The 455,270-nt window shown below is 66.2% G+C and carries 408 protein-coding genes, 2 tRNA genes and 5 pseudogenes (2 of these 415 running past the window's edge); 215 read left to right on the top strand and 200 right to left on the bottom strand.

Annotated elements, in window-relative coordinates:
• Window positions 1-1,053, bottom strand: partial view of a bifunctional 2-C-methyl-D-erythritol 4-phosphate cytidylyltransferase/2-C-methyl-D-erythritol 2,4-cyclodiphosphate synthase gene (locus tag BLM15_RS06535; protein ID WP_126116086.1) — the 5' portion only. Its footprint begins 138 nt before the window's first position; only the first 1,053 of its 1,191 coding nucleotides appear in the window; the start codon lies at window positions 1,051-1,053; its stop codon lies beyond the left edge, outside the window.
• 185 nt (window positions 1,054-1,238) lie between these two features.
• Here BLM15_RS06535 and dusB point away from each other — a divergent pair, with 185 nt between their 5' ends.
• From dusB to hflX, 7 genes are all read left to right on the top strand, one after another.
• The gene (dusB, locus tag BLM15_RS06530; RefSeq protein WP_126111478.1) at window positions 1,239-2,261 is read left to right on the top strand and encodes a tRNA dihydrouridine synthase DusB; all 1,023 of its coding nucleotides are present in this window, start codon (window positions 1,239-1,241) and stop codon (window positions 2,259-2,261) included.
• A gap of 108 nt (window positions 2,262-2,369) precedes the next feature.
• Window positions 2,370-3,422, top strand: coding sequence for a two-component system sensor histidine kinase NtrB (locus BLM15_RS06525; RefSeq protein WP_236846700.1), 1,053 nt, complete (start codon window positions 2,370-2,372; stop codon window positions 3,420-3,422).
• A 24-nt stretch (window positions 3,423-3,446) separates the two neighbouring features.
• A complete protein-coding gene (ntrC, locus tag BLM15_RS06520) occupies window positions 3,447-4,898 on the top strand; it encodes a nitrogen regulation protein NR(I) (RefSeq protein WP_126111476.1) in 1,452 nt (483 codons plus the stop codon).
• Between the two features lie 151 nt (window positions 4,899-5,049).
• Window positions 5,050-7,299: a sensor histidine kinase NtrY-like gene (locus BLM15_RS06515; RefSeq protein ID WP_236846588.1), complete on the top strand. Its 2,250-nt coding sequence runs from the start codon at window positions 5,050-5,052 to the stop codon at window positions 7,297-7,299.
• Complete coding sequence (ntrX, locus tag BLM15_RS06510) at window positions 7,296-8,663, top strand: nitrogen assimilation response regulator NtrX (RefSeq protein ID WP_126111474.1); 1,368 nt, start codon at window positions 7,296-7,298, stop codon at window positions 8,661-8,663. The genes BLM15_RS06515 and ntrX overlap by 4 nt, the downstream gene beginning before the upstream one ends.
• Window positions 8,664-8,859: 196 nt before the next feature.
• Window positions 8,860-9,108 (top strand): RNA chaperone Hfq, encoded by a 249-nt coding sequence (gene hfq, locus BLM15_RS06505; RefSeq protein ID WP_069880868.1) that lies wholly within the window; start codon window positions 8,860-8,862, stop codon window positions 9,106-9,108.
• Window positions 9,109-9,129: 21 nt separating this feature from the next.
• A complete protein-coding gene (gene hflX / locus BLM15_RS06500) occupies window positions 9,130-10,509 on the top strand; it encodes a GTPase HflX (RefSeq protein ID WP_126111472.1) in 1,380 nt (459 codons plus the stop codon).
• Window positions 10,510-10,560: 51 nt separating this feature from the next.
• Here the strand turns inward: hflX and BLM15_RS06495 are convergent, their stop codons facing one another.
• The 10 genes from BLM15_RS06495 to BLM15_RS06450 all read right to left on the bottom strand — a co-directional run bounded on the left by BLM15_RS06495 (window position 10,561) and on the right by BLM15_RS06450 (window position 22,922).
• Window positions 10,561-12,183 carry a phytoene desaturase family protein gene (locus BLM15_RS06495; protein ID WP_206438653.1) on the bottom strand — a complete coding sequence of 541 codons (1,623 nt, stop codon included), beginning with the start codon at window positions 12,181-12,183 and terminating at the stop codon, window positions 10,561-10,563.
• Between the two features lie 55 nt (window positions 12,184-12,238).
• Window positions 12,239-12,568: a heat shock protein HspQ gene (gene hspQ, locus BLM15_RS06490; protein WP_126111468.1), complete on the bottom strand. Its 330-nt coding sequence runs from the start codon at window positions 12,566-12,568 to the stop codon at window positions 12,239-12,241.
• A 116-nt stretch (window positions 12,569-12,684) separates the two neighbouring features.
• Complete coding sequence (locus BLM15_RS06485; protein WP_126111466.1) at window positions 12,685-13,734, bottom strand: HpcH/HpaI aldolase/citrate lyase family protein; 1,050 nt, start codon at window positions 13,732-13,734, stop codon at window positions 12,685-12,687.
• Between the two features lie 125 nt (window positions 13,735-13,859).
• Window positions 13,860-14,975 (bottom strand): DUF2865 domain-containing protein, encoded by a 1,116-nt coding sequence (locus BLM15_RS06480; protein ID WP_126111464.1) that lies wholly within the window; start codon window positions 14,973-14,975, stop codon window positions 13,860-13,862.
• Window positions 14,976-15,154: 179 nt separating this feature from the next.
• Entirely contained in the window at window positions 15,155-18,301 is a 3,147-nt protein-coding gene (locus tag BLM15_RS06475) for an efflux RND transporter permease subunit (protein WP_126111462.1), read from the bottom strand.
• Complete coding sequence (locus BLM15_RS06470; protein WP_164547415.1) at window positions 18,301-19,476, bottom strand: efflux RND transporter periplasmic adaptor subunit; 1,176 nt, start codon at window positions 19,474-19,476, stop codon at window positions 18,301-18,303. The genes BLM15_RS06475 and BLM15_RS06470 overlap by 1 nt, the downstream gene beginning before the upstream one ends.
• A gap of 305 nt (window positions 19,477-19,781) precedes the next feature.
• Complete coding sequence (locus BLM15_RS06465; RefSeq protein ID WP_164547414.1) at window positions 19,782-20,192, bottom strand: MAPEG family protein; 411 nt, start codon at window positions 20,190-20,192, stop codon at window positions 19,782-19,784.
• A gap of 99 nt (window positions 20,193-20,291) precedes the next feature.
• On the bottom strand, window positions 20,292-21,785 hold the full coding sequence (guaB, locus tag BLM15_RS06460; protein WP_126111456.1) for an IMP dehydrogenase: 1,494 nt from the start codon (window positions 21,783-21,785) through the stop codon (window positions 20,292-20,294).
• Between the two features lie 178 nt (window positions 21,786-21,963).
• The gene (locus BLM15_RS06455; protein WP_126111454.1) at window positions 21,964-22,302 is read right to left on the bottom strand and encodes a hypothetical protein; all 339 of its coding nucleotides are present in this window, start codon (window positions 22,300-22,302) and stop codon (window positions 21,964-21,966) included.
• Window positions 22,303-22,580: 278 nt separating this feature from the next.
• The gene (locus tag BLM15_RS06450; RefSeq protein ID WP_126111452.1) at window positions 22,581-22,922 is read right to left on the bottom strand and encodes a hypothetical protein; all 342 of its coding nucleotides are present in this window, start codon (window positions 22,920-22,922) and stop codon (window positions 22,581-22,583) included.
• 293 nt (window positions 22,923-23,215) lie between these two features.
• On the opposite strand from BLM15_RS06450, the gene BLM15_RS06445 reads away from it, so the two are divergent.
• From BLM15_RS06445 to BLM15_RS06435, 3 genes are all read left to right on the top strand, one after another.
• Window positions 23,216-24,655: an MFS transporter gene (locus BLM15_RS06445; protein ID WP_126111450.1), complete on the top strand. Its 1,440-nt coding sequence runs from the start codon at window positions 23,216-23,218 to the stop codon at window positions 24,653-24,655.
• Window positions 24,656-24,701: 46 nt separating this feature from the next.
• Window positions 24,702-26,504, top strand: coding sequence for a single-stranded-DNA-specific exonuclease RecJ (recJ, locus tag BLM15_RS06440; RefSeq protein WP_126111448.1), 1,803 nt, complete (start codon window positions 24,702-24,704; stop codon window positions 26,502-26,504).
• 94 nt (window positions 26,505-26,598) lie between these two features.
• A tRNA-Glu gene (locus tag BLM15_RS06435) sits at window positions 26,599-26,673 on the top strand.
• A gap of 90 nt (window positions 26,674-26,763) precedes the next feature.
• On the opposite strand, the gene BLM15_RS06430 is transcribed toward BLM15_RS06435, so the two are convergent.
• On the bottom strand, window positions 26,764-28,353 hold the full coding sequence (locus tag BLM15_RS06430) for a hypothetical protein (protein ID WP_126111446.1): 1,590 nt from the start codon (window positions 28,351-28,353) through the stop codon (window positions 26,764-26,766).
• A gap of 329 nt (window positions 28,354-28,682) precedes the next feature.
• Between BLM15_RS06430 and BLM15_RS06425 the strand changes: the two genes are divergently transcribed.
• Both BLM15_RS06425 and BLM15_RS06420 read left to right on the top strand, forming a co-directional pair.
• The gene (locus BLM15_RS06425; protein WP_126111444.1) at window positions 28,683-29,654 is read left to right on the top strand and encodes an AEC family transporter; all 972 of its coding nucleotides are present in this window, start codon (window positions 28,683-28,685) and stop codon (window positions 29,652-29,654) included.
• A gap of 35 nt (window positions 29,655-29,689) precedes the next feature.
• Complete coding sequence (locus tag BLM15_RS06420; RefSeq protein ID WP_206438612.1) at window positions 29,690-30,793, top strand: CaiB/BaiF CoA transferase family protein; 1,104 nt, start codon at window positions 29,690-29,692, stop codon at window positions 30,791-30,793.
• Window positions 30,794-30,795: 2 nt separating this feature from the next.
• On the opposite strand, the gene BLM15_RS06415 is transcribed toward BLM15_RS06420, so the two are convergent.
• Window positions 30,796-31,968 (bottom strand): UbiH/UbiF family hydroxylase, encoded by a 1,173-nt coding sequence (locus tag BLM15_RS06415; protein WP_126111442.1) that lies wholly within the window; start codon window positions 31,966-31,968, stop codon window positions 30,796-30,798.
• Between the two features lie 180 nt (window positions 31,969-32,148).
• Between BLM15_RS06415 and BLM15_RS06410 the strand changes: the two genes are divergently transcribed.
• From BLM15_RS06410 to BLM15_RS06400, 3 genes are all read left to right on the top strand, one after another.
• A complete protein-coding gene (locus BLM15_RS06410) occupies window positions 32,149-33,120 on the top strand; it encodes a quinone oxidoreductase family protein (protein WP_126111440.1) in 972 nt (323 codons plus the stop codon).
• Window positions 33,121-33,207: 87 nt separating this feature from the next.
• Entirely contained in the window at window positions 33,208-34,272 is a 1,065-nt protein-coding gene (locus tag BLM15_RS06405; protein WP_126111438.1) for a hypothetical protein, read from the top strand.
• 104 nt (window positions 34,273-34,376) lie between these two features.
• Complete coding sequence (locus tag BLM15_RS06400; protein WP_126111436.1) at window positions 34,377-34,619, top strand: hypothetical protein; 243 nt, start codon at window positions 34,377-34,379, stop codon at window positions 34,617-34,619.
• A gap of 12 nt (window positions 34,620-34,631) precedes the next feature.
• Here BLM15_RS06400 and rimO read toward each other — a convergent pair whose 3' ends face one another.
• On the bottom strand, window positions 34,632-35,951 hold the full coding sequence (gene rimO, locus BLM15_RS06395; RefSeq protein ID WP_126111434.1) for a 30S ribosomal protein S12 methylthiotransferase RimO: 1,320 nt from the start codon (window positions 35,949-35,951) through the stop codon (window positions 34,632-34,634).
• A 270-nt stretch (window positions 35,952-36,221) separates the two neighbouring features.
• On the opposite strand from rimO, the gene BLM15_RS06390 reads away from it, so the two are divergent.
• A complete protein-coding gene (locus BLM15_RS06390; RefSeq protein ID WP_126111432.1) occupies window positions 36,222-36,752 on the top strand; it encodes a hypothetical protein in 531 nt (176 codons plus the stop codon).
• Between the two features lie 34 nt (window positions 36,753-36,786).
• Here the strand turns inward: BLM15_RS06390 and BLM15_RS06385 are convergent, their stop codons facing one another.
• From BLM15_RS06385 to BLM15_RS31270, 19 genes are all read right to left on the bottom strand, one after another.
• Window positions 36,787-37,650 (bottom strand): sulfurtransferase, encoded by an 864-nt coding sequence (locus BLM15_RS06385; protein ID WP_126111430.1) that lies wholly within the window; start codon window positions 37,648-37,650, stop codon window positions 36,787-36,789.
• Window positions 37,647-38,084 carry an OsmC family protein gene (locus tag BLM15_RS06380; protein ID WP_126111428.1) on the bottom strand — a complete coding sequence of 146 codons (438 nt, stop codon included), beginning with the start codon at window positions 38,082-38,084 and terminating at the stop codon, window positions 37,647-37,649. The genes BLM15_RS06385 and BLM15_RS06380 overlap by 4 nt, the downstream gene beginning before the upstream one ends.
• Before the next feature lie 73 nt (window positions 38,085-38,157).
• Window positions 38,158-39,204, bottom strand: coding sequence for a sulfate/molybdate ABC transporter ATP-binding protein (locus BLM15_RS06375; protein WP_126111426.1), 1,047 nt, complete (start codon window positions 39,202-39,204; stop codon window positions 38,158-38,160).
• Between the two features lie 12 nt (window positions 39,205-39,216).
• Complete coding sequence (gene cysW / locus BLM15_RS06370) at window positions 39,217-40,110, bottom strand: sulfate ABC transporter permease subunit CysW (RefSeq protein WP_126111424.1); 894 nt, start codon at window positions 40,108-40,110, stop codon at window positions 39,217-39,219.
• The gene (gene cysT, locus BLM15_RS06365) at window positions 40,103-40,948 is read right to left on the bottom strand and encodes a sulfate ABC transporter permease subunit CysT (protein ID WP_126111423.1); all 846 of its coding nucleotides are present in this window, start codon (window positions 40,946-40,948) and stop codon (window positions 40,103-40,105) included. Before cysT ends, cysW begins: the two co-directional genes overlap by 8 nt.
• A 3-nt stretch (window positions 40,949-40,951) precedes the next feature.
• The gene (locus BLM15_RS06360) at window positions 40,952-41,989 is read right to left on the bottom strand and encodes a sulfate ABC transporter substrate-binding protein (protein ID WP_126111421.1); all 1,038 of its coding nucleotides are present in this window, start codon (window positions 41,987-41,989) and stop codon (window positions 40,952-40,954) included.
• A 173-nt stretch (window positions 41,990-42,162) separates the two neighbouring features.
• On the bottom strand, window positions 42,163-43,620 hold the full coding sequence (gene cysG / locus BLM15_RS06355; protein ID WP_126111419.1) for a siroheme synthase CysG: 1,458 nt from the start codon (window positions 43,618-43,620) through the stop codon (window positions 42,163-42,165).
• The gene (locus BLM15_RS31275) at window positions 43,617-43,784 is read right to left on the bottom strand and encodes a hypothetical protein (protein WP_164547413.1); all 168 of its coding nucleotides are present in this window, start codon (window positions 43,782-43,784) and stop codon (window positions 43,617-43,619) included. Before BLM15_RS31275 ends, cysG begins: the two co-directional genes overlap by 4 nt.
• Before the next feature lie 76 nt (window positions 43,785-43,860).
• Complete coding sequence (locus BLM15_RS06350) at window positions 43,861-44,379, bottom strand: DUF934 domain-containing protein (RefSeq protein ID WP_126111417.1); 519 nt, start codon at window positions 44,377-44,379, stop codon at window positions 43,861-43,863.
• The gene (locus BLM15_RS06345; protein WP_126111415.1) at window positions 44,366-46,036 is read right to left on the bottom strand and encodes a nitrite/sulfite reductase; all 1,671 of its coding nucleotides are present in this window, start codon (window positions 46,034-46,036) and stop codon (window positions 44,366-44,368) included. The genes BLM15_RS06350 and BLM15_RS06345 overlap by 14 nt, the downstream gene beginning before the upstream one ends.
• A gap of 3 nt (window positions 46,037-46,039) precedes the next feature.
• The gene (locus BLM15_RS06340; protein ID WP_126111413.1) at window positions 46,040-46,393 is read right to left on the bottom strand and encodes a DUF2849 domain-containing protein; all 354 of its coding nucleotides are present in this window, start codon (window positions 46,391-46,393) and stop codon (window positions 46,040-46,042) included.
• A 173-nt stretch (window positions 46,394-46,566) separates the two neighbouring features.
• Window positions 46,567-47,022 (bottom strand): hypothetical protein, encoded by a 456-nt coding sequence (locus tag BLM15_RS06335; RefSeq protein WP_126111411.1) that lies wholly within the window; start codon window positions 47,020-47,022, stop codon window positions 46,567-46,569.
• An 8-nt stretch (window positions 47,023-47,030) separates the two neighbouring features.
• Window positions 47,031-47,726 carry a response regulator gene (locus BLM15_RS06330; RefSeq protein ID WP_126111409.1) on the bottom strand — a complete coding sequence of 232 codons (696 nt, stop codon included), beginning with the start codon at window positions 47,724-47,726 and terminating at the stop codon, window positions 47,031-47,033.
• Window positions 47,723-50,443, bottom strand: a complete 2,721-nt coding sequence (locus BLM15_RS06325; protein ID WP_126111407.1) for a sensor histidine kinase — start codon at window positions 50,441-50,443, stop codon at window positions 47,723-47,725. The genes BLM15_RS06330 and BLM15_RS06325 overlap by 4 nt, the downstream gene beginning before the upstream one ends.
• 5 nt (window positions 50,444-50,448) lie before the next feature.
• Window positions 50,449-51,030, bottom strand: coding sequence for a potassium-transporting ATPase subunit KdpC (gene kdpC, locus BLM15_RS06320; protein WP_126111405.1), 582 nt, complete (start codon window positions 51,028-51,030; stop codon window positions 50,449-50,451).
• 22 nt (window positions 51,031-51,052) lie between these two features.
• Window positions 51,053-53,089, bottom strand: a complete 2,037-nt coding sequence (kdpB, locus tag BLM15_RS06315; protein WP_126111403.1) for a potassium-transporting ATPase subunit KdpB — start codon at window positions 53,087-53,089, stop codon at window positions 51,053-51,055.
• 21 nt (window positions 53,090-53,110) lie between these two features.
• Entirely contained in the window at window positions 53,111-54,820 is a 1,710-nt protein-coding gene (gene kdpA / locus BLM15_RS06310; RefSeq protein ID WP_126111401.1) for a potassium-transporting ATPase subunit KdpA, read from the bottom strand.
• A gap of 298 nt (window positions 54,821-55,118) precedes the next feature.
• A complete protein-coding gene (locus BLM15_RS06300) occupies window positions 55,119-56,837 on the bottom strand; it encodes a hypothetical protein (protein ID WP_126111399.1) in 1,719 nt (572 codons plus the stop codon).
• A 135-nt stretch (window positions 56,838-56,972) separates the two neighbouring features.
• A complete protein-coding gene (locus tag BLM15_RS31270) occupies window positions 56,973-57,134 on the bottom strand; it encodes a hypothetical protein (protein WP_164547412.1) in 162 nt (53 codons plus the stop codon).
• A 144-nt stretch (window positions 57,135-57,278) separates the two neighbouring features.
• On the opposite strand from BLM15_RS31270, the gene BLM15_RS06295 reads away from it, so the two are divergent.
• Window positions 57,279-57,722 (top strand): GFA family protein, encoded by a 444-nt coding sequence (locus tag BLM15_RS06295; protein ID WP_126111397.1) that lies wholly within the window; start codon window positions 57,279-57,281, stop codon window positions 57,720-57,722.
• Between the two features lies 1 nt (window position 57,723).
• On the opposite strand, the gene BLM15_RS06290 is transcribed toward BLM15_RS06295, so the two are convergent.
• The 6 genes from BLM15_RS06290 to BLM15_RS06265 all read right to left on the bottom strand — a co-directional run bounded on the left by BLM15_RS06290 (window position 57,724) and on the right by BLM15_RS06265 (window position 62,917).
• On the bottom strand, window positions 57,724-58,797 hold the full coding sequence (locus BLM15_RS06290; protein ID WP_126111395.1) for a M48 family metallopeptidase: 1,074 nt from the start codon (window positions 58,795-58,797) through the stop codon (window positions 57,724-57,726).
• 22 nt (window positions 58,798-58,819) lie between these two features.
• Entirely contained in the window at window positions 58,820-60,055 is a 1,236-nt protein-coding gene (locus BLM15_RS06285) for a DUF898 family protein (protein WP_126111393.1), read from the bottom strand.
• Window positions 60,056-60,200: 145 nt separating this feature from the next.
• Complete coding sequence (locus tag BLM15_RS06280) at window positions 60,201-60,632, bottom strand: acyl-CoA thioesterase (RefSeq protein WP_126111391.1); 432 nt, start codon at window positions 60,630-60,632, stop codon at window positions 60,201-60,203.
• 89 nt (window positions 60,633-60,721) lie between these two features.
• Window positions 60,722-61,018: a GNAT family N-acetyltransferase gene (locus tag BLM15_RS06275; protein ID WP_126111389.1), complete on the bottom strand. Its 297-nt coding sequence runs from the start codon at window positions 61,016-61,018 to the stop codon at window positions 60,722-60,724.
• A gap of 144 nt (window positions 61,019-61,162) precedes the next feature.
• Window positions 61,163-61,381, bottom strand: coding sequence for a DUF2934 domain-containing protein (locus BLM15_RS06270; RefSeq protein WP_126111387.1), 219 nt, complete (start codon window positions 61,379-61,381; stop codon window positions 61,163-61,165).
• A 168-nt stretch (window positions 61,382-61,549) separates the two neighbouring features.
• On the bottom strand, window positions 61,550-62,917 hold the full coding sequence (locus BLM15_RS06265) for an aminotransferase-like domain-containing protein (protein ID WP_126111385.1): 1,368 nt from the start codon (window positions 62,915-62,917) through the stop codon (window positions 61,550-61,552).
• Between the two features lie 95 nt (window positions 62,918-63,012).
• Here BLM15_RS06265 and BLM15_RS06260 point away from each other — a divergent pair, with 95 nt between their 5' ends.
• The gene (locus BLM15_RS06260; protein ID WP_126111383.1) at window positions 63,013-63,618 is read left to right on the top strand and encodes a LysE family translocator; all 606 of its coding nucleotides are present in this window, start codon (window positions 63,013-63,015) and stop codon (window positions 63,616-63,618) included.
• A 50-nt stretch (window positions 63,619-63,668) separates the two neighbouring features.
• Here BLM15_RS06260 and BLM15_RS06255 read toward each other — a convergent pair whose 3' ends face one another.
• The 8 genes from BLM15_RS06255 to BLM15_RS06215 form a co-directional block, all read right to left on the bottom strand.
• Window positions 63,669-64,328, bottom strand: a complete 660-nt coding sequence (locus BLM15_RS06255; RefSeq protein WP_126111381.1) for a 3-oxoacid CoA-transferase subunit B — start codon at window positions 64,326-64,328, stop codon at window positions 63,669-63,671.
• Window positions 64,328-65,038: a CoA transferase subunit A gene (locus tag BLM15_RS06250; protein WP_126111379.1), complete on the bottom strand. Its 711-nt coding sequence runs from the start codon at window positions 65,036-65,038 to the stop codon at window positions 64,328-64,330. Before BLM15_RS06250 ends, BLM15_RS06255 begins: the two co-directional genes overlap by 1 nt.
• 172 nt (window positions 65,039-65,210) lie before the next feature.
• The gene (locus BLM15_RS06245; RefSeq protein WP_206438652.1) at window positions 65,211-66,092 is read right to left on the bottom strand and encodes a hydroxymethylglutaryl-CoA lyase; all 882 of its coding nucleotides are present in this window, start codon (window positions 66,090-66,092) and stop codon (window positions 65,211-65,213) included.
• A complete protein-coding gene (locus tag BLM15_RS06240; protein ID WP_126116081.1) occupies window positions 66,089-66,793 on the bottom strand; it encodes an ABC transporter ATP-binding protein in 705 nt (234 codons plus the stop codon). The genes BLM15_RS06245 and BLM15_RS06240 overlap by 4 nt, the downstream gene beginning before the upstream one ends.
• Before the next feature lie 2 nt (window positions 66,794-66,795).
• Window positions 66,796-68,589, bottom strand: coding sequence for a branched-chain amino acid ABC transporter ATP-binding protein/permease (locus BLM15_RS06235; protein WP_126111375.1), 1,794 nt, complete (start codon window positions 68,587-68,589; stop codon window positions 66,796-66,798).
• The gene (locus BLM15_RS06230) at window positions 68,589-69,506 is read right to left on the bottom strand and encodes a branched-chain amino acid ABC transporter permease (protein WP_126111373.1); all 918 of its coding nucleotides are present in this window, start codon (window positions 69,504-69,506) and stop codon (window positions 68,589-68,591) included. Before BLM15_RS06230 ends, BLM15_RS06235 begins: the two co-directional genes overlap by 1 nt.
• Window positions 69,507-69,718: 212 nt before the next feature.
• Complete coding sequence (locus BLM15_RS06220; protein WP_126111371.1) at window positions 69,719-70,921, bottom strand: ABC transporter substrate-binding protein; 1,203 nt, start codon at window positions 70,919-70,921, stop codon at window positions 69,719-69,721.
• 59 nt (window positions 70,922-70,980) lie between these two features.
• A complete protein-coding gene (locus BLM15_RS06215) occupies window positions 70,981-72,300 on the bottom strand; it encodes a hydroxymethylglutaryl-CoA reductase, degradative (RefSeq protein WP_126111369.1) in 1,320 nt (439 codons plus the stop codon).
• Window positions 72,301-72,460: 160 nt separating this feature from the next.
• On the opposite strand from BLM15_RS06215, the gene BLM15_RS06210 reads away from it, so the two are divergent.
• The 8 genes from BLM15_RS06210 to BLM15_RS06175 all read left to right on the top strand — a co-directional run bounded on the left by BLM15_RS06210 (window position 72,461) and on the right by BLM15_RS06175 (window position 83,663).
• Window positions 72,461-73,873: an aminotransferase-like domain-containing protein gene (locus BLM15_RS06210; protein WP_126111367.1), complete on the top strand. Its 1,413-nt coding sequence runs from the start codon at window positions 72,461-72,463 to the stop codon at window positions 73,871-73,873.
• A 127-nt stretch (window positions 73,874-74,000) separates the two neighbouring features.
• Window positions 74,001-74,813 carry a CoA transferase subunit A gene (locus tag BLM15_RS06205; protein WP_236846587.1) on the top strand — a complete coding sequence of 271 codons (813 nt, stop codon included), beginning with the start codon at window positions 74,001-74,003 and terminating at the stop codon, window positions 74,811-74,813.
• The gene (locus tag BLM15_RS06200) at window positions 74,813-75,562 is read left to right on the top strand and encodes a CoA transferase (RefSeq protein ID WP_126111363.1); all 750 of its coding nucleotides are present in this window, start codon (window positions 74,813-74,815) and stop codon (window positions 75,560-75,562) included. The genes BLM15_RS06205 and BLM15_RS06200 overlap by 1 nt, the downstream gene beginning before the upstream one ends.
• Before the next feature lie 37 nt (window positions 75,563-75,599).
• Entirely contained in the window at window positions 75,600-76,817 is a 1,218-nt protein-coding gene (locus BLM15_RS06195; protein WP_126111361.1) for a CaiB/BaiF CoA transferase family protein, read from the top strand.
• Entirely contained in the window at window positions 76,814-79,126 is a 2,313-nt protein-coding gene (locus tag BLM15_RS06190; protein WP_126111359.1) for a molybdopterin-dependent oxidoreductase, read from the top strand. Before BLM15_RS06195 ends, BLM15_RS06190 begins: the two co-directional genes overlap by 4 nt.
• A 74-nt stretch (window positions 79,127-79,200) precedes the next feature.
• Window positions 79,201-79,770, top strand: coding sequence for a peroxidase-related enzyme (locus BLM15_RS06185; RefSeq protein ID WP_164547411.1), 570 nt, complete (start codon window positions 79,201-79,203; stop codon window positions 79,768-79,770).
• A 313-nt stretch (window positions 79,771-80,083) separates the two neighbouring features.
• Complete coding sequence (locus tag BLM15_RS06180; protein WP_126111355.1) at window positions 80,084-81,793, top strand: calcium-binding protein; 1,710 nt, start codon at window positions 80,084-80,086, stop codon at window positions 81,791-81,793.
• A 397-nt stretch (window positions 81,794-82,190) separates the two neighbouring features.
• Window positions 82,191-83,663, top strand: coding sequence for a tyrosine-type recombinase/integrase (locus tag BLM15_RS06175; RefSeq protein ID WP_126111353.1), 1,473 nt, complete (start codon window positions 82,191-82,193; stop codon window positions 83,661-83,663).
• On the opposite strand, the gene BLM15_RS06170 is transcribed toward BLM15_RS06175, so the two are convergent.
• Window positions 83,641-84,249, bottom strand: a complete 609-nt coding sequence (locus BLM15_RS06170) for a Cap15 family cyclic dinucleotide receptor domain-containing protein (protein WP_126111352.1) — start codon at window positions 84,247-84,249, stop codon at window positions 83,641-83,643. The two genes, BLM15_RS06175 and BLM15_RS06170, sit on opposite strands and share 23 nt — an antisense overlap.
• Entirely contained in the window at window positions 84,249-85,214 is a 966-nt protein-coding gene (locus BLM15_RS06165) for a nucleotidyltransferase-like protein (RefSeq protein ID WP_126111350.1), read from the bottom strand. Before BLM15_RS06165 ends, BLM15_RS06170 begins: the two co-directional genes overlap by 1 nt.
• Before the next feature lie 476 nt (window positions 85,215-85,690).
• Here BLM15_RS06165 and BLM15_RS06160 point away from each other — a divergent pair, with 476 nt between their 5' ends.
• From BLM15_RS06160 to BLM15_RS06150, 3 genes are all read left to right on the top strand, one after another.
• Window positions 85,691-85,966, top strand: a complete 276-nt coding sequence (locus tag BLM15_RS06160; RefSeq protein WP_126111348.1) for a hypothetical protein — start codon at window positions 85,691-85,693, stop codon at window positions 85,964-85,966.
• A gap of 173 nt (window positions 85,967-86,139) precedes the next feature.
• Window positions 86,140-86,685, top strand: a complete 546-nt coding sequence (locus tag BLM15_RS06155; protein WP_126111346.1) for a GIY-YIG nuclease family protein — start codon at window positions 86,140-86,142, stop codon at window positions 86,683-86,685.
• A gap of 259 nt (window positions 86,686-86,944) precedes the next feature.
• On the top strand, window positions 86,945-87,742 hold the full coding sequence (locus BLM15_RS06150) for an AbiJ-NTD4 domain-containing protein (protein ID WP_126111344.1): 798 nt from the start codon (window positions 86,945-86,947) through the stop codon (window positions 87,740-87,742).
• 8 nt (window positions 87,743-87,750) lie between these two features.
• Here BLM15_RS06150 and BLM15_RS06145 read toward each other — a convergent pair whose 3' ends face one another.
• The 3 genes from BLM15_RS06145 to BLM15_RS06135 are packed head-to-tail and all read right to left on the bottom strand — an operon-like array spanning window position 87,751 to window position 91,932.
• Entirely contained in the window at window positions 87,751-88,845 is a 1,095-nt protein-coding gene (locus BLM15_RS06145; protein ID WP_126111342.1) for a DNA methyltransferase, read from the bottom strand.
• Window positions 88,846-88,903: 58 nt separating this feature from the next.
• Window positions 88,904-90,220 (bottom strand): hypothetical protein, encoded by a 1,317-nt coding sequence (locus tag BLM15_RS06140; RefSeq protein WP_126111340.1) that lies wholly within the window; start codon window positions 90,218-90,220, stop codon window positions 88,904-88,906.
• The gene (locus BLM15_RS06135) at window positions 90,217-91,932 is read right to left on the bottom strand and encodes an AAA family ATPase (RefSeq protein ID WP_126111338.1); all 1,716 of its coding nucleotides are present in this window, start codon (window positions 91,930-91,932) and stop codon (window positions 90,217-90,219) included. Before BLM15_RS06135 ends, BLM15_RS06140 begins: the two co-directional genes overlap by 4 nt.
• 507 nt (window positions 91,933-92,439) lie before the next feature.
• Between BLM15_RS06135 and BLM15_RS06130 the strand changes: the two genes are divergently transcribed.
• Window positions 92,440-93,012, top strand: a complete 573-nt coding sequence (locus BLM15_RS06130) for a recombinase family protein (protein WP_126111336.1) — start codon at window positions 92,440-92,442, stop codon at window positions 93,010-93,012.
• A 17-nt stretch (window positions 93,013-93,029) separates the two neighbouring features.
• Here the strand turns inward: BLM15_RS06130 and BLM15_RS06125 are convergent, their stop codons facing one another.
• Window positions 93,030-93,560: a hypothetical protein gene (locus BLM15_RS06125; RefSeq protein ID WP_126111334.1), complete on the bottom strand. Its 531-nt coding sequence runs from the start codon at window positions 93,558-93,560 to the stop codon at window positions 93,030-93,032.
• A 152-nt stretch (window positions 93,561-93,712) separates the two neighbouring features.
• On the opposite strand from BLM15_RS06125, the gene BLM15_RS06120 reads away from it, so the two are divergent.
• The 7 genes from BLM15_RS06120 (at window position 93,713) to BLM15_RS06095 (ending at window position 101,251) form a co-directional block, all read left to right on the top strand.
• Window positions 93,713-94,024 (top strand): MarR family winged helix-turn-helix transcriptional regulator, encoded by a 312-nt coding sequence (locus BLM15_RS06120; protein WP_126111332.1) that lies wholly within the window; start codon window positions 93,713-93,715, stop codon window positions 94,022-94,024.
• Window positions 94,025-94,405: 381 nt separating this feature from the next.
• Window positions 94,406-94,726: a hypothetical protein gene (locus tag BLM15_RS06115; RefSeq protein WP_126111330.1), complete on the top strand. Its 321-nt coding sequence runs from the start codon at window positions 94,406-94,408 to the stop codon at window positions 94,724-94,726.
• A 105-nt stretch (window positions 94,727-94,831) separates the two neighbouring features.
• Window positions 94,832-95,635, top strand: coding sequence for a hypothetical protein (locus tag BLM15_RS06110; protein WP_126111328.1), 804 nt, complete (start codon window positions 94,832-94,834; stop codon window positions 95,633-95,635).
• 27 nt (window positions 95,636-95,662) lie between these two features.
• Window positions 95,663-96,154, top strand: coding sequence for a hypothetical protein (locus BLM15_RS06105; protein WP_126111326.1), 492 nt, complete (start codon window positions 95,663-95,665; stop codon window positions 96,152-96,154).
• A 206-nt stretch (window positions 96,155-96,360) separates the two neighbouring features.
• Complete coding sequence (locus BLM15_RS31265) at window positions 96,361-96,519, top strand: hypothetical protein (protein ID WP_164547410.1); 159 nt, start codon at window positions 96,361-96,363, stop codon at window positions 96,517-96,519.
• 126 nt (window positions 96,520-96,645) lie between these two features.
• Window positions 96,646-96,951 (top strand): hypothetical protein, encoded by a 306-nt coding sequence (locus tag BLM15_RS06100; RefSeq protein ID WP_126111324.1) that lies wholly within the window; start codon window positions 96,646-96,648, stop codon window positions 96,949-96,951.
• Between the two features lie 115 nt (window positions 96,952-97,066).
• Window positions 97,067-101,251 (top strand): phage tail tip lysozyme, encoded by a 4,185-nt coding sequence (locus BLM15_RS06095; RefSeq protein WP_164547409.1) that lies wholly within the window; start codon window positions 97,067-97,069, stop codon window positions 101,249-101,251.
• A gap of 75 nt (window positions 101,252-101,326) precedes the next feature.
• Here BLM15_RS06095 and BLM15_RS06090 read toward each other — a convergent pair whose 3' ends face one another.
• Together BLM15_RS06090 and BLM15_RS06085 are read right to left on the bottom strand one after the other, a co-directional pair.
• Window positions 101,327-101,527, bottom strand: coding sequence for a hypothetical protein (locus tag BLM15_RS06090; protein WP_126111321.1), 201 nt, complete (start codon window positions 101,525-101,527; stop codon window positions 101,327-101,329).
• Between the two features lie 129 nt (window positions 101,528-101,656).
• A tRNA-Ser gene (locus tag BLM15_RS06085) sits at window positions 101,657-101,746 on the bottom strand.
• Window positions 101,747-102,143: 397 nt separating this feature from the next.
• On the opposite strand from BLM15_RS06085, the gene BLM15_RS32210 reads away from it, so the two are divergent.
• From BLM15_RS32210 to BLM15_RS06045, 8 genes are all read left to right on the top strand, one after another.
• Window positions 102,144-103,262, top strand: coding sequence for a septal ring lytic transglycosylase RlpA family protein (locus tag BLM15_RS32210; RefSeq protein WP_269467525.1), 1,119 nt, complete (start codon window positions 102,144-102,146; stop codon window positions 103,260-103,262).
• A 70-nt stretch (window positions 103,263-103,332) separates the two neighbouring features.
• The gene (locus BLM15_RS06075) at window positions 103,333-104,526 is read left to right on the top strand and encodes a D-alanyl-D-alanine carboxypeptidase family protein (protein WP_126111319.1); all 1,194 of its coding nucleotides are present in this window, start codon (window positions 103,333-103,335) and stop codon (window positions 104,524-104,526) included.
• A 2-nt stretch (window positions 104,527-104,528) separates the two neighbouring features.
• On the top strand, window positions 104,529-105,215 hold the full coding sequence (gene tmk, locus BLM15_RS06070; RefSeq protein ID WP_126111317.1) for a dTMP kinase: 687 nt from the start codon (window positions 104,529-104,531) through the stop codon (window positions 105,213-105,215).
• Window positions 105,212-106,282 carry a DNA polymerase III subunit delta' gene (locus BLM15_RS06065; RefSeq protein ID WP_126111315.1) on the top strand — a complete coding sequence of 357 codons (1,071 nt, stop codon included), beginning with the start codon at window positions 105,212-105,214 and terminating at the stop codon, window positions 106,280-106,282. The genes tmk and BLM15_RS06065 overlap by 4 nt, the downstream gene beginning before the upstream one ends.
• A gap of 26 nt (window positions 106,283-106,308) precedes the next feature.
• Window positions 106,309-107,868: a methionine--tRNA ligase gene (gene metG / locus BLM15_RS06060; RefSeq protein WP_126111313.1), complete on the top strand. Its 1,560-nt coding sequence runs from the start codon at window positions 106,309-106,311 to the stop codon at window positions 107,866-107,868.
• Window positions 107,868-108,668 carry a TatD family hydrolase gene (locus tag BLM15_RS06055; RefSeq protein WP_126111311.1) on the top strand — a complete coding sequence of 267 codons (801 nt, stop codon included), beginning with the start codon at window positions 107,868-107,870 and terminating at the stop codon, window positions 108,666-108,668. Before metG ends, BLM15_RS06055 begins: the two co-directional genes overlap by 1 nt.
• Window positions 108,669-108,683: 15 nt before the next feature.
• Complete coding sequence (locus BLM15_RS06050; protein WP_126111309.1) at window positions 108,684-109,481, top strand: MBL fold metallo-hydrolase; 798 nt, start codon at window positions 108,684-108,686, stop codon at window positions 109,479-109,481.
• A gap of 328 nt (window positions 109,482-109,809) precedes the next feature.
• Window positions 109,810-110,790, top strand: a complete 981-nt coding sequence (locus BLM15_RS06045) for a Bug family tripartite tricarboxylate transporter substrate binding protein (protein WP_126111307.1) — start codon at window positions 109,810-109,812, stop codon at window positions 110,788-110,790.
• A gap of 12 nt (window positions 110,791-110,802) precedes the next feature.
• Here the strand turns inward: BLM15_RS06045 and BLM15_RS06040 are convergent, their stop codons facing one another.
• Together BLM15_RS06040 and arfB are read right to left on the bottom strand one after the other, a co-directional pair.
• Complete coding sequence (locus tag BLM15_RS06040; protein ID WP_236846586.1) at window positions 110,803-111,354, bottom strand: regulatory protein RecX; 552 nt, start codon at window positions 111,352-111,354, stop codon at window positions 110,803-110,805.
• A 1-nt stretch (window position 111,355) separates the two neighbouring features.
• Complete coding sequence (gene arfB, locus BLM15_RS06035; RefSeq protein WP_126111305.1) at window positions 111,356-111,775, bottom strand: alternative ribosome rescue aminoacyl-tRNA hydrolase ArfB; 420 nt, start codon at window positions 111,773-111,775, stop codon at window positions 111,356-111,358.
• Window positions 111,776-111,812: 37 nt separating this feature from the next.
• On the opposite strand from arfB, the gene mazG reads away from it, so the two are divergent.
• The gene (mazG, locus tag BLM15_RS06030) at window positions 111,813-112,649 is read left to right on the top strand and encodes a nucleoside triphosphate pyrophosphohydrolase (RefSeq protein WP_126111303.1); all 837 of its coding nucleotides are present in this window, start codon (window positions 111,813-111,815) and stop codon (window positions 112,647-112,649) included.
• A 60-nt stretch (window positions 112,650-112,709) separates the two neighbouring features.
• Here mazG and BLM15_RS06025 read toward each other — a convergent pair whose 3' ends face one another.
• The gene (locus tag BLM15_RS06025) at window positions 112,710-113,552 is read right to left on the bottom strand and encodes an invasion associated locus B family protein (protein WP_126111301.1); all 843 of its coding nucleotides are present in this window, start codon (window positions 113,550-113,552) and stop codon (window positions 112,710-112,712) included.
• 241 nt (window positions 113,553-113,793) lie between these two features.
• Here BLM15_RS06025 and BLM15_RS06020 point away from each other — a divergent pair, with 241 nt between their 5' ends.
• Together BLM15_RS06020 and BLM15_RS06015 are read left to right on the top strand one after the other, a co-directional pair.
• Window positions 113,794-115,644: an extracellular solute-binding protein gene (locus BLM15_RS06020; RefSeq protein ID WP_126111299.1), complete on the top strand. Its 1,851-nt coding sequence runs from the start codon at window positions 113,794-113,796 to the stop codon at window positions 115,642-115,644.
• 14 nt (window positions 115,645-115,658) lie between these two features.
• A complete protein-coding gene (locus BLM15_RS06015) occupies window positions 115,659-116,687 on the top strand; it encodes an AMP-binding protein (RefSeq protein ID WP_164547408.1) in 1,029 nt (342 codons plus the stop codon).
• 108 nt (window positions 116,688-116,795) lie between these two features.
• On the opposite strand, the gene mfd is transcribed toward BLM15_RS06015, so the two are convergent.
• Together mfd and BLM15_RS06005 are read right to left on the bottom strand one after the other, a co-directional pair.
• The gene (gene mfd / locus BLM15_RS06010) at window positions 116,796-120,344 is read right to left on the bottom strand and encodes a transcription-repair coupling factor (protein ID WP_126111294.1); all 3,549 of its coding nucleotides are present in this window, start codon (window positions 120,342-120,344) and stop codon (window positions 116,796-116,798) included.
• Between the two features lie 180 nt (window positions 120,345-120,524).
• On the bottom strand, window positions 120,525-120,821 hold the full coding sequence (locus tag BLM15_RS06005; RefSeq protein WP_126111292.1) for an FAD assembly factor SdhE: 297 nt from the start codon (window positions 120,819-120,821) through the stop codon (window positions 120,525-120,527).
• A gap of 125 nt (window positions 120,822-120,946) precedes the next feature.
• On the opposite strand from BLM15_RS06005, the gene recG reads away from it, so the two are divergent.
• Entirely contained in the window at window positions 120,947-123,058 is a 2,112-nt protein-coding gene (recG, locus tag BLM15_RS06000) for an ATP-dependent DNA helicase RecG (RefSeq protein WP_236846585.1), read from the top strand.
• An 8-nt stretch (window positions 123,059-123,066) separates the two neighbouring features.
• Here the strand turns inward: recG and BLM15_RS05995 are convergent, their stop codons facing one another.
• Complete coding sequence (locus BLM15_RS05995) at window positions 123,067-123,489, bottom strand: RidA family protein (protein WP_126111288.1); 423 nt, start codon at window positions 123,487-123,489, stop codon at window positions 123,067-123,069.
• A 133-nt stretch (window positions 123,490-123,622) separates the two neighbouring features.
• Here BLM15_RS05995 and BLM15_RS05990 point away from each other — a divergent pair, with 133 nt between their 5' ends.
• Window positions 123,623-124,516, top strand: a complete 894-nt coding sequence (locus tag BLM15_RS05990) for a LysR family transcriptional regulator (RefSeq protein ID WP_126111286.1) — start codon at window positions 123,623-123,625, stop codon at window positions 124,514-124,516.
• Between the two features lie 69 nt (window positions 124,517-124,585).
• Entirely contained in the window at window positions 124,586-125,419 is an 834-nt protein-coding gene (locus BLM15_RS05985; protein ID WP_126111284.1) for an AraC family transcriptional regulator, read from the top strand.
• Window position 125,420: 1 nt separating this feature from the next.
• On the opposite strand, the gene BLM15_RS05980 is transcribed toward BLM15_RS05985, so the two are convergent.
• Window positions 125,421-126,113: a DUF502 domain-containing protein gene (locus BLM15_RS05980; RefSeq protein WP_126111282.1), complete on the bottom strand. Its 693-nt coding sequence runs from the start codon at window positions 126,111-126,113 to the stop codon at window positions 125,421-125,423.
• A gap of 110 nt (window positions 126,114-126,223) precedes the next feature.
• Between BLM15_RS05980 and BLM15_RS05975 the strand changes: the two genes are divergently transcribed.
• A complete protein-coding gene (locus tag BLM15_RS05975) occupies window positions 126,224-126,613 on the top strand; it encodes a YbaN family protein (protein WP_236846584.1) in 390 nt (129 codons plus the stop codon).
• Window positions 126,614-126,674: 61 nt separating this feature from the next.
• Here BLM15_RS05975 and glmS read toward each other — a convergent pair whose 3' ends face one another.
• Both glmS and glmU read right to left on the bottom strand, forming a co-directional pair.
• Window positions 126,675-128,501, bottom strand: coding sequence for a glutamine--fructose-6-phosphate transaminase (isomerizing) (gene glmS / locus BLM15_RS05970; protein ID WP_126111278.1), 1,827 nt, complete (start codon window positions 128,499-128,501; stop codon window positions 126,675-126,677).
• Between the two features lie 108 nt (window positions 128,502-128,609).
• The gene (glmU, locus tag BLM15_RS05965; protein ID WP_126116078.1) at window positions 128,610-129,965 is read right to left on the bottom strand and encodes a bifunctional UDP-N-acetylglucosamine diphosphorylase/glucosamine-1-phosphate N-acetyltransferase GlmU; all 1,356 of its coding nucleotides are present in this window, start codon (window positions 129,963-129,965) and stop codon (window positions 128,610-128,612) included.
• A gap of 342 nt (window positions 129,966-130,307) precedes the next feature.
• Between glmU and BLM15_RS05960 the strand changes: the two genes are divergently transcribed.
• The gene (locus BLM15_RS05960; protein WP_236846583.1) at window positions 130,308-131,840 is read left to right on the top strand and encodes an OpgD/OpgG family glucan biosynthesis protein; all 1,533 of its coding nucleotides are present in this window, start codon (window positions 130,308-130,310) and stop codon (window positions 131,838-131,840) included.
• Window positions 131,841-131,878: 38 nt separating this feature from the next.
• A complete protein-coding gene (mdoH, locus tag BLM15_RS05955; protein WP_126111276.1) occupies window positions 131,879-134,035 on the top strand; it encodes a glucans biosynthesis glucosyltransferase MdoH in 2,157 nt (718 codons plus the stop codon).
• A 17-nt stretch (window positions 134,036-134,052) separates the two neighbouring features.
• Here the strand turns inward: mdoH and BLM15_RS05950 are convergent, their stop codons facing one another.
• The 4 genes from BLM15_RS05950 to BLM15_RS05935 are packed head-to-tail and all read right to left on the bottom strand — an operon-like array spanning window position 134,053 to window position 137,165.
• A complete protein-coding gene (locus BLM15_RS05950; protein ID WP_126111274.1) occupies window positions 134,053-134,928 on the bottom strand; it encodes a VOC family protein in 876 nt (291 codons plus the stop codon).
• 23 nt (window positions 134,929-134,951) lie between these two features.
• Complete coding sequence (locus BLM15_RS05945) at window positions 134,952-136,118, bottom strand: glutathionylspermidine synthase family protein (protein ID WP_126111272.1); 1,167 nt, start codon at window positions 136,116-136,118, stop codon at window positions 134,952-134,954.
• Window positions 136,119-136,120: 2 nt separating this feature from the next.
• Window positions 136,121-136,753: a DUF1190 domain-containing protein gene (locus BLM15_RS05940; RefSeq protein WP_126111270.1), complete on the bottom strand. Its 633-nt coding sequence runs from the start codon at window positions 136,751-136,753 to the stop codon at window positions 136,121-136,123.
• A 10-nt stretch (window positions 136,754-136,763) separates the two neighbouring features.
• Window positions 136,764-137,165: a DUF350 domain-containing protein gene (locus BLM15_RS05935; RefSeq protein ID WP_126111268.1), complete on the bottom strand. Its 402-nt coding sequence runs from the start codon at window positions 137,163-137,165 to the stop codon at window positions 136,764-136,766.
• Window positions 137,166-137,286: 121 nt separating this feature from the next.
• Here BLM15_RS05935 and BLM15_RS05930 point away from each other — a divergent pair, with 121 nt between their 5' ends.
• Window positions 137,287-137,667: a GFA family protein gene (locus BLM15_RS05930; RefSeq protein WP_126111266.1), complete on the top strand. Its 381-nt coding sequence runs from the start codon at window positions 137,287-137,289 to the stop codon at window positions 137,665-137,667.
• Between the two features lie 10 nt (window positions 137,668-137,677).
• Here the strand turns inward: BLM15_RS05930 and BLM15_RS05925 are convergent, their stop codons facing one another.
• From BLM15_RS05925 to tpiA, 3 genes are all read right to left on the bottom strand, one after another.
• Complete coding sequence (locus BLM15_RS05925; protein ID WP_126111264.1) at window positions 137,678-139,306, bottom strand: CTP synthase; 1,629 nt, start codon at window positions 139,304-139,306, stop codon at window positions 137,678-137,680.
• Between the two features lie 127 nt (window positions 139,307-139,433).
• Window positions 139,434-139,838, bottom strand: a complete 405-nt coding sequence (secG, locus tag BLM15_RS05920) for a preprotein translocase subunit SecG (RefSeq protein WP_126116076.1) — start codon at window positions 139,836-139,838, stop codon at window positions 139,434-139,436.
• A 118-nt stretch (window positions 139,839-139,956) separates the two neighbouring features.
• On the bottom strand, window positions 139,957-140,676 hold the full coding sequence (tpiA, locus tag BLM15_RS05915) for a triose-phosphate isomerase (RefSeq protein ID WP_442859452.1): 720 nt from the start codon (window positions 140,674-140,676) through the stop codon (window positions 139,957-139,959).
• Between the two features lie 191 nt (window positions 140,677-140,867).
• Here tpiA and BLM15_RS05910 point away from each other — a divergent pair, with 191 nt between their 5' ends.
• The 5 genes from BLM15_RS05910 to BLM15_RS05890 all read left to right on the top strand — a co-directional run bounded on the left by BLM15_RS05910 (window position 140,868) and on the right by BLM15_RS05890 (window position 147,281).
• Entirely contained in the window at window positions 140,868-142,775 is a 1,908-nt protein-coding gene (locus BLM15_RS05910; protein ID WP_236846582.1) for a SurA N-terminal domain-containing protein, read from the top strand.
• Between the two features lie 10 nt (window positions 142,776-142,785).
• Window positions 142,786-144,300 (top strand): anthranilate synthase component I, encoded by a 1,515-nt coding sequence (trpE, locus tag BLM15_RS05905; RefSeq protein WP_126111260.1) that lies wholly within the window; start codon window positions 142,786-142,788, stop codon window positions 144,298-144,300.
• A 213-nt stretch (window positions 144,301-144,513) separates the two neighbouring features.
• Window positions 144,514-145,488, top strand: a complete 975-nt coding sequence (locus BLM15_RS05900; RefSeq protein WP_164547406.1) for an ABC transporter substrate-binding protein — start codon at window positions 144,514-144,516, stop codon at window positions 145,486-145,488.
• A gap of 78 nt (window positions 145,489-145,566) precedes the next feature.
• Window positions 145,567-146,490, top strand: a complete 924-nt coding sequence (locus tag BLM15_RS05895; protein ID WP_126111258.1) for an ABC transporter permease — start codon at window positions 145,567-145,569, stop codon at window positions 146,488-146,490.
• Window positions 146,487-147,281 carry an ABC transporter ATP-binding protein gene (locus BLM15_RS05890; protein ID WP_126111256.1) on the top strand — a complete coding sequence of 265 codons (795 nt, stop codon included), beginning with the start codon at window positions 146,487-146,489 and terminating at the stop codon, window positions 147,279-147,281. The genes BLM15_RS05895 and BLM15_RS05890 overlap by 4 nt, the downstream gene beginning before the upstream one ends.
• A gap of 236 nt (window positions 147,282-147,517) precedes the next feature.
• Here the strand turns inward: BLM15_RS05890 and BLM15_RS05885 are convergent, their stop codons facing one another.
• Window positions 147,518-148,432 carry a LysR family transcriptional regulator gene (locus BLM15_RS05885; RefSeq protein ID WP_126111254.1) on the bottom strand — a complete coding sequence of 305 codons (915 nt, stop codon included), beginning with the start codon at window positions 148,430-148,432 and terminating at the stop codon, window positions 147,518-147,520.
• A gap of 107 nt (window positions 148,433-148,539) precedes the next feature.
• Between BLM15_RS05885 and BLM15_RS05880 the strand changes: the two genes are divergently transcribed.
• The 5 genes and pseudogenes from BLM15_RS05880 (at window position 148,540) to BLM15_RS05860 (ending at window position 153,637) form a co-directional block, all read left to right on the top strand.
• Window positions 148,540-149,730, top strand: a complete 1,191-nt coding sequence (locus tag BLM15_RS05880) for an MFS transporter (protein WP_126111252.1) — start codon at window positions 148,540-148,542, stop codon at window positions 149,728-149,730.
• Window positions 149,731-149,764: 34 nt separating this feature from the next.
• Window positions 149,765-150,798, top strand: a pseudogene (locus BLM15_RS05875) (aldo/keto reductase).
• A 222-nt stretch (window positions 150,799-151,020) separates the two neighbouring features.
• Window positions 151,021-151,386: a YciI family protein gene (locus BLM15_RS05870; RefSeq protein WP_126111250.1), complete on the top strand. Its 366-nt coding sequence runs from the start codon at window positions 151,021-151,023 to the stop codon at window positions 151,384-151,386.
• A gap of 2 nt (window positions 151,387-151,388) precedes the next feature.
• On the top strand, window positions 151,389-152,651 hold the full coding sequence (locus BLM15_RS05865; protein WP_126111248.1) for an RNA polymerase sigma factor: 1,263 nt from the start codon (window positions 151,389-151,391) through the stop codon (window positions 152,649-152,651).
• A 203-nt stretch (window positions 152,652-152,854) separates the two neighbouring features.
• Window positions 152,855-153,637 carry a DUF899 domain-containing protein gene (locus BLM15_RS05860; protein ID WP_126111246.1) on the top strand — a complete coding sequence of 261 codons (783 nt, stop codon included), beginning with the start codon at window positions 152,855-152,857 and terminating at the stop codon, window positions 153,635-153,637.
• On the opposite strand, the gene BLM15_RS05855 is transcribed toward BLM15_RS05860, so the two are convergent.
• A complete protein-coding gene (locus BLM15_RS05855; RefSeq protein WP_126111244.1) occupies window positions 153,634-154,161 on the bottom strand; it encodes a MarR family winged helix-turn-helix transcriptional regulator in 528 nt (175 codons plus the stop codon). The genes BLM15_RS05860 and BLM15_RS05855 overlap by 4 nt on opposite strands.
• Window positions 154,162-154,385: 224 nt before the next feature.
• Here BLM15_RS05855 and BLM15_RS05850 point away from each other — a divergent pair, with 224 nt between their 5' ends.
• The 10 genes from BLM15_RS05850 to lexA all read left to right on the top strand — a co-directional run bounded on the left by BLM15_RS05850 (window position 154,386) and on the right by lexA (window position 161,631).
• Window positions 154,386-154,811: a VOC family protein gene (locus tag BLM15_RS05850; RefSeq protein WP_126111242.1), complete on the top strand. Its 426-nt coding sequence runs from the start codon at window positions 154,386-154,388 to the stop codon at window positions 154,809-154,811.
• Window positions 154,812-154,913: 102 nt separating this feature from the next.
• The gene (locus BLM15_RS05845; protein ID WP_126111240.1) at window positions 154,914-155,333 is read left to right on the top strand and encodes a DoxX family protein; all 420 of its coding nucleotides are present in this window, start codon (window positions 154,914-154,916) and stop codon (window positions 155,331-155,333) included.
• A gap of 33 nt (window positions 155,334-155,366) precedes the next feature.
• On the top strand, window positions 155,367-155,918 hold the full coding sequence (locus tag BLM15_RS05840; protein ID WP_126111238.1) for an SRPBCC family protein: 552 nt from the start codon (window positions 155,367-155,369) through the stop codon (window positions 155,916-155,918).
• A gap of 53 nt (window positions 155,919-155,971) precedes the next feature.
• Entirely contained in the window at window positions 155,972-156,505 is a 534-nt protein-coding gene (locus tag BLM15_RS05835; RefSeq protein WP_236846581.1) for a DUF1579 domain-containing protein, read from the top strand.
• A 134-nt stretch (window positions 156,506-156,639) separates the two neighbouring features.
• Entirely contained in the window at window positions 156,640-157,257 is a 618-nt protein-coding gene (locus BLM15_RS05830; protein ID WP_126111236.1) for an anthranilate synthase component II, read from the top strand.
• Between the two features lie 14 nt (window positions 157,258-157,271).
• Complete coding sequence (gene trpD / locus BLM15_RS05825) at window positions 157,272-158,285, top strand: anthranilate phosphoribosyltransferase (RefSeq protein ID WP_126111234.1); 1,014 nt, start codon at window positions 157,272-157,274, stop codon at window positions 158,283-158,285.
• A 9-nt stretch (window positions 158,286-158,294) separates the two neighbouring features.
• Window positions 158,295-159,107, top strand: coding sequence for an indole-3-glycerol phosphate synthase TrpC (gene trpC / locus BLM15_RS05820; protein WP_126111232.1), 813 nt, complete (start codon window positions 158,295-158,297; stop codon window positions 159,105-159,107).
• Window positions 159,108-159,145: 38 nt separating this feature from the next.
• A complete protein-coding gene (moaC, locus tag BLM15_RS05815) occupies window positions 159,146-159,592 on the top strand; it encodes a cyclic pyranopterin monophosphate synthase MoaC (RefSeq protein ID WP_236846696.1) in 447 nt (148 codons plus the stop codon).
• Window positions 159,589-160,800 (top strand): molybdopterin molybdotransferase MoeA, encoded by a 1,212-nt coding sequence (locus BLM15_RS05810; protein ID WP_126111228.1) that lies wholly within the window; start codon window positions 159,589-159,591, stop codon window positions 160,798-160,800. Before moaC ends, BLM15_RS05810 begins: the two co-directional genes overlap by 4 nt.
• Before the next feature lie 99 nt (window positions 160,801-160,899).
• Window positions 160,900-161,631 carry a transcriptional repressor LexA gene (lexA, locus tag BLM15_RS05805; protein WP_126111226.1) on the top strand — a complete coding sequence of 244 codons (732 nt, stop codon included), beginning with the start codon at window positions 160,900-160,902 and terminating at the stop codon, window positions 161,629-161,631.
• Here lexA and BLM15_RS05800 read toward each other — a convergent pair.
• On the bottom strand, window positions 161,625-163,892 hold the full coding sequence (locus BLM15_RS05800) for a ComEC/Rec2 family competence protein (protein ID WP_164547404.1): 2,268 nt from the start codon (window positions 163,890-163,892) through the stop codon (window positions 161,625-161,627). The genes lexA and BLM15_RS05800 overlap by 7 nt on opposite strands.
• A 171-nt stretch (window positions 163,893-164,063) precedes the next feature.
• Between BLM15_RS05800 and gltX the strand changes: the two genes are divergently transcribed.
• The 3 genes from gltX to BLM15_RS05785 all read left to right on the top strand — a co-directional run bounded on the left by gltX (window position 164,064) and on the right by BLM15_RS05785 (window position 168,179).
• Window positions 164,064-165,482 carry a glutamate--tRNA ligase gene (gene gltX, locus BLM15_RS05795; RefSeq protein ID WP_126111222.1) on the top strand — a complete coding sequence of 473 codons (1,419 nt, stop codon included), beginning with the start codon at window positions 164,064-164,066 and terminating at the stop codon, window positions 165,480-165,482.
• A 269-nt stretch (window positions 165,483-165,751) separates the two neighbouring features.
• Window positions 165,752-167,041 carry a citrate synthase gene (gene gltA, locus BLM15_RS05790; protein ID WP_126111220.1) on the top strand — a complete coding sequence of 430 codons (1,290 nt, stop codon included), beginning with the start codon at window positions 165,752-165,754 and terminating at the stop codon, window positions 167,039-167,041.
• Window positions 167,042-167,183: 142 nt separating this feature from the next.
• A complete protein-coding gene (locus tag BLM15_RS05785; protein ID WP_126111218.1) occupies window positions 167,184-168,179 on the top strand; it encodes a Bug family tripartite tricarboxylate transporter substrate binding protein in 996 nt (331 codons plus the stop codon).
• 7 nt (window positions 168,180-168,186) lie between these two features.
• Here BLM15_RS05785 and lpxB read toward each other — a convergent pair whose 3' ends face one another.
• The 11 genes from lpxB to frr all read right to left on the bottom strand — a co-directional run bounded on the left by lpxB (window position 168,187) and on the right by frr (window position 180,146).
• On the bottom strand, window positions 168,187-169,362 hold the full coding sequence (gene lpxB, locus BLM15_RS05780; RefSeq protein ID WP_126111216.1) for a lipid-A-disaccharide synthase: 1,176 nt from the start codon (window positions 169,360-169,362) through the stop codon (window positions 168,187-168,189).
• The gene (locus BLM15_RS05775) at window positions 169,359-170,228 is read right to left on the bottom strand and encodes an LpxI family protein (protein ID WP_126111214.1); all 870 of its coding nucleotides are present in this window, start codon (window positions 170,226-170,228) and stop codon (window positions 169,359-169,361) included. The genes lpxB and BLM15_RS05775 overlap by 4 nt, the downstream gene beginning before the upstream one ends.
• Window positions 170,225-171,034, bottom strand: coding sequence for an acyl-ACP--UDP-N-acetylglucosamine O-acyltransferase (lpxA, locus tag BLM15_RS05770; RefSeq protein WP_126111212.1), 810 nt, complete (start codon window positions 171,032-171,034; stop codon window positions 170,225-170,227). The genes BLM15_RS05775 and lpxA overlap by 4 nt, the downstream gene beginning before the upstream one ends.
• A gap of 52 nt (window positions 171,035-171,086) precedes the next feature.
• Window positions 171,087-171,545: a 3-hydroxyacyl-ACP dehydratase FabZ gene (gene fabZ, locus BLM15_RS05765; protein WP_126111210.1), complete on the bottom strand. Its 459-nt coding sequence runs from the start codon at window positions 171,543-171,545 to the stop codon at window positions 171,087-171,089.
• A 91-nt stretch (window positions 171,546-171,636) separates the two neighbouring features.
• Window positions 171,637-172,701 (bottom strand): UDP-3-O-(3-hydroxymyristoyl)glucosamine N-acyltransferase, encoded by a 1,065-nt coding sequence (lpxD, locus tag BLM15_RS05760; RefSeq protein WP_126111208.1) that lies wholly within the window; start codon window positions 172,699-172,701, stop codon window positions 171,637-171,639.
• A gap of 36 nt (window positions 172,702-172,737) precedes the next feature.
• Window positions 172,738-175,275, bottom strand: a complete 2,538-nt coding sequence (gene bamA / locus BLM15_RS05755) for an outer membrane protein assembly factor BamA (RefSeq protein ID WP_442859428.1) — start codon at window positions 175,273-175,275, stop codon at window positions 172,738-172,740.
• A 308-nt stretch (window positions 175,276-175,583) separates the two neighbouring features.
• Window positions 175,584-176,732, bottom strand: coding sequence for an RIP metalloprotease RseP (gene rseP, locus BLM15_RS05750; protein WP_126111206.1), 1,149 nt, complete (start codon window positions 176,730-176,732; stop codon window positions 175,584-175,586).
• Between the two features lie 22 nt (window positions 176,733-176,754).
• Window positions 176,755-177,933, bottom strand: coding sequence for a 1-deoxy-D-xylulose-5-phosphate reductoisomerase (gene dxr, locus BLM15_RS05745; protein ID WP_126111204.1), 1,179 nt, complete (start codon window positions 177,931-177,933; stop codon window positions 176,755-176,757).
• Between the two features lie 7 nt (window positions 177,934-177,940).
• Window positions 177,941-178,759 (bottom strand): phosphatidate cytidylyltransferase, encoded by an 819-nt coding sequence (locus BLM15_RS05740; protein WP_126111202.1) that lies wholly within the window; start codon window positions 178,757-178,759, stop codon window positions 177,941-177,943.
• On the bottom strand, window positions 178,756-179,517 hold the full coding sequence (locus BLM15_RS05735; protein ID WP_126111200.1) for an isoprenyl transferase: 762 nt from the start codon (window positions 179,515-179,517) through the stop codon (window positions 178,756-178,758). Before BLM15_RS05735 ends, BLM15_RS05740 begins: the two co-directional genes overlap by 4 nt.
• Window positions 179,518-179,582: 65 nt before the next feature.
• Window positions 179,583-180,146: a ribosome recycling factor gene (frr, locus tag BLM15_RS05730; protein ID WP_126111198.1), complete on the bottom strand. Its 564-nt coding sequence runs from the start codon at window positions 180,144-180,146 to the stop codon at window positions 179,583-179,585.
• 246 nt (window positions 180,147-180,392) lie between these two features.
• Here frr and BLM15_RS05725 point away from each other — a divergent pair, with 246 nt between their 5' ends.
• On the top strand, window positions 180,393-180,806 hold the full coding sequence (locus BLM15_RS05725; protein ID WP_126111196.1) for a VOC family protein: 414 nt from the start codon (window positions 180,393-180,395) through the stop codon (window positions 180,804-180,806).
• A 3-nt stretch (window positions 180,807-180,809) separates the two neighbouring features.
• Here the strand turns inward: BLM15_RS05725 and pyrH are convergent, their stop codons facing one another.
• The 5 genes from pyrH to BLM15_RS05700 form a co-directional block, all read right to left on the bottom strand.
• Window positions 180,810-181,517: a UMP kinase gene (pyrH, locus tag BLM15_RS05720; RefSeq protein WP_126111194.1), complete on the bottom strand. Its 708-nt coding sequence runs from the start codon at window positions 181,515-181,517 to the stop codon at window positions 180,810-180,812.
• A gap of 119 nt (window positions 181,518-181,636) precedes the next feature.
• On the bottom strand, window positions 181,637-182,560 hold the full coding sequence (tsf, locus tag BLM15_RS05715) for a translation elongation factor Ts (RefSeq protein WP_126111192.1): 924 nt from the start codon (window positions 182,558-182,560) through the stop codon (window positions 181,637-181,639).
• Between the two features lie 170 nt (window positions 182,561-182,730).
• Window positions 182,731-183,741: a 30S ribosomal protein S2 gene (locus BLM15_RS05710; RefSeq protein ID WP_126111190.1), complete on the bottom strand. Its 1,011-nt coding sequence runs from the start codon at window positions 183,739-183,741 to the stop codon at window positions 182,731-182,733.
• A 160-nt stretch (window positions 183,742-183,901) separates the two neighbouring features.
• Complete coding sequence (locus BLM15_RS05705) at window positions 183,902-184,213, bottom strand: putative quinol monooxygenase (protein WP_126111188.1); 312 nt, start codon at window positions 184,211-184,213, stop codon at window positions 183,902-183,904.
• 108 nt (window positions 184,214-184,321) lie between these two features.
• Entirely contained in the window at window positions 184,322-184,714 is a 393-nt protein-coding gene (locus BLM15_RS05700; RefSeq protein ID WP_206438610.1) for a pore-forming ESAT-6 family protein, read from the bottom strand.
• 309 nt (window positions 184,715-185,023) lie between these two features.
• Here BLM15_RS05700 and BLM15_RS05695 point away from each other — a divergent pair, with 309 nt between their 5' ends.
• Window positions 185,024-185,410 (top strand): RidA family protein, encoded by a 387-nt coding sequence (locus BLM15_RS05695; RefSeq protein WP_126111186.1) that lies wholly within the window; start codon window positions 185,024-185,026, stop codon window positions 185,408-185,410.
• A 108-nt stretch (window positions 185,411-185,518) separates the two neighbouring features.
• Complete coding sequence (locus BLM15_RS05690) at window positions 185,519-186,688, top strand: GGDEF domain-containing protein (RefSeq protein WP_126111184.1); 1,170 nt, start codon at window positions 185,519-185,521, stop codon at window positions 186,686-186,688.
• Between the two features lie 7 nt (window positions 186,689-186,695).
• Here BLM15_RS05690 and pncA read toward each other — a convergent pair whose 3' ends face one another.
• The 3 genes from pncA to dnaE form a co-directional block, all read right to left on the bottom strand.
• Window positions 186,696-187,322 carry a bifunctional nicotinamidase/pyrazinamidase gene (pncA, locus tag BLM15_RS05685; protein ID WP_126111182.1) on the bottom strand — a complete coding sequence of 209 codons (627 nt, stop codon included), beginning with the start codon at window positions 187,320-187,322 and terminating at the stop codon, window positions 186,696-186,698.
• A 10-nt stretch (window positions 187,323-187,332) separates the two neighbouring features.
• Window positions 187,333-188,055 (bottom strand): FkbM family methyltransferase, encoded by a 723-nt coding sequence (locus BLM15_RS05680; protein ID WP_126111180.1) that lies wholly within the window; start codon window positions 188,053-188,055, stop codon window positions 187,333-187,335.
• 87 nt (window positions 188,056-188,142) lie between these two features.
• On the bottom strand, window positions 188,143-191,607 hold the full coding sequence (gene dnaE, locus BLM15_RS05675; protein ID WP_126111178.1) for a DNA polymerase III subunit alpha: 3,465 nt from the start codon (window positions 191,605-191,607) through the stop codon (window positions 188,143-188,145).
• Between the two features lie 470 nt (window positions 191,608-192,077).
• On the opposite strand from dnaE, the gene BLM15_RS05670 reads away from it, so the two are divergent.
• Window positions 192,078-192,983 carry a DMT family transporter gene (locus BLM15_RS05670; protein ID WP_164547403.1) on the top strand — a complete coding sequence of 302 codons (906 nt, stop codon included), beginning with the start codon at window positions 192,078-192,080 and terminating at the stop codon, window positions 192,981-192,983.
• Window positions 192,984-192,994: 11 nt separating this feature from the next.
• Here BLM15_RS05670 and BLM15_RS05665 read toward each other — a convergent pair whose 3' ends face one another.
• The 4 genes from BLM15_RS05665 to BLM15_RS05650 form a co-directional block, all read right to left on the bottom strand.
• A complete protein-coding gene (locus BLM15_RS05665; RefSeq protein ID WP_126111174.1) occupies window positions 192,995-194,626 on the bottom strand; it encodes a PAS-domain containing protein in 1,632 nt (543 codons plus the stop codon).
• Between the two features lie 93 nt (window positions 194,627-194,719).
• Complete coding sequence (locus BLM15_RS05660; protein WP_126111172.1) at window positions 194,720-195,505, bottom strand: hypothetical protein; 786 nt, start codon at window positions 195,503-195,505, stop codon at window positions 194,720-194,722.
• Window position 195,506: 1 nt separating this feature from the next.
• Window positions 195,507-196,664 (bottom strand): PAAR domain-containing protein, encoded by a 1,158-nt coding sequence (locus tag BLM15_RS31800; protein WP_236846579.1) that lies wholly within the window; start codon window positions 196,662-196,664, stop codon window positions 195,507-195,509.
• A 1-nt stretch (window position 196,665) separates the two neighbouring features.
• On the bottom strand, window positions 196,666-197,052 hold the full coding sequence (locus BLM15_RS05650; RefSeq protein ID WP_126111170.1) for a hypothetical protein: 387 nt from the start codon (window positions 197,050-197,052) through the stop codon (window positions 196,666-196,668).
• Between the two features lie 203 nt (window positions 197,053-197,255).
• Here BLM15_RS05650 and tssK point away from each other — a divergent pair, with 203 nt between their 5' ends.
• The 6 genes from tssK to BLM15_RS32180 are packed head-to-tail and all read left to right on the top strand — an operon-like array spanning window position 197,256 to window position 207,235.
• The gene (tssK, locus tag BLM15_RS05645; RefSeq protein ID WP_126111168.1) at window positions 197,256-198,593 is read left to right on the top strand and encodes a type VI secretion system baseplate subunit TssK; all 1,338 of its coding nucleotides are present in this window, start codon (window positions 197,256-197,258) and stop codon (window positions 198,591-198,593) included.
• Window positions 198,590-200,110 (top strand): type IVB secretion system protein IcmH/DotU, encoded by a 1,521-nt coding sequence (icmH, locus tag BLM15_RS05640; protein WP_126111166.1) that lies wholly within the window; start codon window positions 198,590-198,592, stop codon window positions 200,108-200,110. Before tssK ends, icmH begins: the two co-directional genes overlap by 4 nt.
• Before the next feature lie 31 nt (window positions 200,111-200,141).
• The gene (tssM, locus tag BLM15_RS05635) at window positions 200,142-203,804 is read left to right on the top strand and encodes a type VI secretion system membrane subunit TssM (RefSeq protein WP_126111164.1); all 3,663 of its coding nucleotides are present in this window, start codon (window positions 200,142-200,144) and stop codon (window positions 203,802-203,804) included.
• Between the two features lie 13 nt (window positions 203,805-203,817).
• Window positions 203,818-204,510 carry a type VI secretion system-associated protein TagF gene (gene tagF / locus BLM15_RS05630; protein ID WP_236846578.1) on the top strand — a complete coding sequence of 231 codons (693 nt, stop codon included), beginning with the start codon at window positions 203,818-203,820 and terminating at the stop codon, window positions 204,508-204,510.
• Window positions 204,507-205,304: a PP2C family protein-serine/threonine phosphatase gene (locus BLM15_RS05625; protein ID WP_126111160.1), complete on the top strand. Its 798-nt coding sequence runs from the start codon at window positions 204,507-204,509 to the stop codon at window positions 205,302-205,304. The genes tagF and BLM15_RS05625 overlap by 4 nt, the downstream gene beginning before the upstream one ends.
• Window positions 205,301-207,235: a serine/threonine-protein kinase gene (locus BLM15_RS32180; RefSeq protein WP_126111158.1), complete on the top strand. Its 1,935-nt coding sequence runs from the start codon at window positions 205,301-205,303 to the stop codon at window positions 207,233-207,235. The genes BLM15_RS05625 and BLM15_RS32180 overlap by 4 nt, the downstream gene beginning before the upstream one ends.
• 130 nt (window positions 207,236-207,365) lie before the next feature.
• Here the strand turns inward: BLM15_RS32180 and BLM15_RS05615 are convergent, their stop codons facing one another.
• The 4 genes from BLM15_RS05615 to BLM15_RS05600 all read right to left on the bottom strand — a co-directional run bounded on the left by BLM15_RS05615 (window position 207,366) and on the right by BLM15_RS05600 (window position 212,606).
• Window positions 207,366-207,644 (bottom strand): hypothetical protein, encoded by a 279-nt coding sequence (locus tag BLM15_RS05615; protein WP_126111156.1) that lies wholly within the window; start codon window positions 207,642-207,644, stop codon window positions 207,366-207,368.
• Window positions 207,645-207,758: 114 nt separating this feature from the next.
• Complete coding sequence (locus tag BLM15_RS32300; RefSeq protein WP_442859427.1) at window positions 207,759-209,351, bottom strand: transglycosylase SLT domain-containing protein; 1,593 nt, start codon at window positions 209,349-209,351, stop codon at window positions 207,759-207,761.
• Window positions 209,352-209,409: 58 nt separating this feature from the next.
• Window positions 209,410-210,960 (bottom strand): methyltransferase domain-containing protein, encoded by a 1,551-nt coding sequence (locus BLM15_RS05605; protein ID WP_126111154.1) that lies wholly within the window; start codon window positions 210,958-210,960, stop codon window positions 209,410-209,412.
• A 137-nt stretch (window positions 210,961-211,097) separates the two neighbouring features.
• On the bottom strand, window positions 211,098-212,606 hold the full coding sequence (locus tag BLM15_RS05600; protein WP_126111152.1) for a caspase family protein: 1,509 nt from the start codon (window positions 212,604-212,606) through the stop codon (window positions 211,098-211,100).
• 399 nt (window positions 212,607-213,005) lie between these two features.
• On the opposite strand from BLM15_RS05600, the gene BLM15_RS05595 reads away from it, so the two are divergent.
• Window positions 213,006-215,240, top strand: a complete 2,235-nt coding sequence (locus BLM15_RS05595; RefSeq protein WP_164547402.1) for a caspase family protein — start codon at window positions 213,006-213,008, stop codon at window positions 215,238-215,240.
• A gap of 74 nt (window positions 215,241-215,314) precedes the next feature.
• Here BLM15_RS05595 and BLM15_RS05590 read toward each other — a convergent pair whose 3' ends face one another.
• From BLM15_RS05590 to BLM15_RS05560, 7 genes are all read right to left on the bottom strand, one after another.
• Entirely contained in the window at window positions 215,315-215,653 is a 339-nt protein-coding gene (locus BLM15_RS05590; RefSeq protein WP_236846693.1) for an SUF system Fe-S cluster assembly protein, read from the bottom strand.
• Window positions 215,654-215,730: 77 nt separating this feature from the next.
• Entirely contained in the window at window positions 215,731-216,969 is a 1,239-nt protein-coding gene (locus BLM15_RS05585; protein ID WP_126111146.1) for a cysteine desulfurase, read from the bottom strand.
• A gap of 1 nt (window position 216,970) precedes the next feature.
• Window positions 216,971-217,180 (bottom strand): tautomerase family protein, encoded by a 210-nt coding sequence (locus BLM15_RS05580; RefSeq protein ID WP_126111144.1) that lies wholly within the window; start codon window positions 217,178-217,180, stop codon window positions 216,971-216,973.
• Window positions 217,180-218,529 carry a SufB/SufD family protein gene (locus tag BLM15_RS05575; RefSeq protein WP_126111142.1) on the bottom strand — a complete coding sequence of 450 codons (1,350 nt, stop codon included), beginning with the start codon at window positions 218,527-218,529 and terminating at the stop codon, window positions 217,180-217,182. Before BLM15_RS05575 ends, BLM15_RS05580 begins: the two co-directional genes overlap by 1 nt.
• Window positions 218,529-219,281, bottom strand: coding sequence for a Fe-S cluster assembly ATPase SufC (gene sufC / locus BLM15_RS05570; RefSeq protein ID WP_126111140.1), 753 nt, complete (start codon window positions 219,279-219,281; stop codon window positions 218,529-218,531). Before sufC ends, BLM15_RS05575 begins: the two co-directional genes overlap by 1 nt.
• Before the next feature lie 110 nt (window positions 219,282-219,391).
• Window positions 219,392-220,864: a Fe-S cluster assembly protein SufB gene (sufB, locus tag BLM15_RS05565; RefSeq protein ID WP_126111138.1), complete on the bottom strand. Its 1,473-nt coding sequence runs from the start codon at window positions 220,862-220,864 to the stop codon at window positions 219,392-219,394.
• Between the two features lie 62 nt (window positions 220,865-220,926).
• Complete coding sequence (locus tag BLM15_RS05560) at window positions 220,927-222,132, bottom strand: cysteine desulfurase family protein (protein WP_126111136.1); 1,206 nt, start codon at window positions 222,130-222,132, stop codon at window positions 220,927-220,929.
• Between the two features lie 290 nt (window positions 222,133-222,422).
• On the opposite strand from BLM15_RS05560, the gene BLM15_RS05555 reads away from it, so the two are divergent.
• Entirely contained in the window at window positions 222,423-223,094 is a 672-nt protein-coding gene (locus BLM15_RS05555) for an alpha/beta hydrolase (RefSeq protein ID WP_126111134.1), read from the top strand.
• A 10-nt stretch (window positions 223,095-223,104) separates the two neighbouring features.
• Here the strand turns inward: BLM15_RS05555 and gcvA are convergent, their stop codons facing one another.
• Entirely contained in the window at window positions 223,105-224,055 is a 951-nt protein-coding gene (gene gcvA / locus BLM15_RS05550; RefSeq protein ID WP_126111132.1) for a transcriptional regulator GcvA, read from the bottom strand.
• A gap of 21 nt (window positions 224,056-224,076) precedes the next feature.
• Between gcvA and BLM15_RS32295 the strand changes: the two genes are divergently transcribed.
• Together BLM15_RS32295 and tyrS are read left to right on the top strand one after the other, a co-directional pair.
• Window positions 224,077-224,400 (top strand): DUF1127 domain-containing protein, encoded by a 324-nt coding sequence (locus BLM15_RS32295; protein WP_442859426.1) that lies wholly within the window; start codon window positions 224,077-224,079, stop codon window positions 224,398-224,400.
• A gap of 94 nt (window positions 224,401-224,494) precedes the next feature.
• A complete protein-coding gene (gene tyrS, locus BLM15_RS05540; RefSeq protein ID WP_126111128.1) occupies window positions 224,495-225,745 on the top strand; it encodes a tyrosine--tRNA ligase in 1,251 nt (416 codons plus the stop codon).
• Window positions 225,746-225,816: 71 nt separating this feature from the next.
• Here tyrS and BLM15_RS05535 read toward each other — a convergent pair whose 3' ends face one another.
• Window positions 225,817-229,215, bottom strand: coding sequence for a hypothetical protein (locus BLM15_RS05535; RefSeq protein ID WP_126111126.1), 3,399 nt, complete (start codon window positions 229,213-229,215; stop codon window positions 225,817-225,819).
• 302 nt (window positions 229,216-229,517) lie between these two features.
• On the opposite strand from BLM15_RS05535, the gene BLM15_RS05530 reads away from it, so the two are divergent.
• Together BLM15_RS05530 and BLM15_RS05525 are read left to right on the top strand one after the other, a co-directional pair.
• A complete protein-coding gene (locus BLM15_RS05530) occupies window positions 229,518-229,982 on the top strand; it encodes a peroxiredoxin (protein WP_126111124.1) in 465 nt (154 codons plus the stop codon).
• Between the two features lie 149 nt (window positions 229,983-230,131).
• Complete coding sequence (locus BLM15_RS05525) at window positions 230,132-231,409, top strand: M23 family metallopeptidase (RefSeq protein WP_236846577.1); 1,278 nt, start codon at window positions 230,132-230,134, stop codon at window positions 231,407-231,409.
• Window positions 231,410-231,507: 98 nt separating this feature from the next.
• Here BLM15_RS05525 and BLM15_RS05520 read toward each other — a convergent pair whose 3' ends face one another.
• From BLM15_RS05520 to BLM15_RS05500, 5 genes are all read right to left on the bottom strand, one after another.
• On the bottom strand, window positions 231,508-232,617 hold the full coding sequence (locus BLM15_RS05520) for an SGNH/GDSL hydrolase family protein (RefSeq protein ID WP_126111120.1): 1,110 nt from the start codon (window positions 232,615-232,617) through the stop codon (window positions 231,508-231,510).
• Window positions 232,614-233,742 (bottom strand): peptide chain release factor 2 gene (gene prfB, locus BLM15_RS05515; protein WP_126111118.1). Its coding sequence is split into 2 segments (ribosomal slippage): window positions 232,614-233,672 and window positions 233,674-233,742, totalling 1,128 coding nucleotides; the frame shifts between segments, so codons are not numbered across the junction. The genes BLM15_RS05520 and prfB overlap by 4 nt, the downstream gene beginning before the upstream one ends.
• A gap of 95 nt (window positions 233,743-233,837) precedes the next feature.
• On the bottom strand, window positions 233,838-233,975 hold the full coding sequence (locus BLM15_RS31590; RefSeq protein WP_206438609.1) for a hypothetical protein: 138 nt from the start codon (window positions 233,973-233,975) through the stop codon (window positions 233,838-233,840).
• Window positions 233,976-234,100: 125 nt separating this feature from the next.
• A complete protein-coding gene (locus tag BLM15_RS05505; protein ID WP_126111114.1) occupies window positions 234,101-236,548 on the bottom strand; it encodes a penicillin-binding protein 1A in 2,448 nt (815 codons plus the stop codon).
• Window positions 236,549-236,703: 155 nt separating this feature from the next.
• Window positions 236,704-237,921, bottom strand: a complete 1,218-nt coding sequence (locus BLM15_RS05500; RefSeq protein WP_164547401.1) for an N-acetylmuramoyl-L-alanine amidase — start codon at window positions 237,919-237,921, stop codon at window positions 236,704-236,706.
• 690 nt (window positions 237,922-238,611) lie between these two features.
• Here BLM15_RS05500 and BLM15_RS05495 point away from each other — a divergent pair.
• Both BLM15_RS05495 and BLM15_RS05490 read left to right on the top strand, forming a co-directional pair.
• Complete coding sequence (locus BLM15_RS05495) at window positions 238,612-241,389, top strand: Rne/Rng family ribonuclease (protein ID WP_126111110.1); 2,778 nt, start codon at window positions 238,612-238,614, stop codon at window positions 241,387-241,389.
• Between the two features lie 55 nt (window positions 241,390-241,444).
• Window positions 241,445-241,819, top strand: coding sequence for a hypothetical protein (locus tag BLM15_RS05490; protein WP_126111108.1), 375 nt, complete (start codon window positions 241,445-241,447; stop codon window positions 241,817-241,819).
• Window positions 241,820-241,841: 22 nt separating this feature from the next.
• On the opposite strand, the gene BLM15_RS05485 is transcribed toward BLM15_RS05490, so the two are convergent.
• The 5 genes from BLM15_RS05485 to BLM15_RS05465 all read right to left on the bottom strand — a co-directional run bounded on the left by BLM15_RS05485 (window position 241,842) and on the right by BLM15_RS05465 (window position 248,367).
• A complete protein-coding gene (locus BLM15_RS05485) occupies window positions 241,842-244,088 on the bottom strand; it encodes a mechanosensitive ion channel family protein (protein ID WP_126111106.1) in 2,247 nt (748 codons plus the stop codon).
• 59 nt (window positions 244,089-244,147) lie between these two features.
• Window positions 244,148-245,338 carry a pyridoxal phosphate-dependent aminotransferase gene (locus BLM15_RS05480; protein WP_126111104.1) on the bottom strand — a complete coding sequence of 397 codons (1,191 nt, stop codon included), beginning with the start codon at window positions 245,336-245,338 and terminating at the stop codon, window positions 244,148-244,150.
• 63 nt (window positions 245,339-245,401) lie between these two features.
• A complete protein-coding gene (locus BLM15_RS05475; RefSeq protein ID WP_126111102.1) occupies window positions 245,402-245,968 on the bottom strand; it encodes an ImmA/IrrE family metallo-endopeptidase in 567 nt (188 codons plus the stop codon).
• A 100-nt stretch (window positions 245,969-246,068) separates the two neighbouring features.
• Window positions 246,069-247,061, bottom strand: coding sequence for a Gfo/Idh/MocA family protein (locus tag BLM15_RS05470; protein ID WP_236846576.1), 993 nt, complete (start codon window positions 247,059-247,061; stop codon window positions 246,069-246,071).
• Window positions 247,062-247,119: 58 nt separating this feature from the next.
• Window positions 247,120-248,367 carry a GGDEF domain-containing protein gene (locus BLM15_RS05465; RefSeq protein ID WP_126111100.1) on the bottom strand — a complete coding sequence of 416 codons (1,248 nt, stop codon included), beginning with the start codon at window positions 248,365-248,367 and terminating at the stop codon, window positions 247,120-247,122.
• Window positions 248,368-248,517: 150 nt separating this feature from the next.
• On the opposite strand from BLM15_RS05465, the gene BLM15_RS05460 reads away from it, so the two are divergent.
• A complete protein-coding gene (locus BLM15_RS05460; RefSeq protein WP_126111098.1) occupies window positions 248,518-249,438 on the top strand; it encodes a MerR family transcriptional regulator in 921 nt (306 codons plus the stop codon).
• A gap of 7 nt (window positions 249,439-249,445) precedes the next feature.
• Here the strand turns inward: BLM15_RS05460 and BLM15_RS05455 are convergent, their stop codons facing one another.
• Window positions 249,446-249,913, bottom strand: coding sequence for a DUF6644 family protein (locus BLM15_RS05455; protein ID WP_126111096.1), 468 nt, complete (start codon window positions 249,911-249,913; stop codon window positions 249,446-249,448).
• A 6-nt stretch (window positions 249,914-249,919) separates the two neighbouring features.
• The gene (locus BLM15_RS05450) at window positions 249,920-250,309 is read right to left on the bottom strand and encodes a DUF6152 family protein (RefSeq protein WP_126111094.1); all 390 of its coding nucleotides are present in this window, start codon (window positions 250,307-250,309) and stop codon (window positions 249,920-249,922) included.
• 160 nt (window positions 250,310-250,469) lie between these two features.
• Between BLM15_RS05450 and BLM15_RS05445 the strand changes: the two genes are divergently transcribed.
• From BLM15_RS05445 to BLM15_RS05345, 21 genes are all read left to right on the top strand, one after another.
• The gene (locus BLM15_RS05445) at window positions 250,470-251,165 is read left to right on the top strand and encodes a TenA family protein (protein WP_126111092.1); all 696 of its coding nucleotides are present in this window, start codon (window positions 250,470-250,472) and stop codon (window positions 251,163-251,165) included.
• A 256-nt stretch (window positions 251,166-251,421) separates the two neighbouring features.
• Window positions 251,422-252,585 carry an MFS transporter gene (locus BLM15_RS05440; protein WP_164547400.1) on the top strand — a complete coding sequence of 388 codons (1,164 nt, stop codon included), beginning with the start codon at window positions 251,422-251,424 and terminating at the stop codon, window positions 252,583-252,585.
• A gap of 233 nt (window positions 252,586-252,818) precedes the next feature.
• Window positions 252,819-254,069 carry an ABC transporter substrate-binding protein gene (locus BLM15_RS05435; protein ID WP_126111088.1) on the top strand — a complete coding sequence of 417 codons (1,251 nt, stop codon included), beginning with the start codon at window positions 252,819-252,821 and terminating at the stop codon, window positions 254,067-254,069.
• Window positions 254,070-254,235: 166 nt separating this feature from the next.
• Window positions 254,236-255,090, top strand: a complete 855-nt coding sequence (locus tag BLM15_RS05430) for a helix-turn-helix transcriptional regulator (RefSeq protein ID WP_126111086.1) — start codon at window positions 254,236-254,238, stop codon at window positions 255,088-255,090.
• Entirely contained in the window at window positions 255,083-256,096 is a 1,014-nt protein-coding gene (locus BLM15_RS05425; protein ID WP_126111084.1) for a branched-chain amino acid ABC transporter permease, read from the top strand. The genes BLM15_RS05430 and BLM15_RS05425 overlap by 8 nt, the downstream gene beginning before the upstream one ends.
• A gap of 2 nt (window positions 256,097-256,098) precedes the next feature.
• Entirely contained in the window at window positions 256,099-257,187 is a 1,089-nt protein-coding gene (locus BLM15_RS05420) for a branched-chain amino acid ABC transporter permease (RefSeq protein ID WP_126111082.1), read from the top strand.
• Window positions 257,184-257,972: an ABC transporter ATP-binding protein gene (locus tag BLM15_RS05415; protein WP_126111080.1), complete on the top strand. Its 789-nt coding sequence runs from the start codon at window positions 257,184-257,186 to the stop codon at window positions 257,970-257,972. The genes BLM15_RS05420 and BLM15_RS05415 overlap by 4 nt, the downstream gene beginning before the upstream one ends.
• Window positions 257,965-260,199, top strand: a complete 2,235-nt coding sequence (locus BLM15_RS05410; protein WP_126111078.1) for an ABC transporter permease — start codon at window positions 257,965-257,967, stop codon at window positions 260,197-260,199. Before BLM15_RS05415 ends, BLM15_RS05410 begins: the two co-directional genes overlap by 8 nt.
• Window positions 260,196-261,071, top strand: coding sequence for a phosphoenolpyruvate hydrolase family protein (locus tag BLM15_RS05405; protein ID WP_126111076.1), 876 nt, complete (start codon window positions 260,196-260,198; stop codon window positions 261,069-261,071). Before BLM15_RS05410 ends, BLM15_RS05405 begins: the two co-directional genes overlap by 4 nt.
• A gap of 27 nt (window positions 261,072-261,098) precedes the next feature.
• Window positions 261,099-263,855, top strand: a complete 2,757-nt coding sequence (locus BLM15_RS05400) for a flotillin family protein (RefSeq protein ID WP_126111074.1) — start codon at window positions 261,099-261,101, stop codon at window positions 263,853-263,855.
• A gap of 11 nt (window positions 263,856-263,866) precedes the next feature.
• Window positions 263,867-264,304 carry an SRPBCC family protein gene (locus tag BLM15_RS05395; RefSeq protein ID WP_126111072.1) on the top strand — a complete coding sequence of 146 codons (438 nt, stop codon included), beginning with the start codon at window positions 263,867-263,869 and terminating at the stop codon, window positions 264,302-264,304.
• A gap of 2 nt (window positions 264,305-264,306) precedes the next feature.
• Complete coding sequence (locus BLM15_RS05390) at window positions 264,307-264,759, top strand: SRPBCC family protein (RefSeq protein ID WP_126111070.1); 453 nt, start codon at window positions 264,307-264,309, stop codon at window positions 264,757-264,759.
• A gap of 1 nt (window position 264,760) precedes the next feature.
• Window positions 264,761-265,582: an FAD binding domain-containing protein gene (locus BLM15_RS05385; RefSeq protein ID WP_126111068.1), complete on the top strand. Its 822-nt coding sequence runs from the start codon at window positions 264,761-264,763 to the stop codon at window positions 265,580-265,582.
• A gap of 11 nt (window positions 265,583-265,593) precedes the next feature.
• On the top strand, window positions 265,594-266,076 hold the full coding sequence (locus tag BLM15_RS05380) for a (2Fe-2S)-binding protein (protein WP_126111066.1): 483 nt from the start codon (window positions 265,594-265,596) through the stop codon (window positions 266,074-266,076).
• A 14-nt stretch (window positions 266,077-266,090) separates the two neighbouring features.
• Window positions 266,091-267,854, top strand: coding sequence for a xanthine dehydrogenase family protein molybdopterin-binding subunit (locus tag BLM15_RS05375; RefSeq protein ID WP_126111064.1), 1,764 nt, complete (start codon window positions 266,091-266,093; stop codon window positions 267,852-267,854).
• Between the two features lies 1 nt (window position 267,855).
• Window positions 267,856-268,899, top strand: coding sequence for a xanthine dehydrogenase family protein molybdopterin-binding subunit (locus BLM15_RS05370; protein WP_057191444.1), 1,044 nt, complete (start codon window positions 267,856-267,858; stop codon window positions 268,897-268,899).
• Window positions 268,900-268,903: 4 nt separating this feature from the next.
• A complete protein-coding gene (locus BLM15_RS05365; RefSeq protein ID WP_126111062.1) occupies window positions 268,904-269,788 on the top strand; it encodes an AAA family ATPase in 885 nt (294 codons plus the stop codon).
• Entirely contained in the window at window positions 269,785-270,900 is a 1,116-nt protein-coding gene (locus tag BLM15_RS05360; protein ID WP_126111060.1) for a vWA domain-containing protein, read from the top strand. The genes BLM15_RS05365 and BLM15_RS05360 overlap by 4 nt, the downstream gene beginning before the upstream one ends.
• On the top strand, window positions 270,897-271,778 hold the full coding sequence (locus tag BLM15_RS05355; protein ID WP_126111058.1) for an amidohydrolase family protein: 882 nt from the start codon (window positions 270,897-270,899) through the stop codon (window positions 271,776-271,778). The genes BLM15_RS05360 and BLM15_RS05355 overlap by 4 nt, the downstream gene beginning before the upstream one ends.
• Window positions 271,779-271,795: 17 nt before the next feature.
• Window positions 271,796-272,644: an N-acyl homoserine lactonase family protein gene (locus BLM15_RS05350; RefSeq protein ID WP_126111056.1), complete on the top strand. Its 849-nt coding sequence runs from the start codon at window positions 271,796-271,798 to the stop codon at window positions 272,642-272,644.
• Between the two features lie 202 nt (window positions 272,645-272,846).
• Window positions 272,847-274,472 (top strand): isochorismatase family protein, encoded by a 1,626-nt coding sequence (locus BLM15_RS05345; RefSeq protein WP_126111054.1) that lies wholly within the window; start codon window positions 272,847-272,849, stop codon window positions 274,470-274,472.
• Window positions 274,473-274,568: 96 nt separating this feature from the next.
• Here BLM15_RS05345 and BLM15_RS05340 read toward each other — a convergent pair whose 3' ends face one another.
• The 3 genes from BLM15_RS05340 to BLM15_RS05330 are packed head-to-tail and all read right to left on the bottom strand — an operon-like array spanning window position 274,569 to window position 277,505.
• Window positions 274,569-276,071, bottom strand: a complete 1,503-nt coding sequence (locus BLM15_RS05340; RefSeq protein WP_126111052.1) for a tripartite tricarboxylate transporter permease — start codon at window positions 276,069-276,071, stop codon at window positions 274,569-274,571.
• Entirely contained in the window at window positions 276,072-276,497 is a 426-nt protein-coding gene (locus tag BLM15_RS05335) for a tripartite tricarboxylate transporter TctB family protein (RefSeq protein WP_126111050.1), read from the bottom strand. It lies immediately after the preceding gene.
• A 36-nt stretch (window positions 276,498-276,533) separates the two neighbouring features.
• Window positions 276,534-277,505 (bottom strand): tripartite tricarboxylate transporter substrate binding protein, encoded by a 972-nt coding sequence (locus BLM15_RS05330; protein ID WP_126111048.1) that lies wholly within the window; start codon window positions 277,503-277,505, stop codon window positions 276,534-276,536.
• Window positions 277,506-277,717: 212 nt separating this feature from the next.
• Between BLM15_RS05330 and BLM15_RS05325 the strand changes: the two genes are divergently transcribed.
• The 5 genes from BLM15_RS05325 to BLM15_RS05305 all read left to right on the top strand — a co-directional run bounded on the left by BLM15_RS05325 (window position 277,718) and on the right by BLM15_RS05305 (window position 283,252).
• A complete protein-coding gene (locus tag BLM15_RS05325) occupies window positions 277,718-279,169 on the top strand; it encodes a bifunctional 2-methylcitrate dehydratase/aconitate hydratase (protein WP_126111046.1) in 1,452 nt (483 codons plus the stop codon).
• Window positions 279,170-279,175: 6 nt separating this feature from the next.
• The gene (gene prpB, locus BLM15_RS05320; protein WP_126111044.1) at window positions 279,176-280,108 is read left to right on the top strand and encodes a methylisocitrate lyase; all 933 of its coding nucleotides are present in this window, start codon (window positions 279,176-279,178) and stop codon (window positions 280,106-280,108) included.
• A gap of 108 nt (window positions 280,109-280,216) precedes the next feature.
• Window positions 280,217-281,167 carry a Bug family tripartite tricarboxylate transporter substrate binding protein gene (locus BLM15_RS05315; RefSeq protein ID WP_126111042.1) on the top strand — a complete coding sequence of 317 codons (951 nt, stop codon included), beginning with the start codon at window positions 280,217-280,219 and terminating at the stop codon, window positions 281,165-281,167.
• Between the two features lie 68 nt (window positions 281,168-281,235).
• Window positions 281,236-281,727, top strand: a complete 492-nt coding sequence (locus BLM15_RS05310; protein ID WP_126111040.1) for a tripartite tricarboxylate transporter TctB family protein — start codon at window positions 281,236-281,238, stop codon at window positions 281,725-281,727.
• Between the two features lie 4 nt (window positions 281,728-281,731).
• A complete protein-coding gene (locus BLM15_RS05305) occupies window positions 281,732-283,252 on the top strand; it encodes a tripartite tricarboxylate transporter permease (protein WP_126111039.1) in 1,521 nt (506 codons plus the stop codon).
• A gap of 28 nt (window positions 283,253-283,280) precedes the next feature.
• Here BLM15_RS05305 and BLM15_RS05300 read toward each other — a convergent pair whose 3' ends face one another.
• Together BLM15_RS05300 and BLM15_RS05295 are read right to left on the bottom strand one after the other, a co-directional pair.
• Entirely contained in the window at window positions 283,281-284,021 is a 741-nt protein-coding gene (locus BLM15_RS05300; RefSeq protein WP_126111038.1) for a GntR family transcriptional regulator, read from the bottom strand.
• An 83-nt stretch (window positions 284,022-284,104) separates the two neighbouring features.
• On the bottom strand, window positions 284,105-284,566 hold the full coding sequence (locus BLM15_RS05295) for an Lrp/AsnC family transcriptional regulator (protein WP_126111037.1): 462 nt from the start codon (window positions 284,564-284,566) through the stop codon (window positions 284,105-284,107).
• A gap of 60 nt (window positions 284,567-284,626) precedes the next feature.
• On the opposite strand from BLM15_RS05295, the gene ehuR reads away from it, so the two are divergent.
• The 11 genes from ehuR to BLM15_RS05240 all read left to right on the top strand — a co-directional run bounded on the left by ehuR (window position 284,627) and on the right by BLM15_RS05240 (window position 296,690).
• On the top strand, window positions 284,627-286,081 hold the full coding sequence (gene ehuR / locus BLM15_RS05290; protein ID WP_126111036.1) for a MocR-like ectoine utilization transcription factor EhuR: 1,455 nt from the start codon (window positions 284,627-284,629) through the stop codon (window positions 286,079-286,081).
• A 126-nt stretch (window positions 286,082-286,207) separates the two neighbouring features.
• Complete coding sequence (gene eutB / locus BLM15_RS05285; protein WP_126111035.1) at window positions 286,208-287,236, top strand: hydroxyectoine utilization dehydratase EutB; 1,029 nt, start codon at window positions 286,208-286,210, stop codon at window positions 287,234-287,236.
• Window positions 287,233-288,246 carry an ectoine utilization protein EutC gene (gene eutC / locus BLM15_RS05280; protein WP_126111034.1) on the top strand — a complete coding sequence of 338 codons (1,014 nt, stop codon included), beginning with the start codon at window positions 287,233-287,235 and terminating at the stop codon, window positions 288,244-288,246. Before eutB ends, eutC begins: the two co-directional genes overlap by 4 nt.
• Entirely contained in the window at window positions 288,243-289,421 is a 1,179-nt protein-coding gene (gene doeA, locus BLM15_RS05275) for an ectoine hydrolase DoeA (protein WP_126111033.1), read from the top strand. Before eutC ends, doeA begins: the two co-directional genes overlap by 4 nt.
• A gap of 4 nt (window positions 289,422-289,425) precedes the next feature.
• On the top strand, window positions 289,426-290,439 hold the full coding sequence (gene doeB / locus BLM15_RS05270) for a N(2)-acetyl-L-2,4-diaminobutanoate deacetylase DoeB (protein WP_126111032.1): 1,014 nt from the start codon (window positions 289,426-289,428) through the stop codon (window positions 290,437-290,439).
• A gap of 105 nt (window positions 290,440-290,544) precedes the next feature.
• Window positions 290,545-291,396, top strand: a complete 852-nt coding sequence (ehuB, locus tag BLM15_RS05265; protein ID WP_126111030.1) for an ectoine/hydroxyectoine ABC transporter substrate-binding protein EhuB — start codon at window positions 290,545-290,547, stop codon at window positions 291,394-291,396.
• A 78-nt stretch (window positions 291,397-291,474) separates the two neighbouring features.
• Window positions 291,475-292,140 carry an ectoine/hydroxyectoine ABC transporter permease subunit EhuC gene (gene ehuC, locus BLM15_RS05260; RefSeq protein WP_126111028.1) on the top strand — a complete coding sequence of 222 codons (666 nt, stop codon included), beginning with the start codon at window positions 291,475-291,477 and terminating at the stop codon, window positions 292,138-292,140.
• Between the two features lie 10 nt (window positions 292,141-292,150).
• The gene (gene ehuD, locus BLM15_RS05255) at window positions 292,151-292,843 is read left to right on the top strand and encodes an ectoine/hydroxyectoine ABC transporter permease subunit EhuD (RefSeq protein ID WP_126111026.1); all 693 of its coding nucleotides are present in this window, start codon (window positions 292,151-292,153) and stop codon (window positions 292,841-292,843) included.
• The gene (gene ehuA / locus BLM15_RS05250) at window positions 292,840-293,619 is read left to right on the top strand and encodes an ectoine/hydroxyectoine ABC transporter ATP-binding protein EhuA (RefSeq protein WP_126111024.1); all 780 of its coding nucleotides are present in this window, start codon (window positions 292,840-292,842) and stop codon (window positions 293,617-293,619) included. The genes ehuD and ehuA overlap by 4 nt, the downstream gene beginning before the upstream one ends.
• Before the next feature lie 126 nt (window positions 293,620-293,745).
• Entirely contained in the window at window positions 293,746-295,263 is a 1,518-nt protein-coding gene (locus BLM15_RS05245) for an NAD-dependent succinate-semialdehyde dehydrogenase (RefSeq protein ID WP_126111022.1), read from the top strand.
• A gap of 35 nt (window positions 295,264-295,298) precedes the next feature.
• Complete coding sequence (locus BLM15_RS05240) at window positions 295,299-296,690, top strand: aspartate aminotransferase family protein (RefSeq protein WP_126111020.1); 1,392 nt, start codon at window positions 295,299-295,301, stop codon at window positions 296,688-296,690.
• A 142-nt stretch (window positions 296,691-296,832) separates the two neighbouring features.
• Here the strand turns inward: BLM15_RS05240 and BLM15_RS05235 are convergent, their stop codons facing one another.
• Complete coding sequence (locus BLM15_RS05235) at window positions 296,833-297,345, bottom strand: GntR family transcriptional regulator (protein ID WP_236846689.1); 513 nt, start codon at window positions 297,343-297,345, stop codon at window positions 296,833-296,835.
• Window positions 297,346-297,423, bottom strand: a pseudogene (locus BLM15_RS31790) (GntR family transcriptional regulator); the annotation flags it as partial.
• Window positions 297,424-297,609: 186 nt separating this feature from the next.
• Here BLM15_RS31790 and BLM15_RS05230 point away from each other — a divergent pair.
• Together BLM15_RS05230 and BLM15_RS05225 are read left to right on the top strand one after the other, a co-directional pair.
• On the top strand, window positions 297,610-301,023 hold the full coding sequence (locus tag BLM15_RS05230; protein WP_126111018.1) for a molybdopterin-dependent oxidoreductase: 3,414 nt from the start codon (window positions 297,610-297,612) through the stop codon (window positions 301,021-301,023).
• A gap of 39 nt (window positions 301,024-301,062) precedes the next feature.
• A complete protein-coding gene (locus BLM15_RS05225) occupies window positions 301,063-302,505 on the top strand; it encodes a short-chain fatty acid transporter (RefSeq protein ID WP_126111016.1) in 1,443 nt (480 codons plus the stop codon).
• Window positions 302,506-302,612: 107 nt separating this feature from the next.
• Here the strand turns inward: BLM15_RS05225 and BLM15_RS05220 are convergent, their stop codons facing one another.
• Window positions 302,613-303,506, bottom strand: coding sequence for a LysR substrate-binding domain-containing protein (locus BLM15_RS05220; RefSeq protein WP_126111014.1), 894 nt, complete (start codon window positions 303,504-303,506; stop codon window positions 302,613-302,615).
• 109 nt (window positions 303,507-303,615) lie between these two features.
• On the opposite strand from BLM15_RS05220, the gene psrA reads away from it, so the two are divergent.
• The 11 genes from psrA to arsB all read left to right on the top strand — a co-directional run bounded on the left by psrA (window position 303,616) and on the right by arsB (window position 313,339).
• Window positions 303,616-304,704 carry an iron-containing alcohol dehydrogenase PsrA gene (gene psrA, locus BLM15_RS05215; protein WP_126111012.1) on the top strand — a complete coding sequence of 363 codons (1,089 nt, stop codon included), beginning with the start codon at window positions 303,616-303,618 and terminating at the stop codon, window positions 304,702-304,704.
• Between the two features lie 78 nt (window positions 304,705-304,782).
• Window positions 304,783-305,658, top strand: coding sequence for a phosphonate ABC transporter substrate-binding protein (gene phnD / locus BLM15_RS05210; RefSeq protein ID WP_126111010.1), 876 nt, complete (start codon window positions 304,783-304,785; stop codon window positions 305,656-305,658).
• A gap of 30 nt (window positions 305,659-305,688) precedes the next feature.
• On the top strand, window positions 305,689-306,498 hold the full coding sequence (gene phnC / locus BLM15_RS05205; protein ID WP_126111008.1) for a phosphonate ABC transporter ATP-binding protein: 810 nt from the start codon (window positions 305,689-305,691) through the stop codon (window positions 306,496-306,498).
• Between the two features lie 14 nt (window positions 306,499-306,512).
• Entirely contained in the window at window positions 306,513-307,316 is an 804-nt protein-coding gene (gene phnE / locus BLM15_RS05200) for a phosphonate ABC transporter, permease protein PhnE (RefSeq protein WP_126111006.1), read from the top strand.
• Between the two features lie 25 nt (window positions 307,317-307,341).
• The gene (phnA, locus tag BLM15_RS05195; protein WP_126111004.1) at window positions 307,342-308,595 is read left to right on the top strand and encodes a phosphonoacetate hydrolase; all 1,254 of its coding nucleotides are present in this window, start codon (window positions 307,342-307,344) and stop codon (window positions 308,593-308,595) included.
• A 2-nt stretch (window positions 308,596-308,597) separates the two neighbouring features.
• Entirely contained in the window at window positions 308,598-310,049 is a 1,452-nt protein-coding gene (phnY, locus tag BLM15_RS05190) for a phosphonoacetaldehyde dehydrogenase (RefSeq protein WP_126111002.1), read from the top strand.
• Window positions 310,050-310,173: 124 nt separating this feature from the next.
• Entirely contained in the window at window positions 310,174-310,914 is a 741-nt protein-coding gene (locus BLM15_RS05185; protein WP_126111000.1) for a metallophosphoesterase family protein, read from the top strand.
• A 42-nt stretch (window positions 310,915-310,956) separates the two neighbouring features.
• A complete protein-coding gene (locus tag BLM15_RS05180) occupies window positions 310,957-311,313 on the top strand; it encodes an ArsR/SmtB family transcription factor (protein WP_126110998.1) in 357 nt (118 codons plus the stop codon).
• Window positions 311,306-311,833 carry an arsenate reductase ArsC gene (locus BLM15_RS05175; RefSeq protein ID WP_126110996.1) on the top strand — a complete coding sequence of 176 codons (528 nt, stop codon included), beginning with the start codon at window positions 311,306-311,308 and terminating at the stop codon, window positions 311,831-311,833. Before BLM15_RS05180 ends, BLM15_RS05175 begins: the two co-directional genes overlap by 8 nt.
• Window positions 311,833-312,258, top strand: coding sequence for an arsenate reductase (glutaredoxin) (arsC, locus tag BLM15_RS05170; RefSeq protein WP_126110994.1), 426 nt, complete (start codon window positions 311,833-311,835; stop codon window positions 312,256-312,258). The genes BLM15_RS05175 and arsC overlap by 1 nt, the downstream gene beginning before the upstream one ends.
• A 7-nt stretch (window positions 312,259-312,265) precedes the next feature.
• Window positions 312,266-313,339: an ACR3 family arsenite efflux transporter gene (gene arsB / locus BLM15_RS05165; protein WP_126110992.1), complete on the top strand. Its 1,074-nt coding sequence runs from the start codon at window positions 312,266-312,268 to the stop codon at window positions 313,337-313,339.
• Window positions 313,340-313,344: 5 nt separating this feature from the next.
• On the opposite strand, the gene BLM15_RS31785 is transcribed toward arsB, so the two are convergent.
• Window positions 313,345-313,575 carry a GDCCVxC domain-containing (seleno)protein gene (locus BLM15_RS31785; protein WP_126110990.1) on the bottom strand — a complete coding sequence of 77 codons (231 nt, stop codon included), beginning with the start codon at window positions 313,573-313,575 and terminating at the stop codon, window positions 313,345-313,347.
• A gap of 115 nt (window positions 313,576-313,690) precedes the next feature.
• On the opposite strand from BLM15_RS31785, the gene BLM15_RS05155 reads away from it, so the two are divergent.
• Genes BLM15_RS05155 through BLM15_RS05145 form a run of 3 tightly spaced genes read left to right on the top strand, consistent with a single transcriptional unit; the run spans window position 313,691 to window position 316,691 of the window.
• On the top strand, window positions 313,691-314,008 hold the full coding sequence (locus BLM15_RS05155; protein WP_126110988.1) for an ArsR/SmtB family transcription factor: 318 nt from the start codon (window positions 313,691-313,693) through the stop codon (window positions 314,006-314,008).
• A gap of 56 nt (window positions 314,009-314,064) precedes the next feature.
• Complete coding sequence (locus tag BLM15_RS05150; protein WP_126110985.1) at window positions 314,065-315,462, top strand: FAD-dependent oxidoreductase; 1,398 nt, start codon at window positions 314,065-314,067, stop codon at window positions 315,460-315,462.
• The gene (locus BLM15_RS05145; RefSeq protein WP_126110983.1) at window positions 315,411-316,691 is read left to right on the top strand and encodes an MFS transporter; all 1,281 of its coding nucleotides are present in this window, start codon (window positions 315,411-315,413) and stop codon (window positions 316,689-316,691) included. The genes BLM15_RS05150 and BLM15_RS05145 overlap by 52 nt, the downstream gene beginning before the upstream one ends.
• A gap of 68 nt (window positions 316,692-316,759) precedes the next feature.
• Here the strand turns inward: BLM15_RS05145 and BLM15_RS05140 are convergent, their stop codons facing one another.
• On the bottom strand, window positions 316,760-316,996 hold the full coding sequence (locus tag BLM15_RS05140) for a DUF1127 domain-containing protein (protein ID WP_126110981.1): 237 nt from the start codon (window positions 316,994-316,996) through the stop codon (window positions 316,760-316,762).
• A gap of 175 nt (window positions 316,997-317,171) precedes the next feature.
• Here BLM15_RS05140 and BLM15_RS05135 point away from each other — a divergent pair, with 175 nt between their 5' ends.
• Together BLM15_RS05135 and BLM15_RS05130 are read left to right on the top strand one after the other, a co-directional pair.
• On the top strand, window positions 317,172-318,515 hold the full coding sequence (locus BLM15_RS05135; RefSeq protein ID WP_126110979.1) for an aminotransferase-like domain-containing protein: 1,344 nt from the start codon (window positions 317,172-317,174) through the stop codon (window positions 318,513-318,515).
• A gap of 200 nt (window positions 318,516-318,715) precedes the next feature.
• Window positions 318,716-318,943, top strand: coding sequence for a hypothetical protein (locus BLM15_RS05130; protein WP_126110977.1), 228 nt, complete (start codon window positions 318,716-318,718; stop codon window positions 318,941-318,943).
• 54 nt (window positions 318,944-318,997) lie between these two features.
• Here the strand turns inward: BLM15_RS05130 and BLM15_RS05125 are convergent, their stop codons facing one another.
• Complete coding sequence (locus BLM15_RS05125) at window positions 318,998-320,254, bottom strand: NAD(P)/FAD-dependent oxidoreductase (protein ID WP_126116066.1); 1,257 nt, start codon at window positions 320,252-320,254, stop codon at window positions 318,998-319,000.
• Between the two features lie 140 nt (window positions 320,255-320,394).
• Here BLM15_RS05125 and BLM15_RS05120 point away from each other — a divergent pair, with 140 nt between their 5' ends.
• From BLM15_RS05120 to BLM15_RS05100, 5 genes are read left to right on the top strand one after another with little or no spacing between them, the layout of a single operon-like run.
• Window positions 320,395-321,273 (top strand): MurR/RpiR family transcriptional regulator, encoded by an 879-nt coding sequence (locus tag BLM15_RS05120; protein WP_126110975.1) that lies wholly within the window; start codon window positions 320,395-320,397, stop codon window positions 321,271-321,273.
• 47 nt (window positions 321,274-321,320) lie between these two features.
• Complete coding sequence (locus BLM15_RS05115; RefSeq protein ID WP_126110973.1) at window positions 321,321-322,892, top strand: ABC transporter substrate-binding protein; 1,572 nt, start codon at window positions 321,321-321,323, stop codon at window positions 322,890-322,892.
• Window positions 322,893-322,922: 30 nt separating this feature from the next.
• Window positions 322,923-323,855, top strand: a complete 933-nt coding sequence (locus BLM15_RS05110) for an ABC transporter permease (RefSeq protein WP_126110971.1) — start codon at window positions 322,923-322,925, stop codon at window positions 323,853-323,855.
• On the top strand, window positions 323,852-324,697 hold the full coding sequence (locus BLM15_RS05105; protein ID WP_126110969.1) for an ABC transporter permease: 846 nt from the start codon (window positions 323,852-323,854) through the stop codon (window positions 324,695-324,697). The genes BLM15_RS05110 and BLM15_RS05105 overlap by 4 nt, the downstream gene beginning before the upstream one ends.
• A 34-nt stretch (window positions 324,698-324,731) precedes the next feature.
• Window positions 324,732-326,213 (top strand): M81 family metallopeptidase, encoded by a 1,482-nt coding sequence (locus BLM15_RS05100; protein ID WP_126110967.1) that lies wholly within the window; start codon window positions 324,732-324,734, stop codon window positions 326,211-326,213.
• A gap of 184 nt (window positions 326,214-326,397) precedes the next feature.
• Here BLM15_RS05100 and BLM15_RS05095 read toward each other — a convergent pair whose 3' ends face one another.
• Window positions 326,398-326,577, bottom strand: a complete 180-nt coding sequence (locus tag BLM15_RS05095; protein ID WP_206438608.1) for a hypothetical protein — start codon at window positions 326,575-326,577, stop codon at window positions 326,398-326,400.
• Window positions 326,578-326,768: 191 nt separating this feature from the next.
• On the bottom strand, window positions 326,769-327,788 hold the full coding sequence (locus tag BLM15_RS05090; protein ID WP_126110965.1) for a GlxA family transcriptional regulator: 1,020 nt from the start codon (window positions 327,786-327,788) through the stop codon (window positions 326,769-326,771).
• Between the two features lie 106 nt (window positions 327,789-327,894).
• Here BLM15_RS05090 and BLM15_RS05085 point away from each other — a divergent pair, with 106 nt between their 5' ends.
• From BLM15_RS05085 to BLM15_RS05065, 5 genes are read left to right on the top strand one after another with little or no spacing between them, the layout of a single operon-like run.
• Entirely contained in the window at window positions 327,895-328,938 is a 1,044-nt protein-coding gene (locus tag BLM15_RS05085; RefSeq protein ID WP_126110963.1) for an ABC transporter substrate-binding protein, read from the top strand.
• A 31-nt stretch (window positions 328,939-328,969) separates the two neighbouring features.
• Window positions 328,970-330,031, top strand: a complete 1,062-nt coding sequence (locus BLM15_RS05080) for an ABC transporter ATP-binding protein (RefSeq protein ID WP_126110961.1) — start codon at window positions 328,970-328,972, stop codon at window positions 330,029-330,031.
• On the top strand, window positions 330,028-330,861 hold the full coding sequence (locus BLM15_RS05075; protein WP_236846575.1) for an ABC transporter permease: 834 nt from the start codon (window positions 330,028-330,030) through the stop codon (window positions 330,859-330,861). Before BLM15_RS05080 ends, BLM15_RS05075 begins: the two co-directional genes overlap by 4 nt.
• 1 nt (window position 330,862) lies before the next feature.
• Complete coding sequence (locus BLM15_RS05070) at window positions 330,863-331,654, top strand: ABC transporter permease (RefSeq protein ID WP_126110959.1); 792 nt, start codon at window positions 330,863-330,865, stop codon at window positions 331,652-331,654.
• Window positions 331,655-331,690: 36 nt separating this feature from the next.
• A complete protein-coding gene (locus BLM15_RS05065) occupies window positions 331,691-332,704 on the top strand; it encodes a proline racemase family protein (protein ID WP_126110957.1) in 1,014 nt (337 codons plus the stop codon).
• Between the two features lie 399 nt (window positions 332,705-333,103).
• On the opposite strand, the gene proX is transcribed toward BLM15_RS05065, so the two are convergent.
• The 9 genes from proX to BLM15_RS05020 form a co-directional block, all read right to left on the bottom strand.
• Window positions 333,104-334,141 (bottom strand): glycine betaine/L-proline ABC transporter substrate-binding protein ProX, encoded by a 1,038-nt coding sequence (gene proX, locus BLM15_RS05060; RefSeq protein ID WP_164547399.1) that lies wholly within the window; start codon window positions 334,139-334,141, stop codon window positions 333,104-333,106.
• Between the two features lie 141 nt (window positions 334,142-334,282).
• Window positions 334,283-335,236 carry an ABC transporter permease gene (locus BLM15_RS05055; RefSeq protein ID WP_126110955.1) on the bottom strand — a complete coding sequence of 318 codons (954 nt, stop codon included), beginning with the start codon at window positions 335,234-335,236 and terminating at the stop codon, window positions 334,283-334,285.
• The gene (locus BLM15_RS05050) at window positions 335,223-336,416 is read right to left on the bottom strand and encodes a quaternary amine ABC transporter ATP-binding protein (RefSeq protein ID WP_126110953.1); all 1,194 of its coding nucleotides are present in this window, start codon (window positions 336,414-336,416) and stop codon (window positions 335,223-335,225) included. The genes BLM15_RS05055 and BLM15_RS05050 overlap by 14 nt, the downstream gene beginning before the upstream one ends.
• 159 nt (window positions 336,417-336,575) lie before the next feature.
• Window positions 336,576-336,890 (bottom strand): NIPSNAP family protein, encoded by a 315-nt coding sequence (locus tag BLM15_RS05045; protein ID WP_126110951.1) that lies wholly within the window; start codon window positions 336,888-336,890, stop codon window positions 336,576-336,578.
• Window positions 336,887-337,738: an alpha/beta fold hydrolase gene (locus tag BLM15_RS05040; protein WP_126110949.1), complete on the bottom strand. Its 852-nt coding sequence runs from the start codon at window positions 337,736-337,738 to the stop codon at window positions 336,887-336,889. The genes BLM15_RS05045 and BLM15_RS05040 overlap by 4 nt, the downstream gene beginning before the upstream one ends.
• Window positions 337,739-337,741: 3 nt before the next feature.
• Complete coding sequence (locus BLM15_RS05035) at window positions 337,742-338,842, bottom strand: LLM class flavin-dependent oxidoreductase (protein ID WP_126110947.1); 1,101 nt, start codon at window positions 338,840-338,842, stop codon at window positions 337,742-337,744.
• A 35-nt stretch (window positions 338,843-338,877) separates the two neighbouring features.
• Complete coding sequence (locus BLM15_RS05030) at window positions 338,878-340,389, bottom strand: aldehyde dehydrogenase (protein ID WP_126110945.1); 1,512 nt, start codon at window positions 340,387-340,389, stop codon at window positions 338,878-338,880.
• A 15-nt stretch (window positions 340,390-340,404) separates the two neighbouring features.
• Window positions 340,405-341,385: a flavin reductase gene (locus BLM15_RS05025; protein WP_126110943.1), complete on the bottom strand. Its 981-nt coding sequence runs from the start codon at window positions 341,383-341,385 to the stop codon at window positions 340,405-340,407.
• A 124-nt stretch (window positions 341,386-341,509) separates the two neighbouring features.
• The gene (locus BLM15_RS05020) at window positions 341,510-343,321 is read right to left on the bottom strand and encodes a helix-turn-helix domain-containing protein (RefSeq protein ID WP_126110941.1); all 1,812 of its coding nucleotides are present in this window, start codon (window positions 343,319-343,321) and stop codon (window positions 341,510-341,512) included.
• Between the two features lie 145 nt (window positions 343,322-343,466).
• On the opposite strand from BLM15_RS05020, the gene BLM15_RS05015 reads away from it, so the two are divergent.
• Entirely contained in the window at window positions 343,467-344,057 is a 591-nt protein-coding gene (locus tag BLM15_RS05015; protein ID WP_126110939.1) for an amino acid synthesis family protein, read from the top strand.
• 94 nt (window positions 344,058-344,151) lie between these two features.
• Here BLM15_RS05015 and BLM15_RS05010 read toward each other — a convergent pair.
• Together BLM15_RS05010 and BLM15_RS05005 are read right to left on the bottom strand one after the other, a co-directional pair.
• Window positions 344,152-344,421, bottom strand: a pseudogene (locus BLM15_RS05010) (aspartate aminotransferase family protein); the annotation flags it as partial.
• Window positions 344,422-344,666: 245 nt separating this feature from the next.
• Entirely contained in the window at window positions 344,667-345,683 is a 1,017-nt protein-coding gene (locus tag BLM15_RS05005; RefSeq protein ID WP_126110935.1) for an amino acid ABC transporter substrate-binding protein, read from the bottom strand.
• A gap of 351 nt (window positions 345,684-346,034) precedes the next feature.
• Between BLM15_RS05005 and BLM15_RS05000 the strand changes: the two genes are divergently transcribed.
• The 11 genes from BLM15_RS05000 (at window position 346,035) to hydA (ending at window position 358,422) form a co-directional block, all read left to right on the top strand.
• Entirely contained in the window at window positions 346,035-346,904 is an 870-nt protein-coding gene (locus tag BLM15_RS05000; RefSeq protein ID WP_126110933.1) for an ABC transporter substrate-binding protein, read from the top strand.
• A 136-nt stretch (window positions 346,905-347,040) separates the two neighbouring features.
• Window positions 347,041-347,874 carry an amino acid ABC transporter permease gene (locus tag BLM15_RS04995; protein ID WP_126110931.1) on the top strand — a complete coding sequence of 278 codons (834 nt, stop codon included), beginning with the start codon at window positions 347,041-347,043 and terminating at the stop codon, window positions 347,872-347,874.
• Between the two features lie 11 nt (window positions 347,875-347,885).
• The gene (locus tag BLM15_RS04990; RefSeq protein ID WP_126110929.1) at window positions 347,886-348,704 is read left to right on the top strand and encodes an amino acid ABC transporter ATP-binding protein; all 819 of its coding nucleotides are present in this window, start codon (window positions 347,886-347,888) and stop codon (window positions 348,702-348,704) included.
• A 17-nt stretch (window positions 348,705-348,721) separates the two neighbouring features.
• A complete protein-coding gene (locus BLM15_RS04985) occupies window positions 348,722-349,564 on the top strand; it encodes an ABC transporter substrate-binding protein (RefSeq protein WP_126110927.1) in 843 nt (280 codons plus the stop codon).
• Window positions 349,565-349,634: 70 nt separating this feature from the next.
• A complete protein-coding gene (locus BLM15_RS04980) occupies window positions 349,635-350,510 on the top strand; it encodes a polysaccharide deacetylase family protein (RefSeq protein ID WP_126110925.1) in 876 nt (291 codons plus the stop codon).
• 154 nt (window positions 350,511-350,664) lie between these two features.
• Window positions 350,665-352,095 carry an amidohydrolase family protein gene (locus BLM15_RS04975; protein ID WP_206438607.1) on the top strand — a complete coding sequence of 477 codons (1,431 nt, stop codon included), beginning with the start codon at window positions 350,665-350,667 and terminating at the stop codon, window positions 352,093-352,095.
• Between the two features lie 75 nt (window positions 352,096-352,170).
• A complete protein-coding gene (locus BLM15_RS04970) occupies window positions 352,171-353,076 on the top strand; it encodes a LysR family transcriptional regulator (RefSeq protein ID WP_126110923.1) in 906 nt (301 codons plus the stop codon).
• A gap of 143 nt (window positions 353,077-353,219) precedes the next feature.
• Window positions 353,220-354,797: an ABC transporter substrate-binding protein gene (locus tag BLM15_RS04965; RefSeq protein WP_126110921.1), complete on the top strand. Its 1,578-nt coding sequence runs from the start codon at window positions 353,220-353,222 to the stop codon at window positions 354,795-354,797.
• Window positions 354,798-354,915: 118 nt separating this feature from the next.
• The gene (locus BLM15_RS04960; RefSeq protein ID WP_126110919.1) at window positions 354,916-356,217 is read left to right on the top strand and encodes a Zn-dependent hydrolase; all 1,302 of its coding nucleotides are present in this window, start codon (window positions 354,916-354,918) and stop codon (window positions 356,215-356,217) included.
• 54 nt (window positions 356,218-356,271) lie between these two features.
• Window positions 356,272-356,931 (top strand): aspartate/glutamate racemase family protein, encoded by a 660-nt coding sequence (locus BLM15_RS04955; RefSeq protein WP_126110917.1) that lies wholly within the window; start codon window positions 356,272-356,274, stop codon window positions 356,929-356,931.
• A gap of 12 nt (window positions 356,932-356,943) precedes the next feature.
• Complete coding sequence (gene hydA, locus BLM15_RS04950; RefSeq protein WP_126110915.1) at window positions 356,944-358,422, top strand: dihydropyrimidinase; 1,479 nt, start codon at window positions 356,944-356,946, stop codon at window positions 358,420-358,422.
• A 119-nt stretch (window positions 358,423-358,541) separates the two neighbouring features.
• Here hydA and BLM15_RS04945 read toward each other — a convergent pair whose 3' ends face one another.
• The 8 genes from BLM15_RS04945 to BLM15_RS04910 all read right to left on the bottom strand — a co-directional run bounded on the left by BLM15_RS04945 (window position 358,542) and on the right by BLM15_RS04910 (window position 366,819).
• A complete protein-coding gene (locus BLM15_RS04945; protein ID WP_126110913.1) occupies window positions 358,542-359,102 on the bottom strand; it encodes a PRC-barrel domain-containing protein in 561 nt (186 codons plus the stop codon).
• 41 nt (window positions 359,103-359,143) lie between these two features.
• A complete protein-coding gene (locus BLM15_RS04940) occupies window positions 359,144-359,479 on the bottom strand; it encodes a cytochrome C oxidase subunit IV family protein (protein ID WP_126110911.1) in 336 nt (111 codons plus the stop codon).
• A gap of 7 nt (window positions 359,480-359,486) precedes the next feature.
• Window positions 359,487-360,209 carry a heme-copper oxidase subunit III family protein gene (locus tag BLM15_RS04935; RefSeq protein WP_126110909.1) on the bottom strand — a complete coding sequence of 241 codons (723 nt, stop codon included), beginning with the start codon at window positions 360,207-360,209 and terminating at the stop codon, window positions 359,487-359,489.
• 23 nt (window positions 360,210-360,232) lie between these two features.
• Window positions 360,233-360,955: a cytochrome c oxidase subunit 3 gene (locus BLM15_RS04930; protein WP_126110907.1), complete on the bottom strand. Its 723-nt coding sequence runs from the start codon at window positions 360,953-360,955 to the stop codon at window positions 360,233-360,235.
• A 12-nt stretch (window positions 360,956-360,967) separates the two neighbouring features.
• Window positions 360,968-362,728, bottom strand: a complete 1,761-nt coding sequence (locus tag BLM15_RS04925; RefSeq protein ID WP_126110905.1) for a cytochrome c oxidase subunit I — start codon at window positions 362,726-362,728, stop codon at window positions 360,968-360,970.
• Window positions 362,729-362,791: 63 nt separating this feature from the next.
• Entirely contained in the window at window positions 362,792-363,607 is an 816-nt protein-coding gene (locus tag BLM15_RS04920; RefSeq protein ID WP_126110903.1) for a cytochrome c oxidase subunit II, read from the bottom strand.
• A gap of 435 nt (window positions 363,608-364,042) precedes the next feature.
• A complete protein-coding gene (locus BLM15_RS04915; RefSeq protein WP_126110901.1) occupies window positions 364,043-364,432 on the bottom strand; it encodes a c-type cytochrome in 390 nt (129 codons plus the stop codon).
• Window positions 364,433-365,115: 683 nt separating this feature from the next.
• Window positions 365,116-366,819 carry a phospholipase D-like domain-containing protein gene (locus BLM15_RS04910; RefSeq protein WP_126110899.1) on the bottom strand — a complete coding sequence of 568 codons (1,704 nt, stop codon included), beginning with the start codon at window positions 366,817-366,819 and terminating at the stop codon, window positions 365,116-365,118.
• A 733-nt stretch (window positions 366,820-367,552) separates the two neighbouring features.
• Here BLM15_RS04910 and BLM15_RS31585 point away from each other — a divergent pair.
• From BLM15_RS31585 to BLM15_RS04840, 13 genes and pseudogenes are all read left to right on the top strand, one after another.
• Window positions 367,553-367,855, top strand: a pseudogene (locus tag BLM15_RS31585) (integrase core domain-containing protein); the annotation flags it as partial.
• 541 nt (window positions 367,856-368,396) lie between these two features.
• Window positions 368,397-369,473, top strand: coding sequence for a transporter substrate-binding domain-containing protein (locus BLM15_RS04895; RefSeq protein ID WP_335904818.1), 1,077 nt, complete (start codon window positions 368,397-368,399; stop codon window positions 369,471-369,473).
• Window positions 369,474-369,522: 49 nt separating this feature from the next.
• A complete protein-coding gene (locus BLM15_RS04890; RefSeq protein WP_126110895.1) occupies window positions 369,523-370,179 on the top strand; it encodes an ANTAR domain-containing response regulator in 657 nt (218 codons plus the stop codon).
• 236 nt (window positions 370,180-370,415) lie between these two features.
• A complete protein-coding gene (locus BLM15_RS04885) occupies window positions 370,416-371,663 on the top strand; it encodes a transporter substrate-binding domain-containing protein (RefSeq protein ID WP_126110893.1) in 1,248 nt (415 codons plus the stop codon).
• A 63-nt stretch (window positions 371,664-371,726) separates the two neighbouring features.
• Window positions 371,727-372,596: an urea ABC transporter permease subunit UrtB gene (gene urtB / locus BLM15_RS04880; RefSeq protein WP_126110891.1), complete on the top strand. Its 870-nt coding sequence runs from the start codon at window positions 371,727-371,729 to the stop codon at window positions 372,594-372,596.
• A 25-nt stretch (window positions 372,597-372,621) separates the two neighbouring features.
• Window positions 372,622-373,740, top strand: a complete 1,119-nt coding sequence (gene urtC / locus BLM15_RS04875; RefSeq protein WP_126110889.1) for an urea ABC transporter permease subunit UrtC — start codon at window positions 372,622-372,624, stop codon at window positions 373,738-373,740.
• The gene (urtD, locus tag BLM15_RS04870; protein WP_126110887.1) at window positions 373,737-374,501 is read left to right on the top strand and encodes an urea ABC transporter ATP-binding protein UrtD; all 765 of its coding nucleotides are present in this window, start codon (window positions 373,737-373,739) and stop codon (window positions 374,499-374,501) included. The genes urtC and urtD overlap by 4 nt, the downstream gene beginning before the upstream one ends.
• Complete coding sequence (gene urtE / locus BLM15_RS04865) at window positions 374,494-375,189, top strand: urea ABC transporter ATP-binding subunit UrtE (RefSeq protein WP_126110885.1); 696 nt, start codon at window positions 374,494-374,496, stop codon at window positions 375,187-375,189. The genes urtD and urtE overlap by 8 nt, the downstream gene beginning before the upstream one ends.
• Window positions 375,190-375,215: 26 nt before the next feature.
• Entirely contained in the window at window positions 375,216-376,250 is a 1,035-nt protein-coding gene (locus BLM15_RS04860; protein ID WP_126110882.1) for an aliphatic amidase, read from the top strand.
• Between the two features lie 77 nt (window positions 376,251-376,327).
• Window positions 376,328-377,659: a purine-cytosine permease family protein gene (locus BLM15_RS04855; RefSeq protein WP_236846574.1), complete on the top strand. Its 1,332-nt coding sequence runs from the start codon at window positions 376,328-376,330 to the stop codon at window positions 377,657-377,659.
• Window positions 377,660-377,702: 43 nt separating this feature from the next.
• The gene (locus tag BLM15_RS04850; RefSeq protein WP_126110878.1) at window positions 377,703-378,722 is read left to right on the top strand and encodes an alpha/beta fold hydrolase; all 1,020 of its coding nucleotides are present in this window, start codon (window positions 377,703-377,705) and stop codon (window positions 378,720-378,722) included.
• A gap of 57 nt (window positions 378,723-378,779) precedes the next feature.
• The gene (locus BLM15_RS04845; RefSeq protein ID WP_126110877.1) at window positions 378,780-379,580 is read left to right on the top strand and encodes a CbbQ/NirQ/NorQ/GpvN family protein; all 801 of its coding nucleotides are present in this window, start codon (window positions 378,780-378,782) and stop codon (window positions 379,578-379,580) included.
• A 4-nt stretch (window positions 379,581-379,584) separates the two neighbouring features.
• Window positions 379,585-381,795 carry a nitric oxide reductase activation protein NorD gene (locus tag BLM15_RS04840; RefSeq protein WP_126110875.1) on the top strand — a complete coding sequence of 737 codons (2,211 nt, stop codon included), beginning with the start codon at window positions 379,585-379,587 and terminating at the stop codon, window positions 381,793-381,795.
• A gap of 370 nt (window positions 381,796-382,165) precedes the next feature.
• On the opposite strand, the gene BLM15_RS04835 is transcribed toward BLM15_RS04840, so the two are convergent.
• Window positions 382,166-385,891: a vitamin B12-dependent ribonucleotide reductase gene (locus tag BLM15_RS04835; protein WP_126110873.1), complete on the bottom strand. Its 3,726-nt coding sequence runs from the start codon at window positions 385,889-385,891 to the stop codon at window positions 382,166-382,168.
• Between the two features lie 704 nt (window positions 385,892-386,595).
• Here BLM15_RS04835 and BLM15_RS04830 point away from each other — a divergent pair.
• The 5 genes and pseudogenes from BLM15_RS04830 (at window position 386,596) to BLM15_RS04815 (ending at window position 389,218) form a co-directional block, all read left to right on the top strand.
• Window positions 386,596-387,291 carry an NIPSNAP family protein gene (locus BLM15_RS04830; RefSeq protein WP_126110870.1) on the top strand — a complete coding sequence of 232 codons (696 nt, stop codon included), beginning with the start codon at window positions 386,596-386,598 and terminating at the stop codon, window positions 387,289-387,291.
• A 73-nt stretch (window positions 387,292-387,364) separates the two neighbouring features.
• Window positions 387,365-387,775, top strand: coding sequence for an NADH:ubiquinone oxidoreductase subunit NDUFA12 (locus tag BLM15_RS04825; protein ID WP_126110868.1), 411 nt, complete (start codon window positions 387,365-387,367; stop codon window positions 387,773-387,775).
• Window positions 387,776-387,854: 79 nt separating this feature from the next.
• Window positions 387,855-387,983, top strand: a pseudogene (locus BLM15_RS32290) (LysR family transcriptional regulator); the annotation flags it as partial.
• 183 nt (window positions 387,984-388,166) lie between these two features.
• Window positions 388,167-388,751 (top strand): substrate-binding domain-containing protein, encoded by a 585-nt coding sequence (locus tag BLM15_RS04820; RefSeq protein ID WP_236846572.1) that lies wholly within the window; start codon window positions 388,167-388,169, stop codon window positions 388,749-388,751.
• A gap of 125 nt (window positions 388,752-388,876) precedes the next feature.
• Window positions 388,877-389,218, top strand: a complete 342-nt coding sequence (locus BLM15_RS04815) for an antibiotic biosynthesis monooxygenase family protein (protein WP_126110864.1) — start codon at window positions 388,877-388,879, stop codon at window positions 389,216-389,218.
• A gap of 192 nt (window positions 389,219-389,410) precedes the next feature.
• Here BLM15_RS04815 and BLM15_RS04810 read toward each other — a convergent pair whose 3' ends face one another.
• Window positions 389,411-390,757 carry an Nramp family divalent metal transporter gene (locus BLM15_RS04810; RefSeq protein ID WP_126110862.1) on the bottom strand — a complete coding sequence of 449 codons (1,347 nt, stop codon included), beginning with the start codon at window positions 390,755-390,757 and terminating at the stop codon, window positions 389,411-389,413.
• Window positions 390,758-390,996: 239 nt separating this feature from the next.
• Between BLM15_RS04810 and BLM15_RS04805 the strand changes: the two genes are divergently transcribed.
• Both BLM15_RS04805 and BLM15_RS04800 read left to right on the top strand, forming a co-directional pair.
• The gene (locus tag BLM15_RS04805) at window positions 390,997-391,602 is read left to right on the top strand and encodes a DUF2155 domain-containing protein (RefSeq protein ID WP_126110861.1); all 606 of its coding nucleotides are present in this window, start codon (window positions 390,997-390,999) and stop codon (window positions 391,600-391,602) included.
• A 3-nt stretch (window positions 391,603-391,605) separates the two neighbouring features.
• Window positions 391,606-391,986 carry a VOC family protein gene (locus tag BLM15_RS04800; RefSeq protein WP_126110859.1) on the top strand — a complete coding sequence of 127 codons (381 nt, stop codon included), beginning with the start codon at window positions 391,606-391,608 and terminating at the stop codon, window positions 391,984-391,986.
• A 7-nt stretch (window positions 391,987-391,993) separates the two neighbouring features.
• Here BLM15_RS04800 and aat read toward each other — a convergent pair whose 3' ends face one another.
• The 4 genes from aat to BLM15_RS04780 all read right to left on the bottom strand — a co-directional run bounded on the left by aat (window position 391,994) and on the right by BLM15_RS04780 (window position 395,724).
• Window positions 391,994-392,671 (bottom strand): leucyl/phenylalanyl-tRNA--protein transferase, encoded by a 678-nt coding sequence (gene aat / locus BLM15_RS04795; RefSeq protein WP_126110857.1) that lies wholly within the window; start codon window positions 392,669-392,671, stop codon window positions 391,994-391,996.
• A gap of 131 nt (window positions 392,672-392,802) precedes the next feature.
• The gene (gene accC, locus BLM15_RS04790; RefSeq protein WP_126110855.1) at window positions 392,803-394,167 is read right to left on the bottom strand and encodes an acetyl-CoA carboxylase biotin carboxylase subunit; all 1,365 of its coding nucleotides are present in this window, start codon (window positions 394,165-394,167) and stop codon (window positions 392,803-392,805) included.
• A 29-nt stretch (window positions 394,168-394,196) separates the two neighbouring features.
• On the bottom strand, window positions 394,197-394,661 hold the full coding sequence (accB, locus tag BLM15_RS04785) for an acetyl-CoA carboxylase biotin carboxyl carrier protein (protein WP_126110853.1): 465 nt from the start codon (window positions 394,659-394,661) through the stop codon (window positions 394,197-394,199).
• Window positions 394,662-394,941: 280 nt separating this feature from the next.
• A complete protein-coding gene (locus tag BLM15_RS04780; RefSeq protein ID WP_126110851.1) occupies window positions 394,942-395,724 on the bottom strand; it encodes a DsbA family protein in 783 nt (260 codons plus the stop codon).
• A gap of 366 nt (window positions 395,725-396,090) precedes the next feature.
• Here BLM15_RS04780 and BLM15_RS04775 point away from each other — a divergent pair, with 366 nt between their 5' ends.
• Window positions 396,091-396,372 (top strand): YARHG domain-containing protein, encoded by a 282-nt coding sequence (locus BLM15_RS04775; RefSeq protein ID WP_126110849.1) that lies wholly within the window; start codon window positions 396,091-396,093, stop codon window positions 396,370-396,372.
• A gap of 78 nt (window positions 396,373-396,450) precedes the next feature.
• Here the strand turns inward: BLM15_RS04775 and BLM15_RS04770 are convergent, their stop codons facing one another.
• On the bottom strand, window positions 396,451-397,164 hold the full coding sequence (locus BLM15_RS04770) for a DNA helicase (protein ID WP_126110847.1): 714 nt from the start codon (window positions 397,162-397,164) through the stop codon (window positions 396,451-396,453).
• Between the two features lie 136 nt (window positions 397,165-397,300).
• Complete coding sequence (locus BLM15_RS04765) at window positions 397,301-398,236, bottom strand: LysR family transcriptional regulator (RefSeq protein WP_126110845.1); 936 nt, start codon at window positions 398,234-398,236, stop codon at window positions 397,301-397,303.
• Between the two features lie 120 nt (window positions 398,237-398,356).
• Between BLM15_RS04765 and BLM15_RS04760 the strand changes: the two genes are divergently transcribed.
• The 4 genes from BLM15_RS04760 (at window position 398,357) to BLM15_RS04745 (ending at window position 401,583) form a co-directional block, all read left to right on the top strand.
• Window positions 398,357-399,082: an SDR family oxidoreductase gene (locus BLM15_RS04760; RefSeq protein WP_126110843.1), complete on the top strand. Its 726-nt coding sequence runs from the start codon at window positions 398,357-398,359 to the stop codon at window positions 399,080-399,082.
• A 13-nt stretch (window positions 399,083-399,095) separates the two neighbouring features.
• Entirely contained in the window at window positions 399,096-399,557 is a 462-nt protein-coding gene (locus BLM15_RS04755) for a carboxymuconolactone decarboxylase family protein (RefSeq protein ID WP_126110840.1), read from the top strand.
• An 11-nt stretch (window positions 399,558-399,568) separates the two neighbouring features.
• Entirely contained in the window at window positions 399,569-399,931 is a 363-nt protein-coding gene (locus BLM15_RS04750; RefSeq protein ID WP_206438606.1) for an Atu4866 domain-containing protein, read from the top strand.
• Between the two features lie 146 nt (window positions 399,932-400,077).
• Entirely contained in the window at window positions 400,078-401,583 is a 1,506-nt protein-coding gene (locus tag BLM15_RS04745) for a helicase HerA domain-containing protein (RefSeq protein WP_126110836.1), read from the top strand.
• Window positions 401,584-401,738: 155 nt separating this feature from the next.
• Here the strand turns inward: BLM15_RS04745 and BLM15_RS04740 are convergent, their stop codons facing one another.
• The gene (locus BLM15_RS04740) at window positions 401,739-402,308 is read right to left on the bottom strand and encodes a TIGR00645 family protein (protein ID WP_126110834.1); all 570 of its coding nucleotides are present in this window, start codon (window positions 402,306-402,308) and stop codon (window positions 401,739-401,741) included.
• 213 nt (window positions 402,309-402,521) lie between these two features.
• Between BLM15_RS04740 and BLM15_RS04735 the strand changes: the two genes are divergently transcribed.
• From BLM15_RS04735 to BLM15_RS04725, 3 genes are all read left to right on the top strand, one after another.
• Window positions 402,522-402,971: a BA14K family protein gene (locus tag BLM15_RS04735; protein ID WP_126110832.1), complete on the top strand. Its 450-nt coding sequence runs from the start codon at window positions 402,522-402,524 to the stop codon at window positions 402,969-402,971.
• A gap of 135 nt (window positions 402,972-403,106) precedes the next feature.
• Window positions 403,107-403,886 (top strand): exodeoxyribonuclease III, encoded by a 780-nt coding sequence (gene xth / locus BLM15_RS04730; RefSeq protein WP_126110830.1) that lies wholly within the window; start codon window positions 403,107-403,109, stop codon window positions 403,884-403,886.
• A 2-nt stretch (window positions 403,887-403,888) separates the two neighbouring features.
• A complete protein-coding gene (locus tag BLM15_RS04725) occupies window positions 403,889-404,179 on the top strand; it encodes a putative quinol monooxygenase (RefSeq protein WP_126110828.1) in 291 nt (96 codons plus the stop codon).
• A 25-nt stretch (window positions 404,180-404,204) separates the two neighbouring features.
• Here the strand turns inward: BLM15_RS04725 and BLM15_RS04720 are convergent, their stop codons facing one another.
• The 3 genes from BLM15_RS04720 to ilvD all read right to left on the bottom strand — a co-directional run bounded on the left by BLM15_RS04720 (window position 404,205) and on the right by ilvD (window position 407,408).
• Window positions 404,205-404,573, bottom strand: a complete 369-nt coding sequence (locus tag BLM15_RS04720; protein ID WP_126110826.1) for a hypothetical protein — start codon at window positions 404,571-404,573, stop codon at window positions 404,205-404,207.
• A gap of 164 nt (window positions 404,574-404,737) precedes the next feature.
• Window positions 404,738-405,601 (bottom strand): tetratricopeptide repeat protein, encoded by an 864-nt coding sequence (locus tag BLM15_RS04715; protein WP_126110824.1) that lies wholly within the window; start codon window positions 405,599-405,601, stop codon window positions 404,738-404,740.
• A 76-nt stretch (window positions 405,602-405,677) separates the two neighbouring features.
• Window positions 405,678-407,408 (bottom strand): dihydroxy-acid dehydratase, encoded by a 1,731-nt coding sequence (ilvD, locus tag BLM15_RS04710; protein ID WP_126110822.1) that lies wholly within the window; start codon window positions 407,406-407,408, stop codon window positions 405,678-405,680.
• Between the two features lie 658 nt (window positions 407,409-408,066).
• Between ilvD and BLM15_RS04705 the strand changes: the two genes are divergently transcribed.
• From BLM15_RS04705 to BLM15_RS04695, 3 genes are all read left to right on the top strand, one after another.
• Window positions 408,067-409,080, top strand: a complete 1,014-nt coding sequence (locus tag BLM15_RS04705; RefSeq protein ID WP_126110820.1) for an extracellular solute-binding protein — start codon at window positions 408,067-408,069, stop codon at window positions 409,078-409,080.
• A 95-nt stretch (window positions 409,081-409,175) separates the two neighbouring features.
• A complete protein-coding gene (locus tag BLM15_RS04700; RefSeq protein ID WP_236846569.1) occupies window positions 409,176-410,774 on the top strand; it encodes an ABC transporter permease in 1,599 nt (532 codons plus the stop codon).
• A 126-nt stretch (window positions 410,775-410,900) separates the two neighbouring features.
• Complete coding sequence (locus BLM15_RS04695; RefSeq protein WP_126110818.1) at window positions 410,901-412,703, top strand: AsmA family protein; 1,803 nt, start codon at window positions 410,901-410,903, stop codon at window positions 412,701-412,703.
• Window positions 412,704-412,858: 155 nt separating this feature from the next.
• On the opposite strand, the gene gyrA is transcribed toward BLM15_RS04695, so the two are convergent.
• From gyrA to BLM15_RS04680, 3 genes are all read right to left on the bottom strand, one after another.
• Window positions 412,859-415,651 (bottom strand): DNA gyrase subunit A, encoded by a 2,793-nt coding sequence (gene gyrA / locus BLM15_RS04690; RefSeq protein WP_282567852.1) that lies wholly within the window; start codon window positions 415,649-415,651, stop codon window positions 412,859-412,861.
• 225 nt (window positions 415,652-415,876) lie between these two features.
• Window positions 415,877-416,389 (bottom strand): hypothetical protein, encoded by a 513-nt coding sequence (locus tag BLM15_RS04685; protein WP_126110816.1) that lies wholly within the window; start codon window positions 416,387-416,389, stop codon window positions 415,877-415,879.
• Between the two features lie 75 nt (window positions 416,390-416,464).
• Window positions 416,465-417,448, bottom strand: a complete 984-nt coding sequence (locus BLM15_RS04680) for a Bug family tripartite tricarboxylate transporter substrate binding protein (RefSeq protein ID WP_126110814.1) — start codon at window positions 417,446-417,448, stop codon at window positions 416,465-416,467.
• 259 nt (window positions 417,449-417,707) lie between these two features.
• On the opposite strand from BLM15_RS04680, the gene BLM15_RS04675 reads away from it, so the two are divergent.
• Window positions 417,708-418,340: a MarC family protein gene (locus tag BLM15_RS04675; RefSeq protein ID WP_126110812.1), complete on the top strand. Its 633-nt coding sequence runs from the start codon at window positions 417,708-417,710 to the stop codon at window positions 418,338-418,340.
• Between the two features lie 22 nt (window positions 418,341-418,362).
• Here the strand turns inward: BLM15_RS04675 and BLM15_RS04670 are convergent, their stop codons facing one another.
• From BLM15_RS04670 to BLM15_RS04655, 4 genes are all read right to left on the bottom strand, one after another.
• Window positions 418,363-419,748 (bottom strand): PepSY-associated TM helix domain-containing protein, encoded by a 1,386-nt coding sequence (locus BLM15_RS04670; RefSeq protein WP_126110810.1) that lies wholly within the window; start codon window positions 419,746-419,748, stop codon window positions 418,363-418,365.
• A 101-nt stretch (window positions 419,749-419,849) separates the two neighbouring features.
• A complete protein-coding gene (locus BLM15_RS04665) occupies window positions 419,850-420,239 on the bottom strand; it encodes a hypothetical protein (RefSeq protein ID WP_126110808.1) in 390 nt (129 codons plus the stop codon).
• Window positions 420,240-420,410: 171 nt separating this feature from the next.
• A complete protein-coding gene (locus tag BLM15_RS04660; protein ID WP_126110806.1) occupies window positions 420,411-420,758 on the bottom strand; it encodes a gamma-glutamylcyclotransferase family protein in 348 nt (115 codons plus the stop codon).
• 24 nt (window positions 420,759-420,782) lie between these two features.
• A complete protein-coding gene (locus BLM15_RS04655) occupies window positions 420,783-421,448 on the bottom strand; it encodes a DJ-1/PfpI family protein (protein WP_126110804.1) in 666 nt (221 codons plus the stop codon).
• Window positions 421,449-421,531: 83 nt separating this feature from the next.
• On the opposite strand from BLM15_RS04655, the gene BLM15_RS04650 reads away from it, so the two are divergent.
• Together BLM15_RS04650 and BLM15_RS04645 are read left to right on the top strand one after the other, a co-directional pair.
• Complete coding sequence (locus tag BLM15_RS04650) at window positions 421,532-422,485, top strand: GlxA family transcriptional regulator (RefSeq protein ID WP_126116058.1); 954 nt, start codon at window positions 421,532-421,534, stop codon at window positions 422,483-422,485.
• Window positions 422,486-422,541: 56 nt separating this feature from the next.
• Complete coding sequence (locus BLM15_RS04645) at window positions 422,542-423,075, top strand: HD domain-containing protein (protein ID WP_126110802.1); 534 nt, start codon at window positions 422,542-422,544, stop codon at window positions 423,073-423,075.
• Between the two features lie 4 nt (window positions 423,076-423,079).
• Here the strand turns inward: BLM15_RS04645 and BLM15_RS04640 are convergent, their stop codons facing one another.
• The 3 genes from BLM15_RS04640 to BLM15_RS04630 form a co-directional block, all read right to left on the bottom strand.
• Window positions 423,080-423,526 carry a GNAT family N-acetyltransferase gene (locus BLM15_RS04640; protein ID WP_126110800.1) on the bottom strand — a complete coding sequence of 149 codons (447 nt, stop codon included), beginning with the start codon at window positions 423,524-423,526 and terminating at the stop codon, window positions 423,080-423,082.
• Between the two features lie 10 nt (window positions 423,527-423,536).
• Entirely contained in the window at window positions 423,537-424,715 is a 1,179-nt protein-coding gene (locus BLM15_RS04635; protein ID WP_126110798.1) for an E22 family MetX-like putative esterase, read from the bottom strand.
• A gap of 82 nt (window positions 424,716-424,797) precedes the next feature.
• Window positions 424,798-425,913: a M20 family metallopeptidase gene (locus tag BLM15_RS04630; RefSeq protein ID WP_126110796.1), complete on the bottom strand. Its 1,116-nt coding sequence runs from the start codon at window positions 425,911-425,913 to the stop codon at window positions 424,798-424,800.
• 182 nt (window positions 425,914-426,095) lie between these two features.
• Between BLM15_RS04630 and BLM15_RS04625 the strand changes: the two genes are divergently transcribed.
• A complete protein-coding gene (locus tag BLM15_RS04625) occupies window positions 426,096-426,359 on the top strand; it encodes a hypothetical protein (protein ID WP_126110794.1) in 264 nt (87 codons plus the stop codon).
• Here BLM15_RS04625 and BLM15_RS04620 read toward each other — a convergent pair.
• The 3 genes from BLM15_RS04620 to BLM15_RS04610 all read right to left on the bottom strand — a co-directional run bounded on the left by BLM15_RS04620 (window position 426,346) and on the right by BLM15_RS04610 (window position 430,511).
• The gene (locus BLM15_RS04620; protein WP_126110792.1) at window positions 426,346-427,932 is read right to left on the bottom strand and encodes an ABC transporter substrate-binding protein; all 1,587 of its coding nucleotides are present in this window, start codon (window positions 427,930-427,932) and stop codon (window positions 426,346-426,348) included. The genes BLM15_RS04625 and BLM15_RS04620 overlap by 14 nt on opposite strands.
• 234 nt (window positions 427,933-428,166) lie before the next feature.
• The gene (locus BLM15_RS04615) at window positions 428,167-429,378 is read right to left on the bottom strand and encodes a DUF2336 domain-containing protein (RefSeq protein ID WP_126110790.1); all 1,212 of its coding nucleotides are present in this window, start codon (window positions 429,376-429,378) and stop codon (window positions 428,167-428,169) included.
• Complete coding sequence (locus tag BLM15_RS04610) at window positions 429,375-430,511, bottom strand: transglycosylase SLT domain-containing protein (protein WP_126110788.1); 1,137 nt, start codon at window positions 430,509-430,511, stop codon at window positions 429,375-429,377. Before BLM15_RS04610 ends, BLM15_RS04615 begins: the two co-directional genes overlap by 4 nt.
• Window positions 430,512-430,648: 137 nt before the next feature.
• On the opposite strand from BLM15_RS04610, the gene BLM15_RS04605 reads away from it, so the two are divergent.
• Together BLM15_RS04605 and BLM15_RS04600 are read left to right on the top strand one after the other, a co-directional pair.
• Complete coding sequence (locus tag BLM15_RS04605) at window positions 430,649-431,140, top strand: MaoC family dehydratase (RefSeq protein WP_126110786.1); 492 nt, start codon at window positions 430,649-430,651, stop codon at window positions 431,138-431,140.
• Window positions 431,140-432,018, top strand: a complete 879-nt coding sequence (locus BLM15_RS04600; protein WP_126110784.1) for an HpcH/HpaI aldolase/citrate lyase family protein — start codon at window positions 431,140-431,142, stop codon at window positions 432,016-432,018. Before BLM15_RS04605 ends, BLM15_RS04600 begins: the two co-directional genes overlap by 1 nt.
• A gap of 145 nt (window positions 432,019-432,163) precedes the next feature.
• On the opposite strand, the gene BLM15_RS04595 is transcribed toward BLM15_RS04600, so the two are convergent.
• Genes BLM15_RS04595 through BLM15_RS04585 form a run of 3 tightly spaced genes read right to left on the bottom strand, consistent with a single transcriptional unit; the run spans window position 432,164 to window position 433,545 of the window.
• On the bottom strand, window positions 432,164-432,355 hold the full coding sequence (locus BLM15_RS04595) for a hypothetical protein (protein WP_126110782.1): 192 nt from the start codon (window positions 432,353-432,355) through the stop codon (window positions 432,164-432,166).
• A gap of 6 nt (window positions 432,356-432,361) precedes the next feature.
• The gene (locus BLM15_RS04590) at window positions 432,362-432,970 is read right to left on the bottom strand and encodes a flavin reductase family protein (RefSeq protein WP_126110780.1); all 609 of its coding nucleotides are present in this window, start codon (window positions 432,968-432,970) and stop codon (window positions 432,362-432,364) included.
• A 5-nt stretch (window positions 432,971-432,975) separates the two neighbouring features.
• A complete protein-coding gene (locus BLM15_RS04585) occupies window positions 432,976-433,545 on the bottom strand; it encodes a nitroreductase family protein (RefSeq protein WP_126110778.1) in 570 nt (189 codons plus the stop codon).
• Between the two features lie 116 nt (window positions 433,546-433,661).
• On the opposite strand from BLM15_RS04585, the gene BLM15_RS04580 reads away from it, so the two are divergent.
• The gene (locus BLM15_RS04580; RefSeq protein WP_236846567.1) at window positions 433,662-434,585 is read left to right on the top strand and encodes a hypothetical protein; all 924 of its coding nucleotides are present in this window, start codon (window positions 433,662-433,664) and stop codon (window positions 434,583-434,585) included.
• Between the two features lie 103 nt (window positions 434,586-434,688).
• Here BLM15_RS04580 and BLM15_RS04575 read toward each other — a convergent pair whose 3' ends face one another.
• The 14 genes from BLM15_RS04575 to BLM15_RS04510 form a co-directional block, all read right to left on the bottom strand.
• Window positions 434,689-435,315, bottom strand: a complete 627-nt coding sequence (locus BLM15_RS04575; protein WP_164547398.1) for an SGNH/GDSL hydrolase family protein — start codon at window positions 435,313-435,315, stop codon at window positions 434,689-434,691.
• Between the two features lie 140 nt (window positions 435,316-435,455).
• On the bottom strand, window positions 435,456-436,640 hold the full coding sequence (locus tag BLM15_RS04570; protein WP_126110774.1) for an OpgC family protein: 1,185 nt from the start codon (window positions 436,638-436,640) through the stop codon (window positions 435,456-435,458).
• Between the two features lie 260 nt (window positions 436,641-436,900).
• The gene (tatC, locus tag BLM15_RS04565; protein WP_126110772.1) at window positions 436,901-437,728 is read right to left on the bottom strand and encodes a twin-arginine translocase subunit TatC; all 828 of its coding nucleotides are present in this window, start codon (window positions 437,726-437,728) and stop codon (window positions 436,901-436,903) included.
• Window positions 437,725-438,270 (bottom strand): Sec-independent protein translocase protein TatB, encoded by a 546-nt coding sequence (gene tatB, locus BLM15_RS04560; RefSeq protein WP_126110770.1) that lies wholly within the window; start codon window positions 438,268-438,270, stop codon window positions 437,725-437,727. Before tatB ends, tatC begins: the two co-directional genes overlap by 4 nt.
• Before the next feature lie 50 nt (window positions 438,271-438,320).
• Window positions 438,321-438,563 carry a twin-arginine translocase TatA/TatE family subunit gene (locus tag BLM15_RS04555; RefSeq protein WP_057193021.1) on the bottom strand — a complete coding sequence of 81 codons (243 nt, stop codon included), beginning with the start codon at window positions 438,561-438,563 and terminating at the stop codon, window positions 438,321-438,323.
• 69 nt (window positions 438,564-438,632) lie between these two features.
• Entirely contained in the window at window positions 438,633-439,673 is a 1,041-nt protein-coding gene (locus tag BLM15_RS04550; protein WP_126116056.1) for an ABC transporter ATP-binding protein, read from the bottom strand.
• A gap of 116 nt (window positions 439,674-439,789) precedes the next feature.
• Complete coding sequence (scpB, locus tag BLM15_RS04545; protein ID WP_126110768.1) at window positions 439,790-440,476, bottom strand: SMC-Scp complex subunit ScpB; 687 nt, start codon at window positions 440,474-440,476, stop codon at window positions 439,790-439,792.
• 7 nt (window positions 440,477-440,483) lie between these two features.
• Window positions 440,484-441,302 (bottom strand): segregation and condensation protein A, encoded by an 819-nt coding sequence (locus tag BLM15_RS04540; RefSeq protein WP_126110766.1) that lies wholly within the window; start codon window positions 441,300-441,302, stop codon window positions 440,484-440,486.
• A 68-nt stretch (window positions 441,303-441,370) separates the two neighbouring features.
• Complete coding sequence (nagZ, locus tag BLM15_RS04535; protein WP_126110764.1) at window positions 441,371-442,384, bottom strand: beta-N-acetylhexosaminidase; 1,014 nt, start codon at window positions 442,382-442,384, stop codon at window positions 441,371-441,373.
• A gap of 201 nt (window positions 442,385-442,585) precedes the next feature.
• On the bottom strand, window positions 442,586-443,677 hold the full coding sequence (locus BLM15_RS04530) for a TRAP transporter substrate-binding protein (RefSeq protein ID WP_126110762.1): 1,092 nt from the start codon (window positions 443,675-443,677) through the stop codon (window positions 442,586-442,588).
• 165 nt (window positions 443,678-443,842) lie between these two features.
• Window positions 443,843-444,775, bottom strand: a complete 933-nt coding sequence (locus tag BLM15_RS04525; protein ID WP_126110760.1) for an arginase family protein — start codon at window positions 444,773-444,775, stop codon at window positions 443,843-443,845.
• Between the two features lie 167 nt (window positions 444,776-444,942).
• Window positions 444,943-446,526, bottom strand: coding sequence for an SPOR domain-containing protein (locus BLM15_RS04520; protein ID WP_126110758.1), 1,584 nt, complete (start codon window positions 446,524-446,526; stop codon window positions 444,943-444,945).
• A 187-nt stretch (window positions 446,527-446,713) separates the two neighbouring features.
• A complete protein-coding gene (gene argS / locus BLM15_RS04515; protein ID WP_126110756.1) occupies window positions 446,714-448,480 on the bottom strand; it encodes an arginine--tRNA ligase in 1,767 nt (588 codons plus the stop codon).
• Window positions 448,481-448,709: 229 nt separating this feature from the next.
• On the bottom strand, window positions 448,710-449,951 hold the full coding sequence (locus tag BLM15_RS04510; protein ID WP_126110754.1) for a deoxyguanosinetriphosphate triphosphohydrolase: 1,242 nt from the start codon (window positions 449,949-449,951) through the stop codon (window positions 448,710-448,712).
• Between the two features lie 86 nt (window positions 449,952-450,037).
• Here BLM15_RS04510 and BLM15_RS04505 point away from each other — a divergent pair, with 86 nt between their 5' ends.
• Window positions 450,038-450,388, top strand: coding sequence for a HesB/IscA family protein (locus BLM15_RS04505; protein ID WP_126110752.1), 351 nt, complete (start codon window positions 450,038-450,040; stop codon window positions 450,386-450,388).
• 7 nt (window positions 450,389-450,395) lie between these two features.
• Here the strand turns inward: BLM15_RS04505 and BLM15_RS04500 are convergent, their stop codons facing one another.
• The 3 genes from BLM15_RS04500 to BLM15_RS04490 form a co-directional block, all read right to left on the bottom strand.
• Window positions 450,396-451,442 (bottom strand): HD-GYP domain-containing protein, encoded by a 1,047-nt coding sequence (locus BLM15_RS04500; protein ID WP_126110750.1) that lies wholly within the window; start codon window positions 451,440-451,442, stop codon window positions 450,396-450,398.
• A gap of 107 nt (window positions 451,443-451,549) precedes the next feature.
• On the bottom strand, window positions 451,550-452,227 hold the full coding sequence (locus tag BLM15_RS04495) for an HPP family protein (protein WP_236846565.1): 678 nt from the start codon (window positions 452,225-452,227) through the stop codon (window positions 451,550-451,552).
• 218 nt (window positions 452,228-452,445) lie between these two features.
• Window positions 452,446-453,057 carry a cold-shock protein gene (locus BLM15_RS04490; RefSeq protein WP_126110746.1) on the bottom strand — a complete coding sequence of 204 codons (612 nt, stop codon included), beginning with the start codon at window positions 453,055-453,057 and terminating at the stop codon, window positions 452,446-452,448.
• A gap of 193 nt (window positions 453,058-453,250) precedes the next feature.
• On the opposite strand from BLM15_RS04490, the gene BLM15_RS04485 reads away from it, so the two are divergent.
• Together BLM15_RS04485 and BLM15_RS04480 are read left to right on the top strand one after the other, a co-directional pair.
• The gene (locus tag BLM15_RS04485) at window positions 453,251-454,369 is read left to right on the top strand and encodes a mandelate racemase/muconate lactonizing enzyme family protein (protein ID WP_126110744.1); all 1,119 of its coding nucleotides are present in this window, start codon (window positions 453,251-453,253) and stop codon (window positions 454,367-454,369) included.
• 15 nt (window positions 454,370-454,384) lie between these two features.
• Window positions 454,385-455,017 carry a LysE family translocator gene (locus BLM15_RS04480; RefSeq protein ID WP_126110742.1) on the top strand — a complete coding sequence of 211 codons (633 nt, stop codon included), beginning with the start codon at window positions 454,385-454,387 and terminating at the stop codon, window positions 455,015-455,017.
• A gap of 131 nt (window positions 455,018-455,148) precedes the next feature.
• Here BLM15_RS04480 and BLM15_RS04475 read toward each other — a convergent pair whose 3' ends face one another.
• On the bottom strand, window positions 455,149-455,270 hold the final stretch of the coding sequence (locus BLM15_RS04475) for an SIR2 family NAD-dependent protein deacylase (protein ID WP_236846560.1). It continues 634 nt past the right edge of the window; 122 of the gene's 756 nt are visible here — the last part of the coding sequence; its start codon lies beyond the right edge, outside the window — the gene reads right to left on this strand; its stop codon occupies window positions 455,149-455,151.

The following is a 455,270-nucleotide window of genomic DNA, read 5'->3' as shown; positions in this document are numbered from 1 at the left end:
CCGAGCCCGGATCGCGTCGCGGTGCGGACCGACCTTCGGCCCCTCGCAGACGATCGTCAGATCGAGATGGTCGATGCGCCCGCCGCGCTGCCGGACGCGTTCCACCGCGAAGGCGAGGAAACGCTCCGACGAGGCCGCGCGCCATTGCGGATCGCTCGGCGGGAAATGGCTGCCGATATCGCCATCGGCCAAAGCCCCCAATACTGCATCGGTGAGCGCATGCAGGGCGACGTCGCCATCGGAATGAGCCGTGACGCCGCGGCTGTGCGGAATCCGTATGCCGCCGAGCCAGACATGATCGCCGTCGGCGAAAGCATGGACATCATAGCCTGTCCCCGCGCGCGTCACGAGCGGCCGGGCGAAACGCTGCTCGGCCTGCGCGAAGTCGCCTGGATAGGTCAGCTTCTGGTTCATCGGATCTCCCGCGAATGTCGCGACCCGGTGGCCGGCCCATTCCATGATGGCGGAATCGTCGGTGAAGCCGCTGGATCCGGCTGCGTGGGCAGCCCGGTGTGCAGCAAGCAGAGGCTGGAAGGCGAAGGCCTGCGGCGTCTGCACCGAGACGAGTTGCTCACGCGGCAGCGTCTCCTCGATCAACCCGACGGCATCGATACGCTTGACGGTGTCGGTGACAGCGAGCGCCGGGATCGCGGCGACATGTTGGGCACTAGCCGCCAGCGCTCGCTCGATCAGCGCGGCTGAAACGAAGGGACGAGCCGCGTCGTGCACGAGCACGCGGCCCGCGAAGCCGCCGGCGGCGAGCGCCTCCAACCCCGCGCGGACCGAATCCTGGCGAGTCTCACCGCCATCGACCGGTGCGGAGAGGCGAGAGCGTGCGCTCCCCGGAAGGTGTCCAATCGCCTCGTCATACCGTGGCCGATCGCCAGCGCCGATCACCACGAGCACGGTCTCGATCCGGCTCTCGGTCAGGAAGGGGGCGAGCGTGCGGCACAGAACCGGTATGCCGCCAAGCTGCCGATATTGCTTCGGAGCGTCCTCACCAGCGCGCAGGCCGCGTCCGGCGGCAACGATCAGGGCTGCGACGGCGGGCATCATCGATCCTATGGCTCCATCGATTTGGGTCTCGCTGATAGGACGGTGCAGCTCTGTCGCCAAGCCGCTAACGACGCCGCAAAGGCGCTGCCCGAGTCGTCGCACCCGCATCATGACGCTATTGCGATGCAACATGCTGCGAAATTCTCTTGCGCGACGCAGCATTTGTCCAATAAATCGGCAAAATGAAAGTTGCCTCAAATTCGGGCGAGCATGAGGTGCCGATCGGCGGATTGTTTCCGGCCTCGCGTGCCTTCCTGGCGCCAATGTCAGGCGTGACCGATCTGGCCATGCGCCGGATCGCCGCGCGCTTCGGCGCCGGCCTCGTCGTTTCTGAAATGGTTGCCTCCGACGAACTCGTCCGGGGCAACGAGGAAGCGCGGCTCCGGGCCGAGGGCGCGGGCGTGACGCCACATGTCGTCCAGCTCGCCGGCTGCGAGGCACGCTGGCTGGCGGAAGCTGCACAGATCGCCGAAGCGTCGGGCGCCGACATTGTCGACATCAACATGGGCTGCCCGGCGAAGAAGGTGGTCGGCGGCTGGGCAGGCTCGGCGCTGATGCGTGATCTCGATCACGCAATCGGGCTGGTCGAAGCGGTCGTAGCGGCGGTGAAGGTGCCGGTCACGGTCAAGATGCGGCTCGGCTGGGACGATGTCAGCCGCAACGCGCCTGAACTGGCGCGCCGTGCTACGACGGCGGGAGCCGCCGCGATCACGGTCCATGGCCGTACACGCCAGCAATTCTACAAGGGCCAGGCCAATTGGGCCGCGATCCGTCCGGTAAGGGCGGAGGGTAGATTCCCGCTGATCGCCAATGGCGATATCGCGACGTCCGCGCAGGCACAGCTCTGCCTGAAGGAATCGGGGGCCGATTACGTCATGATCGGGCGCGCCGCGCTCGGCCGACCCTGGCTGCCTGGCGCGATCGGCGCCGCGCTCGCCGGCCGCGAGCCGGCGAACATCCCGCTCACCGTCAAGCAAGATGTCGCACGCGAACATTACGAGAGCCTGCTCTCGCTGATGGGGCGCGAAAGCGGCGTCCGCCATGCCCGTAAGCACCTGGCCGCCTATGCCGACGAGGCACTCGCCTGCGGGCTGGAACCCGACGAAACCGCGCGCCGCGACTTGCTGACGACGAACGAGCCTGCGCGCGCCATCGCCGCTTTGGGGCGACTGTTCTCCACGGCCCCTCTCGGCGCTGCCGCCTGACCCCGGAAAGTCATGCCTATGACGATGGCGATGTTCAACGACGGCGCGGAGGGGCAGCACGATCCCTTGTACGACCTTCTCGAAGTCCAGGCGCTCAACGTCCTACCCATGCCAGTCCTGGTGATCGGGGAAGGGCACGGAATTCTTTATGCCAACACCGCCGCCGAAGACTTCTTCCAGGCCAGCACCCTCGTGCTGAAGCGCCAGCGCCTGGACGATCTCGTCGCCTTCGGCTCGCCGGTGCTGGGGCTGGTTGAGGAGGTTCAACGGCGCGGTGCCAGCGTCAGCGAGTACCGGGTCGAGCTGGCCTCGCCGCGGCTCGGCATCGACCGGGTGGTCGACGTTTTTGCCTCATTGCTGCCCAGCCAGCCAGATGCGGTGGTCCTTTTGCTGCAAGAACGGACAATTGCTGAAAAAATGGACAGGCAATTGACGCATCGGGGAGCAGCCCGCTCGATCACGGCGCTCGGTGCGATGCTGGCGCATGAAATCAAGAATCCGCTCTCCGGCATCCGCGGCGCGGCGCAATTGCTCGAATCCTCCGTCCAGGACGAGGATCGGCTGCTGACGCAATTGATCTGCGACGAGGCCGACCGGATCGTGAAGCTTGTCGAGCGGGTAGAGCTGTTCGGCGACGAACGCCCGAGCGAACGCGGACCGGTCAACGTCCATGACGTGCTCGACCATGTGAAGCGGCTGGCTCAGTCCGGCTTCGCGCGGCACATCCGCTTCAGCGAGATCTACGACCCGTCGCTGCCGCCGGTCGCAGGCAACCGCGACCAGCTGGTCCAGGTCCTGCTCAATCTGGTTAAGAACGCAGCCGAGGCGATCGGCAACGACGCGATCGACGGCGAGATCACGCTCACCACCGCCTATCGTCCCGGCATCCGCATGCAGGCGCCCGGTTCCAGCGCCCGGCTTGCCCTGCCGCTGGAAATCGGCATTCGCGACAACGGCCCCGGCGTGCCGCCCGACCTGCATCAGTACCTGTTCGATCCCTTCGTCACCACCAAGGCGCAGGGAAGTGGCCTTGGACTTGCACTCGTCGCCAAGGTGATCGGCGATCACGGCGGAATCGTCGAATGCGAGTCCGCGCCGCGACGCACGACATTCCGAATTCGATTGCCCCTGCACGAGGCCAAGCCGGCCCAGGCAGGGTGAGAGCGAGCAGGACATAGGAACCGCATGCCGACGGGTAACATTCTCATCGCCGACGACGACGCCGCGATCCGCACCGTCCTCAACCAGGCGCTCGCCCGCGCCGGCTACGAGGTGCGCACCACGGGTCAGGCGGCGACCCTCTGGACCTGGGCCGCGCAAGGCCTGGGTGATCTCATCATCACCGATGTCGTGATGCCGGACGGCAACGCCTTCGACCTCCTGCCGCGCATCAAGCGGGTCCGGCCCGAGCTGCCGATCATCGTGATGAGCGCGCAGAACACCTTCATGACCGCGATCAAAGCCTCGGAACGCGGTGCTTACGAATACCTGCCGAAGCCTTTCGACCTGAAGGAGCTCGTCGCGATCGTCGGCCGTGCGCTGTCGCGTCCGCGCGGTGACGCGCCGCGCAGCCAGGCCGCCGAGCCCGACGACATCCCGCTGGTCGGCCGCTCGCCGGCGATGCAGGACGTCTATCGTGCCCTGGCGCGGCTGATGCCGATCGACCTGACGGTGATGATCAATGGCGAGTCAGGCACCGGCAAGGAACTCGTCGCCCGCGCCCTGCACGACTACGGCAAGCGCCGCAACGGACCGTTCGTCGCCATCAACATGGCAGCTATCCCGAAGGACCTGATCGAATCGGAACTGTTCGGTCATGAGAAGGGCGCCTTCACCGGCGCGCTGACGCGCTCGTCCGGCCGCTTCGAGCAGGCCGAGGGCGGCACGCTCTTCCTCGACGAGATCGGCGACATGCCGATGGAGGCGCAGACAAGGCTGCTGCGCGTACTCCAGCAGGGCGAGTACACCACGGTCGGCGGGCGCACCCCGATCAAGACCAATGTCCGCATTGTCGCCGCGACCAACAAGGATTTGCGCATCTCGATCGCGCATGGCCTGTTCCGCGAGGACCTGTTCTTCCGCCTCAATGTCGTGCCGATCCGACTGCCGCCGCTGCGCGAGCGTGTCGAGGACCTGCCCGATCTCGTTCGCCATTTCTTCGCGCTGGTCGAGAAGGAGGGGCTGACGCGCAAGCAGATCGATTCGGAAGCGATGGATGTGCTGCGGCGTTACCGCTGGCCGGGCAATGTCCGCGAACTCGAGAATCTGGTGCGGCGTCTGGCCGCGCTCTATCCGCAGGACACGATCACAGGCCCCATTATCGAGGCTGAGCTGCAGCCGGCAACCGGGGGCCCGATGCAGATCGGGAGCAGCAGCGCGCCGGAGCGGGCCGAGACATTGTCCGGCTCGGTCGAGCGCCATCTCACTCAGTATTTCGGCGGTTTCGGCGACCAGATCCCTCCACCGGGGCTCTATCATCGCATCCTGCGGGAGGTCGAGCCGCCGCTGATCGCGGCCGCGCTGGCGGCGACGCGCGGCAACCAAATTCGCGCGGCTGAGTTGCTGGGACTTAATCGCAACACCTTGCGCAAGAAGATCCGCGAACTCGACATGCAGGTGGTGCGCTCGCCACGCTGACAACAAGGCACTGTGGCTGCCTTGCATCTGTCATATTTTGACAACACCGTTGCGGCGGCGCATCAGTGCGCCCTGCGACGGCTTCCATGACGGGAGCTGTCGGCAACGGAGCTTCGACATCGTCTTGACAGCCTCGACCGGCGACATGCGCATGACGCCCCGATCCGAAGACCCGCCCAGGCGGGTTTCGGGCTGGCTCGGCGCGCTCGTCGTCGGCTTCGCCCTGATCTCGGCGCTCACGACCTTCCTCGTGCTTTCTGGCGCAACACCCGTCGCGCCAGTCCATGAGGTCGTGGTCGGCGTCTTCGTCATCAACGGGCTGCTGATCCTGCTGTTGCTGATCATCGTCGCCTTCGAGGCGGCGGTGCTGATCCGCGCGAGGCGCAAGGGCGTGGCTGCAGCCGGTCTGCACGTGCGGATCGTCAGTCTGTTCAGCATCGTCGCGGCGCTGCCGGCTGTGCTCGTCGCCGTAATCGCGACCGCGACGCTGGAGCGCGGCCTCGAGCCCTGGTTCTCGGATCGCATGCGCGACGTGATCTTCAAATCCGTCGAAGTCGCCGACGCCTATACCACCGGGCAATGCCGCTCGCTCGGCCGAGAGATCCGGCTGCTCTCGGACGATCTGGGGCGAGCGAAAACGGCTTACGACGCCGATCGGCGCTGGTTCGAGAGCTTCCTGACTGCGCGTGCCACGGCACTCGGCCTGCCGGTCGTCTGGATCATGAAGCCGCCGGATACCATCGTTGTCCGTGCCAATATCGACGTGCTGCGGGACGCCAGCAAGCCGAATGCCGACGCTTTCGAAGATGCCCAGAGCTCACCGGAACCGATCTGCGTGCTCCCGTCGGCGGGGCGGGTCTTCGGCGCTCTTATGAAGCTGCCGAGCTATGACGGCGCCTTCCTCTATGTCGCCCGCGAGGTCGATCCGCTCGCGGTCGAGTTCCCGGCGGTCGCCCGCGGCGCAGCAGTCGAGTACCTCGGCATCGACGCCCGGCGTAAAGGCGTGCAGATCGCCTTCGCCTCGATGTACGCGCTGATCTCCGTAATCCTGCTGCTCTCGGCGATCTGGCTCGGTCTCAACTTCGCCAACGGCCTCGTCGCGCCGATCCGGCGGATGATCCATGCCACCGATCAGGTTTCCAGCGGCAATTTCTATGTCCAGGTGCCGATAAGACGCGCGGAAGGCGATCTCGCCCATCTTGGCGAGACCTTCAACAAGATGACGGCCGAGCTGCGCCGTCAGCGCGACGGCCTCGTTACTGCAAGCGAAGTGATCGACCGGCGGCGCCGGTTCACCGAGACGGTCCTCTCCGGCGTCTCCTCCGGTGTCCTCGGCATAGACGAAGACGGACACGTCACCATCAGCAACCGCTCATCCGAAACCTTGCTCGGAGCCGGCGGCCGCCTGCTCGGTGAGCCGGTGGCGCGGGTCGTTCCGGAGATCGCCGCGTTCGTGTCCGAAGCGCTGACCGGCCGGCAGCGCCTGAGCTCTACCCAGGTCGCGATCACCCGCAGTGGTCGCGAGCGCTTGGTCAACATCCGGGCCACACGTGAAGGCGAGGGGGCCGGTGCCGGCCTCGTGGTAACGCTCGACGACATTACTGACCTCGTCTCGGCGCAGCGCACTGCCGCCTGGGCCGACGTGGCGCGCCGCATTGCCCATGAGATCAAGAACCCACTGACGCCAATCCAGCTCTCGGCCGAGCGTATCCGCCGCAAGTTCGGCCGCGTCATCGTCGACGACAAGGACATCTTCGACCAGTGCACCGCCACCATCGTGCGGCAGGTCGAGGATATTCGCCGCATGGTCGACGAGTTCTCCTCCTTTGCACGGATGCCCAAGCCTTCGCCGGCCCGGGACGACATCGTCGAGACGGCCCGACAGGTCATCTTCCTGATGCGGGTCGGCAATCCCGAGATCGACATGTCCGACAACCTGCCCGATGCTCCGGTCCTGGCGCATTTCGATCGGCGCCTGATCTCGCAGGCTCTCACCAACGTCATCAAGAATGCGACCGAGGCGGTCGAGGCCGTGCCGGCCGATGAGCGCGGCAAGGGCCGGATCGAGATCGGCTTCGAACGGACGCAGGACGGCCGGATCGTCATCGACATCCTCGACAACGGCAAGGGCCTGCCGGCCGACCAGCGCCAGAAGCTGCTCGAGCCCTATATGACCACGCGCGACGGCGGCACCGGGCTCGGCCTCGCCATCGTCGGCAAGATTCTCGAAGACCATGGCGGCGGTATCGAGCTGCTCGACCGCCCGGATGGCGCCCGCGGCGCCAGGATCCGGCTCTGGTTTGTCGAGACCGGACCGCCACCGGCCGGCGAAGACAGACCAGAGACGGGCAATAGGACGGCGGATAACGCCACACGACAAGTGAACGGGACGAAAGCATGAGTGCTGACATTCTCGTCGTCGACGACGAGGTCGATATTCGCGAGCTGGTTGCCGGCCTCCTGGAGGACGAGGGCTATCGTACGCGCAAAGCCGGCTCCGCCGACGAGGCGCTGGCTGCGATCGCGGCGCGGCGGCCCAACCTCGTCTTCCTGGATATCTGGCTGCAGGGCAGCCGGCTCGATGGGTTGCAGGTGCTCCAGCTGATCAAGGAAAGCCACCCCGATCTGGCGGTGGTGATGATCTCCGGGCACGGCAACATCGAGACGGCCGTCTCGGCGATCAAGAGCGGCGCCTATGACTTCATCGAGAAGCCGTTCAAGGCTGACCGGCTGGTGCTGGTCGCCGAGCGCGCGCTCGAGGCTTCGCGGCTGCGACGCGAGGTACGCGAGCTGAAGACCCGTTCAGTCCAGGCGAGCCGGATCGTCGGTCGCTCGACCGCGGTCAACCAGCTGCGCCAGACGCTTGAGCGCGTCGCGCCGACCAATGCGCGCGTGCTGATCACCGGCGAGCCGGGCTGCGGCAAGGAATTGACCGCGCGCACGCTGCACGAGGCCTCGACCCGCTCGTCCGGGCCGTTCGTCGTGATCAACGCGGCGACGATCACGCCCGAGACGATGGAGGAGGAGCTCTTCGGCGTCGAGGGTGGCGATGGGCGCTCGCGCCGGGTCGGCGCGCTCGAGGAGGCCCATGGCGGCACGCTCTACATCGACGAGATCGGCGATATGCCGCGCGAAACGCAGAACCGCATCCTGCGCGTTCTGGTCGACCAGAATTTCCAGCGCGTCGGCGGCGCGACCCGGGTCCATGTCGACGTCCGGATCATCTCGTCGAGCAGCCGAGACCTCCTCAAGCTGATCGCCGACGGCCAGCTGCGCGAGGATCTATATCATCGGCTCGGCGTGGTGCCGATCCGCGTGCCCGCTTTGTCGGAGCGGCGCGAGGACGTGCCCGAGCTGATCGAGTTCTTCATGGACCAGATCTCGGTCGGGGCCGGTCTGCCCAAGCGCCGGATCGGCGGCGACGCGATGGCGATCCTGCAATCGCACGAATGGCCGGGCAATATTCGCGAGCTGCGCAATAACGTCGAACGGTTGATGATTCTGACCAAGGGCGATCCCACGGCGGAGATCACGATTGACATGCTGCCGGCCGAGGTCGGGGCCATGGTGCCGACGACGCCGTCCGGCTCCGGCGGCGAGAAGCTGATGAGCCTGCCACTGCGCGACGCTCGCGAGATCTTCGAGCGCGAATATCTGATGGCGCAGATCGCCCGCTTCTCCGGCAACATCTCGCGTACGGCGGAGTTCATCGGCATGGAGCGTTCAGCCCTTCACCGTAAGCTCAAATCGCTGGGGGTGGGCTGACCCTCGACCGTTGTGTTGCACTGCACGCAGGGCGGCAGGTTGAATTTCGCGCCTCGCAACCCTTGCGCGTTCTCGCCGGGTGACGATCTAATGGAGCGTCGGTGTCCCGAACGCCCGGCGATTGGCGCCGAAGCCTAACGGGACGATCTGGATCGCATGCGCAAGCCGATTGCGATCCCAACAACAGGGGCTACCCATGGCCGCAGAGCGGGCCCAAAACCTTCAGGACACGTTTCTCAATCATGTCCGCAAGCAGAAGATCCCTCTCACCATCTTTCTCGTGAACGGCGTCAAATTGCAGGGCGTCGTCACCTGGTTCGATAATTTCTGCGTGCTGCTGCGCCGGGACGGGCATTCTCAGCTCGTCTACAAGCACGCGATCTCGACCATCATGCCGGGTCACCCGGTTCAGTTGTTCGAGCCCGAGGAAACGGACAAGGCCTGAGCCGTGGGCGGCAAGGCCGGGGTGGGCGACGGAAGCTCGATCGGACTCTCGATCGACGCGGCCGAGCACGCCCTTGCGGCCGATACCCGCGCCTTCGTGGTCGGCCCCTACCTGGCGCGTCATGCCGCCGGTCGGGGTTCAGCGGCTGACGAGAACCAGCGCAGCCACGCAGCGCGGCTGGACGAGGCGTTTGGACTAGCCAGCGCCATCGATCTCCAGATCGTCGAGGCGATCCCGGTTGTGCTGGGCGCGCTGCGGCCTGCGACCTATCTCGGCAAGGGCAAGGTCGAGGAACTGGCGGAACGCGTCAAGATCGAGGAGATCGGTCTTGTCGTGATGGACTGCGCCTTGTCGCCGGTCCAGCAGCGCAATCTCGAAAAAACCTTTGGCTGCAAAGTCATCGACCGCACCGGCCTGATCCTCGAGATTTTTGGCCGGCGCGCCCGCACACGCGAGGGCGCACTGCAGGTTGAGCTCGCCCACCTCAATTACCAGAAGAGTCGCCTGGTCAGGTCCTGGACCCACCTGGAGCGCCAGCGCGGCGGCTTCGGCTTCCTTGGCGGCCCGGGTGAGACCCAGATCGAGGCCGACCGGCGCATCATCCAGGAGCGGATGAGCAAGATCGAGCGCGAGCTCGAGAGCGTGAAACGCACGCGCTCGCTGCATCGCGCCAGCCGCAAACGCGTGCCTTATCCGGTGGTTGCGCTGGTCGGCTACACCAATGCCGGCAAGTCGACCCTGTTCAACCGGCTGACCTCGGCCGAGGTCCTGGCGCAGGACATGCTCTTCGCCACGCTCGACCCGACGGCGCGGGCACTGAAATTGCCGCATGGCGCCAGGATCATGCTGTCGGATACGGTCGGCTTCATCTCCGACCTGCCGACGCAACTCGTCGCTGCCTTCCGCGCCACGCTCGAGGATGCGATCGAGGCCGATGTCTTGCTGCATGTCCGAGATGTCTCGCATGAGGATACGCAGGCTCAGGCCGCCGACGTCCAGGGCATCCTGCGCGATCTCGGTATCGATCCCGAGGATGGCAACCGCGTCATCGAGATCTGGAACAAGGCCGACCTGCTTTCGAGCGACGAGCGTGAGCGCCAGGGAGCACTCGCCACGCTCAAGCCGGGCGCCTCACGTCCAGTGCTGGTTTCGGCCCTGACAGGTGAGGGGATGGGCCCGCTGACCGATGCGATCGAGCAGCGCATCGCGCGAACCCGGCCGGTCTATCGGCTCACCCTGCCGCCGGGCGATGGCAAGTCGCTGGCCTGGCTGCACGCCAATGGCGAAATCCTCGAGCGCGAGGATGCGGAGGACGGTGCGCTGGCGCTGCTGGTCAGGCTGCCGCCCGAGCGGGAAGGGGCCTTTACCGCACGTTTCCCGCAGGCTGAGCGCAGCCCGTAGCACCGGTCTTGGACGGATAGGATTGCGCTGGTCCCTGATCGATTGCTTCGGTTACGCTCGCCGTGACCGCAGCCCGAAGCGCCGAGGCTGCAGATCAGTGAGCACGGAGCGGGCTGCATTATGGCCCGGCGCGCCGGTGACGCCCCCGCCCGGATGGGCACCGGAGCCGCAGAGATAAAGGCCCGGCACCGGCATGCGATAATCGGCGTGGCCGAGCACCGGGCGGGCACTGAAGAGCTGGTCGAGCGTCAGGCGCCCGTGGAAGATGTCGCCGCCGACCAGCCCGAAACGCTCCTCCAGATCGCTCGGCGCCAGCGCCAGCCTGCCGATGACCGAGGCGCGGAAGCCCGGAGCGTAGCGGTCCACGGTCTCGATCATTAGATCGGCCACCGTGTCGCGATGCTCGCCCCAGCTCTCGCCGTCCGGCAGACTTGGTGCGACATGCTGGCAGAACAGGCTGGCGACATGCCGGCCGGGCGGAGCGAGGCTGTCGTCGAGCGTCGACGGGATCAGCATCTCGACGATCGGCTCGCTCGACCAGCCCGACAGCCGCGCCTGCGCATGGGCGCGGTCCATATAGGCGAGCGACGGCGCGATGATGATGCCGGCGGTGAGATGGTCGCCCGGTTCCGGTAGGCACGCGAAGCGCGGCAGTTCCGACAGCGCCAGATTCATCCGGAAGGTGCCGGAGCCCGAGGCATAGCGGCGGATACGCTCGCCGAAATCGGTCGCGACGATCGCCGGGTCGACGAAACGTTCGAACAGCAGGCGCGGATGCAGGTTCGACACCACGGCGCGCGCCCGCACCACATCGCCCCGTTCCGTCACGGCGCCGACGGCACGACCCTTCTCGGTCAATACCTGCGCGACGGGCGCCTCCAGCCGGGTCTCGACGCCCTGTTCTGCGCAGGCCCGCGCCATCGCCTGCGTGATCGCTCCCATGCCACCCAGAGCATGGCCCCAGGCGCCGCGCTTGCCGTTGACCTCGCCGAAAACGTGATGCAGCAGCACATAGGCAGAGCCCGGCGTATAGGGGCTGGCATAGTTGCCCACGACGCTGTCGAAGCCGAACAGGGCCTTGACGGGATCGCTCTCGAACCAGCCGTCGAGCCAGTCGCCAGCCGATTTGGTGAAGAGGTCGAGCAGGTCGCGCCGGCCGGCCTGGTCGAGCCCGGCGACGCGCCGGCCGAGCGCAGCCGCTTCCAGCATCTGCGGCAAGGCGGCCAGCCAGCCGCCGTCACCGAGATTGGGCGGCGCCTGCAGCACGAGGTCGCGCAACATGGCGGCGATCCGTTCGAGCCGCTCGCCATAGGCCGACAGCCGCTCGGCGTCGCGAGCTGAGAACTTCGCGACCTCGGCTTCAGTCCGGCCATCTCCGGCGGCGAGATAGCGCCCGTCCGGCAAGGGCAGGAAGTTGGCCATGCGCCGCTCGACGATGCGCAGCCCGTGCCGCGCCAGCTCCATCTGCGCGATGATGCGCGGATTGAGCAGGCTGACCGTGTAGCTCGCGGTGGAATTGCGGAAGCCGGGATGGAATTCCTCGGTGACGGCCGCGCCGCCGACCACGGCACGCCGCTCCAGCACGGTGACCTTCAGCCCCGCCTTGGCGAGATAGAAGGCGCAGACGAGCCCGTTATGGCCGCCGCCGAGAATGACGATGTCGGCATGGCTGATGCTCACGAATCCGCCCCTTCGTCAGCACAAAGCCCAGTCACCAGAAGGTTGAAGCTCAGTTCAGCTCCGACTTATCGATCCGGTACTTGCCTTTGCGGTCGCGCCGAAAATACTCGCGCGCCTGCGGATGTCGGACCGGCTGGCCGGACTCGTCGATCACGAGATTTTGTTCTGAGACATAGGCGACGTACTCGGTCTCCTCGTTCTCGGCGAAGAGATGGTAGAACGGCTGGTCCTTGGAGGGTCGCAGATGCTCCGGGATCGCCAGCCACCACTCTTCCGAATTCGAGAACACCGGATCGACGTCGAAGATCACGCCCCGGAACGGGTAGACGCGATGGCGCACCACGTCGCCGATCCGAAATTTCGCCGTGCGTGATTCCATGATCCTCGTTCAGCCCAAACCCGGCCCGTCACAGCCGATGTCGCCGCACCCTGCGCTTGACCTAGGATTACGTCGCAAATGCGTCAACATCCGTGGATGTCGCGGGCACTAACTCTTCAAAGCCCATAGCGAGCCGCAAGTGCCGGATCGCGCGTCGCTACCTGCCGTGCCAGGTCGACGATGACCTTGGCCTGTTTCCAGGTCGCGTCGTCCTGCATCTTGCCGTCGATCATCACCGCGCCCGAGCCGTCAGGCATGGCCTCCAGGATGCGTTTGGCGAAGGCGACCTCGTCGGGGTCAGGGCTGAAGACGCGCTTGGCGATCTCGATCTGCGAGGGATGCAGCGTCCAGGCGCCGGCGCAGCCGAGCAGGAAGGCATTGCGGAACTGCGTCTCGCAGGCGGCGCCATCCGAGAAATCGCCGAACGGACCGTAGAAGGGCTTCAGGCCGGCCGAAGCGCAGGCATCGACCATCTTCGCCAGCGTATAATGCCAGAGATCCTGCTGGGCGATGGCGCGCGGGCCGCCATCCGGCGAGGGGTCGGCGATGACCTTGTATTCGGGATGGCCGCCGCCGACGCGGGTGGTCTTCATCGCGCGCGAGGCGGCAAGATCGGCCGGGCCCAAGCTCATGCCGTGCATGCGCGGGGAGGCGGTTGCGATCGCGTCGACATTCTTCACGCCTTCGGCCGTCTCCAAGATGGCGTGGATCAGCACCGGCTTGGGCAGGGCATGGCGCGCCTCGTATTGCGCCAGCAGCTGGTCGACATAGTGGATGTCCCAGGGGCCCTCGACCTTGGGCACCATGACGACGTCGAGCTTGCCGCCGATCTCGCCCATGATCGCGGCGATGTCGTCGAGGAACCAGGGCGAGTTCAGCGCATTGACCCGCGTCCACAGGCCGGTGGCGCCGAAATCGGTCGCCTTGGCCAGTTCGATGAAACCGTCGCGCGCCGCCTGCTTGGCCTCGACCGGGATCGCATCCTCGAGATTGCCGAGCACGATGTCGACCTGGCCTACGAGCTCTGGAACCTTGGCGCGCACCTTCTCCAGATGCGGCGGCACGAAATGGATCATCCGCTCCAGCCGCAGCGGCAGCTCGCGATAGGGCTCGGGCGCGCCGATCGCCAGAGGGCGGTAGAACTGGCGCGGCGTCTTGGTCGTCATGCTCGGCTCCATGCTGCAACGCAGCGAATGTGCCGGAAGGCCACCCGGTCGTCCATCGATCTTTCGGTGATCTTGGGTGAATTGTCCTAGGATGAAAGACCTAGGACAAAAGGCCTAGCCTTGTCTCAATTCCGCGAGAACGGCGTTTGCAGCACCACGCGTGCAGGCTGAGCCGGTGCGCCTGGATCAAATCCACCGCGCAGGCCGAGTGCGTCGCTGGCAAAGTTGTCGTCGTGCAAGCTAGCCTCGCGCACCCGCATCTGCCGGCGCAAGGTGCGAACCTGCGCCTCAGCGTGCGAGATACCGACCTTCTCGTCGATCTTGCGGCGGTCGCTGGCGGTCAGCTCGGGCGAGCCGCGAAAATCACGAAAGTCAGCGGTTGTGTAAGGCCATTTGCCGCCATTGAAGGTGCGCACCCGCCCGTCGAGCACGATGCTGTCGCCCGGTCGCAAGGTGAAATCGCGCAGTAGCGAAACACGGCGATCATTCGCAGTCGCGATCGCCGGCCGGCAAGCCGCATCGGCGCCACGCTCATAGGCATAGGCCATCGGCAGCGCGCGATAGGTTTTGCCATCGCTCGCCACGGCATCGTCGATGGTCGCAGCACCGGCCGCGACCTTGAAGACCTTGACCGGCACGCCGGGATTGGCGGCCTGGCAGAGCGCCTCATGTGCCCTGAGGTCGGACTGGCTGCGCAGATGGCCGATCGGCGCATGGAAGCCGTCGCAGAGGCGCACGCAGAGCGTTCGTGTCACATCGGCAGCGCCGGACACCGTGTCGTAACGGATCGCCGGCAGCTTCTGCTTCTGCTGTGCCTGTTTCGGTGCGGCCTGGGTCGGTGCAGCCTGGATGGGTTTGAACGGATTGAGCGCGACGGGCGGAGGGCTTAGGCGCCCTTCCGGACGCGCCTGGAAGAATGGCGCCGCCCATGTCTGCCGGGCCGGTGCATAGGCCGACACGGGAACGGAGGCGTAGGTCGCGCGTTGCGGTGCACGCTCCGTCCGGCGGGCGGCTTCCTCGCGATGGAAGGCGCGGATGCCGGCATCATCCTCGGCCTGGACCAGGGAGACGGTCAGGATCGTGCCGCCGGCGCCGAGTGCCAGCCCGAAGCCGGCCATGGCTGCGAGGCGCAGACCGCTGCTGCGGCCACGCGAAACGGAATTCACTTCTGTCGAGGAGCTGGAACCGGTCGGCGGGACAGGATCGGAACGCAGGCAATCGACATTACGGACACGAAGCACCGCGATCTCTCCATCGCTCGCTAGTTCATTGTCCGCCGCTTTATGGGCTTAGTTTACTTTTCGTTAAGACTCAACGGCCGACCGCTGACCGCCCCCGGAAAGCGAGCTTCATCGTTAATACGCGGATCGCCATGAGATGGGTTGCCGGTCCTGAGGAAGCGGCAGCCGAACGTGCAGGGTCAATCCTGCTGGCGGTGCACGGCCTGCGGGATCGCGACCGGCACTGCGCCTGGAATCGCCACTGCCTCTTCCCGCTCGCCGCGACCACGGCCGGAAAGCCAGCTGTCGACCTTGTCGAGATAGAAGTAGACGACGGGAGTGATGTAGAGCGTCAGCAATTGCGAGACGATCAGGCCGCCGACCACGGCGATGCCGAGCGGCTGGCGCAGCTCGGCGCCGGCGCCCGCGCCGAGCGCGATCGGCAGCACGCCGAAGATCGCGGCGAAGCTTGTCATCATGATCGGCCGGAAGCGCACCAGCGCCGCGTCGCGGATCGCCGTCAGCGCGTCGTCGCCCATCTTGCGGCGCTCGATCGCGAAGTCGACCATCATGATCGCGTTCTTCTTGACGATGCCGACCAGCATCAGGATGCCGATGATCGCGATCACCGACAGGTCCATGTGGAAGTACTGCAAGGCGAGCAGGGCACCGAGACCGGCCGAGGGCAGGCCGGACAGGATCGTGATCGGGTGGATGAAGCTCTCGTAGAGAATCCCGAGGATGATGTAGATCACCAGGATCGCGGCGAAGATCAGCAGGCCCTGGCCCTTCAACGCATCCTGGAAGAGCTGGGCCGAGCCGGCGAAGCTGGTGACGATCGAAGCCGGAAGGTTGATCTCGCGCTCGGCCGCGCGGATCGCGTTGACGGCGTCGCCGAGTGAGACGCCCGGCGCGGTGTTGAACGAGATCGTCACCGCCGGCTGCTGCGAGATCCGGTTGACGGCGAGCGGCCCGACGCTCGGCTTGATCGTGGCGACCGTTTCCAGCGGCACGTTCTGGCCGTTGGCGGCTTTGAGCAGCAGGCGCGACAGCACTGCCGGATCCTGCTGGTAGGCGCGCTCGGCCTCCATGATGACCTGGTAGTCGGTCGCCGGCGTGAAGATCGTCGCAATCTGGCGCGAGCCGAAGGCGTTGCCCAGCGCCTGGCGGATCTGGTCGCTGGAGATGCCGAGGCTGGCGGCACGCTCGCGGTCGATCTCGATCGAGAGCTGGGGATTGCGCAGCTGCAGGTCGATATTGGCGTCACGCAGTTGCGGCAATTGCGCCAACCGCTGCTGCATCAGCGGCGCGTAATTGAAGAGGGCGCCAAGATCCGGCCCCTGCAACGAATAGAGATACTGCGCCCGCGAGGAACGGCCGGCGTTCAGGTTGATGTTCTGGACCTGCTGGAAGACCGCGGTGATGCCGGGCACTTCGGAGACGGCGCGGCGCAGGCGGGCGATCACTACATCGGCCTTGTCGCGCTGGTCCTTCGGCTTCAGGGCGATGAACATGAAGCCGTTATTGGTGGCGTTGAAACCGCCGATGTTCGAGGTCAGGTAGTCGATCGCCGGATCGGCCTTGACGATCTCGGCGACGCGCATCTGGCGCGCCGCCATGGCCTCGAAGGACGTGTCCGGCGGACCTTCGGTCGCGCCGCGCAAGAGGCCGGTGTCCTCCGTCGGGAAGAAGCCCTTGGGCACGTCGATATAGAGCTGGACCGAGACGTAGACCGTGCCGAGCGTCAGCAGCAGCATCAGGAAGCGCGCCTTCAGCACCGCGTCGAGCGTCCAGCGATAGGCGCTCAGCATGCCCTGGAAGCCGGCTTCGAACACGCGTTCGACGATGTTCGGCTTCTTGTGATGGTCATGCGCCTTGAGGAAGCGGGCGCACAGCATCGGTGTCAGCGTCAGCGAGACGAAGCCGGAGACGATGATCGCCGCCGCGATCGTGCCGGCGAATTCGGCGAAGACCTTGCCGACCACGCCGCCCATGAAAAAGACAGGGATGAAGACGGCGACCAGCGAGATGGTGATCGACAGGATAGTGAAGCCGATCTCGCGCGAGCCGTCGAGCGCCGCCTGGAACGGCTTCTTGCCCATCTCGATGTGCCGGATGATGTTCTCCAGCATGACGATCGCATCGTCGACGACGAAGCCGACCGCGAGCGTCAGCGCCAGCAGCGAGATGGTGTCGAGCGAATAGCCCAGCGCGTGCATGATCGCGAAGGTGCCGACCAGCGAAATCGGCAGCGCCAGCGTCGGGATCACCGTCGCGGCGAAACTCTTCAGGAACAGGAAGATCACCATGACGACGAGGGCGATCGCGATCATCAGCGAGACCTCGACGTCCTCGACCGCCTCGCGGATCGGGATTGAACGGTCGTTGAGCACGACGAGATCGATCGCCGCCGGCAATTGCGCGCGATAGGCGTCGAGCCGGCTCTTGATGCTGTCGACGACCTGGACGGTGTTGGCGTCCGACTGGCGATAGACCGCCAGCATGATCGAGCGCTGGCCGTTGTACCAGCTGCCGGTCTGGTCGTTCTCGACTGAGTCGAAAATCTGCGCCACGTCGCTGAGGCGGATCGGCACGCCGTTCTTCTGCGAGATGATCAGGTTGCCGTATTCGTTGGCACGTTCCATCTGGCCGGTGGCGCCCAGCACCATGCGCTGGTTGGTGCCGTTCAGCGTTCCGACCGGGGAATTCGAGTTCGCCGCGGCAATGGCGCTGCGGACATCACTGAGGGCAAGGCCGCGAGCGGAGACTGCGTCGGGGTTGACCCGCACCCTGACCGCATATTTCTGCGCGCCGAAGATGTTGACCTGGGCGACACCGGGCAACTGCGAGATCTGCTGCTGCAGGATGTTCTCGCCGAACTCATGGACCTCGTAGAGCGGCTTGGTCGCCGAGGTCAGCACCATGAACAGCACCGGCTGGTCGGCCGGATTGACCTTTCTGAAGCTGGGTGGGGCCGGGAGCTCAGGCGGCAGACGCCGGGTCGTAGCGCTGAGCGCGGCCTGCACGTCGAGTGCCGCGCCGTCGATATTGCGGTTGAGGTCGAATTGCAGCGTGATCGAGGTCGAGCCCTGCTGCGAGACAGACGACATCGAGGTGATGCCGGAGATCGAGGCGAATTCGCGCTCGAGCGGCGCGGCGATCGAGGAGGCCATCGTCTCCGGGCTGGCGCCGGGCAGGCGGGCGCTGACGTTGATGGTCGGGAAATCGACCCGGGGCAGGGCCGCGACCGGCAACTGCTTGAAGGCGAACAACCCGAAGATCAGGAACGTCGCCATCAGGAGGGTCGTCATGACCGGGCGACGGATGCAGGCCTCGGGCAGGTTCATCAGCCGGCGCTCCCTCGCTGGGAGGTCAGGTTGGGCGCCGGCGGGCTCTGGCCGCCACGGCCGCGCTCGATCGTGCGCGCGCCATCGGTCAGAAGCAGTTGCCCGTCGATCACTACGGTCTCGTCGCCGTTGAGGCCCGACGCGATGACGACGCGCTCCTCGATGTTGCGGGAGACCACGATCGGCCGAGCCCGGGCGGCGCCATTCTCGATCACGAAGACATAGGAGCCGTTCTGCCCAGTCTGGACCGCCTCGCGCGGAACCGTGACGGCATCTGGCTCGGTCCGCAGCGTCAGCCGGACCTGGCAGAGCGCACCAGGCCAGAGCGTCTCCTCGGGATTGTCGAAGCTGGCCCGAAGCTGGATCGTGCCTGTCGTTGCGTCGACGGCATTGTCCACCACCGCGATCGTGCCTTCGACGCCCTTGCCGGCACCTTGCTGGGTCGCCAGGACGGCGGCCGTCTTCGCCTGCATCGCCTCGCGGATTTCCGGCAGATAGCGCTGCGCCACGGCGAAGCTGACATAGATCGGATCGATCTGGTTGATCGTCGCCAGCATAGCCGAGCTGTCACCGCTTTTGGCGATGTTGCCTTCCTTCAGCGCGGCGACCCCGACCCGTCCCGAGACCGGAGCGCTGATCGTGTAATAGCTGAGCTGGACGCGCAGGCTATCAACAGCAGCTTCGCCGCCCCGGATCGCGGCGCGCAGCGTGCTTACTGCAGTGCGGGCGGTGTCGAGGCGCTGGTCCGTCGCGATCTCACGCCGCGAAAGCTCCTCGGCCCGCCGCAGGTCGGACTCGGCCGCGATGAGAGAGGCCTTGTCGCGTGCGACATTGGCCTCGGCCTGGCGCAGCTGCGCCTCGAGCTGGCGCGAGTCCAGCCGGAATAGCACATCGCCTTTGTTCACCATGGCGCCGTCGCGGAACTCGACCGCCATGATCTGGCTGTCGACGCGCGAGCGGATATTGACAGTGGAGATCGCCTGCACCGTGCCGATCGCATCGATCCGGACCGGCATCGGGCGGCGCTCGACCTTGGCGGTGACGATGGTCACCGGCGGCCGGTTGGCCTGGCCGGAGCGACTACCGCCGGCTGCGGGGGCGGTTGCAGTTGCTGCCGGCTGCGCCGGCGCCGAGATCACCTTACCGTAAGGAATCTGGTCGAGAGGCCATGGCACAGGGCGCCCGGTCACATGAAGAAACGCGCCCGCGGCGAGAACGCCCGCGGCCGAGAACAGAGCCACACGCCCGAAAGTCAGCACTGCCATAGAAAGCCTTGCGCCACGGGGAGCACCACGCCGACCCTGTCGGACGGCCGCTCCCCAAACCATCCTCACCGCAAGTATTTAGCATGAAGAGGGCGCAGTTGGGACGCAAGTGTCGATTACGGTTTATCGGTCGCTGTAGCGAGGATGTGACAGAGCAGACGAATCGGCAGTGAGAACTCGCCGGTGCACGTCTTGCGTGCGCAAAGAAAAGGCGCTCAGACGACGGCAATCACGATGCCGAGCCACATGAAAAACAAGCATGCGACGCCAATTGCGAAGACGATCGCGCGTCGTTGCAGCCTGTTCGAGCCAGTGTGGATCAGTGTATGCACAATCCGGGTCGCGACATAAGCCCAGGCTAGCGCCGCCATAACATAGCCAGTCGCGCAGACATGCATCGCGATCAGGATCAGCGCGAAGAACAGGAGCGGAGTTTCGAACTGATTACTGAAATTGGCCGCTGCGAGCCGCGCCGGCTCCGGATAGCGTTCGGTCGAGACCGCAATGTCCGCCAGCCGAACCTCGCGATTGGCGAAGGCCTTCTGGCGGCGCAGGAACATGATGACGAGGACAACAAAGCTCCAGAGGATCTGGGCCAGCGCCGGATAGACCAGCTTGAGCGTCATGTCGGCCTCGTCCTGATGCATCGGACCGAAAAGTGGTCCTGGTTTTCGGGCTGATCCGATGCGCGATGAAAAGATGGATCGCCTTATGGCGATCCAGCGTTAGGAGCGCGTCGGGTAGTTCGGGCTCTCGCGCACGATGGTCACGTCGTGGACGTGGCTCTCGCGCAGGCCGGCGCTGGTGATACGGATGAATCGCGCCTTGCTGCGGTAGTCCTCGAGATTGCGGCCGCCGACATAACCCATCGCGGCGCGCAGGCCGCCGGCGAGCTGGTGCAGAACGCTGGAGACTGGCCCCTTATAGGCGACCTGGCCCTCGATGCCCTCTGGCACCAGCTTCAGCGCATCCTTGATGTCCTGCTGGAAGTAGCGGTCCGCCGAGCCGCGCGCCATCGCGCCGACCGAGCCCATGCCGCGATAGGCCTTGTAGGAGCGGCCCTGATAGAGGAAGGCCTCACCAGGCGTCTCGTCAGTGCCCGCAAGCAGTGAGCCGACCATGGCGCAGGAGGCGCCGGCGGCGAGTGCCTTGGCGAGATCGCCCGAATACTTGATGCCGCCATCGGCGATCACCGGGATACCCGCCTTCTGTGCGGCAGAGGCTGCATCCATGATCGCGGTTAGCTGAGGTACGCCGACGCCGGCGACGATCCGTGTCGTGCAGATCGAGCCCGGGCCGATACCAACCTTGACCGCGTCGGCGCCGGCATCGATCAGGGCCTGCGCACCGCCGGCAGTCGCGACATTGCCGGCGATGATCTGGACGGTATTGGAAAGCTTCTTCACCCGCGTCACCGCCTCCAGCACCTTGGCGGAGTGGCCGTGGGCGGTATCGACGACGATGATGTCGACACCAGCATCGATCAGAAGCTCCGAACGCTCGAAGCCCTGATCGCCGGTCGTGGTGGCGGCCGCGACCAGCAGTCTTCCCTGCGAGTCCTTGGCGGCGTGCGGGTGGGTGACCTGCTTTTCCATGTCCTTGACGGTGATCAGGCCGATGCAGCGATAATGGTCGTCGACCACCAGAAGCTTCTCGATCCGGAACTGGTGCAGCAGGCGCCGCGCCTCGTCCTGGCCGACGCCCTCGCGCACCGTGATCAGCCGGTCCTTGGTCATCAGCTCCGAGACGGGCTGCTCGGGATTGGCGGCGAAACGCACGTCGCGATTGGTCAGGATGCCGACGAGCTTGCCGTTGTGCCCCTGCGGACCGCGCTCGACCACCGGAATGCCGGAAATCCCATTGTTCTTCATCAGGGCCAGCGCATCGGCCAGCGTCTCGTCCGGGTGGATGATGATCGGGTTAGCGATCATCCCCGACTCGAACTTCTTGACGAGGCGGACCTGCGCCGCCTGCTGGTCGGGGTCGAGGTTGCGATGCACGACGCCGAGGCCGCCGGCCTGCGCCATGGCGATCGCCATCTTGGCTTCGGTGACCGTGTCCATTGCCGAGGCAATGATCGGCAGGTTCAGCGAGATGGTCTTGGTCAGCTTGGTCGAGATGTCGACATCGCTCGGCATCACCTCGGACGGGCCGGGCTCGAGCAGCACATCGTCGAAGGTCAAACCGTCGCGAATGAGACCGTCAGTGATCGTCGCCATCGTCAACTCCGGGGCCGGTGCGGCCGGCACTGAAAAGGGGCAGGGCGGATATGCCCTAAGCCGAGTTGACGAGGCCCGATATCACGCGTGAGACGCGCCCGCTAGGGGCAGCGCAACAAAAACTGCCTTGGCGGTCGCGGCGCGGAGCCGCGGCCGCCAAGGCTGCGATGAGAGTGCCTTACTGCTGCCGCGCCGGCCGGGTCTTGCCGGCCTGCTGCGCGACCGGAGCCGGGCCCTGCGGCTCGACGCCGAAGCAGCCCATACCCATCATCATGCTGCCCCGGGCGTTTGCCATCTGCTGGCATTCCTTCTGGCGAGCGCAGTTCATCGTCCGCAGAATATCACCCGAACCTGGCGTGACGACGCGCATCGCGCAGCCTTCCTCCCAGTTCGTCGACTGGGCTGCTGCAGGGCCGTTACCGAGACCGAGCGTGACGAAGCCAGTGGCGATTGCGAAGGCTGCCGCGGCAAGCGGTGCTCGCAAGGCGTGCCGGGCTATTCTGGTTTCATTGATCATGGAAGACCTCTGGCGGCGGCAGCCGCGGCTAATTGAAGGACATCGCCCCTTCAACCGCGCAGATAGTCACCAGCTCCAGAAATTGACATGCTTGCAGCGCATGAGTGATCGAAGTTCACTTCTTCGTGTCGACTTGGGCGCATAAATGTTTGCCGACTTGAAATCGCGGCCGGTCTTCGATCCGGCGACTTGCCAACGTGGCCGGGCCGTCGCATCGGGGCGATCCAGGCAGAGCGATTGAAGTATTCGCAAGCTCTGCCTGGATTCGCGTGCCGCGGCTAGCGCCTGGTGTAAGCCGAACGCCCCTGGGGCCGCTGCTCCGCGGAGAATGACGGCGCGACCATGATGCAGCCATTGCCTGTATAGGCACTGCCCTGTGCATTGGCCATCTGCTGACAATAGTTCTGATCGAGGCAGACGCGCTCACGCATCATCTCGTTATACGCCTGCGGCGCCATCGGAAACGTGCAGACCCCTTTCCAGTTCGTATCGAGCGCAGCGGCCGGCGTCGACATCAAGCCCGCCACCGCCCAGCCGGCTCCGAGAGCAAGCATCAATCCAGCCAGCCGTGCTCTTTGAACACGGCGCGATTTCTGGAAAACATCCACCATACTGATCATGGGACACCTCCTGCCTGCGGACTAACCGCGTCGGCATGTACGGAATCACCGCCCCTGCAACTTATAGATGGGGATCGTTTGGCCAGAATGATCTGCCAGCGACGCATGACAGGGGCGCCACACCTGCTTGTGATGTCCCTACGGCAAGAGAGCGTCGCTGCATCGCCTGGCCGGATCAGGTCTCTCGCCATGCGCCGGGCGCAACCCATATCACCATGCTCGGATCCGCTCTCGCCAGCTGGGTACACGCGCAGTAAAGGGCAACAGGCGGCCAAATCCGAAAGTCCGAATCCTTGCAGCGCGCCAAGCTTCTGCCTCTGATCGTCGCTTGCGCGCTGTTCATGGAGAACACCGATTCGACGGTGATCGCGACCTCGCTGCCGGTGATTGCCCAGTCGCTCGGCGAGGATCCGATCGCGCTGAAGCTGGCGCTGACCTCCTATCTCGTCAGCCTCGCCGTCTTCATCCCGATTTCCGGCTGGATGGCCGACAAGTTCGGCGCCCGCACCATCTTCCGTACCGCGCTCTGCATCTTCATGCTCGGCTCGGTGCTCTGCGCCTTCTCGAACTCGCTCGGGGCCTTCGTCGGGGCGCGCTTCATTCAGGGCATGGGCGGAGCGATGATGGTGCCGGTCGGGCGGCTCGTCATCCTGCGCAGTGTCGAGAAGTCGCAGATCGTCAGCGCGCTGGCCTATCTGACGGTACCGGCGCTGGTCGGGCCGGTGGTCGGGCCGGTGGTCGGCGGCTTCATCACCACCTATTTCGACTGGCGCTGGATTTTCTTCATCAACCTGCCGATCGGCCTGCTCGGCATCGCGCTGGCGACGATGTTCTTCGAAGACATCCGGGAAGAAGACGTCGCACCGCTCGACATCACCGGCTTCCTGCTCTCATCGACCGGCTTCGCCGCCTTGATGCTCGGCCTCGCCACCGGTGGTCGCCATCTCGTGCCGGCCGTGATTTCCTATGGTTGCGTCGCCTTCGGCATCGCGGCGCTCATCCTTTACTGGTTTCACGCGCGCCGGCTGGCCTATCCGGTGCTCAACCTCGCGCTGCTGCGCATTCCCACCTACCGGATCGGCGTCATCGGCGGCTCGGTCTTCCGCGTCGGCATCGGCGCCATCCCCTTCCTCCTGCCGCTGATGCTGCAGCTCGGCTTCGGGCTCGATGCGCTCCAATCCGGCCTGATCACCTTCGCGTCGGCCGCCGGCGCGCTGATCATGAAGACGCTGGCCAAGACCATCCTCGCCCGGTTCGGTTTCCGAGGCGTGCTGACCTTCAATGCGCTGATCGGCTCGGCTTTCCTGGCGGCATCCGGGCTGTTCACACCGACGACGCCGCACTGGCTGATGCTCGGCGTCCTGCTCATCGGCGGCTGCTTTCGCTCCCTGCAGTTCACTGGCATCAACGCGCTGAGCTATGCCGATGTCTCGAACCGCGACATGTCGAGCGCGACCAGCCTCTCGAGCGTCTCCCAGCAATTGTCGCTCAGTCTCGGCGTCACCATCGGAGCCTTCGCGCTCGAAGCCGCGAACCTCTTCAATGGCGGCAAGACGCTCGGCGCCGGTGATTTCTGGCCAGCCTTCGTCCTCGTCGGTCTGATTTCGGCCTCGTCGGTATTCTGGATGATGCAGCTGAAGCCCGATGCTGGCGCCGAGGTCTCTGGCCACGCGCCGGTGAGTGCCCGCAAGGTCACCGCGCAGGCGATCGAGGACCAGAAGCCGCTCGAGTGATGTGTCGCCGATTGACGAAGCCGCGCGACTGCGCCAGCGGTGGCACATGATCTCCGGCCAGAATCGCCTGTTCCTCGGCGTCGGGCATTCGGCGCTCGGACGCCCCTGGCGCGACCGGCTCGATACCGCTGGCCTCGCGCAGGCCGAAGCGCTGGCGCAGGTCGAGGGCATACCCGACACGCTGGCGCGCATCATGGCCGGTCGCGGCGTCGCCGCCAATGAGGCGCAGCTTTATCTCGAGCCAAAGCTGCGCGACCTCCTACCGGACCCTTCCGTATTACGTGACATGGACCGCGCCGCTGCGCGGTTGGCACAAGCGGCGATATCAGGCGAGAAGGTCGCGATCTTCGGCGATTACGATGTCGACGGCGCCTGCTCGGCGGCGCTGCTCGCCGGCTTCCTCGCCGAGGCGGGCGCGAAGCCGCGCATCCATATCCCCGACCGCCTGATCGAGGGCTATGGCCCCAATGCCGAGGCGATCGCCATGCTCGCCGGCGAGGGGGCGACCCTGCTCGTCACCGTCGACTGCGGCACGACCAGCCATGAGCCGCTGCAGCAGGCGGTGCGGCTGGGGCTCGACATCGTGGTGCTCGACCATCACCAGGCGCCGGAATTGCTCCCGAGCGTCGAGGCACTGGTCAATCCGAACCGGCAGGACGATCTTGCCGGCCTCGGCCATCTCTGTGCCGCCGGCGTCGTCTTCCTCACGTTGGTGGCGACGAATCGCGAATTGCGCCGCCGCGGTGCCTGGCGGGCAAAGGGAAACGAGCCTGACCTGCTCGCGGCGCTCGACCTCGTCGCACTCGCAACCGTCGCCGATGTCGTGCCGCTCATCGGCCTCAACCGCGCCTTCGTACGTCAGGGCATCGCCATGATGCGAACGCGCCAGCGGCTCGGTTTAGCGGCGCTGCTCGATATCGCCGGGCTCGACGGCCCCGTACAGCCTTGGCATCTCGGCTTCCTGCTCGGACCACGAATCAATGCCGGCGGGCGCATCGGCGATGCGGCTCTCGGGGCCCGGCTGCTCCTGACCCGCGACGAGGTCGAGGCGCGCACCATCGCCGCCGAGCTCAACCGACTCAACCAGGAACGCCAGGAGATCGAGCGGGCTGCGGTCGAGGAGGCAGTCGCCGAAGTCGAGCATCGCTTCGAGGATGCCGCCTCGCACCCCGTGCTGCTCGTTAGTTCGGCCGATTGGCATCCGGGCATCGTCGGATTGATCGCCGGGCGCTTGAAGGAGCGCTTCCGCCGCCCGGCCTTTGCGTTGGCGCGCAATGGCGATGGCGGCGCGACCGGCTCGGGCCGCTCGATCGCCGGCGTCGATCTCGGCTCGGCGGTGCGGCAGGCGGTCGAGGCGGGCCTTGCGGTCAAGGGCGGCGGCCATGCCATGGCGGCCGGTGTGACATTGGCGCCGGGGCAGGAGGGCGCCTTTGCGAATTTCGTCAGCGAGCGGCTGGCCAGCGGCGTCGCCAGCTCGCGCGAGGCCGAGGCGCTGCTGATCGACGCGGCGATCAGCGCCGGCGGGGCCAATCCCCGCCTCCTCGCCGAGATCGATCAGGCCGGGCCGTTCGGCGCCGGCTGCCCCGAACCGGTCTTCGTGCTGCCGGCGCATCGCCTGACCGAAGTCATCGAAGTCGGCGCGGGCGGGCATCTGCGCATCAAGCTGCGCTCGGGCGACGGCGCCACCATCGGCGGCATCGCTTTCCGCGCGGCGCGAGAGCCCCTCGGCCAGGCGTTGCTGGCGGCCCGTGGCGAAAGCGTGCATCTCGCCGGCACATTGACGCTGAATCGCTGGGGCGGCAGCGAGCGGGCGGAGCTGCGCGTGGTCGATCTCGCCCGGCCTGCCTGAGCAGTTGCGAAAAACCCTGACAGCGGGCTTGCCCAAGCTTCGCCGGGACACTATAGCTCGCCCCGCCTTGCAAGAGCGCTTCGCGCTCCGGCCTGCGGTCTTCGTCTATCGGTTAGGACACCAGCCTTTCACGCTGGGGAGACGGGTTCGACTCCCGTAGACCGCGCCATCCTCATTCGGCACTGCAGACATCAGGACTGAGAACGTTAGCGTTCGTGAACGCGCGGCCGCTGTCGATTCGCGCTTCTGCCAGTCGGTCCTACTTGCGCAGATACATGTCCCAGCAGGGCGAGAGAGCCACGAGCTGGCGGCCTTCGAGAGCTTGCGCGTATTGCTTCCAGATCGCAGCCCGCTTCACCTCGACCGGGCATTTCGGCCGCATGATCGCGTCGATGTCGCGCAGGGCTTCCAGCATTTCGGCCGTGACCCGGGGATTGGTACGTTCGGTGTCGATGCCGAGCGCGACGTGAAGCGGCGCGGCTCGGCCGAGCAGGTGGTTGAAGGGGCTGACGAAGTCGAGCGCGAAGAAGCCGTTCAGCTGGCGACCATTGGCCGCCTCCCAGCGCCTGATCGCATCGATCCCCTGCTGCACTTCGAGCAGCCAGGTCGCTTGATGGTCGATTTCCGAGAACAGCGTAGCGGATGGAAGCAGGCCGCGACGGACAAGGTCTTCATAGGCATCATTGTATTTCGGGTAGTGGTCGACCTGCGCGATTGCGCGTTCGGCCAGCTCTGGCTTGAGGCTGACCCGGCCGAGCGGCCCCACATCCGGCACATCCAGCGCCTGATAGCGCGGCGCAGCAATCACCGCCCGCGCGCCTCTCTCGAGAAAGTTCACGGCACTCGGCAGCGACACGGCCATGACGAGCACCAGAACATAAGGACGCAGCCCATCGCCTGACCGGGGGTAATATTCCCTGAGGATCAGGATCAGCACCGGCCAGAGTCCGATGAATTCGAGCGATCCGCTGTTCTGAGTCTCGCCGAGGATCAGGGCAAAGAGGCTCGCAGTCAGCCAGCCGAGCGGCGAGGCCAGCAAGCTTGCGAGCGAAGGCTTGTCGCGCCATGCGGCAAACGCGAGCGCGCCGACCAGAATCAGGCAGGGCGCGATCACGTTGAACTTGATCGAGGCCAGGGTCAGGAAGCGTCTCAGGAGTGAGGCGGAGTTGAGCATCGCCAAGATCAGGACGTCTTCGACATAGGCGTAGATGACGCCCGTCGAGAGTTCGAGCGCGACCAGGCAGGCTATGACCGCGCCGGCGGCGATCGCGGCATCACGGAAGCGCAGACGACCGGCCAGAACCGCATAACCGACGAGAACGGCACCCGAAACGGGGCCCGTGACCTTGACGAGAAACAGCGCCGTCATGAGCACCGCAACGAGTGAGGTCAGCAGAATCCGATTCTCGACGAAGAGAAGCGCTGCCAGCAGAAGATAGAGCAGCAAGGCGACGTGGCGGTTATAGTAGCCAAAGCCATCGAAGCCTGGCGATGGGTAGAGGCTGTGAAGGTTGATCGGTAGCGAGGTCAGGAACAGCAGCGGGATCAGGATCGCCAGGGCCAGGCGACGCGACCGCGGGACGATATCTCGAACAATCAACGCAGCAATCGGCAGCAAGACAGGCACGATCGCCCAGTTGGCGAGCAAGGCCGGCTGGGCCTGCGGGAAAAGCGCCTTGATGCCGGCGGTGAGATAGAAGCCGAGCGGACCGATCGAAGTGAAGAAATCGATGTTGGGAATCTGCCCCTGCCAGATGCGCTGGGCGGCATCGAGGTAGATGTCGGTATCCCAGTAGTTCGGCCCGAGCGGCAGCCTTATCGGCAGCGCAAGCCCCAGGACCACTGCCATCAGGAACGATACGATCCAGAACGTCGGGGACACGATAAAGAATCGCCAGAGCGCCCCGGATGCCGGATTGCCTGCCGTCGCCTGAGTGCTGGTCATCTTCGCCTGTTCCATCGGCCGTTGGCGGAACATGGCAGAAATATGTTACCTGATTGCTTCCACGTTTCGATATCTTGCAATTTCAAGTTGCATCGCGAGCCGCTCGGCCAATCCACCGCTCGGGACAGTGTCCGGCAGACTGAGCAGGTGGTGCACCTGACTGGGTTCTCAGGCGCCGGCACCCATCCTATAAGGCGGCGCCGCCGTCATCGTCGGCCGCTCGAGAACGCCGCATGGCCGACATCGCCAGCCTGTTCAACCTGGTCGCGCCCTTCTTCGGGCTGATCCTGCTCGGCTTCCTCGTCGGCCGCTACAAGCGCCTGCCGGGGGAAGGGCTGGCCTGGATGCAGTTCTTCCTGATCTATGTCGCGCTGCCTTGCCTGTTCTATCGATTGATCGCCGACAAGCCGTTGAGTGAATTGACGAATTGGGGGTTCGTCGCGGTGACGACGCTTGCGACCTTCTGCGCCTTCGTGCTCTCCTTCGCGCTCGGCTGGCGCCATAACCATGGCGCCATGCCGCAGGCGGTGATGCAGGGCGTCGCCGGCTCCTATTCGAACATCGGCTACATGGGCCCGCCCTTGATCTTGGCGGCGCTCGGTCCGGCCGCCAGCGCGCCGGTGGTGTTGATCTTCGTCTTCGACAATCTCCTGCTGTTCTCGCTGATTCCGTTCCTGATGGCGCTGGCCGGCGTGGAGAAGCGCAGCTTCGCCGCAACGGCCCGCGAAGTGGCCTGGCGGGTCGTCAGCCATCCCTTCAACATCGCGACCATCGTCGGCGTGCTTGCGGCCTTCCTGAAGCTCGAATTGCCGACCGCGCTCGACAAGATGACGCTCTGGCTCTCGCAGGCTGCTGCGCCCTGCGCGCTCTTCCTGCTCGGGGTCACGGTGGCTTTGCAGCCGATGCGGCGGATGCCAGGCGAATTGCCGGCGCTCGTCGCGATCAAGCTCCTGCTGCATCCATTGCTGGTCTGGCTGCTGCTATCGGCGCTCGGCAACTTCTCGGCGCCCTGGATCTATGCCGCGGTGATCATGGCGGCGCTGCCGCCGGCGCTGAACATCTTCGTGATCTCGACGCAGTATCGCGTCGGCATCGAGCGCGCCTCGGCCTGCATCCTCGTCGGCACCATCGTCTCGACGGTGACGCTGACGGGCTTCCTGTGGCTGGTGAAGACGGGCAGGATGCCGGCCGACCTCTTTCCCTGACGGCCCGCCAGGGCCTGCCTTTCCCGGGCCCATTGATGCAGCCGCTCTCCGATCTCCTCGTCCTCGACTTCTCGACCCTGCTGCCCGGCCCGATGGCGAGCCTCTTCCTCGCCGAGGCCGGCGCGCGCGTGATCCGGATCGAGCGGCCGGATGGCGAGGACATGCGCCGCTTCCCGCCGCGCTTCGGCGAGACCTCCGCCCCCTTCGCCGCCCTCAACCGCGGCAAAAAGAGCCTCGCGATCGATCTCAAGGCACCGGATGCACTGGAACGCCTGACCCCGTTGATCGAGCAGGCCGACATCGTCATCGAGCAGTTCCGGCCCGGCGTGATGGCCCGGCTCGGTTTCGGCTACGAGGCGCTGAAGGCGCTCAACCCGCAGCTGGTCTACTGCTCGATCAGCGGCTACGGCCAGGACGGCCCGCGTGCCTTCGAGGCCGGTCATGACATCAACTACCAGGCGATTGGGGGGCTGCTCGGCCAGTCGCTCGCGCGCGGCAGGCAAGCACCTTTGCCGCCGACTTTGGTCGCCGACATCGCCGGCGGCGCCATGCCGGCGGTGATCAACATCCTGCTCGCCTTGCGCGAGCGCGACCGATCCGGCCAGGGCTGCCATCTCGACATCGCCATGACCGACGCGATGCTCGCTTTCGCCTGGTATGCGCTGGCGCAGGGCCAGGCGTCGGGCCGCTATCCGGCGGGCGGGGAGGGGCTGCTGACCGGTGCCAGCCCGCGCTACGGCCTCTATGCGACGGCGGATGGCTGGTTCCTCGCCGTCGGCGCGCTCGAGGAGAAGTTCTGGGCGGGCTTCTGCGAGGGTATCGGCCTTGGCGTAGAGCTCCGCGATGACCAGCGCGATCCGGCAGCGACGATGGCCGCCGTCGCCGCAATCATCGCATCCCGGCCGGCAGAACATTGGCGGGTAACAATCGAGCCGCTCGACTGCTGCTGCACTGTAGTCCGGACACTCGACGAAGCACTGGCCGATCCGCAGCTGACGGCGCGCGGTCTGCTCGATCGGCAGGTCGAGGAACCGGGCGGGCGACGCATGGTCTCGACGCCGCTACCGCTCGCGCCTGTCTTCCGTGACGCTGCGCCGGCGCTGCGGGCGAGCCCGCCAATCGGCGACTACGAGATTTGAGCTCAGCCTGCGGCGGTGCCGCCAGCAAGCCCATGCCGCATGACGAGGCGACGCAGCGTCGCGATTCGCGATAGCGCGAGCAAGCCGGCGCCGCGCATCAGATCGGCCGGCAGCAGATCGGTCAGCAGGGTCCGGTTGAGCGCATCGACGGCGCCCGTGCGCAAACGGACATCGGCCTGGCGCGAGCGGTCATAAGCTAAGAGCGCCGCCTCTTCGCCGGAATCCTCAGCCCCCGCAACCGCGTCGCGCAGCGCCGCGACGTCGCGCAGGCCGAGATTGAGCCCCTGCGCCCCGATCGGCGGGAAGACATGCGCGGCTTCGCCGATCAGCGCCATGCGTGCATCGGCAAAGCGATCGACCGACAGACCGCTCATCGGCACACGTCCGCGGGGGCCTGCGACCGTCATCGCGCCGAGGATCGAATGAGTCTGGCGTTCGACCGCGCGGGCGAATGCGACATCATCGAGCCCGGCGATGCGCTCTGCCTCGCCGGGCTCGAGCAGCCAGACCAGCGAGGAGCGCCGGCCCGGCATCGGCACCAGCGTGCAGGGGCCGGAACGGGTGTGGAACTCGGTCGAGGCGTCGCGATGCTCACGTCGGTGGCTCAGGATCGCAGTCAACGCTACCTGCGGATAGCTCCAGTCGCGTGCGGTGATGCCGGCCGCTTCCCGAACCCGCGACTTTCGGCCATCGGCACCGACGACAAGGCGCGCTTCGATCGGCGCAAAGCCGTCACCCGAGAGCCCGACAGTGTCGGCGCCTGCCGCGATCGCCGTGACGGCATGCGGCATCATGCGGATGCGCGCCTCCGCAGCCGCCTTCGCCGTCATCGCTTCGACCAGCGCTGCATTCTCGACATTCCAGCCGAACGCCGGCAGGCCGAGCTCGGCCGCCTTGAATTCAACCGGCGGCTGCCGGAACAAGCTGCCGGTGTCGTCGACCAGCCGCATCACCGCGAGCGGAGCAGCAACCGCGTCGAGCGCCTCCGTCAGCCCGAGCGCTTCGAGCAGGCGCCAAGAGCCGTCGAGCAAGGCGACGGTGCGGCCATCGCGCAGCGCACCTGTCGGTCCGAGCAGCACGACCTCGCGCCCGGCAGCAGCAAGCGCGAGCGCTGCCGCGAGCCCGACCGCTCCAGCTCCGACGATGGCGATGTCGCAATCCTGCTGGTCCGTCATGGCCTTTCGGTAGCCGATGCCGGCGCCGCTGGCGAGCGCCCGCTTGCCGCAGCTCCCGGCCGATCATGCAAATTCGCCGATACCCTTCGGCGTCGGACACCTGCCTTGCAAGCACTGCCGCGGTTGCGCCGAACGAATGCAAGTCCCTATCGTCAGCGTCATCGACATCAGGAGATCGCCATGGCGAAAGCTATCCGCGTACACAAGACCGGTGGGCCCGAGGTTCTGCAGCTGGAGGAGGTCAGCCTGCCGGCGCCAGGGCCGGGCGAGATCCTGATCCGCAACCGCGCCATCGGGCTGAACTTCATCGACACCTATTTCCGCACCGGCCTCTATCCGGCGCCGCTGCCGTTCACGCTCGGCAATGAATCGGCCGGCGACGTGCTCGCGGTCGGGCCTGATGTCACGAAGTTCAAGCCCGGCGACCGCATAGCCGTCGTCGCGGCGCATGGTGCCTATGCCGAAGAGCGCATCGTTCCGGCATCGGCTGTGGTCGCCTTGCCCGACAACGTCTCTTACGAAGCTGCCGCCAGCATGCTGCTGAAGGGGTTGACGGCCGAATACCTGCTTCATCGCACCTATCAGGTGAAGCCGGGTGACACGATCCTGGTCCACGCCGCAGCGGGCGGCACCGGCTCGATCCTCTGCCAATGGGGCAAGGCGCTGGGCGCGACGGTGATCGGCACCGTCGGTAGCAAGGAGAAGGCCGAGCTCGCCAAGGCGAACGGAGCCGACCACGTCATCCTCTATCGCGACGAGGATGTTCCGGCGCGCGTCAAGGAGATCACCGGCGGCAAGCTTTGCGACGTTGTCTATGACGGTGTCGGCAAGGACACCTTCATGGCCTCGCTCGATTCGCTAAAGCCCTTCGGCCTGCTGGCGAGCTTCGGCAATGCCTCGGGCGCGGTCGAAGCCTTCAACCTCGGCATCCTCTCGGCGAAGGGCTCGCTTTACGTCACTCGCCCGACGATGAACACGCACACGGCCAAGCGCGAGACCTTGGTGGCGATGGCGAAGAACCTGTTCGAGGCTGTCGGCTCCGGCAAGGTCAGCGTCGCGATCAACGCCCGGTTCGCGCTGAAGGACGCCGCCGAGGCGCACCGGGCTCTGGAAGGGCGCGGCACCACCGGCTCGACCGTACTCGTGCCGTAACCGGCGGCGCAATTTCCGCCTGAATCGAAAGCCATGCTTCTGCGGTCCGGTCAGACGACCGGACCGTTTCGGTTTCAGGTATCCCGCTTGCACATCGCTAGGCTCGCCGTCACGTCGATCACCGTCATCGGCCTCGCAACGGGCGGGGCAATGATCGCTCCGCCGGGACTACAGAGCTGGCAACTTCATCAGGCGAGAGATGATCCGGCCGAGCTGTCGCGGCTGCGCCTCGATGGCGTCGCCACGGCGGATCGCCTTACCGACGAGATCGATCGAGCGGTTGCGGCCGGCGATCCCGATCTCGCCGACAGCTTCGTCGCGCTCGCAGCCGAGCGCGAGATCGCCATCGCACCCGAGCAACGCGCGCGGATCGAAGTCTTGCGCGAGACTGCGCTGACGCGGGCCGTCTCCGATTTCGGGCAAGGCTTCGTCGCAGGTGATCGCGAGAGCGATGCCGCCTTCGCCGGCGCACTGGTCGGCGACATCAGCGGCTTCGGTGATCTGCGCGACCTTGCCCACGAGGGGCGCAAGCTTGCTGGTGGCGAACAGGTGGATGAGATGGTGATGGCGCTCGCCGCGGTCGGTCTTGCGATCAGCGCCGCAACCTGGATCAGCCTCGGTGGTGGCCTTCCTGCCCGCGGCGGCCTCAGCGCCGTCAAGGCGGCGAGCAAGGCGAAGCTGCTCTCGCCCGTGCTCTCAGCAAATCTCAGCCGCATGGCGGCGGGCGCGCTCGATCGTCCGGCCCTGGCGGCGAGCGTTGGTGCGGCCGTCCGCCTCGATCTTGCGGCGGCGAGGGTAGCCGCAGGCGGCATCGTCCGGCCGGCTGCGCTGGCCCGCTTCACCGCGCTCGGCCAGGATGCCGGCGCACTCTATGCCCGTACCGGTCAGCGCGGCCTGCGCCAGGTGCTCGCCGTCGCGGAAGATGCCGGGGACGTCCGCCGGGCGGCGAAGCTCGCGGCGGCCAAGCCATCGACGGCGCGCGCAGTCCTTAAGCTGCTCGGGCGCTCGGCGCTGGTGCTCGGCGCTCTCAGCCTGCAGGCGGCCGGCTGGATGCTAGCTCTGCTCGGCTACGCATTGGCCATCGCCATGGCGGCACAACGCTTCGGCTGGTGGCTTGGACGACTGGGCCGCGCCCGCCACGCCGCCGCCTGACGGGCTGCGCTTTCGGCAGAAAAGCGAAAATTCCGAAATCGCAACGCGAAATCCGCCCTGGAGCGATCAAGCAGGAGGCAACACCCCGTTCCGGATCCCGCGTCATGAAACGTTATCTGCGCCGCGCCGGTCTTAGCCTTTCCTGCCTGACCGTCCTCAGTGTCGGCGCTGCGCAATACGCTGCAAAGGCGGAATGGGAGATGTCGCAGTCAGGATCGGCGATCGCCGCTCCCATCGTCCGGCTGGAACGTCCCCGCCTGACACGCCCGGTCGAGCCCAAGCGCAATGCCTGCCCGCGCTCGACCCGGCTCGTCGAAGCTGATCCGTCGCATTCTGGCCGCGCCTGAGCCGAAGCTGGCTCAGACCGCCATGCCATGCAGATCATAGGCGTCGGCGCGCTCGACCTTCACCGTGACGATATCGCCGGGCCGCAGCGGCCGGCGGCTCGACACATAGACATTGCCGTCGATCTCCGGCGCATCCCATTTCGAGCGGCCCTTGGCGACGGTCGGTCCGGCCTCGTCGATGATCACCGGAATGCGCTTGCCGACACGCGCCTTGACGATGCGGGCCGAAACCTCGGCCTGCGTCTTCATGAAGCGGTGCCAGCGCGCCTCCTTCTCGTCTTCCGCGACCAGCGGCAAGCCGAGATCATTCGCCGTCGCGCCCTTGACCGGCTCGTATTTGAAGCAGCCGACGCGCTCCAGCTTAGCTTCCTTCAGCCAGTCGAGCAGGAAGTCGACATCGTCCTCGGTCTCGCCGGGGAAGCCGACGATGAAGGTCGAGCGGATGGCGAGGTCTGGGCAGATCTCGCGCCACTTCCTGATCCGCTCCAGCGTCTTCTCGTGATGGGCCGGGCGGCGCATCGCCTTCAGCACGGAGGGCGAGGCATGCTGGAACGGGATGTCGAGATAGGGCAGCACATTGCCCTCCGCCATCAGCGGGATGACCTCGTCGACATGCGGATAAGGATAGACGTAGTGCATCCGGACCCAGACGCCCATCTGGCCGAGTTCGCGCGCCAGCTCGAAGAAACGGGTGCGGACCTCGCGATCCTTCCACATCGACGGCGCATATTTGATGTCGAGCCCGTAGGCGCTGGTGTCCTGCGAGATCACCAGCAATTCCTTGACGCCGGCTTTGACCAGCTTCTCGGCCTCGCGCAGCACATCGCCGATCGGCCGCGAGGCCAGGTCGCCGCGCAATTTCGGGATGATGCAGAAGCTGCAGCGATTATTGCACCCCTCTGAAATCTTTAGATAAGCGTAGTGTCGCGGCGTCAGCTTGATGCCCTGATCCGGGACGAGGTCCAGGAAGGGATCGTGCTTGGGCGGCACCGCCTGGTGCACGGCCGAGACGACGCTCTCATAGGCCTGTGGTCCGGTGATCGCCAGCAGGTTCGGGAAGGCGTCGCGGATCTGCTCGGGCTCGGCGCCCATGCAGCCGGTGACGATGACCTTGCCGTTCTCGGCCATGGCCGAGCCGATCGCCTCGAGCGATTCCTGCTTGGCACTGTCGAGGAAGCCGCAGGTGTTGACGATGACGACGTCGGCGCCCGCATGGCTCTTGCTGAGCTCATAGCCCTCCGAGCGCAGCGAGGTGATGATGCGTTCGGAATCGACGAGCGCCTTGGGGCAGCCAAGCGAGACAAACGAGATTTTCGGCGCGACGGCATTCATCGGCAGCGGAACTCAAAACGGAGAGAGGAATAGCGCGGCAAGGCCGGCGCGTTGGCGCTTCCTTTGATCCTTTTTAGTCGATTTTGCAAATGCGCGCTTCTTGCGCTGGCGGCACCACACACTGGCAAGGGCATGCGAAAAGCTCCGAAACCGCGACAAGCATGGGATATCCCACCGGCGATGGGGCCAAGCAGGCCGTGCCGCTGGAAGCCTAATGCCTAAGCGCTACCGGCAGGAGCCGCCGCGCAACACCTTTTCAGGGGGCTGGTTATGGCTACGCATTCTCTTCGCATCCCAGGTACGCTGTTGATCGCATTCTGCCTGTCCGCACCACTGGCGCCGGCATTTGCCAGCGAGGGCGGCGGGGGTGGTGGCGGAGGCGGTGGCGGCGATGACCGCTGGGCTGTGTTCCACAACAAGCCGCAGCTCGGACAGCCCGCGAGCAGCTATGGCCACGCCGGCCGGGCCGACCGCGCCGCCGGGCCACGCGCTGGTGGTGGCGCCATGCAGCATCAGGTCGGCGTAGCCTCGGCCGAAACTGTCCTGCCAGACGGCACCCGTGTCCGCTCCGTCGGGCTCGCCAGCGGCGACCGCTTCGTCACCACGGTGACGCCGGATGGTGTCGTCCGCACCGGCTTCCGACCGGCCGGGCAGCGGGCCGATCAGGCGGGAGCCCGCAGCCGAACGACGTATAATTCGCAGACCGGGATCACCTCGACCTGGACCACCCAGGCCGACGGTACTCGCGTCGGCGTCCATGTCGACCGCCAGGGCAACCGCTCGGTCTCGACCAGTCGGTAAGCGCAGTGATCCGCCAGCGAACTGGAGCTGCCGCTCAGGCGGCTCCAGCGGCAACCGGCCGCTCCGGATCCTGCGTCCAGTCCGTCATCGAACCGTCATAGAGCGAGACCTCGTCGCGGCCGAGCAGCTCCGACATGACGAACCAGTTCAGCGAGGCGGTGTGGCCGGTGTTGCAATAAGACACGGCAGGCCCCGTCGGCACTGAGCCGAACAAAGCGGAAAGATCGCCGGCCGGCTTGAAGCGCCCGGTCGCGGGGTCGAAGGCTGCGGCGTAGTCGCGCGAGACGGCGCCGGGGATGTGCCCAGCGCGTGCCGCCTCGGCCGCTTTTTCCTTGCCTTCATAATAGCTGGCGGAGCGGGCATCGACGAGCGTCGCCAGCTTGCTACGCGACGCCACCAGGGTCGCATCGGCGGTGCTGCGCAGCTCCTGCTGAACCACGACAGGATAGGGCGATGCTTGCGTGGGCTTGGCCGGCCCGGTCTCGATCGGTAGCCCCGGCTGCGTCTGCCAGCCCTTGAAGCCACCGTCGAGGATGGCCTGCTGGCCATGGCCGATCAGCTTCAACGTCCAGTAGACACGGGTAGCGGCGGCGAGGTCGCTGGCAGTGAGCCCTGCCGGCACGATCACGACCTTGCTCGGCGGGGTGATGCCGAGCCGTCCTGTAAGCTCGGCGAGATGATCGAGCGGCGGCAGCATGCCGGGCGCATTGCCGACCTTGGCGCGCCAGCCATCGGCTGCGTAGTCGCTGTGTACCGCGCCGGGGATGTGGCCGGCCTCGAAGGCCTGACGCCCGCCCTCGGCGGCGGCGCGAATGTCGATGATGACGAGACCGGGCGAGCCCAGCGCATCGGCCAGGGCTTTGGGAGATACCAGTCCCGAGGTCGGGATATCCGTCATTCCGCGGCCTCCTGTTGCAGTTCGTCGATGACCACGAGCGAAGTGGTCATTTCGGCGGTCGCCCCCAGCATGATCGAAGCGGAACAGTATTTTTCCTTCGACAATGTGACGGCGCGCTCGGCCTTGGCCTGCGACAGGCCACGACCGCTGACGCGATAGGCGATGTGGATCTTGGTGAAGACCTTGGGATCCTCGGTCGCGCGCTCGGCCTCGACCTCGACCTCGCAGCCCGTGACGGATTCGCGGCCCTTCTTCAGGATCTGCACCACATCGAAACCGGTGCAGCCGGCGAGCCCGATCAGCAGCATCTCCATTGGTCGGGTGCCGATGTTGCGGCCGCCATATTCAGGCGCGCCGTCCATCATCACGGCATGGCCGCTGCCGGCCTCACCCATGAAGGCCATGCCCTCGACCCATTTCGCCCGCGCCTTCATGGCCGTCTCCTGTCGTCAGAACGTGTCGGGCGACAGGCATAACCCGCGCGATACACGAAAGGCGAGGGTGACCTCAGGCCGCAGCAAACAGGTTGCCATGCGTGATGCGCAGCCGGATGCGTTCGCCGATCGCCGGCGCGACCTGGCTGGCGAGGTCGACGTCGAGCCGCTTGGGCAGCCCTTCGACTGCAACCTCGGCGCGGCGCAAGGGGCCGTTGCGGCGCAGGTGCTCGACCACGCCCGGCAAGGCGAGCGGCGCATCGTCGACGATGCGCAGATGCTGCGGCCGGACATAGAGCGAGGCCGGCCCGCCAAGATTCTGGCGCAGGCCGCCGAGCACAGGCCGGTCCTGGAAGAAGGCCTGGCTGCCGACGACCTTGACCGGCAGATGATTGGCGTCGCCGAGGAACTGGCAGATGAAGGGCGTCGCCGGATGGTCGTAGACGTCGTCGGGCGAGCCGACTTGCTCGAGCCGGCCATCATGGAGGATCGCCACCCGGTCGGCGAGTTCCAGCGCTTCCTCCTGATCGTGGGTGACGAAGACGGTGGTGTGGCCGGTGCGCTGATGCAGTTGGCGCAGCCAGGCGCGCAGATCCTTGCGGACCTTGGCGTCGAGCGCGCCGAAGGGCTCGTCGAGCAGCAGCACGCGCGGCTCGATCGCCAGCGCCCGGGCGAGCGCGATGCGCTGGCGCTGACCGCCGGAGAGCTGGCTCGGGTAGCGCTTCTCCAGCCCCGGCAACTGGATGAGCTCCAGGAGATCGGAGACGCGCTTCTTGATTTCGGTGGGGCTCGGCCGTTCGCCGCGTGGCCGCGATTTCAGGCCGAAGGCAATGTTCTCGGCAACGCTCATCGTCTTGAACAGCGCATAATGCTGGAAGACGAAGCCGATCCGGCGCTCGCGCAGCGAGAGCGCGCGCGTATCGGTCTCGCCGAAGAGGACGCGGCCGCGCTCGGCCTGCTCCAGCCCGGCGATGACGCGCAGCAGCGTCGTCTTGCCTGAACCGGACGGGCCGAGCAGGGCGACGAGCTCACCCGGCTGAATGTCGAGCGAGACGCCGCGCAAGGCGGGGAAGTTCTGGAAGCGCTTCTCGACGCTTTCGATGGTGACGGCGACCGACATGGGCTCTTCCACTCAGTGACGACGGCTGGCGGCGATCGCATCCGCGAAGCGCCATTCCAGGACGGTTTTCAGGACGAGCGTGACGAGGGCGAGGCCCGCCAGCAGCGAGGCGACCGCGAAGGCAGCCGCCCCCATGTACTCGTTATAGAGAATCTCGACATGCAGCGGCATGGTCGTGGTCACCCCACGGATCTTGCCGGAGACGACGGCGACGGCGCCGAACTCGCCCATGGCGCGGGCATTGCAGAGCAGCACGCCGTAGAACAGGCTCCATTTCACGTTCGGCAGCGTCACCGTGAAGAAGGTGCGCCAGCCCGAGGCACCCAGCGTCAGTGCCGTCTCCTCATCGGCCGAGCCGAGCGACTGCATGTGCGGGATGAGTTCGCGGGCGACAAAGGGGAACGTGACGAAGATCGTCGCCAGCAGGATGCCCGGCACGGCAAAGATGATCTTGAGATCGTTGGCCGCGAGCCAGGGACCAAAATAGCCCTGCGCGCCGAAGAGCAGCACAAAGACCAGGCCCGAGATTACCGGCGAGACCGAGAAGGGCAGGTCGATGAAGCTGATCAGCAGACTTTTGCCGCGGAACTCGAACTTGGCGATCGCCCAGGCGGCCGCCAGTCCGAAGATGACGTTGAATGGAACCGCGATTGCCGCGATGAGCAGCGTCAACCGGATCGCGGCCAGCGCGTCGGGCTCGAGGATCGCTTCGCGATAGGCCTGCCAGCCGCGTGCGCCGGCTTCGACGAAAACCGAGATCAGTGGCAGGAACAGGAACAGGCAGAGGAAGGCGAGCGAAACGACGACCAGCACGAACTGGACGATGCGGGACTCGCCTTTTATGCGCCGCGCTGCGCGGGCGGGGGCGAGATCCTCAATCTGATAGGGCAGGCTGGCATCAGACATCGCCAAATCTCCGGCGGGCGCTCGCCTGGATCAGGTTGACCAGCAGGATCAGGGAGAAGGAAAGCAGGAGCATGATGGTCGCGACCACGGCCGCCCCGGCATAGTCGAACTGCTCGAGCCGGATGACGATCAGCAAGGGGGCAATCTCGGACACCATCGGCACATTGCCGGCAATGAAGATCACCGAGCCGTATTCCCCGACGGCGCGTGCGAAGGCGAGGACGAAGCCGGTCAGCAGCGCCGGCAGCACCGGCGGCAGCAGTACGGTGAAGACGGTGCGCCAGCGGCTGGCTCCGAGCAGCGCCGCGGCCTCCTCGATATCCGCAGGCAGCTCTTCCAACACCGGCTGGATGGTGCGCACGACGAAGGGCAGGCCGATGAAGATCAGCGCCACCATCACGCCGAGCGGCGTATAGGCGACTTTGATGTCATAGGGGGCGAGCAGGCCACCGACCCAGCCATTGGGCGCATAGATCGCCGCCAGCGAGATGCCGGCGACCGCAGTGGGCAAAGCGAAGGGCAGGTCGACTGCCGCATCGATCAGGCGCTTGCCGGGGAAATCGTACCGCACGAGAACCCAGGCCAGGATCAGCCCGAAGATCGCGTTGACCGCCGCCGCGAAGAACGCGCCTCCGAAGGAGAGCTTCAACGCCGCCAGCGTGCGCGGCGAGGTCGCCACCGCCCAGATGTCGGCCGGACCGGCACTCGCCGCCTTGAGGAACAAGGCGGCGAGGGGAATGAGCACGATCAGCGACAACGCCGTCACGGTGATGCCCAGCGCCAGGCCGAAGCCGGGCAGGATGCTGGGCTCGCGCCAGCGGAAGACCGTCGCCGTCATCGCTTAGCGGGCCGGCTTGTAGAGCTGGTCGAAGGTGCCGCCGTCACCGAAATGGGCAGGCTGCGCCTTGGCCCAGCCACCGAAACTCTCATCGATGGTGACGAGTTCGACCTTCGGGAAGCGGGCGATATCCTTCGGATCGGCGGCTTCGGGATTGCGCGGCCGGTAATAGTGCTTGGCGATGATCGCCTGGCCCTTCGGCGTGTAGAGGAATTCGAGATAGGCCTGCGCCTCGGCGCGGGTACCCTTGGCGTCGACATTGCCGTCGACGACCGCGACCGGCGGTTCGGCCAGGATCGAGAGCGAGGGCACGACGATGTCGAACTTGTCCTCGCCGAATTCCTTCAGCGCGAGGAAGGCCTCGTTCTCCCAGGACAGGAAGACGTCGCCGATGCCGCGCTGGGTGAAGGTCGTGGTGGCGCCGCGCGCGCCAGTGTCGAGCACCGGAACATTGGAAAGCAGCTTGCCGATATAGTCGCGGACCTTCGCCTCGTCCTTGTTGAAGGCCTTCTCGGCATAGGCCCAGGCGGCGAGATAGTTCCAGCGCGCGCCGCCCGAGGTCTTCGGATTCGGCGTGATGATCTGGACGCCGGGTTTCACCAGGTCGCCCCAGTCCTTGATCGCCTTCGGATTGCCCTTGCGGACCAGGAAGACGATGGTCGAGGTGTAGGGCGAGGAGTTCTGCGGCAGGCGCTTCTGCCAGTCGAGCGGCAGCTTTTTCGAGCGCTCGGCGACCGCGTCGATGTCACCAGCGAGCGCCAGCGTCAGCACATCTGCGTTGAGGCCGTCGATGACGGTGCGAGCCTGCGCGCCCGAGCCGCCATGCGACTGGCGGATGGTGCTGATCTTCTTGGCGTTCTTGCCGTTCCAATCGGCGATGAAGGCCGTATTGATCTCGCGATAGAGTTCGCGGGTCGGGTCATAGGAGACGTTGAGCAGTTCGGTCTGGGCGCGGGCGCCTGTGATCACGCCGAAGCACAGGGCGAAGGCTCCGAGCGCCAGGCCGGCCTGCAGCAGGCGGTGAAGTCTCTGTCGCGTCATCTCAGTGCTCCGTGCTGAACAGGTCTGGAAGCCGTCGAAACGGTTCAAAACTGTTCTGAAAAACAAACAGAACGTACTGAATTGGCGGTCATCGCTCAACTGGTCGAGGCAGTAGAGCCCTTCCAAACTTTTCGCGCCAGAGAGAAAACGCATCTCCGGCGTTTTGGTTCAGCTCAGCCTTGCGCCAATTTTCCGCTGGCAGCAGCCGGCAGGGCGGCCCCCATCGCGTGGCCGATCAGGACCAGAACCGGACCCTTGCTCGGAAGCTCGCCAAGCCGTTCCGGCAGTTCCGCGATCGAGGTGGCGATCCGCATCTCGGCCGGGGTGGTCGCGCCGAGCATCGCGATCGCCGGCGTGGCAGGATCGAGCCCGGCAGCGAGCGCCTTCTCGCGGAACAGCGGCAGGGTAGCGCGCGCCATGTAGAGCGCCGTGGTCGCGGCCGGATCGGCGAGTGCGTTCCAGTCGAGATCCTGCGGCAGCTTGCCGTCGCGGGCATGGCCGGTGACGAATTGCAGCCGGCGGGCATGGTCGCGATGGGTCAGCGAGAGGCCGAGCGAGGCCGCCGCGCCCTGCGCTGCCGAAATGCCGGGCACGATCGCGACCGGGATGCCGGCGCGGCGGCAAGCTTCAATCTCTTCGCCGGCGCGGCCGAAAATGCCGGGATCGCCGCCCTTCAGCCTGACCACATGCTTGCCCTGACCGGCGAGCGAAACGAGCATCGCATTGATGTCGTCCTGCTTGACCGCCGGGCCATAGCCCTGCTTGCCGACCAGCATGCGCTTGGCCTCGCGCCGGGCAAGCTCGAGCACGCCGGCCGAGACGAGGTCGTCATAGAGGATGATATCGGCGCTCTGAAGCGCCCGGATCGCCTTCAGCGTCAGCAACTCCGGGTCACCCGGCCCGGCGCCGACCAAGGTGACGCGGCCATGTGGTGTGCCGCCACGCTCGATCTCGTCGAGCACGGCAGAGAGATCATTCCGATCGCTCTCGTCGGGCCGGCGCTGGGGGTCGGCCAGGGCGCGGCTGGTGAAGCGCACCCAGAAATCGCGCCGGAGCGGGAAGGAGAGTTCGCGCGCCTTGACCAGCGGGCGCCAGTCATGCGCCGCCTGGGCCCAGGCCTTGAGACCGGAAGGCAGCAACGCCTCGATCTTGGCGCGGATCGCCTGGCCGAAGACGGGGGCGGCGCCATCGGTCGAGATCGCCACGACAAGCGGCGAGCGATTGACGAGAGAGCCGAAGGCGAAATCGCAGAATTCGGGCTTGTCGACGACATTGACCGGCACGCCGGCCTGCCGGGCAGCGGCTGCGAAAGCCCTGGCCTCGTCGAGCGTTTCGATATCGGCGATGGCGAGCGCCGCGCCGTCGAGATCATCGGCCTGCCAGGCGCGCGGCAGCACCGTCACCGAGCCGGCCGGCGGATCAGCGGCGAGGCCGGCGAACACCTCAGGCTGGTCGCCGGCAAGAATCAGCAGGTCGGAGCCGGCGGCAGAGAGCAATTCGGCCTTCCAGAGCGCCCCATCGCTTGCACCCGCGAGCACGACCTTGCGCCCCTCCAGCTTGTGGAAGAGCGGCAGGGTCGCGAGCCGTTCGATCCGGCGCGGGGCGATTGTCTCCGGGCGTCTTGCGCTCATCTTTGCGTCGCTACGGCCTTCACATCGGGTTGCGTCCGGGTGTCGCCCGCAGGTGGCATGAACAACCACAGACCGGCAAGCACCAGGATGATAAGCCGGAAGCAAAGATCGAACCAGCGCTCGCGCGGACCGGGAGCGGAGTGGCTCAGGGCGTCGTTCAGCATGGCCTCCTCCCATTCATCGTCGCTATGGCGGTCGGCCGGCCGCCGCAGGCTGGGTTGGGCCGAACCGTGCATCGTCTCAGCTCGCCGCAGCATGTTTCAGGCGGGCCGAGCGGCGCCGGTCGAGGATGTTGCCGCTGTCGCCATAGCCGCGCTGGTAGCCATGGCTGATCTGGCCGAGCGCTTTGGTCCATTGCTCGACCGGCTGGCGCGCAGCGCTGGCTTCCGGCAGCTCGACCTCGTCGAAGCCGCAGGCCAGCGCATACGCGAACTGGTCGACGATCAGCGGCCCGCTGGCACGCAGCGTGCCGGTGAAACCGTGATTGCGGATCAGGCGCGCCAGGCTGAAGCCGCGCCCGTCGCCGAAAGACGGGAAGCTGATCGCGATCAGCGAGAGCTGCCGCATCAGCAGCTTGAGCTCGGGAATGCGGACGGTGTTGGGGATGACGACGCCGATGCGCTGGTCGCGCGTCTTCTGCGCCAGCGCCTCCGGCAACGCCGCCCAGTCGACGAGCGCATGCGAGAGATTGTCGATCGCGGCGCCCTCGTTGCGGGTCCAGGTCTCGGCCTTGGCGCCGTGACGGTCAAGCAACGGCATGGCTTGCCTCCTGGAAAGCCGCCTTGAAGGGCGCAAGCCCGATGCGGCGGACATTGTCGATGAAGCTCTCGCCCTGCTGGCGCTGGGCCAGGTAGACCGAGACGATGCGCTCGATCGCGTCCGGCACGTCCTCGGCCGCGAGGCCGGGACCGAGGATTTCGCCGATCGCGGCGTTTTCGGTCGCGTCACCGCCGAGCGTGATCTGGTAGGATTCGATGCCGCGCTTCTCGAGGCCAAGAATGCCGATATGGCCGACATGGTGGTGGCCGCAGGCATTGATGCAGCCGGAGATCTTGATGTTGAGCACACCGATCTCTTTCTGCCGCCCGGCATCGGCGAAACGCTGGGCCAGTGCCTGCGCGATCGGGATCGAGCGGGCCGTCGCCAGCGCGCAGTAGTCGAGGCCGGGGCAGGCGATGATGTCGGTGATCAGCCCGACATTGGCCGTGGCCAGGTCGGCTTCGCCAAGCCGCCGCCAGACCGCGAACAGATCGGCCTGCTTCACCTGCGGCAGGACAAGGTTCTGGGCATGGGTGACGCGGATCTCGGATAAGGAGAACTCGTCCGCTAGGTCCGCGACGAGACGCATCTGGTCGCTGGTGGCGTCCCCCGGAGGAGCGCCGATCGGCTTCAGCGAGATCGTCAGCGCGGCATAGCCCGGCTGGCGGTGATCAGTGACATTGGTTTCGACCCAGCGGGCAAAATCAGGATTGCCAGCTTTCGCCGCCTCGAACGCGCCGCTCGTCGCCGGCAGCGTCTCATAGGCCGGTGGCGCGAAATAGGCTGCGATGCGCGCGACCTCGGCCGGGTCGGCATTGACGGAAGGGCCGTCGAGCCGAGCAAATTCCTCCTCGACGCGGCGGGAGAACTCTTCCGTGCCGATCTCGTGGACGAGGATCTTGACCCTGGCCTTGTACTTGTTGTCGCGCCGGCCTTCGAGATTATAGACCCGCATGACCGCCTCGAGATAGGCGAGCAGGTCGGCCTTGGGCAGGAATTCGCGGACGACCTTGCCGATCATCGGGGTACGGCCGAGGCCGCCGCCGACGATGACCTCGTAGCCGATCTCGTGCGTATCCGGATGGCGCAGGATGCGCAGGCCGATATCGTGCGCCTTGATCACGGCGCGGTCGTGCTCGGCGCCGGTCACCGCGATCTTGAACTTGCGCGGCAGGTAGTCGAACTCGGGATGCAGGCTCGACCATTGCCGGATCAGCTCGGCAGTCGGGCGCGGGTCCTCGATCTCGTCCTGGGCGACGCCGGCGAAATGATCGGCGGTGACGTTGCGGATGCAATTGCCCGAGGTCTGGATCGCGTGCATCTCGACATCGGCGAGTAGGTCGAGAATGTCCGGGATGTCGCGCAGCTTCGGCCAGTTGAACTGGAGATTGGTGCGCGTGGTGAAATGGCCGTAGCCGCGGTCATAGCGCTCGCCGATCAAAGCGAGCTGGCGCATCTGCTTCGACGAGAGGGTGCCGTAGGGAACTGCGATCCGCAGCATATAGGCGTGGAGCTGCAGATAGACGCCGTTCTTCAGGCGCAGCGGCTTGAACTCGTCCTCGGTCAGCGAACCGTTCAACCGGCGGCCGACCTGGTCGCGGAACTGCGCGACCCGCTCTCGGACGAAACGCTCGTCGAATTCATCGTAACGATACATGCGTCAGGCTCTCAGGAATGCTTGGGCAAGCGGCAGCTCGGCCTGCTTGCCGAGGTCACGCCGGATGCTGGGCCCGGTCGTCTTCATGCGCTCGCGGTAATGGCGCGGCACTGGAACGCCGTCCTCGATCGCGACATCGACCAGATAGGCGTCGACGACCTGCTGGTTGCCGAGCTCGGCGGCGGCGAAGGCGTCGAGCTGGTCGGCCGTCGCATCGTCATGGCCAATCAGTGCGGCGCCGGGATCGCGCGACCAATTCAGGCCATTGGCATCGCCCGCCGCGAAGACGACGTCGCCGTCGAGCAGGTCGTTGGCCAGCAGGATCACCGGCAGGGCAGGGCGCTTGGCGGCAGCCATGTATGATGCTCGCTACGTTCGCTATTCCGAACGTTTTACATAAGGCAGCGGCCTCTAAGCATCAATTCACGTCAGGTAGTGTGATTTTTCTTATTCCCGCTCCAAAAGAGGAAATCTCTCTTCATGGCGGTTCGGCCGCGGATATCCGAGGAAGCATTTTCTCCTGCGGAGCCTCAGCGCGGCTTGCAGGACTGGCTCAGCCGCCGCAGCGCCGGACCGAGGCCGGCGAGCGGGATCACGTCATACCCCTTCTTGATGCCCTCCTGGCGGATACGCAGCACACGACCCGTAGGAAAGGCAGCGAACATCTCGGCATCGGCGCCGAAAACGCGATAGGCGCCGCCGAACGGACCCGAGGTGTCCTGAAGCCGAAGTGCAAAGTCGCGCCCATCGACGGCAAGGGTGATCGGCCCTTCCGAAAGAATGCCGGGAACATCGAGATAAAGGCCGAGCTGCTTGTCAGGCTCGCAGCGGATGAAGGCGCAGGACCATGAATCATCGGTAGATTTCGCCGCGCAGCCTTGGATCGCCCGCTTGCTCTCGCCGTCGAAGATGCTTGGCTTCCATTCGGCGGCAGCCTGGCTGACCGCGCCGAGGAAAACCACCAATCCAACCGCCAGGTGCCGCATCACCATCTTCAGACCAACCCGCCCAGCCGATAGCCCACACCCGGCTCAGTCTCGATCAGTTTAGGCTCGGCCGGATCGTCCTCGAGCTTCTGCCTGAGCTGGCCGACGAAGACGCGCAAATACTGCACGTCGTGCTCATGCGCTGGTCCCCACACGGCCGTGAGGATCTGCTTATGGGTCAGCACCCGACCATTCCCACCGGCCAGGCTGGCGAGCAGGTCGTATTCCTTGGGCGAGAGCTTCACCGGAACGCCCGCCTTGCTGATCCGGCGGTTGACCAGGTCGATCTCGACATCGCCGACCTGCAGTGCCGGTTCGGAGCCCTGGCGTTCGAGACGGTGGCGCAGCGCGACACGCAGGCGCGCCAGCAATTCGCCGACGCCGAAAGGCTTTTCGACATAGTCGTCGGCGCCGGCGTCGAGCGCGTCGATCTTCTCGGTCTCGCGGTCGCGGGCCGAGAGGATGATCACCGGCCCGTCATAGAAGGCCCGCGCCTTGGCGAGCGCCTCCTTGCCGTCCATGTCGGGCAGGCCGAGGTCGAGCACGACGGCGTCGGGCGGCTTGCGGGCGATCTCGCGCAGGCCGGTGGTGGCGTCGTCGGCCCGGATCGGCTCATAGCCGGCCGCGTCGAGCGCCGGGCCGAGGAAACGGTGGATCTGCGGCTCGTCGTCGATGACGAGGATGCGGGGGCGAAAGGCGGTCATGACTTGGGTTCTCCGCCCGCGACGTCCTTGCGCAGGCTGATCAGGATACGGGTGCCGCCCTTGCTGCCGTCCGGGCGGTCATGGATCGGGCTGGCGGCGGCGATGCGCCCGCCCATGGCCTCGACGAAACCCTTGGCGATGGCGAGGCCCAGGCCCGCGCCTTTGCCGCGCTCGCCACCGCGATCGATCGATTCCTCCAGCCGGCGGAACTTCTCGAAGACGCGCTCCAGCTCGGCGGTCGGGATGCCGCGGCCCTCGTCCTCGATCGAGATCACGACATTGCCGCGATCCTCATAGGCCGCCGCCTCGATCAGCGCACCGTCCTCGCTATAGGCGATGGCGTTCTCGAGGATATTGACCAGCACCTGCTCAAGCAGCCCCGGATCGGCTCGGACCAGGGACAGTTCGGCCGGAAAGTCTCGATGGACCCGCCGCTGGCCGAGCCGACGCGAGACACGCGAAAGCGCCGCTGCGATCACGTCGCGCACATCGATCCAGTCGTGCCGCGCCACCAGCGCCCCGCCTTCGAGCCTGGTCATGTCGAGCAGGTCGCCGACATAGCGGTTCAGGCGTTCCGCCTCCTCGCGGATCGAGAGCAGCAGGTCGTCGCGCACGGCCGGCCGCATGCCCTCGCCATAGTCGATCAGCGTCGTCGCCGAGCCGAGCACGGTGGCGAGCGGTGTGCGCAGATCGTGGCTGACCGAATTGAGCAGCGCCGAGCGCAGGCGGTCGCTACGGCGCAGTGCCTCGGCGTCGACCGCGGCCGCAGCAAGCTCGGCCCGCTCGACCGCGATCGCACCCTGGTCGAGCAGCGCCAATGCGAAGCGGGCATTCTCGGCCGTTGCCAGAGCCTTTGGCTCGAATCCGACCACACCGGAGCGTGCCCGCACGCCCTGCAGCGGCCGGAAGGTCCAGGCCACGTTCGGCAAGGTTCCAGTGCCGGCCCCGGCCGGCTCGCCGCGGTTCCAGGTCCAGCGCGCCGCCGTCATGTCAGCTGTCGAGAGCGCTTCGAGCTCGGGCGCGCCGGCGACCGGCATGATCTCGCCATCGACCGGCAGCAGCACGACGATCTTGCCGGAGGTCGCGGCCGAGACCTGTTCGGCGAGGATCGAGGCGACACCCTCGCGCCGCGCCGCCGCCGAGAGCCGGCGGCTGGCGGCGAGCAAGGCGGTGATCGCCGATGCACGCCGCGCCGTCGCCCTGGCCTGGTCGCGAATCCGCCCGGTCAGGCCACCAGTCGTCAGCGCGACGGCGAAGAAGACGAGGAAGGTCAGCACGTCTCCGGGATGGCCGATCCAGAAGGAGAGGCGCGGCTCGAGGAAGAAGAAGTTATAGGCGAAGGCAGCGAGCGCCGCCGCCGTCACTGCCGGCCACAAGCCGAAAGCGAGGCCGGCGCCAAGCACGCTGACCAGAAACAGCATGGCGAGATTGACGTTCTCGACCCGCTTGTCGATCAGCTCCGCCAGGCCGATCACGACCCCGACCATCGCGATCGCGCCGAGATGGGCGAGCCAGTTGAACCGGGCGCGCGGCGCACTCACGATCTGCTGCACCGGCCCGCTAGTGACCTCGGTGATGATGTGCAGTGCCGCGCCGTTCTGCGCCTTCAGTAGCTCGGGGGCAAGAGAGGGGCGGAACCAGGCGCGCCAGCCCTTGCGGTGCGACTTGCCGACGACGATCTGGGTGACGTTGTTCCGGCGAGCATAGTCGAGCACGGCGCCAACGAGATCGTCGCCGTTCAGCACGACGCTGGCGCCGCCCAGTTGCTCGGCCAGCCTCAGCGCCTCGGCTAGGTGCGCACCGCGGCCGGAATCCGCTTCCGCCCGGTTTGGGCGTTCGACATGGGCGACCGTCCACGGCGCGTCCATCATCATGTCGGAGAGCCGCCGCCCGGCCCGGACCAGCGAGCCGGCCATGGCATCGGGACCGATCAGCACGAGGATGCGCTCGCCCGCCGCCCAGGGCCCCTCGACGCCGGCGCGCTTCATCGCCTGGCTGAGCTGGTCGTCGACCGTCTGGGCCGCGCGCCGCAGCGCCAGTTCACGCAACGCCGTCAGGTTCTCCGGCTTGAAGAAATTGCCGGCGGCAAGCCGCGCCGTCTCGGGAACGTAGACCTTGCCTTCCTCCATGCGCTGGCGGAGTTCGGTCGGCGTGATGTCGATCAGCTCGATCTCGTCGGCGCGGCTCAGCGCACTGTCCGGCACAGTCTCGCGCTGGCGCACTCCGGTAATCTTCCAGACCACGTCGACCAGGCTTTCGAGGTGCTGGACGTTCAGCGTGGTCCAGACGTCGATGCCGGAATCAAGCAGTTCCGCGACATCCTGCCAGCGCTTGGGATGGCGGCTGCCCGGCGCGTTGGAGTGGGCATACTCGTCGACCAGCAGCAGCTTCGGCTTCAGCGCGAGCGCGGCATCGAGGTCGAACTCCATCATCAGCCGGCCACGATGCTCGAGCGGCCGGCGCGCCATCACCTCGAGCCCATCGAGCAGGGCTTCCGTCTCCTGGCGTCCATGTGTCTCGACCACGCCGACGAGCACCTCGCCATGCTCGTCCTGGGCGCGCCGCGCCTGGGTCAGCATCTCGTAGGTCTTGCCGACGCCTGGCGCCATGCCGAGAAATATCTTCAGCCGGCCGCGCTTGCCGCGGCCGGCTGAAGCAAGCAGGGCGTCGGGGTCGGGCCGCCCTGCCTCGCGGAACTGGGATTCGTCGTTCGCCATCGATCCTAACGTTGCGGCCGCGGCCAGCGCACGTCGAGTGCCAAATTGACGGCGAGCACATTGACGCGCGGCTCACCGAGCAGGCCGAAGGTCGAGCCTTCGGTGTTGGCGGCGATCACAGCCAGAACCTCGTTCGGCTGAGCCTTGCGGGCAGCGGCGATGCGCGCCACCTGCCGCGCCGCATTGGCCGGCGAGACATGCGGGTCGAGCCCCGAGCCGGAGGTGGTGACGGCGTCGACCGGAATCGGCGCCGGGCTCTCGGCGCGCAGCGCCTCGGCGTCGGTCTTGATGCGGGCGGCGAGATCCTCGTTCAGCGGCCCGAGATTGGAGCCGGAGGAACCGGCGGCATCGTAGCCGTCCTTGCCGGCAGCCGAGGGGCGGGGACGCAGATAGGCCTCGTCCTTGAAGTTCTGCCCGATCCAGCGCGAGCCGACGATGTCGCCGGAGGCATTGCGGATCAGCGAGCCGCCAGCCTGGGCAGGGAACAAGGCCTGCGCCAGCCCGGTGACGCCAAGCGGATAGGCGAGGCCGAGCAGGAGGCTGAAGAGGGCCATCGAGACGATGGCGGGGCGAAGATTGGCGATCATGACATGTGTCCTGTTCAAGCCTTCAGGCGAGCCCGAGGGCCGAGACGATGAGATCGATCAGCTTGATGCCGACGAAGGGCGCGATCAGCCCCCCGATGCCGTAGAGGGTCAGGTTGCGCGAGAGCAGCTTGGCCGCGCCGATCGCCCGGTAGCGCACGCCGCGCAGTGCCAGCGGGATCAGCGCGACGATCACTAGCGCATTGAAGATCACTGCCGAGAGGATCGCGCTCTGCGGGCTCGACAGACCCATGATGTTGAGCGCACCGAGAGCCGGCAGCGAGACGACGAAGAGCGCCGGGATGATGGCAAAGTACTTCGCGACATCGTTGGCGATCGAGAAGGTGGTGAGCGCGCCGCGGGTGATCAGCAATTGCTTGCCGACCTCGACGATCTCCAGAACCTTGGTCGGGTCGCTGTCGAGATCGACCATGTTGCCGGCCTCGCGCGCCGCCTGCGCGCCGGTCTGCATGGCGACGCCGACATCGGCCTGGGCGAGAGCGGGGGCGTCGTTGGCGCCGTCGCCGCACATGGCGACGAGGCGGCCCTTGGCCTGCTCGGTGCGGATGATGCGCAGCTTGTCCTCCGGTGTCGCCTCGGCGAGGAAGTCGTCGACGCCGGCCTCAGAGGCGATCGCCGCCGCGGTGACCGGGTTGTCGCCGGTGATCATCACCGTGCGCACGCCCATGCGGCGCAGGTCGGCGAAGCGCTCCTTGACGCCCGGCTTGACCACATCCTTGAGGTGGATGACGCCGACCAGGGAGCCGTTCTCGCTGACGGCGAGCGGCGTGCCGCCCGAACGGGCAATGCCGTCGACCGCCTGGCGCAACTCTGCCGGCACCTGGCTGTCGGCAAGATCGAGCGTCTTGATCACGGCGTCGACCGCGCCCTTGCGCCAGGATTTGCCGTCGAGGTCGAGGCCCGATTGGCGGGTGGTGGCGCTGAACGGGATCGTGGTCGCTCCCGCCGGAACCTCGGCGGTGACGCCCTGATTGCGGGCAAGCTCGACGATCGAGCGGCCTTCCGGCGTCTCGTCGGCGAGCGAGGCCATCAGCGCCGCGCGCAGCGCCGCATCCGGGCGCACGCCGGGAACCGGGATCACCTCGACCGCCATGCGGTTGCCGAAGGTGATCGTGCCGGTCTTGTCGAGCAGCAACGTATCGACGTCGCCGGCGGCCTCGACGGCCCTGCCTGAGGTCGCGAGGACGTTGACCTTGAGCAACCGGTCCATGCCGGCGATGCCGACGGCGCTGAGCAGGCCGCCGATCGTGGTCGGGATCAGCGTGATGAAGAGCGCACCCAGCACCATCGGATCGAGCGAGACGCCCGAGAAGGCGCCAAGCCCGGTCAGGGTGACGACCGCGATCAGGAAGACCAGTGTCAGCCCGGCGAGCAGCACGGCGAGCGCCAGCTCGTTCGGCGTCTTGCGCCGGTCGGCGCCCTCGACCATCGCGATCATGCGATCGAGGAAGGACGAGCCCGGCCGCGAGGTCACGCGGACCTTGATCCAGTCGGAGACGACCGTGGTGCCGCCGGTGACAGCGGAACGGTCACCGCCGCTCTCGCGGATCACCGGGGCGGATTCGCCGGTGATCGCGGCCTCGTTGACCGAGGCGACGCCTTCGATGATCTCGCCATCGGCGGGGATGACGTCACCGGCCTCGACCAGGACGATGTCGTCCGGCGCGAGCTCATGAGCCGGCGTCGGGATCATCGCATTGCGCTCGGCATCGATGATCAGCTTGGCCTTGGTGGTGACGCGGGTGGCGCGCAGCGAATCCGCCGCCGCCTTGCCACGCCCTTCGGCGATCGCCTCGGCGAAGTTGGCGAAGACCACGGTGAGCCAGAGCCAGATCGCGATCTGGATCGGGAAGGCCGCAGGCTGGCCATTGGCGATGGCGACGACGGCCGAGACGGTGGCGAGCGCAGCCACCACCTCGGTCGCAAGGATAACCGGGTTACCGGTGAGCTTGCGCGGGTCGAGCTTGCTGACAGCGCTCTTCAACGCCGTCAGGACGATGGCCTGGTTGAAGGCGCTGGATTTGGCGAGTGAGACACTCATCGAACGAGTTCCTTTGTCGGCTCAGCGAGAGGCCGCAAGCACTTGGAAGTGCTCGACGATCGGCCCGAGCGCGAGCGCGGGGAAGAATTGCAGGCCACCCAGGATCAGGATGATGCCGATGAGCAGGCCGACGAAGAGCGGTGAGTCGCTCGGCAGCGTGCCGGCGGTCGGCTTCAGCTTCGGCTTGGCGGCGATGGCTCCCGCCAAGGCGATCACCGGGATCATGTAGGCGAAGCGGCCGAGCAGCATGGCGATGCCGAGCGTCGTGTTCCACCAGGGCGCATTGGCGGTGAGGCCGGCATAGGCCGAACCGTTGTTCCCCGCCGCTGAGGAGTAGGCGTAGAGGATCTCGGTGAGCCCGCGCGGACCCTTGTTCAGCAAGCCCTCAAGCGCGACCGGCAGCACGGCGGCGATCGCCGAGAAACCGAGAATGGCGAGCGGCAGGATCAGCACCGCCAGCATGGCGAACTTGATCTCGCGGCTTTCGACCTTCTTGCCGAGATATTCCGGCGTGCGCCCGACCATCAGCCCGGCGACGAAGACGGCGAGCAGCGCCATCACAACCATGCCGTAGAGGCCGGAGCCGACACCGCCCGGCAGGATCTCGCCGAGCTGCATCAGGAACATCGCGACGCCGCCGCCGAGCGGCATGAACGAGCCGTGCATCGCATTGACCGAGCCGTTCGAGGCACCGGTGGTCTGCGCCGCCCAGATCGACGAGGCGGCGGCGCCAAAGCGCACCTCCTTGCCTTCCATATTGGCGGGCGCGTCGGTGATGCCGGCCGCGATCATCGCGGGCTGCGGTGTCAGAGTCTCGGAGGAATAGATCGCGGCAGCGCCGAGGCCGACCAGGATGACCATGGCGGCGAGCAGGGCGCGCGCTTCCTTGCGGGCGCCGGCGACACGCCCGAAGGCAATGACGGTGCCGAAGGCGAGCGCGTTCAGCGAGACGACTTCGATCAAATTGGTCAGCGGCGTCGGGTTCTCGAGCGGATGCGCCGAGTTGACGTTGAACAGGCCACCGCCATTGGTGCCCCACTGCTTGATCGCCTCCTGGCTGGCGACCGGGAAGAGCGCGATGATCTGGTCGGCGCCCTCCAGCGTCTTGGCGGTGACGTTGGCGATGAGGCTCTGCGGCACGCCAGCGGCGACGAGCGCGAGCGCGGTGACGATCGACACCGGCAGCAGCACGTAAAGGGTGCTGCGAGTCAGATCGACCCAGAAATTGCCGAGCGTTTCGCCGCGATCGGCGGCGAAGGCACGCGCCACGGCGGCAGCCACGGCAAGGCCGGCGCCGGCCGAGACGAAGTTCTGGACGGTCAGGCCCAGCATCTGGCTGAGGCTGCTCATCGTCGTCTCGCCGCCATAGGACTGCCAGTTCGTGTTGGTGACGAAGCTGACCGCCGTGTTGAAGGCGAGATGCGGCGACAGGCCGTCGAAGCCCTGCGGGTTCAGCGGCAACTGCCCTTGCAGTCGCAGGAGGGCATAGAGCAGCACGAAACCGGCCGCGCTGAAGGCGAGCACCGCCACGGCATAGCCGAGCCAGTTCTGCCCCTTGTTCCGGTCGACGCCGAGCGCGGCGTAGAAGCCGGTCTCGACCGGCTTCAGCACGAGGTCGAGCGGCGTGCGCTCACCCGCCCAGACACGTGCCATGTAGATGCCGAGTGGCCAGCCTACGGCCACCGTCACTGCGATCGTGAAAACGATCTCTGCCCAGCCCCGCCAGTCCATGCGAGGTCTCCTTTTTCTTGTTGTTCAGAAGCGGTCGGGGCGCAGCAGCGCGGCGACCATGTAAATTGCGAGCCCGAGGGCTGCGGCGGCATAGAGCAAGGTCAGGCCCATGGCGTTTAGACCTTGCGCAGCAGCGCTGCGTACCAGCCGAAGAGCGCGAAGGCCCCGGCTCCGAGCGCGAGAAAGACGATGTCGGCCATGACAAATCTCCAGCCTGGTTCAGACGGGTGATGTGGTGCCGCACCTGCTAAGCGGTCGAGCGGGAAGGGCAGGCGGAGGCATAAGGGCCGCATAAAGATCAGGATCTTTCGAATGGCAGATCGAGATCGAGTTCGCCGTAGCCCATGCCGTCGATGAGCTGTCGCGTGCGGTGCAGGACATCGTCCGGCGCGCCTGGCACGGGATGGTCGAGCACGAGTGCCGCACAGAGCTCCGGCGAAAGCTCGGACGTGCCCCCGCGTCTCGCTACGCTGCGATAGTCGAACACTGTCCCAGAGGCCTGCTCATATTCGAAGTTGCAGTGCCAGATGCTGTGACGGCGGTCCTTCGTCCGGATTTCGATCGAATGGATTGAAAGTGGCTCCACAGACAATGATCGACGGCTGAGCCAGATTTCAGCGAGGCGCTCGCTGCCATAGAGAAGTAGGCGCGTATCAACCCAGAAAGGATCCAACTGGGGCGATGCCTGGTCGATCCAGCTCTGATGCGCGCGCTGAGGACGCATAATGCTGAGCAGAAGCTTCCCGTCAGGCAGACGTTGCGCCGCAATCAACCGTTCATTGGCCTGGTAAGCCCGCCGTCCAGCCTCGATCGTGATGGGTTCCAGCAAGAGGGGAAGGGCACGGCGAAAGATATAGTCCTTGCTGAACCTGAGCTCGCCGCGCTGTTCGGGCAGCCGCGCCAACAGGCCATCCGGCGTCGCGGGCCATCGACCCGCATGGAATTGCGGTTCAGTTGCGGCCTCACGCTCGTGTTCAGGCAACTCGGCTGGGAAGGGCGATGGCTCCCATATCGCACCAATCTTCAGCGCCTGGACGGTTCGCTCCTCCCGCTCGTGGAATTCGGCACAGATGGCCTTGATATCGCGATCGAGGAATTGTCGATCCTTGACCAGCCAAGGATCCCAAGTCGGGTCGCGCACCGCGATACTATCCAAAAATGTGCTGGCCGTTTCGTGCCGCCCCGACAGCACCAGAGCGATCACGCAGGCGCTGATCTTTTGCCGATCGGCCTTCAACCGGCTGGCTAGCTTTGGTAGCGTGGTGACCGCTCCCACATCGGCGAACACGTCGTGAAGCAGCGCATCGTGCAGCACCGGCATGAAATGCACTGCCGTGACGTCCCAGAGCGACTCATGAATCGGTTCCAGGCAACCGGTGGAATCAGGATGTCCATAGAGTGGGTTGAGGTAGGGCCAGATCCGGAAGCGCGTCCGTTCCCCTGTGCGATCAAACAATACGCCCCGCAGAATGTGATGGACGGGCCGGATCAACAGGTGACGGCCCACGAGGACGAGATCGTCCCGTTCAGCGAGAAGGGTCTTTAGATAACGCTTGATGTCCGCCGGGCGTGTTCCCGGTTTAGCTGGACCGTCCCTTACGCCCGCCGCTTTGAGGTGCAGCCTGGCGTAGTCGACGGCCTTGGCAGCGTTCTGCCATTTACCCGATCCTTCTTCGAGCACGATACCTTTCGTGAGCTTGGCCAGGGCCGCCGCAATGCATAGGCCAACAATGGCCTCATCCTCATTGCTCGCCCAACGCAGGCTGACGCAGCACGAGAACGGCTTGGCAGCCCCCGGCGGTTCTAGATCGCCGGCGGCATCGGAGCCGCTGCGAACGTCGAATTCGCAGCCGGATTGCTGGCGCCGCAGAGTCGCAGGCAGGAAGCCGCCATGGTCGGCGAGAGGGCCGTGTCCATATTGTAGCCTGACGGGAAAGCCGAGCAATCTCAGTTCGGCATTGATGTCTTTGATGCTCGGCAAGCTCGCATCAAAAAGCACATGCGCTTCGATTGCCATGGCGGCGGCCCCATGAATCGCCGCAACCATAGCGAGAACGGCGCATCATGCACGCCTTCGCCGAAACTCGGAATCGTCCAGACCAAAGTATCGGGCGCGCCTGCAGCTCGGCAAGCTTGCCTCGGCGGCCGGCAATCAGCTCGACGCTTCGAGCCCGGCCGTCGTGATGAAGGCAGCGAGGGCGAGGCCAGCCCAGAAGAAATCGTTGAGAACACCCTGCAGGGGTACGGCCCCCATGGTCACGGTTGAAAGGCCGCCGGCAAGGAACAGCGCCGAGGCTGCAACAAGGGTGTTCATGATGTCCTCCCGCATTTTGGGCTCGAACGCGGCAGGGGTGATTCCGTTCCCCTGATTCGATGCGGCATCAAATGACTTGTGTTGATAGGATCATCGCATCGTCACAATGTCTGTGATGTGACAGCGTTCGAATGGGAGACCGGCATGGTGCATCGATTGAACGGCGGCTGTCATTGCGGTGCGATCGGGCTCGAATTGTCGCTGCCGCGCCCGCCGGAAGAAGAGATCGTCGGCGCCTGCCAGTGCTCGTTCTGCCGCAAGCACAATGCCCGGACAGTTTCGGATCCGAAGGCTACGGTCCGCCTCGTCGTATACGAGCCGGCGCAACTCCAGCGTTACCGTTTCGGCCTCGCTGCCTCCGAGGTGGTGCTCTGCCGCCGCTGCGGTGTCTATATCGCCATGTTGATGGTCGAGGACGGCAAGGCTTGGACCACGATCAGCATCGACATGCTCGACGAGCGCGCCCGCTTCATCAAACCGGCCGAGCCACGGGATTTCAGCGGCGAAGCATTGGAGGGACGGCGCGAACGCCGAAAAGCGCGCTGGACACCGACCGAGCTGGTCGGCTGGTCGGAGGAGGGCGGCTAGGTCACTGGGGCGCGCAAACGCGCCGGAGCGCCTGCCATTCCGCATCGGTCAGGATCGGCGGTCCCGCTGTTGCCGGCACCGCCTGCTTCATCCGCTCCAGCCTTTCGCTGCTGACGGGGTGGCTGTCGATGATCGTCGTCTTGCCACCATTACCGGTGATGCGGACGAGGAACTCGCCGAGCGGCGCCGGCGAGCGGCCGAGCCGCGTCATCGCCCTGATCGCGAAGTCGTCGGCGGCTGTCTCGGCCTCGCGTGAATACGAAGCGTCGAGCAGGGTGCGCGATGCGAAGATCACGGCGCCACTGCCGGTGATGTCACCGAAGAGCAGGCCGAACAGGAAGGAGGTGCCGCCTGTGCGGATGACGCCGCGCAGCCCGTCGCGATGCTCGGCATGGCCGATCTCATGCGCGATCACCCCGGCGACCTCATCCGGATCGCGGGCCCTGTTGAGCAAGCCCTCGAACAGATAGATCCGCCCGCCCGGCAAGGCGACGGCATTCGGGATGGGCGAGGACAGCACCTGCGCTTCGAGCGGGATGCTGCTGCCGCCGGCCGTCTTCAGGGCTTCGACCATCTTGGTGAAGGCGCGCTGACCCTCGGCTCCCGTGCAGCTTTTGCCGCCCATCAACGCCCGCACCTGCTTGTCGACCGCGTCCCCGAGGCGCTGCTCGACCGAAACCGGAACGACCGTCGCGAGCCGATCGGCGACCAGCGGGATGCCGTAGAGCGTCATCAGCACGATGGACGCAGCGGCGGCGAGCGACCAGGCGATGATCCGCCAGGCCTGGCCGCCATCACGATCCTGATCGAGCGCAGTACAGCGTGCCGTCAGCAGGCGCTGCACCGCTTCGTCCTCTATCTCCAACCGGGCTTGCGTCGCTGCCGCGACCGATGTCAGCCGCAGGCCACGGGCGCCGTCGACACGACGAATGTCGGCGTAGCGCCACGTCGCCAGCACGATACCGTGCTCGGTGATGTCGAGTTGGGCGCCTAGGTGCAGCTCGACCTGCCGCCTGCGGCTGGAAACCCCGTCATAGTAGACCGCCGGCTGGGCGCCGTCGCCGATCGAACTCATCGCAGGGGCAAGCACTCCGCGCTCAGAAGCCGGCGACATCCAGGCCGTCGGCAAGGCCTTCGCCGACAGCGCCGACAGGCTCGCCCTGGCCAGCGACGTCGGCGGCGGTTGCGAGGTTATGGACCACGGTGCTTTGCGCGACGAGGGCCCAGACATCGCGATTGAGATAAATTCGGACGACCGCGCCGAACGCGAGGGCCATCAGCAGATAGCCAACGACGCTGCCAACCAGGAAAGCCGGATGATGCGTTACGAAGAGCATGCGCTGCTGTGTGGTGCCCCCGATCGAGAAGGCCGTGCCGACGAACTCGAACATTCCAGCCATCCAGACGGAGAACAGGAGAGCAAGCAGGATCGACCAGCCGATGACCGCCCAGTAGCGTCCGAACAAAGCCTCGGTTTCGAGTTCCGCCTCGAAGCGAACCTCACCGAAGCGCAAACCCGCAACCCACCAGCGCCATTCGATCGCTTTGAAGGCTGCATAGACAAAGGGTGCGGCGATGATGAGGATGATCGCAGAAAGGGCCAAGAACCAAAGGGGAATGAAGCCGAATACAGCCGTCGAATTGGTCAGCGACAAGAGAATAGGCGAGGCCATACCGGTTACCAACACGAATGCCGTCAGCAGTGCGACCAACCAAAGCTGCCAGGCCTGCTTGAACAAGTCGCCGCCGGTGCCCTCGAAACGGCCTTGCAGGCTGCCATAGGCGGTGTGGCGCATCTTGAAGCGCTCGAGCGCGGCCTGCCGCCAGGGCAAAGCGAGCCCAAGCGAGACGACGACCAGCAGCCCCCACAGTCCCGAACGCCAGCTATAGCTCCAGCCGGAGCCGCCCATGGAGAAGCGCAGGCCGCGCCAGAGCGTGCGGGTCAGGCGGTACCGGCGCGCCCGGTAGCGCGCGAACTCGGTGAACAGATAGAAGAACGCGACGAGAGGGATGCTGGCGAAGGCCTGCATCATCTCGGCTTCGAGGCCGATCAGGAAGTAGACCAGATAGACTGGCACCAGGATCGCCATGGCGATCAGGAAGCCGATCAGCAGCTCCTTTGCCCGTCCGGTATACTCGGCCGGATCGCCGCCGACCGAGGTGTGCGACCAGAGATGACGGCGGATATCGGTCGCCAGCCAGAAGCGATAGAAGCCGAAAGTGACGAGTTCCAGCAGGGCGCCGCGCGTCACCAGTTTGCGGAAAACCGGGCGGTCGCCCGAAAACGAGACCTGGTCAGCCGGCGGCACCGGGTTGGCGACAGCTTGATGCATGGCCCGCGACGGCTCCGGCGACAGAATCGGGCCGCTTGGCGAGCCCCCCGCTGGTCACTTTCACCGACGACGTTGGGGCATGCAACCATAAGTTAGGTCAGGCAGCGGCCTGAACGCCATGGGTCCCTGCGCTGGGCCGCAGTCTCTATTCAGCGCTCGGGGGCATCAATGCGAGCAGCCGCTCGCGCACCGCATCGGAGAACGGCCGCGACTTGCGCGTCGCCTCGTCCACTTGAACTATGACCGTGATCGCACTCGCAGCACAGCGCCCGGCCTGAAAGATCGCCTGCTCGAGCCGAACCGAGCTGCGACCGACCGAAGCGACGCGCATCCCGCTCTCGACCTCGCCGGGCCAGAGTAGTTCTGCCCGGAAATCCACCTCCAGCCGGGCGATGACGAAGGCCGTTCCGGACTCCGCCAGAGGATGGTCTGGATCGTAGATCAGTTCGACCCTGCCGGTTTCCAGCAAGGTCGAGAACACGGAGTTGTTGATATGTCCCTGCCGGTCGGTGTCGCCATAGCGGAGCTTGTCCTGTGCCCGCAGCGGGAAGTCGGTGATGACGAGATCGTCCGGCATGAAAGCCCCGTTCAGTGACGAGGCCTTTCAAACGCGATCATGGGCCGAGAGGCAAGCTCGTCTCGCGGTAGGGACAGGGCGAGTGGTCTTCAGGCCAGCACGTCGCCATAATCGGGATGGTGCCGCGCCCAGTCCGCGACGAAGGAGCAGCGTGGCACGACACGCCGCCCGCTCTGACGCGCGATCCGGAAGATGCCCTCCGCCAATTGCGAGCCGAGGCCGCGCCCATTGAAGGCCGGCGGCACTTCAGTATGGGTCACGACGATCCTGTCGCCGTCGCTGCGATAGACGGCGAAGGCCTGCCCGCCGGGAAAGTCGAGCTCGAACCTCCCGGTCTCCGGCCGTTCAACGACCTCGATCCGGCTGGCTTCCACATGCTGTGTCATGGCTGCTCCCCACCGGCACCGCTTGCGGGAAAATGCGCCGCTTCAGCCACAATGTGGGAGCCCCGCGGCAGCTTGTCTTCGGCTGCGATCGCGCTGATGGGGAATGGCAGGGCTGCGTAGAGCCACAGCCCTGCAAGACGTGGGTCAGGACAGCCATTCCTGCTCGCGCCGGCGCGAGCGCTCGACCTTGAACTCGTCTTCTGCGCCCGTATCCACGACGTCCGTGGTGCGGTTGCGGAAGTTCCAGATCTCCTTCGCGGCTTCCCAGTGCTCGTGGTCGCGGCCTTCTGGCTGCCCTTGCTCCATCCAGAGCGCGTAGGCGATCTTGCGGATCTCGCGCTCCTCCTTGCCAAGATAGCTCATCTCGTCCTCCTGGTTCCGTTGCAGTCGACGAGGAAACGACGGAACGCCAGGCAGCGTTCCGCGCCTCTGAACCAATCTGTCACGGCAATGTGGCTGTTGCGTGAGCCCGTCGGCGGCAGCGCCCGGCTCCTTGGGAGAACCGATGACCTCTGCGCGCATCGACCGAAATCAAAGAGGAGCGAGCCGATCCTCCGCGCCTCCATCCAGCAAGAGCCGGATGATCCGCAGTGCCCGCTTGAGGTCCTCCCGCGAGGGAGCACCGATGCACAGCCGCACTCCAGCCGCGCGATCATTCTCGTCGACCATGACGGCTGCCGGCGGCGTCACCATCACGCCTCGCGCCGCAGCGCCCTGGGCGAGGCTCGCCGCATCGGCGAGCGACATCGGCAGCCAGAGATGGAACCCGGCGCCGGACGCGGACATGATTCTGCTCTCCAGAACCGCACGCGCCATGGCCGCACGCTCCGCCGCCTCGCGACGGATTGCTTCGCCGACAGCCCTAGCAGTGCCGTCCCTGATCCAGCGCTCCATGATGGCGCACATCAGCGGCGAGGCCATCGACGACGTCGCCTGCAGATAGTCCTGTGCCGCCTGCATTGCAGCGGGCGGTACGGCGAGGGCACCGATCCGCAAGCCCGGGCTCAGGATCTTGGAGAAACCGGCGATGTAGAAGGTTCGCTCCGGCGCCAACTCGGCAAGGGCGGGCAGCCCGGCGGGCGTGAACAGCGAATAGACGTCGTCCTCGATGATGACGGCGTCGTGGGCGCGGCAGACGGCGACGATCTCCTGTCGTCGCGCCAGGCCCATGGTCGCACCGGTCGGGTTTTGCAGGGTCGGGGTGAGATAAACCACGCGGCGTTCGTCCGAATGCACCGAGAAGGCCGCGGCGAGAGCGTCCGGCCGCAGCCCTTCGTCGTTGAGAGCGATGGCCTTGAGTGCTTGCAGGTTCTGGCGTGCAGCGAGGATGGCGCCCGGATAGGTCAGTGCCTCGGTAAACACCGTGCCGCCGATTCCGGCGGCAGCGGCCAGGGCGACAGCGAGGGCATGCTGGGCGCCATTGGTCAGAAGCAGGCGATCGGCCGCGATCTTCAGGCGGTGCTCGGCAAGCCAGTGTGCCATCGCCTCGCGGTGCTCGATGCTTCCCGCCGGTGGCCGGTATCGTCCGAAGCTGTCGGCGTCCATCTGCCTGGCGAGTGCGGCGAGCGTCGCCGAGAGAACGCCGTCGCCGAGCATCTGCGGCGGCGTATTGACCGAGAGATCGATGATCTCGCCTGGGTTCGGCTCCTTGCCGGCGACGAACATCCCGCGCCCGCGTACGCTGCGCACAAGGCCGCGCTTTTCGAGCAGCGAATAGGCTTTGGTGACCGTGCCGAGCCCGATGCCCAGCCGATAGGCGAGATCGCGATGGGCCGGCATCCGCGCGCCGACCGGAACGCGACCATCGGCGAGATCCTGCTCCAGAGCGGCGACGAGGCGCTCGTGCGGGAGACCAGGCTCGTCGGAGAGGCGCGGAAACCAGGGGGAGGCGAGGCGCATTGAACAACCCAATAAGTGTCACATGACACTATTATCATTTCCTACAAAGTGTCACATCGATAGGGTCGCGGCAATCGCAATCACCCCGTGCTGCCATGACCCTCGATTTGATGCTGGCCTTCCTGACTTACGCCTTCGTGACCTCGATCACGCCAGGCCCGAACAACACGATGGTGCTGGCCTCGGGGGTCAATCACGGCTTCAGCCGGACCATCCCTCATGTCCTGGGAATCAGCTCCGGCTTTGCGGTGATGGTGCTCGCCGTCGGCTTCGGCATCGGCCGTCTGTTCATCGCTGCACCATGGCTTTACGAGACGCTGCGCTGGATCGGCGCGGCCTATCTGTTGTGGCTCGCCTGGAAGATCGCGACGGCCAGCGCCATGGACGAGAAGACCACTGCCAGCAGGCCGATGAGCTTCTGGCAGGCGGCTGCCTTCCAATGGGTCAATCCGAAAGCCTGGGTCATGGCGATCGGCGCCATTGCAACCTATACGCCGGCGAATGGCGGGTTGGGCATGATCCTGCTCGTTGCAGTGCTCTTTGCCGCCATCAACGCGCCGACTGTGGCGGTCTGGGCCGCCTTCGGGACGACGCTGCGCCGCTGGCTGACCGATGCGCGCTATGTCCGCATCTTCAACATCGCCATGGCGGTGCTGCTGGTGTTGTCTCTGCAGCCGCTGCTCTGGGGCGGCATGCACTGAGAAGCGCGGGCGAGGGCAGGGCCGTGCAATCGGCGCTGCCCTCGCTGTTCTCAAGCGGCCTTGGCGAGCGCCGGAGCGATCGCGAAGGACGCGGCGGTCTTCGCCTTGACCTCGTCGAGCGTAACGCCGGGGGCGAGCTCGAGCAGGGTCAGGCCGCCCTTCACCTTGTCGCAGGCCAGCACACAGAGATCGGTGATGATCAGGTCGACCACGCCCGCCCCGGTCAGTGGCAGAGTGCAGCGCTCCAGCACCTTGGATTCGCCCGCCTTGTTGGCGTGATCCATCACCACGATGATCTTCTTGACGCCAGCGACGAGGTCCATCGCGCCGCCCATGCCCTTCACCATCTTGCCGGGAATGGTCCAGTTGGCGATGTCGCCATTCTCAGCCACTTCCATGGCGCCGAGGATGGTCAGGTCGATATGGCCGCCGCGGATCATCGCGAAGCTGTCGGCCGAGGAGAAGTAGCTGGAACTCGGCAGCGAGGTGATCGTCTGCTTGCCGGCATTGATCAGGTCGGGATCGGCCTCGCCCTCATAGGGGAAGGGACCGATGCCGAGCAGGCCGTTCTCGGACTGCAGGGTGACGTCGACACCTTCGGGAATATAGTTCGCCACCAGCGTCGGGATGCCGATGCCGAGATTGACGTAGTAGCCGTCCTTCAGCTCCTTGGCGGCGCGGGCGGCCACCTCTTCGCGGGTCCAGGCCATCAGGCGGTCTCCCTCTTGCGCTCGGTGAGCTTCTCGATCTTCTTCTCGTTGATCGTGCTCTTGATGATGCGGTCGACATAAATGCCGGGGGTATGGATCGCCTCAGGATCGAGCGAGCCGACCGGCACGATCTCCTCGACCTCGGCGACCGTCACCTTGCCGGCGGTCGCCATGTTCGGGTTGAAATTGCGCGCGGTGCGCCGGTAAACGAGGTTGCCGGCCGTGTCGGCCTTCCAGGCCTTGACGATGGCGACATCGGCCCTGAGCCAAGTCTCGCGGACATAGAGCTGTCCCTCGAATTCCTCGACCGGCTTGCCCTCGGCGACGACGGTGCCGACGCCGGTCTTGGTGTAGAAGGCCGCAATGCCGGCGCCGCCAGCACGGATTCGCTCGGCCAGCGTGCCCTGCGGGTTGAGCTCAAGCTCAAGTTCGCCGGAGAGGTATTGCTGCTCGAACAGCTTGTTCTCGCCGACATAGGACGCGATCATCTTCTTGATCTGCCGCGTCTCCAGCAGCATCCACAGGCCAAAGCCATCGGCGCCGGCATTGTTGGAGATTACCGTCAGGTTCTTCACGCCCGAAGCGCGGACCTGCGGGATCAGGCTCTCGGGATTACCGGAGAGGCCGAAACCGCCCGACATGATCGTCATCCCGTCGAACAGCAACCCATCCAGGGCCGCCGCCGGGCTGTCATAAACCTTCTGCGTCATCCGTCCCTCGTCGCTCGAGCCAGCTTGGGCGGGCTCATCCGTCAATCGTTCTGCCCGAACGGAGACGATCGGTCGACTCCGCTCAACGGCGCTGTGGTGGAGCATCAATACCGGGCGTCTCGCGCTGCGTCGATGCCGTCGCTGAGGCATCTGCCATGCCGGGCAGCACCGGTTATCTCGGTGCCGCTCCGGCTGGCCGAAAGCGCTGGGCGACCCGTTCGGCGACCATGCTCAGGCGTGCAAGATCGACCCCGGTCTCGATCCCCTTGGCTGCGAAATGCGCGACGAGCCGCTCGGTGGCGAGATTGCCGGCTGCGCCGGGCGCGTAGGGGCAGCCGCCGAGACCACCGACCGAGCCGTCGAAGACGCGCAGGCCCAGCAGCCACGCCGCCTCGACATTGGCGATGGCCTGCCCGGAGGTGTCGTGGAAATGCCCGGCCAGCATCGCGGCCGGCGCCCGCCGCAGCGCCGCCTCGACCATGGCGGCAGTCCGCTCCGGCGTGCCACGGCCGAGCGTATCGGAGAGCGCGATCTCGTCGCAGCCGAGTTCGAGCAACTCGGCCGAAACTGCGGCCACCGCCTCGGGAGCGATCTTGCCCTCATAGGGACAGTCGAGCGCGCAGGAGACATAGCCCCGCACCGGCACGCCGGCACGCCCCGCCAGCGCCATCACCGGCCGGAAGCGCGCGAGGCTCTCGGCGATCGAGCAATTGGTGTTCTTCTGGCAGAAACTCTCGGATGCCGCAGTGAACACCGCCAGGGCCTGCGCGCCGGCGGCCAGCGCGGCCTCGGCGCCTTTCTCATTCGGAACGAGGGCCGAGAAGACGATGCCCGGCCGGCGGCCGACGCCGCGCATCACGGCGTCATGATCCGCCATCTGCGGCACCCAGCGCGGCGCGACGAAGGCGGTCGCCTCGATTCGTGCCAGGCCGGCATCAGCGAGCTCGGCGATCAAAGCAAGCTTGTCCTGCGTCGCGACCTCACCCTTCTCGTTCTGCAACCCATCGCGCGGGCCTACCTCGACGATGACGACGCGGTCTGCGGACATGGTCAGGCGCCGAGATAGGCCGAGCGGACGCGCTCATCGCGCAGCAGCTCGGCGCCGGTGCCTTCGAGCGTGATCGTGCCAGTCTCGATCACATAGGCGCGGTCGGCGATGGCGAGCGCCTGATTGGCCATCTGCTCGACCAGCAGGATCGTCATCCCTTCCTCGCGCAGTCGGCGGATCACGGCAAAGACCTCGCGCACGATCAGCGGCGCCAGGCCGAGCGAGGGCTCGTCGAGCAGGAGGAGCTTGGGCCGCGCCATCAGGGCGCGGGCAATCGCCAGCATCTGCTGCTCGCCGCCCGATAGCGTGCCGGCGAGCTGGTCCTGCCGCTCGGCGAGGCGCGGGAAGACGGCGAAATAGCGCTCGATATCGCTGGCGATGCCATCCTCGTCGCGGCGCGCATAGGCACCGAGCACGAGATTATCGCGCACTCTCTGGTCGCCGAAGACCATGCGTCCCTCCGGCGAGTGGCCGATGCCGAGGCGCACGCAATCATGCCCCTTGATGCCGGTGATATCGCTTCCCTCGAAACGGATCGTGCCGCCGGCCACTTTCGCCAGCCCGCCGATCGCCCGCATCAGCGTCGACTTGCCGGCGCCATTGCCGCCGATCAGCGTGACGACCTCGCCTTGGCCGACCTGCAGCGAGATGCCCTTCAGCGCTTCGACCGCGCCATAGCGGACCTTGAGCCCTTCGATCGCGAGCATGGTCATGCAGCGTCTCCGGTCGCGATGGCATCCTCATCGGCGCCGAGATAGGCGACGATGACTTTTGGATTCTGCCGGATCGCCTCCGGCCGCCCCTCGGCGATCAGCGCTCCATAGTCGAGCACCAGCACATACTGGGAGATGTCCATGACGAGGTCCATGTGGTGCTCGATCAGCAGCACGGTAACGCCGGCCTCACGGATGCGGCGGATGACCTCGCCGAGCTCATGCGTCTCCTGTGGGTTCAAGCCCGCCGCCGGCTCGTCGAGCAGCAGTAGCTTAGGCCTTGAAGCAAGTGCCCGGGCGATCTCCAGCCGCCGCTGCAGGCCATAGGGCAAGCTATTTGCCGGCTCATTTGCGCGCTCGCCGAGGCCGAGATCGGTGAGCAGCGCCAGCGCATCAGCGCGAGCGGTAGTCTCCGCCTGGCGGCTCGACGGTAGGCCGAGCAGCGAGGCGGCAAAACCGGTGTCGATGTGGCGGTGAGCGCCCAGCAGGACGTTGTCGAGCGCCGAGAGATCGCCGAACAGCTTGAGGTTCTGGAAGGTGCGGGCGATGCCGAGCCCGGCGACGCGATGGGCTGGAAAGCCGACCGTCTCGCGCCCCTCGAAGCGGATCGAGCCGCCATCGGGCGCGACATGGCCGGAGAGCAGGTTGAGCAGCGTCGTCTTGCCGGCGCCGTTCGGGCCGATCAGCGCATGCACCTTGCCGGCAGTGATCGCGAAAGAGACGTTGCGGACCGGCACGATGCCGCCATAGGCCTTGTAGAGGTCCTTGACGATCAGGATTTCGCCACCTGCCGCCGCTGCGGACGTTGCCGCCAGAGCGCTGTGGCCGGGGACATCGGGCGCCACCGCCTTGCGTTGCCGCCAGCGCGCGGCGAGACCGGAGACCGCTCCCGCAATGCCGTTCGGCATCAGATAGAGCGAGAACAGCAGGAGCGCGCCATAGCTGAAGTGCTGCAGCGCCGGCCAGCGCGCCAGCCAGGCGTCGAGCAGGGTCAGGATCACCGCGCCGAAGAGAGGCCCGTAGAGCGAGCCCGAGCCGCCGAAAATCACCACCACCAGCAGGAAGATCGACAGGTTGAAGGTGATGAAATCGGAATTGAAATACTGGTTCTGCTGCGCGACCACGGCGCCGGCGAGCGCGCAGGTCACCGCCGAGATGACGAAGGCCAGCGTCTTGGCCCGCACCACGGAGATGCCGACCGACTGCGCCGCCGGCTCGGCCATCTGCACCGCCAGGAAAGCGCGGCCATAGCGGCCGGCAAGCAGCGAGCGCAGCATCAGATGGGTCGCGATGCAGAGCGCCGCCACGAACCAGACCCAGTGCAGGTTGGTGAAACTCGTGCCGGCGAGCGAGGGCGCACTGATGCCGTAGAAGCCGGCCTGGCCCTTGAAGATGTCGGTCCATTCCGTGACGATCTTCTCGACGACGATGCCGAAGCCGATCGTCACCATGGCAAGGCTTGGGCCCGAGACGCGCACCGAGGGCATGGCGATGACGAGGCCGAAGACCGCGCCGAAGCCACAGGCCAGCAGCAGCGACAGCCAGGGGGAGAGGCCCCATTCGATATTGGCGATCGCCGCCGTATAGGCCCCGACCGCGAAGAGACCGGCATGCCCCAGCGATTTCTGGCCGGCATAGCCGACGAGCACGTTCAAGCCCGCTGCGGCGAGATAGTTCACCCCGATCGTGAACAGGATCTGCAGGTAGAAATCGTTGAAGCCGAGATAGGGCACGAGCGCGAGGCCTGCGACCAGCAACGCCACCCCGATGGCATGGGCGAGCGCCGGCATCAGATTTTCTCCACGCTGCGCGCGCCCATCAGCCCGCCGGGGCGGACGACGAGGACGATGATGATCAGCAGGAAGATGGTGATCTCGCGCATTTCGGCGCGCCACAGCCCGACCAGCGCCTCGACAACGCCGAGCAGGAAGCCGCCGAGCATGCAGCCGCGCGGGCTGGTCAAACCGCCGACGATCGCGGCCGAGAACGCCTTCAGCGCGACGCCGAGCCCGATGAAGACGGAAGCCGTAGTGATCGGCGCGATCAGGATGCCGGCGAGGCCCGCCAGCGCAGATGAGATCACGAAGGCGGCGATCACGATCATCTCGACATTGATGCCGACGATCGCCGCGGCCTGCGGATTGAAGGCGACGGCCCGCAGCGCCTTGCCGAAGCGCGTCTTGCGCAGGACGATGTCGAGCCCGACCATGACGGCGACCGCGACGACCGCGATCAGGACTTCCTGCGGCCGGATGCCGGCGCCGGCGATGCGCCAGACCTCGCTGCCGAGCGGCGAGGGCACCGCGATCGAGGCCGGGCCCCAGATCGCCAGCGCGCTGTTCTGCATGATGATGCCGAAGCCGATCGTGCTCAGCACCCAGTTGAGGCCGCCGGCGCCGACGAACGGCTTGATCGCGCAATAGTACAGCGCGATGCCGATGGCGCCGACCACGACGACGCTGGCAACCGTCGCCAGCACATAGGCCGTCATCGTCATCTCGGCTTGGGTGAGATTGCCGAAATGCGGCTTGCCCGCCGCCAGCAGCAGCAAGGAGACGCCGACCAGGCTGCCTGGGACGAGGAAGGCGCCCTGGCCGAAATTGAAGGTCTTGGTTGTGGCGTAGGTGATGTTGAAGCCGAGCGCGATCAGCCCGTAGATCGCGCCCAGCGCCAGACCGCTGGCCAGAGCCTGAAGGAATGCCGTCATCGTCTCTCCGCCACGACTCAGGTCGTTTGCGCCATTATTCTGAACGGCCAGCCTCTAGAGCCGCCATTCCCTCCAAGCCATCCCACGACACGCCGTCATGCTCGCCCTTGTGGCGAGCATCCACGTCTTGACCACCGCATGCGATGAGCGACGCGAAGACGTGGATGGTCGGGACAAGCCCGACCATGACGCAGGAGCGCGGTTTAAGATGTTCAGCGCTTCAGGTCCGCTGCCGTCAGGCCCTTGACCACCGGATCATCGAGCTTGACCACCCGGCCATCCTTCCACTGCGCGAGGTGGAAGTCGGCGACGCCGAGCGCCTCGTGCTGCTCCTTGCTGAAGGGCTTGTCATAAGCCTTGATGATGCCCTGGACCTTACCGAGGTTCTCGAGCGCAGCCTGCAGTTTCGGGCCGTCCGTGCCGTCGGCCTGCTTGATCGCGGCGGCGATCAGCATCACCGCGTCATAGCCCTGCGCGGCCGAGACGAAGGCCGGCATGTTCGGGTGCTTGGCGACGAGGCGCTTGTGCAGCGCCGCCGCCCGGTCGCTGGCGTCCTCGGTGGTCGAGGCCGCGAAGACGGTCTTCTCGGCGAGCTTGGGGCCGGCGATGTTGACCAGCGGCGTGTTGATCGAGCCCCAGGTCGAGAGCAGGCCGGGGTAATAGTCCATCTTCTCCATGCTCTTCAGCACCTGCGCGGTGGCATCTGCCAGCGAGCCGGTGATGATCATGTCGGCGCCGGCCGCCTTCAGCTTGGCGAGCTGCGAGGTCATGTCGGTGTCCTTCGGCCCGAACTTCTCGATGCCGACCGGCTTGATGCCGTGCAGGGTGAGGATCTCCTGCAGGTCCTTGGTCGCCGCCTGGCCGTAGCCGGTGGTGTCGGCGATGATCGCGACATTCTTGCTCTTCGAGGCCTTGACCGCATAGGCGGCGAGCAGAGCGAGCTGCTCGCGATCGACCATCGAGACGCGGAAGATGTAGTTCTGCGGCTCCTTGGCATAGCGGGCGGTGATGTCGGTCGCGGTCGCGACATGCGAGATCACCGGCACCTTCTTCTGCTGCGGGATGTGCAGCCAGGCGAGCGCATTGCCGGAATTGGTCGGGCCGACCACGGCCGCGACCTTCTCGTTGTCGATCAGCTCGTTCATGTTCTGGATCGACTTCGGCGGTGCGCCGGCATCGTCGCGGACGACGCCGACAAGCTTGCGGCCGAGGACGCCGCCCTGTGCGTTCAAATCCTCGATTGCGGCCTGGAAGCCGTAGAGACCCGATAGGCCGAGCTCCGCTGCGCCGGAGGCCGACTGGTCGGCATTGTAGCCGATCTTGATCTCGTTCTGTGCGTAAGCCGGCAGCGACAGCGCCATGCCGGCCGAGACCAGCAGGGCACTGAGCGTGCGGCGAGTGATGCGATTGTCCATGAACGTTCCTCCGGTTGTCGTCCGCTTGCTGCGGTTCTGTGGTGAGTCCTGAAAAAAGGTCAGCCCTTGCGCCGCGCGGCCAGCAGCTCGCGTGCCCGGTCGACGCGGACATCGTGCGTGCGGGCAAGCTCTGCGGCGATCGCCTCGACCTCGGCGCCCTCTGCCCCGGCGACGATGGCGATGTTGCGGGCGTGCAGGGCCATATGGCCGCGCTGGATGCCCTCGGTCGCCAGCGCCCTGAGCGCCGCCATGTTCTGGGCAAGCCCGACGGCGACGGTGACCTCGGCCAGCTCCTGCGCGCTGGTCACGCCGAGCAGACGCAGCGACCATTGCGCCAGCGGATGGGTCTTGGTGGCGCCGCCGACGAGGCCGAGCGCCATCGGCAACTCGATCGAGCCGACGAGATTGCCGTCGCGATCCTCCTCCCAGGTCGTCAGCGAGGTGTAGCGGCCGCTGCGGGCGGCATAGGCATGAGCGCCGGCCTCGATGGCGCGCCAGTCATTGCCGGTCGCGACCACCACGGGATCGATGCCGTTCATGATGCCCTTGTTGTGGGTGGTGGCGCGGTACGGGTCGATCGCGGCAAAGGTGTAGGCATCGAGCATGCCGTCGATCATGCGCCGCCCGGAGAACTCCTTGGTCGCCAGCGCTGCCTCGGGGATGGTGACGCTGGCGCGCGCCAGCCGGAGATCGGCGAGATTGGAGAGGATGCGCAGGCGCACTGTGCCGCCGGTGATGCGCTCGACGATCGGCGCCACCGTCTCGGCCATGGTGTTGACGGTGTTGGCGCCCATCGCGTCGCGGACGTCGACGAGCAGGTGCATCACCACGATCGGCCCGCGCGGTGTCTGCGGGAAGACATGGACCTCGATGCCCTGGCAGCCGCCACCGAGCGAGACCAGCACCTTGTCCTTGGCGTTGGCGGCGGCGACGATCTCGCCCTGCGCCGCCAGCAATTTGTGGCGCGCCCCTTCGGGATCGCCGACACCCAGAAGCTGGACCTGCGCCCGCATGATCGGCCGGTCGCTCGATGTCCGGAAGCCGCCGGAGCCGCGGGCGATCCGCGCCATATAGGAGGCGGCCGCGACGACAGAGGGCTCCTCCACCGCCATCGGGATCAGGTAATCCCTATCGTTGACGATGAAGTTGGTGGCGATGCCAAGTGGAAGCTCGAAGGTGCCGACGACATTCTCGATCATGCCGTTGGCGAGAGTGAGCGGCAGCGCACCCGGCTGTGCCAACAAGGCGCGATCGGCATCGGCGAGCCCGGCCGCCGCGACAGCCTGCTCCAGCCGCTCGGCACAGCTCAGATTGCGGTAGTTCTCGATGCGCGAGTTTACCTCACGCCCGGCGGCGCTCTGCGCCTCGGCCGTCACCATGTCGTTTCCTCCCCAGCCGGGGTTTTTGATGCGCTACGCAATGGGCATCGGCGCTTCTTCGGTTGACAAGCTCGGACAATCGCTGGAGAGCGGCAAGGCACAATTTCTGCAATGTCCCATTCTCTGTACCAGCTCCATGACTGGTACAATGCGAGGCCCGATGGACGAGCAGGCCGACAGCAACCGCACCGGTGCGATCGTCGCCCGGATCAGCCGGATGATCGACGAGGGGCTGCTCCAGCCAGGTCGGCGCATGGCCTCGCTGCGGCTGGCAGCCGGCGAATACGGCGTCTCCAAGAACACCATGGTCGAGGTCTATGACCGACTCGTCGCCAGCGGCCGGCTCGAGGCCCGCCGCGGCGCCGGCTTCTATGTCCGCGCGCCTGGGCAGCGGCCGAGCGAGGCGCCGCCGCCGCATATGAGCGAGGCGATCGACATCGTCTCGCTGCTGCGCGAGCAGCTCTGTCAGGTCCATCCCGTCCGCGTCGGCGACGGCCGCCCGCCGCGCTCCTGGATGGAGGATTCCGAGCTCGGGCGGCATCTGCGTGTGCGCAGCGGCAAGGGCGACCTGCCGATCGAGCACGGCTATGGCGATCCGGTCGGCTATGCGCCCTTGCGCGCGCAGATCGGGCTGATGCTGGCTGAGCGCTCGATCCAGGTCTCGCCGGCGCAACTCCTCATGACCTTCGGCGCCAACCACGCGCTCGACCTGATCATCCGCCAGCTGCTGCAGCCCGGCGACACGGTCCTGGTCGACAGCCCCGGCTATTACCCGCTCTTCGGCAAGCTGAAGCTGGCCCGCATCGAGATTGCCGGCGTCCGGCGGCTGCCAGACGGGCCTGACCTCGACGATCTCGCCACCCAGATCGCACGCCACCGGCCCAAGGTCTTCTTCACCCAGTCGCTGGCGCACAATCCGACGGGCGGCTCGATCGCGCTGCCGATCGCCCATCGCCTGCTGCAGCTCGCCGCCCAGCACGATCTCACCATCGTCGAAGACGACCCCTTCGCCGACGTGATGCCGGCGAGCGCGCCGCGGCTCGCGGCGCTCGACCAGCTGGAGCGGGTGATCTATCTCGGCACCTTCTCAAAGACGCTCTCGGCGAGCCTCCGCATCGGCTATGTCGCCGCGAGCCCGGCGCTCGCCCGCTCGCTCGGCGACATGAAGATGCTGACCGTGGTCAACTCCTCCGGCTATCTGGAGCGGCTGGTCAGCGACCTGATCGCCAGCGGCCAGTACCGCCATCACCTCAAGCGCCTGAAGGAACGGATCGGCAAGGCGACCCGCACCGCCTTCGGCGGGCTGGAGCGCCTCGGTCTACCGGTATTTTCGCGGCAAGGCGGCGGCTACTATCTCTGGGTGGGCTTGCCGCCAGGCCTCGACGACCTCGCGCTGGCGCGCCGCGCCTCGGAGCAGGGCATCTTCATCGCGCCCGGCACGGTCTTCATGCCCGAGCGACCCCAGCCCGAAGGCGATGAAAGAGCGGCCGGCATGCGGGTCAACGTCGCCTATGCTGACGACCCCGCCTTCCTGGCCTTCCTCCAGGCCGAGCTGGCGAACGCGGCGAGCTAGCGCGTCGACCGCATGAAAGCGAATGGCCGCCATCACCACGATGGGGATCCAACGAGGATCGGTTCCTCTAAGAATGAACGCGAGTTTCACAACGGCGATGCCGTAGAGGCCGATGGGAGGGAGCGCAATGGACCTGCGGGGCATGGCGAGCCGTGTCGAGGCGGGGATGCAGCTCGCGCTGCCGGTCGATTATGCGGGGGTCTCGATGGCGATGACCCGGGCGCTGATCGACCATGGCGCCGGCGACCTCGATCTTTTCTGCGTTCCGACGGGAGGGCTGCAGGTCGACCAGCTCGTCGGCGCCGGGCTCGTCCGCTCGGTCGAGACCAGCGCGGTCTCTCTCGGTGAGGCTGGCGGCGCGCCGCGCTTCAACCAGGCGGTCGGGGAGGGGCGGATCGCGCTCAAGGACGCGACCTGCCCGGCGATCCATGCCGCGCTGATGGCGGCCCAAAAGGGCAACCCTTTCCAGCCGCTGCGCGGCATCGTCGGCAGCGACATCCTGCGCTTCCGGCCGGATTGGCGAGTGATCGACAATCCCTTCGCCGGGGGCGAGGATCCGATCGTCCTGATCCCGGCAGTGCGGCCCGACATCGCGCTCTTCCATGCGCCGATGGCGGATCGTCATGGCAATGTCTGGATCGGGCGGCGCCGCGAGCTCGCGGCGATGGCTTATGCCGCGGAACAGACCCTGGTCACGGTCGAGCGCATCGTCGACGAGAACCTGCTCGGCAGCGAAATGAGCGCCGCCGGAACCTTGCCGGCGCTCTATGTGACCGAGATCGCAGTCGCGCCCCGCGGCGCCTGGCCCTATGGCCTCTGGGGCGAGTATGCGACCGATACGGCCGAGATCCTGCGCTACGCGAAGGCTGCCCGGACGCCGGAAGGCTTCGCTGAGTACATGGCAGGACCAGCGGATCGCAAGCACCGGGAACTCGCCTGATGACGGATGTGCATCCCCGCGAGATCCTGATCGCGACCATCGCCCGCCTGCTCGACGGCGTCCGGCATGTCGCCGTGGGCGCGTCTTCGCCGATTCCCGCCGCCGGCGCGATGCTGCTGCGGGCCCTGAAGAAGCGCGCCGGTGCGCCCCAGGTCAGGATTTCGATCCTCGGCTCGGTCGAGCACAACTTCTTCACCAACGGCTCGGCCGAGCTGTTCGACTGCGCGGGGCAGGGGCGGGTCGATGCCTTCTTTCTCGGCGGCGGCCAGATCGACGGGCAGGCCAACATCAATCTGGTGGGCATCGGTGACTATCCGGCCTCGGCGCCGCGGTGGCCGGGCTCGTTCGGGTCGGCTTATCTCTATTTCGTCGTTCCCCGCGTCATCCTGTTCCGCGAGGAGCACAGCCCGCGCGTCTTCGTCGAGAAGGTCGACTTCATCAGCGCGCCCGGAACGAGCCCGGCCGGCGTCCACCGGACCGGCGGGCCGGTGGCGCTGCTGACGGGCAAGGCCCTGTTCAGCTTCGACAAGACCCGTCCCGGCTTCACCCTGGAGAGCCTCCATCCCGGCCACGACCTCAACGAGGTGAGGGAGGCGACGGGTTTCGCATTCAGGCACGCGGAACAGCCCGGCCAGACCGAGACCCCCGACCCAACGACGCTCGCTCTCCTGCGCGGGCAGGTCATGGACGAGCTCGCGGAAACCTATCCGGAATTCGCCAGCCAGATGCGGCGCGGGGTCTGCGCATGACACGATATCTCAGCCAAGACAGCCAGCAGGACAGGACATGAACTCTCGCACCGGCTCCCTGGCCGAGATCAAGGTCATCGACGCCAGCCGCGTTCTCGGCGGCCCCTATGCCGGCCAGATTCTCGGCGACCATGGCGCCGACGTGATCAAGATCGAACCTCCGGCGGGTGACGAGACGCGCGGCTGGGGGCCGCCCTTCCTCGATGACGCCGCCAGCTATTTCCTCGGCGTGAACCGCAACAAACGCGGCATGGCACTCGACCTGACGCAGGAGGCCGGCCGCGAGCTGCTCCTGCGCCTGCTGGAAACGGCGGATGTCTTCATCGAGAACTTCAAGACCGGCACGCTCGATCGCTGGGGCCTCGGCCGGGAAGAGCTGCAGCAGCGCTTCCCCCGCCTAGTCCATTGCCGCATCTCGGGCTTCGGCGCCGACGGGCCGCTCGGCGGCCTGCCAGGCTACGATGCGGCGATCCAAGCTTCCGCCGGCATCATGAGCGTCAATGGCGAGCTCGGCGGAGAACCGCTACGGGTCGGGCTCCCGGTCGTCGACATGGTGACGGGCCTCAATGCCGTGATCGGCATTCTCATGGCACTGCAGGAGCGAGCATCGAGCGGGAAAGGTCAGTTCGTCGAGGCGACGCTCTATGATTGCGGGATTTCGCTGCTGCATCCCCATCTGCCGAACTTCTACCTTTCGGGGAAGGTCGCGGGACGTTCCGGCAACGCCCATCCCAACATCACCCCCTACGATGTTTTCGCCACACGCGACGCGCCGCTCTTCCTCGCCGTCGGCAACAACCGGCAGTTCGCCACGCTGTGCGAGGTCATCGACCGGCCTGAGCTGGCGGACGATCCGCGCTACGCGAGCAACAAGGACCGCAACCTCAACCGCGATGCACTCAAGGCCGACCTGGAAGAGGCGATGACGGGCTTCGACTGCAGCCCGCTCGCCGAGCGCCTGATCAAGTCCGGCGTGCCCTGCGGCGCCGTCCGCACGATCGATCAGGTGATGGCCGATCCGCATACCCATCACCGCGAGATGGTGATCGACATCGGGGCCTATCGCGGCACCGGCAGCCCGATCAAGCTGTCGCGCACCCCGGCCTCCTACCGTCTGGCGCCACCGCGCTTCGGCGAGCACACCGCGGCGATTCTCGACGAGGTCGGCGTGCAGGGCGATCTCTTCGCCGACGTGTTGCCGGGCTTCGATGCGGGGGCGGACCCGGCCGCTGGAAAGCGGAAGGTGCGCGGATGAGCACGGTTCAGCGCTATCCGCATTGCAGCCATTGGGGCGCCTATACGATCCTGGTCGAGGATGGCCGGATCATCGGCATTGAGCCCTTCGAGCACGATCCCTCGCCATCGCCGATCAACCAGTCGGTCCGGGACTGGGCGAGCACGGAGCGCCGCGTTCTGACGCCGCTGGTACGCTCGGGCTGGCTCGAAGGCCGCGAGCACAGCGACCGCCGGGGCAGGGGCCGCGACAGGTTCGTGCCGGTGAGCTGGGAGGAGGCGACCTCTCTCGTCGCCGGCGAGATCCGGCGCGTCTCGGAAACCTTCGGCAATGCCTCGATCTTCGCCGGCTCCTATGGCTGGACGAGTTGCGGGCGCTTCCATCATGCGCCCTCGCTGCTGAAGCGCATGCTCAACCTCGTCGGCGGCTATACCGGCCATGTCGATACCTATTCGATCGCCGCCGGCCCGGTGATCCTGCGCCATACACTGGGCGATGCCGGCGCCTGCGGCGGCCAGGCCAACACGCTCGACACCATCGCGGAGCACACCGAAACGCTGCTCGTCTTCGGCGCGCTCTCGCCGCGGACGGCGCAGAACGAGGCGGGCGGCATCGCGAGCCACGCGCTGGAGACCCATCTGCGCAAGATCGCCGAGAGGGGCGTGAAGGTCATCCTCATCTCGCCGCTGCGCGATGATGTTCCCGATTGGCTGAATGCCGAATGGTGGCCGATCCGGCCGAACACCGACGCGGCGCTGATGCTCGGGCTCGCCGGCGAGATTCTGAGACAGGGGCGGCATGACCGCTCCTTCCTCAATCGTTCCACGAGTGGCTCCGAGCGGCTGATCTCCTATCTCGACGGCAGCCATGACGGGGTGGTCAAGGACGCGTCCTGGGCGGCCGGGATCACCGGGCTGGAAGCGGGCCAAATCGCGGAGCTGGCGCAGCGGCTCGTCGAAACCCGCTCGATGCAAACCGTGAGCTGGAGCCTGCAGCGGGCTCATCACGGCGAACAGCCGTTCTGGGCAGCGCTGGCACTGGCGGCGATGACCGGCCAGATCGGCCTGCCGGGTGGCGGCGTCGGCTATGGCTATGCCTCGCTCGGGGGCGTCGGAGCGCCGATCAACCTCGGCAAGTCGCCAGCGATGTCGCAATTGCGCAAGCCGCTGGAGAGCTTCATTCCGGTCGCCCGGATCAGTGACATGCTGCTTCAACCAGGCGGGACCTACACCTATCAGGGCGAGACCCGGACCTACCCCGACGCGCGGCTGGTCTATTGGGCGGGCGGCAACCCCTATCATCACCATCAGGACCTGAACCGCCTCGCCGAGGCCTGGACGCGGCCGGAGACAATCATTGTCCAGGACCCGATGTTCACGGCGACCGCGCAGCGGGCCGATATCGTGCTGCCGGCCAACACCTCGATCGAGCGCAACGACATGGCGGGCAACAAGCGCTCCGATTGCATCATCGCCATGCACAAGGCGATCGGGCCCGTAGGAGACCCTCGCTCCGATTTCGCGATCTTCCGGGCGATCGCAGAACAGCTCGGTGTCGGGCCGGCTTTCGACGAAGGGCGCGACGAGATGGGCTGGCTGCGCCATCTCTACGACCTCACTCGCACAGACGCTGCCACGCGCCTCGGCTTCGAGATGCCGGATTTCGATACGTTCTGGACGCAAGGATACGCCCATTGCCCGACGCAGGCGAAGGTTACTTATTTGTCCGAATTCCGCGAGCGGCCCGACGATAACGCCCTCGATACCGAAAGCGGACGCATCGTCCTCGGCAGCAAGACCCTGGACTCGCTCGGCTATGACGACTGCCTCGCGCACCCGGCCTGGATCGAGCCGGTGGAATGGCTCGGCGCGGCAGATGCAGGCGACCAGTTCCACCTGATCTCGCACCAGCCGGAAGGGCGGCTGCACAGCCAGCTCGAGACGAGTCCGGCCAGCATGGTCACGAAGCGCGGCGGCCGCGAGCAGGCGCGCCTCCATCCGGAGGACGCTGCCGCCCTCGGCATCGCCGACGGCCAGACGGTCCGGCTCTGGAACGAGCGCGGGGCCTGCCTCGCGACTGCCTGGCTCAGCGAGGGGGTTCGGCGCCGGGTCGTCGTCCTGCCGACGGGCGCCTGGTTCACGCCGACCGGCAATAGCGGGCTCGACATCGCCGGCAATCCGAACGTCCTGACGGTCGATATCGGAACCTCCGCCTTCGGCCAGGGCTGCTCGGCCCATACCTGCCTTGTCAGGGTCGAGCGCTATGAGGGCGCGGCCGGCGATGCCGTGGAACAGTATCGCGAGCAGATCGAACGGCTGGTCGCCGTCTAGCCCAGCGCTTTCATAGAGTTACGCGTGCCGCCTCGTGCGGCGGCTGAGATTCGTACAAGAGAGGAATCACCGACATGACACAGGCCGCCATCAGCCGTTTTCCGGTTCCCGAGATCGGCACGCTGCCGGACGACATCCGTGAGCGGATCCTCGCCGTGCAGGAGAAGTCCGGCTTCGTGCCGAACGTCTTCCTGACCCTGGCCCATCGCCCAGACGAGTTCCGGGCCTTCTTCGCCTATCACGATGCCCTGATGAACAAGGCGGAAGGGCTGACCAAGGCCGAGCGCGAAATGATCGTGGTTGCGACCAGCAACGCCAATCAATGCCAGTACTGCGTCGTCGCCCATGGCGCGATCCTGCGCGTGCGGGCGAAGAATCCGCTGATCGCCGATCAGGTCGCCGTCAATTATCGCAAGGCGGACATCACGCCGCGGCAGCGGGCGATGCTGGACTTCGCCATGAAGGTGTCCGCCCGGGCCTACGAGGTCGGCGACGATGATATCGCCACGCTGCAGGCGCACGGCTTCAGCGAGGACGATGTCTGGGACATCGCCGCCATCTCCGCCTTCTTCGGGATGTCGAACCGCCTCGCCAATGTGACCAGCATGCGCCCGAACGACGAGTTCTACGCGATGGGGCGGTAGAATAGGGCGGTGATCAAGCCGAGCTGTCGCAGCTAGCATCGAGCATCCCCGGATTATGGCACTGGCTACCCAGGTCGCGAGCAACACCGTGATTTCCTTCGGGGAGAACGCGTCTCTCACGTTGCACGGTTTCGCCAAGGCCAACCTCGCCGCAGACGCTTCCTGATCTTGCGGAAACTCTCGCCGAAGGTAGCGCTTTACGCGGACGCAATTCGCCTCAGACGGTACGTGCGAACTTGGTCGGTCAGCGCCTTTCGCGTCGCGCGCCGGCCGTCTACGGTGAACCTTGTTCCAGCGAAAGCAGGCACTGGCGATGGTTCAAATCAGTGGACAGCCCGATAGGCCCCTGTCGCTTGATCAGGCATGGCTGAACGATGTGATTTCACGCGCCGCCAGCGCGATTTCATCCGGGTCGACTGCCTCGTTCTTCGATCGTTTCGCGCAAATTACCTATAACCGCAGCACTCTCCTCGCGCCTGACGGAGTCTTTACCGAGGTAGGTTGGACTAGAGTGCCCAATCCGCGCGGCGGAGCCCCATTCGAGACCATTTATTCGATAGGCGCGTCCTTCGGCACGACGACCTTGTATTCATTCAGCATTGCCATCTCGATTAATGTGCTGCCCTTTCCCTCCCTTTATCCTGCCATCTCCCAGCTCATGCTTGCGGATGATACGGCGATCGGCACCGATTTCGACGATTACACTCCCGGCTATGGGGGCAATGACCTGATTGCGCCGGGCCTGGGCTCGGACTTGGTCCATGGTGGCCCGGGCCTTGACCGGATCTCCTATGCGGACGCGGCTACGGGCGTCAGCGTGTCACTGGCACAGGGATACGCTTTCGACGGAGGCGGCATGATCGACCGCTTTATTGAGATGGAGGGCGCGGTTGGCTCGGCGTTCGCCGATCTGATTGGCGGCGATGACGGGGCCAATATCCTCGAGGGTGGCGCCGGAGACGATCAGATTTTTGGTTGGCAAGGCGACGACACTCTGATCGGGGGGGCGGGGGTCGATCTTTTGGACGGTGGCGACGGTGTCGATACCGTTAGTTACGAGACGGCGTCGGTGGGCGCTGTGGTGCGCTTCGATCTCGGTATCGATGCGGACGGGGATACGCTTGTATCGATCGAACGTGTCCACGGCTCAAATTTCGCCGACGTATTGATCGGCGGTGCGGGCGGCGATTTTTTTTCGGGCCTGGACGGCGACGACATCCTTATCGGCGCCGATGGCAATGATCACCTCACTGGCGGGGATGGCTCCGACACGCTCTATGGCGGCGTCGGCGACGATATTCTGGACGAAGCTGACGGTAACGGAATTGGCCTCGATAGGTTGTTTGGAGGAGCCGGCAACGACCACATCGTGGCCCATCCCTATGCCTTCAACACATTCATCGCTGGCGGCGCAGGCAACGACGTGATCGTGGGCGGTATTGGCCCTGACACGATCTATGGCGACGATGTACTTCCGGACGGCCGTTCAAGCGGCGCCGGCAACGATCTCATTGATACCGGCCAGGGGAACAACACGGTTTACGCAGGAGGCGGCAACGATCAGATCACGTGCGGTCAGGGGAATGATATCGTCTATGGCGGCGATGGCGACGACTTCATTATCGAAGACCAATTCGGTGGCGGTTCTGGAATCTTCGCCAACGTACTGATGGGTGACGCCGGCAACGATCGGATCGGGGGCGGGGTCAATGCGGACTATATCGACGGCGGCACGGGCGATGATATCCTCGCCGCCGGGACAGAGTATTCCCTTGCCAGCGATTGTTTCGTGTTCCGCTCCGGCAGTGGGCGCGACACTATCCTCGACTTCAAGCCGGGCAGCGATCATGTGGCAATTCCCGTCAACGTGAATGGCACCGGCTGGATGACGGAGGCTGACATTCTAGCCGCATTCCACGATGTTAACGGTGTTGCGACACTCGACCTCACAGGTGGTAACAGCATCACCTTCGTCGGGCTGCATAGCGCCGACTTCACAATCGCAGATATTATCATTCTATAACTGCTAGAAAACGCGGCGAACCTTAGACAGCTAATGCATGCGAGTTTCGATCAACCGCCGAATGTGTAGCGCCTCACATCGCGGCGAGCCTTAACAGCCGGCGCAAGGCAGCCTGCTCAGATGTTGCCTGATCTGCCAATTTGAAAAATAAACCAACAATATCAATAGTATAGAACGAAGTATGGCTCCGAGTTCGGAGGGCAGTTCGAGCTCAGAGCCCGCGCGATGGCTTGGCGGGCGGCGTCGCGCAATGAAAACAATGGCGGAAGGGGTGGGAGGTTACGCTACCCGGCCCGTATCCCCTTGAAATCATGTAACCCGTTGAGTTTTCAGGGCTTGCGTTGGGGGCAATTTTGACTCATTTGTGGGTCCACATTGCTCCGGGAAACGCCAACCCATGGCCCGTAAACCACGCTTGAAGAAGCTCGGCAAGAACCTTGAATGGCACGGCAGTAGCATCCGCGTATCTGTCACCGTCCCGCCCAGCCAGAGGGGTGCGGTAGGTGCCGCCAAGCTCCGCGAGGTGCTGACCACTACTGACCCTCTTGAGGCTGAGCGGGAGAAAGTGGACGTCATCAAGCGCCTCCGGGCCCGCATCAAAAATCCCAAGGGCAAGCCGCCTGTCATCGTGCAGGACTTCACGCACGAGGCCATGAGTTGGCGCGAGGCCGTGGCGAACGACGACAATGGGGACGCGCTCTATGCCCTGGACGCCCGCGTGGACGTCATCACGCGGGCAGCAGGGGCCAGCGCCGCAGCCTCATTCACCGCAGTAGCGGCGGGACAGCAGACGCCATTGAAGCTCATGCTGACGCCTTTCTTCCGAGAGAGGCGCTTCGCCAAAGGCTACGCTGACGACATCACCCGGTCAGTCACGCGGCTGGAGAGTTGGCTGGAGACGAAGGGCCGTAGCATTACGGTTGAGGCCGTCGCGCGGAGGGAGGCGGGCGAGTTCATTCATGAGACGATGGTCGAGCCCGGCACGCACCACCGCAGCGCCAACCGGGCAATCTCCTGCCTCGCCTCCTACTGGGAATATATGGTCAAGCGTTGGGGGCAGGGCGACAATCCCTGGACGGATCAGCGTGTCGCCAAGCGGAAGGTCCGGTCAGAAGCCGATCTGCTGGAGGGCACACACAGCGCCGATAAACGCCCCTTCACGGACGCCGAGGTGAAGACGCTATTGGCGGGCGTCGGGCGGGGTCCTGTGGTCCTGAAGGGCTCTGTGGCGACTGTGCTGCCGGACTTCTGCAAGGTGGCCGCGCTGACCGGTATGCGGGTTGATGAGATAGCCAGCTTGAGGGTTTCGGATGTTGGGGAGCACGCCTTCACCGTTCCCCGTTCAAAAACAGTGGCCGGCTTCCGCCGCATCGTGCCCATTCACCCCGACCTCGCCGACATCGTTACGACCCGCGCCAAGGATAAAAAGCCGGGCGACTATCTGTTCCATGAACTGCCAGAGCAGAAGGCTGACTCCAAGCGGGGCAGGGGGGCTCCCGTCTCCCAAGTCTTCACCCGCGAACGCCGCCGCTTGAAGGTGGACGAGAGGCCGTTACCGGGCCAGAGGCAGAGCAACACCGACTTCCATTCTTTCCGGCGCTGGTTCGTGCGAAAAGCCGTTGAGGCGCTGGAAAAGGGCACCAAGGGTTTCACGCCTTGGACCATCGCCGAGGTCATCGGGCATGACGTGGAGAACGCGAGCTTGGAGGGACAGAAGCTGCCGCTGGGGCTCACCATGAGCACATACGCGGGCAGTGCGTCGGGGGACGCTAAGCGGGCCTGTGTTGAGGCAGTAGCACTCCCCACCAAGCGAGAGGACAACGGGCCTACGGAACGCGGCGACCACGCTAAAGCGCTTGCGTCCGCCTGATCTCGATGTCGCCCGTGGATTTCCTGTCGGTGAAATACCCACCCACAAGCCTTTCGCGATCCTTGTCGACTGCCATCTCCAGCCACGCGACACCCGTGTGTGGTGGATTGCCATCAGCATGGGTCAGCCTGGCCTTCGTCTCGTAGGAATACCAGAGCCTAGCCCTGCCACCCTTCGTCCTCTCGACGATACACCGCGTCGACTCCGACTCCGCGCGCAGCGTCTCGGCCGACACGTGCGTTTCGAACAGGCCTTGGGTGATGATTATGGTGACGTGGATCGGGTCCGGGCGCGGTGTTGCGGTATCCGGCGACCAGGTGCTCTCAACGGTGCCGGACCATTCGCCGTTCAGGTCCGGGAAGACGACCCGCTCCAGCACGGGGCAGTGCTCCCAAAGCCAGCGCCAACTGAGGCTGGCGAGAACGGCACCGACAGAAACGAGCACGGTCACGGATAGGCCGGCCACGTCGAGTGGCCCAAGCTCCGACCTAAACAGACCGTCAAGCGCATGAATTGCCCACGACAATAACGCACTGGCGAAGACGAGGAATGATGCCTGCGCCCGCCACCCCAGAAGCCCCCACATCAGTTGTTCGTCCTCTCGTAAGCAGCGCGCAGGAAGTCACGCGCGTCCTCGATTGTCCAAGGTTGGTGCGGACCAAAGAGTTGCTTGAGGTCGTTAATCTCGCACAGCGTGCCTGACGCACGGTCCCGAAGAATCTCCCATTGACGCGAGAGGATACGCCGAAAGCGGTCATAGTGATCTTCGTCCACGCGGAAGTGCTCGTCCTCGACCAAGTAGACCAGGCACTCAATCAAGAACGAAGGCACCTGCCTTGGCTTGAGCTTACCAGCGTCCACAAGATCGTCGCGCATGCTCTTCATCTGTCGCACGATTTTCTTGAAGCGGTGCGCGGTCCGCTCCCGCTTAGCCTTTCCATTAGCGTGGTGGATGGCAGGATAGTTGTAAATCTCAACGCCGCCGGGGGCGAGGATCATGATGCCCTCGGTGACCCTGTAGGGAACCAAGATCGTGTTCCCTCGCACGATGATTTGCGCACGAACCGCCGGCACGACGTCGATGTCCGAGCGCGACCCCTGAACCGCCGAGATCGTGAATGCTTTCGATCCGGGGCTGATGTTGTTCTGGCCGAATTTTGCCCGAAGGATCGATGAGAGTTCTGTCTTCATGCGGGCGATGACGTCGGGGATGGCCGGCCCGTGGGCATAGTTCAGGTCGCGCAGAATATCCGCCTGAGTTACGCCGACGCCGTAGATCGGCTTCACGATAGGATGCCTGACGCAGAGATCCATGTCCGCGCGAGTGCGGACGTTGGTGTTGTTCCGGTAGCTCCCTTGCGGGATGACCTCGACACCTTGCTCAGCTAGCCAGTCACTACCAGCGATGGCAGCACGGACCATCCGCGCAGCTCGCTCGATTTGTTCGCCCTCAGTTTCGCTCGCTGGCTTCGACCATTGCGCCAAGCGGGTGTTCCAATCGGACCGGCGCAGTGCTTGCCCGAGGATGGTTGCAAGGTCTGGTTGCTGCATGGAGCCCCCTTTACGTTGGACGAGTATACAAGAGCAGCACCTTTCCCCTCATTCCGCAGTCGCAGTAGTGCACAGGTATCGTGCCACCACCCACGATCAGGTGAAGCGGTCCAGCGTCTGATTACCGACTTCCAGTGGGGCGGCTGCACCTGAACGTTAGTGCCGGTAGGAACGGGCGTAGCCTGGGGCATCCTCACGAGCGCTAGGCTCAACCTGGGTAGGCCTCTGTCCGCACTGCTCGCACTTCAGACGCCCCTGCAGGCGCTCAATAGGGTCACCTAAGCGCAGCCCAGGCAGCAGCCTCCACGGCACCTCTCGGATCCCGACAGGTGGAGCAGCGCACCAACAGGCACTCCTTCCCGGCAACTATCGCGTCCAGCACCCTCTTCATGAAGGAGAACGTAATGGGAACAAAGGGGCCGCTCAAGGGCTGACAGGACTTCGTCCATCGGGTATTATTTCAGGTGGGGGATAAGATGCCGTTCAGCTTCGCGTCGCCGGAAGATCTGGTGCTGCTCAAGGCGTCGTTGGAGCGCGCCTGGGCCACCGTTGTCGAACGACACGGCTATGATCCGCTGAAGGCCCCTGGTGAACGCGAACGGCTCGCTTACATCGTCGCTGCCCTCTGGCAGCAAGGTCAGAGCGGCTGCGTCGCCGAAAGGGCCGTCGAGCAGTTCGAGGTCACGGCACCCACGTTGCCTCCAACGCCGACCGTTAAGCGCGCGTCCTATACCCGTCCGTCCAGGCGCTGAAGGGACCCGCTTGATTTTGCCGGAAAAATCTGAGTGACCTCGATCAAACAGCCGGCGCGACCTTCCCCCCGTGCCGCCTCTTCCATCGCGTTCGGCCGGCCCGATGCCGCCCCGCCTGGGCCTCTCGGGAGGCTGTCCCGCAGGACACCCGTGGGGTCGTTCGTGCGCTCAGCATGACCTTGATCGGCTATGAGGCGAAGATCGCGAAGCGATATGCTCGCGGACGTTACCCTGGAGGCGGAGGGCTGATGCATTACTTGTTCGCGAAAATGGTGGAAAGCCTACATCCGAGCTTCGAACGGCTCGTCGCCGGTCCGGCCTTTACGGGCGGGGCGCTGCCGCTGGCCATGCCAAAAAGCGGCGTCTACCTGTTCACCGAGGATGGTGCTCACCTATACGTTGGCCGCTCTAACAACCTGGAAGGTCGATACGGTAGGCATTGCCGACCCGGCGCGACGCACAAGCAGGCGGCCTTCGCATTCCAGCTGGCCCGTCGTGCCACCGGGAAGCTGAAAGCCAGCTACAGGGCGGGCGAGGACAGCCGGGACGGGCTGATCCTGAACCCCGACTTCCTTGCCGCCTTCACCAACGCCAAGGCCCGTATCCGCCACATGGACTATCGGTTCGTGGAAGAGGTCGATCAGACCCGGCAGGCGCTGCTGGAGATCTATTGCTGCGTCGCACTGGGGACGCCGTACAACGACTTCAACACGCACTGAGGATCGCGATGGGAAGCGTGACCTATGGGGCGTTCGCGACTGACGACGAGGGAAGCCTCTGCATCGATGAGGTCGTCGAGTGCCCGTGGCCGGCGGCTGCGGCCGCTCTAGCCCGCGCTCGCGGCCGGAAGAGCCGTCGCCGTCGCCTTCTCGCGACCCGGCGGTCCAGAGGCAGGTCGAATGGTTCGACGCCGTGATCGTATGTAAGGTGAGCGAGGTGCCGGCAGACCTGGAGATGGTGTCCGGACCTTGAGGAGACATGGACCCACGTAGCTCTTTTTCGGCCCGGCACGGCTACGCGTCGCAGGAAGCGGACATTACGGTCCGGGAGGACGCCCCCGAAGTCGTAAGGGCCGCGGTGCTCGCGCTCGGTAACGCCAGCGGCATGTCGGTCGACGCCTTGCGCGCGACGGTTTGCGAGGTACTGCTCAAGGTGCCGGACCGCAACAATTGGAGCCCCTCGAACGTCTCCGAGGAAACGCAGTACCTCGTGTTCGATGCCCCGTGGTTCCGCGTCTACGATATCGCCGAGCGCATCCACGACAAGCTCTACAACCAAGGACGTCGTGCCGAGGTCGAGTTTGCGCAGCGGCTCAACGAGGTCTTTCGAGAGCACGGCATCGGCTACGAGATGAAGGATGGCCGCGTGATCGGCCGAGGCTCGCTCGTCTTCCGAGAGGCGACCGAAGAAGCCATCAATCTGATGACCGCGGCCGTCAAGCCGACTGCAGCCTTCGAGATGCGCCAGGCGCTTTTCGACATTACCCGGCGCCCGCCAGACATCACGGGCGCCGTACAGCACGGGATGGCGGCTCTCGAATGCACTGCGCGCGACGTCATGGGGCAGCCGAGCGCGTCGCTCGGCCAACTCCTGCCCGGACTAGGCCTGACGAAGCCCCTGGACGAAGCCCTCGTCAAGCTTTGGGGCTACGCGAGCCAATACGGTCGTCATGTCGCGGAAGGGATGGACCCGCGGTTCGAGGAAGCCGAGATGGTCGTGACGGTCTCGTCCGCCGTAAGCGTCTTCCTGCTGCGGCGAAGCAATCCAGGGATTTGAAGCGTGGCTCAGGCCTTCGTCACCCACTGGAGAGCGTGCCGGCAGTAGTCGGCATGCCGGTCGATGCCCACCGCGGGGCGGCCGCTCTTGAGCGCCGCCACCAAGGTCGTGCCGGACCCTACGAACGGGTCTAGAACCGTCCCTCCCGGAGGACATCCGACCGCGAGGCAGCGGTTGACGAGCTCCAGCGGATATGGCGCCGCGTGCGTCATCGGATTGTCCGGCCGCGCCGGGAACGACCAGATGTCCTCGTTCCCGTCGAGGCCCGTGCGGTCGAAGAAGTAGCGCGGCGCACGCGAGAACATGAAGATGTGCTCGAAATCGCGCCAGGGCCGATCCTTCGCAGTCGGCTCCCCGAGTGAGCCGGGCCGGTTCCAAATGATGTCGCTCCGGAGCGTCCAGCCATCCTTCTGCATCGCGAGCGCCACGCGCCACGGTATCCCGATCAGGGATTTTCGTGGCAAGCCGAGGCCGGGCCCGTCGACCGCGCGCAGCGTGGTCCGTGCCATCTGGCGCCCGGTGGCCTTCGCGTCGCGGCCGTGAGGCTTGCCCTTGGCCGAATAATAGGTGTCGCCGATGTTGAGGAAGAGCGTCCCGGTCGGCTTGAGCACGCGGCGAGCCTCCGTGAATACGTCCCGGAGGGCCTCGACGAAGCCATCGATTGTGGCCTCGTGGCCGATCTGCCCGGCGTACCCGTAATCGCGCTGCCAATAGTACGGCGGGGACGTCACGATGCAGTCGACGCTCTCGCTCTCCAGCGACTTGAGGCCCTGCAAGGCATCGGCCTGGAGAACCTTCCACGGCAGGCCCTTGCCGACCGTTCCCTCGAAGATCTGGACTGGCGCGGCCTTGGTCTTCTTCACAGTCACGGGCGCACTTTCGAGGCGCTCAGGCTGACGGGTCTGACCGGCCAAGTAGGCCTTGAGCGCTGACGGCGCGATGCGGATGTGACGCTCGCCGACGCGCACGGTCTCAATCTCGTTCTTGGCGATGATCCTGCGCACCGTAACCTGCGCCACTCTAAGGGCATTGGCCACTTCCTCGACCGTGAGGAGACCCTCGAACACATCGATCTTGGCAGGCCTGAAGTTCGCGTCGTTCATGGACTTAGATGCTCAGGAGTGATCACTTTAGCCGTCAGACGATTTTCGGAGTCCGGTGTCAACTTGAAATGCTGGGGGCGCCGGCTGTCGTCCCCAGATCAAGGCCTTCCCGGAGCACAGCGGAAAGACGAGCGCGGTCGCCTTCCGTGACTATTACAAGGCCCGACGCGGTCTCTTCGACTCCGGAGAAGGTCATCATTCCTTCGGGCACGTAAATGGCTGCTCGGCGTCCCGCCTGGCCTTCGAAGATCGCTTCGTAATCCCACATGTAGCCGAAGACCTTGTAGACGCTCTCGCGCATGTACGCGGCCGTCCCGGCGTTCTTGACCTCGACGATGAAGGTCCGCGCTCCCTTGGTGGCGTGCTCGATGCGGAGCAGGATGTCGGGCCGGCGGTCGTATCCGCCGATCCCGGCGTAGGTGTCGATCACGCCGAGGTAGCGGCTGAGCCCAGTACCGAGCAGCCGTTGCGGCGTCCGGTTGAAGTAAACCTTCACGACTGCGTCCGGTATCGCGAACGTCGCGGCCGGCTCCAGGGCCGATCCGAGCAGGCCGTAATGTATCGGCTCGCCCAAGCCGACGTCCTCCGCGAGGACGGACAGCGTCGTCGATAGGCCGAAGAGCTCGAAGAGGTCGTCGTCGTCGACCGGCTCCAGCCAATTTGTACGCAGGAGCTCCAGGGCCAAGGTCCACTGCGAGACCTTCCCCTTCTCGTGCATGCGCTGACGCCGTCGCACCAGGTCCGCCGCGGCACGATAGCCGGCGTGCCGGCTATGGCGCGCCGCGTGGATCATGTGAGGCGACACTTCTCGGATCGCCTCGACACTCGACAGAGCGTCGTTCCGGAGCGCGCCTTGGCAGGCCTCCCGGATAGCCCCAAGTTTCGGATGCAACCGCTGGGTACCGAGGCGCCTGCCGATTTGGACCACCGCTCGCTCGATGTCCCGGAGGAGCCAGCACAACGCTTGGTTCTCTGGCGTGGCATAAGAACGCTGCTGAATATTCGAGATGTACTTCGCGGATGGGAGCGTGCGATTAGCGCGCCCCACTTTCGTGAGGTCCCATCGCACGACCCCCCGGAGCGCGGGGCCTACTACCTCCTGGAGGTGCTCAGTGCGGCTGGCGAGCACGGACAGGAGCTTGGGGAGCGTCCTTTCCGCGAAGACGTCGTAGCCCTGCGTGAGGAGCTCAAGGACCTCCAGCAGTATCCGAGCGTCGTCCGGCCCGCCCTTGAGGCTCGCGAGATATTCCCGAAGCTCGTTCTCCGGAATGGCGGGCGCGACACGAGGGGCGGACGAAGCTCCAATCCGTGCTAGGAACCGGTGGACATGGCGCGACGATGTGAGCTCGTTCACCCACCTGTCGCGCTTCGTCATTCTTGATCCCTCTCCGGCGCCGGGATGAAGCCGGTCCAGACGCCGAGACGGCGCATGAAGACTGGCATCTCCTCGACGAGCAGCGTCGTGAGAAGGCCCTCGACGCCCTGATGCAGGTCGGCCCGGCCCTGAAGCTGGGGCACGACGTAGGCCTCCAAGGTCTCGCGCAGCAGCGCGCGATCCGAGATGGCCTCGCCGATGGCGACGCGTTGCGCGGCGTGCTTGATCATTGTCAGAGGAATGGCCGGGCCGAATGGCAACCCGACTTGGCCGAAGGCCGTCGCCTCGTCTGAGAAGAGAGAGACGAGCGTCTCGACGAAGCTCTCCGGAGCGTTGCCGCGCTGCGCCTTCCGCAGGAGCTCCGCGTAGATCGCAGGCGGCGGCAGCGGGATCGAGATGAAGGCGAACCGGCGCATGAACGCGTAGGAGAGCTGCTTGAGGCTATGCTTGTCCGCGTCGTTCATGGCGCCAAGAATGCGCCACCAGGTCGGCACCTCGATGGCGTCGAAATCGTCGTCCGGCAGCGTCGGGCCCTGGGTGAGCCGGATGCGACGGAAATTGTTCTCGCTGTCGCGCCGTCGAAACGGCAGCGTGACGCTCTGCCCCGACAGAAGCGTGAAGAGCTCGCCGAACGCCTTGTCGATGTCCGCCCGGTTGATCTCGTCGATGATCAGGCAGCGGCGGCGCTCGATGGTCTCGACAACGTGGCCGGATAGGAAGTCCAGGCGCTCCCCAGGATGGTCCTTATGGACCGAGGGGAAGTACCCCCCGATGGTGTCGAAGGTCGTCCATTGGTCGGTCGCGGATGCCGTCCAGGACGGGAAGCCGGCCTGATGGCAAAGGTGCACAGCGAGGCTTGTCTTGCCCGTGCCCGGGGGGCCGGTGAAGATCACGTGCATTCCGGCACGAAGGGCCGCCAGGGCCTGGAGCGCTGCCGCCTCCAGACCTACCAAGCCGCCGAGATCGCCGAGGTCCGTAATCGTCAGGTCCCACCTGCCGGGCGCCTCGTCTGGCAGCGGGTCGGTGACGTCGGTCGGAGGTTCCTCTTCGACCGCCACCTCCGCCGAGACCGGCGGGGTGAGGCACGCTTGGACCTCGGTCGGGTCCATTTGCTGCGTCTGCATCGGCAGGGCCGAAAGCTCGGGCGAGACGCCAGGCGAGAAAACGCTACCGACGACACCGTAGGCCGCGAGGTTGAACTCCTCAATCAACAGCGCGACCGAGGCCGCCACGCTGGCGACCTCGCGCGTCCTGTAGATCCAGACTGCGAGCGGTGCCAAGCTCAACGGCATGGTTCCGACCGTCTTGTTGCCCTGTTCCGCAAGGTCCGTTAGCAGCGTCGACCTCAGGGACCAGAGCTTGTTGTCGGCGGAGCTCTGCCGGAAGACGACGCGCGCGTTCGTGCGGTCCTTGCGCATCCGCTGGAGGCTCTTGCTCGGATACAGGAAGTTCCGCCAAGGCGAGTTGGACGTGCCGAGTTCGTAGGCAAACGGCACGTAGAATGGTCTGTCCTCCGGGCCGCCGACCGGCGTGAAATAGTCGGAGAGCAGGAGGTTCTCTTCGCGAGCCCCGAACGGGCGCGCGTCCGCGTCCTCGTCGCCGATGGGAAGCTTAGCCCGGAATGCTGCCAGCAACGTGATGAGCTGCGGGTGTCCGTTCGCCGCCAGGTATTCCAGCGACAGCTTGAGATGAGCGACAGTGAAGTATGGCATCCTGGCTTTTCATTCTTGATGCCGCGACAGGCGGCCAGGAGATCATGACAACCGGTCGTTAAGATCAGCCGCAAGGATCCGCGAGTCGTAGCCGCGGGGTCAAGCCATTTTGTTTTGGAAGCTTCCCTTGGAACGGTCACGCCGGCCGGCCGCCTGCGGCGGAGATTGCCGAGGGTCGCAAGCAGTCGCTTGGTTTTGCCGGAAAAATCTGAGTGACCTCGATCGAAGGGCAGCGCGCGACTTCCCCCCGTGCCGTCCTTCCGAAGGGATCTAGGCGGGGCGTCGATCCGCTCTATGCAAGCGACGAGCGTGGCCCTGCCGACCAACAGCCTCGCAAGCTGACGCTCGTGCCAGGCCATGTCGCCGGACATGGCAGGGTACTGTTCCACAGGGCAAGCCCATGCTGAACGTTCCATTCGGCACCCAATTCGTACCACAGGAGTAGGGTGTTGATTTTTGGAACGAGCGGACTCATTCCTCTGAGACCTTTTGGAACGGAGACCCGCTATGTTGATCGGCTACGCGCGCACCTCGACCCTTGAACAGGAGGCCGGCTTGGCGGCTCAGGTTCGCGACCTTGAGGCACTGGGCTGTGAGAAGGTCGTGGCCGAGCAGACCAGCGCCGTGGGGATGCGCCCGAAGCTGGACGACCTCATTGCCTACGCCCGCGAGGGCGACACGCTGGTGGTCACGAAGCTCGACCGCTTGGCCCGCTCGGTCTCGCACCTCTGGGAGATCGTCGGGCGATTGCAGGCGAAGAGTGTTGCGCTGCGCATCGTCGCCATGGGCATTGATACGACGACTCCGACCGGCAAGCTGATGCTGAACGTATTGGGCAGCGTCGCAGAATTCGAGCGCGACATGATGCTGGAGCGGCAGCGCGAGGGCATCGCGAAGGCGAGGGCGGAGGGGCGATACAAGGGCAGGGCACCGACCGCCAGGGCGAGAGCTGACGAGGTCCGCGAACTGGCCGCGAAGGGCGCCAGCATGGGCGACATTGCCAAGCGGTTGGGCATCGGCAAGGGCAGCGTTCACCGCATCCTGAAAGCCGGCGGAGGGGCCTCCGAAGCGTCGCCGTAAGCGGGGCGGTCTTGTCGTCAGGCGGCGGCCCGCTTCAACTCGCGCTTGAATGTGCAGAGCAGATTTTCGAGGTGGTAAGCTCCGAGACGTCTGAGAGCTGCAGGAAAGCGGTCAAGTGGCACCGGCCTTCCTCCGGCGGTGCGGATACCGAGAGCCTTAGCTCCCTCGGCCGCGCCTGCATGCAAATACACCGCGTCGGGCGCTAGCTTGAGAAAGGCCCCGATGCGGGTGGCGACATCATAGATCGTAAGATCTCCTATCCCATTAATCGGGCGAAGCGCAGCTGCCACGAGCGCGTGCAACGCCTCGAACGTAGGAGCATCTGCCAGCGGATGCTCTGCGGCCAGCAGCCTGCGCTTACCCTCGGCCAATACGGCGGCCCTAAGGCGCCGCTGATGCGGATGCCGCTTGCCGCGACCGTCCACGCAGAGCGCGGCCTCGCCAATTGCAGTCGGCAGACTCGGTAAGGTGGCGAACCGGGTTGTTTCGTCTTCGCAGGAACAACGGGGATCTTCCTCGTAGCGTGCAACGATTTCGTCCAACGTCACGACCGCACCTCAGCGCCATTGCAGCTATCGGGTAGCGATACATCAACGCCGTGACTCGGTCGCGCCTGATCGAGTCATTTTTGTCATTGGACGGCGGAGTAGGGTTTTTCCCACAACTGGGTTCACCCATCCCGCCGACAGGACATTCCGCCTTGCCCACGCCCGCGCTGTATCGAGCAATCCAGTTCCTCGAAACCCTGACTGAGATAGAGGAGGGGATGCAGATCAACGTCGCGCTGGTCCTCCTGCGGGTTGCCAGCAAGCCTAGCATCTACCAGCGGGAGCTGCCGCAGTACGTGCCGCTGACGCAGTCTACAGCGGGTCGCATCGTGGACCGGCTGTCCGACCGTGGTGGGCTGGGACTGATCAACTCGCGCGAGGATTTCGAGGACCGGCGCACCAATATCCTGACGCTGACGGCGCGAGGACAGGCGACCGTGAGGGGCCTGATTTCGGTCCTGTGAGGCGGTCGCGGGATTACCCCCCACTCTAGGAAAAAGAAGGCTCTCCGATGTGGCCGGGTCACATCCATCGTCCCCACAGCTTGTAGTCGCGGCGCCTGATGACGGGTCGCCGAAGCCGGAGCGGCAGTGAGGTGATTGCCCCTCACACTAGGAAACCTGCGTGCTCGACCATGAGCAGGTAGGAACAGCTGGGCATGGCTCGCGGCCGTCAACGCCGATTATCACCCACCTATGGGCTGTCGATTACCCCCCACCTCAGGATACATGAACGCTCCTCAGCGAGCTGGTGTATCCATCGTCTGGCGCATGTGGAGTTGCGCCTTCTTGCACCCCACCCGGCGCCGCTCTCCACATCGCTGCTGGCCCGCGACTTCGAACCTCATGAACCCCATTGAACTCGCAGAGGACAACTGCGGCCGCCCCATCGTGCGCGTTAAGCTCGCCAAGGCGTCCGCCGAAGCTGCCCTCTATCTCACCGACTACGAGCACGTCATCGCCATCATTGGCAGGGCCTCGTGGTTTCTCGACACGAACGGCAAAGGCAACAGGTACGTACGCGCTCTCCACCCGGCATCCGCCTGTAACGTGATGATAGCGCGGCTCATTCTCGGCGTTGACCGAGGTGCAGTCCGGTACCGCGATGGTGACAGCCTGAACCTGCGTTCCACCAACCTAATCCGCCCGTTGCGGCATCGCCCATAGAACGCATTCCGAGTCGCCCAGAGCCGCACCGTGGGCGGGGCGCATGCACCCGCCTGCCGTGCCTTCGTCGGCCTCCTGCCCACGTCCAGACTCCGGGAAACAACCATGGAGGGTGCGACCGCATCAACCACACATCGCCCCGCCATCGTGCGGGCGTTCTCGTCTCTGAGGACCAGCATGGAATATCATCGAGAGGTGCTGGACCGGGATACCGGCCAGCTTGAGACCCAGAGCATTGGAGATTGGATTACCGTCACCGAGCTGGGCCACCACTATTGCGTCGGCAAGCGCGAGGTCAGGGCCATCCTGAACCATATTGGCGTGCTGGCGCTGGAGGGCCAGCGCTACCGCCTTCCCCGCCATATGGTCGATCAAGGCATCGGCCGGCGCCACGACTTCCCCAAGTCAGGACACGCCTTCGACGTCCTTAGCCCACTCGGCCAACAACTCGTAGCCACCGTCTGGGATGATACCCTGTCCGACTACCGAGCCGAACGCGACAAGGAGGGACTCGTCGCATGCATCAGGGAAGCGCTGATGACCTTTAAGGCCCGCAGGAATGACGACCTCGGGACTGCCGGTGAGGTCCGCTTCGTGCTCGACCACTTCAGGGACGTTCAGCTCAACACCGTCGCCGCTGCGCTGGACGTCTCTCCGCAATTGGTCTCTCGCCATGCGGCGCGCCGTGGCGCTCAGATGGCATTCGCCAAGAGGTGGCGGGCGCGCGAGCTTCCTGCCGATAAGCAGGCCGTGTCTTCGATTACCGCTGAAAGCGCCGATTTTCCCGATTGGTCGTCTCAATCCGCCGAGGCGATGGGTGATCCCAGTATATTACCCAACAGATCAACACCCCCGAAAATGATCGTAGCCGGGGCCGTTGCGCCGGAAACGGTGTTCCACGCGGCCTGACTGCCGACCCAACCCAAGGACATCGACATGATCCCCATAACAGCCGCTCCGGCTGCCCATCCGCTCGCCTTCAGCGAGTCCACCGTCCAAGACCTCAACCTCGCGAAGGCGCTTGGCTACGAACGCGCCACCAACATTCGCGTACTCATCAAGCGGAACCTCCCGATGCTGGAGGCCATGGGACCATTGCATCAGGCTGAAGCGATGGTCGTCATCGGCAGTGGTGCCCAGCGCGCCATTACCGAGTACCGCCTGACGAGAGCGCAGGCCGCGTTCATCATAGCGAAGGCCGGCACGAAACGAGCCGACAGCCTCGCAGTGTCCATAGCCGAGATCTTCGCCATGGCGGCTGACGCGCGACTGGTTCCGGTAGACGCCGCAGCAGCGGCAGAGCTGGAAACAGTGGACCAGCGACAGAAGACCCGCCTAGCGGCCATCGTCGCCGAGGAGCAGGAAGCACGCTCCGGCGCGTTCGCCTCGCTCGGTCGGGGGCGCAGCCGGAGACGGCGCAAGCGCTGAGCGTCCGGCACAGGGCGGCTGACGCGGACTTTCCCAGCAGTGTGATCGACCCACTATAGGGTAGCTATTTCAACATGTTACGGAGATTTCTGTGTCGAGGAAAGGAGTCGTTTGGCCGCATTGGCACCGTATTCGGCCGCAGCTACTCCAAGCTCCGCAGACGGCATCCGCCGCCCGCTTGAGCCCCGCCTAGGACCACCATCGCCATGGACTTCACCCTCAAAATCGGCCGCCTCTTCATCGCTTACGACGCTGGCGGCCTCATCGCCGGCTTCAAGGGGCTCGCTCAAGTCGTCTGGACGCCCATGTTCGGGTGGCAGACTGACGGCCCCGTGGGGCTCGCCGTGGAGCGCACCCAAGCCTAGTCCCGCCGCATCAGCTCTCTCCGGCTGGGATCAACCCCAACGCATTCCCATCACGGCCCCGTTCGGTTTCCGCCGGGCGGGGCTTTTCGTGCTTTCAACCATGCGCTTAGCGCCGAAAGGTAACAGATGATCACGACCCTTGAATTCAATGAGCTGGACCTTTGCGAAGACGTCTCCTTGGCAAAGTGGCTGGGCTTGTCGTGCCCGACGAACATTCGGAAAACCATCGTCAAGCATCGCGAGGAGCTGGAGAGCTATGGCGAGCTTCTCGAAATGCCTACGCAGATCGACTGCTCCGGCGATGCCGTGGGCTTCTGGCTCAACCCTGACCATGCGCTCGCTCTAACGGCGATTTCTCAAGCACCTCGGGCGCGATTGGTTCGTGCCGAGATGATCAGACGCTCTGCGGTTGATCGTAGCTGGACTGCGTAAGCCGCAGCAGTCCCAGCGGACACCTCGCCTGTAGCGGGTGTCTTCGCCCTTAGACCCATCACGGCCCCGTTCGGATCACCTCCGGGCGGGGCTTTCGCTTTTCAAGGACATCCCCATGAGCGACGCCTCATTCAACGCCTACGGCTACCTCAAAGGCCTCGGCTACTCCGACGCTGCCGTCTCCGGCATCCTGGGCAACCTCCAGAACGAGAGCGGCGACAACCTCAACACCCGCGCCATCCACGACAGCGGCACTGGCCTCGGCATCGCCGGCTGGCGTGACCCGACGCCGGGTAAGGGCCGCAAGACCAACCTGATGAACTTCGCCCGCGAGCGCGGCGAGGACGTCCACAGCCTCAAGACGCAGCTCGACTTCCTGCACCACGAGCTGCAGACGGTCGAGCGCCCGGTCTACAACCGCCTGATGAAGTCGCAGTCGCCCGACGAGGCGGCCCTGGCCTTCATCTCCTTCGAGCGCCCCCGAGGCTGGTCCGCAGCGAACCCCGCTGGCGGCCACAACTGGGAAGGCCGGAGGAAGACAGCGGTCGAGGTCTTCAACAAATTCTCCGGCTCCAAGGCCGCCGACCTCCCCAGCGTCCGCTCCACTGTCGAGCCGGGCCGGGTGACGGATGAGGCCATCAGGCCGCAGAGCCCGGTCACCGACATCGAGCGCCGTGACGCCGCTAACAAGACCGAGGGTCTCGGCTTCTGGGGCTCGGCGTATGAGAGCGCCAAGGACGCCAGCCCCATCACCTGGGCGCTGCGCGGCATGGAGGATCACCAGCCCGACCCCGACTTCAAGTGGTCGAAGAGGCAAGACCTCCTCGGCGAGGTCACCAAGGGTGTGCCCCAGCAGTATTGGGACGCCTTCGAGGATGCCACCTCAGAGGCCCATGCGCGCACCATCAGGGGCCGCATCGACAGCCAGCTCGCCATGCAGGAGCGCATCGCCGCGTCCGGCTGGAAGGGCACCGCAGGCGCTCTCCTGGGCGAGATGCTGGAGCCTGTCGGGCTCGGCGCGTCCATCCTCATCCCGGAGGCTGCCGGCGTGGCCAAGCTCGGGCGCATGGCCCGCATCGCTGCCAGTGGCGCAACCGCAGCGGCCGGCAACGTTGCCCTCGAAATCCCCCGGTTCGTGTCCAAGGAGACGGCCGAGACCAGCGACCTCCTGTGGGCAGCCGGTTCCGGCATGGTCCTCGGTGGCGCATTCGGTGCCCTCCGCAGGAACCCCCACACGCAGGCCGAGGCTGACGCCTTGCGGCGCGTCGGGCGCAGCCTGCAGGAGGAAGGCGAGCTGCTGAACGCCGGCACCGCACTGGGCTCCGGCTCGGTCGGCGCGGCGCGCTTCTCCCGCCCTGACGTCCTGCATCAGGAGGTCGAGGCGTGGATGAAGGCGGACGCTCCCGAGACCGCTTTGGGCTCCATGCGATTCGACAGCGTCGGCCAGCTCAAGTCCTCCGAGAGCCCCGTTGCGCGGGCCGTAGGTGGCAAGCTCGGGCTCGACGCGGTGGGCAACAAGGACAAGTCGATCAAGAACGACTTCGCCGCCACCGAATATCAGCAGCGGGTCCACGACAGCGCAATGAGCGAGCTGGCTCGCGACTGGCAGCCGGCGTTCAAGTCCTACCTCAAGGAGCGGGACATCGGCTGGGCTGACAAGGCGGAGGCCGAGCGCACCCTCCGCGAGGAGATTGCCGCCGTCATCCGCAACACGGACCCGACGCGCGAGGCCGAGTTCTCGCCGCAGGCCAAGCAGATGGCCGCCACGATCCGCAAGCTGCACCAGCAGTACGCCGATCTGGCGCAGAACCCCGGCAAGCTCTCAGGCTCGCAGCTCGAACCGCTGCCCGGCTTCGAGGGCACGATGGACAGCACCAACTACCTCATGCGCCAGCGCTCCAACCAGCGCATCGCCGAGAAGACCAAGCTGTTCGGCGATGCCGCGATCAAGGCCGCCTACGCCAAGGGCTTCAAGGCCATGCACCCCGGCGTGGACGATGCGGTCGCCCGCAAGTGGGCCGATGGCTACGTGAAGCGCCTGCGCGAGCTGGCCGCTGACGTGGACATGAAGGGGGACCGTGCGGTCTCCGGCCAGGATCAGGACGCCCTCCGCGAGATGATGGAGGAGTTCGGGACCATGAAGCCGGAGGAGATCGAGAACGTCCTCGGCCTCCTGAAGGGCAAGCAAGACCCGAAGGCCGGCGCGTCCCCCCGAGGCAAATCTCGAGCCTTGTATGACGAGACGTTCAAGGACGATCTCGTGGTCACCGACAAGTCGGACCCGAGGTACGGCCAGACGTTGGAGTTCCGGCTGATGGACCTCTTCGAGAACGACGCCCTGTCGGTCTTCGAGGGGTACTCACGTCAGATGTCCGGCCTGCTCGGCCTGCATCAGGTCAGGGTCAAGAACCCGCTCTTCACCGACATGCACGTCCGTCCGATCAAGCGGGCCGACGTCGAGATCAGGGAGAGCGTCTCCCAGCCCGACATCCTCACGGCTGCCGGCGAGGTGAACCTGAAGCTCGACATGGGCAACCTGCGGATCGACGGCCTGGCTCTCAAGACCCAGGACCCCGAAGCCATCCGCAACCTGCTGGAGGTCGCAGCCGACTATGCCGCCGAGCGCGGCGTGAAGCTGGTCTCCGGCCCGAAGGTCGATGACGCCCTGGCGGCTGCCCTGAAGTCCCTGAAGGGGGACTGGAAGGTCCACTCACCGGACGGCCGGAAGCGCACCGTGAAGGGCGTGAAGGTCAACGAGACGAAGAACGGCGAGCCCGTCTTCGAGATCAGCGGCGAGTGGAAGCCGCCCAGCAACGAGCCCGAGATGCTGATCACCGGTCTGTCCAAGGACGCCGACTGGGAGAAGATGATGCAGCGCCTCGCGCAGACCTGGGACGAGCAGTTCCAGGCCGGCAAGGTGGACAACAACGCCCGCGAGAAGGGCCTCGAACTCGACCGGCAGAACCTCGACTATCTGCGCAAGCAGGTGCTCGGGCTCAGCTCGGAAGCCGACCAGACGAAGTGGGGCCAGACCCTGCGCCGGCTGCGCGACTACAACTTCATCCGCGTGATGGGGAACGTCGGCTTCGCCCAGGTCAACGAGTTCTTCCACGCCGCCTCCTCGGTCGGCCTGAAGGCGACCCTCTCGGCCGTCCCGGCGTTCCGCCACATCCTCCGAGACGCCCGCACCGGGCAGCTCGATGACGAGATTGCGCGGGACATCGAGTACCTCACCAACTTCGGCACTGACTGGGTGCGGGGCAGCCTGCACTCGAAGATCGAGGCCGGTGGGGGGCACATCGACGGCAGGTTCGGGGATACCCTCGGGGACCGCTACGACGCCACCATGGCGAAGCTGAAGCGGGCCACCACGGCCATGTCGCTGATGGCCCCGATCAACACCGGGCTCCAGCGCTTCGCGGCGCGCGGCGTCTACGCCAAGTTCGCCCACATGGCGGACGGTGACGCGGTGAACTGGGACCGCCTGACGGCCATGGGCATCGACAAGGAGATGGGCAATCGGATCTTCAAGTCGATCCGCGAGAACCGGACCTTCATCGACGGCGACGTCGCGGGCCGGAAGTTGCCCCGGATGAACATCGAGAAGTGGCCCGATCAAGAGGCCGCTGCGGCGTTCCAGATGGGGGCGACCCGCTGGGCCAAGTACGCCATCCTGCAGAACGACCCCGGCGCTATGCATCGAATGGTCGGGGATGCGTTGGGCAAGACCATCCTTCAGTTCCGGTCCTTCGTGATGGGGGCGTGGTCTCGGCACCTGATCCACAACATCCACATGAGGGACTGGGAGACCGCGACCACGTTCCTCCTGACCGGCGTCGGTGGCGTCCTGACGCACATCGCCTACAGCCACTATCGCTTCGCCACGGACCCACGCCGGGAGGAGAGGCTGGACAAGGCGCTGTCGTGGGAGGGGCTGCTTGCGGGCGGCTTTCAGCGCGCGAGCTGGTCATCGTTCATGCCGTCCTTGGCAGACACGGCGCTCAGTGCTGCCGGCGTCGACCCTGTCTTCGGCTATCGGATGACCTCGCAGCCGTCCCATCTCATCACCGGCAATCCCACCTTCGGGCTCGTCGATGACCTCCAGAAGGGCGTCGGGGGCATGGTCGGGAACGTCCTATCCGGCGACAACCAGCTCTCGCAGCAGGACGTCAGAAACGTCGCCAAGGCCTTCCCTTGGGGCAACTGGGTCCCGTTCGTCCACCTGATGAACACCTTCGTGCGGGACTTGCCCGAGTTCGACAGGCGACCACGTCGCGAGGCGCCTGAGAGGGCGTTCTAATTACCCGCAGGGGGAGACTTCAGGAAACTGGAGCCTCCCCCTGTTTTTTTGGGGCTGAGCGGTAGTCGGTAAACGCTACAGGCTTCGTCCGGTCTCGTTGACGCGTTTCTTCAGCTCAAGCGTCCTCTTGAGGGTATCCATAGCGGCCTCGATTTCAGCAATCTGGGCGTCCGAAATGTGCCTATCCGCTTTGCCAACGTGACGAGCACTTTCCTTCAAAGCCGCGACCGACTCGCGAACCACCTCGGCCATATCTGCGTCGTCGTGAATAACCATGTCGTCTCCTCCGCCCCCTAAACATGGGTCCAATTCCTGGGACTACCTTTGGGGGCTTTCTGGGTCCATCTTGCATTCGTATTAATGCAAGCGATTGATAATATTGTTGAAATTAAGCGATAGAATTTCTGGCGGAAGGGGTGGGATTCGAACCCACGGTGGGCTTGCACCCACGGCGGTTTTCAAGACCGCTGCCTTAAACCACTCGGCCACCCTTCCGATGGCCTGTCATTGCCGCTCCCGATGGATTTTTGCAAGCCGCAGCTGGTTTGAATACGGCGATCTGCGCTGAAATTTACAAAAAGGTACATATTTTCAATAACTTGTTCCACCTCGATTTCTTTAGCTTCAGGCCGTGCTGACAAGCGAGCTCGGGCGTTGCGCGCTTGTCACGCTCCCCTGAAAAATGGCGCCGGGAAGGTGGCGGATTGACAGTTGCCGCATTTCCGACACCTTTATGCCCGCCCAAAGGCCGGGCTGGGCTTCCGTTGACGGTGGCGCGTACGCGCTTCCGCCGCTTAACGATCCCTTAATAGAACTGGTCGAAAACTGCGACCTTGCCACGGTGGTGGCTTGGGCGGCGCAGCATTTTCGGCGCGACGAACGGGAATGCGGCATGATGCGAGGCGCGAGCACTTCGGCACCGGCGGTGATCACCCCTGCAGCCAATTGCGACGACGCCCCGCGCGATTCTTCTTCCTTCTCCACGGCGACTCGTCTCGGCTGCGTCGTGCTGGCCGGTCTCTTCTTGGCGAACTGCGCCAATGACCAGGTCGCCCGCCGCGGCAAGTCGAAAGAGATCGGCGCCTTCCCGTCCTCGAAATATGGCCCCGCCAGCGCACGCGTGGTGGAGGAGGGGCAGCCGGTGCCGAAGGGTGGCGGCCGCGAGCTGATCGGCCGCAGCTATACCGTCGCCGGCAAGCGCTATACGCCCTATGAGAAGCCGGTCGGCTTCACCGCAGTCGGCACCGCCTCCTGGTATGGCGAGGCTTTCCATGGCCGTCGCACCGCCAATGGCGAAGTCTATGATCGAATGAGCATCAGCGCCGCGCATCCGACCATGCCGCTGCCGGCCTATGCCCGCGTCACCAACGTCACCAACAGCCGCTCGATCATCGTGCGCGTCAACGATCGCGGCCCGTTCCATGGCGGCCGCGTCATGGACGTCTCGCAGAAGACCGCCGATGCGCTCGCCTTCCGTCATCTTGGTACAGCGCGCGTCAAGATCGAATATCTCGGCCAGGCCTCGCTCGCCGGCTCTGACGACCAGATGCTGCTCGCCTCGCTGCGCACCGATGGCTCGCCGGCCTCGATCCCGGGCCAGAGCAGCCGCACGATGATCGCGAGCGCCGCGCAGCGGGTCGATCTCGGCCGCTCGGCCGGTCCCGACCTCGATGATGAGGCCGCAAGGCCGGCACCTGCGCCCGCCCGGGTGGAGCCGGCTCCGGCCCAGGCTCAGCCAGTCGTGCAAGCCTACGCCCCAGAGCAGCCGCGCACGATCGCGCTGCAGAGCCCGATCGCCGCCAGCGTCGCGACGACATCATCTACGGAGGGCGTGCCGGTCCGCGGAGTTCGCCTGCCGCCGTCCAGGCCCTTCGATCTCGACACCATCGCCAATGCCGGCAAGCCGGTCCCAGTGCTGCGTCCAGCGACCGTGACTGCGCCGATGCCGGTGCCACGCGCCAGCTTCACCAGCATGAAGGCGCAGACGCTGCAGCCGCTGGCGCGGAATTGAGTCAGCCCCGGGCTTGACCGCCCGGACCGGCGCATCATCTGATCTCGATATGACGCGAGGTCGATCAGCGATGGTGCATGGCTCTTTTCCGCAGGTGCTGCGCGGAACTCTCGCTCTGCTCGCCATGTTACTCGTGCTCGCGCCGGGCCTCGCCCGCGCACAGGCGTTCCAGTCGGCTTCGCCCTACGCGCTCCTGCTCGATTCCGGCAGCGGCGCCGTCCTCTACGAGAAGGCTGCCGACGAGCTGATGGTGCCGGCGAGCATGGCTAAGCTCGCCACCGTACTGGTTGCCTTCCAGGAAATCGCCGCCGGCAAGATGACGCTGGAGACCGAGATCACCATCTCGGAAAATGCCTGGCGCAAGGGCGGCGGCGTTTCCGGCGGCTCGACCATGTTCGCCATCGTCCACAGCCGCGTGAAGCTCGGCGACCTCCTGCAGGGACTTATTGTTCAATCCGGCAATGACGCTGCGATAGCGCTGGCCGAGGCCGTGGCCGGCGACGAGGCCAGCTTCGCCAGGGTGATGACCGAGCGCGTCCATGCCCTCGGCCTGACGAAGTCGCAATTCCGTAACGCAACCGGTATGGCCGATCCGCAGCAGAAGGTGACGGCGCGCGAGCTGGCCATCCTGTCCGACCACATCATCAAGACCTATCCGGAGCTCTACAGGATCTTCGGCCAGCGCGACTTCACCTGGAACAAGATCAAGCAGAGCAATCGCAACCCGCTGCTCGCCATGGATATCGGCGCCGACGGCCTCAAGACCGGCAATATCGACGAGACCGGCTATGGCCTCGTCGGTTCAGCCGTGCAGAAGGGCCAGCGGCTGATCGTCGTCGTCAATGGGCTTAAGAATGCACGCGACCGCGCCAGCGAGGCCCGCAAGCTGCTCGAATGGGGCTTCCGTTCCTTCGAGCAGAAGCAGGTCTTCGCCGAGGGCGAGACAGTCGGCGAGGCCAGCGTCTTCGGTGGCGAGAAGGGCCGCGTCGCTCTCAGGGCCAAGGGGCCGGTCAATTTGCTGGTGCCGCGCGGCAGCAGCGAGCGCCTCGCAGCCCGCATCATCTATCGCGGTCCGCTGCAGGCACCAGTGGCAGAAGGCGCGGAGGTCGCACGCCTGCTGGTCACGCGCGGCGAGATCAAGACGCTCGAGCTCCCGCTCTACGCCTCCGAGACGGTTGCGGTCGGCAGCCTGCAGCGGCGGGCGCTGGATGCGCTGATGGAGGCTGCGACCGGCTGGGTCCGCAAGGCCTTCAAGCGGAGCTGAGCGTGGCCAAGACCAGGACAAGGGCGAAAGCGCGGCCTGCGGGGCATTTCATCACACTCGAAGGCGGGGAGGGGGCCGGCAAGTCGACCCTGGCCAAGGCGCTCGCAGCGCGGCTCGAGGCGCTGGGCCTCACCGTCGAGCTGACGCGCGAGCCCGGCGGCTCGCCCAAGGCCGAGCGCATCCGCGAAGCCTTGCTCGCCGGCAGGATCAAGCCCTACGGCGCCTTCGCCGAGGCGCTGATGTTCCAGGCCGCACGCATCGACCATGTCGACAGCCGCATCAGGCCGGCCTTGGCGCGCGGCGCCTGGGTGATCTGCGACCGCTTCATCGATTCGACCCGTGTCTATCAGGGCACGCTCGGCGAGATCGCCAGGGACAAACTTTCAGCGCTGGAGGCGGCCGCGATCGCCGGGCTGATGCCGGAGCTGACCTTCATCCTCGACCTTGCGCCCGAGACCGGCCTGGCGCGTGCTGCCCGGCGCCGGCAGCCGGGCGAGGCGACTGACCGTTTCGAGAGCGAAACGATCGCGTTCCACCGGCGTCTGCGCCAGGGCTTTCTCGACATCGCCGCGGCGGAACCGCAGCGCTGCGTCGTGCTCGATGCCAGCCTCACGCCGGAAATCCTGGCGGAGAAGGCCTGGGCGGCGCTTTCCAGTCGGTTGCCCTTGCCGCAGATTGCGCCGGCATGATCGAATCGAGCAACGACCCCGACCGCCTGCCGAACGCGCCGCATCCGCGGGAGACGCTGGCACTTATCGGCCGCCATAGCCAGGAAGAGGCCTTCCTGATGGCGCTGCGCTCTGGCCGCATGCACCATGCCTGGCTGCTCGGCGGCCCGGAAGGCATCGGCAAGGCGAGCTTCGCCTATCGCGCCGCCCGCTTCATGCTCGGCGAAGGCGATCCCGTGCGTCGCGCGGATGCTGCCCGTGACCTCGCCATGCCGGAAACGGACAGCGCCACCCGTAAGATCGCAGCGCAGTCGCATCCGGACCTGCACCTCCTGCGCCGCATCGCCAAGCCTGACGGCAAGAGCTTCACCAGCAACATCCCGGTCGACCTGGTGCGCCGGATCATCGATCGCTTCGGCTCCAGCGCGGGCGAGGGCGGCTGGCGCGTCGCCATCGTCGATTCCGCCGAGGACCTCGACCGGCCTGGCGCCAATGCCCTGCTGAAGCTGCTCGAGGAGCCGCCGCCGCGCTGCCTCTTCCTGATTGTCGCGCATGCGCCGGGCCGCGTGCTGCCGACGATTCGCTCGCGCTGCCGGTTGCTTGCCTTCGAGCTGCTCGGCGAGGGCGATATCGCGCAGGCCGGTGCGATCGCGCTGGAGCGCATGCGCCTGCCCTATGACGCTTCGGCCCTTGGCCGCGCTGCCTCTCTGTCCGAGGGCTCGGTCAAGCGGGCGTTGACCTATGTCGATCCCGAGACGCTGGCGCTGGTCGAGGCGGTGAGGGCGCGGCTCGACGCATTGCCGTCGATCGATCTTACGGCGCTGCTGGCGCTTGGCGAGGATGTCGCGGGCAGGGCGGGCGAGGCCGATTTCGCCGTCATGATCGAGACCGTGCAGGGCTGGCTCGGCGCCCATCTTCACGCGCATGCCGCCGCCGGCCCGGCCCGGCTTGCGCCCCTTGCGGAGGTGTGGGAGAGACTTGCACGCGCCGCGAACGAGGTCGAAACCTACAATCTCGATCGCCGCCCCCTCGTCATGTCGCTGTTTCACGATCTGTCGGAGGCGGTTTCCCGTTCGCGCGCGGCCTGAAACCCGTTGAGACGACCGGACAGCCCATGGCCTCGGCCCCGAAGTTCTATCTGACGACCGCGATCCACTACACCAACGGCCCGCCGCATATCGGCCACGCCTACGAGATGGTGGCAGCGGACGCGATCGCCCGATTCAAGCGCCTCGACGGCTACGACGTCTTCGCCATGACCGGGACCGACGAGCACGGCCAGAAGGTGCAGCGCACCGCTGCGCAGAACGGGCTCTCGCCGAAGGACTTCGTCGACGGAATCGCCGTGCGCTTCGAAGAGATGGAGCAGCGGCTTGGTTGTTCCTTCGACCGTTTCATCCGCACCACCGACGCCGACCACCTGCCCTCGACGCAGGAACTCTGGCGCCGGATGGAGGCGAATGGCGACATCTATCTCGCCAAATACTCCGGCTGGTATTCGGTCCGGGACGAGGCTTTCTATGGCGAGGAAGAGACCACCCTCCAGCCCGATGGCACGCGCCTCGGCGGGCAGGGCACGCCGGTCGAATGGGTCGAAGAGGAAAGCTATTTCTTCCGCCTCAAGGCCTATCAGGACAAGCTGCTCGCGCTCTATCGCGACGTGCCGGACTTCGTCTCGCCGGAGACGCGCCGCAACGAGATCGTCTCCTTCGTCCAGGGCGGGCTCGAGGACCTTTCGATCAGCCGCACCACCTTTGACTGGGGGCTGCCGGTCCCGGGCGATCCGAAGCATGTGATGTATGTCTGGGTCGACGCGCTCAACAACTACGTCACCGGCTGCGGCTTCCCAGATGAAAGCAATCCGCGCTGGCACTACTGGCCGGCCGATGTCCACATCATCGGCAAGGACATCGTGCGCTTCCACACGGTCTATTGGCCTGCTTTCCTGATGTCGGCAGGGTTGCCGCTGCCGAAGCGTGTCTTCGGCCACGGCTTCCTGCTGAACAAGGGTGCCAAGATGTCGAAATCGGTCGGCAACGTCGTCGATCCGTTCGCGCTCGCCGACGCCTACGGCGTCGACCAGCTGCGCTATTTTTTCCTGCGCGAGGTCTCGTTCGGCCAGGATGGTAACTACAGCCATGACGCGATCGTCGGGCGCATCAATGCCGACCTCGCCAATGATCTCGGTAATCTGGCGCAACGCTCGCTGTCGATGATCGCCAAGAATTGCGAGGGCAGGGTGCCGCCGGCCGGCGTGCTGACGGAAGGCGATCTTGCCATGCTGGCGCAGGCCGACGGGCTGCTGGCGAAGACGCGCGCAGCGATGCAGGACTTTGCCCTGCACGTCGTGCTCGCCGACATCTGGGCCGTGGTCGCCGAGGCCAACCGCTATTTCGCCAACAACGAGCCGTGGAAGCTCTCCAAGAGCGATCCGGCCCGGCGCGACACGGTGCTCTACGTCACGATCGAGACGATCCGGCAGATCGCGATCCTGGTCCAGCCGGTGATGCCGCAGGCCATGGCGAAGCTGCTCGACCTGCTGACGGTTCCCGCCGAAGCGCGCAATTTCGCGGCGCTCGGCGAGGCTGGACGCCTGACCTCGGGCACGGCCCTGCCGGCGCCGAGCGCGGTCTTCCCGCGCTATGTCGAGCCGGAAGACGGGCAGGCCGCCTGATGCTGATCGACACGCATTGCCATCTCGATTTCCCGGATTTTGCCGAGGATATCGGGGCTTATGTCGGCCGCGCCGAAGCGGCTGGTGTCGGCCGGATGGTGACGATCTCGACCCGCGTCGCACGCTTTGCGACCTATGCGGCGCTGGCCGAGCATTTTCCGTCGGTCTGGTGCACGGTCGGCACGCATCCGCATGGCGCCCATGAGGAACTCGACGTCACCGCCGAGCGACTGGTCGAGCTGTCGCGCCATCCGCGCTGCGTCGCCATCGGCGAAGCCGGGCTCGACTATCACTATGACAAGAGCCCGCGCGCGGCGCAGACCCAAGGCCTGCGCACGCACATCGCCGCGGCGCGTGAGACGCAGCTACCGCTGGTGATCCATTCGCGCGAGGCCGATGAGGACATGGCGTCGATCCTGCGGGAAGAAATGGGGAAGGGCGCCTTCCCTGCCATCCTGCACTGCTTCACCGCCGGCGAAATGCTCGCCTGTACCGGTGTCGAGCTCGGCTGCTACATCTCCTTCTCAGGCATCCTGACCTTCAAGACCTCCGAGGCGCTACGCGCGATCGCCCGCGATATCCCGATGGAGCATCTGCTGGTCGAGACCGACGCGCCCTACCTTGCCCCGACACCGTATCGCGGCAAGCGCAACGAACCGTCCTATGTCGTTGAAACCGCGAAGGTTCTCGCCGAGATCAAGGGCATATCCTTCGACGAGATCGCACGGATCACTACGGAGAACGCCAGGCGCTGTTACTGGAAGATGGACCATGCTGCGCCCGTGGCACAGGTTGCTTGAGGTCGGCCGCACCGCATGAGCCTGACCGTCACCATCCTCGGCTGCGGCTCATCCGGCGGTGTCCCGCGGCCAGGTTCCGGCTGGGGCGCCTGCGACCCGAACAATCCCAAGAACCGCCGGCGGCGCTGTTCGCTGCTGGTTGAGCGCCGCGGGCCAAGCGGCATGACGAGTGTTCTGATCGACACCACGCCGGACCTTCGCGAGCAGCTTCTGTCCGCAAACGTTACGCGACTCGACGCGACACTGTTCAGCCATGACCACGCCGACCACACCCACGGCATCGACGACCTGCGCGCGCTGGTGCTGCATATGCGCAAGCGTATCCCGGTCCATGCCGACGCGGTGACCGGCGCGACGCTGCGGGAGCGCTTCGCCTATCTGTTCGAGACGCCGCCCGGCAGCCTCTATCCGCCGATCCTCGATCTCGCGCCGCTCGCGGCCGGCGAGCTGCTGGCCATCGATGGTCCCGGCGGCGCGATCGAGACGCTGCCGTTCCGGCTCGAGCACGGCCCGAACTATGACGCGCTCGGCTTCCGTTTTGGCGACCTAGGCTATGCGCCGGATGTCAGCGCGATCCCGCCGGAAACGGTGGCGGCGATGAGCGGGCTCGACGTGCTGATCCTCGATGCTTTGCGTGAGGCGCCGCATCCGAGCCACTTCAATCTGGAGCAGTCGCTGGAGGCGATCGCGCAGCTCAAACCGCGCCGCGCGATCCTGACTAACCTCCATGTTGATCTCGATTATGCCAGCCTATCCAAACGCTTGCCGGACAATATTGAACCGGCATTCGATGGCATGACGATCAGCGCCTGAATTCGATTGAGGCTCGAAGCCTGTATCTGGGTATCAATTTAAGTTCCATAATATGTCTTATGCGAATCGCACTTGCCTCTCGACATTGCGAGCATCGCGCCTCTCCTCGGAAGCGGCTGACTGAGCAACCTCTTCAGCTGCAACGAGGCCTCCTCGACATTGTCGTGGCGATCTCGGCACGGCTATATCCCGGCCTCGCTACCCTGCTTTCGTCGGGTTGCCATTTCGGTATGGCGATGCGCTAATCGTTGTAACGCTCGGCAATCGCACGAAGCGCAATCGCAAGGGCCTTGAAGAGCCCGGGAAAATCCCAAGGGAGGTTTGTTCGATGTCGAAGTCCGGCTGGCTCGGCGCGCTTGCGCTCGCCACCTTCGTTCAGCTTGTCCAGGTTGCCCCGGCGACGGCTCAATCCTGGCCGCAAAAGCCCGTCAGCTTCATCGTGCCGTTCCCCGCCGGTGGCGGCACCGACGCCTTCGCCCGCCCCTTGGCCGCCCAGCTCGAACAGCAGCTCGGCCAGCGCATCCTGATCGACAATCGCGGCGGCGCCGGCGGCACGGTCGGCGCTTCGGCCGCCTCGAAGGCGGCGCCCGACGGCTACACCTTCTTCATCGGCGCCGCGCACCACGCCATCGCGCCGGCGCTCTATCCCAAGCTCGACTACAACATCCAGACCGACTTCATCCCGATCGGGGTGATCGCTCAGCCGCCGCAGGTCGTGGTCGTCCACCCCGGCAAGGTCCAGGCCAAGACGCTGGCCGAGCTGATCGACTACGCCAAGAAGAACCCTGACAAGCTGAACTACGGCTCGGCCGGAAATGGCACCACGCACCACCTCGCAGGCGAGCTGTTCAAGCTCACCACCAAAGTGAACCTGACCCATGTGCCCTATCGTGGCGCCGGTCCGCTGATGCAGGACCTCGTCGCCGGCCAGGTCGATCTCGCCTTCGACGGTCTCGGCTCCTCCGCTGCGCAGATATCCAGCGGCACGCTGCGGGCGCTCGCCGTCGCCGCGCCGAAGCGCGCGAGCGCCTTCCCCGATGTGCCGACCACCGCCGAAGCCGGCGTGCCGGGCTACGAGGTCTCGACCTGGTATGCGATGTGGGCGCCGAAGAACACGCCGCCCGAGATCGTCGCCAGGATGACGGCCGAGCTGCAAAAGGCGCTGGCCGTGCCTATGGTGAGCGAGGCTTGGAAAAGGAACGGCTCGGAGATCCCGAACCTCTACGGGCCGGCCTTCGGCGACTTCGTCAAGACCGAGGTGGCGCGCTGGGGCAAGGTCGTGGCCGAGGCCAACGTCAAGCCCGATTGAGCAAACGGCTCATCAAGCCCCCTCGCCCGCGTCATCGATCACGGTGCGGGCGATCGCCAGACTGAAGCCGGCGCGCGCCAGCGTGGCGATGTCTTTCTGGCGTTGCGCAACCCTGTCGCCGCGGCTCCATGGTCCGAGGCGCTTGCGCCGCGCGGCGACCCGCGCTGCCGCCAGCTCGGCGTCCTCGTCCGGGATAACCATCTCGGCGACGAGCTCACGCCCTACGCCTTTGGCAGCAAGCCCTGCCGCAACTGCCCGCGCCGAACGCCCCTTGCGACGCAGGCTCAGCGCCCTCGCCTCGGCGAAGCGGCGATCGTCGACTAAACCGGAAGCAACGCAGGACGCGACGATCTCGTCCACCATCGCCCGGAACGCATGCGGGTCGAGCCCGTGATGCCGGCAGCTGCGCTCGACCTTGCGCAGCAGGACACGCTGCAACTGCACGGCCGGCACCGAATAACGTTCGAGATAGTAGAGCGCCGCGCGGCGCAGATAAGCCGCATCGATCCGCCTCGGCGCCGGCCGCCCTGTCTGTACCGGGCCCTCTTCTTCCTTTGATGGCAAGCTAGTCGAAGCTCGGCTTGCCTCGGCCCGACTTGACCGAGGAGCGCCGCTCCTTCGAGGCGAGGCGCCGCTCCTTCGAGGCCTTGGTCGGCTTGGTCACCCGCCGCACCTTCGGCCGTACCTCGGCCTTCCGGATCATGTCCAGCAGCCGCGCCAGCGCCTCTTCGCGGTTGCGGCTCTGGCTGCGATGCTCCTGCGCCGAGATGACGATGACGCCCTCCTGCGTCAGCCGGCTGCCGGCGAGCTTCATCAGGCGGATCGCGACATCATTAGGGAGCGACGCCGAGCGGCGGACATCGAATCTGAGCTCGACCGCGCTGGAAACCTTGTTGACGTTCTGCCCGCCCGGACCGGAGGCGCGCACGAAGCTCTCCTCGATCTCGCTTTCGTCGATCGCAATGGACGGCGTGACTTGAATCATGGGAGGAGGCTAGCCCAACCCGAAGAGAATTGCAGCGATGAAGCCTTCGCGTGACATTGCCGGCCTGATCGAGATCATGGCAGCCCTGCGGACCCCGGGCACGGGCTGTCCCTGGGATCTCGAGCAGGATTTCACCTCGATCGCGCCCTATACCGTCGAAGAAGCCTATGAAGTTGCCGACGCGATCGCCCGCGGCGACCTCGTCGACCTCAAGGACGAGCTCGGCGACCTCCTGCTGCAGGTCGTGTTCCACGCCCGCATGGCGCAGGAGCAAGGCTCCTTCGCTTTCCCCGATGTGGTCGAGGTGATCACCACCAAGCTGATTCGCCGGCACCCGCACGTCTTCGGCGAGGCCCGCGACCTGTCACCGGCCGAGGTGAAAGCGCTCTGGGGGCAAATCAAGGCACAGGAACAGGCGGACAAGGCCCGCGCGCGCGCTGAGGCCGGGCTTCCTGAGCCCGCTGACGCCAAAGGTGTGCTCGCCGGCGTGCCGACCACCCTGCCCTCGCTCACCCGCGCCTGGAAGCTGCAGGCCAAGGCCTCGACCGTCGGCTTCGACTGGAACGACGCCCGGCTGGTGCTGGACAAGATCCGCGAAGAGACCGCCGAGATCGACGAGGCGCTCGCCGGCGGCGACAAGGCTGCGATCAAGGAGGAAATCGGCGACCTGCTCTTCGTCATCGCCAACCTCGCCCGCCATGTCGACGCCGATCCGGAGGCTTGCCTCACCGCGGCCAACGCCAAGTTCGAGCGGCGCTTCGCCGGCATCGAGGCGGCGCTGGAACGCCAGGGTCGCGAGCCGCAGCAGGCCTCGCTCGAGGAACTGGAGGCGCTCTGGCAGGAGGTCAAGCGCGCCGAGCGCGCAACCTCCTGACCAGACGAAAACGCCGGGCACGAGGCCCGGCGTCGATGGTCGTTTCGATTGATCGGCAGATCAGGGCTTCGGAGCCGGAGCGGGCGTCGCGCCTGGAGCCGGAGCCAAACCGGGAACCGCTGGCGTACCCGGAGCCGGTGCTGCGCCGGGCGTAGCGTCGGCAGCGCCGCCGCCGAGGCGCTTGCGCAACTCCTCCTGGCGCTTGGCGAGCTCGTCCTGCAGAGCCTTCTGCTGCTCTTCCAGCACCTTGGGGTCGATCGGCGCGCCGTCGAAGCCCTTGGCGAAGTCCGAGAGCGGGATCGAGAAGGAAACCTCGCGCGCCGCCTGGTTCTGGACGCTGATATTGAGGTTGGTGCCCTTCTTCATCGCGTTGATGAAGTCGTCCTTGACCTGCGCCTCGGCGAAGCAGCCATTCGGGAAGCAGACCGCATAGCGACCCGGCGTCGGCTGCGCGGTGTCGACGCCAAAGCGGATGCCTGGTTGCAGCAGCAGGCCGAGCGGCATCAGGAAGCGCACGATCTTGTTGGGATCGCCCTTCACGTCGTAGACCGCGACCGCAAGCACCGGCTGGCCCTGATCCGAGACGAAGTCGCGCGTGGTGTAGCAGATTTCCTTGTTGGCGGCCTGATCCTTGCCGCAGACCTTGGTCCAGGTCGTCTGCGAGGGCTCGGGCTTGACCTGAACGACGGTCGGGCCGGTCTGCGCGGCCTGACCCTGGGCCGGCTGCTGCGCGGGAGCGGGCTGCTGCGCCGGACGGCTCGCCGGGCGCTGCGGCTGTGCCTGCTGCGCGAGCGAGGCGAAGGGAGCGAGAGCAACGGCGGCGCCCAGCACGAGCGCGAGGCTGCGGACCGTGCTCTTCGCGGTGGCGCCCTGGCTCTGGGACAGGCGGGTCGAAGCTGACATCTGCGGTTCCTTGACCATGGAAACTTGTTCGGCTGCCGCATCTGGCGGCGTGCATCACCCAAGCGCTCAACCGGCAAGGTGCCGGAGCCGATGGTGGCGTGAGCACATCAAGCGCGATTGAGGCGTTTGAATGACGCCCGGACCTGCGTTTAGCGACTTCTTTCGCCGGTTTCCAGCCCGAAGAGCGCGGCGCGACAAGTTTGATCGCATGTTATCCTGCGTCAGGGAATCAGGTTTGAGCATGTATCGACGCATCAGCGCCTCGGCGCGCCCGGCTTGGGTTTTCGGGCTCGTCCTTGCGAGCCTCGCGGCGTTCGGCCTTGCGGGCGCAGCGCGCGTAGTTGCGGCCGAGAACGACAACGCCATCGCCATGCATGGCGAACCTGCCCTGCCCAAGGGCTTCGAGCACCTCCCCTATGCCGATCCCAAGGCGCCCAAGGGCGGGCGAATCATCTTTGGCCAGCAGGGCACCTTCGACAGCCTCAACCCGTTGGTCGTACTCGGCGTCGCACCGGATGCGGTGCCGCGCTATGTCCAGCAGAGCCTGCTCTTCCGCTCAGCCGATGAACCGTTCACCGCCTATGGCCTGCTCGCGAGCAAGGTCGAGCTCAATCCGGAACGGACCCTGCTCGCCTTCCAGATCGATCCGCGCGCCCGCTTTTCCGACGGCAAGCCGGTCACGGCTGACGATGTGATCTTCACCTTCGCGATGCTGAAGACCAAGGGCAAGCCGTTCCACCGCTCGAGCTTGTCGCGGGTGACCAAGGCCGAAGCGCCCTCGCCCGACCGGGTTGTCTTCGAGCTCGGTGACGGCTCCAATCGTGAATTGCCGCTGGTGATTGGCGCCATGCCGATCTTCGCCAGGCACGCTACCGACGCTGAAAAATTCGGAGACACCAGTTTCAAGCCGGCGCTCGGCTCCGGCCCTTATCTTGTCGAGGAGGTGAAGCCCGGCGAGATGTTGCGCCTGAAGCGCCGCAAGGATTTCTGGGCCGAGGGTCATCCCCTCACCCGCGGCCTCTTCAACGCCGAGGAGATCAGGTACGATTTCTATCGTGACTCCAATGCCTTGTTCGAAGCTTTCAAGGCTGGACTTTATGATGTCCGCCTTGAAAGCGACCCGACGCGCTGGATGACCGGCTACGACGTCCCCGCGGTGCGCGACGGCCGGATCATACGCGATACGCTGCGCTTCCAGACGCCGAAGGGCATGACCGGCCTGGTCTTCAACACACGCCGGGCGCAATTTGCAGATGTCCGCATCCGCGAGGCGCTGGCCATGCTGTTCGATTTCGAATGGGCCAACCGCAACCTGTTTCACGGGGTTTATCGCCGCGCCGGCAGCTTCTTCGCTGATAGCGAGCTCTCGGCGCTAAGCGTTCCAGCGGATGACCGCGAGAAGGCGTTCCTCGCCACTTTCCCGGGCGCCGTACGCGACGACGTCCTTGCTGGAACCTGGGCCCCGGCCGCAACCGACGGCTCCGGCCGCGATCGCGATCAGGCCCGCCGCGCGCTCGATCTGCTGGAGGCCGCCGGCTACCGGTTGAACGAGGGACAACTGCGCAAGGACGGTAAGGGCGAGGTCTTCAGCTTCGAGATCACCGTGACCAACCGGCCGCAGGAACGGCTGGCTCTGAACTATGCCACCTCGCTCGCCCGGCTCGGCATCGCCGTCTCGGTCCGATTGATCGACGACGTCCAGTACTGGCGCCGGCTCTCCACCTTCGATTTCGACATGATCCAGTGGACCTGGCCGGCCTCAGCCTCGCCAGGCAACGAACAGGTCGGCCGCTGGGGTTCGGCCAATGCCGAGCGCAAGGGCGCGCTGAACTATGCCGGCGTGCGCTCGCCGGCGATCGACGCGACACTGCAGGCGCTGCTGGCGGCGCGTTCGCGTGAGGGCTTTGTCGCGGCCGTGCGCACGCTCGACCGGCTGCTGCTCTCCGGCTTCTACGCAGTGCCGCTCTACTACCTGCCCGAGACCTGGCTGGCACGATCTCGCGAGATCGCCCTGCCCCAGCGGCGACCGACCTACTTCTTCTCCACCGAGACGCTGGCGCGGCTGCCTGCCCCGCCGGCGCCCGCCAACTAGGCCGGCCGATGCGGATGAGCTCTGACGAAATCTCCATCGGCGCGCTGGTCGAAGGGCTCGATTTCGACAGCCTGCTCAAGGCGCTCGCCGCCCGCCGCGGCTATGAGCCGGCCTTTCGCGATCCGCCGGGCCGGCGCGACTGGAGCGATTTTACACCGAACGCCTTTGGTTTCGCCGAGCTCGACAGCCGCGTCGACCGGCTCGCCAATCTGCTGCTGCTGGCCAGGCCCCAGCCCGGCGCCTGTGTCGCAATCCTCGCACCGCTCGGTCCAGAGGCCTTGATCTCGATTCTCGCGAGCCTGCGGGCCGGCCTGTCTCCGATGGTCCTTCCGGCTTACGCCAAGGAGGCGGAGCTGCTTCCCATCATCGAGCGCTCCGGCGCCGTGATGGCACTCGGCGTGCCGCGGATCGGCGACCTGCAGCCTCTGCACCTGCTGCGTGATGTCGCCGCGCGCTCCTTCGGCATGCGCTTCATCGGCGGCTTCGGGACTCGTGTGCCGGACGGCGTCGCGGCTCTTGAACCGCTGCTCGGCCATGGCGCCGCGCCGACGACGCTGCCGCCAGCCGCAATCCGGGCGCCGATCCGGGTCGTCGACGGCCACAGCCTCGCCGGCCCCTTCACCGTCAGCGAGAAGGAGGTGCTGGTCAAGGCGCTCGAAATCTCGCGGGTGCTGAAGCCACTCACCTCATCGCGGCTGATCACCACCCTGGTCGGGGGCGACCTCGCCGCGCTCGCGACTGGTCCTGGAATCGCGCTCCTGACCGGCGTCGAGCTTCTGCCACTCGGCCTGTTCGTGCTCGACGACCTGCGCGCTTGTCTGGAAGGCGGACGCCTGGTCCATCTCGTCATTCCCGCGGCGATGGAGCCAGCCTTGGCGCGCTCGAAGCTTGGTGGCCACAAGGCGCTGGCCAGCCTCGTCGTCGCCCGCCGCGCCGGTGAGGACGACGGGCTGCCACGCCTCGACCGGCCCGATCTCGCCATCGTCGACGCCATCACGCACGCGCCGGAACGCGTCGAAGTCAGGCGCAGAAACCCGACCTGATCCTCCGTCATTGCGAGGAGCGGAGCGACGAAGCAACCCAGGGACGGCAGAGCTCCACGTCTCTCTGGATTGCTTCGCTGACACTCGCAATGACGAAGGTATCCGCTCTTACGCAGCCTTCTTCCGCTCGGCGATGCGCGCAAGATCGGTCAGGAGCCGGCGCGTGCCCGTCAGGCGCTGCTCGGCGCTCTCGAGATCGTCGATGAAGACGACGCGCATATCGGGGCGGACCTTTGCCAGGGTGCCGATCTTCGCGACATAGGAGACGAGACCTTCCGGGTTGGCGAATTCGTTGTCGCGGAAGGCGACGATGATACCCTTCGGCCCGGCCTCGACCTTCTCGACATTGGCGCGCTTGCACAGCGCCTTGATCGCGACGATCTCCAGCAGTTGCTTGACCTCCTCCGGCAGCGGGCCGAAGCGGTCGACCAATTCGGCACCGAAGGATTGCAGCTCGCCATCGTCGTCCATGGTCGAGAGGCGCTTGTAGAGCGTCAGCCTGAGCGTCAGATCGCCGATATAGTGCTCGGGGATCATCACCGGCGCGCCGATCTGGATCGTCGGCGACCATTGCGCGTCGCTTTCGATCTCGACGCCGGCCTTGAGCGCCGCCACCGCCTCCTCCAGCATCTGCTGGTAGAGCTCGTAGCCGACCTCCTTGATATGGCCGGACTGCTCGTCGCCGAGGAGGTTGCCGGCGCCTCTGATGTCGAGGTCGTGGCTGGCGAGCTGGAAGCCGGCGCCGAGCGTATCGAGCGATTGCAGCACCTTCAGGCGCTTGTCGGCCTGGTCGGTCAGCTTGCGGTTGGCCGGCACGGTGAAGAGCGCATACGCGCGCACCTTCGAGCGACCGACGCGGCCGCGCAGCTGGTAGAGCTGCGCCAGGCCGAACATGTCGGCGCGATGCACGATCAGCGTGTTGGCGGTCGGAATGTCCAGCCCGGACTCGACGATCGTGGTCGAGAGCAGGATGTCGTACTGGCCCTCGTAGAAGGCGGTCATCACGTCTTCCAGCGTGCCTGCCGCCATCTGGCCATGGGCGATGCCGACCTTGGCCTCCGGCACCTGCTTGTCGAGGAAATCCTTGACCTCGGCGATGTCCTCGATGCGTGGCACGACATAGAACGAGCGCCCTCCCCGATAGCGTTCGCGCAGCAGCGCCTCGCGCACGATCAGTGGATCGAACGGCGTGACGAAGGTGCGGACCGCCAGGCGGTCGACCGGCGGCGTTGCGATGATCGAGAGCTCGCGCACCCCAGTCATGGCGAGCTGGAGCGTGCGCGGGATCGGCGTCGCGGTGAGCGTCAGCATGTGGACCTCGGCGCGCATCTCCTTCAGCCGCTCCTTGTGGGCGACGCCGAAATGCTGCTCCTCGTCGACGATGACGAGGCCGAGATCCTTGAAGTCGATGCCCTTGCCGAGCAGGGCGTGGGTACCGACGGTGATGTCCATGGTGCCGTCGGAAATGCCCTGCTTCACCGCCTTGAGGTCAGGCGCCGAGACGAAGCGCGAAGCCTGGCCGACCTTCACGGGGAGCCCGGCGAAGCGCTCGGCAAAATTGCGGTAGTGCTGGCGCGCCAAGAGCGTCGTCGGCACCACGACCGCGACCTGCTTGCCGGCGAGCGCCGTGGTGAAGGCGGCACGCAGAGCGACTTCCGTCTTGCCGAAGCCGACATCGCCGCAAACCAGCCGGTCCATCGGGCGGCCAGCCGCGAGATCGTCGAGCACGGCGTCGATGGTGTTCTGCTGGTCCTCGGTCTCCTCATAGGGGAAGCGGGCGCAGAACTCGTCGTAGAGCCCGTCCTGCGGCACCAGGCGCGGCGCTTCCTTGAGGGCGCGGGCAGCGGCGATCTGGATCAGCTTGCCCGCCATCTCGCGGATGCGCTGCTTCAGCTTGGCCTTGCGCGCTTGCCAGCCACCGCCGCCGAGCCGATCGAGCACGACCTCGGTGTCCTCCGAGCCATAGCGCGAGAGCAGCTCGATGTTCTCCGCCGGCAGGAACAGCTTGGCGTCTCCGGCATAATGGATTTCGAGACAGTCATGCGGCGCCCCGGCCGCGGTGATCGTCTGCAAGCCGACGAAGCGGCCGATACCGTGGTCGACATGGACGACGATATCGCCCGGCGTCAGCGAGGACAGCTCGTTGATGAAGTCCTGTGGCCGGCGCGTCTTGCGACGCGGTCGCACCAGGCGGTCGCCCAAAATGTCCTGTTCGCCGATGACGGCGAGCTTCCCCGCCTCAAAGCCGGTCTCGAAGCCCCAGACGGCGAGCGCTGTGGTGCCGGGCTTGAGATCGAAGGCGGCCCGCAATGAGCCGGTCATCTGCACGGTCTTGAGGCCGTGATCGGCCAGCACATGGGCGAGGCGCTCGCGCGAGCCTTCCGACCAGGCGGCGAGGATGACGCGGCGTCCGTCCGCCTCCAATGCTTTCACATGGGCGACAGCAGCATCGAAGACGCTACCGGCATTGTCGGCACGCTCGGCCGCGAAACTGCGGCCCTGCTTGCCTGTGAGATCGACGACAAGCTTGCCTTCGCTCTCCGGCAACTGGAACGGCGTCAGCGAAGCGACGCCGGCCTCACCGACGATGCCGCGCCAGTCGGCCGGCGAGAGATAGAGCGCCTCCGGCAGCAGCGGCTTATACGGCATCGAGCCTGGCGAAGGCTGGTCGAGCGCGCTCTTGCGGGCGTCGTAATAGTCCTTGATCAGGCTGATGCGCTCGCCGACCGCATCCTCGGCCTGGTGGTCGAGCACGATCGGGACATCAGGCAGATAGGTGAAGAGCGTGTCGAGCTTTTCCGCCAGCAGCGGCAGCCAGTGCTCCAGCCCCGCCGGGCGCCGACCCTCGCTCACTGCCTCGTAGAGCGTGTCGTCGCGGCCGGGCGTGCCGAAGGTTGCGATATAGGACTGGCGGAAGCGGCGAATGCTGTCGCTCGTCATCTGCGCCTCGGACATCGGCACGAGGTCGAGCCCGCGCAATTGCCCGGTGGTGCGTTGCGTCTCCGGATCGAAGGTGCGGATCGATTCCAGCGTATCGCCGAAGAAGTCGAGCCGGATCGGCGCCGGCATGCCCGGCGGGTAGAGGTCGACGATACCGCCGCGCACGGCGAACTCGCCGGTCTCGCGCACCGTCGAGGTCCTTAGATAGCCGTTGACGTCGAGCCAGCGCGCCAGCTCCTCGGTGTCGACCATGTTGCCCGGTGCGGCCGAGAAGCTCTCGGAGGCAACCTTACCGAAAGCCGGCACGCGCTGCAGCGCGGCATTGACCGTCGTCAGCAGCAGACGCGGCTTGTCGCCCGATTTGGTCCGGGCGAGCCGTGACAGCGTCGTCATGCGATGCGCGACGATCGAGGGCGCCGGCGAGACGCGGTCATAGGGCTGGCAGTCCCAGGCCGGGAAGCTCATCACCTCGAGATCGGGCGCGACGAACTGCAGCGCGTTCTCCAGCACCTGCAGGCGCTGGCCGTCGCGGGCGATGAAGACGATCAGCGCCGGCCCTTCCGACTTCTTGGCGCGAGCGCGCGTCAGATCGGCGAGGATGACGGCATCGAAACCGTCCGGCACGCCGGCGAGCACCGGCTTGTCGCCGCGATTCAGCGCATCGAGGATGCGCTCGAGCTGCGGCTTGGCGATCTGGGTAGGAGGCGGAATGCTCATTGGGACGCTTCAATTCTGACTATGGCTTGTCATTCCGGGGTGCGCCGCAGGCGCGAACCCGGAACCTACGACTGGGTGGAACATCTGGTACGTGGTTCCTGGCCGCTCACCCGGTCTTGGGTTCCGGGTTCTTCGCTGCGCGAAGCCCCGGAATGACAATGAAGGGAGCAGGCCAAGCCCTCAGACATGGATCGGCTTGTCGTGCTGGTGGAACGCCTTCAGTTGCCGGAAGACATCGCTGTCGTAGTTCTCCGGCACGTCAGCCTCGCCCGTCACCCAGCTCAGCAGGTCGCGGTCGAGCACCTCGATCAGCCGCTCGAACTCGTCGAGTTCGGCCTCGCTCAGCGCGCCGATCTGCGCATCGGCGAAGCGGCCCATGATCAGATCGGTCTCGCGCATGCCACGATGCCAGGCGCGGAACAGGATCTTGCGCCGGCGCGGGTCGAGACCTTCGCTGCTACGGGTCGAGCCACTCATCATCGGCCTCGCAAATAGGAATGGGGCCGGCCCCATCGCGGAGCCTGCCGACGCGGGCTATATAGCGATGCCATCTCACGAAGTCAGCGGCACGAATGCCACCGGCCTCGCACTCCTGACATGCCGTGAAGCCATTGCGTCCATCTCTCCTCGATCCGCTCTTCGCCCCGGCCACGGCCCTTTCCGGCGTCGGCCCCAAGCTCGCCAAGGCGCTCGACAAGCTGCTGGGCGACGAGACGCATGCCGCCCGCGTCATCGATCTGCTCTTCCATCTGCCGACCGGCGCGATCGACCGGCGGCCGAGCGAAAGCATCGCCGAGGCGCCGATTGGCGAGATCGCGACCTTCTCGGCGAGGGTGACCGAGCATCGCCCTGCCCCGCCGACCAAGGCCAAGGCGCCCTACCGCATCATCGTCGAGGACGAGACCGGCGACGTAACGCTGGTCTTCTTCCATGCCGATGTCCGCCACCTCCTGCAGACCCTGCCTATCGGCGCCTATCGCATCATCTCCGGAAAGCTCGAGCTCTGGGACGGCATGCGCCAGATGGTGCATCCCGATCGCATGCTCGATCCCAAGCTCGCCGCCACCTTGCCCTCGGTCGAGCCGGTCTACGGGCTGACCGAAGGCATTGGCGGGCGCGTCATGGCGCGGATCGCCGCCGGCGCGGCCGAGCGCTGTCCGGAGCTGCCGGAATGGCAGGACGAGGCTTTCGCTGCCCGCAACGACTTCGTGCCCTTCCGCAACGCGATCGACGCCCTGCACCACCCTGTCGACTTGAAGGCTGCGACCGGCGAAACCGTCGCGCGCCGGCGCATCGCCTATGACGAATTGCTCGCCAGCCAGATCGCGCTTGCCCTGGTGCGCCGCCAGCAAAAGAAGGCGGCCGGCCGCGCCACGGCGGGCGACGGGGCGCTGCGCCACGCTATCGAGACCGCCCTGCCCTTCACGCTGACCGACGGCCAGCGCAAGGCGATCGCCGACATTCATGACGATATGGAAAAGCCCGAGCGGATGCTGCGCCTGCTCCAGGGCGATGTCGGCTCGGGCAAGACCGTGGTCGCGCTGATGGCGATGGCCGCTGCCGCCGAAGCAAGGCGACAATCGGTGCTGATGGCGCCGACCGAGATCCTGGCGCGCCAGCATGCCGAGCGCCTCGCGCCGCTCGCCGACAAGGCCGGCCTCAAGCTTGCCCTGCTCACCGGCCGCGAGAAGGGCGCCGGCCGCCGGCAGGTGCTGGAAGGCTTGGCGAATGGCGAGATCGACATCGTCGTCGGCACCCACGCGCTCTTCCAGGAAGGCGTCGCCTTCCATGATCTGGCGCTCGCCGTCGTCGACGAGCAGCATCGGTTTGGCGTGCACCAGCGCCTGCTGCTCGGCGCCAAGGGCGAGGCGGTCGATATCCTGGTGATGACCGCGACGCCGATCCCCCGCACGCTGGCACTGACCTGGTTCGGCGACATGGACGTCTCGATCCTCTCCGAGAAGCCGGCCGGCCGGAAGCCGATCACGACGCGGGCGATCTCGCTGGAGCGCTACGACGAGGTCGTCGGCGCGGTCGGACGCGCGCTGGATGGCGGCGCGCAGGTCTACTGGGTCTGCCCGCTGGTGCAGGAATCCGACACGCTCGACGTTGCCGCGGCACAGGAGCGCTTCGAGGCGCTGCAAGCCATCTTCGGCGACAAGGTCGGCCTGCTGCACGGCCAGATGCCGGGACGTGGCAAGGACGCGGCGATGGCGGCCTTCTCCGGCGGGCAGACGCGCGTTCTGGTCTCGACCACGGTGATTGAGGTCGGCGTCGACGTGCCCAATGCCTCGGTGATGGTGATCGAGCATGCCGAGCGCTTCGGCCTCGCCCAACTCCATCAATTACGCGGGCGGATCGGGCGCGGCAGCGCAGCCTCGACCTGCCTGCTGCTCTACAAGGGCCCGCTAGGCCAGGTGGCGGAAGCGCGCCTGACTATCATGCGCGAGAGCGAGGACGGCTTCCGCATCGCCGAGGAGGATCTGCGCCTGCGCGGTGAAGGCGAGGTGCTCGGCACGCGCCAGTCCGGTTCACCCGACTGGCGCATCGCCCGCCCGGAGATCGACGGCGACCTGCTGGCGGCGGCGCGCGACGATGCCCGCCTGCTGATCGAGCGCGACCCGCAGCTGGAAACGCCGCGCGGCCAGGCGATCCGGACGCTGCTCTATCTGTTCGAGCGCGACGTCGCGATCCGCCTGCTGCGGGCGGGGTGAGACGGCGCTCAGCCTTGCGAACCTGCGCCGCTACCGGCCGCCACCGGGATGCGGGCGACCACCTTGAGCTCGAAGTCGAACCCGGCGAGCCAGGTCACGCCGACAGCGGTCCAGGTCGAATAGGGCGGCTCGCCGATTTCCTCGGCCCGGATGGCCATCATCTTCTCGAACTGCGTCGCCGGGTCGGTGTGGAAGGAGATGACGTCGATCACGTCGTCGAACGTCGCGCCTGCCGCTGCCAGAACCGCGCGCAGATTGGCAAAGGCGCGCCGGACCTGATCCTCGAACACCGGCTCGGGCGAGCCGTCCTCGCGGCTGCCGACCTGGCCGGAAATGAAGAGCAGATCACCATGCCGGATGGCGGCAGAGTACTGATGGACGTCGTAGAGGGCATGTCGGTTGGCGGGGAAAATGGCGTCGCGCTTGGCCATGTCGATTCCTTTCATGGGCTGCGAACGCAGGCGGCCTCTCCGCGTGGTTCGCTCTTGCCGACTGGAGATAGCGGGCAACCATTGTTTGGATTAGCCGTTGAAATCGACACAGGCTGATGCAGATTGACCAGCAATGGCTCGCCCATCGCTCAACGATCTCACCGCCTTCGTCACTGTCGCGACCCGCCGCAGCTTCCGGCGCGCGGCGGACGAGCTCGGCACCGCGCCTTCCACATTGAGCCATGCGATGCGTGCCCTCGAGGAGCGCATGGGCGTGCGCCTGCTCAACCGCACGACGCGCAGCGTCTCGCCGACCGAAGCGGGCTTCGAACTACTCGGCCGGCTTCAGCCTGCCCTCGCCACATTGGATGAGGCGCTCGACAGCATCGCCATCTTTCGCGGCAGCTTGGCCGGGACGGTCCGGATCAACGCGCCACGACTGGGGGCTTCGCTTCTCGTCCGCGACGTTCTCCCCGCCATGGCGGATCGCTTTCCCGATGTGGTCGTCGACCTCGTCGTCGAGGGAAAGCTGATCGACATCGTGGCCGCCGGGTTCGATGCCGGCGTGCGGCTCGTCGATTCGATTCCGAAGGACATGATCGCCGTGCCCTTCGCCGGCGCGGTCAGCTTCGTCTGCATCGCATCGCCGGCCTATCTTGAACGCTTCGGCGAGCCGCATACGCCTGATGAACTCACGCGCCATCGCTGCATCGGTCACCGTGTACCCAACGGCAAGCTCTATCGCTGGGAGTTCGAACGGGCCGGCCAGATGCTGACGGCCGATACCATTGGGCCTCTCATTCTGGACGATGAGGAGCTGATGGTGGACGCTGCGATCAAGGGCCTCGGCATCGCCTATGTTGCCAGCCCGGCCGCCGAAGCCGCCCTGGCCGAGGGGCGTCTTCGCCGGGTTCTGGCGGCCTGGACGCCCGCTCCCGAACGCGTCGCGATCTACTATCCCGGCCACCGCGCCGTGCCGCCGACGCTGCGGGCCTTCCTCGATGTCGCCAAGACTGCGCAATCGTAGGCGACAGCAATCCCGATCAAGCGCGCCCGTCTTGCCTCCGCCATGGTGCCGGCGTTTCGTGAGTGAGCCATGGACCCGATCAAGAAAGCCCTCTGGTGCATCGAAAGCCGCTTCGCCTCCGAGCTCTCGCTCGACGAGATCGCTGAGGTCAGCGGCGTCTCGCGCTTCCATCTCAGCCGCGCCTTCGGCGTGGCGACCGGCCGCTCGGTGATGCGCTATGTGCGCGAGCGCCGGCTTTCGGAAGCGGCGCGCCAGCTCGCTGATGGTGCGCCCGACATCCTCCAGGTCGCGCTCGACTGGGGCTATGGCTCTCACGAGGCCTTCACCCGCGCCTTCCGCGAGCAGTTCGGCCTCACGCCGGAAGAGCTGCGCGCCAGGCGCGACCTCTCCTCCCTTGCTCTCGTGGAGCCTCTGTCCATGCACGCCGCAACCCGAATTCCCCTCGCCGAGCCGCGCCTCGTCACCAGCAAACCGATCCTGATCGCCGGCTTCAACGGCCATTTCTCGGTCGACAACACGCAAGGCATCCCTTTGCTGTGGCAGAAGATCGTCCCGCATTTCGGCCATATCCCCGGCCAGAAGGGCTATGTCGCTTATGGCGCGAGCTATAATTGCGACGATCTTGGCGCCTTCGACTACATCGCCGGCGCCGAGGTCACGTCCTTCAGTGAGCTGCCCGACGAGTTCGCACGATTGAGCGTGCCGGAGCAGCGCTGCGCCGTCTTCGAGCACAGCGGCCACATCACCGGCATCAAGCAGACTTATGAGGCGATCTGGCGCGACTGGCTGCCGAAATCGGGCCGCGAGCCGGCGATGGGCGTGACGCTCGAGCGCATGGACCAACGCTTCGACGGTGCGACCGGCAACGGCATCGTCGAGATCTGGGTGCCGCTGAAGAGCTGAGCTATTTCGCCCCGTCGGACATGGGCTGGCCGGGCTGGATCAGCCCGGCGGACATGATCAACTTTGCGCCGTCCTCGACCGAAATCGTCAGCTCCACCACCTCCCGCCGCGGCAGGTAGAAGAAGAAACCGGTCGTCGGGTTCGGCGTGCAGGGCAGGAAGACGCCGATCTGCTCCTCACCATCGGGCAGCTTGGAGGCGATATCGGGCGCCGCCTCCTGCGCGATGAAGACGATCGACCACATCCCCGGCTGAGGGAACTGCACCATTCCGACCTTGCGGAACGAGGTGCCCGACTGGGAGAAGATCGTCTCGAAGACCTGTTTCACGCCCTTGTACAGGCCTCGCACCACCGGCATGCGGTCGAGGATCGACTCCCCGGCGCCGATCAGCGTGCGCCCGACGAGGTTTGCGGCGAAGAAGCCGATCACCGTCAGGCCGATCAGCGCGATGATCAAGCCGAAGCCCGGCAGCGGGAATGGCAAATGGTTCTCGGGCCAGAACTGGGCCGGCACCAGCGGCTTCACCATCCCATCGACCAGGTTGATGAACCACCAGGTTACCGAGGCGGTGATGGCGAGCGGCGCCGCCAGCACCAGTCCGGTCAGGAAATAGCGCCTGAGCCTGGTACCGAAGGTCGGCCGCAGCAGATCCGTCTGAACGACGAGGCGCGGATCGGGCATGCGAGCGTTCATCGACGATCCAGGACTCCGGCCGCTCTTGCGGCTTCATTACGTTGCGCCGCACTATCGGACGATAGCCGAGCGGCAGCCGCTGGCTAGCCCCCGATTCGTCGATGAGCCCCGTGCCCGAACCATTCAGACAGCAGCGTCGCTGGCATCGGCCACTTTATCTCGCGGCCGGTTGGCTGTGCACGGTGCTCGGCATCGTCGGGCTGATCCTGCCGATGATGCCGGGCACGGTCTTCCTGATCGCCGCCGCCTGGTGCTTCTCGCGCTCCTCACCGCGCTTCGAGAGCTGGCTGATCAATCATCCCCGGCTCGGCCCGCAGCTGGTTCGCTGGCGGCAGACGGGCGCGATCGCCCGCAGGACGAAATACGTCGCTTGCGGCTCGATGCTGCTGAGCTTCGTCATCGTGGCGCTGATCGACGCGCCGCCGATCGCGCTCTGGCTGAGCGGCGCGGGCCTGATCGCGGCCGGCACCTATGTCGCGAGCCGGCCGGAGCCGGACTAGCATCGGGCCGAAAAGTGGAATCCACTTTTCGGAGCAACCTGATGCGACATTGAAGACGAGATCACTCGACGGTGACCGACTTCGCCAGATTGCGCGGCTGATCGACGTCCTTGCCCATGAAGACGGCCGTCTGGTAGGCGATCATCTGGATCGGCACCGCATAGACGATCGGCGCGAACAGCGGATCCATCTCCGGCATGATGATCGTCGCCTCCGGCACGATCCCGGCTTCGGCAGCGCCCTTGGCGTCGGTGATCAGGATGATCCGGCCGCCACGCGCCGCGACCTCCTGCATGTTCGAGGCGGTCTTCTCGAAGAGCGCATCATGCGGGGCGATGACGATGACTGGCATGTCCTCGTCGATCAGTGCGATCGGACCATGCTTGAGCTCGCCAGCCGGATAACCTTCGGCGTGGATGTAGCTGATTTCCTTGAGCTTCAGCGCGCCTTCCAGCGCTAGCGGGAAAGCGGTGCCGCGGCCAAGATAGAGCACGTCGCGCGCCCTGGAGAGCTTGCGGGCAAGCTTCTCGATCTCGGGTTCGAGCGTCAGCGCCTGGGCCATCAGACCTGGCAGTGCGATCAGCTCCTGGACGTAACGCGCCTCCTGCTCGGCCGAGAGCGTACCGCGGGCACGGGCGGCGGCGATGGCGAGGCCGGCGAGTGCTGTCAGCTGGCAGGTAAAGGCCTTGGTCGAGGCAACGCCGATCTCGGGGCCGGCCAGCGTCGGGGCGACGACATCGCTCTCGCGAGCGATCGTCGAGGTCGGCACGTTGACGACCGACATGACGTGCTGGCCTTCCTGACGGGCATAACGCAGGCAGGCGAGTGTGTCGGCCGTCTCACCCGATTGCGAGACGAAGAGCGCGAGCCCGTTCGCCGGCAGCGGCGCCTCGCGATAGCGGAACTCCGAGGCGACATCGATCTCGACCGGCAGGCGCGCCAGCTTCTCGAACCAGTATTTGGCGGTGAGCCCGGCATAATAGGCGGTGCCACAGGCCGAGACGGAGAGGCGCGACAGGTTCTTCCAGTCGAATGGCGTCTCGAAAGGCAGCCGCGTCACACCATTCGCCATGTCGACATAATGCGTCAGCGTATGGCCGACCACTTCCGGCTGCTCGTAGATCTCCTTGGCCATGAAGTGGTGATGGTTGCCCTTCTCGACCAGAAAGGCGCCGGCCGCGACGCGCTGGGCGCGGCGATCGACTTGGCTCCCTTCGGCGTCGTAAAAGGTCGCACCCTTGCGGTTCAGCACCACCCAGTCGCCCTCGTCGAGATAGGCGATCAGATTGGTGAAGGGCGCCAGCGCCAGCGCGTCCGAGCCGAGATACATCTCGCCGTCGCCGAGGCCGACCGCCAGCGGCGAGCCCTTGCGGGCGCCGATCAGCAGGTCTTCCTGCCCTTCGAACAGGAAAGCGAGCGCAAACGCGCCGCGCAGATGCGGCAGCGAAGCCCCGACTGCTGCGACAGGATCCTTACCGCGGTCGAGCTCGCGGGTGACGAGATGGGCGATGACCTCGGTGTCGGTCTCGCTCGAAAAGATATGGCCGTCCGCCTCGAGCTCGGCCTTGAGCTCGCGGAAGTTCTCGATGATGCCGTTATGGACGACCGCCAGCTTCTCCGTTGCGTGCGGATGGGCGTTGGTCTCGGTCGGCTTGCCATGCGTCGCCCAGCGCGTGTGGCCAATGCCGATCAGGCCCCCGAGCGGCTCGTTGGACAGGCGCACTTCGAGATTCTTGAGCTTGCCCTCGGCGCGGCGGCGGCTGAGCCGGCCGCCTTCGAGCGTCGCGACGCCGGCGGAATCATAGCCGCGATATTCGAGCCGCCGAAGCGCCTCGACGACCTGACCTGCGACGGCCTGTTTGCCGAGAATGCCCACGATCCCGCACATGGATGTGCCTCACCCGTTGATGTCGATGCGCATCTCCATAATCTGCGAGCCGGCGAATGCGAAATCACGTTGAATGTCGAACTATGAACGAAATACCCAGCAAATCGCCTATTGCCTGGCCTTTCGGGCCTGTGCGGCGGCCCGGAACGCCGAAGCCCAGCCTTCGCGCTCCATCTGACGGCCCCGCGCCACGGCGAGCGCATCGGGCTGAACGTCGCGGGTGATCACCGAGCCCGAACCGACATAGGCACCCGCCCCGATCGTCACCGGCGCGACCAGCGCCGAGTTCGAGCCGATGAAGGCGCCTTCCCCGATGATCGTCTTCGACTTGAAGAAGCCGTCGTAATTACAGGTGATCGTGCCGGCGCCGATATTGGCGTTCGCACCGATCTCGGCATCGCCGATATAGGTGAGGTGATTGACCTTGGCGCCCTCGCCGATCACCGCCGCCTTGATCTCGACGAAGTTACCGACCCTGACGCCCCTGGCCAGGTCCGCACCCGGCCGCAAACGGGCGTAGGGGCCGATCGAGGCGCTCGGCCCGACGCTGGCCCCCTCCAGATGCGAGAAGGCGTGGATGACGGCGTTGTCCGCGACCCGTACGCCGGGGCCGAAGACGACGTTGGGTTCGATCACGACATCGCGCCCGATCTGCGTATCATGGCTGAAGAACACCGTCTCGGGCGCGACCAGCGTGGCGCCGGCCAGCATCACCTCCAGACGCTTGTGGTGCTGGAAATCGGCCTCGACCGTTGCCAGTTGGGACCGGTCGTTGACGCCCTGTACCTCGGCCTCCGGCGCGACCTGGGCGACGGCCTTCAGGCCCTGCGCGCGCGCCACCGCGACGGCGTCGGTCAGGTAGTATTCGTTCTGCGCATTGTCGCAGCTGATCGCGTCGAGGATGGCGAGCGCCTTCCTGCCGTCGAGCGCCATCAGCCCGGCATTGCAAAGCGTGATCGCCCGAGTCGCCTTGTCTGCATCCTTGTCCTCTACGATCGCCTGCAGTTCGCCGCCCTGCGTAACGAAGCGGCCATAACCGTTCGGTTTGCGCGCCTCGAAGCCCAGCGCAGCGACGGCAGCGCCGCCATGAAGGGCCTTGCGCAGGTCGACGAAGGTTTCGGGGCGTACCAGCGGTGTGTCGGCGAAGGCGACCAGCACGTCGTCATGCGTGTCGACCAGGCTCCCGCGGGCCGCGAGCACTGCGTGCGCCGTGCCCCTGCGCTCGCTCTGGACGAAGACCGCGGCGTGCGGCGCGTGCTTCTTCACCTCTGCCTCGACATCGGGTCGGTCAGGCCCGATCACCACGGCGAGCGCATCGGCACCGGCGGCCGCGACCGCAGCCAGGGCATGGCCGAGCAGCGAGCGGCCTGCCACCTCGTGCAGCACCTTGGGCCGCGCCGACTTCATCCGGGTCCCCTCGCCTGCCGCCAGCACGATGGCGAGGCAAGTCCGGGCGGGCTGCATTTCCGTCATGATCGTCCTGTCACATGCTCGTCAGAGGAAACGCGGCCATGACCGGCCGTCGTCCCGGGCGCGGCGGATACCGCACCGGCGGTGGATAGCCGATAGCGAGCGGATTTGGCAAAGCCCAACGGACGATGCGCCATCGCGCCGGCTCCAAGCGAGCAATCTGGCGCGGCTTCGTTTTCGGCATGGCATTCCTGCATGCATGGCTTCCCTTTTTTCGCCTTTGGCCTTGCACCACGCTTTTCAGCGCCGCGCGAAATGCTCTAGAAGCGCATGGCGGCAGAGCTTTGCCGGCCCAAGTTGGACCTGATGTCGAAATCCTTGAATCGCCGTCGATTTTTGAGCCTTGCAGCAACCGGCGCCATTGCGCAGCGGTTTGCCGTCGGCCCTGCGGCGGCGCAGGCCCAGACGAGCTGGGCCGGGCTGGTGCAATCGGTGATCGCCGAGGGACAGCGCTTCGATCCCGCGCTCGTGATCGAGGCCGCCCGCGTGCTCTCGCGCCGGCCGATGGTGCCGCTCCTCGCGACCGATTTGCCCGAAGGCTACGCCACCCTGCCCTTCGATCAGTATGTCGGCATCCGGGCGCAGCCCTCCGGCATGATCTGGGCGGGAGAGAATCGCGGCTTCACCGTCGAGCCGCTGCACCGCGGCTACGTTTTTTCTTCGCCGGTCAGCCTGTTCACGGTCGAGGACGATGTCGTCAGACGCGTCGCATTCGATCCCGGCAAGTTCAACTATGGCCGCGTGGCGCCGCCTCCTGCGGGTGCAGACCTGCAGTTCTCTGGCTTCCGCGTCTCCGCCGGGCTGGAACGTCCCTATGAACTCGCGCTCTTCCAGGGCGCGACCTTCTTCCGTTCGCTGGCGCGCGGCCAGAATTTCGGCGCGATGGCCCGCGCCCTGATCCTGCGGCCGGGCGAACAGCGCGGCGAGGAGATCCCGTTCTTCCGTGCCTACTGGATCGAGCGGCCGAGCCCGGCCGCCGGCGTGCTCGTCATCCATGCGCTACTCGACTCCGAGAGCGTCACGGGCGCTGTGCGGATGACGTTGCGGCCTGGCGACATCACCTTGGTCGATGTCGAGATGACGCTGTTCGCCCGTGCCAATCTCGACCATGTCGGCTTCGGCTGCGTGATGGGCACCTACCTCTCCGGCCCGCAAAGCCGGCGCGGCTTCGATGATCTGCGGCCGGCTGTCCATGAGGTTTCAGGCGTCCAGATGTTCACCGGCAACGGCGAATGGATCTACCGCCCCGTCAGCAACCCCGCCAACCTGCAAGTTTCCTCTTTCCAGGACTCCAATCCGCGCGGCTTCGGGCTGATTCAGCGCGAGCGCGACCCGAACGCCTTCGTCGACGATGATCAACGCTTCGAGCTCAGGCCGAGCGTCTGGATGGAGCCGCTCGGCGAGTGGGGACCGGGCTCGGTGCAGCTCATCGAGATACCCAGCGAATCCGAGCTCAACGACAACATCATCAGCTATTGGCGGCCGCGCCAGCCGATCGCCGCCGGCAGCGAGACCACGATCGCCTATCGCCAGGCTTGGTGCTGGCAGCCTCCGGAGCGGCCGCCGCTCGCCATCGCGACCCGTATCAGGCAAGGCCGCGGCTCGCAGGCACGCCGGCGCCGGTTTCTCGTCGATTTCAGCGGCGAAAGGCTCGGCGACCCGGCACTCGTCGCAGCGATCCGCGCCAATGTCACAGCGACTCCAGGCACGATCCAGAACCTGCGTCTCTGGCCCTATCCGGAACGCCGGACGATGCGCGTCGCCTTCGAAGTCGATCCGGGCAGCGAGACGCTCTCGGAGCTGCGACTTGTGCTCGACGCCGGCGGCCAGCCGGCTTCGGAAACCTTGTTGAACCGGTGGACCTGGTGACCGTGGACGCGCTTGCTCGTCGGGGCGATACCGAGCCCATGACCAGTTGCCCGGCGCCGGTCGAGGCGACGCCGCCCGAGAACCGGCTGGAGATGCCGGTGCAGTCTTTCCGCAGTTGGAAGGCCTCCGAAGCCCGCAAGCCGGCAGCGCCGAACGCCTGGCGCACGCCCTGGCTGGCGCGAGCCTTCGTCTTCGGCGGCGCCTGGGTGCTGACTGCCTACGGTGCCTGGGAGATGTACAATGTCGTGTCGGTTAGCCGCACGACCTTCCTGCAGTACGTGCTGCTCGTCCTCTTCACGGTGAACTTCTCCTGGATCGCGCTTGCCTTCACCAGCGCCATCCTCGGCTTCTTCGCCCTGCTCCTGCGCCTTATGAAGAGCCCCCGCGCCGAGGCGCTGACGCAGAAGACCGTCGTGGTCATGCCGATCTACAACGAATCGACGGCACGGACGTTCGCAGCAGTGGCCGCGATCCGCGAATCGATAGAGGCGACAGGGCTCGGCGCCCATTTCGACTATTTCATCGTCTCCGACACCACCAATCCCGACATCTGGGTGGCGGAGGAGCGCGCCTTCCTGGCACTGCGTCAGCGGCTCGGGCCGGATGCCCGCATCTATTACCGGCACCGGCCGAAGAACCATCATCGCAAGGCCGGCAACATCGCCGACTTCGTCACGCGCTGGGGTGGCCACTACCCCCAGATGGTCGTGCTCGACGCCGACAGCCTGATGACCGGTACCTGTATCGTGCGTCTCGCCGCCGCGATGGAGGCCGATCCCGACGCCGGCATCATCCAGTCGCTGCCGCTGATCATCAACCGCAACACCTTCTTCGCGCGCCTCCAGCAGTTCGCGGCGCGGGTCTACGGTCCGGTGATCGCGACCGGGCTTGCGATCTGGTCCGGCCGCGACGGCAACTATTGGGGCCACAACGCGATCATCCGGACGAAGGCCTTCGCCGACCATTGTGGCCTGCCCGACCTCAAGGGCAAGCCGCCCTTCGGCGGCCATGTGCTCAGCCATGACTTCGTCGAAGCGGCTTTGATTCGGCGGGCCGGCTGGTCGGTCTACATGCTGCCCGACCTGACTGGTTCCTACGAGGAGAGCCCGCCCTCGCTGATCGATATCGCCACCCGCGACCGGCGTTGGTGCCAGGGAAATCTGCAGCACTCGCGTGTCATCGGCGCCAAGGGCCTGCTGACAGCAACCCGCCAGCACTTCGCCACCGGCATGATGGCGTATCTCGCCTCGCCCTTCTGGCTGATGCAGCTCGTGGTCGGCATCCTGATCGTGCTGCAGGTCAACTACGCCAGGCCAGAGTATTTCACCGAAGAATTCAGGCTCTTCCCGATCTGGCCGCGCTTCGACCCGGAACGCGCGCTCAACCTGTTCGGGTTGACCATGGCGATCCTGCTCGCGCCGAAACTGTTCGGACTCTTGCTGACGCTGTTCGACGGCAAGCTCCGCCGCGCTTGCGGCGGCGGCATCCGACTCACCCTCTCGGCGCTGCTGGAGATCCTGTTCTCGGCCTTCTTCGCGCCGATCATGATGGTGATCCAGTCCGGCTCGGTCTTCCAGATCCTGGTTGGGCGCGACACCGGCTGGAACCCGCAGCGGCGTGACGACGGCTCAATCCCGTACAAGGACATCGTCCGCCGGCATCGCACTCATACAATGCTCGGCCTGGTCGCCGGCCTCTCGGCCTTCATGATCGCGACCTCGCTATTCGCTTGGATGTCGCCCACCATCGTCGGCTTGCTCCTGGCGATCCCGCTCTCATGGGCGTCCGGGAACCTCGCGCTCGGGCTCTGGCTGAAGCGACGCGGCCTCTTGATCACGCCGGAGGAAGGCGACCCGCCGGCGATCGCGCTGCGCGCCAACGCGCTTCAGGCCGAGTTCGCGCAGGCCGGCCATGACGACGCCGACGGGCTTGCCGCACTCCATGCCGACCCGATGCTGCGCGCGACCCACGAGGCGATGCTGCCGCAGGTCCAGCCGCGCCGTCGCGGCGAGATCGAGCCCGACCGCGCTGTTGCGCAGGCCAAGCTGATCGACGCCGAGACCGTGGCGGACGCAGTGATCTGGCTTAAGCCGAAGGAGCGCATGGTCGTCCTGCATGACCGCGCCCTGCTCGGCCTGCTGGCAAATCTGCCCGAAGGCCCGGCCCATGCCGGCGCCGAGGCTCGCACGGGCTGATCGGCCGGGCCTCGGGGTCAGCCCAGTTCGAAGACGATGGCGCAGCCGAGCGCCGTGCTCGCCGGGACGACGATGCGGGCTCCCTCATGGCGATGCGGAATATTGCGTTCGGCGAGCCTCGACCTGACCGGGTCGAGCTCCGGCACAGTGACTGCAAATCCAGCAAAGTGGGCTTTCTGCTGGCGGCTCTCGCCGTCCAGCAAAGCCCGCGCAGCCTCCGATGTCAGTACCTCCAACCGCCCGCGCGGCAGCGACAGGCGTAGGCCCGCCTCCGCTGTCGCAAAACTCTCCGCTCCCGAAAAGGCGGCAAGGAAAGCGGTCTGCGCAGCCGGTTCCTCGGTCACCATGAACACGGCGGAAAGCCCGCTTGCGCCGTTCTCGTGCTGCTGGAAGGCCGGGTTCCAGAAGTTCTGCGGCTCGTGCTGCTGGCAGAGGAAGAAGCCACATTCTGGCGCCGCTCGATTCTCGGCAAATGCGAGTGAGAACGCGACTCGCACTTCGCTGCCATCCGGCCGGAGCGCCTGCCGCTCGAAGAAGAAGGGCTCAAAATCGCCGATACCCGCGGCGCGGAAGCCATTGGCATTGCCGGCCGCGTCCCGGCTCTCCAGCACCAGCATCGACATGCCCTCGCCACGCGCCAGCGCGTCGCGCACGAAGGCGCCGAAGGAGAAATGCCTGGGCGCATGTGGTGGAATCAGCGTGCCGTCGCCGATGGTAATCAATTCAAGGAAGGCGCCCGGGAACTGGACGACCCGGTTCTCGGTGCCCCAGGGATGGCGGTTGCGCGCGCCGACCCGGAAGCCAAGCTGCTCATAGAAGGAGCCCGCGGCATCGAGATCGGCGACGCCGATGACGAGATGATCGAGGCCGCGGGCATTGGTCGTTTCAGGCATGGGCAATCCGTAGGCCGTACGCGCTACGGCTCGATGAAATGCGGCACGAAGCGCGAGGTGTTCTTGGTGATCGGAGTCGTATCCTCACGGATGCCGAGCCCGCAAGGCTGCGAGGCGACGAGCCAGGAGCCGAGCACCGGATAATTGCCGTCGAGATTTGGTAGCGTCGCGGTCGCCTGCACGATGAAGCCCTCGGCGCCGTACGGACCGTCATCGCTGTCTCGGACCGTCCCACCCTCGACCAGCGTCACATTGGCGCCTTCGCGCGAATAGAGCGGCTTGCGGACGTGATTGGCGCCGAGCTCCGAACAGCGCGGATCGCCCTCGAAATGGGCCGGCAGCAGATTGGGATGGCCGGGCGCCATCTCCCAGAGATAGGGCAAGAGCCCCTTGCTCGAGATGAGCGCCTTCCAGGGCGGCTCGACGAACTGACAGCGCGAACCGGCGAGCGCCGAGGCGTACTGCTCCCGGAACAGCCATTCCCAGGGATAGAGCTTGAACAGCATCTCGATCGGCAAACTGGCGCCGTCGCAGAAGCGCCCGTCGGCGAGCAGGCCCATCTCCTCAATGAAGGTGAAGCGGGCGTCGATGCCGGCCTGGCTGGCGCAGTCGATCAGATAGTCGACCGTGCCCTTGTCCTCGAAGCTGCCTTGCACGCAGGTGAAGTGCATGCGCTCTGGCTTAGGCTTACGGAGCTGGCCGAAGGCGGCGATCAGGCGCTCGTGCAGCGAATTGAACTGGTCGCAACCACGCGAGATCAGGCCCTGCGCCATCGCCTGCTCGAGCCAGTCCCATTGCACCACGGCCGCCTCGAACAGCGAGGTCGGCGTATCGGCATTGTACTCCAGCAGCTTGGCCGGCCCCTTGCCGTCATAGGCGAGGTCGAGCCGGCCATAGAGATTGCGGTCGCCACGCTGCCAGCTGTCGCGGATCAGGCCCCATTGCGCCTCGGGAATCGCGAGCCGGCGCAGGATTTCCTCATCCTTGAGGGCGCGCTCGACGAAGGCGAAGCAGAGGCCCTCGATCTCGCTGGTCGGCGCCTCGATATCCTCCTCGATCTCTTTCAGAGAGAAGGCATAGGCGACGCTCTCGTCCCAATACGTCTCGCCGTCGAGCGTGTGATAGGCAAAGCCGAGGCGCTCGACTTCCGCCTCCCAGTCCTTGCGTGGCGCTACGCGAAGCCGCTGCATGATCAGGACGAGGAGGATGAGGAGAAGGAGCGCGAGGTCGAGCCGAAGCCGCCACGCGAGGCGACGCTCGGCGTGCTCGCCATCCCTGTCGAGGAGATATTGCGGGCGACCATCGCCTGGCCCGATGTCGTCGTATAAGCGCGCGAGCGGCTGCTGCTGCTGCCGTAATAGCCTCCGCTCGACGATGAGGATGACGAGGTTCGGGTCGGCTGCTCGCATTCCGGCCGGCCGGAACCGGGCTGGCGCGTACCAGGCGGGCAGGCCGAGCTGGTCGGTGGCAGCAGCGGCTGGGCCGCGCCGCCGCCAGACATGAACTGCCGCGCCAGCATGATGCCGGCGAGCGCCGGGATGAAGACCTGGGCATTGTTCCAGGTCGCGCTCTGGCAGCCGCTGGCGCCGAATTCCTGCTCGCAGGAGGCGCTGGTGGTGAACTTCTTGGCATCGCGCAGATGGTTGGCGGAGGCCTCGTTGAAGCGCTGCTCGCACTGGCTGGCGCTGAGCTGGTTGGCCGCCCGGCACTCGGCGACGTTGTTGTAGACCAGCGAATCGTCGGTCTCTCCGCCGGAGAGCGACCAGTAGGTCGCGACCAGCACCACGCCCGCGGCGGCAAGCCCGATCTGGGTCGAGCGTTTCATCGACGCCTCCTCACTCGGTCATGCTGGCGGCGGCAAGCGTGCCGCTGAGGACGGCGATCACTGCCAGCATCGCGGCCGAGGGGATCCGATCCTCCTCGATCTTGCGCGACAGGTCGGGAATGACGATGCGGGCGAAGCCATAGGCGCCGAACTGGATGACCATGGCGATCACCGCCCAGATCACCAGGTCGGGAACGCTGGCCGCCTGCTCGATCGCCTTTTCGAGCGGCACCGAGAAACCGATCAGATTGCCGCCGAAGGCGATCGCGGCCGAGAGATTGCCGCCCCGGATCAGCGCGATCTCGTCATGAGCGGTCAGCCGCATATAGACCGCGGCGAAACCGGCGATCAGCGCGAAGCCGACGCAGAAATAGAGGAGGAACGCCGGCAACCCGGCCATCGAGATCGTCATGCTGCCGCCCCTTGCATGCCATGATGGTCAAGGCGCTCACTATACGTCAGCGGCGCCGCTGCGCCAGACTGTCGCAACTTGCGTTGCGGACACGCAAATGAACGAGTCACGGAGAGGCTCCATGAAGGAAAGACATGCCAGCTGCTCTTGCGGGTCTCTGAGCCTGATCTGCCGCGGCGAGCCGGCACTCGTCTCGCTCTGCCATTGCCGCGAATGCCAGCGACGGACCGGCAGCACCTATGGCATCGCCGCCTTCTTTCTGCGCTCGGAGGTCGAAATCAGCGGCGATGCGACGGCTTATCGCCGGGAGGCCGACAGCGGCTTCGACGTCACGCAGCACTTCTGCCCGCGCTGCGGCAGCACGGTCTTTTGGGAGCCATTGCGCAAACCGGAGATGATCGCAGTCGCCGTCGGCGCCTTCGCCGACCCGGATTTTCCGGCGCCGGACAAGCAGGTCTATACCCAGCACCGCCACCCTTGGGTCGCGGTACCGGTCGACTAGACTGGAAAGCTCAGACCAGCCGGCTCTGCACCACCGCCGCTTCGATGAAGCTGGCGAACAGCGGATGCGGCTCGAACGGGCGCGACTTCAGCTCCGGATGGTACTGCACGCCGATGAACCAGGGGTGCTCGGAATACTCGACGGTCTCGGGCAGCAGGCCGTCGGGCGAGACGCCGCTGAAGCGCAGGCCCTTGGCCTCGAGCTGCTCGCGGTAGCCCATATTGACCTCATAGCGGTGGCGATGCCGCTCCGAGATTTCTGTCGAACCATAGATTTCGGCGATCTTGGTGTCGGCCGAGAGCTTCGACTGATAGGCACCGAGCCGCATGGTGCCGCCGAGATCGCCGCCGGAGAAGCGCTGCTCTAGGTCGTTGCCGCGCATCCATTCGGTCATCAGGCCGACGACGGGCTGGTCGGTCGGGCCGAACTCGGTCGAATTGGCGTCCTTGATCCCGGCGAGCGAGCGCGCCGCCTCGATCACCGCCATCTGCATGCCGAAGCAGATGCCGAAATAGGGCACCTTGCGCTGCCTTGCGAAGCTCGCCGCCTTGATCTTGCCCTCGGCGCCACGATGGCCGAAGCCGCCTGGCACCAGGATGCCGTGGACATGCTCGAGGAAAGGCGCCGGGTCTTCCTTCTCGAACACTTCCGATTCGATCCAGTCGAGATTGACCTTGACCCGGTTGGCGATGCCGCCATGGGTCAGCGCTTCGATCAGCGACTTATAGGCATCCTTCATCCCGGTGTACTTGCCGACGATGGCGATGGTGACCTCGCCTTCCGGGTTCTTGATCCGCTCGGAGATGCGGCGCCAGTTGCTGATGTCGGGCGCGGCCTTGTCGTCCATGCCGAACGCCGCCAGCACCTCGGTGTCGAGCCCTTCGGCATGGTAGGACAGCGGCACGTCATAGATCGAGGCGACATCGCGCGCCTCGATCACTGCCGTCTCGCGGACATTGCAGAACAGGGCGAGCTTGCGCCGCTCCTCCACCGGTATCTCGCGATCGGTGCGGCAGAGCAGGATGTCGGGCTGGATGCCGATCGAGCGCAGCTCGGCGACTGAATGCTGGGTCGGCTTGGTCTTCAATTCGCCGGCGGTCGGGATATAGGGCAGCAGCGTCAGGTGCACGAAGATGCACTGGCCGCGCGGCAATTGCTGGCCGGTCTGGCGAATGGCCTCCAGGAAGGGCAGGCTCTCGATGTCGCCAACCGTGCCGCCGATCTCGACCAGCACGAAGTCGTAGCCATCATTACCCGAGAGGACGAATTCCTTGATCGCGTTGGTGACGTGCGGGATCACCTGGATGGTGGCGCCGAGATAGTCGCCCCGGCGCTCGCGCGTCAGGATGTCCATGTAGATGCGACCGGTGGTGATGTTGTCGCCCTTGTTGCAGGGCCGGCCGGTGAAGCGCTCGTAATGGCCAAGGTCGAGGTCCGTCTCGGCGCCGTCATCGGTGACGAAGACCTCGCCATGCTGATACGGGCTCATCGTGCCCGGATCGACATTGAGATAGGGGTCGAGCTTGCGCAGGCGGACCGTATGGCCACGCGCCTGCAGGAGAGCAGCCAGAGCAGCCGCCGCCAAGCCTTTGCCGAGCGAGGACACCACGCCGCCGGTGATGAAAACATACCGCGTCATGGGAGGTCACCTTTAACGCTAAGAATTCGATTCGCTAAGCGGCTCGATGCAGGTCGTTCCTGCGCCACACGCTTGTCCACAAAAGAGAAGGGCCGGTTTCCCGGCCCCTGCCCTAGTTCCATCCCGGTCACCGCGTCGGTGTTCCCGGTTGCGGCGGTTGTGATCCGCCTTGGTTCTGCATCTGCCTGAGCTGGTCGAGCACCCCGCCGGCATTGGGGGCCGAAGGTCCGCTCGGAGCAGCCGGCGCGGTCGTGCCGGCCGGCGCCGGGGCGCCATCGATGATCGAGCGCTGGGTCCGGCCCTGCGTCGCCATCACAGCCAGCACCAGCGAGGTGATGAAGAACAGGCCGGCGAGGATCGCCGTGGCGCGGGTCAACGCATTGGCCTGGCCGCGGCCGGTCATGAAGCCGCCGACACCGCCGCCACCGCCGGAGCCCATGCCGAGGCCGCCGCCTTCGGAACGCTGGAGCAGCACGACGCCGACGAGCGCGATCACGATCAGCAAGTGGATGACGATGAGGACGTTCTGCATGGCACTCGAAATGGGTATGGCGCGGGCGCCTGCCAAGATGGCGGCATCCCGCGGAACGGCGCTGGCCATAGCATGGGCTTCCCGCCCATGCCACCTGCGATTTTAATCTCCCCCGAGATCAGGCGCAGGCGCGCGCGATCGAAAGGAAGTCCTCGGCCTTGAGGCTGGCGCCACCGACGAGCGCACCGTCGACATTGGCGACGTTCATGAGTTCGACTGCATTGCTCGGCTTGACCGAGCCGCCATAGAGCAGTCTGACGCCGGCCGCTGTCGCCTTGCCGAGGATGCGTCCGAGCTCGGAGCGGATCGCTTCGTGCATCTCGGCAACGTCCGCCGCCGTCGGCGTCAAGCCGGTGCCGATCGCCCAGACCGGCTCGTAGGCGACGACGAGCGAGGTCGCGGCCGCCCCCTCGGGCACGGAGCCGCGCAGCTGCTTCTTCACCACGGCGAGCGCCTTACCGGTCTCGCGCTCATCCTTGGTCTCGCCGACGCATACGATCGGTGTCAGCCCCGCGGCCAGCGCCGCCTCGGCCTTGGCCTTCACCTGCGCATTGCTCTCGCCATGCAGGGTACGGCGCTCGGAATGACCGACGATCGCATAGCTCGCGCCGGCATCGACCAGCATCGCTGCCGAAACCTCGCCGGTATAGGCGCCGCTCGCATGGGCGCTGCAATCCTGCCCGCCGGTCGCGATGCGCGCGCCGATCAGTGCAGCGCTCAGTGTGAACAGCAGCGTCGCAGGCGGGCAGATGGCGAGGTCGACGGCGCGCCGCAGCTCGGCGTCATGGCCCTTGGCGACCTCGGCGGCGATGGCGAGATCCGCCTTCACCCCGTTCATCTTCCAGTTGCCCGCCACCAGCGGCTTGATCGTTCGCGTCACGGCTGCTCTCCAATTCTTGTCCAGTTGGCTCTAGCAATGCGGTACGCCGATCGCAATCAAGGCGATCCAGAGCGATTGCGGGGAGGCGTTGCTCTTCCTATAAGCGGCGCGCAGCGGCACGGCCGCGAGAGGATTGGGAAGACAAGACCATGATGATGCAGGGCATCCGCAAGGCGGGGCAGAGCCTGATCGGCAAGCTCATCATCGCCGTGATGTTCGGCTTCCTGATCATCTCCTTCGCGATCTGGGGCATCGGCGACATCTTCCGCGGTTATGGTCGCAACGCCGTCGCCGTCGTCGGCAAAACCGAGATCAGCATCGAGCAGCTGCGCACCGCCTATCAGAACGAGGTCCAGCAGCTGACGCGCCAGCAGCGCCGCCAGATCAGCCCCGAGCTGGCGCGGGCGCTGGGCCTCGACCAGCGCGTGCTCTCGCGCCTCGTCACCGACGCGACGCTGGACCAGACCGCCACCAAGCTCGGCCTCGCCGTCTCCGACGAGACCGTCCGCAATATCCTCTTCAACGATCCGAACCTGAAGAACGCCGCCGGCCAGTTCGACCCCAACCGCTTCAACGAATTGCTGCGCGCGATGGGGTTGAACGAGCAGGGCTTCGTGCGCGAGCAGCGCGCCGCCACAATGCGCCAGGAGCTCGCCGAGATGGTGGTTGGCGCGGTCACGGCCCCGGGCGCGCTGCAGGAGCTCGGCCATCGCCTGCGCCACGAGAAGCGCGAAATCGCCTACGTCACCTTGCCGGACAGTGCGGCCGGCGAGATTCCCGCTCCGACCGAGGACGCGCTGCGCAAGTATTTCGACGAGCGCAAGGCCGCCTTCCGCGCCCCTGAATACCGCACCGCCAATGTGCTCGTCCTGACGGCCGCCAACCTCGCCGACCCCGCCAAGGTCAGCGATGCCGATGCCCGTGCCCGCTACGAGCAGATCAAGGCGCAGCGCTTCGGCTCGGCCGAGCGCCGCATCGTCCAGCAGATCGGCTTCCCGTCCATCGAGGAGGCGAGGGCTGCCAAGGCGAAGATCGATGCCGGCGAGACCTTCGAGGCGGTTGGCGCCAGCCGCAACATCGCCGCGGCCGACCTGACGCTCGGCACCTTCACGCGCGAGGGCCTGTTCGACCCGGCCGTACGCGACGCAGCTTTCGCGCTGGCGCAGGGCGCGGTCAGCGAGCCCGTTCAGGGCGGTTTCGGCATCGTGCTGCTGCGCGTCCCGACGATCGAGCCGGCACGTCTGAAGAGCTTCGAGGAGGTCGCCGACGAGGTCCGCCGCGACGTCGCCACCTCGCGCGCTGCCGAGCAGATGACCGAGCTGCACGACAAGATCGAGGACCAGCGCGCTTCGGCGAAGCCGCTGGCCGAGATCGCCAAGGAATTCGGCCTGGCGCTGCGCTCCTTCGGCCCGGCCAATTCCAGCCTCGGCAAGGCCGACGGCACGCAGGAGACCGCCCTCCCCGGCGGCGACGCGACGCAGCAGGCGATCTTCCGCTCCGATATCGGCGTCGACAACGAGGCGACCCGCTTGCCGAACAATGGCGGCTATGTCTGGTTCGATCTCAGCAAGATCGACCCGCCGCGCGAGCGCAGCTTCGACGAGGTCAAGGCCGAGGTCGAAAAGCAATGGCGCGCCGATGAGGTCGCCACACGGCTCTCGGCCAGGGCGCGCGAGATCGTGCAGAAGCTGGACGCCGGCGAAAAGCTCGATGCGATCGCCTTCGCTCAAGGGTTCGCATTCGAGGAAGCGACGCTCGGCCGCCAGGACCAGAGCGACGCGCTGCCGCGCAACGTCGTCTCGCTGGTCTTCGGCACCCCTGCCGGCAAGGCCAGCTCGGCCGCGGTCGAGAATGCCGGCCGGGTCGTCTTTCAGGTCAAGGCGGCGACGGTCACTCCTTACGTCCGCACCGCCGAGGAAGCCGAGAACTTCGTGCGCCTGCTCTCGTCGAGCATCAGCGAGGACATCCTCGCGCAATATGTCGGCAAGCTGCAGAATGATCTCGGCGTTCAGGTCAACCAGGCGGCGCTACGCAACGCCACCGGCGGCCAGAACTGAAGCCGGTCGCATGGATCCGGCCGCCGATTTCGCCCGCTTCGCCACCGCCTATGCGGCCGGCGAGCCGCAATTGCTGACCCTGTCGCTGGTCGGCGATTGCGAGACGCCGGTCGCCGCCTTCCTCAAGCTGCGCCAGGCCCATCACGGCCCCGCCTTCCTGCTCGAATCGGTCGAGGGCGGCGCCGTGCGCGGCCGCTACTCGATGATCGGGCTCGACCCTGACCTGATCTGGCGCTGCCATCGCGGTGAGGCCTCGCTTTGCCACCCGGCGCAAAGTGCGGATTTCATCCCCGATCCGCGTCCCGCCTTCGATTCCCTGCGCGCCTTGCTCGCCGAGAGCGCGATCCCCGATCGCGACGGCCTGCCACCGATGGCCGCGGGTGTCTTCGGCTATCTCGGCTACGACATGGTGCGCCTAATGGAGCGCTTGCCGCAGCCGAAGGAGACCGGGCCGGACGTGCCCGACGCCATCCTGACGCGGCCGACGCTGATGGTGGTGTTCGATTCGATCCGCGACGAGATCACGGTGGTCACACCAGTCCGGCCCCAGGCCGGCGTGTCGGCTCGCATCGCCCATGAGCGGGCACAGGAGCGGCTCGACGCGGTGGTGCGGGCCCTCGAAGGGCCCCTGCCCGCCGAGGCCGGCATCGATATCGCCGCGATCCCGCATCCTGAATCCGTCTCGAACACCAGCGAGGCCGAATTCCACGCCATGGTCGCGACGGCGCAGGAATATGTCCGCGCCGGTGACATCTTCCAGGTCGTGCTGTCGCAGCGCTTCGAGGCGCCGTTCGAGTTGCCGCCCTTTGCGCTCTACCGGGCGCTGAGGCGGGTCAATCCGGCGCCCTTCCTCTGCTATCTCGATTTTGAGCGCTTCCAGATCGTCTGCTCGAGCCCCGAGATCCTAGTTCGCTTGCGCGACGGCAAGGTCACGATCCGGCCGATCGCCGGTACGCGGCCGCGCGGCGCGACGCCGGCCGCTGACGAAGCCCTCGCCGACGAATTGCTGGCCGATCCAAAGGAGCGGGCCGAGCATCTGATGCTGCTCGATCTTGGCCGCAACGATGTCGGCCGGGTCGCCGAGATCGGCAGCGTCGGCGTCACTGATTCCTTCTTCATCGAGCGCTACAGCCAGGTGATGCACATCGTCTCGAACGTCGAGGGGCGCATCTCCGGCGAGCACGACGCATTGTCGGCGCTTGCTGCCGGCTTCCCGGCCGGCACGGTCTCCGGCGCGCCGAAGGTGCGCGCCATGGAGATCATCGACGAGCTCGAAAAGGACGGGCGCGGCGCCTATGGCGGCTGCATCGGCTATTTCGGCGCCAATGGCGAGATGGATACCTGCATCGTCCTGCGCACCGCGGTCGTCCAGGATGGCCGCATGCAGGTCCAGGCCGGCGCCGGCATCGTCTACGATTCGAACCCGGCCTCCGAACAGCTCGAATGCATCAACAAGGCGAAAGCCCTGTTCAAGGCCGCCGAGGAGGCCGTGCGCTTTGCCGCGCGCAGCCGGCGAGGACAGTGATCCGGCCCCTCTCGTTCGCATGCGCGCTTCCCGCAGACGCATGTCAGCTCACTTGCGTGGCGTGTTTTTGCCCGCGCATATTGCCGGTAATCGAGGGTGCCGCTCCCTAGCCTCAAGGTTGCGAGAACGGCCCGCTCACTAATCTCAAGGGCCCTGCCAACCGCTGCAGATTGCGCGGGGTGGACCGGCCCGACAACAAATGGAGAGGAAACCATGCGTTTGCGCGCAACCATGATCGGCAGCGGTCTCGCTCTGGCGCTTCTGGCCGGAACGGTCGCAGTCGCGCAGCAGGCCCAGAAGGTGACGGTGGCCGTCACCGCCATCGTCGAGCACCCGGCGCTCGATGCCGCCCGCGACGGCGTCAAGAAGGCGCTGGAGGATGCCGGCTACAAGGACGGCGCCAACCTGACCTTCCGCTATGAATCGGCGCAGGGCTCGCCGGCGACGGCGGCGCAGATCGCCCAGAAGTTCGCGGGCGAGAACCCGACCGTGATCGTCGCGATTGCGACCCCATCCGCCCAGGCGATGGTCACGGCGACGCAGACGATTCCGGTGGTGTTCACCGCCGTGACCGACCCGGTCGCAGCCCAGATCGTCAAGGATCGGCAGGCGCCGGGCGGCAACATCACTGGCATTTCCGACTTCTCGCCGCTGGAGGCGCAGTTCGACCTGATCAAGGAGCTGGTCCCGACGGCCAAGCGGATCGGCGTCGTCTACAATCCGGGCGAGGCCAACAGCGTTGCCCTCCTCAACGCGGTCAAGGCGCTGGCGCCCGCCCGCAGCCTGCAGATCGTCGAGGCCTCGGCCGGCCGCACCGCCGATGTCTCGGCCGCCGCGCAGAGCCTGGTCGGCAAGGTCGACGCGATCTACCTGCCGACCGACAACACCATCATCTCGGCGCTCGGCACGGTTCTGAACGTCGGCGCCGACAACAAGCTGCCGGTCTTCACCGGCGACACCGAGTCGGTCCAGAAGGGCTCGGTCGCCTCGATCGGCTTCGACTATTTCCAGGTCGGCGTCGAGACGGGTGCCGTGGTCGTGCGTGTCCTCAAGGGCGAGAAGCCCGGCGCCATCCCGGTCAAGAATGCCAGCGGCAGCAACCTGGTCATCAACACCAAGGCCGCCGCCGCCATGGGCGTGACCATTCCGCCGGCCGTGCAGGCGCGCGCCAAGCAGGTGATCAACTGACGTGAAGCGGCGGCGCAACCCGCCGCCGCTCGCGGCCGCCTCACTCGTCGTTTCAGAATAGAACAAGCAGGGCGACCGATGAGTCTCATCGCCACCCTGGGCGCCATCGAGATCGGACTGGTGTTCGCTCTCGTGGCGCTCGGCGTCTACATCACCTTCCGCGTCCTCGACTTCCCCGACCTGACGGTCGACGGCACCTTGCCGCTCGGCGCCGCCGTCGCGGCGGCGATGATCGCGGGCGGCGTCAATCCCATCTTCGCCACGCTGGCGGCAATCGTCGCCGGCTGCCTTGCCGGCACCGTCACCGCCTGGCTCAACATCCGCTTTGCGATCCTGCACCTGCTCGCCGGCATCCTGACGATGACGGCGCTGTTCTCGATCAATCTGCGGGTGATGGGCGTGCCCAACATTCCGCTGATGAACCGGCCGACGGTGATCGATTTCTTCACCTGGCTGAACCCGCTCATCGCGGCGATGGGGCTGCCCGCCCGCCCGACCCTGCGCGTGCTCGCGCTGCTGATCATCGTCACTGTGATCGCCGCCCTGCTCGCCCGCTTCCTGAAGACCGAGTTCGGGCTCGCCATGCGCGCCACCGGCGCCAATCCGCGCATGGCGCGGGCGCAGGGCATCCGCACCGACATGTACATCTATGTCGGCGTCGCCCTCTCCAACGGCCTCGTCGCCCTGGCCGGCGCGCTGTTTGCGCAGACCGCCGGCTTCGCCGATGTCAGCATCGGCACCGGTACCATCATCGCCGGCCTTGCCGCCGTCATCCTCGGCGAGACGATTTTCCGCACGAAGTCGATCGTCGTCGCGGTCTTCTCCTGCCTGATCGGCGCTATCGCCTACCGGCTCGCCATCGCGCTCGCGCTGAATGCCGGCTGGCTCGGCCTGCGCGCCTCCGACCTCAACCTCGTCACGGCGGTGCTGGTCGGCATCGCCCTGATGCTGCCTGGTGTCGCCAATCCGCTGCGCAGCCTGTTCAAGCGGAGCGCGCCATGATCAGCGTCCGGGACGTCCATGTCACCTTCGGGCGCGGCACACCGCTGGAGAACCGGGCGCTGCGCGGGCTCGATCTGACCGTAGCGGATGGCGAGTTCATCACCGTCATCGGCTCGAACGGCGCCGGCAAGTCGACATTGCTCAACGTCCTCAGCGGCGATGCCCGGGCCGAGCGTGGCACGGTCGAGGTCGACGGCATCGATGTGACGCGCTGGCCGACGCCGAAGCGCGCCAGCCTGATCGCGCGCGTCTTCCAGGACCCGATGGCCGGCACCTGCGAGCGCCTGACCATCGAGGAGAACATGGCGCTGGCCCAGGCGCGCGGCCGCGCCCGCGGCCTCGGCGCAGCGCTCGACCGCTCGCGGCGCGCCTTGTTTCGCGACAAGCTGGCCGTGCTCGGACTCGGCCTGGAGAACCGCCTCGGCGATTCGATGGGGCTGCTGTCGGGCGGGCAACGGCAGGCGGTCAGCCTGCTCATGTCAACATTGGCGGGAACCAAAACCCTGCTGCTCGACGAGCACACCGCCGCGCTCGATCCGCGCACCGCAGCCTTCGTGCTCGACCTGACCCGGCGCATCGTCGAGGAGCAGAAGCTGACCGCCCTGATGGTCACCCATTCGATGCGCGACGCGCTCGACCATGGCAGCCGCACCGTGATGCTGCACGAGGGCAAAGTCGTCTTCGACATCGCCGGCGAGCGCCGCAAAGCGATGGACGTGCCTGACCTCTTACGCCTGTTCAAGCAGGTGCGCGGCGAGGAGCTCTCGGACGACAGCCTGCTGCTGAGCTGAGGGCTCAACCGTCATTCCGGGGCGGCGCGAAGCGGCGAGCCCGGAATGCATGGCCGCGACATCGCTCCACCTCGTCATGCTCGCCCTTGTGGCGAGCATCCACGTCTTGGACACCGCATAAGATCAGTGATGCAAAGACGTGGATGGTCGGGACAAGCCCGACCATGACGGAAGGGCAGTGTTCATGGATTCCGGGCTCAGGCCTTCGGCCTGCCCCAGAATGACGGGAGGTGCTTTCAAGCCCGAATCTTCACATTCCGCGCCAGAAAATCGATAAACGCCCGCATCCGCGCCGGCACGAAGCCGCCCTGCCCGAGATAGACGGCGTGGATGACCTCGATGTCGCCGGCGTTGAAGTCCTCCAGCACCGTGACGAGCCGCCCTGCGGCGACCTCGGCCTGGGTATGAAAGCGCCCCAGCCGCGCAAGGCCAACGCCGGCTACGGCGAGCTGGCGCGCGATCTCGCCATCGCCGACCTGGGTATTGCCGACCGCGGCGACCGAGATCAGCGCACCATCGACCCGAAACGGCCAGCCCTCGACAGAGCGGGCGAAGTTGAAGCCGATCAGGTTGTGCTGCGCCAACTCGGCCGGCGTCTTCGGTTCGCGATGGCGGGCGAGATAGTCGGGCGAGGCGACGACGGCGACGCCGCTCTCGCCGATCTTGCGTGCCATCAGCTGGTTGCCGCGCAGAGGCCCCGGCGCGACCCGGATCGCGATGTCGGCCCGCTCCTCGATCAGATCGACGACCTGGTCGGTGAAGACGAGATCGATCGAGAGCTCGGGATGCTCGGCGAGGAAGGCCGGCAGTAGCGGCAGCAGAATTTGGTTGCCGAAAGCGACATTGGCGTTGACCCGCACCCGTCCCCGCGGCGCCCGGCCCGCAGCCGCTTCGCATTCCGCCTCGGCGATATCCGAGAGGATGGTGACGCAGCGCTGGTGGAAGGCCTGGCCCTCGGCGGTCAGTTGCAGCTTGCGCGTCGAGCGGTTGATCAGCCGCGCGCCCAGCCTGCCTTCCAGCCTTGTGACGAGCTTGCTGACCGCCGACGGCGTCATGCCGAAGAGCTTGGCCGCGGCGGAAAAGCCGCCGCGCTCGACCACAGCCGCGAACACTTCCATCTCGCCGGAGCGGTTGCTGAGCAGGGCTGCCATGGTGAACTCAAGTCACAAGTGATGTTACGGGCGGCATCCTAGTTCAAACCACCGCATTGCACCATCTGGCTGGGACCCGTTTCCTTGCGCAGTGCGCGGAGCCTCCCATGCCCATTGCCGTCTATGCCCTCACCGCCGGTGCCTTCGGCATCGGCACCACCGAGTTCGTCATCATGGGCCTGTTGCTGCAGGTTGCCGCCGATCTGCAGGTCTCGGTCGCGATGACCGGCCTGCTGATCTCCGGCTACGCGCTGGGCGTCTTCGTCGGCGCGCCCATCCTGACCCTCGCTACCCGCACACTGCCGCGAAAGCAGGTGCTGATCCTGCTGATGGCGATCTTCACCCTCGGCAACATCGCCTGTGCGCTCGCTCCAAGTTACGGCCTGCTGATGGCGGCGCGCATCATCACCTCGCTGGCGCACGGCACCTTCTTCGGCGTCGGCTCAGTCGTCGCGACCAGCCTCGTTCCCGAGGACAAGAAGGCTTCGGCCATCGCCGTGATGTTCACCGGCCTCACCATCGCGACCCTGCTCGGCGTGCCTGCCGGCGCCTGGCTCGGCCTAAACTTCGGCTGGCGCGCCACCTTCTGGACCATTGCCGTGATTGGCGTCGCCGCCATGCTGGTGCTCGCTCGTCTCGTCCCGGCCGACAAGGGCAAGGTAGAGGTCGCGCCGCTTCGCCAGGAGCTCGCGACCCTGGCCGACCCGCAGGTCCTGCTCGGCCTCGCCATGACCGTGCTCGGCTTCGGCGGCGTCTTCGCGGTCTTCACCTATATCCAGCCGATCCTGGTCGAGATCACCGGCTTCTCGCAGGAAGCGGTCTCACCGATCCTGCTGCTCTTCGGCCTCGGCCTGATCGTCGGCAACATGCTCGGCGGCAAGTTCGCCGACCGCAACCTGCCGGTCGCCCTGCTCGCGACCACGGCGACGCTCGCCATCGTGCTCTTCGCGATGACGGCGGCGTTGCGCTCGCCCGTCGCCGTGACGATCTTCGTCGGCCTGATCGGTGCCGCCGCCTTCGCCACTGTCGCGCCCTTGCAGATGCGCGTGCTCGACAAGGCCGGGACCGCCGGACGCAACCTTGCCTCCAGCCTCAATATCGCCGCCTTCAACCTCGGCAATGCCTTCGGCGCCTGGCTCGGCGGCGTCACCATCGACCACGGGCCAGGCCTGTCCGCCGTGACCTGGGTCGCCGCCTTGGTGCCGCTGGCGAGCCTGGTTCTGGCAGTGATCAGCCTGCGCCTCGACAAACGCCCGCAGACGGCGCTGCAGACAGCACCTGCGTCCTGCCCGCAGTGAATGACGTCAAAGACTTAGAACAAGGAACTCCACCATGGACTACAGATATCTCGGCCGCTCCGGCCTCAAGGTTCCCGCCCTCAGTTTCGGCGCCGGCACCTTCGGCGGCCAGGGCCCACTCTTCAGCAACTGGGGCACCAGCGACGCCAAGGAAGCGACCCGCCTCATCGACATCTGCCTGGAGGCCGGGCTCAACCTGTTCGACACCGCCGATGTCTACTCGAACGGCGCCTCCGAGGAGATCCTCGGCGCCGCGATCAAGGGCCGGCGCGACAAGGTGCTGATCTCGACCAAGCTGACTCTGCCAATGGGCGACGGCCCGAACGACGCCGGCTCCTCGCGCAGCCGGCTGATCGATGGCACGGAAGCGGCGCTGCGCCGACTCGGCAGCGACCATATCGACCTGCTCCAGCTCCATGCTTTCGACGCCTTCACGCCGATCGAAGAGGTGCTCTCGACGCTCGACGCGCTGGTCCGCGCCGGCAAGATTCGCCAGGTCGGCGTCTCCAATTTCGCCGGCTGGCAATTGATGAAATCGCTGGCGCTGGCCGAGAAGCACGGCTTCCCGCGCTATGTCGCCCATCAGGTCTATTATTCGCTGGTCGGCCGCGACTACGAGTTCGACCTGATGCCGCTCGGCCTCGACCAGGGCGTCGGCGCGCTCGTCTGGAGCCCGCTCGGCTGGGGCCGCCTCACCGGCAAGATCCGCCGTGGCCAGCCGCTGCCCGAAGGCAGCCGCCTGCACCAGACCGCCGATTTCGGCCCGCCGGTCGACGACGAAAAGCTCTATGCCATCGTCGATGTGCTCGACGAACTCGCCAAGGAGACCGGCAGAACCGTGCCGCAGATCGCGATCAACTGGCTGCTGCAGCGCCCGACCGTCGCCTCGGTGATCATCGGCGCCCGCAACGAGCAGCAATTGCGCGACAATCTCGGCGCCATCGGCTGGTCCCTGACATCGGAGCAGATCGCCCGGCTCGACAAGGCGAGCGCCACGGTTCCGCCCTACCCGGCCTTCCCTATCATCGCCAGGAGGGCTTTGCCCGGCTCAATCCGCCGGTCGTTTAGCCCCTTCTTCTCCCACATCGTCATCCCGGACGCAGCGAAGCGGAGATCCGGGGTCCATTCCGGAGCCTTCGCAGGAGAGGCTCAGGCATGGATCCCGGGTCTCCCTTCGGTCGCCCGGGATGACTTGGTTTAGGGAATATCGAGGCAGCTTGATTTTTTTGCTCCGCGATTGTCGGCTGCCGGCCCGGCCGAACGTCCTTGGCCTGAACCGGAGCGCCGCGCATGCACTACGCCATCCTTTGCTATCATTCCGAAGAGGTCGTCATGGCCTGGTCGAAGGAGCAGAACGAGGAGGTGATGGGCCGCCTCGAAAAGATCCGCCAGCGCATCGCCAAGGAAGGCAAGCTCGGCCCGGTCGCACGGCTGCTGCCGACCACGGCGGCGACGACCCTGCGCAAGGATCGCGATCCGCCGCTGATCATCGACGGCCCCTTCGCCGAGACCAAGGAGCAGTTCCTCGGCTTCTACATCGTCGACGTCGCCGATCTCGACGAGGCGCTCGGCATCGCGCGCGAGCTCGGCGAAGCCAACCCTGGCGGCGCCTTCGAGGTCCGTCCGCTCGCCGTCTACTATCCGGCCGGAGTCTGATGATGGCCGAGATCGCCTGGATCCATGCGGCGCTGACCTCGGCGCGCCCTCAGGCGATCAGCGCCCTGCTGCGCTATTTCCGCGATCTCGACATCGCCGAGGAGGCCTATCAGGAGGCCTGCCTCCGGGCGCTTCGGACCTGGCCGCAGAACGGGCCGCCACGCGATCCGGCCGCGTGGCTGATCTTCGTCGGCCGCAATGTCGCGCTCGATCAGGTCAGGCGGCAGAAGAAGCAGGAAGCCCTGCCCGATGAGGACAGGCTCTCCGATCTCGGCGATGCCGAGAGCGAGGTCGCCGAGCGGCTCGACGGCGGCCATTACCGCGACGACATCCTGCGCCTGCTGTTCATCTGCTGCCATCCCGATTTGCCGGCGACGCAGCAGGTCGCGCTCGCCTTGCGCATCGTCTCGGGCCTCACCGTCAAGCAGATCGCCCGCGCCTTCCTCGTCGGCGAGAGCGCAATGGAGCAGCGCATCACCCGCGCCAAGGGCCGGGTCGCCGCTGCCAACGTGCCCTTCGAGACGCCCGGCCCGGTCGAGCGCGCCGAGCGCCTCGCGGCGGTGGCGGCGATGCTCTACCTCGTGTTCAACGAGGGCTATTCGGCCAGCGGCGCGGAGAGCGACCGCCGCCGCCCCTTCAGCGAGGAGGCGATCCGGCTGATGCGGCTGCTGCTGCGGCTGTTCCCGACCGAACCGGAGATCATGGGGCTGCTGGCGCTGATGCTGCTGCAGCACGCCCGCACCGCGGCACGGCTCGACGCGAGTGGTCAGATCATCCTGCTCGAAGAACAGGACCGCTCGCTTTGGGACCGCGAGATGATCGCCGAGGGTCTGGCGTTGGTCGACAAGGCGATGCGCCACCGCCGGCCCGGCCCTTACCAGATCCAGGCGGCGATCGCCGGCGTCCACAGTCGCGCGGCGCAGGCAGACCAGACCGACTGGGCCCAGATCGACATCCTCTACGCCACGCTGGAGCATATCCAGCCCTCGCCGGTGATCACGCTCAACCGCGCCGTCGCGATCGCCAAGCTGCGCGGGGCTGAAGCTGCGCTCGCGATGGTCGAACCATTGGAGCAGGCGCTCTCGGGTTATTTCTACTTCTTCGGCTTCAAGGGCTGGCTGCTGATGCAGCTCGGCCGCGACCGCGAGGCGCGGACGACCTTCGACCGCGCCATCGCGCTGGCGGGCTCGGCCAGCGAAGCGGCCCATATCCGCCAGCATATCGACCGGCTGATGCGCGAGAGAGGACAGGTCGCAACCGGCTGAAGCCGACGACGGATCGCCGCTGAAAACTTTTCTGAGCGCGGTGTCGGCACCGCACCCGCTCGTTCGTCCTTGCTCCAAAGGGGCGACGAGCGGATGGCATCGGCCAGATCTGGCCAGAGCCGAAAGCTCGTCGATGACAACAGCTTGCTTCAGAATCCTGATTCTCAGGATCGAAAGCGGCCATTGCAGCGAGGAGACCGACCATGTCGCAGATCACCGTCAGCAAGGAAGACTGGATCGCCGCCCGCAAGGCCCTGCTCGTCAAGGAGAAGGAGCTGACGCGACGGCGCGATGCGATCGCCGCCGAGCGGCGCGCCTTGCCGCGCATCCGGATCGAGAAGGCTTACGTCTTCGATACGCCGATGGGAAAGCAGACGCTCTCCGAGCTCTTCCGCGGCCGCAGCCAGCTCATCGTCAAGCATTTCATGCTCGCGCCCGGCCAGATCGAGGGCTGCGTCGGCTGCTCCTTCGAGGCCGACCATGTCGACGGCGTGCTGAGGCATCTCGAACGCCACGACGTCGCCTATGTCGCAGTGGCGCGCGCGCCGCTCGCCGAGATCGAGGCCTATAAGAACCGCATGGGCTGGCGCTTCCACTGGGTCTCGTCCCAGGGCAGCGACTTCAACTACGATTTCGACGTCTCCTTCACCCCGGAGCAGCTCGCCAACAACGACGTCTTCTACAATTTCGAGACGATCGCCGCGCCGCTGGAGGACCTTTCCGGCTTCACCGTCCTCGAGAAGGATGGCGACGGAGCAATCTACCAGACCTATTCGACCTTCGGCCGTGGCGCCGAAGAGGTGCTCGGCACCTACATGTTCCTCGATATGACACCGAAGGGCCGCAACGAGACCGGCCCGGCCGGCAATCTGACCGACTGGGTCCGCCCGCACGACCGCTACGACACCCCCGGCAAGACCGACATGACCGGGCGCTGGCGCGAGGAAGCAGCAACGGCCTGCTGCCACGCACCGGCCGCGAGCTAGCTCGCACCGGCGCCTTCGCCCTCCAGGCTGAGCGCGAGCTTGCGTAGCAGCACCGCCAACTCCTCCTGCTCGCGCGCGCTCAAGCCCGCGAGCAGGCGCTTCTCCAACGCCATATCCTCACGAAACGCCGCTTCGGCCTTGGCGCGGCCGGCCTCGGTCAGTTCGACCAGCAGGCTGCGCTTGTCTTCTTCGGCCTCGCGTCGCCGGATCAGCTCAGCCGCCTCCAGTCGGTTGAGGCGGGCCGTCAGCCCGCCCGAGGAGATCATTAGCGTGCGGTAGAGCTCGGTCGGCGTCAGTCGCCACGGGGCGCCGGACCGTCGCAGCGTCGAAATCACGTCGAACTCGCCGGCATCGAGACCATGGCGGGCGAAAACCGCCTCGATCCCCGGCCGCAGCCGCAGCGTGATCCGGCGCGCCCGGCCGATCACCGCCATGGGCGAGGTATCCAGCTCCGGCAACTCGCTCCGCCATTGCCCACGCAACCGGTCGATATGGTCGCCACCCTGCCCTGCATCATCGCTCATCCCGGCCTCCGCTGATCAAGTCGCGGGCATCATGAAGATATCTTGACATCAAGACAATATCGGATTTATCTTGCCATCAAGATAAATACCGGACCGGCGGCGCGAAAATAATTTCACTCGCCTTGTCGGAATGCCCGGACCGCCAACGTCCTCGTCGCAGATCACCGGATACGCCGGCCCGAATCTCAGACGAAACCCTGCCAACCCGACCTCGGAGTTCGACAATGTCCCAGCCTGCAGAAGCCATTCAGACGCGCGCCGAGCCCGAAACCCGCGGCGGCGTCGTCGCCTATCTCAGCGTCGAAGGCGCTGTGAAGGCCTCGGAATTCTACCAGAAGGCGTTCGGCGCGCAGGAAGTGGCGCGCATGCCGGTCGACGAGAAGGGCCGGACCATGCACATCCACCTCTATGTCAATGGCGGCTCGCTGATGCTGAGCGACCCCTATCCCGAGCACGGCTATGGCTGGGAGAAGCCGCAGGGCTTCACCCTGACCCTGCGCGTCGATGACATCGACTTCTGGTGGAAGCGCGGCGTCGAGGCCGGCATGGAGGTCGTCACCCCGGTCGACCTGATGTTCTGGGGCGACCGCTACGGCCAGTACCGCGATCCGTTCGGCATGCTCTGGGCCCTGGTCTCGGCCGCCAAGTAAGCATCGACGCCGGGCAGCCGGCGCCATTCACATCGTCATGCATCCCCATCCGGCTGCCCTCGCAGCCGGACCGGCGGAGCCTTGCACCCAGCGGAGCATTCCATGCTGTCCGACACCCTGAACACCAAAACGCCGGCCGGACAGCTCTGGATCGGGCGCATCATGAGCGGCCTCGTCGTCGCCTTCCTGGTCTTCGATGGCGGCATCAAGCTCGCGCCGCTCGCCATCGTCACCGAGACCATGCAGCAGCTCGGCTATTCCGGCTCGCAGGAGTTGGCGCGTGGGCTCGGTGTGATGACGCTGGGCATCGCCCTGCTCTATGCCCTGCCGCGCACGTCGGTGCTCGGCGCGATCCTGCTGACCGGCCTGCTCGGCGGCGCGATGGCAACGCATCTGCGCGTCGGCAGCCCGCTCTTCAGCCATCTCCTCTTCGGCCTCTATCTCGGCCTTCTGGCCTGGGGCGGTCTTTATCTGCGCGATCCGCGGCTGCGCCGCCTGATCCCCGTCCGTCTAGACGCCTGAGCCTCAAACCCATCCCACACATAGGAGAGTGCCATGCTTACCTATCTCGCCATCGCCATGCTCGCCCTTGTCGCCGGCCTCCTCATTGTCGCCGCACGCAAGCCCGATCTTTTCCAGGTCAGCCGTTCCGCGACGATCCGGGCGACGCCCGAGCGCGTCTTCGCTTTGCTCGCGGACTTCCAGGAATGGGGTGTCTGGTCACCCTATGAGAAGAAGGATCCGGCGATGAAGCGCAGCTTCAAGGGCGCGACCTCCGGCGTCGGCGCCGTCTACGCCTTCGACGGCAACAAGCAGGCCGGCACCGGCGAACTCGCCATCGTCGAGGTCCAGGCGCCGGTGAAGCTCGCTGTCACCCTCGACATGACCAAGCCCATGGCCTGCCACAACCTGATCACCTTCACCCTCGCCCCCGCTGAAGGCGGCACGCTGGTGACCTGGCACATGCAGGGCGCCTGCCCGTTCATGGGTAAGGTCATGGGCACGATCTTCAACATGGACCGCATGGTTGGCGGCGATTTCGAGAAGGGCCTCGCCGCCCTCAAGCAGGCAACGGAACGGCCGCAACTGGTTGCTGCCGCGGCCTGACCACGGCGCATTCGACTGTCCACCCAGAGAAGCAAAGCCAAGGAGGAAGAACCATGAGCAATGCAGCAGAACGCGAGAAGCCCCAAGCCAACGACATGAGCGCCTGCATGACCAAGCCCCAGGCGGAGCATGAATGGCTCCTCCAGCTCGTCGGCGAATGGACCTATGAGGCCGAATGCCTGATGGGCCCTGACCAGCCGCCGATGAAGTCGACCGGCACGCAGTCGTTCTCGTCCTTTGGCGGGCTCTGGCTCGTCGGCGACGGCACCGGCACCCTGCCGGACGGTAGTCCGGCCACGACCCGGATGACGCTCGGCTACGACCCGCAGAAGGAGCGCTATGTCGGCTCCTTCATCGGCTCGATGATGGGCAACCAATGGGTCTACATCGGCACCCGCGACGCTGCTGGCACAGTGCTGACCCTCGACACCGAAGGTCCGGACTTCTCGAAGCCCGGCGCGATCGCGGCCTACCAGGACATCGTCGAGATCAAGAGCGCCGACCATCACGTCCTGTCCTCGCGGACCAAGGATGCCGACGGGGGGTGGCAACAGTTCATGACGGCGCACTACCGGCGCGTGAAGTAACCCCATCCGTCGACACGGACGACCATCTGTCGAGGGCGCGGAGCAACCTGCTCCGCGCCCTCGCGCTTGACCGGCATGCGCGTTCGGGGGCATGTGCAAAACCCAAGAAACTGGGTGGGGACGGCCCCGAAGCGATGCGCATCCTGCTGATCGACAATTACGACAGCTTCACCTGGAACCTGGTCCACCTGATCGGTGGGCTCGGCGCCAAAGTCGACGTGCGCCGTAACGACACGCTGTCAGTCGATCGGGCCCTTACCGGCGATCACGACGCGATCGTGCTCTCGCCCGGCCCCTGCACGCCGAACGAGGCCGGCATCTGCCTCGATCTCGTCCGCGAAGGCGCTGACAGGAAGCCGATCTTCGGCGTCTGCCTCGGCCTGCAGACCATCGGCCAGGTCTTCGGCGGCGAAGTGGTGCGCGCGCCCCTGCCGATGCACGGCAAGGTCTCGACCATCACCCACCGGGCGCGCGGCCTGTTCCACGGCGTCAACGGCCCGCTCGAGGCGACGCGCTATCACTCGCTCGTCATCCGGCGCGAGAGCTGCCCGGCTGAGCTCTCCATCGAGGCCGAATCCGGCGACGGGATGATCATGGCGCTGTCGCATCGCGACCTGCCGGTGCATGGCGTGCAGTTCCATCCCGAGAGCATCGCCTCGGAGCACGGGACAACGATCCTGCGCAATTTCCTCGATCTCGCCCAGCGATGGTCGCGCCAGACCAACAAAGCCGCCCTTTCCGCGACAGCCTGATCGATCGAGTTCCCATGGACGACTTCAAACCCTTCATCGCCAAGGTCGCGACCGGCGCCTCGCTGTCGCGCGAGGAAGCCCGCGACGCCTTCGAGGCCATGCTTTCCGGCGAGGTCACCAATGCGCAGGCCGCCGCCTTCCTGATGGCGCTGCGTGTGCGCGGCGAGACCACCGAGGAGATCGCCGGCGCGGTCACCGCCATGCGCGCCCGCATGCTCACCGTCGAGGCCCCGGCCGACGCGATCGACATCGTCGGCACCGGCGGCGATGCGTCCGGCTCCTACAATGTCTCGACGCTCGCCTCGATCATCGTCGCCGCCTGCGGCGTGCCGGTTGCCAAGCACGGCAACCGCGCCGCCTCCTCGCGCTCCGGCGCCGCCGACGTCCTGACCGCGCTCGGCGTCAAGGTCGGGCTGGAGCCGGCCGGCACCGAGCGCTGCATCGCTGAGGCCGGCGTCGGCTTCATGTTCGCGCCGACCCACCACGCTTCGATGCGCCATGTCGGGCCCGTTCGCACCGAGCTCGGCACCCGCACCATCTTCAACCTGGTCGGACCGCTGTCGAACCCGGCCGGCGTCAAGAAGCAGCTGATCGGCGCCTTCTCCGAGACCTGGCTCGAGCCGATGGTCAAGGTGCTGCAATCGCTCGGCTCCACGACGGTCTGGGCCGTGCACGGCTCCGACGGGCTCGACGAGATCACCACCACCGGCCCGACCCGCGTGATCGCGCTGAAGGACGGCAAGATCGAGAACTTCTCGATCGCACCCGAGGATGTCGGCATCGCCCGCGCTAGGCCTGAGGATCTGCGCGGCGGCGAGCCGGCGCAGAATGCTAGGGCGTTGCAGGACGTGCTCGGCGGCGCCAAGAGCGCGTTCCGCGATATCGCCGCTTTCAATGCCGCAGCCGCGCTCGTCGTCGCCGGCAAGGCCGCCACGCTCGGCGAGGGACTGGCGCAGGCCTACGCAGTGCTGGACAATGGCAAGGCCAAGGCTGCGCTCGCGACCCTCGTCGCCAGCTCCAATGCGTGAGGCTGCCCCATGTCCGACATCCTGAAGCGGATCGAGGCCTATAAGCGCGAGGAGATCGCGGCGGCGCGTGCTGCCGTTCCGCAGGCCGAGATCGAGAAGCGTGCCGCGGCGATGCCGGCGCCACGCAATTTCATCGGCGCGCTCGAAGCCAAGCATCGTGCCGGCGGCCCGACCCTGATCGCCGAGATCAAGAAGGCCTCGCCGTCCAAGGGGCTGATCCGGCCGGACTTCGACCCGCCGGCGCTGGCGAAAGCCTATGCCGAAGGCGGCGCCGCCTGCCTCTCCGTCCTGACCGACACGCCGTCCTTCCAGGGCCGGCCGGAATATCTCGCCGAGGCGCGCGCCGCCTCCGGCCTGCCCGGCCTGCGCAAGGACTTCATGTTCGAGCCCTACCAGGTCTTCGAGGCGCGGAGCTGGGGCGCCGACTGCATCCTGATCATCATGGCCTCGCTCGACGATGCCGCAGCGTGCGAGCTCGTGACAACCGCCAAGGCGCTCGGCATGGCCGCGCTCGCCGAAGTCCATGATGAAGCCGAGCTGGAGCGCGCACTAAAGCTCGACACCAGGCTGGTCGGCATCAACAACCGCGACCTGCGCAGCTTCGAGCTCAACCTCGCCGTCACCGAGCGGCTTGCGCCGCGCGTGCCGAAGGACCGTCTGCTCGTCGGCGAGAGCGGCATCTTCACCCATGCCGATATCGCCCGCCTGCAGGCTTGCGGCGTCGACACGTTCCTGGTCGGCGAGAGCCTGATGCGGCAGGCGGACGTGGCGGCTGCAACGCGCGAGCTTCTGACGGGCAAGACCACCGAGGCGGCGGCGTGAGCCGCCTCACCCATCTCGACCACAAGGGCGAAGCCCATATGGTCGATGTCGGCGACAAGGCCGAGACCGTCCGCATCGCGGTCGCGGAAGGCCATGTCGTGATGCAGCCAGAGACTCTGGCGATCGTCCGCGATGGCGAGTCCAAGAAGGGCGACGTCCTCGGCACCGCCCGCCTCGCCGGCATCATGGCGGCCAAGCGCGCGCATGAGCTGATCCCGCTCTGCCATCCGTTGTTGCTGAGCAAGATCGCAGTGGACCTTTCGATCGACGACGCCCTGCCGGGCGTGCGCGTCCGCGCCGAGGTCAAGCTCACCGGCAAGACCGGCGTCGAGATGGAGGCGCTGACCGCCGTCAGCGTCGCCTGCCTCACCGTCTATGACATGGTGAAGGCGGTCGATCGCGCCATGCATATCGAAGGCATTCAGCTCGTGCATAAATCCGGCGGAAAATCCGGAACCTATGAGCTCGCAGGGCCATCGGCATGAGCCTCACCCCCGTTCCCGTCGCGCTCAAGGCACTGCTCGACAGCGTGCCCGGCCAGGCGCCGGCCGAGACGCTGGCGCTGGCGCAATGCGCCGGCCGCGTGCTGGCCGAGGATGTGGCGGCGCTGCGGACCCAACCGCCCTTCGCCAATTCGGCGATGGACGGCTATGCCGTGCGCGGCAAGGACTTGGCGCGGGGGGCGCAGCTTCGCGTCATCGGCGAATCCGCTGCTGGCCGTGGCTTCTCTGGGAGAATTTCCCTCGGTGAGACGGTGCGGATCTTCACCGGAGCACCGTTGCCCGAGGGCGCGGACACGATCCTCATTCAGGAGCATGCCGAAGGTGTCGGCAGTCCGGTCATTCGGGTCGTCAAGCCTACAGATCCCGGCCAGTTCGTGCGCTTGGCGGGACTCGATTTCAGGACCGGCGAGGTCCTGCTGAAAGCTGGCCGCAGGCTCGACAGCGCTGCGCTCGGCCTGGCCGCAGCCGCGGGTCATCCGACGCTCGCCGTCCGCCGCAAGCCGCTGGTCGCGATCCTCGCCACCGGTGACGAACTCGTCCTGCCAGGCGAGACGGTCGGCCCCGACCAGATCGTCGCCTCCAACAGCTTTGCCCTCGCGGCGCTGGTCGAGCAGGCCGGCGGCACGGCGCTCGACCTCGGCATCGCCCGCGACAACCATCCCGACCTCGCCGGCAAGATCGAGGCGGCGCGCACGGCCGGTGCCGATGTCCTGATCACGCTCGGCGGCGCCTCGGTCGGCGAGCACGATCTCGTCCAGGCCGCGCTGAAGGCGCAGGGCATGGAACTCGGCTTCTGGAAGATCGCGATGCGCCCGGGCAAACCGATGATGATGGGCCGGCTCGGCGCCATGGTCGCGCTCGGCCTGCCGGGCAATCCGGTCTCCTCGATCGTCTGCGGGCACCTCTTCGCCATGCCGCTGGTCGAGGCGCTGCTCGGGGTCGAAGATCCGGCGCGCGACCGCAGCGAGCCCGCCATCCTCGCAATCGATCTGCCGGCCAATGACGAGCGCCAGGACTATCTGCGCGCCACCTTCGAAACCGCCGATGGCGAGCGGCGCGTCAGGCCCTTCGCCAAGCAGGATTCATCGATGCTGGCGAACCTGTCGCGCGCCGAGGCACTGGTGATCCGCCCGGTCTTCGCCAAAGCGGCCAAGGCAGGCGATTCCTGCCGCGTCATCCGGCTGCGCTGACCGCGTCATCGGCAGAACCCGCCTTGCGGAACACAAGGCGAACGAGTATGGTGTTCGTGCTTTGTTTCGATTCTAGCCCGAGAGGCGAGCGGCGCGACCATGCTGACACGCAAACAGTTTGAACTGCTTCGCTTCATCCATGAGCGCCTGCGCGAATCCGGGGTGCCGCCCTCCTTCGACGAGATGAAGGACGCGCTCGACCTGCGCTCCAAATCTGGCATCCACCGGCTGATCATGGCGCTCGAGGAGCGCGGCTTCATTCGCCGGCTTCCCAATCGGGCGCGGGCCCTCGAAGTCATCAAGATGCCGGACGGCATCGGCGGGCAGCAGGCGCAACGCGCCCGCTTCAGCCCCTCCATCGTCCAGGGCGGGCTTGGCCAAACCCCGCCGGCACCGGCAGCCACTCTAGCAAAGCCGCGCCCCACGGGCGCCGAGGAGAGCGGGCGCTCCACCGTCTCCATCCCCGTCATGGGCCGCATCGCCGCCGGCACGCCGATCTCGGCGATCCAGGACCGCAGCCATAGCGTCTCCATGCCGGCCGACATGCTCGGCGGTGGCGAGCATTACGCGCTCGAGGTCCGCGGCGATTCGATGATCGAGGCCGGCATCCTCGACGGCGACACCGTCGTGATCCGCAAGCAGGACACGGCGAACACCGGCGACATCATCGTCGCCCTGATCGACGACGAGGAGGCAACGCTGAAGCGCTTGCGCAAGCGTGGCTCCTCGATCGCGCTCGAAGCCGCCAACCCGGCCTATGAGACACGCGTGCTCGGACCCGACCGGGTCAAGATCCAGGGCCGCCTCGTCAATCTGATGCGGCGCTACTGAAGCGCCTCCAGATCCTGTGCCGGCTCCGCAACTGCTGCTGCAGTTGCCGGCGCAGATGTTGATTCGGGTGCCGGCCTCGGTTCCGGCCGCGCACGGGTCCATGGGCGCAGGCGCGCGGCCTCATCGGCCGTATAGGCGCGCCAACTGCCGCGGGCGGCATGATAGGCGGTCGCGCCATCGCGGATGAGCGCGCTGCGGTCGATCAGCCGGGCGGCGCAGGGCGCGCTCCAATAGAGCGACGTCACCACGAGGTCGGCCCGCTGGCAGTCCTCGACCAAAGCGAAGCGGTCGCGCGTATAAGCGACGCTGCGGCCGTCCGGCAGGCGGATGACGCAGCCGCGGGAATCACAGGCAGCGCCTTCACGCAAGGCCGTATCGTCGGGCGACCGCGAATCGCCGTCAGCATGCAGCCATTGCGTCAGCACGAAGCGGCTCGGCTTGCCGGCGAGCACCATCTTCCCCTCCGGCCCACGTACCAGCACGCCGGAACCGTCGCGCTCGATCAGGATGTCCGGCCGCGACGGTGCCGAGGCCAGCGCCAGTCCGCCGACCAGCGGCAGTGCGGCGAGGAAGCGCAGCGCCGTTGTCCACAAGGTCAGCCATAGCAGCGACAGCGAGAACAGGATCAGGGCGAGCGAGCCGAAGGCCGGCAGCACGACGGTCGAGCGGTCGATGCCGGCGACCCAATGGGCGAGTTGGAGCACGAGGCCCGACGCCCATCCCATCAGCGCCCAGGCCGGCCAGTCGAGCCCGAACGGATAGGCGAGCACGCCAAAGACGGCGGCCGGCATCACGATCAGCGAGACGAAGGGCAGTGCCAGCGCGTTGCCGAGCAGGCCGAACGGGTTGAAGGTCTGGAAGTGGAAGACACCATAGGGCGCCGTTGCCGCGGTCGCGACCATGGTCGTGGTCACGATACCGACGGCCGAGAGCCAGAGCGGGCGCAGCGGCCAGGGCCAGGATGCGGCAGCGGCGTCGGGCGGACGCTCCTGCCACCGTTCAGCGAAGGCGATCAGCGCCGCGACCGCCCCGAATGACATCTGGAAGCTCGGCCCGAGCACGGCTTCCGGCTCGCGCAGCAGCACGATGATCGCAGCGAGCGCGAGATTGCGCATGGAGAGCGCCGGCCGATCGACCAGGATCGCCCCGAGCATCACCAGCGTCATGATCAGCGAGCGCACCGTCGCGACCTCCGCGCCGGAGAAGACGCAATAGCCGGTCGCACCGGCCATGGCGGCGAGCGCCGCGAGCTTCTTCACCGGCCAGTAGAGTGCCGCTGTCTGCGACAGCGCGAGCAGAGCCCGCGCCAGCCAGAAGATCGTGCCGGCGGCTAGCACCATGTGCAGGCCCGAGATCGAAACGATGTGGTAGATGCCGGCGGCGCGCAGATCGTTGTTGGTCGCTTCGCTGATCAGTCCGCGCTTGCCGGTGACCAGCGCCGCCGCCATCGCCCCAGCCTGCCCGCCACCACTGGTCGCGATGCGTTCGGTCAATGCGTTGCGAGCTTGGTCGATCGCGACCGCCAAAGCGAGCCGGCGCGGCATCGGGGTCGGCGCCGGTGTAAGCGTGATTTTGCCGGCGATATTGCCGACGGCGCCGATGCCCTGGAAGAAGGCATCGCGGGCGAAGTCATAGCCGCCAGGACGCGCCGGGCCGGGCGGCGGCAACAGACGCGCCGTCGCGCTGATATGGTCTCCGGGCCTCAGCGTCGTCACCGGCGTGGTGACGCGCACCCGCCGCGGCCTCTGCGCAACCTCGATCCCCGGTAGGTCCGTGACCTGCACGACGATCCGCACGCCCTTCTCGCGCTGCTCCAGCGCCTCGACGAAGCCGGTAAGCTTGCCGACATGGTTCCGCGCCAACGCGGGGGCGGCGATGCCGGCGGTTCGCCAGGCTGCCGCCGCGAAACCGGCAAAGACGGCTGCGGCTGCAATGCAGACCGCCATGACGGCACGGCGGCGGCGCGTCAGCCAACCGGCGAGCGCACACAGGATCAGCCCGACCAGGGGAGCGGCCAGCCCAGGCTCGCGATCGGCCAGGAAATAGAGCAGCACACCGGCGCCCATACAGACCGGCAGCCAGTTGAAAAGACGCCGCCGCTCGACCTCGGTTTCGAGGGACTGGCGAAACCGACTACCCCATTCGTGCAACGGCAGGACTTCGGGCCAGGCGAAGCCACCGACGCGGCGCAGTCGCGCCGGCAGAGCCAGCACGCCGGCACGTCCCCTGCTACGGCGCTCTTCTGGCCCGTAGGAGAGCATCCGTCCCCCCATCGCCACCGCGCGAATGGTGAGCCCGTCCCCACAGGAGGCTCTTAACGGCGGCTGGCAAGCCATGTTACAGCGGCGGCGCCGGATGTCAGCCCCGGCCGAGGCCCGCATTGCAGCCCGCCCTCGCCTTTTTGCCTGCCCGTTCCCCCGGAGCCTGTTTTCATGAGCGATACGGTCGTCACGCGCTTCGCGCCGTCGCCAACCGGATTCCTGCACATTGGCGGTGCCCGCACCGCGCTGTTCAACTGGCTCTATTCCCGCCGCCATGGCGGCAAGATGCTGCTGCGCATCGAGGATACCGACCGCGAACGCTCGACCGAGGGCGCGATCGCCGCAATCCTCGACGGCCTCGCCTGGCTCGGCCTCGATTGGGACGGGCAGACCGTCTACCAGTTCCAGCGCGCCGCGCGCCATCGCGAGGTCGCCGAGCAAATGCTCGCCGCCGGCAAGGCCTATTACTGCTATGCGACGCCGCAGGAGCTCGACGCGGAGCGCGAAGCAGCCCGCGCCGAGGGCAAGCAGTGGCGCTATGACGGGCGCTGGCGCGACCGCGACCCGGCGACCGCGCCCGAAGGCGTCAAGCCGGTGATCCGCCTCAGGGCCGAGCAGACCGGCGAGACCGTGGTCGAGGACGAGGTCCAGGGCCGCGTCACCTGGCAGAACGAGAACCTCGACGATCTCGTGCTGCTGCGCTCGGACGGCAACCCGACCTATATGCTCGCCGTCGTCGTCGACGATCACGACATGGGTATCACCCACATCATCCGCGGCAGCGACCACCTGACCAATGCCGCGCGCCAGACGCAGATCTACCAGGCGCTCGGCTGGACGGTGCCGAGCATGTCGCACATCCCGCTGATCCACGGAGCCGATGGCGCCAAGCTGTCGAAGCGGCACGGCGCGCTCGGCATCGAAGCCTATCGCTCGATGGGCTATCTGCCGGTCGCGCTGCGCAACTATTTGCTGCGGCTCGGCTGGAGCCATGGCGACCAGGAGATCTTCTCCACGCAGGAGATGATCGAGCTGTTCAACCTCTCCTCGATCGGCCGCTCGCCGGCCCGCTTCGACTATGCCAAGCTTGAGAACCTCAACGGTCTCTATATGCGCGAGTCCGCGGATCACGAATTGATGACGGCGCTGAAGGCGATCTGGTCGGAAATCGGCCCGCCCCGCGGCATCGGCATTGAGCCGACCCCGGAACTGGAAGCCAAGCTGATGGCCGCGATGCCCGGCCTGAAGGAGCGCGCCAAGACGCTGATCGAACTGATCGACAGCGCCTCCTATCTCTATGCCCAGCGCCCCCTTGCGCTCGAGCCCAAGGCGGCCGCCTTGCTCGACGAAGCCGCGCGCCAGCGCATGCCGAAGCTGGCGCAGAAGCTGTCGGCCGTCGCCGACTGGGCGCCGCCGCCGCTGGAGAGCGCGATCCGCGATTTCGCCGAGGAGAGCGGCGTCAAGCTCGGTCAGGTGGCACAACCCTTGCGCGCCGCGCTGACCGGCAAAACCACCTCGCCAGGCCTCTTCGACGTGATGGCGGTCCTCGGCCGCGACGAAGTGCTGGCGCGGCTCGCGGATGCAGCCTGAAGGCCCGCAGAAAGGCTAATGGCCGCTCGGTTGAACGCCTCGCGGAATTGGTCTAGCAACGCGCTGCGGACCGGCGGCTCCCGCTGCCGGCCCGGCACAAAAAATGCTTCAAAATCAGTCTGATGTACCCCTTCCCGCCTGCCCGCCCCGACATTCCCGTCATGGAGCCGTCATCGTGGGACGTTCGGATGACGCCGGAACGCAACAAGCAACCGGCGCTTCCGTCCGCCGGGACGTGACTGAAGAACGAGCCTGAAAGGATCGGATCCATGAGCGGAACTACCAGCCAGTTGACTGTCGAAGGCAAGGCCGTCGACATGCCGGTCAAAACGGGTTCGATCGGGCCTTCGGTCATCGACATCGGCAAGCTCTACGGCCAGACCGGGATGTTCACCTACGACCCCGGCTTCACCTCGACCGCAAGCTGCGAGTCGCAGATCACCTATATCGATGGCGACGAGGGCGTCCTCCTCCATCGCGGCTACCCGATCGAGCAGCTCGCCGAGCACGGCGACTTCCTCGAGACCTGCTATCTGCTGCTTTACGGCGAGTTGCCGACCGCTGCGCAGAAGGCGGATTTCGACTATCGCGTCACGCGCCACACCATGGTGCACGAGCAGATGGCCCGCTTCTTCCAGGGCTTCCGCCGCGATGCGCATCCGATGGCTGTGATGGTGGCCTCGGTTGGCGCCATGTCGGCCTTTTATCACGACTCGACCGACATCTCCGACCCGCAGCAGCGCATGATCGCCTCGATGCGGATGATCGCGAAGATGCCGACACTGGCGGCGATGGCCTACAAGTACACGATCGGCCAGCCCTTCGTGTATCCGCTCAACTCGCTCGACTACACCTCGAACTTCCTGCGCATGTGCTTTGCGGTGCCGGCCGAGGAGTACAAGGTCAATCCGGTGCTTTCGCGCGCGATGGACCGCATCTTCACCTTGCACGCCGACCATGAGCAGAACGCCTCGACCTCGACTGTCAGGCTCGCCGGCTCCTCTGGCGCCAACCCCTTTGCCTGCATCGCCGCCGGTGTCGCCTGCCTCTGGGGCCCGGCGCATGGCGGCGCCAACGAAGCGGCGCTGAAGATGCTCGAGGAGATCGGCAGCGTCGACAACATCCCGAAATACGTCGCCAAGGCCAAAGACAAGAACGATCCGTTCCGCCTGATGGGCTTCGGTCACCGGGTCTACAAGAACTACGATCCGCGCGCCAAGATCATGCAGAAGACCACGCATGAGGTCCTCGCCGAACTCGGCGTCAAGGACGATCCGCTGCTCGACGTCGCCATGGAGCTGGAGCGCATCGCGCTGCACGACGAGTACTTCATCGAGAAGAAGCTCTATCCGAACATCGACTTCTATTCGGGCATCACCTTGAAGGCGATGGGCTTCCCGACCTCGATGTTCACGGTGCTGTTCGCGCTCGCACGCACCGTCGGCTGGATCGCGCAGTGGAAGGAGATGATCGAGGATCCGTCTCAGCGCATCGGCCGGCCGCGCCAACTCTACACCGGCGCGCCCAAGCGCGATTACACGCCGATCGGCCGCCGCTGAACGGCTCGACACCGATCAAGACAAGGCCGCGACGGAACACCGTCGCGGCCTTTATTGTTTCAACTTATTGATGCATCTGACGCAGATGACGGTTGCGTCTGGTACGCTACAGTCGCCGACCCACAAAAGAGGTTCACCGCTCATGTCGACAACCGAAGGTCTCAGCCGCCGCGGATTCCTCGCCGGCGCCTCCGCCCTGCCCTTCGCCGGCGCAGCCGGCTCGGCTTTTGCCCAGGCGCAGTTCCCGACGCGGCCGATCTCTCTGATCGTGCCCTTCGCCGCCGGCGGCTCGACCGACATCGTTGCGCGCCTCGTCGGCCAGAAGATGGGCGAATTGCTCGGCCAGTCCATCGTGATCGACAACCGCGCCGGCGCCGGTGGCAATATCGGCTCGACCGCGGTCGCCCGGGCCACCCCCGACGGCTACACGCTGCTGCTCGGCACCATCTCGACCCACGCGCTCAATCCGGCGATCCTGAAGACCGTGACCTTCGACGCGGTCAAGGACTTCACGCCGATCTCGCTGCTCGCTGTCGTGCCCAACGTCATGGTCGTGCATCCGAGCTTCCCGGCCAAGACCGTGCCGGAGGTGATCAAGCTGCTGAAGGACAACCCCGGCAAATACTCCTACGCCTCCTCCGGCGTCGGTACGCCGCTGCATCTCTCCGGCGAGCTGTTCAAGTCGCTCGGCGGCGTCAGCATGAACCATGTGCCCTATCGCGGCGCCGGCCCGGCCCTCAACGACGTCGTCGCCGGCGCGGTGCCGATCATGTTCGACAACCTGCCCTCCTCGGCGCAGTTCATTCGCAGCGGGCAATTGCGCGCCATCGGCGTCACCACCAAGGAGCGCGTCTCCTCCTTCCCGGACCTGCCGACCATCGCTGAGGGCGGGCTTGCCGGCTACGAGACCTATACCTGGAACGCGCTGTTCGGCCCGGCCAACATGCCGCGCCCGGTGATCGACAAGATCAACAGCGCCGCCAATGAATCGCTCAAGGACGCCAATGTGAAGCAGCGTCTGGAGGATGTCAGCGCGGTCATCGTCGGCTCGACGCCGGAAGCGCTGGGCGAGCACGTCAAGGCCGAGCTGGCGAAATGGGGGCCGATCGCCAAGGCCTCCGGCGCGGTCGTCGAATAATAGACCGTTAGCCGCCTGTCGGCTCCCGAACGAGGGCGAGCGCCGCATCGACGGCGTTCGCCGCCGGGCTCTGCCCGGCGCTGCGCATGTTCAGCTCGACCGTCGCGAAGCCGTCGAGCTGGCGCTGGCGCGCGGGCCCTTCGGCCAGCGCCGCGAGCAGCGCCTCGGCGAGGGCCTGAGGCGAAGCTTCGTCCTGGATGAACTCCGGCACCGCACTCTCGCCGATGATCAGGTTTGGCAGGATCACGGTCGGCAGTTTGATCAGGTGCCGCGCCAGCACAGCTTCCCAGCCGGCTCCGCGATAGGCCGCGACCGTCGGCACCTGTGCCAGCGCCAGCTCAAGCGTCACGGTGCCCGAGGCAGCCAGCGCCGCGCGAGCCCGTCGGAATGCCGCCAGCTTCGCGGGCTCACCGGTGACGATTTCCGGCTTGATCCGCCAGCCGGCGCTGAGAGCCGTGATCTCATCGACCAGGCGCGGCACAGCGGGAAGAACGAAGCAGGCCTGCGGCAACCGCTCGGCGACCAGCGCGATCGCCTCGCCGAAAGGCGGCATCAGATGCCGGATCTCAGAGCGTCGGCTACCGGGCAGGACCAGGATCGTCGGCGCAGCCGCATCATCACGCTGCACAGCTTCGTTCGGACCGGGCCGGTAAGCCTCCAGCCGCTCGATCAGCGGATGGCCGACATAGATGGTCTCCGGCCCGCCGAGGCGCGCCAATGCGGCCGGCTCGAAGGGGAGCAATGCAAGAATCCGGTCGATATGCGGGCGCATGCGCTTTGCCCGCCCCTGGCGCCAGGCCCAGACGCTCGGACAGACCCAATGCGCCGTTGGTATCGTGGGGGCGAGCTGCCTAACTTTCTTCGCGACGCGCAGGCTGAAATCAGGTGCGTCGATGGTGAGCATCAGGTCGGGCTTGAAGGCTGCGGCGGCGCGCGCTGCATCCGACATTCGGCGCAACAGCAATGGCAGGCGCGCCACCACCGGGCCAAAGCCCATCACGGCGATGTCCTCCTGCGGGAAGACGCTGTGCAGTCCTTCCGCAATCAGCGCCTCGCCGCCGACGCCCGACAATTCGAGCGGTCGGTCGCCGAGCACTTCACGTAGCCGCGCCACGAAGCGCGCGCCGAGTGCATCGCCCGATGCTTCGCCGGCAATGATGAAGAGCTTGAACGGGCGGGTCACGCCACGCCCTCGATGAACACGCCAGATGTATCCGCCAGTGTCGCCAGCCGGCCCCGGTCACCGATCAGGACACTGCCGGCCTTGACCGCAATGCCGGCAAGACCAGCCGCTGCCACGCGCGCCACCGTGTCCGGGCCGATCGCGGGCATGTCGACCCGCAAATCCTGCCCAAGCTTCGGCGCCTTGATCAGGACGCCGTCGCCCTTGCCCGGCTTGAGGCGCCCGGCCTGGACGAGGCCGGCGACGCGCTCGATCATCGCATCGGTGCCTTCGGCAGCCTCGACAGCGACGACGCGATGGTCGGCGATGATCGCCGCCTGGCCGATGTCGAAGGGCGAGAGCGCAGCGAGTAGGTTGAATCCGGTCGCAATCGCTTCGCGCGCGACGGCTGCGGGCTTATGTCGCCCTAGTGAGCCCAAGGGCGCGACGAGATCCGGGGCCAACTCGGCCGGTCCAAGCACGCGCAGTCCCTGCCCCTCGAAGAAGGCGACGACGCCGCGCAGCAGATGATCATCACCGCCCTGAAAGGCGCGGGCGAAATGCGGCAAGTATTTCAGCGTCGACAGTTCCGGCGCCAGCGCACCAAAGCTTGGTCGCGGCAGCGCGCCGACCATGACGATCTCGTCGATCTCGCGGCGCTTGATCTCGTCGAGGAAGCGCCCGAGCTGACCCAGGCGATACTCCCTGGCGTCGTAGGTAGCGTAGTCGGCTGGATCGCCCGCACCGGTGAGCACGGCGACATAGACGCTCGCCCCCTGCGCTGCAGCCGCACTCGCGACCCGCAACGGATATTCGCCACGGCCGGCCAGGACGGCGATGCGCCGGCCCTGCGGCCGGCCAGTTGCGTCGGCCGGCCCTGTATTCACCGCTCGGGCGCGTTCACGTCACGCGGCACGCAGATGCCCCGGTCGCCGCCGGCACGGATGAAGTCGAGGATTTCGTGGATCAGCGGATGCTCGGCGAACTCGCCGGCAACGTCCTCGACCCGCTCCGAAAGCGTGCCCTCGTCGGCGAACAACAGGCGGTAGGCGCGGCGCAATTCGTGGATCTGCTCGCGCGAGAAGCCGCGCCGCTTGAGACCGACGAGGTTGAGGCCGGCGAGATGGGCCGGGTTGTCGCGCACCATCCCGAACGGGATGACGTCGAGCAGAACGCCCGAGCCGCCACCGATGAAGGCGTGATCGCCGATGCGCACGAACTGCTGCAGGCCGGTCCCGCCGCTGACGATGACGAAATCGCCGACGGTCACATGCCCGGCGCACATCACATTGTTGGAGAAGATGACATTGTTGCCGATGATGCTGTCATGGCCGACATGACAGTTGGCCAGGAACAGCCCACGATCGCCAACGACGGTCTTCATGCCGCCGCCCTCGGTGCCCGGATTCATCGTCACGCCTTCGCGGATCACGCAATCGGCGCCGATCGTCAGCGTCGACGGCTCGCCCTTGTACTTCAGATCCTGCGGCGGATGGCCGATCGAGGCGAAGGGATAGATCTTGGTGCGCGGACCGATCGTCGTAAGGCCCGCGACCACGACATGGCTGATCAGCTCGACACCATCACCAAGGGTGACATCTGGGCCAATAGTACAGAACGGGCCAATCTTGACGCCCGTGCCCAGCTTGGCAGACGGGTCGACGATCGCCATCGGGTGGATCGAGGTGCTCATGGCGGAATCCTGCATCTGGCCGGGAACGGGAGCGTGCATTGCGATCCCCCGGTTACACGACCATCGCCGACAGCTCGGCCTCGGCGACGAGCACACCGTCGACCTTGGCCTCACCACGGTAGAACCAGATATTGCGCTTATGCGCCAGCTTGGTGAGATGGAACCGCAGCGTGTCGCCCGGAACGACAGGCTTGCGGAACTTGGCCTTGTCGATGGTGGTGAACAATACCGTAGTGACCGCGAGATCGTCGCTGCCGCGCGCGCTGACAACGAGCACACCCGCTGTCTGAGCCATGGCCTCGATCATGAGCACGCCCGGAAAGACCGGCCGGCCGGGAAAGTGCCCGGTAAACTGCGGCTCGTTGAAGGTGACGTTCTTGATGCCGACGCCCGACGCATCCCCGTCGATCTCGACGACCTTGTCCACCAGCAGGAACGGATAGCGATGCGGGATGCAGGCCATGATCTTCTGGATATCGGCCACGCCGAGCGCTTTCGTCGCATCCGTCATCGTGTCGTTTCTCCTCGGGCGCCCGCAGCCTGCGCGGGACGTTCGCCACCACCCGTCATGAAAGCTGGTTTTGCCGGAAGCCGGCGTGAGATCAAGCGTTTTCGCCGCCAGCCGGGCCTTTGCCGCGCTTGGCGACCAATTGCTTGAGCAGTGCGGCTTCGCGCGCCCAGCTTAGTGCCGGCTGTGCAGGATAGCCGCCATAGCGCGCGCCACGCGGGACGTCGCCGGCAACACCGCTCTGCGCCGCGATCTGTGCGCCCATCCCGACCGTCAGATGCCCCGCCAGTCCAACCTGACCGCCGAGCACGACGAAATCCTCCAGTGTGGTGGAGCCGGCCATGCCGACCTGGGCGCAGATGACGCAATGCCGTCCGATGACGCAGTTATGGCCGATCTGCACGAAATTATCGATCTTGGTGCCCTCACCAATCACCGTGTCACGGCTGGCGCCGCGATCGATCGTCGTGTTGGCGCCGATCTCGACATCGTCCTGGATGATGACGCGGCCGACCTGCGGCACCTTCATGTGCCCCTTCGGCCCCATGGCGAAACCGAACCCGTCCTGGCCGATGCGTGCGCCGGGATGAATGATGACGCGATTGCCGATCAGCGCCGCCTGCAGCGTCGAGCCGGCTCCAACAGCACATTGCCGTCCGATCCGGACCTGTGGGCCGATCACAGCATGCGGTCCAATCACCGTGCCGGCGCCGATCTCGGCACCGGGGCCGATCACCGCACCGGGATCGACGGTGACATCGGCCTCGAGCTTTGCCGTCGCATGCACGAAGGCGCCTGGTGCAACGCCGGCCGAGCCGAACATCGAGCCTGGCCGCAATGCCTGTGGATGGAAGACCGAGAGCAGCTTGGCGAAAGCATGGTAGGGCGCCGGCGTAATCAGGGCGACCGTCCCGGCCGGCACGCGTGCGGCAAAACGCGGTGAAACGAAGCAGAGTGCGGCCGAGGTCGCGGCCAGCGCCGCGACATATTTCGGATTGTCCATATAGGCGGTGTCGCTGCCGCCGGCCGTCTCGAGTGGCGCCACGCCCTCGATCCGGCGCTCCGGATCGACGCCCTCCGGCAAGGCGGTGCCCGACAAGGAAGCGACCTCGCTGAAGGACAGCGAGGTCGCGATCGGAAAGAAACTGGGATCTGCCATAAGATGATCCGTTGCGGGGCGCGTGCGCCCCGCCGGTCAGAAGCGGGCGCCGCCCGAGAAGCGGAAGGCCTGCGTCCGGTCGCCGCCGAACTTGCCGGTGATGGTCTGGCCGTTGGGAAGGACCGCCGTGCCGAACTGGCCGTCGTCCTTCGACAGGGCGTAGGCATAGTCGAAGCGGATCGGGCCGAGCGGCGACTGCCAGAGCAAGCTCACGCCGACCGACGAACGGATGATGTTCTTGTCGCGCACGCAGGCCACGTTGCTCTGGAAGCCACTTTGGATGCTGACGTTGAACTGGCGCGCTTCCGAACCTGCAGGGCAGGTCCCGAAATTGGGGTTGGTGACCGACTTCGAACCGCCGTCATAGTTGAACAGCGTGCCGGCGTCGGCGAAGACCGCGCCCTTCAGGCCGAGATCACGCGGCAGGCCGAAGATCGGGAACTGCACTTCGAGCGAGCCACCGAAATAGGTCGTGCCGCCGAGTGCGTTGCCGGTCGGATCGTTGAGCACGTCGCGCGGGCCGATGCCGGAGGGCGCGAAACCACGCACCAGTGTCGGGCCGAGGAAGTAATGGTCGATCATGCGCAGATCGTCGCCGGTGGCCTGAACGTGACCGGCCTGGACGCGCGCAATGCCGACGAAGTCCTCGAGGAACTCGCGATAGTAGCGCGCATCGGCACTGACGCGCAGGAACTTCGAGTCGCCACCGACGCCCGCGAATTCCGGCTTGAGCTCGGCGATGAAGCCGTTGCGCGGGCTCTGGTAATTGTCGAGCGAATTGTAGTTGAAATTCAGGCCGACCAGCGAGGTCAGCGTCGTGCCCTGCGCTTCCTTGACCGCGACCGTCGCTTCGCCATTCGTCAGGCAGTTGAGGCCGCCCACCGAAGCCGCCACGGCGCCCGTCGTCCCGGGTGTGATCCCTTCGAGCGGGACGCTACAGTCGTTATACGGCTTCGAGAAGCTATTCGGGATCTTGATTTCGGTCGTGTAGATCGAATAGCGCGGCGTGATCGAGAACTCTTCCGTGATCGGGAAGGAGAAACGGACCTGGCCGCCGGTCACGCGGCTCTCGAAATACCCGACATTGGTGTTGTCGTTGAACTTCGAGAACAGGTCGAAGCCGGCCGCGATGCGGTGGCCGAGGAAGTAGGGCTCGGTGAACGAGAAGTCGATGCCCTGGGTACGCTGACCCATGGTGCCAGCGATGCGGACATACTGACCGCGGCCGAGGAAGTTCGACTCCGACAGCGATACCTCGCCGATGACGCCGTCCGAGGTCGAGTAACCGCCGGCGACCGAGAACGAGCCAGTCGCCTTGTCCTCGACGTCGATGTTGACGACCACGCGATCGGGCGCGCTGCCCGGCTCGTTGGTGATACGAACCTTGTTGAAGAAGCCGAGATTGTTGAGGCGGCGCTCGGCGCGGTCAACGAAGACCTTGTTGTAAGCGTCGCCTTCGCCGAGATCGAGCTCGCGGCGGACGACATAATCGCGGGTGCGGGTGTTGCCGCGCACATTGATGCGCTCGACATAGACCCGCGGCCCTTCCTCGACCACATAGGTGATGCCGATCTGCTGGCCGGCGGCGTCGCGCTCACCGCGTGGGCGGACCTGCGCAAAAGCGTAGCCGCGCTTCGCCACCTCAGTGGTCAGAGTGACCAGCGAGCGCTCGACCGACTCGGCATTGTAGGTGTCGCCGGCAGAGGTGTTGACGAGCGACTGCAGCGCAGCCGGATCGACGTCACGCAGTCGGGAATCGACCGAGACATTGCCGACCTTGTATTGTGGGCCTTCATCGACGGCGACGTCGACGACCCAGCCGCCAGCTGCATCATCGAAGCGGGCATCGTTCGAGACGATGCGGAAGTCGGCGTAGCCGTTCTTCAGATAGTAGCGCCGAATCAGCTCAAGATCGGAGTTGATCCGGTCCGGATCGTAGACGTCGGAGGTCTTGATCCAGCTCAGGAAGTTCGACTCGGTCGAGCTCATCAGGCCGCGCAAGCGCGACGAGGAATAAGCGCCGTTGCCAGTGAAGTTGATCGACTTGATGCCTGTCTTGCCGCTCTCCACGACCGTGAAGACCACGTCCGAGCGGCCGTTCGGCAGCGGCTGGATGCGGCCGCTGATCGTAGCCAGGCCGTAGCCGGCGCGACGGTAGACTTCCTTGAGGCGCTCGACATCGGCATCGATGAGCTGCTGGCTCAGCGGACCGCGGGCCTTGGACTGGACCTGGCCAAGCAGGACGTCGCCCTTCAGACGACGGTTGCCCTCGAAGGCAACGCGATTGATCGTATCGTTCTCCTGGACCGAGACGACGGTCTGCGCGCCGCGGCGGCTGACCTGAACGTTCGAGAACAGGCCGGTCGCCATGAGATTCTGGCGAATCTCCTGCGGGCTTGAGCCCTGCCCCGTCGCATAGGAGCGGATCGTCTCCGCATCGACACGACGGTTGCCCTGGACAAGTACGGACTGCGCGAACACCACGCTACCGCTGACGGCCACCATGATGGCCGCAAGTCCGACTGATCGAGAGAGCCGCATGCGCAAGGACCGGCTCTGAAGCGTCGACGTCATCGGGTCGCCTATTCCATTCTTTGGGTCGCCACCCCGAGTAAGGGGGACCCCGCTACGGGCGAGGCTCGGCGACATTGAAGACCAAACGCTTCTACAAAGTTTCCCGCGGGGTGCAAACCGCCATTGTCGTTAACAAAAGATTTTTGCGGGAGTCGTTGCCGGGAGGTCACGCGCACTGCCCGAAAAACCGAGCCATCCAACGAAAACGGGCCATAAAAAGCCATAATCCACTGGCGCGGGATGGCCTTGGCGGTGATCGTTGTCAGCTCGGTGCAAGCTAGTTTGCAACGGCAACGAAAGTCCCGGCGTCAGAGCAGCGAACGAACATGGACGAGGTCGTTCCAGGTCACGAAAAGCATCAACATCAGGACGAGTCCCAGGCCGAGTCGGAAGCCGATCTCCTGCGCTCGCTCGCTCAGCGGTTTTCCGCGTAGCGCTTCGATCGCATAAAACAGCAGATGGCCGCCATCGAGCATCGGCACCGGGAACAGATTCATCAGCCCGATCGAAACCGACAGCAGTGCCGCCAGATTGATCAGCGCCAATAGGCCGCCGCTGGAGGCGACGATGCCCGAGACCTGGGCGATGCGGATCGGCCCCGACAGCTGGTCGGTCGATTCCTTCCCCTTGATCAACTTAGCTATGTAGTCATAGGTCCGCTCGACTACGAACCAGGTCTCGCTCATGCCGAGCAGCACGGATTCGCCTAGGCTGAAGTGCTGGGTCGACCAATCCTCCGGCTTCGCCGATGCCTGCACGCCAATGATCCCCAGCCTCTGCTTGCCGAGCGGCGATGAGGTTTCGACCAGATCGGGCGTCACCGAAAGGACGATCGCGGCGCCCCCGCGATCAACGGTCACGGGCAGGGTTTCGCCAGGGCGGATCGAGATCGCGCGCTGAAGATCGCTGAAGCTCTTGATCGCACGCCCATCGACCAGGCGGACCAGGTCCCCGGATTGCAAGCCGGCGCGCGCCGCCGCCCCGCCAACAGCAACGCTGTCGACGCGCGGAGCCAGCGTCGGCTTGCCCATGAAATAGGCCGTTGCACCAAAGATCAGGATGGCGAGCAGGAAGTTCGCAATCGGCCCCGCGGCAACGATCGCCGCTCGTTCTCCGATCGACTGGGCCGGGAATGACCGCTCGCGCTCCTCGCGGCTCATGCCGGAGAGGGCACCGGTATCAGTCGAGCTCGCGGCGTCGAGATCTCCAGAAAACTTGACGTAGCCGCCGAGCGGAATCAGCGCGAAGCGCCAGCGCGTGCCGTGCCGGTCGTTGAAGCCGAACAGCTCGCGGCCGAAACCGATCGAGAACGTCTTCACATCGACGCCGCACCAGCGCCCGACCAGGAAATGGCCGAGTTCGTGCACGAATACGACGAGCGTGAGGACAAACAGGAATGGCAACAGATAGCCCAGCAGGAAGCTGCCCGCGTGCCAGACCGATCCGATGATATCCATAAAACTCTCCCGACTTCAGTCACTAGGTGACAGTGAAGCGGCCTCCGGACAAGAGCGCGCGGGTCCGGTTTCTCGCATCTTGGTCAACGGCAAGGGCTTCGGCCACATCGGCGGGGGGCTGCGACGTCGCCTCCCCTTGGGCGCAGACGGCCTCGACCAGCGCCGGAATCGCCGGAAAACTGATCTGCCGGTCGAGGAAGGCCTCGACGGCAATCTCATTGGCAGCATTCAGCACGGCCGGCGCCGCGCCGCCTTCAGCCAGAGCGGCGATGGCGAGACCCAGCGCCGGGAAACGGGCAAAATCGGGCCGTTCGAAGGCGAGCGGCCCGGCTGCGACCAGATCGAGGAAGCGGGTCGGCGGCGCATCGAACCGTCCGTCGATTCCGAGGCAATGGGCTGCCGCCACGCGCATGTCCGGCACCGCCATGCCGGCGCTGACCGAGCCGTCGCGGAAGGTGACGAGGCCGTGCACGATCTGCTGCGGATGGACCAGCACCTCGAGCTGATCGGCGTCGAGCCCAAACAGGAACGAGGCTTCGATCAACTCGAGGCCCTTGTTCATCATGCTGGCCGAGTCGATCGTGATCTTGGCGCCCATCGCATAATTCGGATGAGCCAGTGCCTGCTCGGGCGTTGCACTGGCGATGCGCTCAGCCGACCAGGTTCGGAACGGACCGCCGGAGGCGGTCAACGTCATGGTGCGGACCGCAGAGATCGACTCGGCTCCGAGCACCTGGAACAAGGCGTTGTGCTCGGAATCGAGCGGCAGGATGCGGGCGCCGACCGCCCTCGCCCGCGCCATCACCGCAGCTCCGGCGCAGACCAGGCTCTCCTTGTTGGCAAGCGCAACGACACGGCCCGGTTTCAGTGCGGCGAAGGTCGCCTCCAGCCCGGCTGCTCCGGAGATGGCACTGACGACGATGTCGCTGTCTTGCGCCACTGCTTCGAGCACCGCCTCCCGGCCGGCGCCGCAGCGGATGCCGCTACCGGCTAGCGCCGCGGCGAGCTCCCTTCCCTGCCCTTCATCCGCAACGGCCGCGAAGCTTGCGCCTGTCTCACGAGCAATCCGCGCCAGCCCCGCCGCATCGCGACCAGCGACGAGCGCAGCGACCTGCAGCCGCTCCGGATTCTCGGCAATCACGGCACGCGTCGAGCGGCCGATAGAGCCCGTGGCTCCCAGTATCGTGACGGTGCGGCGCATCGGATGATCAGTGTCCCAAGCGCGCCAGATAAAGCAGCAGGCCAGCGAAGACTAGCACGGCCCAATAGCCGTCGAGCCGATCGAGGAAACCGCCATGGCCGGGAATCAGATGGCTTGAATCCTTGGCGCCGAAACGCCGCTTGATCGACGATTCGAACAGGTCACCCGCCTGACTTGCCGTCGAGGCGGCGAGCGAGACGGCCAGCACCGGCCAGAGACCCGATGGCAGCCCCGGGAAGAAGAACGCCCAAACGGCGGTGCCGCACAGGGTTCCAGCCAAGGCACCGCCGAGCGCGCCCGACCAGGTCTTCTTCGGGCTGACGCGCGGCAGCAGCTTCGGCCCGCCCAGTGCCCGGCCGGTGAAATAGGCGGCGATGTCGGTGAACCAGACCACCGCGAAAGTCCAGATGATCAAAGCGAGCCCGATTTCGGGCGCATCGCGCAGCGTCGGGGTTACCAGCGCAAAGCAGAGCGCGTAGGCGACACCGCAAGCTTCGAGCAGGCGCTGGTTGGCGGCCTGGGTCGTCACGACCGCGCCGATCAGGCCAGCGAACGCCGCGACGCCCGCGAGCGCTGCACCACTCACCGGCAGGAAGCCGAGTGCGAGTCCAGCGAGGCCGACTCCGATCCCACCGGCGACCGCGTTCCCGCGGCTGACCATTGCGAGCCATTCATAGGCAACGACGCCGGCGACGATCGTCCAGATCAGGCGGAAGGGCCAGCCTCCGAGCAAAGTGACGCCGAGGATGACCACGGCAAGCACCAGCGCCGAGATGACCCGCAGGCGAAGCTCGGATGCGCCCGCTCTTGGGCCCGTCTCATTCACGCGACCCCTACCTTGGCTTCGGCCGGCTGGCCGACGCCGCCATAGCGGCGCTCGCGGCGATGGAATTCGGCCAACGCCTCCTCGAGTGCCTTGCGATCGAAATCCGGCCAGAGCACCGGCGTGAACACGAATTCGGCATAGGCCGCCTGCCAGAGCAGGAAGTTCGAGATGCGGGTCTCGCCGGAGGTGCGGATCACCAGATCGGGATCCGGCAGTGAGGCGGTATCGAGACGCGACGCCAGCATCTCCTCATCGACCGCCTCGGGCATGAGCCGACCGGCCGCGACGTCCCGCGCAAGATTGCACGCCATGCGTGTGATCTCGTCGCGCGAGCCGTAGTTGAAGGCGACGACCAGGGTCAATCCGACATTGCCTTGCGTCATGGTCTCGGCGCGCTCGACCAGGGCACGCAGGTCGGGAGCCAGATCCTCGCGACTGCCGATGATGCGCACGCGTACGCCCGCCTCGTTCAATTCGGCGAGATCGTTCTCGACGAACCGGCGCAGTAGCCCCAGCAGGAAGGAGACCTCGGCCATCGGCCGGCGCCAGTTCTCGGTCGAGAACGAATAGAGCGTCAGGACCCGGATGCCGAGATCGGCTGCGTTACGGACCGTGCGCCGCAAGGCTTCGAGGCCGCGCCGGTGTCCCTCCTGGCGCGGCAGGCCACGCATCTGCGCCCAGCGGCCATTCCCATCCATGATGATCGCGACATGAGCGGGGGCCGGATCAGGCGCTGCCGGGCGCGGGCCATCTGACATTTAGAATGCCTCTTCAGGGCGACAGCCCATGCGTCGATGATACAGGACGGCACCGCGCCACGCACTCAGACGTGCAGGATTTCCTTTTCCTTGTTGGCGAGAGCCTGATCGATCTCGCCGATATGCTTGTCCGTCGCCTTCTGGACCAGATCGGTCTGCTTGGTGACGTCGTCCTTGGGCATATGCCCGTCCTTCTCCAGCTTCTTGATCAGGTCCATGCCGTCGCGGCGCACATGCCGGACGGCCACTTTGGCGTCTTCGGCATATTTGTGCGCGACCTTGACCATCTCCTTGCGGCGCTGCTCGTTGAGCTCCGGAATGCGGATGCGCAGCACCTGCCCCTCGGTCTGGGGATTGAGGCCGAGATCGGATTCGCGGATCGCCTTCTCGACCGCCTGGACCATGCTGCGGTCCCAGACCTGGACCGAGAGCAGGCGCGGCTCGGGCACGCTGACGGTGGCGAGCTGGCTCAGCGGCGTGCGCGCGCCATAGGCCTCGACCGTGATCGGATCGAGCACATTGGCCGAGGCGCGGCCGGTGCGAAGCGAAGCCAAGTCGCTCTTGAACTTCTGCACGCCGCCGTCCATGCGGCGGTTGAGGGCGGCGAGATCGAAAGTGATTTGGGCCATCGTCTTCAAAACCTTGTCGAAACCAGCTGGATAGAGCTGGAAATGCGCGCGACCATGGCGAGCACCCGCCCCATGGTCAAGGATTTATGCGTCAACAGCATTTTCCCCGGCAGGTCTGCAAGGGGAATCGGATCTCGACCGCTTGCACACGGTCAATAGACCGGCTGCTGCGCTGGCCAAGACCCGGAGCAATGCCTAGGTCAATCTTGCGGCCATGCGAACGGCCGCCGTCGCCAGGAGATTCGCATGCCCCGGCTGAACCGCATCGTCGAAACCGCGCTCTATGTCGACGATCTCGACCGCGCGGCGGAGTTCTATGAGGGAACGCTCGGCCTCAACTCCATGCTCAGGACCAGAACGCTGTTCGCCTACGACATCGGCGGGCAGAACGTCCTGCTGCTATTCCAGCGCGGCGCGTCGGTGGAACCCCAGACCTCGGAGCGCGGCAGCATCCCGCCGCATGACGGCCACGGTCCGCTTCACATTTGCTTCGCCGTCGATGCCGACGAACTGGCCGCGTGGGAAGCGCAGCTGGAGCAGCAGGGCGTATCGATCGAGGGGCGGATGGCCTGGAATCGCGGCGGCACCAGCATCTATTTCCGCGATCCCGACGGTCACCTGCTGGAGATCATGACGCCCGGCAACTGGCCGAATTACTGACTGTCAGGGCGTGACGTAGGTCGCCCTGCCCTCGCCGCGCAGCACGGCCGCGAGCGCACCCTTTTCCGCGATCGAGAAGACCACGATGGTCAGGCCCGCATCGCGCGCCAGCGCGAAGGCGGCGGTGTCCATCACCTTGAGATCGCGCCTGATCGCGTCCTCATGGGTCAGCGTGTCGTAGCGGGTCGCGTGTGGATCCTTTTTCGGATCGGCCGAGTAGACGCCATCGACCTGCGTTGCCTTGAGCAGATGGCTGCAGTCGAGCTCGGCCGCACGCAGCGCTGCGCCGGTATCGGTAGTGAAATAGGGGTTGCCGGTGCCGCCGCCGAGAATGACGACCTTGCCGTGGCTGAGATGGTCGAGCGCCCGCTTGCGCGCATAGCTCTCGCAGAGCGAGGGCATCGGTACTGCCGACATGGCGCGCGCCGGGGCGCCGGCCGCCTCGATAGAATGCTCTAGTGCGAGCGCGTTCATCACCGTGCCAAGCATGCCGATCGAATCGGCCGTTGTCCGGTCGAGGCCTTTGTTGAGGCCTTGCACACCGCGGAAGAAGTTGCCGCCGCCGACGACGATGCCGATCTCGACGCCCTCGTGCGAGGCATGGGCAATGTCGGCAGCGAGCGCTGTCAGCGTAGCGCCGTCGAGGCCGTTTCCTGCAGTTCCTGCAAGGGCTTCGCCGGAGAGCTTCACGAGAACACGTTTAGGTCTCATCGGGGCTCTCCATTTCCTGCGCCATGCTCCGGCAGCAGCCGAATCGGCAGGCCGGTCTTTCCTACTTACAAAAAAGGCCGCGCCAGGCGCGGCCTTTCTCATCTCTATCAACGAGCTTGTCAGCCCGTCGTGCCGCCAGCGGCCGCGACTTCGGCGGCGAAGTCGGTCTCTTCCTTCTGGATGCCCTCGCCGAGCGCGAAGCGGGCGAAGCCGGTGAGCTTGATCGGACCGCCGACCTTGCCTTCAGCCCCCTTCAGCACCTGGGAGACCGACTTCGAGCCGTCATGGATATAGCCCTGCTCGAGCAGGCAGTACTCCTTGGCGTAGCTCTTCATCCCGCTCTCGACGATCTTGGCGAGGACGTGCTCGGGCTTGCCGGCATTCTTCTCGGCCAGGATCGCCTTCTCGCGCTCCAGCACCGCCGGATCGACCGAAGCCAGGTCGAGCGCCACCGGGTTGGTCGCGGCGATGTGCATGGCGAGCTGACGGCCAAGCGCTGTGAGCTCATCGCCCTTGCCGGCAGTCTCCAGGCCGACGATGACGCCGATCTTGCCGAGCCCGTCGGCGACCGCGCCGTGGACATAGGAACCGATCACGCCGGCCGAGACGGAAACCGAGCCGACGCGGCGCAGCGTCATGTTCTCGCCGATCGTGGCGATGGCGTTGGCGATCGCGTCGGCGACCGTGCCGCCGCCCGGATAGTGATGGGCGGCCAGCGCCTCGACATCGCCGCCGCGCTCGAGCGCGACATCGGCGATGGTGCGGGCCAGAGCCTGGAACTCGAGATTGCGGGCGACGAAGTCGGTCTCGGAGTTGACCTCGACGACGACGCCGCTATGGCCGCGCACGGCAACGGCGACGAGGCCTTCGGCGGCGACGCGGCCGGCCTTCTTGGCGGCCTTGGACAGGCCCTTGGCGCGCAGCCAGTCGATAGCGGCTTCCATGTTGCCGTCGGTGGCCGACAGCGCGGTCTTGCAGTCCATCATGCCCGCGCCGGTCTTGTCGCGGAGTTCTTTCACCATGCCGGCGGTGATCGCAGCCATTTGCGTCGTCCTTGCTGTCTTGCGGCGTTCGCCCGGTGGCGTACCGCACTGTCGAAAAATCGAAGCCTGGATTGGCAAACGCCGACGCTCCGTTTCCGGTCGTCGGCGCTGCTTCGGCTTTAGTCAGGTATCGAAGTGCGATACGCCGATGACGCGTCGCAATCGGGAGATCAGGCGTCGGCGAGATCGCGCGCCTGGGCAACCCAGCCGTCACGCTCGATGCGGCCGGCGAGCTTCAGGTCATGATCGATCTTGGTGACCTCTGCCGGCGTCATGGCAGCGAGCTGCCAGAAGTGGAAGATGCCGCCATCGTTGAGCTTCTGCACGATCTCCGGACCCATGCCCGAGAGCTTCATGAAGTCGTCCGGTGCACCACGCGGTCCGGTCAGCAACTCGAAAGCCTGAGCCTGGCCTTCGGCAGCCGCCGGCTCGGCAATCGCCGTCTCGACGATCGGGGTCTCGGCAGCACCGAGGTCGACGCCATGGTCGCCCGAGGCGCGCGAGATGCCGTCGATGGCCGAACGCGCAACGAGATCGCAATAGAGCTGGATGGCGCGGCCGGCATCGTCATTGGCCGGAACCGGGAAGGTGATGCCATCCGGATCGCTGTTGGAGTCGATGATGGCCGCGACCGGGATGCCGAGGCGCTGGGCCTCCTTGATCGCGAGCGCTTCCTTGTTGGTGTCGATCACGAAGATCATGTCGGGCGTGCCGCCCATGTCCTTGATGCCGCCGAGCGCCTTCTCGAGCTTGTCGCGCTCACGCGCCAGCATCAGGCGCTCCTTCTTGGTCAGGCCGGTGCTGGCGCCGCTCAGCAGCTCGTCAACCTTGCGCAGGCGCTGGATCGAAGCCGAGATGGTCTTCCAGTTGGTCAGCATGCCGCCGAGCCAGCGGGAGTTGACATAGTACTGAGCCGAGCGCTTGGCGGCATCGGCGATGGCGTCCTGCGCCTGGCGCTTGGTGCCGACGAAGAGGACGCGGCCGCCGCGAGCAACGGTGTCGCTGACCGCCTGCAGGGCGCGCGACAGCATCGGCACCGACTGCGACAGGTCGAGGATGTGGATGTTGTTGCGCGTCCCGTAGATGAACGGCGACATCTTCGGGTTCCAGCGATGCGACTGGTGGCCGAAATGGGCGCCGGCCTCGAGCAGCTGACGCATGGAGAAATCTGGCAGAGCCATGGTATTCTTGTCCTTCCGGTTGAGCCTCTGGGGAGCGAATGAGCCGGCCATAAGCTGACCAGTCACCGGAACGCCTCGGTGTCGAGGTGATGCTCCCCATGTGGGATAGGGCGCGCCTTACACGCCGTGGCGCCGGAATGCAAGACTTCAGGTCAGCTCGTCAGAGCGAGCCGACCTCATAAGCCACGTCATAGGCGCCGGGCACGGCGCGTTCCAGCAGCGGGCGCACGCGTGCCAGATGGCTGGTGAAACGCTCGTCGCGGCTGAAGCGCAGGGCCGCGTCCTCGGATTCGAACATCGTCACTAGCACCACGTCGCGATCCTCGCGGGAACGGAACAATCGCCCGCCGACCAACCCATCGACCTTGCCGCGCAAGGCATGGTGCTGGGCGAGCTGCAAGTTCATGAACTCGGCGAAGCATTCAGGCTTCGGCGTGATGACGCTGATGTTGACGATCGGATGGTCGGGCATGCCCGGCTCCTTCAATGCAGATGCGGGAGCCGGGTCGATACGACCTCGATCGTGGTTGAGGTCAAGCCGTGCTCTGCCGAAAGCTGGCAGGAGCGGCCGTTGCTAAGCTCACTTGGGCAGCGACGCGGCAGCCTTCAGCACGACGTCGCCGATCTGCTTGCAATAGGTCGCGACGGTGCCGCCCTGCGCCTTGGCGATCGTCTCGAGATCCTGGGTCACGCCCATCATCGCGATCGTGCCCTTCTTGCCGGCGGCTTCTGCGGTATCGCCGGCGCTCTTGTCGGCCGGCGGCGGAATCAGCGCCAGTACCTTGGCCTGGATCGCGACGACATCGGCGCCGACATGGCCTTTCTCGGCGCAATAGCTCAGGATTCCGAGCTGGTTGCGACCGGCCTGGTAGGCCATCGCGAGCTGATCGGCCTGACTCTGGGCAAAAGCCTGGCCGCTGGACAGGGCCGCAAAAGCGGCGAGCGCGCTGAAACGCTTGAAGGAAAGCAGCATATCAATCTCTTTCAAGTTGAACGCATCCGCAGATGCAAGCCCCGCTTCCCCAGCACCAGAATAGCCTTCCTGCCGGGTGCGACAAGGACGCGACAAGACGATTCGCGCGCGCTGCGAAAGCGGGCCGTCCTTGTGAAGGCCTGATACCGTTTCGCCGAAAACGCCACCTCCCCGCCGCACAGACGGCCGAAGCGGAATGCCATCTGTATTTCGTGCGGCTTTCGCTTTTCCGCTACTGCAGGAACCTCCTCCAGCCATAACACTCCCTCACCAGACAACGTTCAGCCCAACGACGGCGAGGAGGAAACCATGCAGATGATCGCCCACAATCCGAGCCGCGGCATCTACCCGGCAACCTCGGATTACGCTCACGCGATGGAGGTGGTCGCGCCGCAGCGGCTGCTCTTCGTCAGCGGCACGATGGGGCTCGACGAGGCCGGAAAGCCTGGTGCGACCCTCGATGAACAGCTCACGCTGATCTGGAACAACCTGCGCGCGATCCTCGCCTCGGCGAGCATGAGTGTCGACAACATCGTGCGCCTGACCAGCTATCTGCGCGATGCCAGCTTCGTCGAAGCCAATCAGAACGCTCGTCTCGCCGCTCTCGGCGGCCGCGCGATCCCGACCACCGCAATCGTCGTCCAGACCCTGCGCGAAGACTGGCTCGTCGAGATCGAGGTGATCGCCGCCGCCTGAGGCGGAGGCAGCCCGACGCTGCACCGCGGCCGATGCCTGACATCTCGTTGTCAAAGCATTCACGCCGATCTGCTAGCAGGTCGCGCGAGTCGACTTGGATGGCGTGGCGTGTTGCTCGATCTGAGGACAATCTACCTGGCGGGTGCGATCACCGCCTTGATTCTCGGCTTCGTCCAGCTCGCCGCCTACGCGACTGGCCGCTTCGAGCGCTGGCCGCTCTGGTGGGGACTGAGCAATCTGCTGATCGGTATCGGCCTGATTGGCGTTGGGCTGCGGGACATCATCCCGGACATCATTTCGATCCCGCTCGCCAACACTGTCAGCTGGATCGGCTATCTTTTCGTCTTGTTCGGGGTGAGGAGCTTTGCCGGGCGGCCGGCACGCCTGCCGCTCTACGCCTTGGCCGTCGCAGCCGCCGCCATCCCGTTGTTCCTGTGGAGCGAGCCCGAAGGCTTCGTCAGGCGCGTCGTCCTCGTCTCCGTCCTGGTCATGGCCTGCGACGCGCTCCTGGTCCGGGAGGGCCTGCTTCTGTGGCGACGCGAACGGCTGGTTGCCGGCGCGATCCTGGCCGCCCTGTTCGCGCCAACCGCGATCTTGTTTGCGTTCCGCGCCTGGCTCGCCGTGACCGGAGAGCTCGGCGCCGAACTGTTTCCTGCCGATAACGCCAATCCGTGGCTCGCGGCGACCGGCACCGCCTTCGTGCTCCTTAGGAGCGGTGCATTGCTCCTGCTCGCCGCCGAGCGCAGCCGCAACAGGCTGATCACAATCGCCCAGCACGATCCTCTCACCGGCGCGATGAACCGCAGCGGCCTGGAACGTGCCATGGCACGGATCGCGGCGGATGCGGGCAAGCGCCCGGGCCGGCTGACCCTGCTGCTGGTCGACATCGACCACTTCAAGAGCCTGAACGACACGCATGGCCATGCCGCGGGCGATCGTATCCTGCAGCTCTTCGCCGAAGCCGCCCGTACCGAACTGCGCGCCAGCGACATCCTGGCGCGCCATGGCGGCGACGAGTTCGTCGCCCTCCTCCCGCATATGCCGACCAAGGGCGCGGTGCGTATCGCTAACCGAATCCGGACCGCCTTCGCGCGGATGCTTGTCGATTGGGACGGGGCTCCCCTCCTGCTACCGACGCTCAGCATCGGGGTCGCCGAGGGCGATGCTGCCAGCGATGAGCTAGAGACGCTGCTGGAGCAGGCGGACGAGGCTCTCTATCGCTCGAAGCGCCTCGGCCGCGATCGAGTCCAGGTGCAGATGCGCGCTCTGGCGCGGTGAAGGGATTTTACCCGCTCAGATCGGCGAGCCCTGCCCGCCTCACGCCGAGCGCCGCCATCTCCGCCCAGGCGCGATCGAGCGAACCGTCGAGGTCGATGGCGCGGCAGGCTTCCTCGACGACAATGGTCTCGAAACCGTGGCGGGCCGCATCCTGTGCCGTCCAGTTCACGCAGAAATCGGTGGCGAGGCCGACCACCACGACGCGGGCGATCGCGCGCTCCCTAAGATAGCCGCCGAGCCCGGTCGGCGTGGTGCGGTCGGCCTCGACGAAGCCGGAATAGCTGTCGACCTCGCGTCGGCAACCCTTGCGGATCACCGCCTGCGCCATGGCAAGGTCGAGCCCCGGATGAAAGGCCGCGCCCGCGCTGCCCTGCACGCAATGGTCCGGCCAGAGCACCTGCGTCCCGTAGGGCATCGCCACCGTCTCGAAGGGCTTGTGACCGGGATGGCTCGACGCGAACGATGAATGCCCGGCCGGGTGCCAGTCCTGCGTCAGCACGGCCGTGGCGAAGCGTCGTCCGAGCTCGTTGACGAGCGGGACGATCTCGTCGCCGCCAGCAACCGCCAGGCTGCCGCCGGGACAGAAATCGTTCTGGACGTCGACGACGATCAGCGCGGTCTGGGCGTCGATCACAGGTTTTCCCTCACACCGCGGCGGTGCGCGTCATCCGCGTGATGCCCCTGCGCGCGGCGAACATGCGGCCATAGACGTCGCCGGCGAGATCGGGCCGGTAGCAGCGCTGTTCGAGCAGCGGGTCCCAGATGTGCTCGACCGTGTCGATCAGTTCGAAATCAGCTTTAAGGCGTGCCTCCAATTGCTGGCGGTTCTTGCGGTTCTGGTATTCGAGCAGCACCAGCGAGGTCTTCGACAGATCGAGATGATCGAGCACGTCTCCCTCACCGCCCTCGATGTCGATCTTGATGATGTCGGCCGAGGGTAGGCTCGCCGGATCGACAACCGCGACTTCGTAACGCTCGACCATCGCTCCGGCCACGAAGGTGTCGCCGGCATAGGAGGCGAGGCCCGACTCGCCATCGCCGGCAAAGCGGCTGAGGAAGGTCGCCGTTTTCTGACCACCGGGGAACAGGGCGGCGTTCACCGTGACGATGTCGCGACGCAGCCGGGTATTCTGCTGCAGCAGCGCGAAGGTCCCCGGATGCGGCTCATAGGAGGTGACCATGCTGCCGGGCCAGCGCGCGCTCGCCCAGAGCGCGAACGAACCGACATTGGCGCCGATGTCGAGGATGTCGAGACCGATACCGTCGAAGCCGGCTTCGTACTCGCCTTCGAGCACGTCCTTGATCGCCCAATGCATCGCCTCGGGCACGGCAAGGCTCATCGGGATGCGCGCAACATACTGCTTCATTCAAGTCCCCCCGGACGCCACCGTTATCTGCGCGCACTCTGAAGCCTCGATCGCCGGTAGCGCAAGGCTGGGGACTGACGACGCTCGTCAGCGCAGTTCGACATTCACCACACCGGGCGCGGCACGCACCGCATTGGCGACCTGCTGGTTGACCGGATAGCGTCCCGGCAATTCGATCTCGACCTCCTGGGCGCCATCGTCGAGGATCATCACCAGCGAGATCTTGCCTGCGGCGCGGACACCGTCGCGTGGCTTGACCCGCTCGGCGATCGAGGACAGCGCCTTGTCGTCGCGCAGGAAAATGCAGAGATCCTGCTTCTGCCGGTTGGCGAGATCGTCGAGCCGTTCGCAATCCTCGATGCGCGGGCGGACCTCCTCGCCGTCGAGCACGGCCGAGAGCCGCAGCACCAGCGCCGCACCGGGCTCGAGCAGCTCGCGATAGCGCTGCAGGCCTTCCGAGAACAGGATCGCTTCGAACTGGCCGCTGGGATCGGACAGCTGCACGATGCCCATCTTGTTGCCGGACTTGGTCCGGCGTTCCGACCTGTCGATGACGGAGGCGGCGACCTTGGCGATCGAGGTGCCGCTGGCGCGGACATTGCGGGCGAAATCAGCATAGCTCTGCACCCGCAGGCGCTTGAGCACATGCTCGTAATCGTCGAGCGGGTGACCTGACAGGAAGAAGCCGACCGCATCGTGCTCGCGCTGCAGCCGCTCGGCCGGCGCCCAGGGCTCGAAGGGCGGGATGCGGAAGGCCTCCGCCTCCCCACCACCAAGCATGTCGAGCTGTCCGGCGGCCGCTTCGTCGCGGACGCGGTTCGAGAGCGCGAGCATGCCATCGACCGCAACCATCGCCCTGGCGCGCTCCGGCTCGATCTCGTCGAGCGCGCCGGCCGAGATCAGCGCCTCGATCGTGCGCCGGTTGACCAGGCGCGTATCGATCCTGCGGGCGAAATCGGCGAGGTCACGGAACGGGCCTTCCTTGGCGCGCGCCACGACGATCGATTCGACCGCCGCCCGGCCGACGCCCTTGATCGCGCCAAGCGCATATCGGATCGCCCCGTCGGCGACATCGAAATCGACGCCGGAACGGTTGATCGAGGGGCGCTCGACCTTGATGCCGAGCCGTTCCGCATCACGACGGAATTCCGAGAGCTTGTCGGTATTGCCGATGTCGAGCGTCATCGACGCGGCGAGGAATTCTACAGGGTAGTTCGCCTTGAGATAGGCGGTCTGGAACGCGACGACGGCATAGGCCGCCGCATGGCTCTTGTTGAAGCCGTAGTCGGCAAACTTCGCCAGCAGATCGAAGATCTCGGAAGCCAGATCCTTCTTCAGGCCAGCCGCAATCGCTCCCTTCACGAAACGGTCGCGCTGGGCGTCCATCTCGGCCTTGATCTTCTTGCCCATGGCGCGGCGCAGCAGGTCGGCTTCGCCGAGCGAATAGCCCGACAGCGCCTGCGCGACCTGCATCACCTGTTCCTGGTAGACGATGATGCCGTGCGTCTCCGACAGGAACGGCTCCATGCCGGGATGGAGATAGGTCGGCTCCTCCAGCCCGAGCTTGCGGCGGCAATAGGTCGGGATGTTGTCCATCGGGCCGGGGCGATAGAGCGCCACCAGCGCGATCAGGTCCTCGATCCGGTCGGCCTTCATCTCGACCAGCGCCTTACGCATGCCGACCGATTCCACCTGGAACACGCCGACCGTCTCGCCGCGCGACAGCATCTCGTAGGTCTTCGGATCATCGAAGGGCAGCTGGGCGAGATCGACCTCGATGCCGCGCTGGGCGATCAGCTTGACCGCGATGGTCAGCGTGGTCAGCGTCTTCAGGCCGAGGAAGTCGAACTTCACCAGTCCCGCCTGCTCGACCCACTTCATATTGAACTGGGTGACTCGCATGCCGGTGCGCGGGTCGACCGAGAGCGCGACCAGTTCCTCCAGCGGCCTGTCGCCGATGACGACGCCGGCGGCGTGGGTCGAGGCGTGGCGATGCAGCCCTTCCAGCTTCTGGGCGATCTCGAGCAGGCGCGCGACGACCGGCTCCTCCGCCGCCGCCTCCTGCAATTTGGGCTCGCCGGCGATCGCCTCCGGCAGGGTGATCGGCTTGGCCGGGTTCTGCGGCACCAGCTTGGTCAGCTTGTCGACCTGGCCGTAAGGCATCTCCAGCACGCGGCCGACGTCGCGCAGCACGCCGCGCGCCTGCAGGGTGCCGAAGGTGATGATCTGGGCAACCCGCTGCTCGCCATAGCGATGCTTGACGTACTCGATCACCTCTTCACGCCGGTACTGGCAGAAGTCGATGTCGAAGTCCGGCATCGAGACGCGATCCGGGTTGAGGAAGCGCTCGAACAGCAGGCCGAAGCGCAGCGGGTCGACGTCGGTGATGGTCAGGGCATAGGCGACGAGCGAGCCCGCGCCGGAGCCGCGGCCGGGACCGACCGGAATGTCGTGATCCTTGGCCCATTTGATGAAGTCGGCAACAATGAGGAAATAGCCCGGGAATTTCATCCGGGTGATAATTGAGAGCTCGAAGGCGAGCCGCTTTTCGTAGTCCTCGACGGTGAAGCCCGCAGCCGGCCCATGCTTGGCAAGCCGTGCTTCGAGCCCTGCTTTCGCCTGGCTCTCCAGCTCCTCGGCCTCGTCGCGCCCCTCCTCGCCGAAGCGTGGCAGGATCGGCTTGCGCAGGCCGACGCGCCAGGAGCAGCGCCGGGCGATCTCGACGGTCGAGGCCAGAGCTTCCGGCAGGTCGGCGAAGCGGCGCTTCATCTCGGCGCGACTGGCGAAATAATGCTCCGGCGTGACGCGCCGGCGCTCATTGTCCGAGACCAGCCTGCCGGCCGCGACAGCAAGCAGCGCGTCATGCGCCTCGAAATCGGCAGGCTTGCCGAAATAGGGCTCGTTGGTGGCGACGATCGGCAGGTCAGCGTCATAGGCGAGCCGCAGCAGCCCGGCCTCGATCGCCGCTCCGTCCTCGCGATCATGGCGCTGGAGCTCGACATAGAGCCGATCGCCAAAAATCTCCCGCAGGCGCGCGAGCCGTGCCGCCGCCTGGGCCGGCTGTCCGGCACGCAAGGCTGCGTCGAGCGGCCCACCGAAGCCGCCGGTCAGCGCGATCAGATCATGGCCGCATTCGGCGACATGGTCGATCGCCGCGACCGGCTCGCCGGCCCCGGCCACCAGGCAGGCCTGCGTCACCAGCTTCATCAGATTGCTGTAGCCGGCCTCGCTCGTCGCCAGCAGGACGAGATGTGGCGTCACGCTCTGGACCGGCTTGCGTCCGCCCGTGTCCTCATCGGCGAAGTCGACGGAGAGCTGCACGCCGGCGATCGGCTGGATGCCGGAGCTCGCCAGCTTCTCGGAGAATTCGAGCGCGCCAAACAGATTGTTGGTGTCGGTCAGCGCCATGGCCGGCTGACCATCGCCGGCTGCGAGCTTGGCGAGCGTGCCGACCTGGATCGCGCCCTCAAGCAGCGAATAGCTCGAATGGACATGCAGGTGGACGAAGCCGACCTCGTCCTGAACCAGTGCGTCGTCTTTGCGGTCGGTCATCGCGCCCTCCGGCGCGCCTTCCGTTCAGCCAGTGGGCCGAGCGAAAGAACCTGCGCCGATTCTTGATCCTAAGAGCATGCTCCGAACCGGTTATGGCGCGCCACCCCATCCCGGTCGAGCGGGCTGGGATACGGGGCTGTGGACATGCCACCAAAGCCTCCCCCGCCCCTGTCCGTAGGGCTGTCAGACGTGCGGCCCCGAGGCAAGCGCCGCCCAGACCCAGATCATTCCGACGAAGAGCGCGAGCGCCAGGAACTCCACGGCTCCGGCCATCAGCTTGCGGGCAACCAGCATGTCCGATCTCCAATGTTCTCTATATGTTCATATTAGTTTTCTCTTTGTTCACGTCAACGTCACGAGAGCACTGGAGGTCGGCAGCCGCCATAAGCGGTTAACGAGCATTTACCGAAGCTGAAAAGGAGTTAACGGCACACCTGCCCGTCATGCGGAATCATGTAAGGGTCGGCCGCATGACCTCCTCCCCTGATCGGCCGCGCACCCGGCTTCGCAACGAGACGCTCGGCGTCGTGCTGATGGCGGTGTCGATGCTGATCATCCCGACCTCCGACGCCATCGCCAAATATCTCAGCAGCACTCACTCTCCGGTCTTCCTGAGCTGGATACGCTATGTCGCGGCGCTCGGCTTCGTGCTCCCGGTCGCCCTGCTCCAGCGCGGGCGCATGACGGCGATGGCCTCGGCATCCTCAGGCCGGTACTGGCTGTCGCAGATCCTGCGTACCGCCTTCCTCGTCGCGGCGATGACACTCTACTTCGTGGCGATCGTGCGGATTCCACTGGCCGATGCACTCGGCGCCTATTTCATTGCCCCGATCGCAGCGACGCTGCTCGCCTCGATCGCGCTGCGCGAGCGGCTCGACCGTCGAAAGCTCCTCGCCGTCGCCCTCGGCTTCGTCGGCGCCATCCTCGTCGTGCGCCCGGGCACCGAGACCAGCACCGGCACGCTGATCGCGCTCGCTTCTGGCTTCTGCATAGCCTGCTATCTGGTGCTGACCCGCGCCACCGCGCAGGACCGGCCACCGGTGGCGACGCTGACGATCCAGCTCGTGCTCGGCATCGCGATGCTGATGCCCTTCGCCCTGCTGCAATGGACGACGCCGACGCGCGAAGGGCTGCTGCTGATCCTGCTGATGGGCCTCGTCTCGACGCTCAGCAACCTGATGACGATCAGCGCGTTCCGCCTGGCGCAGGTGCAGACGCTCTCGCCCTTCGTCTATCTCGAACTGATCGGCGCGACCGCGCTCGGCTTTATCGTGTTCGGCGACCTGCCCTCGCCGATGACCTGGGCCGGGATCGCCGTGATCGTGGTCGCCGGGCTGATCGTCGCAACCGCTTCGCCCGCACGCCGCGAGAGCTGAGGCAACGCGCCTCAGCCGGCCGACGCCGTCGCCTGCTCGGCCTGCTCCTCGATCAGGCTCAGCAGCATGTGCGACTGACCGTCGTCGCTCGCAACCGGGACGCGCCTGATGCCGATCAGGCGGCGGCCATTTCCGGGGGTCTCGATCGCGCGCACCGTCATTGTGGCACCGGCATCCGCCCGCTGCAGCTGGCGATCCTCGCGCTCGATCCACTCAGCGGTCGCGGCACCGAAGACATCGCGTGCCGTCCGACCGATCATCTCAGCGCGGCTGACGCCGAACAGAACCTCTGCCGCGTGGTTGACGAATATGTAGCGGAGCGTGGCCGCGTCCTTGACGACGATGGCTACGCGACTGGTCTCCATGATCGCGGCGAGCAAGTGCTCGGTGCGCTCAAGCGAGCGCTGCAGATGCCGCTGCTCGGTGAAATCCTCATGCGTCGACACCCAGCCGACGCCGCCGGTCATCGGCCGCTCGACGATACGGATGACCCGTCCGTCCTTGAGGTCGACATGTTTGACGGCGGGCCTGCCCTGCTCGATCCGCGCAAGGATGGCCTCGACATAGCTCTCGACGTCGCCGGCGAAGGTGCCAATCTCGATCCGGCGCCGAAGGATATCGCGGATCGTCAGGCCCGATTGCGGCATGTCCTGCGGAAGCCGATAGATCTTCCGGTAGGACGCGTTCATCAGGATGACCTTGCCCTCCGGGTCCAGCATCATCAGGCCCGGCATCATGCTGTTGATCGCAGCCAGCAGATGGCGCTTGTTCTCCTGGAGCTGAATTTCGAGATTGTCGCGCTGCCGCGAGCTCGTCCGTTCGAGCGTCCGCAATTCCTTGTTGCGGATCAGCGTGTCCTGAAGCTGCTGCACGGCCTGGCCAAGCTTGCCGACTTCGTCGAGACGCTCGCTGTGCGGTACGGTGACGACGACCTTACCGGCCGCGATGTGGTCCGCGGTTTCAGTGATCTCGTGCAACGGGGCGATCAGCGAGCGGCGGATCACCGCGCCAACGTAAGCAGCCAGAGCGAGTGCCGCGAGGCCGAGCAGAACGATGAGCCAGGTGGTGAACCAGGCACGCTGATTCAGGATGACGACCTCGTCGGCTCGCCGCGCATAGATCCGTCCGAGAGCTTCCAGATCGGCATTGAGGGCAGCCCTGGTGGCGCGGTTTGCCTCGTTGTCGCCCCATGCCCGGCCGGCTGCCTGGCCGATCACATTGGCACGGCGCACCAGCTCGGCCCGGAACCGGATGAACTCGGCGATGCGCGTCTTGAACGCCGCAAAGAGCTCGGCATCGTCGCTTCGGACGATCTTCGCCCAGGCCTCGACCACATCGGCGAGGTCGCGATTGCGTTTCAGCAGGTTTTCGCCGTAGCGCGCCACCGTCGCGGAATCGCTCGACATGTAGATGCCGCGCGATTCCATCACCACGGCGTAGATCAAGCCGTTCGCCCGCTCGACATAGGCGGCTGAACGCGACGACAGGCTGAGCTTGTCCTGGTATTCCGCCTGCTGTCGGAAGGATAGCAGCGCCACCGCCACCAGCGCGCAGATCACGACAAAGAAGGCGCAGCTCGCAGCATAGACCTGATGGCGCAGGCTGACGGCCCGCAGACGATCGAGGATACGGCGCTGCACCATGTCAGCGACCTCCAGTTGAAGGAGGCCAGTGCTGCACGCGAATTCCTTAAAGTCGGGTTTCGCAGCCGCGGTGCCGGCAGTTTGCGGGGGAAGCTACCGGACCAGGCTCGAGAGCACTCCAATGATCGCACGCGGCTCAATCTCGGACGGCGTCTCGTCGAAGGCGGCGCGGTAGTAGTCCAGCATGCTGAGCTGCTCGAAATTGTTCCAAATCTCCTCGTCATTCATCGCCTGGCCGCGTTCCTCGAGATTGAGGATCATGCCGTAATCCTCGCCACCGGGCTCGCCGTAGATCAGCGGCGGCGGCAGCGGCGGCTCGGAGCGCAATTCGTGCTCTGCCGCAGCGATAGCCGCCAATGCCCCCGTAACCCAGACGCGATGATAGGCATTCGAGACGTCGCGCTCAGGCTCGCCCGAGCCGGTCAGTACGGCGCGGCAAGCGGCAGCGAAGCTGTCGACCATGCCGTTGCGCTCCGCGAGCCTGTCGGTCGCGTTGTAGTTGGCGTGGATCGGGTCGACATAGGCGAATTCATTCTGCAGGAGGCGCGCCGGCTCGCCTTGCAGGAAGAGCCAGGGGTAGGTGTTGTCGATCAGGATCTGACCCGGCAGCAGATGCGCGGCCTGGTTCTCGCCGGAGGCACTGAAAAACTGCTGCTCGGCGCCCTTGCAGGTCACGCTCGGATTGGGCGTCAGCGGTAGCCCTCCCTGGCCCGGCATCCGGATCGCCGCCATATAGACCAGCACCTTGGCGACGCGCGCATTGCGCGAACGCCCGTGCCAGATCGCCTTTTCGGTATCGGAGGAAAAGCGCTGGACCCGCAGCAGGCGGAAGCGCTCCTGGCCGGAAACGGCGCGATCGGGAGAGCGACGACGTCCCATCTCAGCCGCCGATCAGCACGGTGGGCTCGCCCATGGCGATCTTGTTGGGCGGCCCGACCGCCTCGATGATCGTGTCGCCCATGCGGCAAAGCGGCAAGCCATTGACCAGCACGGTCTGCGAACCGTCGATGACGACGCCTGGCCCATGCGGTGGAATCGGCAGCGGCGTCGCGCAGATATGGATATCGGCGCCGCCGGCGGCACCTGAGATCATCGAGCCCATGCTTGCGGCTGCGGTTGCCTTCGTGGTTTCTTCTGCGACCTTGGCGGCCGGCGCCCCCGGCGTTCCCGCTGCCGCGAGCGTCGCGGCCTCGGCAACCTGGATCGCCGCGTCGGAGACCGCCTTGGCGGATTGGATCGCCGCCGCGGCGCCGGCCGGCACGCCGCGCCAGGCGAACTTGCCCCCGATGATCACGTTGAAGCTCCCCGGCCCCGGCTGCAGCACTCCTGGCAGGGGGTGGATCACCGGGTCGAGAACGCGAGCGGCCGGACGGCCCGCTCCCCCTGGCGGTGTGGAGAACACCTTCGCATTTGCCTGGCCGGATGGCGCGACCTTCGCCATCGCCGCATTCACGCCAGGCGGCAGCGTGTCAACCGGAATCCCGTTCAGCGTCGAGGCCGGCAATTTTCCCGCAGCCGAGGCGGCGAGCAGCGCCGGCAGCTCGACCGCCCAGAACACCTTCTCCGCGACCCGCCCGAGCAGCAAGACCACGTGACCTGAGACTCCCTCGGCGAATTCCTTCGAGGCCTCGCCCCAGAACGAGTTCTGCAATGCGGGCGCGTCACCTTCGACGCCGTACATGGCAGCGTTGGCGGTAATGGCGGCCGCCTTGTCCGGATCGGTATCGGGCAGGCGCCCGCCGGCGTTCAGCTTGTCGATCGCCCGGTCCGGGTTGGGCTCGGCGATGCCGGCGGCCCGCGCCACCGCCAACATGAACGCCTCGCTGGAGAGGAATTCGGCGCGCTCGGTGTCATCGATCAGCGAATAGCCGGTGCTCTGCTGGCAAGCCCGGCGCGCCGCATCCGAAACACCGGTATAGAGAATGACGTCGGCGCTCTCCGGCTGCGCCGATACCTCGCGCGCCAGCGCCTTGAGTTCGTCCATGGTGGCGCCCGGCTTGATCTTCGCCAGGGCTGCGGCGGGGGAGAGACCTGGCATCTCAGAAGATCTCGACCTGGGTGTCCTCGGCGACGAAGTCGACACCGGTGATGCGCTCGCGGAACAGGCTCTCGGCGTTGAGCATGGCGTAAAGGCGCAGATGCTCCTGCACCCGCGCCAGCATGGCCGCGGCGAAGCGCACCGGCGGAAGCTTTGACCTGCCGGGCTGAGCGCCGATATGCGAGATGACGACGCGGTTGTCTGGGCCGCGGCTCGCCTGCGCGAAGCGCCAGCCAGCGTGGAACAGCGGATAGCCCGGCGCGCAGATGCGCAGCCCGTGCGGTCCGCCGGGATAGAGCATCCGGCCGAGGCGCGCGACCTGCCAGCCAGCCTCGTCGATCGGGAACTGGCCGCTGCGATCGTAATCCGGTGCCTGGTCCTGGGTCATTCTGCTGCCCCGCTGGGTGACGGCTGGTCGGCTATGCTTCAGCCTATATCCATCTGCGCCGGCTTGCGACCATTTCGCCAGGGCCGCACCGCGAAATACGCTCAGAAACCAGCAATGGTTTAAGCATCGGCGGCCGTGCCATGGTGACGCTCGGGAACGAGCTGTATATGGTTCTTGGAAGGCCTTGAGATAGCGAGAACCGGATGTCGTGGTATAGTAAGGTCGTCTGGTCCGAAGGCTTGTTCCTGCGGCCGCATCATCTGCAGCAGAACGATCGTTATCTCGAGAATCTGCTGGAGAATCGCGTCCGGCAGGTCACGCCTTATCCGTGGGGGTTCTCGGTGCTCGAGATCGACCGCGACCTGGCGCAGCAGAGCCGCATCGGGCTCAGGCGCGCCGTCGGCGTGATGCCGGACGGCACGCCCTTCGCCATGCCTGACAATTCACCGCTGCCACCCGCCATCGAGGTGCCGGAAAACGCCGCCGGCCAGATCGCCTGGCTCTCGCTGCCGCTCGCCTCCTCCAATACCCGCGAAGTCGAGGACAGTCTGAACGGCTCGGCCAGCCGCTTCTATCCCGCGACCGAGATGCTGATCGATTCAACCGCCTCGCTGCGGGTCGACGAGGAGATCGATATCGCTCATCCGCGCTTTGGCCTCGAGCTGCGCAAGACCGGCAAGCCGGGCTATGTCGGCCTGGCACTCGGGCGCGTGCTGGAGGTGCGCGACCGCGCCATCCTGTTCGACGAGAAGTTCGCCCCGCCGGTGCTGCTCTGCTCGGCCCATCCGGTCGTCGACGGCTGGATGGACCGTGTCATCGGCTGGATCGACAACAAGCTCGAGGAGCTCGCCCGCTACGCCGCCGACCCGACCGCCGGCGGCGGCCTGCAGAGCGCCGATTACTTCATCCTGCAATTGCTCAACCGGCACATCCCGGTGCTGAAGCACATGCGCGGCTCGCGTTTCGTCCACCCGGAGCGCCTGTTCATCACGCTTCTCACTATCGCCGGCGAGCTTGCCACCTTCACCACCGCCGAACGCCGCGCCCGCGACTACCCGGCCTACGACCATGACGACCTGGAAGGCTGCTTCACCCCAGTGGTGCGCGACATCCAGGACTACCTGTCGGCCCAGCTCGGCCGCCGCGCCATCCGGCTCGAGATCGTCGAGCGGGCGCAGAATGCGTTCATGTCGACGATCCGCGACCGCGCGCTGATGCGCAATGCGACGCTGATCCTCGAAGTCGCGGCGCGCAGGCCCCTCACCGAGATCCAGAGCCAGTTCCCGCATCTGTTCAAGATCGGTCCCAACACCAAGATGAACGAGATCGTCCATGCCCACCTGCCGGGCATCAATCTCGTTCATTTGCCGACCCCGCCGCCCCAGATTCGGGCGCTGACCGACCACGTCTATTTCTATCTCGACCGCACCTCGCCGCTCTGGCCCGAGTTCAGCACGGCGAGTTCGATCGGCATGCATTTCTCCGGTGACTGGCCCGATCTCGAAATGGAGCTCTGGGCCGTGCTCGAGGGCAGGCGATGAGCAACGACGGCTCCGACCCGTTTGGCCGATCCGACCGGACCTTCATCCGGCCGAACCCGGCCGGACGGCGCGTGCCGCCGCCCTCTCGTCCGACGCCCGAGCAGCCGGGCTATCCGCCTCAGGGCCAGCCTTATCCGCCGCCGAATGCGCCCTATCCACCTCAGCAGCCCGCTGGCTACCCGCCGCAGGCCTCGCCCTATGGGCCCTCGGGCGGCGCACAATACCCGCAAGGAGCCCCCTCGCCCGGCGTTCCCGGCGGCGAAGAGTGGATGTCGCAGCCGCAACCGCGGCCGAGCGCGCCGCAGCCACCGCAAGGCTACGTGCCGCAGGCTCTGCCCAAGCGCGAGCAGATGCTCACGCCGAACACCAATCCGCTGCTCAAGGCAGCCGGCCCACTGCTACTGCTGCTCGGGCGCCTGCGTGCCAATCTCTCCAGCGCGCCAGCGACGCAGATGATCGGGCAGGTCGGCGAGACGATCGAAGCCTTCGACCACGAGGTCCGCGCCGCCGGCTTCACCGCCGAGCAGACGCGGACGGCGAAATACATCATCTGCGCCTTCGCCGACGACATCGTCCAGAACATCCCCGGCGACGAGCGCCATGTCTGGACGCAGTACAGCATGCTCTCGCGCTTCTTCGGCGAGCGGACCGGCGGCGTGCGCTTCTTTGAGGAGCTCGAGCGCGCCAAGCGGGACCCCAGCGTCAATTACGACCTGCTCGAACTGATGCATGCCTGCCTGGCGCTCGGCTTCGAGGGCGTGCACCGCACCTCGGCTGGCGGCGCCGCCAACCTGCAAATGATCCAGCGCAGCCTGTTCGAGACGCTGCGGCGCGTGAAGCAGCCCGATCCGGAATTGTCACCGCGCTGGCAGGGGCAGGCTCTGGTCGGGCGGCTGGCGCGCTTCAAGATACCGGTCTGGTCGGTCGCGGCCGTGGCGGCGGTCGCCGTGCTTGGCCTCTATTTCATCTTCCGCGCTTTGCTCGGCGGCAATGCCGAAGCGTCGGCCGCCGCCCTGCTCTCAGTCCATCCCAAGGGCGACATCGAGATCATCCGCAAGGTCGCGGCCCGGCCGCCGCCGCCATTGCCGCCTCCAGCGCAGCAGCCCAAGGTCTGCGCCACTGTGCAGCCGCCGATCACCTGCCAGGTCACGCCGAACCTGATCATCGTGCGCCTGATGGACATCACCCTGTTCGATCCCGGCCAGGCGGTTGTCCGCAACGAGTTCCGCCCGCTGATCGAGCGTATCTCCGCCGTACTCAACGAGGAGGGCGGCGCGATCAAGGTCGTCGGCCATAGCGATTCCGATCCCATCCGCACCGCCCGCTTCCCGTCCAATCTCGAACTGTCGAAGGCACGCGCGGTGGCGGTCGGCGATCTCTTGAAAAGCAAGCTGAAGCAGCCAGATCGGATCAGCACCGAAGGCAAGGGCCAGGATGCGCCGATCGACACCAACGCAACCGCAGCCGGCAAGGCTAAGAACCGACGCGTCGAGATCCTGATCCAGCGTAACGGCTAGGACGGGCGACGATGCAGGAGACGGGCAGACGATGAATCTCGCGACGTGGCTCAGGATCGCAGCCATCTTTGTCGGCGCACTCGCGCTGACGCTGCTGATCTGGTTCGGCGGCCCCTTCGTCGCTTTCGGCGAAGTGCGTCCGTTCGAATCGTTCTGGGTCAGGCTGCCGATCGCGCTGATCCTGATGCTCGGCGCGCTCGGCTGGATCGCCTGGATCGTGATCAGCCGGCGCAGGGCTGTCGCCGCGCTCTCCGACGCGATGGCCAAGGAGGAGTCGCAAACCGGCGACGGTGCCGCACTCTCCGCCGGCATGCGCGATGCGCTGGCGACGCTCAGGCGCACCCGCGGCAAGGATGGCGGCGACTATCTCTACGACCTGCCCTGGTACGTGATCATCGGTCCGCCCGGCGCAGGCAAGACCACGGCGCTGGTCAACTCCGGCCTGAAGTTCCCCCTCGCCCGCGGCGGCCAGGCGCCGGCAGCGGTCGCGGGCAATGGCGGCACCCGCTATTGCGACTGGTGGTTCGCCGAGGAAGCGGTGCTGATCGACACCGCCGGCCGCTACACCACCCAGGACACCGACAGCAAGGCCGAGCGGACGAGCTGGCTCTCCTTCCTCGATCTGCTCAAGTCCAATCGCCCGCGCCAGCCGATCAACGGCGTCATGGTCGCGATCAGCGTCGAGGACCTGCTGACCTCCTCGCAGGAGGAGATCACCGCCCATGCCGAGGCGATCCGCGCCCGCCTGCTCGAGCTGAACGAGCGGCTCAAGATCGACTTCCCGGTCTATGCCGTCTTCACCAAGACCGACCTGATCGCCGGCTTCAACGAGTTCTTCGCCGCGCTCTCCGAACCGCAGCGGCGCATGGTCTGGGGCCACACCTTCCAGACCGTCGACAAGACCCGCAACATGATCGGCGACGTGCCGCCCGAATTCGACGCGCTGATCGAGCGCCTGAACGAGCGCCTCTCCGACCGCCTGCAGGACGAGCACAACCCGACCTCGCGTGCCAAGCTCTTCGGCCTGCCGAGCCAGATGGCGGCGTTGAAGCCGATCGTGAACGACTTCCTCGGCCGGGTCTTCGAGCCGACGCGCTACCAGTCGAGCGCGACGCTGCGCGGTTTCTACTTCACCTCAGGCACCCAGGAAGGCACGCCGATCGACCAGCTGATCGGCGCGCTCTCGCGTAATTTCGGCAGCGAACACGCCGATTCCGGCAGCTATTCCGGCCGCGGCAAGAGCTTCTTCCTCACCGACCTGATCCAGAAGGTGATCATCGGCGAATCCGGCTGGGTCTCGACCGACCTGCGCGCCGCGCGCCGCTCGACCCTGATGCGCATCGCCGGCTTCAGCGCGGTCGCGCTGGTCTCGCTGGCGCTCGGCGGCATGTGGTGGACGAGCTATGCCCGCAACAGCGACCTGATCAACCAGAGCAATTACGGCCTCGCCGACTATCGCTCCAGCGCCGCTCCGGTACTGCAGGAGACCACCCTCTCCGAGCGCAATTTCAGCCGGGTCCTGCCGCTGCTGCACAAGCTGCGCCACATGCCCGCTGGCTATGCCGACAAGGACGAGCCGACACCGGTTGCCGCCACCTTCGGCCTGAGCCAGCGCGAGCGCCTGCAATCGGCGGCGCAGGAGAGCTACCATCAGGCGCTGGAACGGCTGCTGCGCTCGCGCATCATCTTCCGGCTCGAGGAGCAGCTCGAAGCCAACGTCAACAACCCCGGCTTCATCTACGAGGCCCTCAAGGTCTATCTGATGGTCGGCGGCCGCGCTCCGCTTGACCGCGACCTCGTGCTCGCCTGGATGCGGCTTGACTGGACCGAGAACCTTTTCCCCGGCGCCGCCAACGCCAAGGGGCGCGAGGCGCTGGAGGAGCATCTGATCGCGCTGCTCGATCTCGACGACGGCAGCGAGCCGGTGGTCAAGCTCAACCAGCCGCTGATCGAAAGCAGCCAGCGCACGTTGCGGCGGCTCAGCATCGCCGAGCGCGCCTACGAACTGCTGCGCACGCAAGGCCGCAACGCCAGCCGCGACTGGGTCGCGGCGATCCGCGGCGGCTCGGATGCGCGGCTGGTCTTCGAGGGCGTCTCCGGCGAGGATCTGGACTCGATCCGGGTGCCGTATTTCTACACCTATGACGGCTTCCAGAGCGCCTTCGTCGACAGGCTCGGCGATATCGGCGAGCGGATCGAGAAGGAGCGCTGGGTCCTCGGTGACAACGCCGACCAGGCGGCGATCACCTCGCAATATGCCAGCCTGTTCCAGGATCTGCTGAAGCTCTATGCGCGCGACTTCACCGCCTCCTGGCAGCGGACGCTGCGCCGGCTGAAGCTGCGGCCTCTCAACGCAGACAAGCCGAAATACATCGCGCTCTCGGCGATTGCGGCACCGACCTCGCCCTTCAAGCAACTGCTCGAATCGATCCGCGACGAGACGCAATTGACCAAGGAGCGCGCGGCGCCGAAACGCCCGGCCGGCGCGCAAGCCGCCGAGAAGATGGCCGGCCAAGTCGCGGACCATGCCGCCAAAACCCTGGAGCAGCGCGCCAACTATTCGCTGAGCCGCCTCGGCACCAGCCTGCCGCTCAGCGCACCTGGCGTCGACCGCGTCCTCGGAAGCGGTGGTGGCGGCGAGGCGCTCGGCGCCAATATCGAATCGCAGTTCAAGGCCTTCCACGTCTTGGTCGAAGGCGATGGCGGCAAGCGGCCGGTCGATCAGGCGTTGCAAATCTTCGCCGAGATCAACCAGAACCTCGCAATGGCTGCGACCACGCCGGCGCAGTCTGCCGCCGCCAATGCGGCGTTGGTGCCGCTGATCGCCTCGCTACGCGGCAATTCCTCGCGCTATCCGGCGCCGTTCGACGCGATGATCGTCGCCGCCGTCAACGATTTCGAAGGCGACGCGACCGGCGCGACCGTCTCGCTGCTGCGCCAGGCGCTCGCCAGCGATGTCGCGCGCCAGTGCGCCGAGATCCTGACCAACCGCTATCCCTTCGTGAAGGGCTCGACGCGCGACGTCCCGCTCACAGCCTTCGCCAGCATGTTCGCTCCCGGCGGCACCATGGACAAGTTCATGAAGGAGCGGCTCGACCCCTATATCGACAAGTCCGGCCAGAACTGGAGCTGGCGTCAGGACAGCCGGGTCGCCCGCGCCCTCTCGCCGACGACTTTGCGCGAATTCCAGCGCGCCAGCGACATCCGCGAGGCCTTCTTCCCGACCGGCGGCAACCTGCCCAACTTCCAGATGGTGGTCGTGCCGACGACCATCTCCTCCGATGCGCAGAGCGCCAAGCTCGAGATCAACGGCTTCACCGTCGCCAGCCAGCAGGGCGTCAACACGCCGACGCCGGTGATGTGGCCGGGCGCGGGGCTGAAGAAGACCTCGATCATCCTGGCGATCGGTGGTGCCGCTGCCAACAACAATGCCGGCGGCATCTTCGGCGGCGGGTTCTTCTCCAACAGCCCGACCCCAGCTGCGCCGAGCGAGGTCAAAATGTTCGAGCGCGACGGCGACTGGTCGTTCTTCCGCCTGCTCGATGCCGGCTCGGTGCTGCGCCAGGGCGACAACGTCGTCTTCACGCTCGCCGCCAGTGGCCGCCAGGTTGGCTACCAGTTCGGCGTCGGCTCGCTGAAGAATCCGCTGGTGCTGCCGGCACTGCGCGAAATCCGTTGTCCGGCGGGGATATAAGATGGCGTGCGGGTTGTTCGGGAAGCTTCCCGGCAAGCGAGACTTCATCGCGCTGGGCGCCCCTACCGCCTTTCTCTCGGCCTATGAGCCCTGGCTCCAGGGCGGGCTCACCGCCAGCAGGGTCGAGCTCGGCACAGGCTGGCAGAATGCCTTCCTGAACGCTCCGATCTGGCGCTTCTGGTTCGGCAGCGCCTTCTGCGGCACCACGGTAGCCGGCGCCTTCATGCCGTCGGTCGACGGCATCGGCCGCTATTTCCCGCTGACGGTCTTCGCTCTCGCCGGCCCTGGCGCTGCGATCCCGCCACCGGAGCTCGACCCGCAGGACGCCTGGTTCGCGCAGGCTGAGGATTTCCTGCTGCACGCGCTCGAACCCGAAGCCAGTTATGAGACGGTTTCACAGGCGCTCGGCGGGCTCGCAATGCCGAGTGACGACCTCATGGCCGCCCCGCCCGCCGACATGGTCAGGCTCTCCGACGGGACGATCGTCAGCGCGCTCGATTCCGCCACCTTCCCGGCCCGGCTCACGGCGTTACGGGTCGAGGACCATACCCGCTCCTTTGCCCATGCCAGCTATCTCTGGACGGTCGGCGGTGACGATTTCGAGCCGCTCGCTCTGGTCGGCCAGGGCTTGCCGAGCCCCTATCTCTTCACCGGCCTTCTGACCGGACGCTTCGACGCCTTCCTCGGTGCAGGATCGACGGCATGAACGAGCACAGCCCCGGCACCGCCTTCGAGACGGGCGCAGTCAGCCATGCCGGGCGCGTGCGCAGCCACAACGAAGACAACCTCGTCGTCCGGCCCGAACACGGCCTGTGGGCCGTCGCGGACGGCATGGGTGGCCATCAGAACGGCGCCATGGCGAGCGCGACTGTGGCCGCGAGCCTGTCCGCCATCGGCCCGGCCGGCTCTGCGGCCGAACTGCTCGACCGGCTCGAGCGTGGCGTGATCGAGGCCAATGCGGAACTGCGTCGCAAGATCCGCGAGCATGACGGCGCCACCATGGGGGCGACGCTTGCCGTGCTGCTCGCCCATGGCCACCATTTCGCCTGCGTCTGGTGCGGCGACAGCCGCATCTATCTCGTCCGTGGCGGGCGCATCACCCAGGTCTCGCGCGATCACACCGAGGCGCAGGACATGATCGAGCGCGGCCTGCTAACCGTCGAAGAGGCGCGGACCTGGCCGCGGCGGCATGTCATCACCCGCGCCATCGGCGTCCACGACCGGCCCGAACTCGAGATCGACCATGGCGAGCTCGAAGGCGGCGACGTCTTCGTGCTCTGCTCGGACGGGCTCACCGACCATGTCCGCGACGAGGAGATTCTGCGAGCGGCTGGCTCGGGCGGCGCGCAAGCCGCCAGCGACGCGCTGCTGGCCCTGACCCTGGAGCGCGGTGCCACCGACAATGTCACCGTGATCGTGGTGCGCTATCATCACGACGGCGGAACCGAGAAGACGCGCTGGGTGCCGAACATGCGCCAGCGCCGGAGCGATGCGCCATGAGCGACCCCGACCGCACCGTCTTCCTGCCGCGTACCGGTCTCGCGCCGGGCGTGCGGCTGAACGGCATCTACGAGATCGAGCGCCTGATCGCGACCGGCGGCATGGGCGAGGTCTACCAGGGCCGCGCCATCCAGACCGGCGACGCCGTCGCGATCAAGATCGTCCGCTCGGACATGGCACAGGACGCCAATGTCATCGCCCTGTTCCGCAACGAGGCGTCGGCGCTGCACAACCTCTACAATGAGGCGATCGTCCGCTATTACGTCTTCACCGTCGACCCGGCGACGCAGGCGACCTATCTCGCCATGGAGTTCGTCGATGGCCAGCCGCTGTCGGACCGCCTGAAACAAGGGCCATTGCCCTTCGAGGAGGTCGACTTGCTGCGCCGGCGCATCGCGTCCGGTCTGCACGCCGCCCATATGCTCGGCATCACCCATCGCGACGTTTCGCCCGACAACATCATCCTGCCTGGCGGCCAGGTCACCCGCGCCAAGATCATCGATTTCGGCATCGCCAAGTCGAAGCTGGCTGAGAAGACGGTGATCGGCTCGGGCTTTGCGGGCAAATACAACTATGTCTCGCCCGAGCAGCTCGGCCTTTACGGCGCCGAGGTCACCGGCAAGTCCGATATCTACAGCCTCGGCCTCGTGCTCGCCGAGGCACTCGGCGGCCGCCCGCTCGACATGGGCGGAACGCAGATGCAGATCCTCGAGAAGCGCCGCCGCGTTCCCGATCTCTCGGCCATCGACAAGCGCATCCGCCCGCTGCTGGCGCGCATGCTCGCGCCCGACCCCAAGGATCGCCAGACCGACATGGCCGAGGTCGCCGCCTGGCAGGCCAAGGGTAGCGCGGGGCCCAGCGGCAAGCGTGCCTTTCCCTGGCCGCTTGTCGCCGGGGTCGCGGCGCTCGCGCTCCTTGCGGGTGGCGGCTTCGTCGCCTGGCAAATGCTGGGCGGCGCCAGCCCGACACAGCAGGTGATGAACACCTCGCCGCCTCCGCTGAGCGACAATCGTCAGCCGCCTGCACTGGGGCCGGCACCGGGCACGCCTGCCCCCGAACTCACCCCCGTGAGCCCGGCTCCGCCGGCACCGTCGCCGCAGCCCGCGAGCCAGAACGAACCACCGACCTTGCAGCCGCCGGCCTCTCCCGGACCGACTGCGCCGCCCCAGCCGCCCGCAGCCGCCCCGCCGGAGTTGAACCCGACGCCGACGTCACCGCCACCGAGCCCGGCATCGACAACCGGCCCGAAGCCGACACCGACTGTCCCACCGCCGACACCATCCGGTCCTGAACCCGAGCCGCGCACGGCCGCCGAGCGGACCGCGCGCTATGTTGCGGATTATGACGGTGGCGCCTGCTTCTTCCTCTGGCCGACGGCGATCGCTGACAAGCGCACCACGATCGAAGGCTTCGGCAGCTCGGCCGAGCCCTTCGTCAGCTTCGACGGAGCTTTCAAGAAGGCGCAGGGCTACGAGGCACAGATCAGCCTGCGTACGATCACCACAGCCCAATGCCCAATGGTCGATTTCCTGCGCCAGCTCGGTCGCGGCATCGATCGCAGCCCGGTGATGCAGATCGGCGCCTTCACCATCAAGAGCGGCGACGCGCTGTCGGGCACGGTCGAGAGCGACCCGAACCGAAATCTCGACATCCTGCTCATCGGCGATGACGGGCTGGTCTACAACCTCGCGAACTACACGCGCCGCGAGGGCGGCAAGGCGAGCTTCAGCCTCAAGCTGGAATCGACCGCGGCATCCGGCGCGCCGGTGCGGCCGCAGACCGTGCTGGCGCTCGTCAGCCAGGCGCCGCTGCCGACGCTATCGGGGCCCAATCCGGCTCCAGCCGGCGACATCTTCCCCGGCCTGCACCAAGATATCGCCCGTACCGGCGGCAAGGTCGGCCTCGGCATCAAGTATTTTAGGATCGAGTGAAAGCCGGATCTCGTCATTCTCGGGCGAAGCGAAGCGCAGACCCGAGAATCTCGTGACGAGAAGGTACCAAGGGGAGCCTCCTCCGGCCTGAGATGCCCGGGTCAAGCCCGAGCATGACGCGATAGCGCCCTCACTCCTCCCGGAACAGCTCGCCCCATTCCGCCTGCCAGAGGCCTGCATTATCCTCGACCACGATCGGCGCCTTGATCTCATTGGCAAGACGCACGGCGGAGCGGAAGCCTTCGATCGGATCGAGCTCGTCACTGACGAAATCATTGGCGAGATGACCAGCGGCCAGCTCCGCCGGGCAGGCAATGCGAATGAAGCTCTTGCCGTCGCGCTGGCCGAGGCTCAGCGTGATGGCATCGGGCTGCGGCTCGTCGACCTGCTCGAACCGGTTCTTCGCCATCGTCGTCTCCTCGCCTCTGCGACTGGTTGATGATGGGCCATCGCCACCTTCGCGGCAAATTCGTTGTGCCCGCAATCGCTTTGGCCTGACCTGGCCGGTATTCGCCTCCGGCCTCTATTTCTGTTGCGGCCGTGCCGGCGCGGGGGCGGGCCCACGCACGACCTTGTAGCGGTCGAGCCTGACCTTGATCATCTCATCGAACTTCTTGTGCACCTCGGACACCGAGAGCGTCTTGGTCTCGCCGCCGGACTGGGCATAGAAGATCGGGCGATTGGCCTCGGCCGGGCGGGGCAGCAGCGCCGCTGCGCTGGCGCCGGGCGTCTCCTCCATCGTTTCGATGAAGGTCTGCGCCGCATCAGGCCCCAGGAAATGGATCAGATAGATTTCGCCGCCTGTGAGATGGCGCCCCATCGCCTTCTCCAGCCTGAGCGTGTCGCGCTTCAGCATTTCGCCCGCCAGCAAGGCCGAGAGATAGGGCTCGCGCCGAAGATCGAGGATGCGTTGCCGCTCGTTCGCATCGGCGATGACGAACTGCCGGCCGTTGCGGGTGACCAGCGCCGCCTCGGCATTGAGACCGTGCTTGCGGCCGAATTCGAAGATCACGCCGAGCCAGGTCTGCTCGATGAACTGGTAGAGCCCGGTCGCCGAGGAGGTCTTCGCCTGTACTGCGGTCGAGAAGGAGGATTCCTTGTCGGCGACAGCCATCAGCAGGGTCGGGTCGGCGCCGACGACGCGCCCTGCCCTGACGATCATCTCGACCAAGTGCCGGCGGATCTTGATCGGCCCGAAGGTGAGGACCTGATTGGGGTCGCCGTTGTAATTGATCGGCGCCTGCGGCAGTTGCGAGCGCGCCGCGGCCGCAGGGGCGCCTGGCTTGCCCGGCAGGCTCGGCGGAACGAGGATGATGTTCGACGGCGGCATGACCGGTATCGGCATTGCCGGCTGATTTGACATGCCCGGCAGCGCAGCCTGTTCGGTGACCGCCGCAAGCGATGGGTCGGCATTCAGGGCGAACTGCGTCGCCTGTCGTGCGGCTTCGAGATCGCCTTCGACCGAGGACAGGATCAGCGAAGGCCGGGTCGGCGCCTTCAGCGATGGGGCCTCGACGCTTTCCATCGGCTCGAACCCGCCACTCAGCTCGGTCGACCCCGGCCTCAGGGTCGCGACCGCGACACCTCCCGCGATGGCCAGAACCAGTGCACCTCCGCCGATATAGGAGGCGAGCCTGAGCCGGGAACTGCCATCCGTTGCAGCGAACGGCACGCCGGCAGCAAGATTCGTGGCGTTGGCGCTGCCGATGACGGTCCTTTGCGCTGCCACAAGCCAGTCCGGCCCCTTGCCGTCCTTGCCGGCCGCCTCCTGCAATTCGGCGATCATCCGGCGCGCCTGCTGGGACGGGATATGTCCCTCGCGTTCCAGCGTCGTGGCAGCGCCGCGCGGGCCCTGCTCGGTCAACGCCTTGAGCGCGAAGAACCAGAGCTGCAGCGAAGCGCGCCGGCTCTCCAACGGTGTCCCCTTGCAGGGCGAGACCAGGAAACCGCAATGCGGGCAGGCATAGGCGCGCAACTTCACCCGCGGCGCGAAGGCCGACGTCTTCCCGCAGGCAGAGCAGGTCAGCGTGATGCCGCCCTGTCGCGCCTGCATGATGGTTTCGAGGCAGGCATCCTCCTGGAATGCGGCCTGAAACTGCTTGAAGCGCTGACTCATCCCTCGCTACCGCTGCTGCCGCGCTCCGCAATAGGCGGACGGCCTCTTCGCGACAAGCTCAGCCTGCCAGCAACGCCAGCCGCGCGACATCCTTCAAATGCAGGTCGACCTCCTCTGCCGTGGCCTTTTTCGGCAACGCCGAGGCATCGCGACCAGAGGCATGCGCTTCCGTCAGGAAGGCATTGATCTCGTCGAGCAGCATCGCCGGCGTCCGCGTTCCGTCCAGCAGGCTGACGAACTTGCGCACCACGATTCCGTCGAGCGCGACCGCGCGATGGCGCAGGTCGGTGACTTCATGGCTGCTCAACGCCTGGCGTCGCGCCAACTGGCTCGCGACCGGCCGCTCGCTGATCAGCGTCGTCAATCGGTGGGGCTCCAGATTTATCTCGAGCAGGCCGGCCCGATAGATCGCGGTCAGCGCCTCATTGAGACGGCCCTTCTCGCGGGCGAGATCGGGGCCCAGGCTATCTTTCGACTCCTCCAAGGCCAGCGCGGCGAGCTCGTCATGGCCAATGCTGCCCGGCCAGGCCTTGCCCAGTGCCCGCAGGGCGGCGATGGCTGCCGGCAGATCCAAAGCGAGGCGCACCCCTTCCGAGAACAGGAAACTCACGGCCTCCGGCCGCTTCTCGTCCTTCTCTTCGACCTCGCTGACGCTCGCCGCCAGATGGTAGGGCTCAAGGCTGAACTGCGAGAAGCCGCGATGGAGCACGACGTCGGCGCGGCAGAGCAAGGTCTGGCGGAAGCAGCGGCCGATCAGCAGGTCGAGCGATTGCTCCTGCCGGAGCGGCTCCGTGATCGGAATCTCGTTCAGCACCTGCTGCGCCGCCCCACGGGCGCCGCCGAAATTGTTCGGGAAAGACGCCTCGGCCAGGAATTGCAGCCCATGAGACTCCGCCGCAGCCAGCACCTCGTGCAGGGCGAAGGCGCGCGCGCCGGGATTGAGATCGTCGTGATAGAGGACGTTGTCCGGAATATCCTCGATCTGCTTCATCCGCTCGCGCAGGGCCGCCCCGTAGAAAGTCTCGGCGTCGGTCGCCTCGGCGAAACGCTTGATCGCGGCGCGCGCCGCGCGGACCTTCTCGATCGGATCGTCGATGTCGCGGGTCTCGAACAGCATGACGTCACGCGCGAGATCGCGCAGGCGGCACCCTGGCAGGGCGTTGTAGCTGACATAGGCGATGCCCTGCGGCGTCAGCAATTCGCCGAAAAGCGCCAGGATCCGCTCGCGCACCGGCTGCGGCACCCAGGAGTAGACCCCATGCACGAGGATATAGTCGAAGCGGCCGAGTGCGGCCGAAGCGGCCATGATGTCGAGATGGTGGAAGCTGACATTGGTGGCGCCGAGCTCGGCGGCATCCGCCCTGGCGTGCGCGATCGCCCGCCCGCTCAGATCGATGCCGACCAGTTCCGCTCCCGGACATTGCAGCGCCATCGGGATCAGGTTGCCGCCGCGGCCGCAGCCGAGCTCGAGCACGCGCATCGCCGTCGTCGGCGCAGGTGTCATGCCGTGCACATGCGCGATCGTCGCCAGATGCGCCGGATGCGTCTGCGCGAAGGCATGCCCTGGATAGGCGACAGCGTCGTAAGGGTTCGTCGCCATGTCGTTCATCGGGAAAATCCGCCTATCGCATGCGTTGGACTGCAACTTCGGTCATTCTTGAGACGGCCTTAGCCAGCACACGATTATCAGCTCGCGCTCGCCAGCCCCTGCCTCGCCGCTGTTGGTGCAAAGCGGCGATATCGCCCTCAGCGGCAGTTGCTTGCGCTGCCGCCGATCTGGGCCCGCAGGGCGTCGGCGCAATCGTCTGCGGCGGCGGGCTTGCCCGGCCGGCGGCCGCGAGCATTGCGCGGCTCAGGCTCCGGCTCGACGCCGCCGGTCAGGATTCCGGTCGACTTGCGATCGACCACCACGCGCTGCTGTGGCTTGAGCTCACGCGGCTCCTGACGTTGCGGGCGCGCGCTGGTGCTGGGCAGCAGCGGCTTCTGCGGCGCCGGCAGCTCGGTCGCGCCGCTGGCATCATTGCGCGTTGCCACTGCCTTCTCGCGGTCCTGGCGCTCCTGCAGCAGCTTCGCTTTCTCGGCCTCGAGCGCCGCCAGTTCCTGCTCGCGCTTGGCGAGTTCCTTGGCGAGGCGCTCGCGCTCAGTTGCGTCGGAAGACTTCGCCGCCGGGGCCTCGCCCGGCTTCGGCACGGAACGCTCGCCATCGCCCTTGCCGGCATCGCGCCCCGCAAGATCGACCGCAGCCTGCTGCCGGTCCTTCTCAGCCTTCTGGACGCGATCGAGCAGCTCCTTCTCGCGCGCCGCGAACTCCTGCTCCCGCTTCTCGCGATCGGGCGAGGCACTGCGCCGCTCGATCAGATCGAGCCGCGTCTTGGCGTCGACCGCGAAGAAGCTCGTCGGGAAGCGCTGGATGAAGGCCTTGATCTCGGCGGCGTTGTCGCTGCTGCGCAGCTGCTTCCAGATGTCGGCGTCGGTCTCTTCGCGATTGAGGTAGAAATCGCCGAGCAGGGAGAGCGAAAGCTCCGGCGTCTGCTTGCCGCCGGTGGAGTCGTAGACCGCCTTCTGGACGCGGCGGAACATGGTCGCGATCTCGAGGCCGGGCTGCTTGATCTCCTGCACCAGCGCCGCGGTGAACGGGCTGTTGCGGCCGGCACCGTCGGCGGCGACATCATTCGCCTGGGTCGCATAAGCGGTCACCATGCCTTGTGCCTTGACGATCGGCGCCAGGCCGGTGCCGACCGAGAAGCTGCGCGTCACCTGCTTCTTCGAGAGCTGGGCAACGAAGGGATTGTTGCGGCAGGCATCGAGCACCATGATCTTGACGCCCTTGGCGAAGCCGAGCGCGGTGGTCACCTCGCTCAGCTTGACCGTCTCGTACTGGACCGAGACCTCGTCATCGATCTTGGCCTCGACCGGCACGAGGAAGTTCTCGCCGTTGAACTGGAAGCCGTGGCCGGCATAGTAGAACATCACCGCGTCGGCATCCTGAGCGAGGCGCGCGAAGCGGGACACGGCGGCATCCATGCCGCGCTTGTCGAGATCGATGCCGTCGACCACCTCGAAACCGACCTTGCGCAGCGCTTCGGCGGTGTCACGCGCATCATTCGGGGTATTAGGGAGGGCGGGCGCGTTCTTGTAGGCGGAGTTGCCGATCACCAGTGCGACGCGGCGCTCCTGGGTCTGGGCAAGCGCCGGCAGCGCGACAAAATGCGCAAGAAGAGCGATCAGTGCGCAAAATCTGACGGCTGCGGTCATGGCACCATTCCCTGCGTCACCCTAAGGAAAGTGACCCCGAAAATCCAGTTTTATCCACCGATAGCGACAGGCGGACAGCTCGCCTCCTTCGGTCCGCCACCAACCTTGCGGTCACGGAGCGCCTCCGGAGGGCGTCGACCGGATCTTGTGACGGTTACAGCCGTTCTCGCCATGATCCCTGGCAACAGCCTCTCGCAATGGCGAATTCGGCGGCTCGCTCCAGAGTGCGTCGATTGGATCGTTCAGTCGACCGTGGCGAACCGCACCCAGTGTTCGCCGCGCGTCAATTTCGCGGCATAATCTTGTTCGCATGGCGGCGCAGCCACCGCTAATCTGATGCTGCTAAGGGTTCGAATCGGCTGCGGCTCCGGTCTCAAGCGGGGTCGCCGAGGAGGCGCCATGCGGACACGCCTGCGGCTACTCATCTGCGTCTTCTTGGCGCTTGCTGCCATCACGAGCGCCCTCGCTCTCGCGATATCGCCCGCGGCGGCGCAACAGCGGCGCTTCGCCTTCGTCATGGGCAACGGCGCCTACCAGAACATCGCCAAGCTGCCCAACGCCCTGAACGACGCCAATGCGACGCGCGCCATGCTCCAAGAGGCCGGCTTCGACGTCACCGCCGCGACCGACCTATCGCTCGCCGGCCTGCGTAGCGCCCTCAACGTCTTCGTCGACAAGGTCAAGCAGGGCGGCGCCGGTTCGACCGCGCTCGTCTACTATGCCGGCCACGCCGTCCAGCTCGATGGCGCCAACTACATCCTGCCGACGGATGTGCGGCCGGAAACCTCGGCGAATATCCCGAACCAGTCGCTCTCGCTGACGGAGATCCTGCGCAAGCTCGATGCAGCCGGCGCCAGGTCGAAGATCGCCATCCTCGACGCCTGCCGCAACAATCCCTTCGCCGTACGCGAGCTCTCCCGCGGCCTGGCGCTGCAGATGGTCGACGGTGCGAATGAAGGTATCAGCAGCGAAGCCGGGCTGGCTCGCATCGACTCCAACAGCGGCACCTTCGTCGCCTTCGCGACCTCGCCTGGCTCGACCGCAGCCGACGGCACCGGCCCCAACAGCCCCTTCACCACCGCTTTCCTGCGCGAGGCCCGCGAGCCCGGCCTGCCGATCGAGCAGGTCTTCCGGCGCATCCGCCTCGCCGTCTACGATACCACCAACGGTATCCAGATTCCCTGGGATACTTCCTCGCTGATCACCGATGTCAGCTTCTTCCCGCGTCCAGCGGGCGCGCCTCAGGCGCAGCCCGCAATCGCCGGTGCTGTCCCGCTCGCAGTTCGCCCGACTCTGGCGGCGCTACGCGCCATGTCGCCGGCCGACGCCTCTCGCACCGCCATCGCCTGGGACCGGCGCGACATCTATCGCACCGCGCTCGACATCAACCCCGATGACCAGAACGTACTGAGACTGCACCGCATCCTGTCGCAGCGGACCGAGGAGACCGCCTGGGCTGAGACCGTGCTCGCCGGCGACGCCGAGTCCCTGAAGCTTTTCGCCCGTCTCTATCCCGGCTCGCAGCATGAGAATGAAGCGCTGCGTCTGGCCGCCACGGCACCCAGTCGCAACCGGGTCCAGGTCGCCCAGACCTGCCCGGTCTGCCCCACCCTGCAGCAGCCGCGAGTCCGCCGCGCCGACTACACGCCACGCTCGCCCGGCCGCCCCGGCGCGCCGCGGCAACCACAGGCCGCGCTGCCTCCCCCGCCCCCGATCTATGCGCCAGCCTTGCCGGTTATCCTACCCGGTCGGCCACGCTGGACCGGCTTCTATGTCGGCGGCTCGCTCGGTAGCGGGCAGCAGAACGGCCGCACGACTGTCGGCGGCCCCTTCGGCAGCCCGACGGTGTCTCCGACGACCACGACGACCAACGCCTCAACCACCACGACGACCAATGTCGCGAACACCACGACCACGTCGACGAGCACTTTCACGACCACAGTCGATTCCGTCCCGGTCACGACGACCGTGACCGGGACGACCAACACGACCACCACGACCACCAGCACGTCGACCAACTCGTCGAGCGTCACCATCCCCGGTACGCCGACGCTCGCCCCCTGGGCGATCAATCCGTCGGCGGTTCCGCGCAGCCTGACGCCGGATGGAGAAGGCGCCGTCGGCGGCGCCCAGTTCGGCTTCAACTACCAGATTGGCGCGGTCGTGATCGGCGCCGAAACCGATCTCTCCGCCGCACGCCTCGGCGGCAGCAAGAGCGTATCCGCCAATCCCGGCACGCAGTTCACCACCCGCTCCAGCAACGAGCTCTCGATGCTGGGCACGGTGCGGGTGAGAGTCGGCGTCGTACTCGGCGATTTCCTGATCTACGGCACGGGCGGCTACGCCTATGGCCTCGTCGAGCAGAAGGGCTCGGTCATGCCCGACAACCTGCAGACCACCTCGGCCGCCAGTGGCTCGCGCTCGGGCATCTTCCACGGCTGGGCGCTGGGTGGCGGCGTCGAATATGCGATCGGGCCCGGAATGTCGGTCCGGCTCGACTACACGCATTACGAGCTCGGCCAGAAACGGATGATGCTGCAGGACTTCACCGGGCTGGCGCCCGGCCAGTACGCAACCATGCGGACCCGCACCGCAGGCGACATCGTCAAGGCCGGCTTCAATTTCGGCTTCTGACGGACGTCATCACGAAAAAGGCCGCTGCATCGCAGCGGCCTTTCCTGTTTGCGAGGATGGTGAAGCTTCCGCGCTCACCACATGTCGAGCGCGACCCTGGCCTCGTCCGACATGCGCGACTGGTCCCAGGGCGGATCGAAGGTCATGTTGACGGTCACGCCCGAGACGCCCGGCACGGCGCCAACCGCGTTCTCGACCCAGCCCGGCATCTCGCCGGCAACCGGGCAGCCCGGCGCGGTCAGCGTCATGTCGATCGCAACCTGCCGGTCGTCGGCAATGTCGACGCGATAGATCAGGCCGAGCTCGTAGATGTCGGACGGAATCTCCGGATCATAGACGGTCTTCAGCGCCGCGACGATGTCGTCGGTCAACCGGTCGATCTCTTCCGGCGGCAGGCCCGAGCTCGCGCCCATGGTCGGCGCGTTCGGCTTGAAGTCTTCAACAACGGTCTCGGTCATCGCTAAACTTCCGGTCGGCACGAGGCGGAGGGTCATGAGAACAGCTCTTCCGCCTTGCGCAGGGCTTCCACCAATATATCGACTTCCTCCAGCGTGTTGTAGAGGCCGAAGGACGCACGGCAGGTCGAGGTCACGCCATAGCGGGCGAGCAGCGGCATGGCGCAATGCGTGCCGGCCCGGACCGCGACACCGGCGCGGTCGATCACGGTCGCGACGTCATGCGCATGGGCGCCGGCAAGCTCGAAGGCGATGATCGCACCCTTCTCCTTGGCCTTGCCGAAGATGCGGATGGAGTTCATCTCGCCGAGGCGCTGCATGGCGTAGGCGTTGAGTCTGGCTTCGTGCGCCGCGATGTTCTCGCGTCCGAGCGCCATCATGTAGTCGAGCGCGGCGCCCAACCCCACAGCCTCGACGATCGCCGGCGTGCCGGCCTCGAAACGATGTGGCGGGTCGTTATAGACGATCGCATCCTCGCTGACGGTCGCAATCATCTCGCCGCCGCCCTCGTAGGGCGGCAGCTTCTCGAGCCATTCGCGCTTGCCCCAGAGGATGCCGGAGCCGGTCGGCCCATAGGTCTTGTGCCCGGTGAACGCGTAGAAATCGCAGCCGAGCGCCTGAACGTCGACCGGCAGGTGCACCGCGCCCTGCGAGCCGTCGACGACCAGCGGGATGCGATAGGCCTGGCAGATCTTCGCGACCTCTGCGATCGGGACGATGGTGCCGATTGCGTTCGACATATGCGTCAGCGCCACCACCTTGGTGCGCGGCGTGATCAGCTTCTCGAATTCCTCGATGAGGAAATTGCCATCCTCGTCGACCGGCGCCCATTTGATCACGGCGCCATGGCGCTCGCGCCAATAGTGCCAGGGCACGATGTTGGAGTGGTGCTCCAGGATCGAGAGGATGATCTCGTCGCCGTCCTGGATCTTGAGATATTGTCCGAGCGAGGACGCGACCGTGTTCAGCGCACCGGTCGAGGAGCGGGTGAACAGCACCTCCTCGATATGGGCGGCGTTGAGGAAGCGCCGTGCGCTCTCGCGGGCCGCCTCGTAAGCCTCGGTCGAGGCGTTGGCGAGGTAGTGCAGGCCGCGATGGACGTTAGCGTAATCCTCGCGCATCAGCCGCGTCATCGCCTCGATCACCGCTTCGGGCTTCTGGGCCGAGGCGGCGTTGTCGAGATAGACCAGCGGTTTGCCGTAGACCTCGCGCGAGAGGATCGCGAAGTCCTTGCGGATCGTCTCGACGTCGTAGGGCTTCGCGATCGCGTTCATCTCAGGCCTTTCCGGAAGGCTGGGCGGGCCGGTCAGCGACGAGCGTGCCGGCATGCCCCCAATCCTCGCGCTCGATCTCCTGGATCACGATATGGGTGCTCTGCGGGTTCTTGCCGAGCACACGGACAAGCGTCTGGGTGAACTCCTTGACGATCTCGGCCTTCTGCTCGCGCGTCGCGCCCTTGGTGATCTGCAGGTTGACGTAAGGCATCAGGCAGCTCCGGGCTTGGGGGCACCATCGCGCTGGCCGAGCCAGCAGTCGATCTCGCGGCCGACGATCTCGCGAACGCCCTCGTCGCCGACCATGTCCGAGACCTCGCCGACGAAAGCGGCGAGCACCAGCGCCTCGGCCTGCGGCCGCGGCAGGCCGCGCGCCATCAGGTAGAAGAGCTGATCGCTGTCCATCTGCGCCACGGTCGCGCCGTGGCCGCAGACCACGTCGTCGGCGAAGATTTCGAGCTCCGGCTTGTTGAACATGGTCGCGCCATCGTTCAACAGCAGCGCATGGCTCTTCATGCTGCCGTCGACCTTCTGCGAATGCTGGCGGACGATGACCTTGCCCTGGAAGACGCCGGTGCCCTCGCCTTCGATGATGGTCTTGAACAGCTCGCGGCTCTCGCCATGAGCCGCCGCGTGGTCCATCACCAACGTGACATCGGAGTGCTCCTGCTTGCGCAAGAGGTTGATGCCGCGCAGTGCCGCGCGGGTGTGCTCGCCGCTATAGCGCAGGAAGCTCTGCTGGCGCAGCACGCCGCAATTCACGGCAACCGCAATCGAGTCGAACGAGACATGCGCGCCGAGCTCGGCAAGCAGCGACTGCACCTGCACGGTCTCGGCGCGCTGGCGGGTGACCATGCGGACATGCTCGACCTCGGCGCCGTCGCCTATGACGAAGGCGGTGGCGTGATTGATCTGCACCGGCGCCGGGCCGACGCTCTCCTGCAATTCGACGATCGTGACCTTGGAGCCGGCGCCGACCTTGATCAGCGAGCGCGAGACGATCGCCGCCTCGCTTTCGCCGGAGCCGAGCGCGAGCAGCACGAGTGGCTGGTCGAGCTCCGTGCCATCAGCGATTTCGATCACCACGCCGTCCTGGGCGAAGGCGGAGTTGAGCATCAGGGCGCTGTCGTCGCGCGCCACCTCCGGCACGGCGAAGGCGGCCCCGATCTCATCCGGCGCCTCGGTCAGCGCCTCGGCGAGACTGCGTGCCGTGATGCCGGCAGGCAGGCCCTGTAGATCGGAATCAGCCGCGCTGAAGATGCCGTCGATGGTGACGAAGCGCCGGCCGGCGATGGTCTGCAGCGCCAGCCGGTCGGTGATCGCCTGCGGGCGTGCCGGACGACGCGCCAGCGGCATCGCCTCGCGCACCAGGTTGCGCAGGTCGGTATAGCGCCAGGATTCGAGCCGACGATGCGGCAGGCCCTTGGTTTCGAAGCCGGCGAAGGCATCCTCGCGCAGCTTGCGCATCGCGCCGGCGCCCGGCAGCTCAGCCTTGACGCTGGCGAACTGCTCGGCGAGCTGCTGCTCGGCCGCGGTCTTGAGCGGGGTGATGAGCGCCATTACGCGGCCTCGCCATAGGAGGCATAGCCGCTCTTCTCGAGCTCGAGCGCCAACTCCTTGCCACCGGTTCGCACGATCCTGCCCTTCGACATCACGTGCACCGTGTCGGGCACGATATGGTCGAGCAGGCGCTGATAATGGGTGATCACCAGGAAGCCGCGGTTCTGGGCCCGCAGCGCGTTCACGCCCTCGGCGACGATGCGCAGTGCGTCGATGTCGAGGCCGGAATCGGTCTCGTCGAGGATGCACATCGACGGCGACAGCAGCGCCATCTGCAGGATTTCCATGCGCTTCTTCTCACCGCCGGAGAAACCGACATTGAGCGGCCGGCGCAGCATCTCGCGGTCGATGCCGAGCTTGTCGGCAGCGCCGTTGACCCGCTTGATGAAGTCTGGCGTGAGCAATTCGGCCTCGCCGCGCGCCTTGCGCTGCGCGTTCATCGCCGCCTTGAGGAAGGTCATGGTGGCGACGCCGGGGATCTCCAACGGATACTGGAAGGCGAGGAAGATGCCGGCGGCGGCGCGGGCATCGGCCTCCATCTCCAGCAGGTTCTCGCCGTTGAGCAGGATCTCGCCGTCGAGGACCTCATAGTCCTCCTTGCCGGCAATGACATACGACAGCGTCGACTTGCCGGAGCCGTTCGGCCCCATGATCGCGGCGACCTCGCCGGCGTTCACGGTGAGGTTGAGGCCGTTGAGGATCTGCTTGTCCTCGTCGGCGATCTTGACGGTCAGGTTGCGAATTTCGAGCATTGGTTAGAGTTCCATTCTGCTGGAGACGGTCGGGTCAGGCCCGACCATGACGCGCTTCATCCTGGCGTCATGCCCGGGCTTGATCCGGGCATCTCGGAAACGATCGGGTGTCAGCCCACGGAGCCTTCAAGGGAAATCGTGATCAGCTTCTGCGCCTCGACGGCGAACTCCATCGGGAGCTGCTGCAGCACCTCCTTGACGAAGCCGTTGACGATCAGCGCCACCGCCTCCTCCTCGGAGAGGCCGCGCTGCTGGCAGTAGAACATCTGGTCCTCGCCGATCTTCGACGTGGTCGCCTCGTGCTCGAACACCGCCGTCGCGGTCTTGGCCTCGATATAGGGGATGGTGTGGGCGCCGCACTGGTCGCCGATCAGCAGCGAGTCGCAATTGGTGAAATTGCGCGCGTTCGTCGCCTTGCGATGGGCCGAGACCATGCCGCGATAGGTCGAGTCGGACTTTCCGGCCGCGATGCCCTTGGCGATGATCTTCGAGGTCGTGTTCTTGCCGAGATGCAGCATCTTGGTGCCGCTATCGACCTGCTGCGCCCCGTTCGAGACCGCAATCGAGTAGAACTCGCCGCGCGAGCCGTCGCCGCGCAGGATGCAGGACGGGTACTTCCAGGTAATCGCCGAGCCGGTCTCGACCTGCGTCCACGAGATCTTCGAGTTCCTGCCGCGGCAATCGCCGCGCTTGGTCACGAAGTTGTAGATGCCGCCCTTGCCCTCGGCATCGCCTGGATACCAGTTCTGCACGGTGGAGTACTTGATCTCGGCATCGTCGAGCGCGATCAGCTCGACCACTGCCGCATGCAGCTGGTTCTCGTCGCGCTTGGGCGCGGTGCAGCCTTCGAGATAGCTGACATAGGAGCCCTCGTCGGCGATGATCAGCGTGCGCTCGAACTGGCCGGTGTTCTGTTCGTTGATACGGAAATAGGTCGACAGCTCCATCGGGCAGCGCACGCCCTTGGGGATGTAGACGAAGGAGCCATCAGTGAAGACGGCGCAATTCAGTGTGGCGAAGTAGTTGTCGGTCACCGGCACGACGGTGGCGAGGTACTTCTTCACCAGCTCGGGGTGCTCCTGGATCGCATCCGAGATCGAGCAGAAGATCACGCCGGCCTGGGCCAGCTCCTTCTTGAAGGTGGTGACGACCGAGACCGAGTCGAACACCGCATCAACCGCGACGCGGTTCTCCGGCGCGACGCCGGCCAGGATCTCCTGCTCGCGCAAGGGGATGCCAAGCTTCTTGTAGGTCTCCAGGATCGCCGGATCGACCTCGTCGAGCGACTTCGGCGAAGCGCCCTTTTTCGGCGCGGCGTAGTAGTAGATGTCCTGGTAGTTGATCGGCGGGTAGTTGACGCGCGACCAGGTCGGCTCGGTCATGGTCTTCCAGCGCCGGAAGGCGTCGAGGCGCCATTCCAGCATCCATTCCGGCTCGTTCTTGCGAGCCGAGATGTAGCGGACCGTGTCCTCGGTCAGGCCCTTGGCCGGCTTGTCGACCTCGAGTTCGGTGACGAAACCGTATTTGTACTCGGTCACGTCAATCGACTTGACCTGATCGATGGTCTCCTGGACCGCTGCCATCTCTACACTCCTGTCGCGGGTTCAAGGCCCGCCGGTTCGATCTTGCTCTTGCGGTGGAACGCTCAGGCCGCCGCCTGCGTCCGCCGGTTGGGGTTCGCGGCCAAGGCCTTCGCATAGGCCGCGATAAACTGGTCAATGTCCGTCTCGCAGGTGGTCCATCCGAGCGAGGCGCGCAAGGCCCCTTCGCTCATGACAGGGTCGACGCCCATGGCCGACAGGACGTGCGAGCGCCTGACCTTGCCGGACGAGCAGGCCGAGCCGGAAGACAGCGCGACGCCGGCGAGATCGAGCATGATCAGCGCCGTCTCGGCCTTGAGGCCCGGCGTCGCGAAAGCGGAGGTATTGGGCAGGCGCGAAGCCTTGCCGCCGAAGATCGCCGTATCCGGGGCCAGGGCCACCAGCCGGGCCTCCAGCTGATCGCGCAGCCCGGCCAGCCGGGTCGCCTCGGTAGCGAGCGCCCTGCCCGCCTCTTCCGCTGCAACGCCGAAGCCGACGATACCAGGCAGGTTCTCGGTGCCGGCACGCCAGCCGCGCTCCTGGCCGCCGCCGCGCAAGGGCTTGTCGGTGAGTTCGAGCGCCCCGGTCCGGAAGACGATCGCACCGACGCCCTTGGGACCACCGATCTTGTGAGCGGACAGCGTCAGAGCATCGACGCCCAAGGCGTTGATATCGATCGCGATCTTGCCCGCTGCCTGGACGGCATCGGAATGCACCAGCGCACCATGGCGCTTGGCGATGGCGACAATCTCGGCGATCGGCTGGAGCACGCCGGTCTCGTTGTTGGCGAGATGAACCGAGACCAGCGCGCGCTCATCGGGCCGCTCTGCGGCAAACCGCGAAAGTCGCTCGCCGAGCCAGCCGAGGTCGACGAGCCCCTCGCCATCGACCGGGATCGCCTCAGCCTTATCCGCGCGGAAGCGATGACCGTCGCGCACACACGGATGCTCGCTGGCGCTGTGCAGCAGCAGCGTTACCGGCGCCCGCACGCAATCGCGCGCGCCACTGCAATCGCTGAGGCCCGGCGACAGGATCGTCGCATTGGCTTCGGTGCCACCGCTCGTGAAGACGACATTGCTCGCCTTGGCGCCGACGAGCGCCGCGACCTGCTCGCGGGCCTGCTCGATCGCGCCACGGGCCGCCCGCCCCTCGCCATGAACGGAAGACGGGTTGCCCGGCATCTGCAAAGCCCGCAGCATCGCCTCCGCCACGGCCGGACGAACCGGCGTCGTGGCGTTGTGGTCGAGATAGCTGCGGGTCGTCGCAAACACCTGCGCTTTTGCTCCGCTCCGGAGGGCTTGCCCGAAGACGCGGTACGAAATGCTTGAAATCGCACCCCTGCACCGTGCTATAGCCGCCCGTCCGAGCCGCGATGGACTGGCGCCGCAAGCGATATTCGCCCGCGCGTTCCAGCTCTGTTCACGGCTGTTAGAACCATTCTAAGCGCTTCATGTAGGGCGCGAGCGGCGGGGTCGTCAAGGGTGAGCAGGCTTTTCAGCGGCAGCAAAGCCGCTTTTCAGCCGGCCGCCCGCGTGCCTCGCCCGACAAAAGGCGAGATGTGATGCCAGAGGTGATTTTCAACGGACCGGCCGGCCGGATCGAGGGCCGGTACCAGCCCGCCAAGAAGCGCGGCGCGCCGCTGGCGATCATCCTGCACCCGCACCCGCAATTCGGCGGGACGATGAACAACCAGATCGTCTACAACCTGTTCTACACCTATGTTAACCGCGGCTTCTCGGCGCTGCGCTTCAATTTCCGCGGTGTCGGCCGCAGCCAGGGCCAGTTCGACCACGGCGCCGGTGAGCTCTCCGATGCCGCCGCCGCGCTCGACTGGATGCAGGCGCTCAACCCCGAGGCCAAGAGCTGCTGGATCTCCGGCGTCTCCTTCGGCGCCTGGATCGGCATGCAGCTCCTGATGCGCCGCCCGGAGATCGAAGGCTTCCTCTCGATCGCAGCGATGGCCAACCGCTACGACTTCTCTTTCCTTGCCCCCTGCCCGTCCTCCGGCCTGTTCGTGCATGGCTCCGAGGACCGTGTCGCGCCGGTCAAGGAGGTGATGGCGGTAATCGAGAAGGTGAAGACCCAGAAGGGCATCCAGATCGAACACGCCGTGGTCGAGGGGGCCAACCACTTCTTCGACGGCCGCGTCGACCAGCTGATGGAGCAGGTCAGCGTCTATCTCGACCGCAAGGTCGGCCCCGAGATCATCAAGAGCGAGCAGGAAAAGGCCTGACCCACTCGGCTCACGCCGATGAGTGGATCAAGCCCAAGCTCGAGGCCATGAAGGGCAGCGTCATCTCCGCTGCCCGCGCCTCCGCCAATATCCAGTCCCGGAACAGCCTGATCTTGCGATCGCGCTGGCGTTCGACCGGATAGACGACCCAGTAGGCCCATTGGTCGCGTACGGCGTGCTCCACTGCGAAGACAAGCCGCCCGGCCGCGATATCGTAGGCGAAGAGTTCGGGCACGGCCATCGCGACGCCATGCCCGCGCATCGCGGCCTGGACATTCATCGCCTGCATTTCCAGCGACATCGCCCGGGCGCCATGCTGGGGCTGGTCGAGGCCGAGATCGGCGAACCAGACCTTCCAGGGCGTCTCGTCGGGACTGAGCAACGGGGCGCGCAACAGATCGGCCGCCTCGCGCAGTTGCAGCCGTTCGCGCAGTTCGGGCGAACAGAGCGGCGCATAATGGCAGGCGAACAGCTTCTCCGCCGCGACGCCTGGCCATGAGCCTGGCCCGTAGCGCACGGCAAGATCGACAGCCTCGGTGGCGAAGTCGACGAGATGCTGCGAAGTCCGGACGCGCACGGCAAATTGCGGGTTCTCGATCTGGAATTGGGCCAGTCGCGGCGAGAGCCAGGTGATCGCCATCGTCTGTAGCGAGGAGATCGTCAGAACCGTCTGGTTTGCCTCGCAGATGTCGCGGAACACCGTCCCGATATCGGTCAGCGCCTTGCCCACAGGCCCGGCGAGCCGTTGGCCGATCGCCGTCAGCACGACCTGGCGCGGTTGGCGCACGAACAGCGCAGCTCCGACACGATCCTCCAGCAGCCGGATCTGATAGCTCACGGCAGCCTGCGTCATGCCGAGTTCCTCGGCAGCGCGGGTGAAATTCTGGTGGCGCGCGGCAGCCTCGAAGACTCGGACCGCGGCGAGAGGCGGAAGCTTCGGAGGCGGCGGAGGCGCGGGCATGCCGAAGCATAAGCTGTCTTTATGGCAGATGACAATCTTCCGCTTTGTCGCCCTGCCCCGTCTGGCCCAGATTCACCTCACATCAGCGGCACTGCCGCCTGCTCCTGTGAGGATCCGATCATGACTTGCCTTTCGCAAACAGCGCCGCTCCCACGCGGTGGCGCTTCCCTCCTGCACGGCCTGCTGGCGCTCTGGCAGCGCCATGCGACCGCCGCTCGCACGCGATACCCTCTCGCGACGCTGGACGATCGAGCGCTCCGTGACCTGGGGCTGACACGGGACATCCTAGAACCGCCGCACCGCAGCGACCCCGCCAGGCTATGGCTCGATCGCATTCCCGGATGAAGCCCGGGGCGCTTTCGCCGCAAAAGCGGTTTCCACTTTGGCGGAACATGCTCTAGACGACGGCGGAACGACAAAGATCAGATCGCAAGCCGCCATGACCGCCTTCAAATCCGACTTCCTGCGTGCGCTCGACGAGCGTGGCCTTATCCATCAGGTCTCGAACCCGGAGGAGCTCGATGCCCTCTGCCGGCAGGGGCCTCAGACCGCTTATGTCGGCTATGACGCGACTGCGACCAGCCTGCATATCGGCAACCTGATCTCGGTCACCATGCTCTACTGGTTCCAGGAGACCGGGCATCGGCCGATCACGCTGATGGGCGGCGGCACCTCGATGGTTGGCGACCCGTCCTTCCGCGACGACCAGCGCAAGCTTCTGTCGATCGAGGAGATCAATACCAATATCGAGAGCATCAAGAAGGTCTACTCGCGCATCCTGCGCTATGGCGACGGCCCGACCGACGCGCTGATGGTGAACAACGCCGACTGGCTGCTCAAGCTCAACTATGTCGAGTTCCTGCGCGAGGTCGGCCGGCATTTCTCGGTCAACCGCATGCTGTCCTTCGACTCGGTGAAACTGCGGCTCGATCGCGAGCAGTCGCTGTCGTTCCTCGAGTTCAACTACATGATCATGCAGGGCTACGACTTCGTCGAGCTCAACCGCCGCTATGGTTGCCGCCTGCAGATGGGCGGCTCCGATCAGTGGGGCAACATCATCAACGGCGTCGACCTCGCGCACCGCATGGACGGCAAGCAGCTCTTCGCGCTGACCACGCCGCTGCTGACGACCTCATCGGGCGCCAAGATGGGCAAGACCGCCAGCGGCGCCGTCTGGCTCAATGGCGATCTCTTCAGCCCCTATGAATTCTGGCAGTATTTCCGCAACACCGAGGATGCCGACGTTGGCCGCTTCCTCAAGGTGTTCACCCGCTTGCCACTCGCCGAGATCGCCAAGCTCGCGGCGCTCGGCGGCTCGGAGGTCAACGAGGCCAAGAAGGTGCTGGCCACCGAGGCGACGGCGCTGCTGCATGGTCGCGAGGCAGCTGAAGCCGCGGCCGAGACCGCCCGCAAGACCTTCGAGGAAGGCGGAGCCGCCCACGACCTGCCGAGCGTCGAGGTATCCGTAGCCGAGCTCAAGGCCGGGGTAGGCGTGCTCAACGCCTTCGTCAGCGCCGGCCTCGTGCCCTCGACCGGCGAGGCCCGCCGCCAGATCAAGGCGGGCGGCCTACGCGTCAACGATGCCCAGGTATCCGACGACCGCGCGACACTCACGCCCGCCGACCTGGTCGACGGTGCGGTCAAGCTCTCCTTCGGCAAGAAGAAGCACGTCCTGCTGCGGCCGGTCTGACGGCCGCCATCGCCAAGCAAGAGATGGTTTGAGCGCTCAGCTTGCACACCGCGAGCTGAGCGCATTTGTATCTAGCGCTCCGCGGCGCCCGGCGCCGGCACTCTGGCGCCGGGGCGCGCCTGCTCCAGCGGGCCACCCCCGAGCGGATCGACGAAGCGGCGCAGGATGCCGGGAGCGATTGCCGAAAGCGGGTTCACCGTCATCGTCGGCTGGCTGGCTGAACCAGAAACGCGGAAATTCACCGCGAACAGCCCGCCGTATTGTCCACCACCGAGGATCATGCCGACCACCGGCACCTGCGCAAAGGCGTTGTTGAAGGCATAGCCTGGCACAAAGGTGCCGCCGATATCGACGCGGTCGCGGCCATAGTCGACGCTGCCCTGGATGGTGAAGCCGACCTGCTGGCCCCACAGCACCGCATCGCTGACGTCGATCCGGCTGGCGCTGCGCACGAACTCGGCCCGTAGCTTGGTGAAGGCGACATCGCTCGCATCGATCCGCTGAACCGGCGCCCCGGTACTGTCGAGCGCGTTCGGCGTCTGGGAGCCCTGCGGACCGACGACGCGGCGCAAGGCCGGCTCGTCCCGCACCGTGAAATTGCGCAGGAGCAGCTCGCCCGGCTGGCGGCCCTCGCCGGCGCCAAGCTGCAGGATCAGGTCGCCGCCATAGGCACGGCGATAGAGATCGAGGAAGCGCAGCGTGGCGCCCCCGTTCTCCGACTGCACGACCAGCTGGCCGGCGCCCTCGCCCTGCCTGGCCTGCTTGATCGAAAGGTCGGCTTTGCCGATGCGGCCCTGATAGGCGACCGAGCGCAGGGCCCCGTTCCGACGCGAGAGCTTGAGCTGTGAATTGCCCAGCGCCTCATTGTTGAAGCCGGTCAGGATCGGCACGTCGAGGTCGAGATCGAAATCCGGGCCCGACGCAGTGCTCTGGTTGCCGCGCGCCCCACGGGTCGGAGCCGCGGGTGCGTCGAACAGGTCGCGGATGAAGGGACGTGCATCGAGCACCGCCCCGCGCACCGAGAGCTTGGTCACATTGCCGTCGCGGCCGATCTCGACCTTGGTGAGATTGTCGCCCGGCGACAGACGCAATTGCGAGAAGCTGGCGCTCTCGAACGCGTTCTGCTTGGTCAGCGAGATGCGGCCTTTGGCCAGCAGCGGCGCGCTCTCGATCGTCAGGTCTTCAAGGTCCGGGCCGTCGTCGTCGACGACATAGGTGAAAGCCGCCTTGCCGGCCCGGCCAGCGGGCTTGCTCACCCCCGGCACGCCTGAATCGATCGCAGCCTTGGTCAGGTCGACCTCGACCCGTGGCGGCGCCTCCGGTGTTTTGCCAAGCGGCTTGACGACCTTGACCTGCATCGGCCCGCTGATGCCGGTCTCCGGGCCAAAGCCACGCCGCTTGAGCGCGGCATTGTCGAGGGCAAGCGAGATGCTCGCCTCGCCCTGCCCCTTGGCGTTCTGTTTGAGCTCGATCGGCGCCTTGTCGCCGCCGACCTTGCCCTCACCCTTGATGGATAGCTGACCGCGATCATAGCTGAGCGCCAGATTGGCGCCCTCCAGCTTCTCGCCGCCGAGCAGATTGTCGGAAGCGACATTCGACAGGGCGCCGCTACTGCGGATCAGGACGTCAACAAACTGCAGGTCGTTGACGAGCGGCAAGGAGAGCTGGCTGGTCAGATCGACCGCGCCCCGCAATGCGCCTGGCTCGATCTTGAGCGGCGAGAATTCACGCAGGGACGGGAAGTTGAGGAGAGCGACCAGGGCATCGGCGGAACCCGTCGACTTGAAGCTCATCCGCGCCTGCGGCCGATCCGCCCAGGTGTCGGACATGGCGAAGGTACCTTCACTCAACGTCAGCTTTCGGCCATCGCCGAGCTCGGCCGTAGCTTGCGGAATAACGAGATCGACAGTGCGGCCAGTCGTCGAGCCCACGACGCGTGCATCGGTCAGCAGCGGCAGGCCGGGATTGGGCAGGAAGCTGACCTGCGAGGCCTTCAGCGCCACGGCCACGGCGTCGTCGTCCATGCCCTTGCCGCTGGACAGCCTCGCATTCGCCTCCGGCGACATCGTCACCTTGACGTCGATCTCCTCGACCCGCCCGCTCTTGACCATCTCCGACAGCGCCCCATGCAGCCCCGGCGACGTCACCGCCGGCCAGACCGCGAGCGCGGCCCGCATGTCGGTGTCGACCGCCCTGATCTGGAACTGATGCGAGTTCTGGTCGTCACGCCGGCGGGCCATGCCGGAGCCTTCGGCGCTGATCAGCGGCCCCTTGAACGAAAGCTGCCCGAGTCGGATCTCGCCCGCCCCGGGATCGACATCGAGCTGTGTTCGCAGCGCTGAGATCACGACCGCGGCGTCCTTGCCGATGCCCGCGACCTGGCCGCCACCATCGAGTACCAGCCGCCAGATGCCGCCCTCGTTCCGCGCCTGCCCGCTCCCGGCGAGCTTGGTCTCGCCGGCCTGGAGCTCGGCGGTCGCGACCCGGATCGTCTTGAGGCCGTCCTCGCTGGTGAAATCGAGCTTCGCCCCTTGCACTTCGATCGGGTCAAGCCCGGCATTGTGGACACGGACGACGCCCGGCGCGACGGTCAGTCCCGCCGCGAACTTGCGCTCGCCATTGCCTGCCTGGGTCAGCGAGATCTTGCCGCTGAGCGCCATGCCATCCAGCGCGACCATGGCGTTGCCGAAGGCGAGTGCCACTGCCTCGGCCGGCTCGAAACGCTGGATATCGATGGTCGCGCTGCGCGTTCCATCAGGAGCGCTGGACAGGTCGATCGCCAATTCCTTCCAGCGCGGGCCGATCCGCCCCTTCATCGACAGGCGGGCCTGCCCGCCGCCGAACCGCTCCAATCTGACATCGACGTCTTCGAGGCCGGATCGTTGCCGTCCGGCCGGATCGATCAATGTGACACGAGCCCCGCCAATGCCGGCAATTTCGAGCGATCCGAGCAGACCCTCGTTCGAGACCAGCGCGCCGATCGCGTTCATAGCGCCGGCGAAAGCGTCCCAATCCACCGGATCACCGGCCACCGGCGTCTTCGATGTCTGCTCCGGCTGGGCGTCCTGCTCAAGCAGCAACGATCCGTCCTGCCTGACGCCAAGTCGGATATTGACGCCGCGTAGGTCGAGCGAGACCAGGCGGATATTGCCGCGCAACAACGACATCGCGTCGTAGCCGAGGACGGCCTCCGGCGCTCGGAACGACGCCCCGCCCGCATGGCGGAACGAGACCTCGCGGACACGCAGGCGCGAACGGCCGTCGACACGGTCGAGCTCGGCCTGCTCGGCCGTGACCTTCCAGTTCGGGCCGAGCCGTTCTTCGATGGCTATGGAGATTCGGCCTTCGAGCCCGGACAGGGGAATGAAGCCGCTGACCAGCAAGGCGGCTCCGACAAAACCAAGAGTCACCACCGCGACGCAAACCGCCACTGCAATGGTGACGATGCCGCGCCAGGCGCGCTTCGCCACGGCGGCGACCTCCTGGCATTCCGCCGCGGAAGTCGCGCCGGGTGCGGGAGCCGCGTTGATTTTGCTGTTCTCGGTCAAACGGAAACGCTTCTTGTGTTGCTACTCGAATCGTGCGGATCGATGTAACAGCTCCGGCAGCCGGGCCGCCTTGCCATCCGCATGATGCGCCTGTTCCCGGGAGCGGTACAGCAACAGCAAGCTAGCTGATTCGTTCCCAGCGGTTCTGGTCTGTGGTCAAAGCCGGCTTGTCGCAGGCGGCTTGCCCGGCCCTTGCACGTGATCGAGACCAAAGGAAGGCGAAGATGGCGTTGAACGAAGGCATCGCGGCCCCGGACTTCACCTTGCCGACGGATGGCAGCGGCTCGCTCACACTGTCCAGCCTGCGCGGCGGCAAGGTCGTGCTCTACGCCTATCCGCAGGACGACACGCAAAGCTGTACCAACGAGGCGCTCTCCTTCGACGCACTGCGCGCGGAATTCGCTGCTGCGGGCGCGACAGTGATCGGCATCTCGCCCGATTCGGTGAAGCGCCACGACAAGTTCAAGCAAAAGTACGGGCTGCACCTCACTCTGGTTTCGGACGAGGAGCGGACGGCTATCGAAGCCTATGGCCTCTGGGTCGAGAAGCAGATGTATGGGCGGCACTATATGGGGGTCGAGCGCAGCACCTTCCTGATCGATGCGACGGGTAAGATCGCTCGCGTCTGGGCCAAGGTCAGGGTCAAGGGCCATGCCGAGGATGTGCTCGCAGCTGCCCGGGAACTCTGACGCTTGCGAGGCGGAAACCCTGTGAAACCGACCATGGTTTGCGATTGATTAACCCTAACGGGGTCTAATCGAACCATCGCAGCGTCAACTCGGTTTTGCGTATGATTCCCTCGGATTCTCTTGCCCAAGCTGCCGGCCCCGCACTCCCCGTGACCGGCATCCTGTCCCGCCGCAGCTTCACGATCAGCCGCTCGACCGCGCTGCTCGGCTTGAGCCTGCTGGCGCTGACCACCGCCTGGAGTGGTGCGACGAGCTGGTACATCCTGCGCAAGGACGATCTCGCCGCGCGGCTGATCAGCCGCGAGACCTCGCGCCAATACGCTTATGAGGATCGGATCGCGGCGCTGCGTGCCGATGTCGACCGGCTCGCCAGCCGTGCCTTGCTCGATCAGGACGGGGTAGAGGCCCGAGTCGGCGAGATCGCCACGCGCCAGGCCGAACTCGAATCGCGACAGTCCCTGGTCAACGCCGTCGCCGAGAGCCTGCAATCGGCCGGCATCGGCGTGTCGCAGGCAGCAAAGAGCCCGCTGCGCCAGCGCATGATCAAGCCCGAGGAGCCGATCCGTGCCTCCGGCGTCACCAGCTTCGCACCGTTCGCCTCAGGCAAGCCGACGCCGGCGCCGGAGACCCTGCCGCTGCGTGGCGCCGACGATCGTCCGGCCCCCTGGCAATCGGGCGAAGCCGAGGAGCCCGTACCTCCAGCCAAACGTGTCGCCGGGGCGCTGATCCAGCTCGATCAGTCGATCGAGCGCAGCTCGGCCGCCCAGCTCGCAGCCCTGCGCGACATCGACCGAACCCTCGGCGAGACACAGAAGACGCTGCGCGGCGCGCTTGCGGAAACCAGGCTCGATACCGACAAGCTCGCGGCCGCGAACTCCGTCGCGAAGGGTGTCGGTGGACCGCTCGTCCCGATCGACATCGATCCCACAGCCGGCCCCTTCGAGGCGACTCTGAGCTCATTGCAGCCGCGCATAGCGACTGTATTCAGCCTGCGCGGCCTCGCCGAGCGGCTGCCGCTGAACAGGCCGCTCGACGGAGAGCTCGAGCTGAGCTCCAATTACGGCTACCGCGCCGATCCCTTTACCCGCGGGGCCGCCTTGCACACCGGCATGGACTTGCGCGCCGAGCACGGAGCGCCTGTGCGCGCCACCGGCCCGGGAAAAGTCGTGACCGCCGAGTATTCGGGTGGCTACGGCAACATGGTCGAGATCGAGCACGCGAACGGTCTCACCACGCGCTACGCTCACATGTCGGCTATCCTGGTCAGCCTAGGCCAGACGGTAAGCAGCGGGACCCTCGTCGGCCGCGTCGGCTCGACCGGCCGCTCGACCGGGCCCCACCTGCACTACGAAACGCGGCTGGACGGCGACCCGATTGATCCAAACCGTTTCCTGCGGGCCGGCAACAAGCTAGCCGGGCGGGTCTGAGGACACACGTCCTCAGGGGCGGTCTTCCAAGCTCAATTAAGCTTCACAGATCGCTGCAGCGTTCACGCACAGCGAGCTGTTTTGATTCGCGAATCAATTCAGCGCAAGGCTTCGATAATAGCGGCGGCCGCCACTTGATGGCCGTACTCGTTCCAGTGCGCATCGGCCTGGAACTCGAAGCGTTTGCCGGCCTTGGCCCATTCGGCGGCGAAAACCGGGTGCAGGTCGAGGAAAGCGATACCGTGCTTGCCAGCCATCTCGGCGGCGATGCGGTTGAGCTTCAGCGCCGGGCTGTCGGGGCGGCCGGCATAGATCGCCGCGCGATCGCCATCTATGACAAGCTGGAGCTTGGCCCCGATCGCGTCAGTGCGCACTTTCAGCCGGCCGAACAGATAGTCCGTGGCGACACGGATATCGGCCTCCTGCGCCAACACGCTCGCCACATCGATATTGGCGGCATAGCCGCCCTCGCCTGCGGCCTTGGCCGGCCCGAGGATCGCATCGACCAATGCCTGCGGCCTGACCTGCCAGCGATAAAGCAGGAAGCGCGCCGTGGCGCTCTGGCGGACAAATTCGAGCCGGCCGGCGCGCCATGGCTCGGGAGCGACCTCGCCGACGACCTTGCCGCCTTCGATCTTCAGCTTGAGGAAACTCGATGTGTAGCGCCCCGGCTTGAAGGCGAAGCTCTCGTCGAAGTCGTTGTGGACCAGGTTGACGACGATCCGGTCGGGCCGCCGCTGGATCACTTCGCGCTCGATCATCTGCAGATACTGGCTGAGCGGAGCGCCGGCGACGCCGAAGCGCTGGACCTCGATCGGCCCCGCGGTAGCCAGCTTGGCGCCAACCGCTTCGGCGAAGCTCTTGTCGAACGGCACCTGCAGCGCCTCGACGAAGCTGTCGCCAACGAAGGCGATGCGGGCGACGCCCGGCTTGCGCTCAACCGAGTAGTTCGGAAGCGGCGAGTTCCAGCCCTGCGCATTGATCTTGAACGGCGCGGCGATCTCGTCACGCACGCGCCAGACGCCGCTCTGCCCCGGCTGGTAGCGCACCACCTCGTTGACGAAGGTGTTGCGCGGCACGTCGCTCGCCGGCAGCACGAAGCGGAACAGCACCAGCTCGCAGAACAACAGGAAGACGACGACGCTGCCGACCGAAACCGCGAGATTGATCAGAATCTCGCGGCCGCGGGAGCGCTTCTTCGGGCTCAATCGATGTCCTCGACTTCGACCTCGGTGCCATAGACGCGCTGCGCCAGCGAAGCCTCCATGAACGGATCGAGATCACCGTCGAGCACATCGGACGGAGCTGTCGAGCTGACGCCCGTGCGCAGATCCTTCACCAGCTGATAGGGCTGCAGCACATAGGAGCGAATCTGGTGGCCCCAGCCGATATCGGTTTTGGAGGCCTGCTCGGCATTCGCCTTGTCTTCGCGCTTCTTGAGCTCGACCTCGTAGAGGCGGGCGCGCAGCATGTCCCAGGCCTTGGCCCGGTTCTTGTGCTGCGAGCGTTCCTGCTGGCAGGTCACGGCGATCCCGGTCGGGATATGGGTGATGCGCACCGCCGAATCGGTGGTGTTGATGTGCTGACCGCCCGCTCCCTGTGCGCGATAGGTGTCGATGCGGCAGTCCGATTCGTTGACCTCGATGACGATCCGGTCGTCGACCACCGGATAGACCCAGACCGATGCAAAGGAGGTCTGCCGCCTTGCATTGGAGTCGAAAGGCGAGATGCGCACCAGCCGGTGCACGCCCGATTCGGTCTTCAGCCAGCCATAGGCGTTGTGGCCCTTGAACTGCAGCGTGGCCGACTTGATGCCGGCCTGATCGCCGTCCTGGTAGTCGAGCACGTCGACCTTGAACTTCCGCCGCTCACCCCAGCGCCGATACATGCGCAGCAGCATCTCGGCCCAGTCCTGGCTCTCTGTGCCGCCGGCGCCGGGATGGATTTCGACATAGGTGTCGAGCATGTCGGCCTCGCCCGAAAGCAAGGTCTCGACCTGGCGGCGCGCCGCCTCGACCTCGACGGCCTTGATCGCCGCCTCGCCCTCGGAGACGGTGGCTTCGTCCTCTTCCATCTCGCCGAGCTCGATCAGCGTCAGCGCGTCGTCGAGCTCGCGCTCCAGCTTGATGATGCCGTTGATCTGGTCTTCGAGCGAGGTCCGCTCGCGCATCAGCTTCTGCGCGGTCTCGGCGTCATTCCAGAAATCCGGGCCTTCGGAAAGCGCGTTCAGCTCCGCCAGGCGTCGTTGTGCGACATCCCAGTCAAAGATGCCTCCTCAGCAGTCCAATCGACTGCTTGGCGTTGTCGAGTTGCGTCTGAATCTCTGGGCGCATGATCCGGGATCGAAGTCCTGTGCAGAGGGCTATTCGGGCGCTGGCATAGAAAGGATGTGCCGCGCTGTAAATGCCTGGCCTCGCCTGGCCGGCGCTCAGAAGCCGCAGGCGAGGCAGTGACGCCCGCCATCATGGCGATACTCGGCCTTCCAGTAATGCGGGTCGTTGATGTCCTGGTAGTCGAGCCCCGCCGTCAGCGTGTAGCGTTTGCGAAAGGGCCGTTGGAGGATCACCAGCAGCTCGCAATGCGGAGGCCAGTCGGCGATCTCCGCGATCCGGTTGCCGCGCGCCAGCTCCGCCCGCAGAATGTCCCGCAGAGGCGCGGCGAGCGCCGCCGCCTTGGCGGGAATGGGAGGGCTCAGTAGAGCCCGCCCGTGCCGGAACCCACCGAGCGCCCGCCCGCCGGGGCAACGCTCATCGCCCCGCCCGTGCCGTCGGACGCACCGATCACCGAATAGCTGTCCGGCGGCGCCGTACCCGGCTTGAACGCTTCGAGGATACCGCCCTCGCCGCCGGCGCGCATGCCGGTGCGTGGGTCGACCCGGATCAGCTTGATGCCGGGCGGTACGCGGAACGGCGTCGCCGGTTTGTCCTTCAGCGCGACCGTCATGAAGTCGCGGAAGATCGGCGCAGCGTACTGGCCGGCAGTCGCAGAGTTGCCGAGCGACTTCGGCTTGTCGAAGCCCATATAGACGCCGACGGCGAGATCCGGCGAGAAGCCAACGAACCAGACGTCCTTGGCGTCGTTGGTGGTGCCGGTCTTGCCGGCGAGCGGCTTGCCGACCGATTTGACCACTGTCGCAGTGCCGGCGTTGACGACGCCTTCCAGCATCGAGACCATCTGATAGGCGGTCAGCGGGTCGAGCACCTGCTCGCGATTATCGACCAGGCGCGGCTCGCGCTGATTGGCCCACTTATCGGCCTCACAGCCTTCGCAGGTGCGCTGGTCGTGCTTATAGATCGTCGCGCCCCAGCGATCCTGGATGCGGTCTATCAGGGTCGGCCGGATACGTTTGCCGCCATTGGCCAGCATCGAATAGGCCGCAGTCATCCGCATGACCGTGGTCTCGCCGGCGCCGAGCGACATCGAGAGAACCGGCAGCATGTCGTCATAAATGCCGAAGCGGCGGGCATATTCCGCGATCAACGGCATGCCGACATCCTTGGCGAGGCGCACCGTCATCAGGTTCTTCGAGAACTGGATGCCGTAACGCAGCGTCCGCGGGCCGGTGAACTTGCCGTCATAGTTGCTTGGCGTCCACATGCCGAGGCCACCACCCTGGTCGACCTCGATCGGCGCGTCGAGCACGATGCTGGACGGGGTGTAGCCGTTGTCGAGCGCGGTCGCATAGACGAAGGGCTTGAACGACGAGCCCGGCTGGCGCAGCGCCTGCGTCGACCGGTTGAATTCCGACTGGTCATGCGAGAAGCCGCCGACCATGGCGAGCACGCGGCCCGAGAACGGGTCCATCACGGTGATGGCGCCATTGACCTCGGGCATCTGGCGCAGGCGGACCTGGCCGGGCTTGCCGTCGAGCGGTTCGACATAGACGACGTCGCCCGCAGCGACGGCCTGCGAGACACGCGTACGCCGCGTCCAGCGGATGCCGTCCGGGCCGAGCGTCACCGTCTCGCGCTCCGGCCGGAGTTGACCCGATGTCTCGCGAATCGGCTGCAAGCCGAGGCGGGCGCTGTCGCCGGCAACATCGAGCACGACGGCGAGGCGCCAGGGCTTGACGTCGCCCAGCACCGGCAATTCGGCGATGGCGAGCCCCCATTCGCGGCTCGACGCGTCGATCTTCTGGATCGCGCCACGCCAGCCGCGAGCCTCGTCGAAGCGCACGAGACCATCGACCAGCGCCTTGCGCGCCATCAGCTGCATCTTGGGATCGACGGTGGCACGGACCGAGAGCCCGCCCTCGAGCAACTTCTTCTCGCCATAGCGATCCTGCAGCTCGCGCCGGATCTCCTCGGCGAAATAGCCGGCAGCGATCTGGTTGGGCGAGACCGTGCGCGGATTGACGCCGAGCGGCTGCTTCTTGGCAGCCTCGGCATCGGGCCGCTTGAGGAAGCCGTTTTCGGACATGCGGTCGAGCACGTAATTGCGCCGCTCGATCGCGCGCTCGCGGTTACGGAAGGGGTGCAGGTCGGTCGGCGCCTTCGGTAGCGCCGCGAGATAGGCCGCTTCCTGCGCGTTCAGCTCATGCACCGACTTGCCGAAATAGTTCAGCGCCGCCGCGGCGACGCCGTAGCTGCCCTGTCCCGGCGCCGGCGCGCCGAGATAGATCTCGTTGAGATAAAGCTCGAGGATCTTGTCCTTGGAATAGGTCGACTCGATGCGCAGCGCGATCAGCGCCTCGCGAATCTTGCGCTCGATGCTCTGCTCGGAGCCGACCAGGAAGTTCTTCGCCACCTGCTGAGTGATGGTCGAAGCGCCTTGCGGCCGGCGGCCAGAAGCACGATTGCGGAAGTTCGAGATCGCGGCGCGGGCGAGACCCTCGGGGTCGACACCGAAATGCTTGTAGAAGTTCTTGTCCTCGGCCGAGAGGAAGGCGTCGATGATCAGCTTCGGCACCGCCTGAATCGGCAGATAAAGCCGGCGTTCACGCGCGAACTCGGCAATGAGGCTGCCGTCGCCGGCATGGACGCGGCTCATCACCGGCGGCTCGTAATTCCGCAGCTGCGCTGAATCGGGCAGATCCTTGGAGTAGTGCCAGATCACGCCGGCAGCGCCTGCAACACCGATGACGAACAGGATCGTACCGGCGGCGAACGCCCATCCGAAAAGGCGCAATATGAACCGCATCGAGAAATTTGACCTCGGCTAGCGGCAGCGGCGTCGCCCTCCCCCGTTGGCGTCGCACCGTGCCCGGCTGATCTTGAACTCGTCTCTATATCATGGCGGAGATGGCGGAACCGTGGCTTTACGACCACAAATCGCCATCTTCGACCACTACGCCGTCAAGGCTTGCTCTGCGCAGCCTTGCCCGGTGTTTGCAGGCGTTCGAAATACTGGTCGATCGCCTGTTGAACGGCCGAGGCCGCTTGGTTGCGCCAGCCCTCGGAATTCAACAGCTCGGCATCCTTGGGGCTCGACATGTAGCCGAGTTCGATCAGAACCGACGGCACATCGGGAGCGGTCAATACGCGAAAACCTGCGGAACGCAACGGAACCTTGTGCATCTTGACCGAGCCGCCGAGCCGCTCGACCAGATTTCGCGCGAAGATCGTCGAGAAGCTGCGGGTCTCGCGCTTGGCGAGATCCATCAGAATGCCGGCGACATCATGCACGTCCTCGCTCGAATCGAGACCGGCGACGGCGTCAGCCTGGTTTTCCTTCGCCGCCAGCCGCGCCGCTTCGGCGTCGCTCGCACGCTCCGAGCCAGTATAGATGGTGGCGCCGCGCACATCCTGCGCCTGCGCCAGCGAATCGGCATGGATCGAGATGAACAGGCTGGCCTCGACGCCGCGCGCGATACGGACACGGTCGCCTAGCGAGATGAACGTGTCGTCCGAGCGGGTCATGATCACCCGGTAACGCCCCTGCGCCTCGAGCTGCTCCTTCAGCTTCAGCCCGAAGGCGAGCACGACCGCCTTCTCGGCGATCGCGGCGACCTGGGTGCCAGGGTCGATACCGCCATGCCCGGGATCGATAACCACGATGCGGCGCGAATCACCCTCGGCCTTGCGCTCGACCGGAATGCTCGGCAGCTGCGCCTTGGCAGCGGCCTCGCGGGCAAGCACGGCGAATTCCTCGCGGCTCGTGCGCTTCAGCTCGACCGTGAGCTCGCCGAAGCCGCCGCGCTGCGGCTTGACCGAGACGCTCGCCACCACGGCCGGCTGCGCCAGATCGAGGATGATGCGGGCACGGTCGGCCATGAACAGGCCGTAACGGAAACCGGAGACGAAACCGGCCGACTTGCGCCCCTGCTTCGGCTCCATCTGGAAATTGACCGACGGCAGCTCGACAATGACGCGATCCGGGCCCGCCATCACGGTCGCGCTCGCGGCAACCGGTCGCGACAATGTCAACGTCAGCCGGACAGTGTCGCCTTGAACTTCGAGCCGCGCATCGGTGGCGACAGGAGAGTCGCCGGCGCCTCGGCCGGTGTTCCCTGCCGCAGCGGTCGCAAGCAGGCAGCCCAGCACTGCGGCCACGACGAAACGCCGCGCCAGCATGGCGATTCGGCCGATGCACGCCACAGAAAGGCGAAGCCCGTGCAGCAGGAGAAAGCTCCTCGATTCGCTCGCTCGACGCTTAACGAAGGTTAACCATAGCGCCGCCATTCGTTGATAACCCGTTACCATGCGGGTGCAGCGCCGGGAACCGCCTGCCAAAACTTGGCCACTGTTAACGCGCTTGCAAAAATGCATCGCCTGTCTGTAATGGAGATGGTTGCAACGTGAAGGCTACCGCAGCGCACAAGCTGGGCCATCCAAGCCCGCCAGCGCCCTGCGAACCAGCCGAACGACCGGATCGGTCAAACCGATCCGCGCCGGCGCGGAGGCAGCCAACAACGGAATCGTCCGCGGACGAGCTTGCGCCAGGCAGCAATCGGCGCCGGTCCTCTTGTCTGCGAGCGTGTCAACGCGGTGTGCCTCGTTCCAGAGACGCACTGTAGGTCAAAGGTCAGATGTCGGGGCAAACGACGCCGCTTTCCCTTTCGGTGTTTCGTCGAGACCTTTCAGGTGGCGACGGGCTTTTCGCCCGCCCTGCCGCTCGCTCCCGTCGTCGTCTCTTGATCGAATTCCTCTCCCTGCAACATGCCGGCCTCAGCCGGCTTACGCGCGGTGCCCCTGCCCGCGGCCGCGGATTCGCATCCGCAGCCCGGCGGATTGCCAAGGCCGCCGCGCCAATGGATTTGTCCCATGGCCAACAAGATGCTTATCGATGCCACCCACCCGGAAGAGACCCGGGTCGTGGTGTCCCGCGGCTCGCGTATCGAAGAGTTTGATTTCGAATCTGCCAGCCGCAAGCCGCTCCGCGGTAATATCTATCTGGCGAAGGTGACGCGGGTGGAGCCATCGCTCCAGGCCGCCTTCGTCGAATATGGCGGCAATCGCCACGGCTTCCTCGCCTTCTCCGAAATCCACCCGGATTACTATCAGATCCCGATCGCCGACCGGCAGGCGCTGCTCGCCGAGGACGCCCGCGCCGAGCGCGAGGAAGAGCGTGACGAGGAAAAGCGTGAGCGCCGCGGCCGCCGTGGCCGCCGCGATCGTGACGGCCGCGACAACCGCGCCAAGCGCACCGCCGAGAGCGGCGAGACCGTCAGCGCCGAGGTCGAGGCCGGCAACGGTCATGTCGAGACCGACGGCAAGGAAGCCGCGATGGTCAACGAGGGCGCGCCGGCTTTCGGCGATTCATTCGCCCCGGCCGTCGCCGAATCCGACAGCGAGAGTGTCGTCGAGAACGCCGCTCCGCTGACCTTCGAGACCGTTGAGGTCGCCGCTTCGGAAGATGCTGGCGAGGAGACGCAGGCGCGCCGGCCGTCTCAGGACGACGAGAACGGCGATGACGAGAACGGCGGCGAAGAGGCGCAGGAAGAGCCGGAGCAGCTCGGTGGCGGCGACGCCCTCGACGATATCGCCGAGCGGCCGCATCGCCATTCGCGCCGCCAGTACAAGATCCAGGAGGTGATCAAGCGCCGCCAGATCATCCTGGTCCAGGTCGTCAAGGAAGAGCGCGGCAACAAGGGCGCGGCCCTCACCACCTATCTCTCGCTCGCCGGCCGCTATTCCGTGCTGATGCCGAACACCGGCAAGGGCGGCGGCATCTCGCGCAAGATCACCAATGCCGAGGACCGCAAGCGCCTGAAGGAGATCGCCCAGGAGCTGGAGGTGCCGGAGGGGATGGGCATCATCCTGCGCACCGCCGGCGCCTCCCGCACCAAGCCGGAGATCAGGCGCGACTACGAATATCTGATGCGGATGTGGGAGAGCGTGCGCGAGCTGACGCTCGGCTCGGTCGCCCCGGCGCTGGTCTATGAGGAGGGCAACCTCGTCAAGCGCTCGATCCGCGACCTCTACAACAAGGACATCGACGAGGTTCACGTCGCCGGCGAGAACGCCTATCGCGAGGCGAAGGACTTCATGCGCATGCTCATGCCGAGCCATGCCAAGAGCGTGAAGCCCTATCGCGAACAGACCCCGCTCTTCGCCGCCTTCGGCGTCGAGAGCCAGCTCGACGCGATGTTCTCGAACACCGTGACGCTGAAGTCGGGCGGCTACATCGTCATCAACCAGACCGAGGCGCTGGTCGCGATCGACATCAACTCCGGGCGTTCGACCCGCGAGCACAACATCGAGGACACCGCCCTCAAGACCAATCTCGAAGCGGCGGAGGAAATCTCCCGCCAGCTGCGCCTGCGCGACCTTGCCGGTCTCATCGTGATCGATTTCATCGACATGGAGGAGAACCGCAACAACCGCGCGGTCGAGAAAAAGCTGAAGGAGTGCCTGAAGAACGACCGCGCCCGCATCCAGGTCGGTCGCATCTCCGCCTTCGGCCTGCTCGAGATGTCGCGCCAGCGCATCCGCACCGGCGTGCTCGAGAGCTCCTCGGTGCCCTGCCCGCACTGCGCCGGCGCCGGCCTCGTCCGCTCGACGCCGTCGATCGCGCTGCAGATCCTGCGCGCGCTCGAGGAGGCACTGATCAAGAGCGCCTCGCATAACCTCGAAGTCCGCACCCGGCCCGAGGTCGCGCTCTATGTGCTCAACCAGAAGCGTGCCCATCTGCGCGACCTGGAAGAACGCTTCAACATTGCCATCATCATCTCGGCCGACGCGGCCCTGCTCGGCACCCGCTATTTCGAGGTCGAGCGCGGCGAGTTCGTCGGCAACGAGAACCGCGTCGTGCCGGTGTCGAGCATGCGCGCCGAGGCGATCATCGACGAGCCGGAGGACGACGATATCGTCGAGGCCGAAGTCGAGGTTGAGGTCGAGATTGAAAGCGGGGCCGAAGGCGAGACCGCGGCTGAGCCGCGCGCCGCTGCCGAGGGCGAAAGCCAGGAGAGCCGCGACGGTCGCCGCCGGCGTCGGCGTCGGCGTCGCCGGCGCGGTGGCGAGCGTGATAGCCAAGGCCAGCTGGTGGAAGGCGCCGCCGACGAGTCCGATGAGCAGGACGACGAAGGCAGCGATGACGACGCCGTCGGCGAATCGGACGATGCCGCCCCAGCTTCCGCTGCGGCTTCGCTTGAAGAGCCGGCCGCCCCGGTGATCGAGACCCCGACGCCCGAGCCGGAAGCTGGTGCCAAGCCGAAGCGCCCCCGCCGTGGCCGCGCCAAGAAAGCAGACGCCGAAGCTGAGACCGTCGAAGCTCCCAAGGAAGCTGCGAAGGAAGCCGCCAAGGCTGCCCCCGCGGAGGAGACGGTCGCCGAACCGGCCGAGAAGCCCAAGCGCAGCCGCTCGCGCAAGAAGGTCGTGCCGATCACCGAGGACGGCATCGCTGCCGCTCCGGTCGAGGTGGCGCCAGCACCTGAACCAGCTGCGCCCGTGATCGCTGTTGCGCCGGAACCGGCGCCCGCCGTCGAGGCGCCGCCCGCGCCGCGCGTGATCGAGGAGCCTGTCGCGGTCGTGCTGACCCCGCCCGATCCGGATCGACCCAAGCGCGGCGGCTGGTGGAACAAGCTGGCCGGACGCAAGTAGAAATCAGGGCCGCCGCGAGCAATCGCGGCGGCCTTTTTCATTGCCGGAGGATGGGATGCGGCCGCCGCGAAGCCGTGAGAGCCTGCTGGTGAGGGCGATCGCCTGCATTGGCCTGCTCGGTCTTGCCTGGCTCGCCCAGCAGACGATCGGCTGGCTCGGCGTTGGCCTGCTTGGCCTGTTCACCCTCTTCGTCGCGGTTCGTTACGAGCTGGAGGGCAACCTGCCGGTCGGCCCACAGATGACGCCGGACCTCTATGCCAGCCAGTTCCACAAGCACGGCCGCGAGCATGAAGCTGAGCGCGCCGGCCAGCGCCATGAATGGGCGGGCCAGCTCTCCGCCGCCCGCCTCGCTGCAGGATTGGGCGCCCTGCTGGCACTTCTCGGCTTCGGCTTCTTCTTCATCCTGGAGTTTGGCCACCAGACCGGATGAAGGTCCCTGGCCGGGTCGAGGTTCACTCCGCGGCCGGCACCAGCGGAGTCGGCGGCGGCACGGCCGCGATCGCGGCAGCGGTGCTCCTGCCGCCCCCCTCCTTTACCGTGACCGCATTCGAGGCGAACGGCACCTCGGCCTCGTTCAGGCCGCGATAGACTCGCTTCAGCGCCTCGCGCTGCAGCATCGAGGCCTGGTTCGGCTTGCCGGTGAACTTCAACCTGATCACGATCGCCGAATCGGTGATGTCGGCGACGCCCTGCATCTTGAGCTGGGCGATGAAATGCGGCCCGTATTCTGGGTCTTCCAGCAAGGCCAGCCCGACCTTCTTGATCGTCTTGCGCGCCTTCTCGATATCGGCCGAGTGGTCGAGGCGTACGTTGAACTTCACCGTCGCCCAGTCGCGGCTGGCATTGGTCAGCGACTGCACCTGGCCGAACGGGACGGTGTGAATCTGTCCGCTCTGATGGCGCAGTTGCATCGAGCGCAGCGAGATTTTCTCGACCGTGCCCTTGAGCCGGCCGGTATCGACATATTCGCCGACGCGGAAGGCATCCTCCAACATGAAGAAGAAGCCGGAGACGATGTCCCGCACCAGCGCCTGCGAGCCGAAGGAGATGGCGAGGCCGAGAATGCCGAACCCGGCGAGCAGCGGCCCGATATCGACGCCGAGCCGCGACAGCAGCACCAATGCGGTCAGCCCGAACACAGCAGCGAGCACGACGCCGCGCAGGACCGGCAGCACCGTCGCCAGCCGCGATGGCACATGGTCGTGCGGTACGGCGTCCTCGTCGCCCGGCAGGCTTGCCACGGGCTTCGGAGTATAGGCGTCGAAGAAGCTGCGCAGGAATACGATCGCCACCCAGCCGCCGAAGGCGAGCACGGCGACGCCGCCGGCCTGGCGCATCAGCATGGTGAACTGGTCGGAACTGACGCCGAAGAGGAAGCCGGCCCAGAGTCGCGCCAGCAGATAGAAGCCGCCGGCCCAGATCGCGCCGCCGGCCGCGGCGCGTAGCGCATGGCCAACCGCAAGCGAGAGCGGCGCGGTCTCGCCCATCGCCGCCGCATGCGCTTGCCGGCAGGCCATCAGGCTGGTGATGCCGACCGCCAGGATCGGCGCCAGCACGATGATGAACTGCGTCAGCGCGGCAGCCTCCGCCCAGCGCGCCCCGCCCTCCATCATCGAGGACGCATTGCCGACCATCCAGATCAGCACCGCGAGTGCGGCATAGACCCAGCCCGTCGTCAGGGCGATCACGCGGCGCGTCGGCCCGGGTTCATGCGCGGAATGGAGAATCAACGCCGCGAGGTCGTGCCGCGCATCGATGAACCACCAGACCTTGAACACGGTCGAGACAATGCCGACCAGGGCGAACAGCCCGACGACGGCTCCGGGGCCGGTGGTATGCTGGATCGACACCGTCGCCGTCAGCAGGACGGGCGTGAGAATGCCGAAGAAGATCAGGAATTTGAAAGCCCGCTCGGCCCGCGGCAGCGGCATGACCCGACGTTCCGGAGCACCGGGAGCGAGCAGGAAGCGTCCGAGGATCAGATATCCGGCGCCGATGGTAAGGCCGTTGGCGATCGTGCGCAGCACCATATGGGCAAGGTCGGGCTCCGGCAGCCAGAATCTGCGCACCGCATGCAGCACTACGAGCCAGAGCGCGAGCGTCGCCAGGTCCTGTAGCAGGCCCCAGGAGGACGCGATCAGGCGCGGCGTGAACTCGGGCCCTTCCGGCCGCAGCCGGCGCGCGAACCAGCCCGCTGTCGCAAGCCGGAACAACCCGGCCACGGCAAACGCGAGTACAAGGCCTACTGCAAGCCACCAGCCGGCCGAACCATTGCGGTTCTGCGCCCAGGCAGTGCGCCAGGCATCCGGTATCTGGGCAAGGCGCGGTATGGCGGCGAGGCCTTGCGATACGCCATCGACGAAATGATCCCAGAAGGCTTCGGCCTGGGTTTCATGCTCTGCCGGAGCGCTGCTCGACGATAGCGGCAGCGCTGCACCAGCTACGGCAGACGCCGCAGGGGCGGCAGCTGCCTCGCCCTTCCCGGCGATCCTGATCTCGACCTTGCGCCCACCGGCCGACAGGGCATCGACCAGCTTGCGCACCGTCTCGGGCGTCTCGTCGCCGCGCAGGGTCAGCACGGTCGGCGCGTCCGTCTTGGCGTGCTGCGCCACGGCCGGCAGCGGGACTGCGACAGCGCCAACCAGCAGCGCCACCCCGCACAACGCCATGGTCTTCAGCCAGTTCCGCATCGCGACCATGTCCTGCCCCCAAGCCGGATCAGATTGAGTCCGCCGCGTCGCCTTGGCAAGCACTCGCTTCAGCGCGTCTTCAGCCAGCGCCCCAGGCGCGCCACCGCCTCCTCGCATTCGGCCAGCGAGCCGGCGAAGGAAAGCCTGACGGTCCGCGCCCCGCGCCCCTCGTCGAAATCGAGCCCGGGCGTGATCGCGACACCGGCATTTTCGAGAGCATCCCGGCAGAAGCTCATGGAATCGTTCGAGTATCGGCCGATGTCGAGATAGATGTAGAAGGCCCCGTCTACGGGGAGGAAGTCGCCGAGCCCGATCTCCGGAAGCGCCTTCAGCAGATAGGCGCGGTTCTCAGCATAGCCGGTCTTGATCGCCTCACATTCCGCGGTCGCGTCGAAAGCGGCCTCGCCGGCGACCTGGCTCAGCATCGGCACCGAAATCGAGAAATTCTGCTGCAGCCGCTCGATCACGCGGACCAGCCGCTCCGGCACCACCAGCCAGCCGACCCGCCAGCCGGTCATGCAATAATACTTGGAGAAGGAATTGACGACGATCGTGTCCGGATCGGCGGCGAGCGCCGTCGTCGCCGGCCGCTCATAGGTCAGGCCGTGATAGATCTCGTCGGAAATATACCAGAGTCCGAGCCGCCGGCATTCGGCCGCCACCGCCGCAATCGCCTCGGGCGCCATCACCACGCCCGTCGGATTGGCCGGGCTCATCGTCAGCACGCCGGCGAGCGGCTTTTCGGCATGGGCCCTGGCGATCAGCTCGGGCGTCAGCGCGTAGCGTGTCTCCGGCCCGACCGGGATCGCGACCGGCTCGAGCCCGAGCGCGATCAGGATGTTGCGATAGGCCGGATAACCCGGAGCGGTGATCGCGATGCGCGCGCCGGGCTCGAAACAGGCGAGGAAGCTCAGGATGAAACCGCCGGAGGAGCCGGTCGTCACGACGACGCGCTCGGCCGGGACCTCGACACCGTAAGTGTCGCGATAGTGCCGCGCGATCCGGGCCCTGAGCGAGCCTATGCCGAGCGCCTGGGTATAGCCGATGCGGCCATCCTCCAGAGCGCGGGCCGCGGCCGCCCGGATGCTGGCCGGCGTCGCCGCCGAAGGCTGCCCGACCTCCATATGCACGACCGAACCGCCACGCCGCTCGATCGCCTCGGCCGCGTTCATCACGTCCATGACGATGAAGGGCGAGACGCCCTGTGCCCGGGCGGCGGGCTTCGGCGCCGGCGGCAGGCCGGTAGCGGCAATGGTCATGGCAGCCTCGATGATCGTCACGTTGCCCGAGCCATGCCCCGCGAGCGCGCCGACCGCAAGCCGCTAGAGATCGAGACTGGCCTGTCGCAATGGCAGGGCCCGCGCGCTCTCGCCGGAACGAAGCTCGCTATGGCGCACGATCGCGGCGCTCATGCTGACCCGATAACGTTCGCTCAGCGCGGTCGCATCGAGCTGGCGCACCGTAGGTGTATCCGGGATCAGGAAGGCGGCCGCATAGCGCCGCGCCTGATATTCCATCGACCGGAGCTTCGCCGAGACCCGCTCGGCCCGCCCGCCGGTCGGCGCGCGATTGAGATTGCCGTCATGGCCGAGCAGTGCGTGGCCGACCTCGTGTGCGACCGTCATCAGCGCTCTGCCCTCGCCTCGATTAGCGGCCTGGAACACGGCCTCAGGGATCAGCAGGCGCTTCCCCAGCGAATCCCACTGCGCCTCGGCCTCGCCGAGCGAACCATCAGGCACCCGCTCGTAGGAAAACTCCGGGTAGCGCGCCTTGAGCCTGGCCAGCAGCGTCATGGCATCGACGGCCTGATCGTCGGCGAAGCCGAGTCCGCGCCGATGCGCCAAGGCGCGGGCGTCGATCTGGGCGTCGGTGAGGAAGGCATGGCGCATCGGCAGGCCTCCTGAGCCCGTCGATTATAGGCCGCCTGCCATGTCGCCTCAATGAAGGCGTCCGTCTCTTTGCCTTGGCGCAATTCCGGACGCAGAACCGCTACGCGCTTCTGCTGGAATTGCTTCCGCTCGCCAGGATCGCCTCGACGATCTCCTGCACGTTGAGCGCCTCCTCCAGAGTAGCGAGCTGGTGAGCCTCTCCACGCGTGAGCTTCGCGACGCCTTCAAGCTGCCGCTTCAGCGCTACCGGCCGTGCCTCGAGCTGCGTCAACGCATCGGGAGCGCGCTGCCAGGACCCATCCGGCTGGCGCTGCTCGGCCAGTGACCAATCGCAGAGCCTTACCGCTCCGCCATCGCCTTCGAGCATCCAGATGTTGTGATCGTCCTTCTGGGTCGTACCGACACTGCCGACGAGCGTCACCGGAATGTCGCCGGCCATCAGCCGCGCCTCGATCCGACGTTCCGACTTGCCCGTTTCCGGGAAGGACGCGCTCGCCTGCAGGCCGTGCAGCGCCCCGCCGAGCCGGCGGCTCAGGAAGAGGAAATGCGAGACGACCTCGCGGGTGAAGCCACCCTGTTCGCGCCGGTCAAGCCAGCCGGCCGCATCGGCCTGCCAGGAGCGCGGCCAGGTCGCGAAGGCGACCTCGATCGAGATCCGACGATTGTTGTCGACAGCCCCGGCCTCGATCCAGTCCTGCAACTGCGCAATCGCAGGCGACGAGGCGAAGGGGAAATTGACTGCGCCGCGCGATCCCGCCTCGGCGACGAAAGCGCGGGAATCGGCGACGTCGATCGCGAGCGGCTTCTCGCAGAATACGGTTCTGCCAGCCGCGAGCGCGGCGCGCGCATGGCCGAGATGCGAGGCGGGCGGCGACGCGATGTAGACGCAGTCGCTCGCCGCGATCACCGCAGCGGCATCGGCCAAGCGTGCGACCTGCGGCAGTTCCTGTGCGATCCGGGCCATGGCCTGCCCCGACGGGTCCCAGATTCCAGTGGCACGCACGAGCTCGGGCGATTGCGCCAGGATCGCGCGCAGCATGCGTTCGCCCATGATGCCGGCGCCGATCAGGCCGATGGAAACGGGTTCGGACATGGGAATTCTCTCATCGCAAGGGGATGAACGCCGCATAGCAGCTCGGCGGCGGACGCGGCTAGCCCGCCAGGCGCTCGCCGCTCTCGCCCAACTCGACCCGGTTCCGGCCCGAGGCCTTGCCGGCATAGAGCGCCGCATCGGCCCGCCGATAGAGATCGACGGCCGTTTCCTGGCCGTCGAAGCCGACGGCCCCCATGCTGACGGTGATGTATTGTGCCGTCGGCGAGGCCGCATGCTCGATCCTGAGCTCGGCGATCGCCTGCGCCGCCTGCTCCAGTCGCTCCTGCGCCTTCTCCGGCGTGGTGTCGTAAAGGAACAGGCCGAATTCCTCGCCGCCCAGCCGCCCGACCATATCCATCGGCCGGCGCAGCGTGCCGTCGACGGCGCGAGCGATCAGCGCCAGGGCGATGTCGCCGGCCTGATGACCGTAACGATCGTTGTAGCGCTTGAAATGGTCGATATCGAGCACCGCGAAGACAACCGGCACGCGATCGCGCCGCGCCTGCAGCAACGCCATGGCGACATGCTCCTCGAAACCACGCCGGTTGGCGATCCCGGTCAGCGCATCCGACATCGCCCGGCTGTGCAGCATGCGCCGCAGCAGGAACTGGTCACGCTCGGCCCGCTCGCGCAGCCAGGCGCCGACGGCGCTGACGAAGACGGCGAAGAACAGCAGGATCGACAGCCGGCCATGTTCGGCCAGCTGCGCCGGCTCGAGCATGACCAAGCCGAGCACGGTGGTGAACATGGCGATCAGCAAGGCGACGCCGAGACTCTGCAGGAAGGTCAGCCCAACCGGCAGGAACACGGCAGCGATGATGACGAGCTGGGCGATGTCCGCCTGCGGCAGGCCGCGCAGCTTGTACATATTGGCGATGAAGGCGCAGGTCACGCCGATCAGCGCCAGCGCCAGCATGGTGAGATGGTGAAAGGAGCGCGCCTGCCGGTTGCGGCGCACGATCCAGACCAGCCGCAGGATCACGGCAAGCGTCCCCAGCCGGAGCGCGATGGCGATCACGACCGAACCGTCGCCGCTTGCGATCATGGCGAGATCGTCGAGCCGCGTCAGGTCGAGCCCGATGAAGGTCAACCAGATGCCGAGTGCCGTGATCAGGCAGACGAGCGTGCTGCTGCGCTGTCCGGTGCGCATGTGCTGCCGATACTCGCGTTCCAGCGTGGGCTCGAAACCGAGGCCATCGAAGCTGCGCGCCGGCGCCGCGCCGCTTGGCGCTTCGCTCGCCGATTCGGCGTGCCTGGAGATCGGATCGTGGCGTGGGGCGTGCACGCGCAGGAAGATGGCTGCCACACACTAATTTCGCTTTGACGCATCGCCGACGGCACACAGCTTTCGCCGCACAGGGTTTCGCGTCTCTCTTCGCGATGCGGCTCATTTGAGCGAATCCGCCGATCGCAAGGCGCTTGACCCTCCACCAGATGGAGACGCTAGGACGGCTCCATGACCACGACCGACCAGCGCTACACCATCGGCGAGCTCGCCCGCCTCTGCGGCGTGCCCGTGCGGCGCATCCGCTTCTATTCCGACAAGGGACTGCTGCCGCCGGCAACCCGCACCATGGCGAACTACCGCGTCTATTCCGACGCCGATGCGGCGCGCCTCGACCTGATCCAGGCGCTGCGCGCCATGGGCACGAGTCTCACTGCGATCCAGGGCATCCTCGCCCGCAAGGGCTCGCTCGCCGAGCTGTTGGCGCTGCGGCTCTCGGCACTCGAGGCCGAGATCGCCGGCAAGCGCCGCATCGCCGCGACCCTGCGCGCCGCCCTGCGCAATCCCGAACCCACCGCCGAAGACATCCGGAGATTATGGACCATGACCAATCTGTCCAACGCTGACATGCGGGCCCTGACCGAACGCTTCTACGACGAGGTCACCGGCGACAGGATGAACCCCGATTGGCGGCAAAAGGCGATCGAAGCCGGAGCGCCCGAACTGCCCGATGATCCGACGCCGGAACAGATCGACGCCTTCGCCGAGCTCAGGGCGATGCTGAGCGACGAGACCGTGATCGCCAGTGCCAAGGCCGACGCCGCGGCGATGTGGACGCCGGAGTTCGACCCCGCCGCCTATCATGCCGCCGCCGAGCGCATCTTCGCCGAGATCCGTAAAGCTATGGCAGCTGGTGAAACTCCAGCTTCGGCCACCGGCCGCGTCATCGCCCAGGATTGGCTGGATGCCTCGGCCAAAGCGATGAAGCGCGAGCCGGACGAGAGTTTCCGCGTCTGGCATCTCGATCAGCACCGTCGGCACCATGACCGCTCGCTGCGCTACCAGCAATTGCTCGCAACCCTGCGCGGCGAGGACGCGCCCGGCCAAGAATGGTGGTGGATCAACGAGGCGATGAAGGCGCTGGTCGTCTGAACCCTCGTCACAGGAAGCCGATCCAGCGTCCGGCGACCAGCACGGACAGCCAGAGCGAGGCCGAGAGGGCAGCGAGCAGGCGCACCTTCAGGCCGATCTCGCCGCCGGCCAGCACCGGCCTCAGCCCACGGTGCTGGAGCGCGATATTGCCCAGCGCCAATGCCAGCAGGCCGAGCTTGGCGAGGAAGGCGGTGTTGCCGAGATATTCGCCCGGCTTCACCGTGAACAGCCAGAAACCTGTCGCGAGTGCGAGCGCAAGGCCGCACGCCGCGGTGCGGATCAGCATCGGGCCGATCAGAGGGAGCGCAGAGGCGCGCAGCACCCCGGCCAGCCTGAGATCGAGCGGCAGAATCGCCCCGAGCAGCAGGCCGATGCCGAGGATATGCGCAGCGTTGACGAGGAGATAGGCGGTGCCGGAGCGCTGCAGCAGCACCGCGCCCGGCCAGCTGCCGAGCCAGTCGACGAGCGTCGCCACGGGCGCTCAGTTCGTTTTGATCCGCTCCGGATACATATCGTAGTTCTTGCCGCCGATGGTGATGCGCACCGCCTTCATCTGCTTCTTGCTCGCATCCTGATGGCGGTTGCCGAGCACGGTGATGGCGTCGCCAGGCTTGGCCGTCTCGGCGGTGAAGTTGGCCCGCGCCGTCTGGTTGGGATTGCCGAGGTCGATCTGCCAAAGCACACCGTCCGCGGCCACGACCTGCAGCGTCGGATGCGGCGGCGCCATCGAGATCGAGCGGATCGTGCCCTTGAGCTCGCTCTGCTCGTCGACCGCCCAGCCCCAGCCATGATGCGCCAAGGCCGGCAAAGCGAGAACGGAAACGGCCGCGCCGCAGAGCAGCGCCCGCCGGCCGATCACGAAACAGATCATCGTCAAACCCTCCTGGTTGCACGAACGAGCGGAGGCTAACCCGGCGCTTGCGCCCTGTCGCCGCCAGGCGGATCAAACCTGCGTCATCCGGAGCGCGCCTCGCGCGGATGGTTTGCGCTATGACTGCCGCGCGAATCTATTCCGGAAGGCAGCTCAGGCCGTGGACATCTTCGACAGATTGAAAGCCGCCGCCGCGGCGGACTGGGCATCCTATGTCGAGCACGCTTTCGTGCGGCAGATGGGCGACGGCTCGCTGCCCGAGGCGTCCTTCCGGACCTATCTCGTCCAGGACTATCTCTTCCTGATCCAGTTCGCCCGCGCCTATGCGCTGGCGACCTATAAGAGCCGCAATCTCGCCGATATGCGCGCCGCCAAGGCCGGGCTCTCCGCGATCCTCGACTTCGAGATGGATCTGCATGTCCGGCTCTGCGAACGCTGGGGCCTGTCGCCCGCGGATCTGGAGGCAGCGCCCGAACATCAGGCGACGGTCGCCTATACCCGCTTCGTGCTTGATTGCGGCCAGGCTGGCGACCTGCTCGATCTTCACGTGGCGCTCGCGCCTTGCGTGGTCGGTTATGCCGAAATCGGCACCCGCCTCGCCGCCGGGCTAGGATCGGCGCTCGCGACTCATCCCTATCGCGACTGGATCGGCGAATATGCCGGCGAGCCTTATCAGCAGGTCGCCCGCGACGCCCGCCGCCATCTCGACGCGCTCGCAGCGAGGGCCATGACAGAAGCACGCTTCAGCGAGCTCGCGGCCCTGTTCGGCCAGGCCTCGAGACTTGAGGCCGATTTCTGGCAGATGGGGCTGGACTGGCAGATGGGGCTGGAGGCGAAGGTGCCGGCTGCAAGCTAGCGGCGAAGGTCCATACGACCACCCCACGTTCCAGTCCGCCCTCGCAGCCGCCCCATGCATCCGATGCAGGCCCGTCAGCCCATCGCCGGCCTCGACGGCTGTCCTGCATTGCCGGAAGACCAGTCCAACGCCGCAATCCCTTGGCTCCGTCTGTTCGGATGCCAAAGGGCATAGACACGTCGACGAGGCTGGGGGACCTGGTTTGAAGCTGCCATTGTGGGGGAGCGCCCTGAGTGCGACTCTCCTTGTGCAAGTCGTGAGTTCGTTGGCCGGTGCCGCGATCCCGCTGCTTGGGCCGATCCTGACGCTGCGTTGGGAGCTGGCGCCTGAAAACATCGGCTATGTCTCGGCCGTCGTTTCGGTCGGGATCTGCTGGTTTCTGGCATGCGGCGGCCCGATGCTCGATCATCACGGCCCCGTTCGCACCTTGCAGCTTGGCCTGATCTGCGTCGCCGCAGGCCTGGCGCTCCTGTCGCAGCCAACCATTTCGCTCGGGCTCGCCGGAGCGCTGCTCGTCGGTCTGGGACTGGCGCCCAACACGCCTGCCGGCAGCCAGGTCCTGATGCGCACCGCGCCGGCCGGGCACCGCACGCTGATCTTCTCGATCAAGCAGGCGGGCGTGCCGCTTGGAGGAGCGATTGCCGGCATCACCGTCGCGCCCTTGGTCCTGGCGTTCGGCTTCATCGGCGCGGTTTCGGCCATCATTGCCACCGTGCTTGCCTGCACCGTGCTGGTCCAGACCTTTCAGCCGCGGCTCGATGCGGAAAGGGGACCGCGGAACCGGGCCTGGCCCCGCCTGTTCCTGTCGCCATCGTCGCTGACGAGAGCAGCGCGCATCATCAACGCCCATTCGGGCCTGCCGATGCTCACAGCGATCGGCGTTTCGTTCTCGATCACGCAGGCCTGTATCACGGCCTTCACCGCGACCTACATGGTCGTCCAGCATGGCGCGAGCCTGGCCCAGGCCGGCCTCTACATGTCGGTGCTGCTTGCAACCAGCACGGTCGCACGCATCGTCTTCGGATGGCTGGCGGACCGGTTGGGATCGGGCCTTCTGCTCCTGTGCGTCCTGGCGCTTGCCGCGGGCAGCGCAATCCTGCTGCTGGTGTGGTCCGCAGCAGCAAGCCCCTGGCTGGTCTATGGCTGCATGGCGCTGGTCGGAGCGACATCAATGGGATGGAACGGCGTCCATATGGCCGAGCTCGCCAGGGTTTCACCGCTCGCGAGCATTGGTGATGTGACGTCGAGCGCCAGCATGTTCGGCTTCATCGGCTCGATCTGCGGACCGTTGGTGTTCGCCATGCTCGCCAGCAAGACCGGAAGCTTCACCTGGCCCTTCGTTCTCGTCGCCGGTCAGTTGATCGCCTTCGGGGCGTTCGCCCTTGCCATCGAACGGTTCGTCTACCAATCGCGTAGGTGAGAGGCGCAGTGCGCCCCAGTAGCCCCAGGGCCGGCCACTCGATACCGATAGCTGACGTTCGATACCTCCCACCCGGGACCTTTCGGCAGCGAAAAGCAGACCCTCGGCAATATCTACGACCTTGGCAGTAGACCGACCTGTGCTAGCCTAGATTTAGAGCGGAACAAAAATCCGCCATCGGCTCCGCCGTTGGAAACCTTCGGCGCGGTCGGCCACGCAGGGAGGTGAATGCAATGCGGAAGGCACTTATGGCCGCCGTTGCGGCGTGCGCTTTGATTGCGGCCGGTGGGACCGGCCAGGCTCAAGAAAAACTCAAGATCGGCATGCTGGCGACGCTTTCGGGCGCGCTGACATCGGGCGGCGAGGACGGTGTCCGCGGTGCTCAGATCGCGCTGAAGCAGCGTGGCGGCAAGATCGCCGGCCGCGAGGTCGAGTTCATCATCGCGGCGACCGACGCCAGCCCGGACTCGGCGCTTCGTGCCGCGCGCAAGCTCGTCGAGCAGGACAAGGTCCAGCTCATCCTCGGCCCGCTCTCGGGCTCCGAGGGCATCGCGATGCGCGATTATTCGAAGACGGTTCCCAACGTTACCGTCGTCGATGCGTCTTCGGGAGCGCTCGAGACCACCTACGTCAATCCATCGCCGAATTACTTCCGTTTCAACAGCAACGGCGCGATGTGGATGGCCGGTCTCGGCGACTACGTCTTCAAGGACAAGGGCTACAAGAAGCTCGCCGTCATCGGCGAGGACTACTCCTTCCCCTATACGCAGGTCTTCGGCTTCGCGCTGGGCTACTGCAAAGCCGGCGGCCAGATCGTGCAGCGTCAGTGGGTGCCGCTCGGCACCAAGGATTTCGGCTCGGTGATCGCCAATATCCCCGATGACGTCGACGCGGTCTTCCTCGCGCTCGGCGGCGGCGACTCCGTTAACTTCCTCAACCAGTACGGTCAGACCGGCGGCAAGGCGAAGTTCGTCGGCGGCTCGATCATGGTCGACCAGACCGTGCTGTCGTCGCGCGGTAACGCCAAGCGCCTGCTCGTCGGCACGCCCTCCTCGGGCGGCGTCGCCGATGCCTGGGACGATCCGAAATGGAAGGCCTGGGTCAAGGCCTATCAGGACGCCTTCCCGGCGGATAAGCGCTTTGCCAGCCCGTCCCTGTTCGCAACAAATTATTACAATGCATTCACTGGGATGGCCACGGGTCTTGAGAAGGTCAACGCCGACCTCTCCGACGGCGGGGCCAAGCTCCGGGCCGAACTCGCCAAGGTCGAGCTCGATGCTCCGAACGGGCCGATCAAGCTCGACGATGACCGCCAGGCGATCGCGACGACCTTCATCACCGAAGTCGTCGAGACGCCGAACGGCGAGCTCACCAATAAATTCGTCCGCACCGTCCCGAATGTCTCGAAGACGATGGGACTGTCTGCCGAAGCCTTCAAGGCGGTTGGACTGCCCTCACGGACCAATCCGGAATGCAAGCCGTAGTCGCCAGCGCCTGACTCCCGGGAAAGGACGCGACAGGAATCGCGCCCTTTCCCGCCTGCCGTCCCGTTCCGGTCGACGATGTCGCGCGCGATCCACGTGCGCCATCGGGTGAAGGCTCACCTGATGAGGCAGCCTTGACCCACCGGGCATTGCTACGCGAGGAGCCATGAGTCGCGCAGTCGCGGTCTGCCACGGTCCGTTCGGACGGGTGTCGATCTACGATCTCGACCGCCCACTGGTGGTGCATGCCCACCGGGAAGCTCACCTGATCTTCTTCCTCGACGGCTCGCGCGGGCTCGTGACCGTCAACGACTGCACGGTTCGGGTCGATCCGTTCATGGGCGTCGCGATCAATCCCTGGGAGCCACATAATTTCCAGCCGGAGCAGCCGGGTGCCTTCGGGCTCTTCCTCGTCGTCTATCTCAAGCCGGAATGGCTGGCGGCGCAGGCGATGCCGTCGGCCGGTTCGCTGGTCTTCCCGTCCTCCGAGCTGGTCATGACCCGCGAGCTCGCTGCTTGGCGCGATCAGGCGGTCGAGATGCTGCTGTCGCAGCATCGCGAGCTCAACCTTGCCCCGGTGCTCATGGCGCTGGCGCAGGCCTCCAGCGAACCGATCGGGCCCGAACTCGCCTCATCGCTGCTGCATCTCTCAGCGGAAGGCGCGGTCGACCGGCGCGTGCTGCGAGCCTGCCGTTTGCTGGAGCAGCGCCCGTCCTGCGAAGGCGCTCTCGCCCGTGTCGCGCGCGAGGCCGGGCTGTCGCGCGCCCATTTCTTCAAGCTCTTCCGCGAACAGGTCGGCGTCACGCCGACCGTCTTCGCCAACACGGTCAGGCTCGACGCAGCGCTCGACCGGATCGTTCTCTCGAGCGATCCGGTGACCAGCATCAGTCACAGCCTCGGCTTCTCCGGCCAGAGCGTGTTCACGCGCTTTTTTACCGCCCATATGGGCATGGCGCCGCGCGACTACCGGCGCGTGCTACGCACCGTCGGCCTGCCGCAATCGCAGGCGAGCCATGTCTGATTTCATCGGCCGCCGCCCGGTCTGGTCTCTGGTCATCCTGATCGCGGTTGCCCTCCTCGCCTTCCTGATCTTCGCGGTCTGGACGCCGTGGATGGAGCTGACTTTCGGCCGGAAACGCGTCTTCCTGAGCGCGCTCTTCAACGGCATCACGCTCGGCGGGCTCTATTTCCTGGTCGCCAGCGGCTTCACGCTGATCTTCGGCCTGATGCGCAACGTCAACCTGGCGCATGGCTCGCTCTATCTGTTCGGCGGCTATGTCGGCTACAGCATCGGCAACCTGACGAATTCCTGGTTCGCCGCGCTGATCGCCGCCTTCGTCATCGTCGCCCTGGCCGGCATGCTGATGCAGGTGCTGCTCTTCCGCTGGATGGAGGGACAGGATCTGCGCCAGACGCTGGTCACCATCGGCCTCTCGATCATCGTCGCCGACCTGCTGCTCTGGAGCTATGGCGGCGACACCTTCCAGGTGACGACGCCGGACTGGCTCTCCGGCCCGATCCAGCTGCCTTTCGTCGTCGCGCTGCGCAGCGATGGCGAAGCGGTGATGATGATGTATCCGCTGGTCCGCATCGCCATCCTGATCGGCGCGATCATCTTGGGCGTCGCGATGTGGCTGGTGCTCAACCGCACCCGCATCGGCATGCTGGTGCGCGCCGGCGTCGACGACCGCGACATGCTCTCTGCGACCGGCGTGCGCGTGCAGCTCGTCTTCATCATGGTCTTTGCCTTCGGGGCCGGGCTCGCCGGCCTCGCCGGTGTCGTTGGCGGCACCTTCCAGTCGCTTCAGCCCGGCGAGGACACCAAGATCCTGTTGTCCTCGCTCGTCGTCGTCATCGTCGGCGGGATGGGCTCGATCCCCGGCGCGGCGATGGGAGCGCTGATCGTCGGCCTCGCCGAGCAGTTCGGCTCGGTCTACATGCCGACCTATGCGGTGATGCTGACCTTCGTCATCATGGTCGTCGTGCTGGCGATCCGGCCGCAGGGCCTGGCGGCGGTGAGGCGCTAAAGATGGCGCTCGCCGAACCCCGCCTCGCAATTGCGACCCCGCGCCCGCGCGAAGGGCTCAGCGAGGCGATCGCCCGGCAGGGCACGGCATTCTGGATCGTCGCCGCGCTGCTTCTGGTGATGCCGCTGATCGCCAATCCGTTCTGGCTCGTCCAGATAATCGCCTACGCGATGATCCTCGGCATGATCGCACTCAGCCTGATGTTCCTTGCCGGCTATGGCGGCATCGTCAGCCTGATCCAGATGACGGTCGCAGCCTTCGCCGCCTATCTCGTCGCCATCTTCGGCGACAGCGCCATCACGCAGATCAGCCTGAAATGGCCGTGGTGGACGGCGGTGCCGGTCGCCATCCTGCTGGCCACCCTGTTCGGCACGCTGGGCGGCATGCTCTCGGTCCGGACCGAGGGCATCTACACGATCATGATCACGCTCGCGATCGGCTCGGCCTTCTATTACCTGACGCTGCAGAACTACACGATCTTCAACGGTTTCAGTGGCTTCAACGGGGTTCTTCCTCCGGTCTTCCTCGGGGTCGACTGGGGCAGCACCGTGCCGTTCTATTACCTGACGCTCGGCTGCGCCGCCCTCGCCTATGCGGTCGTCGTCTATGTTTCGCGCGCGCCCTTCGGTCTTGCCTTGCAGGGCACGCGCGACAATCCGCGCCGCATGGCGGCGCTCGGCTTTGACGTCGTCGCCCATCGCATCGCCGCCTATGCCTTCGCCTCGGTGATCGCCGCTTTCGCCGGCGTGCTGCTGGTCTGGTATCAGCGCCAGGTCTCGCCAGGGACGGGCGGTGTCGGGCCGGTGGTCGACATGCTGATCATCGCAGTGGTCGGTGGATTGAGCCGCCCGATCGGTCCGTTCATCGGCGCGCTCGTCTACGTGCTGCTGCGAACCTTCGCGCTCGATCTGCTCGAAGGGGTCGGGTTCGAGGGCAAGCGCTATCAGCTGCTCATCGGCCTCGGCTTCCTCGTCATCGTGCTCTTCTCGCCTGACGGGCTGATCGGCATCTGGCAGCGCCTGCGCGAGCGCTATCGCAAGGGCCGCGAGGCGCAGGATGCGCAGATGCGAGCCGGTGGAGGCGCGCCATGAGTGCGGTGCCGAGCCTGGAGCGACTGAACAGCACCAGCTCGGGCAATGCGCTCGAACTGCGCGGTGTCTCGCGCCTGTTCGGCGCGCTGGCGGCCCTCTCTGACGTCACGCTGTCGGTCCGTCCCGGTGAGCGGCGGGCGGTGCTCGGCTCGAACGGCGCCGGCAAGACCACGCTGTTCAACTGCGTCACCGGCGATTTTGCGCCGAGCTCCGGCGTCATTCGCTTCTTCGGCGAGGATGTGACGACCTTCCCGCCACATGAGCGTATCCGACGCGGCCTTCGGCGCACCTACCAGATCTCCTCGCTCTTCGCCGGGCTGACGGTGGTCGACAATGTCTATCTCGCCTGCCGCGGGGTCTCGCGGAACCGCTTCTCGCTGCGCCGGCCGCGCCGGGACGACACGCTCCAGCATGCTGCCGAGAACCTGGTCGATGCCGTCCATCTCACGGCCGTCAAGGACAGGCTGGTCGGAGAGCTCGCCTATGGCCAGCAGCGCCAGCTCGAGATCGCGCTCGCCCTCTCGGGCGCGCCGCGCTTTATCCTGTTCGACGAGCCGGCGGCCGGGTTGTCGCCGACCGAGCGGCAGGATCTCGTCCGGATCCTGACCTCGCTCCCGGCCCATATCGGCTACATCATCATCGAGCACGACATGGACGTGGCGCTGCGCGTCGTCGAGAGCGTGACGATGATGCACAACGGCCGCATCTTCAAAGAGGGCCGGCCGGACGAGATCGAATCCGATCCGGAGGTGCAGGAGCTCTATCTCGGGGGCGGTCATGGCTGAGCGCCTGAAAGCCCCGCCCGCGGCCGGCATACCCGTCCTGCAGATCGCCGGCCTCAACGTCTTCTATGGCCGCTCGCACGCCGTGCAGGGCGTCGATCTCACGCTGCAGCACGGCGTCCTCTCCGTCGTCGGTCGCAACGGCATGGGCAAGACGACCATGTGCAAGGCGATCATGGGGCTGGTGCCGATCTCGTCCGGCTCGATCCGCTTCTTCGGCGAGGAGATCGCCGGCCGTTCGCCGGCGGAGGTGGCGCGGCTCGGCATCGGGTATGTGCCGCAGGGCCGACGGCTCTGGCGCTCGCTGACGGTCGACGAACACTTACGGCTGATGCAGCGCGGCAAGCGCGGGACCTGGACGCCGGAGCGCATCTACGAGGTGTTTCCGCGCCTGGCCGAGCGCCGCAACAATGGCGGGGGCCAGCTCTCCGGCGGCGAGCAGCAGATGCTGGCGATCAGCCGGGCGCTGCTACTCAATCCGCGCCTGCTGATCATGGACGAGCCAACCGAGGGGCTGGCACCGGTCATCGTCGCCCATGTCGAGGAGATGCTGGTTCGGCTCGCCGACCAGGGCGATGTCGCCATTCTGGTGATCGAGCAGAACATCGGCGTCGCCACGCAGATGTCCGACCCCGTCGCGATCATGGTCAACGGCCGGATCAACCGCATCATCGCCTCCGCGACGCTGGCCGGCGACCGCGAATTGCAGCAGCGCCTGCTCGGCGTCGGCCGCCATGGCCACGACGAGACTGACGCGGCCTCTGACGCGGCGCGTCCCGGCGCGGCCGCGGAGGCCGCCTCCCCCGCTCTGACCGGGCCGATCCGCGTCTATGTCTCGAACCCGGTCATCCCGAACCGCTGGTCGCAACCGGTCCCAGCGGCACGGATCGAGGCCCAGGCCCGCACCATTTCGCGCCCGACATTGGCGACGCGCGATGGCCAGGCGGTCCGGCCGCTCGCGGCTGCGGCGAGCAGTGAGCCTTATGTCGTCGTCGCCGGGACACTCGACACCAAGGGCGAGGAGCTTCGCTTCATCCGCGACCTGGTCCGGTCCGACGGCCTGCGAACCCGCCTCGTCGACCTCTCGACATCCGGCCGCAGCGCCGGGGGCGACGTCACCCCGCAGGAAGTCGCCCTCGCCCATCCGAAAGGCTCGGCCGGCATCTCCTCGGGCGATCGCGGCACCGCGGTCGCGGCGATGACCGAAGCATTCAAGGCCTGGCTACCGCGCCAGCAGGGCCTGCTCGGTATCATCTCGGCCGGCGGCTCGGGCGCGACCGCGATGGTGACGCCGGCGATGCAGGCGCTGCCGGTCGGCCTGCCCAAGCTGATGATCTCGACCATGGCTTCCGGCGATGTGCGCGCCTACGTCGGCGCCACCGACATCGCGATGCTGCACGCCGTCACCGATGTGCAGGGCATCAACCGGGTCTCGCGCCTCGTGCTCGGCAATGGTGCGCACGCCATCGCCGCCATGGCCAAGGCCCGCCTCGCCGAGCTCAAGCCCGAAGGGCCACGCCGCCGGGATCCCGAAAAGCCTCTGGTCGGGCTCACCATGTTCGGCGTGACCACCCCTTGCGTGCAGCAGGTCGCCAAGCTCCTCGCCGCGGAATGGGAGCCGCTGGTCTTCCACGCCACCGGCACCGGCGGGCGTTCCATGGAGAAGCTGGTCGATTCCGAGCTCGTCGGCGCGGTGATCGACGTTTCAACCACCGAGATCTGCGACATGCTGATGGGCGGCATCCTGCCGGCGACGGAGGATCGTTTCGGCGCAATCATCCGCACCCGCATCCCCTATGTCGGCTCGGTCGGCGCGCTCGACATGGTCAACTTCTTTGCGCCCGAGACGGTACCGGAACGCTATCGCGGCCGGCTGCTCTATCCGCACAACCCGCAGATCACGCTGATGCGGACGACGGCTGAAGAGAATACCCAGATGGGCCGCTGGATCGGCGAGCGGCTGAACCAGATGGAAGGGCCGGTCCGCTTCCTGATCCCCGAGCTCGGCGTCTCCGCCCTGGATGCGCCCGGCCAGGCCTTCCACGACCCGGCCGCCGACGCGGCGCTGTTCCAGGCGCTTGAGCAGACGGTGCGCACCGGCCCCAACCGGCAGCTCATCCGCCTGCCGCTCCACATCAACGATCCCGCCTTCGCCGCCGCTTTGGTGCAGCAGTTCCGCACACTGCATGCCGGCCGGCGCCGCGAGCGGGCCGGCGGAGGCAGGTCATGACGAGCTTCGACAAGAAGGCTCTGCTGAAACGCTTCCGGGCGATGATCGCTAGGGGCGAGCCGATCGTCGGCGGCGGCGCCGGCACGGGCCTTTCCGCCAAATGCGAGGAGCTCGGCGGCATCGACCTGATCGTGATCTACAATTCCGGCCGCTACCGCATGGCCGGCCGCGGCTCGCTCTCCGGGCTTATGCCTTATGGCGACGCCAACGCCATCGTCATGGAGATGGCGGCCGAAGTGCTGCCGGTCGTGAAGACGACGCCGGTGATCGCCGGCGTCTGCGGTACCGATCCGTTCCGGCGCATGGACGTCTTCCTCGACGAGATCCAGCGCATCGGCTTTGCCGGCGTGCAGAACTTCCCGACCGTCGGGCTCATCGACGGCACCTTCCGCGCCAATCTCGAAGAGACCGGCATGGGCTTTGGCCTCGAGGTCGAGATGATCGCCCTCGCCAATGCCAAGGGCCTGCTGACCACGCCTTACGTCTTCTGCGAGGACGACGCCCGGGCGATGGCGAAAGCCGGCGCTGACATCATCGTCTGCCATCTCGGCCTGACCACCGGCGGCTCGATCGGCGCCGAAACGGCGCTGAAGCTGAAGGACTGCCCGGCGCTGGTCGAGCGCTGGGCGAAGGCGGCGCTCGCGGTGAAGAAGGATGCGATCATCCTCGTCCATGGCGGGCCGGTCGCCGAGCCGGCCGATGCCGACTTCATCATGCAGAACACGGTCAACTGTCACGGCTTCTACGGCGCGTCCTCGATGGAGCGCCTGCCGGTCGAGGTCGCGATCCGCGACCAGACCCGCGCCTTCAAGCAGATCGGCCGCGCACCCAAAACCAGCAAGCCGGCACGCAAGCCCGGCAAGACGAAATGACCCGGATTCGGGCGGGAGGATGATGACATGACGGGGCAGCTGATCGGATCGCTGATCCTCTGGCTGATCGTGGCGGTGATCATCATCGCCATCGTCGTCTATCTGGTGAACTGGCTCTACCGCCGGTCATCGAAGGAGGTCTCCTTCGTCCGCACCGGCCTGTTCGGCGAAAAGGTCGTGATCAATGGCGGCGCCTTCGTACTGCCGATCATCCACGACGTCACGCCGGTCAACATGAACGTGCTGCAGCTCGCGGTGACGCGGGCGAGCAACGATGCACTGATCACCCGCGACCGGATGCGCGTCGACATCGACGCCGAGTTCTATGTCCGGGTGAAGCCGGAGCGGGAATCGGTCTCGGTCGCCGCGGCCACGCTCGGCCGGCGCACCCTGCAACCCGACCAGCTCCATGCCCTCCTGTCGGGCAAGTTCATCTCCGCTCTCAGGACCGTCGCTTCCGAGATGACGATGGAGGAGATGCACGAGCAGCGCGGCGCCTACGTCCAGCGCGTCAAGGATGCCGCTGCCGAGGCGCTCGACCAGAACGGCCTCGTGCTGGAATCGGTCGCGCTCACCGACCTCGACCAGACCGACCTGCAATACTTCAACCCGTCCAACCGCTTCGACGCCGCCGGTCTGACGCGGATCATCGAGGAGATCGAGGACAAGCGGAAGCTGCGCAACGACATCGAGCAGGACTCGATGATCCGCATCCGCACCCGCAATCTCGAAGCCGAGCGCCAGGCGCTCGATATCGAGCGCGAGAGCGAGACGGCTCGTCTCGAGCAGCAGCGCGAGATCGAGATCAAGCGCGCCATGCAGCGCACCGAGGTCGCCCGCGAGCGCGCCATCCGGGACACCGAGGCCGAACAGGCCCAGATCACCTCGCGCGAAGAGATCGAGAAATCACGCATCGCCAACGAGCGCGGGATCAGCGAGGCGCGCATCGCTTCGGAGCGGGATATCCGCCAGCAGGAGATCGCCCGGACGCAGGCCGTCGAGGAGGCCGAGATCGCCGCGCGCGAGCATGTCGAGAAGGCGCGCATCGCCAACGAGCAGACGATCAACGCCGCCCGCATCGCCTCCGAACGCGAGATCAGGCAGCAGGAGATCGAGCGCACCAGGGTGCTGGAAGCAGCCGAGATCGAAGCGCGCGAGTCGACCGAGAAGGCGCGCATCCTGCAGGAGACCGCAGTGAGCGCCGAGCGCATCACCCGCGAGCAGGAAATCCGCAACCGCGAGATCGAGCGCACCCGCACGCTCGACCAGGAAGACATCGCGGCGCGCGAGGCGGTCGAAACCTCGCGCATCGGCCAGGAAGAGCGCGTGCGCGCCCTCCAGATCGCCCGCAACAGAGCGCTGGACGAGGCTGAGATCAGCGCGCGCGAAGCGGTCGAGAAGGCAAGGATTGCCCAGGAGGACACGATCACGGCCGACCGGATCGCCCTCGATCAACGCAAGAGCCTGCTTGAGATCGGGCGCACCGAAGCGATCGACACCGCCGAAATCTCTGCCCGCGAAGCGACCGAAGCCGCCCGCATCGGCCAGGAGAAAGCCGTCGCGGCCGGGCGCATCGCCGCCGAACTCGCGACCAAGGGGCTCGAGATCAAGCGCAATGCCGAGCTCGACACCGCCGAGCTGAAGCGCCGCGACGCGGTCGAACGCCAGCGGATCGCAACCGAGCTCGGTCTCGACGAAGAGCGGATCAATTCGAGCAAGACCCGCGAGATGCTGCAGATCGCCCAGAAGAAGGCAGTCGAGGTCGCCGAGGAAGAGCGCGCTATCGTGCTCGCCGCCAAGAAGGTCGAGCGCGCCGACGCCGACAGGACGCTGCGCCAGGCCGAGATCACCGCGCGCCAGCAGGTCGAGACCGTCGACATCGCCCGCGAGCAGGCGCTGGAAGCGGTGCGGATCGAGCGTCGCCGCGCCCTGGAGCAACTGGAAATCGCGCGGAACCAAGCGCTGCAGGAAGCGCAGATCGTCTCGAACGAGGAGGTCGAGCGGGCCCGCATCTCCTCCGATCGCGGACTCGACGAGGCCCGCATCGGCCGCCAGCGCGAGCTGCGCAAGCTCGAGATCGGGCGCGAGCGCGAGGTCGAGGCGGCCGCCATGGACAAGGCGATCGCGCTCTACGCCAAGTCGCTGGAGGAATCGGCAGCGCAGGTCAGTGCCGAGATCGCCCGCGCCAAGGCGGTCGAGGCCGAGGAGAAGGTCAAGACCGTCCGCGAGAGCGAGAGCGCGCAGCGGCGCAAGACCGTCGAGATCCTGCTCGCCGAGAAGGCCGCCGAAGAATCTCGCATCGCATCCGAGGCCGAGAAGGTGCGCCGCGCCGTCGATGCCGAGGCGCAGAAGCTGCTCTACGAGGCCGAGAACGTACTCAGCGACGGCGCCCGCTACGGGCTGTTCCGGCGTCGCCTGCTCGACAAGATCGAGGGCATCGTGCGCGAGAGCGTCAAGCCGATGGAGAAGATCGAAGGCATCCGCATCCTTCATGTCGATGGGCTCGCCGGTGCGGCCAGCGGTGCCGGTGGCGCCGCACGCTCGCCCACGGACGAGGTCATGGAGTCGGCGCTGCGCTACCGGGTCCAGGCGCCGATGATCGACCAGGTTCTGAAGGAGATCGGCATCGAGGGCGGCAATCTCGCCAAGATGGGCGGGCTGATGCGCGAGGCCTCGGACATGCAGCGCGTCGCCAAGGAAGCGCAGCCGGCCAAGCCGAAGGACGGTGGCGGTGACGCTGCCCCCGAAGGCGGCGGCCGCTCTGGCTCCGGCAAGAAATCGTGAGGCGCTGAGCGATGGCCCGCGTCTACGTTTCCAGCGTCATCGCCGCCCCGGCCGCCAAGGTCTGGGCCAGGGTGCGCGACTTCAACGGCCTGCCGAACTGGCATCCCCGCATCGCCGAGAGCCGGATCGAGAATGGCGAGCCGGCCGACAAGGTCGGCTGCATCCGCGCCTTCTCGCTGCGCAGCGGCGATCGTCTCCGCGAGCAGCTGCTCGGCCTCTCCGACTACGACATGTTCTGCACCTATTCGATCCTGGATTCGCCGATGCCGCTGACCAATTACGTCGCGACGCTCAGGCTGACGCCGATCACCGACCAGGAGCGGACCTTCATCGAATGGTCGGCCGATTTCGACTGCGCGCCGGACAAGGAGGCCGAGATCGTCGCCGGCATCGGCACCAACGTCTTCCAGGGCGGCTTCGACGCCCTCAAGCGCGCCTTCGGGGGATAGTCATGCCCCATGTGGTCCGCAGCACGATCATCGATGCGCCGGTGGACCGGCTCTGGTCGGTCCTGCGCGACTTCAACGGGCATGACCGCTGGCACCCGATCGTGGCGCGAAGCGAGATCGAGCGTGCCTATCCGCCCGACCGGGTCGGCTGCATCCGGCGCTTCGTGCTGCGCGACGGCAGCGAATTACGCGAGCAATTGCTGACCCTCTCCGACCTCGAAATGACCTTCAGCTACTGCCTGCTCGATACGCCGATCCCGCTGTTCAACTACGTCGCCCATGTCCGATTGCTGCCGGTGACCGACGGCAATCGCAGCTTCTGGCACTGGGAAAGCCGCTTCACCACGCCGCCCGGGCGGGAAGCCGAACTCGCGAGGCTCGTCGGCGACGAGGTCTACACCAACGGCATCGAGGCGGTGCGCCGCCTGCCCGCGATCGTCGGCGAGGAGGCCTGACATGCTCGACCTGCGAACCTGCGCCAGCCTGTCGGAAGCCGCCGGCATCCTCTCCGGCGATCGCCAGGCGCTGCTGATCGGCGGCGGCACCTTGGTGATGCGCGAGGTCAACGAAGGCCGGCTGACCGAGGGTACGCTCGTGCGCGTCACCGATCCGGCCTTCCGCCAGATCAGCGCCGGCGGCGCTCGCGTCGAGCTCGGCGCCGGCGTGACCATGGCAATGCTGCTGGCCAATCGCGACCTTGCCTATCTCCATGCGCCTGCACGCGGCATCGGCGGGCCGCCGGTCCGGACGATGGCGACGATCGGCGGCAATCTTTTTGCCGGGACGCCCTATGGCGATTTCACCGTGGCGCTGCTCGCCCTCGATGCGCAGGTCGTGCTGCAATCGGGCTATGGCTCGGGCCGGGCGGTATCGCTGGAGGATTTCCTGAGCGCGCGCGAGCGCGGCGGCCAGGGCCTGGTCACCGCGGTTCAGTTCGCCAGACCGCAGAACCCGGCCGAGCTTCATTTCCGCAAGATCAGCCGGGTCAAGCCGAAGGGCATCTCAGTGCTCTCGATCGCAGCCTATCTGCCGCTTTCGGGGGGCCGCGTCACGCAGGCGCGCGTCGCCTATGGCGCGATGGCGCCGACCCCGATCCGCGCCCGCGGCGTCGAGCGGGCGCTCGACGGCAAGCCGCTCGACCAAGCGGCGATCCAGGCGGCGAAGCAGGCGGCGCTGGAAGGCTGCCGCCCGGCGACCGACGCGATCGCCAGCGAGTGGTACCGGCGCGAGATCCTCCCCGTCCATCTCGGCCGGCTGCTCGCCGGCGAGCCGCGCTGAGGAGGCGCGCCATGGCCAAGCTCCCGGTCCAGTTCCGCCTCAACGGCAGCGATCGCGCCACTTTCGTCGATCCTGCGAGCAATCTGCTCGATACGCTTCGGCGCGGGCTCGGCGATTTCGGCCCGAAATATGGCTGCGGCCAAGGCACCTGCGGCGTTTGCACCGTGCTGGTCGACGGCGAGCCGCAGCTCGCCTGCCTGACGCTCGCGGTCGCCTGCGAGGGCCGCCAGATCGAGACCACCTCCGGCATGGCCGATGGCCCGAACCTGCATCCGCTGCAGGACGCGTTCATGGACCACTTCGCCGCTCAATGCGGCTTCTGCACGCCGGGCATGCTGACCGCGGCGCGAGCGCTGCTGGCGAAGAACCCGCAACCGAGCCGCGAGGAGGTCGTCGAGGCCATCAGCGGCAATATCTGCCGCTGTACCGGTTACGAGCCGATCATCGCCGCCATTCTCGCCGCAGCGGACGCGCCCGGCGCGCGCCGGGCCTGAAGAAGGAACCCGCCATGCTCGAGATGCGCAAGGACCTGTTCGCCGACGAGCGCGACGACAATCTCAACGTCGTCGGCAAAGCCTTGCAGCGCCAGGACATGCCCGGCCATGTCACGGCGCGCACCCGCTTCTTCGACGACCACGCCTTCGACGGCATGCTGCATCTCAAGGTCGTGCGCAGCCCGCATCACCATGCCCGCATCCGCGCGATCGATACCTCGGCCGCCGAGCGCGCGCCCGGCGTCAAGCGCGTGCTGCGCGGCGCCGATGTGCCCGTGAACAAGAACACGCTGCTCAGCCTGATCAATTTCGGCAAGGACGACGAGCCGGCGCTGGCGGTCAGCAAGGTCAGCTACAAGGGCGAGCCGATCGTGGCTGTACTCGCCGACAGCGAGGCGCAGGCGCAGGCGGCCTGCAAGCTGGTCCGGATCGACTACGACCCGCTGCCGGCGGTGTTCGACGTCGAGGAGACGCTGAAAGCCGGCGCGCCGGTGGTCAACGAGACCTATCCCGGTAACTACTTCGAATATCACGAGCGCTTCGACCATCAGAAGCTGCGCTTCGGCGATGTCGAGCGCGGCTTTTCCGGCGCCGACATCGTGATGGAGCATCGCTACCAGATGTCGCCGATCGAGCACGCGCCGACCGAGACCAATGGCTCGATCGCCGCGCCCGAGCAGAACGGCCGCTATGTCGTGCATTCCTGCGCACAGGGCCTGTTCTTCGCGCTGGGCACGACGGCCAAGATCGTCAATGTCGAGTCGAACCAGCTGCATTTCATCGGCGGCACGGTGGGAGGCGGCTTCGGCGGCAAGGTCGACTCACTGACCGAGCCGCTCGCCGTGCTCGGCGCCATGCTGACCGGCCGGCCGGTGCGCTTCGTGCTCGATCGCGAGGAAGAGATGCTCTACGGCTCCCCGCGTGGGGCCGAGCGCATCTACATCAAGGACGGGCTGATGCGCGACGGGCGGATCGTCGCCCGCCATATCCGCAGCTATTTCGACGCCGGCGCCTATACCCGCCTGTCGAGCTACGCCGCGATCAAGTGCACGGCGCATGTGCCGGGACCGTACTGGATCCCGAACGTCACCTCCGATATCTACGTCGCCTACACCAATCGCTGCCCGTCCACCGCGATGCGCGGCTTCGGCGTCACGGCGGTCGACTTCGCGCTCGAGGTCCAGATGGACCGCCTCGCCGAGGCCGCGAACATGGACCCGATGGAGTTCCGGATTCTCAACGCCTATCGCGATGGCGACATGAAACCGCATCGGCGCGCCGCCAAGAACACGGCGCTGGTCGAATGCGTGCAGGTCGCGGCCGAGAAGGCGAACTGGCCACTGTCGGCGCAGGCGAAGAATGCCTCCTCGCTGATCGGCGGCGGTGCCGGCGAGCGCGCGCAGATCCCGGCGACCCAGCTCGACGCCCGCGGCCAGATCGGCCGCCCCGATACGCGCAGCGGGCCGGTGACGCAGGTGCTGTCGGCCGGCACGAGCCGGATCGCGCCCAGCAAGCAACCGGTGATGGAAGGCGCGCGCGACGGGCGCGCCGCGCCGACGCAGGTACCGCGCTACGAGCCGCCACGGCCAGCAACCGCGGTGCCGCCTCCGACCTATCAGCCTGCGCCACCCCCATCCTATCAGCCGGCCGGTTCACATCCGGCCCCGCCCGCCTACCAGCCGCCGCCCGCTCCCCCTGCCCCGCCGCCGGCCGTACCGGCGCAGACGCAGCACGGCGCGGTGCGGTTTTCCTCGGTCTTCGGCACGAGGAGGCGCTGAGATGGCTCGTCACGAAGGCCGCGGCATGGCCTCGGTCAACTACCCGATCGGCATGAACTTAGGCGGCGATCCGAGCCAGGCGCTGATCCATTCCAATCCGGACGGCAAGTTCACCGTCGCGCTCTCCGCCATCGATCTCGGCCAGGGCATGAAGCAGGTCTCGCGCCAGATCGCGGCCGAGACGCTCGGCGTTCCCGTCGAGGACGTCTATGTCGACACCGCCGACAGCGACACCGGCCCGCACGACATGGGCTCCTTCGCCTCGCGCGGCACCCATCGCATGGGCAACGCCATCATCGTCGCTGCCCGCGAGGCACGCGGCGTCCTGCTCGAAGCCGCGGCCGAGGAGCTCGAGGTCAACGCCGCCGACCTCGTCACCGACGGGCGCGGCAACATCCATGTCCGCGGCGCGCCCTCGCGCAGCATCACGGTCAAGGCGACGGCGCAGGCGGCGCAGTTCAAGCAGGGCAAGACCATCGCCGGGCGCGGCATCTTCCTGATCCCGCTCTCGGCCGTCGATGCCGAGACCGGCGAGATGAACCCGAACACCGCCTTCGCCCATGCCTGCCTCGTCGCCGATGTCAGCGTCGACGACGAGACCGGCGAGGTCGAGGTGCTCAGGATGACCAGCGCCTATGAGCTCGGCCGCGTCATCAATCCGCGCATGGTCGAGCAGCAGCTCGTCGGCGGCGCCTGGATGGGGATCAGCCACGCATTGTACGAAACGCCGGAACCCTACTACCCGAGCCCCGAACACGGCCCGCGTGACTTCAACGAATATCTGATGCCCGGGCCGGGCGACATCGCGCCCTATCACGTCACCGTCCTGGAACGGCCGGCGCCCGATGGGCCGTTCGGCGGCAAAGGCCCCGGCGAGATGTGCGCGAACCCGGTGCTGCCGGCGGTCGCAAACGCCGTCTACAACGCCATCGGCGTGCGGGTCGACGAATTGCCGATCACGCCGGAGAAAATCCTGCGCGGCATCAAGGCCAATGGCGGCGTCAAACCGGGCCCACGGCGTGGCGGCCCGGTGAACTGGCGGTGACGCGATGGCGCTGAGGACGACCGTCGCCGGCATCTCCAGCCCCGAGGACCTCGCCGAGGCCCTGCAGGCGGCGATGTATCTCGCCGATGACGGCATCGCGACGGCCGGCTATCTCTCGCTCGCGCTCGGCAAGCCGCTGCTGCTCGAAGGCGCGCCCGGCGTCGGCAAGACAGAGGCCGCCAAGGCGCTCGCCGGCATTCTCGGGCGCCGGCTCATCCGCCTGCAATGCTTCGAGGGCATCGACGCGGCCGCCGCGCTCTACGAGTGGAACTATCCGCGCCAGATGCTCGCCATCCGCCAGGCGAAGGACGGCGAGCAGCTCGACATCTATCGCGACGACTTCCTGATCGAACGGCCGATGCTGACGACGCTGCGGCGGCCGGAATCGACCGTGCTGCTGATCGACGAGATCGACCGCTCCGACCATGAATTCGAGGCCTTCCTGCTCGAATTCCTCTCGGATTTCTCGATCTCGATCCCCGAGCGCGGCACGCTGCGCGCAGCCGAGCGGCCGGTCGTGATCCTGACCTCGAACCGCACCCGCGAACTGCACGAGGCGCTCCGCCGCCGCTGCGTCTATCACTACATCGCTTATCCCGAGCCGGAGCGCGAGGCGCAGATCATCATGCTGCGCTCCTCCGCCGTCGCCGAGAGCACGGCCCGCGCGGTCGTTCAGGCAGTCGGATTGCTGCGGCAGGAGCCGCTCGCCAAGCCACCAGGCGTCGCCGAGGCGGTCGACTGGGCCGAAGCCGCAACGGCGCTGGCGCAGACCGGCGCACCCTGGCCGGAGGCTTTCCGCCGTTCGCTCGGCGCCGCGATCAAGGACGAGGAAGACCTCGCGCATTTGCGCCCGCGCCTGCCGCTCTTCATCCCGGGGCTGGCGGCATGATCGCGCCCCTCCCCGCCGCCGCCCGGCTCTTCGTCGCCTTCCCAGCGCTGCTGCGCGAGCATGGCATCGCGGCCGCGCCCGAGCAGACGACCAGCTTCCTGATGGCGGTCGAACTGCTCGGCCCGCGCAGCGTCGCAGATATCCATAGGGCCGCCACTGCGACGCTCGCGCCCCATCCCGAACAGCGCGAGCGCTTCGATGCGCTGTTCGACCTGCATTTCCTCGGCGGGGCGCTCGCCGAGCCGGGCGATGACGATTTCGCACCGGACGAAGACATCTCGATCCAGGAGGATTCCGGCTCGCGCGAGGTGCTGATCGGCGAGGAGGTCAACGAGACTGGCCAGGCCGCGACCGGGGCCGAGGCTCTCTCGATCCGCCAGCTGAAGACGCTCGACGACAGCGAGACCTTGCGCCGCTTCGGCCGGGCATTGCCGGCCGCCCTGCCCCGTCGCCGCGGCTATCGCCATCGGACCGCACGACGCGGGCCGATGGTCGACCTCGCCCGCAGCCTCAAGGATGCGATCCGCCATGACGGCGAGGTGATGAGCCTGAAGCGGCTCCGGCGCGTGACGCGGCCGCGGCCGATCCTGCTGCTGATCGACGTCTCCGGCTCGATGAAGCAGCGCAGCGACGCCAATCTCGCGTTGGCGCACACGATCGTCCACGCGACCCGGCAGGTCGAGGTCTTCACCTTCGGCACGCGGCTGACCCGCGTGACGCGGGCGCTCAGGCGCAAGCGCCGCGAGCAAGCGCTGGCAGAAGCCTCCGGCCTCGTCGCCGATTGGGATGGCGGCACGCGCATCGGCGACGCGCTGCAAGCCTTCCTCGCGGTGCCGCGCTTCGCTGCTTACGCCCGTGGCGCCGTCGTTGTCGTGCTCTCGGACGGTCTCGAACGCGGCGATCCATCGGCGCTGGTCACAGCGGTCGCAAGGCTGGCCCAGCGCGCCCATCGCATCGACTGGCTGACGCCACTGGCGGCCGATCCCGGCTACCGGCCGGAAACAGAGGCGCTCAGGCTGATCGCGCCGCGCCTCGCCAGCCTCTCGGATGGCGCCAGTACGGCGCGGATCTGCCGGCGCATCCTGTCACTCGGAGGCACGCAAGCGGCATGACCGGTCTCGTCGATTCCCATTTCCACATCTGGCGGCAGGCGGATCTGCCCTGGCTGCTCGGCCCGATGCAGCCGCGCATCTTTGGGCCCTATGAGCCGATCCGGCGCGACTATCCGATCGCCGAATATCTGGGCGACTGCCAACCGGCGCGCGTGACCGAAGCCGTCTATGTCCAGGCCAACTGGGCGACCGATCGATATCTCGACGAGGTGACCTACGTCTCGCAGGCGTCGGACGAAAGCGGCTTCCCGATCGCCATCGTCGCCTATGCCGACATGCTGGCCGGCGATGTCCGCCCTCAGCTCGACCAGCTCGCGCGCAACAGCCGGGTGCGCGGCGTGCGCATGCAACTGCATTGGCACGAGAACACGCTCTACCGGTTCGCTAGCGGGCCCGATCTCGCACGCGATCCCAGGCTGATCGCCAATGTCGGGCGGTTGGCCGAGTACGGCTTCAGCTTCGACCTCCAGGTCTTTGCCGGCCAGATGGCGGGCGCGGCCGAGCTCGCCGCCGCCTGTCCGGGCGTGACCTTCGTGCTCCAGCACGCCGGCATGCTGGAGGACCTGTCGCCTGAGGGCATCGCCGCCTGGCGTAAGGGCATGACGCTGTTGGCAGCGCAGCCCAACATCACCAGCAAGCTCTCGGGCCTCGGCACTTTCCTGCGCCGGAACGATCCCGAGCAGATCGTCATCATCATCGGCGATACGCTTGCCCTGTTCGGCGCGGAGCGCTGCCTGTTCGGCTCCAATTTCCCGATCGAGAAGCTCTGGACGACCTACGCCGAGCTGATCGAGGCGCATCGCGCGGCGGTGCCGCAAGCGGCGCAGGCCGCCGTGTTCAACGAGACTGCAAGGCGGGTCTACCGCCTCGGCCAATAATCAAGAGGAGGACGTTCATGGCCCTCGAAATCAAGATCCTCGACTATGGCGATATCGAGCTGGAATCGAGCTTCCTCGTGCTCGGCCGCGATTGCGGCCGCACCCGCCGCGTGCCGACCTACGGCTTCCTGATCCTCGGCGGTCCCTGGCCGGTGGTGGTCGACACCGGCTACCGCCACAACCAGATCATGGAGAGCCTCGGCATGCGCGGCCTCCAGTTCCACGAGAACATGATCGAGAACCAGCTCGCCAAACACGGCGTGCGGATGGGCGATGTGCGATATGTCATGCACACCCACCTCCATATCGATCATGCCGGCAAGGACGAGCTCTTCCCGATGAACACCACGGTGCTCGTCAACCGGCGCGAGCTCGAATACTCGGTCTCCGGGCTGATGCACCCGCAATATCCGGCGCCCGACATCAAACACCTGATCGACCGCCTGCACACGCGCGACGCGCTGCGCTTCGAGGACCTCGAATTGTCGGGGATGATCGAGCTCTTCCCCGGCTGCTATCTCGAAGCGGCCGGCGCCCATACCGAAGGCTCGATGAACGTCCATGTCGATACCAATGAAGGCCGCGCCATCATCTGCGGCGACGTGATCTACGACTTCAACGACCAGATCGTCTCGCCCTTCCACGAGCTGCACGCCAACGAGCCGCGCACCACCGGCAATCACGGCGTCTCCAAGCGCGAGGAGAAGGCGGCGATCAAGAAGCTGCTCGCCAACGGTGCCTTTCTGCTGCCGGTCCACGACAAGCCGGCCAAGATCGCCCATGGCCAGGTCGTCGGCCGCATGGACATGGCGGTGCCCGGGCCGGTGGTGCAGTCGCTGCCGGCCCGCAACTGGTTCGCGGCGTGAGTGCCCTCGCTGTCATTCCGGGGCGCGGCGAAGCCGCGAGCCCGGAACCCATGACCACGACCGGGCAGAACGGCGTGAACGACGGTATCCTCCTCCGGAAAGGGCGTGTTCATGGGTTCCGGGCTCAGGCCTGCGGCCTGCCCCGGAAAAACAGTGGAGAGGTCTGCGCTTCTCTCTTCCGTATTTCGCAATCGGTATCCCGATGACTACTCACACCGCCGTCCAGCCCGGTTTCGCCGACCTGATCGACCTCTGGGCGCCGGTGCGCCAGCTCGGCACCGGCTTCGAGTTCTGCGAGGGCCCGATCTGGCATCCGCAGGGACAGCACCTGCTGTTCTCGGACATGCCGGGCGATGTCCGGCGCCGCTGGGACGGAAACGGCGTGCGGGAGGTCAGGCGGCCGGCGAACAAATGCAACGGCATGACCTATGATGCCGCGCTCGACCTGATCGTCTGCGAGCACGCGACCTCGTCGCTGGTGCGCGAGCGCCCGGACGGGCGTAGCGAGGTCATCGCCTCGCATTTCGAGGGCATGGAGCTCAACAGTCCCAACGACGTCGTCGTGAAGTCTGACGGATCGATCTATTTCTCCGATCCCTGGTATGGCCGCATGCCGGTCTTCGGCGTCGAGCGGCCGCGCCAGCTGGGTTTCCAGGGCGTCTATCGCATTCCCCCTGAAGGCGGCGCGCCGCAGCTCCTGGTCGACCGCTACCTCTTCGACCAGCCGAACGGGCTATGCTTCTGCCCCACGGAAGACCGACTCTTCGTCAACGACACCGTACAGCACAATATCCGGGTCTTCGACATCAAGCCGGATGGCCGGCTCGGCTCCGGCCGCATCTTCGCCTCAGGCATCGTCGGCTCCGAGCCCGGTGTCCCCGACGGGATGAAATGCGATGCGCAGGGCAATATCTGGGTCACCGGCCCCGGCGGTGTCTGGGTCTACTCGATCAAGGGCGAGCTGATCGGCAAGCTGCGCGTGCCCGAGCTCGTCGGCAACCTCACTTGGGGCGGTCCGGACTGGCGCACGCTCTTCCTGACCGCGAGTCATTCGCTCTATGCGGTCGAGACCAAGGTCGGGCCACGCCTTGAGCCCTACATGAAGGCGGGCACTACCGACACCGGGAGTTCGAGCCATGGCCGCGCTGCGGCAGAGCGGCCGGCCGCAGACATCGTCCCCGCAGCTTCTGTCGCGGCAAACGGCACGAAGAAGGTCGCCTCCGGCTACCGGCTCGATCCATCGCGCTGTGCCCTGATCATCCAGGACATGCAGAACGATGTGGTGATGGAGGGCGGCGCCTTCGCCGGCTCGGGCTCGCCGGAGCATTGCCGGCAGCAGAACGCGATCGCCAACGGTTCGCGCCTGGCGCAGGCGGCGCGCTCGCGCGGCATCCCGGTGATCCATGTCTGGTTCATCGTCGAGGCCGGCGCGCCTGGCGTAACCATGAACGCCCCGCTGTTCGAAGGACTTGCCGACGCCAAGGCGCTGGTGCGCGGCACCTGGGGCGCGGCTCCCGTGCCCGGCCTGGAGGCGCAGAGCAGCGACCATGTCGTCGAGAAGCAGCGCATGAGCGCCTGGGAAGGCACAAGGCTGGAGACGGTGCTGAAGGCGCTCGGCCGCGACATCGTCATCGTCACCGGCGCCTGGACCAACATGTCGATCGAGCACACCGCCCGCACCGGCGCCGACAAGGGCTATTTCATGGTGGTGCCGGAGGATGCCTGCTCGACGATGAACGCCGAATGGCACACGGCCTCTGTGAATTACGCGCTGCAGAATGTCTGCGTCGTGACGGATGTCGATGCAGTCATCGCCGCGACCGCCTGAGCGGCTGTCCGGACATGGCGGTGGTGGCGACTCCCGCCTGTCGTTCCAAGCTTGCGTCCTCAGCGACGAGACGCTGAGCGTGAAGGAGGATGGCGTTCAGATTTCGCTCGGAGCCGGAGCGCGGCTTCGCTGCAATTGCCCGACGAGCGGCCAGGCTATGGCGAGGAGCGCCAGAGCCCAGAGGATGATGCTCGTCGGGGTCGAGAACAGGATCTCGTAGCCGCCATCCGAGAGCGACAAGGCGCGGCGGAAATTGTCCTCGAGCAGGCGGGCGAGCACGAAGGCCAGCAGCACCGGGATCAACGGAATGCCGACCTTGCGCAAGGCGTAGGCGAGGATGCCGATGGCGGTGGTGATGATGAGCTCGAAGGCCGAATTGGAGACGGCATAGACGCCGGCATAGGACAGAGCGAGGATGCCTGGGTAAAGGATCCAGGCGGGGATCAGCAGCAGCCGCGCGAAGAGCCCGACCAGCGGCAGGTTGAGCACCAGCAGCATCAGATTGCCGATATACATCGAGGCGATCAGGCCCCAGGCGACCTCCGGGCGCTGCGTAAACAACAGCGGGCCGGGCGTGATCGAGTACATCAGGAAGGCGCCAAGCATCACCGCCGTCGTGCCCGAGCCGGGGATGCCGAGCGCCAGCATCGGCACCATCGAGCCGGTCTGCGCAGCATTGTCGGCGGTCTCCGGCGCTGCAAGGCCGCGCATGTCGCCCTTGCCGAAGGAGCCCTTGTCGGAGACCCGTTTCTCGGCGGTGTAGGCCATGGCGGAGGCGACCGAGGCGCCGGTTCCGGGGAGCACGCCGAGGAAGAAGCCGATGCCGGTCGCCCGCAGCATCGCCGGCACGCAGAACATGACCTCTTTCAGTGTCAGCCGGACCCCGTCGCCAGTACGTGAGATCACGCCGCTGAGCATCCCTTCCGCCAGAACGAGAATCTCGGCGACGGCGAAGAGGCCGATGGTCAGGCTGGTGAAGTCGATGCCGCCAAGCAGCTCGAGCGAACCGAAGGTGAAGCGCTCGACGCCGCTGCCGCCATCGATCCCGACCATGGCAAGCAGCAGGCCGAGAGCAACCGCGATCCAGGTTTTCACGGCCTTGCCTTCGCCCATCGTCCCGAGCAGGGCGAAGGACAGCACCATCAGCGCGACGTAGTCCGCCGGTCCGAAGGACAGCGCCAGCCGGGCCAGCGGCACGGCGAGGAAAGTCATCAGGATGACGGCGCTGGTGCCGCCGACGAAGCTGCCGATTCCGCTGATCGCGAGCGCCGCGGCCCCCCGCCCGGCTTTGGCGAGCGGATAGCCGTCGAGCGTGGTCATCACCAGCCCGGGATCCCCGGGGATATTAAGCAGGATCGAGGAGATGCGTCCGCCATAGCCGCTGCCGTAATAGAGCCCGGCGAGCAGGATCAGCGCCGTCTCGGGCGGCAGTTTCAGCGCGAAGCATAGCGGCAGCAGCAGCGCCACGGCATTGATCGGCCCGATGCCCGGCAATGCGCCGATCGCGGTGCCGAGCGCGACGCCGGCGAAGGCGACCGTCAGGTTGAGCGGGGTGAGCGCGACCTGGAAGCCGGCCAGAAGGGCGGAGAAAGCGTCCATCTAGATCCCCAGCGGCCCGCGCGGCAGCGGCAGGTCGAGCAGCTTGTCGAGCAGCACGAAGAAGACCAGGGCCGTCGCGATCGCGGATACGGCGGCCGGAAGCGGTCTGGCATGGAAGGCGAGCGAAGCTGCAAAACACAGCAGCGCCGTCGCCAGGATGAAGCCGAGCGGCAGGAGCAGGAGCGGATAGATAAGGCTAGACACGAGCACCGCGAGCGCCCGCGGCCAGGCGCCGAACTCCAGCTCCACCCGACCCGGACGGATCGCGAGAATACAGCCGCCGAGCGCCAGCACGGCGCCGATGATCGTGGGAAAGAGCCGCGGGCCGACCGGATCGGCGGCGAACGGCACGTGCAGTGTCTGCGCGTGCCAGATCGCCCCGCCACCGAGCAGGATGCAGATCAATCCGACCAGACGGTCGATCATGGCGTCATTGCCTTGGCTTCGAGGGTGGTTACGGCGCTATTTGGCGAGACCGACCTCGATCGCCAGCGCGCGGAAATCGGCTGTCCGCTTCTTGGCGAAGGCGTCGAAGTCCGGCCCGATCATGTCGAACTCGAACAGCCCCTGCTCAGTGCGTGCCTTCTGCCAGCGCGGGTCGGCGTTGAGCTTGGCGAGGATGCCCGTCCAATAGGCGTAGGACGCTTCCGGTGCCTTCGGCGGCGCGTAGAAGCCGCGCACGATCGGCCACTGCACGTCGTAGCCCTGTTCCTTCGCGGTCGGCACCTCAGCGAAGGCCCCAGGCAGGCGCTTGTCGGAGAAGGTCGCCAGCAGGCGAATCTCGCCGGCCTCGAGTTGGCCGCGGACCTCCGAGGCGTCACCGGGGAAGAGGTCGATATGGCCGCCGATCAGGGCGCCGATCGCCTCGCCGCCGCCTTCATAGGACAGATAGCGCATCTTGCGCGGGTCAACGCCGGCGGATTTCAGCACCAGCGCCGGCTTCATCCAGTCCTGGCTGCCGACCGTGCCGCCAGCCCCAACCTTGACCGAGGCGGGATCCTTCTTCAGCGCCTCGACGACATCGGCAAGCGACTTGAACCGGCTGTCCTTGCGTACGGCGAGCACGCCGTAATCGGCGCCGATCGCGCCGAGCCAGCGCACATCGGATTCATTGAAGCGGCCGAACTTGCCCTGGGCGAGATTGACCCAGGAGCCGGTCGAGACCGCCACGATGACGTTCGGATCGGCGGCGCGCTGCGCCTGGATGTTGTTGTAGGCGACCGCACCGATGCCGCCCGGCATATTGGTGGTGCGGATCGACGGGCCGACCAGCCCGGTCTCGTTCAGCACGCGGCTGGTCAGCCGGCAGGTCAGGTCGAAGCCACCGCCCGGCGCGGCGGGCGCGATGCATTCGGGGTTCTGGGGCTGGAACTGCTGCGCCTGTGCGGCTGCCGACAGCATGACGGCGCAACAGACGGCGATCGATGTCCTCATCAGGTTTCCTCCGGCACTTTGTTCTTGTCGTTGGCGATCGGCTTTATCCGGACACGCGCCGGAACCAAGGATGCGGCCAACCAATTATTGTCGACAATTTTTAGATTAAGGATCCGATCATGCTTGTCAAACGCCATTTGTGATGCAATTTGTGTCGACAATAAATGTCGATCGCGGAAGGCGGTCGGTTCAATGCGAGGAATGGCCGGACGATGGCGAGCTTCAACAACAATGAACGGCCGGCACCGGACGGCGTACTGGTCGACATCGCCGATTATGTCCTGAACTACCGCGTCGACAGCGGCCTCGCCTACGAGACCGCCCGCAACTGCCTGATCGACACGCTCGGCTGTGGGCTCGAGGCGCTGGAATACCCGGCCTGCACCAAGCTGCTCGGCCCGGTCGTCCCGGGCACCATCGTGCCGAACGGCGCCCGCGTCCCCGGCACGCCCTTCCAGCTCGATCCGGTCCAGGCCGCCTTCAACCTCGGCACGATGATCCGCTGGCTCGACTTCAACGATTGCTGGCTGGCGGCGGAATGGGGCCATCCGTCCGACAATCTTGGCGGCATCCTCGCCGTGGCCGACTGGCTGTCGCGGACCGCGGTCGCCGCTGGCCGCGCGCCGCTGAGCATGCGCGACGTGCTGACCGCAATGATCAAGGCCCATGAGATCCAGGGCTGCCTGGCGCTGGAGAACGCCTTCAACAAGGTCGGTATCGACCATGTCATCCTGGTCAAGGTCGCCTCGACGGCGGTGGTTGCCGGCCTGCTCGGGCTGAGCCGCGACGAGATCGTCAATGCGCTGTCGCTGGCCTTCGTCGACGGCCAGGCGCTCCGGACCTATCGCCATGCGCCGAATGCCGGCTCGCGCAAGAGCTGGGCGGCGGGCGATGCCACGAGCCGGGCCGTGAAGCTCGCTTTGATCGCCCAGACCGGCGAGATGGGCTATCCCTCGGTGCTGACGGCGAAGGTCTGGGGCTTCTATGACGCCTCGTTCCGCGGCCAGAGTTTCAAGTTCCAGCGACCCTACGGCTCCTATGTGATGGAGCACGTGCTGTTCAAGATTTCCTACCCGGCCGAGTTCCACTCCCAGACCGCGGTCGAAGCGGCGATGACCGTGCATGAGCAACTGCGTGCAGCGGGACGCAGCAGTGACGACATCGCCTCGATCAGGATCAGGACCCACGAGGCCTGCATTCGCATCATCGACAAGCGCGGCCCGCTGCATAATCCGGCCGATCGCGACCACACCATCCAGTACATGGTCGCCGTGCCGCTGATCTTCGGCCGGCTCACCGCTTCCGACTACGAGGACGACGTCGCCGCCGATCCGCGCATCGATGCGCTGCGCGACAAGATCGAGTGCGTCGAGGACCCCGCTTTCACCCGCGACTACCACGACCCCGACAAGCGCTCGATCGCCAACGGCATGACCGTGACGCTGAAAGACGGCACGGTGCTGCCCGAGCTCGTGGTCGAGTACCCGATTGGTCACAAGCGCCGCCGCACCGACGGTATACCGCTGCTCGAAGCCAAGTTCCGCACCAATCTCGCCCGCCGCTTCGTCGAGAAGCGCCAGCGCCGGATTCTCGACGTCTCGCTCGATCAAGCGAAGCTCGAGGCGATGCCGGTCCACGACTACGTCGATCTCTACTGCAGCTGAGTGGCCATGCCCTATCTCGTCGCCTCCGAACTGCCTTCCGAGCCGGCCGGCCAGCGCTTCCGCTCGCTGGTCGAGCGTGGCGGCATCCTGCGCCTGCCCGGCGCCCATAACGGCATGGCCGCGCTGCAGGCCAAGGCCGCCGGCTTCGAGGGCTTGTATCTCTCGGGCGCAGCGATGACCGCGTCGATGGGCCTGCCCGATCTCGGCATCATCACGGTCGACGAGGTCGCCTTCTTCATCCGCCAGATCGCCCGCGCCAGCGGCCTGCCGCTCTTGGTCGATGGCGACACCGGCTATGGCGAAGCGCTCAACGTCATGCACATGGTGCGCGTCTTCGAGGAGGCCGGCGCCGGCGCCGTCCATATCGAGGACCAGCTGCTGCCGAAAAAGTGCGGCCACCTCAACGACAAGAAACTCGCAGATGCCCATGATATGGCGGCGAAAGTCGCCGCCGCTGCCAAGGCGCGCCGGCATCTTTATGTGATTGCCCGCACCGATGCTGCGGCGAGCGAAGGCATCGACGGCGCGGTCGCTCGCGCCAGGCTCTATCTCGAAGCCGGCGCCGATGCGATCTTCCCGGAAGCGCTGAATACGGCCGAGATGTTCCGCGAGTTCGCCAAGCGCGTGCCCGGCGTGCCGCTGCTCGCCAACATGACCGAGTTCGGCCGCACGCCCTTCTTCACCGCCGACGAGTTCGAGGCGATGGGCTACCGCATGGTGATCTGGCCGGTCTCCTCGCTGCGCGTCGCCAATAAGGCGCAGGAAAAGCTCTACGCCGCGCTCGCCCGCGATGACGGCACGCACGCCATGGTCGAGCAGATGCAGACACGCGCCGAATTGTACGGCGCGATCGGGCTGCACGACTACGAGGCGCTCGACGCCTCGATCATCGAAACGATCATCCCCGAGGGGATGCCGCAGCGCGAGCGCAGCGCATGACGACGACGACGGCAGCCGGAGAGATCCTGCTGCCTGCACCCGCGCCCGACGCGGCAAGAGACGACCGACCGGACAAGGCGGCGTAACCAACAACGGGAGGAGAAAACGATGCTGAAGCGTTTGACGATAGCCGGCGCACTGGTGCTTGGGCTCGGCGCGGTGACGGCCTCGGCCGATCCGGCGAAGGTGATGATCCCCGCCAACCCCGGCGGCGGCTGGGACGGAGCCGGCCGCCACACCATGGCGGCTTTCGCCCAGTCGAAGGTGTTTGCGGATGGCGCATCCTTCACCAACAAGGGCGGCGCGGCCGGCACGATCGGCCTCGCCGAATTCGTCCGCACAGCCAAGGGAGACGATAACGCCCTGCTGGTGACGGGCGTCATCATGGTCGGCGGCGTCATCACCAACAAAACGCCGGTCTCGCTGGCGGATACGACGCCTCTGCTCCGGCTGACCAACGAATACAACGCCATCGCGGTGCCGGCGAACTCGCCGATCAAGACGCCGCAGGATTTCATCGCGGCGCTCAAGGCCGATCCGAGCGCGCTCTCGGTCGGCGGTGGCTCGGCCGGCGGCGCCGACCATGTCATGCTGGCGCTCCTCGCCAAGCAAGCGGGCGCGCCCGTCGCCAAGATCAACTTCGTCTCCTTCTCGGGCGGCGAGATTCTGGCGGCGCTTGGCGGCGGCAAGATCAAGGCGGCGATCTCTGGCGCCTCGGAGTTCAGGCAATTCGCCGAATCCGGGCGCATCCGGATCATCGCGGTCTCCGGCCCAACGCGTGTCGACGGCATCAATGCGCCGACGCTGAAGGAATCGGGCATTCCGGTCGAGATCGGCAACTGGCGCGGCTTCGTCGGCGCGCCGGGCATGAGCGACAGCGCCAAGAAGCTCTGGCTCGAGCGCTTCGCCAAGCTGCATGAGACGCCGGCCTGGAAGGAGACCCTGAAGACCCAGGGCTGGGAGGACGCCTATCTGCCCGGCGACAAGTTCAATGCCTTCCTCAAGGAAGAGGAGGCGAACTGGACGAACGCGCTCAAAGAGGTCGGCATCCTGAAATAGCCCTCCCGCCAGCGGCACGCGTGCCTAATCGCGTGCAGTTCGACATCCAGCTCAAGGGAGCGGACGCCATGCCGATCGCAGAAGAGGCATCGCTGCGGGAGCGCCGATCGAAGCCGTGGTGGCTTGGACTGGCGCTCGCGATCATGGGCGCGCTCTGGCTCAACGGTGCGCGTGGCATCGCCTCGACGACGAATTATATCGGTCTTGGTCCGGCGGCGATCGTGCTTGCTATCGGGCTCGGTCTCGTGGTCCTCGGGATTCTTCTCATCCTACAGGCGCTGCGTGGCGATTTCCGCGCCGTCGATGACGAGGCCGAGGCGCCGCCGTCCCGCGCCGCCTTCATGCTTGCGTTGGCGGGAGTCGCCATTCCGCTGCTGACGATGCGCTGGCTCGGCTTCCCGCTCACGGCGATGCTGGCCTTCGCCCTCGTCACCCATGGCTTCGGCTCGCGCCGAACGGCCCTCGACCTGGCGATCGGCTTTGTGCTGGGCGCTGCCGCCTGGTGCGGCTTCTCCCGTCTTGGGATCAGCCTCGGCGGCTTCCTGCCGTTGCTGGGGTGAACCGATGGAGATCCTGACCCAGCTCATCGGCGGCTTTGCCGTCGCGCTCCAGCCGATCAACCTGTTCTGGGCCTTTATCGGCTGCGCGCTCGGCACCGCGGTCGGCGTCCTGCCCGGGATCGGGCCGGCCTTGACCATCGCGCTGTTGCTGCCGGTGACGGCGCAGGTCAATCCGGCCTCCGCCTTCATCATGTTCGCCGGCATCCTCTACGGCGCGCTCTATGGGGGATCGACGACCTCGATCCTACTCAACACGCCGGGCGAGAGTGGCTCGGTGATGACCGCGATCGAAGGCAATCGCATGGCGCGCAAGGGGCGCGGCGCGGCGGCACTGGCGACGGCGGCGATCGGTTCATTCGTCGCCGGCACGGTCGGCACGCTTGCCCTCACCTTCCTCGCGCCCGCCATCGCCGAGCTCGCCTTCGTCTTCGGGCCGGAGGACTATTTCGCGCTGATGGTCCTCTCCTTCACTTCGGTCGCGGTGGTGATGGGGCGCTCGCTGGTACGCGGCTTCGCTGCGCTGTTCTTCGGCCTCGCGCTCGGGACGATCGGCATCGACACCCAGACCGGCCAGACGCGCATGGTCTTCGGCATGCTCGAACTGCTCGACGGCGTCTCCTTCACAGTCGTGCTGGTCTCGCTCTTCGCCATCGGCGAGACGCTCTATGTCGCCAGCCGCCACGCTTCGGCGCCGGCTGCGATCAACCCGCTCTCCGGCGGCCACTGGATGACGCGGCACGACTGGGCGCGCTCCTGGAAGCCCTGGCTGCGTGGCAGCGTCATCGGCTTCCCAATCGGCGCGCTCCCGGCCGGCGGCACCGAGATCCCGACCTTCCTCTCCTATGCGCTGGAACGCCGCCTGTCGAAGCATCCGGAGGAGTTCGGTCATGGCGCCATCGAAGGCGTCGCCGGGCCGGAAGCCGCCAACAACGCCGCCGCCGCCGGCATCCTCGTGCCGCTGTTGACGCTCGGCCTGCCCTCGACCGCAACGGCCGCGGTCCTGCTCGCCGCCTTCCAGAACTATGGGCTGCAGCCCGGGCCGATGCTGTTTGCGACCAATCCCGATCTGCTCTGGGGTCTGATCGCCTCGCTCTATATCGGCAACCTGATCCTGCTCATTCTCAACCTGCCGCTGGTCGGCATCTGGGTCCGGCTGCTGCTGATCCCGCGCCATTACATCTATGGCGGCATCGTCGTTTTCGCGCTGGTCGGCGTCTGGGGACTATCGACCTCGTGGATGGATCTTGCCCTGATGTGCGGCCTCGGGCTGATCGGCTATGTCGCCCGCGTCTATGATTTCCCGATCGCACCCGTGCTGATCGGCCTGATCCTCGGCCCGCAGGCCGAAATCCAGCTGCGGCGGGCGCTGGCCGTCAGCCAAGACGATTGGAGCGTGCTGGTCGGCACGCCAATCTCGGCCTCGCTGCTCGCCATTGCGGCGCTGGTCCTTGTGGTGCCGCCGCTGCTCGCCTATCGGCGCAGGCAGGCTATACCGGCCAGGGAGCAGCCCGCTTCGGCCAGCTGACCAGTCAGCGGAGCGCCACAAGCTCGGCTCAAGGAGAGGGATTGCGCCGACGCTTGGCCGGCCGAGCCGTTTCCACCGCCGCCAGGGCGGTCTGGAGCGCCATCCTGGCCGCGCGGATATGGCGCCGCATCAGGATCTCGGCGAGCTCGCCGTCACGATGGCCGATCGCTTCGGTGATCCGCAGATGCTCCTGCCAGGCTTCGCGGCCGCGGCCGGGCACCGTCGAGTGCAGCCGCCGGCACAGGCGCAGGCGCGGGTAGAACTGCTCGCAGAGCAATTCGGCGAGGATCGGGTTGCCGCTGCCCTTGGCGATCCGGCGGTGGAAGTCGGCCTCGGGCTCGTCCTGGAGATAGGCGCCCGTCGGATTGCGCTCGATCTCGCCGCGGTGCCCCTGGACCAGTGCTTCCAGCGCCGCGATCTCCTCGTCGTTCATGCTCTCGGCAGCCAGGCGGGCGGCCATGCCCTCGGTCGCCTCGCGCACATCGAGAAGCGCCAGGAATTCGGCGGCACTCGGCTCGGCGACGCGCGCGCCCTGATTGGCGATGTAGGTGACCAGGCCGCGCTCCTGCAGCCGGCGGATAGCCTCACGCACAGGTGCCCGGCTGATACCATGGCGGCGTGCGATCGCCGGTTCACTCAGCTTCTCGCCGGGCGCTATTTCGCCGGTCACGATCGCGCTGGTCAGCGCCTCGTAGAGCTTGTCGCCAATTCCGGATCTGCCGGTCGGCACCAAGTCCAAGAGTTCGGCGATGTCTGGCTTACCGGACATTGATACTGCAACCGTCATTACCCCAGAAGATCACGATTTGCGGGTGACACAAAATGCGCCCGGGTGAGGCCCTGACCGTATCGCTATCCAGGGAGATGCGCATGTGCGGTTGGGATGCTCTTTGTCACGACATAGGAATAGTACCGCTCGATCCCGATCGCCGGTTCCAAAAGCCGGTCGATCAGGCGCTGATAGCTGTCGATATCGGGCGTGACCACCCGCATGATGTAGTCGATGCCGCCGCCGGTGGCATCCAAGGCGACGATGGCCGGCTCCCTCGCCACGGCCTCCTCGAAGCGGCGGAAATCCGCCTGCTGATGGCTCTTCAGGCTGATCTCGACGATCACCGTGGTGCGCGGCGCGTCGGGTTCCAGATCGACGATCGCGGTATAGCCCTTGATCACGCCGGCCTCTTCCATGCGGCGGAGCCGCTCCCAACAGGCTGCCGGTGACAATGCGACCGTTTCAGCGAGCTTGAGCTTGGTCATGCGGCCGTCGCGCTGCAGGGCGGCGACGATCTTGAGGTCGATCGGATCGAGCTTCATCTTCGGTGGCCGTGCGTGCATAATGTCATGAACGATGCTTCCTAAGAACGAGACAATCCCATGCTTCGTCAAGCCGAACCGCCTTCGGGCAACAGGCTTTCCCCGGCCCTGGAGAAGGCCGTCGAATGGCACCCGGTCCTGACGAAGCCGAAGGGCGCGACCAAGCACGCCGCGCTGACCGAGCGCATCATCGCCGATATCGACGCCGGCATCCTGAAGCCGATGGACCGGATGCCGACCCATCGCGACCTTGCCCGCGAGCTCGGCATCTCCGTCCAGACCGTCAGCCTGAGCTACAAGGAGGCCGAGCGCCTCGGCTATCTCAGCGGCGAGGTCGGGCGCGGAACCTTCGTGAAGAGTCGCGTCACCGAGCAGGCAGGGCGGCTGATGCTCGACCGCAGCCCGACAGAGGTCGTGGATCTCTCGATCGTGCGCGGGGTCTATCTCGACGCCCATGAGACGGCCTCGCGCCAGGTTCTTGCGGCATTGGCGGAGGACGACAATGGCGCCTTCATGCGGCCTTGCCGTCCGATCGCCGGCCTCGACCGCCACCGCGAAGCGGCACGCCTCTGGCTTGGCCCGCTCGGCGTCGAAACGGCCGTCGAGCGCATCCTGATCACCAACGGCGCCGCGCATGCGCTGTTCCTGGCGCTGGCTTGCGTGGTCCGGGCTGGCGATCTCGTACTGACCGAGAACCTGACCGACCACGGCGTCATCGGCCTCGCCAACATCTTGGGCTTCAGTCTGAAGGGCCTGCCGACCGACGAGGAGGGCATTCGCCCCGATGCGTTCGAGGCCGCCTGCCGTGCCGGCGGCGTGCGGGCGCTCGTCCTGATCCCGACGCTCAACAATCCAACCAGCCATGTCGCCGGTCCTGAGCGCCGCCGTGCCATTGCCGAGATCGCGCAGCGCCATGGCGTCTTCGTCGTCGAGGACGAGGTCTATAAGCCGCTCATCCCGGAGCCGCTGCCCTCGATCACCGCGATGCTGCCCGATCTCGGCTTCTTCCTCACTAGCTTCACCAAGACGGTGCTGACCGGCCTGCGCGTCGGCTATCTGGTCGTGCCTCCCCAATATTCGATCCGCGCCGCCTCGATCCTGCGTGTGACGAGCTGGAGCGGCACCTATCTGCCGGCCGAGATCGCGACGCGCTGGGTCGAGGACGGAACGGCGCAGCGGCTGCTCGCTGTCCAGCGCGAGGAAGCGAAGGCGCGCCAGCGCATCGTCGCAGAGACGCTCGGGAGCCATGTCGCCTCGAGCCATCCGCTCTCGCTCTGCGCCTGGCTGAAGGTGCCCGCGCATTGGACCGAGGACAGCCTGGTTCGCTCACTTGCCGATCGCCGCGTAGCCGTGACGCCGTCCGATCCCTTCGTCGCCGGCCCCAGTCATGGCGGCGGCATCCGCATCTGCCTGGGCGGGCGGATGAGCCATGAGCTACTGGCCCGGACACTGACGACGACAGGCCAGACTTTCGAGCAGCTTCCGCCGGTTTTCGACATCGGCACGATCGGCTGAAAGCGGCGGGCAGGGGCCTCTGCCATGTCATTGCCGCTTACGGTGCAGGTTTCGTATAATTGGATCATGACAATATAATAATTGACATGAAATTTTCTCCCTCGCAGCATGACAAGCGAGGGAGACATGACGGTGATCAAACCGCATCTTGCCACTGCCGAAGCAGACCGATCGGCCGCGCCGCCGGCCTCCGTCGCCCTGCTCGATATCGAAGCCGCCGCGGCGCGTATCGCCGGCCGGGTGGTGCGTACGCCGCTCGTCGCCTCCCCTTCCCTCAGCCGCCTCTGCGGCCAACCCGTCCACCTCAAGCTGGAGACCCGCCAGCCGATCGGCGCCTTCAAGCTGCGCGGCGCGATGAACGCAGTGCTGGCACTGACCGAGGACCAGCGCCGGCGCGGGCTGGTGACTGCGTCCACCGGCAATCATGGCCGCGCCGTCGCCTATACCGCCCGCGAGCTCGCTCTTCGCGCAACTATCTGCATGTCGGCGCTGGTGCCGGCGAACAAGGTCGAGGCGATCCGCGCGCTGGGCGCCGAGGTCCGTATCATCGGCCGCTCGCAGGATGATGCGCAAATCGAGGTCGAGCGGCTGGTCGCCGAGCGCGGGCTCATTCAGATTCCGCCCTTCGACCACGCTGCCGTTGTCGCCGGCCAAGGCATGATCGGTCTCGAACTTGTCGAGGATCTGCCCGAGCTCGCCTGCGTGCTGATCCCGCTCTCGGGTGGAGGCCTCGCTGCCGGCATCGCCGTTGCGGTCAAGGCGCTGCGGCCTTCCACCAGGATCGTAGGCATCTCAATGGTACGCGGCGCCGCCATGGCCGCGGCGATCGCGGCCGGCCGGCCCGTCGAGGTGGTCGAAGAGGAAACGCTGGCGGACTCGCTCGGCGGCGGCATCGGTCTTTCCAACCGCGTCACCTTCGCGCTGTGCCGCGACCTCATCGACGAGGTCGTGCTCTTGAACGAGGCCGAGATCGCAGCCGGTATCCGCCACGCTGCACTTGTCGAGGATGAAGTCGTCGAGGGCGCCGGCGCAGTCGGCATCGCCGCTCTGCTCGCCGGCAAGGTCAGACCTCAACGCCCGACGGCGCTGATCGTCTCCGGCCGCAATATCGACGAGGCCGTGCACCGGCGCATCGTCTCCGGGGCCGCCGCATGAGCCGAATGCTCGTCCTCACCGAAGCGGAGCTCCGCCGCATCGTCAGGCTCGATCTGAGCGCGATCGCCTGTGTCGAGGAGGCCTTCGCGGCGCTCGCGACCAAGGCCGTCGCCATGCCGCCAATCCTGCGGCTCGACATCCCCGAGCACCGCGGCGAGGTCGATGTGAAGACGGCCTATGTGCCGGGCCTCGACGGCTTCGCCATCAAGGTCAGCCCCGGCTTTTTCGATAATCCCAAGCTCGGCCTGCCCAGTTTGAACGGGCTGATGATCCTGTTCAGCGCCAGGACCGGGCTCGTCGAGGCGCTGCTCCTGGACAATGGCTATCTCACCGATGTCAGGACGGCTGCGGCCGGAGCGGTCGCAGCGCGGCAGCTCTCCCGGCCGGATGCGACCGTCGCCGCCATTTTCGGCGCCGGCATGCAGGCGAGGCTTCAGCTTGAAGCGCTGGCGCTGGTGCGGCCGATCCGCGAGGCGCGGATCTGGGCTCGTGACACGCAAAAGGCTGGCAAAGTCGCAAGCGACCTCTCTCGGAAGCTCGGCTTTCCCGCCACCGCGATCTCTGATCCTCAGGCGGCCGTACGAGGGGCGGATGTCATCGTCACCACCACGCCCGCCGAACAGCCGATCCTGATGGCGGACTGGCTCGAACCCGGCCAGCACATCACCGCGATGGGCTCCGACAGCGAGCACAAGAACGAGATCGACCCGGCCGCCCTCGCCCGGGCCACCTATGTCGCCGACCGCCTCAGCCAAACGCGCCGCCTCGGCGAACTCGCCTCAGCGATCCGTACCGGCCTCGCCACGGTCGACCAGCCGTTCGCCGAATTGGGCGAGGTCATCGCCGGCAAGCGGCCGGGCCGGACGCGTGCCGACGAGATCACCCTGGCGGACCTGACCGGCACCGGTGTGCAGGACACCGCAATCGCCAATCTCGCCGCCTCCCGCGCCCGCAATGCCGGTGCGGGGCAAACCATCGACACCAAAGCCGAAGCGGGAGACGCCGCGTGACCGTGACCCTGAATTTCACGCGCGAGGAATATGCCGAGCGCCTCGCCAAGACCCGCGCCGCCATGGAGCGGGCCGGCGTCGGGCTGATGGTCGTCACCGACCCGTCGAACATGCATTGGCTCACCGGCTATGACGGCTGGTCGTTCTACGTCCATCAATGCGTGCTGGTGCCGCCGACCGGGGAGCCAATCTGGTACGGCCGCAAGCAGGATGCGAACGGCGCCAAGCGCACCGCCTATCTCGGCCACGACAACATCATCGGCTATCCCGACCACTATGTTCAGTCGACCGAGCGCCATCCGATGGACCTGCTGGCGCAGATCATCGCCGAGCGCGGCTGGGGCACGCTCCCGATAGCTGTCGAGATGGACAATTACTACTTCTCGGCGGCGGCCTTCGCCTCGCTGCAGACGCATCTGCCCAATGCCCGCTTCAAGGATGCCGGCGGGCTGGTGAACTGGCAGCGCGCGGTCAAGAGTGGGACCGAGCTCGACTACATGCGCAAGGCCGGCCGCATCGTCGAATTGATGCACCAGCGCATCGTCGAGGTCGCTCGCCCCGGCATGCGCAAATGCGACCTCGTCGCCGAGATCTACGATGCCGGCATCCGCGGCACGCCCGAATTCGGCGGCGACTATCCGGCGATCGTCCCGCTGCTGCCCTCGGGCGCCGATGCCTCCGCCCCGCATTTGACCTGGGACGACAAGCCGATGCGATCAGGCGAAGGCACCTTCTTCGAGATCGCCGGCGCCTATAAGCGCTACCACTGCCCGCTCTCGCGCACCGTCTTCCTGGGCAAGCCGACGCAGGCCTTCCTCGACGCCGAGAAGGCGACGCTCGAAGGCATGGAAGCCGGCCTCGCCGCGGCAAAGCCCGGCAACACCTGCGAGGACATCGCCAATGCCTTCTTTGCGGTGCTGAAGCGCTACGGCATCATCAAGGACAACCGCACCGGCTACCCGATCGGCCTATCCTATCCGCCCGATTGGGGCGAGCGCACCATGAGCCTGCGGCCCGGCGATCGGACCGAGCTCAAGCCCGGCATGACCTTCCATTTCATGACCGGCCTCTGGCTCGAGAATATGGGCCTCGAGATCACCGAAAGCATCGCGATCACTGAGACCGGCGTCGAATGCCTGTCGAACGTGCCGCGCCAGCTCTTCGTCAAGGATTGACGCGATGCTGACCGCCTCGCCCCATCCCTCGCCGGTGACGCCAACGATCGACCTGTCGGCGCAGGGCGTCCAGCATGGCCACTTACGCCTGCCCTATAGCCGCGACGACAGCGCCTGGGGCTCGGTGATGATCCCGATCTGCGTCGTCGCGAACGGGGACGGCCCGACCGCGCTTCTGACCGGCGCCAACCATGGCGACGAATACGAAGGGCCGGCAGCGCTGTTCGAACTGGCGCGCACGCTCGATCCGGCTGAGGTTTCGGGCCGGGTGATCATCGTGCCGGCGCTGAACTATCCCGCCTTCCGGGCCGGGACGCGGACTTCGCCGATAGACAAGGGCAATCTCAACCGCAGCTTTCCCGGCCGGCCGGATGGCAGCGTCACCGAGAAGATCGCCGACTACGTCACGCGCCATCTCGTGCCGCTCGCCGATATCGTGCTCGACTTCCATTCCGGCGGAAAGACGCTCGACTTCCTGCCTTATGCCGCCGCGCACGAGCTGCCGGACAAGGCGCAGGAGGCGCGCTGCTTTGCAGCGGTCGCCGCCTTCTCCGCGCCCTACGCGATGAAGATGCTGGAGATCGACGCCGTCGGCATGCTCGACACCACCGTCGAGGAGATGGGCAAGGTCTTCGTCACGACCGAGCTCGGTGGCGCCGGCACGGCAAGCGCGCGCAGCATCGGCATCGCCAGGCGCGGCGCCGGCAACCTGCTCAGGCATGCCGGCATCCTCGCGGGAACGCCCGAGACGACACCGACCCGCTGGCTCGACATGCCCTCAGGCGACTGCTTCACCTTCGCCCAGGACGACGGGCTGATCGTCTTCGAGCGCGACCTCGGCGAGCCCGTGCGTGCCGGCGAAGTCATCGCCCGGGTCTATCCCGTCGGAAAGACCGGGCTCGCCCCGGCCGAGTACCAGGCCGCCATGGACGGCCTCCTCGCCGCTCGCCACGTCCCCGGGCTGATCAAGGCAGGCGACTGCCTCTCGGTGCTCGCCGTGCTGACGGAGGCACCCTGACCCGTTCGGCCGGGCGACCGGCCCAAGCCAAACCGCCAGCGCGAAGACGCCAGAGAAGCCGAAGCAATCGGCATGCGGAGAAACATCAACCAGAGGAGAATGCAGATGCCGTTTCTAAAGATTTCGGGAATCTCCGCCGTAGCTCTCGCCACCGGCCTTGCCGCCGCCGGCGCGACCACACTCAAGGACGTCAAGGATCAAGGTTATATCCGCGTCGCGACCGCCAATGAGGTGCCCTATTCCTACATGAAGGATGACGGCACCTCGGCCGGCATCGGCCCGGACGTCGCCAATGCCGTGCTGAAGAAGCTCGGCGTCGCCGAGGCCAACTGGTCGGTGACGCCGTTCGGCACGCTGATCCCCGGCCTCAAGGCCAAGCGCTTCGACTTCGTCGCGGCCGAGCAGAACATCTCGCCCGAGCGCTGCAAGCAGGTCTCCTTCAGCGAGCCGAACTCCTCCTATGGCGAGGGCCTTCTGGTGAAGAAGGGCAACCCGAAGAAGCTGACGACCTATGCCGACATCGCCAAGGACCCGTCGCTCAAGGTCGCGGTCGTCTCCGGCGCGAACAATATCGACTTCCTGCGCGCCGTCGGCGTCAAGGACAGCCAGGTGATCTTCATCACCGCCAATGCCGACGCGCTCGCCACCGTCCAGAGCCGCGCTGACGCCTATGCCGCGACCGAGCTCACCGTCGCCTCGCTCGCCAAGGGCCAGGCCAATGTCGAGCAGGTCGCGCCCTTCACCGACCCGGTCGTCAATGGCAAACCGGTCCGCAATTTCGGCGGCTTCGCCTTCCGGCCGGAGGACAAGGAACTGCGCGACGCCTTCAACGCCGCGCTCGTCGAGTTCCGCAAGAGCGACGATTACAAGAAGATCCTCGGCACCTACGGCCTCTCGGACGCCAGCATCAAGGCGGCGGCGGATCGCAAGGTCGAGGATCTCTGCGCCGGCAAATAAGTTCCTGACAGACATCGCTCTGCCCGCCCCAGCGGGCAGAGTTCCACGCCTGTTCAACCTCGTCGCGGAGCCTGCCGGATGGAGTGGCTGTCCTATCTGCCCGCCTTGTCGCGCGGCGCGCTGATCACCGCCGGGATCACTTTGTCGGCGATCGCGATCGGCGCCGTCGCCGCCTTCGCGGCCGGCATTGCCCGCGTCGAGGGCGGGCGCGTGCTCTCGCTGGTCGCGCTCTGTTACACCGAGCTCTTCCGCGGGACGTCGCTGCTCGTCCAGCTGTTCTGGTTCTACTACGCCCTGCCGCTCGTCGGGATCAGCTTCGAGCCGGTCGCCACCGGCATCCTGGTGCTCTCGCTGCATGTCGGCGCCTATGGCTCCGAGATCGTCCGCGGCGCGCTGCAATCGGTCTCCGTCCAGCAGCACGAGGCGGCGCGGGCGCTGAATTTCGGCCGCGCCCAGACGCTTCTCCATATCACCCTGCCGCAGGCCCTGGTCGAGATGATGCCGGCCTTCGGCAATCTCGCCATCGAGACCCTGAAGCTGTCCTCGCTGGTCTCGCTGATCTCGATCGCCGACCTGACCTTCCGGGCGCAGTCGATCCGCAACCTCACCCTCGACAGCGCCGGCGTCTACAGCCTGACGCTGGTCGGCTACTTCGCGATGTCGCTGGTGCTGATGCTGATCATGCGGCTGATCGAGCGCTGGGTCCGGCGCGGCGCCGCCTTCCCGCGCGCAGCGCATTCGTGAGGGGCCGGCCATGATGTACGGCTTCGAATGGGACACGACGACGCCGCTCACCTACGCGTCCTCGATCCTGCCGATCATCCTGATCGGCCTCACCGTGACACTGCAGGCAGCCGCGGCCGGCTTTGCGATCGCGCTGGTGCTCGGCCTCGTCTTCGCGCTACTGCGCCGCAGCCGGTACACGACCGTGTCCTGGACGACGGCGATCGTCGTCGAGTTCCTCCGCGATACCCCGCTGCTGGTGCAGCTCTTCTTCCTCTATTATGTGCTGCCGGAGTACGGCATCACGCTGCCGGCCTTCCTGACCGGGGCGCTCGCGCTCGGGCTGCAATATTCGGCCTACACCTCGGAGGTCTACCGCGGCGGCATCGAGGCCCTGCCGCGCGGGCAATGGGAGGCGGCGACCGCGCTGAATCTCTCCCGGTTGCAGACCTATCGCGACATCGTCGTGCCGCAGATCGTGCCGCGCATCCTGCCGGCGATGGGCAATTATCTCGTAGCCATGATCAAGGAGACGCCGGTGCTCTCCGTCGTCACCGTGCTCGAGATGATGGGGCTCGCCAACATGATTGGCGAGCGCACCTTCGAGTATCTCGTGCCGCTGACCTTGGTCGGCCTGATCTTCCTCCTCCTCACGCTGATCTGCTCGGCCGGCCTGCATCGGCTGCAGAAGGCGCTGCCGAAAGCAGGGATCCCGCTGCGATGACCGAGACCTCCCAGGCCCCCATCATCGAGTTCGCCGGCGTGACCAAGCGCTTCGGCGCACTGACCGTGCTCGACGACTTCAACTTCAGCGTCGCCCGCGGCGAGAAGGTCACGTTGATCGGCCCGTCCGGCTCCGGCAAGTCGACGGTGCTCCGCATCCTGATGACGCTGGAGCCCTTCCAGGAGGGGCGGCTGACGCTCGCCGGCATGCCCTATCACGAGCCGAATGCCGGCGGGCCGTTCAAGGCCTCGGATAGCCACCTGCGCCAGATCCGCAGCCATGTCGGCATGGTCTTCCAGAGCTTCAACCTGTTCCCGCACATGACCGTGCTGCGCAATGTCGTCGAGGCGCCGCTGCGCGTGCTCGGCCTGCCGCGCGGCGAGGCCGAATGCCGGGCGGTCGACCTGCTCGCCATGGTCGGGCTCGCCGACAAGAAGGATCACTATCCGGCCCAGCTCTCTGGTGGCCAGCAGCAGCGCGTCGCGATCGCCCGGGCGCTCGCCATGCGCCCGCGCGTGCTGCTCTTCGACGAGCCGACTTCGGCGCTCGACCCGCAGCTCGTCGGCGAGGTGCTTTCGGTCATCCGCGGCCTCGCCAGCGAGCATGACCTCACCATGCTGCTCGTCACCCACGAGATGCGCTTCGCCCGCGAAGTCTCCGACCGGGTCTGCTTCTTCGACAAGGGCCGCATCTGCGAGCAGGGTGAGCCGGAGCGCATCTTCAGCGCGCCGGAGCAGCCGCGCACCCGCGAATTCCTGGCCTCGGTGCTGGGCTGAAGTCGCGCCGAGATTCTATCGGCGCCGCCCCGAACTTCCGAGATTGTCTCGGTGAGCAGCCGGCACTTCGAAAACTGTCTCGCCAGCCTTCCGCCTAGCCTCATCGTCAACCGAGGGAGGATGGTCATGAGCGCAATGACGAGCACGGCAAGGCGCGAAACCGCGATCGCGAAGCCGGTCGAGCATCCCGGCCTGCCGCGCCTGACTGATCGTCGCCTGCTCCGGCAGCTGTCCTATATCGGTGGGCGCTGGACCGCCGCGTCTGACGGCGAGACTTTCCCGGTGACCGATCCTGCGACCGGCGCGCTCGTCGCGCAGGTCGCAGCGCTCGGCGCCACCGAGGCGACGCAGGCGATCGACGTGGCACATGCCGCCTTCCCGAAATGGAAAGCGTTGCTGCCGCAGGAGCGCGCCGTGCTGCTGCGGCGCTGGCACACCGAAATGCTGGCCGCGGCCGAGGATCTTGCGCTGCTGATGACGCTGGAGCAGGGCAAGCCGCTCGCGGAAGCGCGCGGCGAGATCGCCTATGCCGCCGACTTCATCGCCTATTACGCCGAGGATGCGTTGCGGGTGAACGCCGAGGGCGTGACCAGCCATCTGCCGGGTGCGCAGATGTCGCTGTCGCGCGAGCCTGTCGGCGTCGCCGCCCTGCTGACGCCCTGGAACTTCCCCTCCGCCATGCTGACGCGCAAGGCCGCGGCCGCGCTCGCAGCCGGCTGCACCATCGTCGCTCACCCCTCCTCGCATACCCCGCTTTCGGCGCTGGCGCTGGCCGAGCTCGCCGACCGCGCCGGGCTGCCGGCAGGCGTCTTCAACATCGTCACTGGCGACGCCGCGCCGATCGCCGAGACCTATTGTGCCGATACCCGCGTACGCGCCGTCAGCTTCACCGGCTCGACCGAGATCGGCCGGATCGTCGCCCGCAACGCGGCCGCGACGGTCAAGCGCGTGGTGATGGAGCTCGGCGGCCATGCCCCGCTGATCGTCTTCGACGATGCCGATCTCGACCGCGCCGTCGCGATCGCGATCGACGCCAAGTTCGCGACTTCCGGCCAGGACTGCCTCGCCGCCAACCGCATCTATGTCCAGCGCGGCCTCTACGAGCGCTTCTGCACCGCCTTCACCGAGAAGATTGCGGCGCTGAGGGTCGGCGCCGGGCTGGAGGACGGCGTCGAGATCGGCCCGCTGATGCATGCCGCTGCCAGGCGCAAGGCCGAGGCGCAGATCGTCGATGCGCTGGCGCGCGGCGCGAGGCGGCTGACGCCGGAGCGCGCCATGCCCGGCCCGCTCTTCCTGGCGCCGACCGTGCTCGCCGATGTGCCCGACGAGGCGCTGATCATGCGCGAGGAGACCTTCGCCCCGGTCGCTGCCATCGCGCCCTTCGGCAGCGAAGACGAGGTCATCGCCCGCGCCAACGACACCGAATACGGTCTCGTCGCCTATGTCGTGACCCGCGACGGCGCCCGCGCCGCACGCCTCGCCAAAGCGCTCGACTACGGCATGGTCGCGGTCAACCGCGTCAAGATCACCGGCGCGCCGATCCCGTTCGGCGGCATGAAGCAGTCCGGCCTCGGCCGCGAGGGCTCGCGCCACGGCCTCGAGGCCTTCACCGACCTCAAATATGTCTGCCTCGACCTGAACTGAGGCGCCATCCCCCGCTTTCGCGAAGGATCATCATCATGCTCGACCAACCCGCCCGCACCGACAACGAGCTGGATGCCTGGGACCGCGACCACTTCTTCCATCCTTCGACGCATATGGGCCAGCATGCCCGCGGCGAGACGCCGAACCGCATCATCACCGGCGGCGAGGGCGTCTACATCGTCGACCGCGACGGCAAGCGGAGCCTCGATGCCTTCGCCGGGCTCTATTGCGTCAATGTCGGCTATGGCCGCAAATCGATCACCGACGCGATCGCCGAGCAGGCGGCCAGGCTTCCCTATTACCACGCCTATGTCGGCCATGGCTCGGAGCCCTCGATCAGGCTCGCCAAGATGGTGGTGGAGCGCGCGCCCAAGGGCATGAGCCGGGTCTTCTTCGGGCTCTCCGGCTCGGACGCCAACGAGACCAATCTCAAGCTGGTCTGGTACTACAACAATGTCCTGAAGCGGCCGGAGAAGAAGAAGATCATCTCGCGCTGGCGCGGCTATCACGGCTCGGGTGTGATGACCGGCAGCCTCACCGGCCTTGCCGCCTTCCACAACCTGTTCGACCTGCCGAAGGCGCCGGTCATTCACACCGAGGCGCCCTACTACTATCGTCGCGAGGATCGCACCCAGAGCGAGGAGCAGTTCTCGCAGCATTGCGCCGACAAGCTCGAGGAGCTGATCCAGGCCGAGGGGCCGGAAACGATCGCCGCCTTCATCGGCGAGCCAGTGCTGGGTACGGGCGGCATCGTGCCCCCGCCCGCCGGCTACTGGGCGAAGATCCAGGCGGTGCTCAGGAAGTACGACATCCTGCTGATCGCGGACGAGGTCGTCACCGGTTTCGGTCGTCTCGGCAGCATGTTCGGCTCCGACCATTACGGCATCGAGCCCGACCTCATCACCATCGCCAAGGGCCTGACCTCGGCCTATGCGCCACTCTCAGGTGTCATCGTCGCCGAGAAATTCTGGCGGGTGCTGGAGCAGGGCTCGGACGAATACGGCCCGATCGGCCATGGCTGGACCTATTCCTCGCATCCGCTCTGCGCGGCGGCCGGCGTCGCCAATCTCGAACTCGTCGACGAGCTCGATCTCGTCCGCAATGCCGGCGAGGTCGGCGCCTATTTCAATGCGGCACTCAAGGATGCCGTCGGCAGCCACCGCCATGTCGGCGAGGTCCGCGGCGAGGGCTTGCTGGCGGCGGTCGAATTCGTCCGCGACAGGGACGACCGCGTTTTCTTCGATCCTTCCGAAAAAGTCGGCCCACGCATCGCCGCCGCCCTGCTGGAGCAAGGCGTCATCGCCCGCGCCATGCCGCAGGGCGACATCCTCGGCTTTGCGCCCCCGCTATGCCTGACGAGGGAGGAGGCCGACGAGGTTGTCGGCGCAACGCGACGCGCAATCGAAGCGGTGGCTGCGACGTTCTAGCGCCAATCCGGATGCCGGCGCTCGACGCGTGACGTCCGAGCGCCAGACCTGCAACCTGGCGGTGGTGACGAGCCCGTTTGCCTGCACCCTGCCCGGTTTTCGTCGAAGACGTGGCCTTGAGCGGCCGGGGGATTGGCCTCCGCTAGGCGGGTCGAGCACTTCTCAGAGCAACGGCTTCCGTGAAGATCGGCTCCCAGGCCATGATATGGCCGGTCATCAGCGCTTCAGCCTCGTCTTCCAGGCCCTGTTTGATGACGTCGATGATGCGGTAGTGCTCCGGCACTGACGACTTCTGCCGTGCGAGGCCGTGCGGCGAGCGGATCCCGTAGAGGCGCATCCTGTCGCGCAGGCGCAAGACGATGTCAGTCAACACCTCGTTGCCCGCGAGCGCCAATAATTCTGCGTGAAACGCCCGGTCGGCGGCAAGATAACGCGGCACGTCGCCCGTTTCGACTGATTGAGCGATGGCATCGGCCAGCGCCTGGAGTTCAGAGAGGTTTTCTGCTCCCATTCTGACCAGCTTGCGGAAGGCCGAGGCCTCGAGCTGGGTGCGCACCTCGAAGATACCGCGAAGCTCGTCGAGCGAGGGATCGACGACCCGGAAGCCGCGATTGCGCATCGGCTGGAGCAGCCCGTCCGAGGTGAGCTGCAGCAAAGCCTCGCGAATCGGTGTCGTCGAGATGCCGAGAGTCCGCGCCAGCGATGGAACCGAGCAGACCGTACCCGGTGGCATTTCGCCCGAGACGATCTCGATCCGCAGCTGATGGACGACCTTTTCGCGGAGATTGGCGTCTGCCGAGACCAGCTGCATCCGTTCCCCACCCTGCGTCTGCATATCCCGCCTTCTCCGACATTCCCCCGGATATAGCGACTCGCATCTCAGGCTTGAAGTAGCGCGTCACGCGTTATACGCTACTGCATGTCCAAGACGCATTCAGTCGAGATCAAGGAGGGGTATTGCACCCTGTGCCGCTCCCGCTGCGGCTCGCTGAATCACGTACTGGACGGGCGTCTGGTGGCGGTTTCGCCCAATCCGGCCCATCCGACGGGCGCGGCGCTCTGCGCCAAGGGGCGAGCGGCGCCAGAGCTGGTCGAAAGCCCATTGCGGCTTACCAGGCCGCTGAAGCGCACCACGCCGCGCGGCGCCGATTCGCCTGAATGGATCGAGATCGAATGGCCGGAGGCGCTCGACACGATCGCTGAACGGCTTGGCACGATCCGGCGCGAAACCGGGGCGGAGACGGTCGCCTTCGCTGTAACGACACCAAGCGGCACGCCGATGGTCGACAGCTTCGAATGGGTCGAACGCTTCATCCGCTGCTTCGGCAGCCCGAACCTGATCTACGCGGTCGAAATCTGCGGCTGGCACAAGGACTATGCCCAGGCCCTGACCTATGGCCGCGGCATCGGCGCCGCCGATTACGACAATGCCGACACCATCGTGCTGTGGGGGCATAATCCGACTCGGACCTGGCTGGCGCAGGCGACACGTATCGCCGAAGCCCGTAAGCGTGGCGCGACCGTCGCGGTGGTCGATCCCAAGCGCGGCGGCGCCGGCGAGAGCGCCGATCTCTGGCTCGGCATCCGTCCGGGCGCCGACGGGGCGCTGGCGATGGGCGCCATCCGCCATCTCCTAACGAACCGCAGCTATGACGATGCCTTCGTCCGGCAATGGACCAATGCGCCGATGCTGGTCGATCTAGCGACCGGGCGCCTGTTGCGCGCGCGAGATCTCTGGCCGGACGGCGCAGCTGACGCCTTCCTGCTGCTGCGGCCGGATGGTTCGGCGCAGGCCTATGACACGCGCGAGGCGCTGGAGCGGCCGCAGGATGTCGTCCTCGATGGCGAGGTGGAGCTGAAAGGTGCGGACGGAAGGACGATCGCCTGCGCCACCGTGATGCGGCTGCTGGCGCGCGAGGCAGCCGCTTTCACCCCGGAGCATGTCGCTGGGATCACCGGGCTCGCTCCCGTCGACCTCGCCCACTTCTACGCCCTGTTCGAGGGTTCGCCTCGGCTCGCCTATCATTCCTGGACCGGGGTCGGTCAGCATTCCAATGCCACGATGATCGAGCGCGCCATCGGCACGCTCTATGCGCTGACCGGCGCAAGCGACCGCGTTGGCGGCAATGTCTGGACGAGCGCGCCGCCCTTCCGCGCCGTGAACGATTACTTTGCCCTGCTGCCGGAGGAGCAGCGCCGCAAGGCGCTCGGTCTCACTGAGTTGCCGCTCGGGCCACCCGCCAAGGGCTGGATCACCGCCCGCGACTTCTGCCGCTCCGTACTCGACGGAGAGCCTTACCGGGTCCGGGCACTGATGAGTTTCGGCACCAATTTCGTGGTGTCGCAGGGCGATTCCGGTCGCAACCAGGCGGCGCTGCAGGCGCTCGAATTCCATGTCCATGTCGACATGTTCATGAACCCGACGGCTGAGCAGGCCGACATCGTCCTGCCAGCCAGCATGCCCTGGGAGCGCGAGGCGCTGAGGCTCGGCTTCGAGATCACGCAGGAAGCGGTCGAGCTCGTCCAACTGCGCCAGCGCATGGTGCCGCCGCGTGGCGATGTCCGGGCCGATTACGACATCGCTTTCGAGCTCGCCTGCCGCCTCGGCCATGCCGATGCCTTCTTCGGCGGCTCGATCGAGGCCGGCTGGAACCATCAGCTCGAGCCGCTCGGGCTGACGGTCGCGCAGCTGCGGGCGGAGCCCGGCGGCATCCGCCTGCCACAGCCGAACCCGGAACGGAAATTCGCCCTGCGCCGGGCGGAGGGAGGCGTCGCCGGCTTCCCGACAGCAAGTCGCCGGGTCGAGATCTATTCCGAGCAGTTGCTCGCGCTCGGGCACCCGGCCCTGCCCCGCCATGTCGAGCCGGCGAGCGCGGCCGGCCGGCCGGTGGAACTGCCGCTCCTGCTCTCGACCGCCAAATCCGGCTGGTTCGTCCATAGCTCGCACCGGCACGTCGCCTCGCTGCGGCGCAAGGCACTGGACCCCGGCGTCGAGCTCAGCCTGGGCGACGCGCAGGCGCGCGGCATCGTCGCCGGCGACTGGGTAATCGTGCGCACACGCGATGGCGAGGCGAGGCTGCGGGCGAAGCTGGAGCCGACGCTGCCAGCCGGGACGGTGATCGCCGAGTTCGGCTGGTGGCAGGCCTGCACACCGCTCGGGCGTTCCGGCACGCCGGTGACGGGAGCTGCGACGCGCAACATCAACGCGGTTCTGTCGGATCGTGACCGCGACCCGATCAGTGGCTCGGTGCCGCTGCGGGCGGTCGCTTGCGAGATCGTCCGTGACGAGGCCGCGTCGCGCGGCTGCTGGACCGGAGAGCGCGCCTTTCGTGTGACCTCGAGCCGGCCCGAAGCGAATGATGTCCTCGCCTTCAGCCTGGCTCCGCTGGATGGCGCCCCCCTGCCCGACTTCCTGCCCGGCCAGCACGTCCAGGTGACGGAGCGGGAGGCGCAGCTCTCGCGCAGTTATTCACTGACCGGCGCCAACGACAATCCGACCGAGTTCGAGATCGCCGTGCGCCGCATCGGACCGGGAGGCGAAGGCGCGCCACCCGGCCGGATGTCGACCCGCCTGCATGAGCTCGCGCCAGGAAGTATCGTTACCCTGCAGCCTCCGGCAGGCGTGTTCACGCCGCCGTTGACCGGCAGCCGTCCTGTGATCCTGGTCGCCGCTGGCATCGGCATCACGCCGTTCGTCAGCTATCTCGCAGCACTGGCGCGCACCGCCCCCAAGCAACGGCCGCCTTCGGTCGATCTCGTCTACATCTGCCGCAACGGTGCCGAGCAGCCCTTCGGCGACTGGCTGGGCAGTATCGCCGGCAAGATTCCGGAGCTGAGGGTCATTCGGGCCTTCACCCGATCGCAGGCCGCAGATCGGCCGGGCCGCGACTACGACCATGCCGGCCGGCCCGACATCTCGGCCCTCAGCCTCGCCTCCGGCACCCGCCGGCCCCTCGCCTATCTCTGTGGCCCCGACAGCTTCGTCGCCGAGACCAAGGCTGCCCTGGTCGGCGCCGGCGTGCCCGGCTTCGATGTCTTCAGCGAGGTCTTCGTCTCGCAGCTCGAGATCCCGTCCAATCTGGCACCGCGCCAGATCCGGCTGCAGCGCAGCGGCAAGACTTTCGACTGGTCGGTGCAGGCGGGCAGCCTGCTCGATGCGGCGGAGGCGGCCGGGCTGTCGCTGCCCAGCGGCTGCCGCAGCGGCCAATGCGAGAGCTGCTGCCTGCGCGTCGTCTCGGGCTCGGCCAGCCATCTTTCGCCCTATGACGGCGCACCCGACGACTGCCTGACCTGCTGCGCGGTGCCGCTCAGCGACCTTGTTCTCGATGCCTGATGCAAGCCAACGGCGGAAAACCGCCACTGTGAGGGGATAATGACAGATACGATCTTGAATGGCCGGGCGGCGGAGTCGTCGCGCGAAGGCGTGCTCGTGCGCCTGTCGCAGACCATGGTGGCTTTTTCCGAGCGCTGGTTCCCGGACGCCTATATCTTCGTCCTGCTGGCGACGGTTGCGGTAGCGCTCGCCGCGATCGTGCATGGCGGCTCCCCGGTCGCGGTCAGCGCCGCCTTCGGTGAAGGCTTCTGGAGCATCATCCCCTTCACCATGCAGATGGCGCTGGTCGCCATCGGCGGCTACATCGTCGCGCTGTCGCCGCCGGTCGCGGCGCTGATGCGGCGCGCCGCTGCCGTGCCGACCACCGGGCGCGGTGCCGTCGTCTTCGTCGGCGTGGTCAGCATCCTGCTCTCGCTGGTGAACTGGGGCGTCAGCCTGATCTTCTCGGGCCTGCTCGTGCGCGAGATCGCGCGGCGCAAGGACATCCGCCTCGACTATCGTGCGGCGGGCGCGGCCGGCTATCTCGGGCTCGGCTTCGGCTTCACCCTCGGCATCAGCTCCTCGGCAGCGCAGCTCCAGGCGAACCCGGCGAGCATCCCGCCTTCGCTGATGCCGATCACCGGCGTTATCAGCTTCTACGAGACGATCCTGACCTGGCAGAACCTCTTGGTGATCGTGGTCGGCACGCTGCTTTCGGCCGCGATCTGCTACTACACGACCCCGTCCGATGCTGCGGCCAAGACCGCCGCCGATCTCGGTGTCGATCTCGTCGACGCCAAGGTCGAACAGAAGCCGACCCGGCCGGGCGATTATCTCGAGTTCAGCCCGATCCTGACGATCCTGATCGTCGTCCTGGCGGCGGGCTGGTTCTACGAGACCTTCAAGTCCGGCAACCCGCTCATCACCATGTCGGGCCTCAACACCTACAACTTCGTCTTCCTGCTCGTCGGCGCATTGCTACACTGGCGGCCACGCAGCTTCCTGGTCAGCTTCTCGCAGGCGATGCCGAGCGTCGCCGGCGTGCTGCTGCAGTTCCCGTTCTATGGCGGCATCGCCTACATGCTGACGCGGGTGAAGGCTTCGGGCGTCTCGCTCTCCGACACGATCGCGCACTGGTTCGTCAGCCTCGCCAGCGACACCAGCGTGTTCTCCTTCATTGTCGGAATCTATTCGGCGGTGCTTGGCTTCTTCATTCCCTCAGCCGGCGGCAAATGGATCATCGAGGCGCCCTACATCATGAAGGCCGCCAACGAGATCGGCGCGCATCTCGGCTGGACCGTGATGGTCTACAACATCGCCGAGACCCTCCCGAACTTCATCAACCCGTTCTGGATGCTGCCGCTGCTCGGCGTGCTCAAGCTCAAGTCGAAGGACCTGATCGGCTACACCTCGATGCAGTTCTTCATCCACTTCCCCGTGGTGATGCTGCTGGCGGTCGCGCTGATGCACACCTTCACCTACCGCGCTCCGGTCATCCCCTGAGCAACCAGGAACCCGTCAGTGCCCTGCCGGCGCTCTCACGCGGCGGCAGGGCAACCTCGTTGAGGGCGTTCTTGCCTGAAATGCCTCAATCGCAGAGATCCCCCACATCATGATCTGCGCATGTCGGCATCAAAAGCCTCGCGCGTGCGGTGAACCACATCGAGAAAGGCCTTGATGATCCGGCCGTTCTCGCGCTGTTTCATCACCACGACATGCGCGTAGGTGTAGACCTCGGCGCCGTCGATCGGGATCAGCTTCAGGTTATCGTCCGGAACGAACTCGGCCTCTGAGACATAACTGATCCCGAGCCCGCGGATCACCGCCTCGCGGACGGCCTCGCGGCTGCCTATCTCCATGACCAGCCTGGGCCTGGTGCCCGTCTGGGCCAGCGCTCCCTCCAGGGCGCGCCGCGTCGTCGACCCCTGTTCGCGCACGATCATCGGCTCCCCTTCCAGCTCCGGGAGCCGGATGCTGCGGCGTCCGGCAAAGCGATGGTCGCGTCGCACGAAGATCGCCACAGGATGGCGGCGATAGGGAATGGTCAGGAGCCTGTCGTCTTCATCGATATAGGCGAGGACGGCAACGTCGCATCGGTAGGCGACGAGATCGTCGAGCACCTCGGTGGAGTTGCCGATCTTCACGGCCAATTCGATGCCCGGATAGGCCTGGTTGAAGGCGGCGAGCATCTCCGTGACGTGGAATGGCCCGACGGCGCCGATCGAGAGCCGGCCCGTCCTGAGCTCGCGTGACTCCGTCAGGAAGGCGAGCGCCTCCGCCTCTTCGGCGAACATGCGCGTGGTGATGGCGAGCAGTTCGCGCCCGGTATCACTCAGTTCGCGACGCCGGCCGCGCTTGACGAAGAGCTCGACGCCGAACTCCTCCTCGAGCGCGCCGACCTGCGCCGTCAATGTCGGCTGGCTGATGTTGAACGCCTCGGCCGCAGCGTTGAAGCCACCCGCGTTCGCGACATTGTGGAAGGATCTGAGCTGGGTGTAACGCATAGGTAATTGCTATCCATTCAGATTAAAAAATCAATTTGTTATAAGAACAGAGCTCTGTGAGCATCCTTCGCAACGAGGCCGGCAAGGCGCATTGCGAGGGATGGACGGCATGAACTGGGCGTACTGGAACCCCGTGAAGATCCGCTTTGGCAGCGGCCTGCTCGATGAGGTCGCCGGGCTGATCGGCGGGCGCCGCTGGGCCCTCGTCACCTATGACCAGCCGCTCTTCCGCGAGTTCTCCGCCCGGCTGACGGCGGTGGCCGGCGCGCCGGTCGTGTCGATCACCAATATCGAGACCAATCCGGATTGCGCCGATCTCGCCGAATCCTGCCGCCAGTTCGGCGCGGCCGAGCCGGCCGAGGTCATCGTCGCGCTCGGTGGCGGTTCGATGATCGATGCCGCGAAGGTGCTGGCGGCCAGTGGCGGCGATTTCGAGACCGTGCGCCGGCATCTGGTCGAGAAGACACCGCTCGACGCGGCCGCGATCATCCCGATCATCGCCGTGCCGACCACGGCCGGCACCGGCAGCGAGGTCACCTCCTGGGCGACGGTCTGGGACTCGGCCAATGGCAGCAAGTACTCGCTCGCCCATCCCACGCTCTATCCGGAGACGGCAGTACTCGACCCTGCCTTGACGGTCGGCGCGCCGCGCGGTCTCACCTTGGCGACCGGGCTCGACGCCCTCTCCCATGCGCTCGAAAGCATCTGGAACGTCAACGGCAATCCGGTCTCGGCCAACTATGCGGTCGAGGCTGCCCGCGAGATCATCGAGACGCTGCCGCGTCTGCTGGAGCGGCCGGGCGATGTCGAGCTCCGGGCCCGGCAGATGCGCGCCAGCCTGCTGGCGGGCCTCGCCTTCTCCAACACCAAGACGGCGCTGGCCCACAACATCTCCTACGACATCACCCTGAAGAGCGGCACGATCCACGGCATCGCCTGCTCGTTCTCGCTGCCGATGGTGATGCGCTGGGCGATGGGCGCGCAGCCGCAATGCGACGCGGCGTTGCGCCGGGTCTTCGGTCCCGATCTCGAAGCGGGCGCCGAACGTCTCGGCGCCTTCCTCAGGGATCTCGGCGTCGCGACCGACCCGGGGGCCTATGGCGTCTCGGCCGGCGAATGGAACCGCCTCGTCGGCAAGGCGCTCGAAGGCGAACGCGGCCGCAACTTCATCGGACGGCAAGCGGCCATGGCGGCTTGAGCTCAACACCGGGCTTCGACGCCCGCAACGGTTCACCGGCAGTTCGAAAAGATCGCCGGATCATCTTGGGAGGATGACATGACCATTTCACGCCGGACGATTCTGAAGAGTTCACTCGCCACCGGAGCGATGCTTGCAGCGCCGGCCCTGGTCCGGGCCCAGACCAAGCTGATTCGCGTCGGGTTGATCCCGTCCGAGGATTCGCGGGCGATGCTGGAATCGAGCGCGCAGCTCCTCGCCGCGCTTGAGCGGAACCTCGGCATCAAGGTCCAGGGCTTCGTCGCCTCGGACTACAACGGCGTGATCGAGGCGATGCGCTCGAACCATGTCGACGTCGCCTATCTCGGCCCGTTCTCCTATGTGCTCGGCACCACGGTCGCAGCGATCGAGGCCTTCGCGACCGCCGAGACGGCCAAGTCGAGCCGCAGCTATTATCGCAGCCAGATCATCGCGCGGAAGGATAGCGGCATCGGCGATTGGAAGGACCTGAAGGGTCGCACCTTCGCCTTCGTCGATCCGTCCTCGACCTCAGGCCACCTCTTCCCGAAGGCCGGGTTGATGAAGCTCGGCTTCGATCCCGAGAAGGATTTCGGCCGCGTCCTCTTCACCGGTTCGCACGATGCCAATGCGCTCGCCGTCGCCAATAAGCGCGTCGATGCCGCGACGATCGCCGACCGCATCCTCGATGCCGCCGTGCAGAAGAAGCTGGTCGATCGCGCCGACATCCACGTCGTCTGGGAGTCGGACCCGATCCCGGAATCGCCGACCTGCTGGCGCAAGAACCTGCCCGCGGAGCTGAAGGCGAACATCAAATCGGCCTTCCTCAACATCCGCGACATCACCTGGGCCGACCAGGGCAAGCTCAACCGCTTCGTCGAGACCAATGACCAAGCCTACGACATCATTCGCGAGACCGCGAAGGTGCTGAAGCTCGATCTCACCAAGATGAAGTAGTCGCGGAACGCGACCGGCGGAGGAAGCGACATGATCAAGATCGAAGGGCTGAAGAAGTCCTATGCAGGACGCCCTGTCCTGCAGGGCATCGACCTCAGCGTCAAAGCCGGCGAGTTCCTCGTCGTGCTCGGCCCCAGCGGCGCCGGCAAGTCGACGCTGCTGCGCTGCATCAACGGGCTGGCTGAGCCCGATGCCGGGCGGACCGTCATCGACGGCAAGGTGCTCGATCTGAAGCGCGGGGCGCGCGGCAAGCGGCCGGTGGCGATGATCTTCCAGCACCACAACCTGGTGAAACGCCTGTCGGTGCTGAAGAACGTGCTCGTCGGCCGGATGGCGGGCCTGTCGTCCTTCCTCTCCATGCTGCAGCTCTTCCCCAGAGAGGATGTCGCGATCGCGATGGAGTGCCTGGCCCGGGTCGAGCTCGCCCAGAAGGCGAATTCGCGCGGCGACCAGCTCTCCGGCGGCGAGCAGCAGCGCGTCGGCATCGCCCGGGCACTGGCGCAGCAGCCGGCGGTGATCCTCTGCGACGAGCCGGTGGCGAGCCTCGATCCCAAGACCTCGCGCATCGTGCTCGGCTACCTCAAGGCGATCTGCAAGGAGGAGGGTATCGCGGTGATCTGCAACCTCCACCAGGTCGACTACGCCGTCGAGTTCGGCGAGCGCATCGTCGGCCTGAGCAGCGGCCGCGTCGTCTTCGACGATACGCCGGACCAGCTGACCTCCGAGATCGTCCACCAGATCTATCCCGGGCTGGAGGATCCCGGCATCAGCCGCGTGTTGAAGCCCCGCCCGGCCAGCCAGCCCGCGCTGGCGCCGATGATCGCCACCGCAACCGCCTGACGGGGAAACAAGTCATGTCGTTCGGAACGCTGCAACTCGTCCTCCGCCCCCCGCAGGGCCGCTTCGGCTGGTGGGGCGTCGGCTTCATCGCGCTCGCAACGCTGGTCTTCCTGTGGTGGGCCGCACTTGGCTCCCAGATCAACGCCAGCAATCTCTGGAACGGCATCCCCTACATGGTGGATTTCCTCGTCCGGATGATGCCGCCGAACCCCGAGTTCATCGAGCGGCTGTGGCGGCCGGCACTGGAAAGCCTGCAGGTCGCGGTCTGGGGCACCCTGCTCGGCGTCGTCATCGCCCTGCCGGTCTGCTTCTTCGCGGCGCGAAACTTAAGCCCGAGCCCGATCGTCTTCCATGCGACGCGGCAATTGCTCAACTGCATGCGCGGCATCAACGAGATCATCCTGGCGTTGATCTTTGTCGCCGCCATCGGTCTCGGCCCCTTCGCCGGCGTGCTCGCCCTCGCCATCCATGGCGCCGGCATGCTCGGCAAGTTCTTCGCCGAGGCGATGGAGGATATCGACGAGGGTCCGCTCGAAGCCTTCCGCTCGGCTGGCGTCGGCCCGTTCAAGACCTTCTTCTTCGGCGTGCTGCCGCAGGTGCTGCCGGCCTGGCTCGGGACGATCTTCTATCGGCTCGAGACCAATGTCCGCCAGTCGACCGTGCTCGGCATGGTCGGCGCCGGCGGCATCGGCTTCGAGCTCGTCTCCTCGATGAAGCTCTTCAAATACCAGGACACCGCGACCTGCATCCTCGTGATCCTCGCCATGGTCCTGATCGCCGACCTGGTCTCGTCTCGCGTCCGCGCACTGATCCGCTGATCGGCGCCGACCCAAGGAGTTCGTCATGAACGCATATTCCAAGCTTGGCGCTGACGTCGTCGCCAATGGCCGCCTCTATGCCCGCCCGCAGCGCCCGGTGGTTGTGATCTGCATGGACGGCTCTGAGCCGGCCTATATCGAGGCGGCGAGCGCCAAGGGGCTGACGCCGAACCTCGACCGGATCGTGCGAACCGGCGCTAGCACCCACGCCTATTCGGTGATCCCGAGCTTCACCAACCCGAACAACCTCTCGATCATCACCGGCCGCCCGCCGGCGGTGCATGGCATTGCCGGCAACTTCTTCTACGACCGCGAGGCGAAGGAGGAGGTGATGATGAACGACGCGCGCTTCCTGCGCGCCCCGACCATCCTCGCCGAGTTCCAGAACGCCGGCCTCAAGGTCGCGATGGTCACCGCCAAGGACAAGCTCAGGACCCTGCTCGGCAAGGGCCTCGACTTTAGCACAGGCACCGCGATCGCCTTTTCCTCGGAGAAGGCCGACAAGGCGAACATGGCCGAGAACGGCATTAAAGACGTCCTCGACTTCGTCGGCATGCCGGTGCCTTCAGTCTATTCGGCCGACCTGTCGGAGTTCGTCTTCGCCGCCGGCGTCAAGCTGCTCGAGAGCTTCAAGCCCGACCTGATGTACCTCTCGACCACCGACTATGTGCAGCACAAGGCGGCGCCGGGGTCGCAGATGGCGGACTCGTTCTACGCCATGTTCGACGGGTATGTCGGCCAGCTCGACGCGCTCGGCTGCACCCTGGTGATCACCGCCGATCACGGCATGAACGACAAGCACTTGGCCAATGGCGAGCCCGATGTCGTCTACCTGCAGAGCCTGATGGACGACTGGTACGGCAAGAGCGTGATGCGGGTGATCCTGCCGATCACCGACCCTTATGTCGTCCACCATGGCGCGCTCGGCTCCTTCGCCACGGTCCACCTGCCCGATGGTGCCAGCCAGGAAGAGGTCGCCGCCCGCATCTCCGGCCTCGACGGCATCGCGCTGGCGGTGACGGCGGCCGAGGCCTGCGAGCGCTTTGAGCTGCCGGCTGACCGGATCGGCGACGTCGTCGTGATCTCGACCCGGCAGAAGGTGATCGGCACCTCGCCCGACCGGCACGACCTCTCCGGCCTGACCGAGCCCCTGCGCTCGCATGGCGGCATCACCGAGCAGCGCGTGCCGATGATCGCCAACCGGCCGATATCAGTCCCGGAAGGCCGCACCTTGCGCAATTTCGACGTCTTCGACGTCGCCCTGAACCTGGTGCACTGACGATGAACGCGACCGTGAAGCCGCCAGTGCGGCGCGAGGCGATGCGCATCGCCGGCAAGCTGATCTCGACCGACGACATGGTCGAGGTCAGGAACCCCTATGACGACAGCGTCGTCGGGCTTGTTCCCGCGGCAAGGCCCGAGCATGTCCGCGAGGCCTTCGCCAAGGCGAAGGCGTTCAAGCCAGTACTCTCCCGCTATGAGCGCCAGCGCATCCTGCAGAAGACGGCCGAACTTCTGTTCGCACGCAAAGAAGACTTCGCCCGGCTGATCACCGCGGAAGCGGGCCTGTGCTGGAAGGATTCGCTCTACGAGGCCAGCCGGGCCTATGACGTCTGGTCGTTCGCGGCCCAGCTCACCATCAAGGACGATGGCGAGATGTTCTCCTGCGACATCTCGCCGAACGGCAAGGCCCGCAAGATCTTCACCACCCGCCAGCCGCTGCTCGGGGTGATCTCGGCGATCACGCCGTTCAACCACCCGCTCAACATGGTCAGCCACAAGCTGGCGCCGGCGATCGCGACCAATAACCGCCTGGTGCTCAAGCCGACGGAACTCACGCCGCTGACCGCGCTGGCGCTCGCCGACGTGCTCTACGAGGCCGGTTTGCCGCCGGAGATGCTCTCGGTCGTCACCGGCAACCCGTCGACCATGGGCGATGCGATGATCACCGATCCCGATGCGGATCTCGTCACCTTCACCGGCTCGGTCCGGGTCGGCAAGCACATCGCCGCGACCGCCGGCTACAAGCGCATCGTGCTCGAGCTCGGCGGCAACGACCCGCTGATCGTCATGGAGGACGCCGATCTCGACAAGGCGGCCGAGCTTGCGGTCACCGGCGCGACCAAGAACTCCGGCCAGCGCTGCACGGCGGTGAAGCGCATCCTGGTGGTCGAGAGCGTCGCCGACGCCTTTTCGAAGCTCGTGGTCGAGAAGGCGAAGAAGCTGACCTGCGGCGATCCGATGGACCCGGCGACCGATGTCGGCACGGTCATCAACGCCCGCTCGGCCGCGCTCTTCCAGGCCCGCCTCGACGACGCCGTAGCCAAGGGCGCGCAGGTCCTCCACGGCAGGCGGGCGGAAGGGGCGCTGTTCCATCCGACCGTGGTCGACCACATCCCCTATACCTGCGAGCTCGTGCACGAGGAGACCTTCGGCCCGGTCATCCCGATCATCCGCGTGCCCGACGACATCGCCGAGGTGATCCGCATCTCGAACTCGACCGCCTACGGCCTCTCCTCCGGCATCTGCACCAACCGCTTCGACTACATCCAGCGCTTTGTCGCCGAGCTCGAGGTCGGCACCGTCAACCTCTGGGAGGTCCCGGGATACCGCATCGAGATGTCCCCCTTCGGCGGCATCAAGGACTCCGGCCTCGGCTACAAGGAGGGCGTCGTCGAGGCGATGAAGTCCTTCACCAACGTCAAGACCTGGTCCCTGCCCTGGGCAGCATGACCTCTACGGCCAGCACACTCCCGGATTGCGACACAACGGTATCCCCGGGCTTGGCGCGAGCCCCGGGACGCGCCATCACAAGATCGGCCGGCACTGAGCCGGCTCTGGATTTAAGGTTTGCGACATGCGGCTAGGCGTCATCGCTGACGTGCACGGCAATTTGCCGGCCCTCGAAGCCGTGCTCTCCAAGCTCGCCGGACTATCCGTCGACGCGGTGGTCAATCTCGGCGACTGCGCCTCGGGCCCACTCTGGCCGGCGGAGACGTTACAACTTCTGCGTGCCAGCAAGATGAGCCATGTCCGCGGCAACCATGACAGGGCGCTGGGCGCCGCCTCTCCCGACGGGCTCGGCGCATCCGATGCCTTCGCCTGGCGAGACCTAGACGCAGGGGCGCGCAACTGGCTGGCGGCTCTTCCATTCGAGATCGAGATCGGCAAGGTGCGCTGCTTCCATGCCAGCCCGACCGACGACGAGACCTATCTGCTCGACGCCATCGAAGGCGGGCGCCTGGTCGCCGCCAGCCCCGGGGCGGTCGAGGCGCTGATCGGCACGACCGGTCACGCCGTGGTCCTATGCGGGCACAGCCATCAGCCGCGCCTGCTGCGGCTCGGCAACGGAACCGTTGCCGTCAATCCCGGCAGTGTCGGAAACCCGGCCTATCAAGCCACCCATCCAAGCCTTCATGTCTCGGAAAGCGGCGCCCCGCATGCCCGTTTCGCTGTCGTGACCATGGCGGATGCGATCGAGATCGAGCATCACGCCGTCGTCTATGACTGGAACCATGCAGCACGCCGCGCCGAGGCCAATGGCCGGGCCGACTGGGCTCACGCCTTGCGCAGCGGGTTGGTCCTAACATCAGGATAGCCCCCCTTGCGGTAACGCCAATATGTCGATAAGTCTCGACATATGGAAAACGAGCAAGTCATCCTCTCCCTCGCCGCAATGGCGCAGACCACCCGGCTCGATGTCTTCCGCTTGCTGGTCGCGGCGGAACCCGAGGGCTTGCCGGCCGGAGAGATCGCCCGGCATCTCGAAGTCCCGCACAATACGATGTCGTCGCATCTCGGCATCCTGAGCCGAGCAGGCCTCGTGCGGTCGGAGCGCTTCAGCCGCTCGATCGTCTATCGCGCCGATCTGGAAGCGCTGCGGTCCGTCATCGCTTTCCTGCTCAAGGATTGCTGCGGCGGACGCGCGGAGATCTGCGCGCCGCTGCTGGCCGAACTCAGCCCCTGCTGCCCTCCGAAGGTCACGACCGATGCCTGATCGCATCCACAACGTGCTGTTCCTCTGCACGCATAACTCAGCGCGGTCGATCATGGCCGAGGCACTGCTCAATCATCTCGGCGAGGGCCGCTTTCGTGCCTTCTCTGCGGGCAGTGAAGGCGGTCCCGGTCCAAAGCCCATGGCACTCAAGGTGCTCGAAGCCGAAGGCATCCCAACCGTGGGATTGTCGTCAAAGACCTGGGACGTGTTCGCGGCACCCGGCGCGCCCGTCATGGATATGGTCATCACTGTCTGCGATCAGGCGGCCGGCGAAACCTGCCCATTCTGGCCCGGCCAACCGATCACGGCTCATTGGGGGATCGAAGACCCCTCGCATGTCGAGGGCACCGAGATCGAGCGCGAGCGGGCCTTCGTGACGGCGCTCCGCTATCTCAAGAATCGCATCAACGTCCTGCTTTCGCTCCCTGTCGCCAGCCTGGACGAAATGGCACTGGCGCAGCGCGTCCGGCAGATCGGTGGCCTCGAAGGAACGACCGGTCTTCGTCCGGAGGTGGCGTGATGGACGTCGTCATCTACCACAACCCCGCTTGCGGGACGTCGCGGAACACGCTGGGCCTGATCCGCAATGCCGGTGTCGAACCGCATGTGATCGAGTATCTGAAGACGCCCCCGACCAGAGCGTTGCTGCAGCAGCTCCTAGTCCGCGCGGGGCTGACGGTGCGCGAGATTCTTCGGGAGAAGGATACGCCCTTCGCCGAGCTCGGACTCGGTGACTCGAACCTCTCCGACGATGCCTTGCTCGACGCGATCGAGGCCAATCCGATCCTGATCAACCGGCCGCTCGTCCTGTCGCCGAAGGGTGTGCGGCTCTGTCGCCCGTCCGAGGCGGTCCTGTCCCTGCTGCCGCCACAACGAGGCGAATTCCGCAAGGAAGACGGCGAGCTTGTCATCGACGCCGCCGGCCGCCCCGTCGCTCTCGCCTGAGGTCCCCATGTCCACCTTCGAACGCTACCTTACGGTGTGGGTCGCACTGTGCATTGTCGTCGGCATCGCGCTCGGCCATGTCATGCCCGGCGTGTTCCAAGCCATCGGCGCGGCCGAGATCGCCAGGGTCAACCTGCCGGTGGCGGTGCTGATCTGGCTGATGGTCATTCCGATGCTGCTGAAGATCGACTTTGCCGCGCTCGGCCAGGTCGGCAGGCATTGGCGCGGCATCGGCGTCACGCTGTTCATCAACTGGGCGGTCAAGCCGTTCTCGATGGCGGCGCTGGGCTGGTTCTTCATCGCCTGGCTGTTCCGGCCCTGGCTGCCGGCCGACCAGGTCAACAGTTATATCGCCGGGCTCATCATCCTGGCTGCAGCACCCTGCACCGCCATGGTCTTCGTCTGGTCGAACCTGACCAAGGGCGAGCCGCATTTCACGCTGAGCCAGGTCGCCCTGAACGATGTGATCATGGTCGTCGCCTTCGCGCCGATCGTCGGCCTGCTGCTCGGCCTGTCGGCGATCACGGTGCCGTGGGGGACGCTTGTCCTCTCGGTCGTCCTCTACATCGTCCTCCCGGTGATCGTCGCGCAGCTCATCCGCAATCGTGTTCTCGCGAACGGTGGGCAGGCGGCGCTGGATGGCCTGCTCGGCCGACTTGGCTCGGCCTCACTCGTGGCGTTGCTTGCGACGCTCGTCCTGCTCTTCGGGTTCCAGGGCGAACAGATCCTGGCGCAGCCGATGGTGATCGCGCTCCTGGCGGTGCCGATCCTGATCCAGGTCTACTTCAATGCCGGCCTGGCCTACCTGCTGAACCGGATTGCCGGCGAGCAGCATTGCGTGGCCGGTCCATCGGCCCTGATCGGTGCCTCCAACTTCTTCGAGCTCGCTGTAGCCGCTGCGATCAGCCTGTTCGGCTTCAACTCCGGCGCGGCGCTCGCCACCGTCGTCGGCGTGCTGATCGAAGTTCCCGTCATGCTCACCGTGGTCTGGATCGTGAACGGGTCGAAGGGCTGGTACGAGCGCCCCATGACCACGCGGCAAGCGCGGCCAGCTGACCAGGCACGGGAGGTGTCGCGCTGACGAGATCAGGCCGTCCCACCGCAACAGGACGCCGCATTCCCTTTACTCCGACTCTCTTGGATCGGTGGGCACGGTACCGTCCCATAGGAACAGAACACGCAGCAATCGCCCTCTTTTGGCCTGAGCAGCGTCCCGCAGCCCTTGCACTCATAGAAAAACTGGCAAGCGTCGATCGGCATCGCTTCCGAGGCTTGGTGCCCGCATTGAGGGCAAGTGATGAGTGAGGTGAGTTGCATCAATGAAACTCTAGGCTAGCGGCATTATCGGGCAACGAGCGCCAGCTGCCAATCTTTTTCGATAGTTGTCGAAATACCGCTTGACGGGGCGGAGGGATCGATACAGCATATTTCGATGAAAATCGAAGAAGCAGCAAAGCAGCTTGAGGCGCTTGGCAATCCGACCCGCCTTGAGCTCTACCGGGTCTTGGTCCGCGCCGGCCATGGCGGCCTGCCGGTCAACCAGGTGCAGGAGCGTCTGGGCATTCCGGCGTCGACCCTCTCGCATCATCTTCAGCGCCTCGTGCAGAACGGATTGGTCTCGCAGGAGCGGCAGGCCACAACCCTGATCTGCCGCGCCCAATACCCTGCCATGGCCGCCTTGCTCGGCTTCCTCGCGGATGAATGCTGCGCTGACGAAGCCTGCGCACCGACGTCCGATCAGGCTGCGTGAGCGGTATTTTATTTGCCGACTAATTCGATCATTCTAGCAAAATAGGAGTTCTTGTCATGATGGAACTTCCCGTAGCCGTCATCGGTGCAGGGCCTGTCGGGCTCGCCGCCGCCGCCAACCTCGTTGCGCGCGGCCTTGCCGTGAAGGTCTACGAAGCCGGCATTGCGGCAGGCGCGAACATCAGCGACTGGGGCCATGTTCGGCTGTTCTCGCCATGGGCCTACAATGTCGATCCCACGGCCCGCTCGCTGCTGGAAAAGGCGGGCTGGCGGGCGCCAGACGAGGCGGTCTATCCGACCGGCGCCGACCTCGTCAGCGAGTATCTTGCACCCCTCGCGCAATCCCCTGCCCTGGCGCCGTTCATCGAGTACGGGGTGCGCGTCAGGACAATCGGTCGGCGCGGCATCGACAAGGTCGTCAGCCGCGACCGCGAGCTGCACCCCTTCCAATTGGCCATCGTCGACAGTGACGGGCGCGTCCGCCACGAGCTTGCGCGGGCGGTGATCGATGCCTCTGGAACCTGGGCGTCACCGAACCCGCTCGGAGCGGGCGGCGTGGCAGCTGAAGGCGAGGAAAAGTTCGCCGGTCGGATCGCCTACAGCATTCCGGATGTGCTCGGCGGTGACCGTGCACGCTATGCCGGGCGTACCACGATCGTCGTCGGTGCTGGCCATTCCGCCGCGAACGTACTGCTCGACCTGGCCGAGCTCGCGACCCAGGAACCCGCTACCAAGGCGATCTGGCTGACGCGCGGCAGCAACCTGTCCCGTGTCTATGGCGGCGGCGCCAACGATCAGCTCGCGGCACGCGGCGACTTGGGGCAGAAGCTGCGGCAGCTCGTCGAAACCGGCCGCGTCGAGCTCGTCACCCGTTTCGCAGTCACCACGATGCGCGAGGTGAGCGGCCAACTCGCCCTTGATGGCGAGACGCCTGATGGTCTTCGCACGGTTGGGGCGGTCGACCGGGTCGTGGTCTGCACCGGTCAGCGTCCCGATCTGGCCATGACCCGCGAACTTCGTATCGAGCTCGATCCCTGGCTGGAGAGCGCCAAGGCGCTCGGCCCGATGATCGATCCCAACCTGCACTCCTGCGGTTCGGTGCCTCCGCATGGGCACCGTGAGCTTTCCCATCCGGAACCGGGCTTCTACACCGTGGGGATCAAGAGCTATGGCCGCGCGCCGACATTCCTGATGCTGACCGGCTATGAGCAGGCCCGGTCGGTGGTCGCCGCAATCGCTGGCGATATGGCGGCTGCCGATGATGTTCAGCTTGTCCTGCCTGAAACCGGCGTATGCACGACCGCACCGGAGAGTGCCGGCGGTTGCTGCGGCGGCCCGGCTCCGACCGAACTAGACGCCTGCTGCGTCGACGACTTCTCCGCCAAGGCGCAGGGCAAGGCTGGGTGCGGCTGCAGCAGCTCCGCAAAGGCGAGCGAGGCCGTCCAGGCGCAATGACGACCCTTGCCACCTCCGAAACGAGCCCGGCTCCGGCTGCCGGAATCGGGCTCATCCTCGCTCTGGGCGTCACTCAGGTCGCCGGCTATGGCGCGCTCTACTACGCGTTCGCAGTGCTGGCACCTGGCATCACTATGAGCCTGGGTTGGGCGCCCGAGTGGACCTATGGTGGCTTTGCTCTCGGACTGCTCGCCGGGGGCCTGGCTGCGCCCTTCGCCGGGCGCCTGATCGACAAATACGGCACGCGCCGGATGATGAGCATCGGCAGCGTGCTCGCGAGCCTGTCGCTCTTTGCCCTGTCCAGGGCTGAAGGATTGGTGAGCTATTACGCGGCGATGATCGCCCTTGAGGTCGTATCGACGCTGGTCTTGTACGATGCCGCGTTCACGGCTCTAACCCAGGCGCATGGTGCGGGCGCCAGGCGCGCGATCAGCAAGCTGACGCTGATCGGTGGCTTCGCCTCGACCTTATTCTGGCCGCTCACCACCGGGCTGCTGGCGCAGGCGGATTGGCGCACGATCTACCAGATTTACGCGCTGGGATACCTGGCCCTGGCGCTGCCATTGCATGCGTTCCTCTTGCCCCGAAGCCATGCGGCATCCCTTGCAAAGCCGGCTCGTCCGTCCGAGACGTCAGGCCCTGATGGCTACCTAGCCGGCCCGGCCCGCCGACGCGCCTTTGTCCTGCTGGCGATCGCATTCTCGCTCCAGGGCTTCGTCGTCTCGGCCATGTCGATTCACATGCTGACACTGCTGCAGGGCCTCGGATTCAGCGCAGCGCTGGCGGTCACCTTCGGCGCTATGGTCGGCCCGTCGCAGGTGACCGGGCGGCTCATCGAGATGCTGTTCGGCACCAATGTGCCTCCGGTGACGACTGCGTGGGTCTCGGGCGCACTCATGCCGCTCGGGTTCATTCTGCTTGTCGTCGGCGGCAGCACGGCCGCCCTCGCGGGGCTGTTTGCGATCGCCTATGGCATCAGCATGGGACTGAGCTCGATCGTGCGCGGCACGGTCCCGCTCCAGCTCTTCGGTCCCGCCGGCTACGGTGCGATGCTCGGCAAATTGTCCGCGCCTGGCCTCGCCATCCGCGCCGCAGCACCGCTTGCTTTTGCCGTGATGCTCGAACGAGCCGGGCTCGCGACGAGTACGGTCGCCCTGGTCGCGTTATCGGCTGCAGCGGCGCTGGCATTGCTCATGCTGGCGCGTGACGTGGGCCGGGCAGGAAGCTGAAAGATCGACCTGCGGGCGAGGCCGGGCGAAGATTTGCGCCGCAATCAACGCACGCTCGCGTCCCCTCATCACATCTTCTCACGGCCGCTACGCGGAACGAGTCCGTGGACCGCCGCTTCGATCTGGCTGCGGACGATGCCGATGTCCTGCAACGCGTGCTCGTCGGATTCGCGCAGGTCCGCAATGGCGGCGCGATGATTGATGTAGCGCGTGACCGCCCGGTACAGCGCGCCCGGCAGGCGGAGCAATGCCTCGGAGCGCTTCGCGGTGACAGGGCGAGTGATGGTCAGCAGGAATGCAGACATTTTGGCCTCCGTTAGGTCGCACCGGGTCAGACGTCGGCAATACGCTCTCATCACGTCGGCGAGGTAATCGCCGGCCGTCGTAACCCTCGCGATTTCCGGTGCAGCTGGGTTGATATGAACAAAATGATCCGATACGATTCTCGGAGCAATAAAAACATTGTACTCGGTTCAATAAATGTCGAAATCCGATTATCTGAAGCTGGCCGACGCGATCGCCGCGGATATTGCCGACGGCAGGCTGAAGCCGGGCGAGCGCCTGCCGCCGCAGCGCAACTTCGCCTATGAGCGCAGGATCGCCGTCTCGACGGCGAGCCGGGTCTATGCCGAGCTGCTGCGTCGTGGCCTCGTCGTCGGCGAGGTCGGTCGAGGCACCTTCATCTCAGGCGAGGCCAGGCGCGGCGTTGCGGCGCCCGGCGAGCCGAGTGGCACGCGGATCGATCTCGAGTTCAACTACCCGATCCTGCCCAAGCAGGTCGCGCTGATCGCCAAGAGCCTGGCCGGCCTGGATGAGAGCGCGGCCCTGGATGCCGCCTTGCGGCAGGCGACCAGCGTCGGAACACCGGCGGTTCGCAGCATTGGCGCCGCGTTCCTGTCACAGGGCGGCTGGACTCCCGCGCCTGAGCAACTGGTCTTCACCGGCAATGGCCGCCAGTCGGTCGCTGCGGCGCTCGCCGCCCTCGTGCCGACCGGTGGCCGCTGCGGCGTCGAGGCCCTGACCTACCCTTTCATCAAGGGGATCGCCGCCCGGCTCGGGGTCACGCTGGTGCCGCTGGCGATGGACGAGAACGGCATGCGGCCCGACGCGGTGCAAAAGGCGCATCGCGAGGCCCATCTCTCGGCCCTCTACATCCAGCCGGCGGTCCAGAATCCGCTGGGCATGACGATGCCGCAAGCACGCCGGGCCGATCTGCTCCGAGTTGTCGAGGCGCTCGGCCTTCCGATCATCGAGGACAATGTCTACGGCTTCCTGGAAGATGAGCCGCCGCTCGCCGCGCTCGCGCCGGATTCCTGCCTCGTCATCGACAGCCTGTCCAAGAAGGTCGCGCCAGGCCTGACGCTTGGCTTCATCGTGACGCCGTTGCGCCTGCGGGAAAGCGTCAAGGCCTCAGTCCGCTCCGGAGGCTGGACGGCGTCGGGCTTCGCCTTCGCGGCCGCGCAGCGGATGATGAGCGACGGGACCATCGCCGAACTTGCGAGGCTGAAGCGCCTCGACGCCCGCGCGCGCCAGAAACTCGCAGCCGAGCGCCTCTCCGGCTTCGAGATTCAGGCCAACCAGAATTGCTATCATCTTTGGCTGACCTTGCCGGCGCATTGGCGCTCGCAAAGCTTCGTCGCGGCCGCCGCCCGGCGCGACATCGCTTTGACCCCCTCGAGCACCTTCGCAGTGACGCCCGGCCATGCGCCGAACGCCGTCAGGCTGGCGCTGGCGACACCGAGCATGGAGCAGCTCCATATCGGCCTGCACACGCTGGCGGCACTCCTCAGCACCGGCGAGGACGACTTCGACTCGACGGAGTGAGCGAGCCGCGGCCAGCGCGACCAGGCGTGACAACGTCCCGCCCTGAGCAAAGCGTCGCTGTCATTTGCCCGAGGCGAGCGGACAATCGCTTTCGTTCAAAGGGCGGTACGCGTCCTTGGCGGCGATCTTCTCTACGACCCTGTAGTACGCCAGGGCTTGTCCAGCTCCTTGGGTTCCTTGGCCTGGACGAGGTAGAAGTCGTGGTAGAGCTTGTTGTCGGCTCGCAGCATGGCCCCGCGGGCATAAAAATCATCGACGGTGGTGCAAATCTTTTCAAGAACACGATCGGTATCATCCGACCCTGCGGCGGCAACGGCCTTCAGATGGGCGTGACGGATGTCGTGAACACGCCAACAGCGGACATTGGTATCACGCCCGAAAGCAGACACTCTCGTTCAGACAGGAATGCGCTTTCATCCAACATTTGAGACAGAGCTCGCGCTGACGATTCTGTCCTAACTCAACGTCGTGCCGGGGCTGATCTAGAAGCGATCGGCGGCGAATGGCTTGAGATCACAAAAGGTCGGCGCACCGGTCATCGCATCCGCCAGAAGTCGCCCGGTGACTGGCCCCAAGGTAAAGCCGTGATGGGCGTGGCCGAATGCAAACCACAGGCTGCGATGCCGGGGCGCTTGGCCGATGATCGGCAGCATGTCGGGCAGGCAGGGGCGCGCACCGCGCCAGGGCTCGGCATCGAGACGCGGGCCGAGTGGCATGATTTGCCGCGCGATCTGTTCCGCCTGGTCGAGCTGCCAGGAATCCGACGGTTCATCGCGACCGGCGAGCTCGATGCCGGTGGTCAAGCGAATGCCCCGCTGCATCCGGCTGAGCACGAAACCGGCTTGCACGTCACAGAGCGGGTGCTGCGGGACCGCTCCATCGGCGACCGCATAGTGCATGTGATAGCCGCGCTTGAAACTGAGCGGAAAGCGATAGCCGAACCGCTCGCACAGATCGTTCGACCACGGTCCAAGGGCGACGACGGCCTCTGGCGCGCGCCATTCCCCGGCATCGGTCGGGAGGCGCCACCCCGTGCCGTCCTGCTGCAAGGCGTCCGCATCTGCACGGAGCAGCCGGCTTCCCCGCGCAGTGAAAAGGGCGGCATAGGCTCGCGTCACCGCGCCTGGATCGCTGACAGTGACCGGGTCGCGCCAGTGCACGGCACCGGCGACCGCGCCCGGCAGCAGGCCCGGCTCGCGTTCCCGAAGCGCCGCCTCGTCGAGAAGGTCGTAGGCGAGACCGTGAGCCGCGAGTTCCTTTGCGGCCTCTACAGCTCGCTGAAGACCGCGGCGGCTGCGATAAAGCTCGATCCAGCCCTCGCCGCGCATCAGCGCTTCGGTTCCGGCTGCCTTGCTCCAGTGCCGATGCTCGTCGATGCAGCGCTCGATCAGGGGCAGGATGGCGCGCCCTGATCTGTCGAGCCGACCGGGAGCTGAGTTCCACCAATAGCGCGCCAGCCAGGGCGCCATCCGCAGCAATGCCGCAGGCCGATAGCGTACCGCGATCGAGCGGTTCGAGGCGAAGGCGGCGAGCGTCGGGAGATCGCGAGGGAAAGCATAGGGAACGACCGAGGAACGCTCGATCAGTCCGGCATTGCCATGGCTGGTTTCGGCCCCGGGCTCGCCGCGGTCGACCAAGAGGACGCTGCGACCGCGCTCCTGCAGATGCAGGGCGACGCTGACGCCGACGATGCCGGCCCCGAGCACGATCACATCGGCCTGTCGTCCTGCGCTCGTCATCGCCTGGGCAAGCCCGTCTCCAAAGCTCGAAACGAGCACGTCCGCAGCGAGCCTCATCTGGTGAAGCTTTGCAAGAAAATAAAAATCCTTTGACACTATGAAAGAAAAATTTCTTGATGATGCCGCTGCAGGGAGCCTCCATGTCGCAGACCCTTCGCCAGAGATTGCAGGCCTGCCTCGCTTCCGGCTCCAAGGCCGACAAGACGCTGGCGAGCTACATGCTGGCGCAGCTGCCGAGCCTGCCCTTCGAGACAGCGGCGAGCTTGGCCGAGAAGGTCTCGGTCAGCGAACCGACGGTCGGGCGCTTCTGCCGCACGCTCGGCTACAAGAGCCTGAAGGATCTCAAGGGCAGCCTCGCCGAGGAGATCGGCGACAGGCCCTGGCTGATCAGCGACCGGCTGCGTGATTTCCAGCAACGCAGCCTCGCCGGTGACGACCAGTTGGCGCGCAGCCTCCAGCTGGAGATCGCCGGCCTCGTTCGGCTCTACGAGCTCGCCCAGAGCGAGGAGTGGAGGCGCGTCGCGCGCCGGCTGGCGAGCGCGTCATCGGTCTATGTCACCGGTTTTCAGACCGAGCGCGGCCTTGCGCAATACCTCGCCAACCAGCTCCAGTATCTGCGGGACGGCGTGCATCTGGTCGATCTCGCCGCCGGCAATTTTTCCGAGCTCCTGCTTTCGAATGAAGCGGAGCGCTGCCTCGTGATCTTCGAGGCGCGCCGCTATTCGCGCATGGCCAAGCTCCTGGCCCAACAGGCAAAGGACGCCGGCATTCCCACTACTCTCGTCACCGACGCCTTCTGCGATTGGGGGCGCGGACTGGTCGACGAGGTTCTGGTCGTCTCGACCGAGTTCAACCTGTTCTGGGACTCGACCGCTCAGATGGCGAGCCTCAGCAACCTCCTGATCAATGCTGTCTTCGTCGAGCTCGGCCCGCAGGTCGAAGCGCGCCTGAACCGGATGGCGGAGCTCTACGGCCGCTTCACCGGACATGTCGGAGGCGGTCCTGGGCCACTGGGCTGAGTCAATCCAAGCCTTTCGCAACATCTCAAAACAAAAGGGGAAGCGAGATGAGGACGATATTGAAGGGGAGCATGCTGGCGCTGGGCCTTGCCGCCCTGGCCACGACGACGACGGCGCTTGCGCAGGAGGCGACCTTCGTGATGACCGCGCGCCTCGTCGGCGCGCCGACCTATAATCCGATCAAGGCGACCAAGCTCAACACCGCGACGACGCTGATCTTCGACCGGCTGGTGGTGCAGGATGCCGACCAGAGCTTCCATGGCCAGCTCGCCAGCTCATGGGAGTCGAGCCCCGACGGCATGCAATGGACCTTCAAGCTGAAGCCCGGCGTGAAGTTCCACAATGGCGAGCCGTTCAACGCCAAGACCGTCGCCTGGTGGGTGCCGCAGTTCAAGGGCAGCGAGAACGCCTTCACCGTCGAGGCGATCGAGCGGGTCGAGGCCGTCGACGATTTGACGGTGCGCTTCCACATGAAGCATCCCGACCCGAACCTGCTGTTCAACCTCGCCAGCTCCTTCATGTGCATTCCCGAGCCCAAGTCCTATGAGGCGCTCGGCGACAAGTTCGGCGTGACCGAGGCGATCGGCACCGGCCCCTACAAGATGCAGCAGTTCAGCGTCGGGCAGCAGACCGTGCTGGTGCGCAATGACGACTATGCCTGGGCCGCAGGCCTTTCGACGAACCAGGGCCCGGCCAAGTTCAAAAAACTGACCTTCCGCGAGATCGGCGAGGAATCGACGGCCTATCTCGAACTGAAGACCGGCGGCGCCGACATGCTGGTCAACGTTCCAACCGACTTCCTGCCGCGCATCCAGGCCGACAAGTCGGTGAAACTCGTGACCTTCCCGGGCAACGAGTTGGTCTACATGCCGATCAACACCAGCGTTGAACCCTTCACCGACATCAAGGTCCGCGAGGCCACCGCCTTCGCCGTCAACCAGAAGGAAATCCTCGCCAGCCTCTACGGCGGCAACGGCGCCGCGGCCGACACGTTCCTGATCTCCTCGCTGAAGGAGGCGCAGGTCGAGCAGAAGTTCAGGATCGCCTATGATCCCGAGCGTGCGAAGAAGCTGTTTGAGGGAGGCGGCTGGAAGCCGGGCGCGGACGGCATCCGCGTCAAGGACGGCAAGCGCCTCACGGTCAAGCTCTGGACCCAGAACGGCACCGAGTTCAAGCGCCTCGTCGAGATCGTCCAGGCCCAGCTCAAGGCGGTCGGCATGCAGGCCGAGATCAGCATCATCGATGCCGGCTCGATCAATGCGCAATACCGCAAGAAGACCGACCACCAGCTCGCGATCCGCGCCTATCAGTGGACCAATGCCGACATCGTCGACTGGTTCTTCGCCGCCAAGCGGGCGGGCTATCCGAACGTCTCGATGTTCAACGATCCCGAGGCCGAGCGCCTGAACGACATCGCCATGAACAAGTCGAAGACCTGGGACGAGCGCGTCGCGAACTTCACCAGGTATCATGAGTACGTGCTGTCGCAGTACCCGTTCGCGCCGATCTACCAGCCGGTGCAGAGCCTCGCCTATGGCAAGCGCATCGCGATGCCGGACAAGATCCGCGGCATGGGACTCTACAGCTCGACGATGCTGGACATCGCGCCGGCGAACTGACCGATTCACGCAAGCACCCGGGAGGAGCCCTTGCTGCGCTTCGCGATCCGGCGGCTCGCCATGCTCGTGCCGGTTTTCCTCGCCGTCTCGCTGGTGATCTTCATGATCGTCCACCTCGTGCCGGGCGATCCGCTGGAGCATCTGATCCAGGTCGGATCCTCGCCCGAGCAGCAGGCGCAGATGATCGCCCGCTACGGCCTCGACCAGCCGCTGCTCGTGCAATACGGGCGCTGGCTCGCCAAGGTCGTCGGCGGCGATCTCGGCGACGCCATCGTGATGCGCCAGCCGGTGGCGCGGTTGATCGCTGAGAACCTGCCGCACAGCCTCGCGCTCGGCGGCGCGGCGCTGATCTTCTCCACCACGGTCGGCATCGTCACCGGCGTGCTCGCAGCCTCCTTTCGCGACAGCCTGTTCGACCGGGTGGTGATGGGCTTCATCCTGCTCGGCTCGACGCTGCCGAGCTTCTGGCTGGCACTGCTGATGATTCTCGCCTTTGCCGTCCAGTTCGAATGGTTCCCGGTCTCGGGCGCGCGCAGCTGGGATGCGCTCGTGCTGCCGGCCCTGACCATCGGCATCGGCGGCACGGCGCTAATCGCCCGTGTCACCCGCGCCGCCATGGTCGAGATCGCCGGTCGCGACTTCGTCCGGGTTCTGCAGGCCAAGGGCCTGTCGTTCTGGCGCATCCAGCTCCGCCATGTTCTGCAGCAGGCGATGCTGCCGGTGATGACCATCCTCGGCCTGCGCATCGGCTGGATACTCGGCGGAGCGGTCACGGTCGAATATGTCTTCGCCCGGCCGGGCCTCGGCTCGCTGCTGATCACGGCGCTCGGCCAGCGCGACTACCCGCTCGTGCAGGGCTGCCTGCTCATGCTCGCCATCGCCGTGATGCTCGGCACGCTTCTCGGCGACCTCGCCCAGGCGGCGCTCGACCCGCGCCTGCGCGAAACCATGGGGGCAAGATGAGCCGCTCCTCGCTCGCCGCCCGTCTCGCGCGCTCGCCGCGTGGCGCGCTCTGCGCCCTGTTTCTGGTCGGGCTCGTCTTCTGCGCGCTTTTCGCGCCCTGGATCGCTCCTTATGACTATGCGGCCCAGAAGCTCAGCCTCGCCAACACCCCGCCCTCAGCGGCGCACTGGCTCGGCACCGACGAATTCGGGCGCGACCTGCTCTCGCGCATCATCCAGGGCGCCCGCACCTCGCTGAGCGTCAGCGTGCTCTCGATCGCAATCTCGATGCTCGCGGGGGCGACGCTCGGTGCCGCCGCTGGCTATTTCGGCGGGATCTTCGACCGTATCGTCACCGTCGTCGTCGACCTGACCTGGTCCTTCCCCGAAATCTTGCTGGCGCTGATCCTGATCGCGATCCTCGGGCCTGGTCTGCATTCGACCGCGATCGCCATCGCCATCGCTTATCTCGCCCAGTTCACGCGCTTGACCCGAGCGCAGGTCATGGCGCTCAGGGGCGAGCTCTTCGTCGACGCCGCGGTGACGGCCGGCGCGAGCCCGGCGCGCATCCTTTTCCTGCATCTCCTGCCGAACGCGATGACCCCGGTCATCGTCGCCGGGATGCTGGCGACGGGCGATGCCATCGTGCTCGAGGCGACGCTCGGCTTCTTCGGCCTCGGTGCCCAACCGCCGACCCCGTCCTGGGGCGCGATGATGAGCTCCGGCACAGCCCAGATCTTCATCGCGCCCTGGATCATCATCTTCCCCGGCCTCGTCATCGCGACGACCGTGATCGCCATCAACCTGTTCGGCGATGCGCTGATCGAAGCCCTCGATATCCGCCGGCCGCTGCGCGACGGCTGATCACCCTTGTCCGAGAATTGCTGAGAGGAACGCTATGAGCTTCACTGTGCTGACCGCCGAGTTCGCGCATGAGAGCAACACCTTCAGCCGGTGTCCGGCCGACTATGCCGCCTTCCAGGATCGCGGCTTCGCCCTGGGTGAGGCCGCGATTGCGGCGCGCGGGGAGGCCAACACGTCGATCGCCGGCTTTCTCGATATCGGCCGCCCGGCCGGATGGCAGGTGATCCATGCGATCAGCGCCTCCGCCCAGCCGTCGGGCCCGGTAACGCGCGATGCCTATGACCGCATCGCTGGCGTGATCGTCGAGGCGGCGAAGGCCCATGCCGGATCGATCGACGGCGTCCTGCTCGGCCTGCACGGTGCCATGGTCACCGAGTTCTGCGAGGACGGCGAGGGCGAGCTCCTGGAGCGGCTGCGCGCTGTGCTCGGCAAGGACGTGCCGATCGGGATCACGCTCGATCCGCACGCCAACGTCACCCGCAAGATGACCGATCTCGCCGACATCGTCGTCTCCTACAAGACCTATCCGCATGTCGATGTCCGCGAGACCGGCCGGCTGGCTGCGGACATCATGCAGCGCACGCTCGCCGGCGAGATCAGGCCGGTGACACTGCGCGTCGAGCGGCCGATGCTCGAGGAGGTCAATGGCGGGCGCACGGATATCGGCCCGATGGTCGAGCGCATCGCCAAGGCCAAGGCCTATGAGCAGGAGCCGGACGTCTTCGCCGTCAGCGTCAATGGCGGTTTCGGCAATGCCGACATCACCGAAGTCGGCCCGACCGTGCTCGTCACCTGCCAAGGGGATCTCGAGCGCCATCGCGCCTTCGCCGACGCGCTCGCCGAGGATATGTGGCAGCGCCGCTTCGAGGTGATCACGCCTTTCCTGTCGGTCGAGGACGCGGTCGCGGAGGCGGCGTCCTATGTCCGGAGTTCGGGGCCGCTGATCATCGCCGACTATGCCGACAACCCGGGCGGTGGCGGCTATGGCGACGCGACCGAATTGCTGCGCGGCATGATCGCGGCTGACCTCGAGGACGCCTGCTTCGGCCCGATCGTCGACCCGGAGGCGGCAGCCGAGCTGCGTCGGGGCAAGCCCGGCACGACGGTCTCGGTCAGGCTCGGCGGCAAGGTCGATCCTACGATAGGCGGCGGCCCGCTTTCGCTCACCGGCACGCTCGTCAGCGTCAGCGACGGCGACTATGTCGGCGATGGCCCGATGCTAGGGGGCCTGCATGCCAGCTGGGGGCCGTGCGCGGTGCTGCGCGTCGGCGGAATCGACATCCTCGTCACCACCCTTCGCGCCCAGATGAACGATTTGCAGCAGTTCCGTGCCTTCGGCATCGATCCGGCCGCCAAGCGCGTGGTCGGACTGAAATCGATGCAGCATTTCCGGGCCGCCTTCGAGCCGATCGCCGGCAAGGTGATCGTCTGCGACAGCGGGGCGCTCTGCACGCCGGATCTGAGCAAGCTGCCCTATCAGCGGGCCAGGCGTCCGATCTTCCCGCTCGACAGATGACAACGGGACAGCCGACCACTCCAGCCCTCCAAGGACTGGAGCGGCCTCGGCCTCCAGCCGCAAGCTTTGTCAGCTCAGCATCAGAAACGCTTGTCTTCGTCCCGGGCGAAATGCGCCAAGAACGGACCTTGCATCATCGCTCCGGCGTCGGCTTTGCACCCCAAGGCCGCAGTGTGAACGCGGCCTAACGGAGCTTGGCGATCCCGATGCCATCGAGTTTGGCGCGGTCTTTGATGGATTCCTCGCTGCGCGTCATCGCCTTCGAAATCGCCTTCAGTGCCATGCCCTTCCTGGCGAGCAACTTCAGCTTCTCGAGTTCCTCATGTGTCCAGGGTTGGCGGTGTCGTTCAAATCGCTCGGTCACAATCTGCTCCTGCTCTGCCGGGACGTTTCCGGTATTCACACCGACAATAGCAGTAATGGCGACGAACTCGGCCGCACGTATGGATGCGTGCCGAGCCTACCCTGCCGCTCGGCGCCAACTGCCGACATTGAGTGCGTTCCGCAAACCAGACGTTGATTCAAAAAGCAGCCTGCGTCTGTTGATTTCCAATCCTAGATACTCTGGCGAAGAGACCGCGGCGTTTCTCCGAACGCCGCTTTGAAGTCGCGCGAGAGATGGGCGCTGTCGGCGAAGCCCGCCCCCATGGCGATGTCGGTGAGCGAGCTCTTGCTGTTCAGGATCAGCCAGCGTGCATATTCCAGCCGCAGCTTACGCTGGAACGCCGCCGGGCTTTGGCCCAATGAGGCGCCGAACAGGCGCTCGAGCTGGCGCGGGCTGACGCCGACATAGCGCGCCACGGCGGCAATCGGCGGGGGATTGTCGAGCCGCTGCTCGATGAACTGCGCCGCCTGCTGGACCCTGACGTCGAGATTGGGTGCTAGTTCGGCATAGAAATGCGCTTGCGGCATCTCGGCCGGGCGCATGTCCTGCAGCATCATGTGCCGCATCGCCTGCTGGGCCTTGTCGCGGCCGCAATGGCGCGCGACGAGATAGAGGCCGAGATCGATCGCTGCCGTCGAGCCGGCGCAGGTGATCAGGTCGCCCTCGTCGATGAAGAGGCGCTCCACCCCCGCCGAGACCTTGGGAAACCGCTCCTTGAAGGCGTCCAGCACATTCCAGTGCACACAGACCCGGCGCGGACCGACGAGGCCCGCTTTGGCGATGGCGAAGGTGCCGGTGCAGATGCCGAGCAGGCGCACATTGCAGGCTGCTGCGCGCCGCAGATAGCCGAGCAGGCTCTCAGGCAGGGCATCATTGAGATAGCCGTTACCGCCGCAGACGGCGATATAGTCGAATCCGGCCGGGTCGAGCAGGGCTGCATTCGGCGAGAGCGAGACGCCACAGCTCGAACGCCGCGGCTCGCCATCGAGGCTCATCACGGTCCAGCTCGCATGCAACTGGCGACTGCGTCCGCCATGATCCGCCGCCAACCGCAGCACGTCGATCAGGCCTGAGAAGGCGGCGAGCGTGAACTGGTCGAGCAGGACGAAGGCGATCCGCAGCCGCGAAACGGGGTCGGGCGCGGGATGTGGCCGATCGCTCGCCGAGTGAAGAAACTGCGCGGTGCTCATGTCGTGATTATTCAAATTTTGGGCCGGCGAATTCTAGTGCCTTTCGCTCACTGCGCGTCAACATGTCCTGCAGAAGCGCAAAGACGCTCGGCAGAGGAGAACGACGATGACCCGTACCGTCCGGCTGGCCACGGCCATGCTCGCCACCACCCTGCTCACCGCTCCGGCGCTGGCGCAGCAGCCCTCGTCGATCACGGTCGCCTGGTATGGCGGCAATTGGGGCGATGCCTTCAAGGCCTGCGTCGCCGAGCCCTTCACCAAGGCGACCGGCATCGCCGTGAATGCCGAGATCGGCACCTCGACTGTCACCCTGGCAAAGCTGCAGCAGCAGAAGGCCGCGCCGACCATCGACGTCGCCTGGATGGATGGCGGCATCAGCGAGCTCGCGCTCGCCGCTGAGGTGACCGACAATCTCGACCCGGCGGTGATCCCCAACCTCGCCAACACGCTGCCGGAAGCGATCTACAAGAGCGGTGCGACCACCTACGCCGTCGGCACCGGCTATTATTCGCTCGGGCTCACCTACAACACCCAGAAGGTCAAGGCCGCGCCGACCTCCTGGAACGACCTCTGGAAGCCGGAATTCGAGGACGCGGTCACGATCCCTTCGCCGGCGAACTCCTCGGGCGTGCCTTTCGTGATGTTCCTCTCGAAGATCTGGGGCGGCCCGGCCGGCGACCTCGCCCCAACCTTCAAGAAGATCAAGGAGCTGAAAGCCGCCCTGTTCTTCGATTCCTCGGGCGCCGCGACCAATGCCTATCAGAGCGGCGAGGCGATCATCGGGGCTCATTTCAACGTCGGCGCCTGGGATCTCGCCGACAAGGGCCTGCCGATCGGCTTCGTCGTGCCCAAGGAAGGCGCCTGGGCGACCGATGCCCGTCTGCATCTGGTCAAGGGCACGCCGAAGAAGGAGGCTGCCGCCAAGTTCATCAACCAGGCGCTGACGCCGGAAGCCTCCGGGTGCCTCGCCGAAAAGCTCTATCTCGGCCCGTCCGTGAAGAACGTTACGGTCAAGCCCGAGACGGCGCGCAAGCTGCCCTGGGGCGAGACAGGCTCGGTCAAGAACCTGCAATTGTTCGACTGGGCCGAGATCAACGGGTTGCGCTCGCGGGTCGTCGACGAGTGGAACCGTCAGATCGCCCGCAAGTGAGCGAACAGCCACGAGCACCACGAGCCGCAGCATGAGCACCCCGATCCTTGCCATTGACGGCCTGTCCAAGCATTTCGGCGGACAAGCGGCCCTGACGGCGATCGATCTTGCCGTCGAGCAGGGCGAGTTCATCGCCCTGCTCGGGCCGTCGGGCTGCGGCAAGACCACGCTGCTGCGCTGCATCGCCGGCTTCCTGACGCCGGAGGCCGGCACCGTCAGGCTGGCGGGCGAGGATGTGACGCGGTTGCCGCCCTATCGGCGCCCGCTCAACACGGTGTTCCAGAACTATGCGCTCTTCCCGCATATGAGCGTCGCCGACAACGTCGCCTATGGACCGCGCCGGCAGGGCGTCGCCAAGGACGAGGCGGCAAAGCGCGCCGCCGAGGCGCTGGAACTCGTCGGCCTCGCCGGCTTCGGCGAGCGCCTGCCGGCCCAGCTCTCCGGCGGCCAGCAGCAGCGCGTCGCTCTGGCGCGCGCCATCGTCAACCGGCCGCAATTGCTGCTGCTCGACGAGCCGCTGAGCGCGCTCGACCTCAAGCTGCGCAAGAAGGTCCAGGGCGAGCTCAAGCAGATCCAGCACCGGCTCGGCATCGCCTTCCTGTTCGTGACGCACGACCAGGACGAGGCGATGAGCATGGCCGACCGGATCGTGCTGATGAATCGCGGCCGCATCGAGCAGATCGGCCGTGGCCAGGATATCTATGCCCGCCCGGCGACCCGCTTCGCCGCCGACTTCATCGGCGACGCCAATCTGCTCGAGGTCGAGCGGCGCGGCTATGGCAGCCTGTCCCTGCTGGGCGGCGCGATTACGCTTTCCACCGCTGATGCACCGCAAGGCGAACTCATCGGCGTGCTGCGGCCCGAGGATATCCTCGTCTCGGCCGAGCCCGTTGCCGGGTGCCTCGCCCTGCCGGCCGTCCTCTCCGACATCGTCCATGTCGGCAGCCATGCCTCGGTCGCGCTGACCATCGGCGGAACCGTGCTGACAGCCAGGCTCGCGCCGTCCGCTCTGGCCGGCCTGAGTGCGGGCCAGGCTGTCTTCGCCAATATCCGCCTCCCGGACCTGCGCCTCGTGCCGGGGGATGCGTCGTGAGCCGGACGCTGCGCCCGGTCGTGCTGCTCTGCGCCCTGCCGGCGGCGTTCTTCGTCGCCTTCTTCCTGGCGCCGATGGCGGTCGTCCTGATCGCCAGCCTGACCACGCCCGGCGGCCAGCCGACCTTCGCCCATTACCTGCGCATCCTCGCCGACAGCTATCACTGGGACGTGCTCTGGGTGACGTTCCGCATCGGCGCGCTGACCACGCTCATCTGCGTCCTGATCGGCTACCCGCTCGCCTGGTATCTCGTCCGTACCGTGCGCTTCAGGCCCTGGCGCCGGTTCTGCGTGATCCTTTTGGTCGTGCCGCTGTTCACCAGCAACATCGTCCGCTCCTTCGGCTGGATGGTGCTGCTCGGGCGCAATGGCCTCGTCAATGACGGGCTGATCGGGCTCGGCCTGATCGAACGGCCGATGCGTTTCCTCGGCACCGAGCTCGGCATCCTGATCGGCCTTGTCTACATCCTGCTGCCCTTCATCGTGCTGGCCGTCGGCAATGCGCTCGCCAAGGTCGATCCGGCACTGGAGCACGCCTCCGCCGATCTCGGCGCGACGCCGGCCGGCACCTTCCGCACGATCATCTTCCCGCTCAGCCTGCCGGGGCTAATGGCCGGCGCGGTCATGGTCTTCATGCTGGCGGTCAGCGCCTATGTCACGCCGGCGCTGCTCAGCGGCGGGCGGATCACCGTCTTCTCGATGCTGATCTTCCAGCAATACAGCTCGGTCTTCGACTTCAACTATGGCGGCGCGCTCAGCATCACCATGCTGGTGCTGACGCTGGCGCTCGTCGCCATCGCCGGGCGCCTCAGTGAACCGGGGAGGGCCTGAGATGGTCGCGCTCATCCTCGTCAGGATCGTCTCCTTCGCAGCGCTGGCCTATCTCGCGCTGCCGCTGGTCGTGCTCGTCGGGGCGTCGCTGACCACGACCAGCTTCCTCGCCTTCCCGCCGCAGGGGCTCACCCTCGCCTGGTACGGCAAGATGCTGGGCGATCCGTCCTATGTCTCGGCCTTCACGACCAGCACGCTGCTCGCGGTCGCTGCAACCGTCGTCGCGATGCTGCTGGCGGTGCCGGCGGCGATCGCCATCGCCCGCTATCGCTTCGCCGGCCGCCGCCTGCTCTCCGAGACGCTGATGTCGCCGCTGATCCTGCCGCATGTCGTGCTCGGCGCGGCGCTGCTGCAATATGGCAGCGCGATCGGCCTCGTGCGCAGCTTTCCGGCTCTGCTCGTCGGGCATGTCGTGATCATCATGCCCTTCGTCCTGCGCGCCGTGCTGCCGCAGCTGACCGATGAGCAAAAAAGCCTCGAAGACGCCTCCGCCGATCTTGGCGCGCGGCCTCTGACCACCTTCTTCCTGGTGACGCTGCCGCAGATCCGCAGCGGGCTCGTCAGCGGCGCGATCTTCGCCTTCATCGCCTCCTGGATCAATGTCGAGCTCAGCATCTTCAACACCACGGCCGAGCTGACCACGATCCCGGTCAAGCTGTTCAACTACGTCCAGTACACGATCGACCCGACGATCGCGGCTGTCTCCGGCCTGACGATCATCGTCGCCGCCATCGTGATCGTGCTGCTCGACCTCACCATCGGCCTCGACGTGCTCTCGGAGCGACGCCGCTAACCCCTCACGACCAACTGTCTTTCAAAGGAGCCGCACATGCGCCAGCAGAATGTCTTCGATGTCGTCTACACGCATACCGAGGGTGAACCCCTCTGCATCATCCATAGCGGGATTCCGTATCCGGCCGGGTCGAGCATCCTGGAGAAGCGCCGCTTCCTCGAGGAGAACTATGACTGGCTGCGCTGCGCCCTGATGCGCGAGCCGCGCGGGCACAAGGACATGTTCGGCGTGTTCCTGACGCCGCCGTCGAGCCCGGAGTTCGATGCCGGCCTGATCTATATCGACGGCACCCAGTATTCCCATATGTGCGGCCACGGCACGATCGCGGTCGGCATGGCGATGGTCGCGCTCGGCCTCGTCCGGCGCGGCGCGAATGGCCGCACCGCCATCCGTTTCGAGACCACCGCCGGGCTGGTGACGGCCGAGGTCGCCAATGACGGGCCGGACGTGCTCTGGACCCGCTTCGAGAACGTGCCGGCCTATGTCGCGGCGCAGGACGTGCCGTTCGAGCTGCCGGGCGTCGGCTCGCTCAAGGCCGACATCGTCTGGGGCGGCAACTATTTCGGGATCATCGACCTGCGCGGCACCTCGCTCAAGATCTCGCCAGAGAACGGCTCGGAGCTCTCGCGCCTTGGCATCATCGCCCGCGAGCAGCTGCGCCAGAAGGTCGCGATCCAGCATCCGGCCTCGGCGCATATCAACAACTTCAACTTCGTAACCTTCTGGCACGAGCCGACGATCGAGGGCGCCTTCTACAAGAACGTCCACGTCTTCTCAGCCGGCCAGCTCGACCGCTCGCCGGGCGGCACCGGCACCAGCGCGATGATGGCGATGTACGAGGCGCGCGGCCTGATGAAGCTGCAGCAGCCGATCCGCTCGGAAGGCCTGCTCGGCTCCGGCACCTTCGAAGGCTGCCTGATCGGCGAGACCAGCCTGAACGGCACCCGCGCGGTGCGCCCCACCGTGAAGGGCACTGCCGGCCTGCTCGGCACCGCACGCTGGACGATCAACCGCGACGATCCGGTCGACGCCGGTTTCCTCGTCGCCTGATCGGGATAGGCGCCGGGAGAGCAAACCCCGTTGTCCCGGCGCAGCCATTTGAGTGCATGCGCTTCCTGGTCGCACCATTAGCTGACATTGGCCCATTGCCGACGACGTCTATGCGGTCGACAGCGGTGCCGACACCATCGTCGAAGCGCGAGCGGGGTTTTCGGTGAGTGCAGCTGTGCCGGTCGTGCTGTCCGCCACCATGCCAAGTCGGACAGTTTGGGACCGTCAGACGAGACGTTCGATAGTCCTCGCAGTCAAGGGAAAGGCCCGGCAGCGCGGGCGCGTTAAGCAGGGCTCCCCATTTCGACCCGGCATAGCCGAGCCGAGCCCTTCGCATGCAACAGGCGAGGCCGGAAACGGCCCCGCCTCTGCCCTTGGTAATGGAGACGAGGTCTCGGCTTACTTCGCCGCGCGCCCTGCGGCGACCCAGCTGTCGAACTGCGTCTTGTGGGCGCCGATCCATTCGTCGGCCATCTTGGTGATCAGGGCGTTGCTGCCACCGTTCTTGTTGATGTTGAACTCCCAGCCCGACCAGTCCTCAAGCGGGAACTTCATGTTCTCGATGAGCGCCTTCACTGCCGGATTGGCCGCGACGAACTTCTTGTTCGCCACCGCCCCCCAGTTCCACGAGGCCATCGCCATGCGGCAGGGGTCGGCGCCGCCGGCGCAGCCCTTGACGCCCTTGACCAGAGCCGAGCCCTTGTTCGGGACGGACGCCGGCAGCGCATCCTCCGGCGTCGGCAGCCAGACGACGTCCTTGCCCGGAACCAGTGCGTTGTTCACCCAGGACGGGCTCCAGGCATAGAAGAAGGCCGGTTCGCCGCGCTTCACCCGCGCCACGGCCTCGACCATCAGCGCTTCGTACTTGCCGCGAATGGATTTCACGGTGTCCTTCAGGCCGAATTTGTCGAGCTGGAAGTCGACGACGTCACCGCAGGACCAGCCGGGATCGCAGTTGATCAGGTCGGCCTTGCCGTCCTTGCCGAACAGCGCCGCGATCTTGGAATCCTTCATCTGGATCAGCGAGGTGATGCTGTGGGCATCGGCCGTCTTCTTGTCGATCAGGTAGCCGTTGATGCCGCCGCCGACGATCAGGCCGCCACCGACAATCTCGGCATCCTTCTCGACGGCGCGAAAGCCAGGTTCGCGCTGTGGGAAGTTGACGTCGGTCGCAAGGTCGAGATCGCCCTGTGCCGCCGCCTGGAAGAATAGGGTCGTGTTCACAGTGCTGAGCTTGATGTCGTAGCCGAGCTCCTTCAGCGCCTTCATCACGATCTGGGCGGTGACGTAGTTGGCGCCGAGGCTGTCGCTCTGCGCGTAGCGGATCGTCTTGCCCTTGCCGGGCAATTCCTGCGCTTGCGACGGCGCCGCAGCAAAGGCGAGCACGCTTGCCGCAGTAGCCGCCGTCAGAACTTTCAGCCGATTGATAGTCATCATTTCGTTCTCCTCGTTGCCCGGCAGTTCGTGCCGGCGTCCTTTGCGTTGCTTTTTGTTGTTCCCCTCCCCGCCTCGCGGCGGGTTCTCAAGGCGGTGTGCAACAGCGTTCCAACCCAACTTGCCGGCGCATCTGGCGATGCGTCAGACAGCCTCCTTGGCCGATACGACCACGGCGCCCGCCTCGTCGGGCTGCCCGCCCTTGAACAGGCGCGCCACCGTGCCGAGCAGGGAGGCGCGCGCCGCAGCCCGGCCACCCGTCTTCGGCGCAGCCAGCTTCTGCGTGATCCTGTCGAGAACCATGGCGAGCAACACGATGGCGATGCCGCCGACCGCGGCACGGCCGACATCGAGGCGGCCGAGCCCCTGGAGCACGACGAGGCCGAGGCCTTCGGCGCCGATCATCGCCACGACGACCGACAGCACCATGGCGGTCAGCACCGTTTGGTTGAGGCCGCCGAGGATGGTCGGGATGGCGAGCGGCAGCTGGATCTCGAAGAGGAGCTGCCGCTTGTCAGCGCCGAAGGCGAGGCCGGCCTCGACAATCTCGTGCTCGACCATGCGGATGCCGAGATTGGTGAAGCGGATCAGCGGCGGCACCGCGGCCGTCACGACCGCGACTTCGCCCGGCACGGTGCCGACCCCGAACAGCATCACGACCGGGACGAGGTAAACGAAGCTCGGCGTCGTCTGCATGATGTCGAGGATCGGGCGCACGACGTTCCAGACCCCGTCACTACGGGCACACCAGATGCCCATCGGAATGCCGATCACCGCGCAGAAGACGATGGCGGTGGAGATCAGCGACAGCGTCGTCATCGCCTCGTTCCAGACGCCGAGCATGGCGATCACGATCAGCGAGACGGCGCTGAACAGCGCGATTCCCAGCGTCGACAGCCGCCAGGCGAGCAGGAAGAAGCCGACAACGAAGACCGGGAACGGAATGGCGTGCAGGACCCAGTCGTTCAGGCTCAGCAGGTTCTCGACCGGCCATTTGATGGCGAGGAAGATCGGGCGCAGGTTGAGCGCCACCCAGCTGACCCCGCTCTGGATCCAGGCGTCGACCGGGAAAACGGCAAGATCGTCAGCCTTGAACATGGCACTCTCCAGCGGAAGCGATCTTGGGCGTGGTGGAGGAGATGCGGGCCAGGATGTCGTCGGCGCCAAGCGTGCCGACGAATTTGCCGTCGTCGTCGACGACCGCGATCAGGCAGCCACCGCGATAGCTGCGAGCAACTTCCAACAGCTTCGCCCCCGGCCCCACGCTGACATAGTCGGCGCTCAGTGCGCCGATCTCGCCACTGCTGCGGGCCTTGCCGCAGGCGTCGGCGTCGAGCGTGCCGAGGATCCGGCCGTCGCGGTCCAGCACGAAGCCCGCCCTACCGGTCTCGCCGACCAGGCTGCCGCGCTCCGATTGCAGGATCGGCTCGCCGGCGCGCATCACCGAGCGCGCGTCGAAGAGGCGGGCCCGGTCGATCTCGCGGGTGAAGGCGGCGACGTAGTCGCTGCCCGGCTCCAGCACGATCGATTGCGGCGTGCCTTCGCGGACCAGCTCGCCCTCGGACATGATCGCGATGCGGGTGCCGAGCTTCAGCGCCTCCTGGAAGTCATGGGTGATGAACAGGATCGTCTTGTTCAGCGTGCGCTGCAGGCGTAGCAACTCGTCCTGCATCTCGGTGCGGATCAGCGGATCGAGCGCGCTGAACGCCTCGTCCATGATCAGCACGTCCGCATCGGTCGCGAGCGCGCGGGCGAGGCCGACGCGCTGGCGCATGCCGCCCGAGAGCTCATGCGGAAAGTGATAGCCCCAGCGGCCGAGGCCGACCACGGTCAGCACCTCCTCGGCGCGGCGCCGGCGCTCGGCCGGAGCGATGCCGCGCAGCTTGAGGCCGAACTCGACGTTCTCGATGACGCGCTTGTTGGGCAGGAGCGCGAAGTGCTGGAAGACCATGGAGATGCGGGTGCGGCGCACCTCGCGCAGGTCTTCTTCCCCGAGCGGCACGATATCGCGACCATCGAGCAGGATCTTGCCGGCGCTCGGTTCGTTGAGCCGATTGATGCAGCGCGCCAGCGTGGACTTGCCGGAGCCCGACAGGCCCATGACCATGTACATGGCGCCCTCGGGCACCGTCAGCGAGACGTTGTTGAGGCCGACGACCGCGCCGAGCCTCTCGAAGACTTCGTTCTTGTCGCCGCCCTTGGCCAGGATATCCAGCGCAGGCCCGGGCGTGCTGGAGAATATCTTGTACAGATTCTGGATCTGCAGTCGCTCGGTCATCTCCGAAACCCCTCCTCTCGGCGCCCGATTGCACCGGGCTTGTTCGACCTGCCTGCCGACCTCAGTTAAGAGCCGGCCGGGATGGCGCGTCTTCCGTCGTTCCGAAGGAGGCTGAAGGCCCTCCCTCGTCCCCCCGAAGGAAGGTGCACGCGATCGCCGCTAGCGCAGCGGCGAGAAATCAGTCGGCAGCAGGATCCGGTTCTCGGCCTGCTCGATGGTCTCCGAAAGCTTGGGCAGGAAGGCCTGCCAGCGCGGATCATCCGCGAGCTGCTGGCGCCGGCGCGTCCTGTCCTCGAAATCGGCATAGGCCCAGAGATGGGTCACGTGGCTGAGCGGTCCGATCTCGGTGGTGAAGTAGCCGACCAGATGGCCGAGGATCGGCTGCTGGATCTCCAGCCCCTCCTCCCGCACCAGCTGGAGATAGCGGCCGACGCGGCCGGTGCGGATGCGATAGATCCGTTCCTCGACGATCATGCGCGTTGTCCCTCCCTGCCGTCGCCGAGGAAGCTGCGCATCAGGCCGGCGACCTGCTCGGGCGCCTCGGTCAGGATCGAGTGGCGCAGGCCCGGCAGAATGTGCAGCTGCGAGCCGGAGATGCGCTCGTGCATGTAGAGCGCCATGCGTGGATTGGAGCCGGCATCCTCCTCGCCTGTCGCGATCAGGACCGGGATGCGGATCTGGTCGAGCAGCCCTCCAAAATCGGTCTGCGCCAGCACCCGATAGGCCGCAGCATAGCACTCCGGGTCGTTCTCGGCATTGCGCTGGCGCAGCTTCGCGATCAGCTCGGGATTGCGCTCCTGGAAGCCTTCGGTCAGCCAGCGCGAAAGCGAGGCGTCGTAATGCGAGCCGCGGTCGCCGGCCTGCAGGGCCGCAAGCCGCGTCGCGACGCGCTCGCGTTCCTCCTCGTTGCGTCCGGCCACCGTCGCCAGCAGCACGAGCCGGCGGACGCGCTGCTGATGCGTCAGCGCAAGTCGCTGCGCGATCAGCCCGCCAAGCGAGAAGCCGGCGAGGTTGAAGCTTTCGAAGCCGGCATGATCGGCCAGCACCAGCACATCGCCGACGAAATCGTCGATCTCGTAGCGCCCGCGCACCTTGCTCGAGCGGCCATGGCCACGCAGGTCGAAACTGAGGATGCGGAAGCGGTCGGAGAGGCGTTCCGCCACGCCCTTCCAGGCCTCGAGATAGGAGCCGACGCCGTGGACGCAGATGAGCGGCTCGCCCTGCCCCTGCAGGCGATAGTTCAGCGTTACGCCGCCGACGGTCAGGCTCCGCGGCCCGTCTGCCGGTTCGGCGCGCCGGGCGGCTGAGGTTCCCGCGGCCATGGCTCAGTACCCCACGGCCGCAAGGCGCGGCCCTTGTTCTGCCACTTGGGCCTCGTCCCGCTCGCGGGCGGCGAAATGGGGCATCACCTCGTCGATGAAGAGGCGCAGCGTTCGCATCTGCAGCTCGAAAGGCAGGTTGAAGGATAGGCCGAGGCAGTACTGATCGACGCCGGCATCCTCATAGACCTGGAGCTTGCGGATCACCTCGTCGGGCGTGCCGAACATCAGATTGTCGCGCACGGCCTGCGGATTGTAGTTGTCGCGGTTGGCGATGGTCTCGAAGGGAATGGCCTCAGGGAAGCCGTTCGTCACCGTGCCGCTGTTCTGCATCAGGTTCTCGAAATAGCCGCCGTAATCGACCGAATGCCGGACAGCGAGCTCCCAGTCGGCCTGCCGGTCATAGACGCAGGTGCGCCGCTGCATCATCAGGCGTGGGCGGGGGCGCCCAGGATGGTCGGCGACCGCCTTGCGGAACTTCTCACCGAGCACGCCGACCTCGGCCGGCGGCGCCGAAAGTGGCGTCGAGAGGATGTTGGCGCCGATGCCAATCGCCCAGTCGAAAGTGCCGGGATCGCGCGCCGCGACCCAGATCGCCGGGTGCGGTTGCTGCAGGGGCTTGGGCACCGAGGTCGCGAGCGGAAACTTCCAGTAGTGCCCGTCATGCTCATAGTCGCCCGCCCAGAGTTTCTGCACCGCCGGCACGAGCTCCTGCATGAAGGCGACACCCTGCTGCTGCGGGATGCCGCCGGCCATCCGGTCGAACTCGTATTGATAGGCGCCGCGGGCGATGCCGAATTCGAGGCGCCCGCCGGTAAGATGGTCGCAGAGCGCAGCCTCGCCGGCCAGTCGGATCGGCGACCAGTAGGGTGCGACTAGCGTTGCGGTGCCGAGCCGGATGCGGTCGGTATGCTGGGCGAGCCAGGTCAGCGTCTGGAACGGGTTCGGCGAGATCGTGCACTCGATGGTGTGATGCTCGGCGGTCCACAAAGTCTCGAAGCCGCCCTCGTCGGCGACCCTCGCCAGAGCGCGGAAATTCCTGACGGCGTCCTGCATGGACTCGCCCGGTGAGAAGCGCTCCATGCTGATGGAAACGGCGAATTTCATGGCTTTCCTCCGTTCTGGCTTCTGTCGCGGACAGTTCAGCGCAGGCGAATGACGAACGGGTCCTGCATGGCGCCCGAGTAGTCGATGAGAACGTTTTTGAGGCGCGAGAATTCGCGCATCACCTCGAAGCCGCCGCGGCGGCCATAGCCGCTGTTCTTCATGCCGCCATTGGCGGACATGTAGGCGGCAGAGCGGTAGGTGTTGATCCAGACGGTGCCGGCATCGATCTCGCGGGCAAAGCGCATCGCCCGGTCGATGTCCTTGGTCCAGATGCCGGAGGCGAGACCGTATTCGGTGTCGTTGGCAAGCTGGATCATCTCGGCCTCGGTCTTGAACGGCACGATGCCGACGACCGGCCCGAAGATCTCCTCGCGCATGAAGCGCATGTCGTTGCGCGCCTCGACCATCACGGTCGGCTCGAAATACCAGCCGCGCGCCAGCGCCCCGTCCTGTGGCCGGCGGCCGCCGGCCGCGACCTTGGCGCCGTCGCGCACGCCGGAGCCAACATAATCCTCGACCTTGGCGAGCTGGGCCGCCAGCGCGACCGGGCCGATATCGGTGTCCTCGGTCTGCGGGTGACCGACCTTCATGCGGCGCGTGCGCGCGACCAGCGCCTCGACGAAGCGGTCGTACACCGGCTGCTCGACGAAGCAGCGCGAGCCGGCGACGCAGGTCTGGCCGGCGGCGGCGAAGACGCCGGAGACGACGCCATTCACCGCCCGGTCGATGTCGACATCGGAGAAGATGACATGGGGCGACTTGCCCCCCAGCTCCATCTGGCAGGGCGCTAAGTTCTGCGCGGCGTTGCCCGCAATCCTGCGGCCGGTAAAGGTCGAGCCGGTGAAGACGTATTTGGCGATGCCGGGATGGCGCGTCAGCGCCTCGCCGGTGGTGGCGCCGTCGCCGGTGATGACGTTGAGAACCCCCGGGGGGATGCCGGCCTCGATCGCCAGCTCCGCGAGTGCGAGGCTCGAGGCCGTGGCATGCTCGGAGGGCTTCACGACGATGGTGTTGCCGATGGCGAGGCAGGGCGCGAGCGTGCCGGTCAGCATCATCAGCGGCGAGTTCCATGGAATGATCATGCCGATCACGCCGAGCGGCTCGCGCAGGTTGAAGTTCAGCGAGTCGAGCTTGTTGACCGGGATCGTGTCGCCCTGGAGCTTGTCTGCCATGCCGGCGAAGTAGAGATAGGAATCCGGGATGGCCCGCATCTGGGCCCGCATCTCCTTGAGCAGCTTGCCGTTGTCGCGGCACTCGATCATCGCCAGCTCGTCGGCGTTCGCGAGCACGAGCTCGCCGAGCCGGCGCACCAGCTTGCCGCGCTCGGTCTGGGTCATGCGGCGCCAGGCCGGGTTGATGAAGGCGGCCCGCGCCGAGCGCACGGCCGCGTCGACATCGGCGGCATCGCCCTGCGCAAACTCGTACCAGGGCTCGGCCGTTGTCGGGTCGTAGGACGGCACATAGACGCCGCTCTTCGGCGCGACGAAGGCGCCGTCGATGAACAGACCCTGGCGCGAACCTTCGAGGGAAGTGACGGTCGTCTGCATGATCGCTTTACCGGCTCAGGATTGCGGAACGGTGGTCCAGGGCTGCGCCTCGCCGACCATGGCGAGACGGCCGCCATCGTTGGAATCCATGTAGATTCCGAAGCGCTTGCTGGTGCTCTCGCGGGCGTAGCGCCGCAGCATCGAACTAATCTCTCGGGTCGGGATCTCGTCGTAGGGAAGCTGGTCGACCGGAAAGAAGCGCAGCCCGGCTGACAGCGCCAGGGAGGCTGATTCCAGTGCGAGGCGGGCGCGGTAGATCAGGTAGCCTGGGTCGCCGTCGCTGACGTCGAAGACGGAGTAGAGGAAGGTGTCGTCCGGCACGAGCGTCAGCGCATCGCCGCCGTCGAGCTTCAGCTCGTTGTCGGCGATGCGGCGCTTGGCGCTCGGCAGCACCCAGCCGCCCTTGCCGTCGGCGCGAAGCAGAAGCTGCCCGTCCGACTCGATGAGATAGCCGACGATCATGCCGTGCGACTCGAGCCAGCCGGGCGGCAGGGGGTCCTTCACATTGGCGTAGCGGCCGCGGCAGAAGCCGAGTGGCGGTGAGGGGCTCGTACCGAAGGCCTGCACCTCGCCGATCAGCACGACATGGTCGCCGGCGTCGACACGATTGTGGACCGTGCAGTCGAACCAGGTCAGGCAGTCGGTCAGCACCGGCGCGCCGGTGTGGACACTGTCGTGATTGACGGTATCGAACTTGTTCGCAGCCTTGGAAGCGAACAGGTTCGAGACGTCGGTTTGCGCCTCGTGCAGCAGGTTGACCGCGAAGGAATCCGAGTTGTTGAAGGCGCCGTAGCTATGGGCGCTCTTGCCGACGCAGACCAGGAGCAGAGGCGGATCGAGCGAGACCGAGGTGAAGGAGTTCGCGGTCATGCCCCGCGGGGTGCCGTCGGCATCGCGCGTGGTGATCACGGTGACGCCGGTCACGAAGGTGCCGAAAGCGCGGCGCAGCGCGACTGGATCGATCGCAGGGGCCGTCTTTTCCGCGGTAGCGAGCATCCACCTCACCTCGATCAATGCAGGATCGTGGTAAGAGGCTAGGCGCCGAGAAGGCCCTTCGCTTCCTAGGAACAGCCGGACGAATTCAGGAAATGTTTCGCCGGATCAATGGAACAGACATCTCTCACGCCACCGTGACTTCGCTACTCTCGATGACGCCGTGCAGCCGGATGGCGAGCTCGATGGCAAAACGCTTGTCGGCCGTTTCCGGATCGATGCCGAAGAGATCTTGGATGCGCGAGAGGCGGTAGCGCAAGGTCGTGACATGCAGCCCCATCGCGTCGGCGCAGGCCTGGGCGCGACAGCCCTCGCGCAGATACGCTGCGAGCGTCGCCAGATAAGGCGTATTGTGCTTGCGGTCATGCGCGATCAGGGTGCCTATCGCCCCGTCGACGAAGCTGCGCACATCGGCCGACTCGGCCGCGCCGATCAGCATCGGCATCGGACCGAAGTCGAAGGCCGACAGGGTCCCGCTGCGACCGAAGGAGCGGGCGATCCGGATCATCCGCCAGCAACGCTCCCATTCCTTCGGGTAGCTCTCAAGCCCGTCGCAGACGCCGCCGAGCACTACGATCGGCTCGCGGCTGAAGCTGTGGCGCAGGACTTCGACCATGCGGTGCGCCAGTTTCGCCGCCCGCTCGGGCCCCCCACTCTTCCCCTCCGGAACGAGGCAGACGAGCCCGCCACCGACCGCAATGACGTTAATCGACAGGTTCATCTGGCGTGCAAGCCGGGTCACGGCGTGGTGGCAGTCGACGCTGATATCGGCCGGCGGGGTCGGGCCATCGGGAAAATCCACCACGATCATCCGCGCCGGCGTGCCAAGCGCGAGCCCGAGCCGGCGGCCGCGCTGGACGATGTCGTCGGCATCCCGCCAGCGCCGCTCGACGATCTCGAAGAAGAGCTCGGTCAGGGTGCGCGTCTCGAAGCGGAAGCGGATGACGCTGCGCATCATCTGCACGCTGAGCGCAAATTTCACGCTGTCGAGCAGGAGCCGCTGGAGGTCTCCGGCGCTCTCCCCGCTCTCCGGAAAGATCACCAGCGCGCCGACCGGCTGGCCATCGACATCGAGCGCCTCGATCCTTGCCGCGATCTGCGTCCGCTGCGATCCGTCATCGAGGTGAAGGCTCTGCGGCTCGACCCGTCCGGCCGCCACGGCCTCCCGAGCGCCAGCCGCGATCTGCGCGCCGACCGCGCCGTCGAGTGCTCTCTGCCAGGCCGCATCGTCGTAGCGCAGCGGCACCGGCGAGCGGCTGGCCGTGAGCGCATTCCCGGCAAAATCCACGACCAGGATCGCATCCGGCAGCAGCCCGGCGAGCATGGTGGAAAGAGCCGCGGTCGAGCCGCCCGACAGAACCTCCTGCAACAGCATGGTCTGGGTCTGCAGGGCGTTCTGCAATTGCTCCGCCGCCAGCCGCTGCGCCCGCAGCTGATGCTCGCGCGCCACCGCGATGCCACCGAGATGGACGATCATGCTCATGAAGGCGAGGTCGTCGCCGGACACGTCGGTCACGCCGCGCGAGACGACGTTGAGCACCATTGGCCGACCTTGCGCGTCGAAGCAGCTCATCGGCAGCACGAGCACGGTGCGATAGTCGCGTTCGAAGGCCTCACGGCGATAGCCCGGGAACTCGTCCGAGGCACGTGCGTCACGGATATAGACGGGCTCGTTGCGCTGGAGCGCGATCAAAGCGGGGCTCGTCGCCAGCTCCCAGCGATTCTCCAGCGGCCGGCGCAGCAATGTCGGGTCGTGCCGGACGATGACGTGCGCCTCGCCATGCGCCGCATCGATCGCCATGATCGAGCCCAGCGCCCAGCCGCCATGCTCGCAGGCAGCTCGGATCAGGTCGCGAAGCACCGTGTCGAGATCACCGCCGGAATTGATCCGGCTCGCGACGTCGCGCAGCGAGCGCATTTGCGAGGCCTGGTCCGCCATCGTGCTGATCCTTCCCTAGCGGCCGACCTTACGCCGCATCGCAGGTCGTTCCACGATATTCTTCCAGCGATCCGATGGAAGACGAAGCGGAAGCGCGGCCGCTACGTTTCACCACCGTTTCACAATCGCAATGGGTGGACACGCCATGGACTACGGCCTGCGCAAGATCTCGACCTTCGTCGAGGAAACCTTCATCGAGGGCGGCAAGACCGCCGGTAAGCCGGTGCGCTTCGTCGTCGTGGCGGCCGTCCTGCGCAATCCCTGGGCTGGACAGGGCTTCGTCGACAACCTGCGTCCCGAGATCCTGCGCATCGCCCCGCATCTCGGCGCGGAGCTCACCAGGCGCCTCGTCGCGGTTATGCCGGCCGAACAGGTCGAGGCCTATGGCAAGGCCGCCGCTGTCGGCTCCAATGGCGAGATCGAGCACGCCTCGGCGCTGATCCACACGCTGCGCTTCGGCAACATGTTCCGCGAGGCCGTCAAGGGCACTGCCTATCTGAGCTTCACCAACACGCGCAACGCGCCGGGCGCCTTGCTATCGCTACCGATGATCCACAAGAGCGAGACCGGCAAGCGCTCGCACTTCCTCACCGCCCAGTTCCAGATCCCGGATGCGCCGGCCGCCGACGAGGTGCTGGTCGCCATCGGCGCCGCCGACAACAGCCGTGCTCATCCGCGCCTCGCCGACCGCTTTCAGGACATGGAAGAGATGAAGCAGGAACTGGAGACTGCCTGAGCCGGCGACTGAGGCGTTTCGCTCGAGCTTGTGGGGCCCGCCGATCCGGTGGGCCCCTTTTCTTTGCATGTCCACTGCAGGGATCACCGCGACCTCAGGCGAGCGCGCGCCTGTCGCGGACAAGCTCGTCCTCCACCTGCCGCAAAGCCTTCTCAGCGATGGCGGCGTCTCGCCGCGGCGCATGACCAATGGCGGGGCGAAACCGAGAATCTCGCCATGCGGCATGGCGCGGGCGATCGACCCGCGGCCGCACCGCTTTCAAGATGCACGCACCGAGCTTGAGGTCAGGGTCGAAGCAGGTCTTGCCCTCACGGTCAGCGATGCATTCGAGCGCGCCCGGCATGCCGACACCACGCGCCTCGCCGGATCGACCGCGTCGTTGATTGAGAACCGTCCAATGCCTGGGTCCTAGCACCGTCGCGCTGGCTTCGCCCATCGCGGGCTCAAGCTATGGGCACAGCCTCAAGGCAGGCGCCCACTGGAAGGCCTGAGAAGATGCAGGAGGAGCCGTCGCCGACATATCCACGAGATCGCTACCGCCTCGGCAAACATGAGCCGACCGCTCAAGATCGACCTTCGAAGAGTGCGGCAGCTGCGCTTTTTGCGACTCTAGCGGATCGGCGGCGCGTACTGCAGGCCGCCGTTCATCCAGAGCGCGTTCTGACCGCGCGCGATCTTGAGTGGCGACTGCTGGCCGAGATTGCGATCGAAAATCTCGGCGTAATTTCCCGCCGTCTTGATGATGCGATAAGCCCAGTCGTTGTCGAGGCCGAGCGACTGACCAAACGCGCCCTCCTTGCCGAGCAGGCGCCGGACATCGGGATTGTCCGACTTATCGCGCATCTCGTCGATATTGGTCTTGGTGATTCCGAGTTCCTCGGCCGTCACAAGGGCGTACTGGGCCCAGCTGACGATATCGAACCACTGATCGTCGCCATGGCGCACGGCATAGCCCAGCGGCTCCTTGGAAATCGTCTCCGGCAGTACGACGTGCTCCGACGCGTCCTTGAAGCGCAGTCGCTCGGAGTAGAGGCCGGACTGGTCGGTGGTGAAGGCGTCGCAGCGACCTGCTTCGTAGGCCTCCGTCGCCTCGTTGTTGGTGGCGAAGGTCACCGGCTCGAACTTCATGTTGTTCTTGCGGAAGTAGTCAGCGGTGTTCAGCTCCGTGGTCGTGCCCTGCTGGATGCAGATCGAGGCGCCGCTGAGCTCCTTCGCGGATTTGATGCCGGTCGACTTCTTCACCATGAAGCCCTGACCGTCATAGTAGAAGATCGGGCGGAAGTTGAGACCGACCTGGACATCCCGCGACATGGTCCATGTCGTCGTCGCCGAGACCAGATCGCTTTCCCCGGCCTGCAGCGCCGTGAAGCGGTCCTTCGATGACAGGGAGACGAATTTCACCTTTGCCGGATCGCTGAAGATTGCAGCCGCCAGCGAGTTGCAGAACTCGATATTGACGCCGCGCCAGGTGCCGCTGGCATCGGCGAGGCCAAAGCCGGCGAGCCCGGTGCCGATGCCGCAGTTCAGCACACCGCGCGCCTTCACAGTCTTCAAGGTCTGCGCCTGAGCTCCGGAGGCCAGTGCAATGGCGGCCCCGGCGAGGGCCGCCTTCAAGACAAATTTCATGGTGTCCCCTTTGGTCGACGTGCGACGAGTTCAGAGACACCACAGCGGCCACGCAGACAATTCGGCCGGCTATCAGTTTTTCGGCTCTGCCATAACTTCGATGAATTGAAGGTAGCGGTGAGCAGGGGGCCTCCTGCTTCCCTTACTCTGCGGCGTATGTCCCCTTAGGACCTACCGCAGCGCGTATAAGCGCACCGAATAGCGCCCGGAAATAAATCATAGCGCGCTGCCGCCCCGTTCCGGAACACCCCCGCTAAGATCGCTGCAACGCCGATCAAACGGCGTCCGCCTGCCGAGTGCAATGCCTTTCCGGGCCTGCGATCTCGCCAGCCGACAAAACGGGGAACAACAATGACCGCTAGTTTTCCAGCCGGACGGCATCTTCCGGCAGCCGCATTCACATTGGCGCTCGGCCTTGCGGCCGCAGCACCGGCCTCTGCCCAGCAAGGCAGCGGCATCCCGCTGCCAGCCGCCCTCAAATCGGCCGGGCATATCGTGGTCGGCATCGAGACCACCTATCCGCCCATGGCCTACAAGGATCCGAAGACCAACGAGCGCATCGGTTTCAACGTCGAGCTCGTCAACGCGATCGCCAAGGAGCTCGGTGTCTCGGTCAAGTGGGAGGAAATGAGCTTCGAGCAGCTCATGACATCGCTGACAACCGGCCGCATCGACATGATCGGCACCGCGATCAGTGATCTGCCCTCGCGCCGCGACAAGCTCACCTTCGTCGACTATCTCGCCACCGGCGCGCAGCCCTTTGCCCTGTCGGCCAAGGCGGGTGAGCTGAAGAGCAATGCCGATCTCTGCGGAAAGACGGTCGGCGCCCCGCGCACCACCAGCTACATGCCGGTCACCGCAGCCTGGAGCGAGAAGAACTGCGCCGGCGCCGGCAAGCCCGCGATCACTGTGAACGGCACAGCCGGAGCCACGGCGACCCGGCTGGAACTCAAGCAGGGCAGGCTCGATGCCGCCGTGCTCGGTCCGGAATATGTGGCTTATCTGATGGCGGATGAGCCGAACACCTATGCCTTCATCGGAGAGCCGCTGAACAAGACGCTGTTCGGCCTCGCCTTCGAGAAAAAGAACAGCGACCTGCGTGACGCCGTCGCCAAGGCGACCGCTGTGGTCATGAAGAACGGCAGCTACCAGCAGGCGCTAAAGAAATTCGGCCTCGAACGGCAGAGCCTCTCCGAGCCCACGATCGACGCCGGCCAGTGACGTCAGTCCCAAGGGGTCGCCCCTTGGCAGCGGCCCTTTCGGAGCAGCCCGCTGACTGCGCCTGAGACCCGCACCCGAGGCGGCGCTTTTCGCCTGCCCATCGCCTGTCCCAACGACCTCCAGCCATCGAGGCAAGATGATCGCTGAAACCGACGATCTCACTATCGTTCCTCGCCGGCATTTCGGGCGGCTCATCGGCGCTGCCGCAGTCTGCCTCGCCTTGGCGGCGATCGTGCGCGCCTTCGCGGTCGGGCAGATCGAGTGGGACTACGTCGCCGAGTTCCTGACCGTCGAAGCCATCATGAAAGGCCTCGTCAACACGATCGTCATGGCGATTCTGGCGATGCTGCTCGGCATCACGCTCGGCGTCGTCTTCGCGGTGATGCGGCTCTCGACCAATCCCGTGCTCTCGATGACGGCGGTCGGCTACATCTGGTTCTTCCGGGCCGTGCCGGCGCTGCTGCAACTGCTGCTCTGGTTCAACCTCGCGCTGGTCTTTCCGACGATCGGCATACCCGGCCTGTTCTCCTTCAAGACCGTTGACGTGATGACGCCCTTCGTCGCGGCACTGCTCGGCCTCGGCATCCAGCAGGGCGCCTTCACCGCCGAGGTGGTGCGCGCTGGCCTGCTCTCTGTCGACAACGGTCAGTATGAGGCGGCGCAGACCCTGGGCATGACCCGGCTCAAACTGTTGCGGCGGATCATCATGCCGCAGGCCATGCGGGTGATCGTGCCGCCCATCGGCAACGAGTTCATCGGCATGGTGAAACTCACCTCGCTGGCGAGCGTCATCCAGTTCGCCGAGATCCTGCACAGCGCACAGAACATCTACTACGCCAATTCGCGCGTCATCGAGCTGCTGATCGTCGCCGCGATCTGGTACCTGGTCGTCGTCACCATCCTCAGCCTGATCCAGGGGCGGATCGAGGCCTATTACGCCCGCGGCGTCGCCGCGCCGGCGCGGCGCTGAGGAGCGGGGCGATGACCAACATCCTCCCCAAGGTCCGGACAACCGACCCCGATCACCTCGCTGCGGGCGCCCCGATCGTGCTCGCCCAGAAGGTCGAGAAGCATTTCGGGCAGCTCAAGGTGCTGAAAGGCATCGATCTCGCGATCCCCAAGGGTGAAGTGCTCTGCATCATCGGCCCCTCCGGCTCGGGCAAGAGTACCTTCCTGCGCTGCATCAACCAGCTCGAGCGCATCGATGGCGGCGCGCTCTGGGTCTCAGGCGAGCGCGTCGGCTATCACCGCGAGGGCAACAAGCTCTACGAGCTCGACGATGCGGCGATCGCCCGCCAGCGCCGCTCGATCGGCATGGTGTTCCAGCGCTTCAACCTGTTTCCGCATCTGACGGCCCTGCAGAACATCATCGAGGGGCCGGTGCAGGTATTGGGCGAGCCGGCAGCGGAAGCGACGGCGCGAGCCCTCGCCCTCCTCGAACGCGTCGGGCTTACCGACAAGCGCGACGCCTACCCTTCCCAGCTCTCCGGCGGCCAGCAGCAACGCGTCGCCATCGCACGGTCGCTCGCCATGCGTCCGGAGCTACTGCTGTTCGACGAGCCGACCTCGGCGCTGGATCCGGAGCTGGTCTCCGAGGTGCTCAAGGTCATGGGCGACCTCGCCGCGACCGGAATGACCATGATCTGCGTCACCCATGAGCTCGGCTTCGCGCGCGAAGTCGGACACCGCGTCGCCTTCATGGACCAGGGCCAGATCGTCGAGCTCGGCGATCCGCGCGCCGTGCTGGTCGATCCCAGGGAGGCGCGCACCCGCGCCTTCATCAACGCCGTCCGCCACTGATGAACAAGGGAAAAGCCATGTCGAAGACGTCAATCCTGCTCGGCTTCTCGGCCATCGCGCTTTGTGCCGCAACTGGCATCGCCCAGGCCCAGGGCCTGCCGGCGCGCATCCTGGAGAAGAAGACGCTCGCCGTCGCCAACGTACCGAACTATCCGCCGCTGGAGTTCAAGGACCCGAAGACCTCGAAGCTCACCGGCCTCGACATCGACCTCGGCGAGGCGCTCGGCAAGAAGCTCGGCATCACGATCAAATGGGAGGAGATCAGCTTCGAGCAGATGGTCTCGGCGCTGACCACCGGCCGCGTCGACATGATCCTGTCGGGCATGAGCGACCTGCCGGGACGGCGAGAGACCCTGGACTTCGTCGACTATCTCGCCTCGGGCGCGCAGTTCTACACCAATGGCGACCGCAAGGACGAGTTCAAGGAGCTCGCCGCCCTCTGCGGCAAGAAGGTCGGCGCCAGCCGCCGCACCTCCTTCCCGAAGGAAATGGAAGGCTGGAGCAAGGACAATTGCGAAGCCAAGGGCAAGCCGGCACTCCAGATCGTCGGCACGGAAGGCTCGGCCGATGCCCGCACGCAGCTGAGGCAAAAGCGCCTCGACGCCGCCGTGCAGGGCAGCGAGACCCTGCCCTATCTGATGAACCAGGAGCCCGGCAATTACGCCATCCTCGGGACCCCGTTCACCACCGTCTATCAGGGCCTCGCCTTCGCCAAGAAGGACACCGAGCTGCGCGACGCCGTCGCCAAGGCCTTCACCCAGATGCTGGCCGACGGCAGCTATGCCGCCGTGCTGCAGAAATGGGAGCTGGCCGACGCCAAGGTCGATAAGCTGATGATCAACGGCGAAACCAAGAACTGATCACGCACCAACCGCATCCGTCGCGCCCCGGCTGTTCGGCGGGGGCGCTCTTTCGCGAAAGACGCCTGCCATGCTCACTGACTTCCCTCACCGTGCCGCCAATCCCGCCGATCCGGCCCCGAACTATCCCTGGCCGGCCGGATACCGATGCGCGGTGTTCCCCGCCTTCGACGTCGATGCCGAGACGGCCTGGCTGCAATACGACGCCAAGAATACCGACCGGCTGGTGACGCTCTCCTTCGGTGGTTACGAGGAGCGGGTGGGCGTTCCGAAGATCCTCGACTATCTCCGTTCAGTCGAGATCAAGGCGACCTTCTTCATCCCCGGCTGGGTCGTCGAGGTGCATCCGAAGATGTGCGAGGCCATCGTCAAGGATGGTCACGAGGTCGGCCATCACGGCTATTCGCACAAGCGGCCGGAGCCCAGCGAGTTCACCGCCGACAAGGAGGAGGTCGACAAGACGCTCGACATCTTCAAGCGCATCCTCGGCGTCACGCCGGTCGGCTACCGCGCGCCCTCGGGCGAGAATTACGACGAGCTGCTCGGCTATCTCCGCGACAAGGGTATCGTCTACTCCTCCTCCTTCCGCGACGACATCCGCCCCTATCGCCACAAGCTGCGCGACGGCACAAAGGGACCGGTCGAACTGCCGGTCAACATGTCGTTCGACGACTGGCTCTACGGCCTGTCGCAGCGCTTTTCGCCCCGCCCGATGTTCCCGAAGGAGCACGTGCTCTCGATCTGGAACGACGAGCTCGACCAGACGCGCGAATGGGGCGGCCTCGTCTCCATGGTGATGCATCCGCAGGTCTCCGGGCGGCCGATGCGGATCGGCATCATGCGTGACTTCCTGGCCCGCGCCCGTGGCTACGGCGACGTCTGGATCGCCACTGGCAAGGAGATCGCCGAGCATTTCCTCGCGCAGGAGAAGGCGGCCGAGGGCTGAGGAGTATCGTCGGGCCCCGGCAAATGGCGTCATTCTCGGGTTTGACCCCGAGAATCCCGGACCGGGAGAGGCTCCCGAACCTCCTTGTCACGAGATGCTCGGGTCAGGCCCGAGCATGACGTTCCTCCGACCTCCCATCGTACGAGACCGCATCATGACCACCCGCATCCGCAACGCCGACATCGTCATCGCCTACGACCCGGCCGCCGAAGACCATGTCTATCGCCGCGGTCTCGACGTGGTCTTCGACGAAAGCGGCATCCTGCATCTCGGCGAGGGTTTCGCTGGCGAGGTCTCGCGCGAGATCGACGGCAAGGGCTTCATGATCATGCCCGGCCTCGTCGATATCCATTCCCACCCGTCGAGCGAGCCCGGCAACAAGGGCATGACCGACGAGGTCGGCACGCCGAAGCTCTACAACTCCTCGCTCTACGAATTCCTCTGGCTGTTCCGTGCCGATGCGGAGGGCATTCCGCATCTCAACCACGTCGCCTGGTCCGAGCTGCTGATGTCAGGGGTCACCACGCTGGTCGACCTCTCCTTCCCAAGCGAGGGCTGGCTCGACCGCGCCGCGGCGAGCGGGCTGCGCATGGTGATGGCGCCGATGTATCGTAATGGCCGCTGGTTCACCCGCAACGGCTACACTGTCGAGTACGAGCTCGACGACGCGGCCGGCCGCAAGGCGATGGAGGAGGCGTTCAGGATCATCGACGCTGCGCTGGCCCATGAATCCGGCCGCCTCTCCGGCCTCGCCTGCCCCGCGCAGATCGACACCTGCACGGAAGAGCTTTTCCGCGCCTCGATCGCTGCCGCGGCCGAGCGCAAAATCCCGATCCAGACCCATGCCGGCCAGTCGATCAGCGAGTTCCATGAGATGGTCCGCCGCAGCGGCCTGTCGCCGATCCAGTGGCTGGACAGCGTCGGCTTCCTCGCGCCGAATGCCTCGATCGCCCATGCGATCTTCCTTGACGATCATCCCTGGGTACGCTGGCCGACCCGTACCGATCTCGCGTGCCTCGCCGAGAGCGGCACCTCGGTGGCGCATTGCCCGACCGTCTTCGGTCGGCGCGGCTTCACGCTGCGCGACCTCGGCCGCTACCTGAAGGCCGGCGTCAATATCGGCATCGGCACCGACAGCTTCCCGCACAATATGCTGGAGGAATTGCGCCACGCCGGCGTCTATGCGCGCATCGCCGGCGAGAGCCATGCGGTGGTGACGACCGGGCAGGTCTTCCGCGCCGCGACGCTGGGCGGCGCGAAGCTGCTCGGGCGCGGCGACATCGGCCGACTGGCGGAGGGCGCGCAGGCCGACCTCGTCATGGTCGACCTGACGCATCCGATGATGCGCCCGACCCGCGACCCGCTGAAGAGCCTCGTGAATGCTGCCGCCGACCGGGCCGTCGCCCATGTCTTCGTGCAGGGCAGACAGGTGGTCGCCGATGGCAAGGTGCTGACCATGGATTACCAGGCCGCGTCCGACGGCCTTGAAGCTGCGCAACGGCGCGCGCTCGCAAAGGCGTCCTCGCTCGACTGGGCGGGGCGTTCGGTCGACGAACTCTCGCCGCCGAGCCTGCCCTGGGCCTAGAGCTGGCATCGCTGAAAGGCTGGCACATGATTTGCTGACCAAATAGGGTGAGGGCACTCTATTTGGGGCGATCATATGAACCTTCGCCAGATCGAGCTTCTGCGGGCCGTCGTCCGCTGCGAAACGACGGTCCGCGCAGCGCAGGAGCTGGGGCTGTCGCAGCCGGCGGTCAGCAACGCGATCAAGCATCTCGAAAGCCAGGTCGGCTTTCCGCTGTTCGAGCGCATCAACAACCGCCTGTTCCCGACGGCGGAGGCGCGCGCGCTCTACAAGGATTCCGAGCCGATCTTCGCCTTGCATGCGGCTTTCGAGGCCAGGGTGCAGGACATCAAGGAGAACCGGGCCGGCCATATCCGCATCATCGCGACCCCGCCGCTGGGCTATGGCGTCCTGCCCTCGGCGCTGCGCAACTATCTCGCCAAGCGCCCGAAGGTGCGCGTCTCCTTCGACATCCGGCGCTTCGAGCACGTCCTCGAAAGCGTCGAGAACGGCACCGCGGAACTCGGCTTCGTCATGGGGATGGACGATGATCGCGGGCTCGACGCCGAGACGTTCTTCACCGGCAACATGGTCTGCGTCATGCGCCCGGACCACCCCCTGGCCGCGAAGCCGACGATCACGCCGGAGGATCTGCGCGCGGTATCCTATATCGCCCTCGAACAGGGCACGCGCATGGGCACCATCGTCCGCAAGGCTTTTGCTCAGGCCGACGTCCCGTTCCGGTTCTCCGTCGAGGTCCGCTATTGCAACACGGCCTGCGTGCTTGCTGAAAGCGGCGTCGGCGTCGCTGTGGTCGACCCACTATCCCCGGTCTTTTCCGGGCATTACGACCTGGCCATCCGCCCCTTTTCTCCCGCCTCCCTGGTGACGGCTTCGGCCGTCCGCTCGCGCAAGCGCCCGATCTCGCGCGCAGCCGACGCCTTCCTGCGCGAGGTCCGGCTGGTCGCCGCCGAAACGGCCGCCAAGCTGGGCGACGGCTGAGCGAACGTCGCGGTATTCAACCGGCAAATGTCACCCCAGAAATCGTCATAGCAGCGCCGATTGTCTTGGCGGGTGCACCGCCGCAAGGTCCGGGCGACGCGCACGGGTCTCCGGCTGCGCCATGGATCGAGCTGGGAAGCCCAATGTTGAACCGTCGCCATTTCATCGCGGGCGCCGCGACCGCTTCGCTCGCCAGACCGGCCCTGGTTCGCGCGGCGCCCGCCTCGACCCTGCGCTTCGTCCCCGTGATCGATCTTGCCTTCCCCGACCCCGTCTATGCGACGGCGCAGGTGTCGCGGACCCATGGCTTCATGGTGTTCGACACGCTCTACGGCATGAACACCAGGCTCGAAGTATCGCCGCAGATGGTCGAAGGCCACACGGTCGAGAACGACGGCAAGCTCTGGAATCTGACCTTGCGCGACGGTCTGCTCTGGCACGACGGCGAGAAGGTGACGGCCCGTGACTGCGTCGCCAGCATCCGGCGCTGGGCTCTGCGCGACGCCGCCGGAGATGCGCTGATGCAGGCGGTCGACGAACTCTCCGCCCCGGATGACCGCACCATCCGGTTCCGGCTCAAGGCCCCCTTCCCTTATCTGCCCTACGCGCTCGGCAAGGTCTCGGCGCCGGTCTGCTTCATGATGCCCGAGCGGTTGGCCACGACCGACCCCTTCAAGGTCATTCCCGAGGTCGTGGGGTCCGGCCCCTTCCGCTACAAGGCCGACGAGCGCGTGCCCGGCGCCCGCAACGCCTATGAGAAGTTCGCGCGCTACAGGCCGCGCGAGGCCGGAACACCGGACTGGACCTCAGGCCCGAAGATCGTCCATTTCGATCGCGTCGAGTGGACCACGATGCCGGACGCAGCGACCGGAACCGCAGCCGTCCAGGCCGGCGAGCAGGACTGGCAGGAGGCGATGCCGCACGATTTGATGCCGGTCGTCGCCACCAACAAGGCCACGCGCACGGCGGTGCTCGACCCGCTCGGCTTCACCTGCCAGATGCGCGTGAACCATCTTCAACCCCCCTTCGACAATCCGGCGATCCGGCGTGCCCTGCTCGGTGCCATCGACCAGGACGCCTTCATGATGGCGGTGGCCGGCGACGATCCGGCCTTCCGGTACGGACCGCTGGGCTATTTCACGCCGGAGACGCCCATGGCTAGCGAGGTGGGGCTCGATGTCTTTCGGAGCAAGCGCGACTACGACAAGGTCAGGCGCGAGCTGAAGGCGGCCGGCTATAACGGCGAGAAGGTCGTGTTGCTGGTGCCGGCCGACTCGCTCGCCCAGAAGCCGTTGGGCGATATCGCGGCCGACGTCATGCAGAAGGCGGGCATGAACGTCGAGTACACGGCGCTCGATTTCGGTTCGGTGCTCAAGCGCCGCGTCAACAAGGGCCCTTCCGACCAGGGCGGCTGGAACGTATTCGTCGGCAATTGGCAAGGCATCGACTGGCTCAATCCGCTGGTCCACTCGACCTTGCGTGGCGACGGAGCCTTTCCGGGCTGGGTCAAGAGCGACAAGATCGAGGCGTTGCGCGGGCAATGGCTGGCGACCGGCGATACAGCCGCGCAGAAGCGCATCTGCGACGAGATTCAGAAGGTCGCCTTGGAGGAGGTCCCCTACTATCCGATCGGCCAGTACAAGCAGCCGACGCTCTTTCGCAGCAACCTATCGGGGATGATGAAGAGCACACCGGTGTTCTGGAACCTCAAACGCAACTGATGCCGCAGGGGGCGGCGGCAAGCGGCACTCGTGACCCTGACGACCATCTTGAGCTGCGACGGCGAAGACGGCGCAGCTCAATACCGGCCGGACGCCGGACCAACCGATTGGACCGCCTATGACCGCAACCGCCAGGACAGCCCGCGCCGAGACCGCGATCGCCCAGGCCGTCGCCGCCCAGCGCGCCTGGGTGGAGACGCTGTTCGACCGGCTGGCGGCTGGCAGCCGCGACGAGCCCGGCATCACGCGCGACACCTATGGCGCGGGCGAGGATTTCGGCCACCGCCTCCTAGCGGATCACGGCAAGGCGCGGGGCCTCGCCGTCGCGCATGATTTCGCCGCCAATACCTATGTCACCCTGCAGGGCCGCGATGCCGCGGCCCCACGCATCCTGATGGGCTCGCATCTCGACAGCGTGCCGCATGGCGGCAATTTCGACGGTGCGGCGGGCGTCGTCGCCGGGCTCGTCGTCATCGAGACGCTGCGCGCGCTCGGCATCCGGCCGCGTTGCGATGTCACCGCAATCGGCGTGCGGGCCGAGGAGAGCGTCTGGTTCCAGGTCTCCTATATCGGCAGCCGCTCGGCGCTCGGCACCTTGCCGGATGGAACTCTGGAAGCGAAGCGCATCGACGACGGCCGCGTGCTCGCTGCGAGCATCGACGCCAGCGGCGGCGATTCCGCGGCGATCCGCCGACGCGAGCGCCATCTCGACCCGGCTGCGATCCGGGCCTTCCTCGAGGTCCATATCGAGCAGGCACCCAGCCTGGTCGAATCCGGCCTACCGGTGGCAATCTGCACCGGCGTACCGGGCAACTTCCGCTATCCGGACGCGCAGATCGTCGGGCGGCACGACCATGTCGGCACGCCGCGCCGTTTCCGCCGCGACGCCGCGATGGCCGGCGCCGAGTTCGCCATGCTGGTCGATCGTCTCTGGCAGGAGGAGGAAACCGCCGGCTTCCCGATGGCCGTCACGCTCGGCCGCTTCCACACCGACCCGGCAGTGCACGGCCTGACCACAGTTCCGGGCAGCTTCGCCTTCAGCCTCGATGTGCGGGCCTATGACCCCACCGTGCTGGAGCGGGTCGAGGCGAAGATGCTGGTCGCTATCCGCGAGATCGAAGTGCGCAGGCGCGTAACCTTCGACCTCGGCGCTCGCGCCAGCGCCGCAGTCGGGCCGGTCGACCCCGGCATCGTCGCCGCGCTAGAAGCGGCAGCCGCACGCCAGGGCATCGCGACGATGCCGCTCGGCAGCCCGGCCTCCCATGATTCCGCGGCCTTCGCCGCCGCCGGCGTGCCGATCGCCATGCTGTTCGTGCGCAACGAACACGGCAGCCACAACCCGCAGGAGGCGATGGAGATCGACGACTTTCTCGCCGCCTGCACCATCCTGGCCGATTGGGTGGCACGAGAGGTCGCCTGAGCCGATGCACAATGCCATGCTGAACGATCAGCCCACCATCTCCGGATTCCGCCGATGAGCCGCCGCCCCCGCATCCTCGTCATCAATCCTAACTCCAACGAAACGGTCACGGAGGGGTTGCGGCAGGCGCTGGTACCGCTCGCTTTCACTGAGGGACCGGAGATCGTCTGCGAGACCTTGCGCGAGGGCCCGGCCGGCATCGAAACGCAGGAGCATGTCGAGAGCGTCACCCTCCCCTTGCGCCGCCGGATCGAGGCCGCCAACGACGTCGATGCCTTCGTTATCGCCTGTTATTCGGATCCCGGGCTCCATGTCGCCCGCGAGGGCACGGCGAGCCCGGTCTTCGGCATCGCCGAATGCGGCGTGCTGACGGCGCTGACGCGGGCGGACCGCTTCGGCGTCATCGCGATCAAGTCGCGCTCGATCCCGCGCCATATCCGCTATCTGCGCCAGATGGGGCAGATGGACCGGCTCGCCGGCGAGCGCCCTCTCGAAATGTCGGTGGCGGAAAGCGCCTCGGGCGAAGGCACCCTGCAGCGCATGATCGCGATCGGGCGCGAACTCAGGGACGAGGACGGCGCCGGCGCCATCATCATGGGCTGCGCCGGCATGGCGCGCCATCGCAGGCCGCTGGAGGATTCCCTGGGCATCCCGGTGATCGACCCGACCCACGCCGCGGTCGCCATGGCGATCGGCACGGTTATGGTACGCTGAGGACGAGAGCAGATGGCGAACTACGATCTGGTCATTCGCGGCGGCACGGTCGGCTCCGCGACCGGCAGCTTCCGCGCCGATGTTGCGGTCAAGGACGGCAAGGTCGCCGCGCTCGGCCTTGGCCTCGCGCCGGGCGCGCGCGAGATCGACGCGACCGGCAAGCTCGTCCTGCCGGGCGGCATCGATACCCATGCCCATGTCGAGCAGGTCTCGGCCGGCGGGCTGCTCAACGCCGACACCTTCGAGAGCGCCACAGCCTCGGCGGCCTTCGGTGGCAATACGACGCTGATCTCCTTCGCCGCGCAGCACCGCGGCCTCGACCTGAGGACAGTCGTCGACGACTATGCCGCGCTCGCCCGGCGCGGCGCGCTGATCGACTACGCCTTCCACCTCATCGTCGCCAATCCAGACGCCAAGACGATCGAGCAGGACCTGCCGGCGCTGATTGGCGAGGGCCATGCCTCGATCAAGGTCTTCATGACCTACGACCTGATCAAGGTCGACGACGAGCCGCTGCTCGACCTGCTGCTGACGGCACGGCAAAACCGGGCGCTGGTCTGCGTCCATGCCGAAAACCACGGCATGATTTCCTGGATGGGCCGCAAGCTTGTCGAGAAGGGTTATGTCGCCCCAAAATACCATGCGATCAGCCATCCGCGCGGCTCCGAGGCCGAAGCTTTCAACCGGCTGATCACGGCGGCCGAGCTGCTCGACCAGCCGATCATGATCTTCCACGTCTCGACCGCCGAAGGGGCGCAGGCGATCCGCGCGGCGCGCGGTCGGGGACTTAAGGTCTTCGCCGAGACCTGCCCGCAATATCTCTTCCTGACCCGGCACGACCTCGACAAGCCGGGGCTCGAAGGCGCCAAATGGATGTGCTCGCCGCCACCGCGCGAGCAGGCCGACCAGGAGGCGCTCTGGCAGGCGCTGGCGCTCGGCGACATCCAGACCGTGTCCTCGGACCACGCGCCCTATCGTTTCGATGAGACCGGCAAGCTTTCGGCCGGCCCGAACCCGACCTTCAAGCAGATCGCCAACGGACTGCCCGGGTTGGAGACGCGGCTGCCCCTGCTGTTCGATGCGCTGGTCTCGAAGGGCCGGCCGGAATTCGCCGGTCGCGGCCTTGAGGCGTTCGTGAACCTGACCGCGACCGCGCCGGCCGAAATCTACAACCTTCCCGGCAAGGGAGCGCTGCTGCCCGGCTACGACGCCGACATCGCAATCTGGGATCCGGACAAGGCGGTGACGATCACCGACGCGGCGATGCATGATCGCACCGGCTTCACGCCGTTTGCGGGCCGCGGCGTCACCGGCTGGCCCGAACATGTTCTCGTCCGTGGCCGGGATGTCATCGGAGACGGCACGTTGCTCGCCGCCCCGGGCTCAGGCCGTTGGCTCGCTCGCACGGGCGGCAGCGCAGCGACGCCGACCGGCCGCCTCGTTGCCGATATCGACCCGCAGCAGAACTTCGGCGCGACCTTGCTCGACTGAGCGCGCGGCTGCCCGTTGGGCGCAATGCGCCGCGACCAGACATTGGGATCCTGCCCGGTAGCGGACGTCGATGTTGGAGCGAGAAATCCGAGGGCAGCCTCGGAGCAGGTTCGGATTGGTCAGTTGGGAACGTTGTTCCAGTAGTCACTCATTTCCCGCTGACGTTGCTGGTCTGGCACAGCGCCTTTGTCCCCATACAGGGTCGCGGCACCGCGGATCTGGGCCTCGGTGAGGTCAGTGCGATAGCCCGCGAGCTCCTTGTCGTAGGTGAGCTTTTCCCATGGGATCGTAACGTGGTGGCTGCCAATGCCGAGGAATCCTCCAAACGTCACGTCGACGAAGAGGACACGGCCACTGACCTTCTCGATCAAAAGCCGCTTGATGGTGCCGATCTGATCATACTTGCGGTCGAATACGGCGGTCCCTTCGACACGATCACTTTCGATGATCAAGTGCGGTGCCGGTCGCTCGGCTGGCCCCCAGAGATAAAACCCGTTCTCGATAATGCCGGCTGCGACGACGGCCCTGCTGATGGGGATGGTCCATTCCTCATTGGGCCGGATTTCTCGCATGAGCGTCCACGGCCCAAGATCCGGAGGCAAACGGCCACCGGTGGGCTCCTCGGCGAAGGCGCGTAGGTCAGGGGAGTTCACGGCTTGGAACAAGCAGTAGGTTCTCATGAGCGCCTCCCTTTACCGGATCGAGAGCCTCCAGATCGCCATCAGGAGCCGGCCACGAAATAGGCCACCCGGGTGAACAGCGTGTATTCCGACTCGAAGACCATGATCCCGACGAAGACCAGCAGCACCAGCGGCGGCAGCAGGATCGCATAGGACAGCGCCAGCCGCTCCCAGGCCATGTGCATGAACACCGCGACGATAAGGCCGGCCTTGGCCGCCATGAAGATCAGGATCAGCGACCACCGGAGATAGCCAGTGAGGTGGAAATAATCGACCAGGTAGGAACACAGGCTGAGGACGAAGAGCCAGCACCAGACCACGAGATAAAGCCTGATCGGATGCTGTTGCGCATCGGTATGAGCTATGGGCTGTGCCATGGCGACCTCACCAGAGATAGAACAGCGCGAAGATGAAGACCCAGACGAGATCGACGAAGTGCCAGTAGAGCCCGGTGATCTCGACGATCTCGTAATGCCCCTTGCGGCTCGTGAAGAAACCGCGTCGCCCATCGTCGAAATCGCCGCGCCAGACCTTGCGAGCGATGATGATCAGGAAGATCACACCGATCGTGACATGGGTGCCGTGGAAGCCGGTGATCATGAAGAAGCTGGAGCCGAACTGCTCCGCGCCCCAGGGATTGCCCCACGGGCGGACGCCTTCCGAGATCAGCTTCGACCATTCGAAGGCCTGCATGCCGACGAAGGTCGCGCCGAGCACTGCCGTCAGCAGCATCAGGATCGCGGTCTTCTTGCGGTCGCGGCGATAACCGAAATTGACCGCCATCGCCATCGTGCCGCTGCTGCTGATCAGGACGAAGGTCATGATGGCGATCAGGATGAGCGGCAGGTGGTGACCGGCGATCTCGAGCGCGAAGACTTCGCTCGCATTAGGCCAGGGCACCGTCGTCGACATCCTCACCGTCATGTAGGAGATCAGGAAGGTGCCGAAGATGAAGGTGTCGCTGAGCAGGAAGATCCACATCATGGCCTTCCCCCAGGACACATTCTTGAAAGCCCGCTGATCGGACGACCAATCCGCCACGATCCCTTGCCAGCCGGGTGCGCGACCGATCTTGGGGTTCAGGGTGTGCGGCGCGACCTCGTTCATCGTTCCGACCTCGTTTGGAGCCTCTAAGTCAGCAATCCCCGGCAGATCGCGATGAGATCATCCGTCCAGCGCATGAGGAGGCTGAACAGGATGAGCCAGACCAGCAGCAGGAAGTGCCAGTAGAAGGCGCAGAGCTCGACGCTGAGCGTAAGCTCGCCAACCGCCCGCGGAGGGCTCGCTGCCGTCAGGGCGAACGCTCTGACGCTGGTTCGGCAAAGCGCCACGAGTCCGCCCAGCATGTGCAGGCCGTGCACTGCGGTGATCAGGTAGAAGAAGGCGCTGGCGGGATTGGCAACGGTGAAATAGCCGGAGGCGGCAAGCTCGCGCCATGCCAGCAGCTGGGTTGTGAGGAAGGCGAGCGAGCACACGCCGGCTGCAAGGATGCTGGAGCGGACGTGGCTGAGTTCGTTGCAGCGCGCGGCGATCACCGCCATGTGCAGGGCGATGCTGGCGAGGATCAGCAGGCCCGTACTGAACCAGAGCACGGTCGGCATCGGCAGGGCGCGCCAGTCCGCCATGTCCATCCGCATGGAATAGGCGCTGACCAGAAGCGAGAACAGCGAACCTGCCACGACGAGGAAGGCACCGAGGCCGACCTTCGCCGTCGGGGAGGTCGGCAGCTTCGCACCGCCAGCCTCGACGCCCACCCCGACCTCGAGCCACGGCTTGTCGGCCAGCCCCTGGCGCGACAGCCACCAGCCGGCGAGGGCTGCCATCAGGACCATGAAGAGGACGATCACGACCATGGTGGCACCTCGTCACACGGTCCGCGGGGTCGGCGGCTGGTTCTGCGGCACGAAATCCTCCGCGGCGCCGGGCACGCTGTAGTCATAGGCCCAGCGGTAGACCACCGGCAGGGTCTTGCCCCAGTTGCCATGGGCGGGCGGCGTCTGCGGCGTCTGCCATTCCAGCGTGGTCGCGCGCCAGGGATTGCCGCCGGCCGGCCGGCCGTGCCTGACGCTCCAGACGAGGTTGAACAGGAAGGCGAGCTGGGCAGCGCCGACGATCAGGGCGACGATCGTGATGAATTCGTTCAGCGTCGCCGCCGAGGGTGGGACGAAGGCCATCCCGCTGATCTCGTGATAGCGGCGGGGCACGCCCATCAGCCCGATATAATGCATCGGGAAGAAGATCAGGTAGGCCCCGAGGAAGGTGACCCAGAAGTGCAGCTTCCCGAGCACGTCGCCGAGCATCCGCCCGGTGACCTTCGGATACCAATGGTAGATCGCCCCGAAGATCACGAGGATCGGCGCGACGCCCATCACCATGTGGAAATGGGCGACGACGAACATCGTATCGGAAAGCGGCACGTCGACGACGACATTGCCGAGGAACAGGCCGGTGAGCCCGCCATTGACGAAGGTGACGATGAAGCCGAGCGCGAACAGCATCGGCACGGTCAAATGGATGTCGCCGCGCCAAAGCGTCAGCACCCAGTTATAGACCTTGATGGCGGTCGGGATCGCGATGATCAGCGTCGTTGTGGCGAAGAAGAACCCGAAGGCGGGGTGCATGCCGCTGACATACATGTGGTGCGCCCAGACGACGAAGCTGAGCGCGCCAATCGCCACCAGCGCCCACACCATCATGCGGTAGCCGAAGATGTTCTTGCGGGCATGCGTGCTGATCAGGTCGGAGACGATGCCGAAGGCCGGTAGCGCCACGATGTAGACCTCGGGATGGCCGAAGAACCAGAACAGGTGCTGGAACAGGATCGGGCTGCCGCCCTTGTGGGCCAGCCGTTCCCCCATCGCGATGATGGCCGGCATGAAGAAGCTCGTGCCGATCAGCCGGTCGAGCAGCATCATCACGGCGCCGACGAAGAGCGCGGGGAACGCGAGCAGCGCCATGATGGTCGCTGTGAAGATGCCCCAGATCGTCAATGGCATGCGCATCAGCGTCATGCCTCTGGCCCGCCCTTGCAGCACGGTCACGACATAGTTCAGCCCGCCCATGGTGAAGCCGATGATGAACAGGATCAGCGAGACGAGCATCACGAGGATGCCCCATTGCTGGCCGGGCGTGTTGGCGAGGATCGCCTGCGGCGGATAGAGGGTCCACCCTGCCCCCGTCGGGCCGCCCGGCAGGAAGAAGCCGGCGACGAGAACCAGCACGGCGAGGAAATAGATCCAGAAGCTCAGCATGTTCACGTAGGGAAACACCATGTCCCGCGCGCCGAGCATCAGCGGGATGAGGTAGTTGCCGAAGCCGCCGAGGAACAAGGCGGTCAGCAGATAGATCACCATGATCATCCCGTGCATGGTGATGAACTGATAGTAGCGGTCAGGGTCGATGAAGGAGAACGCGCCAGGGAAGCCGAGCTGCAGCCGCATCAGCCAGGACAGGACCAGGGCGACCAGCCCGATCGCCAGCGCCACGATGGAATACTGGATGGCGATGACCTTGGCATCCTGCGAGAAGACATACTTCGTGATCCAGCTCTTCGGGTGATACAGCTCGACATCGTCGACCTCGGCCGCTGACAGCGGTCCGGCTGCGTCATGCGTCACGTCGGCCATCGGAGCATCTCCCACTCCCTTCGGACGCAGCCCCTGTTCCGGGGCTTGATCCCGTATCGATCCCTAGTTCTTCGCCTGCGTCCTCACCGGCGCCTGGAGTTGGGCGAAGGTTTTTTGTTGCTGCAGCCAGGCCTGGTAGTTGCCCTCCGGCTCGACCACGACATTGCCGCGCATGAACGTGTGGCCGGTACCGCAGAGCTCGGCGCACAGCACGTCGAAGGTGCCGGCCCGCGTTGGCGTGAACCAGTAATAGGTGACGCTGCCGGGGATCATGTCCATCTTGGCGCGAAACTCCGGCACATAGAAATTGTGCAGGACATCGACCGCGCGCAACAGCATCTTCACCGGCTTGCCGAGCGGGAGGTGGAGGTTGTCGCCCTGGATGACGACGTCGTCCTGCCCGTGCGGATCCTTGGGATCGATGCCCAGCGGGTTCTCGGGGGTGATGTGGGCGACGTCGGAGGCACCGATCCTGCCGTCGGCGCCCGGCAGCCGGTAGGCCCATTGCCATTGCTGGGCGACGACCTCGACAATGGTAGCGTCCTTCGGAACCGTGACGAACTGGTGCCAGACGACGAGACCGGGTGCGAGCATGGCGGCGACGCCGACGCCCGTCCCGACCGCGAGCCACCATTCCAGCCGCTTGTTCTCGGGTTCGTAGGCCGCGCGGTTGCCCTCGCGATGGCGGAACCGGAGGACGCAATAGGCCATGAACAGCACGACGGCAGCGAAGACGACGCCGGTGATCCAGAACGTGATGATGATGGTGTCGTCGATATAGCCCCAGTTGGAGGCGATCGGCGTCCACCACCACGGGCTCAGGAAGTGGAACACCACCGAGCCGATCACGACCAGAGCCAAGACGACCGCGACACCCATTCCTTTTTCATCCTTGCCGAGGGCGGCATGAACAGGAACCAGGCAATGCCGCGGCGCAGGTAACGCGCCTCGGCGCTACGTAAACGAGCTCACTTTCGATATGAAAACGGGGTTGGGGCCCGAAACGAAACGGGCCCATTGCTTAAAACGATCGAGGTCAACAAGATCGGAGGCGGCACATGGCTGCCGCTGGGCGCGGGCTCGGCCGAGCGCGCCGTCGGGCTGCAAGTTTTGCTTCCTGTTCGCCATCGCCGAACCTTTGGTTCGCCTGGACGACCACGCGTCGTATCTGACGCAAAAACTCTCAGCCGGGCTGCAGGACACTCAAGCCTCCAGCCCATAGTCACCTGATGTTGTCGTCCTGCTCGCGGTGGTTGTCAATCGAACCCACATCGCAGCCGACGCGGCTGCGGCTGCATTCAAGCGCCGATCCGGCTATTTTTTCTTTCCGTCCGCGTCAAATTGCTTGAGGAAGGCGAGGATGTCGTCGATTTCCTGGTCCGACTTGAGACCCGGAAACACCATCTTGGTACTCGGGATCTTGGCTTGTGGCGCCTTGATGTAATCTCGGAAGGTAGGCTCATCCCACGTGATGCCGGAGTTCTTATTGGCAGGCGAGTAGCTGTAGCCCTCGATCGATCCCGCCGCCCGACCGAAAAGGCCATTCAGTTTCGGCCCGACGGCGTTCTTGGCCGTCTCTCCGATCTGGTGACAGGCGCGGCATTTCAGGAAAACCTTCTCACCCGCAGCGGGATCGCCGACCGCTTTGGCCGGATGAGGCAGGGCCGCAAACATCAACGAGGCCATCAAGGTCCAACGCAGCATCGAAGGTTCTCCCTCGAACTCGGAGGCGACCCTATCCGCTCAATTGCGGCCGAGCCGCACAACCTTTCGTAATACGCTTACATCATTGCCGGCTTCCCTCCAATTCGGGGGCGATCGGCGTCGCGCCAATCCGGCTGAGGCAGCTTGAGGATGAGAACGCCAAGCTTAGGAAACTGGCGCCGATCCACCGGCACTTAAGCCGCTCAAAGTGCGTACGGGCATCGAACGATCACCAAGTACTCGGGGCGTCGCGACATTGCCTGGAACACCGACATAAATGGGCACGCGAGGCGAACGGAGTTCTTGATAAACCGGCAACAGGCCAATCCTCAAGACAGCGCTCCCTATGCCATCCGCCGCTCCCCCAATCATCGCGCCGCTCCATCCGAGAACGACAGAATCTGGACTTCATCGTCGCAGCAATGCCGATTTTTTTACAGTATCAGCCCATCGCGGACCAATCCTAGGCCCCTCAAAGCAGGATTCCCAGAAGCAGACCTTCCACGAGTCAGCAAAGGGCCGGAGGCCGACATTGGTCTGATGTCCGACAGCAGACCTTGCCCGTCAAGCTGGTCAACTCCATGCTGATCCGGCCCAACAGCCAGCGAAGTTTCGCTCTGAATCCATTGCGCTCACAATAGAGCGGGGCCGGCACTTCTACGCCAACGGCCGCCCCTTCTCGCTTACGAGAACATCTCGCGGTCCTTGATCCGCCGCACGTCCGTGTAGTCCTTCAGGTACCAAGGGTCGGCTCCGTCCGCCGGTGGCAGCTTCAACTGCAGCTTAGTGCCCGCGACCTTCGCTTCCCGGAGGGCGATGCGGAAGTGGTAGTGGTCGAAGGTTCGCAGCGCTTCCACCATGTAGGACACTGCGATCCGCCGGTCCCGGGCGAGGATCAAGTTCTCGCCATTGGTCACGTCGGCCGCCTTGGAAAAGTTGTACGAGCCAAGATAGACGCGTGCACTTGGCTTGTCGAAATCGATCACCACAAACTTATGGTGCATGCGATTTCCGCCACCGCCTACCGGCTCGACATTGAACGGCGCCGGCGTGCTGCCCTTCAGCAACGCGGTGGGGAATACCGCTGGCGGATTCCCGTCCGGCTTCTGCACGTCGAGCCCGCCGACCTTCTTATCGGAAATGCCGTAGACGAAGCGCGCCTCGTTATCCCGGACTCGCTTCACCGCATCGCGGATCGTCCCAGGCGTCTGGTAGAGGAATGCCAACGAGAACAGCAGGCTCGACTTGGTGCTGTCGATGTCGTCGGCGATCTTCTTAAGCTGGGCGTTCGCCGGTGCGTGTGGCGAGAACGTCACCTTGACGTCCACCCCGGTGATTCCGAGGTCGCGCCAGTTCGCCGAACGGCTGGTCGCGAACCCGGCTTCTACCCAAAAATCCTCGAACGCCTCTCGGAACACCTGGACCGGCTCGGCGCCTGTGAGAATAATCGCATTGTTCGACTGCACGTAAAAGCCGCGCCAGCTGAAGTTGGTCGACCCCCCGATCGCCTTCTTCACTCGGTCGCCTTCGACCACAATCATCTTATTGTGCTGCAACTTCCCCATGTTCTGGCGTTTGACGTTGCGGGCGCCGGCCGAAGCGATGAGGATATCCGCCGACTGCGTCTCCCCCGAATGCGGCTCGCCGTGCTTGCCATCATCGTCGATGATGATCTTGAGCCGTGGCCCCAACTGCCGCAGCCGGTCGACGAACCCCTTCTCGCTGAGGTCATAGGCGACGACGTAGACATTGGCGCTCGCATCGGCGATCGCCTCATCCAGCGTCTCGTAGATCGCATGCCGCCCCTCGAAACCCATCCAGTTAAGGGCATCCTCCGCCTTGGGATGGGTCGGGGTAAACTCCAGCCCGTCATCAGCGCTTTCCGGCAGCAGCGTATCGATCGGCCCATGCCGTTCATAGCGATCGACAAAGGCCTGCGAAGACACAAAACCGCGCGTGTACGCCACGTTCAGCAAGCCTGGATAGGTCTCGCGCCTGAGCTCGATATCCGCGGTCTGCGGTTCGCCGTAGCTCAGCTGCTGCGCCTCATCCATGAAGACCGGCGTCACCATGTAGGTGTATTCGCCGGGTATCTCTGCGTTGAACGGGAAATGCACCCAGCGGAACTTCTGGATCGGCGACAGGCGCGACGATAGTTTGTTGGGATTGACCTCCCCGGCTGGGCCTGGAAACGCGATCCGGTTGTGCACCGCGAGGAACCGCGTTCCGCCCGGGATCCGGTACTCGATGGCAAAGCCGACGAAATCCCGCGGAGGCTGCCCGTTGCGCCAGTTCATCGCCAACAGCGCCATGCCATCGCCGCGGTGCACCTTCAGCGAGAAGGCCGCCGTCCCATTCTTGCCCGTTACTTGAAACTCTCCGGCCATTCCGCTGCCTCCCGAGCAACCCTGCCGCCCCAGCAGCAGTACTTTCGAACGAAATATGATGACCTAAGGTAATGGCATTTGGGTGACACTACCATGGGTGAACGCTGACGGAACGCCAGATCTCAGTAGGGAAATCAAAGCTGCCGCAGTTGCAAAAAACTGCCGCAATTTTGCTGGTTCGCGCGGGCTGCTCGGCGGGTTTCTGACCTGACAATCGATATCCAGGTGGAGGCGAAGCGCTGCGCCCTTGTTGCAAAAATTGCGTAATCCGTAGGAAGACGTCCGGCGAGAGCGGGCGTTGCTCGTTTTGGCGCGCAACCCACCTCTGATTGCCGAGCCGCCTGGCCCGCCCGGGCGCGGCTCTGCGCTTTGTCTGTCTCCTTAGAACCGGGGCCCTGCCCTCGCTGGCCGCCCCGCTTTTGCGACGCACCGCATCGCGGCCCTTAACTCGGGATTAGTGCGTCAGGATGCGGTGCTATCCGCCGGCGGCGACCACCTTCCGGCCGCTCGATCAGGACCTCCTGGCGGTGCTTGGACATGTCGATCGCTACCAGCACGGCGCCGGTCGGAGTAGAAAAGCGCTTGGCCATGGTCGGCCTCGCTCCAAAGTGTTGTCTCGACAACCTCACTTTAGAGACCTGCTGGCCGGCCATGACCGGCGTGACGGCGCGCTGCGCTACGCAAGGCTTCGCGCGCCGTCAGCCAACGGTCGAGCCTCTTCCCAAGGTACTATGGCAGCGAGTTCACCAGCAACGCGATCCTGGCATGGGCGGATCGGACCTGCGTCGAATGGCACTATATCGCGCCCGGCAAGCCGATGCAGAACGGCTTCATCGAAAGCTTCAACGGCCGCGTGAGGGATTAGCTGCTGAACGAGACGCTGTTCTCGTCCCTGTCGCAGGCTCGGGCCGCATTGGCCAATTGGCGCACCGATTACAACACCGACCGCCCTCACCCCCAGCTCGGCTGGCAGACGCCCGCGGGCTTCGCCTCGACCCTCACCCTGCGCCGGCCCTGGCGCCGCGCTATGCGATAAGCACAGCCCCAGAGCCCGTCGCTTCACCTGCCCGAACGGGCGCCAACCCCGCCAGAAACGAACTCGGCGCCGGATAAAAACTGGGGCAACGTCAACTCCGTCCCCAGCCCGTTTTGCGAGATCGGAATTTTCCTGCTCCGAGCGGTCAGGAAACCGGAGGCAGGCCAACTGACCCGTCTATACGTCGAAGCAAGGTGCTGTGCGCAGCGGACATCTCGTTGACATTCCCGGCATTCTGAAACTAGCATTGCTCCTACTAGCGTTTCGGGCGCAGCGACGAGGCTGCGGAAACATAACAGGCGATGCTGCCTCCATCGATCGGGCTCGGCCCTGGTCGTGGGGGCTTTTTTGTTTGGCGGGGGGATGGCCGGAAGAGGTTGCCTGAGCGGGAACTACTCAGGGCGAGCGCAAAGAACGAGATGCCGCCCAACGCGTTGAGGGACGCGGGAGGAGATAATAATCGATGAAAAAAGCGGTTCGTTGCGCAGAGCGGACATCCGCTCCGTGGCGTGTGGGCGTGCTGTTTTCGCGGACCGGCTTCATGTCGGTCATCGAGGAGACGCAGCTGCGCGGAACCTTGATCGCGATCGACGAGATCAACGATCGCGGCGGTGTTCACGGCCGGCCGATCGAGCCGGTGATCTACGATCCGGGCTCGGATGCCCGCTCCTATGGGCAATATGCCAAGCGGCTGATGGTCGAGGACGGGGTCAGCACGATCTTCGGCTGCTATACTTCTTCAAGTCGCAAGGCCGTCCTGCCCGTGGTCGAGCGGCTCGACGGCTTGCTCTGGTATCCGACGCTCTACGAGGGTTTCGAGTTTTCGCCCAACGTCATCTACACCGGCGCGACACCGAACCAGAATTCCGTGCAGCTCTGCCGCGCGCTGATGCAGCAATTCGGCACCCGCTTCTTCTTCATTGGCTCCGACTACATCTATCCGCGTGAATCCAACCGGGTGATGCGCGATCTCGTCCGCAGCAATGGCGGCACGGTCGTTGGTGAGCAGTATCTGCGGCTGGAAGCGGACCGCAGCGAGTTCGTGCCCCTGCTGCGCGAGATCAAGCGCGCCCAGCCCGACGTCATCTTCTCGACCGTCGTCGGCGAGGCCACCACCTTCCTCTATCAGGCCTATCACGATCTTGGCCTGAACCCGAAGACAGTCCCGATCGCCAGCCTGACCACGACCGAGGCCGAAATCCGGGCGATGGGCCACGATGTCGGAGAAGGGCACTACACCGCGGCAGCTTATTTCCAATGCGTCGAGAACGAGCGCAATTCGGATTTCGTCGCCCGCTATCACAAGCGCTACGGCGACGACGAACCAACGAACATGTGCCTGGAATCGTCCTACTTCCAGGTCAATGTCTTCGCGAAGTCGCTGGAGGCGACGAACTCGCTGGATACGCGCTGCTTGCGTTCCTGGGTCATGGGTGCCGAATTCGACGCGCCGCAGGGCTGCGTTTCGATCAATCCGGTCTGGGGGCATGCCGATGTATGGACGCGGATCGGACGCGCCAACCGCAACGGGCAGTTCGATATCGTCTTCCAGTCCGCCACAAGCGTGAAGTCCGACCCCTATCTGATGGGACAGGGCCGCACGCTCGAACTGTGCTGAACACACAAGAATGGCCATCGGCCGCGACTGAGAAGAGGCGACCAGCTTCATGGCGATGTCAGGCTATGCATACGAACGCGCTGGCGGGCCGCATCCCGCCGAGCCCCGCGCAGCCGTTTCCGAACGACCGGCGCGGCAGGGTTCCGTCGAACCGGAACTCAATATCGCCGTGATGGTCGAGCGCGACGACCATGGCGAATTCCTCATCCGCGAACTGCAACGCCAGCGCGTCACGGTGCGGCACATCTGGCCGCTGCCGTCGCAGATTCCGTTGCAATACGACGCCATCTTCTGCGCGCTCTCTGTGGACCTGCCGCAGCGCATCCCCTGGGTTCCGGGCGAGCCTTCCTCGGCGCTGATCCTGGTCGATGACGGCAAGGCGCCGCTGAATCTTAAGCTCATCCACAACTGCGCCGCGCACGGCCTGCTGCACTATCCGGCCACGTCGCGGGTGATCCAGTCGGTGCTGATGCTCGCGCGCGAGCATTTTCAGTACGAGCGGCGCCTGCGCGGCCGGATCGAGAAGCTCGATGAGAATCTGCGCACGATGCGGGTTGTCGAGCGCGCCAAAGTGCTGCTGATCCGGCTCAAGAACCTGACCGAGGACGAGGCCTATAACTTCCTGCGTAAGCAGGCCATGGAAAAGCGCGTCACCATCGCGGCCGTCGCCACGGCCGTGATTGACTCGCATGATTTGCTTAGTTAGCGTTGCTACAGTTCCAAGACGGCAAGGACGCCGTCGGCACATAGCGGGTCATGATGCCCCACGCAGTCGCGGAAGCGAAGCGTGGGGTTTTTTGTTTTCTAGGCCCAGTTCGATACGCGTTAGCGCGGCGAAGCTGCCGCACTCCACATTCCGAGGCGAAGAAGCCCCGAACGACTCCGTCCATCCGGACGGCGCCGCTCGGGGCTTTTTCTTTTGCAAGAAAAAAGGGGAAGAGGGTGAAAAACGACAGGCGCACATTCATCAAACACGCTGCCGCAGCGGGTGCTTTCACCGCCGCAGGATTCCCGCATATCTGGTCGAAGAACGCTTCGCTGGCCTATGCCCAGAGCGGGCAGATCAAGGTCGGCGTCCTCTTCTCTCTCACCGGCACCACCGCCATCATCGAGGAGTCGCTGAACAAGGCGACGATCATGGCGATCGAGGAGATCAACGCCGCCGGCGGCATCAACGGCATGAAGATCGTGCCTGTCGTCGAGGATCCGGCCTCCGATCCCGCGACTTTCGCCGAGAAGGCCCGCAAGCTCGTGCTCAGCGACAAATGCGTCTCGGTGTTCGGATCCTACACTTCGGCCAGCCGCAAGGCGGTTCTGCCGGTCTTCGAGAGACAGGCGAACCTGTATTTCTACCCGACGCTCTATGAGGGCCGCGAGTGCTCGAAGAACGTCATCTATACCGGCGCCGTCCCCAATCAGCAGCAGGACGACTTCGTGCCCTGGCTGGTCGAGAAATTCGGCAAGCGCTGGTACATGATCGGCTCGAACTACATCTACCCGAAGGAAGAGAACAACTACTGCAAGAAGCTGCTGAAGAGCCTCGGCGCCGAGGTGATCGCCGAGGAATACGTCCCACTCGGACATTCCGAATTCTCGTCGGTGATCAACAAGTTCCGCTCCGAGAAGCCGAACGTGATCTTCTCCACCGTGGTCGGGGATTCGGTCGTGGCGCTGCACCGGCAATACCGCGCCGCCGGTCTCGACCCGGCGACGATGCCGATGGCGAGCCTGACCACCTCGGAAAACGAGGTCGCGGCGATGGGCGGTGATGCGGCCGCCGGCCACTTCACCTCGGCGCCTTATTTCATGGTGCACGAATCCCCCGAGAACAGGAAGTTCGTCGAGGCCTACCGGAAGCGCTGGGGCGCCGACAAGGTCACGCATTTCGTGTCGGAATCGTCCTATTTCCAAGTCTATCTGTTCAAGCAGGCGGTGGCGAAGCTGAAGGCGGGCGACATCAACCCGCTCACCATTCGCGAGGCCCTGAAGGGCGAGCAGTTCCAGGCGCCTCAGGGGCTGGTCAAGGTCGAGCCCGAGAACCTGCATTGCTGGCTGCATCCCAAGATCGGCCAGTGCCAGTCGGACGGGCAGTTCAAGATCCTGAAGCAGTCGGCAAACTGGCTCGAGCCGAACCCCTACAGTGCCTATCCGAACCAGAAGTGCACGGCCGAAGGACTGAAGGAAATCTGATCTTTCGATTTCGCCGGCGGCCGCCTCAGGCGGCCGCCCTGCACGCCTCCGGACAGGTTCGTCATGGATTTCGTCGTTTCTCAGCTGCTGACCGGGCTCAGCCTGTCGTCGATCCTGCTGCTCGTCGCGCTCGGTCTTGCCATCATCTACGGCGTCACCGGCGTCATCAATCTCGCCCATGGCGAGTTCGTGATGCTCGGGGCTTACTGCGCCTGGCTGCTGCAAACCCAGCTCGGCTTGGGCCTGCTGCCGAGCCTGATTCCGATCTTCGTCGCCGTGGCGCTGCTGGGCCTCGCCATCGAATACCTGGTCATCCGCCATCTCTACGACCGGCCGCTCGACACCATCCTGGCGACCTGGGGGCTCGGCGTCATGGCCCAGCAGATCGTGCGCCTGCTGGCAGGCGGCGAACTGCGCTATGTCCAGATGCCGGCGGCACTCTCCGGAAGCGTCAACATTCTCGGCGCCACCGAGTCCGCCTATCGCCTGTTCGTTCTGGCGGTCGCACTCGGGCTGTTCGCCCTGACTTGGCATGTCTACCGCCATACCTCGATCGGCCTGCAATTGCGGGCGATCACCCAGAACCGCCAGATCGCCTCGAGCTTCGGCATCAATGCCGGCCGCGCCTACCGGCTGACTTTCGCATACGGCGCCGGCATCGCGGGGCTGGCTGGGGCGCTGATCTCGCCGCTCAAGAGCGTCTCGCCGGAGATGGGCACGGGCTACGTCGTCGACGCCTTCATGGTCGTCGTGGTCGGCGGCGTCCAGAGCCTGTTCGGCACGGTCGTCAGCTCCGGCCTGCTTGGAGAGCTCACCGGCGCGCTCGCCTATCTCAGCAACGACACCATCGCCAAGGCGCTCGTGCTCGCCGCGGTCGTCGTCATCATCCGCTTCCGGCCGCAGGGGCTCTTCACGCCCCGCATCCGCGCCTGACACCTTCATGAAACGAAGCTTGCCGATGTCAAACAAACCGATCCTGCAGCTATCGATCTATGGAGCCGTTTGCCTGGCGCTCCTCCTGATCCCGGCCTTCATCGACGACGCCTTCCTGCTCAACAAATTCGCGCGCTACCTGATCTTCGGCATGCTCGCCGTCGCGCTGAGCCTGTCCTGGGGCTATGCCGGCATCCTCAATCTCGGTCAGGCGACGACCTTCGGCATCGGCTCCTACTGCATGGCCATGGCGCTGAAGCTGAAGACCGTGCCGATCCATACCGGCGCCGAGGGTCTGCCGGACTTCATGGTCTGGAACAACGTCACCGAACTGCCCTGGCTCTGGTGGCCGTTCCAGTCGCTGCCCTTCGCCGTCGCGGCCGGCATCCTCGTTCCCGCCGCCTTCGCCGCGCTGCTCGGCTGGTTCATGTTCGGAGGGCGTGTCGCCGGCGTCTATTCGGCGATCATCACGCTGGCCGCGATGGTCGTGGTCAACCTGATCATCATCGACCAGCAGAGCTACACCGGCGGCTTCAACGGCATCACCGACCTCGCGCGTTTCGAGGTGCTGGGGGTCAGCTTCGACGCCTATGCCCGCTCCACCTATCTGCTGGTCGCGGCCTGCCTGACGGTGGTGCTCTTCGCCGCGCTCGCGCTGACGCGCTCGAAGACCGGGCTGATCCTGCAGGCGATCCGCGATCAGGAGGAGCGCGTCCGCTTCTTCGGCTATGACGTCGCCCGCTACAAGACCTTCGTCTTCGCGGTCTCCGCCGCGATCGCTGGCCTCGCCGGCATGCTCTACACGATCGTGATGGAGTTCGCCTCGCCGACCTTTCTCGGCGTGCCGCTCAGCCTGTCCATCGTCATCTGGGTCGCTGTCGGCGGCCGCCAGAGCTTGCTCGGCGCCATGCTCGGCGCGCTCCTGGTGACGGGTGTGCAGGGAAGCCTGTCGGAATCGGAGATCTTCCTCAGCACCTGGACGCTGGTAATGGGCGGCTTGTTCGTCCTGATCGTGCTGTTCATACCGCGCGGGCTGGCCGGCATCGTCTCCGGCCTGCGCCGCCGCGACACAGCCCGGAAGGCCGCGGCGCAGCAGTCGCGCCCCGTCGGTACCGCCGGCGCTCCGGCAGGGAGGGCGGCATGACCGGCACGGCACAGGCGCAGCTCGCTCTGCGCGACGTCACCGTATCCTTCGGCGGCTTCGTCGCCGTGGACGGCCTCGACCTCACGGTCAACCGGGGCGAGCTGCGCTGCCTGATCGGCCCCAACGGAGCCGGCAAGACCACGACGCTCGATCTGATCTGCGGTCGCTCGCGGATCTCTTCCGGCGCAATCGTCTTCGACGGCAAGGAGATCCACCAGCTCAGCGAGTTCGAGATCGCCCGGACCGGCATCGGCCGCAAATTCCAGGTACCGAGTGTCTTCCGCGAGCTCAGCGTGCGGGACAACCTCGAGATCGGCAGTTCGAGGCAGTACGGCGTCCTGCGCAACCTCGGCAAATTCGGCGGAGCGGCTGATCGCGAACGCCTCGAGCGCTTGGCCGAGCTCGTCGGTCTCTCGGACGATCTCGACAAGCAGGCGGCGCAGCTCTCGCACGGCCAGACGCAATGGCTCGAGATCGCGCTGATCCTGGCGCAGGACCCGCCGCTCATCCTGATGGACGAGCCGACCGCGGGCATGACCGCCCATGAGACCGAGAAGACGGCCCAGCTCTTCAACACGCTGCGCGGCAAGCACACGCTGATCGTCGTCGAGCACGACATGGGTTTCGTGCGCGACATCGCCGAGACGATCTCGGTGATGCACCAGGGCAGGCTGCTGGCGCAGGGCACGGCCGACGAGGTCTCGGACGATCCCCAGGTTCGCGAGGCCTATCTCGGCTCGGGAGGCATCGGCCATGCTTGAGCTCAGCAATGTCGACGGCTTCTATGGCCGCAGTCGCGCGCTGCAATCGATCTCGCTGAGCGTGGGCAAGGGCGAGTTCGTCAGCGTGCTCGGGCGCAACGGCGTCGGCAAGACGACGCTGCTGCGCACGATCCTCGGCCTGATGTCGAAAACCTCGGGCTCGATCCGGCTCGACGGCAGCGAGATCGGCGAGCTGCCGACGCATCGCCGCGCCAAGGCCGGACTGGGGTACGTGCCGCAAGGCCGGGGCATCCTGCCCGACTTCACCGTGCGCGAGAACCTGCTGCTGGGAACCTACGCCGCCGAGACTTCGGAGCGGCGCATCCAGGATTACGTCTTCGAACTCTTCCCGATCCTGCGGGATTTCCTAGGCCGGCGCGGCGGCAATCTGTCCGGCGGCCAGCAGCAGCAGCTCGCCATCGCCCGCGCGCTGCTGTCTGAGCCCAAGATCCTGCTGCTCGACGAGCCGACGGAGGGAATCCAGCCCAACATCGTCGAGCAGATCGAGGACATCCTGATCGATCTCAACCGCAAGCGCGGCCTGTCGATCATCCTCGTCGAGCAGAACATCACCTTCGCGCGTCGCGCATCGCACCGTTTCGCGATGCTCAACCGGGGCAGCGTCGCGGTCAGCGACCGCATCGAAGCGCTCTCCGAAGATCTCATCCATCGCTACCTCGTCGTCTGAGACGGGCAATCCAGGGAGGCCAGACCATGTATCACGGCGATATTACGAGCAGTAAGGACACAGTCGGCGTCGCCGTCGTGAACTACAAGATGCCGCGCCTGCATACCAAGCAGGAGGTTCTCGCCAATGCGCGCAACATTGCTGAAATGGTCGAGGGCATGAAGATCGGCCTGCCGGGCATGGATCTGGTGATCTTCCCGGAATATTCGACGCACGGAATCATGTACGATTCCAAGGAGATGTATGAGACCGCCTCGCAGATTCCGGGCGAGGAGACCGAGATTTTCGCCGCCGCCTGCCGGAAGGCGAATGTCTGGGGCGTGTTCTCGCTGACCGGCGAGCGCCATGAGGAGCATCCCAACAAGGCGCCCTACAACACGCTCATCCTGATGAACAACAAGGGCGAGATCGTCCAGAGATACCGCAAGATCATGCCCTGGGTCCCGATCGAGGGCTGGTATCCCGGCGACTGCACCTATGTCTCGGAAGGGCCGAAGGGCCTGAAGATCAGCCTGATCATCTGCGATGACGGCAACTATCCCGAGATCTGGCGCGACTGCGCCATGCGCGGCGCCGAGCTGATCATCCGCTGCCAAGGCTACATGTACCCGGCCAAGGAGCAGCAGGTTCAGATCTCGAAATCGATGGCCTGGGCAAACAACGTCTATGTCGCGGTTGCGAACGCCTCGGGCTTCGACGGCGTCTATTCCTACTTCGGCCATTCGGCGATCATCGGCTTCGACGGCCGCACGCTCGGCGAGTGCGGCACCGAGGAGAACGGCATCCAATACGCCCAGCTCTCGGTGTCGGCGATCCGCGATGCCCGCAAGAACGGCCAGTCGCAGAACCATCTCTTCAAGCTGCTGCACCGTGGCTACACCGGCATGATCAACTCCGGCGACGGCGACAAAGGGACGGCGGACTGCCCCTACAATTTCTACGCCAAATGGATCAACGATCCCGAAGGCACGCGCGAGATGGTCGAGGCGATGACTCGCACGACCGTCGGCACCGATGAATGCCCGATCGACGGCATTCCGAACACATCAGCCCATCGCTGAGCCGAACGGGACCCGCCCGGCGCACCTGCGCCGGGCGGTGCGACCGAGCATCCGACAACGAAATAGGGGGAATCGCGGTGTCCAAACATTCCGCAGGGTCGGGCGCGGCTGCGCCGGCCGATGCCGATCACGTGCTCGGCGAGGAATACGAGCACGAGCCGGTGCCGATGGCTGCCCGGCGCAGCCTGTTCTCGATGGTGATGGTCTGGGCCGGGTTCCCGATGATCATCACCGGTGCCATGACCGGTTCGCTGCTGGTTCTGGGCATGGGCTTCTCCCGTGCGCTCGTCGCCATGATCATCGGCAACCTGATCATGCTCGCTTATGTCGGCGCACTCGGCCTGTCGGCGACCCGCAGCGGCATGAATTTCGCGCTGATCGCCTCGCGCGTCTTCGGCACGAAGGGCTATGCGCTCGCTTCCGGCCTGCTTTCCACCCTCCTGCTCGGCTGGTTCGCGGTCCAGACCGGCATCACCGGCGCGCTCGTCGCCAGCACTTACGGGCTGAACTATGTCGCGATGACCATCGTCGCGGGGCTGCTCTATATCGGGATCACCTTCGTCGGCGTGCGCGGCCTGCATCTGATCGGCATGGTCTCCGTCCCGCTGTTCTTCGTGCTCGGCCTCTTCGTCGTCGTGCACGCCGCCGGTACGACCAGCTTCGAGGCGATCTGGAACTATGCCGGCAACAACGGCGTCGCGACGATGTCGATGGGCGTCGGCCTGACCGTCGTGATCGCGCTCTTCATCGACGCCGGCACCGTGACCGCCGACTTCAACAGATGGTCGAAGACCGGCAGCCATTCGCTGATCGCGACCTTCTCGGCCTTCCCGGTCTCGAACCTCGTCGCGATGCTCGTCGGCGGCATCATGACGGCCGCGCTCGCCGTGCCGAACGCCAATCCGTTCGGCGCCGACAACATGTTCGGCTACATGAACAAGCTGCAGATCGGCTGGCTCGGCCTCCTCGCCTTCCTGTTCCTCTACATCAATCTCGGCTCGGTCTGCTCGCACTGCCTCTACAATGCGGCGACGGGCTGGTCGCGCATCCTGCGCTCGAAGATGCGCCTGATGGCCGTCATCCTCGGCCTCGTCGGCATCGCTATCGCCGCCGGCAATGTCTGGGCCTTCTTCATCCAATGGCTGTCGCTGCTCGGGATCATCGTGCCGCCGATCGGCATGATCCTGCTGGTCGAGGCCTATGTGTTGAAGCACGGCTCGGCGGCGCAAAAGGAATGGCGCACGCTGCCCTTCGTCTCTTGGGCGCTCGGCGCCGCGGCGGGCTTCATCGTCGAATTCTACGCGCCGCAGCTTTCGACTGCGATCAGCGCCGGTCTCGTCGCCACCATCGCCCACCTGGTCCTGACCTCCTTCGCGGCCGGACGGGCTGCGGACCGTGCACCGGCCTGACCGGGCCGGCTCCATCGAAATCCCCATCTGAGAGACTATCGCGATGACCACCGACTACGAGATCTTCGAGCTGGGCGATCTTGCCCTTCAGCGTGGTGCGACGCTGCGCAACGCCAAGCTGGCCTACAAGACCTTCGGCACGCTCAACGCGGCCAAGGACAACGCCATCGTCTACCCGACCTGGTATTCCGGTCAGCACTACGACAATGAATGGCTGGTCGGTCGCAGCATGGCGCTCGATCCCGACAAGTACTTCATCATCATCCCCAATATGTTCGGCAACGGGCTGTCCTCGTCGCCGAGCAACACGCCCGAGCCCTACAACGCTGCCCGTTTTCCGAGGGTGACGGCCTGCGACAACGTCCGCGCGCAGCACCGGCTGGTGACCGAGCATTTCGGGATCGAGCATCTGCGGCTCGTCACCGGCTGGTCGATGGGCGGGCTGCAGACCTTCCATTGGGGCGCGCTCTATCCCGACATGATGGATCTGCTCGCGCCGTTCTGCGGCTCGGCGAAATGCTCCCGCCACAACTTCGTCTTCCTCGAAGGCGTGAAGGCGGCGCTGACGGCGGACGATGCCTTCCGCGACGGCTGGTATGTCGACAAGCCGCACAAGGGCTTGCGCGCCGCAGCGCGGGTCTATGCCGGCTGGGGTTTCTCGCAGGCCTTCTATCGCGAGGAGCTGGACATCAGGACGCTGGGATACAGCTCGCTCGAGGATTTCCTGGTCGCCTTCTGGGAGGGCTTCTTCCTCGATCGGGATCCCAACAATCTGCTGGCCATGCTGTGGACCTGGCAGAACGGCGATATCTCGGCCAACGAGCTCTACAATGGCGACTACAAGGCCGCGCTCGGCGCGATCAAGGCGAAGACCTATGTCATGCCCGGCCAGACGGACCTGTATTTCCCGCCGGAAGACAGCCGCAACGAGGTCGCCAACATGCCGAATGCGAGCTTCGTCCCGATTCCGTCGATCTGGGGGCATTTCGCCGGTGGGCCGGGCACCAATCCTGTCGACATCAAGTTCCTCGACGACCAGCTCAAGGAACTCCTCGCATCCTGACGCAGCGCGCGCGGCGGTAGATGACGCCCGCCACGCGACCACCGAGGGCCTGACGACGTGACTAATCTCGACGCTTACCGCATCGCCAAGGAACCGTTCTACCGCTCGGTCGGAGGCGAAGTCAGACTGTTCGAGGCTGCTTATCGCAGCCGAATGCCGGTGATGCTGAAAGGGCCGACCGGCTGCGGCAAGACCCGCTTCGTCGAGCACATGGCCTGGCGCCTCGGCCGGCCGCTGATCACCGTGTCGTGCCATGAGGACATGACCGCCTCGGACCTCGTCGGGCGCTATCTGCTCGATGCCGAGGGCACGGTCTGGCACGACGGGCCGCTGACGCTGGCAGTTCGTCAGGGCGCGATCTGCTATCTCGACGAGATCGTCGAGGCCCGGCAGGACACCACCGTGGTCATCCACTCGCTCACCGACGACCGGCGCATCCTGCCGCTGGAGAAGAAGAACGAGGTGGTGAAGGCCCATCCCGACTTCCAGGTCGTGATTTCCTACAACCCCGGCTACCAGAGCGTTCTCAAGGACCTCAAGGAATCGACCAAGCAGCGCTTCGCAGCCATCCCCTTCGACTATCCCGAAGCGGCCGGCGAGGCCGAGATCGTGATGCGAGAGGCCGGCTCCGACAAGCGCACCGCCGAGACGCTGGTGCGCATCGGCGCGCGCTCACGCAACCTCAAGGGCCGCGGGCTGGACGAAGGCGCCTCGACAAGGATGCTCGTCAACGCCGCCTTGCTCGTCGCCGCCGGCGTCCCGATCATGGAGGCCTGCCAGGTCGCGCTCGTGATCCCGATCACCGACGATGACGATCTGCGCGATGCGTTGACGGGTGCCATCGCTGCCTGCGTCTGATGCCATGACGACGACCGAGGGCCGAAAGGAGACGGTTCGGGCGTTTCCGGCCGAATGGCAGGGGCGCTGGAGCGCGGCCCATACGCGTATCGACCAGGCCGGCTATGGCGACCTCATGGCCAGCGCCTATCGCAGCGCCGGGCCGATCATCGCCGCGAGATCGGGGCCGGCCGAGGCGATCCGGCTCGGCGAATCCGTCTCGCTCACAGCAATTCGCGCCGGCCGCCGTGCGGCCTGCCTGCTGGTCGGCGCGGCGCTGCATGCTGCCGAGGCCGCTCGTCACCCATCCGAGCTCGCATCGTGGCTCGAGCTGATCGACGACATCGCCAGGCGTGCGCCGAAGGTACTGAGTGCCTTCCTGCAAAACAGCTCGCAGGTTCTCGGCATACTCGGTTTCGCCGGTCTTGCGGTCTTTGCGCGCATGGGGCTCGATCTCGGCCGCGATGACGCTCGCCGGCTGGCCTTCTTTTCGCTGCAGAGCCCGGAAGCGCGCCAACTGCTCGAACGACAGCACCCATCTACTTCGTTGCCGGGATTGCTGCCCGGGCTGAAGCCCTATCTCCGCGCGCTTTGGGGCATCTCGCCGCCGATCGCCGAAACACCGGGCGATGCTCCCGAAGCGATGCGCCGCCGTGCCGGCTTCGGCGGGGGCGGCATCCGTCTGCCGCCATCCTATGCCGGTTTTTCGGCGAGCGATCAGAAACAGCTTCATCGCGCGACGCTGGCCCATATCGGCGCGCATCACTGCTTTACCAGCAAGCAGTTCCTGGCCAAAGGCCTGAAGCCGCTGCAGCTCGCCCTGGTTTCGCTGATCGAAGATGCGCGGGTCGAGCGGCTGGCCGTGCGTGAGATGCCGGGGTTGTTCGCCCTTTGGCGGAGCTTTCACGTGGCACGGCCAGAGGGTGCGCCAGTTGCGATCACGCTGATGGCACGGCTGGCGCGGGCCCTACTCGATCCGTCCTACGACGACCCGCATGGCTGGGTGAGCAAGGGCCGGGCACTCTTCGAGGAGGCTGCCGCAGTCGACATCGGCTCCCAGCAGCTCAGCCGCCATATTGGCGGGCTCCTGGGCAATGACATCGGCCAGATGCGGCTGCAGTTCGACGCCAAGAGCTATGTCGTGCAGCCGGCCTATCGCGACGACGGCATGGGACTTTGGGATTTCGGCGACGACAATCCCGAGGTTCCATACCAGATGCAGGCGCCTGCCGAGGGAGCCCGCCTCGAGCAACGCGATAGCGACGACGGCCGTCACGAGCCAGATCCCATCCCCGACGATTCCAGCGGCCGCGCAGCCATGGTCGAGGCGAGCGAGGATGTGGCCGTCGCGCGTTATCCGGAATTCGACTATGTGACCGGGCGCGAACGGCCGGACTGGTGCACGGTCCATGAGCCGGCCGTTCCCATGGCATCGCCTGCCGCGCTGCACCGCGCCATCGAGCAACGCGCCGATCTCGCCAACCGCCTGACCGCCATCATCCGGTCTTCCAAGGTCAGCCGTCAGCAGCGGGTTCGCCGGCAAGCGGAAGGCGAATTCCTCGACATGGACGCGGCGATCGAGGCGGTGATCGCGCGGCGCTCCGGCCAAATGCCGGAGGATCGCCTCTACGGGCGCTATGAGCGCCGCCACCGCGATCTCGCCGTTCTCGTGCTCATCGATACCTCCGCCTCCACCGGAGAACGCGTCAGCGGTCGCAGCGAGACGGTGCTGGAGACCGAACGCCTTGCCGTGGCCATGCTGGCGCGGGCGATGACGGAACTCGGCGACCCTTTTGCGCTTGCGGCATTCTCCTCAAATACACGCGACAATATCGGCTATCAGCGGATCAAGGATTTCGCGGGCCGCTATGATGCGGCAGCGGAGGGCCGGCTGGCGGGCTTGCAAAGCCACCATTCCACGCGGCTCGGAGCGGTGATCCGACATGCCGGCAAGGACCTGAAACGGCAGCTGAGCTACCGCCGGCTTCTCCTGATCATCACCGATGGTGAGCCGCACGACATCGATGTCGACGACCGTCGCTATCTGGTCGAGGATGCGCGCGCGGCCGTCCACGGGCTGCGCAATGACGGGATTGATGTGTTCTCCATCGTGCTCGACTCGGATGCCGAATCCTACGCGCCCCGCATTTTCAGGCGTCGGAATTGCGTTCAGTTGAAGTCGATCGAGACCTTGCCCGAAAAGCTACCGGGCTTGCTACTGCGATTGGCGGTATAGCGAGACCATGCGTGATAAATCGCCGAGACTGGTCATCTTGCGCGAGAACCAACTTGGGATCGACGTCGATGCAACATGAGTAACGGTAGCCATTTCCAAGCTGTATCGTCAGACAGTCGCTTGAAACTGAATATCGTTGGAAGCCGAAACTAGAAGGCCGACGAGGCGATCATATTATTAGCCAGATTGCCCAACAGCGGACCGCCTGAGAGTCCGCTACGGGCTCCAGCCCCGCACCTCGTGGCGCGAAGGCTCGTTAGTCAAAAAAAGGCGCCCGGTTTGACCCGGGCGCCCTCTCGCATTTGCGGAACTTTTCCTGCAATCGCGGCAACACTATGCCTCGATTTTCAACAACGATTAGACTCGCCGGTCACGAACACCCAGTCGTCGAGCCACACGTGTTGCACTTCAAACAGGTGCCGTTGCGCACCAGTGTGAAGTTGCCGCATTCGCCGCAGCTGTCGCCGACATAGCCCTTCATGATCGCCTCGGCCCGGCGCTCGGACGCGGTCGGCTGGGCGGCGGGCGCGGCGAAGCCGAGCTTGCTCATCTCGGCCTCTCCGAATTCCTCCGGCTCCTCCTTCAGCGCGGTCGCGCCGGCGGTGGCGAGGCCCATGGCGCTGCTGGTCGAGCGGGCGACCGCATCGTTGGCCGCCGCCCCGCCCTGGATGGCGAGCAAGTTGATCGGCTTGCCGCGGCGGAAGCCCGAGGAGGCCAGCGGGGTCGAGGTGATCGGCCCGGCCGCATCCGGCGCCTTGCCCTGCTCGACACCGCTGCCCATCACGTCATGGCCGATCTCGCTGGGATCGACATGGGCGAGGTCGTGCCGGCCGAGATAGGAGATCGCCAGCTCGCGGAAGACGTAGTCGAGGATCGAGGTCGCGTTCTTGATCGACTGGTTGCCCTGCACGAAGCCCGAGGGCTCGAAGCGGGTGAAGGTGAAGGCCTCGACATATTCCTCCAGCGGCACGCCGTATTGCAGGCCGAGCGAGACCGCGATGGCGAAGTTGTTCATCATCGCCCGGAAGGCCGCGCCCTCCTTGTGCATGTCGATGAAGATCTCGCCGAGGCGCCCGTCGGAATACTCGCCGGTGTGGACATAGACCTTGTGGCCGCCGACCACCGCCTTCTGAATGTAGCCGGTGCGACGCGCCGGCATCTTCTCGCGGTCGCGCACCCGCTCGACCCGCTCGACGATGCGCTCGACGATCTTCTCGGCGATCTGCGTGGCGCGCGCCGCCTGCGGCTGCTGGTAGAGCGCCTCGGTCGCGTCGTCCGCGTCGTCATCCTCGTCGGCGATCAGGGCCGAGTTCAGCGGCTGCGACAGCTTCGAACCGTCGCGATAGAGCGCGTTCGCCTTCAGCGCCAGCTTCCAGGAGAGCAGATAGGCGCTCTTGCAGTCCTCGACGGTGGCATCGTTCGGCATGTTGATGGTCTTGGAGATCGCCCCCGAGATGAAGGGCTGCGCCGCCGCCATCATGCGGATATGGCTCTCGACCGAGAGATAGCGCTTGCCGATGCGCCCGCAGGGATTGGCGCAGTCGAAGACGTTGTAGTGCTCTTTCTTCAGGTGCGGCGCGCCTTCCAGCGTCATCGCCCCGCAGACATGGACGTTGGCGGCTTCGATCTCGGCCTTGCTGAAGCCGAGGAAGGGCAGGAGCTCGAACGACATGTCGTTCAGCTTCTCGGCCGGGACGCCCAGCGTACCGATGAGAAAGTCCTCGCCCAGCGTCCACTTGTTGAAGACGAACTTGATGTCGAAGGCGCTCTTCAGCCCCTTCTCGACCGCCTCGATCTTCTCGTCGCTGAAGCCCTTGGCCCGGAGCGAGCCGGGATTGACGGCGGGCGCCTGCTTCATCGAGCCATGGCCGACGGCATAGGCCTCGATCTCGGCAATATCCGCCTCGCGATAGCCCAGCGCGCGCAGCGCGTCCGGAACCGCGCCGTTGATGATCTTGAAGTAGCCGCCGCCGGCGAGCTTCTTGAACTTAACCAGCGCGAAGTCGGGCTCGATGCCGGTGGTGTCGCAGTCCATCACCAGGCCGATCGTGCCGGTCGGCGCGATCACGGTCGACTGGGCGTTGCGGTAGCCGTGCTTCTCGCCGAGCGCGAGCGCCTCGTCCCAGCTCGCCTTGGCCCGCTCCGACACCGTCGCCGAGGAGCCGCCGAGGCGCTCCAGCGTCGCATGGTCGAGCGGCACCGGCGTGACTTGCAGGCCCTCATAGCCGGAGGCTTGGCCATGGGCCGCGACGCGGTGGTTGCGGATGACGCGCAGCATGTGCTGGGCGTTCTTCTTGTAGCCCGGGAACGGGCCGAGTTCGCCCGCCATCTCGGCCGAGGTCGCATAGGCGACGCCGGTCATGATCGCGGTCAGGCCGCCGGCGAGCGCCCTGCCCTCGTCGCTGTCGTAGCCGAGGCCCATGGTCATCAGCAGGCCGCCGATATTGGCGTAGCCGAGACCGAGCGTGCGGTACTCATAGGAGAGTTCGGCGATTTCCTTCGAGGGGAACTGCGCCATCGTCACCGAGATCTCGAGGACGATCGTCCAGAGCCGGCAGAGATGCTCGTAACCGGCGACGTCGAAGGCTTTGGTCTGCCGATCGTAGAACTGCAGCAGGTTGGCCGAGGCCAGGTTGCAGGCGGTGTCGTCGAGGAACATGTACTCAGAACACGGGTTCGAGGCGCGGATGCGTCCCGAGGCCGGGCTGGTGTGCCAGTCGTTCATCGTGGTGTTGAAGTGCAGGCCGGGATCGGCCGAAGCCCAGGCGGCGTAGCCGATCTTCTCCCAGAGGTCGCGCGCCTTCAGGGTCTTGGTGACCTTGCCGGTGGTGCGGCCGATGAGGTTCCAGTCCCCATCCGTTTCCACTGCGCGCAGAAAATCGTCGGTCAGCGAGACCGAGTTGTTTGAGTTCTGGCCGGAGACGGTGAGATAGGCCTCCGAATCCCAGTCGGTGTCGTAGGTGTCGAACTGGATCTCGGTATAGCCCTGCTTGGCGAACTGGATGACGCGCTTGATGTAGTTGTCCGGAACCAGCGCCTTGCGGGCGAGCTTGATCTCGCGCTTCAGCGCCGGGTTCTTCTCGGGATCGAAGCAGGCATCGTCGGCGGCCTCGCAGTTCACACAGGCCTTCATCACCGCCTTCATCGCCTTCTGGACGATCTTGGAGCCGGCGACCAAAGCCGCGACCTTCTGCTCCTCCTTCACCTTCCAGTCGATATAGGTCTCGATATCGGGGTGATCGACGTCGACCACCACCATCTTGGCGGCGCGGCGGGTGGTGCCGCCCGACTTGATCGCGCCGGCAGCACGGTCACCGATCTTGAGGAAGGACATCAGGCCCGAGGAACGGCCGCCGCCGGCGAGCTTCTCGCCTTCGCCGCGCAGCATCGAGAAGTTCGAGCCGGTGCCGGAGCCATACTTAAAGAGGCGCGCCTCGCGCACCCACAAATCCATGATGCCGCCCTCGTTGACGAGGTCGTCCTGCACGCCCTGGATGAAGCAGGCATGCGGCTGCGGATGCTCGTAGCTCGACTTCGACTTCACCAGCTTGCCGGTCTTGAAGTCGACGTAGAAATGGCCCTGGCTCGGCCCGTCTATGCCATAGGCCCAATGCAGGCCGGTGTTGAACCATTGCGGCGAATTCGGCGCGACCATCTGCGAGGCCAGCATGAAGCGCAGCTCGTCGTGGAAGGCGTGGGCATCCTCCTCCGAGGAGAAATAGCCGCCCTTCCAGCCCCAATAGGTCCAGCAGCCGGCGAGCCGGTCGAAGACCTGCTTGGACGAGATCTCGGAGCCGAAGCGCTCAGCCTCCGGCAGCTTGGCGAGTGCAGCCTCGTCGGGAACCGAACGCCAGAGGAAGGACGGGACGTCGTTCTCCTCGACCTTCTTCGAATGCGCCGGCACGCCGGCCTTGCGGAAATACTTCTGCGCGAGCACGTCGCTCGCCACCTGCGACCAGGCGTCCGGCACCTCGATGCCCTCGAGCCGGAAGACGATCGAACCATCGGGATTGCGGATCTCGCTCACCGCCGAGCGGAAGGGGATCGCCGAATAGGGCGACTGGCCGGCGGTGGTATGGCGGCGCTCGATGCGCATAAGCTTCGTCCCCAATGCTTGCCGCGGACGCATCCTAGCGCCCCGCGCGGCCGGTTGCTCACCGGCTCCTGATGTCAATCCAACTCGGTTTGCTGCCCCTGGATCCCGCAGCGGTGTCACCCCGCCGTCGAGCGTCCGGTTGCGACCAGGCGGAGCATACGTCGCCGTTCGCCGTCGCCATTGCTGGCGCGCCGCGGTGATCGCCCGACCCATCTGGGAACTCGTTTCGCGGGTCGAAAAAGGCGTCTCCGCCAACCGTCACGCGACCGTCAAAATTTAGTCCCGATTGGGTCGCGCCGTCAAGGATTAGTGCGCAGCGATAGGTGTGGATACGACATCTTGTAGGAAGATGTGGATCATGGGGATAAGTTTCAAGGCACCGGCTAAGCCCAAGGAATCGCATGGGGAATCGCAGCGGCGTTGCCAGCTTGCAACGATCCTTGCCCTTGTGAAACCACTAAAATCCGCTGGACCATGGTTAACCGGGCGTCAACAGGACTGTCGCGACCCACCAGCGAAAGCGCTCTCTGCGCCAGCAGCCACAAGTGCTTGAATCCGCGCGATGCTTGGCTGGCTGGCGCGATCTCGGGACGCGTCGCGGCGCATCTCGAATCATGACCGAATCGTGGCGAGGCTCCACATGACGCTGCTGACGGGTTTGGGCGCTCCCGCCACCTAGCTGCAAAGTCAGCTGGAGAACCGCCATGACCGACACAGTCTTCGAACTGCGCCGCTACACCTTGAAGCCCGGCGCGCGCGAGACGCTGATCCGCGTCTTCGACACCCATCTCGTCGAGACGCAGGAGGCGGTCGGCATGAGCGTGGTCTGCCAGTTCCGCGATCCCGCGGCGCCCGACCAGTTCGTCTGGTTCCGCGGCTTTGCCGACCAGGAAGCGCGCACCCGCGCCCTCCCCGCCTTCTATGATGGACCGGTCTGGGCGCAGCATGGCCCGGCGGCGAACGAGACGATGCTGGAATGGCACGACGTGCTCATGCTGAAGCCGGCAACGCCTGGCTCCGGCTTGGACACATCCGGCCTCGAACGGCTGCCGCCGAGCACGATCGATCTTGAGGACGGGCACAACTACATCGTCGCCATCCATCATCTCGCGCCCGGGGCCGCCGACGCTGAGGCCGTGCTTGCGGCGAAGGCGGTCGCCGATGCGGTAGGCTCAACCGGCGGCGCCGTGATCGCCAGCCTGATCAGCGACCGCAGCGAGAACGGCTTCAAGCAGCTACCCGTGCGCGAGGGCGAATGCGCGGCCGTCACGCTCGTCCGGCCTGCGGTCGCGCAGGCGATACCGGCGCTCGAAGCCGCCTTGCGGGCGGTTCCAGTCGGCAACGGCCGGCCCCCGGATATCGCCCGCCTCGTGCCGACCGCACGCTCGCTGCTGCGCTGAGCCGCACTGGACATCGCGCACCCGCATCTTCATAAGTCGCGCGACGGCCTGAGGCCTGCGCGGACGCGAAGCGATGAACCAGACCCTGCTCCAGATCTTCACCTGGTGGAACGGCCAGACCATGGGCACGCGCTTCCACACCTGGCGCTTCGGCGAGAAGGTCGGCGAGGACGAGTTCGGCAACATCTACTACCGCACCAAGGGCGGCAAGAAGGACAAGGCGCTCGGCATCCAGCGCCGCTGGGTCGTCTATAATGGCCCGGCCGAGGCCTCGATGATTCCGCCCGGCTGGAATGGCTGGCTGCATCACACCGTCGACGTCGCCCCGTCCGAGGAAAAATACGTCGCCCGCGAGTGGCAGAAGCCGCACCAGCCGAACCACACCGGCACGGCGCTGGCCTACCGCCCGAAGGGCTCGACGCTCGGCGACAACGAGACCCCGGCCGCGACCGGCGACTACCAAGCCTGGACGCCCGGCCGCTGAGCGGCAGGCGGCCACCCGTCGCGGCGTCCGATAATTATGCCTTTCCTGCATAGACACTTCCGGTTTATGCAGATGCATTATGAATCTTCAGGACATTCAGGCCTTCGTCGCAGCCGCTGAGACGGGCTCGGTCAATCGCGCCGCCGCGCGGCTGCACCTGACTCAACCCGCGACCACCCGGCGTATCCAGAATTTCGAGGCGACGATCGGTGCGGAGCACCTGTTCGATCGATCGGTAAAGCCGGCGACATTGACCGCCTTCGGCCAGCATGTGCTCGAGCATTGCCGACGTGTCCTGCTGGCCGTCGCCGAGTTGGAGGCCTGTGCCGACCCTGCCGCTGATCCGGCTGGGGACCTGCGGGTCGGCGTCGCCCATGGGCTCGGCGAGATCGTGCTGACGACACCGCTGGATGCCGTGCGGCGCTCCTTCCCGCGGACCCGGATGCAAATCAGCTCGAACTGGAGCACCAGGCTCATCGAGGATGTCCGCACCGGCGCCATCGACTGCGCCGTCGGACTGCTGACGGACGCGCACACGATTCCGACCGGGCTGCTCAGCCACTCGCTCGGCAGCGAGCAGGTTGTCGTCGTCTCTGCATCGAGAGCTCCCGTCGGCCCTGACGGCAGCCCATGGCGGCTGCGCGATCTGGCCGAGGAAGGCTGGCTTCTAAACCCTCGCGGATGCGGCTGCCGGGCTGCGCTGGAACGGTCCTTCGACCGGCAGAACCTGGCGATCCGTATCGCCGCCGAGGTCTTCGGCGAAGACCTTCAACTATCGCTGCTGCATCACGGCGGAGGCCTCGGCCTGGTTCCGCGCCGGCAGTTCGAGCACAGCCCGCATCGTCATGGCCTGCATATTCTCGAAGTCAGCGACTTCCAGATTTCCACCCATGTAGCGTTGATCGAAAATGCCGTTCCAGGGCGTTTCGGCCCGGCCATCCGGAAGCTCGCAGGCGAACTCCAGGCAATGCTCTAGCGCGACAAAATAGACATAATCATTATCGGTAATATGCATTTGATTTATGATTTTGTGAGGCGCATCTCCCTCTGACGGCAAGACGCCAGCGCAACTGCGCGAGGCCGCCCCGCCCTTCAGCAGAGATGACCCAGATGATCGTCACGGTATTCCGCTCCCGCCTGAACCCCGAGGCTCAGTCCGAATACGCCACCATGGCCAAGCGCATGAGCGAGCTCGCGCGAACCATCCCCGGCTACATTTCCCACAAAGGCTTCACGGCCGAGGATGGCGAGCGGGTGACGATCGTCGAGTTCGAGTCCGAGGACGCCTTGCGCGCCTGGCGAATTCACCCGGAGCACGCCAAGGCCAAGAAGCACGGCATCGAGAGCTTCTTCAGCGGCTACAGCGTCCAGATCTGCAATGTCCTGCGCAGCCGCGGCTCGCCAGCCAAGGTCCGGGCGGGCGAACCCGGCTCCGGCGAATGACGACCCCGTTTCCAGAAGGGCGCACCGCCAGCCGGCCGATCGTGACGCCCGAACTCATCGAGCACCATCGCCGGCTCGCTTTGTCCGAGCGTCGCGCCGCGATCCGTGCAGCCGTGCTGTGGACCTTGCATCAGGCCGATAGGCTGTTGCGCAGATTCCGGCCAAATCGCCGGGCGCAAGGTCTCGTGCGCGTTACCCCGTCCCACCAGCGAAATCGACCAGCAGCTTGACGTTGAGCGCCGCGATCACCACCGCGATCAGGACGGCGAAGGCGACGAGCCAGCGCGGCGCGACGAGTTCGCCCATCTTCGTCTTGTCGGCGGTGAACATCACCAGCGGGAAGACGGCGAAGGAGAGCTGCAACGAGAGCACGACCTGGGTCAGGATCAGCAATTTTGCCGTGCCGGCATCGCCATACCAGATCGTCACCGCCGCCGCCGGGATGATGGCGATGCCGCGGGTGATCAGCCGGCGCAGCCAAGGCGGCAGTTTGATCTTGAGGAAACCCTCCATCACGATCTGGCCGGCCAGCGTCGCCGTCACCGTCGAGTTGATGCCACAGCAGAGCAGCGCGATGCCGAACAGCGTCGGCGCGATCGCCAGCCCGAGCAGCGGGCCGAGCAGCTTGTGCGCTTCGCCGAGCTCCGCGATTCCCGTCTGGCCGGTCTTGTGGAAGGTCGCAGCGGCGAGGATCAAGATCGAGGCATTGATCAGCAGCGCGAACATCAGCGCGACCGTCGAATCGATCGTGGCGTAGGTCAGCGCCTGACGCTTTTCGGGCAGGGTTTCGCCATAGGCACGCGTCTGCACGATGCCCGAATGCAGATAGAGATTATGCGGCATCACGGTGGCGCCGAGGATGCCGAGCGCGAGGTACAGCATCTCCGGATTGGTGACGATCTCGGTGGTCGGCGCGAAGCCACGGATCACCTGCCCCCAGTCCGGGTCAGCGAGCGCGATCTGGATCGCAAAGCAGATCGCGATCACGCCGAGCAGGGTGATGATCAGCGCCTCGACCCAGCGGAAGCCGAGCCGCTGCAAATAAAGGATCAGGAAGACGTCGAGCGCGGTGATGATCACGCCGAGCTCGAGCGGAATGCCGAAGATCAGGTTGAGGCCGATCGCGGTGCCGATCACCTCGGCGATATCGGTCGCGATGATCGCGATCTCGGCGAGGAACCAGAGCATATAGGCGATAGGCTTCGGGAAAGCGTCGCGGCAGGCTTGGGCAAGGTCGCGGCCCGAGGCGATGGCGAGCCGCGCGCAGAGCGACTGCAGCACGATCGCCATGATGTTGGAGACCAGCGCGACGACGAGCAGCGTGTAGCCGAACTTCGAGCCGCCGGCGAGCGAGGTCGCCCAGTTGCCGGGGTCCATATAGCCGACGGCGACAAGATAGCCCGGGCCGACGAAGGCGGCGGCGCGCCGCCAGCCGGGTCCGGAACTGCGCACCGCGATCGAGCGGTGGACGTCAGCCAGCGAAGCCTCGCCGCGATCATTCCGCCAGCCGGATGGCGTCCCGTCGACGCGCGCTTCCATGCGAAACCCTCGATTTTGCACTTGCAAGGCATTGGCAGGTTATGGATTTGCAAATGGATTGCAACTGCATGACCCACTGGCGCGGACATGCCTGGTATGCACACAGGAGGGGCGCAGCTGACACTTCGGTCACAGCCTGCGCGCGTCGAACCTCACCACCCGCCCTTTTTCCGCTGCGATTGGCATGCTACTGCGCCCCGTCGCGCCTCGGCTCCGCTCGAAGAGAATCACAAACCAGCATGCTCTCGTTCCGCAGGATCCTCGCCCTCGCAGCCGTCTCCGGCGCAGCGCTCGCGCTGGCTGTGCCCGCCAAGGCCGACCGCATCCGCAATCCCACCGCGGTCTTCGCCGGGCTCGACAAGATCACCGGCCGGATCATCTCCTTCGAGGTCGCGATCGACGAGACGGTGCAGTTCGGCGCCTTGCAGATCACGCCGCGCGTCTGCTGGACGCGCCCGCCGACCGAGGCGCCGCAGACGACCTCCTTCACCGAGGTCGACGAGGTCACGTTCAACAATGAGTATCGGCGCATCTTCACCGGTTGGATGTATGCGTCGAGCCCTGGCCTGCATGGTGTCGAGCACGCGATCTACGATGTCTGGCTGACCGACTGCAAAGGCGGCACCGAGCTGGTGGTCGACCCGAAGGAGCCGGAAGCGGCGCCGCCGCCGCTTACGCCGGACCAGCGCCGCCCCGCCCGTCCAGCTCAGCAGACACCGCCGCCGAACCAGCGCATCGACGTCGCCCCGCCGCAAGGCGTGCCGGTGCAGCCGCGCCAGACTCCGTCGCAGCGCTTCTTCCCGACCAACCCGGCTCCGGGCCGCGACCCCGCCGGCGGCAACTGAATCATGGCGCGGGTCACCGGTATCGGCGGCCTGTTCTTCCGCGGACGCGATCCGCAAGCCCTCGCCGCCTGGTATGAGCGCCATCTCGGTATTTCAGATCTGAGCAAGACCGTATGGGCTCAGGATGCCGGGCCGACCATCTTCGGCCCGTTTGCGGCGAATACCGACTATTTCGGCCGAGCCGAGCAACAATGGATGGTCAATTTCCGCGTCGACGATCTCGATGCGATGATGGCGTCACTGCGCGCTGCGGGCATCGCCGTCGAGACCCGGCCGGAATGGGATTCCGAGGTCGGCCGCTTCTGCCGCATCCACGATCTTGAGGGCAATCCGATCGAGCTCTGGGAGCCCTCGACGATGGCGATCGAGGGACCGACCGCCTGATCGACTCTCAGCCAGTCAACTCCGCCAAAGCCGCCTCGCCGCCAACGCGGCTCCCCTGCGGCCAGGACCACCAATCGCCATCCGCCTGGATTGCCGCGTCGAGCAGGTCGCGATAGGCCTCGCGCGGAATCTCGCACGTACCGAACTGGGCGAGATGCGCGGTCTGGAACTGGGTGTCGAGCAGCTGGTAGCGCCCGCGCCGCAGCCGGGCGACAAGATGCACCAGCGCGACCTTCGAAGCATCGGTCTCGCGGTGGAACATGCTCTCGCCGAAAAAGGCGGCGCCGAGCGACAGCCCGTAGAGCCCGCCGACCAGCCTGCCCTCGCGCCAGCATTCGACGGTGTGGACATAGCCGAGATGGAAGAGCTCGCCATAGAGCCCCCGGATGCGGCCATTGATCCAGGTCTCGGCCCGGTCCGGCCGGCTTTCGGCGCAGGCTGCGATGACTCCCGCGAAATCCTGATCGACCCGGATTTCGAATCGATCGGAGCGGACAACGCGAGCCAGCCGGCTGGGCAGATGGAAGGCGTCGAGGGGAATGATGCCGCGGATTTCCGGCTCGACCCAGAACAGGGCGGGATCGTCGGCGCTTTCCGCCATCGGGAAGACACCGGCCGCATAGGCGCGCAGCAGGATTTCCGGCGTGATCGCCGGCGCGCGCGCAGGTGTGGAGCGGGCCTTCATGAGGCGATGGGAGCGCGGGTCGGCGGGCGTGTCAAACGGCTTCTGTCATAACGAGGAGGCGAAGCCGACAAAGTAATCCAGGAGCGACAGAGCGCTACCGCCTGGATTGCTTCGCTTCGCTCGCAATGACGCTATCCCTCGCCCGGCTCTTCCATGCCGCCATTGGCGAGGAATTTCTCCAGCCAATGGATGTTGTAGTCGCCGTTCAGTATGTCCGGGTTGCGCACCAGCGTGCGGAACAGCGGCAGCGTGGTATCGACGCCGTCGACGACGAATTCGTCGAGCGAACGGCGCAGGCGCATCAGGCATTCTGCCCGGTTGCGGCCGTGCACGATCAGCTTGCCGACCAGCGAGTCGTAGTGCGGCGGGATGACATAGCCCTGATAGGCCGCCGAATCGACCCGCACGCCGAGCCCGCCCGGCGTATGGAACGAGGCGATCTTGCCCGGTGAGGGCCGGAAGGTCGCGTGATGCTCGGCATTGACGCGGCATTCGATGGCATGCCCCTCGATGACGACGTCTTCTTGCCGGATCGAGAGCGGTGCGCCGGCGGCGATCCTGATCTGCTCGTTGACGAGGTCGATCCCGGTGATCATCTCGGTGACCGGATGCTCGACCTGGATGCGGGTGTTCATCTCGATGAAATAGAACTCGCCGTCCTCGTAGAGGAACTCGATCGTGCCGGCGCCGAGATAGCCCATATCGGCCATCGCCTTGGCGCAGACATTGCCGATCCGGTCGCGCTCGCCGGCATTGAGTGCAGGCGACGGCCCCTCCTCCCAGACCTTCTGGTGGCGGCGCTGCAGCGAGCAGTCGCGCTCGCCGAGATGGATTGCCCGGCCCTTGCCGTCACCGAGCACCTGGATCTCGATATGGCGCGGCTTTTCGAGATACTTCTCGATATAGACCGCATCGTCGCCGAAATTGGCCTTGGCCTCGGTGCGGGCCGTGGAGAGCGCGACGGAGACCTCGTCCTCACTGCGCACGACCTTCATGCCTTTGCCGCCGCCGCCGGAGGCCGCCTTGATGATGACCGGCAGGCCGATCTCGCGAATGATGCGCAGCGCCTCCTCGTCATCGGCGACGCCGCCCTCCGAGCCCGGCACGCAAGGGATGCCGAGGCGCTTGGCGGTGCGCTTGGCCTCGATCTTGTCGCCCATGCTGCGGATGTGCTCGGCCTTGGGGCCGATGAAGGCAATGTTGTGCCGCTCCAGAATCTCGGCGAAGCGGGCATTCTCGGAGAGGAAGCCGTAGCCGGGGTGGACGGCATCGGCCCCGGTGATCTCGCAGGCGGCGATCAGGGCCGGGATGTTGAGATAGCTCTCGCGTGCGGGCGGCGGGCCGATGCAGACGCTCTCGTCGGCGAGGCGCACATGCATGGCGTTGGCGTCGGCGGTGGAGTGGACCGCGACGGTCGCGATACCGAGCTCCTTGGCAGCGCGCAAAACCCGCAAGGCGATCTCGCCGCGATTGGCGATCAGGATCTTGTCGAACATCTTCAGCCCGCTCCCGCCCGGATGGATCCTCACTCGATCACCAGCAGGGGCTCGCCGTACTCGACCGGCTGGCCATCCTCGACGAAAATCGCGACGACCTTGCCGGCACGCGGGGCGACGATGTCGTTGAAGGTCTTCATCGCCTCGACGAGGAGGACGCGCTCGCCCGCCTTCACCTCCTGGCCGATCTCGATGAAGGGCTTGGCCTCGGGCGACGGCCGGCGATAGGCGGTGCCGACCATCGGCGAGTTGACCGTGCCGGGATGAGCAGCGGCGGCCTTGGCCTCAATCGGGGCGGCGGCTGGAGCCGCCGCAGGCGCCGCGGCGAAGACCGGTGCAGCCGCGACCGGCGCCATTACCGTTGCGGTGATGGTGCGGGCCACGCGGATGCGCAGATCGCCCTTCTGAACCTCGATCTCGGTCAGATCGGTCTCGTTGATCAGTTGCGCCATTTCGCGCACGAGTTCGGGATCGATGGGGCTCTTGGTCGCCATGGCGGATTTCACCGTCTTCGTGAGCTCGATGGGCGGGACGGCAAGGTCCCGAAGGAGATGCGCATATGCGAAGGAACGGCGCCGGATCAAGCCGACGGCCTCGCGATGTCGCGCGTCTTTACCCGGATTGGTGGGTCAGGAAAAGGGCGAAGGCGCCGAGCGGGCGCCTTGTCTATGCAAATCGCCGCCATTCCAGGAGCTGTTCCACAGGAATGACGGGCCGAAACACGGATTCAGGGGTTGCTGAGCCATCCATGGAGATGGCCCAGCGTTCAGCCGCTCAGCCGCTGCAGTTCGTCTTGCCGCATTTGCGGACGGCGTCGATCTTCTGCTTCAGCGCCGGGGCGCCGACAGCACCGAACACCACCTCGTCGCCGACGATGAAGGCCGGCGTGCCGGTCAGGCCGAGCCGGTCGCCGAGAGCAACCGTCTGCTCGATCACGGCGCGCGTCGCCGGAGCATCCATCTCCTTCTTGACGCGCTCGATGTCGGCACCCGTTTCCTTCGCGATCTCGAGCGCCTTGGCGCCGTTGATCCGGCCCTTCGTCGCCATCAGCTTGAGGTGGAACTCCCAGTATTTCGGGCCCTGGAGCTGGTTCTTCACCGCGATGGCGACGCGGCTCGCCTCGACCGAGTCCGGTCCGAGGATCGGGAAGTCCTTGATCACGACCTTGAGCTTGGGATCGTCCTTGGCGAGCACGCGGACGTCTTCCATCGCCCTTTTGCAGAAGCCGCAATTGTAATCCATGAACTCGACGAGGGTGACGTCGCCCTGCGGGTTGCCGGCGATCACCGAGGTCGCGGGATCGGTCAGGCTGGCCTTCTCGGCCGCGAGCGCATTGCGCTGCGCCTCGACCTGCGCGACCTGATTGCGCTTTTCGAGCTCGACCATCGCCTCCTGGATCAGCTCAGGATTCTTCAGCAGTGTCTCGCGGATCAGCTCGACCACCGCCTTGCGCTGGTCGGGCGACAGCGCCTGGGCCTGGGCCGGCACAGCGGCGGCGCCGAGCGCACAGGCGGCGATGCCGGCGAGAGCCAGGCGGCGCAGCGAAGAGAAGATCATAGCGGTCCTTTCAGGGCGCGACTCGGGCGCACTATCGTTGCTTGTCGGGAGAAACATACTCGACGATGTCGCGGGCGCGCAGTGCTCCAGGCGACCCCTGCGGCAATTTGGCCAGAGCCCAGCTCGCTCGCGGATGGGCGATGATCCGGTCGTCCTTGGCAAAACATGGGCGGCAAAGGCGAAAGCACTGCACGATCTCGCGATTCTTGTCCTCCACGAGCGCGGCAGCGTCAATTCACAGCTTTGCCAGCGGGGTGACCCGGCGTTCCTGCAACAGGATCGTGATCTTGCCATGGCAAAGCGCGAAAAGGCTTGTCGCGCCCGCAAGGCAGGGCAACAGATAACGCGCAACTGCAAGAGGCTGCCATGTCGAAGCTGCTGATCCCTGTCCTCGCCCTCGGGCTAGCCCTGTCGCTCTTTGCGACCGCGACCCCCGCGGCGGCCCAGAGCTGCGAGGACCTCTGGTACCAGCGCAACGAGATCTACAAGGCACAGGGCTATTGCTTCCGCACGCAGCGCGGCATCAGCGCCTTCGGCAATGCCGGTTGCCAGTACGACAATGTCGAGGACGTGCCGCTCTCGGCGACCCAGCGCCGCGTCGTCGCCGACATCCAGCGCGCCGAGCGCACGAGCCGCTGCCCGCGCTGAGGCGGATGTTCGTTTTCGCCCCGTCATTCCGGTGCCGCTACCGCGGCTTGCCTGGGATGACGGAGCGTTTCGAAGCCGCTAGCTTGCCGCCTGAAACCGCACCTCGCCCTCGTTCAGGAAGCAGGTCTTGCTGAACAGCGAGAGATCCAGCGGATTCGGCAGGCGGATGTCGCGGAGGTCCGGGCAGGGCTTGATCGCCGGTTCGTAGGAACGATCGATCTGCGAGATGAAGGCCAGGATCAGGCCCCTCTCCTGCGCGAACACCTTCAGATCACGGATCTGGACCATCAGCTCTGGATTGCCGCGCTTCTGGTCGAGCAATTGCAAATAGTCGACGATCGCCAGTGTGCCCCGTGGCGCTTCGGCAAGTGAGCGCATGATGTGATCAGCGCTGATAGCGTCCGAATCGTCGAAGCCGAACAGGGCCTCGAACTGCGCGGGATCTGCGCCGAGCGCCCGAAAGCGATCCACTACATTCTTGGCCGTGTATTCCAACGTGAAGAACACTGCGCGATGGCTAGCCTTCATCGCCTCTATGGCAAGCTTGAGACCAAGCAGCGTCTTGCCGTGCCCCGGCCGCGCGCCGATCAGCAGCAAATCTCCGGGCACCAGGCGGGCGAACAGCTCATCGGCCGAAAGCGAGCCGGCCGATTTGGCCGCGAGCAGGCTCCAGGCGCCGAAACCTTCGCTGATGGCGACGCGGTCGAGCGCGAGATGGAGCGGGATGTCGTCCTTGCGCGCCAATTCCTTGGCCTTGCGCTTCAGGCGATAGACGGGTGCCGAAAGCTTCATCGATGGACCTCCTGATGCGAGCTGTGTCCGCAATCCCTCCTTATGCGCAGCGCTCGAACAGTCGGTTCGACGGTGAGACACCCTGCACGGCAGCGTGCTTCCCGGTTGGAGGGAGGAGGCGCGGGCAGCGCCAGAATCACAGCATAACCGATGCCTTTCGTGTCGTCGCCTCATGCCGATCCCAGTTGAAGCTGCGCAGATGATCGACGAGGGCTCGCAGCTTCGGAGCGGCGGCGCGCCGGCTGGGATAATAGAGATAGAAGCCCGCGAAATACGGGCAGAACTCCTGCAGCAGCGGCTCCAGCTCACCGCGCGCGATCGCCGGGCGGAAGCTCTCTTCCATGCCGAAGGTAATACCGGCGCCCGCCATCGCGAGCTTGATCATCAGCGCCATGTCGTTGGTGGTGATCTCCGGCGCGACGGCGACGCTGAACTCCTTGCCGTTCTCTGCGAACTCCCAGCGATAAGGCACGAGCTTGGGCCCCGGCCGCCAGCCGATGCAGCGATGCGTGGCCAGCTCCCGAGGATGGGCCGGCAAGCCGAAGCGCTCGCGATAAGCCGGTGCGCAAACGACTAGCTGGCGCTCCTCGCCGCCGATCACGACGGCGATCATGTCCTGCTCGATGACCTCGCCCAGCCTGACGCCGGCATCGTAGCCGGCGGCGACGATGTCGAACTCCTCGTCGGTGACGGTGATATCGAGCTCGACCTCGGGGTTGGCTGCCGCAAAGCCGGCGAGGAACGGCCCCGACAGGAAGCGCTCGGCGATCGACGACACCGCGAGGCGCAAGCGCCCGCGCGCACCGGCGCGTAGATCACGCGTCGCCTCGACGGCGGCGCGCAAATCGGACAATGCGGGGCCGAGATCGGCGAGAAGCCGCTCGCCCGCCTCGGTCAGGCTGACGCTGCGCGTCGTGCGCTGGATCAGCGCGATGCCGAGCCGCTCCTCCAGCTTCCTGATCGTCTGGCTCACCGCCGAGCGCGTGACGCCGACACGGTCGGCCGCGCCGCGAAAGCTCCTCTCCTCGGCCACGAGCGCGAAGACGGCAAGCGCGTTGAGGTCCATCTCCATTGGTTAGAAAAACTCTCCAGGCTGGGAAGAAATCGGCGGCTTATCGCGACAATGGCCTGCTCATAGCTTTCGGGCAACCGCAGCACAGCGGTTTCACCGAACATCCAGACGGAGATCGACATGCCCCTCGACAAGGTCGTCCTCATCACCGGCGCCTCCAGCGGGATCGGCGCCGGCATCGCCCGCGAACTCGCGGCCGCCGGAGCGAAACTGATGCTCGGCGCACGCCGCACCGAGCGCCTCGACGCGCTCGCCGAAGAGCTCAGCGCAAAAGGCGGCGACGTCCGCACCCGGCGGCTCGACGTCACCGATCGCGCCGATATCGCCGCCTTCGCCGAGGCGGCGCGCGAGGCCTTCGGCCGCGTCGACGTCATCGTCAACAATGCCGGCGTGATGTCGCTCTCGCCGATGGCTTCGCTCAAGGTCGACGAGTGGGACCGGATGATCGACGTCAACATCAAGGGCGTGCTCTACGGCATCGCCGCCGTGCTGGCACAGATGCTGGCGCGCGGCTCGGGCCAGATCGTCAACATCGCCTCGATCGGCGCCCTCTCGGTGTCGCCGACCGCGGCCGTCTACTGCGCGACGAAATACGCCGTGCGCGCCATCTCGGACGGGTTGCGCCAGGAGCACTCTGACCTGCGTGTCACCTGCATCCACCCCGGCGTGGTCGAGAGCGAGCTTGCCGAGACCATCACCGATCCGGCAGCGGCCGAGCTGATGAAGAGCTACCGCGCCATCGCACTCCAACCCGATGCGATCGGCCGTGCCGTGCGCTTCGCGATCGAGCAGCCGGACGATGTCGACGTCAACGAGATCGTCGTCCGCCCCACCGCCACCCGCTGAGGAGGAGAACGCCATGACCATGTCCATGCAGTCTCCGCTGCGCGCCGCAGCCACAGCCTTCGCCATCGCGGTGATGCCCGCACCTACCACCGCCGAAACGAGCGAGGAGCGGCGCAAGCGCGGCGAGGCCGTCGTCCGCAGCCTGAACAATGGCGTGCCCCAGCCGGCTCTGGAACGCATGCGGCAGGAATTCCCCTTCCTCGCCGATGCGACCGAGGCCTATGCGCTCGGCGATGTCTGGTCGCGGCCCGGCCTCGACAGCCGGACGCGCCAGCTCGCCGCTGTGGCTGCCTTTGCGGCAACCGGCCAGACCGCCTTCATGAAGGTCCATGCCGGCTACGCCCTCAATATCGGTGTGTCCGAGGGAGAGCTGAAGGAGATCGTCTACCTGATCACCGTACCAGCCGGCATCTCGCGGGCGATCGCGGCCTCCCAGGCACTCTCGGAGCTCTTCGCCGAGCGACGCAAGCAATGAGGGGAATGATCATGACCCCCTTGCTCGTGAACGTCCTGCTGCTGCTAGCCGCCAGCGTCGGCCTTGCCACCACGACCATCCCAAACGGACCTGAAGGATCGACCCGCATGATGATTACCCAGGCAGCCGCTGCCGAGAGACACCCCTATGTCGGCATGTGGGTCACCGCCGACGGCAATGTCCGGCACAACCTCCTGCCGAACGACCGCTATGACGAGGCACGCGGCAATCGCGAGAGCGCCTATCGCGGCCGCTACAAGGTCACCGGCAGCTATATCGAGTACTGGGATGACACCGGCTTCACCGCCGACGGGACCTTCGTCGACGCCGATACGCTGCATCATGGCGGCATGATCCTGCGCCGCCGCCCCTGACATGAGGTGTCGGAGCCACCGCGCATTTGCTGTGGATGCGGCAACCGGCAGCACCTGCGCGCTCGCGCCCGCATGCTAGACCACCCCGCTCGCTCGCCCCGCTCCGGGTCGAGCGAGCGGGGACTGAAGGCGACACGCTGGCAGCCATGAAGACTGGCATCGATATGGGGTCGACGCGTGGCGGCGAGCCCGCCGAGCTCGACCTCGCCGAACTGCTGGCGACGCGGCTCCTGGTCCAGGGCAATTCCGGCTCGGGCAAGTCGCACCTGCTGCGCCGCCTGCTCGAGCAGAGCGCCCCGCTGGTCCAGCAGGCGATCATCGACCCCGAGGGCGACTTCGTCTCGCTCGCCGACCAGTTCGGCCATGTCGTGGTCGATGGCACCGCCAGTCCGGTCGAACTGCAGAAGATCGCGCTGCGCGTGCGTCAGCACCGCGTCTCGGTGGTGCTCAATCTCGAAGAGCTCGACGCCGACGAGCAGTTGCGCGCCACCGCCGCCTTCCTCGGCGGGCTCTTCGATATCGACCGCGCCCATTGGTACCCGATGCTGGTCGTGGTCGACGAAGCCCAGCTCTTCGCGCCGGTGATGGCGGGTGAGGCCTCGGACGAGGCTCGGCGCCAGTCGCTCGGCGCGATGACGAACCTGATGTGCCGCGGCCGCAAGCGCGGACTAGCCGGCGTGATCGCGACGCAGCGCCTCGCCAAACTCGCCAAGAACGTCGCGGCGGAAGCCTCCAACTTCCTGATGGGCCGTACCTTCCTCGACATCGACATGCAGCGCGCTGCCGACCTGCTCGGCATGGACCGGCGCCAGGCCGAGATGTTCCGCGATCTCGAACGCGGCCAGTTCGTCGCGCTCGGGCCGGCCCTATCGAAGAAGCCGCTGCCGGTGAGAATCGGCCCGGTCGCCTCGGTCGATCGCGGCGGGGCACCCAGCCTGATGCCGCTGCCCGAGCAGGCTCCGGAAGACGCCAGCAAGCTGATCTTCACCGCAGGCGACGGCGAGGTCGCGCCCGCGCCCTGGCCGAAGCAGCCGCGCCCGCGGCCAGCGGTGGCGCCCGAGATCATCCGCCGGATCGAGACCCACCAGCCGGTGCCGCCACCCGAGCCCGAGATCGAGATGGACCCGGCCGAACGCGCGGCGGCGTTGGTCGAGATCCTGAACGAGCTGCTCGACGATCCCGAAGCGCGCGACCGCCCGGTCGCCGTGCTCTACCAGGATTTCACGGTGCGCTGTCGGATGCGCCGCGTCAGCGGCCCGGAGACCGGGCTGGACGCGTTCCGCAAGCGCCTTGCCGTCGCCCGCGCCGGAGCAAGCGAAGCGGTATTGTCGTCGGAAGCCTGGGAGAAGGCGCTGACGGCGGCCGAGAGCCTGCCGGAGGACCTGCACGGTCTTTTCCTGTTCATCGCCCGCAGCGCGATCGAGGGAGCGCCCTGCCCGTCCGATGCCGAGCTGGCCGAGGCCTATGGCAGCCATTCGCCGAGCCGGGCACGGCGCCTGATCGGCTATATCGAGGAGCGCGGCCTCCTCGTCTGCCATGTCGATTTCCGCGGCCAGCGCACGCTTGCCTTGCCGACGCTGGGCGTCGAGACAGCGCCGGGCCTGGCATCGCCGCTGGTCAAGGGCCTGCCGCCGCGCCGGGCTCGGGGATGAGCACCACCGTCTTTCCGGGGCGGCCTGCAAGGCCGAGCCCGGAACCCATATCCGCAGGTCGCGACAGAGGGGCACGGTCCAGAGCGTCTTTTGAGGCTCAGTGTTCATGGATTCCGGGCTCGCCGCTTCGCGGCGCCCCGGAAAGACGGCGAGGCTCAATGCCCCTTGCTGGTGCCGCCGAGGGTCATCCGATCGACCCAGGCGATGCCGAGCGCCGAGACGATGAAGATGGTGTGGATCAACGTCTGCAGCAGCACGCCCGTGGTCGTGTAGTTCGTCGCCGTCGGTCCGCCGATATTGCCGGCTTCGATGAAGGTCCGCAGCAGATGGATCGACGAGATGCCGATGATCGCCATGGCGAGCTTGATCTTGAGCACCGAGGCGTTGACGTGGCTGAGCCATTCCGGCTGGTCGGGGTGATTCTGCAGCCGCAGGCGCGAAACGAAGGTCTCGTAGCCGCCGACGATCACCATGATCAGCAGATTGGAGATCATCACCACGTCGATCAGGCCGAGCACGACCAGCATGATCTGCTGCTCGCTGAAATTAAAGGCATGGGTGACGAGGTGCCAGAGCTCCTTGAGGAACAGGAAGACGTAGACGCACTGCGCCACGATCAGGCCGAGATAGAGCGGCACCTGCAGCCAGCGCGAGGCGAAGATCACCGTCGGCAGCGGCTTCAGCGGCCCGTTGGCGGGAAGGTCGGATGGATCAGCAGCGGCCATAGGGCTCCCAGTCGGGTTGGTACATGCGTCAAGGGTTAGCCAGATGGGACCGAAAACGGCGTCATGCAACCCGGAACGCGCCTCCTGCCTGAGGAATTTGTTGAAATTTCGCCGTGTTTTGCGTCTACTTCCGACGCTGAGGTCACAGCTTCGGGCGTTATCGCTAAGCGCGCCCGGCAAATCCTCCCACCCGGGAGGGAAAAGGAGTTCGAGATGATCAGGACGACGATGATCGCCGCCGCGCTTGCGGGCGGTTTCGCCCTCGCGACGCCGGCCGCCGCCGCGCCGCTTGCGCCTGCTGCGGCGGCGGTTGCCACCGCCGGCACGACCAATCTCGTCGAGCAGGTGCAGTATCGCCGCTATTACGGGCCGCGGTACGGCTATCGCGGCGGCTATTATGGGCGGGGCTATCGCTACAACCGCGGCGCGGCCGTCGGCGCCGGTATCGCGGCCGGAGCGCTCGGCGCTCTCGCCGCCGGCGCCTTGCTCGCGCCCGGCCCGGTCTATGCCGCCCCGCCGCCGCCGGTCTATGTCGCCCCTGCGCCCGTCTACGCCGCACCGGATGGCGACGCGATCGCCTATTGCTCGCGCCGCTTCCGCACCTACGATCCCGAGACCGGCACCTATATCGCCTCGGGCGGCGTGGTCCGCGCTTGCCCGTAATCCCGGGCACTGTCGCAAGCTGAGTTCGTCGAACCTCCCGGCTCCGGCCGGGAGGTTTTTTGTGGCATCTGCTGACTTGCATTGACGGCCCGGGCGTCTCTTATGCTCGGCAAGTCTGACTGAGGAGCCGGCCCCGTGCGCATCGCTACCTGGAACGTCAATTCGATCCGCCAGCGGCTGACCCATGTCCTCGCCTTCCTCAAGGAGGCCGAGCCCGACGCGCTCTGCCTGCAGGAGCTGAAATGCGTCGATGCCGATTTCCCCCGCGCCGAGATCGAGGAAGCCGGCTGGCAGGTCGCGATCCATGGCCAGAAGGGCTTCAACGGCGTCGCCATCATTTCGCGCAGCAGGCTCGAGGATGTCCGACGCGGCCTTCCCGGTGACGACGGCGACGAGCAGGCACGCTATTTGGAAGGCGTGCTGCCGCATGGCGATGGCGTGGTGCGGCTGGCCTCGATCTATTTGCCGAACGGCAATCCGCCGAACACCGAAAAATACCCCTACAAGCTCGCCTGGATGGAACGGCTCGCAGTGCACGCCAAGGGGTTGCTCGCCCATGAGGAGCCGCTGGTGCTCGCCGGCGACTACAATGTCATTCCCGAGCCGCGCGACGCGCGCGATCCCGCCGCCTGGACCGGCGATGCGCTGTTCTTGCCGCCGACGCGCACCGCCTTCCGCAAGCTGCAGAGCCTTGGCTTCACCGAAGCGCTGCGCGCCACCACCGACGCACCCGGCCTCTACACCTTCTGGGATTATCAGGCCGGCGCCTGGCAGCGGAACAACGGCATCCGCATCGACCATCTCCTGCTCTCGCCGCAGGCCGCCGACAAGCTCGGCGCCGTCTCGATCGCCAAGCATGTCCGCGGCTGGGACAAGGCGTCGGACCATGTGCCGGTGCTGATCGAGCTGAACTGAACATGCTGAAGGTCATTGCCCAGGACTTCATCAAGCTCGATAGCGTCGAGCTGGTGAAGCCACTCTATCAGGAGCTGGTCGAGAAGACGCGGGCTGAGCCGCTCTGCCTCGCCTATGATCTCTTCGTCGACCAGAAGGATCCCGGCCACTTCGTCTTCGTCGAGCAATGGCCGGACCGGGCGGCACTGGACGCACATTGCCGGAGCGAGCATTTCACCCGGCTGGTGCCGCTGATCAACCAGCACCAGCGGCATGATTGCATCGTCACGCTGATGGATGCATTCGCAGCTTAAGCAAAAGTGGCTTTGGGCGACGCGGCTATTGCGGCGAGCCTCGCTTGATACCGTCCTTGATGAAGACCCGGAATGGCGTCGTGCCGCTGGCACTGCCATCGGCCGAGCGCCACTGGCCCTTGCTGCAAAGCACACCGCCCTGCATCTCAGTCGCCTCGAATTCGATCAGGTTGTTATAGGTGGTCCCGTTCGGCTCGACGGCGCGGAACTTTGTCGTGCATTTGCCGCCGGAGACCACAGGATCATAGTCATGGATCATGATCCCGCCGCCGCCCGTGCTCGGAAACGGGTTGGTCAGCGGGGACCAGTCGCCAAAATTCTCCTGGGCGCCGGCGCCATGGATGGCGAGTGCGGCGCAGGCGGCAATAAAGCTGAAGAATGCGGCGTCGCGCATGGCGAAGACTCCGAGGTCCGATACCTCGGCTACGTAGCCCTGCTGAACTTGGATGCAGTCGCGCACGCATCGGACCGAAAAGTGGAATCCACTTTTCGGAAGAATCCGATGCTAAAACGATGTGATAGATCATCGTGATCGCGCCCATTCGGGCGCGCGATGATCTAGCGCCGCTCGGCGCGGCCGTGCTGGCGCTCGACCAGTGCCAATGCCGCCGTCCGGTCGTTTGCGCTCGCACTGGCGAAGGCGGCGTCGTAGCGCTCGACGATCCAGGTCTCACGCGTGGCATCGGCGCCCTCACGGGCCAGCGCCAGCCACATCAGTCCGATGATCGGGTGCCGCGGCACGCCATCCCCGCCACGCAGCAGCATGTCGCCGAAGACGGCACGTGCCGGGGCATGGCCCTTCTCGGCCGCGAGCTTCATCCAGCGCGCCGCCTGGCGCGGATCGCGCGAAACGCCGGTTCCGTTGAGATAGAGCCGGGCGAGATTGTACTGGCCGTCCGGGTCGCCGAAATAGGAGGCGGCGTAATGGAACATGTCGAAGGCGCGATCGGGATTGGGCTTCACATAGGTGCCCTTGATCCCGTCGAGGAAATAGCCGCCGAGCGCGACGAAGGCGGCCGCGACGATGCGCCCGTCAGAGGTGCCGGGCACCTCATCGGCATTCTCGTCCGCGATCTTCGAGAAATACTCGAAGGCCTTGAGATCGTTGGTAGGCACGCCATCGCCGCTGGCATAGACGCGGCCGAGCTTGAACTGGGCGGCAAGATGGCCCTGCGCCGCCGCGTATTCGAGCGCCTTGACCGCGCCGGCCTGATCGCCGGCGGTCGAATCGCGCATCCAGGCCTTCAGCGCGTCGCGGGCGCTGCTGAACGGAGCGATCGGCAGCGCCGTATGAGCAGCGGGCCCGCTCGGCGCGGGCGCGATCACGCCGCGACCGGGAGCGAGTGGTGCAGGTGCAGCGAGATCCTGCGACTCCGGCTCCGGCAGGGCGATACCCGGAATCGGGCGCGGCGGCACCGGCATGCGCCCCGCGGACGCGTCCTGCGCCCAGACTGCCTGCTGGCAGCCCAGAGCGAGCAACGCTCCTGCAATAATGGCGTCAGATATCCGCATAGCACTGTGTCTCGGCTGCGCCTCCCGGATGGGTGACGGCGCCGCCCTTGGCGGAACCGACCGTCTGCGCGTATTTCCAAAGGGCGCCCGACCGGTAGTCCGTCTGGCGCGGCGTCCAGGCCTTACGACGCTCCTCAAGTTCGGCATCAGAAAGGCGGACTGCGAGCTTTCCTGTGATGGCGTCGAGCTCGATGATGTCGCCGTCGCGGAGCAGGCCGATCGGCCCGCCGACGGCAGCTTCGGGGCCGACATGGCCGACGCAGAAGCCGCGGGTGGCGCCCGAGAAGCGGCCATCGGTGATGAGCGCCACCTTGTCGCCCATGCCCTGGCCGTAGAGCGCCGCCGTGGTCGACAGCATCTCCCGCATGCCAGGGCCGCCCTTCGGCCCCTCATAGCGGATGACCAGCACGTCGCCGACCTGGTATTCGCGGTTAGAGACGGCCTTGAAGGCGTCCTCCTCGCAGTCGAAGCAGCGCGCCGGGCCGGTAAAGACGAGGCTTTCGACCGGCATGCCGGCGATCTTCACGATCGCGCCCTCGGGCGCGAGATTGCCCTCGAGGCCAACGACGCCACCGGTCTGCGTGATCGGCTTGTTCGCCGGATAGACCACGTCCTGCTGGTCGTTCCATTTCACGCTGGCGAGGTTCTCGGCGATGGTGCGGCCGGTCACCGTCATGCAGTCGCCATGGAGGTAGCCGTGGTCGAGCAGCGTCTTCATCAGCAGCGGAATGCCGCCGACCTCGAACATATCCTTGGCGACGTATTTCCCGCCCGGCTTCAGATCGGCAACGTAAGGCGTCTTCTTGAAGATCTCGGCGACGGCGAAGAGGTCGAAGTCGATGCCGCATTCATGCGCGATCGCCGGCAGGTGCAGCGCCGCATTGGTCGAGCCGCCCGAAGCCGCGACGACCATCGCCGCATTCTCCAGCGCCTTGCGGGTGACGATGTCGCGCGGCCGGATGTTCCGGGCGATCAGCTCCATCACCATCTCGCCGGCGGTGTAGCAGAAGGTGTCGCGCACATCATAAGGCGCCGGCGCGCCGCAGCTATAGGGCAGCGCCAGGCCGATCGCCTCGGCGACGGTCGCCATGGTGTTGGCGGTGAACTGGGCGCCGCACGAGCCGGAGGACGGGCACGCGACCTCCTCGAGCTCCTTGAGATCCTCGTCCGACATCGCGCCGACCGAGTGCTTGCCGACAGCCTCGAACACGTCCTGGACGGTGACCGGGCGGCCCTTGAAGTTGCCGGGCAGGATCGAGCCGCCATAAATGAAGATCGACGGCACGTTGAGGCGTACCATCGCCATCATCATGCCGGGCAGAGATTTGTCGCAGCCGGCAAGGCCGACCAGCGCGTCATAGCAATGGCCGCGCATGGTGAGCTCGACCGAGTCGGCGATCACTTCACGCGAGGCCAGCGACGACTTCATGCCCTGGTGGCCCATGGCGATGCCGTCGGTCACGGTGATCGTGCAGAACTCGCGCGGCGTGCCGGCGGCCGAGGCGACGCCCTTCTTCACAGCCTGAGCCTGGCGCATCAGGGCGATATTGCAGGGAGCGGCTTCGTTCCAGCAGGAGGCGACGCCGACGAAGGGCTGCGCGATCTGCTTCGCGGTCATGCCCATCGCGTAATAGTAGGAGCGATGTGGCGCGCGAGCCGGCCCGACACTGACATGCCGGCTGGGCAACTTCGACTTATCGAAAACGCGCGCGTCCATTCAAACTCTGTCCCGCCACCCCACCTGGCGGGCGCCAGATGTGCACGCCGTTGCCCGCTGGTGCAATCATCTGCCCCGAGGCGGCATGCGAAGCATTTTTCTGCTCCGCACCCTGCCTGATGGGGCTTAATTCTTCCGTATCTCAGATAGTTACCGAAATTCAGCGCTGAGGCCGCTTTGTGGCGGCTTCGCGGCAATCATGGCGACCTGCCGACGCTACGCTGCAATAGCTGCCGATGTTGTAGAAATGTCACGAATTTTAGCGATCGCAGCGCGAGACATACCGCCACTTGCCGCAACCCAGGCGCGTATTGGCCGGGCGCCTTTGGTTCACGATCCTGGCATCATCTAGATATCCGACGGAGCATTTGGACTGGACAAGTTTGTCACGCCCAGGCTGAGCGCTCATCGCGGGCAGCGCACGGTGTCTTCCAACTCTTTGGAGTCTTACGACTTTTGAAGCGCCCAACCGGTGGCTCCCCGCAGTCGCACGACGCGCTCGGCATTCATCAGTTTAGAATTTGTATAATCAGAATGCAGTTTAGAATACCTATAACACATTGAAACAAAAGGGATATTCCTTGACCGCCCTCGCCGCTCGAACTACCGCTCCCTCCAGCATGGCCGATTTCAGAGCCCCCGCCCGAAGGAGCGAGACATGACCATCCGAACCGCGCTTGCCGCGACAGCCCTGGCCTCCTGCCTGCTGGCCGCCCCTGCCCTTGCGCAGAGCGTCAACCTCTACACGACGCGCGAGCCGGCTTTGCTCAACCCGGTCATCGAGGCCTTCACCAAAGACACCGGCATCAAGGTCAATGCGGTCTTCCTGAAGGACGGCCTGCAGCAGCGCGTTCAGGCCGAGGGCGCCAACAGCCCGGCGGACGTGATGCTTGTGGTCGACGTCGGCGAGATCCAGGCCGTCGCCGATGCGGGGATCACGCAGCCAGTACAGTCGGCGTTGGTCGACAAGACGGTTCCCGCTGCCCTGCGCGGCGCCGGCAACAGCTGGGTTTCGCTGACCCAGCGCGCCCGTATCATCGTCGTCTCCAAGGAACGCGTGAAGCAGGACGCGATCAGCTATGATGAGCTCGCCGATCCCAAGTGGAAGGGCAAGTTCTGCATCCGCGCTGGTCAGCATCCCTACAACAACGCCTTCTTCGCCGCCTATCTCGCCCGCAATGGCGCGCAGAAGACGGAAGACTTCCTCAAGGCGATCAAGGCCAACACCGCCCGCAAGCCCGGCGGCGGCGACCGCGACGTCGCCCGCGACATCCTCTCGGGCCAGTGCGACATCGCCATCATCAACACCTACTATATCGGGCTGATGAGCAAGGCGACGAACGAGCAGAAGGGCTGGTACGACGCGATCAAGCCGCTCAAGACCACTTTCGCCGGCGGTGGCACCCATGTGAACGTCTCGGCCGCGGCGATCGCCAAGAACGCGCCGAACAAGGAGAACGCCGTCAAGCTGATCGAGTACATGCTTGGCGAGAAGGCGCAGACCCTCTATGCCGACGGCAATTTCGAGTACCCGGTCAATCCCGACGTCAAGGAAGCCGCGGCGGTCAAGCTGCTCGGCGCGCTGACGCCCGACACGACCCCGCTCGGCGACGTCGCCAAGAACCGCAAGGCCGCCTCCGAGCTCGTCGACAAGGTCGGCTTCGACAATTGAGCCTGAACGCATCCGCGACATCTGCAGAACGGCCGCCAGCAACCCGCTGGCGGCCGTCGACGCGTCTACTCTATGTCACAGCGGCTGCAGCCGGCTTGGTCGCGCTGCCGGTGCTGGCGCTCGCCTTCACCGCCCTGTCACGCGAGGCGCTGACGGTGTGGCCGCATCTGACCGCCAACGTGCTGCCGGTCGCGCTCTGGAACACGGCCCTGCTGCTCGCCGGTATCGCCCTGTTCTGTGGAGTCGTCGGAACCGGTGCTGCCTGGCTGGTGACGCAATACGAGTTCCCGGGCCGCCGCAGTCTGGAATGGCTGCTCGTGCTGCCGCTGGCGCTGCCGACCTACATCACCGCCTATGTCTACGTCGAAATCCTCGGTTTCCAGGGGCCGTTCCAAAGCGCGCTCAGGGCGCTCACCGGTTGGCGCTCGCTACGCGACTACTGGTTCCCCGACCCGCGCAACCTGCCAGGCGCAATCCTGATCCTCGGACTCGTGCTCTACCCTTATGTCTATCTCAGCGTGCGCGCGCTTTTTGCCATGCAGAGCGCCGCGCTGATCGAATCCGCCCGCACGCTCGGGACCAGGCGCTGGCCGCTGTTCTGGCGCATCGGCCTGCCGATGGCCCGCCCCGCCCTCGCCGCCGGCCTGACGCTCGCTCTGCTCGAGACCCTGAACGATATCGGCGCCAGCGAATATCTCGGCGTCCGCTCGCTGACCATCTCGGTCTACACCACCTGGATCAATCGCGGCTCGCTGGCGGGCGCTACCCAGATCGCCTGCGTGATGCTGCTCGTCGTGGTTGGGCTGATGGTCGCCGAGGCGCGCACGCGCGGGGCGCGGCGCTTCACCTTGCCAGTGAAACGGCCGCGGCCGGTCGGGCGCATCCGGCTTGCGGGCGCCCGTGCCTGGGCAGCGGCAGTTGCCTGCTTCCTGCCGGCGCTGTTCGGCGCTGTGCTGCCACTCTTCTATCTGCTCGGCGAATTGTGGCGTCGCGACCTCTTTGCCCAGGCCGATGCGGCGCTCTGGCGGGCGCTCGCCAACACCGTCGCGATCTCGGCGCTTTCGGCCGTGCTGATCGTCGCAATCGGCCTCGGCATCGCCGCGGCGCTGCGGCTCGGGCGGGAGCGCGCCCTGCCGACGCTCGCCCGCATCGCCTCGCTCGGTTACGCCTTGCCGGGAACGGTGCTGGCGCTCGGCCTGCTGGTGCCGCTCGCAGCCTTCGACAATGTCGTCGCCGATGCGAGCCGCGCACTTTTTGGCGCGAGCCCTGGCCTGCTGCTGCTCGGTTCCGGTACGGCGCTGGTCATTGCCTATCTCGTCCGCTTCCTGACCATCGCGGTGAATGGCGTCGAGAGTGGCTATGCCCGCATCTCGCCCCGCATCGACGACGCGGCCCGTTCGCTCGGCGCGAACAGGCACGAGCTCTTGCACCGGCTGCACTGGCCACTCATGCGCCCGGCCATCGCCGCCGCCGCCCTTCTCGTCTTCGTCGACTGCATGAAGGAGCTGCCGGCGACGCTGCTGCTGCGGCCGCTGAACTTCGACACTCTGGCCACGCTGGTCTACGGCCACGCCGCCCGCGGCGTTTTCGAGGACGGCGCCCTGGCAGCCTTGCTGATCGTTGCGATCGGCATCTACCCGGCACTCAGGCTGGCCCGGGCCGGCGAACAGCGGCCGGAATCGCGGGAGAATTGAATTGTTTTCCCCGGCTTTGCGATCTTCGCCCGGGGGGTTGAACTCGACATTCGTGAATCGGAGGGCTAAACCCTTGCCGCGCGACATATATCGGCCGCCTCAAGCCGATTCGGCCGCGATATCAAGTTGCCTGACGACGACACCTCCGCCGTCGGGCCGATGAAGGCCAAACGCCAGGCCATGTCACGACGCACACTCTTCCTCGGCCTCGCCGCCGCTGTGTTGCTGCTCGTCCTCGGGCTGCGGCCGTGGAATCTTGCGCTGTCGCATGTCGAGCGTTCCGTCGTTGCCGGCATCGAGGCCCGGACCGGCCTCAAGGTGACGGCGCTGCGCCGCGCCGAGATCGCCTTTCTGCCCCTGCCCCGGATAAGTCTGTCGGATGTGAGTTTCGTCGATCCGGAGGGCGTGTTGTCCGGCAAGGCGGCGCGCCTGCGCGCCCGGGCCCGGCTGCTCTCGCTGATCGGCGGCCAGCTCGATTTCGACCGCATCGACCTCGTCGCCCCCGAGCTCCATCTCGCTGTCGCGGATACCGGCGGCAGCTATGCCGAGTGGCAGAACCGAGCTCTCGGTTATCTCACCCGTCTCGAAAGCCAGACCCGGCTCGTCCTGACCTCCGGTAGCGTCATGGTCCGTGCTGGGGAAACGGTCCTGACCACGCTGCGCGACGTCAATGTGATGATCGACGAGCGGACTGCCGAGGCACCGGTCACCCTCGCCGGCTCCTTCACCTGGCGCGGCGAAGCCACCAAGGTCGACCTGCTCTGGCCGGTGGCAGGCGAACGGGCACGCACTGCCTTCTCGCTCGGCTCGCGCTTGATGAGCCTGCGGTTCAACGGCACGCGCTCGGCCGCGCAGGGCGTCACCAATGGCCAGATCGAGTTCAGCACGAAATCGCTCCCGGACGCCCTGGCCTGGATCGGCCCGCGCCCGCGTATCGCCTCCCTGGTTCGCCAGATCGAGCTGACCGCTCAGGCCCAGCTCAATCAGGACAGCGCCTCGCTCGACTCGGTCGTCGCGACTGTCGACGGCGACCAACTCGAAGGCGCGCTCAAGCTCGACGGCTCGATGCCGAACTGGGCGCTTTCCGGGACGCTTGCCGGGGCCGAGTTCGACCTCGGGCGCCTGCTCCAGCAGGCTGGGTTGCCGGCGCCCGCCGGAGGCGCCGAGGCAGGCAACGCACCACTCGAATTCGACGGCTGGACGACCAACGACATCGACCTGCGCCTGTCGCTCGATTCCGCCCGGATCGGCACCGCCCGTGTCCGCGATCTCGCGGCGCAGCTGCTGATCCGAAAGGGCCGGTTCGAGGCTTCGCTTCTGCGCGCGGCCGCCTATGGCGGCTCGGCGCGCGCGCGCATCCTCGCTACACCGGTTGCGGCCGGCGCTGACGTCAAGCTGCAGCTCGGGCTGGAGAAGGTGAACCTGGCGCTTGTGGCCGACGATCTGCCGGAACTCGCCCGTCTCAGCGGCACCGCGACCGGGCAGCTCGCCTTCGACGGTATCGGAAGCAGCCTTGACCAGGTGGTGAGTTCGCTGACCGGCCGGGCCAACCTGACAATCAGGCAGGGCGAATTCCGTGGCATCGCCTTCCCCGATTTGCTGCGCAAGGCCGAGAAGCCGCCGGCTTCCGCCCGCGATTGGCGCCAGGGCAAGAGCGCCTTCGAAACCCTGCAGCTGGCCGCGCTCGCCAATCTCGGCGTGCTCTACCTCACCGACACCCAGCTCTCGGGCTCCGGCTACAATGTCGTCCTGAACGGGACTGCCGATCTCAGCCGGCGTTGGCTCAATCTCAACGGTGCTCTGAATTCGACCACGACCTCGACGCGCGTGCCCTTCGAAGTCCGCGGTCCGTTCTTCGGTGCGGCCTTCACACCCGAGATCGACGCGACGCTGAGGACGCTGGGACCGGCGATCCCACTGCTGCGCTGACCAGCCCGCTCATCCGATAACCGGAGGCATTCCCGCGCAGTGGCGTCACCGCTCGAGAAAACGGTGTCAGCGCGGCCAAAAAAGAAAGCCCCGGATCGAGCAGCGCTCGTCCCGGGGCCTGGCAATTGTGATCGCAAGTGGCGTTGCCGTGAGGCTCACGCCTCCCCAGCCGGCTCCTCGCCGCCGCCGTTCTCGGCCTCGCCGGTATCGCCCTCTTCATCGGCCTCCTCGCCGATCCGCTCGACCGAGACAACCTTCTCGCCGTCGCCCGTGTTGAACACAGTAACGCCCTGCGTCGAGCGGCCGGCAATGCGGATGCGGTTGTTCGGGCCGGCATCGACGGGCACACGGATCACCTGCCCGCCATCGGTGACGAGCATGATCTGCTCCTTCTCCTCGGCCGGGAACGAGGCGACGAGCTTGCCGTTGCGCTCGTTGACGACCATGGCGACGATGCCCTTGCCGCCGCGCCCGGTGACCCGGTACTCGAAGGACGAGCTGCGCTTGCCGTAGCCATTCTCCGACAGCGTCAGGATGAACTGCTCGGCGAGCTGCATCTCCAGCCGCTTGGCGCCGAGCTCGACTTCGCCGGCAGTCTCCTCTGCCTCGGTAGCCGGAGCCTCGGCTTCCTCCGTTTCACCGTTGAGCGCCCTGCGCTGGGCGGCCGCATCCTTCAGATAGGTGGCGCGCTCCTCTGGAGTCGCATCCAGATGCTTCAGGATCGCGAGCGAGATCACCTCGTCGTCATCCTCCAGCCTGATGCCGCGCACGCCGGTCGAGTCGCGGCCCTTGAAGACGCGCACCTCCGGCACTGCGAAGCGGATGCACTGGCCGCCGGCGGTGGTCAGCAGCACATCGTCCTCCTCGGAGCAGATCTGCACGTCGACGATGGAATCGCCCTCGTCGAGCTTCATCGCGATCTTGCCGTTGCGATTGACCTGGACGAAGTCGGACAGCTTGTTGCGCCGGACATTGCCCGTCCTGGTCGCGAACATCACGTCGAGCCGCTCCCAGCTCTCCTCGTCCTCCGGTAGCGGCATCACCGTGGTGATGCGCTCGTCCTTGTCCAGCGGCAGCATGTTGTTGAGGAACTTGCCGCGCGCGTTCGGCGCCGAGAGCGGCAGCCGCCAGACCTTCTCCTTGTAGGCCTGGCCCAGCGAGGAGAAGAAGATGATCGGCGTATGCGTATCAGCGACGAAGAGGCGGGTGACGAAATCCTCCTCGCGGGTCGACATGCCCGAGCGGCCCTTGCCGCCGCGCTTCTGCGCCCGATAGGTCGAGAGCGGCACGCGCTTGATGTAGCCGGCATGGGAGACGGTGACGACCATGTCCTCGCGGGCGATCAGGTCCTCGTCGTCGAGATCAGAACCCCAATCCTGGATCACCGTGCGGCGCGGCGTAGCGAAGGCGGCCTTCACCTCGGAGAGCTCGGTCTTGATGATCTCCTGGATGCGCACCCGCGAACGCAGGATCTCGAGATAGTTCGAAATCTCCTTGGCGAGCTTCTCGAGCTCGTCGCCGATCTCGTCGCGGCCGAGAGCCGTGAGGCGGGCGAGGCGCAGCTCGAGGATCGCCTTGGCCTGCGCGTCCGAGAGCCGGTAGGTGCCGTCGGCATTCATCGGATGGCGCGGATCGTCGACCAGCGCGATCAGCGGCGCGATATCCTCGGCCGGCCAGTCCCGCGCCATCAAGGATTCATGCGCCGCGGCTGGTGTCGGCGCCGTGCGGATCAGGCGGATCACCTCGTCGATATTGGCGACGGCGGTGGCGAGGCCGCAGAGCACATGGGCGCGCTCGCGCGCCTTGTTGAGCAGATAGCGCGTGCGCCGCGAGACCACCTCCTCGCGGAATTCGACGAAGGCGGAGATGAAGTCCTTGAGATTCAGGATCTCCGGCCGGCCGCCGGTCAGCGCTACCATGTTGGCGCCGAAGGAGGTCTGCAGCGGCGTGAAGCGGTAGAGCTGGTTCAGCACCACGTCGGCGACGGCATCGCGCTTGATCTCGATGACGACGCGCACGCCCTCGCGGTTCGATTCGTCGCGCAGGTCGGAGATGCCCTCGATCCGCTTCTCGCGCACGAGATCGGCGATCTTCTCGACCATCGTCGCCTTGTTCACCTGGTAGGGAACCTCGGTGACGATGATCGCCTCGCGCTCCTTGCGCAGCTCCTCGATATGCGTCTTCGAACGCATCACGATCGAGCCGCGCCCGGTGTGATAGGCCGAGTGGATGCCGCTGCGGCCCATGATCTGGGCGCCGGTCGGGAAGTCCGGGCCGGGCACGATCTCGATCAGCTCGTCGATCGTGATTTCGGGGTTCTCGATCAGCGCGATGCAGGCGTCGATGACCTCGCCGAGATTATGCGGCGGGATGTTGGTCGCCATGCCGACGGCGATGCCGCCTGCGCCGTTGACGAGCAGGTTCGGGAAGCGCGCCGGCAGGACCGTCGGCTCGTGCTCCTTGCCGTCATAGTTCGGCTGGAAGTTGACGGTGTCGAGGTCGAGATCTTCGAGCAGCGGCATCGCTGCCTTGTCGAGGCGCGCCTCGGTGTAGCGATCGGCCGCCGGGCTGTCGCCGTCCATCGAGCCGAAGTTGCCCTGGCCGTCGATCAAAGGCAGGCGCAGCGAGAAATCCTGCGCCATGCGCACCAGCGCGTCATAGACCGCGAGATTGCCGTGCGGATGGTATTTACCCATCGTGTCGCCGACGATGCGGGCGCACTTCGTATAGGGCCTGTCAGGCAGGTTCTTGTTCTCGTGCATCGAGAACAAGATGCGCCGGTGCACGGGCTTGAGACCGTCGCGGACATCGGGAAGAGCGCGGCTCACGATCACGCTCATGGCGTAATCGAGATAGCTCTTCTTCATCTCGTCGGTGATCGCGATCGGCTTGATGTCGCCGCCGAACTGCGGGCCGTCGTCGCGCTTGTCGTTGTTGTCTTCGCTCAAGGGAAAAAGTCCCGTTTACCGCTGGTTTTTCAACGTTCTGGCTAGCCGATTCCGGCTGTAGAAGCCAGCAAAACGCGAATCTATTCAGAGAAAATAAAACCCTTTTATCACAGCAGCTTGCGTTAGATTTTTGATTCGCTTTCGCGCTGCTTCCGCAATCTCGCCATGTTTGGCGCGAGGTCACCCGCGGAAATGGCGAGGAGCACCGTCGGCGACGGGTGCGCGCTAGACCTTCCGGACCTGCGGAGCAAAGCGCCGAAAGGCGTTTTCAATCTCCTCGTAGCTGCAGGCAACCCCATGGAGCGGAAGGTTGCAGCCGTACCAGGTGACAAGCCACGTCTTCAGAGGATTGGTGACCCTGGGCTCAAACCGCGCAGGCTCAACCAGATGAAGCAGGACAGCCGGGGCATCGCCGGGAGTATCGAAGGAATAGCTTTTCACTGCGTCCCACGGCACCTTTTTCGCGAAGGCCTGGGGAATCATCACCCCCTCTTCGTCGAAGGCAAGGTGAACCGAACGATCGAGCTCGCCGAACGCTTTTCCAAAGGCGAGAAGCAGGAACAGGGAGCCGAAAACTCCCACGCCTACGATCGCTGTCCATCCGCCTTTGGACACGAAATAGGCGACTATGGCCCCGCCAACGCCAAGATAGAAAAGCGCTCCCCAGCGGCTCTCATTGCCGCGAAACTCGATACGGGTCGGCGCATTGGTTTCGGCCGGCGCATCGACGGCGCTCATCTCGTCTGCCTCGCCTTCAAGCCCCCCTCCGCAGCCTCACCATGCTTGGCGGGCACGGCACCGCCGGGCGCTGAGCTATTCGATGGTGATCTTGGCCTCGCGCGCGATCCTGCCGAATTTCTCAAACTCCGATTGCGTCAGCGCCGCGAGCTCTGCCGCGCTCGATGCCTTCGGATTGAAACCGGCCTGGGACAGCTTGTCCTTGACCTCTGGCGCACCGAGCGCCTCGACGAAGGCGGCGTTGAGCGCCTCGACGATCGGTTGCGGTAAGCCGCCCGGCCCGTAGACGCCGAACCAGGGCTCGACCGCATAGCCGGGTAATCCGGCCTCGGCGATCGTCGGGACATCCGGCAGCGCCGGCGAGCGTGTCGCGCTCGCGACCGCCAGGGCGGTGAGCTTGCCGGCCTGGATATGCGGCAGCGAGGCGGGGAGATTGTCGAACATCGCGCCGAGATGCCCACCGAGGAGATCGTTGATGCCAGGCGCACTGCCGCGATAGGCGACATGGGTCAATTGCGTGCCGGTCATCTGCCCAAACAGCACCGCGGCGAGATGCATCGAGGTGCCGTTGCCGGCGGTGCCGTATTGCAGCCCCGGCTCCGCCTTGGCCCGGGCGATGAATTCGGCGACGGTCTTCACCGGCAGCTTCGGCCCGACCTCGAGCACGATCGTCGAGGTACCCAGCAGGCTGATCGCGGTGAAATCCTTGCGCGGGTCGAACGGAACGCTCTTGTAGATGTGCGGATTGAGCGCATTGGTCGAGATCGCGCCGAAACCGATCGTGTAGCCGTCCGGCGCCGCCTTCGCGACCGCATCCATGCCGATATTGCCGCCGGCGCCCGGCCGGCTCTCGATCACGACCGGCTGGCCGAGGCGCGCGCCGACCTTCTCGCCGACGAGGCGGGCGACGAGGTCGGTGGTGCCACCGGCGACATAGGGCACGATGAAGCGGATCGGCTTGCCGGGATAGGCCTGCGCCTGCGCCCGGCCGGCAACGGCGATCAGCGGAACCGCTGCAAGGGCGGCGGCCAGCTCGCGGCGGGACAAGGCGTGGTCCATCTCGATGCTCCGGCTCGGCGGCCCACGGCCGCGCATGCAGGATGCTCGCGAATCCCAGCGCGTCGCGCAACTGACGCCAGGAGGGCGCGGCCAGGTCTCGGCTTCCGCGTCGTCACACCAGCACAATCGGACTGGACAAGCCCCGCCGGCGGCGCAAACCCGGTTTCCATCGCGACACGTTGGGCACTACGATGGAGACAGGCGTCCTGCCGAAACCATCAGGGCCCGCAAGAGCAGAGCAATAAGCTCGGGGAGAGACATGTTCGCCGAATATCTCTCCTCCGCGCTCGTGACCCTGCTGGTCACGCTCGATCCGCCGGGCCTGGCACCGATCTTCCTGTCGCTGACGCGCGGTATGTCGGAGAGCGAGCGCCGGCAGGTCGCGGTTCGCGCCTGCATCATCGCCTTCTGCATCATGGCCTTCTTCGGGCTCGCCGGCGACGTCGTCCTGAAGGCGCTCGGCGTCTCGCTGCCGGCCTTCCGCATCGCCGGCGGCCTGCTGCTGTTCTGGATCTCGTTCGAGATGGTGTTCGAGCGCCGCAACGAGCGCAAGCAGCAGACCGCCGAGACCGCGATCACCCAGGACCATATCCGCAACGTCGCCGCCTTCCCGCTGGCGATCCCGCTGATGGCAGGCCCGGGCGCGCTGACCGCGATGATGCTGCTCGCTGGCCGTGCCAACGGCGACATCGCGATGCTCTCCTCGCTCGCGGTGATCTGCGGGCTGGTGATCCTGTCCTGCCTCGTCGTCTTCTTCCTGGCGGTGCCGATCGCGCGCCTGCTCGGCGTCACCGGCAATGTCGTGCTGACCCGCCTGCTTGGCGTCATTCTGGCGGCGCTGGCGGTGCAGTTCGTCATCGACGGGGTGCGTGCCGTGATCCGGAGCGGCTGAGCCGCCCCGGATCGACGTTGGTTCAAGCTGCTCGCGCCAGCCGCCAGCGCGCGAGGTCGACGAGCAGGAAGGCCATGAGGCTGACGCCGACCAATGGCAACGCCCAGCCCACCCACGCCGCGACGACAACGACTATCGCCCTGCCCGCCCAGCCGAGCCGCAGCCAGGCCTGGACAAGCGTGCGCGGCAGCGAGCCCGGCGCCGGCCGCTGGCGCCACCAGATCCGGTAGCCGAGCAGCGTCGTCACCATCAGCGCGATGCCGAGTCCCGCCATCAGGAGCTGGTTCGGCCAGCCGAACAGGATGCCCATATGGGCGTCGATGCCCCAGCGGATCAGCTTGGCGATCAGCGGGAAGGTCTCGAAATCGGCCCGGCTGACCACCGAGAGATCGCGCGGATCGAGCGCGACCGTATCGACCTGCGTCGGCCAGTTGCGGTCATACTCCCGCACCAGCCAGGCCTGGCCTTCGCCGCGCGGCGGCCGCATCTCGACATGCGGGGAATCGATGCCGGCGGCCTTCGCCGCGGCGAGCGCGGCGTCGAGTTGCCCAATGCTGCCGAGCGCTGTCATAGCAGTACCCTGCCCGCTGCCACCGTGATGGGCATGCTCGTCGGCCGCAGGCGTGGCGCCGAGCTTCAGCGAGACCGAGGGTGTGACCCAACCGAAGCTGGCCCGCAGCGCGTCGATCCGGTCACCTGCATATTTCGACCAGGTCAACCCGGTGGTCGACAAGAAGACGAGACCGAGCGAGAGCGTCAGCCCGATCAAGCCATGCCAGCGCCGGTCGCGCAGCGCCGGATTGGCGCGCGCCCGCTCGGCCGCTCGAGGGTTGCGCCGCCAGAACCACATCAGCACACCGCCGAGCACCACCGCCCAGAGCCAGGACGCCGCCAGCTCGCTGTAATTGCGCCCGAACTCGCCGAGCAGCAGGTTGCGGTGGAGGTAGTCGAGCTGCGTCCGGAACGGCAGGATGCCGCTGGTGCCGTAGACGGTGAGGTCGCCCTTGATCGCCAGCGAGACCGGATCGATGAAGATCGCCCGGCTTTCGGAGTCCCCCAGGCCCGGTTGCGCGAACATCACGCGCGTCGTCTCGCCGAGCCGCGGGGCGGGACGGATGGCGAAGAAGCGCGGCCCCTCGCCGATATGCTTGCGCGCCGCGGCAACCTGCGCGGCGAGCGAAGCGGGCTCGCCCGCCGTCGTCGCGGTCAATTGCTCGCGATAGAGCAGGTTCTCGATCTGCGGCGTCAGCACATAGAGCGTGCCAGTCAGCGCCGCGACCAGGATGAAAGGGCCGACGAATAGGCCGGCATAGAAGTGCAGCCTTCCGATGAAGGCCTTGAATTCGGACGATAATGCGAGGGCGCGGCCGGCATCGGCGCGCGTCTGGACATCCGCGTGAGCGGTCATTGCTGGGTTCCTCGATAGACCTGCCGACACTCCGCCAGCATCTCCGAGCCGGGCGGACGTTCGGTCGTTGCGACGGGGCGGCCTTCAGGGCCACTGCGGCGTCAGGTCTGGAGAGGAGGTCCTCTGGGACGAGCAGCCAGCCGCTCCTGTCCCGGCAATGGCGGCACTGTCAGGTCGTCGAAGCGGACGATCCCGATGCGAGGCGCCGATTCCTCGAAGGAAGCCGTCCGGTCCGGCGGCGCATAGGCCGCGCCGAGCCAAGAGCAGCCAAGCAGGCAGCAGGCTGGCAGATGCGGCGCGGGCTCCTCGCCCGGCAGCGGAACGCTTTCGGCGCCCGGCGCGCACAAGGTAAGGTGGATGGTTCGGTCAAGCAGCGCCGGCGCAAGGCTTTGCCCCGATACCGCGGCGCCAAACAGGCCCTGCAGCACGAGCACATAGGCCGCGATGATCGCGACCCAATGTCTCGCCCGGCTGTTCCTGCTTGCGATCAAGAGCGCGGTCCCTTTGAGCATGCCCAGCAGGAACAGGTATCATTTTCGCAGCGCGAGAACATGCTCAAGTTACTGTTCTCGCGTGAAGAATCTTCCGCGCAGCCGGCCTGGCGGAGCAAAACGGCGTGCGGCGCCAGCGAGAGCGGCGCCGCCGAAGCCGATCCGGCACAGCTATGCCTTGACGTAGACGAACGCCTCCTTGCCCGAGGCCAGCCGGACGCTGATCCGCTTGTAGTCGGCGACCTCGTAGCGATCGGCCGCCGCGAGCTCCTCCGCGCTGATGCTGAAGACCTTGCCGGGCACGCTGTCGGCCGGATCGTCGCTCGGCGCCACCACCGGATGGAAACGCTTGCCGCTGGTGCGGATCACCTCGGGATCGGTGATCTCCAGCATGGTCTGGGCAAAGCCCGGCATCGTGTCGTCATGGCCGTCGAGCAGCCGCCCGAACGAGGACAGCTGGACGTTCTCCTGCTGCAGCGTGCCATAGGAAAACAGGAGAATGCTGCGCTCGTCGGCCATGCCCGCGATCTCCGCCTCGCGCGGCTAGAGCGCCGCCAGCAGCTTTTCGCGCGCAGCGCGCGAGCCGGCAAGGCGCTGCCTTGCCGCAGCCAGAATGGCGGCCGGTGCCTCCTGCGGCGTGCCGGCCCGGAAGGGCGGCTGCGGTGCATATTCGAGCGAGAGCTGGATCACCTGCGCCTCCTCCTCGCCGAGCAGCTCGGCGATCACGCTCAGCCCGAAATCGATGCCGGAGGTGACGCCGCCCGCCGTGATCAGATTGCCGTCGCGCACCACGCGCCCCTCGGTCGGGATGGCGCCGAAGCGCGCCAGCAGATCATGGGCGTTCCAGTGGCTGGTCGCGCGCTTGCCTTTCAGCAATCCGGCCATACCGAGCACCAGCGATCCCGTGCAGACCGAGGTGAGATAGCGCACCTGCCCGGCCCGCTCGCGTAGGAAAGCGAGAACGACCTCGTCAGTCAGCAGCGGGTTGACCCCGCTGCCGCCCGGCACGCAAAGCACGTCGAGCGGCGGGCACTCGGCGAAGGTCGTGGTCGGCGTCAGCGTCAGTCCGGTCGCGGCCTTGAGCGGCGCCGTGTCCTTCCAGATCAGGTGCACCTGCGCACCCTTGGCTGAGGCGAAGACCTCATAGGGACCAGTCAGGTCGAGCTGCTGGACTTGCGGAAAGACGAGGATGCCGAAGCTGAGGGACATAGGGCGATCTCCTGATTGACGGGAGCAGCCTAGCGCGCAAAGCTCTGGCCGAACTGCCAAGCACCCCTCGCTTCATGCCAAACATGCGCCGCATCGAGATCCTGACTTTCCCCGGCGGGCAATTGCTCGACGTCGCCGGGCCCTTGCAGGTCTTCGCCACCGCCAACGACCTCGCTCATCTCGCCGGCCTGCCCCTGCCCTATGAAACCGCGGTCGTCGCGGCCGAAAGCCGTGTCGTCACGAGCGCAAGGCTCGAACTCGGTGCAGCCCCGCTTCCCGAGCCGACCGCGCCGCTGCACACGCTGGTCGTCGCCGGCGGCTATGGCGTCAACGCCGCCTGCCGCGATGCGGCCCTGGTCGCCTGGGTCAGGCAGCGTGCCTCGGCGGCCGAGCGCGTCGCCTCTGTCTGCAGCGGCGCTTTCCTGCTCGCTGCGGCCGGGCTGCTCGACGGCAAGCGCGCCGTGACGCATTGGGGCCGCTGCGCCGAATTCGCGGCGATGTTCCCTTCCGTGCGGCTCGAGCCCGATCCGATCTATATCCGCGACGGCGCGGTCTGGACTTCGGCCGGCGTCACCGCCGGGATCGACCTGGCTCTGGCGCTGGTCGAGGCCGATCTCGGCCGCGAGCCGGCGCTTGCCATCGCCCGCCAGCTCGTCGTCTTCCTGAAGCGCCCCGGCGGCCAGGCCCAGTTCAGCGCCGCGCTGACCTTGCAGGAGAAGGACGAGCGTTTCGACCGCCTGCACGGCTGGATCGTCGAGAACCTGCGCGGCGATCTCTCGCTGGAGCGGCTGGCAGGCGAGGCGAATATGAGCCTGCGCAGCTTCGCCCGGCATTATCGCCAGGCGACAGGCCGCACCCCGGCCCGCGCCGTCGAGGAGATCAGGATCGAGACGGCGCGCCGCCTGCTCGAACAGGGGCTCCCGGTCGCCCAGGCCGGTCGCCGCTGCGGCTTCGGCTCCGAGGAGACCTTGCGCCGCGCCTTCCTGCGCCGGCTCGGAGCCAGCCCGCAGGCCTATCGCGAGCGCTTTGCGGGATAGCGCCGGATCTGCACTATGGTCGGCTTTGACGGCCCCGAGACTGCGCAGGAATTCGCATGCTGAGCATTGCCGAGGCGAACGCGTTGGTCGCGCAGCATCTCGGCGATGCGCCGCGGGCCAACCATTCGCGCGTCGTCGCCCATGTCATGCGCAGGCTCGCGGAGGCGCTGTCGCAGCCGGCCGCGCTCTGGGAGGTGGTCGGCCTCTGCCATGATCTCGATTTCTTCGAGGTTCACGGCGACTGGAGCCGGCATGGCCCGCTGGCGGTGGAATGGCTTGGTGACCGCATTCCACCCGAAGCCCAGCACGCGATCGCCGCCCATGACCACCGCACCGGCATCGAGGCAGATTCCCTACTTGCGGATTCGCTCAAGGCGGCCGACGCCATCACCGTCATCGACGAGAAGCTGGGGCGCCAGGCGCTGCGCGCCATCGACACTGCGAGCCCCTATGCAGCGCTGCGCTCCCAACTCGGCCGGCGCGCTTATCTCGCCGACATGGTCGAGCACTACGCGCTGAAGCATGGCTTCGTGTTCGAGCGCCTCGTCGGAACCGTCGCGGACGCGCCCGAGCAGCCTCTCCTGACCTAGGCCCTTACAGCGCCAGTTCCATCAGCCTTTCGCCATTGGCGCGGGTCTCGCCCGTGTCCCGAAACCCTTGCGCCAGGTAGAAGGCGTGCGGCCCGCCATCGCCGGGCACATAGCTCAGCGTTGCGAGCGTGTATCCCTGCTGTGGAAGGCCCTCCAGCCAGAGCGCGATCGCTTCGCGCCCATAGCCTTTGCCCTGGTGACGCCCGTCGATCATGAAGCGCCAGAGGAAGCAGCTCGCGCAGTCATCGTCTGACCGCCACATGATGAAGCCGACTGGCTCCTCGCCGGCATAGATCGCCCGGAACACCGCGGCGGGATTGAAATGAGCCTGCGCGATCGAGACCGCATTGGGCGCGACGAAGCCGCTTTGCGCCTCATGCGGCTCGAGCTCACAGATTGTGCGTACGGTCTCGGCCGTGATCTCCCGGAGCGTGACGACAGGCGCGTTCAAGCGATCCGCCTCACTTCTCCAGGAAGGCCTTCACCGTCGATTCGGCCTGCTTCATCGAGATCACGCCGTCGAGATGGCCGCGCGTGCCCTGGATGGTGGCGTGGCTGACGTCGCGCCCGGCCTTCTTCGCCTCGGCGACGGTGCGCTGGATCATCTCGTCCGGGAAGACCAGGTCCTTGGGCTGGCTGATGATCAGCAGCGGCGCCTTGATCCGGCTCATCGCATCGGCGAGCGACTTGCCGCCGGCGGCATAGAGCTGGTTGGCCTTGACCAGATAGAGGAAATGGTTGGCGTCCGAGACCTTGGCGCGGGCCTCGCCGGCATTGTCCAAAATGCTCTGGACCTGGAATTTGTTGCCGAGCGCCTTGGCCGGATCCTCACCCTCCTTGGCCGGGCGGCGGCCGAAGGTGCCATTGGTCCAGTCGCTGTGATTGGCCTGCAGAGTGACGACAGTCAGCGCCTTGGCGAGGCCGGCATTGGGCGGCGTCTTGCCGTAATAGTCGCCCTTGTTCCAGTTCGGATCGACCAGGATCGGCGCCGCCCAGACGTCGAGCCAGGCGATCAGCTGGGCGTCGGCCTCGGCCGCGCCGATCACCGCCATCGCCTTGCCGACCATATCAGGATAGCTCGCCGCCCATTCATAGGTCTGCAGCGCGCCCATCGAGGGACCGGCGATCATGGCGAGCTTCTTGATGCCAAGACTCTCGACCAGAGCCTTCTGGACATTGACGAAATCGCCGATGGTCACGACCGGAAAGTCGAGCGCGTAGGGCTTGTTGGTATCCGGATCGATCGAGGCCGGGCCGGTGGTCGTGGTCTTGGGGTCGCCGGTGTTGAGGTTCACCAGCGTGTCGGAAGCGATGACGAAATATTTGTTGGTGTCGATCGCCTTGCCCGGGCCGATGATCGCGTCCCAATAGCCCGGCGCGGCATCGGCGGCCGCGTACTTGCCGGCGGCGTGCGAATTGCCCGAGAAGAAATGGCAGATCAGGATCGCGTTGGATTTGTCGGCGTTGAGCGTGCCGTAGCTCTCCCAACCGACCTTGACGTTCTTCAGCGTGCGCCCGCCTTGGGTGGTGTAGCTCGGCAGCTCGAAGACCTTCTTCTCGACGATCAGATCCTGCGCCTGCGCCATTCCCGTCACCATCACGCCAACGACACCCAGCACTCCCGCGATCCAGCCCTTCATGCCGCACTCCTCCGCTCCGGCCGTCGCACGGCCTTGAGGGTGATCAGAGCGGATTTGTCCGGCTAACGGAAGGGGGGCGCTCTCACAGCGTCTCCAGCAGGCCCTTGATCAGCGCCCGGCGCGGCGCGATCGAGGAGATCAGCGCGTATTCCTGCAAGGTGTGGGCGCCGTCGCCGTCAATGCCGAGCCCGTCCAGCGTCGGGATGCCGAGCGCCGCTGTGAAGTTGCCGTCGGAGCCGCCGCCGGTCATCGGGCAATCCTGCAGCTCGAAGCCGACCTTGGCCGCCACCGCCCGCGCCTGCTCGTAGAGCGCCGCAACCTCCGCCGACTTCTCGTAAGGCGGCCGGTTCATGCCGCCGGTGATCGTCAGCTTCACATCCGGATCATGGGTTTTCAGCCCGAGGATGCGCTCTTCCATGATCTTGCCATCGGCCACCGTGGTGACGCGGCAGTCGACGCTGAACCAGGCATGCTGCGGAATGACGTTCGCCGCCGTGCCGCCGCCGACCAGCGCCACCGTCGTGGTGATGCCGCGGCCATAATCGGTCATGCCCTCGATGGCGAGGATCTGGTGCGCCGCCTCACGGATGGCGTTGCGGCCGTCGGCATGGCGCGAGCCGGAATGCGCCGGTCGGCCCTCGAGCTTCACCTCGAAGCGGCCGACGCCCTTGCGCGCGGTGACGATCTTGCCGCCCTCGCGCGCCGGCTCGGTCACCAGCACCGCCATCGCCTCGCGGCCGATATCCTCGATCAGGGTACGAGAGGTCGGCGAGCCGATCTCCTCATCCGGCGTGAACAGGAAGACCAGCGGCCGCTGCACCGTGCCGGACTTGGCCGCGTCCTTGAAGGCCTGCAGCGCCAGCCAGGCGCCGCCCTTCATGTCGTAGACGCCGGGGCCGTAGAGCCGGTCGCCCTCCACCCGCACCGGCAGGTCCTTGGCGCTGGTCCCGACCGGGTGGACCGTGTCGAGATGCGACATCAGCGCCAGCGCCTTCTCGCCATTCCGGACGCCGGCGCGCAGGATCAGATTGTCGCCGAGCCCGTCGCGGCCGGGAATGCGCTCGACGGCGATCGGCAGGCCTTCGACCTCCCGGGCGACAAGGTCCATCATCCCGTTGACGCCGGGCACGTGATGGGTGGGGCTCTCCAGCGCAACCCAGACGGAGAGCGCGGGGACGGAAGGATCGTGAATGGTCATGATGGGGAGGGTTTTCGCAGGAAAGCGTGGCGATAACGGGACAGTGGCCGATTTGCCGGCTTTGTCCATGTCGAAAGGCGCCTAGCTGCTCTGCAGGCTCGGCGCTTCAAAAAAAATCCGGCACGTTGTCGGTAGCGCCGCCCCCCGTCCGTCCTCGAAGCAAACCCGCCGAGGACAAGACGATGCGCCCGCCCGCCGCCCCCGCCATTGCCATAGTGCCGGCCCTGCCCCGGCTGCGCGGCCTTGTGGCGGCGCTCGCCGGCTTCATCGCGGTCCTCGCGCTCGCCCTTCTCGCCGACCAGCTCCTGCGCTCGATCGGCCTGCCGCCGCCGGCAGCCCAGCCCATGCCGGAACTCGGCCGCCAGGCGCTGATGGCCTGGCTGCGAGCGGGCTGCCTGCTGCTCGGCGGCCTCGTCGCCAGAGCCGCGTGCTCTAGACGCGCTTGACGTTCCAGAAGGTCGGGAAACTCGGCAGCACACCCGTGAGCTTGCGACTGAACGCCGTCGGCTGGAAATACTGGCCGAGCGGCGCGTAGGGCACGTCCTCGAAAGCCTGCTTCTGCAGCTCGGCCGCGATCTTCTGCTTGGCCGCCAGGTCGGTCGCCTCCATCCAGGCCTCGCGCAACGCCTCGATCTTCGGCGCCACCGGCCAGCCCGGCCAGGCCGCGGCGCCATTGCCGCGCAGCGAGATGTGGCCGACCGGATCGAGGATGTCGATGCCGTTCCAGCCGGTGAAGAAGCAGTTCCAGCCGCCATTGCCGGGCGGCTCCTTGTTGGCGCGGCGCGTCACCACCGCGCCCCAATCCATAACCTGGTAGTCGACGTTCATGCCGATGCGCTTCAGCATCTCGGCACCAACCTCGCATTCGGCCTTGAGATTGGCGAGATCGGTGACGCCGAGCAGCACCACCTTCTCGCCCTTGTAGCCGGCCGCCGCCAGCGCCTGCTTGACCTTGGCGATGTCGCGCGGGCCGTTCAGCACCTCCATGCCGGCATCGTTTGCCATCGGCGTGCCCGGCGGGAACAGGCCGACACCGGTGCGCCACAACGTCTTGTCGGGGCCACCGACTGCCTCCATGAACTCGGCCTGGTCGATCGCCGTCAGCACGGCGCGGCGGATCGCCGGATTGTCGAAGGGCGGATGCAGATGGTTCATCCGCATGATCGCGATCGAGCCAGTCGTCTCCTTGATCGCGACTTCGAGCTTGGGGTCCTTGGCCAATAGCGGCAGGATGTCCGGCAGAGGCTGCTCGACCCAGTCGATCTCGCCGCTCTGCAGCGCCGCTGCCGCCGTCGCGGGGTCCGGCAAGGTGTGCCATTCGATCCGTTCGACATGGACGATCTTCGGCCCGGCGGTGCGGCCGGGCTTGCCGTCGCTGCGCGGCACATAGCCCGCGAACTTCTCGTAGACCGACCGGTTTCCGGGCTGGCGTTCGCTGGCAATGAAGCGGAACGGCCCGCTGCCGATCACCTCGGTGACCTGCGTCGTCGCCTCGGTCCTGGCCAGGCGCTCCGGCATGATCACTGGCACTGCGGCCGTCATCTTGGCGAGCGCATCCGGCAGCAGTGGGAACGACTTCTTCAAGCGGAAGCGCAAGGTCTTGTCGTCGATCGCGGCGAGTTCGTCGGTCTGCGCCATCAGCGTCTGGCCAAAGGAATCGCGCTTGCCCCAGCGGTTCAGGCTGGCGACGCAGTCCTTCGCCAGCACCGGCGTGCCGTCATGAAATGTCAGGCCGTCGCGCAGCTTGATCGTCCAGGTCTTGCCGTCGGCCTCGGCGAGCGCGCCTTCGGCCATTTGCGGCTGGGCCTTGTAGCTCTCATCCTGGCCGAACAGCGTGTCGTAGGCGAGGAAGGCGTGGTTGCGGGTGACGGTCGCCGTCGTCCAGATCGGATCGACCACGGCAAGATCGCCCTGCGGCACGAACTTGATCACGTTCTTGTCGGCGCCACGGCCGATATTGGGTTTGCTGACCGCAAAGGCGGCAGCCGTGCCTGCGATGAAAGCGCGACGTGTCGGCATTTCAGGCTCCCTGGAGCCCGTCCCGATCAGCTTGCACCGCAAGCAGATCGGCAAACGGTCTCCAAACTAAAAGGGAGAGACGGATTCACCGATCAGGTTGGAACAACCTGATCGGATCCGGCTCTAGCAACAGGGCGTCGATCCGGATGGTGAAGCCCTGGCTATACGGCGGGGCTCAGGCAATCAGCATGCCAGCGGCCGGTCAAGCCGGCCGGCAACGAACGCGAGGCTCGTTCAGGCCGCGTCGCGCAGGTCGTCGAGCTCGAGTTCGACCAGAAAGTCCGGATCAGCCTCGATCAGCAGCGCCAGCGCCGCGTCATCGGCGAGCGAGTCGGCCAGCAGCCGCGCTTCGTCGCGCGCAGCTTCCGCATCGAGCCGGCGCAGCAATGCCATCAGCGCATTGACCCCAGGCCCCTCCAGCGACTCGCAGGCGATCAGGACATGCGCCAACAGCTCCCGGTCGATGCCGCCCGCGCCCCGTTGGCTCGGACCGGCCTGCTTGAGTGCATCAACGGTGGCGGCAAAGGCTGGCAGCAAGGCCTCGGGCATCGCTGCCTTGCGGTAGAGCGCCTTGAGGCCGGCGCCGCGGCGGTCCCAGAGCAGCGCGCGAACACGCTTCAGTGGCAGGTCGGAGAGCGCGGCGAAGGCAGCTTCTGCCAAAGCCGGTTCATTGCTCAGCAGCGAGCGCAGGATCACGCCGGGGGTCAAGCGGCCATTCTCGCGCAGGCAGTCGACGATCGCAGGTGCATCGCTCGCCTCGCCACCGGCTGCGAGTGCGACGGCAACCCGCTCTGTCGATTCGCGGGCGAGGCGCGCGCTGCGTTCCTCGGTGAGCCAGCCGCAGCCGAAGACAAAGGCGGCAAGCGTATCGGAGACCTTGGCCGCGATCGCCTGGCGCAAACCTGCTGGCAGGTCGTCGCGCGCCAGCATGGCCTCGCGCACGGTGCCGACCTCGCCTGCGCGCTCGAAGATGCGCTCTAGCGAGAAATCCGGCATCTCGGCCGTCGGATTGGCGAGCAGCGCGACCAGCGCTTCCTCGACCCCGACCTCGGCGAGCGCAGCGCAGATGCCGGCCGACAACCAGGGCCGTTGTGCGATCGCGCGCTGGGCCAGCCCGTCACCGATCGCAGCGGCATCGACGAGATCGGCCTCGGTCAGCACCGGCGACTGCGCCAGCAGCAGAGCGGCGATATCGCTCTGCTCGGCGATCAGGCCGAGCACCACGTTGCGGGGCGCCTGCGGCGCGGCCGCGAGCTCCTCGGCGAGGGCACGTCGCACCAGCGGCGATGGGTCGTCGACCAGCGCGATCAGCGCCGTCTCGGCCTCGCGCCGGTCCTCGGGCGACATTGCCGAGCGCAGATAGGCGCCCGCCAGCGCGGCGGCCCCCTTCGCCCGCGCCTCGGCCGGAGCGGTGCGGGCCCAGAGCAGGAAGCGGCGGACGATCATCCGCGCCTCCCATGAAGCATGAACTGGCTGAGATCGAGCGGCCCGCGCCGCGGCTTGCGGGGTGCAACCGTTTCGCTGGAAGCGGTCTGCGTATCCGCCACGGCAAGGTCACGCGGCCGCGACGGCGGCAACGGGGCGCTGGTGCTGGTGGCGGCCGTCGAAGCAATCGAGTTTTCCATCTTGGCGGCCCTAACCGCGGAGGCGGAGTCGCCTTCGGTCGCTACGCTGCCAACGCGCGGGAAATACCGGGTCGCCGGGTCGTCATCGGTGGTGCGGGACGTGTTGCCGCCGCGCGGCGTGGTCCAGAGATTGGCGACAGCCTTCGAGACCGGCGTGCGCGGCCCTTCGGTCGAGAACAGGCCGATCAGCCCCTTTGCCCGGTCAGGCGCCAGCGCGGCGGCGATCGGCACGACCGGCACGTCCGCAGCGTAAGCTGTGGCGGTCGTGGCCGCGCCGGTCGGGCGAGCCTGCGCCAGCATGGCACCTGTGGTTGCTGCGACCTGGGTATTGGCGTGGCTGGCAGCGAGCAGGCCGTAGACCTCCTGGGCGCTGCGGGCCCGGCCGGCCTTGTCGTAGAAGATCGAGCGGTTCGCGGCAGCGGCTTCCGGGAAATCGCGGGCGGCGGCGCGGGTCGGATCGTTTCCGGCCGTGCGGATCAGGTCGGAGGCGCCACGCGCGCCCAGCACATGCGCCATATAGAGCTCGCCGGCCTGCGGCTGGCGCCCGAGCGCCTGGCCGAGCTGCTCGGCATTCTTCTGCGTCAGCGCACCGGCCATCACCGTCGCGACATGCGGATCGGTGCGCAATTGCAGGATCTTCTCGCGCAGCGCCGGATCGGCCACCGTCAGGCGGCCGCTGCCGTCCTCGCTGATCGCGCCGGCATAATTGGCCATCCCCTGCTTCGGCCCTTCCTGGCGCATCATCGAGAGCCAGGTCTGCTCGATGAACTGGAACAGTCCGGTCGCGCTCGATGTGCGCGCCTTCGCATCCGGTTCAAGCGCGGATTCGCGTTGCGCCGTCTTCAGGAGATAGTCGAAGCCGATGCCGGTCTTGTCGGCCCCCTCCTTGATCGCGCTGACGACCGGATTGGCGGGCGTTGTCTCGCGGGGGCTCGGCGTGCTGAAAAGGAACATGAGGTCACTCGGGCCGCTGCCGTTCCAGGCGGACCGGAGCACCCAAAGAGACTGGACCGATTATGGTAAGCGAACCGTTAAAACGGACGTTCGCCAGGATCGGCCCGGAACCGAAAAAATGCCACAGGAGCAAGATGATGGCGGAAGCGGCGCGGCATAAGCGGGGCGGGCTCTACTTCGAGGATTTCGAGATCGGCGCCTCGATCGAGCATCGGCTGACCCGCACGGTCACGCAGATGGACAACATGCTGTTCTCCAACATGACGCTGAATCCGCAGCCCTTGCACATCGACGCGCATTTCTGCGCGACCGAGACCGAATGGGGCAAGCCGCTGATGAACTCGCTGTTCACGCTCGGCCTGATGATCGGCATCTCGGTCAACGACACCACGGTCGGCACCACGATCGGCAATCTCGGCATGACCGACGTCACCTTCCCTGCCCCGCTCTTCGAGGGCGACACGGTGAACTGCGTCACCGAGATCGTCGCCAAGCGCGAATCGAAATCGCGGCCGGATGCCGGCATCGTCGACTTCCATCATCGCGCCTATAAGCAGGACGGCACGCTGGTGGCGCAGTGCCGCCGCCAGGCTTTCATGAAGAAGCGTCCGACAGAAGGGCAAGCCTGATGCGCTCGCTGCTCTTCGTCCCCGCCGACAACCAGAAGAAGCTGCAGAAGGGCCTGGAGAGCAGCGCCGACGGGCTGATCCTCGACCTCGAGGATTCAGTCGCGCTCGATGCCAAACCGGCAGCGCGCGAGCTCGCCCGCGATTTCCTCAAGGAGGTCAGCGCCCGGGCGAAGCGCCCGCGCCTGATCATCCGCGTCAATGCGTTGAGCACGGGCATGACCGAGGCCGATCTCGACATCGTCATGCAAGGCGGCCCCGATGCGATCATGCTGCCCAAATCGGAAGGCGGCCCCGACCTCAGCCACCTTGCCGCCCATATCGCCGTGCGCGAGGCCGAGTACGACCTGCCCGACGCTGCGACCAAGATCATCGCGATCGCGACCGAGACCGGAAAGGGCATCTTCGGCCTCGGCAGCTATGCCGGCGCCAGCCATAGGCTCTCCGGCCTGACCTGGGGTGCGGAGGACCTATCGGCCGATCTCGCCGCCGAAACCAACCGACTTGAAGACGGCTCCTATGCCGACCCTTACCGGATGGCTCGCTCCCTCCTGCTCTTCGCCGCTGCCGCAGCGCAGGTCGACGCAATCGACACCGTCTTCACCGCCTTCCGCGACGAAGCGGCTTTGCGTGCCGAATGCATCGCAGGACGGCGCGACGGCTTCACCGGCAAGATGGCGATCCACCCGGCGCAGGTGCCGGTGATCAACGAGATCTTTTCGCCCTCGCCCGAAGCGCTGGCCCGGGCTGAGGCGATCATCAAGCTGTTCGACGCCAATCCCAATCTCGGCGTCATCGGGCTCGACGGCGAGATGCTCGACCGGCCGCATCTGATGCGCGCCCGCCGGCTCAAGGCGCGGGCTGACCGATTGCGTCAATGACTGGATGCAAGCGATTCGAGTGATTCGGGTTTCCGGCCAGACCGTCATTGCGAGCGAAGCGAAGCAATCCCGGGAGACGTAGAGCTCTGCCGCCCCTGGCTTGCTTCGTCGCTTACGCTCCTCGCAATGACGAAGAGCCCGCCTTCTACGGCGCCCCGATCTGCCGGCACTGATGACGCGCCGCAGTGGCGAGGCACTCCTGCGCCTTCTTGGCAGCGTTGAGTTCACGCAGCAGCCAGAAACCCGCCCCGACCATCACCAGCACGGCGATGACCGCGAGGAGGTTCACGGTCATCCGCCATTGTTCGTCCGGCTCGTTGTCCGGCGGCGTTGCCATGCCAGGTTAGCCGCCCCCCGGCGGCCGGATGATCGAGAACAATTCGCTGACCTCGGCATAGTCGCTGTAGCCGCAGCGGGCGATCGGGTTGGCGCCGGCCGTATCGAAGCGCCCGTCGCGGATGAAGGCCCCGTCGATATAACCCGCGACGACCTGGCCGAACACGATCCAGTGCGGCACGTCATTGCCGTCGATGTCCCTGACCTGCTGGATCGACAGGAGCTTGCATTCGAGCGCGGCCGGGCTCGCCGCAACGCGCGGCGGCTTGACGATGCGCGACGGCGCCATCTCGAGCCCGGCATGGCCGTACTCGCTCTCCCCGCGCGGCAACGGCGCCGAAGTCAGGTTCATCTGCTGGTCGAGCGCCTTGGTGACGAGGCTACAGGTGAACTCGCCGGTCTCCTCGATGAAGGCGACGGCATCCTTCTTGTTCTCGGATGAGAACATCACGATGTTCGGCCGCGCTGAGACCGCGTTGAAGAAGCTGTAGGGCGAGAGATTGACCTCGCCCTTGGCATTGACCGCGCTGATCCAGCCGATCGGCCGGGGCGCCACAATCGCCTTGAACGGGTCGTGCTTGAACTCGAGGTCGCGGCCTTCGTCGGTGTAGTACATCGTGCTCACGCTCCGAACCGGCTGACGATCGCGGCAAGGTCAGGCCGCTCGCGATCGGCCGGGCGGCTGTCGGCCTTGCCGAGATGGACGAAGCCGGCGATGCGCTCATCCGCTTCCAGCCCGAAAGCATCCAGCACCTTGCGGTCGAAGGCGAACCAGTTGGTCAGCCAGGAACCGTTGAAGCCGAGCGCCTCGGCGGCGATCAGCATGTTCATGCAGACCGCACCGGCAGAGAGCTCCTGCTCCCATTCCGGGATCTTCTCGTGCTTGCGAGCGCGCGAGACCACCGCGATCACCACGGGAGCGTGGAGCAGGCGCTTGCGCTCGAACCCCACCTTGTCCTCGTCGGCCTGAGGATTGCGCTCCTTGAAGACCCCGGCGACGATCTCCGCCGCCTTCTCTTTAGCCGCGCCGGAGAAGACGATGAAGCGCCAGGGCGCGAGCTTGCCATGATCCGGCACGCGGGCTGCCACGGTCAGGATCTCGCTGAGCTGGCCTTCGTCCGGCCCGGGAGCGGTGAGAAATTGCGGTGGCACCGAGCGGCGGAGCTTGAGCAGGGAGAGCGTGTCGGTCATGAACAATCCGGAAAATGGCGCGGCGGCGGGTGATGGTCTCCCAGTTAAGGTTTCGCCATGATGAGGACAAGCGAACCTGCTCCTTCCCCGGCGCAGGGACGATGATGGCGCAGCGCATGTTTCAACACGACGAGTTCCAGACCCAAATGCGGACCATGGCCAAGGTCGGCATCGCGCTGCTTGCCGCCGTGTTCGCTATGTCGCCGGCCCTTGCCCAGACGCCCGGCGCCGCCACATCCGCCACTACGCCCGGTTCCTCGCCGAACCCGGCTGTCGGCCTGCGTGCCGGCCAGGCGATGCTTGCCCTCAGCGCGCAGTTCGCCGGAAACCGCAAGCCGATCCGCTCAGGCCTGGTCTGGCGCGTGCTGTCGGAGTCCTTCGACGGCTCGCCGCCGCGCATCGTCGCCCGTTCGAACGAGGCCGAGCCCAGCTTCGCGCTCGATCCCGGCATCTATCTGCTTCACGCCGCATACGGTTTTGCCAGCGCCACGAAGCGCATCACGCTGGGTGCGCAAGGGCTGAGCGACAAGCTCAGCATCAGCGCCGGAGCGCTCTCGCTCGCCGGCTCGATCGGCGAGACGCCCATCGCGCCGACTCAGCTCAACTTCTCGGTATTCGTGCCATTGCAGGGCAATTCCGAGGGCCGCCTGGTCGCTTCCAACGTCAAGTCCGGCGAGTTGATCCGCCTGCCGGAGGGCACTTATCACATCGTCTCGACCTATGGCGATTCGAACGCCATCCAGCGCTCCGATGTCCGGGTCGAGTCCGGCCAGGTCACGCAGGCGACGCTGCACCACCGCGCGGCGCAGGTGACGCTGAAGCTGGTCGCCGGTCCCGGCGGCGAGGCGTTCGCCGGCACCGCCTTCAGCGTGCTCACGCCCGGCGGCGACGTCATCCGCGAGGCGATCGGCGCCTTCCCGCAGGTGATCCTGTCCGAGGGCGACTATGTCCTGATCGCCCGACAGGAGGGGCAGGTCTTCTCGCGCGACTTCAAGGTCGAGGCCGGGCGCGATCGCGATATCGAGGTGATCGCTCGCTAAGAACTACCGTCATCGCAAGCGCAGCGAAGCGATCCAGGAAGGCTCGCTCTACGTCTGCTGGATTGCTTCGTCGGCTGAAGCCTCCTCGCAATGACGGCAAAGCTCAATTCGTCGACTTGCCGGGCTCGCGCCCGCCGGTCAGCTCGCCGATGATGCCGTCAGCGAGACGGATGCCAAAGCAGCGGTAGCTGGCCTCGACGACCTGGAGCCCGTCCATGCCGACGATCTCCTCCTCGCTGAACTGCTTCGAGCCCGACCAGCTCTTCATCATGGCGTAGCGCGGAAAGACCGAAACGCCGCTCTCGCTCGCCGTCTTCGCCAGCACGGCCCGGTAGTCGTCATATTTGGGATAGCGGCCCTCGCGCAGGAGCCAGGGCATGTCCATCAGCACGAGGTCGATCCCCGCCTCCTGCAGCCTGTGGGCGCCCTTACGCAGGATCTTCGCCAGCTTCTCCTCGCCGATATCGCGAATGGCGTCGTTCACAGCCGTCTGCCAGATCACCAGCGCCGGCTTCTCGGGAATGACCTCGCTTTCGAGCCGCAGATACATCTCATAGGCCGACTGCCCGCCGACGCCGAGGTTCACGACCTTGATCTCGCGCCCCGGCAAGCGCCGGCGCAACTCCGCTTCGAGCACGGCGGGGTAGCTGCGGTCGGCATCGCTCGCGCCGGTTCCGGCAGTGCTGGAGGAGCCGAGCGCCACGATGGTGAGCTTATTAGTTTCAGTCAAAGCGCGCTTTGCTGCCGATAGCGACGGCTTGAACGGGTGCTGGGCCGCACCGGCCCGGCAGCGCCCATCCACCGCTTGGGCAAGCGGTTTTGGCCCGGCGAATGCCGGCAGGGCCGACGCCAGGATCAGAAGAAAGGCGCTCAGGCCGTAGCGGCCTGCTCGCGAGGGGCGCTGGCGGCGCGTGCCGTGAGCGACTTGTACCACGAGAGAAAGGTTCCTAGCCCAATCAGGATGGTAATCCCGCTCAGGTTCACGATCAATTGCATCAAAAGGGCGAAGGAGGTCTCCGCAAGGATGATCTGACCCGTGATGGCCAGCACGATTCCGGCGCAGAACACCTCGAGCGAATGCCGCCCGAGCGAGGCCAGTCTCCTGCCTACCATCCCCTTCAGCAGGCTCGCATCGGGCTTCAGGAAGCGCAGCACGAGCCAGGCCAGCGCAACCAGATGCGCGACGCGGGGCCAGGCGAGATTGGTCTTGTCGGTGCCGATCTGCAGGCTCTCGATCCAGTCGTTCAGCAGAGCGACGCCGAACGGATTGCCCGAGGACAACTTCACTGCCGCGGCGAAGAGCAGGATCGCGACGGCCGCGGCATCGAGCAGGCGCAGCCTGGGCAGGCTCGCACCGACAAGCCCGAGCCGGCCGATCACCACGCCGAGTGTGAACAGCATCTGCCAGGCGAAGGGATTGAAGAACCAGCCGCCCTCGCCCGGATGGTTCGGCAGGTTGAGCCCGGCATGGGTCGCCCCTTGCCAGATCGCGAAGGAGATCGCGAGCGTCGCGAGTGGGCTGGTCCGCGCCATCGCGTAGATCAGCGGAAACGCCGCCAGCAGCGCGATATAGAGCGGCAGGATGTCGAGATAGAATGGCTGATAGACCAGCCCGAGTGCGTTGACGATCGCAGCCTGCGTGTCGCTGAAGAAGGGCTGGATGTTGATCGCCTCGATGTAGAGCGCGTTCTGGGTGCGCACCACCGCCGTCGCGACGATGCCACAGACCAGCACAAACAGCGCCAGATGCGCGATGTAGAGCGTCCAGATCCGCGCGCCGACCTTGAGCGAGCCAAACAGCAGCCCGCGTTGGTCGATCAGCCGGCCATAGGCGAAGGCGGCCGAGATGCCGGCGAGCAATACGAAGACGTCGGCGGCGTCGGAGAAGCCAAAATTATGCGGCATCGCCGAGGCGACGATGTTGCCCGGCATGTGGTTGACGAAGATGACGAGCAGGATCAGGCCGCGGATCACGTCGATGCGCAGGTCGCGGCCGGGCGAGGCCGCATCGCGGGGCCCTTTTCCGAACAGCACCAGGCGCCAGAATCCGCTCACTCGAACCGCTCCTTATGCGCAGCCCGGAAGAGGTAGCTGCACATTTGTTCATCTGCGGTTCATCTTAACATTGTGTTGCCAGCAAGGCTCCGCAGATGCGGATCACAAGCCTGTGCACTGCCGTATGGAGAGGCACGCGGTTTGCCGTTGCATTATTGCATGCGCGGCCCCGCAATACGTCATTGGCTTCAAAGGCCTGTGACGGATTGCATCGCTATTGAGCAATCGACCGCATGAGCTGGATGGGGGTTCGAGCTGCGCTAGGCGCCTGCGTCCTCGGCCGCCTTCGCCGCATCACGCTTCTTCTCGACATGGCGCACCGAGAACACCGAGAGCTCGTAGAGCAGCAGCATCGGGATCGCGAGCATGAGCTGCGAGATCACGTCGGGCGGGGTCAGCACCGCCGCGATGACGAAGACGAAGACGATGGCGTAGCGGCGCTTGTCCTTCAGGAACTGCGAATCGATGATTCCCGCCTGGCCGAGCAGGGTCAGGACTACCGGCAGCTGGAAGGAGATGCCGAAGGCGAAGATCAGCGTCATGATCAGCGAGAGATACTCGCTGACCTTGGGCAGAAGCTGGATGCCCGCCTGCCCCTCGGTCGCCGCCTGTTGCATGCCGATCGAGAACTTCATCAAGACCGGCATGGCGAAGAAGAACACCATCGCCGCGCCTAGCAGGAAGAAGATCGGCGTCGCGGCGAGATATGGCGCGAAAGCCTGGCGTTCGTTCTTGTAGAGACCCGGCGCCACGAATTTGTAGATCTGCGTCGCGATCACCGGGAAGGCAAAGAAGCCGGCGCCGAAGGCCGCGATCTTGATCTGGGTGAAGAGGTATTCGAGCGGCGCGGTGTAGATCAGCTGCACATTCGCGCCCGGCCCGGCCGCCCAGATATAGGGCTGGACAAGGAGGTTGTAGATCTGCGTCGCGAAGGCGAAGCAGATGAAGAACATGATCAGGAAGGCGATGAGCGACTTGATCAGCCGCGAGCGCAATTCGATCAGATGATCGATCAGCGGCGCGCGCGACGCTTCGATCTCGTCCTCGCCCGCACGCTTCGGATCGGTATTGGCCTCGACGACGCTCATGCCGTCTCTCCGCCCTCGACCTCGGCCGCCTTGGCCTTGCGTTTGCGGACGGGCTTGGCCGGGGCCTCCTCGACCACAGCCACCTCAGCCGGCTCTTCGGTCGCGGCAGCCTTGCGGCGGCGCTTTGGCTTCTCCTCCGGCTCGGGCTCGGCGACGGGCGCCGGCTCGATGCTGACAGGGCCCGGCAGATCGGGCGCAGGCAGCGCGGCGAGCGTCGCCTCGGCGTCCTTCACGGCCTTATCATCGGCCGCCGCCGGCTTCGAAGCGTCAGCGGCGCCGAAATCTTTCATCGGCTCGATCGGGTCGAAATTGGTCGAAGCCTGCACCGAATTGCCGATGTCCTCGACCTGCTTCTTGAGGTCGGTCAGCTCGGCCTCGCGCATCGCGTCGTTGAACTGCCCCTGGAATTCGGAGGCCATGCGCCGAATCTTGCCGATCGCCTGCCCGGCGGCGCGCAGCGCCCCAGGCAGATCCTTGGGGCCGATAACGACGAGCGCAACGCCCCCGATCAGCAGCATTTCGCTCCAGGCGATGTCGAACATCGACGGCCGGTCCTTCAGGAAACCTCATGCGCCGCCAGAGCGGCGCGGACTCAGGCCTTGGTCTCGGCCTTGGCCGGCTGCGGGGTCGCAGTCTGGGCCGTCTGGTCGATCACCTTGGGATCGGCTGGCTGCTGCGCAGCCGCCGGCGGGGTCTCGTCCTCAGCCATGCCCTTCTTGAACGACTTGATGCCCTTGGCAACGTCGCCCATCAGTTCGGACACCTTGCCACGGCCGAACAGCAGCATGACGATGACGCCGACGACGATCCAGTGCCAGATACTGACGCCACCCATGGCGGTACTCCTCCGAAATTGAACGCGCGGCCCGACTTGTCCCGAAGGGCCAGATGCTTGTGCCGGAAACTAGGTGTCCCCTACAGGGAACACAAGGACTTCGTCCATCGTAATGTCGATACCGACATCCTCGCCCTCGACGACGGAATCCCGCCGTGTCGGCAGCCGCGCCATCAACGGCTTGTCGAGGCCGTCGACCGCGAGCTCGATATGGTCGACCTCGCCGAGGAAGCGCCGCGTCACCACCCGCGCCGGCAGGCAGAACCCTTTCGGCACCAGCCGGATCGCTTGCGGCCGGACGCCGAGCACCGCCGCCCCGTCCGGCAGCCCCGGCGCCGGAAAGCGCCCGAGCGGCGTGTCGATCTCGCCGTTGCGGACGTTCGCCTCGATCTCGGTAAGGTCACAGAAAAATCGGGCGGCAAAGAGGCTGGCGGGGCGGCGATAGAGCTCCTCGCCGGTGCCGCTCTGGACGATGCGGCCCTGGCGCATCAGCACGATCCGGTCGGCAACGCGCATCGCATCCTCGGGATCATGCGTCACGATGATCGAGGTCGCGCCGATCTCCTGCAGCAGCGCCATTGTCTCGTCGCGGACGACGTCACGCAGCCGGCGGTCGAGATTGGAGAAGGGCTCGTCCATCAGGAGCACGCCGGGGCGCGGTGCCACTGCCCGCGCCAGCGCCACACGCTGCTGCTCGCCGCCGGACAGCATGTGCGGATAGGCCTCGGCGAGGTCGGCAAGGCCGACACGGGCAATGGCGCGTAACGCCGTCGCATCGGCCTCGGCATTGCCATAGCCACGCAGGCCGAAACGGACGTTCTCGCGCACCGAAAGATGCGGAAAGAGAGCGTAATCCTGGAAGACCAGGCCGACCCCCCTCGCCTCCGGCTCGACGAAATGAGCCGGCGAGGACACGTCGCGCTCTTCGAGCAGCACACGGCCCGCGCTCGGCCGCTCGACTCCGGCCGCGAGCCTTAGCAGCGTCGTCTTGCCGCAGCCGGAATGGCCGAGCAGCGCGACGATTTCCCCAGGTGCGACATTGAGCGTGACTTGGTCCAGCGCCGTCACCGTGCCGAATCGCTGCGTCACCCCGTCGAAGCCGAGCGCCATCGGGATCGCGGCGCCGGCCGTGCCGCGCCGTCCCCACCCAAGCCAACGCGGTCTGCCGTCACTGCGAGCCAATTCGTTCTCCTGCCGGCCCGCCGGGCTCGATCGCCTGCGCTGTGCTAGCTGGCGTCGCCATCGTCAAGCGGCGTGAACAGGTCGCCGAGCGGATCCTCGTCGTCATGCAGGCCCGGATCGTCGTCCGGCACCGGCATGGTGAGGTCCTTGGCAAGGCGCCCTTCGATGAAACCCGCGCCCTTCAATTCCTCCAGCCCCGGCAGGTCGTCGATCCGGTCGAGCCCGAAATGGTCGAGGAAGGCCGGCGTCGTGCCGAAAGTCACCGGTCGCCCCGGCGAGCGCCTGCGTCCGCGCAGGCGCACCCAGCCGGCTTCGAGCAGGATGTCGAGCGTGCCCTTGGCAGTGGCGACGCCGCGGATTTCCTCGATCTCGGCCCGCGTCACCGGCTGGTGGTAGGCGATGATGGCGAGCGTCTCCAATGCGGCGCGCGAGAGCTTGCGCGGCGGCTCGGCCTCCGGCGCGAGCAGATAGGCGAGATCGGGCGCGGTGCGGAAGGCATAGCCGCCGGCAACGCGATGCAGCGTCACCCCGCGCATGGCGTAACTCTGCTCCAGCTCGGCGATCACCCTCTCGATCGGCACGTTCGCCGGCAGTGATTTCGCCAGATCCTCGGCCGAGAGAGGCTGTGCCGAGGCAAACAGCAGCGCTTCGGCAATGCGGCAGGCGCGCGCCAGCGCCTCGTCGGCATCCCAGCCCTCTTCGTTCTCGCGCTCGACTTCGGCCACGGCCATCAACGCCTCACAGGTCGAGCGTCGGTGGCCGCGCCGAACGGCGGCGGACATAGAGCGGCGCGAAGGCGCCGTCTTGGCGCAGGTCGAGCACGCCTTCGCGCACCATCTCCAGCATCGCCGAGAGCGAGGAGGCCCTGACCGTCGCCGCCATCGTCTCCGTCGGCAGGCCGTGGCTGCTCATGTAGCGGGTGAGATAGCCATCGATTGCGGTCCATTCGCCGGCCTCGCCGACCAACCGCGCCAGCGCCTCGCGCGCCTCGGCCAGGGACAGGACCTGGCGCTGGCCGACGCTCATCGGCAGGCGGATGCGCTTCTGGCGCTGCTGCGCATAGGCCGCCAGCAGATCGTAGAGCTCAGCCTCCCAGATCGGCCGCCCCTCGAAGGCGATCACCTCCGGAGCGCCGCGGGCGAAGACGTCGCGACCGAGCCGCTCGCGGGTGGCGAGCCGCTGTGCCGCGGCACGGATCGTCTCCAGCCGCTTGAGGCGCAGTGCCAGCGCAGTGGCAAGATCGGCCGCGCTCGGCTCCTCGCCCTTGGGCGGCTCGGGCAACAGCAGGCGCGATTTCAGATAGGCGAGCCAGGCCGCCATGACGAGATAGTCGGCGGCGAGTTCGAGCCGCAGCTCCCGCGCCTTCTCGACGAAGACGAGATATTGCTCCGCCAGCGCCAGGATCGAGATGCGGGCGAGATCGACCTTCTGCCGGCGGGCGAGATCGAGCAGCAGGTCGAGCGGCCCCTCATAGCCGTCGACGTCGATCACGAACGCCGGCTCGCCGCTCGCGCGTTCCGACGTGCCGTCCTCCTGGAATGGCAGCTCAGCGGCCATCGATGGCCTTATCCCCATGTCCTGCCCCGCCCGCACGGCGAGGCCGCAACCCCGGGGATAGAATCAGCTTATCTGCCGCCCATGGCAAGGGCACTCGCGAGTTGTGCCCGCGCAGCCTCTATGTCGAGCGGCTCGGGCTCGTGCCGGATGCGGGCGAGCGCCATCGCGGCACGGCGCGCGCGCTGGCCGGTCATCGCCGGGACGGCGCCAGCGACCGCGATCATCTCCTCCATGATGCCATGGCAGTGCAGCACCACGTCGACGCCGGCCCGTATCGCCGCCTGCGCCTTCTCCGCGAAGGAACCGGACAGCGCCTTCATCGAGATGTCGTCGGTCATGATCAACCCGTCATAGCCGAGCTCGCCGCGCATGATATCGCGTACGATCTTCCGGGAGACCGTCGCCGGCCGGCGCTTGTCGAGCGCGGTGAAGACGACATGCGCCGTCATTGCCAGCGGCATGTCGGCGAGATGGCGGAACGGCCGGAAATCATGGGCGCGCAACTCGTCGAGGCTCGTCTCGACCACCGGCAGGTCGTGATGGCTGTCGGCCTTGGCCCGGCCATGACCCGGCATGTGCTTGATCACCGGCAGCACGCCCCCGGCCAAAAGCCCTTCCGCCGCCGCCCGGCCGAGTGTCGCCACCATCGCCGGGTCGCGGGCATAGGCGCGGTTGCCGATCACGTCATGGCTGCCGGCAATCGGCACGTCGAGCACCGGCAAGCAGTCGACATCGATGCCGACGCTCTTCAGGTCATACGCCATCAACCGCGCCGAGAGCCGGACGATCTCGCGCTGCTGGATCGGATCGTTGATCGCGAGGAAGGCCAGCGCCGGCGGATAGGGCGGCCAATGCGGCGGCCCCATGCGCTGCACCCGGCCGCCTTCCTGGTCGATCAGGATCGGCGCCGGCCAGCCGACGCAGTCGCGCATCTGCGCCGTCAGCGCAGCCACTTGCGCCGGATCCTGCGTGTTGCGCTTGAACAGGATGAAGCCCCAAGGCCGAGCGTCGCGGAAGAACGCCCGCTCGTCGGCGGTGAGGCTCGTGCCGAGGCAGCCGGCGATGAAGGCGCGCGAGGTCATGGAGGCGTTATCGCCGATTCGCAGGCGATGGGCACCGCTCCCCCATCATTGCGGACGTCCTTTCCCGTCATGGTCGGGCTTGTCCCGACCATCCACGTCTTCATTCACTGATCGAAGGCCGCGTCCAGGACGTTGATGCTCGCCACAAGGGCGAGCATGACGAACTGGTTCAGCCTTCGGCTCTGAACTCCGGGCGAGCCCTCAGCGCAGCGACTGCGACGCTTGCGCATTGAAAGCGTCGAAGGGCAGCTCGGCGACGCGGAACCAGAGCTGCTCCTTCTTCCAGTACGGCAGGAAGGAATCCCACAGCGTCTTGAAGGCCGGGTTCTTCGCCGCCTGGTCGGCGTAGAGGGCGAAGGCCTCCTTGAAGGCCGCCTGCATCACATCCTGCGGAAAGGCGCGCAGCTCGGCGCCGGAAGCGATCAGGCGCAGCAGCGCATCGGGGTTGCCGTGGTCGTATTTCGCCATGCACAGCGCGTTCGCCTCGGCGCAGGCCGCCTCGACGATGGCGCGGTAATGCGCCGGCAGGCCGGCCCACTTCTCGCTGTTGGCGATGAAGCTGACATTGGCGCAGCCTTCCCAGAAGCCGGGATAGTAGTAGTACTTCGCCACCTTCACGAAGCCGAGCTTCTCGTCGTCATAAGGGCCGGAGAACTCGGCCGCGTCGATCGTGCCGCGCTCCAGCGCCGGATAGATGTCGCCGCCGCCCAATGTCTGCGGCACCACGCCGAGCTTGGCCATGATCTGGCCGCCGAGACCGGCAATGCGGAATTTCAGGCCCTGGAGGTCAGCGACGCTCTTGATCTCCTTGCGGAACCAGCCGCCCATCTGCGCGCCGGTATTGCCGGACGGAATCGTGTGGACGCCGAACTTCTTCATCAGGTCGCGGCAGAGCTCGAGCCCGCCACCCTGGTAGAGCCAGGCATTCTGCTGGCGCGTGTTGAGGCCGAAGGGCAGCGAGGTCTCGAAGGCGAACGCGGTATCCTTGCCAATATAGAAGCTCGACAACGTGTGGCTGCATTCGACCGTGCCGTTCTGGACCGCGTCGAGCGCCTGCAGCGCCGGCACGATCTCGCCGGCAGCGAAGGTCTGGATCTGGAAATTGCCGTCGGTCGCTTCGGCGACGCGCTTGGCGACCTGCGTCGAGATGCCGAACAGCGTGTCGAGGCTCTTCGGATAGCTCGAGGTCAGACGCCAATTGATCTTCGGATTGGTCTGCGCGATCGCCGGGGCGGCGATGGTCGCGGCGGCGGCTCCAGCAGCAGAGGTCTTGAGAAGCTTGCGGCGGTCCATGGTGTTTCCTCTTGCTTGCCAGCTTCGACGCCTTTTCGGCGGACGCGGGTCCTCAGAATGGCGCGACGCTACCCTTACGGCCGCGGCGGCAAAACGGCGCGACTGGAGGAGCGGCATGCGCCGAGGGCAGAGCGGTTGCTCGAAACGCCCTGCGACAGCAGGTTCTCAGACTGCGGCACTGCCGGCGAGCAGGCCAGCTCCCAGCATGGCCAGCCGGCAGACCGTCCGCGCACCGAGGCCGCCAATGTCCTCCTCGGGGACGAACTCGACGATGTTGAAGCCGATGATCGGCGCGCGGGTCGCGACACCGTTCAGGAGATCGACGAGGTCGCCATAGCCGAGGCCGCCCGGCGCCCGGCCGAGCACGCCGGGCACCACCGACGGATCGAGGCCGTCGACATCGAGGCAAACCACGACCGGCCGGCCCGCCGGCACGCATTCGACCGCGTGGCCAATCCCCTTCTTTCTGAGTATGCGCATGTCGACGATTTGCGCCCCGGCTGCACGCGCCTCGCTCACATCCGTCTCGCGCGCGCTGCCGATGCCGCGGGCGCCGACCTGCACGATCGCCTTGACGCCGGGGAACTCCGAAGCGCGCCGCATCGTGCTGGACAGCCCGAAGCGCTCGCCTTCGACCTCCTCGCGCCAGTCGATATGCGCATCGATCTGCAGGATGGTGATCTCGCCACGCGCAGCGAAGGCTTTCAGGGCGGGAATCTGCACGCTGTCATCGCCGCCGAGCAGCAAGGGCGTCGCTCCCTGCGCGAGCAAGGTGGAATAGACCGCCTCGATCCGCGCGCGATTGCCGGCGAAATCATCGGGGTCGAAAGCGATGTCGCCGCAATCCACCAGGTTCTGGTCCGACCAGGCCGAGGCGCGGCCGAGATCGAAATCATAGTGCCCGCGCCGCGCAGCCTGTCGCGCGCTCGCACTGCGGATGGCAGCGGGAGCCGAGGCGCTATGCAACTCGCCTGATGGATAAGGCGTCGCACCGGGAATGCCGATCACCGCGACCGCGCCATGTGGTACCGCATTGAAGGCGACGGATTCGCAGCCAAGGAAGGTCTCGCTGGCTTGGGAAGTCGGGTCGAGAGGCATGGCGGACGAACCAGATGACGGAGGATGGTGTCTCCAGCCTGCCTGCCACCCGGCATCCGGGCACGCAAGCGCATCGCCGTGGGTAGGTTCGCGGAAGCCAAACGAAAACACCGGCCGCGACGATCGCGGCCGGTGCGTCAGGTATCTATGAGAAAGTCGGCTGTGCTTCAGTTCTTCGCGATGAAGCACTGGCCGCCGGCGGCCTGTAACGCCGAGCACATCGAACTCGCATCCTCGCGGGAATACGGGCCGACGCGCAGGCGATAGACCGTCTTGCCACCGGCGAGCTCGGTCTTGCGCACAATCGGATTCTGGCCGCCGAGCTGATCGGAATATTTGCGCTGCAGCGCCGCGAAAGTGGCGCGCGCCTCAGCCTCGCTGCCCGGCGCGCCGAGCTGCACGACGAAGCCGCCTGCCGGGTCGGTGCGCGGCGCCGTCGCTGCGGGTGCAGCAGGCTGGGCCGGCTGCGGCGCCAGCGCCGCGGTCCGGGTCGTGTTGGCGGGCGGCGTCTGCGAGGCCGGCGGGGTCGCCGGAGCAGCAGCACGTTCCTGCGACTTAGGCGCTTGCGCAGCCGGGGTGGGCGCCGCCGAAGGCGTCGCAGCCGGGCGGTTCGACGGCGCCGAGCCGGTCACGATGCCCTGCCCCGCTCCGTTCGTGGCGGCTGCATTGCTGGTCGCCGGGGTGCCGTCCGGGCGGATCGCGACGGTGCGCACCTTGCGCGGCTCACCAAGGCCAGGAACGGCCGGGATCGGGATCAGGCCGGGTTCGGTCGGAGCCAGGGCGGCGGCAGCCGTATCGGTCGGTGTGATGCTGCCATTCGAGGCCTGCGTCGGACGCTGCGCCGCCATTGTGCGCGCCGCCTGCTGGACATCGACCGGCTGCTCCTCGCGACTGACGACCTTGGTCTTGTCGGTCGAGGCGTCGCCGCTGCGCTCGTAGATCTGCTTGTTCTGGTTCGGGATCTCGGCGCCGCCCGGATTGACCGGCGCGACCTTGGACGGCCCGGTATCGGCCGCGATCACCGGCGGCTGGCCATTGACGCCGGCCGGACGCGTGTCGCGGAAGACCATGGCAGCGCCGACGCCGCCGATCGCGACGACAGCCAGCGCTGCCGCCGTCAGCAGGCCCTTGCGCGAGCGTGGCCGCTGGAAGTCGCGAGCCTCCTCCTCGGCGATCTGCGACTGGGCGTCATAGTTCCGGGCGGCATGATAGTCGTGATCGTAAGCTTGAGCCTGCGGCTGGCCGGCGGCCTCGTCGAGGTCGCGCGGCTGTTCAGGAACATAGGCATGATGCGCATCATGCTGCATCGCATAGGGCTGCGCCTGCGACGGTGCCGGCAGCGGCTCCGGCTGGTCGTAGTCGTATGCCGGTGCGACGGGCGCCTTCGCGACCGGCTGAGCCGGTGCAGTCCGCACGGGCTCGGTCCGGCGCAGCAGCGCCTCGAATTCGTCGAGCGTGCCGCGCACATCCGGCGGCGGCGAAGCCGACGGCGCCTGCGGCGGCGTGACCAATGTCGGCTGGAAGCTCGGCCCGGTCCGGGCCCAGGAGGCGGGCTGCGGCGCAGCCGGGCGCACCGGCTCGGACCGGCCGGCGAAGAGTTCCTTCAACGGATCGTCCTGGCCGACGAGGCGCGTCAGCTCCATCAGCGGGTCGCTCGCAGCGCCCGGCTTCTGAGGCTGGGCCGCTCCGCGCAGCTGGCGCTCGAGATCGTCGAGATCGAGGGCGAAACGGTTTCTAGCTGGCTCGCTCATGACTTGATCCATTCCAGCGCGTGCCGTCACCCATCAAAGGACGTCGCCACAGCGCGGTCAATCTGACGAAAGCCTTAGCCGATCGCCTTTCGGCAGACCGGCCAACACCACTTCCGTGTCGGACCCGGCGGACGCCGACCGGATCATCCTGATCCGCAAAGCGTCCGATGCGCCGGGATGGATCCCGTCAGCGCATCTCCTCCGGCGCCGTCACCCCAACGACCGCCAGACCGGAAGCAAGGACGCTGCGCACTGCATGCACGAACGCCAATCTTGCCGATGTCGACTTTCGATCAGTTTGATTAACGAACCGTAATTGCGGCGAGTCTTTGCCCTTGTTCCATAGCGAATGGAAGGCACTCGCCAATTCGTGCACGAAAAAGGCGACACGATGGGGCTCGTGTGACGCAGCCGCGGCGTCGATCATCCTCGGATAGGCGGCAATCATCTTGACGATGCCGATCTCCGACTCGTCGGTCAGCAGGCCGAGGTCCGCTTCCGCCAGCGACTGCGGCGACAGATCGAGATCGGGGAAGGCTTCAGCCGCCTGGCGGAAGATAGAGGCGCAGCGCGCATGCGCGTACTGAACGTAGAAGACCGGATTGTCCTTCGACTGCTCGACCACCTTGGCGAGATCGAAGTCGAGGGTCGCATCGTTCTTGCGGAAGATCATCATGAAACGGACGGCATCGCGGCCGACCTCGTCGATGACCTCGCGCAGGGTGACGAAATCGCCGGAGCGCTTCGACATCCGAACCTGCTCGCCATTGCGCAGCAGGCGGACGAGCTGGCAGAGCTTGACGTCGAGCGCGCCCTGCCCGTTCGTCACGGCCTTCACGGCGGCCTGCATGCGCTTGACGTAGCCGCCATGGTCGGCGCCCCAAACGTCGATCATCTCGGCGAAGCCGCGCGCGAACTTCGAGCGGTGATAGGCGATGTCGTTGGCGAAATAGGTGTAGCTGCCATCCGACTTCAACAGCGGCCGATCGACGTCGTCGCCGAACTGCGTGGCGCGGAACAGCGTCTGCTCGCGGTCCTCCCAGTCCTCGTCCTTCTGGCCCTTGGGCGGCGGCAGGCGACCCTCATAGATCAGGTCGCGGGCGCGTAGATCCTCGATCGTCTGGTGCACCGCATTGGAGTTGCCGTCCCGCCCTTGCAGCGAGCGCTCCGAGAAGAAGACCCCGTGGACGACGCCGAGCGCGGCGAGATCATCGCGGATCATCGCCATCATCCCGTCGATCGCCGCCTGGCGCACGAGCGGGAGCCAGTCCCATTCGGGCTTGTCGCGCAGCGACGGGCCGTATTGCTCCGCGAGCGTCTGCCCGACCGAGACCAGATAGTCGCCGGGGTAGAGCCCTTCCGGAATCGCGCCGATATCCTCGCCCAGCGCCTCGCGGTAGCGCAGGAAGGCGGAGCGGGCGAGCACGTCGACCTGCGCACCGGCATCGTTGATGTAGTATTCGCGGGTGACGTCGTGCCCGGCGAAGGCGAGCAGGCTCGCCAGCGCATCGCCGAAGACCGCGCCGCGACCGTGGCCGACATGCATCGGGCCCGTCGGGTTGGCCGAGACGTATTCGACATTGATCTTCGGCGCAGGCTTGGCCGCACCGCGGCCATGTTCGGTGCCGGCCAATACCGCTGACTTCAAAACCTGCGTGAAAACAGCAGGTTGCAGCGTGAGGTTGATGAAGCCCGGGCCCGCGATCTCAGCCTTGAGGACGTCACCGTCCTTGGCCAACTCGGCGACAATCAGCTCGGCGAGCGCGCGCGGCGCCATATCGGCTTCCTTGGCCAGTACCATTGCGGCATTGATCGCAAGATCGCCATGGGCCGGGTCCTTCGTCGGCTCGACCACGACGCGCGCCAGCGACAGGCCGGCCGGGATACGGCCGGCCTCGACCAGCCCCATCAGGACAGCGGTGAGGCGTGCGGAGAAAGTCTCAAAAATGTTCATCGGTCAGTTCTTTAGGCTGTATCGACAGAGGTCATGGCCGGCAGAACCAACCTTCGACCAACTTGGCCCTCATCCTGAGGAGCGATCGTAGATCGCGTCTCGAAGGATGCTCCAGATGGTTCCGGAGCCTCCTGGAGCATCCTTCGAGACGCACTCCTGCGGAGCGCTCCTCAGGATGAGGGCTGTCGGGATGTTGTAATGGCTACAACTCTTTTACGACCGCCCGGCCCTATCGCAGCGAGGGGGTGGCGTCAAACAGGCGCCGGTGCTCGTCGAGTGCATAGGAATCGGTCATGCCGGCGATGTAGTCGGCGATTCGGCGCGAAAGACGCGCCTCGTCGAGCTCCTCGCACCCCGCCGCCCATTCCGGGGACATGGCCTGCGGCTGCGCCTTGAAGCGCACGAACAGGTCGCGGACGATGTCGGCTGCCTCCTTCCGGATCACGCCGATGCGCGGGTGGCGGTACATGTTGGGATAGAGGAAACCCTTGATTGCCTTGTCGGCCGCGACGATCGCCGGCGAGAAGGCGACGACCGGTACGCCCGCCCGCCTGATCGCGTCGGCGTCGGCAGGCGCCAGCGCCGCGATCCGCGCCTCGGATTCAGCGATCACGTCCTCGACAAAGCGAGTGATCACCCGGCGCACCAGCTCGTTGGTGGCGCGCGACCGCTCCAGGCCGGGGTGCAGGCGATCGATCTCGTCGAGCAGCCCACCGAGAAACGGCACTACTCGCAATTCGGGCAAATCGAACAGCCCGGCGCGCAGGCCGTCATCAATGTCGTGAGCGTTATAGGCGATGTCGTCGGCGAGCGCGGCGACCTGGGCCTCGGCCGAGGCATGGCTGTCCAGCCAGAGGTCCTGCTTCTCCTGATATTCGAGGATCGCGACCGGAATGCCGCTTTTCGCATAGCGTTCGGTCGGCGTCCCGTCGGCGGTCAGCAGCGGGCCGTTGTGCTTGACTAGCCCTTCAAGCGCCTCCCAGGTCAGGTTCAGCCCATCGAATCCGGCATAGCGCCGCTCCAGTCGGGTCACGATCCGCAGCGTCTGCGCATTGTGGTCGAAGCCGCCGAAGCCGGCCATGCATTCGTCGAGCGCGTCCTCGCCGGTATGGCCGAAGGGCGTGTGACCGAGGTCATGCGCCAGCGCCAGCGCCTCTGCCAAGTCTTCGTCGAGCCCGAGCGCGCGTGCAAGGGCACGCGCGATCTGCGCCACCTCGATCGTATGGGTCAGGCGCGTGCGGAAATGGTCGCCCTCATGCGAGACGAAGACCTGCGTCTTGTGCTTCAGCCGGCGGAAGGCGGTGGAATGGATGACGCGGTCGCGGTCGCGCTGGAACGGATTGCGCGTCGCCGAGCCCGGCTCCTCGACCAGCCGCCCCCGGCTCGTCGCCGTGCGGCAGGCGTAGACCGCGCGCCAGCGATCGCCGGGCTCGCGCGTCTGGGCTGTGGCGTTCTCGTGTGCTTGTGGCATAGCAGCCCCTTGGGCAGGCGCGGCTTGAAGCGATGCGCCAGCGCCATTACCTTTGCAGACGAGGCAGGAGCAAGGATGTTCTGCGCATGAGCACGGCAATCGAAGCCAACCCGCACACGATCTCGCTGACCGACAAGGCTGCGAGCCGAATCGTCGCGGTGATGGCAAGCGAGGCCCCCGGTGCGATGCTGCGTGTCAGCGTCGCCGGCGGCGGCTGTTCCGGATTCCAGTATGTCTTCGACATCGATCGCGAGAAGACCGACGGAGACCTCGTGCTGGAGCGCGATGGCGCAACCGTGCTGATCGACGAAACCTCGCTTGAGCTGCTCGATGGCTCGACCATCGATTTCGTCGACGATCTCGTCGGCCAGTCCTTCAAGATCATCAATCCGAACGCGACGAGCTCCTGCGGCTGCGGCACCTCTTTCGCGCTCTGAAACCACTTCAGCCCGACAGCACCAGCGGCCTGAAGGCGCGGAGCAGGTCGGCGTCGAGCTTGGCGCCCATCCCGATCAGCACGGAATAAGCTTCTTCGGGCGCCATCGGCTCCTTGTAGGAACGCCGCTCGATCAGGGCGGCGTAGATGTCGCAGATCGTGATCATCCGGACCACGTCGGAGATTTCGGCCGCCTTCAGCCCCTGCGGATAGCCCGAACCGTCGAGATATTCATGATGGCTGCGCGTCGCCTCGACGACCTCGCGGGCGAAGGCGCCCTGCCGCAGCAGCATCTCGTAGCCTGTCTGCGGATGCTCGCGCACAATCGCGAACTCCTCCACCGTCAACTTGCCGCGCTTGTGCAGGATCGCGAGAGGAACACGCGCCTTGCCGATGTCGTGCAGCACGGCAGCGCTGGTCACTAGCTTGCGCGCTGCCTCGGGAAAACCGAGTTCGCGGGCAAACGCGGCGGCGAGCCCCGCGACCAGCAGGCAGTGCTGATAGGTGGCATCGTCATGGTTCCAGACCATGTCGAGCCAGGCGCCGAGATCGCGGTCGTCGGCCGCGCGGTTGATCGCCTCGACACCGCCCTCGATCGCCGCGACCGGCAGCGCCGCGCCGTCAGTGGCAGCCGCGAGGATATCGGCCATGGCGGCGGACGCGGCAACGAATTGGCGCTCTATCGGCGTCTGCCCCTCCGGATTGAGGATGCGACCTATCTCGTCGAGCAGGGTCTTCGCCGGAATGTCCGCCGGCAGGATCGCGTTGGCGCCGATCGCATTGGCCTGGGTGGTCAGGCGCGGCGACCGCTCGCGCAGCAGGCAGAGATAGGGGGTTCCGTTCCGCCTGTACTCCGCGAGCTGATTGCGCACGGCTTCGACCGCCGCGCGCTTCGACAGATCGACATCGCTGACGAGCAGCCGCTTCGGTGCCGACCTGCCCTGCGTCGGGCGATGCAGGTCGATGACGTCGCAAGGCCCCCACAGCGACAGGAGCCGCTCGAGCTTGACGCTCTGTTCTGGGCGGTCGGTGATCAGCAGCACGGCGATCGGCATATCCTCATAACGAGGACACCCTAGTCTCGGGTCCGTTGAGGTCCCGTGAAACTGAATCGCTCAAATTCGCCGTTTCCTTTCAGAAACGGCGAAACGCCTCGAAACGGCTATGAACTTCGGGCTTGCCGGCGCATCGCGCTCGCTTCTGCATATTGCAGCAGCCGGTCGAGATCCTCGCGCGCGATGTCGAAGGAATCGCCCATCTGCGCCAAGGCTTCGTCGATATCGGGGGCGCTGAACATTGCTGGCGTCGCGACCTGCGGGATCGCATGGCCGGCCAGCGGCGGCCGATGCGGATAGCTGCGGCGCGTCAGGGCATGGAATGCGACGCCGAGCGCGACCAGCGAGAGCGAGCAGAGCCCGATCGGCACGAACGGGAACATCAGCCCCCACTTCATCACGGCGGGACCGCCAAGCACCGCCGTGAGCGCGACCGCTCCTCCCGGCGGATGCAAGGACCGCGTCAGCGACATGATCGCGATCGCGAGTGCGACGGCGAGCGCCGCGGCAATCGTCAGGTCCGGCACCGCCCAGCCGACCGCAAGCCCGACCAGAGCCGAAATGACATTGCCGCCTACCACCGGCCAGGGCTGCGCCAGCGGGCTCGCCGGAACCACGAAGACCAGGACCGCCGAGGCGCCGATCGGCGCCACTACCAGCGGCGAATGGGTCGGGAAGACGTATCCGGCCGCCGCGGTGAGCGCGATCGCGGCGAAGACCCCGGCACAGGCGACGACGCGCTCGGTCAGTGTCGCGCCAGCGAGGATCGGTTGAAACAGCTTCACGGCCGGCTCTCCGGAGCATGGCCCCACCGGCCATCCGGCCGAACGAGGCATGCTCCACCATCAGTCTCGGACCGCCTCTATAATAGGCATTACGCACAATTCAACGGCAAAATCATTAATTCACTTGAAGAAACGTGAATTACCTTAATCAGGTGACGCAAGCACCTGGATAGAAACAAAAAAGGCGCCCTAAGGCGCCTTTTTGGAGAAGGTTTTTCTTAGTGCGAGCTGGGAGGCCCGCCCTGCTCCATCCGGATTTCGGCTGCCATCAGCCCCTTCGGGCCAGGCCCGTAACGCACCAGCACGGTCTGCCCCGGAATCAGCTCGACGATGCCGTAGCGGCGCAGCGTCTCCATATGGACGAAGATGTCGGGCGAGCCCTCGCCGGCGGAGACGAAGCCGAAGCCGCGCAGGCGGTTGAACCACTTCACCACCATACGCTCGAGCCCGCTGGTCGGCGTGATCGTCGCATTGGTCCGCGGCATCGGCATCTCGGCCGGATGGCGCGCAGCGGAGGTGTCGATTGAGAGTACGCGGACAGCCTGGCGGCCCCTCGCCTTCGCGATTGCCTCGAGCACGATGCGGGCGCCTTCGGCGATGGCGTGGAAACCGTCGCGCTTCAGGGTCGTCACATGGACGAGGACGTCGGTGCCGCCATCCTGGGGCACGACGAAGCCGTAGCCCTTGCTGACGTCGAACCATTTGACATGGCCCGTGATCTCGACCGTCTGCTCGCCAACGTCGTCAGGCCCGTCCAGCCGCACGATCCGGTTGAGCGATTGCAGCGGGCCGACCGGTGGCCTGCCTCCGTCGCCGTATTCGTCGGACATGTCCCGCTCATCTCCGCCGCGAACGTGATTCGTGACGTGACGATAGCACCCCGGCGGAGTCGCGAAACAGTCGCTTCCGGCTCATCCACATCATCAGCATGCGTAAACCGTGTGAGAGACTGACAAAAGCTGCGCCTTGTCGCTTTCGTGCATCGCGCCGATGATCGTACGAACCGCGCTCGGGAGACCAGTCATGCGTATCACCCGCATCGAGCCCTTCATCCTGCACATCCCGGTCACCGGCGGCTCGATCGCCGACTCGACCCACCGGATCAGCCATTGGGGCGTGGTCGGCACGACGATCACCACCGAGGACGGACTCGTCGGCTATGGCTTCACCGGCACCCATGCCGACCTCGCCTCCGACCGGCTGATCACCTCTTGCATCCGCGATTGCTACGCGCCGCTGCTCGCCGGCGAGGATGCGTCCGAGCATTCGCGGCTCTGGCTGAAGCTCGCCCGCCATCCCGCTTTGCAATGGGTCGGCCGCGCCGGCATCACCCAATTGGCGCTCGCTGCCGTCGACGTCGCGCTCTGGGACCTCAAGGCGAAGAAGGCCGGCGTGCCGCTCTGGCATCTGCTCGGCGGCGCCAGCAAATCGAAACTCGAAGCCTACAACACCGACATTGGCTGGCTCTCGATCCCGAAGGACGAGTTGGTCGAGGGCGCGCGCATGGCGGTCGAGCGCGACGGCTTCCACCGTATCAAGATCAAAGTCGGCCATGCCGATCCGATGACCGATATCGGCCGGCTCGAAGCGGTGCGCCGCGCCGTCGGCGACCATGTCACCATGGCGATCGACGGCAACGGCAAATGGGACCTGCCGACCTGCAAGCGCTTCTGCGCCCGCGCCGAGGGGCTCGATATCTTCTGGTTCGAGGAGCCGCTCTGGTACGACGACATCGGCTCGCATGCCGAGCTCGCCCGCTCGACTGCGATCCCGGTCGCGCTCGGCGAGCAGCTCTATACGGTCGACGCCTTCCGCGCCTTCGTGCAGGCCGGCGCGATCCATTATGTCCAGCCCGACGTCACCCGCCTCGGCGGCATCACCGAATACATCCAGGTTGCGGAGCTGGCGCTGGCCCATCGCTTGCCGGTCGCGCCCCATGCCGGCGAGATGAGCCAGGTCCATGTCCACCTCGCTTACTGGCATCCGGCGACGCCGGTGCTCGAATACATCCCGTGGATCAAGGACGCCTTCGTGGAACCGGCCAATGTCGCCGATGGTTGTTTCCTGCGCCCGCAGCAGCCCGGCGCCGGCACCACCCCGACGAGGGCCGCCTTTGCTCGCTTCGCCAAACCGCTGTCCTGAACCCGAGAGCCGACCATGCCCGACTTCACCACGCTCGCTCTGTTCACCGCCGCCTGCGCCGTGCTGACCGCGACGCCCGGGCCCGACATGCTGCTGATCGCCTCGCGGAGCATGAGCCAGGGCCGCGCTGCCGGCTTCATGACCTATGCGGGTATCGCTACAGGCAGCTATCTCCAGGCGCTCGCCGCTGCCTATGGCCTGTCGCAGCTCTTCCTGCTCGTGCCCTCCGCCTATGACGCCCTGCGCTGGGCCGGCGCCGCCTACCTCGCCTGGCTCGCCTGGAAGACCCTCCGCTCGCCCGCGACATTGTTCGCGCCGACGGCGGACGCGGCACGTTTCCCGCTGCGCCAGATCTTCCTGCAGGGCCTGCTGACAAACCTGCTCAACCCGAAGATGGCGCTGTTCATGCTGGCGCTGTTGCCGCAGTTCGTGAAGCCGGAGGCCGGATCGCTGCTGCTCCAGGTCGTGGTGCTGGCCTCGATCCTCAATTTGATGGGCCTCATCGCCAACGGCATCGTCATCATGACGGCAAGCCGGCTCGGCCGCGCCATCGCCAGCCGGCCGCATCTGGCGCTCTGGCCGCAGCGCATCCTCGGCGTGGTCTTCGGCGGGCTGGCGCTGCGCCTCGCCTTCGCCTCGCGGGATTGAGCTGCAGACGCCATCAACCCTTCGTCATTTCGAGCGCAGCGAAGCAATCCAGGGAGACGTAGAGCACTGCCGCCGCTGGATTGCTTCGTCGCCTTGCTCCTCGCAATGACGAGAGGCGTCTATGACCGTCATCAGTTCGCCAATCGCGCCAGTGCCGGGCCGATCTCGCTGCGCACGACGAGATCGGCGATCGGGTCGAGATCGGTCGGCTCGCGGTTGAGGATGACGAGCTTCGCCCCGTTGCGCTTGGCGA

This window comes from Bosea sp. Tri-49, assembly GCF_003952665.1.
Taxonomy (GTDB): Bacteria; Pseudomonadota; Alphaproteobacteria; order Rhizobiales; family Beijerinckiaceae; genus Allobosea.
This window is presented reverse-complemented; position numbering and strand designations above follow the sequence as displayed.

Excerpts from the sequence above, each read along its gene's own strand:
- dusB (WP_126111478.1), top strand. The coding sequence starts at position 1,239 with ATGAAAGTTGCCTCAAATTCGGGCGAGCATGAGGTGCCGATCGGCGGA.
- BLM15_RS06525 (WP_236846700.1), top strand. The coding sequence starts at position 2,370 with ATGCCAGTCCTGGTGATCGGGGAAGGGCACGGAATTCTTTATGCCAAC.
- ntrC (WP_126111476.1), top strand. The coding sequence starts at position 3,447 with ATGCCGACGGGTAACATTCTCATCGCCGACGACGACGCCGCGATCCGC.
- BLM15_RS06515 (WP_236846588.1), top strand. The coding sequence starts at position 5,050 with ATGACGCCCCGATCCGAAGACCCGCCCAGGCGGGTTTCGGGCTGGCTC.
- ntrX (WP_126111474.1), top strand. The coding sequence starts at position 7,296 with ATGAGTGCTGACATTCTCGTCGTCGACGACGAGGTCGATATTCGCGAG.
- hfq (WP_069880868.1), top strand. The coding sequence starts at position 8,860 with ATGGCCGCAGAGCGGGCCCAAAACCTTCAGGACACGTTTCTCAATCAT.
- hspQ (WP_126111468.1), bottom strand. The coding sequence starts at position 12,568 with ATGGAATCACGCACGGCGAAATTTCGGATCGGCGACGTGGTGCGCCAT.
- BLM15_RS06485 (WP_126111466.1), bottom strand. The coding sequence starts at position 13,734 with ATGACGACCAAGACGCCGCGCCAGTTCTACCGCCCTCTGGCGATCGGC.
- BLM15_RS06475 (WP_126111462.1), bottom strand. The coding sequence starts at position 18,301 with ATGAACCTGCCCGAGGCCTGCATCCGTCGCCCGGTCATGACGACCCTC.
- BLM15_RS06465 (WP_164547414.1), bottom strand. The coding sequence starts at position 20,192 with ATGACGCTCAAGCTGGTCTATCCGGCGCTGGCCCAGATCCTCTGGAGC.
- guaB (WP_126111456.1), bottom strand. The coding sequence starts at position 21,785 with ATGGCGACGATCACTGACGGTCTCATTCGCGACGGTTTGACCTTCGAC.
- BLM15_RS06455 (WP_126111454.1), bottom strand. The coding sequence starts at position 22,302 with ATGATCAATGAAACCAGAATAGCCCGGCACGCCTTGCGAGCACCGCTT.
- BLM15_RS06450 (WP_126111452.1), bottom strand. The coding sequence starts at position 22,922 with ATGATCAGTATGGTGGATGTTTTCCAGAAATCGCGCCGTGTTCAAAGA.
- recJ (WP_126111448.1), top strand. The coding sequence starts at position 24,702 with ATGATCTCCGGCCAGAATCGCCTGTTCCTCGGCGTCGGGCATTCGGCG.
- BLM15_RS06430 (WP_126111446.1), bottom strand. The coding sequence starts at position 28,353 with ATGGCAGTGGTCCTGGGGCTTGCGCTGCCGATAAGGCTGCCGCTCGGG.
- BLM15_RS06425 (WP_126111444.1), top strand. The coding sequence starts at position 28,683 with ATGGCCGACATCGCCAGCCTGTTCAACCTGGTCGCGCCCTTCTTCGGG.
- BLM15_RS06420 (WP_206438612.1), top strand. The coding sequence starts at position 29,690 with ATGCAGCCGCTCTCCGATCTCCTCGTCCTCGACTTCTCGACCCTGCTG.
- BLM15_RS06415 (WP_126111442.1), bottom strand. The coding sequence starts at position 31,968 with ATGACGGACCAGCAGGATTGCGACATCGCCATCGTCGGAGCTGGAGCG.
- BLM15_RS06410 (WP_126111440.1), top strand. The coding sequence starts at position 32,149 with ATGGCGAAAGCTATCCGCGTACACAAGACCGGTGGGCCCGAGGTTCTG.
- BLM15_RS06400 (WP_126111436.1), top strand. The coding sequence starts at position 34,377 with ATGAAACGTTATCTGCGCCGCGCCGGTCTTAGCCTTTCCTGCCTGACC.
- rimO (WP_126111434.1), bottom strand. The coding sequence starts at position 35,951 with ATGAATGCCGTCGCGCCGAAAATCTCGTTTGTCTCGCTTGGCTGCCCC.
- BLM15_RS06390 (WP_126111432.1), top strand. The coding sequence starts at position 36,222 with ATGGCTACGCATTCTCTTCGCATCCCAGGTACGCTGTTGATCGCATTC.
- BLM15_RS06385 (WP_126111430.1), bottom strand. The coding sequence starts at position 37,650 with ATGACGGATATCCCGACCTCGGGACTGGTATCTCCCAAAGCCCTGGCC.
- BLM15_RS06380 (WP_126111428.1), bottom strand. The coding sequence starts at position 38,084 with ATGAAGGCGCGGGCGAAATGGGTCGAGGGCATGGCCTTCATGGGTGAG.
- BLM15_RS06375 (WP_126111426.1), bottom strand. The coding sequence starts at position 39,204 with ATGTCGGTCGCCGTCACCATCGAAAGCGTCGAGAAGCGCTTCCAGAAC.
- cysW (WP_126111424.1), bottom strand. The coding sequence starts at position 40,110 with ATGTCTGATGCCAGCCTGCCCTATCAGATTGAGGATCTCGCCCCCGCC.
- cysT (WP_126111423.1), bottom strand. The coding sequence starts at position 40,948 with ATGACGGCGACGGTCTTCCGCTGGCGCGAGCCCAGCATCCTGCCCGGC.
- BLM15_RS06360 (WP_126111421.1), bottom strand. The coding sequence starts at position 41,989 with ATGACGCGACAGAGACTTCACCGCCTGCTGCAGGCCGGCCTGGCGCTC.
- cysG (WP_126111419.1), bottom strand. The coding sequence starts at position 43,620 with ATGAGCGCAAGACGCCCGGAGACAATCGCCCCGCGCCGGATCGAACGG.
- BLM15_RS31275 (WP_164547413.1), bottom strand. The coding sequence starts at position 43,784 with ATGCTGAACGACGCCCTGAGCCACTCCGCTCCCGGTCCGCGCGAGCGC.
- BLM15_RS06350 (WP_126111417.1), bottom strand. The coding sequence starts at position 44,379 with ATGCCGTTGCTTGACCGTCACGGCGCCAAGGCCGAGACCTGGACCCGC.
- BLM15_RS06345 (WP_126111415.1), bottom strand. The coding sequence starts at position 46,036 with ATGTATCGTTACGATGAATTCGACGAGCGTTTCGTCCGAGAGCGGGTC.
- BLM15_RS06340 (WP_126111413.1), bottom strand. The coding sequence starts at position 46,393 with ATGGCTGCCGCCAAGCGCCCTGCCCTGCCGGTGATCCTGCTGGCCAAC.
- BLM15_RS06335 (WP_126111411.1), bottom strand. The coding sequence starts at position 47,022 with ATGCGGCACCTGGCGGTTGGATTGGTGGTTTTCCTCGGCGCGGTCAGC.
- BLM15_RS06330 (WP_126111409.1), bottom strand. The coding sequence starts at position 47,726 with ATGACCGCCTTTCGCCCCCGCATCCTCGTCATCGACGACGAGCCGCAG.
- BLM15_RS06325 (WP_126111407.1), bottom strand. The coding sequence starts at position 50,443 with ATGGCGAACGACGAATCCCAGTTCCGCGAGGCAGGGCGGCCCGACCCC.
- kdpC (WP_126111405.1), bottom strand. The coding sequence starts at position 51,030 with ATGATCGCCAATCTTCGCCCCGCCATCGTCTCGATGGCCCTCTTCAGC.
- kdpB (WP_126111403.1), bottom strand. The coding sequence starts at position 53,089 with ATGAGTGTCTCACTCGCCAAATCCAGCGCCTTCAACCAGGCCATCGTC.
- kdpA (WP_126111401.1), bottom strand. The coding sequence starts at position 54,820 with ATGGACTGGCGGGGCTGGGCAGAGATCGTTTTCACGATCGCAGTGACG.
- BLM15_RS06300 (WP_126111399.1), bottom strand. The coding sequence starts at position 56,837 with ATGGCAATCGAAGCGCATGTGCTTTTTGATGCGAGCTTGCCGAGCATC.
- BLM15_RS31270 (WP_164547412.1), bottom strand. The coding sequence starts at position 57,134 with ATGAACACCCTTGTTGCAGCCTCGGCGCTGTTCCTTGCCGGCGGCCTT.
- BLM15_RS06295 (WP_126111397.1), top strand. The coding sequence starts at position 57,279 with ATGGTGCATCGATTGAACGGCGGCTGTCATTGCGGTGCGATCGGGCTC.
- BLM15_RS06290 (WP_126111395.1), bottom strand. The coding sequence starts at position 58,797 with ATGAGTTCGATCGGCGACGGCGCCCAGCCGGCGGTCTACTATGACGGG.
- BLM15_RS06285 (WP_126111393.1), bottom strand. The coding sequence starts at position 60,055 with ATGCATCAAGCTGTCGCCAACCCGGTGCCGCCGGCTGACCAGGTCTCG.
- BLM15_RS06280 (WP_126111391.1), bottom strand. The coding sequence starts at position 60,632 with ATGCCGGACGATCTCGTCATCACCGACTTCCCGCTGCGGGCACAGGAC.
- BLM15_RS06275 (WP_126111389.1), bottom strand. The coding sequence starts at position 61,018 with ATGACACAGCATGTGGAAGCCAGCCGGATCGAGGTCGTTGAACGGCCG.
- BLM15_RS06270 (WP_126111387.1), bottom strand. The coding sequence starts at position 61,381 with ATGAGCTATCTTGGCAAGGAGGAGCGCGAGATCCGCAAGATCGCCTAC.
- BLM15_RS06265 (WP_126111385.1), bottom strand. The coding sequence starts at position 62,917 with ATGCGCCTCGCCTCCCCCTGGTTTCCGCGCCTCTCCGACGAGCCTGGT.
- BLM15_RS06260 (WP_126111383.1), top strand. The coding sequence starts at position 63,013 with ATGACCCTCGATTTGATGCTGGCCTTCCTGACTTACGCCTTCGTGACC.
- BLM15_RS06255 (WP_126111381.1), bottom strand. The coding sequence starts at position 64,328 with ATGGCCTGGACCCGCGAAGAGGTGGCCGCCCGCGCCGCCAAGGAGCTG.
- BLM15_RS06250 (WP_126111379.1), bottom strand. The coding sequence starts at position 65,038 with ATGACGCAGAAGGTTTATGACAGCCCGGCGGCGGCCCTGGATGGGTTG.
- BLM15_RS06240 (WP_126116081.1), bottom strand. The coding sequence starts at position 66,793 with ATGCTCGCGATCGAAGGGCTCAAGGTCCGCTATGGCGCGGTCGAAGCG.
- BLM15_RS06235 (WP_126111375.1), bottom strand. The coding sequence starts at position 68,589 with ATGCCGGCGCTCGCCCATGCCATCGGGGTGGCGTTGCTGGTCGCAGGC.
- BLM15_RS06230 (WP_126111373.1), bottom strand. The coding sequence starts at position 69,506 with ATGACGGCATTCCTTCAGGCTCTGGCCAGCGGTCTGGCGCTGGGCGCG.
- BLM15_RS06220 (WP_126111371.1), bottom strand. The coding sequence starts at position 70,921 with ATGGACAATCGCATCACTCGCCGCACGCTCAGTGCCCTGCTGGTCTCG.
- BLM15_RS06215 (WP_126111369.1), bottom strand. The coding sequence starts at position 72,300 with ATGGTGACGGCCGAGGCGCAGAGCGCCGCCGGGCGTGAGGTAAACTCG.
- BLM15_RS06210 (WP_126111367.1), top strand. The coding sequence starts at position 72,461 with ATGGACGAGCAGGCCGACAGCAACCGCACCGGTGCGATCGTCGCCCGG.
- BLM15_RS06205 (WP_236846587.1), top strand. The coding sequence starts at position 74,001 with ATGGACCTGCGGGGCATGGCGAGCCGTGTCGAGGCGGGGATGCAGCTC.
- BLM15_RS06200 (WP_126111363.1), top strand. The coding sequence starts at position 74,813 with ATGACGGATGTGCATCCCCGCGAGATCCTGATCGCGACCATCGCCCGC.
- BLM15_RS06195 (WP_126111361.1), top strand. The coding sequence starts at position 75,600 with ATGAACTCTCGCACCGGCTCCCTGGCCGAGATCAAGGTCATCGACGCC.
- BLM15_RS06190 (WP_126111359.1), top strand. The coding sequence starts at position 76,814 with ATGAGCACGGTTCAGCGCTATCCGCATTGCAGCCATTGGGGCGCCTAT.
- BLM15_RS06185 (WP_164547411.1), top strand. The coding sequence starts at position 79,201 with ATGACACAGGCCGCCATCAGCCGTTTTCCGGTTCCCGAGATCGGCACG.
- BLM15_RS06180 (WP_126111355.1), top strand. The coding sequence starts at position 80,084 with ATGGTTCAAATCAGTGGACAGCCCGATAGGCCCCTGTCGCTTGATCAG.
- BLM15_RS06175 (WP_126111353.1), top strand. The coding sequence starts at position 82,191 with ATGGCCCGTAAACCACGCTTGAAGAAGCTCGGCAAGAACCTTGAATGG.
- BLM15_RS06170 (WP_126111352.1), bottom strand. The coding sequence starts at position 84,249 with ATGTGGGGGCTTCTGGGGTGGCGGGCGCAGGCATCATTCCTCGTCTTC.
- BLM15_RS06165 (WP_126111350.1), bottom strand. The coding sequence starts at position 85,214 with ATGCAGCAACCAGACCTTGCAACCATCCTCGGGCAAGCACTGCGCCGG.
- BLM15_RS06160 (WP_126111348.1), top strand. The coding sequence starts at position 85,691 with ATGCCGTTCAGCTTCGCGTCGCCGGAAGATCTGGTGCTGCTCAAGGCG.
- BLM15_RS06155 (WP_126111346.1), top strand. The coding sequence starts at position 86,140 with ATGACCTTGATCGGCTATGAGGCGAAGATCGCGAAGCGATATGCTCGC.
- BLM15_RS06150 (WP_126111344.1), top strand. The coding sequence starts at position 86,945 with ATGGACCCACGTAGCTCTTTTTCGGCCCGGCACGGCTACGCGTCGCAG.
- BLM15_RS06145 (WP_126111342.1), bottom strand. The coding sequence starts at position 88,845 with ATGAACGACGCGAACTTCAGGCCTGCCAAGATCGATGTGTTCGAGGGT.
- BLM15_RS06140 (WP_126111340.1), bottom strand. The coding sequence starts at position 90,220 with ATGACGAAGCGCGACAGGTGGGTGAACGAGCTCACATCGTCGCGCCAT.
- BLM15_RS06135 (WP_126111338.1), bottom strand. The coding sequence starts at position 91,932 with ATGCCATACTTCACTGTCGCTCATCTCAAGCTGTCGCTGGAATACCTG.
- BLM15_RS06130 (WP_126111336.1), top strand. The coding sequence starts at position 92,440 with ATGTTGATCGGCTACGCGCGCACCTCGACCCTTGAACAGGAGGCCGGC.
- BLM15_RS06115 (WP_126111330.1), top strand. The coding sequence starts at position 94,406 with ATGAACCCCATTGAACTCGCAGAGGACAACTGCGGCCGCCCCATCGTG.
- BLM15_RS06110 (WP_126111328.1), top strand. The coding sequence starts at position 94,832 with ATGGAGGGTGCGACCGCATCAACCACACATCGCCCCGCCATCGTGCGG.
- BLM15_RS06105 (WP_126111326.1), top strand. The coding sequence starts at position 95,663 with ATGATCCCCATAACAGCCGCTCCGGCTGCCCATCCGCTCGCCTTCAGC.
- BLM15_RS31265 (WP_164547410.1), top strand. The coding sequence starts at position 96,361 with ATGGACTTCACCCTCAAAATCGGCCGCCTCTTCATCGCTTACGACGCT.
- BLM15_RS06100 (WP_126111324.1), top strand. The coding sequence starts at position 96,646 with ATGATCACGACCCTTGAATTCAATGAGCTGGACCTTTGCGAAGACGTC.
- BLM15_RS06095 (WP_164547409.1), top strand. The coding sequence starts at position 97,067 with ATGAGCGACGCCTCATTCAACGCCTACGGCTACCTCAAAGGCCTCGGC.
- BLM15_RS06090 (WP_126111321.1), bottom strand. The coding sequence starts at position 101,527 with ATGGTTATTCACGACGACGCAGATATGGCCGAGGTGGTTCGCGAGTCG.
- BLM15_RS32210 (WP_269467525.1), top strand. The coding sequence starts at position 102,144 with ATGATGCGAGGCGCGAGCACTTCGGCACCGGCGGTGATCACCCCTGCA.
- BLM15_RS06075 (WP_126111319.1), top strand. The coding sequence starts at position 103,333 with ATGGTGCATGGCTCTTTTCCGCAGGTGCTGCGCGGAACTCTCGCTCTG.
- BLM15_RS06065 (WP_126111315.1), top strand. The coding sequence starts at position 105,212 with ATGATCGAATCGAGCAACGACCCCGACCGCCTGCCGAACGCGCCGCAT.
- metG (WP_126111313.1), top strand. The coding sequence starts at position 106,309 with ATGGCCTCGGCCCCGAAGTTCTATCTGACGACCGCGATCCACTACACC.
- BLM15_RS06055 (WP_126111311.1), top strand. The coding sequence starts at position 107,868 with ATGCTGATCGACACGCATTGCCATCTCGATTTCCCGGATTTTGCCGAG.
- BLM15_RS06050 (WP_126111309.1), top strand. The coding sequence starts at position 108,684 with ATGAGCCTGACCGTCACCATCCTCGGCTGCGGCTCATCCGGCGGTGTC.
- BLM15_RS06045 (WP_126111307.1), top strand. The coding sequence starts at position 109,810 with ATGTCGAAGTCCGGCTGGCTCGGCGCGCTTGCGCTCGCCACCTTCGTT.
- arfB (WP_126111305.1), bottom strand. The coding sequence starts at position 111,775 with ATGATTCAAGTCACGCCGTCCATTGCGATCGACGAAAGCGAGATCGAG.
- mazG (WP_126111303.1), top strand. The coding sequence starts at position 111,813 with ATGAAGCCTTCGCGTGACATTGCCGGCCTGATCGAGATCATGGCAGCC.
- BLM15_RS06025 (WP_126111301.1), bottom strand. The coding sequence starts at position 113,552 with ATGTCAGCTTCGACCCGCCTGTCCCAGAGCCAGGGCGCCACCGCGAAG.
- BLM15_RS06020 (WP_126111299.1), top strand. The coding sequence starts at position 113,794 with ATGTATCGACGCATCAGCGCCTCGGCGCGCCCGGCTTGGGTTTTCGGG.
- BLM15_RS06015 (WP_164547408.1), top strand. The coding sequence starts at position 115,659 with ATGAGCTCTGACGAAATCTCCATCGGCGCGCTGGTCGAAGGGCTCGAT.
- mfd (WP_126111294.1), bottom strand. The coding sequence starts at position 120,344 with ATGAGCATTCCGCCTCCTACCCAGATCGCCAAGCCGCAGCTCGAGCGC.
- BLM15_RS06005 (WP_126111292.1), bottom strand. The coding sequence starts at position 120,821 with ATGAGTGGCTCGACCCGTAGCAGCGAAGGTCTCGACCCGCGCCGGCGC.
- BLM15_RS05995 (WP_126111288.1), bottom strand. The coding sequence starts at position 123,489 with ATGGCCAAGCGCGACGCCATTTTCCCCGCCAACCGACATGCCCTCTAC.
- BLM15_RS05990 (WP_126111286.1), top strand. The coding sequence starts at position 123,623 with ATGGCTCGCCCATCGCTCAACGATCTCACCGCCTTCGTCACTGTCGCG.
- BLM15_RS05985 (WP_126111284.1), top strand. The coding sequence starts at position 124,586 with ATGGACCCGATCAAGAAAGCCCTCTGGTGCATCGAAAGCCGCTTCGCC.
- BLM15_RS05980 (WP_126111282.1), bottom strand. The coding sequence starts at position 126,113 with ATGAACGCTCGCATGCCCGATCCGCGCCTCGTCGTTCAGACGGATCTG.
- glmS (WP_126111278.1), bottom strand. The coding sequence starts at position 128,501 with ATGTGCGGGATCGTGGGCATTCTCGGCAAACAGGCCGTCGCAGGTCAG.
- glmU (WP_126116078.1), bottom strand. The coding sequence starts at position 129,965 with ATGCAGCCCGCCCGGACTTGCCTCGCCATCGTGCTGGCGGCAGGCGAG.
- mdoH (WP_126111276.1), top strand. The coding sequence starts at position 131,879 with ATGACCAGTTGCCCGGCGCCGGTCGAGGCGACGCCGCCCGAGAACCGG.
- BLM15_RS05950 (WP_126111274.1), bottom strand. The coding sequence starts at position 134,928 with ATGCCTGAAACGACCAATGCCCGCGGCCTCGATCATCTCGTCATCGGC.
- BLM15_RS05945 (WP_126111272.1), bottom strand. The coding sequence starts at position 136,118 with ATGCAGCGGCTTCGCGTAGCGCCACGCAAGGACTGGGAGGCGGAAGTC.
- BLM15_RS05940 (WP_126111270.1), bottom strand. The coding sequence starts at position 136,753 with ATGAAACGCTCGACCCAGATCGGGCTTGCCGCCGCGGGCGTGGTGCTG.
- BLM15_RS05935 (WP_126111268.1), bottom strand. The coding sequence starts at position 137,165 with ATGACGATCTCGATGGCCGGGTTGCCGGCGTTCCTCCTCTATTTCTGC.
- BLM15_RS05930 (WP_126111266.1), top strand. The coding sequence starts at position 137,287 with ATGAAGGAAAGACATGCCAGCTGCTCTTGCGGGTCTCTGAGCCTGATC.
- BLM15_RS05925 (WP_126111264.1), bottom strand. The coding sequence starts at position 139,306 with ATGACGCGGTATGTTTTCATCACCGGCGGCGTGGTGTCCTCGCTCGGC.
- secG (WP_126116076.1), bottom strand. The coding sequence starts at position 139,838 with ATGCAGAACGTCCTCATCGTCATCCACTTGCTGATCGTGATCGCGCTC.
- tpiA (WP_442859452.1), bottom strand. The coding sequence starts at position 140,676 with ATGAACGGGGTGAAGGCGGATCTCGCCATCGCCGCCGAGGTCGCCAAG.
- BLM15_RS05910 (WP_236846582.1), top strand. The coding sequence starts at position 140,868 with ATGATGATGCAGGGCATCCGCAAGGCGGGGCAGAGCCTGATCGGCAAG.
- trpE (WP_126111260.1), top strand. The coding sequence starts at position 142,786 with ATGGATCCGGCCGCCGATTTCGCCCGCTTCGCCACCGCCTATGCGGCC.
- BLM15_RS05900 (WP_164547406.1), top strand. The coding sequence starts at position 144,514 with ATGCGTTTGCGCGCAACCATGATCGGCAGCGGTCTCGCTCTGGCGCTT.
- BLM15_RS05895 (WP_126111258.1), top strand. The coding sequence starts at position 145,567 with ATGAGTCTCATCGCCACCCTGGGCGCCATCGAGATCGGACTGGTGTTC.
- BLM15_RS05890 (WP_126111256.1), top strand. The coding sequence starts at position 146,487 with ATGATCAGCGTCCGGGACGTCCATGTCACCTTCGGGCGCGGCACACCG.
- BLM15_RS05885 (WP_126111254.1), bottom strand. The coding sequence starts at position 148,432 with ATGGCAGCCCTGCTCAGCAACCGCTCCGGCGAGATGGAAGTGTTCGCG.
- BLM15_RS05880 (WP_126111252.1), top strand. The coding sequence starts at position 148,540 with ATGCCCATTGCCGTCTATGCCCTCACCGCCGGTGCCTTCGGCATCGGC.
- BLM15_RS05870 (WP_126111250.1), top strand. The coding sequence starts at position 151,021 with ATGCACTACGCCATCCTTTGCTATCATTCCGAAGAGGTCGTCATGGCC.
- BLM15_RS05865 (WP_126111248.1), top strand. The coding sequence starts at position 151,389 with ATGGCCGAGATCGCCTGGATCCATGCGGCGCTGACCTCGGCGCGCCCT.
- BLM15_RS05860 (WP_126111246.1), top strand. The coding sequence starts at position 152,855 with ATGTCGCAGATCACCGTCAGCAAGGAAGACTGGATCGCCGCCCGCAAG.
- BLM15_RS05855 (WP_126111244.1), bottom strand. The coding sequence starts at position 154,161 with ATGAGCGATGATGCAGGGCAGGGTGGCGACCATATCGACCGGTTGCGT.
- BLM15_RS05850 (WP_126111242.1), top strand. The coding sequence starts at position 154,386 with ATGTCCCAGCCTGCAGAAGCCATTCAGACGCGCGCCGAGCCCGAAACC.
- BLM15_RS05845 (WP_126111240.1), top strand. The coding sequence starts at position 154,914 with ATGCTGTCCGACACCCTGAACACCAAAACGCCGGCCGGACAGCTCTGG.
- BLM15_RS05840 (WP_126111238.1), top strand. The coding sequence starts at position 155,367 with ATGCTTACCTATCTCGCCATCGCCATGCTCGCCCTTGTCGCCGGCCTC.
- BLM15_RS05835 (WP_236846581.1), top strand. The coding sequence starts at position 155,972 with ATGAGCAATGCAGCAGAACGCGAGAAGCCCCAAGCCAACGACATGAGC.
- BLM15_RS05830 (WP_126111236.1), top strand. The coding sequence starts at position 156,640 with ATGCGCATCCTGCTGATCGACAATTACGACAGCTTCACCTGGAACCTG.
- trpD (WP_126111234.1), top strand. The coding sequence starts at position 157,272 with ATGGACGACTTCAAACCCTTCATCGCCAAGGTCGCGACCGGCGCCTCG.
- trpC (WP_126111232.1), top strand. The coding sequence starts at position 158,295 with ATGTCCGACATCCTGAAGCGGATCGAGGCCTATAAGCGCGAGGAGATC.
- moaC (WP_236846696.1), top strand. The coding sequence starts at position 159,146 with ATGGTCGATGTCGGCGACAAGGCCGAGACCGTCCGCATCGCGGTCGCG.
- BLM15_RS05810 (WP_126111228.1), top strand. The coding sequence starts at position 159,589 with ATGAGCCTCACCCCCGTTCCCGTCGCGCTCAAGGCACTGCTCGACAGC.
- lexA (WP_126111226.1), top strand. The coding sequence starts at position 160,900 with ATGCTGACACGCAAACAGTTTGAACTGCTTCGCTTCATCCATGAGCGC.
- BLM15_RS05800 (WP_164547404.1), bottom strand. The coding sequence starts at position 163,892 with ATGCTCTCCTACGGGCCAGAAGAGCGCCGTAGCAGGGGACGTGCCGGC.
- gltX (WP_126111222.1), top strand. The coding sequence starts at position 164,064 with ATGAGCGATACGGTCGTCACGCGCTTCGCGCCGTCGCCAACCGGATTC.
- gltA (WP_126111220.1), top strand. The coding sequence starts at position 165,752 with ATGAGCGGAACTACCAGCCAGTTGACTGTCGAAGGCAAGGCCGTCGAC.
- BLM15_RS05785 (WP_126111218.1), top strand. The coding sequence starts at position 167,184 with ATGTCGACAACCGAAGGTCTCAGCCGCCGCGGATTCCTCGCCGGCGCC.
- lpxA (WP_126111212.1), bottom strand. The coding sequence starts at position 171,034 with ATGAGCACCTCGATCCACCCGATGGCGATCGTCGACCCGTCTGCCAAG.
- fabZ (WP_126111210.1), bottom strand. The coding sequence starts at position 171,545 with ATGACGGATGCGACGAAAGCGCTCGGCGTGGCCGATATCCAGAAGATC.
- lpxD (WP_126111208.1), bottom strand. The coding sequence starts at position 172,701 with ATGGCAGATCCCAGTTTCTTTCCGATCGCGACCTCGCTGTCCTTCAGC.
- bamA (WP_442859428.1), bottom strand. The coding sequence starts at position 175,275 with ATGACGTCGACGCTTCAGAGCCGGTCCTTGCGCATGCGGCTCTCTCGA.
- rseP (WP_126111206.1), bottom strand. The coding sequence starts at position 176,732 with ATGGATATCATCGGATCGGTCTGGCACGCGGGCAGCTTCCTGCTGGGC.
- dxr (WP_126111204.1), bottom strand. The coding sequence starts at position 177,933 with ATGCGCCGCACCGTCACGATACTGGGAGCCACGGGCTCTATCGGCCGC.
- BLM15_RS05735 (WP_126111200.1), bottom strand. The coding sequence starts at position 179,517 with ATGTCAGATGGCCCGCGCCCGGCAGCGCCTGATCCGGCCCCCGCTCAT.
- frr (WP_126111198.1), bottom strand. The coding sequence starts at position 180,146 with ATGGCCCAAATCACTTTCGATCTCGCCGCCCTCAACCGCCGCATGGAC.
- BLM15_RS05725 (WP_126111196.1), top strand. The coding sequence starts at position 180,393 with ATGCCCCGGCTGAACCGCATCGTCGAAACCGCGCTCTATGTCGACGAT.
- pyrH (WP_126111194.1), bottom strand. The coding sequence starts at position 181,517 with ATGAGACCTAAACGTGTTCTCGTGAAGCTCTCCGGCGAAGCCCTTGCA.
- tsf (WP_126111192.1), bottom strand. The coding sequence starts at position 182,560 with ATGGCTGCGATCACCGCCGGCATGGTGAAAGAACTCCGCGACAAGACC.
- BLM15_RS05710 (WP_126111190.1), bottom strand. The coding sequence starts at position 183,741 with ATGGCTCTGCCAGATTTCTCCATGCGTCAGCTGCTCGAGGCCGGCGCC.
- BLM15_RS05705 (WP_126111188.1), bottom strand. The coding sequence starts at position 184,213 with ATGCCCGACCATCCGATCGTCAACATCAGCGTCATCACGCCGAAGCCT.
- BLM15_RS05700 (WP_206438610.1), bottom strand. The coding sequence starts at position 184,714 with ATGCTGCTTTCCTTCAAGCGTTTCAGCGCGCTCGCCGCTTTTGCGGCC.
- BLM15_RS05695 (WP_126111186.1), top strand. The coding sequence starts at position 185,024 with ATGCAGATGATCGCCCACAATCCGAGCCGCGGCATCTACCCGGCAACC.
- BLM15_RS05680 (WP_126111180.1), bottom strand. The coding sequence starts at position 188,055 with ATGAAGCAGTATGTTGCGCGCATCCCGATGAGCCTTGCCGTGCCCGAG.
- dnaE (WP_126111178.1), bottom strand. The coding sequence starts at position 191,607 with ATGACCGACCGCAAAGACGACGCACTGGTTCAGGACGAGGTCGGCTTC.
- BLM15_RS05670 (WP_164547403.1), top strand. The coding sequence starts at position 192,078 with ATGACCTCCTCCCCTGATCGGCCGCGCACCCGGCTTCGCAACGAGACG.
- BLM15_RS05665 (WP_126111174.1), bottom strand. The coding sequence starts at position 194,626 with ATGGTGCAGCGCCGTATCCTCGATCGTCTGCGGGCCGTCAGCCTGCGC.
- BLM15_RS05660 (WP_126111172.1), bottom strand. The coding sequence starts at position 195,505 with ATGGGACGTCGTCGCTCTCCCGATCGCGCCGTTTCCGGCCAGGAGCGC.
- BLM15_RS31800 (WP_236846579.1), bottom strand. The coding sequence starts at position 196,664 with ATGCCAGGTCTCTCCCCCGCCGCAGCCCTGGCGAAGATCAAGCCGGGC.
- BLM15_RS05650 (WP_126111170.1), bottom strand. The coding sequence starts at position 197,052 with ATGACCCAGGACCAGGCACCGGATTACGATCGCAGCGGCCAGTTCCCG.
- tssK (WP_126111168.1), top strand. The coding sequence starts at position 197,256 with ATGTCGTGGTATAGTAAGGTCGTCTGGTCCGAAGGCTTGTTCCTGCGG.
- icmH (WP_126111166.1), top strand. The coding sequence starts at position 198,590 with ATGAGCAACGACGGCTCCGACCCGTTTGGCCGATCCGACCGGACCTTC.
- tssM (WP_126111164.1), top strand. The coding sequence starts at position 200,142 with ATGAATCTCGCGACGTGGCTCAGGATCGCAGCCATCTTTGTCGGCGCA.
- BLM15_RS05625 (WP_126111160.1), top strand. The coding sequence starts at position 204,507 with ATGAACGAGCACAGCCCCGGCACCGCCTTCGAGACGGGCGCAGTCAGC.
- BLM15_RS32180 (WP_126111158.1), top strand. The coding sequence starts at position 205,301 with ATGAGCGACCCCGACCGCACCGTCTTCCTGCCGCGTACCGGTCTCGCG.
- BLM15_RS05615 (WP_126111156.1), bottom strand. The coding sequence starts at position 207,644 with ATGGCGAAGAACCGGTTCGAGCAGGTCGACGAGCCGCAGCCCGATGCC.
- BLM15_RS32300 (WP_442859427.1), bottom strand. The coding sequence starts at position 209,351 with ATGAGTCAGCGCTTCAAGCAGTTTCAGGCCGCATTCCAGGAGGATGCC.
- BLM15_RS05605 (WP_126111154.1), bottom strand. The coding sequence starts at position 210,960 with ATGAACGACATGGCGACGAACCCTTACGACGCTGTCGCCTATCCAGGG.
- BLM15_RS05600 (WP_126111152.1), bottom strand. The coding sequence starts at position 212,606 with ATGACCGCAGCCGTCAGATTTTGCGCACTGATCGCTCTTCTTGCGCAT.
- BLM15_RS05595 (WP_164547402.1), top strand. The coding sequence starts at position 213,006 with ATGCGGACACGCCTGCGGCTACTCATCTGCGTCTTCTTGGCGCTTGCT.
- BLM15_RS05590 (WP_236846693.1), bottom strand. The coding sequence starts at position 215,653 with ATGGGCGCGAGCTCGGGCCTGCCGCCGGAAGAGATCGACCGGTTGACC.
- BLM15_RS05585 (WP_126111146.1), bottom strand. The coding sequence starts at position 216,969 with ATGAACGCGATCGCGAAGCCCTACGACGTCGAGACGATCCGCAAGGAC.
- BLM15_RS05580 (WP_126111144.1), bottom strand. The coding sequence starts at position 217,180 with ATGCCTTACGTCAACCTGCAGATCACCAAGGGCGCGACGCGCGAGCAG.
- BLM15_RS05575 (WP_126111142.1), bottom strand. The coding sequence starts at position 218,529 with ATGGCGCTCATCACCCCGCTCAAGACCGCGGCCGAGCAGCAGCTCGCC.
- sufC (WP_126111140.1), bottom strand. The coding sequence starts at position 219,281 with ATGCTCGAAATTCGCAACCTGACCGTCAAGATCGCCGACGAGGACAAG.
- sufB (WP_126111138.1), bottom strand. The coding sequence starts at position 220,864 with ATGGCAGCGGTCCAGGAGACCATCGATCAGGTCAAGTCGATTGACGTG.
- BLM15_RS05555 (WP_126111134.1), top strand. The coding sequence starts at position 222,423 with ATGCCAGAGGTGATTTTCAACGGACCGGCCGGCCGGATCGAGGGCCGG.
- gcvA (WP_126111132.1), bottom strand. The coding sequence starts at position 224,055 with ATGCCCGCGCCTCCGCCGCCTCCGAAGCTTCCGCCTCTCGCCGCGGTC.
- BLM15_RS32295 (WP_442859426.1), top strand. The coding sequence starts at position 224,077 with ATGGCAGATGACAATCTTCCGCTTTGTCGCCCTGCCCCGTCTGGCCCA.
- tyrS (WP_126111128.1), top strand. The coding sequence starts at position 224,495 with ATGACCGCCTTCAAATCCGACTTCCTGCGTGCGCTCGACGAGCGTGGC.
- BLM15_RS05530 (WP_126111124.1), top strand. The coding sequence starts at position 229,518 with ATGGCGTTGAACGAAGGCATCGCGGCCCCGGACTTCACCTTGCCGACG.
- BLM15_RS05505 (WP_126111114.1), bottom strand. The coding sequence starts at position 236,548 with ATGCGGTTCATATTGCGCCTTTTCGGATGGGCGTTCGCCGCCGGTACG.
- BLM15_RS05500 (WP_164547401.1), bottom strand. The coding sequence starts at position 237,921 with ATGCTGGCGCGGCGTTTCGTCGTGGCCGCAGTGCTGGGCTGCCTGCTT.
- BLM15_RS05495 (WP_126111110.1), top strand. The coding sequence starts at position 238,612 with ATGGCCAACAAGATGCTTATCGATGCCACCCACCCGGAAGAGACCCGG.
- BLM15_RS05490 (WP_126111108.1), top strand. The coding sequence starts at position 241,445 with ATGCGGCCGCCGCGAAGCCGTGAGAGCCTGCTGGTGAGGGCGATCGCC.
- BLM15_RS05485 (WP_126111106.1), bottom strand. The coding sequence starts at position 244,088 with ATGGTCGCGATGCGGAACTGGCTGAAGACCATGGCGTTGTGCGGGGTG.
- BLM15_RS05480 (WP_126111104.1), bottom strand. The coding sequence starts at position 245,338 with ATGACCATTGCCGCTACCGGCCTGCCGCCGGCGCCGAAGCCCGCCGCC.
- BLM15_RS05475 (WP_126111102.1), bottom strand. The coding sequence starts at position 245,968 with ATGCGCCATGCCTTCCTCACCGACGCCCAGATCGACGCCCGCGCCTTG.
- BLM15_RS05470 (WP_236846576.1), bottom strand. The coding sequence starts at position 247,061 with ATGTCCGAACCCGTTTCCATCGGCCTGATCGGCGCCGGCATCATGGGC.
- BLM15_RS05460 (WP_126111098.1), top strand. The coding sequence starts at position 248,518 with ATGACCACGACCGACCAGCGCTACACCATCGGCGAGCTCGCCCGCCTC.
- BLM15_RS05450 (WP_126111094.1), bottom strand. The coding sequence starts at position 250,309 with ATGATCTGTTTCGTGATCGGCCGGCGGGCGCTGCTCTGCGGCGCGGCC.
- BLM15_RS05435 (WP_126111088.1), top strand. The coding sequence starts at position 252,819 with ATGCGGAAGGCACTTATGGCCGCCGTTGCGGCGTGCGCTTTGATTGCG.
- BLM15_RS05430 (WP_126111086.1), top strand. The coding sequence starts at position 254,236 with ATGAGTCGCGCAGTCGCGGTCTGCCACGGTCCGTTCGGACGGGTGTCG.
- BLM15_RS05425 (WP_126111084.1), top strand. The coding sequence starts at position 255,083 with ATGTCTGATTTCATCGGCCGCCGCCCGGTCTGGTCTCTGGTCATCCTG.
- BLM15_RS05420 (WP_126111082.1), top strand. The coding sequence starts at position 256,099 with ATGGCGCTCGCCGAACCCCGCCTCGCAATTGCGACCCCGCGCCCGCGC.
- BLM15_RS05415 (WP_126111080.1), top strand. The coding sequence starts at position 257,184 with ATGAGTGCGGTGCCGAGCCTGGAGCGACTGAACAGCACCAGCTCGGGC.
- BLM15_RS05410 (WP_126111078.1), top strand. The coding sequence starts at position 257,965 with ATGGCTGAGCGCCTGAAAGCCCCGCCCGCGGCCGGCATACCCGTCCTG.
- BLM15_RS05405 (WP_126111076.1), top strand. The coding sequence starts at position 260,196 with ATGACGAGCTTCGACAAGAAGGCTCTGCTGAAACGCTTCCGGGCGATG.
- BLM15_RS05400 (WP_126111074.1), top strand. The coding sequence starts at position 261,099 with ATGACGGGGCAGCTGATCGGATCGCTGATCCTCTGGCTGATCGTGGCG.
- BLM15_RS05395 (WP_126111072.1), top strand. The coding sequence starts at position 263,867 with ATGGCCCGCGTCTACGTTTCCAGCGTCATCGCCGCCCCGGCCGCCAAG.
- BLM15_RS05390 (WP_126111070.1), top strand. The coding sequence starts at position 264,307 with ATGCCCCATGTGGTCCGCAGCACGATCATCGATGCGCCGGTGGACCGG.
- BLM15_RS05385 (WP_126111068.1), top strand. The coding sequence starts at position 264,761 with ATGCTCGACCTGCGAACCTGCGCCAGCCTGTCGGAAGCCGCCGGCATC.
- BLM15_RS05380 (WP_126111066.1), top strand. The coding sequence starts at position 265,594 with ATGGCCAAGCTCCCGGTCCAGTTCCGCCTCAACGGCAGCGATCGCGCC.
- BLM15_RS05375 (WP_126111064.1), top strand. The coding sequence starts at position 266,091 with ATGCTCGAGATGCGCAAGGACCTGTTCGCCGACGAGCGCGACGACAAT.
- BLM15_RS05370 (WP_057191444.1), top strand. The coding sequence starts at position 267,856 with ATGGCTCGTCACGAAGGCCGCGGCATGGCCTCGGTCAACTACCCGATC.
- BLM15_RS05365 (WP_126111062.1), top strand. The coding sequence starts at position 268,904 with ATGGCGCTGAGGACGACCGTCGCCGGCATCTCCAGCCCCGAGGACCTC.
- BLM15_RS05360 (WP_126111060.1), top strand. The coding sequence starts at position 269,785 with ATGATCGCGCCCCTCCCCGCCGCCGCCCGGCTCTTCGTCGCCTTCCCA.
- BLM15_RS05355 (WP_126111058.1), top strand. The coding sequence starts at position 270,897 with ATGACCGGTCTCGTCGATTCCCATTTCCACATCTGGCGGCAGGCGGAT.
- BLM15_RS05350 (WP_126111056.1), top strand. The coding sequence starts at position 271,796 with ATGGCCCTCGAAATCAAGATCCTCGACTATGGCGATATCGAGCTGGAA.
- BLM15_RS05345 (WP_126111054.1), top strand. The coding sequence starts at position 272,847 with ATGACTACTCACACCGCCGTCCAGCCCGGTTTCGCCGACCTGATCGAC.
- BLM15_RS05340 (WP_126111052.1), bottom strand. The coding sequence starts at position 276,071 with ATGGACGCTTTCTCCGCCCTTCTGGCCGGCTTCCAGGTCGCGCTCACC.
- BLM15_RS05335 (WP_126111050.1), bottom strand. The coding sequence starts at position 276,497 with ATGATCGACCGTCTGGTCGGATTGATCTGCATCCTGCTCGGTGGCGGG.
- BLM15_RS05330 (WP_126111048.1), bottom strand. The coding sequence starts at position 277,505 with ATGAGGACATCGATCGCCGTCTGTTGCGCCGTCATGCTGTCGGCAGCC.
- BLM15_RS05325 (WP_126111046.1), top strand. The coding sequence starts at position 277,718 with ATGGCGAGCTTCAACAACAATGAACGGCCGGCACCGGACGGCGTACTG.
- prpB (WP_126111044.1), top strand. The coding sequence starts at position 279,176 with ATGCCCTATCTCGTCGCCTCCGAACTGCCTTCCGAGCCGGCCGGCCAG.
- BLM15_RS05315 (WP_126111042.1), top strand. The coding sequence starts at position 280,217 with ATGCTGAAGCGTTTGACGATAGCCGGCGCACTGGTGCTTGGGCTCGGC.
- BLM15_RS05310 (WP_126111040.1), top strand. The coding sequence starts at position 281,236 with ATGCCGATCGCAGAAGAGGCATCGCTGCGGGAGCGCCGATCGAAGCCG.
- BLM15_RS05305 (WP_126111039.1), top strand. The coding sequence starts at position 281,732 with ATGGAGATCCTGACCCAGCTCATCGGCGGCTTTGCCGTCGCGCTCCAG.
- BLM15_RS05300 (WP_126111038.1), bottom strand. The coding sequence starts at position 284,021 with ATGTCCGGTAAGCCAGACATCGCCGAACTCTTGGACTTGGTGCCGACC.
- BLM15_RS05295 (WP_126111037.1), bottom strand. The coding sequence starts at position 284,566 with ATGAAGCTCGATCCGATCGACCTCAAGATCGTCGCCGCCCTGCAGCGC.
- ehuR (WP_126111036.1), top strand. The coding sequence starts at position 284,627 with ATGCTTCGTCAAGCCGAACCGCCTTCGGGCAACAGGCTTTCCCCGGCC.
- eutB (WP_126111035.1), top strand. The coding sequence starts at position 286,208 with ATGACGGTGATCAAACCGCATCTTGCCACTGCCGAAGCAGACCGATCG.
- eutC (WP_126111034.1), top strand. The coding sequence starts at position 287,233 with ATGAGCCGAATGCTCGTCCTCACCGAAGCGGAGCTCCGCCGCATCGTC.
- doeB (WP_126111032.1), top strand. The coding sequence starts at position 289,426 with ATGCTGACCGCCTCGCCCCATCCCTCGCCGGTGACGCCAACGATCGAC.
- ehuB (WP_126111030.1), top strand. The coding sequence starts at position 290,545 with ATGCCGTTTCTAAAGATTTCGGGAATCTCCGCCGTAGCTCTCGCCACC.
- ehuC (WP_126111028.1), top strand. The coding sequence starts at position 291,475 with ATGGAGTGGCTGTCCTATCTGCCCGCCTTGTCGCGCGGCGCGCTGATC.
- ehuD (WP_126111026.1), top strand. The coding sequence starts at position 292,151 with ATGATGTACGGCTTCGAATGGGACACGACGACGCCGCTCACCTACGCG.
- ehuA (WP_126111024.1), top strand. The coding sequence starts at position 292,840 with ATGACCGAGACCTCCCAGGCCCCCATCATCGAGTTCGCCGGCGTGACC.
- BLM15_RS05245 (WP_126111022.1), top strand. The coding sequence starts at position 293,746 with ATGAGCGCAATGACGAGCACGGCAAGGCGCGAAACCGCGATCGCGAAG.
- BLM15_RS05240 (WP_126111020.1), top strand. The coding sequence starts at position 295,299 with ATGCTCGACCAACCCGCCCGCACCGACAACGAGCTGGATGCCTGGGAC.
- BLM15_RS05230 (WP_126111018.1), top strand. The coding sequence starts at position 297,610 with ATGTCCAAGACGCATTCAGTCGAGATCAAGGAGGGGTATTGCACCCTG.
- BLM15_RS05225 (WP_126111016.1), top strand. The coding sequence starts at position 301,063 with ATGACAGATACGATCTTGAATGGCCGGGCGGCGGAGTCGTCGCGCGAA.
- BLM15_RS05220 (WP_126111014.1), bottom strand. The coding sequence starts at position 303,506 with ATGCGTTACACCCAGCTCAGATCCTTCCACAATGTCGCGAACGCGGGT.
- psrA (WP_126111012.1), top strand. The coding sequence starts at position 303,616 with ATGAACTGGGCGTACTGGAACCCCGTGAAGATCCGCTTTGGCAGCGGC.
- phnD (WP_126111010.1), top strand. The coding sequence starts at position 304,783 with ATGACCATTTCACGCCGGACGATTCTGAAGAGTTCACTCGCCACCGGA.
- phnC (WP_126111008.1), top strand. The coding sequence starts at position 305,689 with ATGATCAAGATCGAAGGGCTGAAGAAGTCCTATGCAGGACGCCCTGTC.
- phnE (WP_126111006.1), top strand. The coding sequence starts at position 306,513 with ATGTCGTTCGGAACGCTGCAACTCGTCCTCCGCCCCCCGCAGGGCCGC.
- phnA (WP_126111004.1), top strand. The coding sequence starts at position 307,342 with ATGAACGCATATTCCAAGCTTGGCGCTGACGTCGTCGCCAATGGCCGC.
- phnY (WP_126111002.1), top strand. The coding sequence starts at position 308,598 with ATGAACGCGACCGTGAAGCCGCCAGTGCGGCGCGAGGCGATGCGCATC.
- BLM15_RS05185 (WP_126111000.1), top strand. The coding sequence starts at position 310,174 with ATGCGGCTAGGCGTCATCGCTGACGTGCACGGCAATTTGCCGGCCCTC.
- BLM15_RS05180 (WP_126110998.1), top strand. The coding sequence starts at position 310,957 with ATGGAAAACGAGCAAGTCATCCTCTCCCTCGCCGCAATGGCGCAGACC.
- BLM15_RS05175 (WP_126110996.1), top strand. The coding sequence starts at position 311,306 with ATGCCTGATCGCATCCACAACGTGCTGTTCCTCTGCACGCATAACTCA.
- arsC (WP_126110994.1), top strand. The coding sequence starts at position 311,833 with ATGGACGTCGTCATCTACCACAACCCCGCTTGCGGGACGTCGCGGAAC.
- arsB (WP_126110992.1), top strand. The coding sequence starts at position 312,266 with ATGTCCACCTTCGAACGCTACCTTACGGTGTGGGTCGCACTGTGCATT.
- BLM15_RS31785 (WP_126110990.1), bottom strand. The coding sequence starts at position 313,575 with ATGCAACTCACCTCACTCATCACTTGCCCTCAATGCGGGCACCAAGCC.
- BLM15_RS05155 (WP_126110988.1), top strand. The coding sequence starts at position 313,691 with ATGAAAATCGAAGAAGCAGCAAAGCAGCTTGAGGCGCTTGGCAATCCG.
- BLM15_RS05150 (WP_126110985.1), top strand. The coding sequence starts at position 314,065 with ATGATGGAACTTCCCGTAGCCGTCATCGGTGCAGGGCCTGTCGGGCTC.
- BLM15_RS05140 (WP_126110981.1), bottom strand. The coding sequence starts at position 316,996 with ATGTCTGCATTCCTGCTGACCATCACTCGCCCTGTCACCGCGAAGCGC.
- BLM15_RS05135 (WP_126110979.1), top strand. The coding sequence starts at position 317,172 with ATGTCGAAATCCGATTATCTGAAGCTGGCCGACGCGATCGCCGCGGAT.
- BLM15_RS05125 (WP_126116066.1), bottom strand. The coding sequence starts at position 320,254 with ATGACGAGCGCAGGACGACAGGCCGATGTGATCGTGCTCGGGGCCGGC.
- BLM15_RS05120 (WP_126110975.1), top strand. The coding sequence starts at position 320,395 with ATGTCGCAGACCCTTCGCCAGAGATTGCAGGCCTGCCTCGCTTCCGGC.
- BLM15_RS05115 (WP_126110973.1), top strand. The coding sequence starts at position 321,321 with ATGAGGACGATATTGAAGGGGAGCATGCTGGCGCTGGGCCTTGCCGCC.
- BLM15_RS05105 (WP_126110969.1), top strand. The coding sequence starts at position 323,852 with ATGAGCCGCTCCTCGCTCGCCGCCCGTCTCGCGCGCTCGCCGCGTGGC.
- BLM15_RS05100 (WP_126110967.1), top strand. The coding sequence starts at position 324,732 with ATGAGCTTCACTGTGCTGACCGCCGAGTTCGCGCATGAGAGCAACACC.
- BLM15_RS05090 (WP_126110965.1), bottom strand. The coding sequence starts at position 327,788 with ATGAGCACCGCGCAGTTTCTTCACTCGGCGAGCGATCGGCCACATCCC.
- BLM15_RS05085 (WP_126110963.1), top strand. The coding sequence starts at position 327,895 with ATGACCCGTACCGTCCGGCTGGCCACGGCCATGCTCGCCACCACCCTG.
- BLM15_RS05080 (WP_126110961.1), top strand. The coding sequence starts at position 328,970 with ATGAGCACCCCGATCCTTGCCATTGACGGCCTGTCCAAGCATTTCGGC.
- BLM15_RS05070 (WP_126110959.1), top strand. The coding sequence starts at position 330,863 with ATGGTCGCGCTCATCCTCGTCAGGATCGTCTCCTTCGCAGCGCTGGCC.
- BLM15_RS05065 (WP_126110957.1), top strand. The coding sequence starts at position 331,691 with ATGCGCCAGCAGAATGTCTTCGATGTCGTCTACACGCATACCGAGGGT.
- proX (WP_164547399.1), bottom strand. The coding sequence starts at position 334,141 with ATGATGACTATCAATCGGCTGAAAGTTCTGACGGCGGCTACTGCGGCA.
- BLM15_RS05055 (WP_126110955.1), bottom strand. The coding sequence starts at position 335,236 with ATGTTCAAGGCTGACGATCTTGCCGTTTTCCCGGTCGACGCCTGGATC.
- BLM15_RS05050 (WP_126110953.1), bottom strand. The coding sequence starts at position 336,416 with ATGACCGAGCGACTGCAGATCCAGAATCTGTACAAGATATTCTCCAGC.
- BLM15_RS05045 (WP_126110951.1), bottom strand. The coding sequence starts at position 336,890 with ATGATCGTCGAGGAACGGATCTATCGCATCCGCACCGGCCGCGTCGGC.
- BLM15_RS05040 (WP_126110949.1), bottom strand. The coding sequence starts at position 337,738 with ATGGCCGCGGGAACCTCAGCCGCCCGGCGCGCCGAACCGGCAGACGGG.
- BLM15_RS05035 (WP_126110947.1), bottom strand. The coding sequence starts at position 338,842 with ATGAAATTCGCCGTTTCCATCAGCATGGAGCGCTTCTCACCGGGCGAG.
- BLM15_RS05030 (WP_126110945.1), bottom strand. The coding sequence starts at position 340,389 with ATGCAGACGACCGTCACTTCCCTCGAAGGTTCGCGCCAGGGTCTGTTC.
- BLM15_RS05025 (WP_126110943.1), bottom strand. The coding sequence starts at position 341,385 with ATGCTCGCTACCGCGGAAAAGACGGCCCCTGCGATCGATCCAGTCGCG.
- BLM15_RS05020 (WP_126110941.1), bottom strand. The coding sequence starts at position 343,321 with ATGGCGGACCAGGCCTCGCAAATGCGCTCGCTGCGCGACGTCGCGAGC.
- BLM15_RS05015 (WP_126110939.1), top strand. The coding sequence starts at position 343,467 with ATGGACTACGGCCTGCGCAAGATCTCGACCTTCGTCGAGGAAACCTTC.
- BLM15_RS05005 (WP_126110935.1), bottom strand. The coding sequence starts at position 345,683 with ATGAAATTTGTCTTGAAGGCGGCCCTCGCCGGGGCCGCCATTGCACTG.
- BLM15_RS05000 (WP_126110933.1), top strand. The coding sequence starts at position 346,035 with ATGACCGCTAGTTTTCCAGCCGGACGGCATCTTCCGGCAGCCGCATTC.
- BLM15_RS04995 (WP_126110931.1), top strand. The coding sequence starts at position 347,041 with ATGATCGCTGAAACCGACGATCTCACTATCGTTCCTCGCCGGCATTTC.
- BLM15_RS04990 (WP_126110929.1), top strand. The coding sequence starts at position 347,886 with ATGACCAACATCCTCCCCAAGGTCCGGACAACCGACCCCGATCACCTC.
- BLM15_RS04985 (WP_126110927.1), top strand. The coding sequence starts at position 348,722 with ATGTCGAAGACGTCAATCCTGCTCGGCTTCTCGGCCATCGCGCTTTGT.
- BLM15_RS04980 (WP_126110925.1), top strand. The coding sequence starts at position 349,635 with ATGCTCACTGACTTCCCTCACCGTGCCGCCAATCCCGCCGATCCGGCC.
- BLM15_RS04975 (WP_206438607.1), top strand. The coding sequence starts at position 350,665 with ATGACCACCCGCATCCGCAACGCCGACATCGTCATCGCCTACGACCCG.
- BLM15_RS04970 (WP_126110923.1), top strand. The coding sequence starts at position 352,171 with ATGAACCTTCGCCAGATCGAGCTTCTGCGGGCCGTCGTCCGCTGCGAA.
- BLM15_RS04965 (WP_126110921.1), top strand. The coding sequence starts at position 353,220 with ATGTTGAACCGTCGCCATTTCATCGCGGGCGCCGCGACCGCTTCGCTC.
- BLM15_RS04960 (WP_126110919.1), top strand. The coding sequence starts at position 354,916 with ATGACCGCAACCGCCAGGACAGCCCGCGCCGAGACCGCGATCGCCCAG.
- BLM15_RS04955 (WP_126110917.1), top strand. The coding sequence starts at position 356,272 with ATGAGCCGCCGCCCCCGCATCCTCGTCATCAATCCTAACTCCAACGAA.
- hydA (WP_126110915.1), top strand. The coding sequence starts at position 356,944 with ATGGCGAACTACGATCTGGTCATTCGCGGCGGCACGGTCGGCTCCGCG.
- BLM15_RS04945 (WP_126110913.1), bottom strand. The coding sequence starts at position 359,102 with ATGAGAACCTACTGCTTGTTCCAAGCCGTGAACTCCCCTGACCTACGC.
- BLM15_RS04940 (WP_126110911.1), bottom strand. The coding sequence starts at position 359,479 with ATGGCACAGCCCATAGCTCATACCGATGCGCAACAGCATCCGATCAGG.
- BLM15_RS04935 (WP_126110909.1), bottom strand. The coding sequence starts at position 360,209 with ATGAACGAGGTCGCGCCGCACACCCTGAACCCCAAGATCGGTCGCGCA.
- BLM15_RS04930 (WP_126110907.1), bottom strand. The coding sequence starts at position 360,955 with ATGGTCGTGATCGTCCTCTTCATGGTCCTGATGGCAGCCCTCGCCGGC.
- BLM15_RS04925 (WP_126110905.1), bottom strand. The coding sequence starts at position 362,728 with ATGGCCGACGTGACGCATGACGCAGCCGGACCGCTGTCAGCGGCCGAG.
- BLM15_RS04920 (WP_126110903.1), bottom strand. The coding sequence starts at position 363,607 with ATGGGTGTCGCGGTCGTCTTGGCTCTGGTCGTGATCGGCTCGGTGGTG.
- BLM15_RS04915 (WP_126110901.1), bottom strand. The coding sequence starts at position 364,432 with ATGCTGCGTTGGACCTTGATGGCCTCGTTGATGTTTGCGGCCCTGCCT.
- BLM15_RS04910 (WP_126110899.1), bottom strand. The coding sequence starts at position 366,819 with ATGGCCGGAGAGTTTCAAGTAACGGGCAAGAATGGGACGGCGGCCTTC.
- BLM15_RS04895 (WP_335904818.1), top strand. The coding sequence starts at position 368,397 with ATGTCGGTCATCGAGGAGACGCAGCTGCGCGGAACCTTGATCGCGATC.
- BLM15_RS04890 (WP_126110895.1), top strand. The coding sequence starts at position 369,523 with ATGGCGATGTCAGGCTATGCATACGAACGCGCTGGCGGGCCGCATCCC.
- urtB (WP_126110891.1), top strand. The coding sequence starts at position 371,727 with ATGGATTTCGTCGTTTCTCAGCTGCTGACCGGGCTCAGCCTGTCGTCG.
- urtC (WP_126110889.1), top strand. The coding sequence starts at position 372,622 with ATGTCAAACAAACCGATCCTGCAGCTATCGATCTATGGAGCCGTTTGC.
- urtD (WP_126110887.1), top strand. The coding sequence starts at position 373,737 with ATGACCGGCACGGCACAGGCGCAGCTCGCTCTGCGCGACGTCACCGTA.
- urtE (WP_126110885.1), top strand. The coding sequence starts at position 374,494 with ATGCTTGAGCTCAGCAATGTCGACGGCTTCTATGGCCGCAGTCGCGCG.
- BLM15_RS04860 (WP_126110882.1), top strand. The coding sequence starts at position 375,216 with ATGTATCACGGCGATATTACGAGCAGTAAGGACACAGTCGGCGTCGCC.
- BLM15_RS04850 (WP_126110878.1), top strand. The coding sequence starts at position 377,703 with ATGACCACCGACTACGAGATCTTCGAGCTGGGCGATCTTGCCCTTCAG.
- BLM15_RS04840 (WP_126110875.1), top strand. The coding sequence starts at position 379,585 with ATGACGACGACCGAGGGCCGAAAGGAGACGGTTCGGGCGTTTCCGGCC.
- BLM15_RS04835 (WP_126110873.1), bottom strand. The coding sequence starts at position 385,891 with ATGCGCATCGAGCGCCGCCATACCACCGCCGGCCAGTCGCCCTATTCG.
- BLM15_RS04830 (WP_126110870.1), top strand. The coding sequence starts at position 386,596 with ATGACCGACACAGTCTTCGAACTGCGCCGCTACACCTTGAAGCCCGGC.
- BLM15_RS04825 (WP_126110868.1), top strand. The coding sequence starts at position 387,365 with ATGAACCAGACCCTGCTCCAGATCTTCACCTGGTGGAACGGCCAGACC.
- BLM15_RS04815 (WP_126110864.1), top strand. The coding sequence starts at position 388,877 with ATGACCCAGATGATCGTCACGGTATTCCGCTCCCGCCTGAACCCCGAG.
- BLM15_RS04810 (WP_126110862.1), bottom strand. The coding sequence starts at position 390,757 with ATGGAAGCGCGCGTCGACGGGACGCCATCCGGCTGGCGGAATGATCGC.
- BLM15_RS04805 (WP_126110861.1), top strand. The coding sequence starts at position 390,997 with ATGCTCTCGTTCCGCAGGATCCTCGCCCTCGCAGCCGTCTCCGGCGCA.
- BLM15_RS04800 (WP_126110859.1), top strand. The coding sequence starts at position 391,606 with ATGGCGCGGGTCACCGGTATCGGCGGCCTGTTCTTCCGCGGACGCGAT.
- aat (WP_126110857.1), bottom strand. The coding sequence starts at position 392,671 with ATGAAGGCCCGCTCCACACCTGCGCGCGCGCCGGCGATCACGCCGGAA.
- accC (WP_126110855.1), bottom strand. The coding sequence starts at position 394,167 with ATGTTCGACAAGATCCTGATCGCCAATCGCGGCGAGATCGCCTTGCGG.
- accB (WP_126110853.1), bottom strand. The coding sequence starts at position 394,661 with ATGGCGACCAAGAGCCCCATCGATCCCGAACTCGTGCGCGAAATGGCG.
- BLM15_RS04780 (WP_126110851.1), bottom strand. The coding sequence starts at position 395,724 with ATGATCTTCTCTTCGCTGCGCCGCCTGGCTCTCGCCGGCATCGCCGCC.
- BLM15_RS04775 (WP_126110849.1), top strand. The coding sequence starts at position 396,091 with ATGTCGAAGCTGCTGATCCCTGTCCTCGCCCTCGGGCTAGCCCTGTCG.
- BLM15_RS04770 (WP_126110847.1), bottom strand. The coding sequence starts at position 397,164 with ATGAAGCTTTCGGCACCCGTCTATCGCCTGAAGCGCAAGGCCAAGGAA.
- BLM15_RS04765 (WP_126110845.1), bottom strand. The coding sequence starts at position 398,236 with ATGGAGATGGACCTCAACGCGCTTGCCGTCTTCGCGCTCGTGGCCGAG.
- BLM15_RS04760 (WP_126110843.1), top strand. The coding sequence starts at position 398,357 with ATGCCCCTCGACAAGGTCGTCCTCATCACCGGCGCCTCCAGCGGGATC.
- BLM15_RS04755 (WP_126110840.1), top strand. The coding sequence starts at position 399,096 with ATGACCATGTCCATGCAGTCTCCGCTGCGCGCCGCAGCCACAGCCTTC.
- BLM15_RS04750 (WP_206438606.1), top strand. The coding sequence starts at position 399,569 with ATGACCCCCTTGCTCGTGAACGTCCTGCTGCTGCTAGCCGCCAGCGTC.
- BLM15_RS04745 (WP_126110836.1), top strand. The coding sequence starts at position 400,078 with ATGAAGACTGGCATCGATATGGGGTCGACGCGTGGCGGCGAGCCCGCC.
- BLM15_RS04740 (WP_126110834.1), bottom strand. The coding sequence starts at position 402,308 with ATGGCCGCTGCTGATCCATCCGACCTTCCCGCCAACGGGCCGCTGAAG.
- BLM15_RS04735 (WP_126110832.1), top strand. The coding sequence starts at position 402,522 with ATGATCAGGACGACGATGATCGCCGCCGCGCTTGCGGGCGGTTTCGCC.
- BLM15_RS04725 (WP_126110828.1), top strand. The coding sequence starts at position 403,889 with ATGCTGAAGGTCATTGCCCAGGACTTCATCAAGCTCGATAGCGTCGAG.
- BLM15_RS04720 (WP_126110826.1), bottom strand. The coding sequence starts at position 404,573 with ATGCGCGACGCCGCATTCTTCAGCTTTATTGCCGCCTGCGCCGCACTC.
- BLM15_RS04715 (WP_126110824.1), bottom strand. The coding sequence starts at position 405,601 with ATGCCGGTGCCGCCGCGCCCGATTCCGGGTATCGCCCTGCCGGAGCCG.
- ilvD (WP_126110822.1), bottom strand. The coding sequence starts at position 407,408 with ATGGACGCGCGCGTTTTCGATAAGTCGAAGTTGCCCAGCCGGCATGTC.
- BLM15_RS04705 (WP_126110820.1), top strand. The coding sequence starts at position 408,067 with ATGACCATCCGAACCGCGCTTGCCGCGACAGCCCTGGCCTCCTGCCTG.
- BLM15_RS04685 (WP_126110816.1), bottom strand. The coding sequence starts at position 416,389 with ATGAGCGCCGTCGATGCGCCGGCCGAAACCAATGCGCCGACCCGTATC.
- BLM15_RS04680 (WP_126110814.1), bottom strand. The coding sequence starts at position 417,448 with ATGGACCACGCCTTGTCCCGCCGCGAGCTGGCCGCCGCCCTTGCAGCG.
- BLM15_RS04675 (WP_126110812.1), top strand. The coding sequence starts at position 417,708 with ATGTTCGCCGAATATCTCTCCTCCGCGCTCGTGACCCTGCTGGTCACG.
- BLM15_RS04670 (WP_126110810.1), bottom strand. The coding sequence starts at position 419,748 with ATGACCGCTCACGCGGATGTCCAGACGCGCGCCGATGCCGGCCGCGCC.
- BLM15_RS04660 (WP_126110806.1), bottom strand. The coding sequence starts at position 420,758 with ATGGCCGACGAGCGCAGCATTCTCCTGTTTTCCTATGGCACGCTGCAG.
- BLM15_RS04655 (WP_126110804.1), bottom strand. The coding sequence starts at position 421,448 with ATGTCCCTCAGCTTCGGCATCCTCGTCTTTCCGCAAGTCCAGCAGCTC.
- BLM15_RS04650 (WP_126116058.1), top strand. The coding sequence starts at position 421,532 with ATGCGCCGCATCGAGATCCTGACTTTCCCCGGCGGGCAATTGCTCGAC.
- BLM15_RS04645 (WP_126110802.1), top strand. The coding sequence starts at position 422,542 with ATGCTGAGCATTGCCGAGGCGAACGCGTTGGTCGCGCAGCATCTCGGC.
- BLM15_RS04635 (WP_126110798.1), bottom strand. The coding sequence starts at position 424,715 with ATGAAGGGCTGGATCGCGGGAGTGCTGGGTGTCGTTGGCGTGATGGTG.
- BLM15_RS04630 (WP_126110796.1), bottom strand. The coding sequence starts at position 425,913 with ATGACCATTCACGATCCTTCCGTCCCCGCGCTCTCCGTCTGGGTTGCG.
- BLM15_RS04625 (WP_126110794.1), top strand. The coding sequence starts at position 426,096 with ATGCGCCCGCCCGCCGCCCCCGCCATTGCCATAGTGCCGGCCCTGCCC.
- BLM15_RS04620 (WP_126110792.1), bottom strand. The coding sequence starts at position 427,932 with ATGCCGACACGTCGCGCTTTCATCGCAGGCACGGCTGCCGCCTTTGCG.
- BLM15_RS04615 (WP_126110790.1), bottom strand. The coding sequence starts at position 429,378 with ATGATCGTCCGCCGCTTCCTGCTCTGGGCCCGCACCGCTCCGGCCGAG.
- BLM15_RS04610 (WP_126110788.1), bottom strand. The coding sequence starts at position 430,511 with ATGTTCCTTTTCAGCACGCCGAGCCCCCGCGAGACAACGCCCGCCAAT.
- BLM15_RS04605 (WP_126110786.1), top strand. The coding sequence starts at position 430,649 with ATGGCGGAAGCGGCGCGGCATAAGCGGGGCGGGCTCTACTTCGAGGAT.
- BLM15_RS04600 (WP_126110784.1), top strand. The coding sequence starts at position 431,140 with ATGCGCTCGCTGCTCTTCGTCCCCGCCGACAACCAGAAGAAGCTGCAG.
- BLM15_RS04595 (WP_126110782.1), bottom strand. The coding sequence starts at position 432,355 with ATGGCAACGCCGCCGGACAACGAGCCGGACGAACAATGGCGGATGACC.
- BLM15_RS04590 (WP_126110780.1), bottom strand. The coding sequence starts at position 432,970 with ATGTACTACACCGACGAAGGCCGCGACCTCGAGTTCAAGCACGACCCG.
- BLM15_RS04585 (WP_126110778.1), bottom strand. The coding sequence starts at position 433,545 with ATGACCGACACGCTCTCCCTGCTCAAGCTCCGCCGCTCGGTGCCACCG.
- BLM15_RS04580 (WP_236846567.1), top strand. The coding sequence starts at position 433,662 with ATGTTTCAACACGACGAGTTCCAGACCCAAATGCGGACCATGGCCAAG.
- tatC (WP_126110772.1), bottom strand. The coding sequence starts at position 437,728 with ATGAGCGTCGTCGAGGCCAATACCGATCCGAAGCGTGCGGGCGAGGAC.
- tatB (WP_126110770.1), bottom strand. The coding sequence starts at position 438,270 with ATGTTCGACATCGCCTGGAGCGAAATGCTGCTGATCGGGGGCGTTGCG.
- BLM15_RS04555 (WP_057193021.1), bottom strand. The coding sequence starts at position 438,563 with ATGGGTGGCGTCAGTATCTGGCACTGGATCGTCGTCGGCGTCATCGTC.
- BLM15_RS04550 (WP_126116056.1), bottom strand. The coding sequence starts at position 439,673 with ATGGCGCTCGGCTTCGACGGGGTGACGCAGCGATTCGGCACGGTGACG.
- scpB (WP_126110768.1), bottom strand. The coding sequence starts at position 440,476 with ATGGCCGTGGCCGAAGTCGAGCGCGAGAACGAAGAGGGCTGGGATGCC.
- BLM15_RS04540 (WP_126110766.1), bottom strand. The coding sequence starts at position 441,302 with ATGGCCGCTGAGCTGCCATTCCAGGAGGACGGCACGTCGGAACGCGCG.
- nagZ (WP_126110764.1), bottom strand. The coding sequence starts at position 442,384 with ATGACCTCGCGCGCCTTCATCGCCGGCTGCCTCGGCACGAGCCTCACC.
- BLM15_RS04530 (WP_126110762.1), bottom strand. The coding sequence starts at position 443,677 with ATGGACCGCCGCAAGCTTCTCAAGACCTCTGCTGCTGGAGCCGCCGCC.
- BLM15_RS04525 (WP_126110760.1), bottom strand. The coding sequence starts at position 444,775 with ATGCCTCTCGACCCGACTTCCCAAGCCAGCGAGACCTTCCTTGGCTGC.
- BLM15_RS04520 (WP_126110758.1), bottom strand. The coding sequence starts at position 446,526 with ATGAGCGAGCCAGCTAGAAACCGTTTCGCCCTCGATCTCGACGATCTC.
- argS (WP_126110756.1), bottom strand. The coding sequence starts at position 448,480 with ATGAACATTTTTGAGACTTTCTCCGCACGCCTCACCGCTGTCCTGATG.
- BLM15_RS04510 (WP_126110754.1), bottom strand. The coding sequence starts at position 449,951 with ATGCCACAAGCACACGAGAACGCCACAGCCCAGACGCGCGAGCCCGGC.
- BLM15_RS04505 (WP_126110752.1), top strand. The coding sequence starts at position 450,038 with ATGAGCACGGCAATCGAAGCCAACCCGCACACGATCTCGCTGACCGAC.
- BLM15_RS04500 (WP_126110750.1), bottom strand. The coding sequence starts at position 451,442 with ATGCCGATCGCCGTGCTGCTGATCACCGACCGCCCAGAACAGAGCGTC.
- BLM15_RS04490 (WP_126110746.1), bottom strand. The coding sequence starts at position 453,057 with ATGTCCGACGAATACGGCGACGGAGGCAGGCCACCGGTCGGCCCGCTG.
- BLM15_RS04485 (WP_126110744.1), top strand. The coding sequence starts at position 453,251 with ATGCGTATCACCCGCATCGAGCCCTTCATCCTGCACATCCCGGTCACC.
- BLM15_RS04480 (WP_126110742.1), top strand. The coding sequence starts at position 454,385 with ATGCCCGACTTCACCACGCTCGCTCTGTTCACCGCCGCCTGCGCCGTG.